This window comes from Brevundimonas sp. S1H14 (assembly GCF_047716865.1).
Taxonomy (GTDB): Bacteria; Pseudomonadota; Alphaproteobacteria; order Caulobacterales; family Caulobacteraceae; genus Brevundimonas; species Brevundimonas naejangsanensis.
Map to the genome: position 1 here is coordinate 657507 of NZ_CP136679.1, position 443112 is coordinate 1100618.

At 66.6% G+C, this 443112-nt stretch carries 447 protein-coding genes, 1 tRNA gene, 4 pseudogenes and 2 riboswitches (2 of these 454 running past the window's edge); of the genes and pseudogenes, 241 read left to right on the plus strand and 211 right to left on the minus strand.

What is annotated here, in order from left to right; genetic code table 11:
• The 3 genes from RSD66_RS03145 to RSD66_RS03155 form a co-directional block, all read left to right on the plus strand.
• On the plus strand, nucleotides 1-847 hold the 3' portion of the coding sequence (locus RSD66_RS03145) for a DUF6999 family protein (protein ID WP_415288955.1). Its footprint begins 83 nt before the window's first position; the window shows 847 of its 930 coding nt (coding positions 84-930); its start codon lies off the left edge, out of view; its stop codon occupies nucleotides 845-847.
• 63 nt (nucleotides 848-910) lie between these two features.
• Nucleotides 911-2176: a dicarboxylate/amino acid:cation symporter gene (locus tag RSD66_RS03150; protein WP_415288956.1), complete on the plus strand. Its 1266-nt coding sequence runs from the start codon at nucleotides 911-913 to the stop codon at nucleotides 2174-2176.
• Nucleotides 2177-2240: 64 nt separating this feature from the next.
• Nucleotides 2241-3845 carry a hypothetical protein gene (locus tag RSD66_RS03155; RefSeq protein WP_415288957.1) on the plus strand — a complete coding sequence of 535 codons (1605 nt, stop codon included), beginning with the start codon at nucleotides 2241-2243 and terminating at the stop codon, nucleotides 3843-3845.
• Between the two features lie 25 nt (nucleotides 3846-3870).
• Here RSD66_RS03155 and RSD66_RS03160 read toward each other — a convergent pair whose 3' ends face one another.
• Entirely contained in the window at nucleotides 3871-4089 is a 219-nt protein-coding gene (locus RSD66_RS03160) for a hypothetical protein (protein ID WP_346524352.1), read from the minus strand.
• A 199-nt stretch (nucleotides 4090-4288) separates the two neighbouring features.
• Here RSD66_RS03160 and RSD66_RS03165 point away from each other — a divergent pair, with 199 nt between their 5' ends.
• Entirely contained in the window at nucleotides 4289-4615 is a 327-nt protein-coding gene (locus tag RSD66_RS03165) for a hypothetical protein (RefSeq protein ID WP_003167846.1), read from the plus strand.
• Between the two features lie 127 nt (nucleotides 4616-4742).
• On the opposite strand, the gene RSD66_RS03170 is transcribed toward RSD66_RS03165, so the two are convergent.
• From RSD66_RS03170 to RSD66_RS03195, 6 genes are all read right to left on the minus strand, one after another.
• Nucleotides 4743-5033 carry a GNAT family N-acetyltransferase gene (locus RSD66_RS03170; protein ID WP_415288958.1) on the minus strand — a complete coding sequence of 97 codons (291 nt, stop codon included), beginning with the start codon at nucleotides 5031-5033 and terminating at the stop codon, nucleotides 4743-4745.
• Between the two features lie 25 nt (nucleotides 5034-5058).
• Complete coding sequence (locus RSD66_RS03175; RefSeq protein ID WP_415288959.1) at nucleotides 5059-5433, minus strand: hypothetical protein; 375 nt, start codon at nucleotides 5431-5433, stop codon at nucleotides 5059-5061.
• A gap of 14 nt (nucleotides 5434-5447) precedes the next feature.
• The gene (locus RSD66_RS03180; RefSeq protein ID WP_024353705.1) at nucleotides 5448-5819 is read right to left on the minus strand and encodes a serine/threonine protein kinase; all 372 of its coding nucleotides are present in this window, start codon (nucleotides 5817-5819) and stop codon (nucleotides 5448-5450) included.
• A gap of 58 nt (nucleotides 5820-5877) precedes the next feature.
• Nucleotides 5878-6267 carry a dihydroneopterin aldolase gene (folB, locus tag RSD66_RS03185; RefSeq protein ID WP_024353704.1) on the minus strand — a complete coding sequence of 130 codons (390 nt, stop codon included), beginning with the start codon at nucleotides 6265-6267 and terminating at the stop codon, nucleotides 5878-5880.
• Complete coding sequence (locus RSD66_RS03190; RefSeq protein ID WP_415288960.1) at nucleotides 6264-6800, minus strand: 6-pyruvoyl trahydropterin synthase family protein; 537 nt, start codon at nucleotides 6798-6800, stop codon at nucleotides 6264-6266. The genes folB and RSD66_RS03190 overlap by 4 nt, the downstream gene beginning before the upstream one ends.
• Nucleotides 6801-6890: 90 nt before the next feature.
• Nucleotides 6891-7679, minus strand: coding sequence for an SDR family NAD(P)-dependent oxidoreductase (locus RSD66_RS03195; RefSeq protein ID WP_415288961.1), 789 nt, complete (start codon nucleotides 7677-7679; stop codon nucleotides 6891-6893).
• A gap of 154 nt (nucleotides 7680-7833) precedes the next feature.
• Between RSD66_RS03195 and RSD66_RS03200 the strand changes: the two genes are divergently transcribed.
• The 11 genes from RSD66_RS03200 (at nucleotide 7834) to nadC (ending at nucleotide 17618) form a co-directional block, all read left to right on the plus strand.
• Nucleotides 7834-8307, plus strand: a complete 474-nt coding sequence (locus RSD66_RS03200) for an NUDIX domain-containing protein (protein ID WP_415288962.1) — start codon at nucleotides 7834-7836, stop codon at nucleotides 8305-8307.
• 8 nt (nucleotides 8308-8315) lie between these two features.
• Nucleotides 8316-8762 (plus strand): DMT family transporter, encoded by a 447-nt coding sequence (locus RSD66_RS03205; RefSeq protein WP_415288963.1) that lies wholly within the window; start codon nucleotides 8316-8318, stop codon nucleotides 8760-8762.
• 16 nt (nucleotides 8763-8778) lie between these two features.
• Entirely contained in the window at nucleotides 8779-10677 is a 1899-nt protein-coding gene (gene uvrC, locus RSD66_RS03210) for an excinuclease ABC subunit UvrC (RefSeq protein ID WP_415288964.1), read from the plus strand.
• Nucleotides 10678-10731: 54 nt separating this feature from the next.
• Nucleotides 10732-11346, plus strand: coding sequence for a carbonic anhydrase (locus RSD66_RS03215; RefSeq protein WP_346524368.1), 615 nt, complete (start codon nucleotides 10732-10734; stop codon nucleotides 11344-11346).
• Nucleotides 11347-11425: 79 nt separating this feature from the next.
• Nucleotides 11426-12052: a CDP-diacylglycerol--glycerol-3-phosphate 3-phosphatidyltransferase gene (gene pgsA, locus RSD66_RS03220; RefSeq protein WP_024353697.1), complete on the plus strand. Its 627-nt coding sequence runs from the start codon at nucleotides 11426-11428 to the stop codon at nucleotides 12050-12052.
• Between the two features lie 98 nt (nucleotides 12053-12150).
• Nucleotides 12151-12843 carry a hypothetical protein gene (locus RSD66_RS03225; protein ID WP_415288965.1) on the plus strand — a complete coding sequence of 231 codons (693 nt, stop codon included), beginning with the start codon at nucleotides 12151-12153 and terminating at the stop codon, nucleotides 12841-12843.
• Nucleotides 12836-13045 (plus strand): helix-turn-helix transcriptional regulator, encoded by a 210-nt coding sequence (locus RSD66_RS03230; protein ID WP_415288966.1) that lies wholly within the window; start codon nucleotides 12836-12838, stop codon nucleotides 13043-13045. Before RSD66_RS03225 ends, RSD66_RS03230 begins: the two co-directional genes overlap by 8 nt.
• A 107-nt stretch (nucleotides 13046-13152) precedes the next feature.
• On the plus strand, nucleotides 13153-14232 hold the full coding sequence (gene nadA, locus RSD66_RS03235) for a quinolinate synthase NadA (protein ID WP_415288967.1): 1080 nt from the start codon (nucleotides 13153-13155) through the stop codon (nucleotides 14230-14232).
• A gap of 58 nt (nucleotides 14233-14290) precedes the next feature.
• Nucleotides 14291-15169, plus strand: coding sequence for a metalloprotease (locus RSD66_RS03240; protein WP_415288968.1), 879 nt, complete (start codon nucleotides 14291-14293; stop codon nucleotides 15167-15169).
• 4 nt (nucleotides 15170-15173) lie between these two features.
• Nucleotides 15174-16742 (plus strand): L-aspartate oxidase, encoded by a 1569-nt coding sequence (locus RSD66_RS03245; RefSeq protein WP_415288969.1) that lies wholly within the window; start codon nucleotides 15174-15176, stop codon nucleotides 16740-16742.
• Nucleotides 16743-17618, plus strand: a complete 876-nt coding sequence (nadC, locus tag RSD66_RS03250) for a carboxylating nicotinate-nucleotide diphosphorylase (protein ID WP_415288970.1) — start codon at nucleotides 16743-16745, stop codon at nucleotides 17616-17618.
• Nucleotides 17619-17624: 6 nt separating this feature from the next.
• On the opposite strand, the gene RSD66_RS03255 is transcribed toward nadC, so the two are convergent.
• Nucleotides 17625-18764: a cell wall hydrolase gene (locus tag RSD66_RS03255; RefSeq protein WP_415288971.1), complete on the minus strand. Its 1140-nt coding sequence runs from the start codon at nucleotides 18762-18764 to the stop codon at nucleotides 17625-17627.
• 427 nt (nucleotides 18765-19191) lie between these two features.
• On the opposite strand from RSD66_RS03255, the gene RSD66_RS03260 reads away from it, so the two are divergent.
• Together RSD66_RS03260 and RSD66_RS03265 are read left to right on the plus strand one after the other, a co-directional pair.
• Nucleotides 19192-19389, plus strand: coding sequence for a hypothetical protein (locus tag RSD66_RS03260; RefSeq protein ID WP_024353691.1), 198 nt, complete (start codon nucleotides 19192-19194; stop codon nucleotides 19387-19389).
• A 223-nt stretch (nucleotides 19390-19612) separates the two neighbouring features.
• Nucleotides 19613-19975 (plus strand): DUF6481 family protein, encoded by a 363-nt coding sequence (locus RSD66_RS03265; RefSeq protein ID WP_024353690.1) that lies wholly within the window; start codon nucleotides 19613-19615, stop codon nucleotides 19973-19975.
• 42 nt (nucleotides 19976-20017) lie between these two features.
• On the opposite strand, the gene RSD66_RS03270 is transcribed toward RSD66_RS03265, so the two are convergent.
• The gene (locus tag RSD66_RS03270; protein ID WP_147399884.1) at nucleotides 20018-20287 is read right to left on the minus strand and encodes a hypothetical protein; all 270 of its coding nucleotides are present in this window, start codon (nucleotides 20285-20287) and stop codon (nucleotides 20018-20020) included.
• Between the two features lie 236 nt (nucleotides 20288-20523).
• Here RSD66_RS03270 and RSD66_RS03275 point away from each other — a divergent pair, with 236 nt between their 5' ends.
• Nucleotides 20524-21000, plus strand: a complete 477-nt coding sequence (locus RSD66_RS03275) for a Dps family protein (RefSeq protein ID WP_415288972.1) — start codon at nucleotides 20524-20526, stop codon at nucleotides 20998-21000.
• 124 nt (nucleotides 21001-21124) lie between these two features.
• On the plus strand, nucleotides 21125-22315 hold the full coding sequence (locus RSD66_RS03280) for a cell wall hydrolase (protein ID WP_415288973.1): 1191 nt from the start codon (nucleotides 21125-21127) through the stop codon (nucleotides 22313-22315).
• A gap of 11 nt (nucleotides 22316-22326) precedes the next feature.
• Here RSD66_RS03280 and RSD66_RS03285 read toward each other — a convergent pair whose 3' ends face one another.
• On the minus strand, nucleotides 22327-22578 hold the full coding sequence (locus RSD66_RS03285; RefSeq protein WP_024353686.1) for a helix-turn-helix domain-containing protein: 252 nt from the start codon (nucleotides 22576-22578) through the stop codon (nucleotides 22327-22329).
• Nucleotides 22578-23180 carry a DUF2975 domain-containing protein gene (locus tag RSD66_RS03290; RefSeq protein WP_415288974.1) on the minus strand — a complete coding sequence of 201 codons (603 nt, stop codon included), beginning with the start codon at nucleotides 23178-23180 and terminating at the stop codon, nucleotides 22578-22580. The genes RSD66_RS03285 and RSD66_RS03290 overlap by 1 nt, the downstream gene beginning before the upstream one ends.
• An 81-nt stretch (nucleotides 23181-23261) precedes the next feature.
• Between RSD66_RS03290 and RSD66_RS03295 the strand changes: the two genes are divergently transcribed.
• On the plus strand, nucleotides 23262-24218 hold the full coding sequence (locus RSD66_RS03295; protein ID WP_415288975.1) for an MBL fold metallo-hydrolase: 957 nt from the start codon (nucleotides 23262-23264) through the stop codon (nucleotides 24216-24218).
• A 15-nt stretch (nucleotides 24219-24233) separates the two neighbouring features.
• On the opposite strand, the gene trxB is transcribed toward RSD66_RS03295, so the two are convergent.
• From trxB to RSD66_RS03350, 11 genes are all read right to left on the minus strand, one after another.
• Complete coding sequence (trxB, locus tag RSD66_RS03300) at nucleotides 24234-25241, minus strand: thioredoxin-disulfide reductase (protein ID WP_415288976.1); 1008 nt, start codon at nucleotides 25239-25241, stop codon at nucleotides 24234-24236.
• Nucleotides 25242-25316: 75 nt separating this feature from the next.
• Entirely contained in the window at nucleotides 25317-25658 is a 342-nt protein-coding gene (locus RSD66_RS03305) for a hypothetical protein (RefSeq protein WP_119412697.1), read from the minus strand.
• Between the two features lie 159 nt (nucleotides 25659-25817).
• Nucleotides 25818-26846, minus strand: coding sequence for a mitochondrial fission ELM1 family protein (locus tag RSD66_RS03310; protein WP_415288977.1), 1029 nt, complete (start codon nucleotides 26844-26846; stop codon nucleotides 25818-25820).
• Complete coding sequence (gene greA, locus RSD66_RS03315; protein ID WP_003170051.1) at nucleotides 26837-27310, minus strand: transcription elongation factor GreA; 474 nt, start codon at nucleotides 27308-27310, stop codon at nucleotides 26837-26839. The genes RSD66_RS03310 and greA overlap by 10 nt, the downstream gene beginning before the upstream one ends.
• A 203-nt stretch (nucleotides 27311-27513) precedes the next feature.
• The gene (locus tag RSD66_RS03320; RefSeq protein ID WP_024353680.1) at nucleotides 27514-27714 is read right to left on the minus strand and encodes a hypothetical protein; all 201 of its coding nucleotides are present in this window, start codon (nucleotides 27712-27714) and stop codon (nucleotides 27514-27516) included.
• A 42-nt stretch (nucleotides 27715-27756) separates the two neighbouring features.
• On the minus strand, nucleotides 27757-27963 hold the full coding sequence (locus RSD66_RS03325; protein WP_415288978.1) for a cysteine protease: 207 nt from the start codon (nucleotides 27961-27963) through the stop codon (nucleotides 27757-27759).
• A 71-nt stretch (nucleotides 27964-28034) separates the two neighbouring features.
• Nucleotides 28035-29363: an amidohydrolase gene (locus RSD66_RS03330; RefSeq protein WP_415288979.1), complete on the minus strand. Its 1329-nt coding sequence runs from the start codon at nucleotides 29361-29363 to the stop codon at nucleotides 28035-28037.
• 167 nt (nucleotides 29364-29530) lie between these two features.
• Nucleotides 29531-32830, minus strand: coding sequence for a carbamoyl-phosphate synthase large subunit (gene carB, locus RSD66_RS03335; protein WP_415288980.1), 3300 nt, complete (start codon nucleotides 32828-32830; stop codon nucleotides 29531-29533).
• A 10-nt stretch (nucleotides 32831-32840) separates the two neighbouring features.
• Nucleotides 32841-33161 (minus strand): ribonuclease E inhibitor RraB, encoded by a 321-nt coding sequence (locus RSD66_RS03340; RefSeq protein WP_003166071.1) that lies wholly within the window; start codon nucleotides 33159-33161, stop codon nucleotides 32841-32843.
• Between the two features lie 174 nt (nucleotides 33162-33335).
• The gene (locus RSD66_RS03345) at nucleotides 33336-36695 is read right to left on the minus strand and encodes a TonB-dependent receptor domain-containing protein (RefSeq protein ID WP_158584918.1); all 3360 of its coding nucleotides are present in this window, start codon (nucleotides 36693-36695) and stop codon (nucleotides 33336-33338) included.
• Nucleotides 36696-36918: 223 nt separating this feature from the next.
• The gene (locus tag RSD66_RS03350) at nucleotides 36919-37617 is read right to left on the minus strand and encodes an HAD family hydrolase (protein WP_415288981.1); all 699 of its coding nucleotides are present in this window, start codon (nucleotides 37615-37617) and stop codon (nucleotides 36919-36921) included.
• 121 nt (nucleotides 37618-37738) lie between these two features.
• Here RSD66_RS03350 and RSD66_RS03355 point away from each other — a divergent pair, with 121 nt between their 5' ends.
• From RSD66_RS03355 to RSD66_RS03365, 3 genes are all read left to right on the plus strand, one after another.
• Complete coding sequence (locus RSD66_RS03355; RefSeq protein ID WP_415288982.1) at nucleotides 37739-39046, plus strand: amino acid permease; 1308 nt, start codon at nucleotides 37739-37741, stop codon at nucleotides 39044-39046.
• An 87-nt stretch (nucleotides 39047-39133) separates the two neighbouring features.
• Nucleotides 39134-40294, plus strand: coding sequence for a glutamine-hydrolyzing carbamoyl-phosphate synthase small subunit (gene carA / locus RSD66_RS03360; RefSeq protein ID WP_415288983.1), 1161 nt, complete (start codon nucleotides 39134-39136; stop codon nucleotides 40292-40294).
• Nucleotides 40295-41263 (plus strand): hypothetical protein, encoded by a 969-nt coding sequence (locus tag RSD66_RS03365; protein WP_415288984.1) that lies wholly within the window; start codon nucleotides 40295-40297, stop codon nucleotides 41261-41263.
• A 6-nt stretch (nucleotides 41264-41269) separates the two neighbouring features.
• Here RSD66_RS03365 and RSD66_RS03370 read toward each other — a convergent pair whose 3' ends face one another.
• On the minus strand, nucleotides 41270-41533 hold the full coding sequence (locus RSD66_RS03370; protein ID WP_415288985.1) for a hypothetical protein: 264 nt from the start codon (nucleotides 41531-41533) through the stop codon (nucleotides 41270-41272).
• 184 nt (nucleotides 41534-41717) lie between these two features.
• Nucleotides 41718-42929, minus strand: a complete 1212-nt coding sequence (locus tag RSD66_RS03375) for a patatin-like phospholipase family protein (protein ID WP_415288986.1) — start codon at nucleotides 42927-42929, stop codon at nucleotides 41718-41720.
• 172 nt (nucleotides 42930-43101) lie between these two features.
• On the opposite strand from RSD66_RS03375, the gene dnaG reads away from it, so the two are divergent.
• Both dnaG and rpoD read left to right on the plus strand, forming a co-directional pair.
• A complete protein-coding gene (gene dnaG, locus RSD66_RS03380) occupies nucleotides 43102-44979 on the plus strand; it encodes a DNA primase (RefSeq protein WP_415288987.1) in 1878 nt (625 codons plus the stop codon).
• Nucleotides 44980-45054: 75 nt separating this feature from the next.
• Nucleotides 45055-46977 (plus strand): RNA polymerase sigma factor RpoD, encoded by a 1923-nt coding sequence (gene rpoD / locus RSD66_RS03385; protein WP_024353668.1) that lies wholly within the window; start codon nucleotides 45055-45057, stop codon nucleotides 46975-46977.
• A 213-nt stretch (nucleotides 46978-47190) separates the two neighbouring features.
• On the opposite strand, the gene RSD66_RS03390 is transcribed toward rpoD, so the two are convergent.
• The 4 genes from RSD66_RS03390 to RSD66_RS03405 all read right to left on the minus strand — a co-directional run bounded on the left by RSD66_RS03390 (nucleotide 47191) and on the right by RSD66_RS03405 (nucleotide 49115).
• Nucleotides 47191-47544 carry a DUF1428 domain-containing protein gene (locus tag RSD66_RS03390; RefSeq protein WP_346524404.1) on the minus strand — a complete coding sequence of 118 codons (354 nt, stop codon included), beginning with the start codon at nucleotides 47542-47544 and terminating at the stop codon, nucleotides 47191-47193.
• Between the two features lie 156 nt (nucleotides 47545-47700).
• Nucleotides 47701-48195, minus strand: a complete 495-nt coding sequence (locus tag RSD66_RS03395) for a VOC family protein (RefSeq protein ID WP_346524405.1) — start codon at nucleotides 48193-48195, stop codon at nucleotides 47701-47703.
• Nucleotides 48192-48668, minus strand: coding sequence for an SRPBCC family protein (locus tag RSD66_RS03400; protein ID WP_415288988.1), 477 nt, complete (start codon nucleotides 48666-48668; stop codon nucleotides 48192-48194). The genes RSD66_RS03395 and RSD66_RS03400 overlap by 4 nt, the downstream gene beginning before the upstream one ends.
• 3 nt (nucleotides 48669-48671) lie before the next feature.
• Nucleotides 48672-49115 (minus strand): VOC family protein, encoded by a 444-nt coding sequence (locus RSD66_RS03405; protein ID WP_415288989.1) that lies wholly within the window; start codon nucleotides 49113-49115, stop codon nucleotides 48672-48674.
• A gap of 92 nt (nucleotides 49116-49207) precedes the next feature.
• Between RSD66_RS03405 and RSD66_RS03410 the strand changes: the two genes are divergently transcribed.
• Nucleotides 49208-49897, plus strand: a complete 690-nt coding sequence (locus RSD66_RS03410; RefSeq protein ID WP_415288990.1) for a winged helix-turn-helix transcriptional regulator — start codon at nucleotides 49208-49210, stop codon at nucleotides 49895-49897.
• A 133-nt stretch (nucleotides 49898-50030) separates the two neighbouring features.
• Here the strand turns inward: RSD66_RS03410 and RSD66_RS03415 are convergent, their stop codons facing one another.
• Nucleotides 50031-50891 carry a restriction endonuclease gene (locus RSD66_RS03415; protein ID WP_415288991.1) on the minus strand — a complete coding sequence of 287 codons (861 nt, stop codon included), beginning with the start codon at nucleotides 50889-50891 and terminating at the stop codon, nucleotides 50031-50033.
• A 167-nt stretch (nucleotides 50892-51058) separates the two neighbouring features.
• On the opposite strand from RSD66_RS03415, the gene RSD66_RS03420 reads away from it, so the two are divergent.
• Together RSD66_RS03420 and RSD66_RS03425 are read left to right on the plus strand one after the other, a co-directional pair.
• Complete coding sequence (locus RSD66_RS03420; protein ID WP_415288992.1) at nucleotides 51059-53056, plus strand: DEAD/DEAH box helicase; 1998 nt, start codon at nucleotides 51059-51061, stop codon at nucleotides 53054-53056.
• A 175-nt stretch (nucleotides 53057-53231) separates the two neighbouring features.
• Nucleotides 53232-53552, plus strand: a complete 321-nt coding sequence (locus RSD66_RS03425; protein WP_415288993.1) for an Mpo1-like protein — start codon at nucleotides 53232-53234, stop codon at nucleotides 53550-53552.
• 75 nt (nucleotides 53553-53627) lie between these two features.
• Here RSD66_RS03425 and RSD66_RS03430 read toward each other — a convergent pair whose 3' ends face one another.
• A complete protein-coding gene (locus RSD66_RS03430) occupies nucleotides 53628-54191 on the minus strand; it encodes a 3D domain-containing protein (RefSeq protein ID WP_119412713.1) in 564 nt (187 codons plus the stop codon).
• A 394-nt stretch (nucleotides 54192-54585) separates the two neighbouring features.
• On the opposite strand from RSD66_RS03430, the gene RSD66_RS03435 reads away from it, so the two are divergent.
• From RSD66_RS03435 to RSD66_RS03445, 3 genes are all read left to right on the plus strand, one after another.
• Nucleotides 54586-55617 (plus strand): S1/P1 Nuclease, encoded by a 1032-nt coding sequence (locus RSD66_RS03435; protein ID WP_415288994.1) that lies wholly within the window; start codon nucleotides 54586-54588, stop codon nucleotides 55615-55617.
• 91 nt (nucleotides 55618-55708) lie between these two features.
• Nucleotides 55709-56632, plus strand: a complete 924-nt coding sequence (locus tag RSD66_RS03440) for a nucleoside hydrolase (RefSeq protein ID WP_415288995.1) — start codon at nucleotides 55709-55711, stop codon at nucleotides 56630-56632.
• The gene (locus RSD66_RS03445; RefSeq protein ID WP_415288996.1) at nucleotides 56629-57483 is read left to right on the plus strand and encodes a ribokinase; all 855 of its coding nucleotides are present in this window, start codon (nucleotides 56629-56631) and stop codon (nucleotides 57481-57483) included. Before RSD66_RS03440 ends, RSD66_RS03445 begins: the two co-directional genes overlap by 4 nt.
• 3 nt (nucleotides 57484-57486) lie before the next feature.
• Here RSD66_RS03445 and RSD66_RS03450 read toward each other — a convergent pair whose 3' ends face one another.
• On the minus strand, nucleotides 57487-57696 hold the full coding sequence (locus RSD66_RS03450) for a hypothetical protein (RefSeq protein ID WP_003170082.1): 210 nt from the start codon (nucleotides 57694-57696) through the stop codon (nucleotides 57487-57489).
• 125 nt (nucleotides 57697-57821) lie between these two features.
• Here RSD66_RS03450 and RSD66_RS03455 point away from each other — a divergent pair, with 125 nt between their 5' ends.
• A complete protein-coding gene (locus RSD66_RS03455; RefSeq protein WP_415288997.1) occupies nucleotides 57822-58595 on the plus strand; it encodes a YebC/PmpR family DNA-binding transcriptional regulator in 774 nt (257 codons plus the stop codon).
• Between the two features lie 7 nt (nucleotides 58596-58602).
• Here the strand turns inward: RSD66_RS03455 and RSD66_RS03460 are convergent, their stop codons facing one another.
• Nucleotides 58603-59304, minus strand: a complete 702-nt coding sequence (locus tag RSD66_RS03460; RefSeq protein WP_415288998.1) for a hypothetical protein — start codon at nucleotides 59302-59304, stop codon at nucleotides 58603-58605.
• A 131-nt stretch (nucleotides 59305-59435) separates the two neighbouring features.
• Here RSD66_RS03460 and RSD66_RS03465 point away from each other — a divergent pair, with 131 nt between their 5' ends.
• The 17 genes from RSD66_RS03465 to ftsH all read left to right on the plus strand — a co-directional run bounded on the left by RSD66_RS03465 (nucleotide 59436) and on the right by ftsH (nucleotide 74638).
• Entirely contained in the window at nucleotides 59436-59954 is a 519-nt protein-coding gene (locus tag RSD66_RS03465) for a hemerythrin domain-containing protein (RefSeq protein ID WP_119412718.1), read from the plus strand.
• On the plus strand, nucleotides 59947-60648 hold the full coding sequence (locus RSD66_RS03470; RefSeq protein WP_415288999.1) for an MgtC/SapB family protein: 702 nt from the start codon (nucleotides 59947-59949) through the stop codon (nucleotides 60646-60648). Before RSD66_RS03465 ends, RSD66_RS03470 begins: the two co-directional genes overlap by 8 nt.
• A gap of 58 nt (nucleotides 60649-60706) precedes the next feature.
• Complete coding sequence (locus RSD66_RS03475) at nucleotides 60707-61429, plus strand: MgtC/SapB family protein (protein ID WP_415289000.1); 723 nt, start codon at nucleotides 60707-60709, stop codon at nucleotides 61427-61429.
• Between the two features lie 70 nt (nucleotides 61430-61499).
• The gene (gene ruvC / locus RSD66_RS03480; RefSeq protein ID WP_003170091.1) at nucleotides 61500-62012 is read left to right on the plus strand and encodes a crossover junction endodeoxyribonuclease RuvC; all 513 of its coding nucleotides are present in this window, start codon (nucleotides 61500-61502) and stop codon (nucleotides 62010-62012) included.
• Nucleotides 62009-62635 carry a Holliday junction branch migration protein RuvA gene (gene ruvA, locus RSD66_RS03485; protein WP_415289001.1) on the plus strand — a complete coding sequence of 209 codons (627 nt, stop codon included), beginning with the start codon at nucleotides 62009-62011 and terminating at the stop codon, nucleotides 62633-62635. Before ruvC ends, ruvA begins: the two co-directional genes overlap by 4 nt.
• A 10-nt stretch (nucleotides 62636-62645) precedes the next feature.
• Nucleotides 62646-63674 carry a Holliday junction branch migration DNA helicase RuvB gene (gene ruvB / locus RSD66_RS03490; RefSeq protein ID WP_415289002.1) on the plus strand — a complete coding sequence of 343 codons (1029 nt, stop codon included), beginning with the start codon at nucleotides 62646-62648 and terminating at the stop codon, nucleotides 63672-63674.
• 104 nt (nucleotides 63675-63778) lie between these two features.
• Nucleotides 63779-64129, plus strand: coding sequence for a hypothetical protein (locus RSD66_RS03495; RefSeq protein ID WP_346524427.1), 351 nt, complete (start codon nucleotides 63779-63781; stop codon nucleotides 64127-64129).
• Between the two features lie 6 nt (nucleotides 64130-64135).
• On the plus strand, nucleotides 64136-64585 hold the full coding sequence (gene ybgC, locus RSD66_RS03500; RefSeq protein WP_119412724.1) for a tol-pal system-associated acyl-CoA thioesterase: 450 nt from the start codon (nucleotides 64136-64138) through the stop codon (nucleotides 64583-64585).
• Nucleotides 64586-64887: 302 nt separating this feature from the next.
• Nucleotides 64888-65643: a protein TolQ gene (gene tolQ / locus RSD66_RS03505; protein WP_024353645.1), complete on the plus strand. Its 756-nt coding sequence runs from the start codon at nucleotides 64888-64890 to the stop codon at nucleotides 65641-65643.
• A gap of 3 nt (nucleotides 65644-65646) precedes the next feature.
• Nucleotides 65647-66108, plus strand: a complete 462-nt coding sequence (locus RSD66_RS03510) for an ExbD/TolR family protein (RefSeq protein WP_119412725.1) — start codon at nucleotides 65647-65649, stop codon at nucleotides 66106-66108.
• 6 nt (nucleotides 66109-66114) lie between these two features.
• Entirely contained in the window at nucleotides 66115-66987 is an 873-nt protein-coding gene (locus RSD66_RS03515) for a hypothetical protein (RefSeq protein ID WP_415289003.1), read from the plus strand.
• Nucleotides 66988-67111: 124 nt separating this feature from the next.
• The gene (gene tolB, locus RSD66_RS03520; protein ID WP_346524431.1) at nucleotides 67112-68506 is read left to right on the plus strand and encodes a Tol-Pal system beta propeller repeat protein TolB; all 1395 of its coding nucleotides are present in this window, start codon (nucleotides 67112-67114) and stop codon (nucleotides 68504-68506) included.
• A gap of 150 nt (nucleotides 68507-68656) precedes the next feature.
• Complete coding sequence (gene pal, locus RSD66_RS03525; RefSeq protein WP_024353641.1) at nucleotides 68657-69211, plus strand: peptidoglycan-associated lipoprotein Pal; 555 nt, start codon at nucleotides 68657-68659, stop codon at nucleotides 69209-69211.
• Nucleotides 69212-69316: 105 nt separating this feature from the next.
• Nucleotides 69317-70465 (plus strand): DUF3667 domain-containing protein, encoded by a 1149-nt coding sequence (locus tag RSD66_RS03530; protein ID WP_415289004.1) that lies wholly within the window; start codon nucleotides 69317-69319, stop codon nucleotides 70463-70465.
• Nucleotides 70466-70508: 43 nt separating this feature from the next.
• Entirely contained in the window at nucleotides 70509-71357 is an 849-nt protein-coding gene (locus tag RSD66_RS03535) for a tol-pal system protein (protein ID WP_415289005.1), read from the plus strand.
• On the plus strand, nucleotides 71357-72661 hold the full coding sequence (gene tilS, locus RSD66_RS03540) for a tRNA lysidine(34) synthetase TilS (protein WP_415289006.1): 1305 nt from the start codon (nucleotides 71357-71359) through the stop codon (nucleotides 72659-72661). Before RSD66_RS03535 ends, tilS begins: the two co-directional genes overlap by 1 nt.
• 42 nt (nucleotides 72662-72703) lie before the next feature.
• The gene (gene ftsH, locus RSD66_RS03545) at nucleotides 72704-74638 is read left to right on the plus strand and encodes an ATP-dependent zinc metalloprotease FtsH (protein WP_415289007.1); all 1935 of its coding nucleotides are present in this window, start codon (nucleotides 72704-72706) and stop codon (nucleotides 74636-74638) included.
• Nucleotides 74639-74718: 80 nt separating this feature from the next.
• On the opposite strand, the gene rnk is transcribed toward ftsH, so the two are convergent.
• Nucleotides 74719-75126 (minus strand): nucleoside diphosphate kinase regulator, encoded by a 408-nt coding sequence (rnk, locus tag RSD66_RS03550; protein ID WP_024353636.1) that lies wholly within the window; start codon nucleotides 75124-75126, stop codon nucleotides 74719-74721.
• Between the two features lie 479 nt (nucleotides 75127-75605).
• Between rnk and folP the strand changes: the two genes are divergently transcribed.
• On the plus strand, nucleotides 75606-76430 hold the full coding sequence (folP, locus tag RSD66_RS03555; protein WP_415289008.1) for a dihydropteroate synthase: 825 nt from the start codon (nucleotides 75606-75608) through the stop codon (nucleotides 76428-76430).
• A gap of 9 nt (nucleotides 76431-76439) precedes the next feature.
• On the opposite strand, the gene RSD66_RS03560 is transcribed toward folP, so the two are convergent.
• Nucleotides 76440-76886: an SRPBCC domain-containing protein gene (locus RSD66_RS03560; protein WP_051130235.1), complete on the minus strand. Its 447-nt coding sequence runs from the start codon at nucleotides 76884-76886 to the stop codon at nucleotides 76440-76442.
• Nucleotides 76887-77176: 290 nt separating this feature from the next.
• On the opposite strand from RSD66_RS03560, the gene RSD66_RS03565 reads away from it, so the two are divergent.
• Genes RSD66_RS03565 through RSD66_RS03575 form a run of 3 tightly spaced genes read left to right on the plus strand, consistent with a single transcriptional unit; the run spans nucleotide 77177 to nucleotide 78929 of the window.
• Entirely contained in the window at nucleotides 77177-77518 is a 342-nt protein-coding gene (locus RSD66_RS03565; RefSeq protein ID WP_003169895.1) for a DMT family transporter, read from the plus strand.
• Nucleotides 77518-78336, plus strand: coding sequence for a bifunctional hydroxymethylpyrimidine kinase/phosphomethylpyrimidine kinase (gene thiD / locus RSD66_RS03570; protein WP_024353633.1), 819 nt, complete (start codon nucleotides 77518-77520; stop codon nucleotides 78334-78336). The genes RSD66_RS03565 and thiD overlap by 1 nt, the downstream gene beginning before the upstream one ends.
• Nucleotides 78321-78929: a nucleotidyltransferase family protein gene (locus tag RSD66_RS03575; protein WP_415289009.1), complete on the plus strand. Its 609-nt coding sequence runs from the start codon at nucleotides 78321-78323 to the stop codon at nucleotides 78927-78929. Before thiD ends, RSD66_RS03575 begins: the two co-directional genes overlap by 16 nt.
• A gap of 79 nt (nucleotides 78930-79008) precedes the next feature.
• Here RSD66_RS03575 and RSD66_RS03580 read toward each other — a convergent pair whose 3' ends face one another.
• Nucleotides 79009-79383 (minus strand): hypothetical protein, encoded by a 375-nt coding sequence (locus RSD66_RS03580; RefSeq protein WP_415289010.1) that lies wholly within the window; start codon nucleotides 79381-79383, stop codon nucleotides 79009-79011.
• Nucleotides 79384-79648: 265 nt separating this feature from the next.
• On the opposite strand from RSD66_RS03580, the gene RSD66_RS03585 reads away from it, so the two are divergent.
• The 19 genes from RSD66_RS03585 to RSD66_RS03675 all read left to right on the plus strand — a co-directional run bounded on the left by RSD66_RS03585 (nucleotide 79649) and on the right by RSD66_RS03675 (nucleotide 98213).
• Nucleotides 79649-79999, plus strand: a complete 351-nt coding sequence (locus tag RSD66_RS03585; protein ID WP_024353629.1) for a hypothetical protein — start codon at nucleotides 79649-79651, stop codon at nucleotides 79997-79999.
• The gene (locus tag RSD66_RS03590) at nucleotides 80000-80680 is read left to right on the plus strand and encodes a response regulator transcription factor (RefSeq protein ID WP_003169901.1); all 681 of its coding nucleotides are present in this window, start codon (nucleotides 80000-80002) and stop codon (nucleotides 80678-80680) included.
• Between the two features lie 10 nt (nucleotides 80681-80690).
• Nucleotides 80691-82205 carry a sensor histidine kinase gene (locus RSD66_RS03595; RefSeq protein ID WP_415289011.1) on the plus strand — a complete coding sequence of 505 codons (1515 nt, stop codon included), beginning with the start codon at nucleotides 80691-80693 and terminating at the stop codon, nucleotides 82203-82205.
• Between the two features lie 81 nt (nucleotides 82206-82286).
• Nucleotides 82287-82718, plus strand: coding sequence for a hypothetical protein (locus tag RSD66_RS03600; RefSeq protein WP_415289012.1), 432 nt, complete (start codon nucleotides 82287-82289; stop codon nucleotides 82716-82718).
• A gap of 81 nt (nucleotides 82719-82799) precedes the next feature.
• On the plus strand, nucleotides 82800-83156 hold the full coding sequence (locus RSD66_RS03605; protein ID WP_415289013.1) for a hypothetical protein: 357 nt from the start codon (nucleotides 82800-82802) through the stop codon (nucleotides 83154-83156).
• A 259-nt stretch (nucleotides 83157-83415) separates the two neighbouring features.
• Nucleotides 83416-84759 (plus strand): hypothetical protein, encoded by a 1344-nt coding sequence (locus RSD66_RS03610; protein ID WP_415289014.1) that lies wholly within the window; start codon nucleotides 83416-83418, stop codon nucleotides 84757-84759.
• 18 nt (nucleotides 84760-84777) lie between these two features.
• A complete protein-coding gene (ccmI, locus tag RSD66_RS03615) occupies nucleotides 84778-85596 on the plus strand; it encodes a c-type cytochrome biogenesis protein CcmI (protein ID WP_415289015.1) in 819 nt (272 codons plus the stop codon).
• 66 nt (nucleotides 85597-85662) lie between these two features.
• Nucleotides 85663-86154, plus strand: a complete 492-nt coding sequence (gene ccmE, locus RSD66_RS03620) for a cytochrome c maturation protein CcmE (RefSeq protein ID WP_415289016.1) — start codon at nucleotides 85663-85665, stop codon at nucleotides 86152-86154.
• Nucleotides 86155-86158: 4 nt separating this feature from the next.
• Nucleotides 86159-88168 carry a heme lyase CcmF/NrfE family subunit gene (locus RSD66_RS03625; protein ID WP_415289017.1) on the plus strand — a complete coding sequence of 670 codons (2010 nt, stop codon included), beginning with the start codon at nucleotides 86159-86161 and terminating at the stop codon, nucleotides 88166-88168.
• Entirely contained in the window at nucleotides 88165-88644 is a 480-nt protein-coding gene (locus RSD66_RS03630) for a cytochrome c-type biogenesis protein (RefSeq protein ID WP_415289018.1), read from the plus strand. The genes RSD66_RS03625 and RSD66_RS03630 overlap by 4 nt, the downstream gene beginning before the upstream one ends.
• 171 nt (nucleotides 88645-88815) lie before the next feature.
• Complete coding sequence (locus RSD66_RS03635) at nucleotides 88816-90360, plus strand: Do family serine endopeptidase (RefSeq protein ID WP_415289019.1); 1545 nt, start codon at nucleotides 88816-88818, stop codon at nucleotides 90358-90360.
• A gap of 65 nt (nucleotides 90361-90425) precedes the next feature.
• Entirely contained in the window at nucleotides 90426-91097 is a 672-nt protein-coding gene (locus tag RSD66_RS03640) for a response regulator transcription factor (RefSeq protein WP_024353621.1), read from the plus strand.
• Between the two features lie 77 nt (nucleotides 91098-91174).
• Entirely contained in the window at nucleotides 91175-91573 is a 399-nt protein-coding gene (locus RSD66_RS03645; RefSeq protein ID WP_415289020.1) for an endonuclease domain-containing protein, read from the plus strand.
• Nucleotides 91570-92985: an ATP-binding protein gene (locus RSD66_RS03650; protein WP_415289021.1), complete on the plus strand. Its 1416-nt coding sequence runs from the start codon at nucleotides 91570-91572 to the stop codon at nucleotides 92983-92985. The genes RSD66_RS03645 and RSD66_RS03650 overlap by 4 nt, the downstream gene beginning before the upstream one ends.
• Nucleotides 92982-95867, plus strand: a complete 2886-nt coding sequence (locus RSD66_RS03655; protein ID WP_415289022.1) for a bifunctional [glutamine synthetase] adenylyltransferase/[glutamine synthetase]-adenylyl-L-tyrosine phosphorylase — start codon at nucleotides 92982-92984, stop codon at nucleotides 95865-95867. The genes RSD66_RS03650 and RSD66_RS03655 overlap by 4 nt, the downstream gene beginning before the upstream one ends.
• Before the next feature lie 67 nt (nucleotides 95868-95934).
• Nucleotides 95935-96585, plus strand: coding sequence for an EF-hand domain-containing protein (locus tag RSD66_RS03660; protein WP_415289023.1), 651 nt, complete (start codon nucleotides 95935-95937; stop codon nucleotides 96583-96585).
• Between the two features lie 62 nt (nucleotides 96586-96647).
• Complete coding sequence (locus RSD66_RS03665) at nucleotides 96648-97223, plus strand: RNA polymerase sigma factor (RefSeq protein WP_415289024.1); 576 nt, start codon at nucleotides 96648-96650, stop codon at nucleotides 97221-97223.
• A 10-nt stretch (nucleotides 97224-97233) separates the two neighbouring features.
• Entirely contained in the window at nucleotides 97234-97674 is a 441-nt protein-coding gene (locus RSD66_RS03670; protein ID WP_415289025.1) for a hypothetical protein, read from the plus strand.
• A gap of 2 nt (nucleotides 97675-97676) precedes the next feature.
• Entirely contained in the window at nucleotides 97677-98213 is a 537-nt protein-coding gene (locus tag RSD66_RS03675; RefSeq protein WP_415289026.1) for a periplasmic heavy metal sensor, read from the plus strand.
• On the opposite strand, the gene RSD66_RS03680 is transcribed toward RSD66_RS03675, so the two are convergent.
• The 3 genes from RSD66_RS03680 to RSD66_RS03690 all read right to left on the minus strand — a co-directional run bounded on the left by RSD66_RS03680 (nucleotide 98198) and on the right by RSD66_RS03690 (nucleotide 101782).
• Nucleotides 98198-100585, minus strand: a complete 2388-nt coding sequence (locus RSD66_RS03680) for an ATP-binding protein (protein ID WP_415289027.1) — start codon at nucleotides 100583-100585, stop codon at nucleotides 98198-98200. The genes RSD66_RS03675 and RSD66_RS03680 overlap by 16 nt on opposite strands.
• A 102-nt stretch (nucleotides 100586-100687) precedes the next feature.
• Nucleotides 100688-101278 carry a hypothetical protein gene (locus RSD66_RS03685; RefSeq protein ID WP_024353612.1) on the minus strand — a complete coding sequence of 197 codons (591 nt, stop codon included), beginning with the start codon at nucleotides 101276-101278 and terminating at the stop codon, nucleotides 100688-100690.
• 90 nt (nucleotides 101279-101368) lie between these two features.
• The gene (locus RSD66_RS03690; RefSeq protein ID WP_024353611.1) at nucleotides 101369-101782 is read right to left on the minus strand and encodes a CBS domain-containing protein; all 414 of its coding nucleotides are present in this window, start codon (nucleotides 101780-101782) and stop codon (nucleotides 101369-101371) included.
• Nucleotides 101783-101951: 169 nt separating this feature from the next.
• Here RSD66_RS03690 and RSD66_RS03695 point away from each other — a divergent pair, with 169 nt between their 5' ends.
• From RSD66_RS03695 to RSD66_RS03705, 3 genes are all read left to right on the plus strand, one after another.
• Nucleotides 101952-103817 carry a monovalent cation:proton antiporter-2 (CPA2) family protein gene (locus RSD66_RS03695; protein WP_415289028.1) on the plus strand — a complete coding sequence of 622 codons (1866 nt, stop codon included), beginning with the start codon at nucleotides 101952-101954 and terminating at the stop codon, nucleotides 103815-103817.
• Between the two features lie 6 nt (nucleotides 103818-103823).
• On the plus strand, nucleotides 103824-105134 hold the full coding sequence (locus RSD66_RS03700) for a nicotinate phosphoribosyltransferase (protein WP_415289029.1): 1311 nt from the start codon (nucleotides 103824-103826) through the stop codon (nucleotides 105132-105134).
• Between the two features lie 77 nt (nucleotides 105135-105211).
• The gene (locus RSD66_RS03705) at nucleotides 105212-105784 is read left to right on the plus strand and encodes an NADPH-dependent FMN reductase (RefSeq protein WP_024353608.1); all 573 of its coding nucleotides are present in this window, start codon (nucleotides 105212-105214) and stop codon (nucleotides 105782-105784) included.
• Nucleotides 105785-105792: 8 nt separating this feature from the next.
• On the opposite strand, the gene RSD66_RS03710 is transcribed toward RSD66_RS03705, so the two are convergent.
• Nucleotides 105793-106458, minus strand: a complete 666-nt coding sequence (locus RSD66_RS03710; RefSeq protein ID WP_415289030.1) for a class I SAM-dependent methyltransferase — start codon at nucleotides 106456-106458, stop codon at nucleotides 105793-105795.
• On the minus strand, nucleotides 106445-107017 hold the full coding sequence (locus RSD66_RS03715; RefSeq protein WP_415289031.1) for a hypothetical protein: 573 nt from the start codon (nucleotides 107015-107017) through the stop codon (nucleotides 106445-106447). Before RSD66_RS03715 ends, RSD66_RS03710 begins: the two co-directional genes overlap by 14 nt.
• Nucleotides 107018-107140: 123 nt before the next feature.
• Here RSD66_RS03715 and RSD66_RS03720 point away from each other — a divergent pair, with 123 nt between their 5' ends.
• The 3 genes from RSD66_RS03720 (at nucleotide 107141) to RSD66_RS03730 (ending at nucleotide 108800) form a co-directional block, all read left to right on the plus strand.
• Nucleotides 107141-107548 (plus strand): hypothetical protein, encoded by a 408-nt coding sequence (locus RSD66_RS03720; protein WP_415289032.1) that lies wholly within the window; start codon nucleotides 107141-107143, stop codon nucleotides 107546-107548.
• Nucleotides 107548-107745 carry a helix-turn-helix transcriptional regulator gene (locus tag RSD66_RS03725; protein ID WP_024353604.1) on the plus strand — a complete coding sequence of 66 codons (198 nt, stop codon included), beginning with the start codon at nucleotides 107548-107550 and terminating at the stop codon, nucleotides 107743-107745. Before RSD66_RS03720 ends, RSD66_RS03725 begins: the two co-directional genes overlap by 1 nt.
• A 125-nt stretch (nucleotides 107746-107870) precedes the next feature.
• Nucleotides 107871-108800 carry an alpha/beta fold hydrolase gene (locus tag RSD66_RS03730; RefSeq protein WP_415289033.1) on the plus strand — a complete coding sequence of 310 codons (930 nt, stop codon included), beginning with the start codon at nucleotides 107871-107873 and terminating at the stop codon, nucleotides 108798-108800.
• 7 nt (nucleotides 108801-108807) lie between these two features.
• On the opposite strand, the gene RSD66_RS03735 is transcribed toward RSD66_RS03730, so the two are convergent.
• Genes RSD66_RS03735 through RSD66_RS03745 form a run of 3 tightly spaced genes read right to left on the minus strand, consistent with a single transcriptional unit; the run spans nucleotide 108808 to nucleotide 111636 of the window.
• Nucleotides 108808-109650, minus strand: a complete 843-nt coding sequence (locus tag RSD66_RS03735) for a DUF3298 and DUF4163 domain-containing protein (RefSeq protein WP_024353602.1) — start codon at nucleotides 109648-109650, stop codon at nucleotides 108808-108810.
• Between the two features lie 25 nt (nucleotides 109651-109675).
• The gene (locus RSD66_RS03740; RefSeq protein WP_415289034.1) at nucleotides 109676-110695 is read right to left on the minus strand and encodes a UbiA family prenyltransferase; all 1020 of its coding nucleotides are present in this window, start codon (nucleotides 110693-110695) and stop codon (nucleotides 109676-109678) included.
• Nucleotides 110692-111636 (minus strand): LytTR family DNA-binding domain-containing protein, encoded by a 945-nt coding sequence (locus RSD66_RS03745; protein ID WP_415289035.1) that lies wholly within the window; start codon nucleotides 111634-111636, stop codon nucleotides 110692-110694. Before RSD66_RS03745 ends, RSD66_RS03740 begins: the two co-directional genes overlap by 4 nt.
• Before the next feature lie 12 nt (nucleotides 111637-111648).
• On the opposite strand from RSD66_RS03745, the gene RSD66_RS03750 reads away from it, so the two are divergent.
• Nucleotides 111649-112935, plus strand: a complete 1287-nt coding sequence (locus RSD66_RS03750; RefSeq protein ID WP_415289036.1) for an acyltransferase family protein — start codon at nucleotides 111649-111651, stop codon at nucleotides 112933-112935.
• Nucleotides 112932-113570, plus strand: coding sequence for a hypothetical protein (locus tag RSD66_RS03755; RefSeq protein ID WP_415289037.1), 639 nt, complete (start codon nucleotides 112932-112934; stop codon nucleotides 113568-113570). The genes RSD66_RS03750 and RSD66_RS03755 overlap by 4 nt, the downstream gene beginning before the upstream one ends.
• Before the next feature lie 6 nt (nucleotides 113571-113576).
• On the opposite strand, the gene ppk2 is transcribed toward RSD66_RS03755, so the two are convergent.
• Entirely contained in the window at nucleotides 113577-114320 is a 744-nt protein-coding gene (gene ppk2 / locus RSD66_RS03760; RefSeq protein ID WP_119412784.1) for a polyphosphate kinase 2, read from the minus strand.
• Between the two features lie 485 nt (nucleotides 114321-114805).
• On the opposite strand from ppk2, the gene RSD66_RS03765 reads away from it, so the two are divergent.
• A complete protein-coding gene (locus tag RSD66_RS03765) occupies nucleotides 114806-115009 on the plus strand; it encodes a cold-shock protein (RefSeq protein WP_003170380.1) in 204 nt (67 codons plus the stop codon).
• Between the two features lie 80 nt (nucleotides 115010-115089).
• Here RSD66_RS03765 and gluQRS read toward each other — a convergent pair whose 3' ends face one another.
• Nucleotides 115090-115938, minus strand: coding sequence for a tRNA glutamyl-Q(34) synthetase GluQRS (gene gluQRS / locus RSD66_RS03770; protein ID WP_415289038.1), 849 nt, complete (start codon nucleotides 115936-115938; stop codon nucleotides 115090-115092).
• A 17-nt stretch (nucleotides 115939-115955) separates the two neighbouring features.
• Nucleotides 115956-117089: a JmjC domain-containing protein gene (locus tag RSD66_RS03775; RefSeq protein ID WP_415289039.1), complete on the minus strand. Its 1134-nt coding sequence runs from the start codon at nucleotides 117087-117089 to the stop codon at nucleotides 115956-115958.
• Between the two features lie 44 nt (nucleotides 117090-117133).
• On the opposite strand from RSD66_RS03775, the gene RSD66_RS03780 reads away from it, so the two are divergent.
• The 5 genes from RSD66_RS03780 to RSD66_RS03800 all read left to right on the plus strand — a co-directional run bounded on the left by RSD66_RS03780 (nucleotide 117134) and on the right by RSD66_RS03800 (nucleotide 121816).
• Nucleotides 117134-117787 (plus strand): DNA-3-methyladenine glycosylase family protein, encoded by a 654-nt coding sequence (locus RSD66_RS03780; protein WP_415289040.1) that lies wholly within the window; start codon nucleotides 117134-117136, stop codon nucleotides 117785-117787.
• Nucleotides 117788-117847: 60 nt separating this feature from the next.
• Nucleotides 117848-118510, plus strand: coding sequence for a trimeric intracellular cation channel family protein (locus tag RSD66_RS03785; RefSeq protein ID WP_024353593.1), 663 nt, complete (start codon nucleotides 117848-117850; stop codon nucleotides 118508-118510).
• A 138-nt stretch (nucleotides 118511-118648) separates the two neighbouring features.
• Nucleotides 118649-119221, plus strand: a complete 573-nt coding sequence (locus RSD66_RS03790) for an HNH endonuclease (protein ID WP_415289560.1) — start codon at nucleotides 118649-118651, stop codon at nucleotides 119219-119221.
• Nucleotides 119222-119396: 175 nt separating this feature from the next.
• Nucleotides 119397-120632: a tyrosine-type recombinase/integrase gene (locus tag RSD66_RS03795; protein WP_415289041.1), complete on the plus strand. Its 1236-nt coding sequence runs from the start codon at nucleotides 119397-119399 to the stop codon at nucleotides 120630-120632.
• Between the two features lie 881 nt (nucleotides 120633-121513).
• The gene (locus RSD66_RS03800; protein WP_415289042.1) at nucleotides 121514-121816 is read left to right on the plus strand and encodes a hypothetical protein; all 303 of its coding nucleotides are present in this window, start codon (nucleotides 121514-121516) and stop codon (nucleotides 121814-121816) included.
• 31 nt (nucleotides 121817-121847) lie between these two features.
• Here RSD66_RS03800 and RSD66_RS03805 read toward each other — a convergent pair whose 3' ends face one another.
• Genes RSD66_RS03805 through RSD66_RS03815 form a run of 3 tightly spaced genes read right to left on the minus strand, consistent with a single transcriptional unit; the run spans nucleotide 121848 to nucleotide 127295 of the window.
• Nucleotides 121848-125105: an error-prone DNA polymerase gene (locus RSD66_RS03805; RefSeq protein WP_415289043.1), complete on the minus strand. Its 3258-nt coding sequence runs from the start codon at nucleotides 125103-125105 to the stop codon at nucleotides 121848-121850.
• On the minus strand, nucleotides 125102-126622 hold the full coding sequence (locus RSD66_RS03810) for a Y-family DNA polymerase (RefSeq protein ID WP_415289044.1): 1521 nt from the start codon (nucleotides 126620-126622) through the stop codon (nucleotides 125102-125104). The genes RSD66_RS03805 and RSD66_RS03810 overlap by 4 nt, the downstream gene beginning before the upstream one ends.
• Nucleotides 126537-127295: an ImuA family protein gene (locus tag RSD66_RS03815; RefSeq protein WP_415289045.1), complete on the minus strand. Its 759-nt coding sequence runs from the start codon at nucleotides 127293-127295 to the stop codon at nucleotides 126537-126539. Before RSD66_RS03815 ends, RSD66_RS03810 begins: the two co-directional genes overlap by 86 nt.
• 199 nt (nucleotides 127296-127494) lie before the next feature.
• On the opposite strand from RSD66_RS03815, the gene RSD66_RS03820 reads away from it, so the two are divergent.
• On the plus strand, nucleotides 127495-128073 hold the full coding sequence (locus RSD66_RS03820; protein ID WP_415289046.1) for an SOS response-associated peptidase family protein: 579 nt from the start codon (nucleotides 127495-127497) through the stop codon (nucleotides 128071-128073).
• 13 nt (nucleotides 128074-128086) lie between these two features.
• Here RSD66_RS03820 and RSD66_RS03825 read toward each other — a convergent pair whose 3' ends face one another.
• The 5 genes from RSD66_RS03825 to RSD66_RS03845 form a co-directional block, all read right to left on the minus strand.
• On the minus strand, nucleotides 128087-129334 hold the full coding sequence (locus RSD66_RS03825; RefSeq protein WP_415289047.1) for a DUF3363 domain-containing protein: 1248 nt from the start codon (nucleotides 129332-129334) through the stop codon (nucleotides 128087-128089).
• 308 nt (nucleotides 129335-129642) lie between these two features.
• Nucleotides 129643-130581, minus strand: coding sequence for a DUF2493 domain-containing protein (locus RSD66_RS03830; protein WP_415289048.1), 939 nt, complete (start codon nucleotides 130579-130581; stop codon nucleotides 129643-129645).
• Nucleotides 130582-130895: 314 nt separating this feature from the next.
• Nucleotides 130896-131291, minus strand: a complete 396-nt coding sequence (locus RSD66_RS03835) for a GcrA family cell cycle regulator (protein ID WP_415289049.1) — start codon at nucleotides 131289-131291, stop codon at nucleotides 130896-130898.
• A gap of 124 nt (nucleotides 131292-131415) precedes the next feature.
• Entirely contained in the window at nucleotides 131416-131841 is a 426-nt protein-coding gene (locus RSD66_RS03840) for a single-stranded DNA-binding protein (RefSeq protein WP_415289050.1), read from the minus strand.
• Nucleotides 131842-131877: 36 nt separating this feature from the next.
• On the minus strand, nucleotides 131878-132243 hold the full coding sequence (locus RSD66_RS03845; protein ID WP_415289051.1) for a single-stranded DNA-binding protein: 366 nt from the start codon (nucleotides 132241-132243) through the stop codon (nucleotides 131878-131880).
• A gap of 157 nt (nucleotides 132244-132400) precedes the next feature.
• Here RSD66_RS03845 and RSD66_RS03850 point away from each other — a divergent pair, with 157 nt between their 5' ends.
• On the plus strand, nucleotides 132401-133120 hold the full coding sequence (locus tag RSD66_RS03850; RefSeq protein ID WP_415289052.1) for an NRDE family protein: 720 nt from the start codon (nucleotides 132401-132403) through the stop codon (nucleotides 133118-133120).
• A gap of 16 nt (nucleotides 133121-133136) precedes the next feature.
• Here RSD66_RS03850 and RSD66_RS03855 read toward each other — a convergent pair whose 3' ends face one another.
• From RSD66_RS03855 to radC, 4 genes are all read right to left on the minus strand, one after another.
• Entirely contained in the window at nucleotides 133137-137417 is a 4281-nt protein-coding gene (locus RSD66_RS03855; RefSeq protein ID WP_415289053.1) for a strawberry notch-like NTP hydrolase domain-containing protein, read from the minus strand.
• A 141-nt stretch (nucleotides 137418-137558) separates the two neighbouring features.
• The gene (locus RSD66_RS03860) at nucleotides 137559-139601 is read right to left on the minus strand and encodes a ParB/RepB/Spo0J family partition protein (RefSeq protein WP_415289054.1); all 2043 of its coding nucleotides are present in this window, start codon (nucleotides 139599-139601) and stop codon (nucleotides 137559-137561) included.
• Nucleotides 139602-139639: 38 nt separating this feature from the next.
• Nucleotides 139640-140551 carry a toprim domain-containing protein gene (locus RSD66_RS03865; protein WP_415289055.1) on the minus strand — a complete coding sequence of 304 codons (912 nt, stop codon included), beginning with the start codon at nucleotides 140549-140551 and terminating at the stop codon, nucleotides 139640-139642.
• On the minus strand, nucleotides 140548-141228 hold the full coding sequence (gene radC, locus RSD66_RS03870; protein WP_415289056.1) for a RadC family protein: 681 nt from the start codon (nucleotides 141226-141228) through the stop codon (nucleotides 140548-140550). The genes RSD66_RS03865 and radC overlap by 4 nt, the downstream gene beginning before the upstream one ends.
• 100 nt (nucleotides 141229-141328) lie before the next feature.
• On the opposite strand from radC, the gene RSD66_RS03875 reads away from it, so the two are divergent.
• The 18 genes from RSD66_RS03875 to RSD66_RS03960 all read left to right on the plus strand — a co-directional run bounded on the left by RSD66_RS03875 (nucleotide 141329) and on the right by RSD66_RS03960 (nucleotide 157269).
• Nucleotides 141329-141628, plus strand: coding sequence for a hypothetical protein (locus RSD66_RS03875; RefSeq protein ID WP_415289057.1), 300 nt, complete (start codon nucleotides 141329-141331; stop codon nucleotides 141626-141628).
• Between the two features lie 275 nt (nucleotides 141629-141903).
• Entirely contained in the window at nucleotides 141904-143805 is a 1902-nt protein-coding gene (locus tag RSD66_RS03880; protein ID WP_415289058.1) for a type IV secretory system conjugative DNA transfer family protein, read from the plus strand.
• Nucleotides 143792-144205 carry a hypothetical protein gene (locus RSD66_RS03885; RefSeq protein ID WP_415289059.1) on the plus strand — a complete coding sequence of 138 codons (414 nt, stop codon included), beginning with the start codon at nucleotides 143792-143794 and terminating at the stop codon, nucleotides 144203-144205. Before RSD66_RS03880 ends, RSD66_RS03885 begins: the two co-directional genes overlap by 14 nt.
• Complete coding sequence (gene trbB / locus RSD66_RS03890; protein ID WP_415289060.1) at nucleotides 144202-145122, plus strand: P-type conjugative transfer ATPase TrbB; 921 nt, start codon at nucleotides 144202-144204, stop codon at nucleotides 145120-145122. The genes RSD66_RS03885 and trbB overlap by 4 nt, the downstream gene beginning before the upstream one ends.
• Before the next feature lie 59 nt (nucleotides 145123-145181).
• Nucleotides 145182-146717 carry a hypothetical protein gene (locus RSD66_RS03895; RefSeq protein ID WP_415289061.1) on the plus strand — a complete coding sequence of 512 codons (1536 nt, stop codon included), beginning with the start codon at nucleotides 145182-145184 and terminating at the stop codon, nucleotides 146715-146717.
• A 512-nt stretch (nucleotides 146718-147229) separates the two neighbouring features.
• Nucleotides 147230-147550, plus strand: coding sequence for a TrbC/VirB2 family protein (locus RSD66_RS03900; protein ID WP_415289062.1), 321 nt, complete (start codon nucleotides 147230-147232; stop codon nucleotides 147548-147550).
• Nucleotides 147550-147828 (plus strand): VirB3 family type IV secretion system protein, encoded by a 279-nt coding sequence (locus tag RSD66_RS03905; RefSeq protein WP_415289063.1) that lies wholly within the window; start codon nucleotides 147550-147552, stop codon nucleotides 147826-147828. Before RSD66_RS03900 ends, RSD66_RS03905 begins: the two co-directional genes overlap by 1 nt.
• Nucleotides 147829-147837: 9 nt before the next feature.
• Nucleotides 147838-150291 carry a conjugal transfer protein TrbE gene (trbE, locus tag RSD66_RS03910; RefSeq protein ID WP_415289064.1) on the plus strand — a complete coding sequence of 818 codons (2454 nt, stop codon included), beginning with the start codon at nucleotides 147838-147840 and terminating at the stop codon, nucleotides 150289-150291.
• A 79-nt stretch (nucleotides 150292-150370) separates the two neighbouring features.
• On the plus strand, nucleotides 150371-151003 hold the full coding sequence (locus RSD66_RS03915; protein WP_415289065.1) for a conjugal transfer protein TrbJ: 633 nt from the start codon (nucleotides 150371-150373) through the stop codon (nucleotides 151001-151003).
• 11 nt (nucleotides 151004-151014) lie between these two features.
• A complete protein-coding gene (trbL, locus tag RSD66_RS03920; RefSeq protein ID WP_415289066.1) occupies nucleotides 151015-152412 on the plus strand; it encodes a P-type conjugative transfer protein TrbL in 1398 nt (465 codons plus the stop codon).
• A gap of 2 nt (nucleotides 152413-152414) precedes the next feature.
• Nucleotides 152415-153098 carry a conjugal transfer protein TrbF gene (gene trbF, locus RSD66_RS03925; RefSeq protein WP_415289067.1) on the plus strand — a complete coding sequence of 228 codons (684 nt, stop codon included), beginning with the start codon at nucleotides 152415-152417 and terminating at the stop codon, nucleotides 153096-153098.
• The gene (locus tag RSD66_RS03930; protein ID WP_415289068.1) at nucleotides 153077-154129 is read left to right on the plus strand and encodes a TrbG/VirB9 family P-type conjugative transfer protein; all 1053 of its coding nucleotides are present in this window, start codon (nucleotides 153077-153079) and stop codon (nucleotides 154127-154129) included. Before trbF ends, RSD66_RS03930 begins: the two co-directional genes overlap by 22 nt.
• Nucleotides 154126-155307 (plus strand): TrbI/VirB10 family protein, encoded by a 1182-nt coding sequence (locus tag RSD66_RS03935; protein WP_415289069.1) that lies wholly within the window; start codon nucleotides 154126-154128, stop codon nucleotides 155305-155307. The genes RSD66_RS03930 and RSD66_RS03935 overlap by 4 nt, the downstream gene beginning before the upstream one ends.
• A complete protein-coding gene (locus RSD66_RS03940; protein ID WP_415289070.1) occupies nucleotides 155304-155807 on the plus strand; it encodes a S26 family signal peptidase in 504 nt (167 codons plus the stop codon). The genes RSD66_RS03935 and RSD66_RS03940 overlap by 4 nt, the downstream gene beginning before the upstream one ends.
• Nucleotides 155801-156412 (plus strand): lytic transglycosylase domain-containing protein, encoded by a 612-nt coding sequence (locus RSD66_RS03945; RefSeq protein ID WP_415289071.1) that lies wholly within the window; start codon nucleotides 155801-155803, stop codon nucleotides 156410-156412. Before RSD66_RS03940 ends, RSD66_RS03945 begins: the two co-directional genes overlap by 7 nt.
• Nucleotides 156409-156720 carry a hypothetical protein gene (locus RSD66_RS03950; RefSeq protein WP_415289072.1) on the plus strand — a complete coding sequence of 104 codons (312 nt, stop codon included), beginning with the start codon at nucleotides 156409-156411 and terminating at the stop codon, nucleotides 156718-156720. Before RSD66_RS03945 ends, RSD66_RS03950 begins: the two co-directional genes overlap by 4 nt.
• Complete coding sequence (locus RSD66_RS03955) at nucleotides 156717-156902, plus strand: hypothetical protein (protein ID WP_415289073.1); 186 nt, start codon at nucleotides 156717-156719, stop codon at nucleotides 156900-156902. Before RSD66_RS03950 ends, RSD66_RS03955 begins: the two co-directional genes overlap by 4 nt.
• Nucleotides 156892-157269, plus strand: coding sequence for an AlpA family phage regulatory protein (locus RSD66_RS03960; RefSeq protein WP_415289074.1), 378 nt, complete (start codon nucleotides 156892-156894; stop codon nucleotides 157267-157269). The genes RSD66_RS03955 and RSD66_RS03960 overlap by 11 nt, the downstream gene beginning before the upstream one ends.
• 445 nt (nucleotides 157270-157714) lie before the next feature.
• Here RSD66_RS03960 and RSD66_RS03965 read toward each other — a convergent pair whose 3' ends face one another.
• The 5 genes from RSD66_RS03965 to RSD66_RS03985 all read right to left on the minus strand — a co-directional run bounded on the left by RSD66_RS03965 (nucleotide 157715) and on the right by RSD66_RS03985 (nucleotide 160218).
• Nucleotides 157715-158305 (minus strand): mobile mystery protein B, encoded by a 591-nt coding sequence (locus RSD66_RS03965; protein WP_415289075.1) that lies wholly within the window; start codon nucleotides 158303-158305, stop codon nucleotides 157715-157717.
• Complete coding sequence (locus tag RSD66_RS03970; RefSeq protein WP_415289076.1) at nucleotides 158302-158772, minus strand: mobile mystery protein A; 471 nt, start codon at nucleotides 158770-158772, stop codon at nucleotides 158302-158304. The genes RSD66_RS03965 and RSD66_RS03970 overlap by 4 nt, the downstream gene beginning before the upstream one ends.
• Before the next feature lie 214 nt (nucleotides 158773-158986).
• Complete coding sequence (locus RSD66_RS03975) at nucleotides 158987-159112, minus strand: hypothetical protein (protein ID WP_415289077.1); 126 nt, start codon at nucleotides 159110-159112, stop codon at nucleotides 158987-158989.
• A 359-nt stretch (nucleotides 159113-159471) separates the two neighbouring features.
• Nucleotides 159472-159633 carry a hypothetical protein gene (locus RSD66_RS03980; protein ID WP_415289078.1) on the minus strand — a complete coding sequence of 54 codons (162 nt, stop codon included), beginning with the start codon at nucleotides 159631-159633 and terminating at the stop codon, nucleotides 159472-159474.
• A gap of 186 nt (nucleotides 159634-159819) precedes the next feature.
• Nucleotides 159820-160218 carry a hypothetical protein gene (locus RSD66_RS03985; RefSeq protein WP_415289079.1) on the minus strand — a complete coding sequence of 133 codons (399 nt, stop codon included), beginning with the start codon at nucleotides 160216-160218 and terminating at the stop codon, nucleotides 159820-159822.
• Nucleotides 160219-160470: 252 nt separating this feature from the next.
• On the opposite strand from RSD66_RS03985, the gene RSD66_RS03990 reads away from it, so the two are divergent.
• The gene (locus RSD66_RS03990) at nucleotides 160471-160794 is read left to right on the plus strand and encodes a hypothetical protein (protein ID WP_415289080.1); all 324 of its coding nucleotides are present in this window, start codon (nucleotides 160471-160473) and stop codon (nucleotides 160792-160794) included.
• A gap of 180 nt (nucleotides 160795-160974) precedes the next feature.
• On the opposite strand, the pseudogene RSD66_RS03995 reads toward RSD66_RS03990, so the two are convergent.
• From RSD66_RS03995 to RSD66_RS04005, 3 genes and pseudogenes are all read right to left on the minus strand, one after another.
• Nucleotides 160975-161127, minus strand: a pseudogene (locus tag RSD66_RS03995) (transposase); the annotation flags it as partial.
• A gap of 121 nt (nucleotides 161128-161248) precedes the next feature.
• The gene (locus tag RSD66_RS04000; protein ID WP_415289081.1) at nucleotides 161249-162106 is read right to left on the minus strand and encodes a Ku protein; all 858 of its coding nucleotides are present in this window, start codon (nucleotides 162104-162106) and stop codon (nucleotides 161249-161251) included.
• A 69-nt stretch (nucleotides 162107-162175) separates the two neighbouring features.
• A complete protein-coding gene (locus tag RSD66_RS04005) occupies nucleotides 162176-162412 on the minus strand; it encodes a DUF5961 family protein (protein WP_415289082.1) in 237 nt (78 codons plus the stop codon).
• A 203-nt stretch (nucleotides 162413-162615) separates the two neighbouring features.
• Between RSD66_RS04005 and RSD66_RS04010 the strand changes: the two genes are divergently transcribed.
• Nucleotides 162616-162804, plus strand: a complete 189-nt coding sequence (locus RSD66_RS04010) for a hypothetical protein (RefSeq protein WP_415289083.1) — start codon at nucleotides 162616-162618, stop codon at nucleotides 162802-162804.
• A gap of 118 nt (nucleotides 162805-162922) precedes the next feature.
• Here RSD66_RS04010 and RSD66_RS04015 read toward each other — a convergent pair whose 3' ends face one another.
• Nucleotides 162923-163141, minus strand: a complete 219-nt coding sequence (locus RSD66_RS04015) for a hypothetical protein (RefSeq protein ID WP_415289084.1) — start codon at nucleotides 163139-163141, stop codon at nucleotides 162923-162925.
• A gap of 858 nt (nucleotides 163142-163999) precedes the next feature.
• On the opposite strand from RSD66_RS04015, the gene RSD66_RS04020 reads away from it, so the two are divergent.
• On the plus strand, nucleotides 164000-164653 hold the full coding sequence (locus RSD66_RS04020) for a class I SAM-dependent methyltransferase (RefSeq protein ID WP_415289085.1): 654 nt from the start codon (nucleotides 164000-164002) through the stop codon (nucleotides 164651-164653).
• Between the two features lie 291 nt (nucleotides 164654-164944).
• Here RSD66_RS04020 and RSD66_RS04025 read toward each other — a convergent pair whose 3' ends face one another.
• From RSD66_RS04025 to RSD66_RS04035, 3 genes are all read right to left on the minus strand, one after another.
• Nucleotides 164945-165097, minus strand: a complete 153-nt coding sequence (locus RSD66_RS04025) for a hypothetical protein (protein ID WP_415289086.1) — start codon at nucleotides 165095-165097, stop codon at nucleotides 164945-164947.
• Between the two features lie 485 nt (nucleotides 165098-165582).
• Nucleotides 165583-165942 (minus strand): hypothetical protein, encoded by a 360-nt coding sequence (locus RSD66_RS04030; RefSeq protein ID WP_415289087.1) that lies wholly within the window; start codon nucleotides 165940-165942, stop codon nucleotides 165583-165585.
• A 369-nt stretch (nucleotides 165943-166311) separates the two neighbouring features.
• Nucleotides 166312-167751, minus strand: a complete 1440-nt coding sequence (locus tag RSD66_RS04035; RefSeq protein WP_415289088.1) for an IS1182 family transposase — start codon at nucleotides 167749-167751, stop codon at nucleotides 166312-166314.
• A gap of 316 nt (nucleotides 167752-168067) precedes the next feature.
• On the opposite strand from RSD66_RS04035, the gene RSD66_RS04040 reads away from it, so the two are divergent.
• Complete coding sequence (locus tag RSD66_RS04040; RefSeq protein WP_415289089.1) at nucleotides 168068-168244, plus strand: hypothetical protein; 177 nt, start codon at nucleotides 168068-168070, stop codon at nucleotides 168242-168244.
• 257 nt (nucleotides 168245-168501) lie between these two features.
• On the opposite strand, the gene RSD66_RS04045 is transcribed toward RSD66_RS04040, so the two are convergent.
• The 5 genes from RSD66_RS04045 to RSD66_RS04065 form a co-directional block, all read right to left on the minus strand.
• Nucleotides 168502-169455: a hypothetical protein gene (locus tag RSD66_RS04045; RefSeq protein ID WP_415289090.1), complete on the minus strand. Its 954-nt coding sequence runs from the start codon at nucleotides 169453-169455 to the stop codon at nucleotides 168502-168504.
• A 2-nt stretch (nucleotides 169456-169457) separates the two neighbouring features.
• On the minus strand, nucleotides 169458-172109 hold the full coding sequence (locus RSD66_RS04050) for a fimbria/pilus outer membrane usher protein (protein WP_415289091.1): 2652 nt from the start codon (nucleotides 172107-172109) through the stop codon (nucleotides 169458-169460).
• A complete protein-coding gene (locus RSD66_RS04055; protein ID WP_312162205.1) occupies nucleotides 172106-172990 on the minus strand; it encodes a hypothetical protein in 885 nt (294 codons plus the stop codon). The genes RSD66_RS04050 and RSD66_RS04055 overlap by 4 nt, the downstream gene beginning before the upstream one ends.
• Nucleotides 172991-173132: 142 nt before the next feature.
• Nucleotides 173133-173894, minus strand: coding sequence for a hypothetical protein (locus RSD66_RS04060; RefSeq protein ID WP_269300391.1), 762 nt, complete (start codon nucleotides 173892-173894; stop codon nucleotides 173133-173135).
• A 156-nt stretch (nucleotides 173895-174050) separates the two neighbouring features.
• Entirely contained in the window at nucleotides 174051-174581 is a 531-nt protein-coding gene (locus RSD66_RS04065; protein WP_374559148.1) for a hypothetical protein, read from the minus strand.
• Between the two features lie 208 nt (nucleotides 174582-174789).
• Here RSD66_RS04065 and RSD66_RS04070 point away from each other — a divergent pair, with 208 nt between their 5' ends.
• On the plus strand, nucleotides 174790-175650 hold the full coding sequence (locus tag RSD66_RS04070) for a hypothetical protein (RefSeq protein WP_415289092.1): 861 nt from the start codon (nucleotides 174790-174792) through the stop codon (nucleotides 175648-175650).
• Nucleotides 175651-175668: 18 nt separating this feature from the next.
• On the opposite strand, the gene RSD66_RS04075 is transcribed toward RSD66_RS04070, so the two are convergent.
• The 3 genes from RSD66_RS04075 to RSD66_RS04085 form a co-directional block, all read right to left on the minus strand.
• Nucleotides 175669-176175: a helix-turn-helix transcriptional regulator gene (locus tag RSD66_RS04075; protein WP_415289093.1), complete on the minus strand. Its 507-nt coding sequence runs from the start codon at nucleotides 176173-176175 to the stop codon at nucleotides 175669-175671.
• 331 nt (nucleotides 176176-176506) lie between these two features.
• Nucleotides 176507-176941 carry a hypothetical protein gene (locus RSD66_RS04080; protein WP_415289094.1) on the minus strand — a complete coding sequence of 145 codons (435 nt, stop codon included), beginning with the start codon at nucleotides 176939-176941 and terminating at the stop codon, nucleotides 176507-176509.
• Nucleotides 176942-177413: 472 nt separating this feature from the next.
• A complete protein-coding gene (locus RSD66_RS04085; RefSeq protein ID WP_415289095.1) occupies nucleotides 177414-179429 on the minus strand; it encodes an ATP-binding protein in 2016 nt (671 codons plus the stop codon).
• 202 nt (nucleotides 179430-179631) lie between these two features.
• On the opposite strand from RSD66_RS04085, the gene RSD66_RS04090 reads away from it, so the two are divergent.
• A complete protein-coding gene (locus RSD66_RS04090) occupies nucleotides 179632-180267 on the plus strand; it encodes a hypothetical protein (RefSeq protein WP_415289096.1) in 636 nt (211 codons plus the stop codon).
• A gap of 209 nt (nucleotides 180268-180476) precedes the next feature.
• Here RSD66_RS04090 and RSD66_RS04095 read toward each other — a convergent pair whose 3' ends face one another.
• The gene (locus tag RSD66_RS04095) at nucleotides 180477-181604 is read right to left on the minus strand and encodes a hypothetical protein (RefSeq protein ID WP_415289097.1); all 1128 of its coding nucleotides are present in this window, start codon (nucleotides 181602-181604) and stop codon (nucleotides 180477-180479) included.
• Entirely contained in the window at nucleotides 181601-185662 is a 4062-nt protein-coding gene (locus tag RSD66_RS04100) for a hypothetical protein (RefSeq protein ID WP_415289098.1), read from the minus strand. The genes RSD66_RS04095 and RSD66_RS04100 overlap by 4 nt, the downstream gene beginning before the upstream one ends.
• 204 nt (nucleotides 185663-185866) lie before the next feature.
• Here RSD66_RS04100 and RSD66_RS04105 point away from each other — a divergent pair, with 204 nt between their 5' ends.
• The gene (locus RSD66_RS04105) at nucleotides 185867-186733 is read left to right on the plus strand and encodes an RES family NAD+ phosphorylase (RefSeq protein ID WP_415289099.1); all 867 of its coding nucleotides are present in this window, start codon (nucleotides 185867-185869) and stop codon (nucleotides 186731-186733) included.
• Between the two features lie 58 nt (nucleotides 186734-186791).
• Here RSD66_RS04105 and RSD66_RS04110 read toward each other — a convergent pair whose 3' ends face one another.
• Together RSD66_RS04110 and RSD66_RS04115 are read right to left on the minus strand one after the other, a co-directional pair.
• Complete coding sequence (locus RSD66_RS04110; RefSeq protein ID WP_415289100.1) at nucleotides 186792-188507, minus strand: hypothetical protein; 1716 nt, start codon at nucleotides 188505-188507, stop codon at nucleotides 186792-186794.
• 146 nt (nucleotides 188508-188653) lie between these two features.
• Nucleotides 188654-189103: pseudogene (locus RSD66_RS04115) on the minus strand (NAD(P)H-dependent oxidoreductase); the annotation flags it as partial.
• A gap of 3 nt (nucleotides 189104-189106) precedes the next feature.
• Here RSD66_RS04115 and RSD66_RS04120 point away from each other — a divergent pair.
• A pseudogene (locus tag RSD66_RS04120) lies at nucleotides 189107-189292 on the plus strand (arsenical resistance protein ArsH); the annotation flags it as partial.
• A gap of 49 nt (nucleotides 189293-189341) precedes the next feature.
• Here RSD66_RS04120 and RSD66_RS04125 read toward each other — a convergent pair.
• The 4 genes from RSD66_RS04125 to RSD66_RS04140 form a co-directional block, all read right to left on the minus strand.
• Nucleotides 189342-190112 (minus strand): hypothetical protein, encoded by a 771-nt coding sequence (locus tag RSD66_RS04125; RefSeq protein ID WP_415289101.1) that lies wholly within the window; start codon nucleotides 190110-190112, stop codon nucleotides 189342-189344.
• A 147-nt stretch (nucleotides 190113-190259) separates the two neighbouring features.
• Nucleotides 190260-190532 (minus strand): hypothetical protein, encoded by a 273-nt coding sequence (locus tag RSD66_RS04130; RefSeq protein ID WP_415289102.1) that lies wholly within the window; start codon nucleotides 190530-190532, stop codon nucleotides 190260-190262.
• 703 nt (nucleotides 190533-191235) lie between these two features.
• Nucleotides 191236-194628: an indolepyruvate ferredoxin oxidoreductase family protein gene (locus RSD66_RS04135; protein WP_415289103.1), complete on the minus strand. Its 3393-nt coding sequence runs from the start codon at nucleotides 194626-194628 to the stop codon at nucleotides 191236-191238.
• Nucleotides 194629-194637: 9 nt separating this feature from the next.
• Nucleotides 194638-195684 (minus strand): Leu/Phe/Val dehydrogenase, encoded by a 1047-nt coding sequence (locus RSD66_RS04140; protein ID WP_415289104.1) that lies wholly within the window; start codon nucleotides 195682-195684, stop codon nucleotides 194638-194640.
• A 177-nt stretch (nucleotides 195685-195861) separates the two neighbouring features.
• Between RSD66_RS04140 and RSD66_RS04145 the strand changes: the two genes are divergently transcribed.
• A complete protein-coding gene (locus RSD66_RS04145) occupies nucleotides 195862-197085 on the plus strand; it encodes a hypothetical protein (protein ID WP_415289105.1) in 1224 nt (407 codons plus the stop codon).
• A gap of 62 nt (nucleotides 197086-197147) precedes the next feature.
• On the opposite strand, the gene RSD66_RS04150 is transcribed toward RSD66_RS04145, so the two are convergent.
• From RSD66_RS04150 to RSD66_RS04165, 4 genes are all read right to left on the minus strand, one after another.
• Entirely contained in the window at nucleotides 197148-197852 is a 705-nt protein-coding gene (locus tag RSD66_RS04150; protein ID WP_415289106.1) for a helix-turn-helix domain-containing protein, read from the minus strand.
• A 101-nt stretch (nucleotides 197853-197953) separates the two neighbouring features.
• Nucleotides 197954-199774, minus strand: a complete 1821-nt coding sequence (locus RSD66_RS04155) for a DUF885 domain-containing protein (RefSeq protein WP_415289107.1) — start codon at nucleotides 199772-199774, stop codon at nucleotides 197954-197956.
• A 23-nt stretch (nucleotides 199775-199797) separates the two neighbouring features.
• A complete protein-coding gene (locus RSD66_RS04160; RefSeq protein ID WP_415289108.1) occupies nucleotides 199798-200910 on the minus strand; it encodes an alpha/beta fold hydrolase in 1113 nt (370 codons plus the stop codon).
• A 103-nt stretch (nucleotides 200911-201013) separates the two neighbouring features.
• Complete coding sequence (locus RSD66_RS04165; RefSeq protein WP_415289109.1) at nucleotides 201014-203224, minus strand: TonB-dependent receptor; 2211 nt, start codon at nucleotides 203222-203224, stop codon at nucleotides 201014-201016.
• A 665-nt stretch (nucleotides 203225-203889) separates the two neighbouring features.
• Between RSD66_RS04165 and RSD66_RS04170 the strand changes: the two genes are divergently transcribed.
• Nucleotides 203890-204204: a hypothetical protein gene (locus RSD66_RS04170; protein ID WP_415289110.1), complete on the plus strand. Its 315-nt coding sequence runs from the start codon at nucleotides 203890-203892 to the stop codon at nucleotides 204202-204204.
• Here the strand turns inward: RSD66_RS04170 and RSD66_RS04175 are convergent.
• A complete protein-coding gene (locus RSD66_RS04175) occupies nucleotides 204201-204812 on the minus strand; it encodes a recombinase family protein (protein ID WP_415289111.1) in 612 nt (203 codons plus the stop codon). The two genes, RSD66_RS04170 and RSD66_RS04175, sit on opposite strands and share 4 nt — an antisense overlap.
• Nucleotides 204813-205006: 194 nt before the next feature.
• On the opposite strand from RSD66_RS04175, the gene RSD66_RS04180 reads away from it, so the two are divergent.
• On the plus strand, nucleotides 205007-205438 hold the full coding sequence (locus RSD66_RS04180) for a hypothetical protein (protein WP_415289112.1): 432 nt from the start codon (nucleotides 205007-205009) through the stop codon (nucleotides 205436-205438).
• Nucleotides 205439-205477: 39 nt separating this feature from the next.
• Here the strand turns inward: RSD66_RS04180 and RSD66_RS04185 are convergent, their stop codons facing one another.
• The 3 genes from RSD66_RS04185 to RSD66_RS04195 all read right to left on the minus strand — a co-directional run bounded on the left by RSD66_RS04185 (nucleotide 205478) and on the right by RSD66_RS04195 (nucleotide 206651).
• Entirely contained in the window at nucleotides 205478-205711 is a 234-nt protein-coding gene (locus tag RSD66_RS04185) for a hypothetical protein (RefSeq protein ID WP_415289113.1), read from the minus strand.
• A 128-nt stretch (nucleotides 205712-205839) separates the two neighbouring features.
• Nucleotides 205840-205998: a hypothetical protein gene (locus RSD66_RS04190; protein WP_415289114.1), complete on the minus strand. Its 159-nt coding sequence runs from the start codon at nucleotides 205996-205998 to the stop codon at nucleotides 205840-205842.
• 98 nt (nucleotides 205999-206096) lie between these two features.
• Nucleotides 206097-206651: a hypothetical protein gene (locus RSD66_RS04195; RefSeq protein WP_415289115.1), complete on the minus strand. Its 555-nt coding sequence runs from the start codon at nucleotides 206649-206651 to the stop codon at nucleotides 206097-206099.
• Nucleotides 206652-206725: 74 nt separating this feature from the next.
• Here RSD66_RS04195 and RSD66_RS04200 point away from each other — a divergent pair, with 74 nt between their 5' ends.
• Nucleotides 206726-207130: a recombinase family protein gene (locus RSD66_RS04200; protein WP_415289116.1), complete on the plus strand. Its 405-nt coding sequence runs from the start codon at nucleotides 206726-206728 to the stop codon at nucleotides 207128-207130.
• Here the strand turns inward: RSD66_RS04200 and RSD66_RS04205 are convergent.
• From RSD66_RS04205 to RSD66_RS04245, 9 genes are all read right to left on the minus strand, one after another.
• Nucleotides 207016-207741, minus strand: coding sequence for a DUF6538 domain-containing protein (locus tag RSD66_RS04205; protein WP_415289117.1), 726 nt, complete (start codon nucleotides 207739-207741; stop codon nucleotides 207016-207018). The two genes, RSD66_RS04200 and RSD66_RS04205, sit on opposite strands and share 115 nt — an antisense overlap.
• Nucleotides 207742-207822: 81 nt before the next feature.
• Nucleotides 207823-209427: an ATP-binding protein gene (locus RSD66_RS04210; RefSeq protein WP_415289118.1), complete on the minus strand. Its 1605-nt coding sequence runs from the start codon at nucleotides 209425-209427 to the stop codon at nucleotides 207823-207825.
• 363 nt (nucleotides 209428-209790) lie between these two features.
• Nucleotides 209791-211170 carry a hypothetical protein gene (locus RSD66_RS04215; RefSeq protein ID WP_415289119.1) on the minus strand — a complete coding sequence of 460 codons (1380 nt, stop codon included), beginning with the start codon at nucleotides 211168-211170 and terminating at the stop codon, nucleotides 209791-209793.
• A gap of 66 nt (nucleotides 211171-211236) precedes the next feature.
• Entirely contained in the window at nucleotides 211237-211578 is a 342-nt protein-coding gene (locus RSD66_RS04220) for a hypothetical protein (RefSeq protein WP_415289120.1), read from the minus strand.
• 99 nt (nucleotides 211579-211677) lie between these two features.
• On the minus strand, nucleotides 211678-212967 hold the full coding sequence (locus RSD66_RS04225) for a 5-methylcytosine restriction system specificity protein McrC (RefSeq protein ID WP_415289121.1): 1290 nt from the start codon (nucleotides 212965-212967) through the stop codon (nucleotides 211678-211680).
• Between the two features lie 71 nt (nucleotides 212968-213038).
• Nucleotides 213039-214067 carry an McrB family protein gene (locus RSD66_RS04230; protein ID WP_415289122.1) on the minus strand — a complete coding sequence of 343 codons (1029 nt, stop codon included), beginning with the start codon at nucleotides 214065-214067 and terminating at the stop codon, nucleotides 213039-213041.
• Nucleotides 214067-214702 carry a hypothetical protein gene (locus RSD66_RS04235; RefSeq protein ID WP_415289123.1) on the minus strand — a complete coding sequence of 212 codons (636 nt, stop codon included), beginning with the start codon at nucleotides 214700-214702 and terminating at the stop codon, nucleotides 214067-214069. Before RSD66_RS04235 ends, RSD66_RS04230 begins: the two co-directional genes overlap by 1 nt.
• On the minus strand, nucleotides 214677-215825 hold the full coding sequence (locus RSD66_RS04240; protein ID WP_415289124.1) for a DNA-methyltransferase: 1149 nt from the start codon (nucleotides 215823-215825) through the stop codon (nucleotides 214677-214679). The genes RSD66_RS04235 and RSD66_RS04240 overlap by 26 nt, the downstream gene beginning before the upstream one ends.
• A 1229-nt stretch (nucleotides 215826-217054) precedes the next feature.
• Entirely contained in the window at nucleotides 217055-217306 is a 252-nt protein-coding gene (locus RSD66_RS04245; protein WP_415289125.1) for a hypothetical protein, read from the minus strand.
• Between the two features lie 62 nt (nucleotides 217307-217368).
• Here RSD66_RS04245 and RSD66_RS04250 point away from each other — a divergent pair, with 62 nt between their 5' ends.
• The 8 genes and pseudogenes from RSD66_RS04250 to RSD66_RS04285 form a co-directional block, all read left to right on the plus strand.
• The gene (locus RSD66_RS04250; RefSeq protein ID WP_415289126.1) at nucleotides 217369-217641 is read left to right on the plus strand and encodes an RNA polymerase sigma factor; all 273 of its coding nucleotides are present in this window, start codon (nucleotides 217369-217371) and stop codon (nucleotides 217639-217641) included.
• A gap of 337 nt (nucleotides 217642-217978) precedes the next feature.
• Nucleotides 217979-218119: a hypothetical protein gene (locus tag RSD66_RS04255; protein WP_415289127.1), complete on the plus strand. Its 141-nt coding sequence runs from the start codon at nucleotides 217979-217981 to the stop codon at nucleotides 218117-218119.
• Between the two features lie 12 nt (nucleotides 218120-218131).
• Entirely contained in the window at nucleotides 218132-220102 is a 1971-nt protein-coding gene (locus tag RSD66_RS04260) for a recombinase family protein (protein WP_415289128.1), read from the plus strand.
• Nucleotides 220099-221013 (plus strand): HEPN domain-containing protein, encoded by a 915-nt coding sequence (locus tag RSD66_RS04265; RefSeq protein ID WP_415289129.1) that lies wholly within the window; start codon nucleotides 220099-220101, stop codon nucleotides 221011-221013. The genes RSD66_RS04260 and RSD66_RS04265 overlap by 4 nt, the downstream gene beginning before the upstream one ends.
• Nucleotides 221014-221303: 290 nt before the next feature.
• Nucleotides 221304-221975 carry an RNA polymerase sigma factor gene (locus RSD66_RS04270; RefSeq protein WP_415289130.1) on the plus strand — a complete coding sequence of 224 codons (672 nt, stop codon included), beginning with the start codon at nucleotides 221304-221306 and terminating at the stop codon, nucleotides 221973-221975.
• 15 nt (nucleotides 221976-221990) lie between these two features.
• Nucleotides 221991-222974 carry a FecR family protein gene (locus RSD66_RS04275; RefSeq protein WP_415289131.1) on the plus strand — a complete coding sequence of 328 codons (984 nt, stop codon included), beginning with the start codon at nucleotides 221991-221993 and terminating at the stop codon, nucleotides 222972-222974.
• Between the two features lie 82 nt (nucleotides 222975-223056).
• Nucleotides 223057-226011 (plus strand): TonB-dependent receptor domain-containing protein, encoded by a 2955-nt coding sequence (locus RSD66_RS04280; protein WP_415289132.1) that lies wholly within the window; start codon nucleotides 223057-223059, stop codon nucleotides 226009-226011.
• A 2091-nt stretch (nucleotides 226012-228102) separates the two neighbouring features.
• Nucleotides 228103-228408, plus strand: a pseudogene (locus RSD66_RS04285) (alpha/beta hydrolase family protein); the annotation flags it as partial.
• Between the two features lie 28 nt (nucleotides 228409-228436).
• Here RSD66_RS04285 and RSD66_RS04290 read toward each other — a convergent pair.
• The 3 genes from RSD66_RS04290 to RSD66_RS04300 all read right to left on the minus strand — a co-directional run bounded on the left by RSD66_RS04290 (nucleotide 228437) and on the right by RSD66_RS04300 (nucleotide 231895).
• Nucleotides 228437-230095, minus strand: a complete 1659-nt coding sequence (locus tag RSD66_RS04290; RefSeq protein WP_415289133.1) for an asparagine synthase-related protein — start codon at nucleotides 230093-230095, stop codon at nucleotides 228437-228439.
• Nucleotides 230095-230775: a lasso peptide biosynthesis B2 protein gene (locus RSD66_RS04295; protein WP_415289134.1), complete on the minus strand. Its 681-nt coding sequence runs from the start codon at nucleotides 230773-230775 to the stop codon at nucleotides 230095-230097. The genes RSD66_RS04290 and RSD66_RS04295 overlap by 1 nt, the downstream gene beginning before the upstream one ends.
• Nucleotides 230776-231403: 628 nt before the next feature.
• Entirely contained in the window at nucleotides 231404-231895 is a 492-nt protein-coding gene (locus RSD66_RS04300) for a hypothetical protein (protein WP_415289135.1), read from the minus strand.
• Between the two features lie 243 nt (nucleotides 231896-232138).
• Between RSD66_RS04300 and RSD66_RS04305 the strand changes: the two genes are divergently transcribed.
• Nucleotides 232139-232771 carry a GntR family transcriptional regulator gene (locus RSD66_RS04305; RefSeq protein ID WP_415289136.1) on the plus strand — a complete coding sequence of 211 codons (633 nt, stop codon included), beginning with the start codon at nucleotides 232139-232141 and terminating at the stop codon, nucleotides 232769-232771.
• Nucleotides 232772-232775: 4 nt separating this feature from the next.
• Here RSD66_RS04305 and RSD66_RS04310 read toward each other — a convergent pair whose 3' ends face one another.
• Nucleotides 232776-233378 carry a GntR family transcriptional regulator gene (locus RSD66_RS04310; protein WP_415289137.1) on the minus strand — a complete coding sequence of 201 codons (603 nt, stop codon included), beginning with the start codon at nucleotides 233376-233378 and terminating at the stop codon, nucleotides 232776-232778.
• Between the two features lie 310 nt (nucleotides 233379-233688).
• Between RSD66_RS04310 and RSD66_RS04315 the strand changes: the two genes are divergently transcribed.
• Nucleotides 233689-233907, plus strand: coding sequence for a hypothetical protein (locus RSD66_RS04315; protein WP_415289138.1), 219 nt, complete (start codon nucleotides 233689-233691; stop codon nucleotides 233905-233907).
• Between the two features lie 176 nt (nucleotides 233908-234083).
• Here the strand turns inward: RSD66_RS04315 and RSD66_RS04320 are convergent, their stop codons facing one another.
• The 3 genes from RSD66_RS04320 to RSD66_RS04330 all read right to left on the minus strand — a co-directional run bounded on the left by RSD66_RS04320 (nucleotide 234084) and on the right by RSD66_RS04330 (nucleotide 235613).
• Nucleotides 234084-234629, minus strand: a complete 546-nt coding sequence (locus RSD66_RS04320; RefSeq protein ID WP_415289139.1) for a DUF488 family protein — start codon at nucleotides 234627-234629, stop codon at nucleotides 234084-234086.
• On the minus strand, nucleotides 234626-234847 hold the full coding sequence (locus RSD66_RS04325; RefSeq protein ID WP_415289140.1) for a DUF2945 domain-containing protein: 222 nt from the start codon (nucleotides 234845-234847) through the stop codon (nucleotides 234626-234628). Before RSD66_RS04325 ends, RSD66_RS04320 begins: the two co-directional genes overlap by 4 nt.
• Nucleotides 234848-235193: 346 nt before the next feature.
• Nucleotides 235194-235613, minus strand: a complete 420-nt coding sequence (locus RSD66_RS04330; RefSeq protein ID WP_415289141.1) for a MarR family winged helix-turn-helix transcriptional regulator — start codon at nucleotides 235611-235613, stop codon at nucleotides 235194-235196.
• A 113-nt stretch (nucleotides 235614-235726) separates the two neighbouring features.
• Between RSD66_RS04330 and RSD66_RS04335 the strand changes: the two genes are divergently transcribed.
• Complete coding sequence (locus tag RSD66_RS04335) at nucleotides 235727-237262, plus strand: FAD-dependent oxidoreductase (RefSeq protein ID WP_415289142.1); 1536 nt, start codon at nucleotides 235727-235729, stop codon at nucleotides 237260-237262.
• Nucleotides 237263-237865: 603 nt separating this feature from the next.
• On the opposite strand, the gene RSD66_RS04340 is transcribed toward RSD66_RS04335, so the two are convergent.
• Nucleotides 237866-239926: an AsmA family protein gene (locus RSD66_RS04340; RefSeq protein ID WP_415289143.1), complete on the minus strand. Its 2061-nt coding sequence runs from the start codon at nucleotides 239924-239926 to the stop codon at nucleotides 237866-237868.
• Between the two features lie 116 nt (nucleotides 239927-240042).
• Nucleotides 240043-240603, minus strand: coding sequence for a glutathione S-transferase (locus tag RSD66_RS04345; protein ID WP_415289144.1), 561 nt, complete (start codon nucleotides 240601-240603; stop codon nucleotides 240043-240045).
• Between the two features lie 313 nt (nucleotides 240604-240916).
• Between RSD66_RS04345 and dinB the strand changes: the two genes are divergently transcribed.
• Both dinB and RSD66_RS04355 read left to right on the plus strand, forming a co-directional pair.
• Complete coding sequence (gene dinB, locus RSD66_RS04350; RefSeq protein ID WP_415289145.1) at nucleotides 240917-242005, plus strand: DNA polymerase IV; 1089 nt, start codon at nucleotides 240917-240919, stop codon at nucleotides 242003-242005.
• 5 nt (nucleotides 242006-242010) lie between these two features.
• Nucleotides 242011-242580 (plus strand): alpha-ketoglutarate-dependent dioxygenase AlkB, encoded by a 570-nt coding sequence (locus RSD66_RS04355; protein WP_415289561.1) that lies wholly within the window; start codon nucleotides 242011-242013, stop codon nucleotides 242578-242580.
• Here the strand turns inward: RSD66_RS04355 and RSD66_RS04360 are convergent.
• The gene (locus RSD66_RS04360; protein WP_415289146.1) at nucleotides 242550-242795 is read right to left on the minus strand and encodes a hypothetical protein; all 246 of its coding nucleotides are present in this window, start codon (nucleotides 242793-242795) and stop codon (nucleotides 242550-242552) included. The genes RSD66_RS04355 and RSD66_RS04360 overlap by 31 nt on opposite strands.
• 109 nt (nucleotides 242796-242904) lie before the next feature.
• On the opposite strand from RSD66_RS04360, the gene RSD66_RS04365 reads away from it, so the two are divergent.
• On the plus strand, nucleotides 242905-243195 hold the full coding sequence (locus tag RSD66_RS04365; RefSeq protein ID WP_415289147.1) for a hypothetical protein: 291 nt from the start codon (nucleotides 242905-242907) through the stop codon (nucleotides 243193-243195).
• On the opposite strand, the gene RSD66_RS04370 is transcribed toward RSD66_RS04365, so the two are convergent.
• Entirely contained in the window at nucleotides 243192-243650 is a 459-nt protein-coding gene (locus RSD66_RS04370; protein ID WP_415289148.1) for a hypothetical protein, read from the minus strand. The two genes, RSD66_RS04365 and RSD66_RS04370, sit on opposite strands and share 4 nt — an antisense overlap.
• Nucleotides 243650-244150 carry a hypothetical protein gene (locus RSD66_RS04375; protein ID WP_415289149.1) on the minus strand — a complete coding sequence of 167 codons (501 nt, stop codon included), beginning with the start codon at nucleotides 244148-244150 and terminating at the stop codon, nucleotides 243650-243652. The genes RSD66_RS04370 and RSD66_RS04375 overlap by 1 nt, the downstream gene beginning before the upstream one ends.
• Before the next feature lie 1716 nt (nucleotides 244151-245866).
• Here RSD66_RS04375 and RSD66_RS04380 point away from each other — a divergent pair.
• Nucleotides 245867-246334, plus strand: coding sequence for a DUF2391 family protein (locus tag RSD66_RS04380; protein WP_415289562.1), 468 nt, complete (start codon nucleotides 245867-245869; stop codon nucleotides 246332-246334).
• On the opposite strand, the gene RSD66_RS04385 is transcribed toward RSD66_RS04380, so the two are convergent.
• Nucleotides 246258-246962 carry a Crp/Fnr family transcriptional regulator gene (locus RSD66_RS04385; RefSeq protein ID WP_415289150.1) on the minus strand — a complete coding sequence of 235 codons (705 nt, stop codon included), beginning with the start codon at nucleotides 246960-246962 and terminating at the stop codon, nucleotides 246258-246260. The genes RSD66_RS04380 and RSD66_RS04385 overlap by 77 nt on opposite strands.
• A gap of 56 nt (nucleotides 246963-247018) precedes the next feature.
• The gene (locus tag RSD66_RS04390; protein ID WP_415289563.1) at nucleotides 247019-247798 is read right to left on the minus strand and encodes a Crp/Fnr family transcriptional regulator; all 780 of its coding nucleotides are present in this window, start codon (nucleotides 247796-247798) and stop codon (nucleotides 247019-247021) included.
• Nucleotides 247799-248213: 415 nt separating this feature from the next.
• Here RSD66_RS04390 and RSD66_RS04395 point away from each other — a divergent pair, with 415 nt between their 5' ends.
• Nucleotides 248214-248942: a Crp/Fnr family transcriptional regulator gene (locus RSD66_RS04395; RefSeq protein ID WP_415289151.1), complete on the plus strand. Its 729-nt coding sequence runs from the start codon at nucleotides 248214-248216 to the stop codon at nucleotides 248940-248942.
• Between the two features lie 45 nt (nucleotides 248943-248987).
• On the opposite strand, the gene RSD66_RS04400 is transcribed toward RSD66_RS04395, so the two are convergent.
• From RSD66_RS04400 to RSD66_RS04410, 3 genes are all read right to left on the minus strand, one after another.
• Complete coding sequence (locus RSD66_RS04400) at nucleotides 248988-249485, minus strand: ferritin-like domain-containing protein (RefSeq protein ID WP_415289152.1); 498 nt, start codon at nucleotides 249483-249485, stop codon at nucleotides 248988-248990.
• A gap of 10 nt (nucleotides 249486-249495) precedes the next feature.
• Nucleotides 249496-249732: a hypothetical protein gene (locus RSD66_RS04405; RefSeq protein WP_415289153.1), complete on the minus strand. Its 237-nt coding sequence runs from the start codon at nucleotides 249730-249732 to the stop codon at nucleotides 249496-249498.
• Between the two features lie 69 nt (nucleotides 249733-249801).
• On the minus strand, nucleotides 249802-250311 hold the full coding sequence (locus RSD66_RS04410; RefSeq protein ID WP_415289154.1) for a MarR family winged helix-turn-helix transcriptional regulator: 510 nt from the start codon (nucleotides 250309-250311) through the stop codon (nucleotides 249802-249804).
• Nucleotides 250312-250375: 64 nt separating this feature from the next.
• Here RSD66_RS04410 and RSD66_RS04415 point away from each other — a divergent pair, with 64 nt between their 5' ends.
• The 7 genes from RSD66_RS04415 (at nucleotide 250376) to RSD66_RS04445 (ending at nucleotide 259741) form a co-directional block, all read left to right on the plus strand.
• Complete coding sequence (locus RSD66_RS04415; protein WP_415289155.1) at nucleotides 250376-252151, plus strand: N-acetylglutaminylglutamine amidotransferase; 1776 nt, start codon at nucleotides 250376-250378, stop codon at nucleotides 252149-252151.
• A gap of 88 nt (nucleotides 252152-252239) precedes the next feature.
• Nucleotides 252240-253886, plus strand: coding sequence for an N-acetylglutaminylglutamine synthetase (gene ngg, locus RSD66_RS04420; RefSeq protein WP_415289156.1), 1647 nt, complete (start codon nucleotides 252240-252242; stop codon nucleotides 253884-253886).
• Between the two features lie 19 nt (nucleotides 253887-253905).
• A complete protein-coding gene (locus RSD66_RS04425; protein ID WP_415289157.1) occupies nucleotides 253906-255039 on the plus strand; it encodes an osmoprotectant NAGGN system M42 family peptidase in 1134 nt (377 codons plus the stop codon).
• 1562 nt (nucleotides 255040-256601) lie between these two features.
• The gene (locus tag RSD66_RS04430; RefSeq protein WP_415289158.1) at nucleotides 256602-257102 is read left to right on the plus strand and encodes a magnesium transporter MgtE N-terminal domain-containing protein; all 501 of its coding nucleotides are present in this window, start codon (nucleotides 256602-256604) and stop codon (nucleotides 257100-257102) included.
• Nucleotides 257099-257923 (plus strand): magnesium transporter, encoded by an 825-nt coding sequence (locus RSD66_RS04435; RefSeq protein WP_415289159.1) that lies wholly within the window; start codon nucleotides 257099-257101, stop codon nucleotides 257921-257923. Before RSD66_RS04430 ends, RSD66_RS04435 begins: the two co-directional genes overlap by 4 nt.
• A 942-nt stretch (nucleotides 257924-258865) precedes the next feature.
• Nucleotides 258866-259084 (plus strand): hypothetical protein, encoded by a 219-nt coding sequence (locus RSD66_RS04440; RefSeq protein ID WP_415289160.1) that lies wholly within the window; start codon nucleotides 258866-258868, stop codon nucleotides 259082-259084.
• 21 nt (nucleotides 259085-259105) lie between these two features.
• Nucleotides 259106-259741 (plus strand): hypothetical protein, encoded by a 636-nt coding sequence (locus tag RSD66_RS04445; RefSeq protein ID WP_415289161.1) that lies wholly within the window; start codon nucleotides 259106-259108, stop codon nucleotides 259739-259741.
• Between the two features lie 594 nt (nucleotides 259742-260335).
• Here RSD66_RS04445 and RSD66_RS04450 read toward each other — a convergent pair.
• From RSD66_RS04450 to RSD66_RS04460, 3 genes are read right to left on the minus strand one after another with little or no spacing between them, the layout of a single operon-like run.
• Entirely contained in the window at nucleotides 260336-260785 is a 450-nt protein-coding gene (locus RSD66_RS04450) for a hypothetical protein (RefSeq protein ID WP_415289162.1), read from the minus strand.
• Nucleotides 260786-260812: 27 nt separating this feature from the next.
• Nucleotides 260813-262015, minus strand: a complete 1203-nt coding sequence (gene hmpA / locus RSD66_RS04455) for an NO-inducible flavohemoprotein (protein WP_415289163.1) — start codon at nucleotides 262013-262015, stop codon at nucleotides 260813-260815.
• 56 nt (nucleotides 262016-262071) lie between these two features.
• The gene (locus RSD66_RS04460) at nucleotides 262072-262401 is read right to left on the minus strand and encodes a DUF1971 domain-containing protein (protein WP_415289164.1); all 330 of its coding nucleotides are present in this window, start codon (nucleotides 262399-262401) and stop codon (nucleotides 262072-262074) included.
• 136 nt (nucleotides 262402-262537) lie between these two features.
• Between RSD66_RS04460 and RSD66_RS04465 the strand changes: the two genes are divergently transcribed.
• The 6 genes from RSD66_RS04465 (at nucleotide 262538) to RSD66_RS04490 (ending at nucleotide 271592) form a co-directional block, all read left to right on the plus strand.
• Nucleotides 262538-262963 (plus strand): RrF2 family transcriptional regulator, encoded by a 426-nt coding sequence (locus tag RSD66_RS04465; RefSeq protein WP_415289165.1) that lies wholly within the window; start codon nucleotides 262538-262540, stop codon nucleotides 262961-262963.
• Between the two features lie 866 nt (nucleotides 262964-263829).
• Nucleotides 263830-265998: a TonB-dependent receptor gene (locus tag RSD66_RS04470; RefSeq protein ID WP_415289166.1), complete on the plus strand. Its 2169-nt coding sequence runs from the start codon at nucleotides 263830-263832 to the stop codon at nucleotides 265996-265998.
• Nucleotides 265999-266074: 76 nt separating this feature from the next.
• Nucleotides 266075-266602, plus strand: coding sequence for an RNA polymerase sigma factor (locus RSD66_RS04475; protein WP_162140901.1), 528 nt, complete (start codon nucleotides 266075-266077; stop codon nucleotides 266600-266602).
• A gap of 67 nt (nucleotides 266603-266669) precedes the next feature.
• Nucleotides 266670-267611, plus strand: a complete 942-nt coding sequence (locus RSD66_RS04480) for a FecR family protein (protein WP_415289167.1) — start codon at nucleotides 266670-266672, stop codon at nucleotides 267609-267611.
• Nucleotides 267612-267713: 102 nt separating this feature from the next.
• Nucleotides 267714-270992, plus strand: coding sequence for a TonB-dependent receptor domain-containing protein (locus RSD66_RS04485; protein WP_415289168.1), 3279 nt, complete (start codon nucleotides 267714-267716; stop codon nucleotides 270990-270992).
• A gap of 78 nt (nucleotides 270993-271070) precedes the next feature.
• Nucleotides 271071-271592 carry a hypothetical protein gene (locus tag RSD66_RS04490; RefSeq protein ID WP_415289169.1) on the plus strand — a complete coding sequence of 174 codons (522 nt, stop codon included), beginning with the start codon at nucleotides 271071-271073 and terminating at the stop codon, nucleotides 271590-271592.
• Nucleotides 271593-271764: 172 nt separating this feature from the next.
• On the opposite strand, the gene RSD66_RS04495 is transcribed toward RSD66_RS04490, so the two are convergent.
• Nucleotides 271765-273447, minus strand: coding sequence for a M1 family metallopeptidase (locus RSD66_RS04495; RefSeq protein WP_415289170.1), 1683 nt, complete (start codon nucleotides 273445-273447; stop codon nucleotides 271765-271767).
• A 105-nt stretch (nucleotides 273448-273552) separates the two neighbouring features.
• Complete coding sequence (gene rpmB, locus RSD66_RS04500) at nucleotides 273553-273849, minus strand: 50S ribosomal protein L28 (protein WP_003170390.1); 297 nt, start codon at nucleotides 273847-273849, stop codon at nucleotides 273553-273555.
• Between the two features lie 250 nt (nucleotides 273850-274099).
• On the opposite strand from rpmB, the gene RSD66_RS04505 reads away from it, so the two are divergent.
• Nucleotides 274100-274585, plus strand: coding sequence for a DUF3617 domain-containing protein (locus RSD66_RS04505; RefSeq protein ID WP_233551947.1), 486 nt, complete (start codon nucleotides 274100-274102; stop codon nucleotides 274583-274585).
• Nucleotides 274586-274661: 76 nt separating this feature from the next.
• On the opposite strand, the gene RSD66_RS04510 is transcribed toward RSD66_RS04505, so the two are convergent.
• Nucleotides 274662-275204: a CarD family transcriptional regulator gene (locus tag RSD66_RS04510; protein ID WP_024353585.1), complete on the minus strand. Its 543-nt coding sequence runs from the start codon at nucleotides 275202-275204 to the stop codon at nucleotides 274662-274664.
• 309 nt (nucleotides 275205-275513) lie between these two features.
• A complete protein-coding gene (gene fdxA / locus RSD66_RS04515; RefSeq protein WP_003166185.1) occupies nucleotides 275514-275855 on the minus strand; it encodes a ferredoxin FdxA in 342 nt (113 codons plus the stop codon).
• Between the two features lie 169 nt (nucleotides 275856-276024).
• On the opposite strand from fdxA, the gene RSD66_RS04520 reads away from it, so the two are divergent.
• Nucleotides 276025-276675: a YceI family protein gene (locus RSD66_RS04520; protein ID WP_415289171.1), complete on the plus strand. Its 651-nt coding sequence runs from the start codon at nucleotides 276025-276027 to the stop codon at nucleotides 276673-276675.
• Here the strand turns inward: RSD66_RS04520 and RSD66_RS04525 are convergent.
• On the minus strand, nucleotides 276672-276956 hold the full coding sequence (locus tag RSD66_RS04525) for an RNA-binding S4 domain-containing protein (protein WP_029673250.1): 285 nt from the start codon (nucleotides 276954-276956) through the stop codon (nucleotides 276672-276674). The genes RSD66_RS04520 and RSD66_RS04525 overlap by 4 nt on opposite strands.
• Nucleotides 276953-279472: a helicase-related protein gene (locus tag RSD66_RS04530; RefSeq protein ID WP_415289172.1), complete on the minus strand. Its 2520-nt coding sequence runs from the start codon at nucleotides 279470-279472 to the stop codon at nucleotides 276953-276955. The genes RSD66_RS04525 and RSD66_RS04530 overlap by 4 nt, the downstream gene beginning before the upstream one ends.
• Nucleotides 279473-279757: 285 nt before the next feature.
• Between RSD66_RS04530 and RSD66_RS04535 the strand changes: the two genes are divergently transcribed.
• Nucleotides 279758-279834: transfer RNA gene (locus tag RSD66_RS04535), tRNA-Arg, on the plus strand.
• A gap of 208 nt (nucleotides 279835-280042) precedes the next feature.
• Here the strand turns inward: RSD66_RS04535 and RSD66_RS04540 are convergent.
• Nucleotides 280043-280402: a hypothetical protein gene (locus RSD66_RS04540; RefSeq protein ID WP_415289173.1), complete on the minus strand. Its 360-nt coding sequence runs from the start codon at nucleotides 280400-280402 to the stop codon at nucleotides 280043-280045.
• 513 nt (nucleotides 280403-280915) lie between these two features.
• Here RSD66_RS04540 and RSD66_RS04545 point away from each other — a divergent pair.
• Both RSD66_RS04545 and cueR read left to right on the plus strand, forming a co-directional pair.
• Nucleotides 280916-283420: a heavy metal translocating P-type ATPase gene (locus RSD66_RS04545; RefSeq protein WP_415289174.1), complete on the plus strand. Its 2505-nt coding sequence runs from the start codon at nucleotides 280916-280918 to the stop codon at nucleotides 283418-283420.
• The gene (gene cueR / locus RSD66_RS04550) at nucleotides 283420-283836 is read left to right on the plus strand and encodes a Cu(I)-responsive transcriptional regulator (RefSeq protein ID WP_024353573.1); all 417 of its coding nucleotides are present in this window, start codon (nucleotides 283420-283422) and stop codon (nucleotides 283834-283836) included. Before RSD66_RS04545 ends, cueR begins: the two co-directional genes overlap by 1 nt.
• A gap of 210 nt (nucleotides 283837-284046) precedes the next feature.
• Here cueR and RSD66_RS04555 read toward each other — a convergent pair whose 3' ends face one another.
• Nucleotides 284047-284607, minus strand: a complete 561-nt coding sequence (locus tag RSD66_RS04555; protein ID WP_024353572.1) for an OmpA family protein — start codon at nucleotides 284605-284607, stop codon at nucleotides 284047-284049.
• A gap of 87 nt (nucleotides 284608-284694) precedes the next feature.
• Between RSD66_RS04555 and RSD66_RS04560 the strand changes: the two genes are divergently transcribed.
• Nucleotides 284695-284829 carry a hypothetical protein gene (locus RSD66_RS04560; RefSeq protein WP_415289175.1) on the plus strand — a complete coding sequence of 45 codons (135 nt, stop codon included), beginning with the start codon at nucleotides 284695-284697 and terminating at the stop codon, nucleotides 284827-284829.
• Between the two features lie 73 nt (nucleotides 284830-284902).
• Nucleotides 284903-285787, plus strand: coding sequence for a hypothetical protein (locus tag RSD66_RS04565; RefSeq protein WP_415289176.1), 885 nt, complete (start codon nucleotides 284903-284905; stop codon nucleotides 285785-285787).
• Here RSD66_RS04565 and RSD66_RS04570 read toward each other — a convergent pair.
• A complete protein-coding gene (locus RSD66_RS04570) occupies nucleotides 285784-286572 on the minus strand; it encodes a prepilin peptidase (protein WP_415289177.1) in 789 nt (262 codons plus the stop codon). The genes RSD66_RS04565 and RSD66_RS04570 overlap by 4 nt on opposite strands.
• An 87-nt stretch (nucleotides 286573-286659) precedes the next feature.
• Between RSD66_RS04570 and RSD66_RS04575 the strand changes: the two genes are divergently transcribed.
• The 4 genes from RSD66_RS04575 to RSD66_RS04590 all read left to right on the plus strand — a co-directional run bounded on the left by RSD66_RS04575 (nucleotide 286660) and on the right by RSD66_RS04590 (nucleotide 290574).
• Nucleotides 286660-287229 carry a helix-turn-helix domain-containing protein gene (locus tag RSD66_RS04575; protein ID WP_415289178.1) on the plus strand — a complete coding sequence of 190 codons (570 nt, stop codon included), beginning with the start codon at nucleotides 286660-286662 and terminating at the stop codon, nucleotides 287227-287229.
• A gap of 77 nt (nucleotides 287230-287306) precedes the next feature.
• Nucleotides 287307-287795 carry a hypothetical protein gene (locus RSD66_RS04580; protein ID WP_346523986.1) on the plus strand — a complete coding sequence of 163 codons (489 nt, stop codon included), beginning with the start codon at nucleotides 287307-287309 and terminating at the stop codon, nucleotides 287793-287795.
• 37 nt (nucleotides 287796-287832) lie between these two features.
• On the plus strand, nucleotides 287833-288066 hold the full coding sequence (locus RSD66_RS04585; RefSeq protein WP_025978483.1) for a hypothetical protein: 234 nt from the start codon (nucleotides 287833-287835) through the stop codon (nucleotides 288064-288066).
• Between the two features lie 117 nt (nucleotides 288067-288183).
• On the plus strand, nucleotides 288184-290574 hold the full coding sequence (locus tag RSD66_RS04590) for a TonB-dependent receptor (RefSeq protein ID WP_415289179.1): 2391 nt from the start codon (nucleotides 288184-288186) through the stop codon (nucleotides 290572-290574).
• Nucleotides 290575-290636: 62 nt separating this feature from the next.
• On the opposite strand, the gene RSD66_RS04595 is transcribed toward RSD66_RS04590, so the two are convergent.
• The gene (locus RSD66_RS04595; protein WP_024353565.1) at nucleotides 290637-291089 is read right to left on the minus strand and encodes a DUF983 domain-containing protein; all 453 of its coding nucleotides are present in this window, start codon (nucleotides 291087-291089) and stop codon (nucleotides 290637-290639) included.
• Nucleotides 291090-291237: 148 nt separating this feature from the next.
• Between RSD66_RS04595 and RSD66_RS04600 the strand changes: the two genes are divergently transcribed.
• The gene (locus RSD66_RS04600) at nucleotides 291238-294063 is read left to right on the plus strand and encodes a hypothetical protein (RefSeq protein ID WP_415289180.1); all 2826 of its coding nucleotides are present in this window, start codon (nucleotides 291238-291240) and stop codon (nucleotides 294061-294063) included.
• Between the two features lie 249 nt (nucleotides 294064-294312).
• Here RSD66_RS04600 and RSD66_RS04605 read toward each other — a convergent pair whose 3' ends face one another.
• From RSD66_RS04605 to RSD66_RS04615, 3 genes are all read right to left on the minus strand, one after another.
• Complete coding sequence (locus RSD66_RS04605) at nucleotides 294313-294591, minus strand: HU family DNA-binding protein (protein ID WP_003170475.1); 279 nt, start codon at nucleotides 294589-294591, stop codon at nucleotides 294313-294315.
• A gap of 122 nt (nucleotides 294592-294713) precedes the next feature.
• Nucleotides 294714-295505, minus strand: coding sequence for a flagellar type III secretion system pore protein FliP (gene fliP, locus RSD66_RS04610; protein WP_155802435.1), 792 nt, complete (start codon nucleotides 295503-295505; stop codon nucleotides 294714-294716).
• A gap of 20 nt (nucleotides 295506-295525) precedes the next feature.
• A complete protein-coding gene (locus RSD66_RS04615; RefSeq protein ID WP_024353562.1) occupies nucleotides 295526-295804 on the minus strand; it encodes a FliO/MopB family protein in 279 nt (92 codons plus the stop codon).
• Nucleotides 295805-295948: 144 nt separating this feature from the next.
• Between RSD66_RS04615 and RSD66_RS04620 the strand changes: the two genes are divergently transcribed.
• The 4 genes from RSD66_RS04620 to RSD66_RS04635 all read left to right on the plus strand — a co-directional run bounded on the left by RSD66_RS04620 (nucleotide 295949) and on the right by RSD66_RS04635 (nucleotide 297610).
• Nucleotides 295949-296353: a flagellar basal body protein gene (locus RSD66_RS04620; RefSeq protein WP_415289181.1), complete on the plus strand. Its 405-nt coding sequence runs from the start codon at nucleotides 295949-295951 to the stop codon at nucleotides 296351-296353.
• Nucleotides 296354-296366: 13 nt separating this feature from the next.
• Entirely contained in the window at nucleotides 296367-296801 is a 435-nt protein-coding gene (flgC, locus tag RSD66_RS04625; RefSeq protein WP_415289182.1) for a flagellar basal body rod protein FlgC, read from the plus strand.
• Nucleotides 296802-296814: 13 nt separating this feature from the next.
• Nucleotides 296815-297138, plus strand: coding sequence for a flagellar hook-basal body complex protein FliE (fliE, locus tag RSD66_RS04630; RefSeq protein WP_119413059.1), 324 nt, complete (start codon nucleotides 296815-296817; stop codon nucleotides 297136-297138).
• 88 nt (nucleotides 297139-297226) lie between these two features.
• Nucleotides 297227-297610 (plus strand): VOC family protein, encoded by a 384-nt coding sequence (locus tag RSD66_RS04635; protein WP_024353558.1) that lies wholly within the window; start codon nucleotides 297227-297229, stop codon nucleotides 297608-297610.
• 2 nt (nucleotides 297611-297612) lie between these two features.
• Here the strand turns inward: RSD66_RS04635 and RSD66_RS04640 are convergent, their stop codons facing one another.
• Together RSD66_RS04640 and folE (RSD66_RS04645) are read right to left on the minus strand one after the other, a co-directional pair.
• On the minus strand, nucleotides 297613-298758 hold the full coding sequence (locus RSD66_RS04640; protein WP_415289183.1) for an acyltransferase family protein: 1146 nt from the start codon (nucleotides 298756-298758) through the stop codon (nucleotides 297613-297615).
• A gap of 93 nt (nucleotides 298759-298851) precedes the next feature.
• Nucleotides 298852-299439 carry a GTP cyclohydrolase I FolE gene (folE, locus tag RSD66_RS04645; protein ID WP_003170484.1) on the minus strand — a complete coding sequence of 196 codons (588 nt, stop codon included), beginning with the start codon at nucleotides 299437-299439 and terminating at the stop codon, nucleotides 298852-298854.
• Between the two features lie 150 nt (nucleotides 299440-299589).
• Here folE (RSD66_RS04645) and fliQ point away from each other — a divergent pair, with 150 nt between their 5' ends.
• The 4 genes from fliQ (at nucleotide 299590) to cckA (ending at nucleotide 304022) form a co-directional block, all read left to right on the plus strand.
• Nucleotides 299590-299853, plus strand: coding sequence for a flagellar biosynthesis protein FliQ (gene fliQ / locus RSD66_RS04650; RefSeq protein WP_024353554.1), 264 nt, complete (start codon nucleotides 299590-299592; stop codon nucleotides 299851-299853).
• Between the two features lie 15 nt (nucleotides 299854-299868).
• Nucleotides 299869-300639 carry a flagellar biosynthetic protein FliR gene (fliR, locus tag RSD66_RS04655; protein ID WP_024353553.1) on the plus strand — a complete coding sequence of 257 codons (771 nt, stop codon included), beginning with the start codon at nucleotides 299869-299871 and terminating at the stop codon, nucleotides 300637-300639.
• Nucleotides 300632-301708 carry a flagellar biosynthesis protein FlhB gene (gene flhB, locus RSD66_RS04660; RefSeq protein WP_119413056.1) on the plus strand — a complete coding sequence of 359 codons (1077 nt, stop codon included), beginning with the start codon at nucleotides 300632-300634 and terminating at the stop codon, nucleotides 301706-301708. Before fliR ends, flhB begins: the two co-directional genes overlap by 8 nt.
• A 244-nt stretch (nucleotides 301709-301952) precedes the next feature.
• Nucleotides 301953-304022, plus strand: coding sequence for a cell cycle histidine kinase CckA (gene cckA / locus RSD66_RS04665; protein WP_415289184.1), 2070 nt, complete (start codon nucleotides 301953-301955; stop codon nucleotides 304020-304022).
• A gap of 15 nt (nucleotides 304023-304037) precedes the next feature.
• Here the strand turns inward: cckA and RSD66_RS04670 are convergent, their stop codons facing one another.
• Nucleotides 304038-304220, minus strand: a complete 183-nt coding sequence (locus RSD66_RS04670) for a hypothetical protein (protein ID WP_025978468.1) — start codon at nucleotides 304218-304220, stop codon at nucleotides 304038-304040.
• 193 nt (nucleotides 304221-304413) lie between these two features.
• Here RSD66_RS04670 and RSD66_RS04675 point away from each other — a divergent pair, with 193 nt between their 5' ends.
• Nucleotides 304414-305028, plus strand: coding sequence for a superoxide dismutase (locus RSD66_RS04675; protein WP_291778125.1), 615 nt, complete (start codon nucleotides 304414-304416; stop codon nucleotides 305026-305028).
• Between the two features lie 65 nt (nucleotides 305029-305093).
• Here the strand turns inward: RSD66_RS04675 and RSD66_RS04680 are convergent, their stop codons facing one another.
• Nucleotides 305094-306563: an amidohydrolase family protein gene (locus RSD66_RS04680; RefSeq protein WP_415289185.1), complete on the minus strand. Its 1470-nt coding sequence runs from the start codon at nucleotides 306561-306563 to the stop codon at nucleotides 305094-305096.
• Between the two features lie 264 nt (nucleotides 306564-306827).
• Between RSD66_RS04680 and rpsD the strand changes: the two genes are divergently transcribed.
• The 5 genes from rpsD to RSD66_RS04705 all read left to right on the plus strand — a co-directional run bounded on the left by rpsD (nucleotide 306828) and on the right by RSD66_RS04705 (nucleotide 311074).
• The gene (gene rpsD, locus RSD66_RS04685) at nucleotides 306828-307445 is read left to right on the plus strand and encodes a 30S ribosomal protein S4 (protein WP_003169687.1); all 618 of its coding nucleotides are present in this window, start codon (nucleotides 306828-306830) and stop codon (nucleotides 307443-307445) included.
• 158 nt (nucleotides 307446-307603) lie between these two features.
• On the plus strand, nucleotides 307604-307984 hold the full coding sequence (locus RSD66_RS04690) for a lipoprotein (protein WP_415289186.1): 381 nt from the start codon (nucleotides 307604-307606) through the stop codon (nucleotides 307982-307984).
• Nucleotides 307985-308108: 124 nt separating this feature from the next.
• Nucleotides 308109-310475 (plus strand): EAL domain-containing protein, encoded by a 2367-nt coding sequence (locus RSD66_RS04695; protein ID WP_415289187.1) that lies wholly within the window; start codon nucleotides 308109-308111, stop codon nucleotides 310473-310475.
• A gap of 87 nt (nucleotides 310476-310562) precedes the next feature.
• On the plus strand, nucleotides 310563-310691 hold the full coding sequence (locus RSD66_RS04700) for a hypothetical protein (protein WP_003169681.1): 129 nt from the start codon (nucleotides 310563-310565) through the stop codon (nucleotides 310689-310691).
• Nucleotides 310691-311074 carry a hypothetical protein gene (locus tag RSD66_RS04705; protein WP_119413053.1) on the plus strand — a complete coding sequence of 128 codons (384 nt, stop codon included), beginning with the start codon at nucleotides 310691-310693 and terminating at the stop codon, nucleotides 311072-311074. The genes RSD66_RS04700 and RSD66_RS04705 overlap by 1 nt, the downstream gene beginning before the upstream one ends.
• A 10-nt stretch (nucleotides 311075-311084) precedes the next feature.
• On the opposite strand, the gene RSD66_RS04710 is transcribed toward RSD66_RS04705, so the two are convergent.
• The 5 genes from RSD66_RS04710 to RSD66_RS04730 form a co-directional block, all read right to left on the minus strand.
• Entirely contained in the window at nucleotides 311085-311510 is a 426-nt protein-coding gene (locus RSD66_RS04710) for an acyl-CoA thioesterase (protein ID WP_024353544.1), read from the minus strand.
• 19 nt (nucleotides 311511-311529) lie between these two features.
• Nucleotides 311530-311880 (minus strand): Grx4 family monothiol glutaredoxin, encoded by a 351-nt coding sequence (gene grxD, locus RSD66_RS04715; protein WP_003169676.1) that lies wholly within the window; start codon nucleotides 311878-311880, stop codon nucleotides 311530-311532.
• Nucleotides 311881-311980: 100 nt separating this feature from the next.
• On the minus strand, nucleotides 311981-313228 hold the full coding sequence (locus RSD66_RS04720) for a hypothetical protein (RefSeq protein ID WP_415289188.1): 1248 nt from the start codon (nucleotides 313226-313228) through the stop codon (nucleotides 311981-311983).
• A gap of 164 nt (nucleotides 313229-313392) precedes the next feature.
• Complete coding sequence (locus RSD66_RS04725) at nucleotides 313393-313773, minus strand: hypothetical protein (protein ID WP_415289189.1); 381 nt, start codon at nucleotides 313771-313773, stop codon at nucleotides 313393-313395.
• 88 nt (nucleotides 313774-313861) lie between these two features.
• Entirely contained in the window at nucleotides 313862-314764 is a 903-nt protein-coding gene (locus RSD66_RS04730; RefSeq protein ID WP_415289190.1) for a LysR family transcriptional regulator, read from the minus strand.
• 56 nt (nucleotides 314765-314820) lie between these two features.
• Between RSD66_RS04730 and RSD66_RS04735 the strand changes: the two genes are divergently transcribed.
• Both RSD66_RS04735 and RSD66_RS04740 read left to right on the plus strand, forming a co-directional pair.
• Nucleotides 314821-315972, plus strand: a complete 1152-nt coding sequence (locus RSD66_RS04735; protein ID WP_415289191.1) for an MFS transporter — start codon at nucleotides 314821-314823, stop codon at nucleotides 315970-315972.
• Nucleotides 315973-316001: 29 nt separating this feature from the next.
• Nucleotides 316002-316607, plus strand: a complete 606-nt coding sequence (locus RSD66_RS04740; RefSeq protein WP_024353539.1) for a YczE/YyaS/YitT family protein — start codon at nucleotides 316002-316004, stop codon at nucleotides 316605-316607.
• A 4-nt stretch (nucleotides 316608-316611) separates the two neighbouring features.
• On the opposite strand, the gene RSD66_RS04745 is transcribed toward RSD66_RS04740, so the two are convergent.
• Entirely contained in the window at nucleotides 316612-318240 is a 1629-nt protein-coding gene (locus tag RSD66_RS04745; protein WP_415289192.1) for a peptide chain release factor 3, read from the minus strand.
• Nucleotides 318241-318398: 158 nt separating this feature from the next.
• Between RSD66_RS04745 and RSD66_RS04750 the strand changes: the two genes are divergently transcribed.
• Entirely contained in the window at nucleotides 318399-318539 is a 141-nt protein-coding gene (locus tag RSD66_RS04750) for a hypothetical protein (protein ID WP_415289193.1), read from the plus strand.
• A gap of 10 nt (nucleotides 318540-318549) precedes the next feature.
• Here the strand turns inward: RSD66_RS04750 and RSD66_RS04755 are convergent, their stop codons facing one another.
• The 3 genes from RSD66_RS04755 to RSD66_RS04765 form a co-directional block, all read right to left on the minus strand.
• Entirely contained in the window at nucleotides 318550-320205 is a 1656-nt protein-coding gene (locus RSD66_RS04755) for a DUF1570 domain-containing protein (protein WP_415289194.1), read from the minus strand.
• A 64-nt stretch (nucleotides 320206-320269) separates the two neighbouring features.
• On the minus strand, nucleotides 320270-320650 hold the full coding sequence (locus RSD66_RS04760; protein ID WP_024353536.1) for a hypothetical protein: 381 nt from the start codon (nucleotides 320648-320650) through the stop codon (nucleotides 320270-320272).
• A gap of 171 nt (nucleotides 320651-320821) precedes the next feature.
• On the minus strand, nucleotides 320822-321151 hold the full coding sequence (locus RSD66_RS04765) for a DUF1491 family protein (protein WP_087139320.1): 330 nt from the start codon (nucleotides 321149-321151) through the stop codon (nucleotides 320822-320824).
• Between the two features lie 55 nt (nucleotides 321152-321206).
• On the opposite strand from RSD66_RS04765, the gene RSD66_RS04770 reads away from it, so the two are divergent.
• Both RSD66_RS04770 and RSD66_RS04775 read left to right on the plus strand, forming a co-directional pair.
• Complete coding sequence (locus tag RSD66_RS04770) at nucleotides 321207-322070, plus strand: hypothetical protein (protein WP_415289195.1); 864 nt, start codon at nucleotides 321207-321209, stop codon at nucleotides 322068-322070.
• A 62-nt stretch (nucleotides 322071-322132) separates the two neighbouring features.
• A complete protein-coding gene (locus RSD66_RS04775) occupies nucleotides 322133-322768 on the plus strand; it encodes a LysE family translocator (protein ID WP_415289196.1) in 636 nt (211 codons plus the stop codon).
• Between the two features lie 16 nt (nucleotides 322769-322784).
• On the opposite strand, the gene RSD66_RS04780 is transcribed toward RSD66_RS04775, so the two are convergent.
• Nucleotides 322785-324431, minus strand: a complete 1647-nt coding sequence (locus RSD66_RS04780) for a sensor histidine kinase (protein WP_415289197.1) — start codon at nucleotides 324429-324431, stop codon at nucleotides 322785-322787.
• Nucleotides 324432-324575: 144 nt separating this feature from the next.
• On the opposite strand from RSD66_RS04780, the gene RSD66_RS04785 reads away from it, so the two are divergent.
• On the plus strand, nucleotides 324576-325013 hold the full coding sequence (locus tag RSD66_RS04785; protein ID WP_415289198.1) for a SufE family protein: 438 nt from the start codon (nucleotides 324576-324578) through the stop codon (nucleotides 325011-325013).
• A gap of 184 nt (nucleotides 325014-325197) precedes the next feature.
• On the opposite strand, the gene RSD66_RS04790 is transcribed toward RSD66_RS04785, so the two are convergent.
• The 4 genes from RSD66_RS04790 to RSD66_RS04805 form a co-directional block, all read right to left on the minus strand.
• Nucleotides 325198-326256 carry a linear amide C-N hydrolase gene (locus RSD66_RS04790; protein ID WP_415289199.1) on the minus strand — a complete coding sequence of 353 codons (1059 nt, stop codon included), beginning with the start codon at nucleotides 326254-326256 and terminating at the stop codon, nucleotides 325198-325200.
• Nucleotides 326257-326293: 37 nt separating this feature from the next.
• Nucleotides 326294-327088 carry a hypothetical protein gene (locus RSD66_RS04795; protein WP_415289200.1) on the minus strand — a complete coding sequence of 265 codons (795 nt, stop codon included), beginning with the start codon at nucleotides 327086-327088 and terminating at the stop codon, nucleotides 326294-326296.
• 114 nt (nucleotides 327089-327202) lie between these two features.
• Nucleotides 327203-327919, minus strand: a complete 717-nt coding sequence (locus RSD66_RS04800) for a DUF6456 domain-containing protein (RefSeq protein WP_415289201.1) — start codon at nucleotides 327917-327919, stop codon at nucleotides 327203-327205.
• On the minus strand, nucleotides 327916-328287 hold the full coding sequence (locus RSD66_RS04805; protein ID WP_024353527.1) for a chromosomal replication initiator protein DnaA: 372 nt from the start codon (nucleotides 328285-328287) through the stop codon (nucleotides 327916-327918). The genes RSD66_RS04800 and RSD66_RS04805 overlap by 4 nt, the downstream gene beginning before the upstream one ends.
• Nucleotides 328288-328660: 373 nt before the next feature.
• Here RSD66_RS04805 and ctrA point away from each other — a divergent pair, with 373 nt between their 5' ends.
• Complete coding sequence (gene ctrA / locus RSD66_RS04810; protein ID WP_024353526.1) at nucleotides 328661-329362, plus strand: response regulator transcription factor CtrA; 702 nt, start codon at nucleotides 328661-328663, stop codon at nucleotides 329360-329362.
• 194 nt (nucleotides 329363-329556) lie between these two features.
• On the opposite strand, the gene RSD66_RS04815 is transcribed toward ctrA, so the two are convergent.
• The 3 genes from RSD66_RS04815 to fliI form a co-directional block, all read right to left on the minus strand.
• The gene (locus RSD66_RS04815; protein ID WP_415289202.1) at nucleotides 329557-330675 is read right to left on the minus strand and encodes an endo-1,4-beta-xylanase; all 1119 of its coding nucleotides are present in this window, start codon (nucleotides 330673-330675) and stop codon (nucleotides 329557-329559) included.
• 171 nt (nucleotides 330676-330846) lie between these two features.
• On the minus strand, nucleotides 330847-331254 hold the full coding sequence (locus RSD66_RS04820) for a flagellar export protein FliJ (RefSeq protein WP_346523939.1): 408 nt from the start codon (nucleotides 331252-331254) through the stop codon (nucleotides 330847-330849).
• A 16-nt stretch (nucleotides 331255-331270) separates the two neighbouring features.
• Nucleotides 331271-332614 (minus strand): flagellar protein export ATPase FliI, encoded by a 1344-nt coding sequence (gene fliI, locus RSD66_RS04825; RefSeq protein ID WP_415289203.1) that lies wholly within the window; start codon nucleotides 332612-332614, stop codon nucleotides 331271-331273.
• 359 nt (nucleotides 332615-332973) lie between these two features.
• On the opposite strand from fliI, the gene RSD66_RS04830 reads away from it, so the two are divergent.
• Nucleotides 332974-334290 (plus strand): methyl-accepting chemotaxis protein, encoded by a 1317-nt coding sequence (locus tag RSD66_RS04830; RefSeq protein WP_415289204.1) that lies wholly within the window; start codon nucleotides 332974-332976, stop codon nucleotides 334288-334290.
• Nucleotides 334291-334299: 9 nt separating this feature from the next.
• Here the strand turns inward: RSD66_RS04830 and RSD66_RS04835 are convergent, their stop codons facing one another.
• Entirely contained in the window at nucleotides 334300-335208 is a 909-nt protein-coding gene (locus RSD66_RS04835) for an EamA family transporter (protein WP_415289205.1), read from the minus strand.
• An 85-nt stretch (nucleotides 335209-335293) separates the two neighbouring features.
• Here RSD66_RS04835 and RSD66_RS04840 point away from each other — a divergent pair, with 85 nt between their 5' ends.
• The 5 genes from RSD66_RS04840 (at nucleotide 335294) to RSD66_RS04860 (ending at nucleotide 339460) form a co-directional block, all read left to right on the plus strand.
• On the plus strand, nucleotides 335294-335776 hold the full coding sequence (locus RSD66_RS04840; protein WP_024353520.1) for an Lrp/AsnC family transcriptional regulator: 483 nt from the start codon (nucleotides 335294-335296) through the stop codon (nucleotides 335774-335776).
• Between the two features lie 68 nt (nucleotides 335777-335844).
• On the plus strand, nucleotides 335845-336801 hold the full coding sequence (locus RSD66_RS04845; RefSeq protein WP_415289206.1) for a glycosyltransferase family 9 protein: 957 nt from the start codon (nucleotides 335845-335847) through the stop codon (nucleotides 336799-336801).
• A 66-nt stretch (nucleotides 336802-336867) separates the two neighbouring features.
• Nucleotides 336868-338205, plus strand: coding sequence for a dihydroorotase (locus RSD66_RS04850; RefSeq protein WP_415289207.1), 1338 nt, complete (start codon nucleotides 336868-336870; stop codon nucleotides 338203-338205).
• A 176-nt stretch (nucleotides 338206-338381) separates the two neighbouring features.
• The gene (locus RSD66_RS04855; protein ID WP_415289208.1) at nucleotides 338382-338711 is read left to right on the plus strand and encodes a hypothetical protein; all 330 of its coding nucleotides are present in this window, start codon (nucleotides 338382-338384) and stop codon (nucleotides 338709-338711) included.
• On the plus strand, nucleotides 338708-339460 hold the full coding sequence (locus RSD66_RS04860; protein WP_415289209.1) for a prephenate dehydrogenase/arogenate dehydrogenase family protein: 753 nt from the start codon (nucleotides 338708-338710) through the stop codon (nucleotides 339458-339460). Before RSD66_RS04855 ends, RSD66_RS04860 begins: the two co-directional genes overlap by 4 nt.
• Nucleotides 339461-339492: 32 nt before the next feature.
• Here RSD66_RS04860 and RSD66_RS04865 read toward each other — a convergent pair whose 3' ends face one another.
• The 3 genes from RSD66_RS04865 to RSD66_RS04875 are packed head-to-tail and all read right to left on the minus strand — an operon-like array spanning nucleotide 339493 to nucleotide 341406.
• Nucleotides 339493-340425: an alpha/beta hydrolase gene (locus RSD66_RS04865; protein WP_415289210.1), complete on the minus strand. Its 933-nt coding sequence runs from the start codon at nucleotides 340423-340425 to the stop codon at nucleotides 339493-339495.
• A gap of 29 nt (nucleotides 340426-340454) precedes the next feature.
• Nucleotides 340455-341126, minus strand: a complete 672-nt coding sequence (locus tag RSD66_RS04870; protein ID WP_415289211.1) for an SdpI family protein — start codon at nucleotides 341124-341126, stop codon at nucleotides 340455-340457.
• Nucleotides 341119-341406 carry a metalloregulator ArsR/SmtB family transcription factor gene (locus tag RSD66_RS04875; RefSeq protein WP_313041560.1) on the minus strand — a complete coding sequence of 96 codons (288 nt, stop codon included), beginning with the start codon at nucleotides 341404-341406 and terminating at the stop codon, nucleotides 341119-341121. Before RSD66_RS04875 ends, RSD66_RS04870 begins: the two co-directional genes overlap by 8 nt.
• A gap of 118 nt (nucleotides 341407-341524) precedes the next feature.
• Between RSD66_RS04875 and RSD66_RS04880 the strand changes: the two genes are divergently transcribed.
• Both RSD66_RS04880 and RSD66_RS04885 read left to right on the plus strand, forming a co-directional pair.
• Entirely contained in the window at nucleotides 341525-342283 is a 759-nt protein-coding gene (locus RSD66_RS04880) for a 3-oxoacyl-ACP reductase (RefSeq protein WP_415289212.1), read from the plus strand.
• Between the two features lie 35 nt (nucleotides 342284-342318).
• A complete protein-coding gene (locus RSD66_RS04885; protein ID WP_415289213.1) occupies nucleotides 342319-343068 on the plus strand; it encodes an SDR family NAD(P)-dependent oxidoreductase in 750 nt (249 codons plus the stop codon).
• 75 nt (nucleotides 343069-343143) lie between these two features.
• Here the strand turns inward: RSD66_RS04885 and RSD66_RS04890 are convergent, their stop codons facing one another.
• Nucleotides 343144-344520, minus strand: coding sequence for a flavin-containing monooxygenase (locus RSD66_RS04890; protein ID WP_415289214.1), 1377 nt, complete (start codon nucleotides 344518-344520; stop codon nucleotides 343144-343146).
• A 579-nt stretch (nucleotides 344521-345099) separates the two neighbouring features.
• Here RSD66_RS04890 and dusA point away from each other — a divergent pair.
• The 3 genes from dusA (at nucleotide 345100) to RSD66_RS04905 (ending at nucleotide 349100) form a co-directional block, all read left to right on the plus strand.
• Entirely contained in the window at nucleotides 345100-346128 is a 1029-nt protein-coding gene (dusA, locus tag RSD66_RS04895; RefSeq protein ID WP_415289215.1) for a tRNA dihydrouridine(20/20a) synthase DusA, read from the plus strand.
• Nucleotides 346129-346352: 224 nt separating this feature from the next.
• A complete protein-coding gene (locus tag RSD66_RS04900) occupies nucleotides 346353-347177 on the plus strand; it encodes a sulfite exporter TauE/SafE family protein (RefSeq protein WP_024353417.1) in 825 nt (274 codons plus the stop codon).
• Between the two features lie 99 nt (nucleotides 347178-347276).
• Entirely contained in the window at nucleotides 347277-349100 is a 1824-nt protein-coding gene (locus tag RSD66_RS04905) for a methyl-accepting chemotaxis protein (protein ID WP_415289216.1), read from the plus strand.
• A gap of 50 nt (nucleotides 349101-349150) precedes the next feature.
• On the opposite strand, the gene metB is transcribed toward RSD66_RS04905, so the two are convergent.
• Complete coding sequence (gene metB / locus RSD66_RS04910) at nucleotides 349151-350329, minus strand: cystathionine gamma-synthase (RefSeq protein ID WP_415289217.1); 1179 nt, start codon at nucleotides 350327-350329, stop codon at nucleotides 349151-349153.
• Nucleotides 350326-351393 (minus strand): homoserine O-succinyltransferase MetX, encoded by a 1068-nt coding sequence (gene metX, locus RSD66_RS04915; RefSeq protein WP_346523918.1) that lies wholly within the window; start codon nucleotides 351391-351393, stop codon nucleotides 350326-350328. Before metX ends, metB begins: the two co-directional genes overlap by 4 nt.
• An 82-nt stretch (nucleotides 351394-351475) precedes the next feature.
• Nucleotides 351476-351602: riboswitch (SAM riboswitch) on the minus strand.
• Between the two features lie 453 nt (nucleotides 351603-352055).
• Between metX and RSD66_RS04920 the strand changes: the two genes are divergently transcribed.
• From RSD66_RS04920 to RSD66_RS04930, 3 genes are all read left to right on the plus strand, one after another.
• Nucleotides 352056-353792 carry a homoserine dehydrogenase gene (locus tag RSD66_RS04920; protein WP_415289218.1) on the plus strand — a complete coding sequence of 579 codons (1737 nt, stop codon included), beginning with the start codon at nucleotides 352056-352058 and terminating at the stop codon, nucleotides 353790-353792.
• Nucleotides 353793-353794: 2 nt separating this feature from the next.
• Nucleotides 353795-354757 (plus strand): homoserine kinase, encoded by a 963-nt coding sequence (locus tag RSD66_RS04925; RefSeq protein ID WP_346523916.1) that lies wholly within the window; start codon nucleotides 353795-353797, stop codon nucleotides 354755-354757.
• A 139-nt stretch (nucleotides 354758-354896) separates the two neighbouring features.
• Nucleotides 354897-355364, plus strand: a complete 468-nt coding sequence (locus RSD66_RS04930; protein ID WP_415289219.1) for a hypothetical protein — start codon at nucleotides 354897-354899, stop codon at nucleotides 355362-355364.
• A 24-nt stretch (nucleotides 355365-355388) separates the two neighbouring features.
• Here RSD66_RS04930 and thrC read toward each other — a convergent pair whose 3' ends face one another.
• Complete coding sequence (gene thrC, locus RSD66_RS04935; RefSeq protein ID WP_415289220.1) at nucleotides 355389-356783, minus strand: threonine synthase; 1395 nt, start codon at nucleotides 356781-356783, stop codon at nucleotides 355389-355391.
• A 187-nt stretch (nucleotides 356784-356970) separates the two neighbouring features.
• Here thrC and RSD66_RS04940 point away from each other — a divergent pair, with 187 nt between their 5' ends.
• Together RSD66_RS04940 and RSD66_RS04945 are read left to right on the plus strand one after the other, a co-directional pair.
• Entirely contained in the window at nucleotides 356971-357915 is a 945-nt protein-coding gene (locus RSD66_RS04940) for an aspartyl protease family protein (protein ID WP_415289221.1), read from the plus strand.
• Between the two features lie 65 nt (nucleotides 357916-357980).
• Nucleotides 357981-359282, plus strand: a complete 1302-nt coding sequence (locus RSD66_RS04945; RefSeq protein WP_024353408.1) for a DUF418 domain-containing protein — start codon at nucleotides 357981-357983, stop codon at nucleotides 359280-359282.
• 10 nt (nucleotides 359283-359292) lie between these two features.
• Here the strand turns inward: RSD66_RS04945 and RSD66_RS04950 are convergent, their stop codons facing one another.
• The 3 genes from RSD66_RS04950 to RSD66_RS04960 form a co-directional block, all read right to left on the minus strand.
• Entirely contained in the window at nucleotides 359293-360144 is an 852-nt protein-coding gene (locus tag RSD66_RS04950; RefSeq protein ID WP_415289222.1) for a neutral zinc metallopeptidase, read from the minus strand.
• Between the two features lie 98 nt (nucleotides 360145-360242).
• On the minus strand, nucleotides 360243-360611 hold the full coding sequence (locus RSD66_RS04955; protein WP_415289223.1) for a hypothetical protein: 369 nt from the start codon (nucleotides 360609-360611) through the stop codon (nucleotides 360243-360245).
• A 55-nt stretch (nucleotides 360612-360666) separates the two neighbouring features.
• Nucleotides 360667-361008: a HesB/IscA family protein gene (locus RSD66_RS04960; protein WP_415289564.1), complete on the minus strand. Its 342-nt coding sequence runs from the start codon at nucleotides 361006-361008 to the stop codon at nucleotides 360667-360669.
• A 134-nt stretch (nucleotides 361009-361142) separates the two neighbouring features.
• On the opposite strand from RSD66_RS04960, the gene RSD66_RS04965 reads away from it, so the two are divergent.
• The 10 genes from RSD66_RS04965 (at nucleotide 361143) to RSD66_RS05010 (ending at nucleotide 368574) form a co-directional block, all read left to right on the plus strand.
• Complete coding sequence (locus RSD66_RS04965) at nucleotides 361143-362330, plus strand: deoxyguanosinetriphosphate triphosphohydrolase (protein ID WP_415289224.1); 1188 nt, start codon at nucleotides 361143-361145, stop codon at nucleotides 362328-362330.
• Nucleotides 362331-362416: 86 nt separating this feature from the next.
• On the plus strand, nucleotides 362417-363220 hold the full coding sequence (locus tag RSD66_RS04970) for an SPOR domain-containing protein (protein WP_415289225.1): 804 nt from the start codon (nucleotides 362417-362419) through the stop codon (nucleotides 363218-363220).
• 13 nt (nucleotides 363221-363233) lie between these two features.
• Entirely contained in the window at nucleotides 363234-364283 is a 1050-nt protein-coding gene (gene nagZ / locus RSD66_RS04975) for a beta-N-acetylhexosaminidase (RefSeq protein ID WP_415289226.1), read from the plus strand.
• Between the two features lie 16 nt (nucleotides 364284-364299).
• Nucleotides 364300-365124, plus strand: coding sequence for a segregation and condensation protein A (locus RSD66_RS04980; protein WP_415289227.1), 825 nt, complete (start codon nucleotides 364300-364302; stop codon nucleotides 365122-365124).
• The gene (scpB, locus tag RSD66_RS04985) at nucleotides 365121-365801 is read left to right on the plus strand and encodes an SMC-Scp complex subunit ScpB (protein ID WP_415289228.1); all 681 of its coding nucleotides are present in this window, start codon (nucleotides 365121-365123) and stop codon (nucleotides 365799-365801) included. Before RSD66_RS04980 ends, scpB begins: the two co-directional genes overlap by 4 nt.
• 154 nt (nucleotides 365802-365955) lie before the next feature.
• A complete protein-coding gene (locus RSD66_RS04990; protein WP_119413010.1) occupies nucleotides 365956-366327 on the plus strand; it encodes an AtpZ/AtpI family protein in 372 nt (123 codons plus the stop codon).
• Nucleotides 366328-366332: 5 nt separating this feature from the next.
• Nucleotides 366333-367121 carry a F0F1 ATP synthase subunit A gene (locus RSD66_RS04995; RefSeq protein WP_415289229.1) on the plus strand — a complete coding sequence of 263 codons (789 nt, stop codon included), beginning with the start codon at nucleotides 366333-366335 and terminating at the stop codon, nucleotides 367119-367121.
• A 58-nt stretch (nucleotides 367122-367179) separates the two neighbouring features.
• A complete protein-coding gene (locus RSD66_RS05000; protein ID WP_003168985.1) occupies nucleotides 367180-367404 on the plus strand; it encodes a F0F1 ATP synthase subunit C in 225 nt (74 codons plus the stop codon).
• A gap of 80 nt (nucleotides 367405-367484) precedes the next feature.
• Nucleotides 367485-368057, plus strand: coding sequence for a hypothetical protein (locus RSD66_RS05005; RefSeq protein ID WP_415289230.1), 573 nt, complete (start codon nucleotides 367485-367487; stop codon nucleotides 368055-368057).
• Between the two features lies 1 nt (nucleotide 368058).
• The gene (locus RSD66_RS05010; RefSeq protein WP_024353396.1) at nucleotides 368059-368574 is read left to right on the plus strand and encodes a F0F1 ATP synthase subunit B; all 516 of its coding nucleotides are present in this window, start codon (nucleotides 368059-368061) and stop codon (nucleotides 368572-368574) included.
• A 112-nt stretch (nucleotides 368575-368686) separates the two neighbouring features.
• Here the strand turns inward: RSD66_RS05010 and RSD66_RS05015 are convergent, their stop codons facing one another.
• The 6 genes from RSD66_RS05015 to gcvT form a co-directional block, all read right to left on the minus strand.
• Nucleotides 368687-369157 (minus strand): DUF6789 family protein, encoded by a 471-nt coding sequence (locus RSD66_RS05015; RefSeq protein WP_024353395.1) that lies wholly within the window; start codon nucleotides 369155-369157, stop codon nucleotides 368687-368689.
• Nucleotides 369158-369276: 119 nt separating this feature from the next.
• Nucleotides 369277-369678, minus strand: a complete 402-nt coding sequence (locus RSD66_RS05020) for a PGPGW domain-containing protein (protein ID WP_024353394.1) — start codon at nucleotides 369676-369678, stop codon at nucleotides 369277-369279.
• Nucleotides 369679-369849: 171 nt separating this feature from the next.
• On the minus strand, nucleotides 369850-371427 hold the full coding sequence (gcvPB, locus tag RSD66_RS05025; protein ID WP_415289231.1) for an aminomethyl-transferring glycine dehydrogenase subunit GcvPB: 1578 nt from the start codon (nucleotides 371425-371427) through the stop codon (nucleotides 369850-369852).
• A 14-nt stretch (nucleotides 371428-371441) separates the two neighbouring features.
• Nucleotides 371442-372788: an aminomethyl-transferring glycine dehydrogenase subunit GcvPA gene (gcvPA, locus tag RSD66_RS05030; protein ID WP_415289232.1), complete on the minus strand. Its 1347-nt coding sequence runs from the start codon at nucleotides 372786-372788 to the stop codon at nucleotides 371442-371444.
• Between the two features lie 120 nt (nucleotides 372789-372908).
• Nucleotides 372909-373274: a glycine cleavage system protein GcvH gene (gene gcvH, locus RSD66_RS05035; protein ID WP_024353391.1), complete on the minus strand. Its 366-nt coding sequence runs from the start codon at nucleotides 373272-373274 to the stop codon at nucleotides 372909-372911.
• 85 nt (nucleotides 373275-373359) lie between these two features.
• Nucleotides 373360-374472: a glycine cleavage system aminomethyltransferase GcvT gene (gcvT, locus tag RSD66_RS05040; protein ID WP_415289233.1), complete on the minus strand. Its 1113-nt coding sequence runs from the start codon at nucleotides 374470-374472 to the stop codon at nucleotides 373360-373362.
• A gap of 160 nt (nucleotides 374473-374632) precedes the next feature.
• Nucleotides 374633-374729: riboswitch (glycine riboswitch) on the minus strand.
• Nucleotides 374730-374844: 115 nt separating this feature from the next.
• On the opposite strand from gcvT, the gene RSD66_RS05045 reads away from it, so the two are divergent.
• Nucleotides 374845-375813, plus strand: a complete 969-nt coding sequence (locus RSD66_RS05045; RefSeq protein ID WP_415289234.1) for a class 1 fructose-bisphosphatase — start codon at nucleotides 374845-374847, stop codon at nucleotides 375811-375813.
• Between the two features lie 4 nt (nucleotides 375814-375817).
• A complete protein-coding gene (pncA, locus tag RSD66_RS05050; RefSeq protein ID WP_415289235.1) occupies nucleotides 375818-376456 on the plus strand; it encodes a bifunctional nicotinamidase/pyrazinamidase in 639 nt (212 codons plus the stop codon).
• Here the strand turns inward: pncA and RSD66_RS05055 are convergent.
• Genes RSD66_RS05055 through RSD66_RS05070 form a run of 4 tightly spaced genes read right to left on the minus strand, consistent with a single transcriptional unit; the run spans nucleotide 376447 to nucleotide 381291 of the window.
• Nucleotides 376447-377748, minus strand: coding sequence for a type VI secretion protein ImpB (locus tag RSD66_RS05055; protein WP_415289236.1), 1302 nt, complete (start codon nucleotides 377746-377748; stop codon nucleotides 376447-376449). The two genes, pncA and RSD66_RS05055, sit on opposite strands and share 10 nt — an antisense overlap.
• A 57-nt stretch (nucleotides 377749-377805) precedes the next feature.
• Nucleotides 377806-378816: an adenosine deaminase gene (locus tag RSD66_RS05060; protein WP_415289237.1), complete on the minus strand. Its 1011-nt coding sequence runs from the start codon at nucleotides 378814-378816 to the stop codon at nucleotides 377806-377808.
• Between the two features lie 39 nt (nucleotides 378817-378855).
• Nucleotides 378856-380655: an arginine--tRNA ligase gene (gene argS, locus RSD66_RS05065; protein ID WP_415289238.1), complete on the minus strand. Its 1800-nt coding sequence runs from the start codon at nucleotides 380653-380655 to the stop codon at nucleotides 378856-378858.
• A gap of 3 nt (nucleotides 380656-380658) precedes the next feature.
• Complete coding sequence (locus tag RSD66_RS05070; RefSeq protein WP_415289239.1) at nucleotides 380659-381291, minus strand: Tat pathway signal sequence domain protein; 633 nt, start codon at nucleotides 381289-381291, stop codon at nucleotides 380659-380661.
• Nucleotides 381292-381439: 148 nt separating this feature from the next.
• Here RSD66_RS05070 and ispH point away from each other — a divergent pair, with 148 nt between their 5' ends.
• The gene (ispH, locus tag RSD66_RS05075; protein WP_415289240.1) at nucleotides 381440-382411 is read left to right on the plus strand and encodes a 4-hydroxy-3-methylbut-2-enyl diphosphate reductase; all 972 of its coding nucleotides are present in this window, start codon (nucleotides 381440-381442) and stop codon (nucleotides 382409-382411) included.
• A 67-nt stretch (nucleotides 382412-382478) separates the two neighbouring features.
• On the opposite strand, the gene RSD66_RS05080 is transcribed toward ispH, so the two are convergent.
• Nucleotides 382479-383045, minus strand: coding sequence for a DUF3035 domain-containing protein (locus tag RSD66_RS05080; protein ID WP_024353382.1), 567 nt, complete (start codon nucleotides 383043-383045; stop codon nucleotides 382479-382481).
• A gap of 69 nt (nucleotides 383046-383114) precedes the next feature.
• A complete protein-coding gene (lspA, locus tag RSD66_RS05085; RefSeq protein WP_346523885.1) occupies nucleotides 383115-383657 on the minus strand; it encodes a signal peptidase II in 543 nt (180 codons plus the stop codon).
• 108 nt (nucleotides 383658-383765) lie between these two features.
• Here lspA and RSD66_RS05090 point away from each other — a divergent pair, with 108 nt between their 5' ends.
• The 4 genes from RSD66_RS05090 to RSD66_RS05105 all read left to right on the plus strand — a co-directional run bounded on the left by RSD66_RS05090 (nucleotide 383766) and on the right by RSD66_RS05105 (nucleotide 386646).
• Complete coding sequence (locus RSD66_RS05090; protein ID WP_415289241.1) at nucleotides 383766-384635, plus strand: TIGR01459 family HAD-type hydrolase; 870 nt, start codon at nucleotides 383766-383768, stop codon at nucleotides 384633-384635.
• Between the two features lie 38 nt (nucleotides 384636-384673).
• Nucleotides 384674-385135: a MaoC family dehydratase gene (locus RSD66_RS05095; protein ID WP_029673216.1), complete on the plus strand. Its 462-nt coding sequence runs from the start codon at nucleotides 384674-384676 to the stop codon at nucleotides 385133-385135.
• A 12-nt stretch (nucleotides 385136-385147) separates the two neighbouring features.
• Nucleotides 385148-386077, plus strand: coding sequence for a bifunctional riboflavin kinase/FAD synthetase (locus RSD66_RS05100; protein ID WP_415289242.1), 930 nt, complete (start codon nucleotides 385148-385150; stop codon nucleotides 386075-386077).
• 167 nt (nucleotides 386078-386244) lie between these two features.
• Nucleotides 386245-386646 (plus strand): hypothetical protein, encoded by a 402-nt coding sequence (locus tag RSD66_RS05105; RefSeq protein ID WP_415289243.1) that lies wholly within the window; start codon nucleotides 386245-386247, stop codon nucleotides 386644-386646.
• A 4-nt stretch (nucleotides 386647-386650) separates the two neighbouring features.
• Here RSD66_RS05105 and RSD66_RS05110 read toward each other — a convergent pair whose 3' ends face one another.
• Nucleotides 386651-387217 carry a DUF3828 domain-containing protein gene (locus tag RSD66_RS05110; protein WP_415289244.1) on the minus strand — a complete coding sequence of 189 codons (567 nt, stop codon included), beginning with the start codon at nucleotides 387215-387217 and terminating at the stop codon, nucleotides 386651-386653.
• Between the two features lie 287 nt (nucleotides 387218-387504).
• Here RSD66_RS05110 and ileS point away from each other — a divergent pair, with 287 nt between their 5' ends.
• Nucleotides 387505-390426: an isoleucine--tRNA ligase gene (gene ileS / locus RSD66_RS05115; RefSeq protein WP_415289245.1), complete on the plus strand. Its 2922-nt coding sequence runs from the start codon at nucleotides 387505-387507 to the stop codon at nucleotides 390424-390426.
• A 73-nt stretch (nucleotides 390427-390499) separates the two neighbouring features.
• On the opposite strand, the gene RSD66_RS05120 is transcribed toward ileS, so the two are convergent.
• Nucleotides 390500-391768: an EAL domain-containing protein gene (locus tag RSD66_RS05120; protein ID WP_415289246.1), complete on the minus strand. Its 1269-nt coding sequence runs from the start codon at nucleotides 391766-391768 to the stop codon at nucleotides 390500-390502.
• 109 nt (nucleotides 391769-391877) lie between these two features.
• On the opposite strand from RSD66_RS05120, the gene RSD66_RS05125 reads away from it, so the two are divergent.
• Together RSD66_RS05125 and RSD66_RS05130 are read left to right on the plus strand one after the other, a co-directional pair.
• On the plus strand, nucleotides 391878-392648 hold the full coding sequence (locus RSD66_RS05125) for an SDR family NAD(P)-dependent oxidoreductase (protein WP_119412983.1): 771 nt from the start codon (nucleotides 391878-391880) through the stop codon (nucleotides 392646-392648).
• Between the two features lie 160 nt (nucleotides 392649-392808).
• Nucleotides 392809-393651 carry a lysophospholipid acyltransferase family protein gene (locus tag RSD66_RS05130; RefSeq protein WP_415289247.1) on the plus strand — a complete coding sequence of 281 codons (843 nt, stop codon included), beginning with the start codon at nucleotides 392809-392811 and terminating at the stop codon, nucleotides 393649-393651.
• Here RSD66_RS05130 and RSD66_RS05135 read toward each other — a convergent pair.
• The gene (locus RSD66_RS05135) at nucleotides 393648-394145 is read right to left on the minus strand and encodes a response regulator (protein WP_346523876.1); all 498 of its coding nucleotides are present in this window, start codon (nucleotides 394143-394145) and stop codon (nucleotides 393648-393650) included. The genes RSD66_RS05130 and RSD66_RS05135 overlap by 4 nt on opposite strands.
• A 68-nt stretch (nucleotides 394146-394213) precedes the next feature.
• Complete coding sequence (locus tag RSD66_RS05140; RefSeq protein ID WP_119412981.1) at nucleotides 394214-394423, minus strand: DUF2093 domain-containing protein; 210 nt, start codon at nucleotides 394421-394423, stop codon at nucleotides 394214-394216.
• 87 nt (nucleotides 394424-394510) lie between these two features.
• Here RSD66_RS05140 and RSD66_RS05145 point away from each other — a divergent pair, with 87 nt between their 5' ends.
• Nucleotides 394511-395686 carry a P1 family peptidase gene (locus RSD66_RS05145; RefSeq protein WP_415289248.1) on the plus strand — a complete coding sequence of 392 codons (1176 nt, stop codon included), beginning with the start codon at nucleotides 394511-394513 and terminating at the stop codon, nucleotides 395684-395686.
• 61 nt (nucleotides 395687-395747) lie between these two features.
• On the opposite strand, the gene xseA is transcribed toward RSD66_RS05145, so the two are convergent.
• The gene (gene xseA, locus RSD66_RS05150; protein WP_415289249.1) at nucleotides 395748-397346 is read right to left on the minus strand and encodes an exodeoxyribonuclease VII large subunit; all 1599 of its coding nucleotides are present in this window, start codon (nucleotides 397344-397346) and stop codon (nucleotides 395748-395750) included.
• Nucleotides 397347-397436: 90 nt separating this feature from the next.
• Here xseA and RSD66_RS05155 point away from each other — a divergent pair, with 90 nt between their 5' ends.
• The 3 genes from RSD66_RS05155 (at nucleotide 397437) to purD (ending at nucleotide 399400) form a co-directional block, all read left to right on the plus strand.
• The gene (locus RSD66_RS05155; protein WP_029673213.1) at nucleotides 397437-397616 is read left to right on the plus strand and encodes a hypothetical protein; all 180 of its coding nucleotides are present in this window, start codon (nucleotides 397437-397439) and stop codon (nucleotides 397614-397616) included.
• A 14-nt stretch (nucleotides 397617-397630) separates the two neighbouring features.
• Nucleotides 397631-398050: a hypothetical protein gene (locus tag RSD66_RS05160; protein ID WP_029673212.1), complete on the plus strand. Its 420-nt coding sequence runs from the start codon at nucleotides 397631-397633 to the stop codon at nucleotides 398048-398050.
• A 72-nt stretch (nucleotides 398051-398122) separates the two neighbouring features.
• Complete coding sequence (gene purD / locus RSD66_RS05165) at nucleotides 398123-399400, plus strand: phosphoribosylamine--glycine ligase (RefSeq protein WP_415289250.1); 1278 nt, start codon at nucleotides 398123-398125, stop codon at nucleotides 399398-399400.
• 16 nt (nucleotides 399401-399416) lie between these two features.
• On the opposite strand, the gene RSD66_RS05170 is transcribed toward purD, so the two are convergent.
• A complete protein-coding gene (locus RSD66_RS05170; RefSeq protein ID WP_415289251.1) occupies nucleotides 399417-400115 on the minus strand; it encodes a murein L,D-transpeptidase catalytic domain-containing protein in 699 nt (232 codons plus the stop codon).
• A gap of 127 nt (nucleotides 400116-400242) precedes the next feature.
• Here RSD66_RS05170 and RSD66_RS05175 point away from each other — a divergent pair, with 127 nt between their 5' ends.
• On the plus strand, nucleotides 400243-401559 hold the full coding sequence (locus RSD66_RS05175) for a metal-dependent hydrolase family protein (protein ID WP_024353365.1): 1317 nt from the start codon (nucleotides 400243-400245) through the stop codon (nucleotides 401557-401559).
• Here the strand turns inward: RSD66_RS05175 and lpxK are convergent.
• From lpxK to RSD66_RS05195, 4 genes are read right to left on the minus strand one after another with little or no spacing between them, the layout of a single operon-like run.
• Nucleotides 401550-402566: a tetraacyldisaccharide 4'-kinase gene (lpxK, locus tag RSD66_RS05180; protein ID WP_415289252.1), complete on the minus strand. Its 1017-nt coding sequence runs from the start codon at nucleotides 402564-402566 to the stop codon at nucleotides 401550-401552. The genes RSD66_RS05175 and lpxK overlap by 10 nt on opposite strands.
• Nucleotides 402563-403864, minus strand: a complete 1302-nt coding sequence (locus tag RSD66_RS05185; RefSeq protein WP_415289253.1) for a 3-deoxy-D-manno-octulosonic acid transferase — start codon at nucleotides 403862-403864, stop codon at nucleotides 402563-402565. Before RSD66_RS05185 ends, lpxK begins: the two co-directional genes overlap by 4 nt.
• A 2-nt stretch (nucleotides 403865-403866) precedes the next feature.
• Entirely contained in the window at nucleotides 403867-404553 is a 687-nt protein-coding gene (locus RSD66_RS05190; RefSeq protein WP_415289254.1) for a lysophospholipid acyltransferase family protein, read from the minus strand.
• A complete protein-coding gene (locus tag RSD66_RS05195) occupies nucleotides 404550-406439 on the minus strand; it encodes an ABC transporter ATP-binding protein (protein WP_415289255.1) in 1890 nt (629 codons plus the stop codon). The genes RSD66_RS05190 and RSD66_RS05195 overlap by 4 nt, the downstream gene beginning before the upstream one ends.
• Before the next feature lie 103 nt (nucleotides 406440-406542).
• On the opposite strand from RSD66_RS05195, the gene RSD66_RS05200 reads away from it, so the two are divergent.
• On the plus strand, nucleotides 406543-407208 hold the full coding sequence (locus RSD66_RS05200) for a fused DSP-PTPase phosphatase/NAD kinase-like protein (protein WP_415289256.1): 666 nt from the start codon (nucleotides 406543-406545) through the stop codon (nucleotides 407206-407208).
• 1 nt (nucleotide 407209) lies between these two features.
• Here RSD66_RS05200 and RSD66_RS05205 read toward each other — a convergent pair whose 3' ends face one another.
• From RSD66_RS05205 to folE (RSD66_RS05275), 15 genes are all read right to left on the minus strand, one after another.
• Nucleotides 407210-407404: a hypothetical protein gene (locus tag RSD66_RS05205; RefSeq protein ID WP_415289257.1), complete on the minus strand. Its 195-nt coding sequence runs from the start codon at nucleotides 407402-407404 to the stop codon at nucleotides 407210-407212.
• Nucleotides 407401-407562: a hypothetical protein gene (locus RSD66_RS05210; protein WP_169469172.1), complete on the minus strand. Its 162-nt coding sequence runs from the start codon at nucleotides 407560-407562 to the stop codon at nucleotides 407401-407403. Before RSD66_RS05210 ends, RSD66_RS05205 begins: the two co-directional genes overlap by 4 nt.
• A 98-nt stretch (nucleotides 407563-407660) precedes the next feature.
• Nucleotides 407661-407912: a DUF4170 domain-containing protein gene (locus tag RSD66_RS05215; protein ID WP_003170661.1), complete on the minus strand. Its 252-nt coding sequence runs from the start codon at nucleotides 407910-407912 to the stop codon at nucleotides 407661-407663.
• 13 nt (nucleotides 407913-407925) lie between these two features.
• Nucleotides 407926-408720: a 3'(2'),5'-bisphosphate nucleotidase CysQ gene (locus RSD66_RS05220; protein WP_346523858.1), complete on the minus strand. Its 795-nt coding sequence runs from the start codon at nucleotides 408718-408720 to the stop codon at nucleotides 407926-407928.
• Nucleotides 408717-410063 carry a TldD/PmbA family protein gene (locus RSD66_RS05225; protein ID WP_415289258.1) on the minus strand — a complete coding sequence of 449 codons (1347 nt, stop codon included), beginning with the start codon at nucleotides 410061-410063 and terminating at the stop codon, nucleotides 408717-408719. The genes RSD66_RS05220 and RSD66_RS05225 overlap by 4 nt, the downstream gene beginning before the upstream one ends.
• 42 nt (nucleotides 410064-410105) lie before the next feature.
• Nucleotides 410106-410507 (minus strand): MAPEG family protein, encoded by a 402-nt coding sequence (locus tag RSD66_RS05230; protein ID WP_024353355.1) that lies wholly within the window; start codon nucleotides 410505-410507, stop codon nucleotides 410106-410108.
• Nucleotides 410504-412285, minus strand: coding sequence for a M14 family metallopeptidase (locus RSD66_RS05235; RefSeq protein WP_415289259.1), 1782 nt, complete (start codon nucleotides 412283-412285; stop codon nucleotides 410504-410506). Before RSD66_RS05235 ends, RSD66_RS05230 begins: the two co-directional genes overlap by 4 nt.
• 117 nt (nucleotides 412286-412402) lie before the next feature.
• Complete coding sequence (locus RSD66_RS05240; protein WP_415289260.1) at nucleotides 412403-413932, minus strand: UbiD family decarboxylase; 1530 nt, start codon at nucleotides 413930-413932, stop codon at nucleotides 412403-412405.
• A 48-nt stretch (nucleotides 413933-413980) separates the two neighbouring features.
• Nucleotides 413981-414229 carry a helix-turn-helix domain-containing protein gene (locus RSD66_RS05245; protein ID WP_119412963.1) on the minus strand — a complete coding sequence of 83 codons (249 nt, stop codon included), beginning with the start codon at nucleotides 414227-414229 and terminating at the stop codon, nucleotides 413981-413983.
• 41 nt (nucleotides 414230-414270) lie between these two features.
• A complete protein-coding gene (locus RSD66_RS05250) occupies nucleotides 414271-415137 on the minus strand; it encodes an aldo/keto reductase (protein ID WP_415289261.1) in 867 nt (288 codons plus the stop codon).
• A gap of 46 nt (nucleotides 415138-415183) precedes the next feature.
• On the minus strand, nucleotides 415184-416050 hold the full coding sequence (locus RSD66_RS05255; protein WP_415289262.1) for an alpha/beta fold hydrolase: 867 nt from the start codon (nucleotides 416048-416050) through the stop codon (nucleotides 415184-415186).
• Between the two features lie 50 nt (nucleotides 416051-416100).
• A complete protein-coding gene (locus RSD66_RS05260; RefSeq protein WP_415289263.1) occupies nucleotides 416101-416859 on the minus strand; it encodes an SPFH domain-containing protein in 759 nt (252 codons plus the stop codon).
• Nucleotides 416860-417148: 289 nt separating this feature from the next.
• Nucleotides 417149-418987: a gamma-glutamyltransferase family protein gene (locus RSD66_RS05265; protein ID WP_415289264.1), complete on the minus strand. Its 1839-nt coding sequence runs from the start codon at nucleotides 418985-418987 to the stop codon at nucleotides 417149-417151.
• Between the two features lie 135 nt (nucleotides 418988-419122).
• A complete protein-coding gene (locus RSD66_RS05270) occupies nucleotides 419123-419566 on the minus strand; it encodes a biopolymer transporter ExbD (RefSeq protein WP_119412958.1) in 444 nt (147 codons plus the stop codon).
• 199 nt (nucleotides 419567-419765) lie between these two features.
• Nucleotides 419766-420380, minus strand: a complete 615-nt coding sequence (folE, locus tag RSD66_RS05275) for a GTP cyclohydrolase I FolE (protein WP_346508940.1) — start codon at nucleotides 420378-420380, stop codon at nucleotides 419766-419768.
• A gap of 140 nt (nucleotides 420381-420520) precedes the next feature.
• Between folE (RSD66_RS05275) and cysS the strand changes: the two genes are divergently transcribed.
• The gene (cysS, locus tag RSD66_RS05280; protein WP_415289265.1) at nucleotides 420521-421927 is read left to right on the plus strand and encodes a cysteine--tRNA ligase; all 1407 of its coding nucleotides are present in this window, start codon (nucleotides 420521-420523) and stop codon (nucleotides 421925-421927) included.
• Nucleotides 421928-422087: 160 nt separating this feature from the next.
• Here cysS and RSD66_RS05285 read toward each other — a convergent pair whose 3' ends face one another.
• Nucleotides 422088-423374, minus strand: a complete 1287-nt coding sequence (locus tag RSD66_RS05285) for a lytic murein transglycosylase (RefSeq protein WP_415289266.1) — start codon at nucleotides 423372-423374, stop codon at nucleotides 422088-422090.
• 357 nt (nucleotides 423375-423731) lie between these two features.
• Here RSD66_RS05285 and ykgO point away from each other — a divergent pair, with 357 nt between their 5' ends.
• The 3 genes from ykgO (at nucleotide 423732) to RSD66_RS05300 (ending at nucleotide 425000) form a co-directional block, all read left to right on the plus strand.
• Entirely contained in the window at nucleotides 423732-423857 is a 126-nt protein-coding gene (ykgO, locus tag RSD66_RS05290; protein WP_003165750.1) for a type B 50S ribosomal protein L36, read from the plus strand.
• A gap of 301 nt (nucleotides 423858-424158) precedes the next feature.
• Nucleotides 424159-424431, plus strand: coding sequence for a DUF2312 domain-containing protein (locus tag RSD66_RS05295; protein WP_024353345.1), 273 nt, complete (start codon nucleotides 424159-424161; stop codon nucleotides 424429-424431).
• Between the two features lie 269 nt (nucleotides 424432-424700).
• Nucleotides 424701-425000 (plus strand): hypothetical protein, encoded by a 300-nt coding sequence (locus tag RSD66_RS05300; RefSeq protein ID WP_306460728.1) that lies wholly within the window; start codon nucleotides 424701-424703, stop codon nucleotides 424998-425000.
• Nucleotides 425001-425119: 119 nt separating this feature from the next.
• Here the strand turns inward: RSD66_RS05300 and RSD66_RS05305 are convergent, their stop codons facing one another.
• The 3 genes from RSD66_RS05305 to RSD66_RS05315 all read right to left on the minus strand — a co-directional run bounded on the left by RSD66_RS05305 (nucleotide 425120) and on the right by RSD66_RS05315 (nucleotide 429253).
• The gene (locus RSD66_RS05305) at nucleotides 425120-425782 is read right to left on the minus strand and encodes a hypothetical protein (protein WP_415289267.1); all 663 of its coding nucleotides are present in this window, start codon (nucleotides 425780-425782) and stop codon (nucleotides 425120-425122) included.
• A gap of 89 nt (nucleotides 425783-425871) precedes the next feature.
• Nucleotides 425872-427341, minus strand: a complete 1470-nt coding sequence (locus tag RSD66_RS05310; protein ID WP_415289268.1) for a sigma-54-dependent transcriptional regulator — start codon at nucleotides 427339-427341, stop codon at nucleotides 425872-425874.
• A 115-nt stretch (nucleotides 427342-427456) separates the two neighbouring features.
• On the minus strand, nucleotides 427457-429253 hold the full coding sequence (locus tag RSD66_RS05315) for a DUF4153 domain-containing protein (protein WP_415289269.1): 1797 nt from the start codon (nucleotides 429251-429253) through the stop codon (nucleotides 427457-427459).
• A 123-nt stretch (nucleotides 429254-429376) separates the two neighbouring features.
• Here RSD66_RS05315 and RSD66_RS05320 point away from each other — a divergent pair, with 123 nt between their 5' ends.
• The 13 genes from RSD66_RS05320 to RSD66_RS05380 all read left to right on the plus strand — a co-directional run bounded on the left by RSD66_RS05320 (nucleotide 429377) and on the right by RSD66_RS05380 (nucleotide 440211).
• Nucleotides 429377-431167, plus strand: coding sequence for a M3 family oligoendopeptidase (locus RSD66_RS05320; RefSeq protein ID WP_415289270.1), 1791 nt, complete (start codon nucleotides 429377-429379; stop codon nucleotides 431165-431167).
• 60 nt (nucleotides 431168-431227) lie between these two features.
• The gene (locus tag RSD66_RS05325) at nucleotides 431228-432577 is read left to right on the plus strand and encodes a serine hydrolase domain-containing protein (RefSeq protein ID WP_415289271.1); all 1350 of its coding nucleotides are present in this window, start codon (nucleotides 431228-431230) and stop codon (nucleotides 432575-432577) included.
• An 86-nt stretch (nucleotides 432578-432663) separates the two neighbouring features.
• Nucleotides 432664-432909 carry an aa3-type cytochrome c oxidase subunit IV gene (locus RSD66_RS05330; protein ID WP_024353338.1) on the plus strand — a complete coding sequence of 82 codons (246 nt, stop codon included), beginning with the start codon at nucleotides 432664-432666 and terminating at the stop codon, nucleotides 432907-432909.
• 220 nt (nucleotides 432910-433129) lie between these two features.
• Entirely contained in the window at nucleotides 433130-434263 is a 1134-nt protein-coding gene (locus tag RSD66_RS05335) for a Re/Si-specific NAD(P)(+) transhydrogenase subunit alpha (protein WP_415289272.1), read from the plus strand.
• A complete protein-coding gene (locus RSD66_RS05340) occupies nucleotides 434263-434583 on the plus strand; it encodes an NAD(P) transhydrogenase subunit alpha (RefSeq protein ID WP_278070622.1) in 321 nt (106 codons plus the stop codon). The genes RSD66_RS05335 and RSD66_RS05340 overlap by 1 nt, the downstream gene beginning before the upstream one ends.
• 17 nt (nucleotides 434584-434600) lie before the next feature.
• Entirely contained in the window at nucleotides 434601-434879 is a 279-nt protein-coding gene (locus tag RSD66_RS05345) for a hypothetical protein (protein WP_415289273.1), read from the plus strand.
• The gene (locus RSD66_RS05350; RefSeq protein WP_024353335.1) at nucleotides 434876-435157 is read left to right on the plus strand and encodes a hypothetical protein; all 282 of its coding nucleotides are present in this window, start codon (nucleotides 434876-434878) and stop codon (nucleotides 435155-435157) included. Before RSD66_RS05345 ends, RSD66_RS05350 begins: the two co-directional genes overlap by 4 nt.
• A gap of 18 nt (nucleotides 435158-435175) precedes the next feature.
• Nucleotides 435176-435550 carry a hypothetical protein gene (locus tag RSD66_RS05355; protein WP_024353334.1) on the plus strand — a complete coding sequence of 125 codons (375 nt, stop codon included), beginning with the start codon at nucleotides 435176-435178 and terminating at the stop codon, nucleotides 435548-435550.
• 26 nt (nucleotides 435551-435576) lie between these two features.
• Nucleotides 435577-436995: an NAD(P)(+) transhydrogenase (Re/Si-specific) subunit beta gene (locus RSD66_RS05360; RefSeq protein ID WP_415289274.1), complete on the plus strand. Its 1419-nt coding sequence runs from the start codon at nucleotides 435577-435579 to the stop codon at nucleotides 436993-436995.
• 67 nt (nucleotides 436996-437062) lie between these two features.
• The gene (locus RSD66_RS05365) at nucleotides 437063-437782 is read left to right on the plus strand and encodes a hypothetical protein (protein WP_415289275.1); all 720 of its coding nucleotides are present in this window, start codon (nucleotides 437063-437065) and stop codon (nucleotides 437780-437782) included.
• An 11-nt stretch (nucleotides 437783-437793) separates the two neighbouring features.
• Entirely contained in the window at nucleotides 437794-438276 is a 483-nt protein-coding gene (locus RSD66_RS05370; RefSeq protein WP_415289276.1) for a hypothetical protein, read from the plus strand.
• A 7-nt stretch (nucleotides 438277-438283) separates the two neighbouring features.
• Nucleotides 438284-438664: a cupin domain-containing protein gene (locus RSD66_RS05375; protein WP_415289277.1), complete on the plus strand. Its 381-nt coding sequence runs from the start codon at nucleotides 438284-438286 to the stop codon at nucleotides 438662-438664.
• 80 nt (nucleotides 438665-438744) lie between these two features.
• Nucleotides 438745-440211 (plus strand): amidohydrolase family protein, encoded by a 1467-nt coding sequence (locus RSD66_RS05380; RefSeq protein ID WP_415289278.1) that lies wholly within the window; start codon nucleotides 438745-438747, stop codon nucleotides 440209-440211.
• On the opposite strand, the gene RSD66_RS05385 is transcribed toward RSD66_RS05380, so the two are convergent.
• Both RSD66_RS05385 and RSD66_RS05390 read right to left on the minus strand, forming a co-directional pair.
• Nucleotides 440189-440764 (minus strand): HdeD family acid-resistance protein, encoded by a 576-nt coding sequence (locus tag RSD66_RS05385; RefSeq protein WP_415289279.1) that lies wholly within the window; start codon nucleotides 440762-440764, stop codon nucleotides 440189-440191. The two genes, RSD66_RS05380 and RSD66_RS05385, sit on opposite strands and share 23 nt — an antisense overlap.
• An 85-nt stretch (nucleotides 440765-440849) precedes the next feature.
• Nucleotides 440850-441089: a hypothetical protein gene (locus tag RSD66_RS05390; protein ID WP_024353327.1), complete on the minus strand. Its 240-nt coding sequence runs from the start codon at nucleotides 441087-441089 to the stop codon at nucleotides 440850-440852.
• Nucleotides 441090-441188: 99 nt separating this feature from the next.
• Between RSD66_RS05390 and RSD66_RS05395 the strand changes: the two genes are divergently transcribed.
• Nucleotides 441189-442172 carry a helix-turn-helix transcriptional regulator gene (locus RSD66_RS05395; protein WP_415289280.1) on the plus strand — a complete coding sequence of 328 codons (984 nt, stop codon included), beginning with the start codon at nucleotides 441189-441191 and terminating at the stop codon, nucleotides 442170-442172.
• A 77-nt stretch (nucleotides 442173-442249) separates the two neighbouring features.
• Nucleotides 442250-443112: the 5' portion of a hypothetical protein gene (locus tag RSD66_RS05400; RefSeq protein ID WP_415289281.1), read on the plus strand. It continues 571 nt past the right edge of the window; the window shows 863 of its 1434 coding nt (coding positions 1-863); the start codon lies at nucleotides 442250-442252; its stop codon lies off the right edge, out of view.

Sequence of the window (443112 nt, forward strand, 5' to 3'; positions counted from 1 at the left end):
TCTGGACCACAGCCTGCCGATCGACGACGGGGCCAAGCGCGACCTGCTGCTGGGCGCGCGGTCGCGCTCGCGGCGCTGGCTGTTCCCGGTGGCGCGGCCGCTGGTGTTTCTGTTCTTCTGTCTGGTGAAGGTGCTGCGGGTCATTTCGCCGAAATACCCGAACCTGAACGGCCTGCTGCACAAGACCATCCATTGGGGACTGCGGACCTTTGTAACGCCCGAGGGCAACCGGGTGATCCTGCGCCACTTCCACGTCGGGTCCGAGCTGACCGCCTTCGTGCGCGAGAATGCGGGCGTGGGAGACAAGGTGACCAAATGGCCGCTGACGCCGACGCGGTTGAAGGACATCGAGCCGGACCTGTTCCTTCAGCACGACCTGAACATCTTCAACTTCGTCATCGAGATGAACGCCGCCCTGCGCGCCGAGGGACGGGAGCTGACGCCGCCCGAGCGGATCGACTTCTCCATGATCTCGGACGAATTCCCGCCGTTCGAGGAGTTTCCGCGCAAGTGGTGTAACTTCGTCGACGTGCAGACGGCGGTGGAGTTCTACACCCCCATTTACGCCCTGATGCTGCCGCGTGATGACTTCGTGCGGGCGTCCAGTTCGCTGCAACTGGATGAGGTGATGGCCATCTATATCGCCCGCATTCTGGGCACGAGCTACCACATGGCCTTCGTCAAGAACGGCCATCCGCTGGTGGCGCTATCGACATTGCAGGCGGGCTATCGGCTGATGATGCACGGGCTGGATTCAGAGGCCATGCACGGCTGGCTGCGGGTGATGAAGGCGCGTCAGGCCGCGGGCCTGCCGCTGGACCCGGCGAACTCGGGCACGCCGCATTAGGGGGAGGGGAGCCTTCCGCCGATTTCCGCTGGCGCCCGGCGCGGCGGCTGCTAGCGTGGTCGGATGAAATCGGCGCGTTCCTTTCTGACCTCTCTCAGCACGCTTGTCTTGCTGTCGCTTGTGCTGGGCCTGGTCGCTGGGGCGGCGGCGCAACGCTGGGGCCTGCCGGGCGGGCATGTGACGGCGGACTTCATCCAGGCGCTGGGCCAGCTGTGGCTCAATGCGCTGAGGATGACGATCATTCCGCTGGTGTTCAGCCTGCTGGTGACGGGCATCGCCTCCATCGCCGATGCGGCGCGGACCGGGCGGCTGGCGCTGAAGGCGGTGGCCTGGTTCGGGGGGCTGATCGTCTTTGCGACGATTTATGCGGTAGCGGCGGCCTATGGGCTGCACGCCCTGTGGCCGATCGACCCGGAGGGCGCGCGCCTGCTGCTGGCCATCAAGCCGGAGGGCGCCGAGGGCCTTGGCGCTGGGGCGCCGTTCAGCGAATTTCTGAAGACCATCGCCCCGTCCAACCCGATCCGCGCGGCGGCCGAGGACGCCATTCTGGGTATGGTTGTGTTCGCCGTCTTCTTCGGCTTTGCGGCCTCAGGACTGCCTGAGCGGCTGCGCGTTCCTCTGATCACCTTCTTCGAGGCGGTGGGCGAGACGATGATCGTCATCGTCCGCTGGGTGCTGAGCGTCGCGCCGCTGGGCGTCTTCGCCCTGTCGATCGGGGTGGGGCTGACGGCGGGCGCCAGCGCGGCGGGGGTGCTGCTGCACTATGTGGCGCTGATCTCCATCGCCTGCATCGGCATCGGCCTGATCTTCTATCCGCTGGCCGTCGTCTTCGGCCGGGTGTCGCTGGGCCGGTTCGCGCGGGCGGCGGCTCCCGCGCAGGTGGTGGCCTTTTCCACCCAGTCGTCGCTAGCCAGCCTGCCGGTCATGGTCGAGCGGGCGGTTGACGAGCTGGGCGTCAAACGGGCGACGGCGGGTCTGGTCCTGCCGCTGGCGGTGGCGGTGTTCCGCATCACCAGCCCGGTCGCCAATCTGGGTGTCGCCATCTATTGCGCCCATCTGTTCGGACTGGAGCCTTCGGCGGGCCAGCTGTTCGCCGCCATGCTGACGGCGGTGCTGATCTCGATCGGTACGGTAGGCCTGCCGGGTCAGGCCAGCTTCTTCGCCTCCATCGCCCCGATCTGCATCGCGATGGGCGTGCCGCTGGAGCTGCTGCCGCTATTGCTGGCGGTCGAGGTCGTGCCCGACATCTTCCGCACCCTCGGCAACGTCACCGCCGACCTGGCCGTGGTGCGCATCGTTCAGGGCGGAGAGGCGCAAACCATCGAGTGAACGTCGGTTGACGAGGCGCGCACGACGCGGCCAAGCTCTAGTCCCAGGGGCGTAGGGGATGATCATGAACAAGATAATTCTGCGCACGGCCGCCATGATGGCGGCGTCGGTAATGATGTGCGGCGCGGCGAAGTCTGCACTAGCCCAGCAGGCGGCGACGGTCGAGGCGCGCTCGACTCCCGGCGGCGTGGCCGTGACCTGGCGCTTGACCGAGCCGACGACGCGCGTGACGTTTCTCGACGAAAACATCGTCCGCACGGAATGGACGGTGACGACGCCGGGCCTGACCTTGGTGGAAGGCGCGGTCGAGGGGGGTGAGCCGTTTCAGGTGTTTGAAATTCGGATCGCGCCCGATGCGACCGAGCGGGACCGCGGCTACTTGGCTCTGACGCGGATCGGGGCCGGGCGCATTCTCTACGGACCCGCCCTGATGTTGCAGGGAATGGACGCCGAACTGACCGCGCACGCCGCAGCGGGCGAGACCGCCTTGCCGACGACGCAACCGGGAAAGGGTTATGTCTATCTCGGCCCTGACAGCAACGTCGAGGTCTATCCTGGCGCCTGGGTGGTTCACGGCGAGACGGTGTCGCCGAAGCTGGCCGCGATCATGCGCGAGGGCTTCGCTGCCGCTCAGGCCTTCTACGGCGCCCGACTTGGGCGGAATCTGCCCTATGAGCCGACGCTTCTGGTCACTGTCGACAGCCCGGGGCCTACGGCTTTTCGCGGCGATGTGACGGATAGCGGTGTCATCTCGGCTCGGTTCTACGGTTCAGCTTGGGAGAATCCGCCGGCTGACGTGGCGGTCAGCCTGGCGACCTTCGTCTGGCATGAGACTTTTCATCTGTGGAATGGGCATCGGCTGGAGAACCGGGACGGCGAGGCGGCTCCCTGGCTTCATGAGGGAGGGGCCGAATATGGCGCCCTGGCGGCCGCGGTGTCTACCGGAATGGTAACGGAGGCGGCGGCGCGTGAGACCCTGTCGCAGCGGTTGAATGGGTGCCGCAAGGCGCTGGGCGACCGGGATTATGACCCGGCGCGATTGCGGTCGGGGTCGCCGGTCTATGACTGCGGGACCGTGGTGCAGTGGCTGGCTGATCTGGAGACTCGGCAGGCGTCATTCGGCGCACGTGATATTTTCGATCTGTGGAAGGACGTTTTGGATCAAGGCATGGCGAGCGAGGGCTACGGCCTTGCCGAATTTCGAACTCGACCGGAAGCCGAACGTGCGGTCGCCCTGCTGATGGACGGGCCGGGAGCGGAGCGTTGGCAAGACGTGGCCGCGGGGTTGGCGGCGTTGGGGGTCGTTCTGGAAGAAAAACCTTCGCCGGACGAGTATCGCTTGGCGGCCCTGTTCCATCTGAACGGAGAGAACTGCACCGGGGGAAGCACAGGCTTCTATCGAACTGAGCAGGGCGTGCGGCTGGATACGGGCGACAAGTGCGGGGTGCTGTCGGGCGATCCGCTGCTGGCGGCCGTCGAGGGCCATGATCCGATGGCTGAGGCGACAGCCATGTTCTTCGCTGTCCAGGCGCGCTGCATGGCCGCTTCGGCGGTGCGGGTCATTACGCAAGAGGGAGCAATAATCGAGGCGAAATGCGACCGTCCTCTGATTGCACCTCGGGCCTGGAGCGTAGCGACGGCTCCGCCGCTGGCGACGCGGACGCTGTGATCCGGGGCGAAGGCCTCACGAGGCTTTACCCTTCCATCGCCTCGAACATGGCCTCGGCCTCGTCGAAGGTGTCGTAGTCGAGGCGCTCGGGCGGGCGGACGATGACGAATCGGGTCAGGGTCGGGGCTGACGGTTCGTGGCGGCGGTCCCACTGCCAGAAATTGCGGTCGACCCGGCTTTGCAGCAGGGTCCATTCGCCTTCCTCTCCCTGAGGAGGCCGGGGCGGCGGAACGGTCTGGGTCATCAGCGTCTCCCTGTGCGACAGTCAGGAAAGCGCGGCTGGACCACACTGTCAAAGAGCGTCACAGGCGGGGAACTGTTGCAACCCATCCGCGCTTGATGCGGCCTTGGCGCAACATCCGGCGCCGTCCTTGCAGCTTGGCTGCAGATGGGATGCGACCTTAGGGCGAAAATGAGGCATGGTGCCGCCAGGAGATGATGCGATGACCAAGTCCAGCAATGAATCCGACGCCCGCGCGGCTCTGCGCGTGGTCTCCTCGCCGGAAGCCGAGGTCTACGACCTGATGCGCGCCCCCGAAACCACCGCTGAACGGGTCAAGCGCCTGCAGGCCGAGGCTCGCGCCCTGGCGATCGAACAGGTCGAGGCGCTTGAGGCCGCTCTGTGCAAGGCCGCCGACATGGCCAAGGAGATCGCCGACGGGGGCGACGCCTATCCGGTCGGCGCCCGCGAACTGGCCGCCCGCCTAGTCGCCGACCTGCCGTCCAAGGCCGAGACGATGAAGGCCATCGTCGCCAAGAGTCATCCTTGATCTAAGGGCGCTACCGCTCGCCGCGCGGCGGCTCGCTGCTTGAGCGCGCGAAGTGTCAGGCCGCGTCGGGTCGACCCGAAGGGCGGCGCGCAGCAGCCAAAAGGCGGAGCCTTCTGACCGCGGCCGACTAGGAACCGAGTACGTCTGCGTACTCGGGGTGGCGTTTCAGCCAGGCGACGGCATAGCTGCAGTGCGGGATCAGCGTCAGTTTCTCGGCGCGGGCGTGTTCGGCCAGGGCCTGCATGAAGCGGCCGGCGGCGCCCGTGCCGCGCAGGGCCGGGTGGGCCTCGACGTGCAGGATGACGCGGGCATGGCCGCGCACGGCGTATTCGGCCCAGACGGGATGCTCGGCGCCGTCAGCGTCGGCGAACATCTGCTGGAAACGGTGGTCGGCGGCGTGGTCTTTGAAGGCGGACACGGCGGCTCCTCCTGAAGGGGTCAGATCAGGCCGGCCGATCGTTCAACAGGGCCAGCAGACCCAGAACGCTTTTCACCGTGAACCAGATCGACACCAGCAGCAAAAGAAGTCCGAACAGCAGCAGGAAGGGAATGCCGATCAGGAAGGCCGAGGCTACGGCGCTGATCGCCACCAGCACCCACAGGATGGCGCTGATCCAGAAGACGGACCAGAACAGCTTGATCTGCGCCTCGACGTGCTGAGCCGCCAGACCCGTGGCCGAGCCCCGGTTCACATAGGCCAGGACAAGTCCGACCAGCACCAGCACGTTCGCGCTGGGGATCGACAGGATGTAGAGAATCCACGCCACGACGGCGCCGTCGCGGCCCGCAAACGGGGCGGCCGGGTTCTGATCGCTCATGAAGGGCGGTCCTTTCAGTAGAAGAGGCGACGGGGCGCGGCGATGGGGCGTCCGTTCAGCAGGTCCTTGAGCCCCAGGGCGCCGCGCACGATGGTCCACACGGCCATGATGAACAGGACGAAGACGCCGAGGTTGACCAGGATCAGCACCGCGCCGGCGACGATGGCGCACACCGCCGCTACCAGGGTCCGCTGCTGAAAGATGAAGTGACTGCGCAGGATCGGGTCGACCGGCGCCGAGCGCCCCCATGCGCGCAACAGGCCGATGGCCGCCGCCACGCCGAAGGTCGGCGCCGCCAGCAGGATCAGCGCATAGCCGGCATAGATTCCGGTCAACTCAGCCGAAGCCTCGCCGCTGTTGCTGGTGTAATCGCCGGGCTGAACCATCGGAACCTCTTGTCAGGGCGAAGATGATGGCGGGACGAACGGCCCCGCGCAACCAGCCTCAACGCGAATAGGCGACTTCGCAGGCGGCGGCCGCCGCATCGGGAATGGCGCCGGGCTTCTCGACCCGCACGACGACGCCCAGCACGCGCGGATCGGCCAGACAGGCGACAGCCGTGCGCTCGGCGAAGGTTTCGATCAGGGCGATGTGCGGCCCCGCCGCCAGTTCGCGCACGATGCGGGCGACGCCGTCATAGTCGAGCGTATCGGCCAGCCGCTCGACCGGCGCGGCGCCCAGGTCCAGTTCGACGTCGACCGACAGCGGCTGCAGGCGTCCGTGCTCGTGGTCGTAGAAGCCGATGGAGGCCTCGACCTTCAGGGCGCGCACCATGACCTTCAGGCCCAGGCGGCGCGGTTCGGCGGAAGGCAGGGGGGTGACGACGGCGCTCAAGACCAGGTCTCCGGCGGCAGAAGATCATTGATGCTGAAATCGGTCCGGTCGCACCAGGCGCCCAGCGCCCACGCCCGCTCGGCTTCGGTCAGGCCGCGCGTCAGGACGGTGTTGGTCGGCGTTTCCTCGATGGCCAGCTCGGCCAGGCGGAAGGGCAGGCTCTCGGCCGACAGGATGGCTTCCAGCTTTCGCCACAGAGCGATGACCAGGGCCTCGGTGGTCGGGTCGCCGTCGACCGTCAGCACCTGGTTGAGCCGATGCGGCTCATGCTGCTGGAACCAGACCAGCAGGGGGTCGGCGCGGTTCAGCTGGAAGGCGTGGTCCAGGCTGCGGTCGACGAAGCCGTGCCAGCGCGCCTTCAGCCGCTCGAAGGAGGCTGCATAGTTGGCGCCGCCGAAATCGATCTCGGCCTTCGGCTCAAGCGTCACCGTCACGAACTCATTGTGTCCATGCGGCACGGCGCACTTCGACCCCGCATCGGCGATCAGCCGGTGCGCCATCGAGAAGCGGCGAGTGAAACGGACAGCGGGCATGAGGGTCTCAGGATGAACGGCGGCAGCTAAAGCACCAACCTATCGGCAAATAAAGGTCATGTGGCGGCGAACAACGCCGCTGCTGACGGCTCAGGCGAACTCCAGATCGCGGTCGCGGCGTGTCAGGGCCGCCCCCGCGTCGATCACCAGATTCTGTCCGGTCAGGCTGCGCGCCGTCAGGATGAAGGTCAGGGCGGCGGCCAGATCCTCGACCGTCACGGGCCGTTTCAGCGGCGTGGCCTCGGCTCCGGCCTGATAGTCGGCTTCAGGCCAGCCGGCGGAGGGCAGGGTCAGACCCGGCGCGATGCCGCAGACGCGGATGCGCGGCGCCAGGGCCAGCGCCAGGGCGCCGGTCATATGGGCGATGCCGACGCGGCTGACGGTGTAGGAGAAGAAGTCGGGGTTCGGGGCCGTGACCTTATAGTCCAGCATATTGACCACCACGCCTTCGTCCGCCTCAGGCAGGCGCACGGCGAAGTCGCGGGTCAGGGCCAGCGGCGCCAGGACGTTGACCTCGTGATGAAGGCGCAGATCCGCCTCCTGAAAGGTCTGCAACTGGTCATAGACGAACAGTGAGGCGTTGTTGACCAGCGCCCGCAACGGCCCGAAGGCGAAGGCCTGATCCATCAGGGCGGCGCGCGCGTCTGGGTCCGTCAGCTCGGCCTGAACGGCGATGGCGCGCCGTCCCATGCCCTCGATCGCCTGAACCACGCCCTGTGCGCCGTCCGCGTCGGAACGATAGTGAACGACGACGTCGTAGCCCGCCTGAGCCGCCGCTTTGGCCAGCACCGCCCCGATCCGGCCCGAGGCGGCGGTGACCAGCGCTGCGCCTTTGAACTGAGCCGTCGAAGGAGCGTCCGCGCGCCCGGACTCAGTCAACCCGGCCGAACTCGTAATAGTTGACGGCGGCGATGACGGCGATGAAAACGAAGATGGTGGCGATGGCCAGCATGGTGCAGCTCCTGATTTTGTCCCCGAATAGGGGCAAGCGCGCCCCTGTTCAAGCCGCCCGACCGCGGCCTATCGTTCGCGCATGGCGAACTGGCGCACCCGCATCGAACCCTTCACCCGGCCTTTGTTCTTCGCCTGGTCGCGGATGAGCCGGGGCATGACGCTGGGCGTGCGCGGCGCGGCGGTCGATGGCGAGGGGCGGGTGCTGCTGGTCAAACACACCTATCTGGAGGGCTGGTGGCTGCCCGGCGGCGGGGTGGACAAGGGCGAGACGACGCAGGCCGCTGTCATCCGCGAGCTGCGCGAAGAGGCCGGGCTGATCGTCAGGGGTGAGCCGCGCCTGCTGTCGGTTCATTCCAATGAGCGCTTTTTTCCGGGGGATCATGTGCTGGTCTTCCGCATCGACGCCTTCGACATGACCGAGCGGACCAGTCACGGCGAAATCGCCGAGATCGGCTGGTTCCATCCGGATGCGCTGCCCGAAGATACGACCCGCGCCACCCGCGCCCGACTGGCCGAGATCTTCGGCGGCGCCGCGCCCGATCCGAACTGGTGAGACAGCCGATGCAGTTACCCGTCCTCGCCCTGCTGGCCATGATTATCGGCGGCGCCGCCACCGCCCTGCAGGGACCGACCAATGCGCGGCTGGCCAGCGCGGTGGGGTCGCCGGTCAATGCGGCCTTCGTCTCCTTCTTCGTCGGGACGGTGGCGCTGGGCGTGCTGGCGATGGCGTTGCAGACGCGGCCGGACGTGCAGGCGATGAAGACTTTGCCTGCCTGGGCCTGGATGGGCGGGCTTTACGGCTGCGTCTTCGTGGTGGCGGCCGCCTGGGGCGTGCCCAAGATCGGCGTGGCGCTGACCATCACCCTGATGGTGGCGGGCCAGCTGGCGTTGAGTCTGATCCTCGATCATTTCGGCGTCATGGGCGTGCCGCAGCAACCGATCAGCCTGACCCGCATCGCCGGGGTGGCGCTGGTGATCGGCGGGGTGCTTCTGGTCCGGCGCGGCTGAGCCTATATCCCGGCTGATGACCGAATCGACGTCCGATACTCCGGAAACGCCCGTCTCGCAGGCGAACCCCCTTCCGCTTCAGGCCGCCGAGCTGATCGCGGACGAGGCCCGGCGCGCGCCCGACAAGCCCGGCGTCTATCGCATGTACGGCGAGGACGGCGCCTGCCTCTATGTCGGCAAGGCCAAGTCGCTGAAGAAGCGGGTGGTTCAATATGCGCAAGGGCGATTCCACACCCAGCGCATCGGCCTGATGGTGTCGTTGACCCGTTCGATGGAACTTGTGGTCACCGCCTCCGAGACCGAGGCCCTGCTGCTCGAATCCAACTTCATCAAGAAGTTGAAGCCGCGCTTCAACGTGGTGCTGAGGGACGACAAGTCCTTCGCCGAGCTGATGATCCGCCGCGACCACCGCGCGCCCCAGGTCCGCAAGCATCGTGGCGCCCATACGATTCCCGGCGACTATTTCGGCCCCTTCGCCTCGACCTGGGCGGTCAACCACACGCTGAACACCCTGCAGAAGGCCTTCCTGCTGCGGTCCTGTTCCGACAGCGTCTACGAGACGCGCACCCGCCCCTGCATGCTGCACCAGATCAAGCGCTGCTCGGCGCCCTGCACCGGCCTGATCTCGCTTGAGGACTACGGCGATCTGGTCACTGAGGCCGAACAGTTCCTGCGCGGCAAGTCACGCGCGGTCATCGGCCGTCTGTCGCAGGAGATGCAGGCGGCGTCGGACGACCTGGACTTCGAGACCGCCGCCCGCGTGCGCGACCGGATTCGCGCCCTGTCGGCCATTTCGATGGAAAGCAGCATCAACGCCGACGGCGTGGCCGAGGCCGACGTCTTCGCCTTGCACGCAGAGGGCGGTCAGGCCTGCGTTCAGGTCTTCTTCTATCGCGCGAGCCAGAACTGGGGCGGGCGCGCCTATTTCCCGCGCGTGGACAAGAGCGACAGCGACCCGGAAATCCTCGCCGCCTTTCTGGGTCAGTTCTATGAGGACAAGCCGGTCCCGCGCCTGATCCTGTCCAACGTCCGCCCGCATGAACTGGAACTGCTGGAGGAAGCCTTCAGCATGAAGGCCGGACACCGGGTCGAGATCGCCCGGCCCCAACGCGGCGGCAAGGCCAGTCTGGTCGATCACGCCCTGACCAACGCCCGCGAGGCGCTGGGCCGCAAGCTGGCCGAGAACTCGGCCCAGTCCAAGATTCTGGACGAGGTCTGCGAGGCCTTCGGCCTGGACGCCCGGCCCGAGCGGATCGAGGTCTATGACAACGCCCATATTCAGGGAACCAACGCCGTCGGCGGCATGATCGTCGCGGGGCCTGAGGGCTTCCGCAAGAACCAGTACCGCAAGTTCAACATCAAGGGCGAAGACCTGGCGCCCGGCGACGACTACGGCATGATGCGCGAGGTCATGCGTCGCCGTTTCGGACGGCTGGTGAAGGACGAGGAAGCCGGCGAGGCGGTCGAGCGCCCCGACCTGCTGCTGATCGACGGCGGGGCGGGCCAACTGGCCGAGGTGCTGGCCGTCATGGCCGATCTGGGCGTTGACGACATCGCCGTGGTCGGCGTGGCCAAGGGTCCGGACCGCGACGCAGGCCTGGAGAAGTTCTTCATGCCTGGCAAGGCGCCCTTCATGCTGCCGCTGAAAAGCCCCGCGCTCTACTATTTGCAACGGCTGCGGGACGAGGCGCACCGTTTCGCCAACGGCGCCCACGCCAAGCGCCGCTCGATGGACATCAAGAAGAATCCGCTGGATGAGATCGACGGCGTCGGGCCGGGGCGCAAGAAGGCCCTGCTGCACGCCTTCGGCTCGGCCAAGGGCGTCAGCCGCGCCTCGGTCGCCGATCTGGCCAAGGTGGATGGCGTCAGCCAGGCCCTGGCCGAGCGCATCCACGGCTTCTTTCACAAGTCATGAGAGACGAAGATTCCGGGTTGAGCGACCAAGCGTCGCGGGTCTAGGAACGATCTCATGATCGCCGAACTGACCAAGGGCTACCATCGCTTCCGCGCGAACAGGTGGCCGTCCGAACACGCCGAATACGAGGCCCTGGCCGCCAACGGCCAGAAGCCGCACACCCTGGTCGTGGCCTGTTCCGACAGCCGCGCCGATCCGGCCCTGATCTTCGACACGGCGCCGGGCGAGCTGTTCGTCGTGCGCAACGTCGCCAATCTGGTCCCGCCTTATGAGCCGGACGGCAAGCTGCACGGCGTCTCGGCGGCGCTGGAGTTCGGCGTCAATGTTCTGAAGGTCCGGCACATCGTCGTCATGGGCCACGCCTCGTGCGGCGGGGTGAACGCCATGCTGAACGGCGCCCCCGCCAACTGTCAGGACTTCGTCGCCCCCTGGGTCGAGCAGGCCGCCCCCAGCGTGCGCCGCGCTGTCGAGACCCTGCCCGTCGAACAGGTCGAATGCGCCGCCGAGGAGGCCGTCGTGCGCCTGTCGCTGGACAACCTGCGCACCTTCCCCTGGATCGCGCAGAAGGAGGCGGCGGGCGAACTGAAGCTCAGCGGCCTGCATTTCGGCATCGCGCTGGGCATTCTGTCCAAGCTGACGGGGCCGGGACGCTTCGAGCGGCTGGACTGAGGGCGCACTCGCCGCTTACCCCGCCCTCGCCTCTGGCCGCGAACCATGGCACACCCGGCGTGTTGCAACGGAAGACGTCATGGCCCCTGCCTACAAAGCCATTCCCAACATCCTGACCAGCCTGCGGCTGGCGGCGGGGATCGTCATGTTCCTGCTGCTGGCGGGGGCGACCAGCGGCTTCCCCTTCGTCTCGGCCTGGCTGAGCCCGGACGACCAGTTCGCCATGTACCGGACGGGGTTCTGGATCTTCGTCATCGCCGCCTCGACGGACTGGATCGACGGTTATCTGGCCCGCCGCTGGAAAGCGGAGACGCGCTGGGGCGCCATCCTGGACCCCATCGCCGACAAGATCCTGGTCACCGGCGCCGTGCTGGGCGTGCTGACCTCGGGTTCGGTGCAGCAGATCATCATTCCCTGCGGCCTGATCCTGTTCCGTGAATTCGCCGTCTCTGCCCTGCGTGAGACGATGGCCGGGCGCATCAAGCTGCCCGTCACCCTGGCCGCCAAGTGGAAGACGACGCTGCAGATGGTGGCCCTGGGCTGCCAGCTATTCGCCCGCAACTGGGACGGCTGGGGTCTGCCGTTCGACTATCTGCCGCACTTCCAGTTGTTTTCGGACGCCCTGATCTGGCTGGCCGCGATCGTCACCCTGTGGACCGGTTGGCAGTATTTCAGCGCGGCGCAAAAGCAGATGCGCGACCTGTAGGTCGTTTCGTCGCCTGTTCGGAATGTCAGCGACGGCGATTGCGTTTGTCATGTAACCCATAGGTGATATGTAACCTGTAGGTATCACAGGAAGCGCCGATGGACGACGATCTGAAACAAGCCAAGGCGAAAGAGCGGCGTCGGGTGCGGCGCTTGCAGATGGTGGCGGCGCTCGGCGGGGTTGGCGCGACGGCGGGCGTGCTGGGCGTTGGCATTGCGAAGAGCGGCGAAGGCTGGATGGCGCTCGTCGGAGTCGTGCTCGCCCTTGCGGGGCTGGGCGCCGTCATCGCCTCCTTTTTTCTGGCGGGACGTTTCCTGCCTGACGGCGACACCATCCGGGTCGAGAACGCCAGGGGCGGCTATCGCGATAGTCTGCAAAGCCAGCGGGCCTATTGGGGCGCCTATGCGCCTTTGCTCATTCTGTTTCCGACCTGGAAAAGCATCGAGGCCGCCTGGGCGATCGCCGGGCGTCAGGCTGAAGCCCTGCACTGGATGATGGTGGGGCTGGGACCTTTGTGCGCCGTGGCGATTCTCTTGGTGGTGGCGGGCCTCGACAATCCCGGCGACAGAAAGATGAAGCGGTTGCTGGAGGACGAACTCACTCTGTCATTCCGGCGTTCGGCGCTGAGTCTGGCTTTGGGCGTGGCTCTGGCGGGGATGGTTGTGGTCTTCGCCCTCGGCCTTTGGAAGCCGCAGGCGGCGGTGGCGGCCATGCCGGGGCTGATGTTCGTCACGGCCTCGGCGGCGGGGCTGCGTTACTGGCAGTTGGACCGGCGGGCCGCCGGTGGCTGATCCGCGACTGGTCGTGAAGCTGAAGGCCGTGCGCACGGCGGCGGGTCTGACGCAGCAGGAGCTGGCCGACCGCGCCGGGCTGTCGCGCAAGACGGTGAACACGGTGGAGAACGGGGTCTTCACCCCGTCGGTGCTGGTGGCCCTGACGCTGGCGCGGGCGCTGGGCGTACCGCTGCACGCCCTGTTCACCCTCGAGGACTGAGGCGATTTCCCTTGCGCCGTGTGCGGAACGGCCTACATTACGCCTGCTTATGCTAAGTTTGAGCATAAGTCGGGGCCGCGCAGACGGTCGTTGAGGGAGTAGGGACGATGGCGGACGGCGCTTTCGGTCTGTCGAAGGAACTGGCGGAAGAGACCGCCCCGGTGTGGGAGAAGGTCAAGGACCACGTCACCCCGCTGGAATGGCCCGAACAGGCCCGGCTGATCAGCGAGATCAACCGGCTGAAACGCGAGCGCGATGCGGTCATCCTGGCCCACAACTACATGACGCCCGATATCTTTCACGGCGTGGGCGACTATGTCGGCGACAGCCTGGGGCTGGCCAAGGAGGCCGCCAAGTCCAAGGCCAGGGTGATCGTTCAGGCGGGCGTTCACTTCATGGCCGAGACGTCCAAGATCCTGTCGCCGGACAAGACGGTGCTGATCCCCGACCTGCGCGCGGGATGCTCGCTGGCGTCCTCGATCACGGGGGCGGACGTGCGGCTGATCAAGGAGCGGCATCCGGGCCTGCCGGTCGTCACCTATGTGAACACTACGGCCGATGTGAAGGCCGAGACGGACATCTGCTGCACCAGCGCCAACGCCGTGCAGGTCGTCGAATGGGCGGCGAAGGAGTGGGGCGTCGACAAGGTCATCCTGATCCCCGACGAATATCTGGCGCGCAACGTCGCGGCCCAGACGACGGTAGGCATCATCGCCTGGGCGGGCCACTGCGAGGTGCACAAGCGCTTCACGACGCAGGACATAGCCGACATGCGCGACGCTTGGCCGGACGCCGAGGTGCTGGCCCACCCCGAATGCCCCGAAGAGATTTTGCGCGCCGCCGACTTCGCCGGGTCGACCGCCGCCATGACCGAATATGTCGAGCAGCGCCGGCCTAAGCGGGTGGTGCTGATCACCGAATGCTCGATGGCGTCGAACATCAAGGGCGACGTGCCCGAGGTGGAGTTCGTCGGCCCGTGCAACCTGTGCCCGCACATGAAGCGCATCACGCTGGAGAACATCCGCGACTGCCTGCTGCACATGCAGTTCGAGGTGACAGTGCCGGAGGACATGCTGGAGAAGGCGGCCCTGGCGGTGCAGCGGATGATCGACCTGCCGCCGCCGTCGAAGCTGGCGCGCTATGATCTGGTCAAGGCGCGGCATCATGTCGATGTGGAGCTGATCTGATGGCCCTGCGGCGACGCGGCCCGTTGCGGGGCCGTCGCCGCGCGCCCAGTTCGAACCCATGAGCGACACAGACAACACCCTTCCCCCCGGCGGCCGCAGACCTGGACCCTGGGATGCGCGGCCGGAAGAGACGGCGCCTGCGCCCGCGCGCGAGACGCCGCGCTACAGCGCGCGCCATGAAACGCCGCAGGAGGACAAGGGCCAACACCCCGTATGGGCGGTGGTCTCGACCCTGTTGATGGCGGGGTTCCTGTGGTTTCTGACCGGCAGCTGGGTCGTGGCGGGAGCGGTGCTGTTCGGCCTGTTCGTGCACGAATACGGCCATGTTCTGGCGATGAACCGCGTCGGCATGGGCCCGGCGCGCATCTACATCATCCCCTTCCTGGGCGGGCTGGCGAAGGGCCAGCGCGCGCCGAAGAGCGAATGGCACGGGGTGCTGGTGTCGCTGGCGGGGCCGGCGTTCGGCCTGCTGGCCATGATCCCCTTCGTGGCCGTGGGTCTGGCGATGACGTCGCCGGAATGGCTGATGGGCGCCTTCTTCATCGCCATGATCAATCTGCTGAACCTGCTGCCTGCGCCGCCGCTGGACGGCTCCAAGGCGCTGGGGCCGGTGCTGACGCGGGTGCATCCGCGGCTTGAGCAGGTCGCCCTGCTCGCCGTCGGCGGGTTGGCGGTGTGGTGGGGGCTGTCGACAGGGCGGCTGATCCTCGCCGTCTTTCTGGGTCTGGCGGTGTTCGGCCATCTGAAGCGCGGCGTGTGGCGCGCGGCGTGGGGGCAGTTGAGCTGGCCGGAGGCGGGGCGCAGTCTGGGCCTCTATCTGCTGACAGCCGTGGTCTGCGCGGCGGCGGCGATCGGCGCCCTGCTGCCGCTGACGGGCGGGGCGGTCGAGCCGGCGCTGGAGATGGGCCTGCGCTTCTTCGGCGTGGGAGGCCGTTAGGCGAATGGCGCGCATCCGGCATGACGGCCCTCTGATCATCGGCGGCGGGCTGGCGGGGCTGTCGGCGGCGCTGGAAGCGGCCGGGGCGCTGGGGCCGGACGGCCGGGTGCTGGTGGTCACGCCCGAGCCCTTGCTGAACGCCTGCTCCTCGGCGTGGGCGCAGGGCGGGATGGCGGCGGCCCTGTCGCCGCAGGACAGCGCGGCCCTACACGCGAAGGACACCGAGGGCGCGGGCGCCGGTCTGGTCGAGGCCGAGGCGGCGCGCGCCCTTACGATGCGGGGTCGCGAGACCGTCGAGTGGCTGGCGGCGCTGGGCGCGCCGTTCGACCGCGATGACGATGGCGGCTTCTCCGTCAGTCTGGAGGCGGCGCACAGCCTGCCGCGCGTGGCGCGGGTGGGCGGCGACGGTGCGGGCCGGGCCATTCTGTCGGCCGTAGTCGCCGCTGCGCGGGCGACAAAGGCCATTGAGATCTGGGAAGACGGGCGGCTGCGCGGCCTGATCCGGGACGTCGACGGCCGGGTGCGCGGTGCGGTGATCGAGCGGCGCGGGGGCCGTCTGGACGAGGTGTTCGCGCCTGCGGTGGTTCTGGCCACCGGGGGGATCGGCGGCCTGTTCGAGGCGACCACCAACCCGTCTGCCCTGCGCGGCGAGGGGCTGGCGCTGGCCTGGCAGGCCGGGGCCGAGATTCTGGACCCCGAGTTCGTGCAGTTCCACCCCACAGCCATCGACGTGGGGCTGGATCCGGCGCCGCTGGCGACCGAGGCCCTGCGCGGCGAAGGGGCGCGGCTGGTCGATGGAAACGGCGCCTTCCTGCTGGGCGATCATCCGGACGCCGATCTGGCGCCGAGGGACATCGTGGCGCGGGCGGTGCACGCGGCGCGGGTCGCTGGAAGCGGCGCCTTCCTCGATGCGACCAAGGCGGTAGGCGAGGCCTTCCCGCATGAGTTTCCGGCTGTTTTCGCCGCCTGCATGAGGGCGGGGCTGGACCCGCGCGTCAGCCCGATTCCCGTGGCGGCGGCGGCCCACTATCACATGGGCGGGATCGTCGCCGACGACGAGGGGCGCACCACCATCCCCGGCCTGTTCGCCATCGGCGAGTGCGCGGCGACGGGGGTGCATGGGGCCAACCGGCTGGCGTCCAACTCCCTGCTGGAGGCGGGGGCCTTCGGGCGACGCGCGGGCCGGGCGGCGGCGAGCGAGGTCCAGCCCGAGCGGCGGCCTCTGGCGGCGGCGCCGGCGATGACGGATCTGCCGCCCGAGGCGCTGGCGGCTTTGCGCGCGGCCATGACGCGCCATGCGGGCGTGGTGCGGGACGAGGCGGGACTGACGGCGCTGCTGGTGCTGATCGATGATTTGGCGAAGGCGTATCCGGCCGCGGCGTGTCTGACGGCGGCGCGGCTGGTCGCCAAGGGGGCGCTGAACCGGTGCGAGAGCCGGGGCGGCCACTATCGCCGCGACTTCCCCGACAGCCTGCCGAGGGCCGAGCACACGCGGATGCGCGCAGCGCCTGCGCCTGGACGCGACGAAGAGGCCGAGGCGGCGACGCTCGCCGCCCTGGCGGCCGTGATCTGAATGATGAAGGACGTTTCCGTGACCCGAACTCTGCCGGACCTGTTGATCGAGCCCGTGGTGCGCATGGCGCTGGCCGAGGATCTGGGGCGCACGGGCGATGTGACGGCGCAGGCCTGCATCCCCGAGGGCGCTCGCTTCAGCGCCGTGTTTTCAGCGCGTCAGGCCGGGGTGATGGCGGGCGGTGCGGTGGTGCGGATCGCCGTCCACGCGCTGGACCCGCTGGCGACGGTGACGGTGAAGGTCGCCGACGGCGAGGCCTTCGAGGCCGGAGCCGTGCTGATCGCGGTCGAGGCGAACGCCCGCGCCCTGCTGTCGGCCGAGCGGACGGCGCTGAACCTGCTGGGCCGGATGTGCGGAATCGCCACCCTGACGCGGACCTATGTGCGGGCGGTCGAGGGGACCAAGGCGCGCATCGCCGACACCCGCAAGACCACGCCGGGGCTACGGGCGCTGGAGAAGCACGCGGTCGCCTGCGGCGGCGGGCTGAACCATCGCTTCGGGCTGGATGACGCCATCCTGATCAAGGACAATCACGTCGCCGTCTGCGGCGGGGCGGGCGAGGCGGTTCGCCGGGCCAGGGCCTTTGCACCCCATCTGATGAAGGTCGAGGTCGAGGTCGACGGTCTGGATCAACTGGACGAGGTCCTGCCTGAGCGGCCGGACGTCGTCATGCTGGACAACTTCAGCCTGGACGACATGACCGAGGCGGTTCGACGCGTGCGAGACAGCGCCTTCGGATCAGTGGTGCTGGAGGCGTCGGGAGGGGTGAACCTGAGCACGGTCGCGGGCATCGCCGCAACCGGCGTGAACGTCATCTCCGTGGGAGCCTTGACCCATTCAGTGATGCAGCTGGATATCGGCCTGGACGAGGCGTGACGCCGGTCAGGCTCCGCCCGCTGCAACCGTCGAAGCGGCCGGGGGCAAGGCGGCGGTCTTGATCGTCACAGGCTGGGGCTCGGCGCCGCGCGAGGCCGTGGTGCGCGGCGCGGCGGCCGCAGGGGCGGCAGCCGGGGGAGCGGCGGCCGGGGCCTTGTCGCCGGCGACGGCGGCTTCGCGCGCCAGTACGGCGGTATAGGCGATCGCGCCCGAGACGTTGCGCGCGGCCTCGACGGGGTCGAGGCTGGCCTGAACCAGTCGCGGGGCCTGCTCGACCGGGCCCGAGGGGCGCGGATTATAGGCGAAGGCCTGACTGGCGCCCGAACGACCGCCGAAGCGATAGAAAAGATGGTCGCCGACCTGATTTACGCGGATCAGATTGTTGCGCCACGACGGCGAGACGGCGGTGGTGTGGAAGTGGGTGGCGTTGCCGACGGCGCTGAACACCTGGCCGGACAGGGCCTTGGTCGCGACTTCGCGGGCGCGGTTCCAGGCGCTGCGGTTGACGGCGCCGCGCATGGCGCCGTTGCAGGTGAAGCTGAACTGGCAGCCTGAGCCCCGGTTGGCGCCCTGATAGACGACGGCGCAGACGGTCTTGGGGAAGGCGGGGTGGCGGGCGCGGTTCAGCACCACCTGGGCCACGGCCTTCATGCCGTCGCGGCCCTCGCCGCGCGCTTCATAATAGACGGCCTGGGTCAGGCATTCGAGGTCGCGCGACTGGTCCAGGGCGCCGTCGAGGCGGAAGGGACGGGCGGCGGAAATCTTGGTCGCGCCGGCGGCCTGCAGGTTGGCGCGGCGCAGGCCGTCCTGGCCCTGAAGCTGCTCCAGCCGGGCGGTCAGCAGCTCGGCCTGGCGGTCGCGCTGGGCGGACCCGGCGACGGAATAGGGATCGTGGCGGTGGGCGATGGCCAGGGCGCTGGCGTCCAGGCCGCCGGCCGCTTCGGCCAGGGCTTCCTGGGTATAGGCGCCCTGCAGGCGCTCGGCCTGACTGCGCACGGTCGAGGCCTGGGCGGCCAGGCCGCCCAGATAGGCCCCTCCGACTGCGAGGCCGACGACGCCGCCGAACGCCGCCGCAGCCGTCGTCGGGCGCAGGCGGAATGAGCGGGCGGCGTGCATCAGCGCGCGCGTCTGCGAGGAGAAAGACAAAGGCGTAGTCCTGTACAACAGGGCGAGGATGCCGCCCCCGTAGTTCCCGAACCCTGGCGACAAGGACGCGTCGCGCTTCAAGCGGGTCGGGTGAACGCCGACTGAACGCCGGCCCTCGAAGGCGGGCCTTTATCCATTGGTTTATGGCCTCAATGTGACTGATTCGCTAGAATTGTAATTTCTTCAGCATAGGGAAATTGCCGGAAAGTCATTATTTTTGTTGTTTCAAATCATGACGAAATTGCGCCTGAGACATTCTTGGGAATACCGTATTGTTCTGTTGAACAAAGATTGTGCGGTGCGAGGCGCGGGCATGAATAAGCTATTGGCGGGGGTGTGACATCTTGGATGCCTGAGTCGTGCCTCAGATGGGAACCAGTCGGTAATTTCCGCGTTCCAAGCTGAGCTATTTCAAGGAGTTGACCCCATGACCCGCATCGCTTCCCGCCTGCTCGTTCTGACGCTGGCCGGCGCCGGAGCCCTGGCCCTGTCGGGCTGCGGCCACACGGTGGAACAGAAGGCGGCGACCGGAGCCGTCGCTGGGGCCGTGGTCGGCGGCCCGGTTGGAGCGGCCGTTGGCGGCGCCGCGGGCGCTGCGGTCGGCCACGCTCAAAAGCCGCAGTAACGACGCGTCTCTTTGGCCGCGAAACGCGGTCGGAGGGCGTCAGTCGCCGCTAAATCCTATGAAATCGGGCTGTAGAGCTTGATTTCGGCGCGAAATTCGGCTTTGCCCTCCCGCCGGGCCGAGCGTGCCGAAACGCGCTTTGCGCCCCGTCTTGCGGCCGTCGCTTCGGCGATCGGCCCTATTCGCCGTTTCCATTCCCTATCAAGGACACCCGCCTCTCAGCATGCGCGACCTCAAGAACACCGGCTTCAACGACCGCCTGTCCGCCCAGAAAGACGCCAAACAAGCCCTGCTGGCCCGGTTCAAGCCGAAGCCGACGGTTCAGGACCCCGAGTTCGAGAAGCTGGCCGCCAAGCGCGCCGCCGAGAAGGAGGCGATCCGCCAGCAGCACGAACTGGCCAAGGCCGAGCTGCGCCGTGAGAAGGCCGAGAAGGACGCCGCCCGCCTGGCCGCCGAGATGGCCGCCCAGGAAGAGGTCGACGCCGCCAAGCGCGCCGCCCGCAAGGAGCGCAAGCAGTTGACCAAGGAAGAGCAGAAGGCCGCTCGCGACGCCCGCTACGCCGCCCGCAAGGCGCGCAAGCGCTAGGTTGAAGACGCCCCGGCTCGGGCCGGGGCGTTTACGCGCGGCTCACTGATAGATGGCGCCGTTGCTGGTGCAGGTGCCGGTTCGAACGAGCACGTAATGGGACGTCACCGTTCCCACGGCATGCTCGGCCACTCCAGCATAGCCGTTGTAGCAGACACCCGCCTGATAGCCGACCTGAACGGTCTTGGTTGCGTCGCTGAAATAGATGTAATCGTAAAGGGGTTCAGACCACGGCGTGGCGAGTGCTGCGGTGGATAGAGCTGCGCTTATGACGGCTGCCACACACGCAATAGTCTTGATCGAACGAGCCATGATAAAACTCCGTTGATTGGCGACGTGTGACGCTCTCATAAAAAACGTCTGTTTCTGAAATAGAAAATCCGTGATCGCTGAAATCGAAGGGTTTCATGTGCGCGGCAACGCTCATGCCGGTCTGACGTTACAGGGGCGAAGATTCCTGCGAAGTGATGTCGCCGGCCCCTTGGAACGCAGGCCAGACGACCTAACTGCAAGGCTGATCTTCCCCAGCAATGCCAACAGGAGCCGTCATGAACGCCATCGACACCGGTCTGAAGCTCAAGGAACGCGCTGACGTCGCGCGCGAACTGTCCAAGGCCCTGGCCGACAGCTACGCCCTCTATCTGAAGACGCACGGCTACCACTGGAACGTGCGCGGGCCGGAGTTCTTCAGCCTGCACAATCTGCTGGAAGAACAGTACCGCGAAATCTGGGCCGCGCTGGACGAGATCGCCGAGCGTATCCGCGCCCTGGGCGAACTGGCGCCGCAGAGCGCTTCGGCCTTCGCCAATCTCACCTCGATCAAGGACGGCGATCCTGAGAAGGATTCCGCAGCCATGCTCAAGGAGCTGATCAAGGACCACGGCGTCGTCATCGCCACCGCCCGCGCGGCTTTGGACGCCGCCGATGAGGTCGGTGACGAGGCCTCGGTCGACCTGATGACGGTGCGTCTGGCCGCGCACGAAAAGGCGGCCTGGATGCTGCGCTCGAGCCTCGGCGAGCGATAAGGGCCGGCGGGATTACCGTTCCATCTCACGCAACGGTAATCTTGGCGTCTGAAAAGCGCCGGATTGGGCGATCATGCAGATCGCCGGTTTCCGGCGCAGTCAGGCGTCGCTATACGGACATCGCATGACCCTGGGCCGCCTCACGCCGCTGAAGACGACCGGACGCCGCGCACTGGCTGCGGCGCCCGCCGCCATGGCCGTCACCCTGGCGGCGATGGGCGTGGCCATGTCCGCCAGTTCGACGCCGCGCCCCGACATCGACCGGACGGCCGAGGCGGTGGCGCGCGCCACCGGCGGGGATCTCGGTCCGAACGGCCTGGCGGCGGTGATGGCGCGGATGGACGCGGGCCAACTGGCTGTGGCGCGTCGTCACGACCCGGCTCTGGGGTTGCCTGAACTTTACGGCCTGACTCCCGGTTGGGAGAGTCTGACGCTCGGCGGCAAGCCCAGTCTGGATCAGGGCGTGGCCGGCGTCGCCGCTCAGCAGTTGAACGCCGCAATGCCCAACGCCTTCGGCGCGCTTCAGCCCGCGCTGCCCTTCGTCTTCCGCCCGACGGACGAGGCGTCGCGCCAGCGCGCCCTGCGCTGCCTGACCCAGGCTGTCTATTACGAGGCGGCGCTGGAGCCGACCGAGGGGCAGGAGGGCGTGGCCCAGGTGGTGCTGAACCGGGTGCGCGATCCCAACTATCCCTCCAGCGTCTGCGGCGTCGTCTATCAGGGCGCTGAACGGACCACGGGCTGCCAGTTCAGTTTCACCTGCGACGGTTCTCTGGCGCGCGGCCCGGTGCGCTGGGCCTGGGCCCGGGCCGAGCGGGTCGCGGCGCGCGCCCTGAACGGTCATGTGGCCGAGCGCGTGGGCACGGCCACCCACTACCACGCCGACTACGTCCATCCCTGGTGGTCGCCGACCCTGGCCAAGATCACCCAGGTTGGGGCGCACATCTTCTATCGCTGGAAGGGCGCGGCCGGTGAGACGGCCGCCTTCGTCAATGCATACGCGGGCCGCGAGCCGTCGATCGACGAGGCCCGGTTCGCCAAACCGCGCGTCCTGCTCGCCACGGCGGCCGACAGCGTTGAGGCGGCGCTGGAGGGCGCCAGGTCCGGCGAACTGCGCACGGTCGAGATCGAGGGCCAGACCCGCGTCGTCGGCATCGTCAGCCTGGGCGGCCGTCGTCAGGCCAGCAAGGAAGAAATCGCCGCCATCAACGAGCGGCTGAAGGCCTTTGAAAGCGGCGCTGTCCCCAGCGTGACCGCCCCGCCGCCCGCCGGCGTCACGCCCATGGTTGTCGAAGAGGTCGGCAAGCCTCAAGGTTAATGGGCGGGCGATCAGCCCGTGCCGGTCTTGCGAAGCACGTCGTCATCCGTTTCCGAGACGTCGGGCGCGTATTCCAGAATGTCGGCCGGGCTGCAGTCCAGATAGCGGCAGATGGCGTCCAGGGTGGCGAAGCGCAGGCCGCGGACCTTGCCCGACTTCAGCAGGGATAGGTTGGTCTCGGAAATGCCGATGGCGCGCGCCAGCACGTTCGAGCGCACCTTGCGCCGCGCCATCATCACGTCCAGCCGCACGATAATGGGCATCACACGAACCGCGAGACGTCGTCGTGCACCTCGGCGCCCCAGGCCATGACCCGCGCCACGACGAACAGGATCAGTCCCAGCGCCAGGGCCTTGGCGCTGTCGATCCTCAGCCAGCCCTCGTCGTCGAAACCCGCCAGCGTCACCAGAACATGGCCGAGCGTCGGGGCGACGGCGTAGGCCATCAGCCACAGGGCGATGCGGCCCATGCAGCGGGCGTTCTCCTGGGTCAGGACGACGCCTGAGCCATAGAGGCGGAACAGCTGTCGCAATCCCCACAGCACCGCCAGGGCAGGGACCATCATCACGCTGGCCGACAGGGCCAGAGCGATCTTCTGAACCCAAGGCAGGGCGCCGACGGTGGTCCAGCCGGGCGGCACGGGCGGGACCGTCGCCTCGATATAGATCTGCATCCCGCCGGGGCGGACCTGCAGTCGTGTTCCGACATAGGTCAGCACGGCCACGACGGCGATCGCCAACAGGGCGGCGCCCAGCGCGAACAGCACCGTGAACAGCCACTCCAGCGGGCGGCTGAGCCGCCGGATGCGGACGAAGGCGTCAGGCTCCAGCGGAACCGGCGGGGGCAGGGCGACGACGACCGCCATGGGATAACGCTGCTCCAATTCGATTGACGGCTATATTTTTATGTATTTCGATATGAGCAACAACTCAACCAAGGATACGACATGTCGCATCAAGGCCAAGGGCGCCGGTCGCCCATGATCGCGAGTCTGGCTCTGGCGGCCCTGCTGGCCGGTTGCGCCACCCCGGCCAGCCGCCACCCGTTGACGGTCTCGGACCTGGGGGCGGCGTCGCGGGCTTCGGCGCTGGAGGCGAGCCTGACGCAACCTGGCGTCGTGACCTTCGAGCGCGTTCGTTTCGCACAGTGGACGGCGGGGCGAGGGGTCTTCATCGACCGCAAGGATCCACGTACGGCGGCCGTACCCAAGGGCGATGAAGAGGCGACGATCTATGCCTATGTGGTGGATCACCCTCGCTTCGGACGGGTGATGATCGACAGCGGCGTGTCGGCCGAACTGGGGGAGCGGCTGAACGGTCTGATGCGCCGGGCGGTGTCCGACCTTGATGTCCGCATCACGCGTACCACAGCCCAGTGGCTGGACGGCCAGACGCCGCCGCGCGCCGTCTTCCTGACCCATCTGCATTTCGATCATGTGGGCGGGTTGGTCGACCTTCCGGTCACGACGCCCGTCTATGTGGGTGCAGGCGAGGCTCAGGAACGCAGTCGCGTGAACCTGGTGCTGGGCCGCCCGGCGGACGCCGCCCTGCGCGGCTACGGCCCCCTGCGCGAGTGGCGGTTCGAACCGGATCCCGACGGCCGGTTTGCCGGGGTGCTCGATGTCTTCGGCGACGGTTCGATCTGGGCCATCAGCACGCCGGGGCATTCGGCGGGCTCTACCGCCTATCTGGTCAACGCCGTGGACGGGCCGAAGCTGGTGGTCGGCGACGCGGTCAGCACCCGTCTGGGCTGGGAACAGCAGATGCCGCAGCCGGTCGCGCCCGCCGCCCGCGCCGACGCCGAAGCGTCCGCCCAAAGGTTACGCAACTTTGCGGCCGCGCATCCGAATGTGGAGGTGTTCCTCGGCCACCAATCACGGTCGGAGCAGGCGGAGGCGCGTTGAAACGCCTCCTGAACCTCACCAGGCTCCGATCTTCTCGGCTTCCTTGTGGCTGATGGGGTGGTGGGCGGCCTTGTGGTCTTCTTCGGCGAGGAAGCGGGCGGCTTCGAGGGCGGCCATGCAGCCCATGCCCGCCGCCGTCACGGCCTGGCGATAGACGTCGTCGGTGACGTCGCCGGCGGCCCAGACGCCCTCGATGGCGGTCGCCGCCGTGCCCGGCTTGACCCGCAGATAGCCCCCGGAGTTGGTCTCCAGCTGGCCTTTGAACAGTTCGGACGAGGGGGCGTGGCCGATGGCGATGAAGACGCCGTCGGCGGCAATTTCGCTGATCTCGCCGGTCTTGACGTTCTTCAGGCGCACGCCGGTGACGTTGCGGGCCACGCCGTCGACGACGCCGACGACTTCCTCGACGGCCACGTCCCAGACGACCTTGATCTTGGGATGGGCGAACAGGCGGTCCTGAAGGATCTTCTCGGCGCGGAACTCGTCGCGGCGGTGAACCACGGTGACGGTCTCGGCGAAGTGGGTCAGGAACAGGGCTTCCTCGACGGCGGTGTTGCCGCCGCCGACCACCACGACCTGCTTGCCGCGATAGAAGAAGCCGTCGCAGGTGGCGCAGGCCGAGACGCCGAAGCCCTGATAGGCGGCCTCTGATTCCAGCCCCAGCCATTTGGCCTGAGCGCCGGTGGAGATGATGACCGTCTCGGCCAGGATTTCAGCGCCTGAATCGAGCGTCAGGCGGAAGGGGCGCTGGGACAGGTCGGCCTGGGTCACGATGTCATGCAGGACTTCCGTGCCGACATGTTCAGCCTGGGCCTGCATCTGCTGCATCAGCCAGGGGCCCTGAATGGTCTCGGCGAAGCCGGGGTAGTTCTCGACGTCCGTGGTGATGGTGAGCTGGCCGCCAGGCTGAAGCCCGGCGATCATCACCGGGTTCAGCGAGGCGCGGGCGGCGTAGATGGCGGCGGTCCAGCCGGCGGGGCCGGAACCGATGATGGCGACACGGACGGTACGAGCTTGGGTCATGGCGCCTATTTAGGCGCTGATTCTCTTAAGCGCGATGCCGATGCGACATTTCACGACCTGCTGCGCCGATTGGCGTCAGGCGTGAGCCTGCTGGCCCTCAGCCTTGCGGGCGGCGCGCAGGTTTTCCAGGGTGTCGGCGACGTCAGACAGAAACGCCTCACGTCGTGCGGCCGCTTCGGCAGGGTCGGCGCCGTTGCGCATGACGCGGCCGTTGAAGACGGAGGCCTCTTCGCGGATGCGGGCGACCAGGGCGGTCAGGTGTCCCTTGCCCTTGCGCTGGTCCATCACCTGGGCGTGGTTGTCGGCGTCACGCAGCCGCCGGGCCAGAGCATCATCAACATCCTGTCCCATCTCGGCGCGGCCAGCCATCTGGCTGAAGTCGTGGGCGTAGAGGCGGATGAAGTTTTCTACGATCAATTCGGAGCGTCCTTTCCGTGAAAAAAGAGCGTCAAAGTTCAAGGCGCAGCCGTCCGATCAGCGTTTCCGCCGTCGGGTTAGGGGTCGTGTTTTGCCTTGATCCCGACATATGGGGACGGCGAGGACGTTTCGCCACCCTTGCGGGGCGGGGGGGCGATTTCAGCGGGGTTTGAGGGCCGCCAGAACGGCGCGGGCGGCGCGTTCTGTCTCGTTCAATGGCGCATAGGTCCACGGCGTCAGCGCGCCGTCGAAGGGGCGGGCGGCGCCGCGCGCCTGAAGGTCGGCGTGCAGGCGGGCGAACTTGCCCGGCGCCTTCTTCGCGATCATCGGCAGGACGTGGACCGGCTTGCCGGTTGAGGCGGCCTCGGCGGCCATATTGGCGCTGTCCTCGGTGACGAGGATGTGGTCGGCGGCGTCCAGCATGGCGAAGAGGGGGTTGTCGCCCTCGCCGTTCCACATCCAGCCGGGCAGGGCCGACAGGCGGTCGGTCATCACCGCCTTGGCCGCTTCGGGCGTGCGACGCGAATAGGTCAGCAGCAGGGAGCCGTTTGCGGCGGAGACGGCCTTCGCGATGCGCTCGGCCAGGTCGGCGGCGTGGTCGGGCGGCAGGTCGAAGGCGGCGGAGGCGCCGCCCACCATCACCGCCACGCGCGGATGGGGCAAGGGGGCGATGCGCGCGGCGAAGGCGGGCGCCGCCTTGGCCAGTCTTTCGCGCGTGATGCGGTGGGGGCTGCCGGTGATCGACAGGACGTTGGAGCCGCTGAGGTCGTCATGGGCGGGGGCGACGATCAGGTCGTAGCGGTCGTTGCGCCAGCGCGGATCCTGGGTCTGGACGACAAAGGTCTTGCCGCCGCTCCAGTCGCGCACGCGCGCCGACAGGGGCAGGCTGGCGCGGCCCGTGGCGATCCACAGGTCGGGCCATTCGTTCACGATGCGGGGATCGAAAGAACCCGGCGCCAGCATGGCGGGCGACTTCAGGGCCGACGGGAGCCGGTCGAAGGCGGGGCGCCAGCGGACCTGTTTGATCTCGATCTCGGCGGGGGCCAGGCGGGCGATGGCCTCAGCCAGCCCCAGAGCCTGGTTCTGGATGCCGGTCCGGCCGTCGGAGACGACCCAGATGGAAAGAGGGCGCGCGGCCATGCCGCGCGCCCTGCCTTCAGCCTCGATGTCGGCGGAGGTTACTTCCACTCGACCTTGAGGATCTCATAGGCCTTCACGCCGCCGGGCGTGTTGACCTCGACCACGTCGCCGACCTCCTTGGAGATCAGGGCGCGGGCGATCGGCGAGGCGATGGAGATCTTGCCCAGCTTCACGTCGGCTTCGTGTTCGCCGACGATCTGATAGACGCCTTCTTCCTCGGTGTCCTCGTCGACGAAGGTGACGGTGGCGCCGAACTTGACCTGATCGCCGGACAGTTTGGACACGTCGATCACCTGGGCGCGGGACAGTTTGTCCTCGATCTCGGCGATCGAGCCTTCGATCCAGCCCTGGCGCTCCTTGGCGGCGTGGTATTCGGCGTTTTCAGACAGATCGCCATGCTCGCGGGCTTCCGCGATGGCGGCGATCACGCTGGGTCGTTCCACCGACTTCAATTGCTTGAGTTGATCGTCGAGGGCGCGATAACCCTCGGCCGTCATCGGCACTTTTTCCATTGTGTCGTGAGTTTCTTGCTACGCCCGAAGACAGATGAGAGACGGTTCGGTGCACCGCGGCCACGGGGGCGTCGCGTGACCGGCCAAAGAAGGTAGGGCGCCCAGCGCTCAAACTCAAGATGGGGCAGGCAGGTCGCTGGACGTTGTTCGTCGCGGCGGAACAGCGCAAGGCGCAGGTCGCCTGCATTTCATTCGCCCGCCCTTCATTCGCTGGACGGCGGTCCTGGCAGGCGATCCCTGCCGAAGGCGCGGCGCAGGGCGGTCCAGGCGATAAAGCCCAGCGCCGCAAGCGCCATCAGCATGAAGGCGCCGGATACGACAGCGACGCCTGCCGCGATAAAGGCGATGACGAAACAGACGGCCGAAAACAGGGCCGCGATCACTTGGATTACGGACAGGCGCATGAAGGTGTTAACGCCTCACAAACCGCCGAGTTGCGGCCGAGCTCAGCGTGCGCGCCCGCGTGATCTACGACGCTGCGGCGGCGCAGCCGTGACCGCAGGCGCGTCTTCGGCGGCGCCGCGACGGTGCTTCCACAACTGCCAGGCTATGCCCGCCAGAGCGATCTTGCCCATGTGGCGGCCCATCATCGCGCGGCCGCGACGCGACAACAGCAGACTGCTTACGAGGGTAGGCAGAGTAGGCAGGAACATGGGCGGCGTCTCCAGACGGAAAGGGAATGTTCCTTCCTCAACGACCAGGACGCCGCCCGGTTCAACAGCCTTTACCGTTTCGGCATCAGGGCCTCGGCGGCCAGCACCGAACCTTCGACGCCCAGGGTGACGGCGGGCTCTGGCGTGATGCGGAACAGGCCCGAGTGGTGACCGGCCGCGCCCTTGACCTGGTCGGGCGGCGTGCCGCCGACGCGGAAATAGACGCCCTTCACCCCGAGTTCGGGCGTGACGAACTCGGCGAAGTCCTCGGCGCCCATGCCGGTGCGCGGATTGTCGATCAGCACGTCGTCGCCCAGACCGGCGGTCAGGGCTTCGCGGACGCGGGCGGCCGTCTCGGCGTCATTGATGGTGGGCGGGGTGTTTTCCAGCGGCGACCGCACGACGGTCGGCAGCTTGTCTTCGGGCACGCCCAGGGCGCGGGCAGTGTTCGCCGAGATGCGGTCGATGCCGTCCAGCAGCTTGGCGCGAACCTCGGGGCTGTCCGAGCGGACGGTCAACTGCATGTCGACGCGGTCGGAGATGATGTTGTGTTTGATGCCGCCCTTGATGGCGCCGACCGTGACCACGGCGCCCTCCAGCGGGCTGGTCTCGCGGCTGCGCAGGGATTGCAGCGCGACCACGATGTGCGAGGCGACCAGGATCGGATCGACCCCCAGGTGCGGCGAGGCGCCGTGGGTGGCGACGCCGTGGACGGCGATGTCCACGCTGTCCGAACTGGAGGAGGTGATGCCAAGCGGCACGCCGATCCGGCCCGTCGGGGTGTCGGCCGAGACGTGGAAGGCCAGGGCGTAGTCCGGCTTGGGGAAGCGCGAATAGAGGCCGTCCTGCACCATGGCGCGGGCGCCGAAGATACGCTCCTCGGCCGGTTGGGCGACCAGGACCAGGGTGCCCGACCAGTTGGCCTTGCGCGCCTGCATCTGACGCGCCGTGCCGACCAGGGCGGTGATGTGCACGTCGTGGCCGCAGGCGTGCATGACGGGCTTTTCGACGCCGTCGGTGTCGACCTGGCGCGCGGTGGAGGCGTTGGCCAGGCCCGACTGCTCCTCGACCGGCAGGCCGTCCATGTCGGCGCGGATCATCACCGTGGGTCCAGGGCCGTTGCGCAGGACGGCGACCACGCCGGTGCCGCCGACGCCGGTGGTGACGTCATAGCCCAGGGCGCGCAGCTCCTGCGCCATGCGGGCCGAGGTCTGGACCTCAAGGCCCGACAGTTCGGGGTTGCGGTGGAAATGGTCGAACAGGGCGCCGAGGTTGGCGTCGTAGTCCGCCTTGACGGCGGCCTTCAGCGCAGCGGCGTCGTTCGCGTTCTGGGCGATGGCGGGCGCGGAACCGGCGGCCAGAACGGCGGCCAGAATGGCGGTGAGCGCGGTCTTCTTCATGGTGGGGTCCCCTCCGGTGTCAGGCGCGACCTTAGTCGCTGGAGGGGATGGGGCAACCGGATAAGGCGTGCATTTATCCGCCGTCATCCTGGGGCTTGATGGGCCGGCCCCACGAAAAAGCCCCCGACGATCGCTCGTCGGGGGCTGTTTCAGGACTGAACCGAGGCTCAGTTGTAGCTCTGGATCGGGCGGACATCCATTTCGCCGTGGCGGACGGCGGCGATGCCTTGCGCGGCGGCCAGCGAGCCGGATGCCGTGGTGTAGTAGGGGATCTTCATCATCAGCGCCGTGCGGCGGATCGAGAAGCTGTCGGCCAGGGCCTGCTTGCCGTCCGTGGTGTTGAAGACCAGCTGGACCTCGCCGTTCTTCATGGCGTCGACGATGTTCGGACGGCCTTCCAGCACCTTCTTGACCAGACCGACCTCAAGGCCCTGTTCGGTCAGATAGGCGTGGGTGCCGCCGGTGGCGATGACGGCGAAGCCTTGCGCCAGCAGGGTCTTCACCGCCTCGACGATGAAGGGCTTGTCGGCGTCGCGCACCGAGACGAAGGCCGTGCCTTCGGTCGGCAGGATGGTGCCGCCGCCGGTCTGGGACTTGGCGAAGGCGCGGGCGAAGGCGGGGGCCAGATCGGCCTCGCCCTCGCGCTTCCAGTCCAGACCCATGACCTCGCCGGTCGAGCGCATTTCCGGGCCCAGGATGGTGTCGACCCCGGCGAAGCGAGCGAAGGGGAAGACGGCTTCCTTGACCGCGATGTGGTCCAGTTCCTTGTCGAGCAGACCAAAGGACGACAGCGGAACCCCGGCCATGACCTTGGCGGCGATGGCGGCGACCGGCTGGCCGATGGTCTTGGCGACGAAGGGCGCCGTGCGGCTGGCGCGCGGGTTCACTTCCAGCACGAAGATGCGCGGGTTGTCGCTGTGCGGCTCTTCGATGGCGAACTGCACGTTCATCAGGCCGCGCACCTTCAGGGCCTTGGCCATGGCGGTGGTCTGGCGCTTCAGCTCGGCCACGGTCTCGGGGCGCAGGGAGAAGGGCGGCATGGAGCAGGCGCTGTCGCCCGAGTGGACGCCGGCTTCCTCGATGTGCTCCATCACGCCGGCGACGAAGACGGTCTCGTCGTCGCACAGGGCGTCGACGTCCACCTCAGTGGCGCGGTTCAGATAGTGGTCGATCAGCACGGGATCGTCGCCCGAGACGCGCATGGCTTCGCCGACGTAACGGTCCAGACCCTCGCGGTCGTGGACGATCATCATGCCGCGGCCGCCCAGCACATAGGACGGACGCAGGACGACCGGATAGCCGACCTCCTCGGCCTTGATCGCGGCTTCCTCGGCCGAGCGGGCCAGGGCGTTGGGCGGCTGTTGCAGGCCGATGGCCTGAAGCATCTGCTGGAAGCGTTCGCGGTCCTCGGCCAGGTCGATGCTGTCGACGCTGGTGCCCAGGATCGGCACGCCGTCTTCTTGAAGCGCATGGGCCAACTTCAGCGGGGTCTGGCCGCCGAACTGGACGACCACGCCGATCAGCTCGCCCTTGGAGCGTTCGACGTCGATCAGCTCCAGCACGTCCTCGGCCGTCAGGGGCTCGAAATACAGTCGGTCGGAGGTGTCGTAGTCGGTCGAGACCGTCTCGGGGTTGCAGTTGACCATGATCGACTCGACACCGATGTCGTCGAAAGCGAAGGCCGCGTGGCAGCAGCAGTAGTCGAACTCGATGCCCTGACCGATACGGTTCGGACCGCCGCCCAGGATGACGGCCTTCTTGCGATCCGACACCTCGGCCTCGCAGGCCGGGATCTGGCCGAGCGCGCCCGTCTCATAGGTCGAATACATATAGGCGGTGGCGCTGGCGAACTCGGCGGCGCAGGTGTCGATGCGCTTGAACACCGGGCGCACGTCCAGCGCGCGGCGGGCCTTGCGGACCTCGCCCTCGGTCTTGCCGGTCAGGGCGCCCAGACGGGCGTCTGAGAAGCCCTTGGCCTTGAGCTTGCGGAAGTCGGTCGCGTCCGTGGGCAGGCCCTGAACGCGGACGTGGCCTTCGGTGCGGATCAGGTCGGCGATCTGGCGCAGGAACCACGGCTCATACGAACAGGCGGCCTGAACTTCCTCGACCGTCAGGCCGTGGCGGAAAGCCTGGGCGATGACGCGGATGCGGTCCGGCGTGGGCAGGCCCAGGGCGCGGATGACGGCGGCCTTGATCGCGGGGTCGTCTTCGGCCCCGGTCACGCCGTCGATCTCGATGTCGTCGAAGCCGTTCAGGCCGGTCTCCAGCCCGCGCAGAGCTTTCTGCATCGATTCCTGGAAGGTGCGGCCGATGGCCATGACCTCGCCGACCGACTTCATCGCCGTGGTCAGCGACGGCTCCGAGCCCGGATATTTCTCGAAGGCGAAGCGCGGGATCTTGGTGACGACATAGTCGATGGCCGGCTCGAAGCTGGCCGGGGTGACCATGGTGATGTCGTTCTTCAGCTCGTCCAGCGTATAGCCGACGGCCAGCTTGGCGGCGATCTTGGCGATGGGGAAGCCTGTGGCCTTGGACGCCAGCGCCGAGGAACGCGACACGCGCGGGTTCATCTCGATGACCACCAGACGGCCGTCCTTGGGGTTGACCGCGAACTGGACGTTCGAGCCGCCCGTCTCGACCCCGATCTCGCGCAGCACGGCGATCGAGGCCGCGCGCATCATTTGATATTCCTTGTCCGTCAGCGTCATGGCCGGGGCGACGGTGATGCTGTCGCCGGTGTGGACGCCCATCGGATCGATGTTCTCGATCGAGCAGATGATGATGCAGTTGTCCGCATGATCGCGGACGACCTCCATCTCATATTCCTTCCAGCCCAGCACCGACTCTTCGATCAGCACTTCGGTGGTCGGCGACAGGTCGAGGCCGCGCTCCACGATTTCGTGGAATTCCTCGACGTTGTAGGCGATGCCGCCGCCGGTGCCCGCGAGCGTGAAGGACGGGCGGATGATGGCGGGCAGGCCCACGAAGGCCAGGGCCTCGTCGGCTTCTTCAATATGGTGGATGGCGCGCGAGCGGGGCGATTCCAGACCCAGCTTGTCCATCGCGTCGCGGAATTTCTGACGGTCCTCGGCCTTGTCGATGACCTCGGCCTTGGCGCCGATCATCTCGACGCCGTGACGGGCCAGGACGCCCGATGCGTTCAGGGCCAGCGCCGTGTTCAGCGCCGTCTGGCCGCCCATGGTGGGCAGCAGGGCGTCCGGCTTTTCCTTGGCGATGATTTTCTCGACCATCTCGGGCGTGATCGGCTCGATATAGGTGGCGTCGGCCACCTCCGGGTCGGTCATGATGGTGGCGGGGTTCGAGTTGACCAGGATGACCCGGTAGCCCTCGGCCTTCAGCGCCTTACAGGCCTGAACGCCGGAATAGTCGAACTCGCACGCCTGGCCGATGACGATCGGACCGGCGCCGATGATCAGGATGGACTTGATGTCTGTGCGCTTGGGCATCGGCGTCTACTCAGTTCGTCACGACCGCGCACTCCCAGCCGTCGTAGTCGAGCTGGAAGGCCGCGGCCCAGGTTTGCATCATGGCCGACACAGGCGAAAACGACGCCTCGTCGACCGGCATGGTGGTCTCCAGGACGGTCATGTCGCCCTGGCCCCGCGTCAGGAAGCCCGCACGGCGGGCCACCTCGCACAGGTCGCCGTGCGCCTCTTCCTCGCCGTAGAAGTAGAACAGCGTATGGCGCGGGGTGATCCCGCTGTCGCCCTGCTCTGCGAGCGCGGCGCGCACCATGGCGTCCTTTTCTTCATGACTGGTCAGGGCGGCGGTCTCCACGCGCGCAGACGGACGGGCGCGAGCGCGCTCGCGGCCGATCCGTTCGGGTTGTCGGTTAAGCGGCCCGTTTAGAGAGGGAGCAGCCGGGGGGCAAGAGCCTATCCCCCATGAGCGCACAAGAAAAAGGGGCGGCCCGTAAGGACCGCCCCGAGAGTTTCAAACCTCGTCCGTCCTTTAGAAGGGACGGAAGTTCAGGCCGACGAAGAAGCGGCGGCCGTAGGGGTCGAAGTTGGAGTAGATGGTGGTGCCCAGGATGTCGCGCTGTTCAGCGTCGAACAGGTTCACCACGCCGGCGCGCAGCGTCAGGTCGTCACGCACGTTGTAACGCACGGTGATGTCGTGACGCGTGAAGTTGCCGGTGTCCATCTGGTCGGCCAGACGCGAGTCCGCGTTGTTCACGAAATCGCGGGCGCGAACGATGTTGGTGGCGGACTGCCAGTCGGCGGTCCAGTTCACGTTCCAGATGTCGTTCGGACGCCAGGACAGCGACGAGGCCATGCGGACGCGCGGGTAGGCGTTGGTGCCGCTCAGGCCGATGCTGGCCGCCAGTTCGTTGTAGTCCGACGGATCCGCTTCGTTCAGGAACTGCTTCTGCTCGATCAGCCACGAACCCTGCAGGCGCCAGTCGAAGGAGCCCCAGTTCTTGCCCCAATCCGCGGTGTCCCACGAATAGTTGGCGCCGAAGTCCAGGCCGCGCGTTTCCAGAGCCGCGTAGTTGAACGACCGCTCGATAAAGCCGCCGATCGGGTCGCCCGAGGGGGCGCCGACGCCGAACTCGATGTTCGGGTTGTTGCGGAAGATCGAGTTACAGGCGTCCATGTTCAGCTCGGCGCCGCTGACGCAGTTGGCGGCGATGCCGGCGGCCGACACGGCGGCGATGACCTTGTCGATGCGGATTTCATAGTAATCCAGCGACAGGGTCAGGCCCGGCGCGAAGCGCGGCTGATAGACGGTCGAGAAGGTGAAGGATTCCGACTCTTCCGGCTTCAGGTCGGGGTTGCCGCCCGAAACGCCGGCGATGCCCGAGGTGTAGTTCGGACGGAAGTCGTCGGTGTTGGTGGCGGTTTCGCCGGCGAAGTCGAACGACAGGCCCTGCTGTGCGGCCAGGGCCGTACAGTTCTTGACGCGGTTGGCCTTGATCTGCTGGTCGTCGAGAGCCGCGATGTTGGCCGTGGCGCAGGGGTCGCTGAAGTTGTTGGCGAACGTCTGGCCGTACGGCGAGTAGTTCTCACCCAGGTTCGGCACGCGGACCGAGGTGTTGAAGCTGGTCTTGAATGTCAGATCGCGGATCGGACGGTAAACCAGGTTCACGCCGTAAACGTCGACGTTGCCGACGGTCGAATAGTCGGCCCAGCGGTACGAGCCGCTCAGCTCGGCGTACTCGCCCAGGAAGGAGTCGCGGAACAGCGGCACAGCGACTTCCGCGAACAGTTCCTTGGACTCATAGCTGACTTCCGGGAAGTCGTCGCCGGTGTTCAGGAACAGCAGGCGGTCGCCCGCCGTGGTGCTGCGACCGACGGCCGAGGTGGTTTCCTTGCGCCATTCGCCGCCGACGGCCAGGCCGAGGTTCCCCGCGCCCCAGAAGTCCCACAGTTCGGTCGAGACCGAGCCGATGAACTGGTGCTGCTCGTTCATTTCCTCGACGCGGACGAAAGCGTCGACGTAGTCCAGAGCTTCAGCCGACTGGTTGCCGGCGCCGAAGATGTTCAGCGGAGTGCACTGGGCGATGGCGTTGCGGCCATACTCCGTCTCACGCAGGTCGCCGCCACGGACCGGGTCGTACAGACCGGCCTGAATGACTTGGCCCTGCTCATTGACCTCACGCATCGGCACGCCGCGCGCATTCAGCAGGGCCGAACGGCAGACGACGGCGCCGGCGGAGCCCAGCAGGCCGGTCGTGTCGACCACGGCGTCGGCGGCCAGGGCCATGCGCTGCACGTCTACGCCGCGCTCGATGTTCTCGATCTCGACCTTGCCGTAGGTATAGCCCAGGTCCCAGGACAGGGACTTGGCGAAGCCGATCGGGCCGTGGTCGCCGTCGAAGCCTACGACGTAGCGTTGCAGGTCGCGGGTGTTCTTCTGCGAACGCTCGGGGCCAAAGAAGCTGTGACGCGCGATCGGCAGGCTTTGCGAGCCGATCAGTTCGCCGGCGTTCTCGGCCGTCGGGGGAGCGTAGATGTCGATCCTGTTGTTGGCGATCGCGCTCTTCATCGACTGCGGCAAGAAGGCGTTGTCATCCCAGCGCAGGTCGAAGGCAGAGGTGGCCCAGATCGAGTTCGTCTCACCGGCGCCATAGGAGTCATTGTCCAGGTCGACGTCGAAGAACGTCGGCTGACCACGCATGAAGGTTTCCTCGGTGATGTATTTGGCCGAGGCGTGGAAGTTGATCGAGTCGGTGATCTTGAAGTTGGTCCCGACCTGATAACGCTGCGATTCCGAGGCCGGAATGCGGCTGTAGCCGGCGACTTCGCCGATCGGCATGCCGTCGCCGCCGATGTTGTAGGGGCGGTTGATGCCGACGTTGCCGACGCGTTCACCGAAGTTGGCTTCGCGGGCCGCGTTGCCGTCATAGACGAAGGTCTTGCCCGGCATGATGCCGTAGCAGTTGGCGGCGTAGGTGAAGCCGTTTGCGTTGAAGCAGTTCTGGTACGGAACGTTCGGGTTGGTCAGGTCGCTGGGGCGCTGCAGGTTGGCCAGGGTGGTCTGGCCCCAGGGCAGGATGTCCAGGCGGTTCAGGCCGTAGAAGACCTCGGCGTCGAGGATGCCGTCATAGGGGTTGTTCGTGGGGTCGGCGTCGACGGCCAAGCGGGCCGGGCCGCGACGAATCCAGTCGATGTCCATCGAGTCGACGTTGTCGATCTTCTCATACTCGGCGTGAGCATAGACGTTCAGACGGTCGTCGAAGAAGTTCTTGCCGATCAGGCCCGAGATGCGGCGGGTGGCTTCGCCGTTGTCGTTGATCTGGCCGTAGTTGGCGTCGATCTCGAGGCCTTCGAAGTCCTTCTTGAGGATGAAGTTCAGCACGCCCGAGACGGCGTCGGCGCCGTAGACCGACGAAGCGCCGCCGGTGATGATCTCGACGTTCTGGATCAGCAGACGCGGGATGGCGTCGACGTCCACCGACAGTTCGCCGCCCGAAGAACCGACGTGGCGACGGCCGTCGACCAGGGTCAGGGTGCGGTTGGCGCCCAGCGAGCGCAGGTTGGCCAGCGACAGGCCGCCCGTGTTCAGGCTGGAGCCCGTGGTGTCGGACGGAACGGTGGAGTTCGACAGGGCCGGGATGGTGGCCAGGTAGTCGATCAGGCTGGTCTGGCCGGTCGACAGGATCTCTTCCTGCGTGACCTGGATGATCGGGGTCGGCGCGTTGGCGGCGCTACGGCGGATACGCGAACCGGTGACGACGATTTCGCCGACTTCCGTGGCCTGGGCGTCCGACGCGGGCAGTTCCGCCACCTGGGCCGAAGCAACGCCGGCGGCGGCGATGGTGCTGATCAGAACAGTGCTGCCCAGCAGACGGGAGCGATTAATACGCATACAGTTAAGCCTCACATTGCGACACGGTAGGAACCATGATCCGCCACAGGATTGCCTCAACCAGATGAGGTCAAGTTGCATCGGTCGCATGTGGGGCGAAGTGCGACGGTAATGTTGCCGTGTTGCAAATTTGGGACGAAATCTGTCCAATAATGACGAAATAACGGCACGTTATTGCACCAAATGGGGCGAACTATGTTTGAATTTAGGCCAAGTAACCTTGTTATGGGGCGACTGTCTGAAGCCAGGCCGGCACTTCGTCGAAACGGCTCAGGCTGACGAAACGGGGGTGGCCTTCCGGAGCTTCCGCCAGTTCGTGCGTCCATGTGATCGGGTACGGGATATGGATTCCCCAGGCACCGGCCTCGATGGCGGGCAGGACGTCTGATCGCATCGAATTGCCGACCATTGCCGCGTCGGTGGGGGCGACGCCGTGACGGGAAAATACAGTTTGGTAAGTTCCCCGGTCCTTTTCAGACACAATCTCGACGCCCGAGAAGTAGTCGCCCAGCCGTGAGGCGGCGAGCTTGCGTTCCTGGTCCATCAGGTCGCCCTTCGTGATCAGAATGAGGCGATAGCGCGTCGACAGATCGGCGACCGTGTCGGCGACGCCGGGCAGGGTTTCGACCGGGTGGACCAGCATTTCGCGCCCGGCGGCGAGGATTTCGCGCACGATGTGGGGCGGGGCCGAGCCCTCGCACAGCTCCATCGCCGTCTCCAGCATCGACAGGGTGAAGCCCTTCACCCCGTAGCCGTAGAGACGAAGGTTGCGCCGTTCGACCTGCGCGAGGCGGTCCATCATCACCGGCTCTTCGGCATGATCGGCCAGCAGTTCGGCGAACCGCTTCTGGCTCAGGCGAAAGATGGTCTCATTGTGCCAGAGGGTGTCGTCGGCATCGAGGCCGACCGTGGTGACGGGCATGGGCGAACTCCAGAACTTTTGGCGGGGCTTTAGCACGCCAGCGCCGACCGCTCATCCCGGCGACGGCGCGGGGAAGAATCTTCATGGCGACGGCTGCGACATTTCGGTCTATGCGGCGGGCATGAGCCAAGTCGACATCCTGCCTGAACCCTCGCGCCGCATCGGCTGGGGCCTGGCCGCCCTGGTGGTGGCCGGGAACATGATCGGATCGGGCGTCTATCTGCTGCCCGCCACCCTGGCGCCGACCGGCAGCAGCAGCGTCATCGGCTGGATCGTCTGCGGCGTCGGAGCCGTGACCCTGGCCCTGGTGTTCGGCGGGCTGGGGCGGATGCAGCCGGAGGCCGACGGCCTGTCGGACTTCGCCCGGCGGGGGCTGGGGCGGTTTCTGGGCTATCAGACGGGACTGGCCTATTGGGCCGCCTGCCTGACAGGCAACGTCGCCGTGGCGGTGGCGGGGACCGGCTATCTGGCTTTCTTCTTCCCGGCGCTGAAGGAGCCGATGTGGGGCGCGCTCAGCAATCTGGCGCTGATCTGGCTGACCACGGCGGCCTATGCGGCGGGGTCGAAGACGGCGGCGCGGTTCGGAGCGATCACTCTGGTGCTGGGGCTGATCCCGATCGGCCTGGCCATCATCGCCGGCGTCATCGCCTTCAGCGGCGACACCTTCACCGCCTCGTGGAGCCCGGCCGGCGAGCCGCTGATGAAGACGGTTCCGGCGTCGCTGGCCGTGATCTTCTGGGCCTTTCTGGGCGTCGAGAGCGCGGCGGCCCTGTCCAGTCAGGTGAAGAATCCGGCGACCGACGTGGGCCGCGCCTCGCTGGGCGGGGTGCTGCTGGCCTTCGTCGTCTATGTGGCGGCCAGCGTGGCGGTGTTCGGCGTCATTCCGGCCGATGTCCTGGCCCACTCCACCAGTCCCTATGCCGATCTGGTGGCGCGGGTCATGGGGGCCTCGGTGGCCGGTCTGGTGGCGGCCTGCGCCGTCATCAAGGCGACCGGCACGATCGCGGGCTGGACCATGATGGGCGGCGAGACGGCGCGCGCCTCGGCCGAGGCGGGCTGGCTGCCGCGCTGGTTCGGCGGGGCGCAGAAGGGCAGGACGCCCCTGTCCAATCCCCTGATCAACGGCGTCATCATGAGCGCCATGGTGATCGCCAGCGCCCAGCCGACGCTGGGCCAGCAGTTCGGCGTGCTGATCGGCGTGACCTCGGTGCTGACGCTGTGCCTGTACGCCCTGTGCTCGGTGACGCTGTGGAAACTGACGACCAAGCCGGGCTGGCGTCTGCTGGCCGTCGGCGGGGCGGTGTTCTCGGCCTTTGCGGTCGCCGCGGCGGCGGGGGGCTATATCTGGCCCAGCGTCGGCTTCTTCGCTGTGACCAGCCTGGCCTGGCTGTGGGTGCGGCGGGGACAGCCCCGTGTTCAGGGCGCATAGACCGGAGGCCGTGTTGACAGGACCCCTTCATCTCTTTAGCGACCCCGCCGTTTGTCCGCCCGTATTCACTGCTAGGAGCCCTGCGCCATGACGACTCAAATCCTGTCCGGCGCCACCGGCGTCCTCGTGCTCGCAGATGGAACGGTCCTGTCGGGGATCGGCGTCGGGGCGACCGGCTCGGCCGTTGGCGAGGTGGTCTTCAACACCGCCATGACGGGCTATCAGGAAATCCTGACCGACCCCTCTTACATGAGCCAGATCCTGGCCTTCACCTTCCCGCACATCGGCAACGTCGGCGTGAACCTGGAAGACGTCGAGCAGATCGGCGAGGCGCCCGAGCGGGCCGCCCGCGGCGTCATCCTGCGCGACGTGCCGACCGACCCGGCCAACTGGCGCGCCACGGGCGGGCTGGACGACTGGATGAAATCGCGCGGCGTCATCGGCCTGGCGGGCGTGGACACCCGCGCCCTGACCCAGCTGATCCGCGAAAAGGGCGCCCCGCACGCCGTCATCGCCCATGACCCCGAAGGCAAGTTCGACCTGGAGTCCCTGACGGCGCAGGCGCGCGACTGGAAGGGGCTGGTCGGCCTGGACCTGGCCAGGGACGCCTCGACCACCCAGGCCTTTGAATGGACCGAGGGCGCCTGGGACTGGCCGACCGGCTACGCCAAGCCCGAGGCCGGCGACCAGTCGGTGGTGGTCGTCGACTATGGCGTCAAGCGTAACATCCTGCGCGCCCTGGCCTCGACCGGAGTGAAGATCACCGTGGTCCCCGCCTCGACCACGGCGGAAGAGATTCTGGCCCGCAACCCTGACGGCGTGGTTCTGTCGAACGGTCCGGGCGATCCGGCCGCGACCGGCGAATATGCCGTGCCCGAGATCAAAAAGCTGCTGGACAGCGGCAAGCCGCTGATGGGCATCTGCCTGGGCCACCAGATGCTGGCCATCGCCCTGGGCGCCAAGACGCTGAAGATGGAACAGGGCCACCACGGCGCCAACCATCCCGTCAAGGACCTGACCACGGGCAAGGTCGAGATCGTGTCGATGAACCACGAGTTCTCGGTCGACGGCGCCAGCCTGCCCGAGGCGGTGGTTGAAACACATGTGTCGCTTTTCGATGGTACCAACTGCGGCATCGCGCTGAAGGACCGTCCGGTGTTCAGCGTGCAGCATCACCCGGAGGCCTCGTCGGGTCCGACCGACAGCCTCTATCTGTTCAAGCGTTTCGTGGATTCCATGAGGGCGTAAATGGCTTCACCGGCGGCGAAGTCGGCCTATCTGGGCTGGGTCGCCGCCGCGATCGCGGGCGAGAGGGGGGCCTCTCCAACCTTTGCGGCGGCCGAACACGATCTGATCCTGGGCTACGCCACCGGCTATGAAGCGGCCGATGTGGCGGTCTTTGTGCGCTCCCTGCGCGCGGTCTACGCCGGGCCGGTGGTGCTGGTGACGGATCAGGAGCCGGCGCTTCTGGATTTTCTGGCGCAGTATGGCGTGGAGTCTGCGCCGCCGCCTGCGGCTTGTAGCGGCGTGTGGCGTCCGCATCCGGTGATGCAGCGCTTCGCCGCCTTTGATGCCCTGATGAGCGAGCGCACCTGGGCGCGCCATGTGCTGCTGACGGACGTGCGCGACGTTGTCTTTCAGGCCCCGCCGTTCGATCCGTCGCCTCAGAAGCTCGAGTTCTTCGTCGAGTATGACGGCGGGCTGAAGGGCCATGCCTTCAACATGAAATATCTGCGCGGCGTCGGCGGCGAGGACGTGGCGCGCGCCCTGGCTGAAAAGCCCTGCGTCTGCGTCGGCACCGTCATGGGGCCGCGCGCGTGCATGATCCGCTTCTGCCGCACCCTGCTGATGCTGGCGGCCATTCCCCGGTCCGAGATCGGCGGCGCCTTCGGGGCGGATCAGGCGGCGTGCAACATCGCCCTGCATCTGGGTCTGGTCGAGGGAGAGACGCAGCCCAACTACGGCCGGATCGCCACCGTGGGTCTGACGCCCGGAGGGGGCCTGTCGCTGGACGGGACCGGTCGGATCGTGAACCCCGACGGCGGGGTCAGCCCGATCGTGCACCAGTATGATCGCCACCCGGTGCTGATGGCGGCCATTCACGAACGCTGGGGGCAGGGTTTCGAGGCGCGCGAGCGGCGCCGGAGCAAGAGTCTGTCCGAACGCGGGCGCAAGCTCAGAGACTCCTTCGCCCGACGCCTGCCGGAACTGCGCTGAGGCGCCTTAAGGCAGGAAGGCCGGTTCGGCGCGACGTAGGGCGGCCGCCTTGCTGACGGCGACGCAGGCCGCGTGCAGCCAGTAATCCGCGTCCTCGCTGCGGTTTTCCTGACGCCGGAGCCGGCCGCGCTGACGGCGCAGGGCGGCGTTGGCCAGCAGGCGGGCGTGCAGCGCGCGCGGCTTGAGCAGGGGAACAGCGGGAGAGCCGGGGACGGCGACGGCGTCGGGGCCTTGGGGCTCCACCGCCGGGCGGGCGATGGCGATGAACATGAGAAAACCCATCTGTGAACGGCGGTTGTCGCAGTCTGCGGCGGGGCCGTCGGCGAAGGTCTCTGTTTCTCAGAGACGCAGGAAGAATCCACAGGGACTGTGGATAGTTCCGCCGTTATACGAAAAATATTGTTCGTAATCAGATGGTTGTGGCCCCAATGCGGTCAATATGGTTAATGAAATCCTAACCTGTCGGAGCGATGACGACCGTGGGCGGCGTCTGTTCGCGATGTCTGCGGCGGCTGGGGCGCGGCTCGGACGGGTCGACGCGCCGGTCGAAGGCGCGGCCGGCCAGAGCCTCAGCCTCGCCTGCCTGGAACAGGGCGGTCATGTGGGCCTGTGTGAAGTCCAGGGTGTTGGCCTCGGCGTGGTCGGGGATGGCGGCGACCGACAGCGTCAGATCATAGCGGCGGGCGAACTGGGTGATGGCGGTCAGGTCCGAGCGCTGCAGGGCCTTCATCATGGTGTCGAAGCTGCGGGCGGCGATGCTGATGGCCGAAATGCGCGAGACGTCGAAACGCGGATCCCATTTGCCGTTGACCACGATCCAGATGCGGGCGTCGCCCAGAGGACGCGCGTTCGGCGCCTCCAGCAGCAGGGCCTGGGGCACGACCAGGAAGCTGGACACCGTGCCGCCGTCGACATGCAGTTCCTGAATGCGGCGGCCGTCATGCTCGACGTTCAGCAGGACGGGCGGGAAGGCGCCGGGGATGCTGGCCGAGGCGATCAGCACATTGACGAACAGCAGACGCGAGGCCTCGTCGTTTTGCTGGGCGATGGCGCCCATGTCCCAGACGACCTGGGTCTGGGTGTCCAGACTGGTGGTCGAGACGTAGAGCCGACGACCCTTGCGGTGCTCCTCGGCGATGGCGGTCAACAGCTCGGGCGAGATGTTGTTCAGCACCAGATTGGTCAGCGGCTCGGGCTTGAACACGCCGGGCAGCATCAGGGCCAGCAGGCCGCGCGACTTCAGCAGATCGTCGGTTTGGCCGCTGGTGTAGGCGTGCTCCAGCGCCGGGTCGAACCGCTGTCCCGCAAAGACGAAGGGGGCGATCAGGGCGCCGGTGGAGACGCCGGTCACCACCTCGAACTGGGGGCGGGTTCCCGCCTGGCTCCATCCGACCATGACGCCCGCGCCATAGGCGCCGTTGGCCCCGCCGCCGGACAGGGCCAGAATGTCGAACGTGCCGTCGGCCGTGGCGTTCTGGGCGTTGACCGTCTCGCGCACGAAGCGGTCGCGCGCCTCTGGAGTCAGGAAGTCATAGCGCCACGGCGGGCTGGCGGCGGTCAGGTCTGCGGCGTCGAAGGCCGGGCGCGGAATCGTCTGGCAGGCGCCGAGCGTCAGCAGGGCTGAGGGCAGCAGCAGCAGCAGGATCAGAAGACGAAGACGGCGCATGGTCGCAAAGGCTCCGGCGAGGCTTGCATGAGTTAAAGCCCAGACGCTCGCCGGAAGGAAGCAAGCGGTTGTCCCCGCACTTATCCCCAGGCGGGGTTTTGCTCGGGGGCCGTCCGGGCGACGCAGCGGCGGGGGCTGGCCTTTGCCCGCCATCGGACGGCATAGGTCCGGGGTGCGATTTGACGAACGGTTCATCGAGGAGCTGAAGGCCCGCCTTCGGCCGTCCGACATCATCGGGCGGACGGTGAAGCTCAAGCGTCAGGGACGCGAGTTCGTCGGCCTGAGCCCCTTCTCGAAGGAGAAGTCGCCGAGCTTCTTCGTCAATGACGACAAGGGCTTCTTCCATGACTTCAGCTCGGGCAAGCATGGCGACGTCATCACCTTCCTGCAGGAGACGGAGCGGCTCAGCTTCGTCGAGGCGGTCAGCCGCTTGGCGGGCGAGGCGGGGATGCAATTGCCTGCCGAAGACCCCCAGGCCGCCGAGCGCGAGCAGAAGCGCCAGGGGCTGGCCGACTGGATGGAGCTGGCCCAGAAATGGTTCGCCGCCAATCTGCGCCGCAACGTCGGCAAGGCGGCGCGCGAATATCTGGAAAAGCGCGGCCTGCCCGAGGATCAGTGGGAGCGCTTCGGCTTGGGCTATGCGCCCAACGACCGTGAAGGGCTGAAGCAGGCGCTGGTCCAGCGCGGGGCGCGGCCGGGCGATCTGGTCGAGGCGGGGCTTCTCATTGCTCCGGAGGGCGGGGGGCAGCCCTACGACCGTTTCCGCGACCGCCTGATCTTCCCCATTCTGGACGCGCGCGGCCGCATCGTCAGCTTCGGCGGGCGGGCGATGAACCCCGACGACCGGGCCAAATATCTGAACGGGCCGGAGACGTCGCTGTTTCACAAGGGGGCGACGCTCTACGGTTTGCCGGAGGCGCGGCGGATCATGGGGGCCGAGAGCCGGGGCGAGCAGGGGATCATCGTCGTCGAGGGCTATATGGACGTCATCGCCTGTCACAGGGCGGGGCTGCCGGCTGTGTCGCCGATGGGCACGGCCCTGACCGAAGAGCAGATGGCGGTGCTGTGGCGCGTGTCGTCCGAGCCGGTGCTGAGCTTTGACGGCGACGCGGCGGGGCTGCGCGCCGCCTATCGTTCGATCGAGCGGGCGCTGCCGCTGCTGAAGTCGGGCAAGTCCTTCCGTTTCGCCCTGCTGGAAGGCGGGCAGGACCCGGACGACATCCTGCGTGATCGCGGGGCGCCGGCCCTGCGTCAGGCCATGGCCGAGACTCGGTCCTTCGCCGAGGTGCTGTTCCGTCGCGAGGTCGAGGCCGAGCCGCTGGACACGCCCGAGCGCAAGGCGGGGCTGAAGGGGCGACTGCGTCAGGCGGCCAACGCCGTGCAGGACAAGGATCTGGCCGAACAATACAGGCGCGACCTGTTCGACCGGTTCGACGCCCTGTTCCCGCGCCAGCCGCAGAGGCCGCAACAGTTGGGCGGTCGGCCGGGGCCGGGCGGGCGCTGGCGCGGTCCGCCGCCGCTGCAGGGGCAGACGGCCGAGGGCGCCCAGGCCATGCAGGCCCTGTTCCGCTCGGTCGAGCCGATCGCGGCGGCTCTGGCCCACGGGGCGCTGGACGACCCGGAGCGGCTGGACGACCACATGGAGGCGGTGGCCCGCTATGGCTTCGGCGATCCGGCGTTGGACGGGCTGGCGCAGGAGATGGTGCGTCTGCGTTTCTCGGGCCGAACCCTTGACTCCGCCGCCCTGCGCCGCCATCTGGCCCAATCGGGTCATGACGCCATGTTGCGCGAGGTCGAGAAGGCGGCGGCGAAGTCCGGCGCGCCATTCCTGGCTACAGACAAGCCCCTCGGCGAGGCGAGGACCCGGTGGTCGCAGGCGTTCGACGCTCTGACCCGCGCAGCGGCGTTGGACGAGGCGCTCGCTTCGGCAAAGTCGGAGGCCCACAAGGCTTTCGACACCTCGGCTTTCGCTCTGGTGAAGGCCGAGCGCGATGCGTTGCGACGGGCCATCAAGACCGGAACGATTTGGGAAGACTCGGCTTCTTCGTAGTGAACGAAGTCGTCGGGCGTTGTATTTTCGCCGCAGGGGCCTGATCACCCCCCGTTGGCCGTGGAGACAGACTGAATGAGCGCGCAGACCGAGACGCAGGACGCCGAAACCAACACCGACGGGCCCCTGCTCGATCTCACCGACGCCGGGGTGAAGAAGTTCATCCGCCAGGCCAAGACGCGCGGCTATGTGACGATGGAGGAGCTGAACAAGGTCCTGCCGTCCGAAGAGGTCACGCCGGACCAGATCGAAGACATCCTGGCCATGCTGTCGGAGATGGGCGTCAACGTCGTCGAAGCCGAAGAGGACGCCGCCGAGGCGACCGGCACCGACGTCGCCGCCGCCGCCGAGACCTCGGTCGCCGAAGCGCCCGCCAAGTCCGCCTATGACCGCACCGACGACCCGGTGCGGATGTATCTGCGTGAAATGGGCACGGTCGAGCTGCTGAGCCGCGAGGGCGAAATCGCCATCGCGAAACGCATCGAGGCCGGCCGCGACGCGATGATCTCGGGGCTGTGCGAAAGCGCCCTGACGTTCGAAGCCATCATGGTGTGGCGCGAGGAACTGGCCAACAACCGCATCCTGCTGCGCGAGGTCATCGACCTGGACGCCACCTACGGCATCCTCAACCCCTCGTCCCTGCCGCATAACCAGCCCGCCCCGGCCCAACCGACCGGCGAGCCGGACGGCGACGGCGAAGAGGACGACGACGAGGACTTCGACGACGGCGGCGCCATGTCGATCTCGGCGCTGGAAGCCGAACTGCGCGACGGCGTCATGGAGGTGCTGGACGCCATCGCCTCGGACTTCGGCGAGTTCCGCAAGCTGCAGGACAAGCTGGTCGAGGCGCGCCTGAAAGGCGATGTCCTGACCGCCAAGGACCAGAAGACCTATGAGTCCCTGTCGACGGCGATCTCGGACCGTCTGAAGACGATGAAGCTGAACAACGCCCGCATCGAGGCGCTGGTCGAGCAGCTCTACGCCATCAACAAGCGTCTGATCGGTCTGGAAGGCCGCCTGCTGCGTCTGGCTGACGGCTACGGCATCTCGCGTCCGGAATTCCTCAAGGCCTATTTCGGCTCGGAGACCGACCCCAACTGGGCCGAGCGCATCAAGGAGATGGGCGTCCGCTGGACCAAGTTCAGCGAAAACGAGACCAGCCAGATCGGCGACATCCGCAGCCGGATCGCCGCTGTGGCGTCCGAGGCCGGGGTGCCGATCGACGACTATCGCCGCATCGTCCAGATGGTTCAGAAGGGCGAGCGCGAGGCCCGTCAGGCCAAGAAGGAAATGGTCGAGGCCAACCTGCGCCTCGTGATTTCCATCGCCAAGAAATACACCAACCGCGGCCTGCAGTTCCTGGATCTGATCCAGGAGGGCAACATCGGCCTGATGAAGGCGGTCGACAAATTCGAGTACCGCCGCGGCTACAAGTTCTCGACCTACGCCACCTGGTGGATCCGTCAGGCGATCACCCGCTCGATCGCCGACCAGGCCCGCACCATCCGCATCCCGGTGCACATGATCGAGACGATCAATAAGATCGTCCGCACCCAGCGTCAGATGCTGCATGAGATCGGCCGCGAGGCGACCCCGGAAGAGCTGGCCGAACGTCTGGCCATGCCGCTGGAAAAGGTCCGCAAGGTGCTGAAGATCGCCAAGGAGCCGATCAGCCTTGAGACGCCCATCGGCGACGAGGAAGACAGCCACCTGGGCGACTTCATCGAGGACAAGAACGCCATCCTGCCGATCGACGCCGCGATCCAGTCGAACCTGCGTGAAACGACGACCCGCGTCCTGGCCTCGCTGACCCCGCGCGAAGAGCGCGTCCTGCGGATGCGCTTCGGTATCGGCATGAACACCGACCACACCCTGGAAGAAGTCGGCCAGCAGTTCTCGGTCACGCGCGAGCGCATCCGTCAGATCGAGGCCAAGGCCCTGCGCAAGCTGAAGCACCCCAGCCGGTCGCGGAAGCTGCGGAGCTTCCTGGACTCCTAAACGAGACGATGAAGATCAAAAGGGCGGCTCCGTCGGAGCCGCCCTTTTTTGTTTCTCCTCCCCATGAAATGGGGAGGTGGATCGGCGGCGTAGCCGTCGAGACGGAGGGGCCGATGGCTTCCGCTGTCGCAAGTCCCTCCACCACTTGGCAGCTCCGCGCCGCCCTTCGGGTCGTGGTCCCCCTCCCCACGATGTGGGGAGGAGAGCGCCGCTTTACTGCTTCTCGTCGAAGATGGTCTCGAAGCCGCCCCACATCATGCGCTTGCCGTCGAAGGGCATGTCCATATTCGCCATGGCGGGGTCGTCCTGCATCTTGGCCCAGGCGTCGTCGGCGGTCTTCTTGTCGGGCCAGATCAGCCAGGAGAAGACGACGACCTCGCCGTCCTCCAGCTTCACCGACATGGGGAAGCTGGTGACCTTGCCGTCGGGCACGTCTACGCCCCAGTTCTCGACATGGGCCAGAGCGCCGTAGCCCTTGAACAGCGGCCAGGCGACGCGGGCGGACTCGATGTAGCGGTCCTTGTTCTCGACCTTCACGGGGGTCAGGAAGCCGGTGATGTAGCTCATCGTGGTTCTCCTTCTCAGGTTGGCCCCTATCGCTCGCCGCACGGCGGCTCGCTGCTTGAGGGGCGGGGGCGGATCGTCGGGGCAGGCGCAGGCTAAAGCTTGGTGGAAAGCGACAATTCAGGCCGCGTCGGGTCGAGAAGGCGGAGCCTTCTGACCCTAGGAAAAAGCCGCGTCGGCGGCGGCGTCCAAGGCGGCGATGTCGATCTTGTGCATCGTCATCATCGCCTCGAAGGCGGCCTTGGCGCGGGCGGGGTTGGGATCGTCGTAGAAGGCCATCAGGCGACGCGGCGTGATTTGCCAGTTCACGCCCCAGCGGTCCTTGCACCAGCCGCAGGCGCTTTCGGCCCCGCCGTTGCCGACGATGGCGTCCCACAGGCGGTCGGTCTCGGCCTGATCATCGGTCATGATCATGAAAGACACGGCCTCGGTCTGGGGGAAGATCGGGCCGCCGTTCAGCCCCATGTAGCGCCTGCCGGCCAGGGTGAACTCGACCACCAGTTCGGCGCCTTCAGGATTGGAGGGATTGTCAGCCGGGCTGGCGACGACGCGGTCGATGCGGCTGTCAGGCAGGCCGAGCGAGACGTAGAACTCGGCCGCCTTCTTCGCCTGGCCGAGATCGTACCAGATACAGGGAATGATCTTGTCGTTCATGACGCGCTCTCCTGCGGGGTGAGGTTTTCGGCGACCTGAGCCAGTTGGTCGGCGGCGGCGCCCCACCCGGTCTCGAAACCCATGTCGCGGTGGGTCAGCATGGCTTGTTCGCTCCAGTGGCGGGCGCGGGCGGTGTAGCGCGTGCCGTCGCCCTCTAGCTCGAAGGTGTCGATGCGGACGAAGTTCATGTCGCCGGGCTGCGGAATCCAGCCCTCGGTGAAGGCGCTGGTCGTCACCAGGCGGCGGCCCGTCTCCACCTCCAGCACCACGCCGCGATACTCATGCCGCTCGCCCTCGGGCGACTCCATGACGACATCGGCGCGGCCGCCGGGGCGCAAGTCATGGTCGACCGACACCGTGCGCCACGGGCGAGGCGTGAACCATTCGGTCCCGTGTCGGGTCCAGGCGCGCCACACCCTCTCCGGCGGGGCCTTGATGAAGCGGCTGACGGCGAGTTCGTAGAGGCCGCTCACGGCTCAGCCCCCGCCGACCTGAGCGGCGAAGCCTTCCGGACCTTGCGCGGCGGCTTCCGGGTCCATCCACATGATCTCCCAGATGTGGCCGTCGGGGTCGGCGTAGCTGCGGCCGTACATGAAGCCGTAGTCCTGTTTGGCGCTGGGGTCGGCCTGGCCGCCGGCCTTGGCTGCGCGCTCGACCACGGCGTCGACGGCCTCGCGGCTGTCCTCGGACAGGCAGAGCAGCACCTGCGCCGTCTTGTGCGCGTCGGGGATGGAGCGATCGGTGAAGGTCGCCCACTTCTCATGCGTCAGCAGCATGGCGTGGATGGTGTCGGAAAAGACCATGCAGGCCGCCGTCTCGTCCGAGAACTTCGGGTTCCTGCTCGCCCCTACCGCCTCGTAAAAAGCGACGGAGCGCGGCAGGTCGGCGACCGGCAGGTTGATGAAGATCAGCTTGGGCATCGGCGGTTCCTCCCTCTGCGCGGCCCTCCCTCCCCGGACGGCCTGCTCTGTGGTGTGGCGATTTCTGCGCCTCGATGTTATGTTAGTCAACTATGAAGTTAGAAAAAGTAACTAAGCAGTCGTTGTCTCGATCCCGGCGCTATCATGACGCCTGCGGCGCGGCGCACGGGCTGGATCTGGTGGGCGAGCGCTGGGCCTTGCTGGTCATCAGAGAACTCATGATGGGGCCGCGCCGTTTCAGCGACCTGCGAAAAGATCTGTGCGGCCTGTCGGCCAATGTGCTGACCCAGCGGCTGGAGGGGCTGGAGGCCTCGGGCGTGATCCAGCGCCGCAAGCTGCCGCCGCCCGCCTCGGTCCAGGTCTATGAACTGACCGACTGGGGCTATGAGATCGAACCGGTCTTCATGGTGCTGGGTCGCTGGGCCGCGCGCTCGCCCCAGCACGACTCGACCCTGCCGATCAGCGCCGTCTCCATCATGCAATCGTTCAAGACGATGTTTGATCCCGCGCGCGCGCTGGATGCGAAGATGCGGCTGGGTTTTGTGCTGGGCGAGGATCGTATGGTCGTGACTGTCGCGGACGGGGTCATCGACGCTCGGCGCGGCGAGGTCGAGGCCTGCGACGTGGTGGTGCGCGCCCCGGCCCAGGTCGTCGCGGCCGCCGTCTACGGAAAGGTCCCGCTGGAGGCTCTGGACGGCGAGGGGACGATGGCGGTCGAGGGCGACCAGGCGGTGTTCGCGCGGTTCGTGAACTTCTTTCACCTGCCGGCCAAGGCCGGGTAGAGGCCTAGACCAGAATATCCAGCAGGGTTCCCGTCATCTCATCCGCCGTGCGGGCGGGGGTCTGAACCCGGCCAGCATCGCCCCTGCGTGGTCAACGCCCGATCAACGGACGGGGTGAACGGCGGTCGATTTTCTAAATGGCGCTGAAGGTCGAGCTGTCGACTGTGACTTCCTCAACCATGCGGACGGATACGCCAAGGCTGCGCTCCTTCAGCAGGTCGCAGAGCGTGTCGCCATCTACCAAGTCGATTGCGGGAGCGCCGTCGCGTGTCGCCTCTCTTCGGGCTTCGCTTGTGAATGTGCCGGTCGTGATGATCAGGCCCTTGTCAGCGCGGCCAACCATGGCGCCCCTGAAATCGCGGACCGTCGATGCGCCGACGGACCCTTGCCAGCGTTTGCACTGAAAGATGACCTGAAACGACAGCAGGTTCATGCGCAGGACGCCGGTCCCGTCTATGCCACCATCGCCGGTTTTGCCGGTCACTTCGACGCGGGTGAAGCCGGATTCACGCAAGAGGCGCTGGCAAAGCCGCTCGAACGCGGAAGGCTCCAACTGGAGCAAGACGGAAAGAAGCTGATCCTTCCAGTCCTCCTGTGCAGCTTCTTGCAGCACCTGGGGCGGGTCGAGCTTTTCCGTGACCGCGTTCGCACGCTGCGCGGCATAGGCCTTCTGCACCTGCTTGGGGATGGCTGCGATCTCGGACGCCGTCATGGCGGCACCTGCCGGAGTCAGGCTCCAGACGCCTCTTTGGCTATTGGTTACAGCCCCGCCAAGCTTGAGCCAGCTTCGTGCGAAGCCAAGGCGCTGATCGACGACCAACTGGTTCCACTTGCCGTGCCTGAGATTCAGAACCTCGTCGGAAAGGCCCATGTGCTCGGAAATATCTTCAAGCATTTCGGCATTGGTCAGCGAACGTCCATGGGCCTTAAGCCGATTAACAATCGGCTGCATGAAGGCTTCAAAAGGGGGCGCATCCGAAAGCGACGAGGTCATCTAAGCATTTTGGCGGATTGTTAATTTTTGAAACCGGTAGATCGATTCGGCCCCACCCCGGCCCTTATTCGTGTATAGGGAGCGCCTTCCCCGACGCCCGGCAGGCTGCGACGCCTCGCCGGGCGCGGCCGTTTAACGGTCGCCTCATCTGAATTTCCAGGCCCTTCATGCCCTTTCCCGCGATCCATCCCGCGCTTGACCGCGCCTTGCTGAACAAGGGCTATCTTGAGCCCACGCCGGTCCAGGCGGCCGTGCTGGAAGGCCATGGCGAGGCGGATTTGCTGGTCTCGGCCCAGACCGGATCGGGCAAGACGGTGGCCTTCGGCCTGGCCGCGGCCCCGACCCTGCTGGGCGAGGACGAAAAGTTCGGTCAGGCTGACACGCCGCTGATGCTGGCCATCGCCCCGACGCGCGAACTGGCGCTGCAGGTCGCGGCCGAGCTGGAATGGCTCTATGCTGAGGCGGGCGCCAAGATCGTCACCTGCGTCGGCGGCATGGACGCCCGCAAGGAAGCCCGCGCCCTGAACCACGGCGCCCACGTCGTCGTCGGCACGCCGGGCCGTCTGAAGGACCACATTGATCGCGGAGCGCTGGACCTGTCGGCCGCCCGCGTCGTCGTGCTGGATGAAGCCGACGAAATGCTGGACATGGGTTTCCGCGAGGACCTGGAATACATTCTGGATCAGGCGCCGGAAGAGCGCCGCACACTGCTGTTCTCGGCCACCATCGCCCGCGACATCGCGATCATGGCCAAGCGCTATCAGAAGGACGCGGTGCGCATCGACACCGTCGACCGCAGCCAGCCGCACAACGACATCGAATATCGCGCCATGCGCATCGCGCCGAACGAGATCGAGCGCGCCGTGGTCAACGTACTGCGCTATTTTGAGGCGCCGGGCGTGCTGGTCTTCTGCTCGACGCGGGATTCGGTGCGTCACCTGCAGGCCTCGCTGGTCGAGCGCGGCTTCGCCTCGGTATCCCTGTCGGGCGAGATGGGCCAGCGCGAGCGTAATGAGGCGCTGCAGGCGCTGCGTGATCGCCGCGCTCGCGTCTGCGTCGCCACCGACGTGGCCGCGCGCGGTCTGGACCTGCCCGACCTGGGTCTGGTGATCCACGCCGAACTGCCGATTAACAAGGCGACCATGCTGCACCGCTCGGGCCGCACCGGCCGCGCGGGCAAGAAGGGGATCTCGGTCCTGCTGGTCCCGCACAGCCGTCGCCGCAAGGCCGAGATGCTGTTGGGCTCGGCCGGGGTCGAGGCCGTCTGGTCCGGCGCGCCGACCGCTGATGAGATCCGCGCTCAGGACGAACAGCGCCTGTTGGCCGCGCCTGTCTTCGCCGAGGAAGGCTCGGACGAGGACGCCGGTCTGATCGCGACGCTGGTCAAGGAGCGCACGGCGGATGATCTGGCGCGCGCCCTGCTGGTGCTGCTGCGCAAGAACCTGCCCGCGCCGGAAGACCTGACCGATCCGGGCGAAGGCCCGCAGCGCCGTCAGCGCAAGGATCGCGATGCGGCGGGCGGCGATGACTACGCGCCCGCGCCGTGGCCGGGCGACCGCCTGCAACCGGACGAGGTCAGCTGGTTCCGTCTGGACATCGGCCGCAACCGCAACGCTGACCCCAAGTGGCTGATCCCGCTGATCTGCCGTATCGGCGGCATCACCAAGCAGCAGATCGGCTCGATCCGCACCTTCCCCGAAGAGACCCGCTTCGAGGTCGCCCTGACCCACGCCGACGCCTTCCGCGCGGCGGCGGCCCAGAGCAGGGAAGAGGCCCGCATCACTCCGTCCGAGGCCCCGACGCCCGGTTCGATGAAGGGCGCGCGCAACCGCAACTTCGAGCGCGACGGCGACGCTCGCCCGTTCGCCAAGAAACCCTTCCGCCGCGACGAGGACGGTCAGGGCCGCCCGCCGTTCAAGAAGAAGCCGTGGAGCCCCGAGGGCGACGCGGGCCGCAGCGCGGATGGCGAACGCCCCTTCAAGAAGAAACCCTATGCACCCCGCACCGATGCGGCGCCTGCTGAAGGCGGCTTCAACAAGAAGCCGGGCTTCAAGGACAAGGGCGACAAGAAGCCCTTCACCCCCAAGGCGGGCTTCAAGGGCAAGCCGGACTTCAAGGCCGGGGCCAAACCTTTCGCCAAGGGCCCGAAGGGCAAACGGGCTTAAACGGCCCGCTCATCCCCGCGGAGGCGGGGACCCAGTAAGAGCCACACGCTCATCGTTTAGAGTGGCTATCCGCGGGCTTTCGGCCAAAGCACTGGGTCCCCGCCTCCGCGGGGATGAGCGGTGTGGATGGGGCGAACGACTTGCCCCCGGCGCGATCCGGGGGCAGGCTGGGGTCATGAGCATCGAGCAACCCCAAGGGCGGTACGCCTCGTTCGAGGCCTTCTATCCCTATTACATTCATGAGCACTCGAACCGGACGTGCCGCCGCATCCATGTGGTCGGGACGGGTTTGGTGATCGCGGCCTTCATCGCCTTTCTGGCGACGCGCAACGCTTGGTGGCTGCTGGCCATGCCGCTGGTCGGCTACGGCTTCGCCTGGGTCGGGCACTTCTTCTTTGAGAAGAACCGGCCCGCGACGTTCAAATATCCGCTGTGGAGCCTGATGGGCGATTTCCGCCTGTTCTTCGAGACGGTCAGCGGCAAGCGGAAGTTCTAAGGTCGGACCGAGGCGCAACGAAAAAGGGCGGCCGGTTCGATCCGGCCGCCCTTTTTGTCGACAGGCTGAAAAGCCTTAGTTCGAGGCCGTCTCCCACGCCGGGGGGCAGCCGTCGAAATCGCCCGCGTCGGCGATGGTCAGGGTCTTCATGTTCAGGGTGCGGGCCTGCTGCATCGAGCCGCGGCCGTGGCCGGTGTAGAGGTCGATCTTGGCGCCTTTGATCGCGCCGCCGGTGTCGGACGCGTACCAGTAGCCGTCGTGCACCGTGCCGTCGCTCATGCGCAGACCGACCGTCTCGCGGATGAACAGCTTGGTGCGGCGCGGGATGACGCGCGGGTCGACCGCGACCGTGCGCATCGGAATCGGGCGGCAGCCCAGGGAATCGTTGCCGGTCGCTCCACCGCCGCCGGCGTGATAGAGGCGGGCCGAGGCGCGCCAGTCGGGATCGCCGGCCATCAGCTCAAGCTGTTCAGCCGACAGGTCCGCCGTTTCGGCGGAATCGATGGAACCAGGGGCCGTCGCGGCGGCTTCTACGATTGCGGCGTCGCGGGCGACGGCCGTTTCGTAAGGGACAGGCTCTCCGGACCCGGAGAAGGCCATGGTCCACAACATGGCAAGCGCGGCGGCCGTGCTCAACATCGTTCAAACTTCACGCAGCACCGGTCCCGACACGCTCCGGCGCGGCGGTTTTTGACGGCCAATTGCGGCGCAATTGCGGCGAATGAGATCAGTGGCTGTATCGATAGTGGATAAGGCGCAAATGGGGCCAGTCTATCGCCGGTCGGTCTCAGACTATCATGACTATATCATATCAGTATTTGGCTGATTTGAGTTCTATACTTTGACGTGTGTCTGTGTCGTTAACGACTTGATCGTGGCTGCTAACACTTTATTGGCAAGAAAAGCTGGCGATGACGCCAAGATAACGGCGGCGTGATCGGCGCTGCGGCTGTCGTCCGCGGCGGGTAGAGGCGGGCGCGGGAATGGGATAAGCCGTCGTTTCCCCTTCTGAAATTTCCGATGGCGCCGCCCCATGAACCGACAAGTCAAACGACTGATGATTTCCGCCGCCGCCCTGATGCTGGTCGCGGCGCCCGCCGTTCAGGTCGAGGCCTGGGGCAGTTCGGGCCACCGGATGATCGGCGTGGCGGCGATGCGCCATCTGCCGGGCGATCTGCCCGCCTTCCTGCGCACGGCCGGGGCCGCCGCCGACGTCGGCGAATACTCGCGCGAGCCTGACCGCTGGAAGGGCGCCGGCCAGCCGCACGACCGCGAGCGCGACACCGCCCACTTCGTCGACATGGATGATGAGGGCCGGGTGATGGACGCGCGCGGCATGACGATGACCGATCTGCCGCGTCTGAAGTCGGAATACGACGCCGCCCTGATCCGCGCCGGTCTGGACGTGGATAAGGCGGGCTATCTGCCCTACGCAATCATGGACGCCTGGCAGAATCTGGAGCGCGACTTCGCCTATTGGCGCGTGCTGAGCGCCGCCGAGGCGCGCGAGCCGGATCTGGCGAGGCAGGCTTGGTATCGCGCCGACCGCGAACGTCGCGAGCAGCTGATTCTGCGCGACATCGGCGTGCTGAGCCACTTCGTCGGCGACGCGGCCCAGCCGCACCACACGACCATCCACTTCAACGGCTGGGCGGGCGAGACCAACCCTGAAGGCTTCACCAAATCGCGCCGCACGCATGGCGACTTCGAGGGCGCCTTCACCAGCCGGACCCTGCGTCTGGAGGCGGTCGAGGCGGCGATGGTTCCGATGAGTATCGAAGGCTTTGACGTGCGGGCGAGGACGGCTTCGCACCTGAACGCCAGCCTGGCGACGGTCATCCCCTTCTATCGGATGGAGAAGGCGGGCGCATTCAAGGATACGGACCCGCGCGGCGCCGTCTTCGTCAATGAGCGGCTGGCGGCCGGGGCGTCGGAACTGCGCGACTTCGTGTCGGCCGCCTGGCGCGTCTCGGCCAGCAGCAGCATCGGCTGGCCGGCGGTCAAGGTCGCCGAGGTCGAGGCCGGGCGCGTTGATCCGTGGGCTTCTATGGTCGGCGAGGACTGACGCAGGCGTAGGGCGATTGGCTCAGGACGATTGATTCAGCACGATTGATTCAGGCGGCGGCAGGCGGCACACCGGATCGGTGAAACAGAGCTTGATCATTGATTGCGACCCCGGCGTGGACGACGCCACCGGGTTGCTGACCGCCTTCGCCTCGCCTGACCTCGACCTGCTGGCCGTGACCACGGTCGGCGGCAACGTCAGCGCCGCCAAGACCGCGCGCAACGCCCGCATCCTGCGCCAGATCGCCGGGCGCGAGGACGTGCCGGTCTATCGCGGCGCCGAACGGCCCTTGCGCCGCGCCCCGGCAGGCGCGGGCGAGTTTCATGGGGCTGAGGGGCTGGGCGACCTGACGCCGTTCGAGCCTGTCGCCCCGGTCGCCGAGGGCACGGCGGCGGGGGCCATCGTGCAGCAGGTGATGGCGCGCCCGGCGGGCTCCGTGGCGCTGGCGATCATGGGGCCTATGACCAATCTGGCGCTGGCCATGCAGGCTGAACCGGCGCTGGCGGCGCATCTGGGGCCGGTGGTGGTCATGGGCGGGGCGCGCGCAGAGGGGGGCAACATCACAGCCTCGGCCGAGTTCAATATCTGGGCCGACCCGGACGCCGCGGCCGAGGTCTTCGCGTCCGGTTGCCGCATGATCGTCATGGGGCTGGACGCCACCCATCAGGTGCGGGCGACCGAGGAGCGAATCGCGGCGATCGAGGCCCTGCCCACGGCGTCGGCTCGCACGGCTGCGGCGATGCTGCGTTTCTCCCAGCGGGTGGAGCGGCAGATCGTCGGCTGGGACGCCGGGCCTCTGCATGATCCCTGTACTGTCGCCTGGCTGCTGAAGCCGGAGCTGTTCGAACTGGCCCCCTGCCGCATCGCGGTGGAGACCGAAAGCGCGTTGACCCGCGGCCACACGGCGGTCGAGTTCCGCGTCGATGCGGCGACGGCGAACCATTTCTGGGCGACGAAGGCCGATGCGGCCGGAATCTTCGCCCTGATCACCCAGTGTTTGGGAGAAGGCGCATGAGGATCACCGTCGTCGGCTCGATCAATCTGGATATTGTGGCGGCTGCGCCGTCCCTGCCTGCGCCGGGCGAGACGGTGACGGGGGCGACCCTGTCGCGTCATCCGGGCGGCAAGGGCGCCAATCAGGCGCTGGCGGCGCGCAGGCTGGGCGCGGAGGTCAATCTGATCGGGCGGGTCGGCGACGACGAGATGTCCGGTGCGGCGGTCGCCCTGATGCTGGCGCACGGCGTCGACCTGTCGGGAGTGGAGACGGACATCGCCGCGCCCACCGGCGTGGCTCTGATCACCGTCGATCCGACCGGCGAAAACCAGATCGCCGTGGCCGCCGGCGCCAACCACTTCGTCACGCCCGAGCAACTGCCTGCGCGAATCGAAAGCCCGCTGATCGCTCAACTGGAGCTGCCGATCGAGACAGTCGAGGCGGCCGTCGGCCGTGCGACGGACTTCGTCTGCGTCAACTTGGCGCCCGCCGCGCCGGTGTCGGAGGCCCTGTTGCGCCGTGCCGACCTGCTGGTGGTCAATGAGACTGAGGCCGCCTTCTATGGCGACGCCCTGCACGTCGGCGGCGGCATGGTGGTCGTGACCAAGGGCGCGCGCGGAGCGGTCATGTATCGACGCGGGGTCGAGATGGCCTGGGCCACGCCGCCGCGCATCACGGCCGTGGACGCGGTCGGAGCGGGGGACGCCTTCGTCGGGGCGATTACGGTTGCGCTGCTGGAGGGCATGGCGCCGAACGATGCGCTGCATTTCGCCTGTGCGGCCGGTGCGCTGGCGGCGACCCGGGCGGGGGCGCAGCCGTCGCTGGGCGACCGCGCTGAAGTCCAGGCCCTGATAGCTCAGGGCGCCGCGTAAGGCTCAGTCCCGGTCGTACAGACGCATGATCGCCAGGGCGCCCACCGTTGTCAGAACCCCCAGGGCGAAGGCGCCGACCAGGGAGCTGGTGGCCGCGGCGGTGGAGACCGTCACCGGCCGTTTTGCGTACCATTGCACGATCTCGCCCGCATTGGCGTGGTCGATGCCTTCATCATAGGCTTCGTCCAGATAGGTGTCGTCAGCGGCGGCCATCGGCGTCTCCCAATCATGCCCGCGGTTAATCCCCGGCGCGGTCCGGCGGTTCCCCTCAGGTGACAGAAGGGAGTCTGTCCATTAAAGGACCTGCCCCAACTTACAAATTCCTGTCGGGTGAGACCATGGCCGGCCATTCGAAATTCAAGAACATCATGCACCGCAAGGGGCGCGCCGATGCCGTGCGCTCCAAGCTCTTTTCGCGTCTGTCACGGGAAATCACCGTGGCGGCCAAGTCGGGGATGCCCGACCCGGCGATGAACCCCCGGCTGCGCCTGGCGGTAAACAACGCCAAGGCCGAATCGATGCCGAAGGACAACATCGAGCGCGCCATCAAGAAGGCCTCGGGCGGCGAAGTCGATGCGATGGAGGAAATCCGCTACGAGGGCCGCGGCCCCGGCGGCGTCCAGGTCATCGTCGAGGTGCTGACCGACAACCGCAACCGCGCCGCCTCGGGCGTGCGCTCGGCCTTCGCCAAGAATGGCGGGGCGCTGGGCGAATCGGGCTCGGTCACCTTCATGTGGGATCGGGTCGGCAAAATCGACTATCCGGCCGAGGCGGGCAGCGAAGACGCCGTCATGGAGGCCGCCATCGAGGCGGGCGCCCAGGACGTCGAGAGCGATCTGGTCAAGCCGGACATCTATGAGGACGCGCCGGGCCACACCATCTGGACCGCCTTCGAGGACCTGAACGAAGTCGCCGAGGCCATGTCCAAGGTGCTGGGCGATCCCAAATCGACCGCCATCGTCTGGAAACCTCAGTCGGAAATCGACCTGGAAGGCGATTCCGTCGGCGTCCTGTTCAAGCTGCTGGACGCGCTGGACGCCGAAGACGACGTGCAGCAGGTCTATTCCAACGAGAATGTCTCGGACGAAGACGCGGCGAAGTTCGCGGGCTGAATCCTGTTCAGCTGCAGTCGGCTGTCCACTCCGCATCCGGCTCGGCGGCTCTGAGGCCGCTGAGCGTCGGGATGTGTCTTTCCGCATCCGCCGTGATCGTCAGGCTGGACCAGGCGCTGCCAGTCGGCGCTTCACGGCGATAGACGGTCATAGCGAAGGGGACGCGCCCCGCCGCCTCTACGCGATAGACGGTGTTGGATTCTCCGGCGCCGAAGGCGTAGCAGCCGATCGGCATGACCACGGCGTCGCGCGTCCGTAAGGCTTCGACGATCTCATAGGGCACGGGTTCGCCGACGGCGGTCCAACCCAGTTCCAGCAGGGTGGTCGGCCCGCGTCGGGCCACGACCTTTACCGGGCCGAGCGCGCCCTCGAACGCCTGGGCGTCGGGGCGGGCCGGCAGCCAGCGCACCCCTGTCGCCCGCGCCTTGACGTCGGCGGGATCGAGCGCGGCGGGAGCGCCCTCGGCGAACGGAGACAGGATGGCGTCGACCAGGGGGTTTGAGCGCGTCACCGCCGGCCAGGTTTCGGCGCAGTAGGACGCCGCCCAGTCGGCCCCAGGGTTCTGAGCCAGGGTGCGCTCGCGACAGCGGCTGAGGAAGTGATCGCGAGCGTCCTGGGGCGCGGCGACGGGCGCGCTCAGGGCCGCCCCGGCGACGATCAGGCTGAGACCGGCGGCGAAAAGAAAGCGGCGCATGACACGAGGAGACATGGAAAGGCTCCGACGTTTGTTCCCCGAATGACATTATGCCTGAAATATCGCCGTTGCGGGAGTCCGGCGGAACCCGCCCGCGCCGCCAAGGCTTCTAGAGGCTCAAGCCTTGCCGCCAGGAGCCTTGCGCGATGGACATCACCCAACTGATCCTCGACGACCACGCCGAACAAAGACGGCTCTTCTCCCTGGTCGAAGAGATCGGGGCCGACGATGTTGAGGCGCTGGAGGCGGTCTGGGGGCGGCTGTCGGCCTTTCTGGACGCTCATGCCGAGGCTGAGGAACAGCATTTCTATCCCGAACTGCTGAAGCTGGGCGAGGGCGCCAATGACGCCGAGGACGGCACGGTCCAGGGCGAGACCGAGGACGCCATCGAGGATCACAACAAGCTGCGCGACGCGGTCAAGGCCGTGGCCAGGCACAAGGTCGGCAGCAAGGCGTGGTTCAAGGCGGTAGGCGAGGCCAATGTCGTCAATTCCAAACACATGGGTGAAGAGGAGCGGCAGGGACTGACTGATTTCCGCCTGAACGCCGACCTGCAGACCCGGCACGAATTGGGCGTGCGTTTCGCCGCCTTCCAGGCGCGTCACATCAACGGGGTGAAGCCGGTCAACAAGGACCCGGAAACCTACGTCGAGAAACATGGCTGACGCCGCCTGGGTGGAGACCTTCCTGCTGCCTATCGCGGGGGCCCTGATAGCCGGCGGGATGATCGGGTTTGAGCGCGAATGGCGGGGCCGGCCGGCGGGGTTCCGCACCCACATCCTGGTCAGCCTGGCGTCCTGCCTGCTGATGCTGGCGGCGATGACACAAGCCGACTGGGCTTTCCGCGCCTTGCCGGACGAGAACATCGTCACCGACCCGACCCGCATGGCCCACGGGGTGCTGACGGGGATCGGCTTTCTGTGCGCGGGGGTCATCTTCCGCACGGGCTTCTCCATTCACGGTCTGACGACGGCGGCTTCGCTGTGGATCACCTCGGCCATCGGCCTGCTGTTCGGGGCGGGGCTGTTTGGTCTGGGCGCGGCGGGGACGGTGATTACGGGCCTGATCCTGATCTCGCTCAGGGTGGTGAACGCTCGCCTGCCTGATCGCACCCTGGCGGACGTGGAGGTACGATGGCGCCGCGACGCCCCCTCGCCGGAGGCGGAGGTCGAAGCCGCTCTGCGCGCCGTGGATCCCGCTCCTGCGACCGATCGATTTGAGTTGATCGACGACGGCGCCGTGGTGCGCCGCAGCTGGCGCGTCCGCATCGAGGGCGAGCCGCAGCTGAAGACCCTCGCAGCCCAGCTGTCGGCCATGCCTTCCGTCTGCGGCTATGTGCTGGATCCGCGCGACGACTGACGACTTGCCGGGCGCCCCGGCGCGGTTCAACCTGAACGGTCGTTGGAGCGGTTGTGACATGGCGATTGACTGGGGCGTGACGCATTGGGGCGTCGAGGATCTGAGCCTGCTGGCGCCGGCGGCGGCCGCCATGATCGCGGGCGGCCTGATCGGGATCGAGCGGACCTATCACGGCCATCCGGCGGGGTTCCGCACCCATATCCTCGTGTCCATGACCTCGTGCGTCCTGATGCTGGCGGCCATGCATCAGGCCAGTTGGGGGTTCGTCGCCCTGCCTGAACAGCGTCTGGTGATCGACCCGACGCGGATGGCGCACGGCATACTGACCGGCATCGGCTTCCTGTGCGCCGGGGTGATCTTCCGCGAGCGGTTTTCGGTCCATGGCCTGACCACGGCGGCGTCCCTATGGACCACCTCGGCTATCGGGGTGATGTTCGGCGTCGGCCTGTGGAAGCTGGGCCTGATCGCGGCTGGGGCGACCCTGCTGGTGCTGGCCATCCTGCGCTTTCTGGATGCGCGCCTGCCCCACGTCGGCGTGTTGGACGTCACCCTGCGCTGGACGCGCGGTGCGGCCCCGGACGAGAAGGTTCTGCGCGCCCTGCTGGCCGACAATGGCTTGCGGCCCACCCGCATCGGCCATGTCGTCAGCCCCGATGGCCTGATCCACGAACAGTACGTCAAGGCGCGCGGCCCCATGCCGCTGAAGGTCGACGCCCTGTCCAGCGTCCTGGCCGAACAGGCAGGCCTGGCGGGCTTTTCGGTCATGCCCAGAGACGACTGAGCGGACGAGCGACCTTCTGACAAAACGCCCGGTCATTGTTCGCTAACCCTCTTTGGGGCAATAGGAACGGATGGCGAACGAAACGACTCGGATTCTGGGGCTGGACCCCGGCCTGCGCCGCACCGGCTGGGGCGTCATCGAAAGCGAGGGCAGCCGCCTGCGCTGGATCGCGCACGGCGTCGTCGCGCCGAATGAAAAGGCGCCTTTCTCCGAACGGCTGCTGCATCTGCTGGAACAGGTGGGCGAGGTCTGCGCCGCCTATAGTTGCGACGAGGCGGCGATCGAGGAGGTCTTCGTCAACGTCAATCCGGCCTCGACGCTGAAGCTGGGCCATGCGCGAGCGGCGGTCATGCTGGCCCCGGCGCGGGCGGGTCTTTCCGTCGCCGAATACGCCCCGACCCTGATCAAGAAGGCGGTGGTGGGCGCAGGGCAGGCCGACAAGAGCCAGATCGCCTTCATGGTGAAACGGCTGCTGCCCGCTTCCGGCGATGTGAAGGCCGACGCCGCCGATGCGCTCGCCGTGGCCGTCACCCACGCTCACCATCGCCGGTTCAAGGCTGTTGCGGTGAGGGGCGCGGCATGATCGGGCGTCTGCGTGGGATTCTGGCCGAGGTCGGCGAGGCGGAGTGCCTGATCGACTGCGGAGGCGTGGGCTATGTCGCTGCCTGCGGGGCGCGGACGCTGGGCCGCCTGCCGGCGCTGGGCGATGAGACCACCCTGTTCATTCACAGCCAGTGGAGCCAGGATCAGGGGCCGCGTCTCTATGGCTTCCTGACCCGAGACGAGCGCAAGGTCTTCACCCTGCTTCAGACCATTCAGGGCGTGGGGCCGAAGGCGGCGCTGGGGGTGCTGGATATCCTGCCTCCCGCCGAACTGGCTGCCGCCGTCGCACGCGAGGACAAGGCCGCCGTCGGCCGCGCCAACGGCGTGGGCCCCAAGCTGGCCCTGCGCATCGTCACCGAGCTGAAGGGCAAGAGCCTGACCGACGGCGTCTTCGCCCCGACCGCGCCGGGCGTCCACGCCGAGGCCGCCGTCATCGCCCCGCCGCCGCCCAGCGTTACGGGCGAGGCGGTCGCGGCCCTGCTGGGTCTGGGCATCGCCGAGGTCAACGCCCGCCGCGCCGTCGATCACGCCCTGATCAAGCTGGGCGAAGACGCCGAACTGCCGCTGGTCATCCGCACGGCCCTGCAGGAGCTGGGACGATGAGGGCCGCCGCATGACCGACGACCGCATCATCTCGCCCGCGCCCGCGCCCGGCGAGCAGCACGACCGCGCCCTGCGGCCCCAGACCCTGTCCGAGTTCGTCGGCCAGTCGGCGGCCAAGGGAAATCTGAAGGTCTTCATCGACGCCGCGCGCGGCCGCTCGGAGGCGCTGGACCACGTTCTGCTGTTCGGGCCTCCGGGGCTGGGCAAGACGACGCTGGCGCAGATCGTGGCGCGCGAACTGGGCGTGGGCTTCCGCGCCACCTCCGGCCCCATTCTGGCCAAGGCGGGCGATCTGGCGGCCATCCTGACCAACCTCGAACCGCGCGACGTCCTGTTCATCGACGAGATCCACCGCATGGCCCCGCAGGTGGAGGAGATCCTCTATCCGGCGATGGAGGACCATGTGCTGGACCTGATCATCGGCGAGGGGCCGTCGGCGCGCAGCGTGCGCATCGACCTGGCGCCCTTCACCCTGGTCGGGGCGACGACGCGGGCGGGCCTGCTGGCCACGCCGCTGAGAGACCGCTTCGGCATTCCGCTGCGGCTGGAGTTCTATACGCCCGAAGAGCTGACGGCGGTGATCCGGGGGGCGGCGCGCAAGATGGGCGCGGCCATCACCGAGGATGGGGCGATGGAGATCGCGCGTCGCGCGCGCGGCACCCCGCGCATCGCCGGGCGCCTGTTGCGCCGGGTTCGGGACTTCGCCGATGCGGAAGGGACCCCTATCGACCAACTGGCCGCAGCGCGGGCGCTGGCGCGGCTGGAGGTGGACGAGGCAGGGCTGGACAGTCTGGACCGCCGTTTCCTCAAGGCCCTGATCGAGAATTACGGCGGCGGGCCGGTCGGCATGGACACCCTGGCCGCCGCCATCGCTGAGGCACGCGACGCGGTCGAGGACGTGATCGAGCCCTATCTGCTGCAACAGGGCTTCATCCAGCGCACGCCGCGCGGCCGCATGGCCTGCGCGCGCGCTTATGAACATCTGGGGCTGGAGACGCCGCAGGCGCAGCCCGCCGCCCCGGACCTGTTCGGCAAATAGGCCGCGACTCTTTCGCAACAGGGCTTCACCTCGGCGGCGAAGCCGGTCATCCTCCAGCTTCCCAGAAGGAGGCGGTTTTGGTCCAGCCCCGCAGGATGAACCGGATGATCATCGCGCTTGGCGCGGCTGTCGTGGTGCTGGGCGGGTTCAGCCTCTATGCCGTCAATCAGGGCGCGCGCTTCGGGCCGCGTCAGACCACGCCTGCGGAGCGGGCCCTGTCTCAGGTGCGCGAGCAGATGGGGGCCGAAGCCGAGGTGCGCTATGTCGAGGCCGGGCGCGGCCGGGCGGCCTGCGGCTACGCCGGGCTGAAGGGCCGCAAGGAGGCGGTGGCCTTCGTCTCGCGGCCCAACCGCATCCTGATGAGCCACGATCCGCTGACCGGCGAGTTCGCGACGTTGAAATCGCGCTATTGTCCCGGCTTCGACGCCCCTGTTCCCGCCGCCGGCAAGAGCTGACCGACCATGACCGATCAACCCAGCGCGGGCCGTTTCGACGGCCGCGATCACCTGTTGCCCGTGCGCGTTTATTACGAAGACACCGACTTCACCGGCCTGGTCTATCACGCCAACTATGTCCGCTATTTCGAACGGGGGCGGTCGGACTTCCTGCGTCTGGCCGGGGTGGGACATGCGGACCTGCTGGAGCAGGAGGAACCGCTGGCCTTCGTCGTCTCGGACCTGGCGATCAAATATCTGAAGCCGGCGCGCATCGACGACGCCCTGGTGGTGCGCACCCGCTATGAGGCGATCAAGGGACCGCGCCTGATCATCCGCCAGACGGTCGAGCGGGACGGGGAGGCCTTGTGCCGGGCGGATGTCGTCGCCGTCTGTATCCACCTGGACGGGCGCCCCCGGCGGCCGACCAGACGGCTGGTGGAACTGGTGACGCCCTGGCTGTCGGGGGAGGAATAGGCGCAACTTCTCCCTCCCCTTCATGGGGAGGGTGGCTGAGGCGAAGCCGAAGCCGGGTGGGGGCGGCTTGGCTGTTCACGCGCCGCGCCTTGCATCACCCGGCCCTCCCCACCCGGTCGCTGCGCGACCACCCTCCCCATGAAGGGGAGGGAGAGGTGAGGCGCTTGTTTCCTCAATAACGATGTTGTCACCCTTTCGCCTGATGACGCAGGCCGCGACGCCGGTTAGACCGCCGCCATGAAACCGCCACGTCCGCCCGGTGCAACTGGCGGACTGATCGGACCCTTCGCCAAGGACCACGCATGACACCGCCCGTCGACGCCTCCCTGCTGAACCCCATCGAGCTGTTCATGACTGCCGACTGGGTGGTGAAGACGGTGATGATCGGCCTGGCCGTGGCCTCGGTCTGGTCGTGGACCATCATCATCGACAAGGCGGTGCGTTTCTCGCGCATGAACGCTCGGGCGACCGCGTTCGAGCAGCAGGTCGAGGGCGGGCGTTCGCTGGAAGAGGTCGCCGCCCAGGCCGGGCCGCAACCGGCCGATCCCCTGCCGCGCATGTTGGTGCTGACGCTGCAGGACTGGCGCGAGGCGCGCGCGCGGGGCGCCATGACAGATACGCAAGGCTCCATGCTGATCGCCCGCATCGACCGCGCCCTGGATTCCGTCATCGCCCGCGAGAGCCAGAAAATCGAGAACGGTCTGGGCGTGCTGTCGGTGGTCGCCACCGCTTCGCCTTTCATCGGCCTGTTCGGCACGGTGTGGGGCATCATGAACGCCTTCGACAGTATTGCGGCGGCGGGCAACACCAATCTGACGACCGTGGCCCCGGCCATCGCCGAAGCCCTGTTCGCCACGGCCATCGGTCTGGCGGCGGCCATTCCGGCCTATATCGCCTTCAACGCCTTCTCGGTGTCGGCGGGCAAGTTCACCGGGCGTCTGGAGGCCTTTGCGGACGATCTGCAATCGGCCATCGCCCGCCGTCTGGGCGCGCCGTCGACCCCGCCGCCTCCGCCCCCGCCGCCGTCGGCCGACCTGAACCTGCGCCGGGGCGCCTGATCCATGGGCATGGGTGCTGCAGGAGGCTCCAGCGGCGGGCGCGGCCGTCGCCGCGCGCGCAAGCGTCCGCTGAGCGAGATCAACGTCACGCCTCTGGTGGACGTCATGCTGGTGCTGCTGATCATCTTCATGATCTCGGCGCCGCTGCTGACGGTCGGGGTGCCGCTGGAACTGCCCAAGACCGAGGCCAGCGCGGTCGAGACGACCGACAAGCCCGTCACGGTCAGCATCGACCAGAACGGCGCCATCTTCATCGGCGAGAGCGAGGTCCGCTGGGAGCAACTGGCCCTGCGAGTGGCTGAAGAGGGCGGCGACAAGGCGCGCGAGAAGCCGATCTTCATCCGCGCCGACGGCCGCGCGCCGTATCAGGCCGTGGCGCGGGTGATGGCCCGCCTGTCGGCCTCGGGCTTCTCCAAGCTGAACCTGATCACCGACACCGCCGCCGACGAGCCGACGGAGGGCTGACGGACCTTGCGCCGCCCCAGTCCCGCCATCCTCGGCTCCATCGCCCTGCACGCGGGGGTGGTGGCGCTCGCCCTCGTGTCTTGGTCGTCGAAGGACGAGTTGAAGCCGCTGGTGAACTCGGTGCCGGTGTCGATTATCTCGGATATCGAGATCGCCGCCGCCCCGGCTGACAATCCGCAGGAAGAACCTTCTCCTGACGACGGCGAGACGGCCCCGGTCGAGACCTTGCCGGAACCGACGCCGCCAGAACCTGAGCCGACCCCGCCCGCGCCACAACCTCAGCCGCGCCCGACGCCGCCGGCGCCGCGCCCGACCCCGACGCCGCCGCAGAAGAAGGCCCCTACGCCTGCGCCCGCGCCGACGCCGCGCCCGACGCCGACCCCGCCGGAAAAGAAGGCGCCGACCCCGCCGCCTCGACCCACGCCCGCTCCGCCTGAAAAGAAGGCGCCCGCGACGCCTGCGCGTCCTGCCCGTCCGGCGCCGGGTCTGGACCTGGACGCCCTGGCGGGACCGCCGCGCCCGACCCAGAATCCCGGCCGCCCGGCGGCGGGCCAGCAGGGAGCTGGCTCCGCCCCACGCGCCACCGGCCCGCAGTTGGCCGCCCTGGGGGCCCAGGTGACGCCGAACTGGAACATCAACTGCGACATGCCGGGCATGGATGATCTGGTCATCCGCGTGACCGTGCGCCTGAGCGCCGACGGCCAGATCATCGGCACGCCGCGCCTTCAGGACGTGCAGAACGATCCGACGTGGAGAGCCGCGTCCGACGCCATGCAGCGCGCGCTGCGGGCGACCTCGCCCTTCACCGTGCCGGACGGCTTCCAGGCTCAGGAAGTGCCCTTCCGCTTTGAAACCAAACGTCAATGCGGGAACCGTTAGGGGCGCGAGCCGTCTATCACCCCAAAGTCGCCCAAATCCTTGTGAAGCTGGCGATTGTCGGTCGCGCCGATGCTATGAAGGGCGACCGGGCCCGACCCTGTCACGATCTGCGAAGGAATGACCCATGCGCCTGAACCGCTTTCTCGCCTCGGCCGCCGCGCTGGCTTTGACCGCCCCTCTGGCGCTGGGCGGATCGGTGCAGGCCCAGTCGATGGCCCAGTCGACGGCGCCCTCGTCGGCACCGATGCAGGACGTGGTCGTCGATGAGGGCGTCCTGCGCCCGCTTCAGATCGCCGTCGTGCCCTTCACCGGCCAGAACGGGTCGCAGATTTCGAGCGTCATCAGCGGCAACCTGAAGCGGTCGGGCTTCTTCGATCCGCTGAACCCGGCCAGCTTCGTCGAGACGGGCCTGACCCTGGCCAATGCGCCGAACTTTCCGCAGTGGACCTCAATCGGCGCCCAGGCGGTGCTGTACGGCGGCGTGACGCCGCGCGCGGACGGGCGGATCGACGTAGGCTTTCGTCTGTACGACCCCTATCGCCAGTGCCAGCTGGTCTCCTACCAGTTCACCGCCACATCGGAGCAGTGGCGCCGCATCGCGCACAAGATTTCGGACGTGGTCTATCAGCGTCTGACCGGCGAGGCGGGCTTCTTCGATTCGCGCGTTCTGTTCGTGTCCGAAAGCGGCACCCAGCTGAACAAGCTCTCGCGCCTGACCATCGTCGATCAGGACGGTTACAACCCCGTCTTCCTGACCCAGGGCGACGAGGTGATCATGTCGCCGCGCTTCTCGGCCTCCAATCCTGACGAAGTGACCTATGTGGCGCTGGGCAAGGACTACAGCCGCATCTACCTCTACAATCTGTCGACCGGCCGCCGCGAAAGCCTGGGCGAGTTCGACGGTCAGGTGCTGGCGCCGCGTTTCTCGAACGACGGAACCAAGATGGCCTTCTCCATCATCCGGCACGGCAACACCGACGTCTATGTGATGAACCTGCGCAGCCGCCAGCTGTCGCGCCTGACGACCGATCCGGGCATCGACACCTCGCCCTCGTTCAGCCCTGACGGCAATCAGATCGTCTTCACCTCGGACCGTTCGGGCTCGGCGCGGCTCTACACCATGCGGGCCGACGGCTCGGGCCAGCGCCCGATCAGCCGCGGCGGCGGCATCTACACCGCCCCGGCCTGGAGCCCGCGCGGCGACCTGATCGCCTTCACCAAGCAACAGGGCGGCCGCTTCCACATCGGCGTGATGAAGTCCGACGGCACCGGCGAGCGCATCCTGTCGTCCTCCTATTTCGAGGAAGGCCCCTCCTGGGCGCCGAACGGCCGCTATATCGCCTTCGCGCGTCAGAGCCCGGGCGGGGACACCCGTCTGTGGACCGTAGACCTGTCGGGCCGCGTTGTGTCCCAGGCGGGCTACGACGGGCGCGGTTCGGACCCGGCGTGGTCGGGATTGCTGGACGCCCCGCCGGTCAATCTGGGCATCGGCCAGGGTCCGGATTCCTGCTCGGCGTAACGCGGATTCGCCGTCGCTGCATCTTCAGCGGAGCCATTGCCGTAAACTGTGCGTTATCCCGCTAGCGTAACGCTGCATAGCGCTGTAGCAGCCGTCAAATACAGCTAAGCTAGAGGCATCGGCCTCGAACCGAATGAGAAGGAGAATTACATGAACGCCTCCACCCTGATCCGGCTCGCCGCCGTCGGCGTCGCCGTGACCTCGCTGGCCGCTTGCACCAAGCCCAAGGTCGAGCCCGCCGTCCCGACTGAAACCCCGCCGCCCGCCACCGGGCCTCAGTATCCGACCGCGCCGAGCACCCCGGTCACGGGCGGCAACGTCGGCGCCGCCGCGCCGGGTTCGGAACAGGACTTCGTCGTCAACGTCGGCGACCGCGTCTACTTCGACCTGGATTCCTATTCGGTGCGGGCTGAGGCCCAGCCGCGTCTGGACGCCCAGGCCGCCTGGCTGGCCCGCTACCCGCAGGTCACCGTGCGCATCGAAGGCAACGCCGACGAGCGCGGCACGCGCGAGTACAACCTGGCCCTGGGCGCCCGTCGCGCCGAGGCCGTGCGCTCGTACTTGATCAGCCGCGGCGTCGCCGCCGCCCGCATCGACACCATCAGCTTCGGCAAGGAGCGTCCGATCGCTGAGGGCTCGAACGAGTCGGCCTGGGCCCAGAACCGCAATGGCCGCACCGCCATCGTGTCGGGCGCCCCGCGCTAAACATCAGGCGAAAAACTGACGGATCGAGGCGTCGGCGCAAGCCGGCGCCTCTTTTCTTTGCGCTTTCCAGGGATCAAAGTCCGCACCGAATCGGGGAGAAAGTGCATGGATCTGGAGGCGGCAGGCGGGGCCATGACGGCAGGCGTCATCGCTGGAGCGATCGAGAAGCCGACCGGTCAGGCGGGCCAGCCTCACGGCGTCTGCGCCGACTGCGGGGCCGAGGTCACGGGGAGGTTTTGCTCCAACTGCGGACAGGCGGCCCATGTCCACCGCACCCTGCTGCATCTGGGCGAAGAACTTCTGCACGGGGTCATGCACTTCGACGGTCGCCTCTGGCGCACCCTGCCGCTGTTGATCGTCAATCCGGGACGGCTGACGCGCGAGTGGGTTCAGGGCAGGCGGACACGCTATGTCTCGCCACTGGCGATGTTCCTGTTCACCCTCTTCGTGATGTTCTTCGCCCTCAGCTTCATGCCGCATCAGGAAGTGACCCTGCCGTCTCTGCCGCAGCAGATCGAGGCCCAGAAGGAGGCGATAGCCGAGGCGGAACAGGTCGCAGCGGCCGCCCGTAAGGAAGTCGATACGGCTGCCGCCGCGATGCAGCCGGCGGACGGATCGCCCCCGGCGTTCAACAGCGGCGCGCGGGCGGGCGCCGCCGCCGGCGTTCTGGCCGGAGCCGAAGCCGGCGTCATCGCTGAGAAGGCCAAGCTTGAACGCCTGCAGAAGGACGCGGTCGAGGGCCGCAAGGACGGCCTGGACTCGGGCAGTTGGCAGGCTCAGGTCGCCGATCTGGCCGCCAGCGTCGGCACGGATGGTCAGACCAACGGCTTGACCAAGACGGTGGCCAAGAAGCTGAAGAACCCGGATCTGGCGCTCTACAAGCTGCAGCAGACCATTTATAAATTCGCCTTCCTGCTGGTGCCGCTGTCGATCCCGTTCGTGGCCCTGATGTTCCTGTGGAAACGGGGTTTCACCCTGTATGATCACGGGGTGTTCGTTCTCTATTCCCTGACCTTCATGTCGCTGCTGCTGATGGCGGTGGTCGTGGTCGCGACGACGCTGAAGGGAGCGGGCGCAGCGGTCGGCACGATCGCGGCGCTGATCGTCCCCGTTCACATGTTCGCCCAGTTGAAGGGCGCCTACAGTCTGTCGGTCTTCTCGACCCTGTGGCGGACGGCGGTGCTGCTGATCTTTTGCGAGATCGCGGCGACGTTGTTCATCGTCTCCATCATCTATCTGGGCCTCGGACATTGATCGGGGCCTTGCCGTCGCCGCAAATCGGTGGGACGACAGAGCCATGCTGAAGACGCCATTCCGCCTCACGAAACCCGCTGTCCTGACGGCGCTCGGCCTGACGTTGATCGGGGGCGCCGTCGTCGCCCAGGTCCAGCCGATGGAGCCGATCCAGTGGGACAAGCGCCGCCTGGACCAGTTGGACCGCAACGTCCGCCGTCTTGAGCGCGCCCTGACCCAGCGCAACGCCGCCGGCCAACCGGTTCTGGTCGAGCTGGACCCCGAGGTCGTGGCCCTGCAGGGGCAGGTCTCGATCCTCGAGCGCCGTCTGGGCGACGTGGAGCAGACCTTCCAGCGCATGAACGCCGACAGCGAGCGGCTGACCTTCCAACTGGACGAGGCGACGCGCGAGAATACGCAGTTGAGCCGCCGCCTGCGCGATCTGGAAGGCCGGGTCGAGCGCGCCGAGAAGGCTGCTGAGGAAGCCGCTGAACTGAACGGCCCAATCGTCGCTAACTCGCCGACCGGCGACGCGGCGCAGGACCTGCAGGCCGCCATGCGTCTGGCGGGCGAGGACGCCGTGCGCGGCGGGCGCGCCCTGGAGACCGTCATCGTCACCTGGCCGAACACGCCCCAGTCGCGTGAAGCCAACAGCCGCCTGGGCGACCTGCACGTCGCCGCACGTGACAACGCTTCGGCGGTTCAGGCCTACGCCGCCGCCCTGAACGGCTGGCCGCGCACGCCGTGGGCGCCTGAGACGACGCTGAAGCTGGCCGAGGCCCTGCGCGCCACCGACCGCGCGACCCAGGCCTGCGGCGCCCTGACCGAGTTCGGTCGCCGCTACGCCGAGGCGGCCACGGCGGCGCAGAAGACCCGCGCGACCCAGCTGCGGACGCGCGCCAGCTGCAGCTGATGGGCGACCTGACCAGTCGGGTCTTCGCCCGGCTGGACGCGCGCCTGAACCATATTGGACCCGAGCCGGTCGCCCTGGCCCTGTCGGGCGGGGGCGACTCCATGGCCCTGCTGGACCTTGCCGTCGCTTGGGCGAAGGCGAGGAGACGGCGGCTGCTCGCCCTGACGGTCAACCACAATCTCAATCCCGACAGCGCGGCCTGGACCCGGTTCGCGGCCGAGGCTGCGCGCGTGGCGGGCGCCGACTGGCGCGGCTTGCTCTGGGCGCAGGCGCGAGGCGGCGCCGGGCTTCCGGCGCGCGCGCGGGCGGCCCGCCACGCCCTGCTGGCCGAGGCCGCGCGGGATGCGGGGGCGCGCGTCATCCTGACCGGTCACACGGCCGATGACGTGGCCGAGGGCGAGTGGATGCGAGCCGAGGGCGCGACGCTGGGGCGCCTGCGCGACTGGTCGGCGTCGCCCGCCTGGCCTGAGGGGCGCGGACTGATGCTGCTGCGTCCGGTGCTGGAGGAGCGGCGTGACGCGCTAAGGGATCATCTGCGCGCGCGCGGGGCCTCATGGCTGGAGGACCCCGCCAACGCCGACCTGCGCTTCGGCCGGGGGCGGGCGCGGGCGGCGCTCGACAAAACCCCGCCCCGCCCGCCAATGGAAAGGCAGAGGGCTGATCCGCAGGTCGCCCCCGGTTTGTCGCCGTGCGGGCAGGACCTTGCCTGGGCCGGGGTGCTGACGCTGCCCCGCGACCTGCCCGGATCGACGCTGGCCGCCGTCCTGCTGTGTGCGGGCGGCAGCGTGACCCCTCCGCGCGGAGGCCGGTTGGCGGCTCTTCAGGGGCGGCTGGCGGCGGGCGAGGATTTCACCGCCGTCCTGTGCGGCGCCCGCATTGAGGCGTCGGGCGCCCTTGTCCGGGCGATGCGGGAGCCGGGCGAATGGCGGCGCCATCCGGTCGCGCCCCTGGACCTGACGCCGGGTCGCGCCGCCGTCTGGGACAGTCGGTTCGAGATCGTCACGGACAGGCCCGGCCTGCGCGTCGAGGCGGCGGCCGGGCGGCTGGCGCAGTTGTCCGATCGGGAAAGGGCGGCCTTGTCCGGTCTGCCGCCCGCCGCCCGCGCCGCCGCGCCGGTGTTGATCGACGGGTCGGGGCAGGCGCAGCTGGCCTGGCGCGGGGCCGATGTGCGGGCGCTGGGCCTGCGCCGTCTGGCGCTCGCCTCGGCGGTTTTTACGGGCGAAACGACGCAGGAAGACGGACTCTTTCAAACCCTTCATGGCGAAACGCCGCCGTCTGACCTATTTTCAGACGAAGACTGCTGATCGACGGGCCCAGCGCGGCCCTGTCGAGGAACCGAGGACCGAATGAACCTGCGCAATTTCGCCATCTGGGCCGTGATCCTGTTGGGACTGGTGAGCGTCTACGCCGCGATCAGCCAGAACGGCGGCCCGGCCATGCCCGGCGCCAAGGAAGGCGCTGCCGGACGCCCTGAGACCCTGACCTATTCGGAGCTGATGACCGCCGTCGAGGCGCAGCAGATCAAATCCGTGGTCGTGCGCGGCGACGCCATGACCGGCGAGAAGAAGGACGGCGTCAAGTTCAACGCCGTGACGCCGGTGCCCAACGTCGACCTGCTGAACCAGATCCGCACCAGCGGCGGCGACGTCGAGGTCAAGAGCACCCGCCAGCCGTGGTGGTCGGGCCTGCTGGGCCTGCTGTTGCCGGTGGCGCTGATCGTCGCCTTCTGGTTGTTCATCATGAACCGGATGCAGGGCGGGGCGAAGGGCGCCATGGGCTTCGGCAAGTCCAAGGCCAAGCTGCTGACCGAGCACAAGGGCCGCAAGACCTTTGACGACGTGGCCGGCGTGGATGAAGCCAAGGACGAACTGCAGGAGGTCGTCGACTTCCTGAAGGACCCGGCCAAGTTCCAGCGTCTGGGCGGCAAGATCCCCAAGGGCGCCCTGCTGGTCGGTCCTCCCGGCACCGGCAAGACCCTGCTGGCGCGCGCGGTGGCGGGCGAGGCGGGCGTGCCCTTCTTCTCGATCTCGGGCTCGGACTTTGTCGAAATGTTCGTCGGCGTCGGCGCCAGCCGCGTACGCGACATGTTCGAACAGGCCAAGAAGAACGCGCCCTGCATCATCTTCATTGATGAGATCGACGCCGTCGGTCGTCACCGGGGCGCAGGCCTGGGCGGCGGCAACGACGAGCGCGAGCAGACGCTGAACCAGCTGCTGGTCGAGATGGACGGCTTCGAGGCGTCCGAGAACATCATCCTGATCGCCGCGACCAACCGTCCCGACGTGCTGGACCCGGCCCTGCTGCGTCCGGGCCGCTTCGACCGTCAGGTCGTGGTGCCCAACCCCGATGTTTCGGGTCGCGAGCGAATCTTGCGCGTGCATATGAAGGACGTGCCGCTGGCCGCTGATGTCAACGTCAAGACCCTGGCGCGCGGCACGCCGGGCTTCTCGGGCGCGGACCTGGCCAACCTGGTCAACGAAGCGGCCCTGATGGCGGCCCGAAAGGACCGCCGCATGGTCACGCACCGCGACTTCGAGGACGCCAAGGACAAGGTCATGATGGGCTCTGAGCGCAAGTCCATGGCCATGAATGAGGAAGAGCGCCGCCTGACCGCCTATCACGAGGCCGGTCACGCCATCGTCGCCATCAACGTCAAGATGGCCGACCCGGTGCACAAGGCGACCATCGTCCCGCGCGGCCGGGCGCTCGGCATGGTGATGCAGCTGCCGGAGGGCGACCGCTATTCCATGAAGTTCCAGCAGATGATCGACCGCATCGCCATCATGGCGGGCGGCCGCGTCGCCGAGGAGCTGATCTTCGGCCCGGAAAGCATTACCTCGGGCGCCAGTTCGGACATCGAACAGGCGACCAAGCTGGCGCGCGCGATGGTGACGCGCTGGGGCTTCTCGGAGCGTCTGGGCACGGTGGCCTATGGCGAGAATCAGGAGGAGGTCTTCCTGGGCCATTCGGTGTCGCGCAGCCAGAACGTGTCTGAAGAAACAGCCCGCATCATCGACGAAGAGGTCCGCCGCATCGTTACTGAGGGCTGGGAAGAGGCTCGCCGCATCCTGACCGACAAGGCGGGCGACCACGAGAAGCTGTCCCAGGCTCTGCTGGAGTACGAAACCCTCTCGGGCGACGAGATCAAGGACCTGCTGGAAAACGGCCAGCCGCCCAAGCGGGATGAGGAAAACGACACGGTCGTCGGCCCGTCGCTGTCGGTTCCGGCGACCCCGGAAGACGAACCGGCGAAGCCGGTCGAGCCGGCTCACGCCGTCTAGGAGACTTTCGTCCAGCCACGAAAACGGGGCGCGTCCGATAGGGCGCGCCCCTTCTTTATTTTAAACCTCGGCCTGACGGCTTAGTTCGCCGGCTCCGGGTCTTCCAGCTTGACCAGGGTCAGCTTGCGCGCGGCGCCGGACGGATCAGGCCACGTGATGGACTGGCCTTCTTTCAAGCCGATGAGGCCCGCGCCGACATAGGACAGGATGGAGACGCGACCGGCGTCGATGTCGGCTTCCTTGGGCAGGACCAGCTGGACGCGACGCGTGTCGGGGCTGTGGTCATCCGAATAGTGCAGCCAGCGGTTCAGGGTGACGACATTCTTGGGCATGGCCTTGGGCTCGCACACCTTGGCGCGGTCCAACTCCTGTTGCAGCAGGCCGGCGGGGCCCGAGCCGGGCAGGTCGCCGACCAGGCGGTCCAGGGCGTCGAAGTCGTCGCTGCGAAGCGTAATGGCGGGCAGGGCGCCCTTGCGAGGGGTGGTCATGGAACGTCTCGTTCTCAAAAAAAGCGATGGGGACGCGCTCAGGCGGCTGAGGGGCCGTCGTCGTCGGGATGATGGTCTTCGGGTTCCGACGCGGGCGGCGGCGCGCTATCGGGCGCGCTACCTGGAGCTCTGGGGCGACGGAAGGGAATGATTTCGGCGCCGCCGACGTCTGGCTGAGACGAATCCGGCAGGCTGTGGTCCTGAATTTCAGTGGTCATGGCGCAAAGTCTCTTGGCCTGTCCGACGACCGGCCTGTTCTGCGATGATAAAAAAAGGGAACCGAAAGCGTGCAACGTGGTCCCGTAGCGGGCGCCCGGCGCAGGGCGCGCGCGTGGCAGACCGCTACGGGTTAAAAGCCTTCGACGCGGCGTCCCGCGTGGGTGAGGCGTCGAGCCTGGCTGACGAAGCGTTTCATTGCCGTTAGAGGCTGAACCCCAGCGCACCGAAAGTCAAACCGGCGCTCGCGGAGTCATCGTCGCATGAGCCTTCAATCCCCCGTGAAGCGGCCCTTGGTCATGGGCATCGTCAACGTCACGCCGGACAGCTTTTCCGATGGCGGGCGCCTCCCCACGCCGGACGCCGCTCTTGAGCACGCCCTGCGTCTGATCCAGCAGGGCGCCGACGTGCTGGACATCGGCGGGGAAAGCACACGGCCGGGCTCCGACCCCGTCGGCGAGGACGAGGAAACGGCTCGCACCCTGCCCTTGATCGTCGCCCTGCGTGCGCGCTGGGACGGACCCATCAGCATCGATACGATGAAGCCCGCCGTGGCCCGCGCGGCTGTCGCCGCCGGGGCGACGATGTGGAACGATGTTTCTGCGCTGGGCCATGCGCCGGACAGTCTATCCACAGCAGCCGAACTGGGGTGCGAGGTGGTGCTGATGCATATGAAGGGCGCGCCCAAGACCATGCAGGACGACCCGCACTATGACGATGTAGTCGCCGAGGTGACGGCCCATCTGGCCGCTCGCGCCGAGGCGGCTATGGCGGCGGGCGTGGCGCGCGACAGGATCTGGCTGGATCCCGGCATCGGTTTCGCCAAGACGACAGCGCACAATCTGACGCTGACGGCGCGGTTGGAGGCCCTGGTCGAGCTGGGTTTTCCGGTCCTTTACGCGGTCAGCCGCAAGCGGATGATCCAGGGGGTGGACGCGACGGCGCGGGATGCGGCGGATCGGCTGGGCGGTTCGCTGGCCCTTGCCCTGGAGGCGGCGCGGCGCGGCGCACGGATGGTGCGCGTCCACGACGTCCGCGAGACGGTTCAGGCCTTGCAGCTTCAGGCGGCGGTCGCCAGCGCAGCCTGAAGCCAGGGCTTAGAGTTTAGGCTTCCAGCTCGGCAGGACCTGATCGGGGAACCGGTCCAGGATGAAGGTCGGCTCGATGGCGCGCTCTAGCCAGATCTTGGCCCCCGCCAGCGCCAGGGTGAAGCCTTCCATCGCTTCGAGAGCCGCCTTCACCCCTGCGTCGGAGGCGGGAAAGCCGCGGTTTGAAATCTCGACCCAGGTGGCCGAGCCGCGCTCTTCGAACGTCCATTCCACCTCGGTGGGCGCATCGTCCAGATTCCAGTCGATCAGGATGCGTCGGTTGGCCTCCAGCGCCTTCACCAGGACGCGCGTGGCGACGCCATACATGCCCCAGGTCCAGGTCAGCTGTGCGCCCGGCGTCATCCGTCGATCCGCGTGGGTGAACCAGAACCACGCCGTCACGCCCGGCTCGGTAAAGGCCTGGTAGACTTCGTCGGCGGGCCGACGGATCAACATGCCAGTCTTCACCACAGGAGCTTCCATATGGTCTTCTCTATCATAAAACCCGCATGGCAACGCTTATGAAGCCGAAGTTGTTGCGCCAATTTTACCAAATTTTGCCGAAAACCTTAGCTGTTCTTGCAATAACTTTGTCTTTCTGAGCTATTAATTGAGATCATTGTTCATTTATGTGCTATTTTAAAACAACTCTCCTCGTCTTACGTATGGGCGAGGGGGATATGGCGCTCCATCGGGGTCTTCAGATCGCCCTTGTCTGACGCTTCGCCATCAGTCATGCAGCCGTCATGTCCTGGTTGCTGTCCCTGAATCCCTGGTTGGTGCTCGTCGTTGCGGGGCTTTTCGAGGTGGGCTGGGCGTCCGGCGTCAAATACGTCGGGCTGCAGCGTCCATTGATCTCGCTGGGCGTAGCGCTCGCCCTGGCGGCCAGTATGATCGGCCTGTGGGCGGCGACGCAGAAGCTGCCGGTGGGCACGGCCTATGCGGTCTGGACCGGCATCGGCGCGGTCGGAGCTGCGGCGGTCGGGATCGCCGTCTATGGCGAGCCGGCGACGGCGGTGCGGGCCGTCTGCATCCTGCTGATCGTGGCGGGCATCGTCGGGCTGAAGCTGTTTTCGGGGGCGCACTGATGACCTCTTCTGCGGAAGCGGCGACGAAGCCGCTGGGCCGCGTGCTGATCCTGGCGGGATCGGACTCAGGCGGCGGCGCGGGCATTCAGGCGGATATCAAGGCTGTGACCATGCTGGGCGGGTTCGCCGCCACGGCGATCACCGCCATCACCGTTCAGAACACCCTGGGCGTTCACGGCGTCCATCCTCTGCCGCTGGACGTGATCGAGGCTCAGGCCAGGGCGGTGTTGGACGACATCGGCGCGGACGCCCTGAAGACGGGCATGCTGGGCTCTGTGGAGGTCGTCGAAACGGTCGCCGGTCTGATCGACTATGCGGGCGGCGTCCCGGCCGTGGTCGATCCGGTGATGATCGCCAAGGGCGGCTCGCCTCTGCTGGCCGAGGCGGCGGTCGAGGCGGTGCGGCGGCTGATGGTCCCGCGCGCGGCGCTGCTGACCCCCAATGCGCCCGAGGCCGAGGCCCTGACCGGGATCGCCGTCGTTGATCTGGACGGTCAGCGCCGGGCGGGCGAGGCCTTGCTGGCGATGGGCGCGCAGGCGGTGCTGATGAAGGGCGGTCATGTGCCCGGCGAGACGGTGACCGATCTGCTGCTGACCCACGACGGCGAGACGGTGCTGGAAAGCGAGCGGGTGGAGACCCGTCATACCCACGGCACCGGCTGCACCCTGGCCAGCGCCTGCGCGGCGGGCATCGCCAAGGGCCTGCCCCTGTCGACGGCGGTGGCCGAGGCCTGGGCCTATGTCGCAGAAGCCATCCGACGCGCGCCGGGACTGGGGCAGGGTCATGGCCCGCTGGACCACGGATGGCCCCTGCGATGAGCGTGGAGACGACGACCGCTGCGGAGCTTGAGGCCCGCCTGATCGACATCGTCCGCGCCAATGCGGGCTTGATGCATGTGTTGCGCGTGATGCGCGACCTAGATTTGCCGGACTGGAGGCTGTTCTCGGGGGCCGTCTATCAGTCGGTCTGGAATGAGCGGACCGGCCGGGCGCCGGGCTATGGCGTCAAGGATTACGACATCGGCTATTTCGACCCCGATACCTCCTGGGACGCCGAGGATGAGGCGATCAAGCGTGTCGCGGCCGCCTTTGCGCCCGAGCTGCGTGATATTGTCGAGGTCCGCAATCAGGCGCGGGTGCATCTGTGGTTCGAGGGCAAGTTCGGCGAAGCCTATGAGCCGCTGACCTGCACGGACGACGCCCCAGCCCGCTTCGTCGCCCCGGCTTTCGCCCTGGGCGTGCGGCTGGAGAAGGATGATGCGATCAGCATCGTCGCCCCCTTCGGCCTGCAGGACGTATTCGACATGGTGATCCGTCCCAATCCGACGCGGAGCCTGGCCAGGGGCTGGGACCGGGTGATCGCCAATGCCCGCGGGCGCTGGCCCGAGATCACGGTGATCGAGCCGGCATAGATAAGGGCGCGACCCTTTCGGATCGCGCCCTTGGCAGAGCCCCTGACAGGGAGGGATGGGGCCCTGATACTGAACCGTCTCAGTAGCGACGGTTGTTATGGTCGCGGCGCTCCAGCCGGATCTTGGCCGACAGGCGATCATAGCGGCGGTCCAGATCCTGACGCTCCCAGCGGGTCAGACCGCCGCGCATATAGTTGCGCTCCAGGCGGACCAGGCCGTTCAGTTCATCCTTCAGGCGCGAGGCCTCGCGTGAGCTCAGCTGGCGAGTGCGGACTCCCTGGTCGATGCGGCGGTCCAGGCTGTATTTGCGCTGGCTGACCGACTGCCAGCCGCCATGGTTCTGCTCATAGGCGGGGCCGCGCGAGGGGCCGTGACGATCATAGGCTTGCGCTGCGGCGGGCAGGGCGGTCGCGGCGACCGTGGCGGCCAGGACGGGGATCAGCAAGGTCTTCATGATCGAACTCCTTCGGGTCTTCGCAACCGACCGGGCTGCGTTGACCCCACAAGAGCAGCCTGAGCCTGATCCCCGTCTGAACGGCGCGTTTCAGTCGGCGTTCATCAGCATGAGATTTTTGTCATCTGCTCGGGAGGGGGCGGTTCTGATGAGGCGCGAGGGCGACAGCGACGGAGAATCCTCGGGCGCGCGTTCCTTGTTCGGAGGAACGGCGGTAGACTGCGCGTTCAGCCACCGTTCAGAGGCCCCTGTCTAGAAGACGATCATGATGCGTATTCGAGCCCTCCTTCTGGCCGGTCTGATCGCCATCGTCCCCCTGACGGACGCGGCGGCCCAGTCGCGCGGCCGTGATCGGGACCGCGACGAAAGCCGTTCTCAGGATCGTCGCGAGGCGCCCCGCAACTACCCGGGCCAGGGGCTGCGCGATGCGCCCCGCTCGGCCCCTCGCGCCAATCCGGGCGATATCGCCCGACGTGTCCAGTCGGGCCGTCCTGGCCGCATGCTGGGCGTTCAGGAACGCGGCGGCGACTATGTGGTGCGCTGGGAGTATCCGGGCGGACGCGTGTCGGACATACAGGTTGACGGCCAGTCCGGCCGGGTTCGCGGAGACGACTGAATGCGGGTGCTGCTTGTCGAGGACGACGTTGATCTGTCGCGCCAGCTGAAGACCGCCCTGACCGACGCCGGTTACGCCGTCGATCACGCGCCCGATGGCGAAGAGGCCTGGTTCCTGGGCGACACCGAACCCTATGACGTGGTGGTGCTGGACTTAGGCCTGCCCAAGATCGACGGCGTTTCGGTGCTGGAGCGCTGGCGCCGTGAAGGCAAGGCGACGCCGGTGCTGATCCTGACCGCGCGCGGCGCCTGGTCGGACAAGGTGGCGGGCTTCGACGCCGGGGCCGACGACTATCTGACCAAGCCGTTCCACACCGAAGAACTGCTGGCCCGCCTGCGCGCCCTGCTGCGCCGCTCGGCCGGTCACGCGGCGGCGACCCTGACCTGCGGCGGGCTACGGCTGGACCCGCGCGCGGCCCGCGCCACGGTCAATGGCGAGCCCCTGCGGCTGACCTCGCTGGAATACCGCCTGCTGCACTATCTGATGATGCACCAAGGCCGGGTCATCAGCCGCACCGAACTGGTCGAACACCTGTATGATCAGGACTTTGATCGCGATTCCAACACTATTGAGGTCTTCGTCGGCCGGTTGAGGAAGAAGATCGGCGCCGACCGCATCGAGACCGTGCGCGGGCTGGGCTATCGCCTGTCGCCGCTGGCCGGCGAAAGCGACGCGGCCTGATCGCCTGCTGATGACTGAGGCCGAAGCCAGCACCCAAGGCGAGATCGACTCTGGGCTCGACTCTCGGCTCGACTCTGGGCTCGATTCTCGGGCTGGCAGCGCCCCTTCCTCGGCGGCGCGGCGCGAATGGGGCCGCTGGTTCGGGCGACCCGGCCGGTCGCTGACACGGCGCCTGATCTGGCTGGCCGCCGCCTGGATTCTGATCGGCCTGGCGGTGGCGGCGGTGGTGCTGACGGCGGTCTTCCAGGAATCGGCCCTTCGTCGCCTGGGCAACACCCTGGGCGACACCATCGACGAGGCCGTGGTCGCCTCGGTCATCACGCCCGAGGGCGAGGTGTTCGTGGGCGAGATTCAGGACGCCCGCACTCAACGCCTGCTGTCTGGAAAATACTGGATGGTGGCCGAGCCGGGGCCTCGCGGCGCGCTGCACGTGCTGGCGCGCTCGGCATCCCTGGGCAACGCCGATCTTGAGTACGGCTATGACCTGGCGGACCGGCTGCGCGCGGCCTTCGGCCAGACGATAAGCTACAACGCCGAGGATGGGCCCAAGGGCGAGCCGCTTCGCATCGCCGCCAGCATGAAGCAGTTGCCGGACCGCCGACAGCCCGTAGTCTTCTTCGCCGGGATCGACCGGTCCGACGTCGACGCCGATACGCGCCAGTTCGCCACCGTCACCTGGATCGCCATGCTGTTGCTGGGCGCGGGGCTGGTCGCGGCGGTGTTCATTCAGGTGCGGGTGGGCCTGCGCCCCCTGTTCGATCTGGGCGACGAGATCGCCAATGTGCGCCAGGGGCGCTCGCACCGGATCGAGGGCGGTTATCCGCTGGAAATCCAGCCCCTGGCCGAACAGGTCAACCGCCTGCTGGCGCACAATCAGGAGACGGTTGAACGCCAGCGCACCCACGTCGGCAATCTGGCGCATGCGCTGAAGACGCCGCTGGCCGTCATGCTCGCCGAGGCGGGGACGACCCCGGGCGTTCTGCCCGACATGGTGCGCAAGCAGACCAGGGTGATGCAGGATCAGGTCGACCACCACCTGCGCCGCGCCCGCGCCGCCGCGCGCGCCGCGCACGGTCTGGGCGAACGCACCGACGTCAGCGAGGTTCTGGACGAACTGGCCGTCATGCTGGAGCGGGTGTTCGAGGAAAAGGGCGTCGAGATCGACTGGCGCGCTCCCGACGACCTGGCCTTCCTGGGCGAGCGCCAGGACCTGCAGGAAATCTTCGGCAACCTGCTGGAAAACGCCGCCAAATGGTGCCGCCGCCGGGTGCGGGTCTCGGCCGGTCCCTCCATGCCGGGCCAGTTGATCGCCGTGGTCGAGGACGACGGCCCCGGCCTGCCCGCGGACCAGCGCGACACCGCCCTGAAACGCGGTACCCGCATGGACGAGGACACGCCCGGCACGGGGCTGGGTCTGTCGATCGTCGACGAACTGACCCGCGCCTACGGCGGCCGCGTCACCCTGAGCGACAGCAGCCTGGGCGGGCTGAAGGTGGTGCTGGAGCTGCCCGCCGCCGAGGGGTAGGGGCGCAGAGCGGCTGTTGTGAAGGTCTACGACGGGTGGATAGCGGACGCTGTGGCTGACCACATGTAGTAGGGTAGTCGCATGTCCGTGAGCTACATCCACTTGCCGCCAGAAGCCCAACTCCCTTCCGTTGGAGAGGCTGGACCGTTCAAATCAGTTCTCGTGCTTGAACAGGCCGTTTCTGCCGATTGGCAGAACCGAGTAAGCGAATGGCTGGTTAAGTCAGGCTGCCTCTATATGATGGTTTGGGGTGCAGAGTGTAGTTCGTGGGACGATAGCGTCGATTGGGCGAACATCTCTGTGGCTGGCGTCGACGACATCCCCGACGACCAGTTTGTCATGACGACGTGGCATGCCGATGAGCCACTCTCGGAGACATTCTGGTTCGCAGGTTTCACCGCACATCATCCCACGGTGCATTTGGAGCATGTCGTTATCATCGACATCGGTCCGACGAACCGTGAAAGCCAAACGCTCCAAGCCTACAAAGAAGCCCAGACGCAGTTCGACTGATGTCCGCAATGGGTCGCGAGCAGTCTTACCCCTCGTCCTGTGACTCGCATGAAGGCCAACTCCCTGCAATGGAGGCGAAGAATGCCCAAGAAACTTGCCAAACGCTTTGACGACCGGGACGAGCGCATCAGCCGCTTGGAGAGAGGCAATCCTGATGTCGCGGATGTAGACGAGTTGCCCAAGGCCACGGCACCGACAGCCGTTGATCGCGAGCAGCGCATCCGCCACCTCGTCCTCCGACTGATCGTAGCGGGCGCCTTCATGGCCTATGCGCTCTGGGCCCTTCTCAACTGGGAGCAAGCCAGGCCAGCATTGCCGTTGGGGCTTTTTGCCTTCGCTGTAGCCGGCTCAATAGTGACGTTCGGCTACAACATGTTCTTTCTGAACCTCTCGTGGAATGCGTCGCCGCCGCCATCGATCAGGAAGGGCGACCGGTAACTCTAATTCCAGCAGCATCAACCCAAGGGCCGTTAATCGGGCATGCTCTCACCTCGCTCCGTAACGTGGGCCTCAGCAGAACCTAAGGAGGCTAAGGTCCGCTAAAGGTCGCTTCCAGTCTTCGACTTTAGCGCCGAAAGCCGATTTCGGCTCGCAGCTTGGCCGCGCTCGCCATTTCGCCTCAAAAGCCCTTGTTAACCGGCGACGGGCCACCCTTGGGGTCTTGGCCGGGATTTGAGTGTGGCCGGAGGATGCGTGGATGGCGGACCTGTCGGTCGCCCAGCGGGCCGCTCTGGCTCATTTGATCGAACGGTGTCCGGACCGAGCCCTGCCGCAGTTGCTGGGGCTGGCGGGGACGATGGCGGGCGATCGGGCGGCCGCCCTGCGCGAACTGGTCGAGGTCGAGCAGTTGGATCGGCGTCGCCGCGAGGTCGCCTTCGGTCCGCTGGCGCCGCTGTTCCGGCCGCGCGCGGATGCGCTGGAGGGGTTGAGCTTTCCTGCCGGTCTGCCTGCGAGGCTATGGCGCGCGGCGACGCGGGGCGAGCCGGAGCTGTTGCCGCAACTGGACCGTGACGACGACCTGTCGCGCATGGTCGCCGACCGTCTGTGCCACAGCGCCGCCGTGGTGTTGCGCGACGCCCCCGAGACGGTGTGGCCCGGCGCCGCGCCCGACGAGGTTGAGGCGTTGGCGGCGTGTCTGGACCTGGCGCCGGTGGCGCGGCGGGCGCTGCCGCATCTGTCGGCCTGGACCGGGCGGCCCAGCGGCGCCGAACTGGCGGAGTTGAAGCTGGCCCTGCGTCAGGCCTCATCGGCCGGGCCGGGCGGGGTCGAGCGGCTTCTGGAACTTCTTTTCGCCCAGATGACCGATGCGCGGCTGATGTTGCGGGTGCTGGCCCTGATCGGCGCCTCAGGACGCGAGGCGACGCCGGGCCGCGACGAGGCTGATCTGCTGATCGACCGCATCATATCGGCCCTGGCGCATCGCGCCGCCGACATCGCCGCCCAGAGCCTTGAGGACGACGCACAGGGCAGGCGGCTGGCGACGGGACTGACCTGGTGCGCCGAAATCCTGACGGAGATCGACGCCGTCCTGCCGCTGCGGCCTGACAGCGCCTGGGCCAAGGCCGTCCGGCAGGCGCGCCTGAGGATCGCGCTTCGTCTGTCCGAGCATTTCGATGCGGCCGAGAAGGCGCTGGAAGCCGTCCTGCCGGTCCAGCGGACGCCTCTGGTTGGACGGATGACCCGGCCGACGCCTCTGTTGGCCCAGGCGCCCGATCCGCATGCGGCGGCGCGGGCGCGGGTTCTGTTGACGCTGACGGGCCAAGTGCGCCCCATCACGGCGGTCTTCGGCTGTGAAGCCGAGCGCCGTCAGACGGCGGAGGCCCTGACGGGTCGGCTGGCGACCTGGGCCGATGAGGCGATCGAGCAACTGAATGACGGCCAGGCGCCGGACGAAGCGGTGGCCCGTAAACGGATCGGCCTGACTGCCGAACTGCTGGGCCTGTTGGGCGCCAGTGATGCATCGCGCGTCGTGCGGCGGCGGCTGGCCATCGCGGGCGTCAGGGCGGGTGCGTCGTCGCGCGCCTCGCCTCCGGCCGCCTGATCCGCTACAGCGACGGCCATGACGATCTTCTGGCTCATGACGGCGCTTGTGACCGCCCTGGCGGGGTTGGCCGTGTTGTCCGCCGCCCGGCGCGGAGCCGAGGCCGAGAGCGTGGCGGACCGCGATGCAGGCGCGCTTGAACTGGCCGAGCTGGACCGGCTGAAGGCGCGCGGCCTGCTGGACGAAGCGGGCTGGACCGCCGCGCGGGCCGAGGCGGGGCGTCGCCTGCTGGCCGCTCGCCGTGCGGATCGCCGCCCGGTCGCGGGCGCACGCGATCGCTATTGGGTGCTGGGCGGGATCGGGGCGACGGCGGCGGCTTCGCTGGGCCTTTACGCCGTCTTCGGCGCGCCGGGCATGAAGGATCAGGCCTATGAGACGCGCGTGCGCGAATGGGCCTCGGCGCCTGAAGCGCTTGAGCCCGCTCAGGTCGCGGCCGTGCTGGGGCAGGTGGTCAAGGACCGGCCCGACGACCGTCTGGCCCTGACCATGCTGGGCGCCGCCCGGTTCGAGGCGGGCGACCCCATCGGCGCGGCCTCGGCCTTCCGCCGCGCGCTGGCCATCCAGCCGGATGATGCCCAGAGCTGGGCGCGGCTGGGTGAAAGTCTGGTCCGGGCCAACGGCGGAACGGTCGATGGCGACGCCGAAGCGGCCTTCCGTCAGGCGGTCAGGCTGGACCCTGAACAGTTGGGCGCGCGCTTCTATCTGGGCGACGCGGCCCTGGCGCGCGGCGATCGCGCTGAGGCTGAGGCCATGTGGAGCCCGCTGATCGCTGCGCTGGCTCCGTCAGACCCGCGCCGGGGCGAGTTGCAGACCCGTCTGGCCGAGGCCGCGCGATGACGCTTTGGCCCGCCCTGAACCTAACCCCATATGCGACGGCGTTTTCGCCGCACTCGGATCGTTGACATGAGCTGGTTGCCCAAATCGCCCAAGGCGCGCCGTCGCCTGTGGGTCGTCATCGCCGCGGCGCCCGTGCTGGCGCTGGCCGTCGGCCTGTCGCTGTGGGCGATGAAGGACAATGTGACCTTCTTCTACTCTCCTTCGGAAGTGACGCCGCAGAAGGTGCCGGCCGGTCAGATGATCCGTCTGGGCGGTCTGGTCGAGGCGGGCAGCGTGACCAGGGCCGCCGACGGCTCGGTCGTCTTCGTCGTCACCGACAACGGGGCGACGGCGCAGGTGATCTATCACGGCGACCTGCCCGACCTGTTCCGCGAAGGACAGGGGATCGTGGCGCAAGGCGCCTTCCGCCCCGACCGCGTGTTCGAGGCCAGTCAGGTGCTGGCCAAGCACGACGAGACCTATATGCCGCGCGAAGTCGCCGACCGGCTGAAAGAAAAGGGCGAGTGGCGGCCTGACGACGCGGCGGCCCCCGCCGTCGCCGCGCAGCAGGGAGCGTAAAGCCTTGATCGTCGAACTGGGCGCCTTCGCCCTGATCCTGGCGCTGGCGCTGTCGGTGCTGAGCCTGGCGCTGACCGCGGCGGGACGGCTGCGGCTCAGCCCGGTGCTGGCCGGGGCGGGGGGCGGCGCCATGCTGGCCTCGGCCGGGGCGATCCTGCTGGCCTTCGGCGCCCTGATCTACGCCTTCGTCGTCTCGGATTTCTCGGTGTCGAACGTGGCCATGAACAGCCACACCGACAAGCCGGTCTTCTATAAGGTCGCCGCCGCATGGGGCAGCCATGAGGGCTCGCTGCTGTTGTGGTGTCTGGTGATGACGGTCTTCGGCGGGGCGCTGGCCCTGGCGCGCGGCCTGCCGTTCGGGTTGAAGACCTCGGCCGTGGCCGTGCAGGCGGGCCTGTCGAGCCTGTTTCTGGCCTTCGCCGCCTTCACCTCCAACCCCTTCTTCCGGCTGGACCCGGCGCCGGTGCAGGGCGCGTCGCTGAACCCCCTGTTGCAGGACCCGGCGCTGGCGGTGCATCCGCCGCTGCTCTACGGCGGCTATGTCGGCTTTTCCGTCTGTTTCTCGCTGGCGGTCGCCGCCCTGATCGAGAAGCGGGTCGATCCGGCCTGGGGCCGCTGGGTGCGGCCGTGGGCCCTGGCGTCGTGGGCCCTGCTGACCGTCGGCATCGCGCTGGGCTCCTTCTGGGCCTATTACGAGCTGGGCTGGGGCGGCTGGTGGTTCTGGGATCCGGTCGAGAACGCCAGCTTCATGCCGTGGCTGGCGGGCGCGGCCCTGCTGCACTCGGCCATCGTGACAGAGCGGCGCGGGGCGTTGGCGGGCTGGACGGTGTTCCTTGCCATTCTGGCCTTCACCTTCTCCATGCTGGGCGCGTTTCTGGTTCGCTCGGGCGTATTGACCAGCGTTCACGCCTTCGCCGTCGATCCTCAGCGGGGGATGATGCTGCTGGCCATTCTGGGCGTGGCGGCGGGCGCGGCCTTCATCCTGTTCGCCCTGCGCGCTCCGGCCATCCGCTCGGGCGCCGCCTTCGCGCCGGTCAGCCGCGAGGGGACGCTGGTGCTGAACAATCTGTTCCTGACGGCGGCGGCGGCGACGGTGCTGCTGGGCACCCTGTATCCGCTCATTCTGGAGGGCGTGACGGGGGCGACGATCTCGGTCGGCCCGCCCTATTTCAACGCCGTCTTCAATCCGCTGATGATCGTCGCCTGTCTGATCCTTCCCGCTGGGCCGCTGCTGGCGTGGAAGCGCGGCGATCTGAAGGGCGTCCTGCAGCGCCTGTGGCTGGCCGCCGCGCTGGCGATCGCCGCCGCCTTCGCCGCCTTCCTTCTGTTCGAGCCGAAGAAGGCGCTGGCCGCTGCAGGGCTGGGCGTCGGGGCGTGGTTGATTCTGGGCGCGCTGGCTGAGTTGGGCGTCCGGACCAAGGCCTTCCGTGCGCCCTTGGCCGAGACGCTGCGCCGCGCCACGGGCCTGCCGCTGGGCGCCTGGGGCATGGCGCTGGCCCACGCGGGTCTGGGCGTTTTCATTCTGGGGGCCGTGGTCGAGACCAGCTTCAAGGCCGAGGCCGCCCTCGCCCTGCCGCTGGGAGGGGAAGTCGCCGCCGGACCGTGGAAGGCGCGGCTGGATGCGGTTCAGGTCATCGAGGGCCCGAACTATCTGGCTGAACAGGGCCGCCTGACCATCATGCCGGTCAACGGCCGCGCGCCCGAGCGCGTCATCACCGCCGAGCGCCGCTTCTTCCCGGCAGGTGGCCAGACCACGACCGAGGTCGGCCTCGATTTTCGCGGGCTGGACGATGTCTATGTCGTCGTGGGCGACCGGGCGGCGACGGACGCCGGGGAGCGCGCCTGGATCGTGCGCATCTATTATAATCCGTGGGCGCGGCTGATCTTTCTGGGACCGGCGCTGATGGCGCTGGGCGGGCTGGTCTCCCTGCTGGACCGGCGCCTGCGCGTCGGGGCGGGTTCGCGCGCGAAGAAGGCCGCCAAGCCGGTCGAGCCCGTGAAGGCGCAGGCATGAGGCGCGCCGCCGCCCTGTTCGCCGCCGCCCTGCTGGCCAGCACGGCTGCGCCCGCTCTGGCCGAGCCGCCGCCCGTGCCCGACCGGCCGCTGACCGATCCGGCGCAGGAGGCCCGCGCCCGCGCCCTGTTCGGCGATATCCGCTGCGTCGTCTGCCAGCATGAATCGATCGCCGACAGCCCGGCGGGCATCGCCGCCGACCTGCGCGGTCTGGTGCGCGAACAGATCGCCGCCGGAAAAACGGACGACGAGATCAAGGACGACCTGATCCGCCGCTATGGCGACTATGTGCTGTTCCAGCCGCCGGTGCGGATCGGCACATGGCTGCTGTGGTTCGGCCCGTTCGCCCTGGCGGCGGGGGCGGGCGTGGTGCTGGTGCTGCGCGCGCGCCGTCGCGGGACGGCCGAGGCCGCGCCTCTCACGGAGGAAGAAGAACGCGCCCTGGCCGAGCTTACGGCGGACGAAGAGAACGCCTGAAGCTTCCATTCGGCAAGTCTTTCGCCGCCTTCCTGACGCAGACGCGCCATACGCCGAACGATGATCCGGAACAATCATCGCGACGGCGTGCATTGGCTTGAGCCAAAACGCCCTATATCCATGTGCGAACGGAGCTTTCCGTATCCGCCAGTAAAGACTGCAAGGACGACGATGCTGAAACGCAAGGAGTTCATTCTGGGGGCCGCTGTCGGCCTGACCTTCGCCGCCGCCGCGACGGCGGGCGGGGTCATCACCTGGCCCGGCGCCGAGGCGGCGCCCGCCGCCAGGGTCGGCCAGCTGGTCCCTTCGGCCGGGGCCGGAGCCGTGGCTTTTGCGCCGCCGCAGGGCGCGCCGCTCAGCTTTGCCGACATCTTCCAGCAGGTCGCCCCCGCCGTGGTGCAGATCGACGTTAAGACCCGCGTCCAGCGTCCGCGCGGCATGTTCCAGATTCCGGGTTTCGGCGCCGTACCGATCCCCGGCGCGCCGGGCGGCTCGGCTGAAGGCGAAGACAACACCCAACTGGCCGCCGGCGCCGGGTCGGGCTTCTTCATCTCGGGCGACGGTTTTATCGTCACCAACAACCATGTCGTCGAGAACGCCGAGGAGATCAGCGTCAAGCTCAGCGACGGCCGCGAGCTGAAAGGCAAGCTGATCGGTCGTGACGAGAACACCGATCTGGCCGTCATCAAGGTCGAGGGCGCCGGTTTCCCCTTCGTCTCGTTCGAAGAGCAGTCGGAGCCGCGCGTCGGCGACTGGGTCATCGCGGTCGGCAACCCGTTCGGTCTGGGCGGCACGGCGACGGCGGGCATCGTTTCGGCGCGCTCGCGCGATCTCCAGGACCAGTCCAGCGCCTATGTCGACTATCTGCAGATCGACGCCGCCATCAACCGGGGCAACTCGGGCGGACCGACCTTTGACATCTACGGCCGCGTCATCGGCGTGAATACGGCGATCTTCTCGCCGTCGGGCGGTTCGGTCGGCATCGGTTTCGCCATTCCCGCGACCACGGCCAAGGCGGTCACTGACAAGCTGATGCGCGGCGAAAGCGTGGAGCGCGGCTATCTGGGCGTGCAGATCCAGACCCTGTCCAAGGATGCGGCGGCCGCTCTGGGCCTGAACGAGGACACCAAGGGCGCCTATGTCGCAGAAGTCACGGCGGGCACGCCGGGCGAGCGCGGCGGCATGAAGGTCGGCGACGTGGTCACCAGCGTGAACGGCGAGGCGGTCGACAGCTCGACCGAACTGACCCGTCGCGTGGCCCGGGCACGGCCGGGCGATACGCTACGGCTGGAAATCCTGCGTGACGGCAAGCGTCAGACGCTGAATATCCGTGCGGGAGCCCGCCCGTCTGAGGCGGAACTGAACGGCGGCGACGATGCCAGCCCGCAGCCGGGCGATAGCGGCGTCATTGGCCAGTCGATCGAAGGTCTGACGGTCACGCCGATCACCTCGGCCCTGCGCCAGCGCTACGCCATCCCCAACGACATGGAAGGCGTGGTGGTCACCGCCGTCGCGCCGCGCTCGGAAGCGGGCAAGATGCGGCTGCCGGTCGGCACGGTGATCCAGCGGGCGAACAACCGCGTGGTTCGCTCTGAGGCCGATCTGAAGGCGGCCGTGGATGAGGCGCGCTCGGCGGGGCGGCCGGGGGTCTTCCTGCTGATCCGGGTGCAGGGAACCAACTCCTCGGTGGTTCTGCCCTTCGCCAAGTCTGAATAAGGCGTAACTCACGGGATCGGCGGCGATGCGTTAACATCGCCGCCGAATCTTTTTTGGGAGGCTGCATGCGTATTCTGGTGGTTGAGGACGACGCTGAAGCCGCGACCGCCATGGTGCGCGGCCTGAGCGAGGCCGGGCACGAGGTCACCCACGCCGTGGACGGCGCCTTCGGCCTGCTGGAATCGCAAAAGGGCGGCTACGACGTCTATGTCGTGGATCGGATGATGCCGCGCCTGGACGGCGTCGGCATGGTCGAGACCATCCGCAAGGGCGGCGACCAGACGCCGGTGCTGTTTCTGTCGGCTCTCGGCGAGGTCGAGGACCGCGTCACGGGGCTGAAGGCGGGCGGCGACGACTATCTGGTCAAGCCCTACGCCCTGGCCGAACTGGTCGCGCGGGTCGAGGCCCTGTCGCGTCGCCGCGAGACGGGCGGAGTCCAGACCGTGCTCAAGGTCGGCGATCTGGAGATGAACCTGATCGCCCGCACCGTTCACCGCGAGGGTCAGGAGATCGACCTGCAGCCGCGCGAGTTCCAGTTGCTGGAATTCCTGATGCGCCACGCGGGCCAGTCGGTGACGCGCACCATGCTGCTGGAGAAGGTCTGGGAATACCACTTCGACCCCCAGACCAACGTCATCGACGTGCACATCAGCCGCCTGCGCTCCAAGATCGACAAGGGTTTCGACAGGGCCATGCTGCAGACCGTGCGCGGCGCGGGGTACCGGCTGGAGGCGTAAGGCGCGCAATCTTTCTCCCTCCCCTTCATGGGGAGGGTGGCCGGCGCAGCCGGTCGGGTGGGGAGGGCTTGCAAATCATGGCGATCATCGCTCGAGCCCGCGCCATGCGAAAGGCGCTGACGCCGCCCGAGGCGCGTCTGTGGGTGCAGTTGAAGCTGTTGCGCGCTCAAGGGTTTCATTTTCGGCGGCAGGCTCCGTTTCGCGGCTATTATCTCGACTTCGTCTGCTTTGACCGGCGCTTGGTCATAGAGGTCGACGGCGTCACCCACACGGTCGAGGCGCGCGCGAACAGGGATAGGGTGAGAGACGCGGTGCTGGCAGGCGAAGGGTTCACGACGCTGAGGTTCGACAACGCCGCCGTTCACGATGATCTGGACGGCGTGATGGCGGGCATAATGGGCGCGCTTGAAGCCCTCCCCACCCGGTCGCTGCGCGACCACCCTCCCCATGAAGGGGAGGGAGATAAGCCAAAGTGAAACTCCCCTCGCTCTTTCGGCGTACCCCTTTTCGGCTGACGCTGCTGTTTCTGGCGCTGTTCGTGGCGACGGCGAGCGCGGTGCTGGCTTATGTCTATTTCGCCTCGGCGTCCGAGGCGCGGACGCGGGCCGAGACGAGTGTGCAGGGCGAGGTCGATAGTCTGACCGCCATCTATCGCACGCGCGGCCGAGACGCTTTGAATCAGGCGCTGGTCGAACGGGCGATCCGCCACGGGCCCTACCTCTATGTCTTCAAGGACGCCGAGGGCCGCATCATCACCGCCAACATCACCGACGTGCCCGACGGGGTGAAGCCGGGGCAGTGGGACAGCTTCCGACTGACCGATACGGACGAGGACGGTCGCGTCCGGCGCCGTCAGTCGATCGGCGTCAACACCTCGCTGTCAGGCGGCGAACACCTGTTCGTGGGCGAGGACATCGGCGACATCGAGGCCTATCTGGCGCGGCTGACCCAGGCTCTGTGGGGCGCGATGGTCATGGTGCTGGTGCTGGGCGTCGGCGGCGGGCTGTGGATCAGCCGTCGCGTCGAGCGGGCGATGGCCGGGCTGAACCGCGTGGTCACGGCGGTTCAGGAGGGCGATCTGAAGGCGCGCGTGCCCATCCGTCATTCCGGCGACGAACTGGACGAACTGGCCGAGGGTCTGAACGGCATGCTGGACCGGCTGGAAGGCTCGATGGCCTCGATCCGCCATGCCGGCGACGCCATCGCCCACGACCTGCGCACGCCGCTGAACCGGATGAAGGCCAAGATGGAGGTGGCCCTGATCGACGCCGAGGCGGGGCGGACCTCGGGCGTCGACGCCCTCAGCGTGGCGCTGGATGAAGCCGACGCCCTGCTCAAGACTTTCAACACCGTCCTGGCCATCGCCCGGCTTCAGGCGGGTGGGGCGCCCGAGCCCAAGGTGTTCGACGCCGCTGATCTGGCTGCAGACATGGCCGAACTCTATGAACCGGCGGGCGAGGACAAGGGGCTGGAGTTCGCCGCCGAGGTCGAGAAGGGGCTGATGATCGAGGGCAACCAGCCCTTCCTGGCCCAGGCGCTCGCCAATCTGATCGACAACGCCGTCAAATATACCCCCGAAGGCGGGGCGGTGATGTTCCGTGCGCGGCGGCGCTCGTCGGGCGATGTGGAGTTCTCGGTCACCGACAACGGGCCGGGCGTGCCGGACGGAGACCGCGAGCGCGTGCTGCAACGCTTCGTGCGGCTGGACAACAGCCGCACCGAGCCGGGCTCGGGGCTGGGTCTGTCGCTGGTCACGGCGGTAGCCGAGGCGCACGGCGGCCGCATCCAGCTGGACGAGGGACCGGGCGTCTATGACGGGCGCGGGCCGGGTCTGCGCGTGGCCCTGATCCTGCCCGCCGCCACGCGGGCGCCAGAGGTCGAGGCGTGAGCGAAGGCCTGGCGGGACGGTTGCAGCCCTGCGGTCCCGTGCGCGACGCAGAGGCGGCGGCGCGCCTGCATGAACGACTGGCTCAAGTGGCGGAAGCCGACGGCTGGCGCGCGACGCTGGATGCGGCGTGGGGGGCGTTGTCGCCGGTATTCGCCGCCTCGCCCTATCTGGCCGGGCTGGCGCGACGCTGGCCGGATCGGTTGCGGCTGACGCTGGACGGCGATCCCGAGGCGCGGCTGGCGGAGATTCTGGCGGCGACGGACGCCCTGACCGGCGCGCCGGACGAGGCCAAGGCGCCGCTGCGTCATCTGAAGGCGGAGCTGCATCTTCTGACGGCCCTGTGCGATCTGGGCGGAGTCTGGAATCTGGATCAGGTGACGGGCGCCCTGTCGCGCTTCGCCGATGCGGCGGCGCGGGCGGCGCTTCGGATCACGGCCGACGACTGGCGCCGGCGGGGGCGGCTGATCTCGGCACCCGACGACCCGCGCGGGTCGGTTCCGGGCCTGTTCGTCCTGGCCATGGGCAAGGGCGGGGCGTTCGAGCTGAACTATTCCTCGGACATCGACCTGTCGCTCTTCTATGAGCCGGAAGTGCTGGAGACCGCCCTGTCCGAGGGCGTCGAAATGCAGGGCTTCGTCAACCGTCTGGCGCAGGGGCTGACGGCCCTGTTGGCCGAGCGGACGGCGGACGGTTACGTCTTTCGGGTCGATCTGCGGCTGCGGCCGGACCCGTCCTCGACCCCGCCTGTGGTCGCCGCGCCGATGGCCTTGGCCTACTATGAATCCGTCGGTCAGAATTGGGAGCGGGCGGCCTTCATCAAGGCCCGCGTCTGCGCCGGCGATGCGGCCGAGGGCGCCGGTTTCCTGAAGGCGTTGGTCCCCTACATCTGGCGCCGCAGTCTGGACTATCAGGCGGTGCTCGACATCCAGTCGATCAAGAAACAGATCCACGTCCACAAAACCGGCGAGGGGCTGGAGGCGGCGGGCGCCAATCTGAAGCTGGGTCGCGGCGGCATCCGTGAGATCGAGTTCTACGTCCAGACCCAGCAGCTGATCCTGGGGGGGCGGAACCGGTCCTTACGCTCGCCGCGCACGCTGGAGGCGCTGGACGCCCTGACCAAGGCGGGTCATGTCAGCCCCGAGGCGCGCGACGAACTGCGCGCCGCCTATGTCGAGCTGCGCGCGCTGGAGCATCGGGCTCAGATGCTGGCGGACGAACAGACGCATATCCTGCCCGTCGATCCTGAACGCCGCGCCGATGTGGCGGCTCTGGCGGGGCAGGGCGATCTGGCGGCCTTCGACGGCGGGATCGAGCGCCTGTTGGTGCGGGTCAACGCCCGCTACGGCGAACTGTTCGAGGGGGGCGAAGACCTTTCCTCTCCCTATGGCAGCCTCGTCTTCACCGGGGTGGAGAACGACCCCGGCACGCTGGAGACGCTGGCCCGCATGGGCTTCTCCGAGCCCGCCAGCGTGTCCGATACGATCCGCAGCTGGCACCACGGCCGCATTCAGGCGACGCGCACGGCGCGGGGGCGCGAACTGTTCACCCGGCTGGCGCCGCAACTGCTGACGGCGGTGGCCAAGACGGGGGCCCCAGACGCGGCCTTCCGTCGGTTCGCCGTCTTCTTTGCCGGGCTCAGCGCCGGGGTGCAGGTGCAGGCCCTGTTCCTGAACCAGCCCAAGCTGTTCGAACTGGTGGTCGAGGTGATGGCCTTTGCGCCACGGCTGGCGCGGATGCTGGGGCGGCGTCCGCAGGCGCTGGACGGGGTGCTGGACGCGCGCTTCCTGACGGACCTGGACGCTGACTCGGGCGTCGTCGGCCAGCTTCTGGCCGAGGCCGCCGCCGCGACCGATTTCGAGGAGGCGATGAACGTGGTGCGTCGCCAGCATCGCGAACAGGTCTTCCGCATCGGCATGCACACCATTACCGGCCGTGCGGGACCGGAAGAGGCGGGGCGCGCCAATACCGATATGGCCGAGGCCTGTATGCGGGCGCTGGCCCCGGCGGCCTTGAAGGAGGCCGAGCGTCTGGGCGGAGCGCTGGCGGGCGCGGTCGCCGTCGTCGCCCTGGGCAAGGCGGGCTCGCGCGAGATGTCGGCGGGCTCGGACCTGGACCTGATGACCGTCTATGCGGCGCCGCCCGAGGCCGCGTCCGCCGGGCGCGGCTGGAGCGCCGAGACCTTCTATGGTCGTTTTACCCAGCGGTTTATCGCCGCCCTGTCCGCCCACACCGCCGAGGGTGGTCTGTATGAGGTCGACATGCGCCTGCGGCCCACCGGTTCGAAGGGGCCGGTGTCGGTGCGGCTGGAGACCCTGCGCGTCTATTACGCCGAAGAGGCCGATACCTGGGAGTTCATGGCCCTGACCCGCGCGCGCGTGGTGTGGGCCAGCGACGACGGCTTCGGCGCCGAGGTCACGGCGGCGCTGGACGAGGCCTTGCGGCGGCCCAGGGATGCTGTGCAAACCGCGCGCGAAGTGCGGGCGATGCGCGACCTGATGGAGCGCGAACGGGCGGCTAAGGGCTTCTGGGACCTGAAGCTGTCGGCGGGGGCTCAGGTGGACGCCGAGTTCGTCGGCCAATACCGCCAGCTGATGGCGGGGGCGGCGGGCCGGCCCCTGACCGTCTCGACGCTGGAGGCGCTGAAGGACGACCCTGTGCTGGCCGACAGCTGGCGCATGCATCAACAGCTGTCGCAGCTGACCGCCTGCGCTTTCGAGGATAAGAACGACCCCGATCAGGAGCCGCCGGGCTTTCAGAAGCGTCTGGCTGCAGCGGTCGGGGCGCCGGATTTTGAAACGCTGAAGGCGCGTCTGATCGACCTGCGTCTGCGGGCGCGGCGGGCGTTTGATGCGGTTTTGCCGCCGATCAGCGACGGAAACTGATCCGGGCGCCGTTCTATCTCTCGACAGGGATGCTTTCGGGGCGGCTTCGCCCCAGGAGACCATCGAGATGAAGACCATATTCGCCGCCGCCGCCGTATCCGCCCTCATGCTGACGCTGGGCGGCGCCGCTGCTGCACAGACGACGCCGGAAACAGGACGCCAGGCGCGCATGGCCCAGTCTGCGGGTCAGCCGATCAGTCAGGCTGACTTTGTCCAGCGACGCGTGGAGCGACTGCGCGCCGCCGACGCGAACGGGGACGGTCAGGTGACGGCCGAGGAAATGCGCGCCCATGCCCAGGCCCGCCGCGCAGAACGTCGCGCCGCCCAGTTCGACCGTCTGGACGCCGATAAGGACGGCTCCATCAGCCGCGCCGAGTTTGAGGCGCCGCGCCAGCAGGCGAGCGGCGAAGGCCGTATGGGCGCCGGCCGTTGGGGCCATGCGAGGGGCGGCATGAAGCAGGGGCGCATGGGGGGCCACGCTGCGCGCGGCGACGCCGACCGCTTCCCTATCGTCATCGCCGAAGTGGAGCGTAAGGCGACCGAGGCCTTCGCCCGCATGGACGCGAACAGCGACGGGACGCTGAGCGTCGAAGAGCGCCGCGCCGCCATGCGGGCGGGCCGCGCCGAGATGCGTCAGAAGCGCGACATGCGCCGGATGCAGCGCCCGGCGGTCAGTTCGCAGGGGACGGCGTCGCCTTCGGCGCCCGTTTCGGAGTAAGGTGATGTCGGGGACGGCGGCTGGACCGCTTGCCCTTGTTGCAGCCAAGCAAAGAGGCGTGATTGGCGAAGGTCGCCGACCCCGACGAGGACCTGGTGAAGCGCGTGGGCGCGGGCGATCCTGCCGCCGTTCAGGCCATGGTCGCGCGCAAGCTGCCGCGCATGTTGTCGCTCGCTCAGCGGATGCTGGGCGATGCGGCGGAGGCTGAGGACGTGGCCCAGGAGGCGATGCTCAGAGCCTGGAAGCAGGCGCCGCGCTGGACGCCCGGACAGGCGCGCTTCGACACCTGGCTGCATCGCGTGGCCCTCAATCTCTGTTACGACCGGCTGCGTCGCCGCCGCGAGATCGCGACGGACGTCATTCCTGACCATATCGACGACGGTCCGGCGCCGGATCGGGGGCTTCTGGCCGCCGAGACGGGCGCCCAGGTTCAGGCGGCCCTGTCGCGCCTGCCGCCGCGCCAGCGCGAGGCCATCGTCCTGTGCCACTATCAGGAGCTGGGCAATATCGAAGCCGCAGCCCTGATGGAGATCAGCGTCGAGGCGCTGGAAAGCCTGTTGTCACGCGGGCGGCGAGCGTTGCGGGCGGCGCTGGCGGATCTCGCGCCGCAGGGCGTCGTGAAGACGACGGGGAGATAAGGGGCTGAAGATGACGACGATGGACCTGGAACGTTTTAAGCATCTGGCTGACGCCTATGGCGCCGACCTGAGACGCTGGCCCGAAGCGGAGCGCGAGGCCGCTCGCCGGTTGTTGGCTGGCGATCCGCGCGCAGGGCTGGTTCTGGGCGAGGCGGACGTGCTGGACGCCTTTCTCGACGCGGCGCCGCGTCCGGCGCCGTCTCACGCCCTGCGCGAGCGGGTCATCGCTGATGCGGCGGGCGCCCATCTTGGGCGGCGTCGAGGGCTGTGGGGGCCGTTCGCCTGGATGTCGGGCGCGGGCTGGGCCGCCGCCGCCTGCGCAGGCGTGGCCTTCGGCATGGTGCTGACCAGTCAGATGACGGCGGAAATCCGCGCCGACACCGTCTTGTATCAAGCCAGTCTGACAGCGGCGGACGACGCTGAAATCCTGGCCGCCGGCCTGGGGGGATAAGTATGAACAAGGGTCTGAAGATCGCCCTGGCGGCCTCGGTCGCGCTCAACATCTTCGCCGTCGTCGGCGGGGGCACCGCCTGGGTGCTGTCACGCAAGGCCGAGAATCAGGCGATCGAAGGGCGCAGGCCGGGTCGCAGCGAGCCCGTCTGGGCCGTGGTCGAGGCCTTGCCGCCTGCCGTCCGCGATCAGGTCCGGAGCGAGCTGCGCGCCAACGCCCTTGAAGCGCGGCCGGATTTCGAGGACTCCCGCGCCGCGCGGCGTGAAGCCATCGTCATGACGGCGTCAGATCGCTTCGACGCCGTGACGGTCGCCGCTCTGTTGGAAAGGTCTCGCGCCTCAGAGATGCGCGGGCGCGCTCGTCTGGAGGCCGGTGCGGTCGAGACGCTGGGCCGCCTGTCGCCCGATAATCGCAAGGCCCTCGCGCCGATCCTGTCGCGGCATAAGTCGAGGACCCGCGATACGTGCGCGACGCCGCATCCGGAGCACAAGGCCGCAGAGAATGCGGGGGCTCCTACGGACGATCAGGCCGCGCGCTGAACCCGCTGAACCGGGCCGCTCACGGGCTTCATGGCGCCTTGCGGGGCTTTGACGGGCAGGTCGAACCAGACGGTGGTGCCCCGCCCCGGCTCGCTGTCGATCGTCATCCGGCCGCGATGCAGTTCGATCAGCGACTTGGTCAGGGCCAGGCCGAGGCCCGTGCCCTGCGTCGATTTGGAATGCTGGCCTTCGACCTGTTCGAACGGCTGGGCCAGACGCGCCAGGTCGTCCGCCGAGATGCCGATGCCGGTATCGGCCACGGCGATGCGCACCGTCTCATCGTCTCTGGGAACCACGCTGACTCTGACCGCCCCGCCCTCGGGCGTGAACTTTACGGCGTTTGAGATCAGGTTCAGCAGGACCTGTTTCAGGCCGCGCTGATCGGCCTCGACGCGCAGCCCGTCCGGGCAGGACAGGGCCAGCTGCAACTGAGACTCCAGCGCCTTGCCGCGCATCAGCCGCACCGCCTCGCCGCACAGCACGTCCAGCGCCACCGCCTCATAGTGCAGGGTCAGCTTGCCCGCCTCGATCTTGGCCATGTCGAGGATGTCGTTGATCAGGCTGAGCAGATGCTGGCCCGAGGCGTGGATGTCGGCGGCGTAGCCCTTGTAGCGAGGGTCGCCCAGCGGCCCGAACATTTCACCCGCCATGATCTCCGAGAAGCCGTTGATGGCGTTCAGCGGCGTGCGCAGTTCATGGCTCATATTGGCCAGGAACTCGGACTTGGCGCGGTTGGCGTCTTCGGCGCGGGTCATGGCGACCTCATATTTGCGCGCAAGCAGGGACAGCTTGTCCTGGCTGGCCTCCAGTTCCTCGACCATGGCGCGCAGTTCATCGGCGGCGCGGCGGCGTTCGGCTTCCTGGCGGCGGACGACGGTGATGTCGGCGCAGATCACCACCGTGCCGCCGTCGCCGGTGAAGCGTTCGGCCATCTGCAACCAGCGGCCGTCCTTCAGTTCGACCTCGCGCACGCCCGCGCGCCCTTCGACGGATGGGCGTTCGGACTTGATGGCGTCGGCGGCGATGCGGTTCAGCTCGTCCTTCAGCGCGCCGCGTCGCACGACGCCGGGCGGAAAGGCGAAGGCGTCCTGAAAGCCCTGGTTCCACAGGATCAGGCGGCCGCGTCGGTCGAACAGGACGAAGGCGTCCGACACGCTCTCGATCGCGTCGCGCAGCCGACCCTCGGCGGCCTGGGCCTGGGCCTTGGTGCGGCGCGCATCGGTCACGTCCAGCGCCACGCCCATCAGGCTGACGAAGACGTCGTCGCGGCGCGGCTGACGTGACTGGCCGCGCGCGTCGATCCAGCGGACGCCGCCCGACTTCAGCGGGATCGGGAAGGCGGCTTCGAAGGCGCCGTTCAGGGCCGCCTCGTCCAGCGCCTGATGCAGCACGTCGCGATAGGAGGGATGGACGCGTTCGATCAGCGCCTGGGTCGTCAGGCGCGAGCCTTCTTCGACCTCCAGAAGGGCGGCCATATAGTCGGACAGCACCATCTCGCCGCGACCGATGTCCCACTCCCATATGCCGCAACGCGCGGCCTCGACCGCCACGCGGAAGCGCCGCTCGGTCTCGGCCCAGCGACGGCCTGCCCGCATCTGGCGGCTGTTCTGGAAGGCGATGACGCCCAGCATCAGCACCACCAGCAGCAAGGGCCCGGCCAGCATCCAGGCGTCTTCCAGCCAGGCGGCCAGGCCGTGGGCGCGGGGCAGGGCGGCCACCACGGCCAGCCCGGTGTCGCCGATCGGCGCGACGGCGGCCGAGCGCGCCTGTCCGTCCGGTCCCTTGACGGCGCGGCCGGGCTCGGCCGGGGTCTGGCCCGCGGGCATGACCGACAGGGTCACGTCCCTCAGGCTGGGCTTGAGTTCAGGCAGGGGCGTGCGGGCCAGCAGGACGGCGCCGCCGCCTGTCGTGACGCTCTGGGTCATGCCGTCCTCGCCCAGCTGGACGGCGGAGATGGCGGCGGCGGGGGCGGAAAGGCGCGCGCCGCTGGCGGCCAGAATCCGGCCCTGCGCATCCACGATCATGAAGGCGGCTTCGGGGGCCAAGCCGCGCGCATGGTCAAGGGCGGCGGCGGGTTGGGCGGGCGTCTGGTTCAGCGCGCGGGCGCCCGCGCGCAGGGCCAGGGCTGCGCGGTTGGCCTGGGCCTCGACCTGCGACGCGGCCAGTCGCGCTTCCAGACTGAGGGCTTCGATGCGGGCGGCCTCAGCTTCGCGGCGGGGTCGATCAGCCTCACGCAGGACCAGAAGGGCGTAAGCCACAAGTGCAATGGCGACGGCAAGCGCAAGGATGCGCGCCCAGGGCGCCGATCGCGCGCCCTGTCGGTCCGTGGCCCTGCGGCCCGGCCCATAGCTGCGCCGCTCTATGCCCTGCAAAAGGCGACCTCCTGTGCCGATTCAGCGAAGAATCTAGGCTGTGTCGCCGACTCCTGTCGAGGGTCGGCGGCCGGGAGGCGACATCAAGGCGGAGTCTGGCCGCTAAGCCTCGGTTTCGAAAGGCGCTGCGGTGTCGCCCGACCCCGTTCGCAAAGCTTCGGGCGGAGGGGCGAGAACATCAGTGATCCGGCGAAGCACCGTCTGCGCCCGTCGCGCCAGACGCACCGTCTCGGGCGGAGCGTCATCGGGCGCCTCGGCCACTGAGGCCAGGATTTCACGCGCCAGATCCATCAGTTCGGGCGCGGCGGCGATCAGGCGCGACTGGAACTCGATGCGCTGAGGATCGCGGTCGTATTCGGCGCCGGGCACGCGCCAGCCGCCCCAGTCAGCCTTGTCGGTAACGACGACCGGATAGCTGCCGGGAAAGGGATGGTGCGCGCAATCGGCGACATCCTGCCATTTGTTGCGCGCGCGCAGGATGCGCCAGTCGCCTATGGCCGTGGCCGCGCGATCCTCTGCGGGCAGTTGCAGCTCGGCGCCCGCGAACTCACGGCCCAGACCCACGTCATAGGTGATGCGGACAGGCTCGTCGAAGCCCTTGGCCCAGACGGGATTGACCTTTTCGACCTGGGCCCAGACGCCGACGCTTTCGACCCAGACCTTCTGGCCCTTCTGGAACTGGGCGCGCGCCATGCCGGTCTCCCCTGAAAATCAAAGAGGCAGCATGGCGCATCAGCTGTTATCGCGGGGTTCCGCGACGTGGTTAGCGGGGGCTTAAGGCTGTCAGCTGGGACGGGAAATCTCTTCCAGCGCTTCTCCCGCGTAGCGTTCCTTGACCCGCGTCGACAGGTCGCCCAGCGACACCACCCCGACCAGACGGCCGTCCTTGTCCACCACCGGCAGGCGGCGGATCTGACGCGACGACATCAGGTCCAGCGCAACTTTCAAGTCATCGTCGGCCCGCACCACAAGGGCGTCGCGCGACAGAACGTCCAGCACCCTCGCCTCCGGCCCGGCGCCCGAGGCCACGCCGCGCACGACGATGTCGCGGTCGGTCAGGGCGCCGATCAGGCGATCGCCGTCGGCCACGGGGATGAAGCCGAAGTCGCCCGCCGCCATCCGTCCGGCGACGGTCTGCAGGGTGTCTTCGGGGCGAGCGACCTGCACGTCCTTGCTCATCACGTCGCGAATCTTCATGGCGTTCTCCCGGTAAAAGGGGCTCCTTGCGGCCCTGCGGGGAAACCCGCGTGCGGGGGACGCAGTTCCGACAGGGGCGCATTTGACGACGCAGGCGGAGCGATGGCGCCTCTCGCAATCGACAGCGTTCGCCCCCACTATGAGAAGACCAGATCATCAAAGGTGAGCGATGGCCGAGGCTGCGACGGGACTGGACCTGGGCCATGTGGCGGCCCTGCTGGCGGCGGGCGTGGTAGCGGTGCCTGTGTTCCGCAAGCTGGGGCTGGGCTCGGTGCTCGGCTATCTGGCGGCGGGGGTCGCCATCGGTCCTTTCGGTCTGGCCCTGTTCCGTGAGCCTGAAGTCATCCTGCACGTCGCCGAGTTCGGCGTGGTCATCTTCCTGTTCATCATCGGGCTGGAGATGCGGCCCAAGCGCCTGTGGGGGATGCGGCGGGAGATTTTCGGCCTCGGTTCTGCACAGGTCGGGCTGGCGGGGCTGGCCCTGACCGGCGTGGCGATGGCGGCAGGGGTTTCGGCGCCGGTGGCCTTTGTCGGGGCGATGGGCTTCGTCATGTCCTCGACCGCCGTCATCATCCAGATGCTGGAAGAGCGCGGCGACCTGCCCACGCCCGGCGGCCAGAGGGCGGTCAGCATCCTGTTGTTCGAGGATCTGGCTATCGTGCCCCTGCTGGCCATCGTCGCCCTGCTGGGCGCGTCCCTTGGGCATGCGGCCGAGAGCGAGACGCCGCTGTGGCGGTCGATTGGACTGGCGCTGGCGGCCCTGGCGGGGGTGCTGGCGGTCGGGGTCTACGCCATCAATCCGGCGTTCCGATTCCTGGCCCGCAACGGCGGGCGTGAGGTGATGACGGCCGCCGCCCTGCTGGTGGTGGCGGGCACGGCGTGGATCATGGACGAGGTCGGCCTGTCGATGGCGATGGGCGCCTTCCTGGCCGGGGTGCTGCTGTCGGACTCGGCTTTCCGGCACCAGCTGGAAGCCGATGTGGAGCCGTTCCGCGCCATCCTGCTGGGCCTGTTCTTCCTGTCGGTGGGCATGGCGCTGGACATCGGCGTGGTCATCAACGACTGGCGCATCATCGTCGCCGGGCTGGCCGCCTTCATGGCGGTCAAGGCGCTGGTCATCTATGTCGTCGCCCGCCTGTTCAGGGCGCGCCATCATGAAGCGGTCGAGCGGGGGGCCCTGTTCGCCCAGGGCGGCGAATTCGCCTTCGTCCTCTACGGCGCGGCGGCCGGCGCCGGGGTGATCGACGCCCAGGCCAGCGCGGCCCTGACGGCCATCGTCATCCTGTCCATGGCGCTGACGCCGCTGACGACGCTGGCGTTGAAGCGCTTCCTGCCGAAGGAGGCGGGCCTGTCGCCGGAAGAGGCCGAGGGCGTCGACGCCGCCGAGGGTCTGGGCGGCCAAGTGTTGATCATCGGCTTCGGCCGCTTCGCGCAGGTCGTGTCCCAGCCTCTGCTGGCGCGCGACGTGGACGTGTCGATCATCGAGAACGACGTGGAGATGATTCAGGCGGCGGGGAACTTCGGCTTCAAGGTCTATTACGGCGACGGCACGCGGCTGGACACGCTGCGGGCCTCGGGCGCGGGGCGGGCCGAGGCGGTGCTGGTCTGCGTCGACAGGCCCGAGACCGCCGACCGCATCGTCCAACTGGTCAAGTCCGAGTTTCCGGGCGTGAAGCTTCTGGTTCGCGCCTTCGACCGGGGGCATTCGTTGCGCCTGATCCAGGCGGGCGTGGACTATCAGGTGCGCGAGACCTTCGAATCTGCGCTCAAGTTCGGTCAGGCCGTGCTGGAGGAACTAGGCCTGCCGCAGGACGAAGCTGCTGAGGTCATCGCCGACGTGCGCCGCCGCGACGAGGCGCGGCTGGACCTGGAGGTCACCGGCGGTCTGGGGGCCGGGCGGGCCATGATGCGGGGCAATATGCCGACGCCCAAGCCGACTCCCTATATCAAGCCGCACCGCGAGGGGCGGCTGGTCAATGAGGACGAGGCCCCGGCGGAAGCGGTTCTCGAACCGGCGGAACGAAAGGCGGACTGATCGGGTATGGCGAACATCGACCTGGCCAAGCGGGCCTATGACCACGGCTGGCGTCTGGACCCCATCGTCCGCAGCCTGTTGGACACCGACTTCTACAAGCTGCTGATGTTGCAGCTGATCTGGCGGCGGTTCCGCGACGTGCCGGTGACTTTCTCGGTGATCAACCGCACGACTTCGGTGCGGCTGGCCGAAGAGGTGGACGAGGCCGAACTGCGCGCCCAACTGGACCACGCCCGGTCCCTGCGCTTCACCAACCGCGAGCTGATCTGGCTGGGCGGCAACACCTTCTATGGGGTGAAGCAGATATTCAGCCCTGATTTCCTGGCGTGGCTGGCCGAGTATCGTCTGCCGGAATACGACCTCTCGCGCAGCGCCGACGGCCAGTATCGGCTCGAGTTTTCGGGAAGCTGGGCCGACGTCACCCTGTGGGAAATCCCCGCCCTGTCGATCCTGAACGAGCTGCGCAGCCGCCGCGCCCTGCGCCGCATGGGCCGGTTCGAACTGGACATCCTCTATTCGCGCGCCAAGACCCGGCTGTGGAGCAAGATCGAGCGGCTGAGAAAGCTGGAGCCGCTGGCCCTGTCTGACTTCGGCACGCGACGCCGCCACGGCTTTCTGTGGCAGGGCTGGTGCGTCGAGGCGCTGAAGGAGGGGCTGGGAAGCGCCTTCATCGGCACCTCAAACGTGCTGCTGGCGATGAACAACGACCTTGAGGCCATCGGCACCAACGGCCACGAACTGCCGATGGTCCTGGCGGCGATGGCGGGCGAGGACGAGGCGGCCCTGCGCGCCGCGCCCTATCGGGTGCTGGAGGAATGGCGCGCGGCCTATGACGGCAATCTGCTGATCGCCCTGCCGGACGCCTTCGGAACGCAGGCGTTTCTGGACGACGCGCCTGACTGGCTGGCCGACTGGAAAGGCTTCCGCCCCGATTCCGCCCCGCCGATCGAGGGCGGCGAAATCATCATGAAGTGGTGGGCGTCCAAGGGCCGCGACCCGCGCCAGCGGCTGCTGGTTCTGGCCGATGGATTGGACGTCGACGGCATCGAGGCGGCCCACGCCCACTTCAAGGGCCGGGTGCGCACCAGCTTCGGCTGGGGCACGAATCTGACCAATGACTTCCGCGACTGCGCCCCTGTCGAGGCGCCGGAACTGCTGCCCCTGTCGCTGGTGTGCAAGGTGACGCAGGCGGCGGGCCGCCCGGCGGTCAAGCTGTCGGACAACGTCGAAAAGGCCACCGGCGACCGCGCCGAGATCGAACGCTATCTGCGCGTCTTCGGCGAGGCGGGGCGGGGGCGTCAGGCTGTTCGCGTCTGAACGGAACCGCCAAGCTTGGCTGGGCATTGACTCGCCAGCGGCCGTGGACGCCGCCCTCACCCAGCAGGACGCCCCTCATGACCACCTACAACGTCGGCTATATCATCGGCAGCCTGGCCAAGGGCTCGATCAACCGCAAACTGGCCAAGGCCCTGGTTCGGCTGGCGCCGGACAAGCTGAACATGACCGAGATCAGCTTCGCCGATCTGCCGCTCTATTCCTACGATTACGACGCCGACTATCCGGCCGTCGCCAACGACTTCAAGGCGGCGATCAAGGGCTCGGACGCCATCCTGATTGTTACGCCGGAATACAACCGCTCCATCCCTGGCGGGCTGAAGAACGCCATCGACTGGGCCAGCCGCCCCTATGGGACCAATGTCTTCAAGAACAAGCCGACGGCGGTCATCGGGGCCTCCATCGGGGCCATCGGCACGGCGGTCGGACAGCAGGCCCTGCGCCCCATCCTGGGCTTCCTGAACGCACCGCAGATGAACGCGGTCGAGGCCTATATCCAGTTCAAGCCGGACCTGATCGACGATGACGGCAACGTCTCGGTTCCCGACACGGAACAGTTCCTGCGCGACTATATGGAAGCCTTCCACCAGCACATGGCGCGGGTGCTGACCGTCCTGCCGAGAGACGCCTGAGGGGGGCGTCAGGCGTCCAGCGACCAGACCCGCGTGCGCTTGACCTCCTGGTCCTCCAACTCGCGCGTTGTCGGCACCCGGTATTCGGCCAGCAGGCTGAGGCCTTCCTTAGGGAAGTAGGTGCGGCCGGGGTCGCCGACCAGCACGGTTGTCCCGGTCGCTCGCGCCTGTTTCAGCCACGCCAGCATCGCCTGCGCCATCGGCCCCTCATAGAAGACATCCCCTGCGCAGATCAGGTCGAACGACGCGGGCGCGGCATCCAGCAGATTGTCGGCGGTGAAGGCGATCTGAACGCCGTTGGCCTGCGCGTTCGCGGCGACGGCGGCGGCGCAGAAGGGGTCGATGTCGGCGGCCAGAACCGAGGCCGCGCCCGCCTTCATCGCCGCAATCCCCACCAGACCCGATCCGGCGGCCAGGTCCAGCACCCGGCGCCCCTCAACCGCCTGCGGATGGTCCAGCAACCAGCGCGCCAGCGCCTGTCCCCCCGCCCAGGCGAAGGCCCAGAACGGCGGAGGCAGGCCCATCTCGCCCAGTTCCTCCTCGGTCAGGCGCCAGATCGGCGTGACCTCATCGGCCAGCCACAGGGAGATTTCGGGCGTATGCGAAACGGGTTGAAGGCGGGTGTTATCGCGTATGAAGCGGGCAGGGTCGGCGATGCGCCTAGTCGAGCTCACGGGCGCCCTCGATGACGGCCTGATAGACCAGCGACCTGTCCGGCCCGCGCGTCATGTGCAGCAGCACCCAGGTCGAACCCTTGCGCGCCACGATGACCCGCAACTGATCGTTGAACACGCCGTCGGCGAACCCGGCGGGCGCCACCGTGTCGCTGAGCAGGATCAGGGCGCCCATGCCCGAGCCGCAGCGGGCGATGCCGGTGCAGGAGAAGACGGTCTCATAACCGCCCTCGCGAAGGGCGTCTTCATAGTGCCGGGCCATGTCGATCGACGCGATGGCGGGGCGGACGACGTAGTCCAGATGATTGATCTGACCCTGGATGCGATGGGCGTCTTCGGTGGCGGCGCCTTCGGCCACGGCTGCGGTCGGCAAGGTGATCTCGGCCACCGACAACTGCCGCCAGGCGCGAATACGCGCCCCGTCCAGGCGCGGCAGGTCCCTGTAGTCGCGGGCGCCGCGCACGTCTTCCGCATGGAATGGCGCGGTGACGGAAGCCAGCGCTGAGAGCGGCGCGGCTGTCGTCAGGAAAGCAGCGACGAGGGCGAGAAGACTACGCATGAGGGCAAGCTAGGGGGCGCTGAAGCTCGTGGCAATAAAGTCAGCACGGGCTGATAAAAGTCAGGTTGACATGACACGACTATGATGTCAGGTTTTCATGACATAAAGTCAGGAGCGCCTGCTATGCTGACCCTTTCCAAGCAATACACCCCGGCGGGACGCCGCTATGTCCTGCGCACCTTCGCCTTCATGATTCCCTACATGTTGATTTGCGTGGCGATGATGACCACGGACGCTTTTGACGAACTGATGGGCAAGCCGGCAGGATGGGCGCTGGCGGCGGCGGTCGCCGCGCCGGTGGTGGGCCAGCTCTGGGCCACCCTGGCCTTGATGCGCGAAAGCGACGAGTTCGTGCGCATGGTCACCGCCAAGCAGTTCATCATCGCGTCGGGACTGGCGATGGCGGCGGCGACGTTCTGGGGCTTCGGCGAGAGTTTCGCCGGGGCGCCGCATCTGCCGGCCTGGCTGATCTATCCGCTGTTCTGGGCTGCGTTCGGCCTGGTGGCGCCCTTCATCCGGTCGTCGAACTGATGAAGAACAAGCTGAAGTTGCTGCGCGCCGAGCGTAACTGGACCCAGGAGCAGTTGGGCCAGGCGCTGGGCGTATCCCGCCAGGCGGTCAACGCTCTGGAGACAGAGAAGCATGACCCTTCGCTGGATCTGGCCTATCGCATCGCCGCCCTGTTCGAGCGGCCGGTCGAGGACATCTTCGAGAACCCGCACGCCTGACGCGTAAAGTCAGGAAAACCTTACTCTCCTGTTTCGCTTCATCGCCTTCATCCTCGGGCCTGATCCGAGGGGCGAACCCTGCTGTGCGCTGAACAGCGGGCAGGGCCGACACATAAGGAAACGCCATGACCAAGATCTCCGCTCCCGCCAAGATACTGCGCGCCTTCATCCTGGCCGCCGCCGTCGGCTTCAGCGTCGCCAGTATCGTCTCGCCTGCCCAGGCCGAACCGGCCGTTGCCGAGGCGCCCGCCTTCGTCTCCGACCGCCTGTCGGTCGAGGTGATCGGGCAGGGGCCAGACGTGATCCTGATCCCCGGCTTCGCCTCTTCGCGCGAAGTCTGGCGGCCGCTGGCCCGGCGCCTGTCGGCCTCGCATCGCGTTCATCTGGTGCAGCTGGCGGGCTTTGCAGGCGAGCCGTGGGCGCACGGGGACGGCGCCTTCGTTCAGCCGGTCGTCGATGAGTTGGCCCGCTATGCGGCGACGCTCAACAGGCCTGCCGTCATCGGCCATTCGATGGGCGGGCTCAGCAGTCTGCTGTTGGCGCAGCAGCATCCCGAGGCGGTCAGCCGCGTGATGAGCGTGGACAGCCTGCCCTTCTTCAGCGCCATGTTCGGCCCGCAGGTCACGCCGCAGACGGCCCAGCCCTTCGCCGATCAGGCCGCCGCCGCCATTCTGAGCGCAGACGAGGCGGCCTTCCGTGTTCAGCAGCAGCAGACGGCCGTGGGCATGATGCGAAACGAGGCCGGGCGCAGCGCCATGGTCGATTGGTCGATGGCCTCTGACCGACAGGCGATGGCGTCCGCCATCAGCGAAGTGATGACGACCGACGCGCGCCCCGGACTGGCGGCCATGACCACGCCGGTCTGGGCCGTCTACGCCTCGGATGCGAACGGCGGGGCGCCCGCCGTCCTGGCCGACGCCGTCTGGAGCCGCGAGTACGCCGCCTTGCCGGGCGTGACGTTGAAGCGCGTCGACGACGCCCGGCACTTCATCATGATCGATCAGCCGGAGCGGCTGAACGCCCTGATCGACGCCTTCCTCAAGAGCGAGGACTGACCGCTGATCAGGCGGCCGGCGCCTTCAGCCGCAGGTCGTCGGTCACGTCGCCCGACTTGATCGGAGCGCCCTCGAACTCGCCCGCATACTCCGGCGACAGGGCGCTCTGGAAGGCCGACAGCGGCAGGGTCAGGTAGTAGGCGCCCTCGACGTAGGGACCGACCGCATAGGCGTCGAGCAGGAAGGTCAGGCCCCCCGCCTTGCCCGGCGTGGAGCCCGGAGCCAGCGTCACGGCCACGTCTTTCAGCTTGGGACAGGTCCACATCTCGCCGGTGGTCGAGACGGGCGTGGCGCCGGGACGCTTGGTCTTGGCGGTGTTCACCGCCTGGCACAGGGCGCGCTCCAGATTGGTCTTGTCGGCCTTTTCGGCGAGCAGATCGGCGGCGGCGATGCGACGGCCTTCGGACTTGTCCCACAGCAGGCCCGTGGCCACGGTGTTCGGGTGGGCGCCCCCCGAATAGTCGAAGTCGGTCCGCATCAGGCTGAACAGGCGGCCGGTCTCGATCGGGGCGCCGTAGACGATTGTTTTTTCATAGGGGGGCATGCCTTCCGGCGAACCCGCCTCGGTGCGGTCGGCCTGGGCCCCCTCGGCGTATTCTTTCAGCTTGGCCACCTCGTCGCGGTACAGCGGGGTGTAGAGCGCCGGATAGGACAGCACGGCCTCGGGCAGGCTCAGGCTGACCTTGGCGTAGGGCGTGGCGCTGTCGTACTTCAGCGGCCCTTCGACGGCATGGGCGGAGGCGGTCGGCGCAGCAGGGGCCTCCTTCTTCTCATTGCGCTGGCACGCTGCGAGCGAGGCCGCGACGGCGGCGGTGACGAGAAGGGCGCGAAGGGGGCGCGAAGGGATCATGCCGGGCTCCTTTGGAACGGTTCGATCAGAAAGCTAGGCCGTTGAACGCGATGGCGGCCAGAAGGATCAACCCCGCATCGCGATTTGATTTGAAAAGACGCAGGGAAAGTTTCGGATCGTCCGGCTGCAGTCGCCGCACCTGCCAGACAAAATGCAGGGCGTAGAGCGCCAGACCGACATAGAAGACCGGCCCCAGACCGGCGACGTACCCCGCCGCGCCCGCCAGGGCCACGGCCAGGATGTAAAAGACGGCCACGCCTTCCCTGACCTTGCCGCCCAGGGCGCGGGCCGAGGACTTCACCCCGGCCATGACGTCGTCCTCGATGTCCTGAAGCGCGTAGATGGTGTCATAGCCCAGGGTCCAGAAGACGCCGCCCGCGTAGAGCAGCCCCGCCGACAGGGCCAGGTTCCCCATCCGGTTCAGCCCCTCGGCCATCCAGTAGCTGTCGCCGCTGATCTTGACCTGCAGCACATAGAGCCAGCCCAGGGCGAACAGGCCCCCCGTCGCGGCCGCGAACCCCAGCAGGGCGCCCCAGTTGAAGGTCAGGCCCAGCCACGCCTGCGGCCACCAGGTGATGCGCTTCATGAAGGGATAGGCGGCCACCAGCCCCAGCGACAGGGCGCCCAGCAGCACCGACATCAGGTTCATCGTCAGCAGGATGCACAGGCTGATGAGGCTGAGGCCGCCGACGAAGGCCCAGGCCTGCTTCACGCTGATCTGACCTGCCGGAATGGGGCGCAGAGCGGTGCGGGCCACCCGGGCGTCGAAGTCGCGGTCGACGATATCGTTCACCGCACAGCCTGCCCCGCGCATCAGGGCGGCCCCGATGGCGAAGCCGATGATCAGCCACAGCTCATAGCCGCCGAACGGTCGATCATACTGGTTCAGCGCCAGCATGATCCCCTGCCAGCCGGGCAGCAGCAGCAGCCATGTCCCGATCGGCCGGTCGAAGCGGCCCAGCTTCAGCCAGGGCTTCAGACTCTCGGGCGCATGACGGTCGACCCAGTTCTGGCCGGCGGCGTCGGGAAGCGGGGCTGTGCTCATGCGGGCGGTCTTAACCCCTGTGTCCGCAGCCGGTCCAGCGCTTCGGCGTAACGGCGCGACAGCGGGGCCTCCAGCGCGCCCAGCTCCACCGTCCAGTCGCCTGAGCCTTCGGGCCGCAGTCCGGTCATCCTCGCGGCGTTGACCAGCCAGCCCCGGTGCGTCCGCACAAAGCCGAAGCGCGCCAGTTCGCCCTCGACCGCCGACAGGGTGACGCGCATCAGCGGTCTGCGCCCGTCGGCCAGCACGAACTCGACATAGTTGCCCGCCGAGGTCGCGGCCAGAATGTCGTTCAGCGGCGCTCGGATCAGCCGCCCCCCGTCGCGGATGTCGAAGCTGACGGGTCGCAGCGGAGTCTCGCGCGCCTCGCGCAGGCTGCGCGATCCCCAGAAAACGCCGACGAACAGGGCGTAGCTCAGCACATCCTTGCGCAGTTCATAGATGAACTTCTCGATAGGCGGTCCATAGTCATAGACCTCTCCCAGCAGGGCGTAGACCCCGTGCCGCATCCCCACCATCAGCACGACGTGCAGCAGGCTGAACAGGATGGCGGCGCCCAGATGCACGGCCAGAAACCGCCCCCGCGCCCGCCATCCTTCGTGCAACAGCGATGACGGCGCCGCGCCCGACGCCCGCCAGGGCAGCCAGATCAAAAGCATCAGCGCAAAGGCGCTGGACCCTTCCCACAGCCACGGCGCCCAGGGGCGCAGGTCCGGCCAGTCCGCCAGAACAGTCAGGGCGTTGACCACCAGAAACGCCAGGGTAACGGCGAGCAGGATCGTCCCGCCGGCCAGCAGGTCGCGTCTGTCCGCGCTTTTCGTCCCGACAGGCGCGCCGTTCGTCACTGACGCCTGCAACCCGGCCCCGGCGTCCGACTGTTCAGCCCCCGCGCCTTGCCGGGCGCGGGGCGCCCGAGGCACGGCCGATGGCGTCGTTTCCGTCATGTCAGGTCGTCCATGTCCTCAGAACCCCTCGCATCCGAAACCCCCGCAGCCCTGCGCCGCCATGATCTGGACTGGATCCGGGTCGGCGCCTTCATGCTGCTGATCCTCTACCACGTCGGCATGTTCTACGTGCCCTGGGACTGGCATGTGAACAGCCCGCAGCCGGTCGAATGGCTGGAGCCGGTCATGCAATTGACCAACCCCTGGCGGCTGACCCTGCTGTTTCTGGTCGCGGGCGCGGCGACCCGTTTCCTGTTCGACAGTCTGGAGGGCGAGGGGAAGGGTGCCGCGCGCCGTTTCGCCGGGTCGCGGACCTGGCGTCTGCTGCCGCCGCTGCTGTTCGCCATGTTCGTGATCGTGCCGCCGCAGTCCTATTACGAGGTTGTCGAGGCGGCTCAGGGGTTGGGCGTGGTCGATCCGGCGCGCTCGCCATGGCTGGCCGACTTCTGGGTGAAGTACGCCACGGCGTCCGGCGGCTGGTGCGACGCCGACGGCTGCCTGACTACGCCGACGTGGAACCATATGTGGTTCGTGGCCTATCTGTTCGTCTACAGCCTCGTGCTGGCGGGCCTGCTGGCGTTCGGGCGGGGTTTGCTGCCTGTGATCCAGTCAGGGCTGGAGCGCGTCTTGAAGGGCTGGGGCCTGCTCATCTGGCCGGTGTTGTGGCTGTTCCTGCTGCGCTGGACCCTGGCGCGGATCTTTCCGACGACCCACGCCCTGACCGACGACTGGTACAACCACGCGGTGTCGTTCAGCGCCTTCCTGTTCGGCTTTCTCAGCGTCCGCTCAGCGGTGCTGAAGGCAGCCTATGAACGGCTGCGGCGACCGGCGCTGATCCTGGCCCTGTGCGCCTGGGCGGGATGGGCGACCTATGCCTGGACCTATCGCGACGGCGGAACGCCGCCCGAAGCGCTGAGGGCCGCCATGCGACTGGTTTACGCCCTCGACCAGTGGTCCTTCATCGCCGCGGTGCTGGGCTATGGCGCGCGCTATCTGAACCGGGGCGGACCGTGGCTGCGCTATCTGACGGGCGGCGTCTTCTGCTTCTACATCGTCCACCAGACCCTCACCGTCGTCGCGGCCTATCACCTGTCCAAGCTGGGTCTGCCGCAGGGGCTGGAGGCGGGGCTGCTGGTCGCCGTCACCTTCGGCGGTTGCTGGGCGTCCTATGAGGCGGCGCGGCGCCTGGGACCGCTGGGCCTGGTGCTGGGAGTGAAGCGCAACGCCGGGCTTGCGCCTCGGAGCCGTCCGGTTAGGCTCGAGACCCGAGAACAGAAGCCGGTCGGACAGGACGGATGACGATACGCAGGAAGTCACCATTCCCCTGGCTGCTTGTCCTGACCTGGCTGGTGCTGCTGGGCGCGGCCGTCGGCGGCCTGTTGACGGGGGAGTTCAGCGTCACCTTCGTCGGCGCCGGGACCTTCCTGCTGACGCTTGTCCCGTTCTGGCTGGCGCCGCGCGTCGGGCTGAACCTGCCGATCGGCTTCGTCACCGCCATCGCCGTCTTCCTGTGCGCGACCCTGTTCCTGGGCGAACTGGGCGATTTCTACGAGCGTTACTGGTGGTGGGACGTGGTGCTGCACGGCGGTTCGGCAGTGGCCTTCGGCCTGGTCGGCGCCCTGCTGATGCTAATGCTGGTGCAGGGCAGCCAGTTGAAGGCCGCGCCCTTGACGGTGGCCTTCTTCGCCTTCTGCTTCGCCGTGACCATCGGCGCCCTGTGGGAGATCTGGGAGTTCATGCTGGACCAGGTGTTCGGCCTCAACACCCAGAAGTCCGGCCTGGTCGACACCATGTGGGACCTGATCGTCGACTCCATCGGCGCCCTGATCGGGGCGGGCGCCGGCTGGGCCTATCTGAAGGGGCGCGAAGGCGGGCCGCTGGTGCGGGCCATGCGCGCTTTCATCGACAGGAACCGGCGCCTGTTCGGCGGCTGACGACGCCTATTCCGCCAACCGCCCCGGCGCTGCATCGGCGGAGAAGACGATCGCAGGGTCCGGCTCGCGGCATTCCAGACCGGGCCGGTCCAGACGGCGCAGGACGTGGCGCAGGATGTTCAGCCGCGCCGTCTTCTTCTTGTCGGTCGCCACCACGGTCCAGGGGGCATAGTCGACATGGGTGCGCTTCAGCATTTCGTCGCGGGCGGCGGAATACGCGCTCCAGCGGGCCTGAGCCTCGGCGTCCAGGGCTGAGACCTTGAAACGCTTCAGCGGATGGTCGACGCGCTCCTCCAGACGGCGGGCCTGTTCGTCGCGGCTGATGTCCAGCCACAGCTTGATCAGTAATGTCCCCGACTGGGTCAGCATCCGCTCGAAATGCGGAGCGTCGTGCAGAAAGCGCTCATGTTGCTCCGGCGTGCAGAAGCCCATGACGGGCTCGACCCCGGCCCGGTTGTACCAGGAGCGGTTGAAGATCACGATTTCGCCCGCCGCCGGCAGATGGGCGGCGTAGCGCTGGAAGTACCATTGGGTCGTCTCGCGCTCGGTGGGCTTGGGCAGGGCGACGACCCGCGTCTGGCGCGGCGCCATATACTCGGTCATCCGCTTGATCGCCCCGTCCTTGCCGGCGGCGTCGCGCCCTTCGAAGACGATGACGACCTTCAGCCCCTGTTCGATGGCCCAGGCCTGAGTCTCGACCATCTGGATCTGCAGGGCTTCGAGGATGTCGGCATAGTCATCCTTGGCCATCGGCGCGTCCCTGTGTCGTGATGTATCGACCTTGCGATGAAACAGCGGGCGTCGCCAGCCCGAGTTCCAACCTCTTCTCCGGGTCAGCATCCCGAAAAGGAGATTTCGACCTGAACTATCGGAAGTTGTCGTATGCAGCCCTAGAAGGGCGCAGGTTTTTCGTCAGTTCTGCGGCTAATCCTGTTGTCTGTCCGGCGATATGCTGATGTCGGACGATATTGGGGGCCCAGCGGGACGCGGAGGCCCGAGCAGGCGGGGCGCGACCTGTGCGGCAGGCGCCGAATTAACTGTAAAGCCCGTACGCCCCTATTCGCTTTACAGTTGACCGCTGTGGATAGTCGGGTGACAACATCGCTGCAGTCCGGATTTCACGTGGGGTCCAAACCCGCGTCTTGCTCCTTCGCCTGAACGAGCTTGTCCAGATGGGCTGACGGGCGATCCTGCAAGGACGTCCGCCTGGAAAAGCGCGTTTACGGAGACGCAATATGGCGACCGGCACGGTCAAGTGGTTCAACCCCACCAAGGGCTTCGGCTTCATTCAACCCGACACCGGCGGCTCGGACGTTTTCGTCCACATCACCGCCGTTCAGAAGGCTGGTCTGGTGGGCCTCGATGAAAACGCCAAGGTCGAATACGAGCTGGAAACCCAGCGCGGCAAGACCTCGGCTGTGGACCTCAAGGTTCTCTAAGGCCAAGAATCCTAACGGATTCTAAGAAGAGACGCGGAGGGCGACCTTCGCGTCTTTTTTGTTGGGCGCTTGTCGCGAACTCAGGGCGTCAGCTCCGCGCGGAGGCGATCCGGCGTCAGGCCGCCCGCCCGCAACTCGGCCAGGGTGACGGAGCGGTCGCGCTTGGCGTAGCGGCGGCCGTCCGGTCCGGCCAGCAGGCGGTGGTGTCGATAGACGGGCGCGGGCCAGCCCATCAGGGCCTGGATCAACCGCTGGATATGGGTCGCTTCGAACAGGTCCTGGCCGCGAATGACATGGCTGACCTTCTGCAGGGCGTCGTCGTGGGTCACCGCCAGATGATAGGCCGTCCCGGCGTCCTTGCGCGCCAGCACCACGTCGCCCGCCGTCTCCGGCCGCACCTTGATGCGGCCGGTTTCGCCGTCGGGGCCTAAGCCTTCCTCGATGAACTTCAAGCCGTCCCAGGCGGCGCCGCCCAGCGCCTCCCTGGCGCGATCCAGCGACAGCCGCCAGGCGAAGGGGCGCCCTTCCGCCAGCAGACGCGCTTCTTCTTCGACCGGATGGGGGCCGGGCCGGGCCGCCTCCGCGGGGCCGTGGGGCGCATCGCCGATGGCGTCCAATATCTCCTTGCGGGTGCGGAAGCAGCGGTAGAGCAGGCCGTGGCGGTCCAGCGTCTCCACCACGGCGGCGTAGTCGGTCAGGTGATCGGACTGACGCCGTACGGACGTCTCCCAATCCAGCCCCAGCCAGGCCAGATCCTCGAAAATCCCGACCTCGAACTCGGGCCGACACCGCGTCGGGTCGATATCTTCGATCCGCAGCAGGAAGCGCCCGCCCGCATCCTTCGCCGCCCTCCAGGCCGTCAGGGCCGAGAAGGCGTGGCCCTTGTGCAGGCGGCCGGTGGGCGAAGGCGCGAAACGGGTGACGAACATGGCGGCGACGAAACGGGTCAGACCCGCTTCAAGGCTCCTGCCTTCTCGGCCTGATCTACGGCGGCGCGGATGTCGGCCTCGGACACGAAGTCGAACTGGGCGATCAGGTCTTCGAGGGTGAAGACGTGCTGCGACAGCGCCCAGTGCATGGCGTGGGCGACAGGGCCGGCGTAGGCGGGGGCCATCATGGCGGTGCGGCTGTAGCGGGTCAGCGCTTCACGATGGGGCAGGGTGAAGCGGTGAGCGCGCGGCGTCAGCCGTTCCTGCGCCATGGCGATCTCATCGCGGAAAGCAGGCGAGGCGGCCAGTTGCGCTAGCCTCTGGCCCAGCCCGGCCAGGTGCTGTTGCAGGGCGCGGCCGCCGTCCTGACCGGATGGCGGCAGATACGCCCGGAAGGCCGGGTCCTGCATGGCCGCCTGTTCCAGCAGGTTGAAGATGATGCGGCCATGCAGGGAGGCGATGGAGTAGGTGACGTGCAGAGAGGCCGCGTCCTGAGCGAGGGCGTCGTGATAGCAGCCGCGCGGCAGATAGAGCACGTCGCCCGGCCGCATCATCACCTCGGCCTGAAGGCGGCCTTTCGTCTGGTCGAGCCAGCGGCGCATGTCGCCGACGTCGGACGGCATCTCGACCGGGGCGTTGGCGCGGTTTTCATAGATGCGCCACAGCTTCTCGCCCTCGGTCTGGACGGCGAAGACATCGGTCAGGTCGAAGTGGGCGCCGAAGGCCTGCACCCCCTTGAACGAGCAATAGATGTTGGCGCCTGCGCTGGCGGCGAAGGTGCGGCTCAGCATTGAGGACAGGTCTGCGATGGGCTCAGTCAGGTCCTGCACGTCGCCAGCGATCAGGCTGGCGCCTTCAGCGACGAACAGCGCCACCTTGGCCGGATCGGGCCGAAAGGCGGGGCCCGATTGGGTTGGAAGCGTGCGGCAATAGCGTTCGGGCGGCACGGGCTCGGTGTTCTGCACCAGTTTCAGCGTCTGGGCGGTCCAGATCGACGGCTGGTTCAGCAGGCCGTTGAACGTGGTCCAGTCCAGCAGCGACCGCTTGGCGGCGCCTTCCTCAGCGGGAATGTACAGCGGTTTTCGGCCGTGGAACTCCGCAAAGAAACGATCAGGCGTGATCGGGTGTAGAAGATCGTCCAGAGTACGCATGGCGCGATGCTAAAGCGGCGCCGTTTTTCTGTCGATACGATGCCATGGCCTCAGCTCCGTCTCCCGCCTCCGTCGCCGCCGCACGCGAGGCTCTGGCCGCCGCCGATCCGGCGTTGGCGCGGGCGCATGCCTCGACGCCCGTGTTTGAATGGCGGCTGCGGACCGGCGGCTATGAAGGTCTGTTCCGCATGATCGTGGAGCAGCAGGTCTCAGTGGCGGCCGCCGCCTCGATCTGGAAACGGGTGGTCGAAGGGCTGGAGGGGCAGGTGACGCCTGACGCCGTTCTGGCGCGCGACGTCGAGACGCTGCGCACCTTCGGCCTGTCCGGCCAGAAGGCGAAATACGGCCATGAGATCGCCCGCGCCCAGACCGAGGGGCGCATCGACTTCGACCATCTGGAGCGGCTGGACGACGCCCAGGCCATCGCCGCCCTTGTGGCCATCAAGGGGGTGGGGCGGTGGACGGCCGAGACCTTCCTGATGTTCTGCGAGGGCCGACTGGATGTCTTTCCCGGCGGCGACGTGGCCCTGCAGGAGGCCATGCGCTGGGCGGACCGCGCCGAGGACCGTCCGAACGAGAAACAGGCCTACGCCCGCGCCGAGATATGGCGGCCGCATCGCGCGGTGGCGGCGCATTTGCTCTGGGGGTGGTATGGTGGCGTTCGGCGCGGCGAAATCGCGCTGGACGAGGGGGCCTGACTCTCGTCTTCACGAAGGCCGGGGGCGACCCCGAAGACGGCGCCGGGCGGCGCCTTGGGGATGATGACGATGTTGGAGCCGATCGCGGGCGCAGACCTGGTTCGTCCGGCTGCGGTACTTCCGTTGCTGGATTTTGCGGGCGTGGCCGTCTTCGCCGCCACCGGCGCCCTGGCCGCGTCCCGGGCCAAGCACGATGTTCTGACCTTCGCCTTCTTCGCCGCCGTTACCGGCATGGGCGGAGGCACGTTGCGCGACCTTTTGATCGGGGCGCCGGTCTTCTGGGTGCAGGACTGGGTCTATGTGGCGGTCTGTCTGGTGGTGGCGGTCGGTTTCTGGCTGCTGGGCGCGCGCTCGTGGCGGTTCCGGGCCTTGCTGTGGCTGGATGCGGTCGGGCTGGCCGCCTATGGCGTCATGGGAGCGGCCAAGGCGGCGTCCTATAATGCGGCGCCGCTGATCTGCATCGTCATGGGGGTGCTGACGGCCTGTTTCGGCGGCATCGTGCGCGACGTGCTGGCGCACCAGCCCTCCATCCTGCTGCGACGCGAACTGAACATCACGGCGGCGCTGGTGTCCGCCAGCGTCTTTGTCGGCCTGAAGGCGCTGATGGTTGGGACCTGGCCTGCGGTCGGCGCCGGGCTGGCGGCGGGATTCATGCTGCGCGCCGGCGCCTTGCAGTGGGGTTGGAGCTTGCCGGCCTTCCCCAGTTATGGTCGTCGCCCATGACGCCGCCGTCACGAAAACTCCTCATGCCGGTCATGGCGATGCGAGGGAATCAGGCGTAGGGTTTCCTGCATCAGACCAAGGAAGGAGACGTGTCTTCAGTCCTGTCGCGTCGATAACCCCCCGTATCTGCGGGAGGGCCTGATGCAGGTCCTGTCCCGCCCGCCGTCCGGCTTTCCAGCCCTGGTGCTGAACGCCGATTTCAGGCCCTTGTCCTATTTCCCCCTGTCGTTGTGGCCTTGGGAAGAGGTGGTCAAGGCCGTGTGGCAGGACCGCGTCGACGTGGTCGCCACCTATGACAAGGTTGTCCGCAGCCCTTCGCTGGAGATGCAGCTGCCCAGCGTGGTCTGTCTGAAGTCCTATGTGGACCAGGACCGCAAACCGGCCTTCACCCGTTTCAACGTCTTCCTACGCGACGGTTTCGCCTGCCAGTACTGCGGCGAGCCGGGTACGTCCCAGGACCTGACCTTCGACCACGTCATCCCGCGCTCGCGCGGCGGGCGCACGACCTGGCAGAATATCGTCGCCGCCTGCGGCCCCTGCAACCTGAAGAAGGGCGGCCGCACGCCCGGCCAGGCTCACATGCCCCTGCGCCGCACCGCCCACCAGCCCAGCGCCTGGCAGCTTCAGCAGGCGGGTCGCCGTTTCCCGCCCCACTTCCTGCACCAGAGCTGGCTCGACTATCTCTATTGGGACATAGAGCTCGAACCTTAGGGTTCTTTTCAGTTGCTCGAAATGGCTCAAACACCCTTGTGGTGGGCAGGTTCAGGGTTCGTTCTTTTCCCGCTGATTTCTCGATTATCCTCCGAAATCCTCCCGGCTGGTGACCATGTGGTGACCAAAGCCGGGACCAGAAACGGGAGCCCTCGTGGGCCCGAGGAGAGATCGAATGGTTCAGAACCCCAGGTCCGGAAAGATCACCAAACGCCTGGTCGACGCCCTGACGTCTGAAGGGGTGCGCTTCACCCTTTGGGACACGCAGCTCAAGGGTTTCGGGGTGCGCGTCGCCGTCAGCGACACCAAAACCTACGTCGTTCGATACAGGACGATCGGCGGCGCCGACCGCCTCCTTCACATCGCTCGCCATGGCGTTGTGACCGCCGAAGAAGCCCGCGAAAGAGCTGCTGCTGTGCTGGCCGAAGTCGCGTCAGGTGGTGACCCTCAGGGGACCAAAGTCGAACGACGTGAAGAATTGACGATGTCGGAGCTCTGCGACCTCTACATGAAGGAGGGCGTGACGATGAAGAAGGCGACGACCCTTCGCATCGACCGCATCCGCATCGCTCGCCATATCAAACCGCGCCTGGGCAGGATGAAGGTCACCGATATCGGCCGAGCGGACATCGAGCGGCTGATGGTCGACGTCGGATCGGGACGCATTCGTGGGGAGGCGACGCCCCATACGCGCGGCGGCATTCATGCGGCCTCGCGGACGGTCGGTCTGCTGGGCGGCATCTTCACGTTCGCCGTTGAGCGGGAGTTCGTGAAGACCAACCCAACGCGCGGCGTGAAGCGCTACAAGGACAACCGCCGGGATCGCTTCCTTTCGCCGGCCGAATTGGCCCGGCTCGGTGACGTTCTGGCGGACCTCGAAAAGCACGGGGGCGATCCGCGCCACATCAACATCATCCGCCTTCTCGCGTTGACCGGCGCCCGCAAGAACGAGATCGCCAAGCTCAAGTGGTCGGAGATTGATCGCACCATGGGGATGCTTCGGCTTGAAGATTCCAAGACAGGCGCGAAGGTCATCCGTCTCGGGAGCGCGGCGCTGAAGTTGATCGAGAGCCTGCTCTCGAACGGGAGCATCTATGTGTTCCCGGATCGGAGGGATCCCACACGTCCGATCGCCAATCTCGACTGGGCCTGGGTCGGCATCCGCAAACGGGCCGGGATGGAAGACCTGCGGATCCATGACCTTCGGCACAGCTTCGCGAGCGCGGGGCTGGCCGGCGGAGAAGGGCTTCAGCTTATCGGCAAACTGCTCGGTCACAGTCACGTCAGCACCACCAGCCGATACGCCCACCTGGCGGACGACCCGGTTCGGGCTGCGGCGGACAGGATCAGCGAGAGCGTGGCCGCCTCTCTCGCGGGCTGGTCGGTTGAAGAAGGACAGACGGCCCACTGAAAGAAGGCCGCCCGGCAGATCGCCGGGCGGCCGAAGAGACTGGATGGGATTGGGAGCTAGGCGCTCTCGTGAGCGGCCTCGCCCCAATGTCCCGCCTGACGTGGCTGGCTCGACGAGGACCTGAGGCCCGAGAGCTGGCTGCGCGCCCACTCGTGCAGCAGGCTCTTGGGGTAGTAGGGCGTCCGCCCGAGGTGGGTACAGGGCGGTCCGTCAGACCGCGTGCAAAACACCTTCGCCAAGGTCGATGGCGACAGGCGGATGCCCATGCGCAGAAGCTCGGTTGAAGCTTCCTTGCGGGTCAGTAGCATTTCCTCAGTTCCGTGAAGATGTAGACCGGCCATGTGGCGCTCCTTTCCGTCTGAACCAGAACTGTAATCAAGCAAGCACTGGCAGCAATGAACTGCAACCGGCGAACCTGCGGGGATTATTGAGGAAAATGTCGGTGCCTTGTCCGATCTGTTCCGCTCGGTTTCTATTGGATCGATCTCTTCTGTTCTCTCACGCCCTTGTGATGACGCGTGCCCAGCGTCACGGCTTGGTCCGGGTCTGCGGGGGCGCCTGCAGGTAGTCGGCGTGTGCTGCGGTTATCGGATGCGCTCGCCTCCGCAGTTTCTTAAGAGCGGGGTTTTGGACACTGGGACGACCGGAATGGAGCTAGAAGACGTGCCGGCGAGCTCGGCCGGTGTATCGCAAGCCACACTGACACCAGCCCTGAAGGTGCGGTCGGCGTCCCGATTTCTTGCTGCTCTTCCTGTCGGCGGTCTTTCGCAGGCGGAGGTCGATAAGCTGGTCGGCATCCTCTTGAGGTCGAATGACCTCGTCTCGCAGGTGCCTAACCCACAACGCCGGGGCGGACGAACCCGAGAATGGTGAGGTGTAGCGTGGGAAGACGAGCAAAAGCAGGAAAGCCAAGCCCCTCGGCCACGTCGTCTCCATCCCAAGACATTGCGATCCGCGCGGGCATCGTCGCTCAACGCCTGCTCGCCGAGCTTGGCCTGCACTATCTTGAGGATCTAGCGCCTGACAGCGCCCGCGAGCTCCTCCGCGCGGCTTGGCGTGAAGCCGCCGGCCAGATGTTTCAGGGACCAGACCTGGATGTCGTTCAGGCGGAGATCGACATCATGATCGACAGCCTGGACATGACGGAGCCGCCACCGCCGATGCGTCGTTCCGAAATGCACTGACGTGATGTCTTGGTTCGAACGGTGGCGGCGGCTATCGGAAGTCCCGCGTCCTCACCCGAATGCCTTCAAGCGACAGGTCAGGGATGTAGATGTCCCGTGCCTTCGGCGTCCGGGCGTCCGGCGCACTGCCGCGGTAGACCTCGTCGCCCCGCCCATGCGGCAACCGGAACTCGCCCCTCCGGCCTAGGGACGCCAGGAGGTCCGAGCCGTCGTGCAGACGTTCAGCGACGATGTGCACCACCTCACCCTCGCGCTCCACCCTGCCGTCAACCACCAGCAGGCTGGCGCCCAGCACCACGCGCCGTTGCTGCTCGTAGAGGCTCGGCCAGATCACCAGATTGGCGACGCCGGTTTCGTCCTCGATGGTGATGAACATCACTCCCTTGGCCGATCCCGGCTTCTGGCGGACCAGGACCAGACCGGCGACACGGGTCAGGCGGCGGTCGCGCATGGCCGTGCCGTCCGCGCAGGTTATCACATGCCGGGCCTGGAGTTCATCGCGCAGGAAGGCGAGCGGGTGATCTCGCAGCGTCACCCCGACATGGGTGTAGTCCTCCACCACCTCTTGGCCGGCGGGCATGGCCGGCAAGGTCGCGTCCGGCTCGTTCACCTCGGACGCCAACTCTCCCGCCTCCGCCGAGGCCGCCGCGAACAGCGGCAGCGGATCGTCGCGCAAGGCCTTTATCGACCAGAGGGCGTCGCGGCGCGCCAGGCGCAGCCCGTCCAGAAAGGCGTCGGCCTCGGCCAGTCGCGTCAGGGCGCCGACGGGCGTCATCGCCCGTCGCCACAGGTCGTCGATGGTCGCGAAGGGCCGATCCCCGCGGTTCGTCACCAGGCGGGCGGCGTCGCCGTTGGACAGCCCGCGGACCATGCGCAGCCCCAGCCGAACCGCGAACCGGTCTTCCCGATCCGTCGGCTCCAGGGTGCAGTCCCATCGCGAGCTGTTGACGCAGACCGGACGGACCTCGATCCCGTGCTCGCGGGCGTCCCGTACGATCTGGGCCGGCGCATAGAACCCCATCGGCTGGGCGTTCAGCAGGGCCACGCAGAAGACGTCCGGGTGATGGCATTTGAGCCAGGACGAGGCATAGGCGATCAGGGCGAACGAGGCCGCGTGGCTCTCGGGAAAGCCATAGGACCCGAAACCTTCCAGCTGACTGAAGGTCTTCTCGGCGAACTCGGCCGTATAGCCCCGCTCGACCATCCCCCCGATCAGCTTGTCCTTGAAGTGGCTGACCCCGCCGGTGAATTTGAAAGTGGCCATGGCCCGGCGCAGCTGATCCGCCTCCGACGCCGTGAACCCCGCACATTCGATCGCCACCCGCATCGCCTGCTCCTGGAACAGGGGCACGCCGAGGGTCTTGCCCAGAACCTTCTCCAGTTCCGGCTTGGGAAAGACGACCGGCTCCTTCCCCTCGCGGCGCCGGAGGTATGGATGGACCATGTCGCCCTGAATGGGCCCCGGCCGCACGATGGCGACCTCGATCACCAGGTCGTAGAAGGTGCGCGGCTTGATGCGCGGCAGCATGGCCATCTGCGCGCGGCTTTCGATCTGGAAGACCCCGAGCGTGTCGGCCTTGCGGATCATGGCGTAGGTCTTCGAGTCCTCGGCCGGGATCGAGGCCAGGTCGAGGTCCATGGCCTTGTGCTCGCGCAGCAGGTCGAACCCGCGCCGCATGCAACTGAGCATGCCCAGGGCCAGAACATCGACCTTCATGAACTTCAGGGCGTCGATGTCATCCTTGTCCCATTCGATCACCTGACGGTCCTTCATCGCCGCCGGCTCGATGGGAACGAGATCGTCCAGACGGTCGTCCGTCAGGACGAAGCCGCCGGGATGCTGCGACAGATGTCGGGGAAAGCCGATCAGCTGGCGCGACAGGTCCAGCGCCAACCTAAGACGACGGTCCTCCAGATTGAGGTTCAGCTCCTCGGCGTGCCGATCCTCGACCCCTTCCGAGGAGTAGCTCCAGACTTGGGACGACAGGGTCTTGATCAGGTCCTCGGTCAGGCCCAGCGCCTTGCCGACGTCACGCAGGGCGCCGCGCGACCGATAGCGGATGACGGTGGCGCACAGGGCGGACCGGTCGCGCCCGTATGCGTCATAAATCCACTGGATGACCTCCTCGCGGCGCTCGTGCTCGAAGTCGACGTCGATGTCCGGCGGCTCCTTGCGCTCCTGACTGACGAAGCGTTCGAACAGCAGGTCGTTGCGGCCGGGATCGATGGAGGTGACGCCCAGCACGAAACAGACGGCGGAGTTGGCCGCCGAGCCTCGCCCCTGACACAGAATGTCCCGACTGCGGGCGAAGCGAACGATGGAGTGGACGGTCAGGAAGTAGGGCGCATAGCCCAGGGTCTCGATCAGTCCGAGTTCGTGTTTCAACGAGGCACGCACCTTGTCCGGCACGCCTTCCGGATAGCGCTCGGCGGCGCCCGCCCAGGTCAACGTCTCCAACGCCTCCTGCGGCGTCTGTTCCGTCGATGTCTCCCGCGGATACTGGTAGGCGAGTTCGTCCAGGCTGAAGCGGCAGCGGTCGGCGATCTCCACTGTCCGGGCCAAGGCCTTCGGATAACGGGCGAACAGCCGATGCATCTCTTCGGCCGGCTTCAGGTGACGGTCCGCCGTCCGGTTCCGACGAAAGCCCACGTCGTCGATGGTGCAGCCTTCCCGGATGCAGGTGACGACGTCCTGCAGAATGCGGCGATCCGGATGGTGGAACAGGACGTCGTTGGTGACCACGGTCGCCACGCCCACGGCCCCCGCCATCTCCGACAGCTGGTGCAGTCGCAACTGATCACGCGGCCGCCGGAACAGCGTCAGCGCCATATGCGCTTCCTGACCGAATGTATCGACCATCAAGGCCAGACGCCGTTCCAGGACCGCATCCGCCCGCTCGGGGATCAACACCGCGACCAGCCCTTCGGCATGGGCGGCGACGTCGTCCCATCCCAGCCGACACCCGCCCTTGCCGCCGCGCCGCTTTCCCAGCGTCAGCAGCCTGCAAAGTCGGGAGTAGGCTGGCCGGTCCTTCGGGTAGACCAGCACTTCCGCGCCGTCGTCCAGCACCAGACGGCAGCCGACGATCAGGCGCACGCCTGTGACCTTGGCCGCCTCATGCGCCCGCACGATTCCGGCCAGACTGTTGCGATCCGCCACCGCAACCGCGTCCAGCCCGCAGATCGTCGCCTGCGAGAACAGCTCCTCGCAGGAACTGGCCCCTCGCAGAAACGAGAAGTGGGATGCGCACTGGAGTTCGGCGTAGCGCAGCGGCGGGGTCGCGGTCATCCGAAAAGTCCATGGATGAACCAGGCGTGCGAGCCGGTGCGCCTGTCCTCGCCATTGCCTGCTCTGAACAGCCAGAACCGTCGACCGGCCTCATCCTCGACCTGAAAATAATCCCGTACCGCCCAGACCTCGGCGTCCCGTCGCCGCCATTCGCCGAAGATTCGCTCGGGACCGTCAGCGCGGATCACACGGCGGCGTACGCCCCGCCAGGTGAAATAGATGGGCGGATTGTCCGGCAATAGGGCCATGGTCTCGACGGGCTCGGGCTGTTTCAGCAACCTCGCCGGACGGGGCCATTCGGGCGTCCAGTCCAGGACCGGCGCGACGGACAGAGGCGGCGCCTTGCCGACGGAGCGTTCGGGCACATCGCTCTCGATCGGGATCAGACGATAGAGCCGCTGCGCGCCGATGCGGTTAGCCAGCAGATCGACGAGATCGGAAAGATCGGGCCTCTCCGCCAGTCCCAGCACGCTCTCGTCGGGGCGCCAGTGAAGCGGTTCGGCCTGGACCGCGGACAGGGTCATGCGCTCGATGCCGAACCCGGGATCGATCTTCTCGATCCGATCGCTCAGCAGACGCGTCAATCTCGAGGCGTCGCGGCTCGGCCGGGCCAGTCCAACCCTCTGCGTCTCGATCCGGTTGTCGACGCGGAAACACAGCCAGTCGAGACGTCGAGCGCCCAGCCCGGAGACCTCCAGCGCCGCGCATAGCTCCGAGGTGAGAGCCGCGATATGGCGGGCCAGGGTTTCCGGCGCGCCGATCGGTTCGCCGAACATCCGCGAAACTGTGGGAATCTCCGGGGCCTCGACCGGGATAAGCGGCTCTTCAATGCGCCCGTAGGCCTGGTCGATGCGGCGGCCGAGCTCATGACCGAACCGAAGCGCGAGAGGCGCGCGCGGGCGATGCGCGACATCGGCTATGCAGTCGAAACCCATGCGGTTCAGATGTGCGATCAGCTCCGACGGCAGGCGAAGGCCCGCCAGCGGCAGGCTCCCGATAGCCGCGTCGATGGCGTCCGGCGGGATGATACGGTGCGCGCGCCGAAAACGCACCACCGCATGGGCGGAGCCATAGGTCGGTCCGATCGCGGCGTCGGCTGCGACGCCTTCGGCTCCCAGCCGCTCGATCATGTCCGCCAGCATGGCCGCCTCTCCGCTCTTCAGGTGGGCGGCTCCGGTGGCGTCGATCGCCAGGCCGTCCGGCGGAACCGGCTGGCAGACGGGCGCGTATCGGCGCATCGCCCAGACGGCGAGACGACCGAGCGCGGCTTCGTCGCCCTTCGGATCGGCCTCCCGCAGGTCAAGGCCGGGGATCAGGGCCTGGGCCTGGGTGGCGGCCATGCCGACGCGGGCGCCCTGGGCCCTGGCCGCCGGGTTGGCGGCGAGCACGGCCCGTCGCCGCCCACACCGACCCGTCAGGACCAGGGGAAGGTCAGGCGGCGGCGCGGCTTCGCCAAGCCCTCGCATCAGACGATCGACGGACCAGTTGGGCAGGTAGAGCGAGACGACCCGTCTCATCACAGGCTTCCAGGGTGAAATCCGCGGCAGCGGCGCCGCGACAGCGAAGGAGTTCGACGAACCAGCGCGCGCGCCCCACGCCAGGCACGGGCAAGGGCGAGGAGGGGGCCGGGCTGATGCGCCAGCGGGTGGCGGAGGCGGTGTGCTGGCCGAAGTCGGCGGCGTCCGAAGCCCGTCGCCATCGCCGCACCGCCAGACCCAGGCCGCCCGAGCCTTCGGCGGCCAGCTGCAGCCGTCGGGACGCGACGAGACTGAGGCGGGCGGTCTCGGCCACGACCGCAGCCAAACCCGGATGGCGAAGCCCTTCCTCGAAACAGGCGAGGAGTGAAGTTTCGTCCCCGGCCTCGACATAAATCACCCGACCAGGCCCGAGACCGGCTTGGCTCATGGCCGGGGCGAACAGGTCGGGACGGGTCACGCACCAGAGAACCTGGCCGGGACGCCGCGCTGCAATCCCGGCCGCGAAGAGGGCTGCGGCGGCGCCGTCCACGGCCTCCTCGCCTCCGCCGGCGACCTCGTGAAGGGCGCCGAGCGACAGGCCGCCGCCGGGCAGGCGGCTGTCCAGGTCACGCACTCCGAACGGCAGCACGCCTGCAGCGCTTCGGCTCCCTTGCTCCAGGGCGCGTATTCGATCGCGCAAATTGTCGAGTCCAGCAGGCAGGCCGGCGTGCATGAGAAGCCCTCCTGTTCGCAAGGCTGATAGATGTTCCTGTAATGTTCTGGTTCTGGATCGAGCGAAGAGTCAACCTTCGCCGATCCTTTATCCCCGTCGCCGGGGCTCCGTGGACCACCTCCCGGAACGTCTGGAGACGGGGGGCGCTGGCATTTCTTCAGGAGTCGGCGATCAATGGAGATCAAAGAGGGAGGCCCGCATGTGCAACGAGTATCAGCTCATCCTGCCGTTCGACGAGGTGATCGACCCCTTCAACCGAACCGGCGACCGTCTCGTCTTCCCCGGCGGCATGCCCAATTTCGGATCCATGGCCTCGATCCGTGTCGGTGACCGGGCGCCCATCAAAACCCGGGGCCCTGACGGCTCGCAGTTGATCGTGTCGCCCTGGGCCTGGAAGTCGCCGCAGGGAAGACCCGTGTTCAACTTCCGATCCGACGGTCGATCCTTCGACGGCGTCACCCGCTGCCTGATCCCCGCCGACGGCTTCTTCGAGTTCACCGCCGCCGAGCCGGGTCAGAAGCGAAAGACCAAATGGCGCTTCACCATGGCCGACGCGCCGATCTTCTGGGTCGCCGGCCTGGTTCGAGACGGCGCCTTCGCCATGCTGACCACCGAGCCGGGACCGGACATCACTCCCTATCACGATCGCCAGATCGTGCTGTTGAGGTCGGAAGCAGCCCTCGACTGGCTGGATCTCCGCAAGCCCGAGGCCGAACTGCTGCGTGCCCTCCCAAAGGGCAGCCTGTCGGTCGAGAAGGTCTTCCCGGAAGCGGCATGAGTTCCGCAAATCGTCACCGACCCCGATCCTGACCCAGCTGCTTGCCGCTGAGAACCTGGGCGAAACCGCGCGCATCGAGCGAAAGAGTAACGGTCTTTCCCATAGTCGGCGCGGCTTGGCCGACGCCCAGCCGACCATAGTGTTCGGAGCCGTCTGCGGCGCGCACCACCACATAGGGGGAGCCGCCCAGTTCGTCGTGGAAGCCGGTCTTCACGACCTTGCCCGGGACCGGCGCCTTGCCCAGTTGTTCGGCCGACCGCGCGCCGTCGAGACGCCGTTGGTTGAGGGTGCGGATGACGTCCTTCGAAAGCTGCAGCCTCCGAAGTCGGGCTTCCATATCCGGGGCCAGTCGGAGGCGTCGACCGGTTCTTACGGCGAGGCCCAGTGTCTCCAAATGGCGCAGCCGTCCCCGGGTCAGGGCCGTCCAGGCGTCGGCGACCCCGATCCCGTCATCGACACAGCCGTCGGCGTCCGCGGCCGCCAGAAGACGGCGATCGAAGGCGGTGAACCGGTCGGCCTCGGTCTCACGCCACACGCGGCGTTCGGCGTCCTGACGACTGAGGTCTCCGAGGCGTTCCTGGGCCGCTTCCTGGGCTCGGGCGCGAAAGCCGTAGCCGATGTAGTCGCGCGGGATGACGAGATCCCGGCCGTCGCTTCGCCGACCCGGCACGAGCACATGGGCATGGGGTTGGTCGGTGTCGAAATGGCAGACGGCGATCCAGTTCAGACCAGGCTCTCCGAGATCGTCGGCGACCCTCGACATGACCTCCCTTGCGTAGCCCTGCAGGTCCGCAATCCGATCGGCGTGCTCCGGTGAAATGATGAAGCGGAAATGATGCCGGTCCTTCGCCCAGCCCTCCGTGGCGCCGGCCGCATCGACTCGTTCCCGCACCGGGCCGAAGAAGGCCGCGCGCTCGCCGTCCTCTCCGGCGCCCATGCGGCCGAGATAGGCGATGTGGGCGGCCAGCGCCGCGCCCCGTGCGAACCCCTTGCCCATGTGCCGGGACACCAGCGCCTTGACCGTGACGCGCTGCCGGACGTCGAGACGGAAGGGACGACCCGAGCGGTTCTGGGCCGCGCGCAGACAGCCGGCGCGGTCCCCATACGCAAACAGACGCGAGGCCGCGAGCCTCTGGAACATGGCGATCCGGACGCTGGTCTTGTCCGACTTCAACCCCTGCGGAAGACGCACGCTCAAGGTCGAGACGTCATCCTTCGAGGCTTGGGCGAGGCGTACTTCGATGGCGGTTCGGACCTGCATGATCGACGCTCCGGCCTGTCGTCGGCGCGGAATCAGGCGTCAACTCAGCGCAAGTCGACGTCGGTCTCCGCAATCCTCACAAGTGTCTGCCCGGTCTGTAAAAAACAGAAGGCCAAAACCCCTCTTTTATCTTGCCCTAAGCCCTCAATCTGACGATTTCCAACCAGCCTCTCCAACAGTGAACACAGCCGATCAAACCTCGGCAAGACGTGGCGATCCCGGCGTTCAGACCGCTTCAAGCCCGCCGGATGACAAGAAAAAGCCCGCCCGGCCGAAGCCGAGCGGGTCATTGATCCAGGGCGTGTGTCTCAGGCGGCCCGGGCTCTGATGGGCACGTGCCGCAGCCCGTTCTCCATCGCCTTCTGGCGGAGATTGAGCGCCGGTCCGAACGGCCGCTGATCCTCCCGCACCCCGGCCAGCGAATGGACTAGGGTCAGGCAGACCTCCGGCTCCAGCGCGATCAACTCGTCGTTCGCCCGGAAGGGAGCCGCCTTTCCGTTCCTGTCGAAATCCGCCCGCGCGAGGATCAGCTTCACCCCCTTCTGCTGGGCCCATTTGATCGCCAGCTTCTCGGAGCCTTTCGCTCCGGTCGTCGCCAGAGCCATGTCCGGCCATTCCCCCTTCGCCCAGTTCAGGGCGTCGAAGATCCGCCCGGCGTCCTCGGCCGTGTCCGCCGTCGGCGCGCCCCGGAAGGCGATCACCGGACCGCCCGGATCGGCCTCTCCGGACCGACGATTCCGGATCGCCCGGATCGCCTGTTTCGCCTCCAACTGAGCGGCCGTCAGATGGGTGCCGCGCCGTGACCCGCGCCAGGCGGTCCAGACCTCTCCGGTCGCGATCGTCCAGGTTTCGGAGGCCGCATCCCGGATCAGTTCGCAGGCCTGCGTCGCCGCATCACCTGCCCGGGCCTTCGCCGTCGCCTCCTGAAGCTCGACATCGGCCGCTTCCGATCCGTCGAAATCCCGATCCAGGGCGCGCATCGCATCCCGTGCCCGGTCTGCGTCCCGTTCGATCCGTCCCGCGGCCGAGTGGAAGGCGCCGATAAGCGCTTCGCCGAGGATCGTCTGATAGTCCTCCAGAGCGGTGTCGGAGATCACGTCCACGAGCTCGGTCATGAGCGCGCGCCCGAGCTGGATCAGGGCGTCTTCAGTCGGATGTGGACGCGCATCCCCGAGGGACGCGGTCAAGTCGTCGAAGGCGGAGTCGGTCTTCGAGGAAGCGGAGAAGGAGGTGTTGAAGCGGGTCATCGGACCATTCCTTTTGAAGAAGAGAATGTCGAAGCGCCCCATGCGCAACGACCCCGGCTTTGGCCACGGCGGGGTCCCCGGCAGTCACCGGAGCGGAGGGCCGCTTGCCCTCCGTGGAGGGGAACGGCGCAGCCGTTGACTTCCGGGGTGACGTGACAAAGTCGGAGGGCGTTGTGTGGGGGCAAGTCGTCGTCGCCCTTCGCGACGACGACCCTATTCGGCGCCGTCGCGCCGACACGGACGAGACGGCATCGATCTTCTCGTCCCTCGACGCCGGCGGGCCGGCGGCGCATCCCCAGCCGAGCGAGCCGTCCTCAAGGCGTCACGCCCGCGAGGCGCATAAGGCCCTCCACCGACAGCGGTGCGGGCCGATAGGCGATCGCCGCATGGGCGGCGCAAAAGGCGCCGCGTTCAGATGGACGACCGCAGAGGCTGAAGGCGGCGTCACCCGGTTCGCCATACGGCCAACGGCAATCCGTCCGCCTCACCGACAGGATGGTCGCAACGCCATCGGGCGCCACGCGATGCGCCGCCTCACGCCGAGTCCGGGCGCCTGTGCGCCCCTCCGACAGGCCGAGGCGAGCGACCTTGCCGAGGACGGCGTTGCGGGTGAGGCCGCCGCCGAGCTCCAGGGCGATGGTTTCGGCGCTCCGCCCTTCGGGCCACAGGCGCTTCAGCAGATTGATACGGTCTTGGGTCCAGGCGGCCATGGCGTTCTCCTTCGTCGAGCCCCATGGCTCGCCCGACCGCGCCCTTCCTCCGGCCTTTCTGTCGCCAGCACGAAGAAGAGCCCGAGACGCAGCGCGCCCGGGCCCTTCAAATCTCCCCTTCGGATCAGAACGGGATGTCGTCGTTGAGATCGTAGCCGCCGCCCGCCTCGACGCCGCGGTCAGCGACGCCGGACCGGTCTTCAGACGGTTCGCCGGCGACGCGACGGTTCTTCAACCGGATGTCGCTGACGACGAGGCGAAGATCGTAGTGCTCCACTCCGTCTTTGCCGGTCCAGGTGTCGTTTTCGACATGGCCCTGGATCACGACGCGGCTGCCCTTTCGGGCGTAGGGCTGGATGTAGTTTTCAGCTGTCGCCTCGTTGAAGCAGATGCAGTTGAAGCCGGTGGTCCGCTCGCCGGGTTCGCCGTTGGCGCGCCGGAAGCGGGTGGTTTCCACGACACGGAAGCTCGCGCGCTTCTTGCCGGAGTCTTGCGCCGACAGGATGGAAGGGTCTGCGGCCAGATAGCCTTCGAGGGTCAGGGTTTGCATGGTCAGTTTCCTTGAAATGAGGAAAGGAGTTGGGGATCAGGCGGCGGCGCGGTCGTCAGCCACGTCGGCGCTCGCGTCGGCCTGGCGGTCTTCCGCCCAGTCGAGGACGGTGAGCCGGTTGATGACCAGCTCCTTGGCGGTCCGCTCCGACCCGTCGCGGGCGGTGTAGGCGGTGTCGATGAAGGCGCCGATCACGACGGCCTCGCACCCTTGCGCCAGCCCGCGCGCGATGACCTTCTCGTTGAGGCCCTTCGACCAGCTGACGCAGTTGACGCCGACCAGCCGGGCCTTGCCGGCATTGTCGGTTCCGCGCTGTTCGAGCAGGCGGAAGACCGCCTTGCCGAAGTCGTCGCTGATCTGGGGGTCGGCCGCGAGGCGGCCCGTGAACACCATGGTCTGCATGTCAGTCTCCTGTTGATCCGAAGCCGCCGGGGAGCCGATCTCCCCAATCCCGCTTCGCCCGAGACCTCCCTTCCTCCTCAGCTCCCGGCCGGGCGTTTCGCCCGGGCGCGACTGCCTGGACTGTCGCTATCGATCCGCTTTCGCGCGATGCTGGGGCATGTGCGTTCTCACCCTCGCCTGGGATATCCATCCGGACTGGCTGCTCGTGGCGGCTGGCAACCGGGATGAGGCCCACGCCCGCCCGTCCGCGCCTCTGGCGCGCTGGGGCGACGGCTCGGGCGTCATCGGCGGGCGGGATCTTCAGTCCGGCGGCATGTGGCTGGGCGTCTCCGAGCCCCATCCCCGGTTCGCCGTCGTCACCAATGTCACCGGACAGGGCGCGCCGAGTCCCGACCGGCTGAGCCGCGGCAGGTTGGTGCACGACACGCTCGTGAGCCGTGCGCCCTTCGCCTCCCCGGAGCTGAGCCGCTTCAACGCCTTCAACCTGATCGTCGTCGCCGAGGACGCGGCCATGAAGCGGACCAATCGCCCCGAGCCGATGTCCCGGTCTCTGGCTCCGGGGTGGCACGCACTCTCCAACAGTCTTCTCGATGCGGCGTGGGATCGGAAGGAGCGGTTGACCGAGGCCGCACAGGCCCGGCTCGCGGCCGCACCCGGCCAGCCCGAGGGCCTGCTCTCGAGCCTCGACGATCGCGAGCAAGGACGACCGGCCAGGGCGGACCGGCCGATCTTCCTCCTCAACGATCTCTACGGAACGCGGTGCAGCACGGTCGTCGCCGTCGATCGGGCCGGGCGGGGCCGGATCTTGGAGCGAAGGTTCGATGCGGTCGGCGCCGTCACGGGAGAGACGAAGATCGCGTTTCACTGGTTGATCTGACGGCGCCGACCGGACCTCAGGCCGCCGCGCCTTCCAGGATCGACTGGACCGGGTGGCGGCGCAGCACCCCCTCCACGACCTCGGGTCGCTCTACCGGAACGAAGACCCGTGGGGCATAGGCGATGATCTCGACGAAGCAGCCGAGCGCGACCAGGGCGTCGCGGTCGGTGCGGCCCCCGATCACTTCCAGCCGCCAGCGGTCCATGACCCGCGACCGTTTGAGCCACAGGCCGCCCGAAAGGGCGAGCTGCACATTGCGGTCGAGCACGGCCGCGGCGGTGCGACCGCCGTCGGCCCAGGCGTCGCCGACCTCGGTCAGGCCAAGCGCCGTCTTCAGGCTGGAGGCCTGAACTTCGTCCAGCACCCGGCCCAGCCAACGTCGACCGTCCGGCGCGCGCACGCGGCGAACCGAACAGCCCTTGGACGGCAGCTTTCCCCAGATCGGCAACAGCAGGCCGGTCGCCAGGGTCAGGCGGCGCGTCCGCCACGGATCGGTCGCCGCGACTTCGGCGTCCCAGACCGCCCGCCACGCCGCCTCGTCGGCCTGGGCCCAGGCCGATTCCTCGAACGTCTTCTCCGGCGTGACCTGATGTTGGTCGGGCCGCAACAGACGTACGGCCGGAACAAGCCTGTCATCGTCGGTCGTGGTGGTCAGCCCGAACTCGGCCAGGGCGGCGCGACCGGAACGGTCGTTGACGACCAGACGGAAGGCCGAGCCCTCCGCGCCTTCCAGCGCGGCATCCGAGCTGACGATGTCACGCCGCACCTTCAGTTCGAAGGTGACGAGCGCGGTCTCCGCCCCGGTCGACACGTCGGTGCGGATGGTCTCCTCCTCGACCACGGCCAGTTCCTCGGCCTCGATGTCCTCCAGTCCGCGATCCAGATCGCCCGAGGCGGCGGCGCGTTCGAGGATGCCTGAAAGGATGCCGTCGAAGTCGGCGAACAGGGCGTTTTGGTCGGCGATGCGCAGCGCCAGCAGCCGGTTCAGGAAGGTGTGGATGGGCGGCAGATCGTCGGAGGGCTTGAGCCCGCCGTCGGCGTCGTGCAGCTTCAGGCCGGTCTTCGTCTCGAAGTCCTCCAGGGTCATGGATGACAGTTCGCCGAAGCCGAGCGCGCCGTAGAAGACCAGCAATGCGCGGCGCGCACACGGGCTTTCCAGATTGTCCTCGGCCCGAAACAGACCCGCGCCCGCCGTGCGGCGTTCGCCGCGCGTCAGGGCCCCCAGCGAATCCAGCCGTCGAGCGATGGTCGAGGTGAACCGCTTCTCGCCGTGGATGTCGGTCGTGACCGGCCGGAACAGCGGCGGACAGGCCTGATGGGTCCGATGAGACCGCCCCAGGCCCTGGATGGCGGCGTCCGCTCGCCAGCCCGGTTCCACCAGATAGTGCGAGCGGCGCTGCTGGTTCGGCGCCGAGAGGTCGGCGTGGTAGCTGCGTCCCGTGCCGCCTGCGTCCGAGAAGACCAGGATGCGCTTGCGGCCGGACATGAAGGCGTCGGTCTCTGACCGCGCCGCAGAGGCGCCGCGCCGCTCGACAAGGCGGCGTCCGTCACGCGAGATCACGCGACGCGACCGTCCCGTGATCTCTGCGACCGCCGCCGTGCCGAATGTGTCCAGAAGGGTATCGAGCACGCCGGGCACGGCGGGCAGGAGCGCCATCTTCTCGATCAGGTCTTCGCGCCGGCGCAACGCCTCCTGGCTAACGGCGGGCCGGCCGTCGACCATAACCGGAACCAGCGTCACCGCGCCGTCGTCACCCTCGATCGCCTCCATGAGGTTCACCGGGAAGGCTTCGCGCAGATAGTCGAGGACGTATTCGCGCGGGGTCAGATCGATGGAGAGGTTGTTCCACTCCTCCGGCGGGATCGAGGCCAGTCGCCGCTCCATCACCGCCTCGTTCGTCGAAACGATCTGGACCACGGCGGAACGCCCTTCGGCCAGGTCAGCCCGGATCGACGCCGCCAGGGTGGGCGCCTTCAACCCCGCGAGGAGATGGCCGAAGAAGCGCAGCTTGGCGCCTTCGAACGCGGAATGGACGGCCGAGGCGGCCAGGCCGCTCTTGGACCTGCCCTCCTCATCACTGAAGCCGGTCGCTTTCAGCGCCTCGCCCAGATTGGCGTGGATCAGCTGGAAGGCGTCGGCCCAGGCGCCCCAGATAGCGATGTCGCCCCCGGTCAGGGCATGGAAGAGCGGCTCGTACTCGACGCCCTCGAACGACAACGACCGCGCGACGTACAGGCCCAGCGCCTTGAGCTCGCGCGCCACGAGCTCCATGGCGGCGACTCCGCCCTTGTCCATGGCGTCGAGGAAGTCGTCGCGGGTCACGAAGGGCGCCTCCGGTCCGCCCCAGAGACCCAGACGGGCCGCGTAAGCCAGATTCTCCGCCGTAGTGGCGCCGGTCGCCGAGACATAGAGCACCCGGGCGTTCGGCAGTCGGTTCTGAAGCGCCAGACCGGCCATGCCCTGCAGGGAGGCCTTCTTCGTCCCCCGCGCCCCCTTGCCGCCGTCCGCGGCGTTGGCCATGGCGTGGGCCTCGTCGAAGGCGATGACGCCGTCGAAATCCTCGCCCAACCAGGCGACGATCTGGTCGAGCCGCGACATCTTCTGGCCGCGCGCCGGCTGGCGAAGGGTGGCGTAGGTGGTGAAGATGATCCCACGATCGAGCCGCACGCCTTCTCCCAGCTTCCAGCTGTTGAGCGGCACGATATCGTGGGCCCCGCCGCCGATCGCGCCCCAGTCGCGTCGCGCGTCGTCGAGAAGGGCGTCGTTCTTGGACAGCCATAGGGCCTTGGTTCGCCCTTGGGCTATGTTGTCGGCGATGACGGCGGCAATCTCCCGGCCCTTGCCGCAGCCGGTGCCGTCGCCAAGGAAGAAGCCGCGCCGGAGCTGGACGGAACCCTCGTCCTCCTCCCGCGACAGCCTGAGCTGGTGAGCCGCCTCTCCCGGCGTCCACCAGGCGGGCAGCATGGCGGCGTGAGCCTCTCCGGTGTAGATGACTGTCTCGAGCTGGGCATCGGAAATCCGACCATCTTTCCGGACCGACGGCGGCAGCACCGGCCGATAGGTCGGCGCCGGCGGCGCGACCGACGCCATCGGGCCGGATTCCACCAAGGGAGAAGGATGCGGCTTTTCGTCGGTCAGGGCGATCCGCGCCAATCGGTGCGCCTGGTAGAGGCCGACATCGCGGCCCTCGCCCGTCCAGGCGAGGGCCTGATAGGTGATGGGGGACGCTCCCGCGAGGAAGCCGAGGCGCCCGGACGGCAGGGCCAGCGACCGGTCTCCAGGCGTCAGCAAGGTCTGGGCCCCGAGTTCGAGACGAACCCTCGGCCTCGCCTTGGCGCGCTCCGGAACGACGGAGGCGAGCGCAGCGCAGGCGGCGACAGCTTCACCGTTCGCGAGCGCCGCGACCTCTGCGCCGCCCTCGAGCCGGTCCAGAACCAGCAACCCGGTTTCAACGCTGGTGCCGTGCCTGGAGAAGGCGCGCGGCGGGAAGCCGATCCGGGCGACGACACGCCCCCTGGCGCTCAACCGACGCATCAGACCCTCGTCGATGAGGGCGGTGATCGGCACGACGGCGGACAGGCGCCCGCCATCGGCCAGGGCCGAGAAGGCCCCCGTCAGGTGCGCCTCCAGGTCGGTGAAGGGCGGATTGCAGACCGCGACGTCGAAGCCGCCCGCGCCCGGCAACAAGTCCTCGACGCGACGTCCATCAAGACGTGATCGCGTCGCCGAAGCGAAGAGGCCGTCGAGCAGGACGGCGCGACGCTCGGCCAGTTCATTCAGCGTCAGAGCCCCGCCGCAGGCCTCGGCAACGATAGCGATCAGCCCGGTGCCCGCCGAAGGCTCCAGCACCTTGTCCCCCGGGCGAACCTGGCCGGCCAACACCACGAGCGCCGCCAGTTCCGGCGGCGTGGAGAACTGGTCCAGCGCGATCTGATCCTCGCTGCGTCGGCTGTGGGTCAGCCCCAGGGCGCCGACCGTCGCCAGAAGGGCGGCGATGGCGGCCGGCGCGTCCTCGAGCCGCGACACCTGCGGCGCCAGCCGGCGGATCTGCAGAACGGTCGCCGCCTCGATGGCCTCATAGGCGTCCCGCCAGTTCCACAAGCCCTCGGCGTCCGACCCGCCGAAGCCGGTGGTCATGATGCTGGAGACCAGTTTGCGGTCCAGCGGGCGGGACCGGGCCAGGTGGGTGGCGAGCGCCCGGGCGGCCGCCATGAGGTTGGCGGCGCGGTCGCACGGGCGTGGTGCGCCGAAGAGCGAGAGGCTGACGGTCTGAGGCGGTGTCTGCGCGGCGGTCATGGGAACGGCTCCGTCGCCCGGAGCGGCGGGCTCATCCCTCCGGTCCTCCAGGCTCGCGCCCTGCTACCCTTCCTCCCGCCTTCCATGACGAAGGCCCGCCGCGACGGTGTCGCAGCAGGCCTCGCCGTCTTCGCGCCTGGATCAGGCGGCGTCGTCGAGCGCCGCCTCGCCTTCAGCAGTGACCTCGAAGGCGCCCGCTCCATCGTCAGCGTCGCCTTCGTTCTCTTCGGCCCTGTCGCTAACCGGATCGTCAGCCTCGGGGGGCGCGGTCCAGGACAGGCTGGCCGGCGCCCATCCCTTCTCGGCCGCGTTCTCCTCGACCCAGGGGATCAGATCGGCCTTCTTCAGCAGACCTGCTCTCACATCCGCGCGGTCCATCTCTTCCAGCATCTTCAGCAGGAGGGCCTTGGAATGCGGCTTCAGGAACTCGGCGTCCGGCGTCCAGTGCAGACTGATGTCGGCGCCGCAGAGTTCGGCGAGTTCGGCGGCTTCGGCCCTGGCGGCGCGGCGGATCAAGGTCGTCCGCTCCTCGCGGAGATCGATGGTGAGAGCGGTCAGTTCGGCCAGCAGAGCCATCTTGTCGCCGTGGGCGAGGGCGTGGACCCAGGCGATCACGGTCTGACCCGAAGCCTCCCACGCAGCTCGCCGATCCTCAATCCGGCGCCAAACGTCTCCGTCGAGGCTGTCGATCACCCGCCCGCCTGCCGGCTTGAAAGCCGAAGCCGTCAAAGCGAGCGCCGCCTCGGAACGCTGGCCGTAGATCCGGATGGCCACCTCGCTGAACAGTCGAGCGATCAACGCCGTGAAGGCGACGCCGGGATCGTCAGCCAGGGCGCGGATCAGGCCTCGTGTTGCCACGTCCGTTCGCACGGCGTGGAGGGCGTGGTTCACGCCTTCCGTTTCGGGCTCGGGAGTCTCGACTGAAGGCGATTGATAGGCCGGCGCCGGCGCCACGCACGAGGTCGCTTCCGTATCCCGGCCGTCCGCCTCCTCTTCGACGTCCGGTTCTTCGGGGGTGAAGCACTGAATCTCGATCCCCGTGCGCGCCGCCGGTCGCAGCACGACGGTCGTCGCTGCGCGTCCACCCCATCCCGCCTGGTCCATCGCCAGTCGCGCACGGATCATCGCGTCGATGGCCATGTCGACCGGTTCGGCGTCGGTGGTCTCGGTGAGTACTTCGGTGACCGCCTCGGCCGGGACGTTGAAGGCGTCCCGCTTGTCGCGATAGTTCGCCATCTCAGCTGCGGGAAGCGTGCCGCCGTAGACATAGCCGGCGGGTTCCAGGTCCTCGGGCAGATCCGGCGTGGGACCCGCCGTGACGTGAACCGTGAGACCTTCGGCTTCATGCACAAGGGCGATTTCGCGGGCACGCTTCGTCCAGACCTGGGTGAGGATGGACGGGTCCAGCAGAACGGGCGGCAACTCGCCGAAGAGGTCGGTCTCGGTGCGTCCCCCAGCCTGGGCGTAGCGGTCCGGGCCGACCAGCGCGCAACGGGCGTCGCGGGCGGTCACGCGACCCTCGTCGAGCTTTTCCGTCACGCGCCAGTCCTGAAAGCCGTGACCCTCGAGGGCCATACTGGCGAGCTCTGCCTGCTCGTCCGAGTCGTTCAGACGGGCGAGCAGGCGCGCCTGGCGCAGGTTCAGCCGGCCGAGCCGCAGCGCCTGAAGCGCGACGTCCGGAAGGGCGGAAAGGGCCGCGAGACGCTTAATGTCGATCTCCGCGTATCCCAGCGCCTTGGCGATCGTGGGCACGCCGAGCTTGCCCTTCAGCATTCGGCCGATCGCCGCGATGATGTCGGCGACATGGACCGGCACGGCCGTGTTGGTGAGCAGGACGGCCGCGGCCTGGCGGGCGGGATCCGTCTCGACGAAGACATCGACGAGGAAGCTGTCGTCGATACGTCCCTGTTCGACCAGAAGACGAAGCGCCAGCAAGCGCCGCCGGCCGTCGAGCGCCATGTTGGCGGCTTCCTTCTTTCGACCGGGTCGGACGGTCAGGGGCTGTAGCTGACCGGCGGCGAACAGGGTCTCGGCAAACAGAGGAATGTCATCGTCGGGGGGCTCGCCGAAGCGAAGGTTCTCCGGGGCGATGTCGAGATCACGGAGATGAACCAGCGGGCGGTTACGGGTCGAGGCGACCTGGAAGGGGGTGGCGACGACCGCGACGGCGGTGGAACGGGACATGAGGGCTCTCCTGCCGCAGGCGAGGTCCATCCCCGCCTCTACGGCGCCCGCCCGCGCCCTTCCTTTCCTGCTTTCTGACGGTCTCGGGCGACCTCGTTCCAGTCGCCGAACGGGGGCGGGGGAAAGGCCAGGACCGCCTCCACGCCATCGCGCTCGAGCCGGTTCGCCAGGCGCATCGCGGCGGTCTCTCCCGCTTCGCCCCGGTCTCCGGCGATGAGAACCGTCGAGACCTGGTCGGGCGCATGCCACCGCGAGAGGTTTCCGGCGGACATGAGCGCCCAGCCCGGCAGGTCGAACCGGACCATGGCGGACAGGGTGGTCACGACGCCCTCGGCCACCAGCATCCGCGCCGCCGCGGGACGCAGACGGACGGCCGATCCCGACGGGACCTGGCCCACGGTCTTGCGGGGAACGCTCAGACCCGATGCGACCTGCCCGTTGGTCGCGAGATAGGTGAGCTCGACGGCCGTGAGATCCCCCGAGGGCGACCGGATCCCGGTCATCATCGCGCGTCCGGCGCGCCGCCCCGGCCGGTAGACCGAGAAGGGGGCGCGGGGATGTTCGAGCAGGTCGTCGAGGTCCTCCCGCCAGCCGACGCGGCGCACGGCGAGGTGACGTGCGACCACGCCGGTCCGGGCGGGCGTTACCCCATCCCGCCAGAGCGCTCCCGCAACCGCCCGCCGTCGGGGGTGGTCGATCACGGGCCTCTCCGGCGTGTCCGCGACGCCCAGGAGCCGACCGCCGGGATCGACCATTCCGCGCCGCCGCAGGTCGTCGCGCACCTCCCGCCAATCGGCCGCACCGAAGGTGTGGATGACGACCCGACCGCCATCGAGCAGCAACGAGACCGAACGATCCGCCTTCCCATGGCCGGGCGCCGGCACATTGGCGCGCAAGCCGTTCTGGTAGAGGTCTCCGCCGAGGATCGTCACGATCTGGCGCAGGCTCACCGGAAGTGCCCGAGGGTGCGCAGGCTGGCCGTACCATCCCTCCCGACGACCAGATGATCGTGAACCTGGATGTCGAAGACCTTGGCGGCGTCGACGATCTTCCCCGTCATCTCGATGTCGGCGCGGGACGGCTCGGGATCGCCGGAGGGGTGATTGTGGACGAGGATGATGGATGCGGCCGACATCTCCAGCGCCCGCCGCACGACCTCGCGCGGATAGACGGGGGCATGGTCGATCGTGCCGTGGGCGACCAGTTCATCGCTCAGGAGCCGGTTGCGCTTGTCGAGAAACAGGGCCCGGAATTGCTCGCGGGGCTCCTCGGCCAAGGCGACCCGGACATAGGCGAGCAAGGCCGTCCAACTGGTGATGACCGGCCGTCTCGAAGCCTCGGCGCGGACCAGCCGTTCGCTGAGCACACGGAGCAGTTTGAGATCGGTCAGCGCCCTTGGTCCCAGTCCGCTCGCGCGCGCGAGTTCCGGCACATCGGCAGAAGCGATCGCGGCGATGTCGCCGAACCGGTCGAACAGGGCGTCCACGGCGGGGATGGATGTCTGGCGCATGCTGCGGCCGAGCAGAAGCGCCAGGAGGGCGCGGTCGTCAAGGTTCGCGAGGGAACTCGTGTCGGGCGAACGCACAACTGCGGCGATCGCGGGTTCGAGGTCAGGAAGCGGGCGCATGGCGGTCTCCAGCAAGCTCCCAATCGGAGCATTCCCGGCCGCCCTTCCTTTCTTCCCGATCGCGCTTTTCGATCCGACCGGGTCGGCCTAGGTTGGGCCCATGAAATGGTGGCTCATCCTCCCGCTCCTCGCCGCACCCGCGATCGCCCATGCCGATCCGTGCGAGGGGCGATTGTCGGATCGCGCCGGTCAGGTTTTCGCCGGGCAAGCCCGCTATGTCGGCGACGGCGACGGGCTCTGCGTCGGCGACAGCACGAACCCCTCCACCTGGATCGAGGTGAGGCTCGCGGACTTCAATGCCCCGGAGCTCAACGCACCGGGCGGACGCGCTGCCCGTGATCAATTGCGCCGTCTGGTGATGGGGCCGACGTCTCGAATGCGTGGCGACGCGAGGACGTAGCGACCGGGTAATCGCCTATGATCGGGTGATCGCGACCTGTTGGCTCGACGGTCGTCGCGTCGGCGACCTCCTGAGGGCCGCCGGGGTGCGCGACGACGGCAACTGACCCGTCACGGCTCAGCGACGAACCGACAGCGAGAATATATTGCGGCCCAGCCGGATCGTGCAAAGCGGCTCGCCCGCGTGACGCGCCTCTATATCGGCGTCGACGGCGCCCGCGGACTGGATTTGCGGCCAGAAAGTCGCCTCAAACGGCCCTCTCCCTCGAAGTTTCGATGGTCTTCGAACGGATGGTCGCCATGCCGCCAGCGCGCCTCGCCGGTCTCGCCGCCGCCCTGCTCCTCGCGCTTCAGGCGTCCACCCAGACCTTCGCCTGGCTCTATCGCTATCATGTGACGCTGGGACCCGCGCTCCGGCTGGACGAGACGGGCGTCTACTGGCCCTGGATGATCCTCGTCTGGCGTCAGAGGTTCGGGGCGGCGGAGGCGGACGCCTTCGCCCTGCCGCTCTCGGTCTTCATGCTCGTGATAGCCGCGGGCGCCGGGGGCCTGCTTCTGTTCGACGGCGGCGCCGTGAAGCGAACACGCGGGTGGGGTGGTCTTGCGGAGGCTCGCCGTGCGGGCCTGAGGCACGACGCGGGTTGCATCCTCGGGCGGTTGCAGGGCCGTCTTCTGGCCACGACCGACCTGCGCCCGACGCTCGTGACGGGCGGGACCCGGGCGGGGAAGGGGCGGGGCCATGTCGTGCCCACCCTGTTGAGCTGGACCGACAGCGTCCTGGTCCATGATCCAAAGGGTGAGCTGTGGCGGGTGACCGCCGGTTGGCGCGCCCAGCACAGTCATGCGCTCTACTTCAACCCGCGGGACCCAGCGTCCGCGCGCTTCAATCCTCTGGCGGAGATCAGACCGGGGCCCCAGGAACTGGCGCAGGTCCAGCGGCTGGTCGCCATCCTCAGCGATCCTGGAGGCGCACGGGACGACGAGGCCATCTGGGACAAGGCTGCGTCCGAGATCCTCGAGGCCGTGATCCTGCACGTCCTCTACACGGCGCCGGACGCGGACAAGACGTTGTTGACGGTGAGAACGATCCTCGCCGATCTGGACGCGGCCGCCGACGTGATGGTCCGGACCCTTCATCGTCTGGGTCCCGAGGGCGTCCCCGAGGTCCATCCCTTCATCTCCACGGCGGTGAAGGGCTACGCGGCGATGCACGACCGCTTTCGCACGTCGGTGCAGGGCACGGCGCGCAGCTATCTCAAGTGGCTCGCCGGCGACGATCTGGTTCGCGCGATGTCGGCATCGGATTTCGCGCTCGGCGACCTCATGTGCGCGGAGGCGCCGATCTCCCTCTATGTGCAGGTTGCTCCGGCCGACGCCGTCGCCTTGCGACCGGTGATCCGGCTTCTCTTCTACGCGGCGGCACAGGCCCTGACCGCCGCCGAGCACGCCGACGACGCAGGCCGCGAGAAGCGCCGGCGTCTTTTGATGCTCATGGACGAGTTTCCCCTGCTGGGCCGTCTGGCGTTCTTCGAGAAGTCCCTGCGCCTGATGAGCGGCTACGGCATCAAGACGATGTTCGTCGCCCAGTCCCTGAACGACATCGTCGAGACCTATGGGGCCAACAACACCATCCTCGACAACTGCCATGTCTACACCGCCTTCAGCGCTCTCGATCCGCTGACGCAGGACAAGGTGTCCAAGCTCACCGGCATAGTGCTGGAGCGAAAGACCAGCCGCAGTGGCCCGGCGGGGCTGGGCGCCGGCCGAAGCTCGGTGTCCCGCTCCGAGATCGAACGTCCCCTGCTGGAGCCTGGCGAAATCCGGGCGCTTCCGGACGAGGTGCAGCTGACCTTTGCGGCAGGGCACAGGCCGCTGCGGACACGCAAGGTCCTCTACGACAAGGAGCGGCCCTTCCGGGCCCGCGCGGACCTGCCGCCGCCGGATCAGGCGGCTGGCGTCGATACGCCCGGCGCTCCGGCTCACCCCTGGGCGGGGCGACGGGGTCTGGGCGAGGATCCAGAGGCGGCTCTGCCGCTGTTCAAGGAGGTAGAGGCGGCGATCCATGATCGACGGGTCGCCGCCAAGGCGGCCGAAACCTACGAGCGGATCTCGACGGCCTTCGCGGCGGAACAGGCGGTGCTCGACGGGTTGCAGGGAGGCGGCGATGGGCGGGCGTGAGACCGGGGCGACGCGGATTCAGGTCTATCTCACGGACCCCCGCGTGGTCGCCGCCCTGCAGCGGGAAGCGCGCTCGGCCAACATCCCGATCAGCCAGGCCGCCGGACGCTCGCTTGCGAAGGGCCTGGCCAGAAGCCTCCCGGCCGATCCGGACGACCGTCTGCTCCAGCTCGACCGCGCGCTGAGAGACCACATGCGGTCGACGGCGCGAGACGTGCAGATCATCCAGGAGCTGGTCATCGAGGTCGCGCGCGCCTTCTTCATGCGTTTGCCGGACGCCGTCACGGATCAGGATCCTGTCGCCCGCGCCGCTGTGGACCGACGGATCGAACAGCTTCTCGACGACACGGCCGCACGGCTGATCTCGAGCGGCAGGCCGCAGCGCGGGACGGTCGAATGAGCGTCCATCCCATCGTCGGCGAACGAAAGCTGGAGGCGCTTCGCCACGCGCTGGGGCCCGACATCCTTGCGGCGCTGACCGATCCGCTTGTGGTCGAAGTCCTCGTCAATCCGGATGGACGCCTGGTCCTGGATCGCGTCGGGACCGGGCGCGCCGATACAGGTTATGGGTTGGAGTCAGAAGCCCGGGAACGCGTCATCCGGTTGATCGCGGACTATGTGGGGGATCCGGTCACCCGGGAGAATCCACGTCTGGCAGGGGTTCTTCCGGTCACCGGGGAACGGTTCCAGGGGTTCCTCCCGCCGGTCACCGCCGCGCCCGCTTTTTCGATCCGGAAACGACCCGCCGTGATCTGGACCCTGGACGACTATGTCCGTGACGGCGTGGTGACAGAGGGTCAGGCCGAGGTCCTGCGGGCCGCGGTGCGCGATCGCCGGAATCTGCTGATCTCGGGCGGTACGGGTTCGGGGAAGACGACGCTCGCCAATGCTTTGCTCGCGGAGCCGACGTTCGCGAACGATCGTGTCTTCCTGATCGAAGACACCCCTGAACTTCAATGTTCCGCGTGGGATCTCGTCGCCACCCTCACACGCCGCCACCCCGTCCCGATCGGGGTCGTCGATCTGGTCCGTGACGCTCTGCGCATGCGACCCGATCGGATCGTGGTGGGAGAAATGCGAGAAGGGTCGGCGGCGCTCGAAACGCTCAAGGCCTGGAACACCGGGCATCCGGGCGGCCTGTCGACGATCCACGCGAATTCCGCCCGCGAGGCCGTGGCCCGGATCGAGGACCTGATCGCCGAGGTCGGGCCAGCGATCCCGCACCGTATGATCATCCAGTCCATCGACATCATCGTCCACATCCGACGGACCCGGACGGGCCGGGTCGTCGATGACCTGCTGCCCATTGGAAGCTGACGCGGGGTATCGCGCGCTCGTCGATCCGCAAGCAGAAGGGGCTGGACGCGAACTTCGGGATGGGCGCGAAGGTTGCCTCCCTGCCGTCCAACCGACTGGGGTTGGTCTATCGCACCTGCAAATCCGGCGCGGTCAATGAGGTGATCCTCTGCGAGCGCGACGGGCGGTACGGGCGTCTTCGGCGAACGCTAGAGAACGGCGACCTCGTCGAGGTCATCGATGTGACCGAGCTGGCCGCCGAGGAAGGATACGACCTTGCGGATGACTGGACGGAAGTTCGCCTCCTGGGGAACGAGGCGGATCAGGAGACCGCCCGTGCGCCCTACAACGGCGATCCGGTGGTCGATGCGCAGTGGCGGGCCACCTCCCGGTATCACCGGTTCTACCGCCTGCTTGCCGGCCTGCGCGTGACCCTGCTGGCTGGAACGCACAAGCTCGGAGACGGGACACGGGTTTTCGAGCCCCTGCCGCGACGCGCCGCCGCCGGAGCCTTTGAGCGCACCGAGACGGTCGAAGCGCCGGGCGGCGTGAAGATCCACTACTTCTACGACCCGCCCTATGAAAAGTCGCCGAGCCATAACCGCTCGATCAGCGGCGCCATCCGGTCGGCCCTGAGCCTCGCCGGCGTCGTCTATCGTGACGAGCTCTATGACGTGAAAACCGGGCGCGCCGTCAATGCCCCCCTGTTCGGCATTCCGTTCGGATCGAAGCACATCTCCGTCCATATCGAACTGCCTGACGACGCCGACGTGTTGCCGGAGGCCTATCGTCAGTTCCTGCGATACCAGGCCGGCGAGCAGGACACCGTTCAAGCCGCCCATCTCGGCGACCTCGTCGCCCAGTATCGCCCACAGTGGCTCATCCACATCATTCGGTCGTTCGCGCCGGAGAGCACCCCCAGCGACGACATCCGTGACGAACTCCAGAAGCTGCTCGACGACCTGCGGGTTCGCTGGGTCTCCCCGAGGCCGACGCCCACGGGAATCCGTCTGGTCGATACGGCGAGCGGCGTGGGCGCCCAGTCCCAGCGAGACGGCGAGGGAGGAGCCGGCGGGGCCTCTAGGCCGAAGACAAAGCACATCGATCTGAACCTTGCTCCTCAGGGGTCGAAGGCGGCCGATCTCTGGAAAGACCGCGAACGCGCCCCCGAGATCGTCCTGCTGAGGACAGTCGAGGAGATCGAGGAGAAACAGCTGAAGGGGCGGACTGGTCGGTACTACGAGAACGGCCAGCTGTTCCTCAACATGCTCTATCCGTCGATCGGCGAGATGAAGGATGCGCTCAAGGCCTCCTATGCGACGGTCGCCGACCTCGACAGCATGCGTGAAGCCGCCGTTCGACAGGCGGAGAAAAGCATGCTCCTGCGCGTCGGTCGGGCGGTGGTGTTCGCCCTGGCCAAGCAGCTCAACAAGGAATGGGATCCCGACGCCGTGCGTTACGCCCTCGCGCCGGAAAGCCTCAGCCTCGCGGCCGACGACTTCTATGACTCGATCCAGAGCGCCCGTCGGAGCATGGGGCGTCAGTTCCGTCCCAACCGACAGGGGGAGGAGGCGCAGGTCGAGGACGAGGACGGCTTCCTGCGCGAGACCGCCTGACACGGCTCAGGGTCTGTCGGCGCGATCGCCGACGTCGATGGACGACCGCCGCGACCGCTTGTTCGCCGTCTTCCAGGCGGTGGCGGACGGCTCGGCGGGCCCGTGCTTTAGGGCTCCCGGGCATCCGCCCGTCCCATGCTGATCCGTCGCAGACCACGCCCGACAATATTCGGCGGTACCACAAGCTTCTGACATCACGCGCTTCGCGCTTTCGGGAGGCCTGGCTTCGATCCGATTCTCTCGTCGGCGCCCTGTCGCGCAATCCGGCGAAATCCAGACGCATTGGGGTCTGAAGTCAGCGATGACGTGCCCTCCGGGTGAATTGAAGAAAGTCGTGGACGACTTGCGCCGTGCTGAGATTTCTATGGGCGGTCGATGGATTTCGAGGCCGGTCCAGAAGCAAGAAGCCGCTGTAAAAATATATTCACAGGCCGCGTTGACAGGCTGTAGATGGTTTTGCTTGCTGTAGATCGTCAACGCCGACCTTCCGGCCCGACCACAGGAACTCAAACATGCGACGTTTACTTCAACGTGGCCTTTCGGCCGCGGCGGTGACTTGCGGCCTGTTCTTTGCCGGACAGGCCCTGGCGGGCGGGTCCGGGATGCCCTGGGAGGGACCGCTCCAGCAGATCGTGGAATCGATCACCGGGCCGGTCGTCCAGGCCGCCGCCGTCGTGGCGGTGGTGTTGTTCGGCGCCGGGGTCGCCATGAGCGAGAACGGCTCGTCCATGCGGCGAGGCCTCGGGATTCTCTTTGGCCTGTCGATCGCCTTCGCCGCCTCGACCTTCTTCCTGCAGTTCTTCGGCTTCGCCGGTGGGGCGGAGATCGCCTGATGTCCGAGACGTCGTCCGATCACCGCCCGTCAGGCTGGGATCTTCCGGTCGCGGGAGCCCTGACCGAGCCCGTCACCCTGGCGGGGATGCCCCGCGACTACGCCATCCTGATGGGCACGGTCGCGGTGGTTTTGGGGCTGGCGCTGCGGATCTGGTGGCTGGGCCTCCTGTGGTGGGCGGTCGCCCACGCGATCGGCCTCTACGCCGCGCGGGCTGACAAGCGGTTCTTCGACGTCCTTCGCCGCCACATGGCCCTGCCGGGCCATCTCGATGCGTGAGAGCTGATCATGCGCTTTCTGGATGAACATCGCCGCCGGCCCGCGCTCCTGGCCGATCATCTGCCCTGGGCGGCCATGGTCGCTCCCGGGGTGGTGCTGAACAAGGACGGTTCCTTCACCTGCGGCCTGCGGTTCCGGGGGCCGGATCTGGAGTCGGCCTCCGACCTGGAGCTGATGTCGGTTCGAGCTCGGCTCAACAACGCCCTGAGGCGTCTGGGCAGCGGATGGTGCCTGCATGTCGAGGCGCGTCGCCGGCCCGCCGAGCCCTATCCCACGAGCGAGTTCGAGATCGCCGCGGCCTGGCTGGTCGACGCCGAGCGCCGCTCCCTCTTCGAGACCAGCGAGCCGGCTTATGAGACCGACTACCGGGCGGCCCTGACCTGGCTTCCGCCGGCGGATCAGACCCGTCGGGTGGAGCGCGTCCTCTTCGACGGCGCCGATCCGGCGAGCCGGGACTGGCGCACCGCCCTAGACGCTTTCGCCCGCGAGACCGCGCAGATCGTCGACCTTCTCGCCGACGCCCTTCCGGAGGTCGCAATGCTGTCCGACGGGCAGCTCCTGACCTGGCTGCACGACTGCGTATCTCCCAGGTCGGTCCAGCTCGCGTTGCCCGCGACGCCGATGTTCCTCGACGCCTGGCTGGCGGACGCGCCCCTGCTCGGCGGCGTGTCTCCGACGCTGGACGGCCAAACGCTCAAGGTGGTCTCGGTGCGAGCGCTTCCGGCGAGCACGCGGCCGGGACTGCTCGACGCCCTCGGGGCCTTGCCGTTCCCCTATCGCTGGAGCGCGCGCTGGATCGGTCTGGACAAGGCGGACGCCGAGGTCGAGCTCGTCAAGCTGCGCAAGCGGTGGTTCGCCAAACGCAAGGGCGTCGGCGTCCTGCTGCGCGAGGCGATCACCAAGGAGGAGGTGCCGCTTCTCGACACCGATGCGGCCGCCAAGACCGACGAGTGCGACGGCGCGCTCGAGGCGCTCGGCTCGGACGCTTGCGCTTACGGCTATCTGACGACGACGATCACGGTGATGGCGCGCGATCCCGAACGGGCGGCGGAACAGGCCCGTGCGATCGAGGCTACGCTCAACGCTCAGGGATTCGTCGCCCGGACCGAGGATCTCAACGCCGTGGAGGCCTGGCTGGGCTCCCTGCCGGGCGAGCCCTATGCGGATGTGCGTCGGCCTCTGATCTCCACCCTGAACCTCGCCGACCTCCTGCCGGTCTCGGCGGTCTGGGCCGGTCCGACATCAGATCCGCGCCTGCAGGGGCCGCCGCTGGCGGTCGCCAGGACCAGTGGATCGACGCCGTTCCGGCTGACCCTGCATGTGGGCGACGTCGGTCACGCGATGGTCGTCGGACCGACAGGCTCGGGCAAGAGCGCGCTGCTCGCCTTCCTCGCCCTTCAATGGTTTCGGTATCCTCAGTCGCGGGTGGTCGTGTTCGACAAGGGGCGCAGCGCCCGGGCCGCGGCGCTGGCGGCGGGCGGACGGTGGCATCCGCTGCAGCCGGGCGGCGCCTTCACGCTGCAGCCCCTGGCGCGCATCGAGGATGAAGCCGAGCGCGCCTGGGCCTCGGAGTGGCTGGCCGACGCAGTCCGTCTCGCCGGCCTGGAGCCGACGCCGCGTATCCGCGAGGAGATCTGGACCGCGCTCGGGGCGCTGGGCCAGGCCCCTGTGGCCCAGCGGACGCTGACGGTCTTCACCGCCCTTGTTCAGGACAAGGCTGTGGCCGCAGCCCTGGAGCCCCTCACGCTCAAGGGACCGCACGGCGCCCTGATCGACGGGGTCGCTCCCGACGACGAGGCGTTGGCCTTCTTCGAATGCTTCGAGCTCGAGAGCCTGATGGCGACCCCGTCGGCGGTGGCGCCGGTGCTCGCGGCCCTGTTCCACGAGATCGAGCGCGGCTTCGACGGTCGGCCGACCCTGTTGATCCTCGACGAGGCCTGGCTGTTCCTCGGCGAAACGGCCTTCGCCGCCCGCATCCGGGAATGGCTGAAGACCCTTCGCAAGAAGGGCGTCGCGGTCGTCTTCGCCACCCAGTCCCTCGACGACGTCGTCCGCTCCTCGATCGCCTCGGCTCTGATCGAGAGCTGCCCGACCCAGATCTTCCTGCCCAACCCAAGGGCGCTCGAGCCGGCGTCGGCGGATCTCTACCGGATGTTCGGCCTCAACCGACGGCAGCTCGAGCTGATCGCCTGGGCCACGCCCAAGCGCGCCTATTACCTGCGCCAGCCGGAGGGGCGTCGGCTGTTCGACCTCAAGCTCAGCGGAGCCGGGCTCGCCCTATGCGGCGCCTCGTCTCCCGACGACCAGACCCTCATCGAGAGCGTCGCAGCGACGCTCGATCCGACCGATCCGCGGCCGGACCGCTTCGCTCGCGAATTCCTCAAAGCCAAGGGAGTCCATCATGTCGACAACGTCTTCGACAGCTTCTATCCGGCCGTCGCCCATCGTCTCGCGGCTGAATAGCCGACGCTGGCTCTGCGGGTTCGCAGCGCTTTCGCTGACGCTTGCGGCGGCGCCCCAACCGGCGAGCGCGCAATGGGTGGTGTATGACGCCAAGGCCGACGTCGAAGCCATGCTTTCCGCCGCGCGGCAGATCGAGAGCCTCGCCAATGAGGCCCGGGCCCTGGCCAATCAGGCCCGCAGTCTCGCCGCCTCGCCTTACAGCCATCTCGCGGAATCATATGATACCTTACGCGACATCGGCGAGCTGGCGCGCACGGTCCGGGGCGCGGCCTCGACCCTCGACGGCGTTCAGCGGCAGTTCGCGGATCTATATCCGCACGATCTCTCCCTCTCGGACCTCACGGCCCTCGGCGCTGATCGGTCCGCGACGGCGCGACGCACGGCCGAGGACCTGGCGCGGACGGCGGCGGAACTCGAGCGCCTCGCCCAGAGCCGTGACGGCCGCCTGCGCGGCGCCATGGCCGCCAGCGAGGCGGCGGAAGGCGAGACGGCGGCGATCCAGTCCTCGACCCAGATGCTGTCCGTTCTCGCAGAGGAGCTGGCCAGCATGCGGACCGTGCTTCTGGCCCAGTCCCGGGTGATGGCGGAAGGCGCGGCGCGCCAGGCCGCCGACCGCGAAGCCGCGATCGAGGCGCGCCGCCGCTTCTGGGAACGCGGGACCTCCACGCCGGCCGCCCCGTCCTTCAACCCCTTGGCCCACGCCAGGGACTGAGGCGCGCTGTCATGGCCGGCCCCGGAATGGAGACCCCGAACGAGTTGATGGTGGTGTTTTCCAACACCGTCACCGCCGGCTTCGACGCCCTGTCCGGGTCGGTCAACGGCGTCTTTGGTCTGCTGATCGCGCTCGTCGTGGCCCTGACAGGGATCCAGTGGGCGCTCTCGCCCAATCGAGACGTCCTGGCTTCGGGTTTGGGAAAGGTGCTGCTGATCGGCGCCTTCGCCTGGATCATCAACGACTGGCAGGCCCTGTCGGAGACCATCTACGCAGGTTTTCTGGAGCTGGGTCTGACGGCAGGGGGAGACTCCCTGTCGCGCGAGGAGTTCCTGAACCCCGGAGCGATCCTCCAGCAGGGCTGGGAGATCGTGAAGGCGCTGGGGGAGACGCCGGCGCCGGTGGAGAACCCGCTCGACGTCATGGGCAATATGGCCGACGCCCTGATCCTCGGTCTGGCGATGATCGGCATCATGCTGGCCTTCGCCGTCCTGGCCCTGCAGATCATCGTCTCCCTTCTGGAGTTCAAGATCGTCACCCTGGGCGGCTTCGTCCTTCTGCCGTTCGGGATCTGGAACAAGACCGCCTTCCTGGCCGAACGACCCCTCGGCTATGTCGTTTCGTCAGGGCTCAAGGTTCTGGCCCTGGCCATTGTCGTCTCCGGCGCCCGGACGATCTTCGATCAGCTCCAGCCCTCCGCCGATCCCGACATCTATGAAGCCCTGACCATCCTGGTCGCCGCCCTGCTGCTGGCGATGCTGGCCATCTTCATCCCCAACCTGGCCTCGGCCCTGGTTACGGGCGGCCCGGCTTTGGGCGCGGGCGCCGCCCTGACCGGCGGACTGGCGGTCGCCGGGGCGGGGGCGCTCGTCGCCGGAGGCGCGGCCGGCGCCGGGGCCATGGCCGGACGAGCGGCCGCCGTCAGCGGCTCGTCAAGGTCTGCGGCGGGAGCCGCGTCGGCGGGGCGTTCGGCCGGTAGCGGCCCCTCGTCCGGAGGGGCTCCGTCAGGAGGGGGCCCCCGACCGTCGCCCCGCTCGGGGCCCAGCTCCGGGCGGGGCGCCGGCGCTCAGTCTGGCGGCGGCGGGCGCGTCACGGGTTCGTCTCGATCGGATCCTGCGCCATCCTCGGGCTCATCCCCCGAGGGACCGACCGCTCCGTCCCCGCCTTCAGACGAACTCTCCCCTGCACGCCGGTCGTCGTCCGCCCGTTCGGCCGGGCCGGCCCCCGAGGCCAGGGAGCGCGCCAGACCCTCCCTGTCAGGGGAAGGGCCGAACTCGGCGAGCAGCAGTCGCCCAACCGGCCGGTCCGCCGCCCTTCAGGCCTTCTTCATCGCCAACTCCGGTCGCGCCCTCATGCCGGCCGGAGAGAACAGCGGCGCCCTCAGCCCCGCCGTCAGAACCGAGGATTGAGCATGCATCCCTTCTTCAAGCCCAAGCGCGCCCTGACGGCGTCGCCGGAGGCTACGCCCTACCAGAGGGCCGGCCAGGTCTGGGACGACCGTATGGGGCTCTCGATCGCCCACGCCCGCAACTGGCGGCGGATCGCCCTCGCCAATCTTGGGCTGGCCGCCTTCCTTGGCGCAGGCTGGTGGGTCCAGGCCGACCGGGCGGTGGTGAAGCCCTTCGTCGTCGAGGTGTCCGACTGGGGCCAGACCCAGAGGATCACCGCCCTTGACGGTCGTTACGAGCCGACCGAGGCCCAGACCGGCTACGCCCTGGCCCAATGGATCCGGGACGTGCGCTCCAAGTCGATCGATCCGATCGTGATCCGGCAGAACTGGCTGCGGGCCTATGACCTCCTCACGCCGAAGGCCTCGGTTTTTCTGAACGACTGGGTCCAGGCCAACGACCCCTTCGCCGAGGCCGGCCGCGAGGCGGTCAACGTCGAGGTGCTCAACGTCGTGCGCCGAAGCGAGCGCACCTTTGACCTCCAGTGGCGAGAGACGCGCTTCGTCAACGGTCAGCAGGCCGGGGCGGAGCGCTGGCGCGCCCTGATCACCGTCGCCCATCAGCCGCCGCGCAATGAGGCCGAGCTGATGCGCAATCCCCTTGGCCTCAAGATCGAGGATGTCTCATGGACCCCCGACGCTTCCTGAGCCCGACCGCCGTGTCGGTCGGCGCCGCTTTTTTGCTGTCTGGCTGCACCCTTCTGTCCAGTCGCGCCATCGACGCTGACCCGATGGCCCTTCGGGCGCCGCCGGTCACGGCGGATAGCCCATCCATCGTTCCTTCGGTTCAGGACATCGAGGTCCCGTCCGAGGCCCTGCCATTGCTTGGGGAACCGGCCTCGGCGGCGCGCCCGTACCTGGCGGAGATCGCCGCCGTCCCACATTTGCGGTCTCCGACGCCGGCCCGTCCAACGGAGGCGCCGCCTTCCGGCCGGGCGGCGATCGCCGAAGCGAACCGGTCCGCTCGCGCCGCGTCCAGCGCAGACGCCTTCGTCGGCGGGGTTCAGGTGTTCGCCTGGTCGGACGGACGCGTCTATGAAGTCTGGACCGCTCCGCTGAGGGTCACCACCCTGACCTTGGCGCCCGGGGAGACGGTCTCGGCGAAGGCGGCCGGGGACACGGTGCGCTGGCAGATCGGCGAGAGCCAGTCGGGCGCCGGGGTCGCAGCACGGACCCATGTCCTGATCAAGCCGCTGCAGGCGGGTCTCGAGACCAACCTGGTCCTGACCACGAGCCGGCGGGTCTATCTGCTCACCTTGCGAAGCGGCGGAGCCGAGGCCTTCAACGTCGCCGTCGAATGGGACTACGGGCGCGCACCGCCGCGCTTGGATGCGGACGCCCTGTCCGGTCCCCCGCCGGTCGATGTGGCGGCGGCGACGCCCCAGGCCCCGCTCGACGCTGGATACAGGGTCGAGGCTCGAGGGCGCGCGCCGCGCTGGGCGCCGACCGCCGTCTTCAATGACGGGACCCGCACCTTCATCACCCTTTCGCCAGAGGCGGCGATCGACGAAGCGCCGGCCGTGTTCGTCAGGACCGAGGGCGAGCTTCAGCTGGTCAACTACCGGCAGGCCGACAGCGTCCTCATCGTCGATCGCCTCTTCGACGAGGCAGAGCTCCGGCTCGGCGATCGACGGCCGCAGATCGTCCGAATCCGTCGGATTCCGGGAGCCGCCAGATGACCGAGGTTTCCACCGCGCATACCGCCGAAGTCGACGACCCGGGGCAGCCGGCGGCGACGTCGGCCCCGCCAGCCCCCAAGGCGCCGGCGCCGCCCCTGATGGGGCGCGCGCCGCGACCGGGCGCGGTGCGCATCCGCAAGCGGGTGGTTCAGGGCGCCGTCATGGCAGGAGCCCTGCTCGTCTCCGGATCGCTGGCCTGGGCCTTCGTCATCCAGCCTCAGATCACCCGCCAGGCGCGCGACGCCACTGCCGCCGAACGCGCCGGCGAGGCGCGGGGCCGCGTTCGGCCGTCGGACCGTATCACCGATCAACCGGCGAGCTATGACCGTCTCGCCCAGTCCCCGACCTTGCCCGAGCGGCGCGGCGCGGCGCCTGAGGCAGGGGCGGCGTCTGCCGCCCCGCCGCCCGCCCGCGTGCCTGCGCCGCAGTACGCGTCGGCGCCCAGGACGCCCCGGCCGGCCGAGCAAGCCGCGGCGTCGGGACTGTTCTTCGGCGGACCGTCGGCCGGCGCTCAGGCCGCGGCGAGCGACGGCGGGCCGCAGGGGGCGAGCTCCGGAGCGATGCGGGACCATGGGGCGATCTACAGTCCGCACGGTCTGCTGGCGCCGGTCTCGCCCTATGAGCTGAAGGCCGGCGCCGTCATTCCCGGCGTCCTGCTGACGGCCGTCGACACCGCGCGGCCGGGGCCGGTCGTGGCCACAGTCAGCCAGAATGTCTTCGACTCCATCACGGGACGCCATCTGGTCGTGCCCCAGGGGACGCGGTTGATCGGCCGCCACGAGGGCGAGAGCGCCCACGGAGATCGAAGGGCCTTCCTGGTCTGGGATCGGATGATCCTCCCGAACGGCAAGAGCCTCATCCTGTCCGAAGAACCGGGCGTGGACGCGCAAGGGGCGGTAGGGGTTCGGGGAGACGTCGACCGGCGTCTCCTGCCGCTGGGCGCGACCGCCCTGTTCGCCGGCGCCGTCACAACTCTGGGCGAACTCGCTCGCGGCGGATCGGCGGACCGGTCGTTCGCGGCCAGCGCGGGAAGCGCGGCTTCGATCGAGGCCTCCCAGGTCGCCGGCCGGCTCGTCGATCGCGAGCTCGGCGTTCAGCCGACCATCCGGGTTCGCGCCGGCGCGCCTGTGCGCGTGCTGATCACCCGCGACCTGATCCTGGAGCCTTACCGCCGATGACCCGTCTTCGCCGTCTACTCCCCGTCGCCTTCGCGCCCGCCGTCGGGCTTCTGGCCCTCGGCGCCGTTTCCGCGCAGCGCCCGGCCGTCGCCCTGATCAACGAGAGCCCGAGCCTGCCCAGGGGCGTCTACGTCCGCACGGCCTCTGCTGAGATCGGGCGGGGCGCAGTGGTCTCGCTGCGTCAGCCCGCCTCGGTCCGCGCCTATCTCGCGCGGCAGGGCATGCCGGCGGAGGTGCGCCTCATCAAACGGGTGGCCGCGACCGGCGGAGATAAAGTGTGCTCGGACGGTCGCTGGCTGATCGCCCCGATGCGCAGCGTGCGGATCCAGGCCCGCGGCAGCGGCGGCCAGGGCCTTCCGACCTGGCGCGGATGCCGGCGGCTGGCGCCCGACGAACGACTCCTGCTCGGCGATACGCCGTCCAGCCTCGACGGCCGGTACTTCGGACCGGTCCGAACCGCCCAGATCGAGGGCGTTTACCGGGAGACCCTGACATGGTGAGACATCGCCTCGTCCTCACTGCTCTGTTCGCGCTCGCGAGCGGCGCGCCCGTCGCCGCCCAGACGCCGATCGACTGGCGCTCCGCCGGGGGCGATCTCTTCGCGGGCGTCGCTCCCGCCGCGCTGGCGCCCGAGGCCGAAGACCTCGAGGTTGTCCGTCTCGCGGATCTGGACCAGCCCTTCGCCGACGCCATCGCGGAAGCGGCGGACCGTCACGGCCTGGATCGCAAGCTGCTTCACGCCCTCGTCGCCGTGGAAAGCGCCTATCGCGCCCAGGTCTGCTCCCATGCGGGCGCCTGCGGCCTGACGCAGCTGATGCCGGGCGCCGCCGCGGACCTCGGGGTGCGCGATCGCTTCGACCCCTACGAGAACCTACGCGGCGGGGCTGATTATCTGGCGCGTCAGATCCTTCGCTTCGGCGACCTTCGCCTCGCCCTCGCGGCCTATAATGCCGGTCCGGATCGGGTCGCCCGACTGGGCCGGATTCCGAACATCCCGGAAACACAGGCCTATGTCGTCTCGGTGATCAACTGCTACCTCGCGCTCACGGCGGGACGCGGGGTCCGGTCCTCGCGGGAATGCGCGCCGGCGGAGGCCGGGTCGTGACCTTCATCGGGCAGCCGCATGACGCCGGCGGTCCCGTCGTCCAACCTGCGACGGAGACCTTGCTGACGCGGGCCGAGGCGTCCGCCTTTCTGGGGAGCAGGGGCATCCGCATGAAGCCGACCACCCTGGCGCGCGCCTATTCCACCGGCTCGGGCGGTCCCCCGTGCCGCCACATCCGCAACAAGCCCTACTATCCCCTGGACCTGCTGGAGGCCTGGGCCAAGGCGCAGATCACCGCCCCGGCCGCATCTTCCAGCGAGCGGCAGCGGCTGAGGCGCGAGGCGCGGCGGCGGGAGGCCGGGTCATGACGTCTCAACGTCCGAGTCTCGAGATCCTGCTGAACGATCCGGCGGTCAGCTATCCGCTTAAGGCTGTGCTGCTGGTCTGGTGGAGCCGCGATCCGCTGGATGCGGCCAACGACGCCGCCGCGCTCGCCGCCGTCATGGGGGACCGCCTCACCTCGATCCTGGAACAGCGTCATGGCCCTTGAGGCGGGTCTTGATCGATTCCTGGCCTGGCGAGAGGTGCGGGACATCACCGGACTGGGTCGGACGACCGCGTGGCGCATGCGGCAGTCGGGGGATTTCCCGAAACCCGTGCCGATCTCTCCCGGACGCGTGGCCTGGCGAGAGCGCGACATCGTCGCCTGGAACGAGAGCCGCGGTTCGACGATTCCCCAGCCGCCGCCGGTGGCCGCACGGGCCCCCGTACGGCGGCAGGAGGGTAGGAGCTTCCCCGCACTCGCAACCTCGCGAAGTCCCGCAAAGGAGATGTCGACCGCAACCGCGCGGCCCAAAGCTTCAGGCGGCAGGCGAAAACCCTCTATCGCAGAGGGACAGCTCGGCTTCGATTTCTGATCCTTGGAGAGGGCGAATGCTTGAGGGCGGCGTCGCGCCAACAGCGGGCATGGCGACCCTGTCAAAGGCGACATTGAGTGGCACGGTAAAGCGGATAGTCCCCGACGCGGAGAAGTAGCGTTTTTCGCGCAGCGGTATCTTTGAGGACCAAAAGCGTCAGGGACCGACCGAGCCTAACGTCACAAGCCCTGTCTCGGCTCTTCGGCCTGGCTTGGCGCTTCCGTAAAAGCCGGCCACGAACCTCACGGGCTCCGCGCCGGTTCAATGATCCCTAATCAGCTCGATACCTGGGCCTTATCGCCTCGACATCACGCGGATTCGGGCGGGACGAAGCCCCGATCTCATCAAGCTTCCGGGTGATCAGTTTGTGAGCGCGAGTTGCGGCGCTTTTTGAGCTGTTCGTTGAGCGCCTTCTGGATCTTTTCCATACGACGGCCTTGGTTGCTTAGGAGCGTGCAAATTCGATCAGGGGGGCGAGGTCGTGATTGTCTGCTGCACGGAGCGCCGCGATATAGCGAGCGCGTGTTTCCGCGGCTTGGACAAGGTTAGCGCTTCCCCATGTGAAGCGCTCGCGTCCGAGCGCGACGGCGAGAAGATCGGCAGCCAAGCGGGCATGCCGGCCGTTGCCATTCGGAAAAAGATGGATCGATACGAGACGGTGGTGAAACCGAACCGCGATCTCGTCGGCATCGTAGGCGCCGTTCTCGACCCAGTACCGCACATCACCGATGAGGCCGCGCAGTTCGACACCGATGCGGTACGCCTCAATGCCGATATTGCGCTCGGTGGTGCGAAACGTGCCCGCCCATTTCCACACGCTGCGGAGCATGCGTTTGTGGAGGGTGAGAAGAAAGTCTTCGTCGAGCACGTCACGTTTGCGGCCGAACGCCCAGCGGTCGGCTTCGGCAATGCCGATCTGCTCAGCCTCGTTCAGCTGATCGCGGGTCGTGATGTATGTTGGGATGAGCTGCCGTCGCTCATCGGGTGTGATGGGCGTTGCTGCTTCGTCATCTGGGTCAAAGAGCGGGTCGCTCACGACGCCTCCCAGATACGGCTGCCGCCTTCGCGTCGAATTTCTTCGGCCAGTCGTTCAAGCTGTTCAGCAAGATCGGAGCGCGCGACGGCCTGGTTCTCCAACCGCATCGTGTGGTTCACGCGGGCAAGCTGCGCTTGGGCAAGTTTGAGAGCTTGCTTGCGCACCATCTCTTCTAGCGAACCGTTCGGCACGATCGCATAGACAAGCGTGCAGTTCATGGCCTCGGCAGCGTCGCGCAAACTGTTAAGCGTGGTCGTGCCGGTGACCTCGCCTTTCTCAAGAGCAGTGATCGTCGTGTGAGTCTTCCCCATCTTGGAGGCAAGCTGGCGCGAGGTCATGCCGAGGGCGTCACGAATCGCGCGCAACCAACCTCTCGGCGGGCGCGTCATGGCTTTGAGCGACATCGCTTCAAATTGCCTGTCTAAATGCTTTCGGGCCAGGGCCTGCCCATCGCTGCGTTTGACCATAGTCAACCATCCTTTGAATTAATGGCGCCCTATAGTCGACCAAAAGTCAATATTTAGGTCTATTATAATAAACCAATTCTAACAAACTTGGTGCATTATAATGATACATAAGGAGCGCCGCCGTCGCGGCCGCACATGACCCCGTTTCTCATCCCGCCATAACGAGAGTCCGTAAAGATCGGTTGGGTTGGCGATGGGGCGGCCTGCGCAGCCCTCAACCAGCGCAGCAGGCCGCTCGGCGTTTCCGGCAAGGGCTTTGCGCGTAGGCCTGCGGCGCCAGCCAGCCGAGCTTCGAGTGCGGTCCCCGTTGGTTGTAATATGCCGCCAGGGCCTCGAGCACCGCGCGGGCGTGAACGACTGCTCAGTCGCCTCGCCCTTAATCACATTGATGATGTGCGCAGCGCAGTTGATGTCATCGACTAAGGCAAAGGCCCAGTCGTTGAGGCCGAGAAAGCCGATTGCGGCGGTGAATGCAGTTCCTTTGTCGCCATGGGCGAACGGATGGTCGCGGACCACGCCGAACAGAAACGACGTGGCCAAAACGGCGATGTCGTCCACACCCTCGTAGCGCCAAAGATTCTGTGGACGCGCGAGCGCCCCTCAAGAAGGTCGGTGCTCCGTAACAAGCGGGGTTCACCTGTTGCGGCGGTCATCCGCTTGTTGATGTGTATCAGCCCCTCGGACGTGAGCCAGCCGGGCTCATTCCGCAAGGCGCTTGAGGATCCGCGGAAATTTCGCCATCACCTCATCGCACAACAAATCGTAATCGATCGCTTCGTTCGTGTGGCGCTCAGATTGCGGCGGAGCGGCCCGAGGGGCCGCTTTCGCAGCGTGGCAATCGGTGTGCTTCAGTGCGCTCATGCTGACCTCCTCTATTTTCCGCCACAGAGTGAACGTCCCCCGCGGAGATCAGCAGAAAGTTTCTGCCGATGAGGTTCCGGGTGGGTCGGATGTGAAGGTTAGTCCCTTCCACTGGGGCGCAAAGCGCAAATCTAGATACCTAGCCAGTTCGCCGTCAGCAGCACTTGCGAGCGTTCGCTTCCGCCCTCACCCCGCCTTAGCCATACACTCCTTGCTGGGCGTCGCCGGATAGGCCGCACAATCCCACGCCACACGCTTGAACCCCGTTTCACGATTGACCGCGTAGGCAAAGAGCTGGGCCTTGATCTCCGCCTCGGTGAAGGGGAGGGCCCTGGGCTCCTCGCCCTGTTTCCAGAACCCGACCATGCAATTGTCGACGTCCAGACACTTCAGGCCCGCGAGGTCTTCGAACGTCGCTGGATCGGCATTGGGCTGGACCGCGACAACGTAGAAGCCGGGCCCCACTTCATGCATGGCTCTCGTTGAAGCCGGGACCTTTGGTTCCGGGCTGAGGACGGCGCTAGCCGCGAAGGCGCCGCCGATGACGGCTGCGGCGCCGATGGCCGCGATGATCTTATTGCGCATGAGGGTTCATATGGAACAGTGTTCTGTGCGGCTAGACTTAGCCTTCTGCGCCTTCGCGCGCAAACATCCAAGCCTCTCGATTGCATATGGTCTGCCGTCAGATCAGGTCGCTGGGACAACGCCCCTGCCGAAGTTCACATGGGCTGGATCCGCCTTGGGTTGCAGCCCAAAGCCCTCGGCGAAACCTAGCCTGAGCGGTATGGAACGGAGAGCGTCGCGCTTCCTTCGATAGAGGCAACGAAGGAGCAAGACATGCTACATCAGAATACGTCATCGTCCACGGCGACCGCCCAGGACGCCGCGACCGATCCCCTGGCTCCACGCGACCAGGCGACAGATCAGGACCGCAAGGAAGAACCTCGCGCTTACGCGGCTTCAGATCTCGCCGACAGCTCGCTCGCCCCGCCCGCCGCTGGCGAGGTGTCCGACTATATGGACGAAGGGGAGGCCTTGGACGGAGAAGCCGTTCAGCAGGGCGCCAATCATGCGAACCGACCCGACCGTACCGAGGCCATGGATACGCAGGGCCCCAAGACCAGGGCCGCCAACCGCGACATCGTGCAGGGCAGGAATTGAAGCCTGGAGGGCGGCTCTACCCGAGCCGCCGTTCCAATTGACCGATTGATTGACCAGTCCGGGTTCCATCGTTCTGACCAGGCGGCGCGCCGAACGTGTCGGCGTAAGCCTCTTCGACGTGTTCAATCTCTTCTAGTCGGAATGCAGCGAAGTCTCTCTCCCCCGCACGCTCGGATACCACTTTTTTGACAGCAGATCGTTCAGCGCCGCCTTGTCGAGCATGGCGTCGGCCAAAAGCCGCTTCAACCTGCCGTTCTCATCTTCCAGGGCCCGCAGGCGCTGGCCGTCCGAGACGCTCATCCCGCCGAAGCTTGCTTTCCAGGCGTGGATCGTGCGCTCCGCCCCCGCCGTGCTTGCGCCAGCTCGCTCGCTCTGCGTGGAGGAAATTCTCAGGGGCACGTCACCAGCGACCAACACCGTCGCTCGGCCAAGGTTTCGCGGTGTCCGCAGCGGCTCAACCGGTCTTGCGTCGAGAGGGCGTTCGTCCCGCCTTCGCCGGCGCGCCCGGGCTCTTGGCGCCGCCCCGACGTCGGGGCGCGGCGCCGCCTTTCAGGCTGGCGCGCAGGGCCGCCATCAGGTCCACCACATTCGTGTCTTCGGGCTCGGCGGCGCGGACCGGCGTCCTGCCCTTCTGCTTGGCGGCGATCAGGGCCTTGAGCGCTTCCTCATAACGATCGACGAACTGGTCCGGATTAAACGGTCCGGCCTTCTGCTCGATGATACGCCGGGCGATCTCGACCATGGCCGGGTCGGGCGCCTGGTCCGAGATGGCGCCGAAGACCTCCCGTGACGCCCGCACCTCGCCGCGCGTTCGAAGGGAGTAGGCCAGGATGCCCCGATCACGCGGCTCCAACGCCAGCAGCCGCTCACGCGTCGACAAGACGGCGCGGCCCAGGGCGATCTTGCCTTCGGACCGCATGGCCTCGCGGATGACGCCGAAGGCCTCCTCGGCCAGAGCGCCCGCGGGCGCGAGATAATAGGGATTGTCCCAGTAGAGGCGATCGATCTCCTCCTCCGGGACGAAGCGTTCGATGTCGATCGTCTTGGTGCTCTCGAGCTTGACCGATTTGATCTCCTCGTCGGTCAGCAGGATATATTCGTCTTTCGCCACCGCATAGCCCTTGACGAGCGACGAGCGTTCGACGGGACCGGTGTCCGGGTCCGTCGTCACCATGCGGATGCGGTTGTTGGTGTTGGGATTGATGAGGTTGAAGTGAACCTCTCCGCCCGAGCTGGTGGCCGTGTAGAGCGCGACCGGGCAGGTGACGAGAGAGAGGCGCAGGTGTCCCTGCCAGGTGGGGCGATAAGCCATGTCGGACCTCCGGGCGGCGCCGCATGCGCCGCAGACTCAACACCAGGCCCGGGGATTCGCTCCCTGGGTTCAGGCGCAGGGCTCCGCCTGCCCGTCGCCCAGGTCGATGACGAAGCAGTGCTCCCGCCCGCCGTCCAGCTCCGCCACGAAGATGCGGATCTCGTCGCCGGCGTCCACCGGCGGCGAATAGAGTTCTGTATATCCGACGGCCGCCGCTTCAAGGCTTCCGGCCTTCAAGATGTGGCCGTGGGCCCGACCGAGGCCTTCGGAATAGGCGAAATAGCGATGCTGTTCGGGATCGTTCATTCTCGGCTCCTCTTGTCTCAAACGCCCGCCTGCGGAAAAGGATTCCCCGATTCGTCCCGAACCGGTTCCGCGGCGCAACTGGACTTGTCCGTCCGCCAGGGCCTAGGATGGACGCATCGCAGACCGAGATCTGGGCGCCTGCGACTGGAAGAGATCGGTGACGCACGCCGCACACTCCCGCCTGAACGGCCCGGGAGTTCTCTGTGCCCTATTTCTGTCTGATCGACCTTTCCGCCTCCAGTGTTCCTCACATGGAGTTTCTGGAAGCCGAAACGCGTATCGAAGCCGAAGCGGAAGCGCGCACGCTCGCCCCTCTCCACTCGAGCGCCACGGGGGTTCGCGTGTTCGGCAGCGCCGATGAGGCGGCCGGCGACGATCAACGGCGCCCCTGAGGACGAGACAACTATCCGCTGCTGTGTGAGGCGCGAAATCTCAGGGCCCACGGGGTTGCTGACCGGGCGGTCAAGCCTGCGGATCCCTTATGGGGCGGCGGCGTTCGTCCTGACGCGCTCAGACGCCGCCACGGGGCTTAGCGGGGGAAGGGGAGGCGGGCGGCTCTTGTTTGAAGGTATCGCCGATCTCGCGCGCGTCCGGTCCGTCCGGGCCCGCGCGACGCCGGGATTCGCGCCCCACCCGGCGCACGGCCTCCTCAGACGTGTCGGCGTCGGGCTTGCCGCCGGGAAGGGCGGCGTTTCGTCGCCGGCCCTCCGACTGCTTTGGATCGGTCATCGGACGTTTCCTCTCATGTCTTCTCCTTAGGAGAGGACAACGTCCGGAATTGTTCCCGCAAACGGCGAGCCGACCCGCTTCTGTCTGGTCAATGAACGCCGACAGATACACCGGGCGATGAGGCAGCTCGGCGGCGAGCCGTCACCGCCGAGCAACGAGAACCGAGCAGCGGGCCGTCGACGCCTGAGCCGACGACGGCAGGCTCTTGTCCTGCCATCGCGACGTGGCGGCCAGGGAGGACGACGAATGGCAGGAGATACCGAGCAAGGCGCACATCTGAGGAACGCCGCTTCCGGGGGTGAGGAACGGCTGGCGGGAACGGGCGCTTCCATGGACGGAGGGCCTCTTCGTCTCGCATTGAGGGCGAGGGCGCGACGGTCGCCTCGCCGCTAAATCCGAGCGCCGGTTCGGGTCAGGCGAAGCGCGAAATCTCATTTGTCCGATCACTGGGGCGGTCGCTGCGACCGGCTCCTTTCGGCCGCCGGCAGGGCCTCGCCTTGGATATCGGGCGGGCCTGCACGCACCAAATCCCCGCCAAAGCCGCCCCGGGATGGGGCGGTTCAGCGATGACGGGATCTCACGCCGAACCAGGACGACGCCGTCCACGGGCGAGGTCGACCGCAGGAGACCGGCACGGCGCAACATCCTGGCGGCGCCGCGGAGACGCCGCCGCCGCCTGCGCCCCGCGGCGAGAGGAATCCGCAGAGTTTCGGGGACTGGACGGCTTCCGTCTTGTCGATCGCCTGGCCCGATCCTGAGCCGGCGGCGAAGAGGGTGGCTGCTCAGCCCGCTCGGCGTTACAATGTAACCATGTCATCTACCCCAGCGCCCGCACCCCAGCCTTTTTTCAACCAGGAAATGGCCGACGCCTATGATCGTCGGAACAGAGGGCTCGCGCCGATCTCCGACAACCTTCATTTTCTGACCCAGCTGGTTCTGGCCGACCTGCCTCGCGAAGCGCGCCTGCTGTGCGTGGGGGTGGGAACGGGGGCGGAAATCCTGGCGCTGGCCCGGGCGCGCCCGGACTGGTCCTTCGTTGGAATCGACCCTTCCGCCGAAATGCTCGGCGTCGGGCGCGTGAGGCTGGAGCAGGCGGGCGTGCTGCAGCGGTGCAGGCTTCTGCAGGGATATGCCGAGGATGCGCCGGAGGGACCGTTCGACGCGGCGGTGAGCCTGCTGGTCGCCCACTTCATCAACCGGAGCGAACGGCCCGCCTTTTACCGCGCCATTCATAGCCGATTGAGGCCGGGCGGGCGGTTCGTCAGCGCCGAGATCAGCTGCGACCTCGAGGCGGCGGAATTTCCGCCCATGCTGGAAGACTGGAAACAGGTTCAGAAGGTGATGGGGGCCACGCCGGATTCCCTGGCGAAGCTTGAGATGATGATGCGGAACACGCTGAGCGTTCTCAACCCATCCGAGACCGAGGCGCTGTGGCGCAAAGCCGGTTTCGAAACGCCGATCTCCTTCTTTCAGGCCTTCATGATCCGCGGCTGGCACGCGACAAGGCGCTAGCCGTCGCTGAGTCCGGCCCGCCGGCCGACGGTTTGCGCCCGCCCGCGCCACCCCGGATTCCTGAGTGAGGCTTGGCTGCGCGATGAAACGAACGCCAGGGTCTTTGCGGCGCGCGAGCGCGCCCGGTCTCGACGCCGCTGAAGCGGGCGCCCGCACGCGACGATGCATCCGCCGGCCTCGCCAGCACCCGGGCCGAGATCGATGATGTCATCCACCTGGCGATCGTCCTCATGTCGTGTTCGACGATGACGATCGCGTTGCCGGTGTCGACCAGACCCTGCAGGCGCCGCATCAGCCGGCCGGCTTCGTAAGGATGCAGCCTGAGGTCGGTTCATCAAGGATATAGAGCGTATCGCCGCGCTGCGCGCGTTGCAGTTCCGTCGCCAGCTTGATCCGTTGCGCCTCGCCGCCCGACAGTTCCGTCGCCGGCTGCCCGAGCCGCATAGCCGAGGCCGATCTGCCGCAGCACGTCGAGCGAACGCATGTCCTGCGGCTCGCCTGCGAAGAATCGCACGCTTCCTCCGCCATCAACTCCAGCACCTGGGCGATGTTGCGGCCGTTCCAATCGACCTCGGCGTCTGAGGATTGTAGCGGCTCCCATGGCAGGTCGAGCAGAGGGCGCAGACGCTGGGCAGGATCAGCAGCTCCAGCATCACGAAGCCTTCGCCTTCGCAGACCGGGCACCGCCTCTGCGCAACGTTGAACGAGAAGCGACCCGGGGGTGTAGCCGCGTCGGCGGGCCAGAGGCGTCTCGGCGAACAGCTTTCGTACATAGTCGAACAGGCCGCTGTAGGTGGCGAGCGCGGCCTGGTCAGAGACCGGTCGCCAGGCTGTGGCGCGCCCAGTGATCAGGATCCGCGTCCGCGATCGGGCGGCCTTCAGGCGGACCGCGACCCGGCGGATCGCCGCCTCGAAATCCCTGGGGCTCTTCAGCCGGGCCTCGTCGATTGAATCCAGAAATAGCCAGCCCTCCTCGCTGGACCCAGCCAGGCCTCGAATTCCTCGTCCGTCCCCTCCTCGAAGGCGGTGTCGAACCCATCGACCAGAAACTCTAGGCGCAGGAAGAAGGCGGGCCGTCCCTCCGCCCTCAGTCGCCGGGCCGTGGAGCGGATTTCCGCGGTTTTGCCAGAGCCCGCTTCCGACAGCAGCACCACGCGGCGGTCCGCCAATAGGTCGGTCCAATTCAGCGGTGCGCCGAAGCCCGGTGCCAAGTCTTCCGCTGGCGCATCCGTCTCGGCGGGCGGCAGGACGAGAAACGTCCGGTTCAGTTCGACGTAGTCGTGGTGCACGTGGGAATCAGCTCCGTAGTCAGCGACCCTAGCATGAGACAACAGCGTTCGCAGGAGAGGATATGTCCAACTCTTCGGGCTTGCATGCGAACTAGCGCGCAATAAGCTCCGCTGCGGGCCAAGTTCCTTAGCCCGCTTCCCAACCGGACATTCCTGATCGCCGCTAAGAGTCAGGTGCAGCCTCTACGCTCATAGATTGGCCGAATGGCTCATGCTGACTCATTGCGGACGTTTAGGAGGTCCGCTTTCGGGCCGGTGTCTCATGCGAAGGAGGGAGCAAGGGAGGGGTTCGCTCCTGACTGAGGCCGTGTAAAAACTCCCGGGCGCTGACGCCGGGGGTCTGTGGCTGAGGCGCGCAGAGCCCGCTCCTCAGGTTCGGAGGGCTTGGATCAGCGGCTTGGTCCCCAGCACCGCCATCACCCGCTTCATGTTGTAGGCCAGGATGTGGAGGCTGATCTCGGTCTTCACGTTGGGCAACCGCCTCATGAGGAAGTGGGTGTGGCCCATCCAGGCCTTGATCGTTCCGAACGGGTGCTCGACCAGCCGCCGTCGGGTGCGCATGGCGCGGGGAGCGAGGTCCATCCGGGTCTGGAGCGCATCAATCACCGCCTCGTGCTCCCAACGCGTAACTCGACGCTCGATGCTGGGCGTACACTGAGGCTTGAGGCGACAGCCGGTGCAGCTGGCCCGGTCCCAGTAGCGGTGCAACGTCAGTCCTTTCTCGACGGTCGTCATGTGACGCGGCAGCAGCGCACCGGCCGGGCAGCGATAGGCGTCCTGATCGGGCTGGTAGACGAAGTCCTGTTTGCCGAACCGGCCCGCCGCCTTCGCGCCTGAGGTCTGGGGCTTCGGTAGATAGGGCGTCACGCCCATGGCTTCGCAGGCCAGGATCTCCTCGCCGGAGAAGTAGCCGCGGTCGGCCAGCACATCGAGCGCCTCGACGCCTAGGGCGTCCTTGGCCTTCTGCGCCATGGACGCCAGCTGATGCTTGTCCAGGCCGGTCATGACCACGTCGTGGGCGACGATCAGGTGATGCTCGCTTTCGACGGCGGACTGGACGTTGTAGCCGACGATGCCGCTGCCTCGACCCGACGTCGCCATGGCTCGCGCATCTGAATCGGTCAGGGAGACCTGGCCGTCAGGTGACGCCTCGACCTCAGCCTCCATCGCCTTCAGCATCGCCATCTGGGCGCGGAGCCGATCGATCTTCTCGACCAGTCGCACGGATCGCGCCTCGGCCGCTTCGCCTTCCTGCCGGTCCGCCGTATCCAGGTCCTGCAGATAGCCGGCGATGTGCTCGGCGACCTGTTCGATCCGCCGCTTCACCTTGTACACGGTGAAGTTGCGGTCGCGGGTGTTCACTGCTTTGAACTTCGAGCCGTCGATGGCGACCAAGGCGGCGCCGAACAGGCCGAGCCCGCGGCACAGCACTACGAACTGGGCGCACGCCGCCTGGATCGCCGAGCCGTTCTCGCGGCGGAAGTCGGCGATGGTCTTATGGTCGGGCGTCAGCCGGCCCGTCAGCCACATCAGCTCGACGTTGCGCTGCGCCTCGCGCTCCAGCCGACGACTCGACTGCACCTTGTTCAGATAGCCGTAGACGTAGAGCTTCAGCAGCGTGGCCGGGTGGTAAGCGGGCCGTCCCGTCGCCGCGGGCGTCATCCCCTCAAACCCCAGACCCTTCAAATCCAGCTCATCAATGAAGACATCGACCACCCGGACCGGATTATCCTCGGCCACATAGTCGTCGAGACACTCGGGGAGCAGCGTCTGCTGCCGGCGATCGGCACCCTGAACGAAGCGGCTCATACCCACCTCCTGCTGACCCCGGGAGGCTAACCTAATTCGCTCGGACCAAAGGCGTTTTCACACAGCCTCGACTCATAGCTGATCTTCTGCAGGTCCGCTCCTAGGCTGGCGCTGGAAATGCGATCCAGCGCATTCGCATCTCATTGCCGACACTATTGGCGTGGCTTCGGGGGCAGTTGGATCGCGAAGCCGAAACCGCGCAGGCGACCGGCGGCGTTCATCCCAACGCCTTAATTATGAAAGGCGGTCCAGTTCGCTTTACTGACTCTGTTTCGTTTGGGACCTGGGTGCAGCCTACGAGGGAAGCCTGACAACGGTGCATCACACGCTGAAGCTTTATCTGGCTAAGGATTCCGAGCTGGCGGATCGCGCGATGGAGAACCGCGAACGCCGCCGCCTGGAGCAGGTGTCGGGTCTAACAGGCAAGGTCATCGTCGACGGGGCCCGCCGCATGATCTGCTTAAGGCTGAAACGCCAGACCCACAATCAGTGAGCGGCGTTCGGAAAACAGTCTCATGAAGAGCGCTGAACATACGCGTATGCAGCCTTATCGTGGTCTGCACAGTTGCTACATCCTCGAAGCCCCGCTCGATCTGGTCCCGCTCGACAAAGGTCCTGCACATCACACTGGTTCCTCGGCCCGTGGTCCGCGCGAGAGTCAAGGAGCAGATCCCATGCGGCCGCTCGATGATGGCTAGAGCCAGACTGATTCATCCTCAATCCGATCCACCAGATGTTGGGATCGAACATCTAGATCGGCGCCACGGTCAATTCGATAAGGTCAGAGTAGAGGCCGGCCCGGCGGCGCGCGGTCTCGCCCACCTGCAGTTGCAGGTCATAGGCGTCTTCGCCCAGGCCGGTGCCCTTGCGGCTTTCCACCTGGCCGCCCGTGCCCAGATTGATGGGACGGTTGCCCAGGCTCAGGCGATAGGGCACCCACCAGGACGAGTCCTCGGCCAGCACCAAGCGGCCCTTGTTGCGCGACGACACCGCGACGCGATAGCCGCCGGTGCTCTTGACCCACACCTGCAGCGGCAGATTGGTCCCGCCTTCGGCCAGTTCGCCCAGTTCGATCCGGCCGCCGCCGTCCGTGCGGGTGAATGCGCCGCGCAGGCCCATGACGGCCGACGGCTGGACGTTGAGCGCAAGCACCAGCAGCTTGTCCGCTGAAATGCGGTTGTCCTTGGTGCGGAAGGCGAATTGCACCGGCTGTTCGAACAGGCCGTCCTGGCTGAGTTGATCGACATCGACTTCAAGACGATAGCGGCGCAGGACGCGCGCGCCCGGCTGAAGCGCCAAGGCCGCGCCGCCTGGGCGGGCTTGGGATCGGCCCGCGACCGGGGTCAGGTTCGCCGCCGAAAACTCGTCCGTCAGGCTGTAGGGCAGGGTGGACCAGCGGCCGCTCGGTCCGGTGGTCGGCCGCAAGCCGAACGGCTGGCCTACGGTGGTGACTTCCACCTCGCCCTCGCAGGGGGCCGCGCCGTCGTTGGACCAGGCGATGTCGAAAGTGGCGAAGGCCGCATCGTCGCCATAGGGATCATAGCCGCGGATCTCCCACCGCGCCTGCTGCGGCTCGATCCGCACCTGGCAGCCGGGAGCGGCGGGCCGCGACGCCTGCGCCGTGGCGGCTCCGGCTGCCGCGAGCGACGCGATCAGCGCCATGCCGGCGAAGGCGGACGACGCACGTTTTTGAAGAACGCTCATGCTCAATCTCCTTCAGGCGCAGCGATGTCGACGTGGACGACGCGAAGATTGTAAAGGCCGTCGTTGTCGGCCGGGACGGTGAAGTCGAAGCCGCCCCTAGGGTCAGTGAAGAGTTCCACGCGATAGCGCCCGCCCGGCTTCAGCCCCTGGACGGCGAAGCGGCCGACGCTGTTGGTGAAGAAGGGCTGGGAAGCGGCGTCGGGTTCGTCCAGGGCGATCACGCGCCCGCCGATCAGCGACAACGGCGCCGGGCCCGCGGCTCCGCGCCCGGTGACGGAGCCCACGGCGCTGACGAAGGCGTCCGAACCGATCTCGAAGGCGTAACCGCTGCGATAGGCCGGCCGCACCCGCCGTACGCCCTCGCCGATGTCATAGCCGGCGGGCACGTCGATGACGTCGTAGTAGACGGAATCGTTCACATACGACCCCAGGTAGGGATAGAGCACCGGACCCAGGGGGCCGCTGGCGGCCGAGTAGCGGCCGTCGCGCAGGACTTCGCCGGCGATGACCGGACGATCTTCCAGGCTCGGGTGGCCGTACAGGATGGCGAAGCTGTCGGCGACGCGCCGGCCGATGGCGGCCTTGCCGCCCGCGAAGGCGATGGCGGTAGAGACGCTGGCGGTCGTAACCTGCTGGTCGCTGATCGAGCCGAAGTCCTGACCGTATCCGGCGTGCGAGATCGAGGCGTTGAAGCGGTTGCCGACATAGTCGACGCCGCCCAGCAGGCTGGCGGGACCGTCGTCATAGGTGGCGATGGCGGAATAGCCGATCGAACCGGCCAGGTTCTCCGGGATCTTGTAGAAGGAGGCGGAGGCGCTGTTCAGGTTGGAATCGTAGCGCGCGTCGGCGCGTACGTCGCTGGACGGCCGCCAGGTCAGGGCGAAGGTGAAGCCCCAGCCGTCGCGGTCGCGGCGGCCGCCGGGCGTGTCTTCGTACTTGAGGTAGTTCACCCCCGCCTGAGCGCTCCACTGACGGTTGATGGCGTAGTTGGCCGTCAGGTCCGAGCGGAAGGAATCGCCCAGGCCCGCGCTATCCCGCGACTTGTTGTAGGCCAGGCCCACGCTGCCGTAGAGGCGGTCGGAGAAGACGCGCGAGTACTGGCCGTAGGCCTGCCAGGCGATGGGGTTGGAGGCGTCCGGGTCCGAAAGCGTCGCAAAGCCTTCCGACACATGTTCGAACTGAACCGTGAAGAAGTCCGATGTCGTGGGGCGGTCGATATAGAAATCATAGGCTGCGACAAGGGCGTAGCCGCCGCCGGCCGTGTCGCTGTTGCTGGCGCCGACCTGGAAGTTCAGGCGAGACCCGTTGCGCAGGATGAACTGGGTCTGGGCGTTGGCCATCTGGACCCGTTCGCTGGCCTGCAGGCCGACGCCCAGGGCGGGCTTGTCGATGAAGGCCTTGCGCCAGTAGCCCGTGAAGGCGAGGTCGCCGTCCGAATAGTCCGGCTGGCCGAAGCTGGGACGTCCGGCCACCCCGAGATATCCGCCGTATTCGTACTCGCCGGGATCGAGGTCGATCGAGTCGATATAGGCGCTGTAGCGATAGGATTGGGAAGCGCCCGATCCGTCGACCACGACGACCTCCAGGTCATTGCTCCCGGTCTGCACCGGCAGGTTGGACAGGTCGTACTGGCCGGGGTCCAGGCGCAGTTCGCGCACCAGGGCGCCGTTGCGCAGGATACGCACCGTGGACTCGCTCTGCAGCAGCAGCTGCCGGTCCTGGCGGAACACGTTCGGACGATAGGGGTCGAAGCGGCGCCGCTGGCGCGTCACGCCGACGCCGCCCACGTCGGCATAGCCCTGCAGACCGCGGAACTCGGGGTTGAGATCGCCGACGGTCCAGCGGCGGTATTCCTGGGGCTGGTCGTAGACGAAACGGGCGTAGCGCCGCAGCCATTCATAGTCGCCGGACCCCAGGGTCTCGCGGCCCTGAACCTCGGCCTCCAGAACCAGGCCACGCCAGCGGCCGGCGCCGTTCAGATAGACGTTCGGCGCAGGGGCGTCGCCGGTCGCGTGGCGATAGCTCCATGATGTCGCCGCGTTCAGGAAGGCGGAGAAGGGCAGGGGCGCCAGGCCTTCCGCCTCGGGGCCGCCGCGCTCGAACAGGACTTCCAGGCGCCGAAGATTAGGGGCGATGCGCACCACCAGCAGCGACAGGGCTGTGGGGTCGTATTCGAGCGACACCCCTTGAGCGGCCAATTCCTCGCCTTCGAAACCCTGTTGACCGGCCAGTCGCGCCGTGAGCGCCGCAGCGGCCTCGTCGGTGAGCAGGGGCGTGATCAGTTCGAGGAAGCCTGCGGAATCGACGATGAAGCGATCATCGCGCGTCAGGGTCACAGGAACTTCGCCCAGAGGCCGCCGGTTGAACGTCAGCGGCGCGGTCAAGGTGATGTCGCGGTTGTAGGGATTGATGTCAGGACGCACGACCGCTGCCGGCGGGGCGGCGGTCTGGGCGGCGGTCTGGGCGGCGCCCTGGGCCGCGCCCGGCGGCGGACTCTGCGGAGGTTGGGCCTGAACCTGCGACGGCTCTTCGAACCGAGGCGGCGCCGTGATGATGGGCGCGTCTTCGCTCAGCGACGCCGCGCTGGCGGGCGTTGCGCCGTTCGAGACCAGAACCGAGGCCAGGATCGCCGTAGGGACTAGCCGAGGCTTCATTGGCTGAAGCGCACCTTGATCGGCGCATCGGGCGAGAAGGCGACGGTGGTGGGCAGGTAGAAGGTCCGATCGCCCTTCAGGGGCTCGAGATAGCCGGCGCCGACGGCCTCGTTGACGGTCGAGGCGTCCAGGCGGATTTCGGTGCGCGCGCCATCGGGACCACGCCCTTCGACCCACCAGGTTGCGCCGCTCATCAGGGCGTAGCGGCGGCCGGCGTTGCGCACGCGGACCTCGACGCCGGGAACCTTGGCGGCGTTCGGCGTCGGGGCGGCCTCGCCGGTGCCGCCGACGCTTTCGTCGATGACGGGGGCGGCCGGGGCGGCGTCGATTTCAATCGCGCGGGCGCTGACGACCGAGACGTCGGCCGTTGCGCCCGGAGGCGCGACGGTGACCAGCGACTTCATATGGTAGACGACCTGCACCTGGGCGGCGAGGTCGCCGCCGGCGCCTTCCTCCAGTTCGACGGGAAGCTGGCGGATGCCGACGTAATAGGCGCGCGACACGTCAATGTCGGGGTCGCCGACCCATTGGACCCGGATCACCTGGCGTCCGCGCACGGGCACGACGCCCTGCGGTGGGAAGACCAGGAAGTCCTCATCGGCCGGGGTTTCCACAAGCTTGCCGTTCTCGTCGAAGGAGATGCGCGTGATGCGCGTTTCATAGGGCAGAGCCTTGGCGGCCAGGTTCTGCACCTCGATCCGGGCGGAAGATCCGGCGCCGCGCGACGAGATTTCCGCGACCATGGGCGAGACGCGCATCGCCTCGACGGCGGTGGCAGTGATCCCCAGGAACAGGGTGGCGGCCAGGACCAGTCCGATGCGGGACTTCTTTTTCTGTCGTTCGACGCGGGGCGCGGCCCGCTGTTTCAGCCCTAGTCCCATATTGATCTCCCCCCTTCAGCCTGCAGGCTCGTGTACCGACGTCATGCAGAATTCGTGCCGCTGATACGCAAATGACGTCCTTCTGACGCTCGAAGCCCGCCCGACGGGGCGGGCGGGCTTCTTCGCATCTTGCCGGGCCGTTTTAGATGGCGGCCAGTTCGATCGTCAGGGTGTCCTGATAGGTGCCCGAGACCAGCGACTTGCTCGGGACCGGCACGTTGATGTTGACGTTGAAGTGCGACTTCCAGGCGCCTTGGACCTTCAGGTCGCCGGCTTCGGTGGTGTCGACCGTCAGCGTTTGCGTCGAGGCGGTCGCCGAACCCGCGCCGGCGGGAACGCCGGTCCAGGTCGCATCCACCTTGTACGGCAGGTTGGCTTGGAACTGGGCGCCGTCGAAGGCGCCGGCGTAGTTCGACTTCATGCCGGCGACGCCGTTGGCCTTGGTGATGCGCACTTCGTTGCGGGTGTTGCAGCCCGCGGTGTTGGTCTCGATCGAGGCGTTGGCCGCGCTGACCATGTCGAAGGCGTCGTCAACGCCGCCGTTGTCCAGGGTGTTGATGCCGATCTGGCCGAAGTTCAGAACGGTGTTGATGTTGCCCGAGTAGAAGGAGCAGTCTTGCGAGACTTCGCCGCGCAGGGTGAAGCTGGCTTGGGCGTTGCCGGCGGTGCCGATGTTGTTGGCGACGCTGCCCGAAGCCGAGATCCACGACGCGACTTCCTCGCCGCCGAAGAAGGCCGACAGGGCGTTGGCGCCCTGGCCCGCGAGGGCCGAGCCCTGGCCCGAGCCGCTGATGCTGCCGATGATCGGCAGGTGAGCCGCGCTCTGGCTGAAGCTGCCGGCCGAAGCGGCGGTCGCGGACAGGGCCAGCGCAGCGACGCCGGCGATCAGTTGATAGGCTTTCATTTCAGTCTTCCTCCAAGAAGTGCGCAGGATTGCGCCGGTCACACCCGCTTTGGCCGCGCCGCACGCGCCGAGCATCCGCAAAGTCCGCTCAGCTGCCCCACGGGGGCGCCAGGCATCCGCTCGACGCTCGATGTGCTTCGCGTTCATCGCCGGTCTCTACAGCCTCGGCACGAGGCTGATCTCCACGGTTTCCCAGTAGCGTCCGGCCAGCAGACCGGCGCCTTCGGGCTCCATCATCTCGATGTTCAGGCGGCCGCCGTCGAAGGCGACGCCGCCTCGGCTCGAGATCACCTGTCCCGCCTGCAGCTGCCGGCTGGTGAAATCGCCGGTCGCCGCGCCGCCGCGTCCGCCGCGGCCGGGGTTTCCGCTTTCCAGGGGCACGTTGATGGCCAGGCGATAGGCCGCCAGGCCGCTATACGGGCCTTGCCCGCGCGGCAGGGTCTCATGCGCCAGTCCGCCGTTGGCGGAGCGCAGATTGATGTCGAAGGGAACGTTGCAGCTCAGGCCGAAGCGCGTCTCGACGGCCAGTCCGCTGCGCCGCAGGTCGCCGAAGTCGACGCCGCCCAAGGCTCCGATGTCGCACCGCGGCGAAATCCGGCCCACGGCTTCCAGCACAAGGGACTTGCGCCCGGCGTCGGCGGCCTCGGCCGCCGTTCCCGCTGCGGCCAGCATTGCGGCTGCAAGCAAACAGGCTGTTCGCATCTGCTCCCCGGCGTCGGTCGCCGCTCCCTCGTTCGAGAGCTAAGGAGCACATTAAGCTTTTGTTAATCGTCCCCCATTTGGGGTACGCGCCGAAAGAAAAAGTAGTTAATTTCATGATTAATCGATGAAATTCGCCGCGTGGGCGAATTGAGCCGGCCCGGCCCTCGTGTCGAGGTCGTAGGGGCGGCCGGATATGAAGATGTTTTTTGCGGCTCTTTACGTCCTGGCGCTGGCCGTCCCGCAGAACCCTAAAGACGCCGCAGCGCCTGCCGACGGCCCGATCTCCGCCCTTGAGGTTCAGCGACGGCCCGACGCCGCCGGCGATCTGCGCGTATTCGTCAGCGAGACCGACCTGACGTACTCCGCCGAAGGCGTTGAGGCGCGTCAGGTCAACCGCCAGAAGTTTGAGCTTGAGACCCTGGCGGCCTCGACGGAACGGATGACCCTCCGGTTTCGGTTGCTGGAAGCCTCCCTGACCGACAGCCGCGATCCCGGTCTGGAGCGGCTTCTTGAGGCCTGGGTCGGCGTGGATGTGGTTGTCGCCGCTGACGCCTCTGGACGACCCGTGGCTTTTGCGGATTGGCCCGCCGTACGGGAGGCGCACCGCACGCGTCTGAGCGAACTGGGCATGCAACAGGAACAGGCGGACGTTCTGGCGGCGGGGCTGGACCGCTTGCCGCCAGAGGACCTGCTGTCCCTGCTGCTGAGCGATGTCGCCTTGCTGGCGGAAATGCAGCCCCGACAGCCTCTGCCGGAAGGCCGTGTCGAGCAGCCGCTTCAGAATACGGACCAGGCGGCGCGATCCGGCGTGCAATCGGCTGCGCGCACCGCCGATGGATGCGGCCTGCTGCTCACGCGCTCGTTCAGCGCCGAAACGCCTGGCTCGACCGGGACTGCGAACAGCATGAAGCGCGATGTCCGCGCCACCCTCCATGTCGCGGACGGGTGGGTGTCCGAGGTCAGCCGCACGATCGCGATACGCGCGGGCGAGCAGCGGTCGGATGAGGTGGTGCGCATCCAGCGTGATCCGGCGCCGCAGTGTCCCGCCGTTTGATCGCCAGCCGCAGGCGGGTCAGGACAGTCGGAAGGGCGATATCTTGGCGAACATTTCCTCGCGGCTGCTGACGCCCAGCTTGGCGTAGGCGCGTTTGACGTGCGTTCGGGCGGTTTCCAGGCTCACGCCGAGGTCCTGCGCGGCTTCTGTAATCGTGGCCCCGTCGACCAGCCGCTTCAGCAGAGTGGTTTCCGCCGAGGTGAGATCGAGCGCGGGACCGAAGTCGGCCCACAGGCGGCGCGATCCCGCAGTGTCGCTGAAGGCCAGGATGACCGCTTGGGCGTCGCCCAGTGCGATCCGCACCGCCCGGATGATCAGGCAATCCCCGCCGCCGTCGCGTCGAGCCAGAACCCAGGCCCGAGGCTCCTCGCCCAGGTTCTCAAGAAAGGCGGCGAAGGCGAACAGACCGGTGCGCTGGGCGAAGCTCAAGCGGCCCCCGACTTCTCCAAGATCGCGGTCGATGGCGAGAAGCCGGCGCCCTTCTTCATTGCTCCACAGAAGGTGCAGGCTGGGCGTGATGATCATGGCCGCACGGCTGCAGCTCTTGCTCCAGGCTTCTGAGCAGGCGGCCTCATTGATCGATTCAATGTCGAATCGACGCGCCTCTGTCGTTCCCTGAAGGCCCACCCCGTTCCCTCCCCATCGGCAATCTAGGGCCGTAGCCCCGTCTAGCTCGTGGATATTATCGCGATCGGCGAACGGCGCCATCATGTAAAATTTGGGGGTGTTAACTGTAAGGTTTGAACCTTGATCGGTGTCCTGTGATGAGCTTCGGTGAGGCCGCGGCGCGTAAAATGACAAAGCCCCCGCCGAGGCGTCGGCGGGGGCTTTGTCACGTCTGAACCGAAAACCTTGGCTATATCGGCTGGATCGTCAGGGCCAGGACCAGAGGTTCGTCCAACTGCACCTCGTCGAAGCGGTAGGCGATGGTGCGGATGGCCGCCATATTGGAGCGGCGCAATTCCAAGTTGCCGGTCTTCGTCAGGCTCAGCGATCGCTCTCCATAGGTCATGCGTGCAGTCTCTGTGGCCTTGAGCGGACGATAAGCGGCGGAGACGGTGAAGCCTCCGGGGCTGTTGCAGGCCTCGATAACGGACCCTGTCCGGCCGGTCTCCGCAACGACGGTGGTGTCGGGCCGCACCCAGCAGGCGACGGGTACGACAGCGCGCAGTTGGTAGGAACCCCCCGCTCTAGGGCCTGCCGCAGCGATCTGCGGCGAAGCGAAGGCTGTCAGGCCGGCGGCGACGGCGACAAGAAGCGCACAGCGGCGCACCCGCATCAATTCGGTCATGGCGTCCTCATGCTCTTGATTGCCACAAGACCATAAGGGCGCGCTCTTAACGTCTGCCGATCAGATAAGCTTAGCGCATGCCTAAGCGATATTATGAATCGTAATTCACTCTGCCGCTGTCAGTTCACCGGCCCTGAGCCGGCCATCCGAACGTCTCTGATGTCAGGAGCAGACCCAACGCGGTAGCGCTCGGGGCAGCGCGCAAAACAGACTTTCCGAACGCCAGAAGTGAGTCAGCATGAGCCATTCAGCCAATCCATGAGCGTAAAGACTGCACCTGACTCGAAGCAGACCTTGGGAGTATCCGCTTCGGGCAGTGGGGTGCGCTGGGTGAAAGCGCCGTGAAGCCGAAGAAGTTTCCGCTGCCGGAGCACGAGATCGAACTGCGGTGACGCTTGTCGGAAGAAGAGATCGCCTTTGCCAGTCGTCATGAACCGCCGACGTTGGGCGCGGCGTGTGCCTGCGTTCAGAGTTAGGGCGTCTCGTCATCTGCGGAATCGTCGGGTTCGAGGGCGTCTTCCGGTTCAAGCACACCCTCGAGCACGGCGGCATGGCGCTCCTGAAGGTATTTCAGGGCCTGGCTGTCGTCCGCGCTATGTTGCAGGTGCTCCTGGAAGAACTGCAGACGGGCCCGGTTTTCCTCGATGATCTCGCCCCAGGTCTTGATGGCGACCGTGGTCGTACCTGTCCGGGCGATCAGGCGGCGATCTGGATCCGGCCCGCTGTCGATCTCGCCTTGGGCGTAGGAATCATAGGCGTTCGAAACGACGACGAAATGCCAGCGAACACCCGGCACCGTTGAAAAACGCTCGTCGCCCACGACCGCCTGCTGATACTTCTTGGTCTGGACGATCTCGTCCGAGCCGATGACGACTTTGGGCGCCTTGAGCTCGACGACAAGGTTCTCGACATCATTGTTTCTGTGCCGCCGGGTGCTCCGAGAGAACATCAGATCAACGATCGCGGTCTTCTGTCCATAAACCGAAACGGCGCCGTCAATATCGATGGAAGGGTCGAGCTTGTCCCGGTGCTTCTCCAGCACCTTGCGCAGTCCCTTGTCGCTGACCCAGAGATTGAACTCCTCACCGAATATCCACGTGTTTTCGGCCAGGATTTTGTGAAGCTGGGTGCGTTCCTTGAGACGGGCCTTCTTCGCCGGATCGAAGACGATGGCCTCCAAGGCGTCTAGGAACTTCAACCGGTCGCCCACCACCCGTGCGGCGGTGATGATCGCCGAAAGTGTAGTCTCCTGCAGAAGGGCCGCCAGTTCCTTCTGCTTCTTGACCGGAAGGCCCAGCACCTCGCGAAGGATCGTTTGAAGTTCCTCCGGCCCCCGCTCGAGTGCGTTTTTGAGCATGCGTAAATGCAGCGCCTGTCCTTTGTGGGACCCGCCGCCGAGATCGGGCGCGAGCTGCTGGACTTGGGAGGCGACGATGTCGAAAACCTGCCGTTCGGCGCGTTCGACCGACGAGGCCGGCTCTCCTTCGAAGGGATAGACCCGGGCTTCCTTCCACTCGTCGATGATCGAGCGGGCTTGAGCGGCCGCACGCTCACGGAAGTAGTCCTTGATGGCGGTACGGGCCTGGTCGACGACGGGCGTTAGCCGGGAGTCCAGTTCCGCCAGTCCCAGGCGGCCGTCGGCCTGCAGCGCCTCGATGTAGGACGACTTCAGATAGGCGGAGAAGGAAAAACCGGGAATCTGGAAGCGGGTCTCGACCTGGTCGAGCGGGAACCCGTCGCGCGAGCACAGATAGAGGGTCTTTCGGGTCTCGGCCCGCCACTCGATGATCTGGAGTTCGGCCGAGTGGGAACCGCCCTCTTCGTCGAGGATCTCGGCCAGTTGCGCCGTGTGCTGGCTCGCAACCGCCGACGCGGGGTCCAACGCGCGCCCAGCAATTTCTACGGTCACATTGGAATAGTTGATTAGATAGAGGGCGAAGATCTCTGCCAGGCCCTGGCGCCCCTCATCGGTCTCAAAGACGCGGAAGTCGTGGTTCAGATCGACGATCTCGACGGAGATGCCGCGCGGCTCGTCAGTTTCCACGTCCTCGCTGATCAAGACATTGGTGAGATCGGCCTGGCGAAGCCGGACATCGAATTTGCGCGCCGATCCGGGCCGGCCGTGAACCACGGTCCAAGTGACAGCCTTGCCGAGCGCGAACGCCTTATAGCGGCCTCGACCTTCCTGGCCGTGAATGCGCCGGCGTCCTTCGGCTGTCTCCCGCGTGAGCCGTTTCCAGGAGCCGCCGAGATTGCCGAAAAGGGTCGCGGCCTCTTCCCGGCCTATGGCGGATCCGTTGTCATTGACCAGAATCCGCGAAAGGCCGCCTGCTAGGTCTTCGTACATCAGCTCGACCTTGACACGGGTCGCGTCCGCGTCGAGGGCGTTCCAGATCAACTCGGCCAGAGCGGGGATGGGTTTGGCGCGCGTCTGCCGGGCGACGAAGTCGTCCCGCACCGCAACTGAAACCTGCTCTTTTCCAGCCATGGCCACCCCTTTCGCAGGCTTGTGCGCTGTGTCCGCTGCGACGGCAACCCCTTCACTGAAGCAGGTCGAAGGGGCATTCGACGATGGCGATTTATACAATTGGAGTTTCCGGAGACGACGCAGCAATCAAAACTTTGCGAGAACATTGCGTGAACGGCCGGTTTGGAGGGAGGATGGCCGTCGAAAAACACGAGAAGGTTCCATGAGTCCTATGGTCTGGTACGGCACCGCTGAATTGATCGCCGCTGACTTCCGGGCCGGCGCTGCCCGGCGTGAGCAGGACGCCCTGTGGTGGGCGGCTGAGGGGGAGCCGTTTTCCGAGGTGCTTGATCGGGCGGGGCGGGCGCGCATGGCGAACGGCAAGCGCCATCCGCACCAGCGGCGGCTCACCCGCAAGACTATTGATGCTTGCGCCGAGGCGTTGTTCGCCATCTCCGCAGAGCTAGAGCGGACCACCTGTTTCCACGAAGTGTTCGACCTTGTGCGTAAGGCGTTCGCGCCCATCCGCGGAGCCGGCGAGCTGGCGGTCTACGACGCTGCGGATCGCATTTGCAAACGGCTAGGCCATGCCTCGGAGCACGTGATCTATCTGCATGCTGGGGCGCGTGTCGGCGCGAGACGGTTGTTGGGAGGCCGCCTCCCGAACGGGGACGCTTGGGGCATCATGTATCATCAGGTCCCGGAGAACTTTCGCGCCTTCTCCACCCATGAGATCGAGGACATCCTGTGCCGGTACAAGGACGATTTCTCTCTGGAGCCTGAGGCCTTGCGCGCGAAGTGGGCCGGCGCATCGACAGAGGCGTGCGAGGCGGGGGGCAGTGTTCCGTCCTCCTGCTGAGAGGCAGATCTCCACGCTTTTCACGTGCGCCTGGCTATAGGTGCTGTCAGCCTAAGGTCGCAATCGAGGTCGCTGGTTGAATTTTGAGCGTTGGTGGCGAGATGCGATCGTGAAGTCAATCTCAGGCTTGCGCTGATTTCTTTCGCATTTTCTCGACAGCAGCCTACGAAATTGTGGGCCAAGTAGAGGCTGCGAAGCGCCGTGCGGACCTAAATGCTGGAGGTGGAAACAGGCAACGTCGCCGATCCCCCAACCTCTGGCTCACCGGACTGAACGCCCTTCTGATCGGAGTTGCCCCCGCCGAAGGCCTCGAAGTTCGGCTGTAGGCGGAAGCGCCACAAGGGCAGGACTTTGCCTGCCTCGCGCTCCCGCCTGAAAGCCGCGAAGATTTCCGGCTGCGGTGGGGCAAGCAGATGCACTACCGTCTGATGATCCAACGTGTGCTCCGCATAATAGCGGGCGAACATTCGGCTGAGCGTTCCGACCATGTCGAAGCCCTGATCGCTTGCCTCCTCTGGGGTGGCGATGAAATCGACCGCCTCAAGCCGGTCGCCGTTGAAGATTGGGTGTGGTCCGTTGACCGACCATTGGCCGTAGCTCATGAATATTGACGCCATCGCCTTATCGTCCGCATCGACAAGTTCGCGATCCTCGCTGAAGAAGTGGCCCCGGACGAAGCCCCCGTGGATCTTACCGTCCGCGTCGATCGACGAGGTGCGCTTCGGATCGGTGATCAGGCGAAGACGCAGTGGCGCCCGTGTTCCGACCGTTTCGTCGCCCAGCGCGGAAAGTTCGCTGACGGTCATCGCCGACATCATGTCCAGTACGAGGTCATCGTCCGCGCCGACGAGGCGGGAGGGCGAGACCAGCGTCCAGATCGACCATCGCGCCCAGTAAACGGCCAGCTTGAGCTCGGCCCCGGTCGCCGCGGCATAGGCCTCCATTTCGCGGCGATAGGCGGCGGTCATGAGCTTGCGGCGCTGGTCAGACGGCTCGGGGCGATAGACGTTCTTCACCTCCACGAGCCACTGGCGGCCGTCATTGAGCACAAGCCTGAAGTCGGGCGCGCGATAACCCTGATCGGGCCAGATCTTGCCGCCGTCTTCAGCCTTGATCAGCTTGCAGCCGCCGAGCGCGATCGTGAGCGCCTCGAACATGGCCTCAACCCTCTGCCCTTGCAGAAGAGCCGGGAGATTGAGCGCGCGCTCGAGCGCCTCGCCGACATGGACGCCGAACGCTGCCCGCGCCAGCGGATCGCCCAGCTCGAGCTTCTGGCGCGCGCCGAACCGCGCATACAGCTGGAGGAGATCGAATGGAGGGGCGGGCGGCGCAGTCATTTGCGTTCGGGAACGGGGTTGAGCCAGCCGAGCACTTCCTCGCGGATCGTCGCCTCGCCCAAATCGGCAATCGCGGCGGCTTCGATTGGACCTGCTATCGCGCCGCGCGCAAGCTCGACGCCGATGTGACCGGCAGGAAGGAGTTCGGCCACCCCATCGATGGCATCGGCGTCTTCACGGTATTTTAGCGCAAGAATGAAGAGCAGCAGCAGGACCCGACGTCGGCGATTGCCCGCGAGCGAGCGGGCCATTTCGAGCACAAGTTCGCGCTCGACGCACAGCGCGAACAGGATGGCCAGGCGCGCGGCGATCCCCGCGCCGCGGATCCTGAGCACCTCACCCGTAATGCGCGCGGCGAACGTCGACGACACCACCTCGTGGGCCTCGAGAAGCGCGTGGGCGGCCGCGCGCCGCACATCACCTCGTCCGGGATTGTTAGCGAGCTTGAAAAGACGTTCGCGCCACTCGTCGTCGACCGCCGCGACGATATCAAAAACCTTGGTGCGAAGGCGAGGGTCCGGTGAACCGATGGCGAGCTGATAGATCCGTTCGAGCACGGCTACATCGAGAGAAGGATAGAGGGCGAGCCCATCCACCGCCGCCTGGGCGATTGGATAGTCCTCGTTTGCGTCATGGTTTCGGCTGTCCGAAGTCCATTGGTCTCCCGTCAGTCGAACCAGGGTTTCAACGTGGCCAGGATCAGGACGCGCGGCCAGCAGCGCGACCAAGGCCCGCTTGATGAAACTGGAGCGCTCCTCGGCCTTGGCGAGGAACCGGTTGGGCAGCGGAACCGGAGCAGCAGATCCGATCACCGAGAGCGCCTTGGCGCCGACACGGGCGAAACGGTGATCGATCGCCGCATCGATCTCCGACGTCATCCCGAAACGAATGGCCGCCTCTATCGCCGTCACAGCATGCTGATCGCGGACAGCCTTTGTGAGAACCCAGCGGATGTCGTCTTCGACCGGCAGATCATAATGGTCGGACGCTGAGACCTTGAAGATCCTGACTGCCAATTCGCCGTCGCTCACGCCAGCGAGGATGGCGAGGCTCTCCGGCGGTAGGACCGCAGGTTCGTCGGCGCGGATGGCGATCGCCGCGTCGGCAAACGCCGCATAGGCCGGCGGCAGGGCGGCGAGCGCGCGCGATACGGCCGCGCCGTGGGTTTCCTTGGGCTCCGGTCCGAATGGAAGATGATTGTTGCGCTCGCTCATGCCCCCAAGGTCTAGGGCGATCGCGACCAAGCGACCCGACCTGCCTTCCGCAATCAAAGTCTGGGCGAGTGGCCCGAGCGCCTCAGGATCGATCGCGATCAGGCAGGCCAGGGCCGACTGCGGGATGTCGGGGTCGTCATGGCCCTGGCGCAGACGCGCGATCAGGTGCTCGCGGAACCGTTCGTCCCAAGCATGCCGGGCGATATGCCAGAAGCGATCCTCATCGCTCGTGCCGGCCGCAGCCGAGAACAAGCCCGCGACTTCTTCGTCGTCCAGCTCGCTTTGCTTGACCTCTCGTCCGACAGCGCCCAGCCAGCGGCTCCGGAGCGCCTCGGCATGTCGATGTTGGCTGAGATAACGCCAACCCTTCGTCTCCCGAACCCGGTGGATGTAGGCGTCGATCATCTCGCGGGCCGTAAGCCCGTCGTCATTGTCCATCAGATGTTCGGAATAGTCGTCGCTGTAGACGCCGTTATCGATGTCGAGGCTCTCCTCGGCCCATTGACGACGCTGCGCATCAGTCGGTGTGCTCACCGCGACGGCTGTGTCGATGATCGTCTCGAAACCCTCGAGATCTTGGAGCGCCCCCGCCGCGATTGCGTCGTCATTGGGAATATGGCCCCAGTGGACCACCTCCGCCGCCGCGGCCATGAAGTCCGCCGTCAGATCGTCGCTGAACTTCGACAGCTCGTCATGCAGGCCACTTGGGTATCGATCCTGCGTATGGGGCAGCATCTCGCGCACGAAGCGGCGCGTGATCGTGGTAACTGTCGGATCGATCTTCAGGCGATTATACCAAGCCGCATCATGGACCGGCCGCTCCCACTGGTGAAAGAAGCCGAACTCCTTGTTGGGCCGGTGCAGCAGGTGGCGGGCGAGCTCCGCTGCATTGCATTCGGCTGAACCCGCCGAGGCCGCTAGGCGCAGGTTCGCCGTCAGATCGGCCCCGGGGTCGACCAGCGCGCGAGTGAGCCAGCCGTCGATTTTCGCGGCTGCAGTATCCGTCGGCTTGAAGGATAGCGCGCCTTTCAAACGGACTGCGGCGATGATCCGGGCCGCCGCGCCCGCGCCCCATTCGGGGTCGGGGCTGTCGGCCGACACAAGGGTTGAGACCAAGGCTTTCATCGCCGATCTTGCCACCAGCCTGGCGTCCATCAAGGCCAGCTCGACGCCGGCTTCGACACGGGGGTGGTAGTAGCTTGTCACCCCATCCCCGAGACGCAGATTGCGCGCCGCGACAAAGGCGTCGACAAGAGGCTGAACACCCCGCTCGAACGCTGGATCCCGATCCGCCATCGCCGCCTCGATCGTCGACAGGTGGCGCAGCGACATGCGATCCGCCGCCTTCATCAGGCCCCATAGGACGGCCGCGGCACGTACATCCTTGCGCTGTTCGATCTGGCCGGCGACCGTTCGTTCGATGGCGTCTTCATGGGCTTGGCCGATTGCAGCGGTTACAAGCCTGTTCCTGGCGTTGGGGTCGCGGCGGTCGAGTTCGCGAAGGGCGTCGAAGAACTTCTGAATCTCGAGCGGGGTTGCCAGTTCGGAAAGAACCCGCTGCTCGTTCCGTGTCGCCAGCGTCTGTAAATCGTGCGGGAGCTGTTCGATACGCGCCCGATACAGGCGCGAGCGTTCCGCGGGCCCATAATGCTCGGCCTCCAGATTGAACAGCCAGCCGGTCATGGCCTTGAGCGCGCCGGCTGTATGGATCACGTCGCGACGAGTGGTGGCGATGATCATCCGCTGGCCTGACGCACTGCTGAAGAAGCCTGCCAGCTGATCATTCCAAGGTCGCTTGTCAGGGTCGAAATCGACCCGCCCCCAAGGATCCTCGATGTCGTACAAGACCGGACTCGGAGTCGTGTCGTCGCGAATCTGGCCCGGCCCCAGGCGGATCGGTACGCGCTTCAAGCCCGGGATTTCGGCGCGTAGCTCTTCGTAGAGCTTCTTCGTCGCTTCGGTCTTTCCCGTGCCGGACTGTCCGATGATCAGCGCGGCATGGCGGTCGTTCATGCGGTCCTTGAGCTCAGACCAGTTCGTCGGGTGGACGTAGGTGTCCATCAGGGCGTCGGCGGCGAGATAGCCTTCATGTCGGGCGATCACCGCTTCCACGTCGGGTCGCCGCCATTCGCCGCCGTCGCCACCACGGATACGCACACGCGCCGCTTCGCGCAGCTCGCGCAAACAGGGGATCCACTCTGCGTAGGGCACGCCCAGCCGTTCGGTCAGGAGGCGTTTGATCTCATTGATCAGCTTCTCGTCATCCATGCCCCCGATGATCGCCACACGCCCCGCGGCGCCCGTCGGGAGAACCTTGGCGAGGGAAAGGGATAGGCTCGCGGGTTTGAGGAGCGTACCGGCCCGCCTGACGTTCAGGTCTCGCGTACGGCCGTTCAGCCAGGCGCTGGTGACGAGGAGATACTGGGCGCGCGGCGTCTTCAGGCGTTCTGCAGCCGATTTGCGATTGTCGCTGCCGTGGGTCAGCAGTCGCTTGAGGGCTGCGATGGTCCAGGCGTCGCCCTCACGGCGCTTGGCCTGCACGATCAACTCATAGCCGTCCATCGTGGTGCGGGTCGCGACGGCGCCAGGTTCATGGTCTTGGAGTGTCGCCTCGAGATCTTCCTGGCTTACTGGCTCCAGAATGACCTTGTCAGTCAGTCGGCGCGCGAGCATCAGGTCGAGAGCAAGCCAGATCGAGACGTCGATCTGGTAGTCATAGCCAGCGAGCGCGGCCCCGCCCGATCCGACCTCGCCAAGGTCCGCGGTTTCCGTCAGTCCGCCTTCGCTCAATGCACGCCCCCCCGTCGCCCTTCGTTGCAGCGATCGGCGACGAAAGTTGGTCATTCGCGCGCCACGCGCAAGCCCACAAGGGCAGCCGCTGGAAAAGAGATGAACGCCTTGGGCTATTCGGCGTCATGTGGAGTTTCCAGGCGACCTTTGGTGTCGCCAGTCTAGATTTATGTCCTAGTCCCCTTCCAAGGCCTCAACAGGATTTCAGTGCCTTCGTCTCCCATTGTCGCACGGCGGTCCCCACCCCAAGTTCCTCGGATGCCGCCCACCATCACCGAATTCCAACCACCCCTCCCGCTCGACGAGCTCAAGTCTATAATAGTCGGCTTCGACGCCCTGCCGACGACTGACAAGAAGGCGACCATCGACCGCCTCGTCCGCATTCATCCAACCACCAATGTCGACTGGGGGCCGGGGTGGCGCTATCGGCGCGCGCGCCGCCTGAAGGCGGGAGAGCAGCCTTCGACCGTCGACGAACTGATCTGGCGCAAGGACGCGCCGGCGTCGCTCGGACGTGCCAACCCCGCTGGCTATGACGTCCTCTATCTGGCCGATCGCCAAGACACCGCGCTTCAGGAGGCCCGTGTCGGCGACGACTTGGCCGTCGTCGCCGACTTCCTGATCCGTCCCGGCTGCTCGGTACGCATTGCGCCTATAGGCGAGTTGATTCGGATTCACCGGACGGGGCGCGGGACCTTCACGGGCGACCACTCGGAGGTCATCACAGGGATGTTGAACGCTTGCAAGCCAGACGAGGCACGCTCCCTGCTCATCACCGACGCCTTCCTCCGACAATGTTTGGTCGGACACAATGACTACGAGGTTTCGTCCCAAGTGGCGCTCAGCGTCTTCGAAAAGCTCCCGGTCGTCACCGCCGTGGCCTACCCCAGCGTGCGGCAACTTGGGGCGACCAACTTCGTGGTCCGGACTCAGGGCTTCTGGAACAACTGGCGGGTCGGCTCGGTTCGCTACGGTCAAGCGCACCACCTGGGCATGGGCTTCTACAAATTCAGCGACACTCAAGGCGTCGACGGGATCTACTCCAAAGGCGACCTGCGCTGGGCGCCGGTGGACAACCCTGAAAAAACGCTCGACCTCGACCCGCCATGGGGTCCGACGACCTAGCGTAGGCAGGAGCGAGCGCGTCGGATCGGAAAGTCAGGGCAATGACGCCTCGCCATCATTAGACGGCGGCCCCTCTGCCGGGCGGGCCTCCGGCGCGAATGCGCCAAGCCGCGGCCCGGTCGCGATCGTAGAGAAGCTGCGGCGTTTCCAGCGCCTGCTCAAACAGAACGATGGGGGCGTGCTCCCAGCGCCAGTTCAGATCCTGGAGCATTTCCTCAAGGAGAGCTGCCAGCCTCGGGCCGAGTTGGGCGAGAGAGAGCGGATCATCGTTCAGTTCTCGCACCGCCAGCCTGAGCAAGGGCAGGGTCACGGGGCGCGCCAAAGCATCGGGCAGCCACACCTCCCGGGCACCGAAACAGGCCCGGCCAGCCAACCAGAATTCGATCTCCGGGTCGAGGAGCGCGAGGCCGGTCGCCCGACGTAGGTACTCCAGCTGACGCGCGCGCGGCAGAGCATGGAACCGGGCGATTTGCCGGACACCTTCTCGCATCCTTCCCGCCAACCTGGCGGTGGCCCGCACACCTTGAGGCGGCAGCGGGGCCTTGGCTTCGACGATCACGACGTGGGTCTCGTCCGGCGCAACGATCACCAAGTCGAGTTCGCCCAGATCATAGTTGAAATTCTGAACGATCGTCAGGTTGGCGAGGTTCTCGAGCTCTTCGCGCATCTCTTGCAGCAACACGGGTTCGAGATCTCTGGAGATCAGATTGTCGAACCTCGGGTCGTTGTTCCGATCCAGCATGACCAGAGCGTTTCGGGCGTGGGCGAAGCGCTTGATGAAATCCGGCGAAAAGAGCCGCGAACCAGCCAGCCGGATGAAGGGCGGGGAATAGCCCTCGCCGCCTTCCCATCCAGGTGCCGGCTGGTCGTAATCGAGCGTGAAGGCGTCGACGAAGCGACTGACCGCGTCGCGATCTACGCCGGCGACAGCGGCGACGATGTCGATCAGAACGTCGCCCTGCCAATAGACCGACATCCATTCGAGCGCCTCGCTCATGACCTCATGATCCTCCTGGCCATCCTCGACGGCCCAGATGCAGAGGATCGTGCCGACCTGTTGAATGGCGTCGGCGAAGGCGAACAGGGCGGCCTGGACCTCCCGGTAGGCCGGGCTATCGAATCCGAAGACCGCCATCACGCCCTCATCCGTTACCAGCGGATGCTCGACCATGCCCGCCTGATACTGGACCGCGAGGTTGCGGACCAAGCGAACAAGGACGGCCATGTCCCAGTGCGGCGCGTCGCGCGCGAGGGTGAAGGCCTCCTCGTCCGGCCGGCGATTTTCGGGCAGCGGATTCTGGTTGAGGGCCAGTTCGCTGACGAGGATGTCGGTGGCCTCCGCGCGGGCTTGCGCCGCATCGGGGTGGACTAGGCGGAAAGCGCGCTCCGCGCTTCGTTCGACGTCCAGCAGTCGGCGGTGAACGTCCGGCATCAGTTCGCAGAAATGCGCGTACAGGCTGAGGTCTGCTATCTGGCGGGCAGAGCCCGGATAGTCGGTCACGGCCGCGAACGCGTCATTGCCGTTTGCACCGATCGGCTCGGTGGGACGGTTGCGCAGCCATGGAAGCAGATAACTCATCCGGCCCGCTAGGGTGTCGCCGGTCACCCAAGCACCGCGTTCCCTGAATTCTCCGCCATGGAGCAGCAGAAAGACGGTGCAATGATAAAAGGTCCAGAACGCGCGTACGGGAAGTTCGCCGATAGGCAGCGCCTCGATCCGGGCGTCAGCCTCGACCTCGAACGCGATCAACGCCTCTCTGTCCGCTTCGGCCATTCGCGCGCGCCCTCGAAAGCTCGCTCCCTACGCTCTACAGGTGATTCAGGCCATAGTTGCGTTGGTCCGCAATGGGTCGGCTGACCTCGGCCGGCCGCCACGCGGATGTCTGCTCTACGCCGAAGGATGAATGTCCGCCTATGGCGCTATGCCGACCTGATTGCGATCGCGGACAGGTCATTGGCTGCGTCGATCGGCGTGCCCGATGCCTTCCGCTCGGAATAGCGGTCCACCAACTGACCAGAGTGGGCACGGGTAAGAACGGTGAAACGCACCAGTTCCTCCATCACGTCGACGATACGGTCGTAGTAGCTGGACGGCTTCATCCGGCCATTCTCGTCGAACTCCATAAAGGCCTTGGCGACGCTAGACTGGTTGGGGATGGTGATCATCCGCATCCAGCGGCCCAGCAGGCGCAGGGTGTTGACCGCGTTGAAGCTTTGCGAGCCGCCGAAGACCTGCATGACCGCCAGGGTGCGGCCCTGGGTCGGGCGCATGCCGCCCATGCTGAGCGGCAAATGGTCGATCTGGAGTTTCATGATCCCGGAAATCTGGCCGTGGCGCTCTGGGCTGCTCCAGACCATGCCCTCCGACCACACGGCCGCATGAAGCCGTCCAGCTACTACGACCGTATTGTCGACGTGATGGAGGAACTGGTGCGGTTCACTGTCCTGACCCGCGCCCATGCCGGGCAGTTGGTGGATCGCTACTCCGAACGAAAGGCGTCGGGCATGCCGATCGACGCAGCCAATGACCTGTCCGCGATCGCAACCGGGTCTGCATAGCGCCAAGAGCGGCCGCGCAGACCACGCTGCAAACGCGGCACTTGGCCGCTTAAGAGCGAGCGGTTCGGATGGCCGTTACGATCCTGACATAAATCGCCGGAACGACAGCGATAATCATGCCGACCACGAGAGCATCGAACGCAAGCAGCGCCCACAGCACGATATCGGATTGGCCCATCGCGTACCGGTTGAGAAACTGGTGCAGGAGGTTTACCGGTAACCGGGCAACAAAATAGAGCACGAAGGCCCAGAAATAGAGCCAACCCATCATCCGCGCCGACCCTAGCGGTGTCTTCACTGCTCCGTCAGTCGCCGCTGCGACGATCCAGAACATCAACATGGGTTCAATGATCACCTGGCCCAAACCGACCACGGCTCTCAGCGTGTTGGCGTGCGCAGCAGGCACGATCTGCGGCGCGTAAAACACCAACCCGAATAGGGTCAATGAATACACGATATAGGGGAGGTAACGCAGGAAGGCAGGGACCAGAGGCGAGATCGCGGCACCTCGATCCCGTCGCCAGAGGTAGCGGATTACAAAGAAGCCTCCGACATAGACCGAGGCCATCTTGATCCAGCCAAAGACCATGCGAGAGGCGTCATTCACGACGGCGCGGGCTGCTTCTGGACTATCGTAAAAGCCGAGCCGAACCTCGATGATGTGTTGGACGAACTCCCAGCCAATCAGGAGCGCGAAAAGAAGAGGAAGGCTGACAATCGCGCGAACGCCATCGACATGGCTCCCAACCAGAACAGATCCTGATCGTCCCATCCATCTAATAAACGCACTCGATTTCGGTGTAGCCTCAGCCTTCGTCATTATGTCCCCCTATCCTGCCGATAGGCATAAACGGACAACCGCGCACATCCCGCGTTACAAATATTTAAACCCGCAAGTGCAGAGCTGGAGCCGTTTCCCCCCGCTTCCCACCCTTAGCGGATATTGCGAAACCGCCGCTTGTGGCTTTCAGGCTCTCGGCGCCAGATCACGATACGGCGCGCCGCGCTCTCCTGCCTCCGCCCGCATAAGCACCTTCGTTTCCTGTTGGGATCCGACGTGGATCACAATGTCTCGATGGCGCAGGCCGTCGTGAAGGGCTGTGCAGGTTGCGCGAACGGCTGACAGCACATTCACCCAGTGACCGCTCTCGACCGTGATCAGGCCGGGCATGAGGTTGGGATTGCCGCCAGCGGCTTCGGCCATGGCGTCGAGGGTGTGGTTCAGTTGGTCAGGCCTCATCAGCGAACGCTCTTCTCTGCCATGCCCATAGGGCGAAGATCGCCACCATAGCGACAAGCGCTGCCAGAGTGATGGCGCCGTCCGGCGTTTCGAGGAAAGCGGTTAGGGCCGGATGGGCGGCCTTTGTCGCTTCATCAAAGGCCCAGGCCAAGTCTCTTGGGCGAACGTCGGCTACCACGACCCTCTCGCCCCCTATCTCGCGGCAAGGGTTGGGCGGATCAGCAAATTGAGCGTCGCGGCCGCCACTATCACGGCAGAGCACCCGAGCAGGATGCCGTGCTCGTTAGCTGGTTCAGAACTCATAGGGAGACAAGCGCGCCATCGGGCAGTGCCCGCTGAAGCTCTCGCGCAATCTCCCAAGGGGCGTTCATCCACGTCTCGATCTCTTCCGGCTCAGTCAGGATCACCGGCATGGCCTGGGAATGAACGGACTTCACCGCGGACTGACGACGGTGCAAGTGCTGAAGCTACATGTCCCCAGGGTGAACGCGGTCAGGCTCGAGTCCGTGAAGGCGGATCTGACCAGCTACGCCACAATGAACCCGAAAAGAGCGGTCTTCTCGTCGCGCCGGACGGCCGCATCCCATGGTAGTCTTGGCGGCAGGGGGCGGAGTTGCCCACTGCCGCCGTTGCTCAACCTCAGCGATACAGCCTAGTTCACGTGTAGCAAGCTCACGTGCCAGCTTCTCTAACCAAGCGGCGCCTATCGCCCTGCGGGTCCGCCTTCTGATCGCAGGCGTTCAAGCAACGCTTCGGCGGCCGGCGTCTTCACGTGACCAAATCCGCGGACTTGCAATGGCGCCTCGGCCCAAGCGATGGACTCAAGCAATGATGCGGGGCTCAGGCTTTCTGAAATCTGTTCGACGCGGGCCAGGAAGTGGTCGCGGAGCTGCCTTTCCAGCCGCCGTTCCTCGGTGCGCCCGAAGATGTCCAACGGCCCCTCTCTAAGCCCCTTGAAGCGCGCGAGAACGCCAAAGACAGGCAGTATCCATCCACCGAGGCTGATCTTCTTCGGCCGACCTGTCGTCGGATCCAGTCGTGCGAATACTGGGGGAGAAAGCAGGACTCTGAGGGACGTCCGGTTTTCAAACTCCTGATCCAGAGCCACTCGGAAACGGCCATCGGAGTACAGTCGAGCGACTTCGTACTCATCCTTGTAGGCCATCAATCGATAGGCGGAACGAGCAACGGCCCAAGCGAAAGACTCGCCGCCTTCGATGGGCGCCGCGGCCGCGAGAACTCGAGCCATCAAAGATAGGTATTTTTCAGCATAGCGCGCGTTCCAATAGGCCGCGAGATCCCCACCGCGCGCCTGTATGAACTCGGACAGGGTCGGCGCAGCCGGTGGCACGGCGGCCTCCTGGTCGGCAATCATTCGACCCGCATGGAAGGCCCGAAGATTAGACGCCGCCGCCCGCCCGTTGAGCCGTATCGCCTCTTCTATCGACGCCTGCTTCAGAGGGATGGCCCCCTTTTGCCAAGCATAGCCCAGCAAGAGAATATTAGCCCCGATCGAGTCCCCGAGCAGGCTTTCCGCGAGGGATGTCGCGGCTAGGAGGTCTGGCTCCGCGCCGGCCATGGCCGCCAGCTTGTCGCGCAAGGCCTGGCCTGGAACCTGTAGATCTCGATTGAGCTGAAAGTCCGCGGTGGCGGCGGTCTCGCTGTTACCCACGACGCAGGTTCGGCCGGGTAGGGCGGTGTCGGCGGACTCGGATTGGACCGCCGCTATGAGGTCGCAGGCTAGGATGAGATCGGCTTCGCCAACGCCGATCCGCGCGGGCACGATGGCGTCTGCCCCAGGGCGTAGCCGGATATGACTGAATACGGCGCCGCCCTTCTGGCTGAGGCCCGTCATGTCATAGAGACTCACGCCAAGACCCTCGATCCGGCCCGCCATGCCGATGATCGCGCTTGCCGTGATGACCCCCGTGCCGCCGACGCCGGCGATCAGCATGTCAAAGCCTTCGCCGATGTGTCGAAGCGTAGGGGAGGGCAGCTCGGGTGAAGCGCCTGGAGTTGCGCTCCTGCGAACGCGCGCGCCTTCAACCACGACGAAGGATGGGCAGAATCCCTTGATGCAAGAAAAGTCCTTGTTGCAGGCAGACTGATCGATGCGCCGCTTGCGACCAAGTTCGGTTTCAAGCGGTTGGACCGCGAGGCAGTTGGATTGCACAGAACAGTCGCCGCAACCTTCACAGACGGCGGCGTTTATGAATATCCGCCGATCCGGATCAGGGTAGGCATCAATCTTGCGTCGGCGGCGTTTTTCCGCAGCGCAGACCTGATCGTAGATGATGACGCTGACGCCGGTCTGCGCGCGCATCGCCTCCTGGACCGCCGACATGTCGTCGCGGCGCCGAAGCTCAGTCCCTGCAGGCAAGGGATCGGCGGCGAAGCGGCCCGGATCTTCGGCCACGACGATGACCCGCGCCACACCCTCTGCGACAACCTGCTGGACGATCCGTCCAACCGTCAGTTCGCCCTCCACGGGTTGGCCCCCCGTCATCGCTACGGCGTCGTTGAACAGGATTTTATAGGTGATGTTCACGCCGGCGTTCACCGCTGCGCGGATCGCCAGAGACCCAGAGTGGCTATAGGTGCCGTCTCCCAGATTCTGGAAAATATGGGGTGTTTCCGTATAGGGCGACAGTCCGATCCAGTTGGCGCCTTCGGCGCCCATGTGTCCCATCGGAATCGGGTTTCGGTCAGCATGGAAGAGCACCATGCCGTGGCAGCCGATGCCCGTCGCGCCGAAGGAGCCGTCAGGCACCTTCGTGGACAGATTGTGCGGACAACCAGGGCAGAAGGCTGGTCTGCGCACCGCCACGGGGGGGGGCGAAGACCTAATCGGCAGTTTGACGCTGCGTTCGCTGGGAATCTCGTCGAAATCAACCACAACGTGACGAATCTCTGGAATCGTCGCCTTCAACCGCGTCGCCAGATGGGCGACGATGGTCGCGGCATCAAGCGGCGCGTCCGCAGGGAGGAGGGGGGAGCCGTCTATGTCGGTCTTTCCAGTCAAGCGCGGCCGTAGGTCGTAGTTGTAAAGCAGCGCGCGGGCCTGGACCTCGGCGTGAGCACGCTTTTCCTCAACGAAGAAAATCTCGGTTGCTGTTTCCGACAGCGCTTCGAGCGCTGTCGGCTCCAGAGGAAAAATCAGCGCGATCTTGTACACGCCTATGCCGAGTTGCTGGGCGAGCTCTTCGGAAATTCCAAGCATAGCCAGGGCGGCCAGCACGTCGGCATAGGCTTTTCCGGCTGTCGCGATGACAAACCGGGGCCTTGTGGACCCGAATCTGATGCGGTCGAGGCTGTTCGCCCTTGCAAAGGCTTGTGCGCGCGGCAGCTTGCGCCGCACCAGACGCGCCTCCTGCGCCTGCATCGCACGCACTTCGGGACGGATATGGACGTCTTCGTCTGAGGCAACGTCCGGCAGGACGAAGCCGGGCGGGTCGGAGAACTGGACTGTCTCGGTCGCTTCGGCCGTCTCATTGACCAGCTTGAGTCCGACCATGGCGCCCGAGAAACGCGACATCGCGAAAGCGGCGAGACCATATTCCAGGATTTCCGAAACGGAACTGGGATACAGAATCGGAACGTCCCAACTGGCTAGGGTGAGATCGCTCTGGTGCGCTGTGGTGGACGATTTTCCAGCATGGTCGTCGCCGAACGCCAGCACGATGCCGCCAGAGGGCGATACGCCCGCCAGGTTGGCGTGTTTGATGGCGTCGCCCGAACGGTCGACGCCGGGCCCCTTTCCATACCAAAGGCCAAAAACCCCATCGACCTTGCGTCCCGGAAGGAAGCCGACTTGCTGGGTGCCGGCGATTGCTGTCAGGGCGAGATCTTCGTTGAGGCCGGGCTGGAAGATGATCCCGTTCGCTTCGAGCGCCGTCCTCTCCTTCCACAACTCCGCGTCAAATCCTCCAAGAGGCGAGCCTCGATATCCGCTGATGAAGCCGGATGTATTCAGATTTGAGCGGCGGTCGAGCGAGCGCTGCATGAGCATCAGACGAACGAGAGCCTGACGGCCGTTGACGAGCGCGCGGGCGCCATCAAGATCGTATTTGTCGTTTAGGGAGACGGCGTTGGGCATTATGAACGCCTATCGTCCGATCAATTCACGAGCCATGACCTCGGCTGTGGCTTCGGGCGGCCGCCCTTCGGCGGTCGACCGTTCAAATACCTCCGTCAGTCGCTCCCGGATCGCCGCCAGACCTTCCTCCAGCGGCGCGAAATTCGCCTTGGCGCGACCCGGCATTCGGCTGGTGGCTGCGGCGCCGCTGATGATGCCGCCAGCGTTGATCACATAGTCCGGGGCGAACAGGATGCCTCGGGCGGCCAGGGCGATGCCGGCGGCCGGTGTCGTGAGTTGATTATTCGCCGAGCCTGCGACCGCCCGGGCGCGGACTTCGGCGGCGGTCCTTTCCGAAATGACGCCTCCCAGGGCGCAGGGCGCGTAGATGTCGACCTCGGCCTCGTGAATCCGTTCCGTGGGGCATTCAACCGCACCGAACTGCGCCCTGGCCCGCTCGACCTGTTCGGCGCGTACATCAGCGACAACCAGTTTGGCTCCGGCTGCGTCAAGTCGCTCGGCGATCCCCCAGCCCACGGCGCCGAGGCCCTGGATGGCGACCTTCAAGCCCGAGAAGCTGTCGCGGTCGAACTGATGTTCAAGGACGGCCCGCAGGCCATGGATGACGCCCGTAGCGGTGTGAACGGCGGGATCGCCCGCGCCGGTCGATGTGCCCCCGACATAGGGCGTGACTTCGTTGATCGTCTCAATATCCGCCACGCTCATGCCGACGTCCTCGCCCGTCGCATAGGTTTGGCCGATCCTGTCGATGTAGCGTCCGAAGGCGTGGAGCAGGTCTCGGGACTTGAGCTGGGCGGGGTCGCCGATGATGACGGACTTCCCCCCTCCGACGGGAAGACCAGCGAGGGCGGATTTGTACGACATCGCGCGGGACAGGCGCAGGGCGTCGTCAAGGGCCAGATCGTCGCTGTCATAGGGTTTGAACCGGGTGCCGCCGGCGGCCGGCCCACGCGCCGTGGAGTGGATGGCGACAATGGCCCGCAGTCCCGTTTCAGCGTGTGAGAAAAAGCAGACCTGTTCGTGATCGTCGAATTCCGCAGACGCCCAAATGTTCATGTCGCTCTCCAAATTGCTGCGCGAGCTTGCGCTCGACAGGGTCTGAAAGGAAAGCATTTTTTCCTAAATAGAAAATATTTCGACAACGGCGCCCTTTGTCGGCACGTTGAGTTTTTAATATAATTGATAAATTACAAATATATAACTGCGACTGGTCTGGTCTTACGCGCTAGGCGCGTGACCGGACCGCTTGCAAATGAAGAAAATTGTTTCTTTAACTTCTACCGAAAAGAAAATGCTGAAGCGCGTGAGCCCGGCTCACATAATCGAGGGACGCGGCGGATGGCTTCTAAAGCGGATTGGTTTCAACGCATTCTGTTGCCCGGCCTGGCCTTCAAGGCTGTCGTCATCGGCGGGGGCTACGCGACGGGCCGGGAGCTTGCCGCTTTTTTCCTCCCGAGCGGACCCCAGGGTGGAATCTATGCAATTCTGCTCTCCACAGTGATCTGGAGCATCGTCTGCTCAGCGACGTTTCTATTCGCGCTCAAGACACGGAGCCTAGATTACAAGACCTTCTTCCAGAACCTTCTCGGCCCGTTCTGGCCTGTCTATGAGGTCGCCTACATTCTAGCCCTCATCGTCATTGTCGCAGTCTTCGCTGCGGCCGCGGGCGCCGTAGGCAGCGCCATCCTGGGGTGGCCGCCCATTGCCGGCGCTCTTGCGTTGATGGCTCTGATCGCCGTTGCCGCCGCCTGGGGCAATGAGTCCGTCGAGCGCCTGTTCAAATATGTGTCGGTCCTGCTGTACGGCACCTATGCGGCGTTCGTCGTTCTCGCCTTCACCCGCTTCGGCGATCGCATCCTGACCGCATTCTCCACGCCTGTGCCGACCAGCGGCTGGGCCGTGGGTGGTTTGACGTACGCGGGCTACAACATCATCGGGGCCATCGTGATCCTGCCTGTCATCCGTCACCTGACTTCCTCTAGAGAGGCCGTTCTAGCGGGTGCTCTCGCGGGTCCGCTCGCTATGATCCCGGCCCTGCTCTTCTTCATCTGCATGGCAGGTTTCTACCCGTCTATTCAGGCCGAACTGCTGCCATCCGATTTCCTGCTGGCGCAACTCGAGATGCCGGCCTTCAGGATCCTGTTCCAGGGCATGATCTTCGCCGCCTTGCTGGAAAGCGGGACGGGGGGCGTGCACGCCATCAATGAGCGCATCGCTCATGCGTATGAGCGGAAGCACGCGAAGACCTTCACGAAAACAGCTCGGTTTGCGGTGACGGTCGCCCTGTTGGCCGCCTCGGTTTTCCTGGCTGACCGGATCGGGCTCGTCGCGCTCATTGCCGACGGATACCGTTGGCTGGCCTATGTCTTTCTTCTGATTTACGTCCTGCCGCTGATGACGTGGGGCCTGTGGAAACTCACGCGGAGAACCGGTTCACGCGAGGCTAAAGCGGCGTGATCGAGCGCGCGCCGTTGCTGGCCTCATCACGTCAACGTGGAAGAGCGCAGCGTGAACCCGGCCTACTCCGTGCGGCTGGGGGCGTGATCAGGTCGACCCGCCTTGGGCTTCTTCTGCGCCTTAAGAGGTGTGTCGGGATTCCCCTCGATCAGGGACAAGGCTTCGGTTTCCGACGTGGAAAATACAGTTAGGATCCTGCAGGGTCCATCGCCCATGGCGACGTAGGCATGACCCATGCTGCTGTCGAAGTAGATGGAGTCGCCTTGGGACAGGTAGGCTGGCGTATAGGTGTCTGAATAGAAGGCGAGCTCCCCCTCGATTACGAAGACATATTCTTCTCCGCTGTGGCGATGGAAGCTTCCAAATTCTTCCAGGCTTCTGGCGTGAATCTCTGCAACGATGGGTGTCAGAGTCTTGTTGAGCAGGTCATAGGCCTGATAGGCGAAACGGCCATTCGCAGCCTCTACAGTTCGTCCTTCGCCTGCCCGCGTTATGCTTCGCCTGCGGCTGGTTTCTCCGGAGTCGGACTGGTTTTTCGGCGTGCCGAAAAAATCGGCGATATTGATCTCGAACGCCACAGCGATACGAAGAAGCTTATCGATCGTAACTTCCATCTTGCCGTTTTCGATCTTCGACAAGGTCGATATTGGAAAGCCCGTCTTCTGGCTCAACTCCGCGAGCGTCCAGTTCCGTTCCGAACGAAGTCTTTTCAGCGCAGCGCCCGGCTTGACCAGGACGCCTGGCCCCGCCGCATGATCCGCCATCATCACTCCTGTCATAAACCGTCGCGCCGCTTCGATTGGGGCGTGCTCCTATTTCAGCATAGCGAAAATTTCTATATGAGAAAATGGAGTGCGCGATCTGCCGCTCACCGCCGAGGAGCCCGCGCAGCGTCGGCGATCAGGCTATCAATCACCTGATCGAACACCGACAGGGGCGGAGCACCTACCGCCAGACCGGCCCGATGGAAGTCGCGAATGTCGAATGCGGAGCCCAGAGCGGTCCTGGCGCGTTCCCGGAGTGCGAGCCAGCGCGCCTTTCCGACCATGTAGCTGCAGGCCTGGCCTGGCCATACGCAGTAGCGCTCCACTTCATTGACAGCCAGTCCGCGTGGCGTCGCGGCGTGCTCGATCATCCATTCGACAGCCTGATCACGCGACCAGCGCCGGTTGTGCACGCCGGTGTCGGCGACGAGCCGTCCGGCGCGCAGCAGCGCGCCCCAGACATAGCCGATCCGGCCTGACGGGTCGTCGTCGTACATCCCCAGTTCATCCGCCAACTGCTCGGCGTAAAGCGCCCATCCTTCACCGTAGCCGGTGGACCATTGCAGCTTGCGGATTAGGGGAAGGGGAGGGCCTTCCAAGAGCATCGCCTGTTGCAGGTGGTGTCCCGGGACGGCCTCATGAAAGGTGGTCGTGGTGATCATCCAACTGGGGATTTCCGCCGTGTCCCGCAGGTTGATGTAAAAGGCGCCAGGCCGCGCGCCGTCCAATGAGGGGTCTTCATAATAGGCGAACGGGGCGCCGCTTTCCCGAAATGCGGGGACCGGGCGGATTTCGACGGGAACCTCCGGCAATGTCCAGAACATGGAAGGCAGCCTGCGTGCCATCTCCGCGAGCTTCGCCGCCTGATCCTGGAGCAGGCGTGATTTTCCGGCCGCGTCATTGGGATAAAGATATTGCGGATCAGACTGGAAGGCGCCGACGCGCGCGGCGAGGGGGCCTGCGGGGTAGCTCGCCGCATCAAGCATCCCATCCAGCCTCGCCCCGAGTTCCGCCACAAGACCAAGGCCCAACTCGTGCAGGGCTTCAGGCCCGTCAGTCGCGCCCGTGGCGCTGGCCAAAGCGGCGCTGTAATAGGCCTCGCCTTCGGGAAGCCGCCAGACCCCGGATTCTTCGTAGGCTTCGGGCCGCAAGACCTCAAGCGTCTCCACCTGGGACTGCAACGCCGGAACGATCACTTGGGTCAGGATGTCCGCGGCGGCTTCGGCGTATCGACCGCCCAACCCCGCCTCGGCGCTCTTGCGCGCCAAAGACGCGACCAGGGTCGATGTTTCAGGAGATTGATCCCGCAGCGCCCTGAGCTGGGTCAGGGTTCGATCAAGGATGAAGCTCGGCGGCGCAACGCCCGCCCGCGCGTCGTGTCGTATGCCCTGGTTCTCGTTGCCGACCTCGCGTGCAAAGCCCTCCAGCCGGGCCAGGTAGGCTTCGGCGTCCTCGCCGTTGAAGACGCGGTGCTTGCTGTCGAGGAAGTCCGGGACCGAAGTATAGGCTCCGGTGAGATGGCTCACGACATAGGGCTGCGGATCGACTGCGGCCCCATAGCCGAAGTGAGCGCCGATCGCATCCTGGGCTATGAGTGTGGCGCGGACGGCGGCGAGGTTCACCCGGTCGCGCGCGGACAGGGCCTGCGGCTGAAAGCCTTCCAGCGATGTGAGGTGACGGCGTATGCGGCGCTTCTGTTCGGCGCGGGCGGCGATCGACCGGTCGTCGAGCAGGCCCGCCTGATGAGCGCGACGCCGCGTATCCAGCCCGAGGCTCGTGACGAGTTCAGGAGAGACGTCCAGCATATCGTCAGCGATCGCATCCAGCGTCGCAGTCAGCCCCGCAGGGTCTGTGGCGGAGCCCGAGCCGTCGGCTTTGGCGGCTAAGGTCGGCAGGCAGGCCGTCGCCGCCAGACCGGCCAGCACGTCTCGCCGCGCAGGGTGCGCCCTCATTCGCCGACACCGGGTTTGTCTTCGGGCGCGACATCGCCCGCCCGTTCGGCGATCGGCCGGATGTCGCGAACCAGATGCATGAAGACTTTGCCCGGCTGCTCGAACTGCATCATGTGGGCTGAGTGTTCGAACCAGAAGATCTGCTTTTGCGGCGCGCTGACGGTTTCGAGCCAGGCGGCCGAGATCGATGAGGGCGTCGCATAGTCGTGTCGGCCGTTGAAGAGGAAGATCGGGCAATCGAGTCGTCTCACGTCGCCGAAATCCAGTCGGGTGAGGCCGGGAAGCAGTTGGACCAGCGACGCGCCGACATATTGATCCGCAGCGAGATCCGCATCGGTGTATTCGGGCGACAGCAACCTGGCGTTTTGCTCATAGGTGAAATCGGAGCGGCCCCAGGTGAGGCCGCCGTAGCCGATAACCCATTTGCGCTGGGCCAGGATCTGCTCGAATGTCACAGCGCCGTCGGCGGCCGGATAGGGCGCGATCGCGGCTAGCTCCGAGAGGGCCTGGGCGTCCTCGCGTCGACGGGCTTCGCCTTGAGCGAAGGCGTAGCCGATGCGCTCGTTCTCCTGGCCGTTGATCACCTGGCCCATCCCGATATAGGCGTGCAGCCATTCGGGGTGACGTTGGGCGATGCTCAGCCCGATGACGGTCCCCCAGGAGTGGCCGAGAACGAAGATCTTGTCCTTGCTGAACGTCTCCCGAAGCAGGGCGACCAGTTCCTCGCCGTCGGCGGTCATTTGCTCGATGGTGATGGTGGGGGTGACAAGCGCGGGATCATTCGCCGCCGCCGTCTTGCCGGCGCCGCGCTGGTCCCATTGGACCACGGTGAAATAGTCCTCCCATGGGCTTTGATACAGCCAACTCGCGGGCATCTCCGCAGAGGCCGGGCCGCCGTGAATGAACAGCAGGATAGGATTGCGACGGTCGCGTCCCCGGATCGAGATCCACTGCTTGATCCCCCCGATTTCGACCTCCCGCAGTTCTTCGACGCCGCGAGGCTGTTGGATAGCGCGCGCTTCACGAATGACGGCGCGCGGGGAGGGGGCGGCCGCGATCGCTCCGTCGGGGGCCTCCTCCTGATAGGCGGCGGCCGGTCCCGCGGCCATGAGGCACAGAAGGGCGGCGATGGGCCAGGCGGGGACTTTTGACATGGCTGTTTCCTGAGGACTTCTGGGACCGACGGGCCGGAAGAGGGGGGCGTTCGAGGCGTTAGAACCGACGTGACAGGGAGACGCCCACCGTCCGGGGGACGTTGATGGTGTAGCGGTCGAAGACGATCGGGCTTCCATCGCGCACTCCGGCGACCTGGTTCCGGCTCAACTCGGCCCGTTCATCCGCCAGATTGGTCACGAAAATCGCTCCCTCGAACCCGCCCATCTCCAGTCCCACGCGCAGGTTGACGAGCGTGTAGGCTTTCAACGGCAATGAGGCGGCGCCCAGAGAACTGACCCGGTCGCCGACATACTGAAGGTCGCCACGAAGATAGACATAGCCGTCGCCGAAGACGGCGGCTCCCCATTCCGCATTGGCGGCGGCGTTCCATCGCGCTACGTCCGGCAGACGATCGCCATCGGCGGCGACGTCCATGACGCCGGGCGTCAGGTTATCGAGCTGCGCGTTTGTGAAGGTGACCTGGCCCCCCAGGCGGAGATGTTCGCTGACACGACCGGACGCTTCGATCTCGAATCCTGACGTCGTGGCGTCGCCGGCGTTCATGAAGCCGTTGAAGCCGTCTCCACGGCTGACATTCAACTGGATGTCCGTCCAGTCGATGTAGAAGGCTGCGGCGGTGATGTTGAGGCGGCGGTCCAGCAGGTCCAGCTTTGCTCCGGCCTCGTAGTTCCAAAGCGTGTCGGACCCGAATGTGTCGCCGACGGACACTGTGCAGCCGACCCCGCACGGGGGTAGGCCCGGATTGATCCCGCCGATCCGAAACCCCTTGGCCGCCTGAACGTAGACTAGGCTGTTTTCGTTCGGGTTGAAGGACAGGTTGAACTTGGGCGTGGTCGACGTCTCGTCGAAGTCGCCCGGAATCTCCGATCGGCCGCCGAGCGCAGGACCATCCCTGACTGCGAGGGTGCCGCGGCTTGTTTTTGAAACGCGCAGACCGACGGTGGCTGTCAGGGCGGCGCTAAGGTTATAGCTGACTTCACCAAACCCGGCGATTTGCTCGGTGTTTAGCCGCGTGTCGGCGTAGTAGAGGTTGCCTCCAGGCGTCGCCGCAGGGGGCGTGCCCAGAATGTTGATCGTCTGATTGAAGCCGTCGTCCCGGTTCAGGTAGAAGGCGCCGGCCACCCACTGGAGACGACCTTCCCCATTCGACGCGAGCCGCAACTCCTGCGAGGTGGTGGCCGCCTCATAGGTCAATGGCGAGTATCCCCGTGGAATGCCGAAACCGGCCTCGAGGAAGTAATCGATGTCGTTCTCGAAGCGGCGCCGGCGATCGAAATGAGACGTCGAGGACGTCAGCTTGGCGAAGCCGAGGTTCCAATCGACCTTGAGATTGACGATGCTGTGCTGGTCGATCGACGGCTCGGGAGCGCTCTGGTCGATCACGAGATCCGGGAAATGATCGGTGACCCGGTTGTAGGCGCCTATGTCGCTGCGTTGATAGAGCCCGGTGAGCACGACATTTAACGCTTCCGTCGGCTGGAACCGCAGGGCGAGTCGACCGCCGTAGGTGTCTTCGTCGTTGATGTCGCGCGCCCCGGAAAAGCCGTTGTCGAGGAACCCGTCGTTGTGAAGCGTGTAGGCGACGGCGCGAAGCGCAAGCTTGTCGTTGATCGGCAGGTTTACCCACCCATTGACGGCCCCGTTCGAGCCGCCTTCGTGCGTGCTGGACCCGAGCGCTTGAACATAGCCGCCGAAGCCGTTGAAGTCCGGCTGCTTGGTCAGCACCCGCACCGTGCCGCCCAGGGAGCCGCTGCCGTAAAGAGAGCCCTGCGGCCCCCGCAGTACTTCGATGTGGTCAATGTCGTAAAGCTTGAGATCGGGTTGGGACGACCCCTCCGTGACGGGGGTTTCGTCGATATAGACCCCGACGGTCGATTCCTTGCCTGTATCGACATCGCCCCCCGTTGAGACGCCGCGAATGAAAATCTGCGACCGCCCCGGGCCGGCGTCGATGAAGGACACGCCCGCGACCGTTCTGCCGTAGTCAGCGAAGTTCACGGCCCCCTGCCGCTCCAGGTCGGCGCCGCTGATCGCCTGGATGCTCAGAGGCACGTCGGAGAGGCGAAGGCTTCTCCGCGTCGCCGTGACGATGATTTCATCGAGCACCGAAGCGTCCTGCGCCGGCGCTTGAGCCTGCGTTGGCGCCTGAGCCTGGGCAGGCCCAGCGAATGCGGCCGCGCAACACGAGGTGAGCCAGATGGTGTACGCCGCCTTCAGATAAGTTGGCCTTTTTCCGGTAACCGTCATGCGTTCTCTCCCCAGACGCTGAAGCGTAGATATGGTAAAGTTTTTCATTAATTGAAAACTCTTTCCATAATGGATAGATGGGGGCGAGTTTGTGAAAAAGTCAAATGGATACGGAGGTGGTGCTCGACCTGCATCATGTTGGCCTAGCGCCCCACATTCGGAGAACATGCTCTTGCTCTTCCATTGGTTAGCTGGCCCAGCTTGTCACATCCGAGTTCGACAAGCGTATGCGCCCGAACGCGAACGGCGAGGAAGTGATCGGCTAGCGCAACGATCGCGCATGCTTCGACGATCTGACTAGACGGGCTTACGCTGGGGCCGAGGCTGTCCAAATGGCAGTGTCTAAACTGAACGTGAAGGTGCTGTGGGTGATTCTGTGTTTGCGGAGACTGACATCGTCCGCATGGCTGTTCTCTGAACCCGCCCGCCTGGGTAATAGTTTTCATTTCATCCTGGGGGGCGCGCCCGACAGGATTCCTCTGGTGGCTAACTTTGTTGTCCATGCCGCACTCCTGATTTGGAGCGTCCAGCCATCGTCATCGAGACGACTCAGGTCAACGCTGCGATAGGCGATAGGCGATAGGCGATAGGCGATAGGCGATAGGCGATAGGCGATAGGCGATATGCGATAGGCGATAGGCGATAGCTACGGCTAAGGACCGTATTTGTCGGCGGTCGATCAGGGATTTGGGGAGCAAGCGATGAGGCGGTTAGCGCATGTGATCAAGGCGACCGAAGTCACTGCCGTAGAGCGGCGACTGGAAAACGCGCTGGAAGCTGCCGGTTTTAATGCTGGGCGGCTCAACCTTACGCCGCTCGCCCAGCAGGTCGCCGCCGAGGAGGCGAGGCAGCTGCTCGTGGGCATCAATATCCAGCCGGTTGAGGCTCCCTTCTTCGGACGGGGCGACGGTGGCGTGGAAGTGCGGTTCGTATTCGGAACGGAAACCGATCACGTGATGGCGAAAACGGTTCTGGCTTAAGCCGCCACGCTTTCCTGACGGTCCTCTTCCACCGTCTTCAGCGTGCGGGCGATGGTCGTCACCGTGGTCGTGGACGCACGATGGAGGCGGGCGGTAGCGCGGATGCCCGTCCCGTCCAGCAACGATTTCCTGATCGCTTCCACACGGTCCTGCGGCATCGGTTTACGACCGCTCTTCTTGGTCGTTCGGCGCAGCCCAGCCATGATGCGCTCACGGATCATGGCCCGCTCGAACTCGGCGAAGACGCCCAACATCTGGAACATCATCCGGCCACTGGGCGTCGAAGTGTCGAGGCCCTGCTGGTGGAGATAGAGGTCCACAGACTTGGACTGGATGTCGTTCAGGAAAGCCACGAGATCAGGCAGGCTGCGGCCAAGGCGGTCCACGCTCCACGCCATGATCTGCTCGAAGTCCTTGCGGGCCACGCCTTTGAGCAGAGCGTCGTAGCCGGGGCGCCGGTCGCGTCCTTGAACGCCGCTGATGCCTTCGTCGGTGAAGGTAGCGACAACTTCCCAGCCTTGTCGTTCGGCAACGGCCAGCAGGTCGCGAAGCTGGTTCTCGACGGTCTGGTTCTTATCCGCCGTGGAAACACGAGCATAGATCGCCACACGCTTGGTCAGAGCCGCTCTCCTATTGCCGTTACGAGAACGCTTATGGTCTCATGGATCGGCGAGGCGCACGAGATCGGACAGTAGCGGCGCCGCGCGTAGGGCGACCTTCATCGTTATTCTCGTTTGTCAGCGGGCTGCGCGTGGCTCATGGATCGGACGAGCAGTAGGCTTCCGAGAGGATATGGAGCGGAATGGTCGAACCGGAACGCCATCCAATGGCTGCGGAACTGATAGCTGCTGTGGGAGAGGTGATGTTGAGGTGGGGGCGCCTCGAAGCAGAAATGATGCGAAGGCTGGAAGGGAGTGAGCACAACCTTTCCCCTCGCGCTCCGACGATCCAGCTATGGCGCGTCGTGAGCGGGCAGTCCGGATCGGACCTTGCGGTTTGGAATGAGGAGATCGAATGGGCAGCCCATGTCAGAAACTTGCTGGCGCACGGGTTTGTCGGCGGCGTCTGCGAACCGATAGATGGCCATCCGGCAGTGATCTGCCGACACCCAGACGGCGAACACCGTCGCCTGACTCATGACACGCTCAAAGTTGCGGCGGAGAGACTCGATCTGCTTCAACTTCGCCTTCGCCAAGAGACAGATGCCTTGCGCCGATCCCCTCGAAAAATTTGACTACCAAGAACGGGGAGAAGTTCAGACCGGTGCCGGTCGTTAGGAAGGCGGCATCTCGTCCAGCGGGAGGATGAACATCTGACTATAGCCGAGGCCGCCATCGCTGATGGGAAAGGCCACAAAATCCTCGCCTGCGTCATCGGTGGCTTGGCGCACGACGATATTGAACTCGGCGGCAAACTCAGGACTGCCGATCAGCAGGAAGCCATCGTCGTCCTGCCGAACTTGGTAGGCGGCTGACGCTTCCAACAGACTGTCGAGAAATCGCCCCATAGGCGAATATGAACATCGCTCGACGAACACTTCAAGCTACGCCGTGGGCAAACACGGCCAAGGCGTCGTCGCTTAGGTAGAACTACCTAAGTGTTTTTCCCCGGTGGCCGTCAGAAAGCGCGGTTCGATCAGATCGGAGCCGTTACTGAAGGTTTTGCGGCATTGGCCTTATGCGCAGCATCGGCGCCCCAGCGGTATCCGACGAACAAGCCGACGAAGAGGATGAAGATCATCGCGGCGGCGATGGCCAACGCTTTCAAGGTCGCTCTGTCGGTCGTGTCGGTCATGATCGGTCCTCTCATTCTCAAATCATAGAGATTGGCATTCTGAATCGTTCCGAGCGGCTCAGCCGTCGTCCCGGAAAAGAGATGATTGCCAGAACAGATCAGAGAGACGGTGCAGAAAACCCGATCTCTGGGGGGAGCCGTTCGGCGAGGAACGCGCATGCGTTAGCCAAAGGCTCAGCGACTGGCGTCCCAGAACAAGAAGCGTTGGCTTTCAGGAACTCGCAGTAAACCAGCATCCCCGCGTAGCCTCTGGGTGATATCGACGGATCAAGGTCCGCCTTCTGCCCCGTCACCTGCTCGATGGCCTTGAAGCGACCGGCATGCCCCACAAGTCCCTCAGCACCGGACTGCCCACGGTCGGTAGCCAGCAAGTAGTTCGACACAGAGCTTTCCAGAATGACCCCTCGCTCGCCGACCAAGAAATCCTCGTAGCCAACATAACCTCCCATCCGGTTCTTAGCGTTGACCTGACCGCAGACCCTTGGACCTTCGGCCTTCACGTTCCGAAACTCAGCGGACTCAGGGTCGAGCAACTGGTCCGCCACCAACTCTTTTGCCTCCCTCACGCGAGCGTCGCATGCGGATAAGCCCATCAAGAAGATTGCGCAGGCGAAGAAGCGAACTCTGGGTGCTGGCATGGCTGCTCCGATCATGTTGACGCCTCGCCGATCCATGAGACCATAAGCGTTCCCGTAACGGCAATAGGAGAGCGGCTCTGACCAAGCGTGTGGCGATCTATGCTCGTGTCTCGACGGACAACCAGACGGTTGAGAACCAACTCCTCGAACTCCACGCTGTCGCCCAGCGTCAGGGCTGGGATGTCGTCACCGTCCTGACTGATGAAGGCATCAGCGGCGCCAAAGGGCGTGATCGGCGTCCCGGATTCGACGCCCTGTTGAAAGGTGTCGCGCGGAGAGATTTCGAGCAGATCATGGCGTGGAGCGTGGACCGCCTCGGTCGATCTCTGCCCGACCTCCTGTCCTTCCTGAACGACGCTCACGCCAAGAACGTGGACCTCTATCTCCACCAGCAGGGCCTCGATACGAGCACGCCATCAGGACGGATGATGTTCCAGATGCTGAGCGTCTTCGCCGAGTTCGAGCGTGCCATGAGCCGCTTGGTCGCCTGGTAGGCCATCCGCGTCGTTGGCGACCAATCCCGCGTCGGATCATCCATGTATGCGTCGTAGAGATCGCCGAGCGTGATGCCGGTCGAGGCTTCCGTCTCGACAATGGCTGGCGGCGATGCGAGCGGCGCCGGTTCGCCGAATGCTTCGAGCATGATCGGATCGACGATCAGACCGACCTTTGACCGGGCGATTTCGAATTCCTGCTCGATCTGGGCAGCCACTCGTAAGGCGCGACGCTTGGCTACCGTTGGGCTGTCCGTCCCTAACGATTTCCAGACCTCCTTCTTGCCGACAATCCCACGCAGAGCGTCGGGAACTCGCCGCCGATAGTAGATGCGACCACCACCTCGTTCGACCAAATGCGTTCGAACATTGTGTAGCAGCTTTGTGTAGCAGTCTTTTCGACGTTTTCCTGAATGATCAGAACGGTTTAGCTCCTGATCATTGGGTAAATTGTGTAGCAGGGTTGTGTAGCAATCGTGCGGAAACGGTTGTGCGGACGGTAATTCCGCAGCGTTTTCAACGATATGGTTGGGACTGGCGCGCCGCCGTGGATGATCCCGAGAACTATTCGGCCTTGGTCGGCTGGGCCGCTTAGCGCCAAGCCCGGTCATTAGCGAGCAGCCAACTTCCGGACATCCAGCTCCGCCAACAATGGCTGCTTGCGATTGTGAAAAGCCGAGACATACGCCTAATCAGTCGCTCGGAAACTTTAATTTGAACAATGTCCGCAGCACCCGTTGGATGACCTTCTGATAGTCCTCCACGTCGCGATCGGACACCTCCACGGTCGCCCGTTGGTGTGTGAGGTTATTCCGCAGGTCGTAGTAATGACTGACCTTGGTCAGCAACGTCTGCGGCAAGGTCACCTTGGACGCCACGTCCTTGATGACGTTGGTCCGACTGGTCATCAGGTTCGCCAAGAAGGCATTGGTGTATTTGTGCGCCGGGAACAGGTCCTTGCGGTGGACGATGAATTCCTTGAGCGCGATCTCGAAGTTGCTGTCTAAGAGCATCAAGGCCGCGCGGTTCCGGGTCTTGAACCTGCGTTGATCGCCGATGACATCGACCAGACCCATCGCTTCCACGAGGCCAAGGGTCCAAGGCTGGTCACGTACGATCCTGCTGTTGTCCTCCATCACCTGCTCGAACCGGCTCGGACGCTTGGTGCTGGGCGGCCGCGGCAGGATTTTCTTGCGCCCGGAGCTGGCTTGCGCTGGGTCCAGTTCCTCCATGATGCCAGAGGTCTGCGCGATGATCTGGTCCCGCTGATGCTTGGTGCGGCGGGACACCTGCGAGAAGTAGCTGATGAAATCGATGATCCGCCCGCGCACCGCCATGAACGCCGGATGGCTGTAGGTGATGCCGCTCTTGCTGCTGTTCCACGGCATGAGTTCCGCCGGACCGGTGAACCTTACCACAACCCGCGCAAGCGAGGCGTCAGGGTGCGGGACGCCAGCTTCTGAAGGGACGTAGTAACCGACCTCCCGAACCTTCAGCTCCTTCACGACAAGCCGATTGTTGCATTCGAAGTAGACGCCGTAGTTTTCGCCTTCGGGTATCCGGTCGGTGATCAAGCCGCCAGTGATGTCCACGTTCAAAAACTTGCCGGGAGACGGTTCGATCTGGAAGGCCACATGCTTGGGGGAGAACTCCGGCGGATAGGCCCAGGCGTCGATCGCGACAGGCTCGACCATAGTTCCGTTGAGGAATATCTCGCAGCCCTCGTCGATGAACCAGGCGTATATCTCACCTAGGCGATCCAGCAGCGCATCCGCGTCATCCTCGTCGAACCCCTGGCGCACCTTTGTGATGTCTACGGTCGTGGTCCCGGGCTCGATGTCGGGAATCTCGAAGATGTCGAGGGTCCAGTCGGGGTTCTCCATCCACTCCTTGGTGAGGTCGATCTGTATGCTCGTACCGTTGCCTCTACGGGTCCTGATCTCTACCAGTTCGCCCAACGCTACGCCCGCCCGCTTGCCGCCTACGCCGAAGATGCCGATCGACCCATGGTCCAGGGCGTTGCCGCTCGCACCAGGGGCGATCAAGAGTTCCGCGTCCTCCTCCGCCACTCCCCCGGCATTGTCATGCACCTGGATGAACTGTCGGTCCGCGTCGAGGGTGATCTCTATCCTGAAGCCCGCTTGCTTCCCGTTTGAAAGCCAATGGTCGATCGCATTGTCGACCAGTTCGCAGACCCCCGTCTGCAGATCGTAGTCGCTGATGATCGACAGAAAGAGCCGCTTCTTCGGCGTCCCATCGACGGTCGTCAGGAGTGTTTTGCGCGTGACCTTTGCCACTGATCGCCCCAAAGCCCAGAACCGACCACAGAGTTTCACCGTTAAGCTAACATAGTTCTCGGTGAAGTTGCGAGGCTGCGATCAACGTTAGGTAGGACGCGACGCGCTAAGCTTTTTCCCGAGGCGAGGCCATCGACAAAGCCTACGACATTTACGTCACGCACACCTTCGTCACGGGGTCCAAGATCAAGGCGGCACGACATGTCGCCAGCTTGCCTGACCCAGACTTCGTGCGTTCGGTTCCTGGGCTGGAGGCATCTCTTTCCGAAGCGCTGGGCTATCTAGGTCTTGTCCAGCCGGCACATTCATCGGCCTAGGGTAGTTCAGGCAGGCCTGCCGAGCGCGGGCGGCCCGCATCCCCGGTCAGAAGCGAAGGCCTGGAGACGACACTGTCTCGTCGCTGACGAGAAGGTGATCCGGGAGCGGCCAAGGCGTTGTATGCCGCCCGATGCGGTAGGGCGCCATGGACTCCGTCAGCGCCCAGGTCTCGTTTCGATCCGTGGTCAGTTCAGGGCGCAAGTAGTTGGCGTAGACCCAGCGGAAGCGCGGATTGTCGGGCGTGAACTGGTGGGCCTCGACCATGTTTCGAACGTGCCTGACGGTGTTCACCTCGCGTCCGCCCATGGTCTCGACGCCGACGTGGACGACACCAGGCCGGTCAGCCGGCAGCTGCCGCTCGGCCTTCGCAACGACCTGCCGGAAGTGCTTGGCCTTGTGCCGGATGGCGGCGGGCGAGGAACTTGTCCAGGTCACCACGCTCACACGGTAGAGCGTATGGGCGTAGATAGGCCGCTTCTTCGCCGGGCGCCACCGGGCCGAGAAGCTGTGGTCAGCTTCGTGATTGTAGTTGCCGGAGACCAGTTCGATCATCCGGCTCGAACCGTAGAACACGTCGTCATGGGCCATGACGCGGCGCGCCAGATGCCAGGTCGGCGCGGCGATCGCACCGTCGGAAACCTCGTCGGACCAGACCGCCCGCTTTTCGCAAATGGCCGTCTCCACTCGGTTCACCAGATAGTCGGGCGGGACGTCCTGAAGTTCGACCTTGAAGTCGACGGTCAGGATGAAGGACGTGTTTAGGCGCTCCCTCAGGCGATGGACTGGCGCAGCGAGCGCCAAGCCAAGCTGACGTTCTTTGATGGCGTAGGCCGATGGCATGAGGCGCTTGCATTCGATGGCCCAGCGACGATTGCCCTGAGAGGCATGCAAGTCCGGGGTCGGCGGTCCGCCACGGATTTCCTGTACGAACCGGGTGTCCCAGCCATGCCTGTTCCAGGCTAGGGCGACCAGCAGTTCATAGATGCCGGGCTCGGGCTGGCGCCGATCGCCCGTCATCAGGCGCGCGGCCCGGTCCTCGGCGCCCGGTATCGCCCGCAATCGCCCCAACTCCAGGCCGAGGCGCTTCAGGTAGGGAACAGACCGAACCATGGCGTCCGGTACGAAACTCTCGCGACTGGCGGCGAAGGCCTCGCCCTGGACGATCCACCACGCCGCGGCGTCGGATGGATCGAAGGGATCAGCGTGTTCGCCTCGCTTCCAGGCCTCAAGCGCCGACGCAAGATGAGCGCGCTGGGCGTCAAGCCGGCCTTCCATCTCATTGGCCGGCACGAAGCCCTTCAGCCAATCGACCGCGGCGCGCACGTCCTCGTCACGCCAGTCGTGGCCCGTGCGAGGCGCGATCCAGTTTGGGTCGGGAGATGTCATGGTGCCAAACGTTGAACGATGAAGCTTGCGCCGCGACAAGGGTCGGCAATCTTGAGGCGAAGAGCAATCGGGTCGGGCACGCGCAATCCTTGGGTAGGATTACGGTCAAGCATCTCCTCCTTCGCCCCCCAGTTCAGCACGCCGCCCAGTTTGAAGGTAGGCGTTTATGTTGGCGGCGTTGATCAGGTCGGTGCGCTGCTCGGCTTTCGCCCTTTCCGCGATCTCGACGGGGCCGAGCTTGGGAAACAGCTTCGATGTGTTGCAGGGTTGCCAGCGCAGCACCTCGATCATCTCACGGCACTGGGTCCGCGTGATGCTGCGGATCGGGGTGTCTTTCCCGAGGATTGCCGTCACGATCCGCTTGGTCGTCTGATAGGCCATCCGGGTGGTGGGTGACCAATCCCGAGTAGGGTCGTTCATGTAGGCATCGTGGGGGTCGCCGACCATGTGGAAGCCGCTGTTATAGTCCGGCCTCCGCCAGATTGCGTCGACATCTCCTATCCTTGCTGAGGATCGCCACGACGAGCCGCTTGTCTCGCTCAGAAGCTACGCCCGAAGGAGCGTCTGAATCGCCTCGGCCAGCTGTCTTTCTTCATCCTCAATGTTAGCGGCGTTCAGGCTAATGCGTCCGTTATAAACCTGATACGGCCCCACCTTGCCGAGCAGCGCAACGCTTGCTTCGTTCTCGGCGCGGCCCGCATGCAGCAGCATCACGCGCTCGGCACCATAGCGTGCGCCATAAAGAACGACCTGATTCACGTTATCCCGCTCGGGCTGGTTGGGTGCGGGCTTATACTTTGCGTCGATGACCAACCGAATAGCACCATTCACCTCAATGACGATATCTGGCGTGACGGGGACATTCTTCACGCCAGCCTCGATCGGATCGAACAGCTTCTTCTTAGCACCCGCAGGAGCTGCATTATTGCCGTCCCACACCGTGATGTCGTTATCGCCCTTAAAGTGTTCGGCCAGCACGCGTCGCACATATGTCTCGAACACCTTCGCCATATCGATGATGATCGACGGCAAGATCGCCATCCCATCATTTCCTCGTATGGAGAAACCCGAATCTGAAATGACCAATTGCGCCAGCATAAGTGCGTCAGCGTATCCCTCATGCTGAATGGGCAAATGGCGAATTGTCTGCGCTATTGCCTCCGGAGCAAGATCGAAGCGTGACGGCTTATCTAGGTCCTCCAGCCGACCTACTGCTTGCCGGATGCGCAGAATTCGACGCCGTTGGCTTTGGCTCTTGTTGCCGTGATAGCGCGCAAGAAGCTTCTCAAAGCCGAAGCGCAGAATTCTATTGGGCGCGAAATCTGTCGTGCGGTGAAATGCGCTCGAAACAGCCGTAGGAAAACCTGCCTTCGCCGATCGCCACGCTGCCTGAAAAGGATCTATTCGGCCGAAGGGGGAAGATCCAATCCGCTGCTTGCGTTCGTAAGACTTGAGCAATCCATTTTCCCAGACCCTGTCGAATGCACTGAGCAACTGATCGGCCAGCACGTCGAGCAGGGAATCTGGCAGCTCATCACTGTGAGAGAAATGCCGCGTGTAGTTTTCGAGGATACGGGGGCTGTAGCCGGCGGCCATTCCGATCAGGCGTTCGAGATTGCCGATCGGCACGCGCGGACTAACTTCCAGCGCGTATCGATCATTTAGCGGTATATATCCCACCCAGCCGCCGCACTGAATGCTGGGGACGCCGCCATCGAACACCGGCCGAAAAAGCTTGCCCACATCGGCGTACAAATCGAGCGTGCCATCGCCACGAATAATATCGGCCGGCAGCGGCTTAGTTTCATGCTCTTCGCCATAGATGGGCGTACGCATAAGCTGCCGCGACGCCGCAAACCCACGTCCGTTGAAAAGCTCGCTGATTTCAAGGACGCCAGGCATTACGTCTAGATGCCCGGCTGCGGGTTGTCAGGCGGTACAGGGGGCTGTTCGCTTGCTTCTGGTCCGTCGAATGCGGCGGCGGAGGTTTCCTGCGCCGCGCCGACTTTATGTGTCGCCGGGACAACCTTCAGCCAGAGCCGTCTTATATTGCTCAGAGTTTCCTTGTCGAGCCTGCATGCTTTCGTAAAGAAAGGCAGCAGACGGAACGTCCACGCCCGCCGCGCACTGTCTTCATCGACGCAGTTGTTGAAATAGGCATGGCCCAGATGGACCATCTCGTCATCGATCGCCTGCACGGCTTTGAAGAAGGTAACGATGCGGTCGATGAAGGCAGGGTCCGCCTTCTTCCCGGTCAAAATCTCGCGCAAGGCGTCGGCATCGGGTGGCATGTCGATCTGAGCGAACCGCCGTTCGAGCGCCACATCCAGTTCATCCACGCCCTTATCCCAAGGATTCATTGTCGCGAGAATGGTGAGATTGGGCGGCACGATAAGCGTTTTGCCTGAGGCCAGATGGAATGTCCGCCCGCGTTTGTCAGGCTCTAGATAGGTAAGCGCTTCGCCAAAAACTCGTGCTACATCGCATCGGCTGATTTCATCGATCAGTATGACATGTGTAACTGCCGGCTTCTCACTGGCCTGTTTGCATATGAGTGGAAATACCTTATTTTGCAGCTCAAACCCGCTGCCATCATCCGCAGGGGCATAGCCCTGCATGAAGTCTTCGTACTGATAACTCGCGTGGAATTGCACGATACGCACGGCTGAAGGTTCGCCTGCGATGGTTCGGGCGATCCGTTCCGCGAAATAGCTTTTGCCCGTTCCCGGAGGGCCGGATAGGATGACCCCTGCGAACCCCATTGCCAGCGCCGCACGCACTTCGGTGAGGATCGCATTGCTTTCGGGAAGAAGCTCAACCTTATCTTCGAGATTAGTCGCAGCAACCGAGATCGGCGCTTCGGGTTGATGAGTATCGAGCCCAAGCTGCGTAGCAGACAGCGGCCGCACTCTGTCCTGTGTCACGCTGTCCATCATCACCCTTGTAGAAGCTCAAGGTCCTGGGCCGCAAAGTCGGCGGCATCATCATAAAACAGCGCGTCGAACACGGCGGCCTCAGCGCTATCCTTGGCGCGCAAACAAAATTCATCACGAAATGCGGCGACAGCGGATGCCACCGAAGGCGCATCCAGCTCAAACCCATAGTCCCGATACATGAAGGAAGTCAGTGCCGTGATTGGCAGCTTGTGGCCCCGGAGAAGGTGTTGAGATGCGCGCGCCGCGTGATCGGCCGGCAGTGTATACGTCGTGTTGAGCCCGCTGCCTGCAACGTCGACAACGCGAAAGAAGGGACCAGGGTCTGCCTTAACATTGCTCGGCGCGTACGAGCCCGAGACATTGTCATTGAACCAGATGTTTCTGCCTCGCGACACGAACGGCCTCAAGTACGGACGCTCCTTCTCGACATCTAGTACCTTCAGATATCGATCATAAACATCAACAATATCGCTGATTTGCGAGGGACTTCCAGCTCTTTTCTTTTGCGACCGCAAGATGGCAAGGTATCCGGGAACGTGCTCGTGATTCTTATTTTTCAGTAATGAATCAATCGATCTCCGAACAGCGTTGACGCTGAACACGTATAGATCAGGCTTTTTTGCCTCGTCCGCCACGGCGCTTTGATCCTTTAGAATCACTCTCTAGCGCCAAATCTACACCGATTGCGCTTCTTCCTGCACTCGCAGCCGCGCGCAGCGTGGTTCCTGTCCCCATGAACGGGTCAAGCACGATACCCGGACGAAACGGACCCTTGCATCCGCAATCGCTCCAGCCCACTGCCCGCCGCTTGGCGAAGGTGAACTCACGGAAATAACCGCCCAAAGCGAGTTTCGCTTCCGCCGCCAGTTTGCGCACCGAAGCCGAATTGCGGCCTGTTCCTGTCTGCGTCTTCATAGCCTTACCGGCATCGGAGATGCCCGTGGCCTGTATGGCGGCAATATGCGCGTCCGTCAGGCCGTGCTGCTTGGCCAATTCCATTGCGCGTTTAGCTTGCGGCCTGGAGGGATCAAGCTCCGCTGTGCGCTCTACAATGCGACGGCGCGGCTTACCGCAATGAACACAGACCTGTTCAGGGCAGGCGAGCGTGATGATCCGATCGACCAACTCTTCAGGATAAGGCGCGAGGTGATCGCTAACATTCCGGCGCAGACCGATCTGCCAGACATCGCTGGGACCGGTACCATTTCCATACTTTTCAGCATATCCGTACTGGTCGTAATAGTAATCTCGTCGCTGCTGCGTGAAATGGATGATATACTCATGTCGACTTTTAAGTCGATCTTTGGCGGGATCGGGCATCCCGGCGTCCTTAACCCAGATAATGCGATTGCGCACTGTCCAGCCTGCATTGTGCGCAGCAAACTCCAGCCGCCCGGGCGTGTTCGCCAGCGACCCTTTGTGATAAGTGTCGCCGATATTGATGAATACTGACCCCCACTTTGGCAGTATTGCTTTCCAATTTTCCATGCAATCGACCAAGCTGCCGACAAACCCTTCGGCGGTGGCTTCTTGTCCGATCTGTCCCTCAACACCGTAATCGCGTTTCAACCAGTAAGGCGGTGACGTGATGACCACATCGGCTTCAGCCGCATTCAAGGGCACATGCCGTGCGTCGCCAGCGATCTTTTTCGTAAAGGTCGGAAGAAGGCACCGCTCGTCCCCGTCAACGTTCTCGCTGGCCAGGCCGGAGTTCGTCGGTGACGGCGATCGATGTGAAGTCATGGCCGGTTTCGGCATTTGCACTGCTCCGAAATCGGTAGGCAACTGATTTACTGCTCAACCCTAATGAAGGCGAGCGGCGTGACCTACAATCTGTAAATGGCACGATTTAAAGGAATCGTCGAGCCCAAAACAAAGCATGAACATTTTGACCGTAAAAGTCAAAGGCAGGGCTCCCCGTGCCGACCGCTGTCACATGCTGCGCTCGTGCACGCTAGGGCATTGTCATCGGCAGCCCTTCGGCTCACCAAAGCGCCATGTGAAGGTGGATTGTTTTTTGCATACGAAATGCGTTCGATTTTCAGCACATTCTCAAACGGACTTCGCCGACCTCTCCGCGGAATTCTTCGCCCAGCTCAGGAGCGGTTCGAAATCCGCTTTAGAAATCCTGCGCGATCCTCCCACCAGCGCCAGGCCCACTGCTGTCGCGCCTTTGCAAACATCTCCAGTCGATCCAGCAGGGGCCTAATCGGCAGGGGTGCGCTGAATAGAGTTAAAGTCTCGAAATCGAGAACATTGACGGGCGTTATCTCGGCAGTCCCGACGTCCGTCCGTTCCAGTCGACGTGGCGCTTCGTACGGTGGCAATCATTCCGCAATCAGGGTTTGAGGTTGAGGAGCCCGCAACGTTCGCGGATATTTCATCCCACCACCATTCGCCAGTCCGTTCCGGCCACGCCTAGCCTCTCATGCGAACGCCTGGCCCACCATTGGAGTCCGGCGAGACAAAAACTACGCCAGCCTGTTCAAGGGCCTGCTGGATACGAGCCATATTGGTGGTGAGGATCGCCCCTTTTCCGCTCTCAAACCGCAGAATGGTCGAGTCGGCCACGCCTGACAGTACGGACAGCTGCCTCACGCTAATCTTCAGCCCGGCGCGCGCCATCCTGACCTGGCTAGGCTCCAGCATGATCGAAATTCCTCCTTCGGTGACGGAATTTCGTTGACTTCGTCGCAGAAATTCGGTGGAGTGTAGGGGAAATTCCATCAAACTCCACCGTTCAGCATGATCTGAGCGACCGGGCGGCTGCGCGGGAGGTCACGCATGCCTGACCACCAGGATACCCAAAGACGTGCGATTCCTCCTCGCGGGGAAGCGACACTGGGCTCAGCGAGCGCGGCGTCATGAGGACCTGGCAACGCAATCCCGACCTCCACCTTGCGCGGGCCTTCGCCCAAAACGCCCGCGTCTTCCACGCTATGGCCTGGACCGATGATGACCGTGTCGGCGTCCGATCGGCCTACCATTCAGCCATCGCCATAGAACTCGGCCTCAAAGCCTACCTGCTCCATCGTGGGCTCTCCGATGACTGGAATCGCACCCATCTCCGTCACGATCTTACCAAGGCGCTTCGGTGCGTCCGGATGCTCGGGTTTCAAGGCATCCCAGACGGCGTCGCCGAACTCGCTGCTGTGCTCGGCCCTCTCTACGCCTCCGGCGCCCTGCGCTCCGGTATATGCAATCCGGAACTGCCACTGCCGCCCGACGCGATCGATCAAGTCATCTGCGACCTCCTCAGCGCAGTGGACGTCGCCATCGGGGTGGAATGTGAGGCGAACCCATGAGGTGTTGGCCCTCGCTGCTCCGACGGCGTCCTCATCGATCAGCCGAAGAACGCCAGCGCCGGGTTCTCGTCCGGGCGATCCGCCGACTGCCACGCGCTTGTCGCGACGTCTTCGTTCTCCATCGCTTCGCCGGAATGTCCCTGGAGCAGATCGTCGAGCATCTGGGTATCGACCAGCAGGCGGTCCAAACGCGCCTCGCGGAGGCGCTCGTTCGCTTGGGCCGAGCCGTCGATGAGGGGGGCGATTGTGAGCCTTCTGAACGGCAATGAGGGTCTAGGGCAGGATAGGCTTTGCGCCGGCATTGTCTGACAGGCTTGGCCGTATTGACCGTCATTGCGTGGTGAGGAGCAGCGCCGTCCGCCCGCTTCAACCCCGCTTCGCGCCCTGCGGGCTGCGGCGGGCGCCGCAGGCGTTGACCCGGTCGGCCGCTGCCGCTGGGGGCCTGACATGGATCGAGGGATCGATCCGCTTTGCGAGAAAGCGGCCTCCGGAGATTTGCGAGGGAGAGGTTACGAATATGCGCGCTCTTATGGAGCGGACAGCTTGCTGGCTATGTACGTCCAGCCGTCATCAGAGCCCGTGGCGCATCGGCGCCGGACTCCGCCAGTGCGGCGAGTTGGCGTACAGTCGGCCGTCCGCGTCACCGACACCTGGCCCGATGATCTCCCGATCACCCCGGCGGAGCTTCTGGCGGTGGAGGCGTGGCTTGGCGAGGTGCTCGACGAGATTCTGGGTCCGCGCCTCTGAGAGGAGCAGGGCATGAGCCGCAAATTTATTGCCACGACAGCAGGCCTCCAGAGCCGCGCCGCCCTCTATCTTCGGGTCTCGACCGGACGACAGGCCGTCAACGATCTGTCGATCCCCGATCAGCGCCGTCAACTTGAAGCCTACTGCGAGAGCAAGGGATGGGAGACGACGGCGGAGTATGTCGAGCCGGGCAACACCGCCACCGACGATCGGCGGCCATCCTTCCAGTCCATGATCGAGGCCGCGCTGATCAAGCCGCCCGCCTTCGACATCATCGTGGTGCACAGCTTCTCGCGGTTCTTCCGCGATCAGTTCCAGTTCGAGTTCTATGTGCGGAAGCTGGCGAAGAACGGCGTGCGTCTGGTCTCGATCACCCAGGAACTGGGCGACGACCCTATGAGCGTGATGATGCGACAAATCATGACGCTCTTCGACGAGTATCAATCCCGCGAGAATGCCAAGCACACCCTGCGGGCTATGAAGGAGAACGCCCGTCAGGGCTTCTGGAACGGCGCGCGTCCGCCCATCGGCTACCGCATCGTCGCGGCCGAGCAGCGTGAGGCCAAGATCAAGAAGACGCTGGAGATCGACCCGCTTCAGGCCGAGACGGTTCGGACCATCTATCGCTGGGCGCTGACCGGCGACGGCTCGCAGGGACCGATGGGGCTGAAGACCATCGCCACGCGGCTCAACGATCAGAACATCCGCACGCGGGACGGGGGGCGCTGGGGCATCAGCGCCGTTCATCAGATCCTGACCCGCTCGACCTATGTGGGCGAGCACCGGTTCAACACCCGCGACCACAAGACCAGGACGCCGAAGCCAGAGTCTGAGCACGCCGTGATGTCGGTGCCGCCCATCGTGTCGAAGGCAGACTACGAGGCGGTCCGGGTGCGCCTGGCGTCGCGGAACCCCAAGTGGACGCCGCCGCGCGTCTCGAGCGGGCCAAACCTGCTGACGGGCATCTGCTTCTGCGGATTCTGCGGCGGCGCGATGACCCTGAGGACAGGGAAAGGCCAGGCGGGCGGCCAGTATCGCTACTACGCCTGTTCGACCAAGGCTCGCATGGGCGAGGCGGGCTGCACTGGCTTGGCCGTCCCTATGGACAAGCTGGACGACGCCATTATCGACCACCTGGAAACCCGGCTGCTCGATCCGGACAGACTTGCCACGCTGATGGAGCAGCTTTTGGATCGGCGGGAGGAATGGGCTGACCAACGGCGCAGCCATATCGCAGAGATGCGCAAGCGCGCCACCGAGGCCGAGGCCAAGCTTAATCGGCTCTACGAGGCTATCGAGAACGGTCTGCTGTCGCCGGACGACGCTTCGCTGAAGGATCGCGTCGCCGAACTCTCCAGCATCCGCGATCAGGCAAGGGCGGACGCCGATCGGATCAGCGCCTCAGTGGAGCGGTTGGCGCCCACGATCACGTCGGACGCCTTGGCGCGGTTCGCCACCGCCGCGCGGCGTAAACTGCGGGATCGCACAAGCGGCTATCGTCGGGATCACCTGCGCGCCCTCACGCAACGCGTGGAGGTCATCAGCAAGACCGAAGCGCGCATCATCGGCTCGAGAACCGAGCTTCTCCGGGCCCTAGCGTCCAGTGATGGTGGGAATTACGCCGCCGCTGGCGGAGTTCTCGGTTTTAAACCGAAGTGGCGCGCCCGACAGGATTCGAACGTCCAGCAGTCAGCGTCGCGCCTTTCCATGCAGCAGGTGAGTCGTCGCATCAGCCGGATAGGGCGAAAAGACGCCAGTATGTCTCGACGCAGCCGCCCAGACGCGGCATATCTGACGGGCCCGGTGCGGCCCACGCGTATGTCCAGGCTGCGGCTAAAGGCGTGGGCGCATGCGAATCTCACATGTTCTCAACGCCCGGCGCACCCTCTTAGGCCGTCTGGCGGTGCTTCGCCCCGGGACGGATTACGGACCGGACCGATAAACCTCGAAAGTTGCGGGATTTGGGCTAGACTCGATTCATGAAGCGCGGCCTCGATCATCTTCCCGAGAGACAGCAGCAGGAGCTCGCCTGCATCCGCACAACCATTCTGGAGGAGTTTGAGGCCGCGCTCCGAAAAGGAGCCGGAGGGACGTCGGACTGGCGCAGAAACGGGAAAGTTCTCAAGATCATCCTGTTCGGCTGCTACGCCCGCGACGACTGGGTCGACGAGCCGGACAACGGCTATCTGTCTGACTTCGATCTTCTCGTGATCGTCAGCCACCCGAAACTGACCGACATCGCCGACTATTGGTGGGAAGCCGAGAACAGGATTTCCCGCGACCCCTCAATCGGCCGCATCGTGAACATCATCGTTCACGACCTCGCGGAGGTGAACCAGGCCCTTGGCCGCGGCGAGTACTTTTGGACCGACATCGTGCGCGACGGGGTCATGCTCTACGAGCTGCCCGGCCACCCGCTCGCCGTGCCCAAACCGATGACACCCGACGACGCAGCTGCCATGGCCGACCGCTACTTCGCTCATTGGATGCCTAAGATTGTCGACTCGCTGGAGATTGCAGAGTTCTGCATGAATTCGGGGAAGCGAAATGATGCCGCGTACAATCTCCATCAAGCTGTCGAGCGCGCATACATCTGCTTCCTCCTCGTGCACACCTTCTATTTCCCGCGCTCTCACAACATCAAATTCCTGCGCTCCCTCGCGGAGGATGTCGACAAGCGCTTGATCAGCGCCTGGCCGCGCGAGCATCGCCTCGACAAACGGCGCTTTGAGATGTTGAAGCGCGCTTATGTGGAGGCGCGATATTCCGATCAGTACGACGTGACCGTGGAGGATCTGGACCAGATCGCAGCTAGCGCGCGTCGCCTCCGCGATCTCGTGGCCGAGACCTGTCGGGAACGTATCGGAAGCCTGAAGGCGGCGGCTGGCGGTTAGGGGCGCCGGCGGATGCCGGCGACGGCTCCGGCCCAGCGGATTATGCGAACGACTGTTGCGCCGGCTCTGGAGGCTCAACCTCCACCGCCTGTCGATATTTGCCCCATGCGAGGTTTCCGGAAAACCTCGCATGATTGTCTCGGTTCGCCGCCTCGCACCTTTCCGATGGACGGAATCCGGATGACAGAGAACTGTTGATCGGTGGGCGTCAGCTGTCGAAGAGGCGTGCTTGCAAACCCCGCGCGCTTGATTCAAGCTTCTGTTGCGCCGTCCTCGGACGGCGTCGAGGCGTGAGAACCTCGCTTGAGACGATCAACACATCCTCGCTCCGCGGCAGCGGCGTGGCCGGCGCGTATGTCCAGGCCTTCGGGCTAAAGGCGTCGACGCATGCCTCAAGCATGATCTCAACACCCGGTGCTTCGGCCGGGCTCGCCTCGCCAGCTGGAGGCGAGCCCGTGTCGGATCGAACAGGAGGGGTGGGGGACAAGGCGGTCGCAAACGGCCTGCACGACCTGTATCGCGCCCATTCCGGCTGGCTGACGGCGCGCCTGCGGCGCCGCTTCGGCGACGAGACCGAGGACCTTGTCCAGGAAGCCTGGATCCGCGCCGAGGCCTATAGCCGGCGCGGCCTGGTCCGACACCCCCGGGCGCTTCTGCTGACGATCGTCAGGAATCTCGTCATCGACGGCGACCGTCGGCGCCGACGCGCGCCCGGGTCCTTGACGCTCGCCGACCCGGTCGACAGCAACCCTGCGATCGAGCCTGCGTCCCAGGTCGACGCCGTCGCGCTGAAGCAGATCTTGCTCGCCATGCCGCCGGACCTGCGCGCGGTATTCGTCTTGAGCCGTTTCGCGCATCTGGAGTATCAAGAGATCAGCGAACGTCTGGATATCCCCTTGACCACGGTCCAATGGCGGATGCGAAAGGCGCTCGAACACTGTGCAGCCCGGCTGCGGCTGTAGTCGATGGGGAACGCCATGAGCGACCCGCAGGACGCCCTGAGCGTCGAGGACCGTGAAGCGGCCGAGTGGCACGTGCGACTCGGCGAACCGCCCCTATCCGCCGAGACCCTCGCCGCCTTCAGAATCTGGAGGCAGGCCGGCGAGAACGCCGAAGCCTACCGCCGGGTGGAGGCGATCTGGCGCAGCGCCGGCGGTCTGGCGCGCGATGGGGACATCGAGGCCCTGACGCGCGCGACGCTCGCCGACACAGGCGGGCGGGTCCGGCGGCGCCGTCGGACCTGGGCCGCGCCGGCGGGGCTGGCGCTGGCGTGCACGCTGACGGCGGCCGTGGCGCTCGCCTTCTGGCTTCCGGCGCGCGGGGTCCACCAGACGACCGTGGGAGGCCGCGAGGTCGTCGCGCTCGCCGATGGCACGCAGGTCGAGCTCGATACCGACACGCGGATCAAGGTCCGCTATGTTGCGGGCGAGCGCCGCGTGGTGCTCGAGCGGGGACAGGCGCTCTTCACGGTGGCGCGCGACGCGGCGCGACCGTTCCGGGTCGAGGCGGGAGGTACGGAGGTGACGGCTCTGGGGACCGTTTTCGACGTGCGCCGGCAAGCCTCGGGCGCCCGCGTCACGCTCGTGGAAGGCTCGGTTTCGGTGGCGGACTCATACGCCCCGGCGCGGACGTGGCGGCTGACGCCGGGTCAGCGGGTGGAGACTTTCCAGGCCGATCCGGCTCCCATTTCCGTCGACCCGGCCGTGGCCACGAGCTGGTCCGAAGGGCGGCTCGTTTTCCAGGACACGCCGCTGCGCGAGGCGGTGGCGGAGACCAACCGCTACCTGACCGGCAAGATCGTTCTCGCGGCGGGACCGGCGGCGGATACGCCGGTCAACGGCGCCTTCGTCACCGGCGACCGGGACGCCTTCGTCGCCGCGGTGTCGGATCTGTTCGATCTGAGCGCCCAGCCGACCGCTGACGGCGGCGTGCGTCTTTCGCCGCGATCTCTCGGCGGATAAATTTTTCAACCCGCCGCTCAGATGAGGCGGTTCCCCGACGTCTCCTGTTCGACGTGATCCTGCGTCGGAGGGGAATCCATTCATGACCGCCTTTGCTCAAAGCCTTCTGACCGCCGCGGCGCTTTCGCCGATTGCGGCCGTGATCGTGGCCTCGGACGCCCAGGCCCAGACGACGCGCGATTTCAACATCGCCCGCGGCGCGCTCGATGGGGCCCTGGTCGCTTACGCCGACCAGGCCGGCGTGCAGATTCTTTACACCTCGGACCTCGTGTCGGGGCTGGAGAGCCGGGGCGTCGCCGGCCGGCATTCCGTCGAGACCGCCCTGGACCGCCTGCTCGCCGGCACAGGAATCGTCTGGTCATGGAGCCGGCCGGGGGTGATCGTCCTGCGTCGCGCGTCCGATCCGCGAACGGCGATGGAGGACGCGACCCGGATCGAAGACGTCATCGTGACGGGCTCCCTCCTGCGCGGACCTGGAGAGTCGCCGTCGCCCGTCACGGTCATTTCACGCGCGGACCTGGATGCGCGAGGGGCCGGAAGCGTCGCCGATGTGCTGACCGCCTTGCCGCAAAGCTATGCCGGATCGGCGACGCCGGGGACGCTCCTGACCCTCAACGACACCCAGGGAAGCAACAGTTCGCTGTCGACGGGCGTCAATCTGAGAGGGCTGGGGGAGGACGCCACCCTCGTCCTCGTCAACGGGCGGCGGGTGGCGGGGACCGGGTCGCGCGGGGAATTCGCCGACCTCTCCGCCATTCCCGGCGCGGCCCTGGAACGGGTGGATGTCCTGCTCGACGGCGCATCCGCCCTGTATGGATCGGACGCCGTGGGCGGCGTGGTGAACGTGATCCTTCGCCGCTCCTTTGACGGGCAGGAGAGCCGCGTGCGGGCCGCGACGGCGCAGGGCGGCGCCGAGGACCTCACCGTGTCGCATCTGATGGGGACGAGCTGGGCCTCGGGCTCCGCCCTGGCCAGTTACGAGCGGCAGTATTCCAGCGCTCTGGGCTCGGGCGATCGGCGCTACACGGCGACTGGAGACCTCCGGCCCTGGGGCGGGCTCGACTATCGCGGAATCTACGGCGCCCCGGGCAACATCGCCCGCTTTGATGCAGGTCTCGGAGCCTATGTCTCGGATTTCGCCATCCGGCCCGGCGCGGAGGGCGTCGCCCGCGTCGCGTCCGACTTCGCGGCGGGGGAGGCCAATCTTTCCAATCGCCGCAATGGCATGGATCTCCTGCCCAGCCAGGAACGCCACACCGCCTATGCCCGATTTCGTCAGGAACTGGGCGACAGGATCGAGCTGTCGGGAGACGTTCGGTGGAGCGACCGCTCCTACGAGTACGCCAGTCTGTCGGCCGGCGGCCTCTATACAGTGACGGCGGCCAACCCGCATTTCGTCTCCCCCAACGGATCAACCTCCCATCTCATCGCCTATGATTTCGGTCGAGAGCTGGGTCCGACCCTGCGCTCCGGCCGATCGCGCAGTCTTGCGGCGACGCTTGGGGCGGACGTGGATCTGGGCGGCTCGTGGTCGCTCGACCTCTACGGCGCCTGGGCGGAGGAAATGAACCACGGCGCCCAGGAGAACCAGATCAACACCACCTTCCTGAACGAAGCTCTCGGCTCCCTCGCCGACAACCCCGCGACTTCCTTCAGCGCGTCGCGGGACGGCTATCTGAACTTGTTCGGATCGGGTTCCGCCAATAACGCCGCCGTTCTGGATTTCATCAGCCAGGGCTTCGACCGCGATTGGGCGCGCAACCGGGTCGAAACGGTCAATGGGGTGGTTGACGGGGTCCTGACGGAGCTGCCGGGAGGACCCTTGAAGCTCGCGGCGGGGGCCAATTATCGTCGTGAGACCTTGCGCAACAGAAGCGCGGCCTTCCGCTCCGGCGTCACGCCGAGCGAGAGCGCTCTAACCTTCCGCACACGTGAAATCCAGGCGGCCTTCTTCGAGGTGCGCGCGCCGCTCGTCGGCGGGGACTTCACGCTTCCGGGCGTCCACCGGCTGGAGCTGAGCGTGGCCGCGCGTACGGAGGACTACAGCGACTTCGGGTCGACGACCAATCCGAAGCTCGGTCTGATCTGGGAGCCTTTCGACGGCCTGACGACACGCGCCAGCTGGGGCGGCTCCTTCCGGGCGCCGGCGCTCACCGAACTCTACGAGCGCGTTCAGATCGGCGCCGCCAACCTGGCCTCGCCGACCGGCAGCCAGCTGACGCTGATCCATCTCGGCGGCAACACCGAGCTGCAGCCGGAGAAGGCCGAGAGCCTGACCGTCGGCTTCGAGGTCCGGAGACCGGAAGGGTTCAGGTTCGGAGCCGACTATTTCGACATCCTGTTCGATGATCGGATCGGCCGACCGGCGTCCAGCAACCTCACCACGGTTCTGAGCAATCCCTCGCTGACGCCGTTCCTCACCTATGTAAACCCCGGATCCGACCCTGCCGATCTGGCCCTCGTGGAGAGCTATCTGGCGAGCCCCTCCTATCTCCAGCCGGGTCAGTATCCGGCGGCGAACTTCAGGGTCATCCTCGACGGTCGTTGGGCGAACACCGGTGAGTTGCGCACGCGAGGCGTCGATTTCACCGCCGGCTACGGTTTCGATCTGGGTCGGCATCGGCTCGACCTGGACGCCGGCGGCAGCTACGTCCTGGAGTATAGCCGCAAGCTCACGCCGGTGGCGCCGCGAGAGCAGCTGGTCGATCTTGTGGGCTACCCTGCGGATCTCCGCCTCCAGGCGGCCGTGCGGTGGTCCTTCGAGGACTGGGGCGGGCGGATCGGCGTGAACTATGTCGACGACTACCGCACCCTGACGAACATGAAGGTCGCGTCCTGGACGACGGTCGACGCCCAACTCCGGTGGTCGCCCTCGGGTCGCTTCGGTCTCGACGGCGTCGACATCGCCCTCAGCGCGCAGAACCTCTTCGACGAGGATCCGCCCTTCTACGATAACCCGCAGGGTTTCGGCTTCGATCCGGCCAATGCGACCATTCTCGGCCGCGTCGTCTCGCTGCAATTGACCAAGCGCTGGTGAGGCGCGGTCATGGTCACAGGCCTGCGGCTTCTGCCGCGGATGCTTGCGCTTGCGCTGGCGTCCGTGGCGACCCCGGTGATCGCCGACCCGTTTACGGTCGATCTCCTGATGAAAAACGAGAGCTTCGGGGCGGTTCGAGTATCGCCTGACGAACAGCGCATCCTGTTCGAGCGACAAGGACCTCACGCGGCCTCCGACCGGTTCGATCTCGGCTATTTCGGACGTTGGACGACAAGCGAGGTCTGGGTCGCTGATCGTAAAGGCCGCCTTATTCCGAGACCTCTCCTTGGGGAGACGGATCGGCGCGGCGTCGTCATGGGGGACTTCTCCCCCAGCGGACGACGTCTCGTCGTGCATCGCCTCCAGAACGACCGCTGGGATACCGGCGTGGTAGAGCTCGCCTCCGGATCCGTCCGCTGGCTCGGTTTCGGCGCTGAGCCGGCGGTCAAGGGGGAAACGACGCTCTGGCGAACCGACGACGAGCTGCTCCTGACCGCGAGGGCCGACGGGGATCTCCCCTATGAGATCGGGGCGCTCTCGGTCGGGGCGCGGAACAGCCGGGAACGGCGGGAGGCGACGGCGCAGGGCGGTGTCGCAGCGACCGTCTGGGGCGCGGGCGCCCTGGCCGATCCCGTCGCGCCCGCCGCCCGGCTGCGCACCTGGCGGGTCGACCTCCTGTCCGGCGAGCGCCGGCTCGTTCATGAAGGTCAAACCTTGGATATGGCGCTCTCGCAGACCGGACGCTGGCTGGCCGTCGTGGACCGCGGCCCGCCCGAGGCTATCGATCCGGGCCGGCCGCTGCGCCCCTCCGATCAGGCTGAGGGCCGCCGTCTCACGGTTCTGGATCTCGAGAGGGGCGAGGCCTGGCGCCCGTGCGGGGAATGCAACATCGCGAGCGGCCTGCTCGGCTGGTCCGCTGACGACCGGCTGCTGGTTTGGGACAGGGCGCCCTCCGGGCGGGCCTCGGCCGGCCAACTCCTCGCGATCGCGCCGGGGCGGGGCGAGGTCGCCTCGCTCGACCTCGGCGGCGTGGAGCCCGATGTCGGCCAGACCCGGGACTCCGGCTTCCTGACCGTTCGGGCGGCCTGGCTCGGCGACGACGTCGTCCTCCTGGGGCGCGGCGCCGACGAGAGTCGTCTGGATTGGCATCGGGCGGGTGCGGACCCGATCAACCTCACCCGAGATCTTCCCTCCGCTCCAGGAGGCCTTGAGGCCGTGTCGGCGGACCGCTTCCTCACCTTCGCCGCCGGGGCGCTCTGGTCGGTCGACCGGAACGGACAGGCGTCCCGCGTCGCCGCGACGGACCGTCTGTCCAGCGTGACGACCCTGACCCCCTGGGCCACGCCCCGCCGGCGGCTCAATACGCCTCCCGCGAGGGAATGGACGCTTGGGCGAACCTCCGACGGCGGACTGCAGCGGTTGTGCGCCGACGGCCGGGTGCGGGAGATCGCCCGCGAGGCCGCCTCCACACTGAAGGCGGCCGGAGCCGAGGTTGCGATCGACAGAGTGGTGGAGAACGGCGTGGAGACCTTGCGGGTCCTGCAGCCCGGGACCACGCCCATCCCCCTCGCTCGGGTCAACGCAGCCTATGCGAAAGTCGAGTTCGCCAAACCAATGCCTGTGAGGACGCCGGGGACTTCGGGCGGGCGCCCGCCGAGCTGGCTCTACAGCCCGCCCGGCGGTCTCGTGCAGGGAACGCCGCTGGTCATTGTCGCCTATCCCGGGGCGAACGGGCATCCGGACGAGAATCCGGCCGAGTTCCACACGATGACCAATGTGCAGCTCCTCGCCGCCTTGGGCTATGCGGTTCTGACGCCGGCCTTGCCGCCCACGGGACCCGACGGTCCTGCGGCGCATCTGACCGACGGCGTCATCGCGGCCTTGGACGCCGCGCTGACCCAGTATCCGGAACTCGACGGTCAGAGGGTCGGCTACGTCGGCCACAGTTTCGGCGGGTATGCGGGCCTTGTCCTGGCCACCGAGACGCCGAGAATCCGCACCTATGTCGTCATGTCCGCGACCGCCAATCTCGCGGCGGGGTGGGGCGGCTTCGGCGGCTACCTCCGGCACAACCCGGAGTTCGGTCACATGATGCTGCGCCGAAACGCCGGCTGGAGCGAGGCCGGTCAGGGCGGCATCGGCGCGCCGCCGTGGGAGAACCCCGAAGCCTACATCGTCAACAGTCCGCTTTTCCACGCGGATCGGATCGTCGCGCCGGTTCTTCTGATCCACGGCGAGTTCGACTTTGTCGGGATCAATGAGGCCGAGGCGGTCTTCACCGCGCTCTGGCGCCAGAACAAGGACGCTCAGCTCGTCACCTACTGGGGCGAGCAGCACCTGTTCTACAGCCCGGGAACGGTGCGCGATCTCTGGACGCGCATCGACGCCTGGTTGGCGCGGACGATCGGGATTCCTCCGTCACGGCTCACGCCCCCCGTCGTCGCCCGTCCCATCGGCGAATCCAGGCCTCCAGAGAGACCGCCGCAAGGATTTCCGACGCGCCTCCCTGCCAGCGAAGCACATCTTCATCCAGCCGCGCTTCCATGAAGGCGCGATCGATGACCCGCTCCTCCGCCAGCCGCCCATCGAGAAGATAGGCCCTGAGGAAGGGGAGGTTCTGCGCCGCCTGCTGATTGAAATAGGCGGCGTAGTCGCCCTTGCCCTGCCGGCGCGCGATCGAAGCCGGCAGGCGGTCTGCGAAGACGTCGCGCGCGAGGCCACGCTCGCGCCCATTCGGCGCAAGATCCGGCACGGGCGTCCGCAGGGCCCATTCGAGGAGCGGTTGGGCCATGAGCGGGTGGATCATATCGACCGCTTCGGAGCGTCGGCAGGCCGAATAATAGGCGAGACCGCCGGTGATCGCGGCGATCTGCATGCGCTTGCCGGGCGGCAGATCGTCGGCGGCGCCGCGCCGGCTTTCCCGCGCCGTCCGGATTAGCGACCACGTCGATGTGCGGGTCCATCGCGCGACGCCGGGCAGCTGACCGGACAGGAGAGACCGCAGCGGACCGCGCCGCCACAGGTCCGCAAAGGCCAGCGGCGTGTGCATCTGAAAAAACAGGGCGTCGCCGCCCTTGCCTGTCAAAAGGGCGTCGACGCCCGCTTCAAGGCAGGCCGCCGCGACGAGGAGGTCGTTTTCAAGATCGCGACCGTTCTGGCTGGGCCATGGATCTCCCGCCGTCGCTTCGAACAATTCAGCGGAATAGGCGACCGCGGCGCGCGCCCGGCAGGAGAGGGGCGCGCCCATAAGATCCGCCGCCTCCTGGGCGTACCGGCGCTCATCGGTCTCGGCGTGTGGACCTCGCGTATTCAGGGCGAAGGCCACGGGCCGTCCGAGCGCGCTCAGCGCTCCACCCACGATCGCCGAGTCCAGGCCGCCGGAAATCTCGATACCGATCGCCCGCCGGCCGGACAGGACGCCGACGCAGTGATCGAGGATCCGGCGAAGGTTCCGGCGTGCGTCCGCCGCGCGTCGCGTCGGCGTCGCAGCGACGGCCTCTGGCGACCAGAGCGCCATGGAGCGGCCGTCGACGTCCGCGAGGCGGCCGGGCGGCACGGTCATGATGCCGGTGAGCGGAGACGGCCCTGCGAGGTCGAACGGACGTTCCGCCAGTGCTCGGACGCGGTCCCAGTCGAAGGCGACCTTCGGGGGCGCGGCGGCGACCACGGCGTCGGCGACGCCTGAGGTGAGAATCTGGAGACCGCGCGCCCGCCATCCATGGACGGCGAGACTTCCGGAAGGATCTCTGAACACGCGCATGAGCGCGCCGTCCGATCCACGAAAGAGGATGACATAACGACCCCAGCGGTTGCGACTGTACCATCCGGCGAAAGCCTCGTCGGTCTCTCCATCCGCTCCGCCGGAGCCCGCATCCGGGTGAGCAAACACGTCGCCGATGACCAGGGTCCCCGTTCGGGGGGCGTAGGACTTCGGCGGATTGGGTCCGCGGACGCCGACCCAGCACGCTGGCCGCCTTTCGATCTCGGTCCAACCGTCCTCAAGCGCCGCCGACTTCAGCCGGCCGGCCGCGCGAACGGCGGCGGGGTCCTCCGGAGACCAGCTGAAGGTCAGAAAACCTCGCATCAGATCGCCATGATCGGCGTGTACCGCGACACCCGCTCCGGATCGTCATCCAGCACGGCGTCCCCCACCTGCAGCCAACAATGGGCGCTGAAAGGCCACGTCCGGACGCCGAATGTCCAGATTGCATCGGCGCCGGCGCATCGCAGCATGAACAGGAGCAGGAAGGCCCGATGAAGGCAGGCCCCTTGGCCGGGCGCCCAGGGCATCAGTCTGGTGAAGGCGGCGGTCACCGCCGCCGCCTTCGCGTTATCGAAGCGGGCGACCGGTTTGCGAGGCAGAGCATCGATCAGGGCCTGGAGGGGCGGGTTTGGGCCAAGACGTCGCGCCTTGACGACAGCGACAAGCATATGCGCCGAAGCCATGACGGACGAAACGCCCGATCGGCATCTGAATCCTCGAACCGGAAGGGCGGGAATCGGGCGCGCGGAACGGCGTGGCGCGCCGCCTATAAAACCGGCGTCCGCCAGAAAGCGCATCAGTTCGACGTCGGCCTCGACGCTCGAGCCCAGGATACGAAGCGCGGACGCAGCGTGAGGCAGGCAGCTATAGGTATCGGAGCGCAGGTCCAGAATGACGAGGTCGGCTCCCACCGCCGCGAAGTGGACCCCCTCCCTCAGCATGCGGGTTTCGAACCGCAAGGTCGCCGCCGAGGCCGGATCTTCCGGCGCGGCTTCCGTCACGGCCGTTGCCGATGTGAGGCGCTGCAGGTCTTTGGGCCCGCGTGGAACGGCGGAAGTCGCCATGGAGCGGGGGAGGAGGCGAAGGAGATCGGGGGCACGGCTCTGTCGATCCTCTCGAACGAAAAGAACAGAAGCGGCGACCGCGTTCGATCACCGCTCCCGATGCTCAGGGAAGCGGGGGCCAAACGCCGAAGTCGCTCTCTGGCAGAGACCCCATAACTGCGCCGCGGGTAAGGACGGCGGCGGCGCCGAATGAAAGCAAGCGAAGATTTAATCGGGTCATTCTAACCTCCTGATTGATGCGCCGAAGCGCGTTTGCAGGCAGCGGCCCAGGGCGCAAAGGGCGACGCGCCCGTGGGTGCGACCAGATCGAAGTTCAGAACAGCGGCGGACGCGACGGGTCGCGTCCGCCCTGACGGTCAGGCCTGCGGTTGATAAACGCCGAAGTCGTTTTCGGGGATGGTTCCCCTTTCAGCGCCGCGCGTCAGGATCGACGCCGGGCCGAAGGCGATCAGCCGAATCTTTGAACGATCGGTCATGGTCAGTCTCCTTTGTCGAAGCCGCAAAATTGCGACGTCTCATCACGGACCCGAACGTCCCGACGGGCAATCTATATCTGTCGTGTATTTCAGTCGGGGCCGTCTTCCGGCGGCTTTCCCGTCAATCGGTCGCGCCCGGCGTCGAGCCAGGACGCGGTCTCCTCGGCGCGGACCCGGTTCTCCTCCTCAAGTTTTCGGAAGGTCTCCGTAAAGGCCTCGATGAGCGCGCGGGGATCCAGGGTGACAAGCCGCTCGCCCATCTTGTCGACGAACTCGCCCAGGGCGATGAGAAAAATCAGCATCAGCTTGCTGTCGGCCGTCCGCCTGGCGAACTCGGAGGCGCCGAGAGAGGGGCCCAGAAGCAGCGCCCACGGATCGCAGTCGGCCGCGGCGGCGAAGCGATGCACATAGTCCAGATTGACGCGGCCGGACCCCGCTTCGAAATATTCGTAAGTCCGCAAAGGCAGGTTCATGGCGGTCGCCGCCTGTTGGGCGGTCATGCCCCGCGCCCGCCGGACCGCTCGGGCCGCCAGACCGATCAGCCTTGCCTCGCTCAGATTGTCCACCCGACCGGAAGTCATAGGCGTCCGCCCTCTCTCCACCCCAGGCGCTGCGTTCGTCGCGCCGGATCAATGCAGGGGTCCCCGACCTTTTGAAAGAACACTGAGCGGGAAAAGACCGACCCGCAAGACATCGGCGGGCGGTCCGCGAGGCGTCTGCGGAAACCCCGAGGAAAGTTTTCGCAGACGAAACCGCCTGACTGGGCGACGATGGCGCGCCGGATCGTCGGGGCGCGCGGGCATCGGCGACACAGGACTCTGGACATGGCGCGTAACCGCGACCCGTTCACTCAGGCGCTATCGTCTTTGCGAGAGCGGATTCATTCCGGCGCGCTTCCAGCCGGGGCGCCCGTCATCGTCCAGGACGAAGCGGAACGCCTGCGTCTGTCGACGACGCCGGTCCGGGAGGCGCTGGCCCGGCTGAGCGGGGAAGGTCTGGTGGAGCGGGCCGCGTCCGGCGGCTATGTGGCGCTGCGCCTGGACGCCGCCGCGGCGCGCGATCGCTACGTCATGCACGCCCATCTGGTCCAGATCGCCCTCGAGACCAACACTCGCTCGCTGGGCTCCGTCAAGGCCCCTGCGCCCCGATTCGAGGCGGCGACGCCGGAGGCCGCGGCGCATCGTCTCTTTCTGACGCTCGTGTGCAGCACCGGCAACCGCGTGCTCTGGGACGCCTGGGAGAAGGTCAGTGGTCAACTCAAGGTCATCCGCGGAGTCGAATCCCTGCTGTTCCGGGACCTCGCCGACGAGGCGAGGACGCTCTACGCCGCCTATGCCGAGACGGCGGGCTCGGAGTTCGCCGAAATCGTCCGGCGCTACCATGAACGTCGGGCGAACGCCGCCGGCGCGCTCGCCGCCCTGGTTCTGAGCCGGGAAGCGTCCTGCGCCGGGGACTAGGCGGTCAGGACCTGGATGCATGCAGGACGGCTGTCCGTGCGCAGCGGGTTTCATGATAGGCCTCCAGCAGGGAAAGGAGATCGGAAATCCGACCCGCGCCGATTGCGTCGATCATGGGCTGGACGGTCGCGCGCTCCTCCCTGTTGGGGAGACGCTCGGCCGCGAGCACCGTTTTCAGTCGATCGACGACCCTCTGGTGCGCGAGAATGAGCGCGCCGTTTGCGGACTGGCCGATGATGGCCTCAAACAGCGCCTGGGGACCATCTTCGGGATCGACGTCAGCGGCAGCCTTGCGGAGCAGGGCCGGCCCTCTGGGGTAGAGGGCCAGGGCGGCGTGCAGATAAGCCAGCTGGAGTTCGAACAGGTCGATCACCTCGGCCGGACTCAGGGCCGGGTAGAAATAGCCGCGCCCCCTGTGACGGTCGATAAGACCCTGCCCGGCTAGGCAGGCGAGCGCTTCGCGCACCGGCGTGGCGCTGTATCCGACCTCGGCGGCCAGCTCGGTCACGACGATGGCCTGGCCCGGTCCGAAGCGTCCTCGTGCGGCCAGGCGCCTCACCGCCCCGAGCGCGCATCCGTAAGGATCTCTCGTCGACGAAGTCTGCATATCGTCCTCCGAAAGCAAGATATCGGCTCCCTGAATTGCGAGGATTGCACACAGATGACTGGAGCCATGGGTAAAATGTTCTAACAAAACATGGTTATATTTAGGCCGCAACAGTTTTGCGGAGATTCCGCCAGATTCTTGCGGGTCGCTCCTCGCCTGGAAAGCGCCGGGCTCACAGCGCCGGTGGTCGCAGGAAAGGCCTGAGAGGCAGGACGCGAACGCTGTATTCCAGTGACCCAGCGACGCAGCGGCGGGGCTGAGACAGCTCAGAAAGCCCTCGAGACCGCCCCTTCAGGCGAAGACCGCCTCGATGACGAAACGCGTGGCTGCGTTCCGTAAGCCCCGAAGTGATCAGGGATCCCGCCCGGCCGGCGTCGCCGGCATGGATGTTCCGGACGAAGAACTGACGCCGCCCATCGAATCTGCGGTTGGCGACGCGTTCGGCAGGATCGCCGTCGGCGCCGCAGGCAGGCGGCCCTGTCGGGAAGGCGACCGACAAGCCCGGCTCGCGTTTCTTGAGACTTTCTGACGACCTTCGCCTCCGCGAAATTGCGACGTTGGCGACCCTTCCATTGTGTTCGAGCAATCTGGTTTGAGGAATATGAGACATCCTGACCGGTCATGCGGCCATGGGTCGGAAACGGTCGCTTTCCTGCGCGCCGCCCTCGCGGTCGGCGCAATCTGGCGGCCGGACGGCATGCTGCGCTATCGGTCGCTAGCGGGAACCGGATAGGTGACCGTCCCATCCCTGCCGACGCGGGCGCCGGTCGTGAGCCGAGCCGGCTCCAGGCGCCCCTTTCCCATAATGTGAAGGACGGTCGCGCCGCGCGCCAGCAGGTTGTCTGCGATGAGCCTGCGATGGCACCGCCACCAGACCGCCTCGGCGCACATGACGGCGCAGTACTCGCGTCGGCCAGCCTCGATCAGGCGTTCCAGTCCCGCCGCGAAGGTCTCCGACAGGGCGTAGTCGGCGTAGTTGTGAAAGCTCCTGTTCCGCCACAGGCCGTTGACATCTTCTGCAAGGCCGGGGACTCGCCCGCGTCTGCCGGCGAGCGCTTCGCTCTGTTCATAGGCGATCTGAAACGCCTCCAGCGCGCCAGGGAGAGCGGCCTGGTTGAACTGGGGATTGGCTCTGGACATCGGTATCTTGCGGACGTCCACCACCCGCGCGATTTGCGATTCCTGTAAAAGGCGGACGAAATCCGCGAAGCTCCGGTTCGAGTGTCCGATCGTATAGAGGGGCCGAGTCACCCGTCGTCCCGCCTATGGGTCAGGGCGCTGCCTTTGTGCGCGGCGACGTGGTCCGTCTTGTCGCTTTCGATCTCGTATTGAGGCTCGGCAGTCGAGGCGCGGCGCGTATGGCTCTTGTAGTCGAAATCACGGGTGTGAATCCTTCTGATCCGACCCGAAACACGGCCCGCCTCGGAGTTCCAGCTGACGTGATCGCCTACCTTGAATGTCTTGATCATTCCTTGATCTCCCCGAAGGACAATCGAGCTTCGCCGGTTGCGTTCCCACAGGCCGAACGACGCGACGGTTGAGGGAGGGAGCGAGCACGGCGCGTTTCGACCCACGCGCTCCACGCGCGCGAGAAGAGTGCGGCATTCCCGGTCAACCGCCGCTGACGCCGGCGCGAACGGACCCGCTATAGGGGCGGCTGGCGCCGGCCGCAGTTGAGCACGTCTGTTTGCGAAGAAGACGGCCGCGGGGTGCAACGAGGGCGCGTTTCCGGCGAGAAGGCCGTCCGCCTTCCGAGCGCCGCCGTGGCTGCGCCGGGTCGTTTGGCCTGAAGCGAGCGGGGCGCCATCTGCGGTTTCAGCTGTCATCCGGTCCTGCGGCGAGCGTGCTGGCCAGTCGCCGCATCAGGCGAACCAGGTCATCGAAATCCTTTCGACTCCAGTCTGCGAAAAGAACGACAGCCATCTCTTCACGGGCGCGATCGAGAGAGTCGCACGCCGCCTGTCCTCGGGGGGTCGCCACCGCCTCATGAACGCGCTTGTCGGCGAGGCTCGGACGCCGTTCGACCAGGTCAAGCGCCTGAAGCCGGGCGACCTGCCGGCTGACCGTCGTATAGTCCCGGCCGAGTCGGTTGGCCAGCTCGACCACGCCGATGGGGCCCAGGCGCGCGATGAGGACGAGGGGGGGGAATAAAGCCCGTTCCAGGGAAAGGCCGGCCTTCGCCAATAGACCGGCGTCACGCTCCGGCGCGTTCATCACGCTCACGATCTCGATCAAAGTCCCATGCAGAGCGGGCAGCATCCACCTGATGTGTGCATTTTGCACCTTTTCGCTTGACACCCTCGCCCTCCTCGTCCCTTTATTTGAGTGCATAATACACATAGGAGGCGATGATGGAAGAGCGGCGGAATCTGGACGTATTGATCTGCGGCGCGGGCGCGTGCGGGCTGGTCCTGGCGTTGGATTTGGCGCGCCGGGACGTGCGTTTCCGAATTATCGAGAAAAACCCCAGGCCGTTCCCGGGCTCACGGGGGAAAGGTCTGCAACCGCGTACGCTGGAGGTCTTTGAGGATCTCGGCGTGCTCGACCGCGTTGTGGCCGCCGGAGGATCTTATCCGCCGCTCCGATCCTATGATCAGGATGGCCGCTGGACGGACCAGCCGGTAGAGGAGGCCGGGCCGGCGTCCGCCGACCGTCCTTATCTCCTCCCGGTCATGGTCCCCCAATTTCTTACAGAGCGAATCCTGCGTGAACGGCTGGGGGAGTTCGGAGAGAGGGTCGATTTCGGCTGCGAACTGACCGATTTCAAACAGGACGCGTCGGGCGTGACCGCGCGTCTGCAAACCGATCATGGCGTCGAGCATGTGCGCGCCTCTTACCTTGTCGGCGCGGACGGAGGACGAAGCTTTGTGCGCCGGGCGCTCAAGGTGGGCTTCCCCGGACAGACCCTCGGGGTGCGCGCGATCGTCGCCGACGTGAGCCTTCGCGGTCTGGATCGGGCTGTCTGGAGCCAGTTCAATGCGGGCCGACCGGACCGCCTTCTCATGATCTGCCCCCTGCGCGGCACGGACCTGTTCCAGATTCAGGCGCCGATCGGTCCAGCCGAGCCATCGGACCTGTCGGTGGACGGCCTGCAGCACATGGTCCGCGACCGAACCGGACAAGACGACATCGAGGTTGAGGCCGTCGCATGGGCGTCCGCCTACGCCATGAACGCGCGGCTGGCTGATCATTATCGTATCGGCCGGGTTCTGCTCAGCGGCGACGCGGCGCATATCCATCCGCCGACCGGGGGACAAGGGCTCAACACCAGCGTACAGTACGCCTACAACCTCGGATGGAAGCTCGCCGCCGTCCTCAGGGGGGCGCCCGATCGTCTGCTCGACACCTATGCGGAGGAGCGACGGCCGATCGCCGCACAGGTTCTTGGCCTTTCGCGCCGGCTGCTCGACGGCCACGGTCAGAAGGACAGCCTGAAACGCGGCCCAGAAACGCAGCAACTGGATATCGGCTATCTTTCTTCCTCCCTGTCGCTCGAAGGCCGAAAGAGTCCGGGGCTGGTTCCGGCAGGCGCCCGTATGCCCGATGCGCTGCTGATCGGGGCGGCAGGACAGAAGCGCCGCCTGTTCGACGTCATGGCGGGGCCGCAATGGACGCTTCTTCGCTCCACCCCTATCGAGAGCGGCGCTGCGCCGGCGAGAGCCGGAATAAGGACCGCGACCGTCGGATCGGAGACCGAGCTGCGCGATCCCGAGAACCAGCTCGGCCTCCAGGACGGGCAATGTCTTCTTATTCGTCCGGACGGCTATGTGGGAGCCGCGTTCGACGCTGATGCAGACGATCGCGTCAAAGCCTACCTGGACGAGGTCGTGGGGCCGTCTTCGCCCCCAGAGAAACGACGCGGCGGGTCTGCGCCGAAGGCGTGAGCCGGCCCGTTCGACGACCCGAGGATCTTCAGCGCCATGGCGAAGCTGCCCGACGTTCCAAGGGAGCTGCCGGGCATAAGATCCGAGGTGGCGGTGCAGCGAGCGCGCTTCGGTCGGCCCGGCCGCAGCCGCTTTCCACTCATCGACAGCCCGATCGCGCGAGGATTTTTCAGCGGAGACGAAAGGAAACGAGAGTTGCGACAACGTCGCTTTCTCTCTCCCCGTCGAATGCTAGGTCTGCTCACGCGGCCTGATGGCGGAATGGCGACGCGGGGGGGCAAGCGCGTTTATCCCTCGTTCGATTTGAAGGTCAGGTCTCCAGGTTTGTAGCGCGCTTCCTTTCGCCGCTCCTTGCGTTTCGCCCACTCGTCAGAGCTTGAAGGATCCTCTCCGCGGGCAATGGGCAGGAAGATCAGGCGCGCGCTGTGTCGCCCCGGGCTTGAGAAGCCACGAAGGCGGCCAAGGTTCAGGGCATGTCCCGCAAACTGCGGCAGGAAGTGATCCGGGCCGCCGGGCCGCCCGAAGCGCCCCAGGAAACGAGTTTCGGCGCCACGATGGCGGGCCGAAGCCCGCCCAGCCCGACTCTGCGGATTGGCCTCACGGCTATCGCGCGCTGGCGATCAGGGAGCCGCAGTCCGCGTCTTCCGCCAGGCCGGGATCGATAAAGCTGAGCAGCGCTGCGATGGGGCTGACGAGCGTGGCTAGGGCGCCGACGACGCCGCCCTGTGCGGCGACGGCCGACAGGTCCACGCCCAGATCCGGAGAGGCGAGGGGGCCGGTGATGGTGATCGGCGCCCAGACCCGCAGAAGCCGAGGCTTCTTGGTTTCGCCGTCGATCTTCAGATTCAGCCTCTCGGCCCCCAGGTCGATGGTTCCCGATCCCTGGGCCAGGACCACGTCCGTGTCGATCACCAGGGTGCGGGCTGTAGCGACGCCGTCTGAGACCTTGAAATCGGCGACGGCGCAGCGAATGGCCGAAGCGGACTGATCGCCCGCAAGCAGCTTGCGCAGGCCGGCGCCGACGTTGATCCCCAGGAGTTCGGCGAAGGCCGAACGCATCCGTCCTTGAGGAATGACGAGGCTGAGGCTTCCTTTCGAACGGGCCGCCAGCTCATGAATGGACGCGCCGGGCCCTTCCAGCTTCGCCCGGCCCAGGGCGCGGCCCGTCACCGTTGGCGCGCCGCCCCGGGCGGGGATGAGGGATTCCAGCGGATAGCCGCTGAGACGGAAGTCGACGGCGCTGTAAGGCGTGTCCTTCGTGGCGTCGATCCGCGCGGTTCCGTTCAGTTCGCCGCGGTTGAAAGCGAAGGAGACCGGATCGAGCTTCAAAACGCCGTGCTTCAGATCCGCGCCGAGCCGCACCTGCCGGATGTCGAAGGCGTTGGCTTTCACCGAAGCGGCGCGATAGGCGAGGGTTCCGTCCATCACGCGCAGACGTTCTGTTTGCAAGGGCGCGTCGGGCAGCAGTTTGCCGGGCTGGCCCGAGGTCGCGACCGTGCCCGCAGTCGTCACCTGCGGGCGCGCGCCCAACACGGCCGCCAGATCATCGATGTCCAGGGCGCGGGACGCGAGCTCGGCATCGACGCGGCGGCGCCCTTCGACCCTGTTCACCTCCAGGGTCCCCGACAGGTCCGACGATCCGACCTGCCCGCTGAAGTCCGCGAAGCGGAACCGGGCTCCGTCGCGAGTCAGGCTTCCTCTCAGCCGATAAGGCGGGGTGTTGGGGGTCGTAATCCCGGTCAGAAGGTAGAGGTCGGCCAGATCACGACCCTGCAGCTCCAGCCTGGCGTTGAAACGACCCAGGTCGAAGGGCCGGGTGACGGCACCAGCGGCGCTCAGCCTGGAGCCCGCTCCGGCCAATTCAGCCGTAAAGGCGTAGGGTCGGTCGCGGCGAATGTTGACGAAGGGACCGCCCGTCACGCGAAGCGTCAGGGGCTCGCCGTTCATGGTCCCCTTGCCATCGAGCACGAAGCCGCTCTCTCCATCCTGGGGCGAGCGCGCCTCACGCGCCGTGACTACGGCGTCGAGCGTCATGCCGCGTCGCTGCTCGTTCAACGTCAGCCGCCCGTCGTGAATGACCAGGCGCTGTATGACGGGCAGCCTGGCGCCCCGCCCGTCATCGGGTCGGTCTGGCTCCAGGTCCCAGCTGCGCCGGCCCTGGCTGTCGACGACCAGGTGGACCCGCGGGCGGGTGAGGGTTAGCGAAGCCACTTCGATCTGCCCCAGAAACAGCCGTCGCAATCGTATCGAGACGTCGAGCCGTTCGATCTCGGCGGTATTGCGCCCGGACGCCCATGTGGGCCCGCCGACGCTGAGACCGCGCACCGTCGCCGAGGGCGTCCAACTGAACAGCCTGACATCCAGGTCCCCTTTCAGAGCCACCTCCCGGCCGGTCGAGGCGGAGGCGACGCGACCGATAGGGCCGCGCACCCAGTTCCAGTCGAACAGAATGAGGAACAGGAGAAAGGCGGCGACGAGGGCGAAGGTGATCGCCGCCGCGATGGCCTCCGGCCGGCCGGGACGACGAACGGCGAGCCATACGGGGTCCCGAGCGACCACATAGGCGCAAACGGCGTCGCGGCTGTCGTCTGCGCGCCGCAGGGCCGCTTCCGCTCTCTGGCGCAAGCTGTCGATCGCCGATTTCGCTCCAGGCCTGTCGATCAAGATCGCCTCCGGTGAGGTTGATCAACGCCTCAACCGGCAAAGGGCGCCACGCCCGGGTCGGCCTGCGCGGGTTCAGGCGTTCACCGGCTTTCGCGAGGCTCTCGCGTTCGAGCGCCTCAGACGTTCAGAACTCTACGCAGGGATCGCTCGATGTCGCCGCCGCAATAGGCGTCGCCGTATTCGCGGCGCGACCGTTCCGCCAAGCGGGCCAGGGCTGGCGTCCTTGAAAGGCGCCGTGCAAGGCCCGCGGTCATGGGGGCGGTTTCTTCAAGCATTAGTTCGATCGGGCGGAAGCGCTCGGTCAGGGCGGACCAGAGGGTCGCGGTGACGATGTCGGCCAAGCCCGGTCTTTCTCCACCCAGCAAGAAACCGGAATGCGCCGTCAGGCCATGGCGTCGGCCCAGGTCCTCCCACAACGCCATCCATTTTTCCAGGCGGGGCGCGAAGCCCGACCAGCGCGCCTCGGTCCACATCTGTCGGCCGCCGTCCAGAGTGATCTCATCGATGACGTCGTTGGCGTCATTGACCACCTTCATCGTCAAGGCGCGCAGCACTGGCGTGGAAGGCAGCAGTTCAAGCGTCTCTCCCAGATACAGAAGGATCGCGGGCATCTGGGAGATCGCCGCTCCGGAAACGTGATCGACCAGCACGGGCGGCCCCATGAAAGGCACGGGCATCTCCCCTGGCGGCTCCTGCATGAGCGCGCTGATCGCCGCTTCGTTCGTCTCCGACCAGGTCCTGCCGGCATGGGCGAGAATGGCGCGAACGAATTGGCCCCGGAAGGGAACCGGCCAATAAAAGAGGGTGAAGTCCGTCATGGAGCTCTCCAGCGCTTGGCTGATCGCGAACGCCAGCGGGGTTGGGGCAAGCGAATTTGCAGAACAGGTCCGAAGCTTTCGCGTTCCGCTTCCGATACGACGTATTCAGGCGGGGGCGTCGTGCGAGCAGAAGAATGTTCTCATTTTGTTCGAGTCTTGCTAGGCGTTGCCCATGGACGTCGCTGCCCCTCGCAAGATCATCCACGTAGACATGGACGCCTTCTTCGCTTCGGTGGAGCAGAGAGATGATCCTGCCCTGCGCGGTCGTCCCGTCGCGGTAGGCCACGCCGTCTCACGCGGGGTGGTCGCCGCCGCCAGCTATGAGGCGCGCCGCTTCGGAGTGCGTTCGGCCATGCCGTCGAGCGCGGCCCTGCGCAATTGCCCTGAACTGATCTTCATGCCGCCGCGCTTTGAGGTCTATCGAGCCGTTTCGGCGCAGATCCACGCCATCTTCGCCGACTATACGCACCTGATAGAGCCTCTATCCCTTGATGAGGCCTATCTTGATGTGACCGCCAATGTTCGGGGGCTGCCGACGGCTTCTGCGACGGCCGAAGAGATCCGGGCGCGCATCCTGGAGGAGACCGGCCTGACGGCTTCGGCCGGCGTGTCCTACAACAAGTTCCTGGCCAAGCTGGCCTCGGACCAGCGCAAGCCCGACGGCCAGTTCGTCATCGCGCCGGGGCGGGGAGAAGCCTTCGTGGAGGCCCTGCCGGTCAAGCGTTTCCACGGCGTCGGGCCGGTGACGGCTGAGAAGATGAACCGCCTGGGCATCGAGACGGGCGCGGACCTCAAGCGCCAGTCCCTGGCCTTCCTGCAGCATCACTTCGGCAAGTCCGGCGCCTGGTACCATGGCGTGGTCCGGGGAGAGGATCATCGCCCGGTCATTCCGGATCGCGAGCGCAAGTCGAGCGGCTCGGAGACCACCTTCGCCAGCGACCTGGTCGATCCGGCGGCGATCGAAGCCGGGCTGGACGAGATGACGGACGATGTCTGGGCTTGGTGCGAAAATGTCCGATCGCTGGGCCGGACCGTGACGGTGAAGGTCAAATGGGCGAACTTCCAACAGTCGACCCGCAGTCGGTCCTTCAAAGAGCCGGTCGCCTCGAAGGCGCGGTTGCGTGAGATCGCCCGCCTGTTGGTGCGATCCCTTTATCCGCCGACCAGGGGCGTGCGGCTTGTCGGCGTGACCCTGTCCAATCTGGAGAAGGCTTCGCCCGGAACCCCGTCAAGGGCGCAGCCCGACGAACTGGCGCTGTGACGGCCATGCTCCAGGCCGATCTGTTCGGCTACGTCCCGCGGCCGACCGCGCCACCGGGCTTCGACTATTGGCCGGACGTCCTCACGGCGGCCGAGCAGGCGACGGTGGTCGCTTACCTGCAGAAGCTGAGCTTCAGGCCCTATGAGCACATGGGCTATCAGGGCTTCAGACGGATCGCCGCTTTCGGACGCCGCTACGATCTTGAGCGACGTCGACTGGAGACGACCGAACCCTGGCCGGATTTCCTTAGAGCGCTGCTGGATCGCCTGACCGGCCCGCTTAATCTTGATGAGGGGGCGTTCGTGCAGGCCCTCGTCAATGAATATGCGCCCGGCGCCGGGATCGGCTGGCACCGCGACCGTTCCGTTTATGGGGAGATCCTGGGCGTCTCCTTCCTTGCGCCCTGCGTCATGCGCCTTCGTCGCAAGGCGGCGTCGACGTGGCGTCGCGCCGGAGCGGCGCTGGAGCCGGGCTCTGTCTATCGCTTTTCCGACGAGGCGCGGAGCGAATGGGAGCATTCGATCTCGCCGATGACGGCGCTGCGCTACTCCGTCACCTTCAGGACCATGGCCTGACACGCCGGCGCCGAAGTCGCCCGGCCCTCCAGCGCAGCTGCGCCGTCGCCGCCGGTTGACCGTTTGGGGCTGCGATCGGCCGGATTGTTGTTCGCCAGAGAGACTTGGTCAGCTCCGCGCCTGCGGGCCTTGCGGGCGGCTTCGACGTCATCGCCGTTCAGGTCGGGCGTTTCGTCAGAGTCGCGGATCGGGTCGTCCGGCGGGATATTGGTCATAGCGATCTCGTTTTCATTGCTCATAATCAGGGGGGGCGGACGCCGATCGCGTTCCTACGGCCGCTTCACAAAAGAGTTGAAGACATGGCGAGCGGCGCGAGGCGTCTCTATGCCCGTTTCAAACCGGGCGGCCGGTGATAGTCTGCGCCGCATGGATGAAGACGACGACATTGATCCTTCCGACGACCCGATCTATCGGGCGGGCGTTCTGATGGGCCGCAACCAGACCCTGACCGACGTCATGGAGCGTCTGTTCTCGCCGGACGCGGTGTCGGCCGAAAAAACCGTCCGCGCCCTTCACGCCTGGGTTCAGCAGACCATGGACGAAGTGAGGGCCGAGATGCAGCTCGTGTTTGCGGATTTCGAGGCCGAGGACGAAGAAGACGACGCTGAGGATTAGAACTTGGCGAGCGCCTTCTCCAGGCGATCCTCAAGCTTCTCCCGCTGCGCTTCATAGGCCGTCCGTTCCTCGTCGCGGCGCGCTCTGAGGGCTTGGAGTTCCTCATCCAGTCGCCGCGCGGCTTGCCCGTGCATGGTGTCGAGGTCATTCAGGGCGAGCTGGGCGTCTTCCACCCGTTTCCGATCGGCGGCGCTGGGCTGTTTGGCCTTTTCCGCCGCGCCCGTATTCGGGGAGCCCGCCGGCAGCTTCACGTCAAGCCTTCGCTCCACCACCCTGCCGGGCGAAGCCTTGGCGGCCGCGGCGCCAGGGCTGTCGTGGACTTCCTTGGCGAGCCCGGTGGCGAAGAGGTCCTGACCGCTGCCCCAGGCGACCAAGGCCTTTGGTCGAGAGCTGGCCGCCACTGTGAAGGTGTGGAACCCGTCAGACCATTCGAAGAGCTTGAGCCGCGCGGCCATCAGTTCGGATCCGCAAGCGGCGGGCGGGGCAACTCGCGCGCGCCTTCCGGCTCAGCGACGCCAGGCGGCGAGGGCTCTGTGCCTGCGGCGTCCTCGATCTTCTTCATCTGCGTGGCGTCGTCATCCAGTTTCGGCAGGGCAGGAGTCGGATCTGACGGTCTCGGCCGGGCCGGCCGGGCGGAGATGTTCTCCTGGCCGACGCCGCGAAGCAATTCCGCGGGATCGCCCTTGGACGCCGTTCCTGCCTTGACCCCAGTCAGATCGCCGTCTTTGTTGTTGAGGTGATCAGGCGGTTCGCGTGGCGTCTCGACCATGGTTCTCTCCTTTTGCTCCATGAGAGAAAGCAGAGAGGTGAGAGGGTGTTCCCGCTGCTGCACGAAGGTCGAATGGCCCCCCCGCGGCTCCGCTGCGCCTTCGTCAAAACCGAGCCGGCGCTTCGGACTGAGCAGCCGCGAGACCAGCCCTGAGACCAAAGCTGGATTTTGTTCAGAAAAAGTCATCGTCCTCTCGGCTCGCGCCCTGCAAACGGCGACCTTAGGAATCACCGCGCTTGGACGTCAGACGCTTCGCCGGCCGGTCGGAGTCGTCGCCCCAGCACAGCGCATTTTCACCGTAATCGCCGAACTATCTGCGCTGAACGCGGTGTAGCGTCGTTCGATCCTCGACGACCCGCCGCGCTCGACATGCCGTAAGCGACGCCAACCCACGCGCGCAGCAGGAGATCACGCTGGGCGTCGATCGGCTGAAGTCGCCTCAATCGGAATCTTCGAGGCCGTAGGGCCGAAATACTAGCCGACCTGTTTCCAGAAAATGCGCGGCGTTCTTAAGCCCCGCGCACATGCGGGCCCAGGTCATGACCATTCAGAATATCCTGTCAGGCATACCACGCTCTTTGCGGACGGCTCTCGTCCGTCCGACGACTGGATGAGGCTGGTGGAACCGCCTCCGTCGCCGCATTCGCGTCCCACTCGCCGGGGGGCGCATCAGGGGGCGTCACAGGGTGAGAAACCTCGGTTGCGTCAGGGCGGGCGTTAGTCGGCTTCGCTGTGCGTTTCACATACATGAAGGCGGCGAGTGCGACGGCGATGCAGAAGACGCCTATGAGCGGCAAGAAGTAATTCATGTTTTAGCCCAGATGACCGAGCCTTTGCGCCTGGGTGCGAACGCGTCGACGATGGGGCGAGCCGCACAATAAGGCTCGGTCGGAAGACACGCGAGGATCAAGGCGGTGACGTCGTTCATATTGAAGAAGCGCCGCGTGCGACGCTGAAGTTCCCCCATCCGCAGGCGCGATGTTCAAACCCGTAAAAAGAGCGTGCGCAGCTAATGCCCAGGTCGCGGTCGAAAAAAGCAGCCGACCGGGTCCTCTCACTGAAACTGCCTTCAAACAGGAACCACGCGCTGCGCACTTCTTGGCCTACGGCGAAGGAGACTCCACCTTGGCCGTTCTCACACATCCGGCGAAGCTCGGTGCTCCCGCCGCCGCTTCGGGCTCACGGAGTCCTCTCTTAAAGCGGCGCTAGGGATAGTTCCTTGGCGATACAGCGAACCGACCGGACGGCAAAAGATTTTGCGATCCTGACGAGACGGCTCTCGCGGGATCGAAGTTGGTTGAGCATTGGGGAACCATCAGCGATCACGTCGGTTGGCCTCTTACAGCCGCCATCCTCGACGGCTGTCCTCTCTTGAACCGTTGAGCCCCTCGCTGGACGCGTAACGCCCAGCGAGGGGCTCTTCGCTTCTTTGTGCGTCGTGCGCGTTTAGGAGAGGCGACTCGGCGCTGAGCGGGCAGGCCATCCCCAAGGCGTTGCGGTGTGCTCTCGTAAATCTCGGTGGCGCCTCGACGGAATCGCTCGCTCGCCGTGGCGCTTGTCGCGACGGATGGCGAGGATCATTGATCCGCAAATTCTACGGGCGCATGATCGCAGGTTAGGCGCCGAGCGGATAACGAAGGGTGAAGCAACTGCCTTGACCCGGGCCGCCGCTTGTCATCTCTACGGGTCCGTCGTGCATCTCGACCAACTGCTTGACGAGCGCAGGCCGATGCCGAGCTCTTCGCGCGAGCGATCGTCCGGCTCCTTTGACTGGGTGAACGCGAGCTGTTCCTGATGCCGGCCGGCGCCCTCTCCTTCTCCGTAAACCTCGCGCCGACATGAGAGATGCGGCTGATCGCCTGTATGACCACGCCGCTGGGCGACCTGGACGCCCTGGGCGTCATGCTCCTGTCAGTGATCCTGCTGCATCTGATCGTCTTCGAGGCGAGTTTCGCCCGACAGGAAGAGGCGGTGACGCCGGTCCGGGCCTTCTTCGACTTCACCCCGCCGGGCCACGCGCTGTGCCTGCTGGCCGGCCTCGCCATGCTGTGGGTGGTCGGCGGAGCGGATGGGCACGGCCTTCAGGCGATCATGACCAATGTCGTGATCCTGGCCTTTCCGGCGGCGAACGCTCCGGCGCCTCGCTCGACTATGTCCCCGGGCGGGGAGAGAAGAAGGCCAGCCTGGTCTTCTCGCAGGCGGACGAGCCAGAGTCGGCCTTGCACATGCTGGGCTGGTCGGAGCCCTGACGCTAAAAGTGCCGCCGCTCGCCAATTGCCAGCTGCGATCCTCGTTAATCCGTCGCGCCGCACCGACATGAACCAGCGGTCAGCCTGGCCACATCCAGAATGGAGGCCTTGCCGCGACTGAACCGCACGCCGCCCGTCGCCTGAAGGCTGCGCGCCGCCACGTTGATGCTGGTGCGTTGGACGCCGAGCATGGCCGCCAGTCGGGCCTGATTTACGCGAAGCGGAGCGCCGTTGCCGCCATGATGCAGGCGAAGCAGCCATTTCGCCAGCCGCTCCGACACCCGGTGGGAGGCGTTGCAGGCGGCTTCCTGTTCCAGAAAGGTCAGACGCTGGACCGCCTGCAGGGCGACGAAACGCGCCAGCCAGTCATATCCGAGCGCTTCGCGTGCCGCGACGGCGGGAACCCGGAACAGCCGCACGTCCAGCAGGGGGCGGACCTCGGCGCCGCTGCCGCTGAAGCCGAGGGCGTGATCCCACCCGTAGACGGCGCCGGATACGATCGGCGCGACGCAGACCTCGCTGTCGGGCGGGAAGGCGCCGAGCACGCCGGAGATGACGAACCAGAGGTGGTCTCTGTGCAGGGGCAGGCGCGCGTCGCCCGCGATATCGACTTCCGTACCTTGCGCGATCAGGCGCCGCTGCGCGTCTGGCGACAAGGCGGCATAGACCGGGTGATCTCCGATGTGGGCGCGCGCACGCCCGTGAAGCGGGACGGACGGAGGCAGCGTGGCGGCGGAGTCTGCAGGCATGAGCCCTCCTGGGAAGAAGCCGTGCCATGAATGCAGGGGGGCGCCACTTACATGGGTTAGTCGCTGAACTTCCGCGCGTCCGCGAGAGCGCCGGCTATGCTGAGTCCGGCGGCCAGCGCCAGGCCCGGCAGGTCGGGCAGGATGGCGCGACCCGTCCGGTAGTCGACCAGGCCCGCGCGCCGAAGCTGCTGCAGAGTGCGGTTCATATGCACCGCGCTGAGACCCAGGATGTCGGCGAGCATGTCCTGGGTGAGGGGAAGATGGAGGACGCCCGGTTCAACCCCTCCCAGACGGCTTTGCCTCTCGCACAATTCCAGCAGGAGGTGCGCGGTGCGCTCATAGGCGCTGAGCCGGCCGAGCCGGATTACATGTCGCGCCAGCCTCAGGCGCTCCGCAGAACGGAACTGGCGCCAGGCCTCCAGAAGGCGCGGGCTGATGTCCGCACCTTCTGAAATGGCGTTCCACAGCAGGGTCGCGTCGAGGGTCGAGGCGTCGGTCAATGCCCAGACCGCCATGTCGGCGTCCACCGAGTCGGTCGCCAGGATGACGTCGCCGGGCAGGCTCAGTCCCACGATCTGACGACGACCGTCCTCCAGCATGGCGCCCCGCGCCACCCAGCCGCGCGCTACGACCCGGGCGTCCTTGCGTTCGGGATGAAGAGGGATGGTGCTGCCGGGAAGGTGGGCCAACGCCGGACCCCGGAACCAGCCGCGAATGCGATCGACGTCAGAAGACGACAGCACGGCGAAGCTGGAAAGCATCCGTTCCAACGACGCCGCCGCTATGTCTACATCATCTTGATAAGACTGATTCTTCATCCCCTTGACCAACAGCACGGCCAAGGGTGTTTGGTTCTTTACATAGGTTAGTCGCAGCGCTGCCGCAGGGCTGATAGATTGGCCTCAGGCGCGATGGTACGAATTCGCGCACAAGGTTCGCAGCTGGCGCCACGTGGCCTTGCCTTCGAGCTGGAACAGCTCGGCTTGGGTATAGCGGTCGGATATCAACGCCTTGCGGACCTCGCTTGGGATGCGGAAGCGACCGCTGCGCGCCAGCTCAAAGGCTCGCTCGATGACTGGTGTCCTGTTCACAATGCAAACTCCCCTGTTACGCGAAACCAACGCAGCTAGGCCGTAGCCGGTTCTTTGTGTCGCCTTTGCGGCGTTGCGGAACCGCGTGGAGTCGAGCTTGGCGGCAACACTCGCCGTCGGGCGACGTTGAGCATACGCAAGCGTCAGCGGAGCCGCCCCCATGCACGACCATAGCCGCCTGTTGGAGAACAAGCTGGAGCGTCGCAACGCCCTCGGGGATGAGGAAAAACAGGCCTTGCGAAGCGTACTGGTCAATATCGTGGCTAAGCCGGCGGGCAGCGACATCGTTTCACAGGACGCCCTGGTCGATCATTCCAGCCTGGTCATCGGCGGGTTCTGCGCGCGCTATCGCGACCTGAGCGACGGGCGGCGTCAATACACCCAGATCAACCTTCCGGGGGATTTCATCGATCTGCACGGCTTCGTCCTGAAACGGGTCGATCACGGGGTGCGCGCCCTGACCGATTGTCTCATCGCAGAGGCTCCGCACGACCGTCTGCGACGCCTGACGGAGGAGCACCCGCACCTAACGCGTCTGCTCTGGTTGGAGACGGTGGTGGACGCCGCCATGCATCGAGAATGGCTCTTGGCGCTGGGCCGACAGGAGGCGCTAGAGCGGACAGCTCTGCTGGTCTGTGAAGTCTACACTCGTCTGGAGGCGGTCGGACTCGCTCGCGACGGAGCTTTTCGTTTTCCAATCATCCAAGCGGAGATCGCCGATCTTCTGGGCATGTCGGCGGTGCATGTGAACCGCACGCTGAAGGTCATGCGCGAGGCGGGGTGGCTGGAATGGAACGGCGCCGACGTCCGCATCCTCGCCTGGGAGCGGCTGGCCGATGCGGCCGAGTTCAATCCGTCCTACCTCCGGCTGGAGAGGCTGCCGGTCTGAGGCGCCGCGCGCCCGCCGCCCACGAGGCGGCGGGGAGACCGGCCGTCAGGCGGACTGCAGCGCCTCGGCGTTGACCGCGGAGTCGGCGATGGCCGTCAGGTCCTCGTCCGTCTGGCTTTCCTCCTGAAGGGTCTCGTCCAGCAGTTTGACGGCGTCCTTCAATCCCATCACCTGCGCCCATCGCTTCAGCGTGCCGTAGCGGGTGATCTCATAATGCTCGACCGCCTGGGCTGCGGCCAGCAGACCCGCATCTAGCGCCGCCGTATCCTTATATTCCTCGGCGATCTCGTCGCCCTCGGCCAGGATGCCTTCGATGGCGTCGCAGGTCTTGCCCCGGGCGGGCTTGCCGATGATCTCGAACACCTGCTGCAGGCGCTCGATCTGTCCTTCCGTCTGTTCGCGATGCTTCTCGAAGGCCGCCTTGAGCTCAGGGGATTGAGCCGCGCGGGCCATCTTGGGCAGAGACTTCAGAATCTTGCGCTCCGCGTAATAGATGTCGCGCAGAGTGTCGTGAAACAGGGTCTGCAGTGTTTTCTCGGCCATGGTTGTCTCCTCAAAACGAGTGGGAGCCTTCAAAGCGGGAGATACGTCGGGACGTTCCGGAGTGTCTGCATTCGGACAAAGGCTCCGGCGTCGGAACGCCTACGGTTTCCACGTCGCCGTAGGCCCACAAGCGGCTCACCGCGTCGCGCTGGACCAGATCGTCCTCGACGATGAGCACGCGGCGGACGGTGCGGGTCAGCGTGTCCTCGAGAGTGCGCAGAACCTCGGCGAGATTTTCGCGCTTCACCGGCCTAACTGATAGCCGATGATGCCCAGCGAAAGGGCGGTCTGGCTGTGCTTCTTTGTGCGGCAAAGTCTACGACCTTGCCGGGGGCTCCAAGCGCCCAGACGCTTCGAGCGTTTCCGAACCTAAGTCGGAAGGCGCCATGAGATCGGCGAGGGCGGCGACAGCGCCGGCGATCTGGCGCCGCTTGTTCGGCGACAGCAGCGCGAGCCTCGCCAGCACATCTGCATGAAGAAGGTCCGGCGCCTCGGCCAGAGCCTTGTGCCCTGGTTCGGTCAGGCGCGCGTGGACGATGCGACGATCCGTGGTCGATCTGTACCGGACGATGAGGCCGCGCGCCTCCAGTCGGTCGAGCACCGCCACCACGGTCGGCGGCGACATAGAGACGTCCCGCGAAATGGCGCGGGTGCTGACCTCGCCGAGACGACGGATGGATTGCAGCACCAGAAGCTGCGGCAGCGTCAGGCCTGTCAGCCGGGCGATCTCGCGCGAGCGGACGTCGATCGCCTGGGCGATGCGGCGGACCGAGCGCACCAATGACGCCGTGGCGTCGGCGGCTGACGGCAGGGGAATTTCGCTCATTAGGTTGAACTCATTCGTGAACTAACCATTTGTACGCGCTGCATCCACACTTCAAGGAGGACCCATGTGCGGTCTTAGCGGCGAGATCAACTTCGACGGGTGCCCCGCCGACGCCGGCGCGGTACAGCGGATGACGGACGCCCTCTCGCCCCGGGGACCGGACGGGTCCGGCATAGTGATGCGTGGGCCAGTGGGATTGGGGCATCGGCGCCTCATGATCATCGACCTGTCGGAGAAGGCGCAGCAACCGATGGTGGACGCCGATTTGGGCGTCACTCTGGCCTTCAACGGCTGCATCTACAACTATCCGGAATTGCGCGAGGAGCTTCAGGGCCTGGGTTTCCGCTTCTTCTCGCACGGCGACACGGAGGTGATCATCAAGGCCTGGAAGGCATGGGGCGAGGCCTGCGTCGAGCGGTTCAAGGGGATGTTCGCCTTCGTCCTGCACGAGCGCGACAGCGGTCGGATCGTGATCGCGCGCGACCGTTTCGGCATCAAGCCGCTGTATCTGGCCGAACGCGGCAAGCGGCTGCGTTTCGCCTCGACCCTCCCGGCGCTTCTGGCGGGGGGCGACGTCGACAGGACAATCGATCCGGTGGGTCTGCACCATTATATGACCTTTCATGCGGTGGTGCCGCCGCCGCACACCATCCTGAAGGGGGTGAAGAAGTTTCCGCCGGCGACGATGCGTGTGATCGAGCCGGACGGCGCGTCGCGCGAACGGGTCTATTGGCGCCCGGACATGACGCGCCGCGTTGAGGACGCCGCCCTGACCGCCGAGGACTGGCGCGACCGGGTGCTGGACAGCCTGCGCACGGCGGTGGAGCGCCGCATGGTCGCCGATGTGCCCGTCGGCGTGCTGCTCTCGGGCGGGGTGGATTCCAGCCTGATCGTCGGCCTGCTGGCCGAACTGGGGCAAAAGGACCTGATGACCTTTTCTGTCGGCTTCGAGGAGGCCAACGGCGAGAAGGGAGACGAGTTCGTCTATTCCGACCTGATCGCGAGACACTATGGGACGAAGCACCATCAGATCTTCGTGCCGCACCAGCAGCTGATGGAGGCTCTGCCGGGCACGATCGGCGCCATGTCCGAGCCGATGGTCAGCTATGACAATGTCGGCTTCTACCTGCTGAGCCAGGAAGTCTCGAAACACATCAAGGTCGTCCAGTCCGGGCAAGGGGCCGACGAGGTGTTCGGCGGCTACCATTGGTATCCTCCGATGATCGGGGCCGCCGACCCTGTCGAAGCCTACGTCGGCGCCTTCTTCGACCGCAGCCACGAAACCCTGAAAACCCAGTTGAACGGCGCCTATATGACGGATGTCGATGTCAGCCGGGCTCTGGTCGAGGCGCATTTCGCGCAAGCCGGGGCGGAGACGTCTGTCGACAAGGCGCTGCGGCTGGATAGCCAAGTGATGCTGGTCGATGATCCGGTGAAGCGGGTTGATAACATGACCATGGCCTGGGGGCTGGAGGCGCGCGTGCCCTTCCTGGACCATGAACTGGTCGAACTGGCCGGCCGTATCCCGCCGGAACACAAACTGGCTCAGGGCGGCAAAGGCGTGCTCAAAGAGGCGGCGCGCCTCGTTGTTCCGTCGGAAGTGATCGATCGCAAGAAGGGCTACTTCCCGGTGCCCGCGCTCAAATACATCCAGGGCCCCTATCTCGGCATGGTGCGCGAGGCCCTGACCAATCAGGCGGCGCGCGACCGCGGGCTGTTCGACAGGGCCTACCTGGATCGGCTGTTCAACGACCCGACAGGCCATATCACCCCTTTGCGTGGTTCGGAGCTGTGGCAGGTCGCCGTCCTCGAGATGTGGATGCAGCAACATGGCGTCTGATCTTCGTCTCGGACGCCCTAAGGCGCATCGGCTGAAACGGCTGCGTCATGAAGGCCTCAAACCACCCGTGTCGTCGGGACGGGAGTTCGTGCGCGACGCCGTCCTCGACTGCGGCTGGGGTCGCCTTCTGTTCGCCCAGACCTTCGAGACCGCCGCGCCTCTGGTCGAGGCTCTGCGCGCGGAGGGGCCGGACCGCCGCGACATCGCCTTCTACGTCCGCAATCCCCACGTGCTGCTCGCCTCGGCGCCGCAGGAGCTGTTCCTTGATCCGTCTCATACCTATCGGCTGGACCTGGCGACCTATCGGTCCAGCCGCCGTCAGCCGCGGGGCTTCACCATTCGTCGTCTGATGTCTGAAGCGGACGCCCAGGCAGTCAATGATATCTACGCAAAGCGTCGCATGGTGCAGGCGCCGCAGGATTTCCTCTGGTCGCATCGCGACGATCGGACACTCTCCTATTTCGTCGCGGAGGACCTGACGACCGGAGCGGTGATCGGCACGGTGACGGGTGTGAACCACGCTCGCGCCTTCGAGGATCCGGAGAACGGCGCATCTCTCTGGTGCCTGGCGGTCGATCCCCAGGCGACACAGCCGGGGATCGGGGAGGCCCTGGTCCGTCGTCTGGCGGAACACTTCAGGACGCACGGCCTGGCGCACATGGACCTGTCGGTCATGCACGATAACGCCCAGGCGATCGCCCTGTATGAGAAACTGGGCTTCCGGCGCGTCCATTTCTTCGGCGTGAAGCGCAAGAACCCGATCAACGAAGCCCTGTTCGTCGGGCCCTCGGACGATCATGCGCTCAATCCCTACGCCCGGATCATCGTGGACGAAGCGCGGCGACGGGGCATTCAGACCGACATCATCGACTCGGAAGGAGGGCTGTTCCGCCTTTCCTGGGGCGGACGTTCCGTCCGCTGCCGCGAAAGCCTTTCGGAGCTGACCTCGGCCGTGGCGCTCAGCATCTGCGACGACAAGCGGGTGACCCGCAGGATCGTGGAAGCCGCCGGGGTGCGCGTGCCGCGCCGCATCGATCCGCAGGATCTCGGCGCGATCGACGAAGCGCTGGAGACCTATGGTCAGCTGGTGATCAAGCCTGCGCGAGGGGAACAGGGCAAGGGCGTGGCCGTGGGTTTGAAGACCATGGCCGACGTGCAGGCGGCCCTGCTGCGCGCTCGGCGTATCTGTCCGGACGTCCTTGTCGAGGAGCAGGTGGAAGGCGAGGATTTGCGTCTGGTCGTGATCGACTATGAGGTCGTGGCCTGCGCCGTGCGGCGTCCGCCGCGCGTCGTCGGCGACGGACGCTCGACCTTGCGGGCTCTCATCGAGCATCAGAGCCGTCGGCGCGCCGCGGCCACCGGGGGCGAATCCAGCATTCCTATCGATGCGGAAACGGAGCGCACCCTGGCGGAGGCCGGTTACGGCCTGGATGACGTCGCAGGGGAGGGCGAGGAGATCCTCGTCCGCAAGGCGGCCAACCTGCATCTCGGCGGCACCATCCATGACGTGACGGACGAGGTGCATCCGGTTCTGGTCGAAGCGGCTGTGGCGGCGGCGCGGGCCATCGACATCCCGGTGACGGGGATCGACTTCATGGTGCGTGCGCCGGATCAGCCGGATTACGCCTTCATCGAGGCCAATGAGCGCCCTGGCCTGGCCAATCACGAACCCCGCCCCACGGCAGAACGGTTCATCGATCTGCTGTTCCCGCTGTCGGCGCGCGCCGACGCCTGAGACTATGTCAGGAGCGAACTTGACCTCCCCGACGATCGACCTGGACTACCTGAACGCCCGCTTGGGTGAACTCCTGAACCTGCCCAGTCCGACGGGTTATACGGACGAAGCCGTCTGGGCGCTATGCCGAGAGCTGGAGCGTCTGGGCCTGGACTATGAACTGACCCGACGCGGCGCGATCCGGGTGCGGCTGCCGGGTCTCGAAGCCAGCCCGGCGCGGGCCATCGTGGCGCACGTCGATACGCTCGGCGCCCAGGTGAAGGCGGTGAAGGACAACGGCAGGCTGGAGCTTGTGCCGATCGGCCACTGGTCGTCACGCTTCGCCGAGGGGGCCCGCTGCACCGTCTTCGCCGAAGGCGGAGCCTATCGCGGAACGATCCTCCCCCTGAAGGCCTCCGGGCACGCCTTCAACGAAGAGGTGGACGATCAGCCCGTCAATTGGCGTCAGGTCGAACTGCGGATCGACGCCGTGACCCATGGGCGGGCCGACACCCTGGCTCTGGGCGTGGATGTCGGCGACATTGTCGCCATCGACGCCCAACCCGAGTTCACCGACAGCGGCTTCATCGTGTCACGTCATCTGGACGACAAGGCCGGCGTCGCGATCATGCTGGCCGCTCTGGAATGCATGTTGCGCGAGGACCGCACGCCCACGGTCGATACCTGGTGGCTGTTCACCATCGCCGAGGAGGTGGGCCTGGGCGCCTCCGCCGTGCTCGTTCCCGACGTCGCGGCGATGGTCACGGTGGATAACGGAACCACCGCACCGGGTCAGAACTCGTCCGAGTTCGGCGTCACCATCGCCATGGCGGATCAGACCGGTCCCTTCGACTGGCACCTTTCCCGGAAGCTGGTCCAACTGGCGCGGGATCACGACATCCCGTATCAGAAAGACGTGTTCCGTTACTACCGTTCGGATTCCGCCTCTGCATTGGAATCCGGCGCCGATATCCGCACGGCCCTGGTGACGTTCGGCGTGGACGCCAGCCATGGCTACGAACGTATCCATCAGAGCGCTTTGGTCGATCTGGCTCGCCTCCTGACCCTCTATGCCCAGAGCGAGGTGGAAATCGGACGCGACGCGCGCGCGCTGACAGGAGTCTGGGGATTCACGCATCAGCCGAACATTTCGACGAAATTGACGCTACCCTAGCCGTCGGGACGAAGGGAAGACGGCGGTCCTTCCCAGCCTTAGACGCCATATCACGCGCATATCGAAATCCTGTTCTCGCTGAGCGGCAGCGGAGGGCGAGCCGTCACGCCGGGCGTCTGGCCCTCGAAAGCGGGCAGACTCTCCTGCAGGACTATCGCCAGCCTGCGTCAAATCGTTCGGTCTCGGCACCGCATGGCTTGGGGCCGATGGGGCCAGGCGAAAGAGGAGGCATGAACCAGACCCATGTCATCGAACGCGCTTTTGAAATCGCCGAGCGAGACCACGCCTGCCTGAAGATCAGCGACGTGCGCGAAGCGCTTTCCCGCGAAGGCCATGATTAGCGAGCTGATGCATCTGGAAGGCTGGAGCACCCGCGAGCAGCTGAGACGGCGGTGAAGGCGCGCGGCGCCCCCGCGGTCCGTCCCGTCCAACTGGCCGAGAGCCGGCCGTGACCGCGACGGCGGGTGCGGTTTGGCGAGTCGCTCCATCTTGTACCGCTCGGGGTCGATAGATCGATCTCAACGCTTCCGCCGGGCCTGCGCAGCTCTGAGACTTTTCAGTATTGCGCCCGCCCCGTCCTGCGAACCGCGAGGGAGACTCTCGCGGGCCAGCGGCGCCTTGAGATCGGGGTTGTGAGGAGCGCGCCTCTGCGGCGACCCTGCGGCCAAGCCTTCGGCGGCGATGCGGCGTCCATCGTGAAACGCGGACGTCGTCGGATCGGAAGGCTCTGAGTCTTACGACCCTCCGACCGGGTTCGCGACCGGCGGCGAAAAGACCCGGGCGGTGCCCGAACGCCTCCGCGGTATGGAACACAAGGGATTGGCCGGGTTTGGGTAGGAGAGCTTATCCACGGAGAAGATCATGCCCCATCAGAACACCTCGTCATCAACGGCCGTCTCTCCGAAAAACCGGTGAAGCAGGACAGCAGATCGGAACCGCGCGCCTACGCGAGCCAAGAAGTCCGGGACAGCTCTCAGGCGCCGCCGGCGGCTGGAGAAGTCGCGGACGTTATGGACGAAGGCAACCCCCTTGACGGCGAAGCCGTGCAGCAAGGCGCAAACCACGCCAATCGTCCCTCGCGAACCGAAGCGCTGGATCGACAGGGTCCTAAGACCCAGGCCGCCAACAGGGACATCGTGCGGGGACGCCCGTAAGGCAAAGCCTGGCGGCGCTGCGCCGCCTGTCGTGTCGAACAAGCGCGGCCGTCCCGTTTCTCCTCACGTCCCGGGCTTTTCACCCTCGCTGCTGGGAATGGGCAGGCGCTGCCATGGCGACTGGCGTTAGCTAGCGATGACATAAGGATGGCCGTTGGTTGGTCGTGTGGAGGGCGTCGCCGGTCTGCGCCCCCGACGCGCCTCCGTCGGCGTCCGTATGAACAACCGTCGGCGGGGTAAGAACGGCTTGTGTATGCTTCGCCATCCGGGAGCCAGCCGAGCTGGAATCAAGCCGCAAGGGACGACGTTGTCCCTCGAGGCTCGTCTCTCCTCGGAGGACGGGCGAGCGCCGCTCAGCAGACCGCCCTTAAGGGAGGGCGGCATTTTCAAAGGGGCGAGAGACCAAGGATGACAAGAGCCTCCGGGGAGCAACCTAGCCCTGCAGACAGGGCCGCGGCGCTTCAGACGCTATCGTCTTCCGCAGCCGCTGAAGCTCTGCTTCGCATGCCGATCGCCGACGCTGCGGGCGCGCTCGATCGACCTGAATTTACAAATGCGGCCAAGATGCTGGCGCTTCTTCCCTCGGCGCAGGCGGGAGAGCTGGTGACGAGGATGGCGGATGACCGGGCCGCATACGTTCTGGCCGCCATGGGTGCGAAGAGCCACGATGTTCTCGGCCAGCTGCCCCACAATTTGCGCCGTTGCCTGGCGGGCCTGATGTCGTGGCCTCACGATAGCGCTGCGGGCCTTATGACCGCAGACTATGTCGCCATGCCGATGCATCTGACGGCGGCCCAGGCGCTTGAACGCGTCCGCACCTTCGCCGGCATGAGCGACGCTGTCTATTCGATTTTGCTGACCGACGACGTCGATAAGCTCGTCGCGACCTTGTCTCTCTGCGGCAGTTGATCAATCTCGACCCTGATGCTCCCGTCGCCGAGATCGCTCTTAGCTTCCCGGTCAGCGTTGGCGCGCTAGAGGATCAGGAACGGGTGATAGAGCTCATCCGCCGTCATGATCTGCTCGGTTTGCCCGTCGTAGACGTGGCGGGACGCCCCATCGGCCTCGTCACGGTCGATGACGTTATCGACGCTTTGGTGGCGGAGAACACGGAAGATGCGGAAAAGTTCGCGGGCCTTGAGGCGCTGGGCCGCCCATATCTCAATACGGGTTTCTTCGCCATGTTTCGGAAACGCGCGGGGTGGTTGAGCATCCTCTTGCTGGCCGAAATGCTCACGGCCAGCGTCATGCAATACTTCGAAGTGGAGTTGGAAAAGGCGATCGTCCTGGCCCTGTTCATCCCCTTGATCATGAGTTCGGGCGGCAACAGCGGCAGCCAGGCGACATCCCTGATCATCCGCGCTTTAGCGCTCGGCCAGGTGAGGCTTCGGGACTGGTGGCGGGTCACCTTGCGCGAAGCGCCCACCGGCGCGGCGCTCGGCGGCCTGCTGGGGTTGATCGGCTTTGGCCGCATCGCCCTTTGGCAGCACCTCGGGCTCTATGACTACGGACCGCACTGGCATTTGGTGGGCGCGACCATCACCGCGGGCCTGATTGGCGTCGTGGCCTTCGGTTCGCTTTCCGGCGCTATGTTGCCTTTTTTGCTGCAAAGAGCGGGTTTGGATCCGGCGACCGCCTCGGCTCCGTTCGTGGCCACGCTTGTCGACGTCGCTGGTCTGATAATCTACTTCACCGTCGCGCTTGTCATTCTGTCGGGATCCCTTCTTTAAAGTCGGAAAAGAAGCGCGGCTCCGCCCCTCGCCCGATCCGGGGCGCGCCCCGACGTCCATAGAGGAAAGACATGGCCCGACCCCAGGCGTCGAAAGCCGGCTTCGTCTTTATTTATAAGAAACGTTCGACGCCCGTGAGCCGTCGGAAGAGGTCGTGCAGCGCAGAGAGCATATATCCGGCAAGTCCAGTCATAATAAACCAATAGCCAAGCCTGAAATAGGTTGCGTGCGGAAGCCTCGGGTCGCAGCACCGGCACGAGCCGACCCCCCGCCGGGGGAAGCAGATCATATGCTGAATGCGTTTTGGCGAACCCTCTATGGCGCGCCTCTGCCATTGCGCGGCGCGGGTCGACTAGCCCTGAAGATCACCCTTGAGAACGAGACGCTTTCATGTCTGCGAGAAGCGTCGTGGGCGATCTCCATGGAGGCTTTCGCTCTTCGATGCCGCTGCCGCACGCTAAAGGGCGGCTTGCGACAAGCTGGACCTTCTGTGCGGCCGATATTTGTGATGAGAAGCGCTTCGCTTCCGACTGAGCGCGAGCCGGGAGGACGTGCTTGTGCAGGAGGCGGAGGCCGAGGCCGCCAAAGTCGTTGAAAGCTGACCCTGAGGCTTTCCCGGCAGAGAGCCCAACCGGGACGCCGCTTTAGACTCAGGCCGCGATCGCGCCCGCCATATCTCTTGCGGGATCACGACCTAAGGGGAGGAAGACGCGTTGCGCGCCGTCGCTGAGGCTTCGCAAAAAGCCTCCCGCCGGGAACGGTTTCGTTTGCTGACGCTTCCCAATGGACCCATCAAAGGAGTTTGAGATGACCAGAGTCCTCGTAAGTCTCGCCGGTGCAGCGCTTATGCTCGCGGCGTGCGGCGACAACCGAAACGCTGATCGGCCTATTGAAGGCCCAATGGTGTCGGAATCCGAGACGCCTCGCAATCCTCCGGTGGACATGTCTGATCGGACCGGCGAGGAGACCCTCACGCCCGGCGCCAACTCCTTCACCGAAGGGCAGGCCCGCGCAGCGATCGAGAAACAGGGCTACGCCCTCGTCGGGGCTCTCAGCCAGGGCGCCGACGGCGTGTGGAGCGCAACCGCCACGAAGGACGGCGTCCAGTCCAAGGTGTCCGTCGACTACAAGGGCGTCGTCAGCGCCTCCCCTGCTTCATAATCCGACACAAAAGAGATCGCCATGACGACCATTACGCGACTGTACGACACTCACACCGAAGCCATGGCGGCGGTGTCCGCCCTAGAAGCCGCCGGTTTCGATGCCCATGATGTCAGCATCCTCTCGAACAACGCGGACAACTGGCACGAGGGGCATCGGCACGAAGGCAGGACGCTGGGTGATATGAACGGCGATGGCGAGAACGACGTCGCCGAGGGGGCCGGAAAGGGCGCCGCGACCGGCGGGGTGCTCGGCGTCGGAGCCGGCGTGCTCGCCGGCCTGGGTATGCTGGCTATACCGGGGCTCGGCCCGGTCGTGGCTGCCGGCTGGTTGGCTTCGGCCGCCGCGGCTGGGGCTGCAGGCGCGGCGGCGGGCGGTGCGGTCGGCGGAATTTTGGGCGCGCTGAAGGAAGCCGGCCACGACGACGACGAAGCTCACGTCTACGCGGAGGGCGTCCGCCGTGGCGGAACCCTGGTCAGCGTGCGCGTGGATGAAAACGAACGGACGCGGGCGCAAGCCATTCTCGATGAAAGCCGAGGTTGGGACGCCGGCGCGCGAGGGGCGGCCTATCGTCAAGGCGGCTGGTCGCGCTTCGATCCTTCTGGTGTCCCCTATACGACAGATCAGATCGCTGAAGAGCGCGCCCGTTACCGCTGAGCGGGAGAGGGGGCGGCGCAGCGCCGCCCCCTAGATCGTTCGTACTTCGCAGGAAGGACGGGTTGTGAAGAAGAAGTCACTGCCCCGATCCTGCGCCGGCGTGAGACCTCATCATATTGAATCATGGGATCAGAACGCCGCGAGGCGTGGTTTCGCCTGACCGGAGCCGGCTCGAGGAGGCCTGCGCCGGGTTGACCGAGAGGGGCCACCCGCCAGCGCGTTCAGATCGGCAGGCCGCGGCGTGCCCGGTCCGGCCCGAAGCTGTGCGAGGGCGGCGGACACCGGGCTTTGGTGGCGAACAGCGTCCAGGCCGAAAATCGTCGTCAAACGGCGCTGTCGCGCACGACAGTTCGGCTACCGGAAATCACGTTTCCTGACCCGGATGTTTTCGAGCGACGGTCGGGGATGTAGATGTCCCGGACCTTCAGCGTCCGCACATCGGGCGCGCTTCCCCGAGAGACTTCGTCGCCTCCCCCATGCGGCAACGGAATTCTCTCTTCGCCTCAGGGGACGTGGTTGAGCGGCCGCCACAGGGCGAGAGCGCCCACGGCGGCCGAAGAGCCTTTCTGGTCTGGGATCGGAACGGCAAGAGCCTCATCCTGTCCGAAGAGCCGGGCGTGGACGCGCCAGGGGCGGTAGGGGACGGGGGGAAGTCGACCGGGATCTCCTGCCGGTGAGCGCGGCCACCTGTTCGCCGGCGCCGTCACGACCCTGGGCGAACTCGCTCGCGGGGGGTCGGAGGACCGGTCCGTCGCCGCCAGTGCGGAAAGCGCAGATCCAGAGGCCAAACTGGGCGCCCGTTCGCCCGCCCCATGCGACAGCCAGGGCCAGCAGAACGACCAGGCCCCATTCCACACGTGTGAACAGGGCGAAGGTCGCCTGGCCGACCTCCAGCGCCGTCGCCAGGGTCAGCGACGGCGCCTGGAACTTCACTGGCGTGGCCAGGAATGAAACGCCGATCAGCAGGCCCAGCCACAAGGTCGCAACGAAGGCGACGCTGGCGTAACGTGCTGTTGCGGCTGTCGACGATCTGTAGCGGGCCATGCCGGCTCCATTCAGGTTTTGCGACGGCTAGGCCGCGAGGGTTTCGTCCGCGGGGCCGAAGAATTCATAGTGGATGCGGTCTGCAGGGACGCCGGCTTCTCGAAGATCCGACACCAGGGCGCGCAGGAAGGGGCGGGGGCCACACAGATAGTAGTCGGCCTCCTGGATCGGCGTTTGCTGGCTCAACCAGGCGCCGGAGATGCGCCCCGCATGGTCATGGCCGTCGGCGTCATTAGCGGGCGCTTCGTAGAAGACGGTGCTGCGCCCGCGCGGATGGGCCGCCGTCAGGGCGCGGATGTGCGGCCCCATGGCGTGGACCCCGGCGTCATAGGCGCCGTGAACATAGTGGACCTCCGTATCCGGCTTCTCGGCGACCAGGGTCTCCAGCATCGACACCATCGGCGTCAGGCCGACCCCGCCGGACAGCAGCACGACCGGGCGCGGCGGCGTCTCGGGCAGGAAGAAGTCGCCCGCCGGGGCGCCGACCTTCAGCACCATGCCGACGCGGGCGTTGTCGTGCAGCCAGCCCGAGGCCAGGCCCTTTTCCTCGCGCTTGACCGAGATGCGATAGGTCTCGTCGTTCGGGGCGCAGGAGATGGAGTAGTTGCGCTTGATCGGCGCATGACCGGGGATGTCGAACCAGAAGGTCAGATATTGGCCCGGTCGGTGACGCAGGATCGGGCCACCGTCTTTGGGTTTCAGCACGAAGGAGGTGATGACCGAGCTTTCGGGGCGCACCTCGACCACTTCGAAGGCGCGCCAGCCGTTCCAGCCGCCATGGGCCGCCGCCAGGTCCTCGTAGATGGTCGCTTCGCGGGTGATCAGGATATTGGCCAGGAACCAGTAGGCTTCGCCCCAGGCGGTCATGATCTCTTCTGTCGCGGCTTCGCCCAGAACATGGGCGATGGCGCCCAGCAGGGCGGCGCCGACGTGAGGGTAGTGATCGGGCAGTATCTGCAGACCGACGTGCTTCTGGGCGATGCGCTCGACTGCCGCGGCCAGGGCACCCAGGTTATCGATGTTGGCGGCGTAGGCCAGGATGGCCCCGGTCAGGGCGCGCGGCTGGGAACCGGCGTCGCCGTGGTGCGAATGGTTGAACAGGTCGCGGATCTCGGGGTTCTGGAACATCCGCGAATACATTTCGTGGACGATGTCGAGACCGTGCGCCTCGAGCGCGGGAACAGTGGCTTTGACAAGCGCGATCGTGCGCTCGCTGAGGGCTTGAGCCATCAGGAAACTCCTAGGCGATACTAAGTGGGGGAAGGAAAGTGGGGGACTGCCGGCGTTTAATCGCCGGGCGGCTCGTTGTAGAAGTCGACGCGCATCTTCATCGGCCCCAACGGTTCGACGGAATGGACCTGTTGCGGTTCGATATGGCCCGGCGTTCCCGGACGGAGCACAGTGGTCATGTGCGGGTCGCGATAGGTCAGGCGGACCTCGCCTTCCAGCACCTGAATCAGACCCCAGGTTCCCGCCTTGAGGCTGTGATCGGCCCGCAGGGCGGCGGGCAGGGACGAGGCGTCAAACACCGGCGTCGAGCGATAGGGGATCGGCGCTGAAGCGGCTCGGGCGGCCGGGGCCGGCGGTTGTTCCAGACTACGCGAGCGGCCGTTCATCGCCCTTGCTCCATTGATGCATCACTAATGCATCTATAGCGCGCATTTGAAACATGCAATGAGGATGCATATAATTTCCTGCGGCGCGATGACGCGCTGATCGAGAACCCCGCCGTAAGCTGCTCCAGAGAGATGAATGCGCCTGACGCGCTATACCGATTACGCCATGCGGGTGCTGCTCTACCTTGGCGCACGTGAGGATCGGCTGTGCTCGATCGCCGAGATCGCCCAAGCCTACGACATCTCCCAGAACCACCTGATGAAGGTGGTCAGCGACCTGGTGAACGCGGGCTATCTGGTCAGCGTGCGCGGTCGATTCGGCGGAGTGAGGCTGGCGCGCCCGCCGGCCGAGATCAACGTCGGGGCCGTGGTGCGCCACACCGAGGACGGCTTCGATCTGGTCGATTGCGGAAACTGCATCATCGCGCCCGCCTGCTGCCTGACGGGCGCGCTGCATCAGGCCTTGGCCGCCTTCATGAAGGTGCTGGACGGCTATACGTTGGAAAACCTGCTGGCGCGTCGGGGCGAAATTGCGAGATTGTTCGAGCCCTCGGAGGATTAGAAGCGAGTAGCTTGAAATCGCGAAGCTCGCGCTTCAGTTCCGGCAGTTATGCCTAATCCCCTCTATGCCGAGCCTAGGCGAGACTTTGCAACGGCAGGTCCAGAAGCATTTGCGCCAACGCCTTGCCTTGAGCATCGAAACGCAGCTTCGCCATACGGCCGCCTCTTAGGGCTGCATGAAGAAGAAAGTTGAACGACCGGCTGCCGGGCAGGCTGAACCGTTCGACCCGATCCGCACCGGGATGATGCAGGTATTCGCTACCCGGTCCGCTATCAGGTGATGGAGCAAGGTTTTCGAACGCTTCTGCCGAGCGTGCGGTTATGCCGATGTGGATGATGTCGCCCTTGTCGCGCTACGCGCACTGGCGCCGGTCATTCCGTTGAGGCCACTGAAATCTGAACTCGTGCCCTCGCGTTAATCGCGCGTTGCAGCCGTTGACGACGACTTTTCCGCTCGTTTCTGGTAGCCTCTTTGGCGCGCTGGAAATCCCTGCGATTTCCGCCGCCGTGGTGACCATATGGTGACCACGAGCATCAGCTCGATCAGCGGATGTAGAATTTTATCAATGCTCTCAAGAGCTTATCGGCAGGGATAAGGCGGTTTCAGCTTCCTCTACTGGGACATCGAGCTGGAGCCCTGATGGGCGAGCGTCTTGGCGCTCGATCTTGATGCGTGGGGTGATTTTAAGCGGTATCTTTGACGAGGTGCGGCTGGTTTCTCGTCTTTTCAGATGATGTTCAGCTTCATTGCTGTTCCCTAGCGTCAATAGCGCCCGACATCAGCTATCTTTTTATGTTTCGTCTTGTCGTGCCGTGAATAACGCGCGAGGCTTCATGCCATGATGCAGTTGGGGGGCGAGGAATAGTATGGGGTGGCTGCCCTTAGTCGCCGCTGTCGTCATGGGGCATGGCGGCGCTTCGGCTGAAGCGGCGGCGGGGCAGAATGTGCGCCCGGATCTTGATCTGGAAGAGCCGGTCCAGGTCGAGGATGTGGAGGTGTTCGGGCGGCGCGGCGCGGCGCTGACGCCCCCGGAGATCGAATTAGACGGCGCCGATATTGATGCTCTGGGCGCGTGGAGCATCGACGATGTTTTGAAGCGCATGGATGAAACCCTGGCGCTTGGCGGCCAGCCTCTGGTGCTGATCAATGGGCGGCCGACGCCTAATGTCAGCGCTTATACGGGGTTTCCGCCTGACGCTCTTGTGCGCGCCGAAGTTCTGCCTCCTGAAGCTGCAGGCCTCTACGGCGCCGTTCCGGGACAACGTGTCGTCAATCTGGTGCTGCAGCAGAATTTCTCCAGCTATGACGGGCGGGCTGTCGGATCGCGGCCGACCCAGGGCGGAACTTCGACTTTGTCCGGCGATCTGAGGCGTTCCGCTATCGCCGGAAGAAATACGCATCAACTCGGCCTGCGTCTCTCGCGCGACACGGCGCTGCGGGCAGGGGAAAGAGACCGCGCCCTGGCGACAGATGGACCGGACGCGGACCTCGTGACGTTGCGCCCGCAATCGGAACTCCTTTCGGCTAATATCAGCCTTACGCGCGGGCTGGGCGAGTGGTCCGGGGTCTTCAGCCTGAATGGACAGGCGCAAGAGAGCCGTTCAGTGGCGCAGATAGGCGTCGGCGTGGTCGAAAGCCGTCGCCGTTCGCAAAGTCTCGGCATGTCCGGCGGCGCCAGTGGGCAAGTGGCCGGCTGGATGGTGCAGACGAATCTTAACGGCCAGATTGCGCGCAGTCAGGAAGACGGCCTGCAGGACATGAGCAGCGACACCTTGTCGTTCGGGATTACGGGTGCAGGTCAGCGGTCGCTTATTGAACTGCCGTCCGGACCTATGACCGCCAATGTGAGCGCCGGCTTCCAGGGCAGCCGGGCGACTGTTGAGCGTGACCTGGACCGGTCGGTTCACAGTTTCCAGACGAACAGTGCTCGAGGCGCGCTGAGCATCCCCTTGACGAAGTCAGGCGGTCCCGGCGGGAGGGATCGCCTGGGTGATATTGTGGCGACCTTCGGCGTGGGAATGCGCAACAGCGGCGGCGCCAGTGGCGAGGATGTCAGCGCAGGGCTGGCCTGGACTCCCCGCCGGGGCATACGTTTAAACGGCGAATGGGGGGCGTCGACGGACAGCGTGCCGGATATCCAGCGTTCTGAGCCGGAGTATTACGGCCCCCCGATCGTTGTTTTCGACTTCCGGAGCGGAGAGGCAGTCGAGGTTTTGCCTATCAGGGGGGGCAATCCGGATCTGACGCCGCCCGAATCCGAACGTTGGAGCGTCTCGGCCTCATGGGGGCCTTTCACATCATGGGGATTGTCGGGCAATCTGGGTTATGTGCGCAACGCCCATACAAATGGGATCGGCTCGCTGCCCGAGTTGACCGAAGACGTGGAGATGGCGTTTCCCGACCGTTTCCATCGGGATATCAATGGTAGGTTGATAAGTATCGACTATCGGCCGCTTAATCTGAGTTCGACGTTTTCCGAGAGTCTGACCACGGGCGCGAACTTCAATCTTCCTCGTCCGGCAGGGGCGGCGGGGCAAGAGGCGACGATCATGCGCGTCGCGATCAGTCACAGTCTTCAACTCGCCAGCGTCACGCGTTTGCGCGCAGGGTTGGCCGAATTAGATCGCCTCAAGGGAGATGGCGGAGGAATTTCACGCCAGAACGCCAGCGTTTTGATTGACGCTCAGCGGGGGCGGTGGGGCGCGAATCTTTCGGCTCATTGGCAGGAAGGTTATCGAACGCGGCGCCTTGGCGGAGTGGATGGTCCCGATGATCTGGTCATCGCGGATTTCATGACGGCTGATCTGAGGTTCAGCTTTCAGATGATGTCCGGTCGCAGCCGATCCGGAACCGGAGCCACCGAGACGCCTCGTCGTCGCAGTACAGGCCTGCAGGTCAATCTGGAGATCAGCAATCTGTTCGATACGCGCCGTGAGGCGCGCCTGGGCGACGGATCGCCAGCTCAAGGCTATGGGCGCGACATGCAGGATCCCTTGGGCCGCGCCGTGCGCCTGACGTTGCAGCGCCGGTTCTGATGGAAGGGGCGACTTGACGAAGTCCGCACGCTTCGTGAGAGTGTCAATCTAGCGAACAATGGTCTGGGGAGAGACCATGGGCGAGAGGCAAGCACGGATTACAGCGCCACATGAACTGGACGAGACGTTTCGATCCAGCGCACAAGGTTTGCGCGCGATCACGCGCCGCGTGCAGGGAGACGAAGCCGATCTTGCTCAGGACGCTTGTTTAAAGCTTGTCGAAACAGCAAGGCGCGAGCCGGTTAAAGCACCGACTCATTTGCTTTTCCGTCTCGCACGCAATCTGGTGATTGATCGACTGCGCAGTCGGGCGCGGACGCTGCGCTTGTTTCGCCCGGAAGACCATTATGAGCAGGGGCCCTGCAATCTGGCTGACCCAGAACGCGTCCTGCTTGCGACTGAAAGGCTGCGCAGGGCGCTGGCGGTCATCGACGCCATGCCTGGCCGCCGTCGCGAGGCCTTTCTCCTGCATCGCATCGACGGTCTCAGCTATCTCGAAATCGCCCGTACAATGGGAATTGGCGTGAAGGCGGTGGAAAAGCATCTTTCGGCCGCCATGCTGGAATTGGTACAAAAAATGCAGGCAGACGAATTGGATGAGTAGGGAATAAGCTCCTTCATTCGTCTATGGTGGTAATCCTTCGGCTCTACACGCCGCCAATTCGCCGGTCATGATCTTAAACGAAGAAATCCAGCAGGAGGCTGCTCGGTGGTTCGCCGCCCAGCGAAGAGGCCCTATGTCGCTGGAAGAGCGACAGGCTTTTGACGTCTGGCGTTCCCATCCTCTGCATCAGGCCGCCTTGAACAGTATGCACGAGGTGTGGGGCGAGCTTTCAAACGTCGCTGAAATGGTTCCGGCGCCGCGCCGCAGGGCTCCCCAACAGGTCCGCCTCGCCGCCATAGCCGCCGTTCTGGTGTTGGGACTGACTGCGAGCGTGGGCCTGGGCGCCCTCTGGCGGCTGGATCGCACGTCCAGTGAAACGGGTGTCGGCGAACAACGCAGTCAGGAGTTGCCGGATGGCAGTATTGTCGCGCTGAACGTCGTAACGCGCGCTCAATATGATCTTAATCGCCGCGAACGAGTGGTGAATCTGAAAGAAGGCGAGGCGACCTTCGTCGTCCGTAAGGACCCTGATCGTCCCTTCCTGGTACGGGCGAGCGGCTATGAAGTCCGGGCGGTCGGCACGGCGTTCAATGTTCGTAGCCGTGACCACAGCCTGGACGTCGCCGTCAAGGAAGGGGTGGTCGAGGTCCGCTCCCTGGCAGGGGGCGGAAAGCCGATTCTCCTGCGCGCCGGGCAGAGATTTCAAGTTAAGAATACGAACCAACACACGTTCAAGCAGACGCGGATCTCGACGATCCCGACGACGTCCGTCGATGAATGGCGCCAGCGTGTCCTGACTTATGAAGATGCGCCGGTCGATCAGGTGATCCGCGACCTCAATCGCTTCTACGAGCGCCCTGTTTCGGCAGAACCCTCCTTGGGACGCCGTCATGTGACGCTGCGCCTTGTGATCGACGACCGGGCCGATACGGTGCAGCGCCTCGCCGCCCTGCTCGACGCCGACATCCGCGATGCGGGTCGCGAGGACCGCCTCAAGCCCGCAAGCTGAGATTTTACGATCCCTGCAAAAATATGCGTCGGGGCAGGTAGGGTTTCTGTCGCCTGAAACGTCAATCTCTCAAAACAACCATCTCTTGGGAGGGAGAGGTCTATGGTGTTGCGGTCTTCGCGCGTCGGTATTTCACGTTTGCGCATGTTGGCGGGGGCGGGATGCGCCGCATTGATGATTGCGGCGTCGCCCGTGGGCGCGACAGCTCAGTCGGCGGTGACCTCATTCAACATCCGTTCGGCGCCGCTGTCGCAAAGCCTGCTTGAATTCGGACGCCAGGCCGGAATTTCGGTCGCTGTAGATCAATCTCTGACATCCGGCCTGCGCGGCCGCGCCGTGTCGGGCGACCTGCCGGTCGGCGAAGCTCTGGACCGACTGTTGGTCGGTACGGGCCTTACCGCCGAATTCGCCGGCCCGAATGCTGTTCGTCTGGTACGCGGCGGCCAGGGCGATGCGGGGGGAAACGACCTTCTGCAGGGCCCGATCGCCCAAGAGACGACCAGCGTCGCCGACGTGATCGTGACGGCTCAGAAGCGTGAGGAATCCATTCAGAGCGTGCCCATCGCGGTCTCCGCCTTCTCGGCAGAGAACTTGGACGCGATGAAGATTGAAGGCGGTTCGGAACTGATGCGCGCCATCCCGAACGTGGCTTTCTCCAAGGGCAATTTCAGCATGTACAATTTCTCGATCCGTGGGATCGGGACCAAGGCGGTTTCAGCATCGTCTGACCCTGCTGTCGCCGTCAGTTTCAACAATACCCCCCTCATCCGAAACCGTCTTTTCGAACAGGAATACCTGGACGTGAACCGGGTAGAGGTCCTGCGCGGGCCGCAGGGAACGCTCTATGGCCGTAACGCTACGGCCGGCGTGGTCAACATGTTCCCCAAACTGCCCGGTCCGGACTTTGAGGCGATGCTGAAGGCTGAGACCGGCAACTTCGGCACGATGCGCGGCCAGATGATGGTCAATGTCCCGATCACCGACACCTTCTGGGTTCGTGCGGCTGCGGGCCTGACCAAGCGGGATGGATTTGATTACAACTCCTTCAACGATACACACGTCAACGGACGTGATCTGCATTCTGTGCGGCTGTCCGCAGCTTGGGAGCCGACGGATCGTTTCCGCGCCAATCTGATCTGGGAACATTTCGGGGAAGACGACAATCGTTCTCGTACCGGCAAGCAACTGTGTACGACTGACGACGGCCCGACGCAGGTGGGGAATTTTACGCTCACCAGTAAATTCCTGCAGGGGGTTCTAAGTCAGGGCTGTCAGCCGGGGAGCCTTTATGCAGATGCGGCCTATGGCACGCCTAATGGCACTAGCATGGGCCAGATCTGGGCGGCAGCGAACGTCGGTTATGGGCAGCGTCTCGTAAATGGCGTCAGAATTTCAACACGGGGAATTGATGTAGGGATAAATCCCTATGAAGGCGTCGTTCAATCAACAGATCTTCGTGAGGTCTCTACGAGCTATGATCCGAAATTTGTAGCTAATAATGATGTTTATCAGCTAAATCTTGAGTATGATTTTAATCCTAATCTTACGCTTGTGTCGCAAACAACATATGCAAAAGACTATTTCTGGTCTTCTCAGGACTATATGAGATATGTTTCTAATGAAATTTTTAATAAGAGTAATTACGACGATATTATAGACGCATGGGGAAATCCGCGACCTCTTCATAGCAGTATTTACAATGCAGCGCCGGAGGGGGTGTATACGGATCCGCAGCTCGGACCATCTAAAAGAATGCTTGCCGTTGACCTTAGTAAGTCAAAAAATGAGCAATTTTTCCAAGAATTCAGGTTGCAATCAAACTACTCCGGACGATTTAATTTTAATCTAGGAGTGAATTACCTCAAATTTGATACGAGGGATGATTATTATGTATTCAATAATGTTTTCACACTTATCGCTGAGTACTGGTACAATAGGGTTCCTATAGATCCTTCAAATCCAACTGACGGTGGCATGTCGATCCCCTGTGTGGATGGAAGCCAGAATGAATGTGTCTACGTTGACCGATCCTCTATCAAAAACATTGCGGGCGACGGGCATAATTATTTTAGAAGTAAAAATGAAGTAACAACTGAATCTTATGGTGTATTTGGTGAGGTATATGTTGATCTTTCAGATATTTTTCGCCTGACGGCTGGCCTGCGCTATACCGACGACAGCAAGACGTCAACGCCATATCCGACGCAACTGCTTTTAGGGACCAGGGATAGTCTAGGTTACGGTCATTTGACTGGCGGTTCGTTCTCCAGGGGCTTTGAAGCTTTGCCGGACATTGAGCAAAACTGGTCTGAAATGACGGGCCGTCTTGTTCTGGACTGGAAGCCGTCGGACAATCTGATGGCCTATGCGTCCTACGCGCGCGGCTATAAAGGCGGGGGGACCAACCCTCCGCGGGCGGGCCTCGATCCGAGGGTGGTGCAGTATCTGCCGCAGTCGAGCATTTTCGAGCCTGAATTCCTCAACGCCTATGAGCTCGGGATCAAGACCAGTCTGTTGGATCGCCGTCTGCGCTTGAACGCAACAGCCTTCTACTACGACTATACCGACTATCAGGTGTCTCAGATCGTTGACCGTATTTCTCTGAACGAGAATTTCGATGCGGAAAGCATGGGGTTAGAGCTTGAGGTCAATTATCAGGTCACGCCACGGTTCCGGATCGATGGCAACTTTGGTTATCTGAAAACGCGGATTGCCGACGGTGAAGGCTCCATCAATGTCATGGATCGCACTCAGGGAAATCCCGAGTGGATGGTATTGAGGCCCTGGGTCCAGGTGCCGTCAAATTGTGTGGCGCCGACCGCTCTTGTCGAGAAGATTGTAAGCAGCAACTTCGGCGACAGCCTGAATCAACTGGCTCTTCAGGTCTTGTGCGGAGGCTCAAAGAACTATGGTTCGTTCGATCCAAGCTTTGTGGGCGGTACGCCATTCTGGGCATTGTACGGCATTACATATAATCCACTGACCGATGCGCCGAATAGCGGTCGCGGCTTCTTGGCGGACCTCAGTGGAAATGAACTGCCGAACTCGCCGCGATGGACGGCAAACATCGGAGCCCAGTACGTCTGGGATATCGGAGCCTCAAGCATTACGTTCAGAGCCGATTACTATAGGCAGGCTGAAAGCTATTTCCGCGTCTATAATACAGAGTATGATAGACTTAAGGGGTGGGGTAATGCAAACTTGTCTATATCTCTCGAGAATCCTTCTAACGGCCTGACTGTAAGCGCATACGTAAAGAATGTTTTTGACGATACTCCTATTGTGGATGCGTTTACCAATAGCGACGATACGATGTTAACCACAAATGTATTTACTCTTGATCCAAGAATTTTTGGATTCTCATTACAAAAAACGTTCTAGTTCTGTTGGCTTTTTTCAGTAATTGTGTAGTATAATCTCGCCTATAATGGCTACTTATGAAAGACGGAGTTATATGTTATGACTAAGACGCTTTCTGTAGTTTCTTGTGCGGCTGTTTTGGCTGTTTCCAGCTTTGGAGTGGCTAATGCTCAATCCTTTCAACCGGCCCCAGGTATTTTTAAGGCTGTTGGAAATCTTGAGCTCTATCAGACGATTGATGGTGTAGACTGTAATGTTGACGCTACCATAGAGGTTAATGCTGCTGGTCAAGCTTACATCACCAGTATGACATTCTCTCCGGGGCATCCGCTTTGCGGCACCTTGATCCGCCCTCTGAGCCCCCCGCCGCCGCAACTCATCACCGGTTCCCCTAGTGGCGCAGATGAAGGCTCTATCAATATTAATGTTAATATTCAGGCTGGAGCAGGAACATGCTCTGGTGTTCTGGCTCCACTAAAGCTTTATTGGGGAAGTAAGGGTCCCAATCGTATTGTAACTGATCCTACGGCTACTGTTACTGGATCTCCTTCTACTTGTTACGCAACAGGATATCTGAATATCACTCCAGTTGCGCCGACTGCCGGCGAGCTAAAAATGTAAAGCTGGCTAATAGCTAAGCTGTTAATGATAATCCTCTATGCTAATATTTAAGCTCCCCTGAGTTAACTAAACCGGATGATTTCATCCGGTTTTCTTTTTTAAGTGCTAGCATTCAGCAAGTCTGGATGGAGCCTCGGGCGCCTTCAAGCGCCACTGAAACGTCAGGTCTCGCTTACGATGCCTTCCACCGCTCCAGATACTCCAGCCGCCTCAGTACTTTTGAGCCGGGGTCTAGGAGGATGTGCGCACGCGCAGGAGCGGTGAAGATTGCGCGGCTGTTGGTCATGGGCAGAGAGAGCAATTCGCCGTCGACCTCGACCTCGACCGGCAGGGGGAAGGGGCGGCTGTTTCCGGTCTTCCACTCCAGCGTCACCTGCTCGCCCTGCCGTGTCATGACCAGATCAGGCAGGGCGGCCTGATAGAGGTAGGCGTCGAAGAACCAGCCCATGTCGCGGCCGGTCACTTCATTGACGATGGCGACATACTCCGGCGTCGCGGCGTAGCGGGGCCGGAAGTTCCCCGGCTGCGGATCGGGGCGGCCGTAGACCAGGCGGCGCAGGCTCTCATAGAAGGCGTCGTCGCCGATGAAGAGGCGTAGGGTGTGGGCGATCAGTGCGCCCTTGTAATAGAGGTCCAGCCCCGGGCCGGTCTTGTCGTCATAGACGGTGGCCGCGTCCTGAAGCCTGCCCGACACCACGGGGAAGCGGTTGGCCAGGGTCAGCCGCATGGTCTGGAGCTCGGCCTGCATGGCCCGTTCGCCGTTCAGCCAGCGGGCGTAGAGGGGCTGCATATAGGTGCCGAACCCTTCGTGCAGCCACATGTCGTCCCAGTCGGCGTTGGTCAGCTGATTGCCGAACCATTCGTGCGCCAGTTCGTGCTGCAGCAGCCAGTCGTAGCCCTTGCCGTCCAGCTTATAGCCGTTGCCGTAAGCGTTGATGGTCTGGTGCTCCATGCCCAGGTGCGGCGTCTCGACCACGCCCATCTTCTCGTCGCCGAAGGGGAAGGGGCCGATCGTCGCCTCATAGAAGTCGAGCATCTGCGGGAATTCGTCGAACAGGCGCTGCGCCTTGGCCGGGTCAGCGGATGCCAGCCGCCAGAAACGCATGGGAATCACATTGCCGAACCGGCTTTGATAGTCGGCGGCCATCTCCACATAGGGGCCGATGTTCAGGCTGATGGCGTAGGTGTCGGGCTGGCGCGTGGTCCAGTTCCAGATGGTCGTGCCGTCGCCGTTGTCGGTCTTGCCCAGGAAACGGCCATTAGCGGGGGCGCTGAGGGCAGAGGGCACGGTGATATGCAGGTCAACGCGCTCCGGCTCGCCCTGCGGATGGTCGATGCAGGGCCAGAACAGGTCGCAGCCCTCTCCCTGAACCGCGCTGGCGATCCACGGCTGGCCGTCGGGCGTCGTCGTCCAGACGAAGCCGCCGTCCCAGGGGGCGCGCCTGGCCTGATGCGGGCGGCCGGAATAGGCGATGCGGACAGTGGCTGTTTCGTCCGTCGAAAGCGGGCGGGGCAGGGGGATGGTCAGCCGCCCCTCGGGATTGGACCAGTCGGCGACCGCCTGACCGTCCACGGTGACGGCGGCGATGGCGAAGGCGACGTCCAACTCGACCACGACCGCCGCCGTCGGCGCTGTGGCGGTGAAGTCCAGAACGGCGACGCCTTCCAGCGACTGCGTCTCAGGCAGCAGTTTGAAGGACAGGTCCGCCTTGTCGAAACGCAGGGCCAGTTGTTCGGGCGTGCGCGGCGTGCCGCTGGACAGGGTGAAGGCGGAGGTTTCGCGCGCGGCCTCCTGCGCGACAGCGGGCCACGACAGCAGGCTCGTGGTCAGGATGAGGGCGGCGAGAGGACGCAAGGCTGAGGCTCCGGCTGGACGAGCCGTGAGGGTAGCGGGAGCGCACTCAAAAGAAAAAGGCCGGTGTTTCCACCGGCCTCTTCAAAATCCGTCAGTCGACGCCGATCAGGCGGCGGCTTGCTCGGCCAGCTTGGCGCGGACCTGACGCTTGATGCGCAGGGCGGCGATCGACAGCTGCTCGTCGCGGGCCTTGACGATAAAGGCGTCCAGGCCGCCCTTGAAGTCCAGGGTGCGCAGGGCGGCGTTCGAGATACGCAGCGAGAAGGTTTGGCCCAGAGCGTCCGACTGAACCTTGACCGTCTTCAGCGACGGCAGGAAACGACGCTTGGTCTTGATGTTGGAGTGGCTCACGTGATTGCCGACCATCGGGCCGATACCGGTGAGTTCGCAGCGACGCGACATCTGAAGATCCTCAAGGTCACATCCGCAATACCGGCGCGGACGCATGAAACAGGGGCGCGGCAAGCCAAGGAGGCCTGCGCGAGAGGGGGCCGTATAGAGGAATGAATCATCGCGCGTCAAGGCCAGAGTCGTCGTGCGGTCGTCATGCGGTCGTCGTGCGGCTGGCGCTGAGTCATTGTGAAGGCGAGGGATCGCCTTTGTTCAGCAGCCGTTCAAGCCGTGACTATATAAAGAACCCATGATGAGTCCCATGAACGGCAAATCCATGAAGACCCTGCCCCACCTGGCCAAGCTGATGGCTGTCGCGGCCCCCATGGTCGCGGGCGCTGTGATGCTGGCCGCGCCTGCGTCGGCGCCCCAGGCTCAGTCGGCCGCCCAGTCCGAGGTCCTGCCCGGCTATTGGGAGTACACCACCAGCGTGATGGGTTCGCGCGACACTGAGCAGAAGTGCGTCCGTCCCAGCGAGATCAACCGTTTCTTCGGCGGCCTGTCGACGCGCAAATGGCGGTGCACCTATCCGACCCGCCAGGTCGGCGACGGCAAGGCCCGATTTGAAGGCAGCTGTCAGGACCACAAGGGCCGCCGCATCAATGTGCGCCTGAACGGCACCTATGAAGAACAGGCCTTCCGCTTCAACGGCGGCGCCCAACTGGCGCGCGGCACCCCCTACATTCCCGCCAGCATCACGGCGCGGCGTCTGGCCGCCCAATGCCCGGCCGGAGCGGAGTATTTCTAAACTTCGCTCTTGTCCCAAAAACAAAAGGCCCGGCGTCGCCGCCGGGCCTTTTTTATCATTAGTCGGTCGCCTGAGATCAGGCGGCCTCGGCCTCTTCTGCGGCAGGGGCGACCGGCTTCTTGGCGCTGAGCGACTTGCCCAGTAGAGCCATGGCGGCGTCCTTGTCGATCTTGTTGGCGGCGGCGACTTCGCGGGCCATGCGGTCCAGGGCCGATTCATAGAGCTGGCGCTCGGAATAGGACTGTTCCGGCTGGGTGTCGGCGCGGTGCAGGTCGCGGACCACTTCGGCGATGGAGATCAGGTCGCCCGAGTTGATCTTGGCTTCGTATTCCTGCGCGCGACGCGACCACATGGTGCGCTTGACGCGGGCGCGGCCCTTCAGGGTCGTCAGGGCCTTGGTCACGGTGTCGTCGGCGGCCAGGGTGCGCAGGCCGGCGGTCTTGGCCTTCTTGGTCGGGACGCGCAGGGTCATTTTTTCGTGCTCGAAGGTCACGACGTAGACTTCGAGCGCCATGCCGGCGACTTCCTGAGTCTCGATCGCGGCGACCTTGCCGACGCCATGCGCGGGATAGACCACCGCATCGCCAACCTTGAATTCCAGACCGGTCTTGCTCGTCATGTCATTCCTTTCCCGAACCGAAGGGGCGAGATCTCCGCCGCATCTTTGAAAGCAAAATCCACCCCGCCGCCGGGCGTAAGCCAGGCGGTTGAGCGGAAGGTCGCATTGTCAGACGCGAAAAAGGATCACCGAACCTCTGGCCGACCCCGTCCTCGCGGCGAGGTTCTGTCGTAAATGCGGGCGGCGCGCAGAGTTGCGGAACCGCCCGTTTCGAATAGGGAGGAACCTATCATAAAATTAGGAAATCTCAAAACATCCACAGGGCCGTCGGCGACCGGCGGCACATTGTGACTGCAATGTGGCGGATTATTAGGAGCCCTTGCCCGGCTTGGGGCTGAAATACTTCTCGAACTTGCCGGTTTCGCGCTCATACTGCTCACGATCCGCCGGGGGCACGCCCTTGACCGTGATGTTCGGCCAGACCTTGGCGTATTCGGCGTTGACCTGAAGCCACTTGCCGTCCGGTTCGTCCTCGGTGTCGGGCACGATGGCGTCGACGGGGCATTCAGGCTCGCACACGCCGCAGTCGATGCATTCGTCAGGGGCGATGACCAGGAAGTTTTCGCCCTCGTAGAAGCAGTCCACCGGACACACCTCGACGCAGTCCATGAACTTACATTTCACGCAAGCGTCGGTGACGATGTAGGTCATGGCGTTCGGATGGGCCCGTGGCAGCGAGGAGGTCGAGGGCGGGCAAATGGCCCCGTCGGAACCAACTGTCAACCGAAGGCGCTGATGCAAAGCTGTTCAGGCTCGACGGCGCCGGGCCGCGCTCTCTCTTCATGACGCCGGATCATCATCCGCCCGGAGACCTGTCCCCATGTGTTTCAATCAAGGTTTCATCACGCGTTCCGCCATGGGCCGCATCGGCGCCGCGAGCGTGGCGCTCAGCCTTCTGGCCGGGGGCGCGGTCGTCGCCCAGGCCGCCCTGACCAAGGTTCCGTCCGAGGTTCAGTCCGGCGACTACAAGCTGGATCCCGAGCACGGCAAGATCACCTGGTCCGTCGATCACCTGGGTTTCTCCACCTATGTCGGCCAGTTCGTGAACGTCCAGGCCGAGCTGAAGCTGGACCCCGCCAACCCGTCCGCCAGCACCCTGACCGCGACCATTCCTCTGACGGACGTGGCGTCCAACTCGGACGGGTTGAACAAACACCTGCAGACGGCTGACTTCTTCGACACCGCCAACCATCCGGTGGCGACCTTCCGTTCGACCCGGATCGTGGTCGACGCCGACGATCGCGACGAGGCGACGGTCCATGGCGACCTGACCCTGCGCGGCGTCACGCGCCCCGTGGTCATGGAGGTCGAGTTCAATCAGGCTGGTCCGACGCGGGGCGGCTACAAGGCCGGGTTCGACGGCGAGGCGACGATCAAGCGGTCGGACTTCGGCATCACTTTCGGCCTGCCCGCCCTGGGCGACGAGGTGAAGCTGCACATCGAGGGCGAGTTCGTGATGGCGGCGGGTTAGTCCGCCGCGTCCAGCGGTTCATAAAGGGCGTGGGCTTCCTGCGCAGGTCCGCGTCGGTCGCCCATCTGCACCACGCGCACGGCGATCAGCCGCCCGGCCTGGGCGAACAGCACCTCATCGCCGGGATGGACGCTGCGGCTGGGCTTGTCGAGGCGGGTCTGGACGCCGTTGTGCGTCAGGCGGATGGCGCCTTTCTCGACCATGGCGGCGGCCAGACTGCGCGTCTTGGCGAAGCGGGCGCGCCACAGCCAGACGTCGATGCGGCAGCTCTCGATGGTCATTCGGCGGGCTTGCCCGCCGGGGCCCGCCGAGGACGCCGACGGGGCCTGCGCTCCGCCTTGGGCTTGGCGGCGGGCCGTGGCGGCTGGGTCAGTTGAGCCAGGGCGGCGAAGGGCGAATCCTTGGGCGGCGGCGTGGGCTTGCCGGGGCGCGGCGCCCGTTCGACGCGGGGGAGGCGCAGGGCGGCGTGGATCGCCTTCGCCTGATCCGCCGTCCAGCCGAGGTCGTTCAGCGCCTGCCCCGACAGCGGTGCCTTTCCCGCAGCGCGCTGAGCCTCGGCGAAGGTCTCCAGCGCCTCGACCGGCGCGGTCCAGCGGCCGACGGCGCGCCGCCCGAACGCCGACAGGGCGTGCGCCGACGGCGCCGGTTCGGGCAGGTGGAGCAGACCCTCTCCCGCCAGCCCCTTCGTCGCCTCACGCGGCAGGAAGGCCTGCGCCAGCGTCGCCCCGCGCGGCTTCATCACGCCGGGCAGCCACACCGAATGGGCGCCGACGCGGATGGCGAAGGTCTTCAGCGTGCGCCGCTCATGCTGGCTCAGGGCCGCCAGATCGCGCTCGACCTCGCGCCGGGGGATCAGGCCGCCCGCCTCGATCAGGCGGAACGCCAGCCCGCGCGGCAGGCCGGTCAGGGCGCCGCTCTCGATCGCGTGGCGCAGGCGTTTCAGCGGCTTCAGCGCACGCCCGGCCTCGCCCGCCAGCCAGGCCTCCATGCGCCGTTCGGCCCGCTCGCGCGCCGGGACCGGCCCCAACTCACCTAGCAGCCGCACGCGCGGCGAGAAGGGGTCTTCATTGACGATGCGCCCGGTCAGCGCCCTGTTCCATAGCAGCCCGCCGTCCGGCGTAACGGAAAAGGCGGCGTCGTCGTCCGCCGCGAGCCGCCCAAGTCGCCGCGCCACCTCCGGCCCTACGGCGCGCTTCGCCGCCTGCCTTAGCGCCCGGTCGGCCAGCGCCGATCCGCCCGCATCGACGGTGAAGCAGACGCCGTCCAGATGACCGACGACCTCGCCCTCGACTGTGACCTCGCCGTCCTCGGCCACGCCCGCCAGCACGTCGGAGCGCACGTTCAGCGCCCGCATCAGGGCCGCCGTGCGCCGATCGACGAAACGCGCCGTCAGCCGTTCGTGCAGCACGTCGCTGAGCCGTTCCTCCAGCGCCTTTGTCCGGTCGCGCCACTCCTGCGCCCCCGCCATCCAGTCGGGCCGGTTGGCGATGTAGCTCAGCGTCCGCACCCCAGACAGCCGCGCCGAAAGCTGGTCGATCTGGCCGTCGTCGCGATCCAGATCATTGAAGCGCGGCGCCACCCAGTCCTCGGTCAGCCGCCCGCGACGGCTGGTCAGGGCGGTGAAGATCTCCTTCGACAGGCGGGCGTGTTCGTCCAGGGTCGTCTTCTGGAAGTCGGGCAGCTGACACGCCTCCCACAGCCGCATCAGGGCGCCGCGCGAGCGGGCGATCTTCCTGACGTCCTCATCGACCGCAAAGCGCCGCAGCAGGGTCTCGTCCAGCGCCTGCGCCGTCAGCCGCAGCCCGTGCCGATCCGGGGTCACTGTCAGCGATCGCAACAGGTCGGGCAGCGTATCGAAGTCCAGCCGCCCGCTGCGCCACTCGGCCGCCTCGACCGGATCGAAGCGGTGTTCGACCACCTGTTCGACCAGATCCTCGTCCAGCTCTTCCGTCTCGCCGGTGACGCCGAAGGTGCCGTCGCGCAGGTGCCGTCCCGCCCGCCCGGCGATCTGGCCGATCTCGGCGGCGTGTAGCCAGCGGGTGCGTCGCCCGTCGAACTTTCTCAGACCGGCGAAGGCCACATGGTCCACGTCCATGTTCAGCCCCATGCCGATGGCGTCGGTGGCGACCAGAAAATCGACCTCGCCCGACTGGAACAGCTCGACCTGGGCGTTGCGGGTGCGGGGCGAAAGCGAGCCCATGACCACGGCCGCTCCGCCCCTCTGACGGCGCAGCAACTCGGCGATGGCGTAGACCTGCTCGGTCGAGAAGGCGACGACGGCGCTACGCCGGGGCAGGCGGGTCAGCTTCTTCGACCCCGCGTAAGACAGCATCGACAGCCGGTCGCGGGTCACGATCTCCGCATCCGGAACCAGCGACCGCATCAGCGGGGCCATCGTTCCGGCGCCCAGGAACATGGTCTCGAACCGGCCGCGCGCGTGCAGCAGTCTTTGCGTAAAGACGTGGCCGCGCTCGGGATCGGCGACCAGTTGGATCTCATCCACCGCCAGGAAGTCGACCGACCGCTCCAGCGGCATGGCCTCGACCGTGCAGACGAAGAAGGCGGGACGCGGCGGGACGATCTTCTCCTCGCCGGTGATCAGGGCGACCGAGGCCGCCCCCCGCCGCTTGACGATCCGCTCATAGATTTCGCGCGCCAGCAGCCGCAGCGGCAGGCCGATCATGCCCGAGGCGTGACCCAGCATCCGCTCGACCGCCAGATGGGTCTTGCCGGTGTTGGTGGGCCCCAGGATCGCCGTGACGCGCGATGGGGCCATGCCTGCGGAACGGTCGCTCATGACCGGCCCAAGGTGGCGAACCCCGCCGGCTTTCACAAGCGGCGCGGCGATCCCGACATGCACGAAAAAGAATTGGTAAGCGGAACCTTACCGGCCCCTGGAACACGGGCGAAACGAATCATGACCGAATCAGCGACGTTCGCCGATTCAGGCTTTGTTCCATACTAGGTATAGTAGCTTAACACGCCTTAACCACAAGGCCGAACCCTTGCACGGTCGCCGTCACGCGTTCAGGTTTCGCAGGGGCTTCCCTGACGCCTCAACCTCCTTTAGGCAGACGCGCGTGGCCCCGTAGCTCAGCTGCATAGAGCAAGGCTTTCCTAAAGCCGAGGTCGGAGGTTGGAGTCCTCCCGGGGTCGCCATTCCTTTGTCGAGACCACTTAGAACTGGCTCAAAACCAGTTAAGAGTGGCGCAACTTGCGAGTCAATCGCAACGGCGGAGGGCGAGGCGGCATTTTGGGGCGGTTGGCTGCGCAGCTTTTATGGCAGTTATGCGCCAGAAGCGGTCATCGAAACTCAATCGGAATGCGGACATGCGCGATGCGCCTGGGCCAGCCGCCATCACCGGTTCTAGTGGCCAAACACACGCAAGCGGGCGTTCGCGCGACCGCAGGCCGTGCCGAGGCTTTCCAGAAACATCAGCAGCTGACGGTCGCGATGGGAGAGCGTCTTCTTCTGGGTCTTCTTCCGGACAGCCTTCACGTCCAGCAGGCGGCCGGCGACGATCCAGACCTCACGCTCGAAGCTTGGGTTCTGCAACGCCTGGCGGACCGTCTCCGCGAGCTGGTCGGCGGGCACGGCGCCCTCGTTCCGATAGATGCGCGAAAGCTTGACCGCCGTCTTGTTGAACATCGTGGCCCGGTCGAAGCGGTCGTCGGCGATGCCGTCGACCGTTGAGCGCCAACAGCGGACATTGCCCCCTATCGGCAAGCAGACATTCGGCCGGGGTAAGGCTGAAGGTCGCTTCCCATCCGAACGGAAACTGCGATGAAGTTAAAAGCTCGGGCAAGCCAGCTGGACTCGGTACAGGGGCAGCGGCATCTGACTGACGACTTTTGGCGTCTTTCCAGACGTAGCTAAACAATCAGGCCTGTGCTGCGTCCGCAGGGTGGCCGATTGAGCCACTCTTAGGTGGTTTCGGCTGGGTTTGAGCCACTCTCAGGTGGTCGGCTTAACTGGTTAGATTTCTAGAGCCCAACGATTGCGGGGTCCGACTGAGCAGGGCTTAAGTGGTCCCGATAATTCCCTTACTCCGTGGGTCACGGGGCGCAGGCACGTGGTGTCGGCAGGGCCTTGGTCTGCGCCAGCCTGTGAACCTCAATCCTCACCCGTGCGTCCTGCTGTTGGCGGGGCTTTGGGCCGTGGTGTGTCGAGGGGGTGTTGACCTTCCCTTGATGGGAAGGTTTACCAGTGTCGTCGTCAAAGGTTTGCGAGGACGACGCCATGGCCGCCGAAGGCTTCAGAACACTGGATCTACCCGTGCTGGGCATGACCTGCGCCAGCTGCGTGGGTCGGGTCGAAAAGGCCATCCGCGCCGTGCCGGGCGTCACGCAGGCGCAGGTCAATCTGGCCGCCGAGCGGGCGCAGGTGTCGCTGTCGCCTGACGGTTCCGCCGCCGCCGTCGCCGTCGCCATCAGGAGCGCGGGCTATGAGCCGATGGAGGAGGAAGCCGTCTATCCCGTACGGGGCATGACCTGCGCCTCCTGTGTCGGCCGGGTCGAAAAGGCGCTGGCCGCCGTGCCGGGCGTGCTGTCGGCCAGCGTCAATCTGGCGACCGAGCGGGCGACGGTGCGCTTCCTGTCGGGGGCGACGACGTTCCAGGATCTGGCCGCCGCCGTCGAACAGGCGGGCTATGTGCTGGAGGCGTCCGAGGACGCCGGGCCGGACGCCGGCGACCGCGAACAGGCCGCCCGCGACGCCGAGATCAGGAAGCTGGGCCGCGCGGTGCTGATCGCGGGCGCGGCGACCCTGCCGCTGTTCGTGCTGGAGATGGGCTCGCACTTCGTGCCGGGCGTGCATCATTGGGTCAATGAGACGATCGGCGCCTTCAACTGGAAGGTCGTCAGCTTCGTGCTAGCGACCTTCGTGCTGTTCGTGCCGGGGGCCGTTTTCTTCCGTAAAGGCGTGCCCGCCCTGCTGCGAGCGGCGCCGGATATGAACTCCCTTGTCGTGCTGGGCGCGACGGCGGCGTGGGCCTTCTCGACGGTGGCGACCTTTGCGCCGCAGTGGCTGCCTGAAGGCACGGCTGAGATTTATTTCGAGGCGGCGGCGGTGATCGTCACCCTGATCCTGGTCGGGCGCTGGATCGAGGCGCGGGCCAAGGGCCGAACGGGTCAGGCGATCCGCCGCCTGATGTCGCTGCAGGCCAAGACCGCTCGCGTGGTGCGCGATGGCGTCGAGCAGGACCTGGCGATTGATGCGGTCAAGGTCGGCGACGTGGTCGTGGTGCGTCCCGGCGAGCGGGTGCCGGTCGACGGCGTGGTCGCGGACGGCGCCTCCTTCGTCGATGAATCCATGCTGACGGGCGAGCCGATCCCGGTCGAGAAGATCGCCGGCTCCGAGGTCACGGGCGGCACGCTGAACACCACGGGCGCCTTCCGCTTCGAGGCGCGTCAGGTCGGCGCCCAGACCGTGCTGGCCCAGATCGTCAAGATGGTCGAAGCCGCTCAAGGGGCCAAGCTGCCCATTCAGGCCCTGGTGGACAAGGTGACGGGCTGGTTCGTGCCCGCCGTCATGGCCGTCGCCGCCCTGACCTTCGCGGTATGGTTCCTGTTCGGGCCGTCGCCGTCGCTGGGTATGGCTCTGGTCAGTGCGGTGGCCGTGCTGATCATCGCCTGTCCGTGCGCCATGGGGCTGGCGACGCCGACCTCCATCATGGTGGGCGTGGGTCGTGCGGCCGAACTGGGCGTTCTGTTCCGCAAGGGCGAGGCGCTTCAGGCCCTGCAGGGCGTGGACGTGGTCGCCTTCGACAAGACCGGCACCCTGACCGAGGGAAGGCCGACGCTGACCGATCTGGTCACGGCCGAGGGCTTTGACGAGACGACGGTGCTGGCTCAGGTGGCGGCGCTGGAGATCCGCTCCGAGCACCCGGTGGCCCGCGCCCTGGTCGCCGCCGCCGAGGCGCGCGGCGTGACGGTGGTCGAGCCGCAGGACTTCGCCTCCATCCCCGGCAAGGGGGTGACGGGTCTGGTCGACGGGGCGCGCGTCGCCGTCGGCGCCGACCGCTACATGGCCGAACTGGGCTGCGACGTAGACGTGTTCGCCGAGACGGCGGCCCGTCTGGGCGACGAGGGCAAGACGCCGCTCTACGCCGCCGTGGGCGGCCGGCTGGCCGCCATCATCGCCGTGTCCGATCCGGTCAAGGCGACGACGGGTGAGGCTATCGCCGCACTGCACGAACTGGGTCTGAAGGTCGCGGTCATCAGCGGCGACAACCGCCGCACCGCCGCCGCCGTGGCGCGTCGTCTGGGCATCGACGAAGTCCACGCCGAGGTCATGCCGGACGGCAAGGTGGCCGTGATCGAGGCTATGAAAGAGAAGGCTGGGAAGACGGGCGGGCGCAGGGTCGCCTTCGTCGGCGACGGTGTGAACGACGCTCCGGCTCTGGCGGCGGCGGATGTGGGTCTGGCGGTTGGCGGCGGCTCGGACGTGGCGATTGAAAGCGCGGACGTGGTCCTGACCGGCGGCGACCTGCGCGGCGCGGTCAGCGCCATCGGCCTGTCGCGGGCGACGATGAACAATATCCGCCAGAACCTGGCCTGGGCCTTTGGTTACAACGTCCTGCTGATCCCGGTGGCGGCGGGGGTGCTGTATCCGGTCTTCGGCGTGATGCTGTCGCCCATGCTGGCGGCGGGGGCTATGGCCCTGTCCAGCGTCAGCGTGGTGCTGAACGCCCTGCGTCTGAAGACCTTCAAACCCCACATCGGCAGCGTGAAGGGAGCCGCGTGATGAACATCGGCAAGGCGGCTCAGGCGACCGGCGTCTCGGCCAAGATGATCCGCTATTATGAGGCGCAGGGCCTGATCCGCCCCGCCGATCGCACCGAGGGCAATTACCGCGACTTTTCAGAGCGCGACCTGAACGACCTGCGTTTCATCCGGCGGGCGCGCGGGCTGGGCTTTTCGATCGAGGAGATCAGCCGCCTTCTGTCCCTGTGGCGCGACGACGCCCGCCCCAGCCGCGAGGTCAAGGCGATGGCGCAGAAGCATCTGGAGGACCTGGACGCCCGCATCCGCGAAATGCGCGAGATGGCCGACACCCTGCGCCACCTGGCCCATTGCTGCGCCGGCGATGACCGCCCGGACTGTCCCATCCTGTCGGATCTGGCGGGCGCACCGACCGGGCAGGAACAGCGCGCGGACTGAACCTGAAAGTCAAAATGACAACGGCGGCGCCCCTGACAGGACGCCGCCGTTTCTCGTTCCGGCCGGGGCAGGAGGCCGGAACGAATGCCTAGACCCTTTTCGGTTCAGTCGGAATCGACTGCACCCAGAACAAGGGTCCAGAACTATCTGGAGCGAATATCCGAGTTGAGTTGGCCATGCGTCCAACTCAGCTGATTTCGCTCTTGGCTGTTAGGCCAGAACCATGATGGCGACGCGGCGGTTCTGGGCGCGGCCTTCACGGGTGTTGTTGGGGGCGACCGGCTTGGCGGCGCCATAGGAGATGGTCGCCATGCGGTTCAGGGCGATGCCCTGATCGCTGAGGAAGCGACGCACCGCTTCGGCGCGTTCCTGGCCCAGACGCTCATTGATCTGGTTGGTGCCGGTCGAGTCCGTGTGGCCCTGGATTTCCAGGTAGACGTTGGCGTTCTCGGCGCGCAGACGCTGGACCAGTTCGGCCAGGCGTTGTTCGGCTTCCGGCGACAGTTCGGTGTGGTTGACCGGGAACTTCACCGAGTCGTCCGACAGAACGACTTCGTACAGGAATTTGCCTTGGGCCAGTTTGTGCGCGGCGTTGGCGCGGGCCAGGGCTTCGCCTGCCGTGCCTTCGACCTGCGTCAGATGGCTGTCGACGCCGTCGACGCGCTCGTTCACGACCTGGACGTTGTCGCGGACGAACCGATGGCTGGCGCAGCCGCTGACGGCGACGCCAAGAATGGCGATAGCGCCGACGACGGCGGTCCTGGGTGCCAATTTGATCAAATCAAGTCTCCTTCGTGCCCGGCCCAACTCCGGGGGGGTTACGCGCCGCACCGGTGTCGGTTGCAAAACGGCGGAGCAATGACGCGCGAAGAAGTGAAAAGGTTCAGCTTGACTGTAAAAAAATTTAAACAAACCGCCGTTCTTGTTGTTTCAACCGCCTTGGCTGACGCCTTTTTCCTGACGCTCTCAGGTGATCAGCTTCGCGCGAGCTGAAGGACGAGGAGCCATTGTTGCAAGTGTCACCATTGGGCGTTCGCGGAACCTGTAGCGGAACAGGCGACCAGGGGTGAGCCGGGCCTCGAGGCGTAAACGTTCCAGGGCTCTGCCGGTTGCGGCCAGCGTCGCGGCGCATGGCCTGATCCTGGCGCTTATGGTGACGGCTCCGGTCAAGCCTGTCGTCGAGCCTGCGCCGACGCCGCTGGTCGAGGTGACTCTGGTCGAGCCGCCTGTGCCTCCGCCCCCGCCGTCAGAGCCGGCGCCCGGCGATGCGCCTGCGGGAGGATCGGAGCCCGCACCCGCGCCTCAGCCTGAACCGGCGCCTGCCGCGCCCGCAGTAGCGGCCCCCGTTCCGGTCCCGGCGAAGACGCCCCAGAAGGCGCGCGCCGCGCCGACGCCGCCGACGCCTCGCCCCAGTCGTCCGACGCCTCCGGCGCCGCAGGTTGAGCCGCTGCCGGTCTCGGCGCCTGAACCCAGCGTGTCCTTTGTTTTGCTGGGAGATGGCGCGCTCAGCGGCGCCTTAACCGCGGGGCAGGGGACGGGCGGGGGCGGCGGGACGGGCTCCGGGACAGGCGGCTCCGGCGGCGGCTCCGGTTCAGGGACAGGCGGTGGTTCGGGGCAGGGGTGCGACATGGTCAAGCGCATCCAGGACGCCCTGCGCAACGATGCGCGCATCAACGCGGCGATAGGAGAGGCCTATCGCACATCCGGCGCCTCGGGGCAGGCTATCCTGATGTGGAACGGCGACTGGCTGCAGAGCCCCGGCGAGGAAGGTAAGGGTTTGGCCGGGGTGCGTCAGGCCATCGCCGTCACGGTTGGATTCTCGCCGCGCGCCTGTAAGGCGGAAACGGTGAACGGCTATGTGCTGCTGACGCTCAGCGACCAGCCGGGCGCGCCGCGCGTGGCGCTGGGCAGCGGCGGGCGCTGGCGCTGGTCTGACCTGCTGTCCCTCTAGCCTAGCAACCCGAGGCCGAGGGGGCCGTAAAGCCAGGTCAGCCAGGCGCCGATCGCCAGAAAGACGCCGAAAGGCAGGCGGTCGGTCCTGGCGATGGGGCGGCGAAGGACGACCTTGGCCGCGACGACGCTCAGGCCGCTCAGGGACGCCCACAGCAGTACGCTGGGCAGACCCATCCAGCCGACCCAGGCGCCGATCGCGCCCAGCAGGAAGGGATCGCCCCCGCCCAGACCGTCGCGACCGCGCAGGCGCTTATAGATAAAGGCCAGCAGCCATAGGACGCCGAAGCCCGCCGCCGCTCCGATCAAGGGCGTCTTCAGCGGGCCGACCAGCGACCATTGCAGGCCGCTCTGCACATTGGCGGGGTCCAGCGCCACGGCCGCGAACAGGCCGCTGAGAAACAGCGGCAGGGTCAGGGCGTCCGGCAGCCAGAAATGCTCGGCGTCGATGATGGCGATCAGCAGCAGTTGCCAGCCCAGCACCGCCCCCGCCAACGCCCAGGCGGGATCGTCGAAGCGCAGCGCCGCCCAGACGCCGATGGCGGCGGCGGCCAGTTCGATCAGGGGATAGCGCACAGGAATAGCCGCGCCGCAGTCGCTGCACTTCCCTCGCGTTACCGCCCAACTGACGACGGGGATCAGTCGCCAGGGCTTCAGGGGACGGCCGCATGACCCGCAGCGGGAGCGCTGCACGACGACATCCTGACCCTGCGGCAGGCGCAGGCTGACCAGGCCCAGAAAGCTGCCCACGATTAGTCCCAGGCCGCCCATCAACGTCGCCAGCATGCGTTTCCCTCTGTCTCCATATCCAGGTCCGGCCCCTAGTGCGGCGATCTCCCGGCGACATGCAATCGAATTGCTGCGACGCAAAGGTTGTGTCGTATCGCGGCGACACCTAACGACCTATCGGTCGGACGCGTCGCTGAAGACTGGACGCACGATAGTTCAAATGGATATTCAGGTTTTGTGACCATAGTTTCGGCGATCGATAAATTGACGCCGCGCGAACGGGAAATTCTTCTGCTCGTGGCGGAGCGTCTGGGCGACAAGGAAATCGCCCAGCAACTGAACCTGTCGCCGCGCACCGTTCAGAACCATCTGCATCGCGCCTATGAAAAGCTGGGCGTTTCCGACCGCCAGCAGGCGGCTCGCCTGCTGAGTAATTCCTACTCAGGGCAATCGTCGCCCCTGTCGCCCGCGCCGCTTCTGCCGTCAGAACAGGGCGTCCTTGCAGGTTCTGGCCGTGTCGAGGACGGGAAGACTCCCTGGCCGGTTCCCTTCTACGGAGGTTACCTGCGCCTGGGGCGCTGGCGTCGGCCACGCAGAATCGGCGGCTCTGTCCTGCTGTTGATCCTGGGCGGCGCGCTGGCGTGGATTCTGCTCGCAGCCGCTGCGGTCAGTTTGATCCCTCCCGTCCTTGAGATGATCCAAGGCCTGCGCTGACGCTTCGGGATGGCGGAGATGCGCATGATCAAAGGGAATTAAGCGCCTGACGACCGTCGGGCCGAGCGGAGACGTTGATGAGTCCCTTGCAACTCGCACTGCAGTTCGCATTGCTGGCGTTCAGTCTGATAGGCCTTTCCCTGCTTCTCTGGCGAGGAAGGACCTGGGACCGCGCGGCGGCGGGAGTCGTGCTGATGGCTCTGACACTATCATATGCCATTGATAATACTGGCCAAGATGGCTTTGAGTTCGGCGTGATCCTGATCGATGCAGCGGCCTTTATCGCCCTGTGGCTGATCGCCGAACGGGCGGGGCGTTGGTGGATCGTGATGACCGCTGCGCTGCATCTGGTGTCGAGCCTGGTCTACGTCGCGCCGTTCCTGACCTCGACCAGTCTGGCCTGGGCCGCGATGACGCTGATTTGGGTCCTCTGGCTCCTGACATCACTGACATTTTTCTTCGGCGTCTGGGAAATCGAAGCCGCCCGACGCTTCGCCTTTGGGGGGCGATATGGCTCAACACTGGACGATGGAGGCGGCCCGCGCGCTGCTCCGTCAATGGAATGACAAGCGGTTGGAAGCGTCCGTTCGAGCGGCGGGGCTGATGGCTGAACTGGGCGCGCTTGAGGTCTGGCTGCTGGAGCAGCGGCCCGAGACCCTGGCTGAGGCGGAGCGTCTTCTGGACCTGATCACATCGCATGAAAGCGGCGGCGGGCGTGGGCTGGAGCAGCTGTGCCGCATCGGCGGCGGAGTTCGTAACGACGTCGACGCCCATCGCAGCCGGGTGGAGCACAGCTTCGCTCCGCGCGCCTCGGGACCGCTGGCGGGGCGAGCCTGAAAGTCATCATTTGATGATCGTCGGCCAGGGTTTCGTCCCGCCGACCGGACTGTTACAGCCGTTGCCAGTCCGCGACGAGGCCTTGCGCCGTCGCTCCGCAAAGCGGTTTTTCCTCCCATGATTTCTGCTGTTCGCGCCGCGTCTCTCGCGTCCGCCTCCCTGTCCGTGCTCGCTTTCGCCGCGCCTGTTCTGGCGGATGCGCCCGCTGACGCCGGACCGACCCAGGTGTCCGAGATCGTGGTGACGGCCGAGCGCCGCGAAGCGCCGCTGGCGGCCACGCCCCTGTCGCTGACGGTGGCCGCCCAGCCCCTGCTGGACGGCGTCGGCGTGCGCGACATCAAGGATCTGCAGATCCTGGCGCCGGGCCTGATCGTGGCCTCGACGTCGAACCAGACCTTCACCACCGCCCGCATCCGCGGCGTCGGCACGGTGGGCGACAATCCGGGCGTGGAAAGCTCGGTCGGCGTCATGATCGACGGCGTCTATCGCCCGCGCAACGGCGCGGCCCTGGGCGATCTGGGCGAGGTGGAACGCATCGAGGTGCTGAAGGGCCCGCAGGCGACCCTGTTCGGCAAGAACACCTCGGCGGGCGTCATCAACGTGGTCACCGCCGCCCCTTCGTTCGACGCGCGCATGGCGGGCGAGGCGACGTTCGGCGACTATGGGACGCATGGCGGCTCGGTCTCCCTGACGGGCCCGATCGTGGACGAGGTTCTGGCCGGGCGGCTGTATGTCGCCGCGCGTCGCCGAGACGGCCTCTATGACGTGAAGACGGGAGCCAAGAAAACGGGGGAGGGCCCGCGCACCTCGACCGACGATCAGACCGAACATTATGACACCGTGCGCGGTCAGTTGCTGTGGCGCGCCACGCCGGACCTGACGGCTCGCCTGACCGCCGACTGGACCGAGCGGGACGAGCGCTGCTGCGTCGGCGTGCAACTGGTCACGGGCGAGACGGCGCCATTGCTGGCGACCTTCGCGTCCGACGGCGGCGTGGCGACGACGCCGAAGCCGTGGGATCGCGTGGCTTATTCGAACCGCGACACCAACACCCGCATCCGCGACAAGGGGCTGGCGCTGCACCTGAACGCCGATCTGGGCTGGGCGACGCTGGAAAGCACCTCGGCGGTGCGTGACTGGCGCGGCGTCATCAGTCAGGACTGGGACTTCACCTCGGCCGATCTGGCCTATCGCCCGGACGACGGCAGCTGGTCGAACCGCTTCCGCACCCTGACGCAGGAGTTCCGCCTGTCGGGTCAGAACGGAAAGCTGGATTGGTCGGCGGGGGCCTTCTTCGCCGATGAGAGGCTGACTCGCCGCGACAGCCTGCTCTACGGCGCCGATTACGAAGGCTACGTCAGCCGTCTGCTGTCGCGCTCGGCGTTGAACCCGCTGGGCGACCCGAACTACGTCTCGACCCTGACCGGCCTGCCTGTCGGCCAAAACTTCGTCGAAGGCGAGGGCCAACTGGATCGCTATTGGCAGACGGCCCGCAGCGCGGCGCTGTTCGGCCAGATCTCCTACGCCGTGACCGACCGCCTGACCCTGACCGGGGGCCTGCGCCGCACCCATGAGACCAAGGAGATGACGGCCGCCTATCACAACACCGACGGCGGGCGGGCCTGCGCGGCGGCGCTGGCCAATGGCGTGAGCAACGCCACCTTGTGCCTGCCGTGGTCTAATCCGGCGTTCAACGGTCTGAGCCAGTCCGAGACGGTCAAGGACGAGGCCTGGACCGGCATGGCCCGCGCCGAGTTCAAGGCGGCGGAGGGGACGCGCCTCTACGCATCATGGTCGCGAGGGCGCAAGAACGGCGGCTTCAACCTGGACCGGGGGCAGACCAATCTGGTCCCCGACGCTTCGCGCGCCTTCCCGGCGGAAAGCGCCGACGCCTCCGAGGCGGGGGTGAAGAGCGTGATGCTGGATCGGCGCCTGCTGGTCTCAGCCGCCGCCTTCCGCCAGACCTATGACGACTTCCAGCTGAACACCTTCCTGGGCACGACCTTCCTGGTCCGTTCCATCCCCGAGGTGCGGGCCAAGGGCGTCGAGGCGGACTTCATGTTCCTGCCGTTCGAGGGCCTGTCGCTGCAGGGCGGCCTGACCTACGCCCAGACGGAATACGGACACGACGCCGTGCCGGGCCTGCCGCTGCTGGCGGGCAAGCGGATGAACTTCGCCCCCCAGTGGAGCGGATCGCTGGCCGGAACCTATGAGCGGCCGGTGGCGGCGGGGTTGACTGGTCGGGTGACGCTGGCGGCCAAATATTCGTCGGAATACAACACCGGCTCGGACCTGGACCCGGCCAAGAGCCAACCGGGCTTCTGGCTGGTCGACGGCCGCGTCGCCCTGGCCCGCGATGATGCGTGGAGCGTCGAGTTGTGGGGCCGCAACCTGTTTGATCAGGACTATCGCCAGGTGGCCTTCGGCGCGCCGTTCCAGACGGGCACGCTGGGCGCATTCCTGGGCGCGCCGCGCACGGTGGGCGTGACCCTGCGGCTCATGCGCTGAGGCCATGAAAAAAGGACGCCGGCGATGCTGGCGTCCTTTTTTAAATTCACGGTCGCGACAGATCAGTTCTTGTCGCGGTCTACAGCCTTGGCCGCGCGCTCGGCCTGGCCGCGCCAGCCATAGCCTTCGCCATGTTTGCCGACGCTGATGAAGGTCGCTTCCTCGGCCTTGTGGAAATATTGCTCGGACACCATCCAGCCCTTGAAGGGACGCAGCACCGACAGGCACATGGCCGCCAGCACCGGGAAGGTCACCAGAAAGTGGACCCAGACCGGCGGATGAACGGTGAACTCGAAGATCATGAAGGCGATCATGCCGACGACGCCGACGGCGCACATGACGAAGAAGGCCGGGCCGTCCGCCGGATCCGCGAAGCTGTAGTCCAGCCCGCATTCGGGGCAGGACTCGCGCAGGCTCAGATAGCCTTTGAACACGGGGCCCTGGCCGCAGCGGGGGCAGCGGGCGCGGATGCCGGTCTTCACCGGGCTGATCGGAGGATAGGCGGGGTCGGACACTAAAACTGTTCCTGCGGCGAACGATGTCCATGATGTCGGCCGTTCGCCATGGGGAAGCAAGCGGGTGTTTTGTCCTATGGGCCGACAGACCCTCGGGTCCGGCCCCGTTAACGACGATTAAAGCCCTTCGCGCGAGCATGCGCGCGTTATGTCCGGGGCCCCCGCCAAGAAGCGCGTTCTGCAGACGACCGTGGCGGCCGCCGCGGCGGGCGTCGTCGTCTTCGCGCCTCTGGCTCCGGCGCCGTCGCTGGCCCAGGCGGGCGCTCCAGTCGAGATCCGCATCGGGGCCAATGCGGGCTTCACGAGGATCGAGTTCGCCGGGGTCGTCGGAGCGCGTGCGCGAGTTCGCCAGGACGGCCGCACGGTCGTGGTCCGCATCGGCACGACCGCCGCCCCTGACGTCAGCCGTCTGCGCGTCGATCCGCCCAAGGGGCTGGAGAAGATCGAGACCCGCGCGGCTCAGGGCGCGACCGAACTGGTCCTGACCCTTGCTGAGGGGGCGGGCGCGACCAGCGGGTCCGCCGACGGCGCGGTCTGGCTGAACCTCTATGCGCCGGGAAAGGACGGCGACGGCCTGCGCCGCTCGCCCGTGCCGATCGGCGGAGCGGTGCCGGTGGCGGCCGAGGCCAAGGGCCAGCAGACCATCATGCGCTTCGACTGGAGCGGTCCGGTCGGCGCGGCTGTCTTCCGGCGCGGCGAGGCGGTCTGGGCCGTGTTCGATCACGCCGCCCGCATGCAGATGAAGGGCGAGGGCCTGAACGGCGCCCGCTGGGCCGCCGGGCCTGACTTCACCGCCGTGCGCATTCCGGTCGAGCCGGGTCAGGCCGTGGCCGCCCGCGCCGAGGGTTCGACCTGGGTGGTGACCATCGGCGGAACCGCCCCTGCTCCCAGCGGCGTGGACATCGAGCGCGACGACGCGGTCAAGGCGTCACTGACCGCGCGCATGGCCGGGGCGACCCGCACCGTCTGGCTGACCGATCCGATGATCGGTGACCGCTTCGCCGCCGTCACCGCCCTGGCGCCGGGCAAGGGGCTGAAAGTCGGGCGGCGTACGGTGGACGCAGGCTTCCTGCCGACCGCCCACGGCCTGGCGGTCGAGACGCCGACCGACGACCTGAGCGTCACCGCCGACGGCGATCTGGTCACGGTGACGCGGCCGCGCGGCCTGACGCTGTCGTCGCCTACTGCGGGGCTGGAACAGGCGACTGAGGGCGCCGACGCCCCGCGCGCCGCGTCACGCCCGGCCCTGATCCCGGCCGACTGGTCCGCCGATGCGGGCGAGGGGGGCTTCATCGCCCGCCATCGCGCCCTGCAGGACGCCGCCGAGCGCGAGAGCGGCCGCGCCGCCGAAGACCCGCGCGCGCCCATCGAGTCGCGGCTGGCCTACGCCCGCTTTCTGGTGGGGCATGGTCTGGGGTTCGAGGCGGTTGGGGTGCTGAACGCCCTGATCAAGCAGACACCCGCCATGCAGGGCGTGGCCGAGGTGCGCGGCCTGCGCGGCGCCGCCCGCGCCTCGATTGGCCGCTTTAACGAGGCGGAGGCTGACTTCTCCTCCGGCGCGCTGGCGGGCGATCCCTCGACCAAGGTGTGGCAGGGCTATGTGGCCGCCCAGCAGGGCGATTGGGCCAATGCGCGGCGGCTGTTCGCGGCCGGCGCAGGCGTGGTCGACGGCTTCGCCCCCGAATGGCGCGCCCGCTTCGGCGCCGCCCATGCGATGGCGGCGGTCGAGACCGGCGACGCTGACGCCGCGCTCGAGCTGCTGGCCTATGTCTTCAGCCAGCCGAACGTCTCGGCGCCCGACCAACTGACTGCCCGTCTGGTGCAGGCGCGCCTGTTCGAACTGGATGAGAAGCCCGAGCGCGCTCTGGCGGTCTATAAGGCGGTGGCGCGCGCCCCGCTGGACGGCATCGCCACGCCCGCGCGTCTGGGCGTCATCAAGCTTGAGATGGCCAAGGGGGCGCTGAAGGCCGACGCCGCCGCCGCCCAGCTGGAGGCGCTGAAATGGCGCTGGCGCGGGGATGCGACCGAGCTGGCGGTGATCCGCACCCTGGGCGAGCTTTACCTGTCTCAGGGCCGTTATCGCGAGGCCCTGACCACGCTGAAGACGGCGGGGTCGAAGATCGTCACCCTGCCGGGCGGCGACCGGCTTCAGGCCGATCTCGACAACGCCTTCCGCGCCCTGTTCCTGGAAGGCGCGGCCGATGGCCTGCAGCCGGTGCAGGCGCTGGCCCTGTTCTTCGATTTCCGCGAACTGACGCCCGTCGGCGCTGACGGCGACGAGATGGTGCGGCGGCTGGCGCGACGCCTGATCGACGTCGATCTGTTGGATCAGGCGGCGGAACTGCTGAAATATCAGGCCGAGAACCGGCTGGACGGGGTGGCGAAGGCTCAGGTTTCGACCAATCTGGCCGCTGTCTATCTGATGAACCGCCAGCCGGAAGAGGCGCTGAAGGCCCTGTGGTCGTCGCGCACGACACTGTTGCCCGCCGCCATGAACCTTGAGCGCCGGGCGCTGGAGGCTCGCGCCCTGATGGAGCTGGGCCGTTATGAGCATGCGCTGGAGGTGCTGGGCAAGGACGCCTCGCCCGCCGCGCGCGACGTGCGCGCCGACATCCTGTGGAAGCAGCAGCAGTGGGGGGCGGCCGCCGCCCTCTACGACCAGCGCCTGGGCGACCGCTGGAAGGAGACGGCCGTGCCGCTCAGCGAGGTTGAGGAGACGCGCCTGATCCGCGCCGGGGCGGGATATTCGCTGGCGCGGGACGCCGGGGCGCTGACCCGTCTGTCGAAGAACTACGCTGGTTTCGCCGAGGGCGCGCGCTCGCCGGGCGCGATCCGGGTGGCGCTGGCGGGGCTGGACGGCGGCGACTCGGGCCGCCCGCAGGACTTCGCCGCCCTCAGCGCCGGGGCCGACGCCTACGCCGGCTGGATCGCTCAGACCAAGGCCGAGTTCAGGGCGAAGACGGGCGCCAATTGAAAAACCCTCTCCCGGCGGGAGAGGGCTTGAGCTTCGGAGAGCCGTAGGCGATCCGCTAAGCGAAAGGGTGAGGGGCTAAGGTTTTCGTTCAGACTCGGAGCGGCGGCTTGCGCCGACTTATGCCGAGAACCCTCACCCTTTCGCCTTCACCAATCGCTGCGCTCTTGGAGGCTCAAGCCCTCTCCCACCGGGAGAGGGAGCCAGAGCGCGTCCGCTCCCCGCGAGGAGGACCGGACGCGCCTGAAAGGCTTAGCCGTTGACGGCGTCCTTCAGCGGCTTGGACACGCGGAAGCGCACGGCCTTCGAGGCCGGGATCTTGATCGTCGCGCCCGTGGCCGGGTTGCGGCCTTCGCGCTCAGCGCGCTCGGCGGTGTCGAACACGCCCAGGTTGGAGATGCGGACGTCGTCGCCCGACTTCAGAGCCTTGTGGATGTTCTCGACAATGGCGGTCAGCACCTTGCCGGCGTCAGCTTGCGAAACGCCCGCGTCCTTGGCGACAGCGGCGATCAGTTCAGCTTGAGTGGTCATGAGGGTATTTTCCCAATGGTGGTCGCCCGGAAGAAAGCGCCGGGCGAGGACCGGGGGATCAACGACGGTTTTTATGAACTTGGCAAGCCCGCATTGGCGTCAAGACCTTGCAGGCTGGGGATTTATCCGGTTCCGGAGGCTCTCTGGAAGCTCTCGACCAGGCTGCCTGCGACCAGTCTCCACCCGTCCACCAGCACGAAAAAGATCAGCTTGAAGGGCAGGCTGACCACCACCGGCGGCAGCATCATCATGCCCATGGACATCAGCACGCTGGCGACCACCAGATCGATCACAAGGAACGGAACAAAAAGAAGAAATCCGATGGTGAAGGCGGTCTTCAGTTCGCTGATCATGAAGGCCGGGGTGACGACCCGCAGGGGCAGGTCCTGCGCGTTCGCCGTGGCCGTGACGCCCGACAGTCGGGTGAACAGGGCCAGGTCGTCGGGCTTCACCTGGGACAGCATGAAGGTTTTTACCGGTTCGGACGCCGCATCGAAGGCCTGAGGCAGTTCCATCTGCTGATCCATCAGCGGACGGACCCCCGAATCATAGGCGTCCTGCCAGGTGGGAGCCATGACGATGGCGCTCAGGAACAGGGCCAGGGACACCAGGACGGCGTTCGGCGGCGACTGCTGCATCCCCAGCGCCGTGCGCAGCAGCGACAGCACCACGACGATCCGCACGAAGCTGGTGGTCATGATGACGATGGACGGGGCCAGCGACAGCACCGTCATCAGCCCGACGAGTTGCACCACGCGCTGCGTCAGGCCCGCGCCGGTCCCCAGGTCGATGTTGATGGCCGATCCGCTTTGCGCCGCCTCCTGCGCCAGGGCGCCCAGCGGCCAGATCAGGCACAGGGCGGTGGTGATCAGCGACAACAGAGCCGCGCGTTTGAGTTCGGCGCGGGTCGGCATGGCGAAGACAGCGGGGCGTTTCACTTCACGCCTCCCGGTTGGCGCGGCTCGATCAGTTCGCGACCCTCGCCCAGCAGGATCAGCCGTTCTTCGTCATCGACGCGGATCAGAACCAGACGGCGCGACGGGTCCAGCACCAGGGTCTCGACGACCTTCATCCGCCGCACCTGTCCCTGCTGGCCCTGAAACCGAGCCAGGATTTCCGGCGCATAGCGGCGCGCCGCCCAGGCGGCTAGGCCGATGATGCCCAGGGTGATGGCCAGGCCGAAGATCGCCCGGAACAGATCAAGGAAGTTCATACGTCGGCAGGCCCCGGCGACGCGGACCGCCGCGACGCTTCGGGACCATGTTTCAACGGACGTGGTTAACGGCGCGTTTAGGGATACGGGATATTAACCATGCAGGCGGCAAATTCTGCCGATCCGTTCGTCCGAGGGATTCGCATGTCCGTCACCGACCTGCCGCTGCTCAATCAGATCAAGGGCCGTCTGGCCTGGCTGGACGACCGTCAGCGGGTGATCGCCGAGAACGTCGCCAACTCCAATACCGCCGGATACATCGCGCGCGACCTGAAGACGCCCGCCGACTTCGCCGCAGCCGTGAAAAAGAACGCCGGGCTGCGCATGACGGCTACCAATGCCCATCACGTCTCCCCGCCCGCGCGGGCGCCGCGCTTCGAGGGGATGGAGTCGCCCGATTCCGAGACTACCCTGGACGGCAATTCGGTCGTGGTCGAAGAGCAGATGCTCAAGATGGCCGAGAGCCGCATGGCCTATGACGCCGCCATCGGCTTCTACCAGAAGTCCATGCAGATGATCCGCCTGGCGGCCAAGAAGCCTGCGGCCTGAGGGGGAGTGAAGCATGCCTGACCCGATCAACAACCGCCCCGTCACGCCGCGCAACACGGCCATGGCGGTCGCGTCGACCGCGCTGAAGGCGCAGCAGTCGCGGATGCGGATCATCGCCGAGAACATCGCCAACGCAGAGTCTACGGCCAACGTCGCGGGCGGCCAGCCGTATCGGCGCCAGATGCCGGTGTTTCAGAGCCGCGACGTGGACGGCGCGACCGGCGTCGCCCTGGCCGAGGTTCGGCCGGATCAGCGTGACTTCCGCATGGACTACGACCCGTCGCACCCGGCGGCGAACGCGGAAGGCTATGTCATGCGGCCCAACGTCGACACCCTGATCGAGGCGATGGACATGCGGGAGGCGCAACGCGCCTATGAGGCCAATCTGAACGTCATCGAGACGGCGCGGAACATGGATACGCGCACCCTCGACATCATCAAGAAATAAGAGGGGCTAAGGCATGAATCCCATCATGGCCGCCCGCGCCTACGCCGCCGTTCAGGGCGGCGGCGGCGTCAACGTCGCCTCTACCGCCAACGCCGCGCCGTCGATGCGCCTGAATCAGGCCGGGGGCTTCGCCGACCTGTTGCAGAACGTCATGACCCAGACGACCGAGGCGACCCGCACGGCCGAGGTCCAGATGGCGCAGTCGGTTCAGGGGCAGGGCAATCTGATCGACGTCGTCACGGCCATTTCTTCGGCCGAGGCTTCGCTGGAGACGGTGATGGCCGTGCGCGATCAGGTCATCTCGGCCTATCAGGAAATCATGCGGATGCCGATCTAGGCTGCCTTTGCCCCTCAATGAGGCTGGCGCGCGCAGGGATCGAACCGGGCCGCCGCACGCTTTCTTTCAGATCAGGAAAGGAAGCGTGATGCTCAAAGACAAGAACTCCTCGGCCATCGTGGCGGTAAAGGATCTTCAGCGGGCGAAGACCTTTTATTCCGATGTGCTGGGACTGAACCTGGCGGACACCGGCATGGATGGCGTGCTGGGTTATCGCACAGGCAATACGTGGCTGACGGTTTATCAATCGGACTATGCCGGCACGAACCGGGCCAACGCCGTGGTCTGGGACGTGGGTGTAGAAGTGGACGATATCGTCGCTGATCTTAAGGCCAAAGGCGTCGCCTTCGAGCGCTATGAGGGCATGGAGCAGGACGGCGACGTCCATGTGGCCGGGCCGCTGCGCCTGGCCTGGTTCAAGGATCCGGACGGCAACATCCTGCACCTGTTCGGCGGCGCCGGGGCAGGTTGAGGCTATCCTTCCAGTGAGACCACCGGCTGGCTGACGGCGGCGCTGCGGCCGCGCGCCTTCAGCCAGGCGCGGATGCGGTTCTGGATCGGCTGGTCGATCAGATAGTGCAGGCCGAAGGCGAAGACGAAAGCCGCCAGCACGCCCAGACCCCACAGGCCCCAGCGCCAGACGTCGCCCAGCGCCAGCTTGCCCGCCAGGGCGTCGGCCAGGCCGAACCAGGCGATGCGCACCACTTCATTCGAGATGAACATGGAGAAGGACACCATCGCCGCCTGCTCGACCAGTTTGGAGGGCTTGCGTCCCGGAACGGCGCCCGCCGCCAGGATGATGATGCTGATGAAGACCAGCGAGATCAGGGCGTGTTTGTCGAAATATTGGACGCCCGCCAGGGCGACGGCGGCCAGCACGCCGGCCCAGCCGGCGACGCGCGGGTTGATCCATACCCCTTGCGCGAACCAGGCCAGCCCCATGCCGAGGATGAACAGGGGCAGGGCGCGCCAGATGCCCAGGTTCAGCGGCATCTGATAGACGGGATATTTCAGGATCGCCCAGCTCAGCTCATTGGCGGCCAGATAGCCGACGACGACCAGGATCAGCGCCGTCCACGGCCCGATCCGGCTGAGGCCGCGCAGCACGAAGGGAAAGGCGACGTAGCAGCCCAGCAGGGCCGAGATCGACCACGTCGGCGCGTTCCAGCCGATGCCGCCGTGCACCCCGAACGACTGCACCAGAGCGACCTGAGCGGGCAACTGATCCCAGGCGAACCACTCGGGATGGTTGGGCGGCATGCCTGCGGCGGTGGCGACGAGCACCAATGCAGCGAGCAGACCCAGGACGATGAGGTGCGCCGGATACACCCTCAGCGCCCGCTTCAGGAAAAAGTCGGCCTTTGACATGCGCCCTGACCCGACCGCCCGACCATAGACGCGCATCAGCACATAGCCGCTGTCGATCAGGAAGAAGTTGGTCAGCAGGAACCCGCCCCGCTCGAACACGGGATGCAGCCCTTCTGCCAGCGGCACGGGCGCCGACATCTGGAAGTGATGGAGGATGATCAGGGCGGCCACGATGAAGCGCAGCGCATCCAGCCACCCGCCGCGCCCGATCGGCGGCGGCTCATTCCGGGACGAAAACACGGCCTGCAGCATGGCGACCCCCCTTGTTCAGAGGGTTTCATGCAGGAAAGAGGCCGTTGGATTGCAAGCCGCTCCCTCCACGTCGCGGGGAGGGAGAATGCGGGCCTAGCCCCGCACCAGCCGCAGGAATTCCTCACGCGTGCGCGGGTCTTCGCGGACGGCGCCCAGCAGGCAGCTGGTGGACAGGCTGGCGCCTGGAACGTCGACGCCGCGCATGGTCATGCAGCTGTGTTCGGCCTCGATGACGACGCCGACGCCGACCGGACGCAGCACGTCCTGGATGGCCTGGGCGATCTCGGACGTCATCTTTTCCTGGATCTGCAGGCGCCGGGCGTAGCCGCGCACCACGCGCGCCAGTTTGGAGATGCCCACGACCCGGTCGGTCGGCAGATAGCCGACGTGCGCCTTGCCCACCACCGGCAGCATGTGGTGTTCGCAGAAGCTGACGAAGCGGATGTCCTTCAGCACGATCAGTTCGTCATAGCCGCCGACCTCTTCGAAGGTCTTTTCCAGATAGTCGCGCGGTTCGACCTCATAGCCCTGAAACAACTCGCGATAGGACTTGGCGACGCGTTTGGGCGTTTCGATCAGACCTTCGCGCGCGGGATTGTCGCCGGCCCAGCGGATCAGGGTGCGGACGGCGGCTTCGGCTTCTTCCTGAGAGACGGGCGGGGTGGGGGCGTGATCGGTCATGAGCGCTTCATAGCGCTGAGGCGTCGTCGAAGGCCAGAGCCGAGCCTGAGCGACTTTTTGTCCAGACGGTTAGCGCGGCGTTAACCATCCTGTCGGCATTTTCTGCCCACTGTCCCGTGTCTGATGTTCGGCGGGGTTTGGGGAACGGCGATGAACGGCGCGGAAGTTCTGGATGTCGGGCGCGACGCCCTGTGGCTGACCATTCAGCTGTGTCTGCCGATCCTGACGGTGGCGCTGGGCGTCGGCGTCTCCATCGGCCTGTTCCAGGCTCTGACGCAGGTTCAGGAACAGAGCCTGGTCTATGCGCCCAAGATCGTGGCCGTCTTCGCCGCCCTGTTGCTGTTTCTGCCGATGATGGGCGCGCTTCTGGGCGGGTTCATGAACGAAATCGCCGCCCGCATCGCGGGAATGTAAGGCGGGGGCAGGCGGGTGGAGCCCTATGCGACGGCGGAGCAGGTCTGGACCGGCGGGCTGATCTTCGCGCGAGTCGGCGCCATCCTGATGCTGCTGCCCGGTTTCGGGGAATCCTATGTGCCGCCGCGAGTGCGCCTGTCGCTGGCGCTGGTGCTGTCGCTGGCCTTGTGGCCCGTCGTGGCCAGCAGTCTGCCGGCCCTGCCCGCCACCCTGGGGGCCACCGTCGGCTGGGTGATGCGCGAGGTCCTGACCGGCCTGGCCATCGGCGCCATCCTGCGCAGTTTCATGACCGCCATGACGACGGCGGGCGAGGTCGTGTCCCTGCAGACCACCCTTGGCTTCTCCCAGACGGCCAATCCGATGCAGGCCCAGCCGGGCACCACCCTGTCGGCCTTTCTGATGCTGCTGGGCGTGACGCTGGTGTTCGCCACCAACACCCATCACCTGTTCATCGGCGGCATGGTCGGGTCCTATGAGGCGATCGCCCCGGCCAAGCCGCTGATCGTGTCGGACTTCACCCAGATGGCGATCCGCACCCTGAGCCAGAGTTTCACGCTAGGGGTGCAACTGGCGGCGCCGGTGCTGGTCTTCGCCCTGATCTTCAACCTGGCTTCGGGGCTGGTCGCGCGCGTCATGCCCAGCTTTCAGGTCTATTTCGCCGCCGCGCCTTTAAGCGTCGTTCTAGGGCTGTCGGTGTTCGCCCTCAGCCTGGGAGTCCTGGGGACCGTCTTCATCGACCGCTATCGCTCGGTGGCGGCCTTCTTCACGGGAGGCGCCGTTGGCTGACGGTCCCGATCCCGAGTCGAAAACAGAAGAAGCCACCCCGCGAAAACTCGAACAGGCGCGCAAGAAGGGCGATGCCGCCAAGTCGCCGGACGTGGCCCAGGCCCTGTCTCTGGCGGGCGCGGCCTGGGTGCTTCTGGCGGGCGGCGGCATGTTCGCCACGCAGATTGCGGAGGGGTTGATGCCCTTCCTGTCGCAGCCGCACGCCATGATCGGCGGGCTGGAGGCAGGCGCCGGCATCGAGATCGGGATGCGCGCCGTCTGGGTGGTGACGCCCTTTCTGGCGGCGGTGTCGTTCGCCGTCATACTGGGCGGCGTTGGGGGCAATCTGGCGCAGTCGGGCCTGATCTTCACGGCCGAGAAGCTGAAACCCAAATGGTCCAAGGTGAACCCGCTGGAGGGGTTCAAACGCATCTACGGCCCCGACGGCGTGGTGCAGTTCCTCAAGACCTTCATCAAGCTGGTCGCCATCGGCGCCGTGTGTTTCTGGGTGCTGAACCCGCATGTACGCGAACTGGAGGAACTGGCCGCCATGAGCCCGGCCTACATCCTGCCGTTCGCACGGGACCTGGCGCTGGCGTTGATGGTGTCGGCCCTTGTGTTCCTGGGACTGACGGCGGGCATGGACTATCTGTGGCAGCGGATGCGCTTCGCCAAGCGGATGCGGATGACCAAGGAAGAGCTGAAGGACGACTTCAAACAGTCCGAAGGCGACCCCCATGTGAAGGCCAAGCTGCGCCAGATCCGCATGCAGCGCGGACGCCAGCGGATGATGCAGGCCGTGCCGGACGCCACCGTCATCATCACCAACCCGACCCACTATTCAGTGGCCCTGCGCTATGAACCGGATCAGGGCGACGGCGCGCCCGTCTGCGTCGCCAAGGGCGTGGACGCCCTGGCCCTGCGCATCCGCGAAGTGGCCAGAGAGCACGAGGTGCCGATCATCGAGAACGTTCCCCTGGCCCGCGCCCTCTATGCGGCGGTCGAGGTCGATGATGTGATCCCTCGCGAACATTTCGAGGCGGCGGCCAAGGTCATCGGCTTCGTTATGCAGCAGAGGAAGCGGCGGTGAGGGGCGAGGGTATCGTCTCTCCCTCCCCTTCATGGGGAGGGTGGCTGAGGCCGTCAGGCCGAAGTCGGGTGGGGGCGTCTTGGCTGGTCAAGCGCGGCATCCAGCATCACCTCGCCCTCCCCACCCGGTCGCTGTGCGACCACCCTCCCCATGAAGGGGAGGGAGAGGCGTCGCGGCTGCGCGTTAGGGCGCGCGAAAGAGCTTCGGTATGCTGACGAACCCTGATTCGCGCGGGCGAGACGCCATGATGATTTCCCGACCCCAAGACAGGTTGAAGGCGCAGGCGACGCGCCGCCCGACGTTCGATCCCCTGCTGGTGATCATGGCCGTGGGCTTCACCCTGGCGGTCGCCGCCATCGCCTATCCGGCCTTTCGGGCCAACGCCTTCAGCGCGCCGGGCCTGATGCTGATCTTCGCGGCGGGCGCCACGGCGCTGATCTGGCTGTTCGCCTTCGGTCGGGCCGAGGTGCGGCGCGCCAATGGCGATACGGCGGTCGAGATGCTGGACGCCCTGGCGGAGCCCGCCGCTCTGGTTTGGCCGTCGGGACAGGTGCTGGCCTACAACGCCGCCTGGGCCGAGGAGAACGGAACCGTCACAACGCTTCCGCGTGGGAAGTCGGCCCAGGCCCTCTACATGGCCTTCGCACAGGCGCGTGAGGGCCAGCAGGGGCGCGCCATCGTCCAGATCGGCCCGCGAGAGAAAGAGGTGCTGATCGGCCAGGCCGGGCAGGGGCGCTTCCTCGTTCGCGCCGCGCCTGACGCCGTCCTGCCGCTGGCCCCCAGCGCGCCCGTCGCGCCTCAGCCCGCCGCCCCGACGGGCGAGGCCCGCGCCATGGCCGCCGGGGCGCCTTTCGGCTCGGCCGTGATCGGCGGCGAGGACCTGTTCGCAGGCCGGGCTGAGGAGCCGAATGCGGCGATGGCCCTGCTGACCGGCCCGGCCGCTTCGGGCGACGCTGCCTTCGGCCACCTGTTCGATCCGGCGGGCGTGGCCGAGGCCAGGGTCAAGCTGGAGGCCGGATCGTCCGGCCCGATCGAACTGATCGCCCGCGCCCACCCGGATCGCCAGTTGCACCTCTATGTCGCGCCCGAAGACGACAGACGCCGCGTCTGGCTGTTCGACGTGGCGGCGCAGAAGTCGATGGAGCTGCAGTTGTCGCAAGCCCAGAAGATGCAGGCCGTAGGCCAGCTGGCGGGCGGGGTGGCGCACGACTTCAACAACCTGCTGACGGCGATCCAGCTGCAGCTGTCGGGCCTGCTGGAGCGGCACCCGGTCGGCGACCCCTCCTATGAAGGTCTGAACGAAATCCGCCAGACGGCCATCCGCGCCGCCGATCTGGTGCGCAAGCTGCTGGCCTTTTCGCGCAAGTCGACGGTGCGGCGCGAGCGGCTGGACCTGGGCGAGCTGGTCGGCGAGTTCGCCGTGCTTCTGCGTCGTCTGCTGCGCGAGGACGTGCGGCTGGAGACCGACTACGGCCGCGACCTGCCGCTGGTGCTGGCCGACAAGAGCCAGCTGGAGACGGCGGTGATGAACCTGGCCGTCAACGCCCGCGACGCCATGCGCGGCGTGGTCGAGCCGGGCGCGGGCGTCGTCACCATCCGCACCCGCCGCCTGACGGGCGCCCAGGCCCGCGACCTTGGCTGGCGCGAGGCCACCGAGGACGTCGCCCTGATCGAGGTGTCGGATACCGGCCCCGGCGTGCCGACCGCCCTGCTGGACAAGATCTTCGAGCCGTTCTTCACCACCAAGGCGGTGAACGAAGGGACGGGCATGGGCCTGGCCACCGTCTACGGCATCGCCCAGCAGGCGGGCGGCCACATCACCGTCGCCAATCTTGAGAATGCGGGCGCCGCCTTCCGCATCTTCCTGCCCGCCGCCACGGCCGAGGAGCTGGTCGAGGCCCCGGTGGTCGAGAAGGTCGTCAAGGCGCCGCGCGACCTGTCGGGCGCCGGCCGCATCCTGTTCGTCGAGGACGAAGCCGCCGTGCGCGGTATCGCCGCTCGTCTGCTGCGCCAGCGCGGCTATGAGGTGATCGAGGCCGCCGACGGCGAGGAGGCCCTGATCCTGGCGGAAGAATGGGCGGGCCAGATCGACATGCTGATCTCGGATGTCATCATGCCGGGGTTGGACGGTCCATCGCTGCTGCGCAAGGCGCGGCCGTTCCTTGGCGACGCGCCGGTGATGTTCATCTCGGGCTATGCCGAGAGCGATTTCTCGGACCTGCTGCAGGACGAGGTGGGAGTATCCTTCCTGCCCAAGCCTCTGGATATCAAGACCCTGGCCGAACGGGTGAAGCAGGAGCTTCACGCGAGCTGATGCAGGGCGAGGGCGTCAGGCCCTGAGGTCGAGCCTATCTTCCGACGACCAGCGGCGCTCCCGCGCAGCTTCGTGCAGGGTGTCGGCGAGATCGAGCAACTGATGACGGCGCAGACGTGGAATCACTTCCAGCAACCGCAGGCGCAGGCTTTCCGCTTCGGCGTCGGAGAGGAAGGCGTCGCGAGAACGGACAGGCATGATGCGCCGTCCTTGAAAAGCGACCGCAATGACGGTCCGGGGCGCTCGGAAAACCGTTATTTGCCGCTTTAGGTTCCGAAAAACGGCCTTGGCTCGACAATTGTGAACAAAGGCGCCGTTCAAGGCTTGGGTATGTCGCGCGCGGCCCTAGATAGGGTCCAGAGGAATCACACGCCGTAAAGAGGAGTCTCCCATGGCCTTCACCCTGCCCCCGCTGCCCTACGCCTATGACGCGCTGGAGCCGGCCATCGACAAGGAGACGATGACCTTCCACCACGACAAGCATCATCAGACCTACGTCGACAATCTGAACAAGGCGATCGACGCCGACGCCTCGCTGCAGGGCAAGTCGCTCGAAGACCTGTTCGCCCAGATGTCGAAGCTGCCCAAGGCGGTCCGCAATAACGGCGGCGGCCACTGGAACCACAGCCTGTTCTGGGAACTGCTGGCCCCGGCCGACAAGGCGGGCGCGCCCTCGGCCGAACTGGCCGCCAAGATCGACGCCGAACTGGGCGGCATGGACAAGTTCAAGGCTGACTTCGACGCCGCCGGCGCCGGTCAGTTCGGCTCGGGCTGGGCCTGGCTGATCCTCCAGGACGGCAAGCTGAAGGTCACCTCGACGCCGAACCAGGACAACCCGCTGATGGACCTGGCCGACGAGAAGGGCGCCGTCCTTCTGGCCGCCGACGTGTGGGAGCACGCCTACTACCTCAAGTACCAGAACCGCCGCGTCGACTACCTCAAGGCCTTCTGGTCGGTGGTGAACTGGAACAAGGTCAACGAACTGTACGAAGCCGCCAAGGGCTGATCGCCCGGCGTCTGAGCGCTTGATCTGCGGCCGCCGTTTCCGATGGGAAGCGGCGGCCGTTCTGCTTAATCTCCCTGCTTGGCCATGAGGGGGGCCAACAGCGTCTCGCCGTCATCCAGCGCCCGCCTCTGCATGGCGGCGGGATCAAGGATCCGGCCGTCCAGAATGATCTGGCGCAGGCGGCGGGTGGCGCGGATATCCTGCGACGGGTCGCCGGCGACCACCAGCAAATCAGCGCGGCGTCCGACGGCGATGAAGCCGATATCCTTGCGCTGAAGGATGTCTGCTGCGGACCCGGTCGCCGCCGACAAGGCCTGAAGGGGGCTCAGGCCCGCACGGGTCATCAACTCCATTTCCAGATGAAGGCCGCCGCCCGGCAGGTTGTAAGCGCCTGCGGGCGTGTCGGAGCCAGCGCCTATGCGGCCGCCCAACTGGGCCAGGCGCACCATCACGGCGGCGCCGATGCGGGCGTCCAGCTTCGCCTTTGCGTTGCTCCCAGGGCTGCTATGAAAATGCTGATGGATGCCGCGCCATTGCTGGTCCAGGCCGTCGCGGACCGTCCCCCGCGCGGCGCCTAACGGCAGTTCGGACAAAACCGGCTCGGGCGATTCCGGCTCGGCCGTGAAGTGAGAGACGGACAGGGTAGGCACCAGCGCCGTCTTCGCCGTCAGCAGGGCGCGGGCAAGCTGATCAATCAGAGCGGGATCGAGAGCGTCCTTCTCCAGGTCGCCGCCCAGACGCTGGTAGGCCAGGGCTGCGCCGCTGGCGTGCTCGAGACTATCAATGCCCAGAGCGGCGGCCTCAAGCAGATCGACCTCGGCGGCTACGAGTCCGCGCGTCGAGGCCATGCCCAGATCGGCCATTGTAGGCAGACCCAGCGTCCTGGCGCGCTGGACGGCGGCGGCGAAGGCGTCAGGCGGCAACTGTTCGTACAGCTTGACCCAGTCGGCCCCTTCCGCCGCCAGGGCGTCGACGGCGGCGATCGCCTGTTCGGGCGTCTCGGCGATCAGCAGTTCAACGCCTTCCAGCGACAGGCCATCGGCCGGGCGGGCCGGTGAGGGCGCGCCGGGCTCTGCTTCGGGATAGAAACGTTTGATGATGCTGTTATCGCCGTCCAGCATTGGGCCGGCCCAAATCAGACGGGTCTGCGGCGCAGGCAGAGCCTGAAGGGCGCGGACCATAGCAAGGTCGGTGTTGGCGGATCGCACCGTGGTCACGCCCGAAGCCAGGAACCAGCCATAGTAGTGGGGGCGCGGGTGGGCGTGCAGATCGATCAGGCCGGGCATGATGCTGCCTTCGCCCGCGTCGATGAAAACGGCGCCGGGAGGCGCGGGACAATCGTCCGCCCTGCCGACGCAGGTGATGACGCCGTCGATCGCCACGACCCGACCTTCAGGGATGGGCGCCGCGCCCGAGCCGTCGATGATCCGCCCCGAGAGCGCCACAGCGTAAGGTCGGTCGGCCTCGCCGGCCTGCGCCGCCGCCGTCGTCAGAACGGTCAGGGTGGCCGCCGCCGTAAGCCAAAGCTTTTTCATGATGTTGTCAGCCTCCCGAGCTGTTTCTTCTTGCTCGGACAACTGCACGGGACGGGGCTGCGGGCTCAAGTTTCCTTTCTGTCATGCAGGGACCAGAATGGTCGGGGACATTGACTCCGCGGCGCGTCGCCTTCATAAGCCCGCCCTTCTCGCATCGGGTTCGTCCCGAGGCGCGATGTCTATTACGGACGATGCGTGGACCGCCGTTGAGATCGCCGCTCCAATCGGGGAGGGGCCGGGCCGCATCATGATGAAGAGTGACATATGTCCAAGCGCCACAGCGCCAAGTACAAACTCGACCGGGCCATGGGTGAAAACCTGTGGGGTCGCGCCAAGTCTCCTGTCAACAAGCGCTCCTACGGCCCCGGCCAGCACGGTCAGCGCCGCAAGTCCAAGGTTTCTGACTTTGGTCTGCAGCTGAAGGCCAAGCAGAAGCTGAAGGGCTACTACGGCAACATCACCGAGAAGCAATTCGCGGCGACCTACGCCGAAGCCGCCCGCCGCAAGGGCAACACCTCGGAAAACCTGATCGGTCTGCTGGAATCGCGCCTGGACGCCATCGTCTACCGCGCCAAGTTCGTGCCGACCGTCTGGGCCGCCCGTCAGTTCGTCTCGCACGGCCACGTCACCGTCGACGGCAAGAAGGTCGACATCGGTTCGTACCGCGTCAAGCCGGGCCAGGTCATCGAGGTCAAGGAGAAGTCGCGCAACATGGCTCTGGTGCTGGAAGCCCAGCAGTCGAGCGAGCGTGACCTGCCTGACTATCTGGAACTGGGCGATCGCGGTTTCTCGGTCCGTTACGGCCGCGTGCCGGAACTGTCCGACGTTCCGTACCCGGTGAAGATGGAGCCGAACCTGGTCGTCGAATACTACTCCTCGTAAGTTCGACGGATCAGCCAAGGTTCTTGGCCACGGTTCTTTGGAAGGCCCCGGCGTCGCCGGGGCCTTTCTTTGTTCATATTGCGGCCCTGACGGTTCACTTTCGGGCCAATTGCGCGCACAATGGATAATCAACAGGGTCGCGCCCAGGGAGGCCGAACATGAGAAGGTCTTTCTTTGGTCTGGTTCTCGCTGCCGGGCTCGCCGCCTGCGCCCATGCGCCGGGTGAGCTGGTGAGGACCGAAGGCATGCCGGGCCAGCTGGAACCGATCCACGCCGCCGCCTTCACGCGCGACCTGGCGGTGTTTCGCGTCAGCTCCAACGGCTGCACTGACAAGGGCGACGTGAAACCCTTCATCACCCGGTTGAAGGATTCGGCGGTCATCACCTTGCGCCGCCTGGATGAGGATCGCTGCACCCGCCCGGTCAAGGACGGCGTCCAACTGCAATGGACCTTCGAGGAACTGGGCCTGCCGCCGGGCGCCAATGTGGTCGTCAACAACCCTTATCTGCTGAACGGCGACGAGGGCGTGGCCCAATAGGCCGCAGTTCCAGGCCCCAGGCGCGCTGAATCTTCACCCTTCGTTAGCCACGCTCGGACAGTCGGGTTTAAGGCCTGAGCCATAGAACGGCAGGCTGTTTTTTCCTGCTTGGCGTCTCCCCCGCATGCGTGTTCTTTCGTGTCTGACCGATGACCACCATTTCGGTCTGGTGGCTCTGGCCGCTTTTATCTGTCTGGTTGGCAGCTGGATCACCAGCGGCCTTCTACGCAGAGTCCGTGATGAGCGTGGCGTCTCCCTGGCGTCCTGGCTCTTCCTGGGGGCGCTGGCGGGCGGCGCCACCATCTGGTGCACCCACTTCGTCGCCATGATCGCCTACCGGCCGGGCGTGGATATCGCCTATGAGCCGCTGTTGACCGGCGTCTCGCTAGCCATCGCCATTGTGGGTGTCGGCCTGGCTCTGGGCGGGGCGACGATCCGCGGACGTTTCGCGCCTGCCCTTGGCGGGGCGGTGTTCGGACTGGCGGTCGCCGCCATGCACTTTGTCGGCATGGCCGCCATGGCGGTGGAGGGCGTGGTGCACTGGTCCTACGCCTATGTCGCCGCCTCCCTGATCGGTTCGGTGGTGTTCGGCGCCGCCGCCTTCCAACTGAGCGCCTGCGAACAGGATCGGTTCGCCCGCATGAAAGGCGCTGCGGCGATGGTTCTGGGCATCGTCTGCCTGCACTTCACGGCGATGGCGGCGATGACCATCATTCCCTTCGCCGCCGCAGACGGCGTGCTGACTGGCGAGGATGCGCAGCATGTGCTGGCGCTGGGCGTCGCCGGGGTGGGCCTGCTGGTGCTGGGGGCGGGCGCCGCCAGCCACGTTCTGGACCGTCAGGCGCACGCACTGCACCGTGAACGTCAACAATATCTGATCGATAGCAGCGTCGACGGCATGGCCATCGAGCGCGACGGCGCCATCATCGCCGCCAATGAAGTCCTGGCGACCCTGCTGGGAGTCGAGCGCGAAGTCCTGATGGGGGCGAGTCTGGAGCAATGGGTCGAGGACGCGCATCGTCTCGCCGACGGCGCCATGGCCCAGACCGTGCTGCGGTCCGACGTCGGAGACGTCGCCATCGAGCTGTCGGCCCGTCGCGACCAGACCACCGGCGGGCGCACCATGATCTATGCGGTGCGCGACCTCCGCGACCGGATGGCTCAGGAGCGTCGGATCGCTCATCTGGCGCGGAACGACAGCCTGACCGGCTTGCCTAACAGGGCTTCCTTCCTGGAACGGCTGACCCGGCTGAAGAAGACGGCGGCGGAAGGCGAGAAGCTGGCCCTGTTCGCGCTGGATCTGGACCGCTTCAAGGAGGTGAACGACCTGTACGGCCACGCCGTCGGCGATCGGCTTCTGTGCGTCATCGCCGAGCGGATGAGGGCGGCCCTGCAGGAGGGCGAGTTCATTGCGCGCCAGGGCGGCGACGAATTCCTGGCTCTGGCGTCTGTCTCGAACCGGGACGAGGCTCTCGCCGTGGCCGAACGTCTGCGACAGGCAGTGATCGAGACCGTGACCATCGAGCACGCCGACCTGTCGTGCGGCGCCAGCATCGGTGTTTCCCTGTGGCCTGAAGACGCCCAGGACGTCTCCACCCTGATCAACAACGCGGATCTGGCCATGTATCGCGCCAAGGCCTCTTTGACCCAGGATGTCTGCTTCTATGAAGCGGACATGGATCAGGCCGTCCGCGCGCGCCGCCGCGTCACCCAGGCGCTGCGCGAGGCGCTGGAGCGCGAACAGTTCGAATTGCACTATCAGGTGCAGGCCTCGGTCGAGACGGGCCGGGCCACCGGCTATGAAGTCCTGCTGCGCTGGAAGAACGACGAAGGCCGCTACACGTCGCCTGCGGACTTCATTCCCGTGGCCGAGGAGACCGGGCTCATCCTGCCGATCGGCGAATGGGTCCTGCGTCAGGCCTGCCGACAGGCCGCCGCCTGGGCCGAGCCGCACCGCATTGCGGTCAATCTGTCGCCGGTCCAGCTGAGCCATGTCGACCTGCCGCGTCTGGTGCATCAGATCCTGATGGAGACCGGCCTGTCGCCGTCGCGTCTTGAGCTTGAGATCACCGAGACGGCGATGATCACCGACATGGAGCGCACCACCCATGTGCTGCGTCAGCTGAAGGCGCTGGGCGTCACCATCGCCATGGATGATTTCGGAACCGGCTATTCCTCGCTGTCGACGCTGAAGGCCTTCCCCTTCGACAAGATCAAGCTGGATCGCTCCTTCATGCTGGAGCTGGACGGGGCGGCGCCCCAGTCGCGGGCCATCATCCGCGCCGTCCTGACGATCGGCGAAAGCCTGGCGATCCCGGTTCTGGCCGAGGGTGTCGAAACCGCCGAGCAGTTGGCCTTCCTGCGCGCTCAGGGCTGTAATGAGGTTCAGGGCTATCTGCTGGGCCGGCCCCAGCCGGAAGCTGACGCCCTGTCGCAGGGCGCCGCCATGATCCCGGCAGCCCCGATGCGGGCAGCAAGAGAGGCCGCCTGAGGCGGGCGTTCGCAGCCTTTCCGATTATTCACGTGATCCAGAACCGCGACGCTGGCAGTGTCGGGTCAATCAACACGGGAAAATCCTATGCGTCGTCTCATCATCGCTCTCGCCGTCGCTGCGGTCGCCGCGCCCATGCTGTCGGGCTGCATCATCATCGCCACCGAGAAGCCGACCACGCGCGTCATCCACTCGGCCCCGGCTGAGGCGAACTGATGCGTCTGGCTGCTGTTGCGGCTGCGGCCGCCCTGCTGCCCCTGCTGGGCGGCTGCGTCATCTATTCGAACGAGGGGGGCGAGAAGGTCTCCATCGTCACTGATCAGGGGGCGACGCGCGCCGAGGCGCTGGAAGCCGTGCGCAAGGTCGACTTCGACGGCCAGCGGCTGAATGTCGTGGTCGGCTCCAACGGCTGCACTGAAACCTCCAGCTTCGAGGTCAAGATCAAGGACGGCGATCCGGCCGAACTGACCTTGACGCGCCGTACGCCGGACCTGTGCAAGGCTCTGGTTGCGGAAGGCGTGACGGTCAGCTGGACCTACGCTGAACTGGGTCTTGAGCGCGGCCAGCCGGTGCGCGTGCTGAACCCGATCAGCCTGTAAAAGCCGAAAACTAAGCCTGAAACGGCCCCAGCATCTCAGCCGGGATGCGGGCCGGGCGCAGGGTCTTGGCGTCGACCAGACACCATTCAGACAGCCCTTGAGCGCACAGGCGCCCTTGGGCGTCTTCGATGCGGACATAACGGTTGAAGCGCGGCCCCTGCGGGTCGCCGACCCAGGTGCGGGCGATCACGCCTGTCGCGCCCGGTTCGATGGCGCGCATGTAGTCGATCTCATGACGCAGGGCCAGCCAGGCCCATCTGGCGCGCGTTTCCTCGTCGAAGCGCGCGTTCCAGTGCGCCGTGCCGACATCCTGCAGCCAGCCGACATAGACGACGTTGTTGACGTGGTTGTTCTCGTCGATGTGTTCCGGCCGCACGTCCAGCGGAACGACGAAGACCTCGCGGTCCTCACGCGGCTGAAGCTGCGGCCGGGCCATCGGTCAGGCTTCGCCCATCTTACGCTTCACCAAGGGCGACGCCCTTCTCGGCCATCAGGGCCTGAAGCTCGCCCGACTGGAACATCTCGCGCACGATGTCCGAGCCGCCGACGAATTCGCCCTTCACATAGAGCTGGGGGATGGTCGGCCAGTCGGTGAAGGCCTTGATGCCTTCGCGCAGGGCTTCGTCCTGCAGCACGTCCACGCCCACGAAGGGCGCGCCGACGTGATCCAGGATCTGAACGGCCAGCGAGGAGAAGCCGCAGCGCGGCGAGTCCGGCGTGCCCTTCATGAAGAGCACCACGTCATGCTCAGCCACCGCCTGGGCGATGAAGGCGTGGACGGGATCGGCGGCGGTTTGTTCGGTCACTGTGTCGAAACCCTTCTTGAGGAGCCCGTGAGCTAGGCGCCCTTTGGGGCCGGGTCAAGGCCGGGCCAGCACAGGGGCAGTGCGGGGCGGACTTTGCGGCTCAGGCGGAATGCGTGCTGGCGGTCAGCCGCTCGGCCCGCTCCGCCAGCGTCTGGGCGCCGTATTCGCGCGCGGTCTGGGCGGCTTCGGTCAGCATCAGGCCGACGCCGCGCGGGCTTTCGCCGGTCCACCGCGCCCTTGCCAGGGCGACCCGCGCCAGGCCGATCTGTTCGGCGGCCCAGTCCAGCGGCGTGGCCGTGACCGAAGGCCGCGCCAGACGGCGCCGCAGGCTGGTCTCGATATCCAACAAGGCGGTCAGGTCGCCGGCGGCGCTGGCGCGGGCGGCGTCCTGTGACACGCGCTGTTCATGGGCCATGGCGCCCAGGATCAGGCCGCCGCCTTCTGTCAGGGCCTCGGCCTGGATCAGCACCACCGACGGCAGGGTCTCGCGCTCGGCGCGCATGACCTGAATGGCGGACCAGTCCAGCGGGCTGTGATCGGGCGTGAACAACTGGGCGGCGACATCGAACATGGCCTGCGCCTGATCGCGGGCGGCCGGGGCGTCGGCGACGGCCGCCAGGGCCGCCATCCCCGCCGCGCAAAGGGCCAGAGCGCGGGCGCGGCTCAGCGGCCTCTGTTCCGGAGCGGCCGCCTCGACCAGGGCGCGCAGGTCGCGCCCGGCCTGATCCAGCATCTGGGGATCGCGCGCCGTCAGGCCGATCTCCAGCACCAGGGCGGCGCGGTCCAGTCGTATCTCGTCTTCCAGAGTGCGCGGGCCCTTCAGATTGGCCAGGGCGGTTTCCAGCAGGCTGGCGGCCTCGTTCATCTCCGACAGGCGGCCGGACAGAAGCGCCAGCCGCGAGCGCAGTCGGGCGTGCAGCGCCGCAGCCGCCGCCACCGTATCCACACGTCGCGCCGCAGGCAGGTCGCTCAACAGGTCGAGGGCGGCGGTCAGCCGTTCCGGCCCGCCGCGCAGGTCGAACGCCAGCATGGCGCTTGTCGCCAGATCCAGGGCGGCGCGCACCGCCTGATCGCCGTTGGCGGCGTGTTTGGCGGCGTCGCGGCCGCTGCTTTCGGCCCGCTCCACGCTGGCGGCCGCGCCGCAGCGGCGGGCGTGCTCGCGCCATAGGGCGGCGGCGCGCAGGGCTGCGTCGAACGGACGGGGGCATGAGACGCGCCCGGCGTCGGTGGATTGCTGGCGCGCCTCGACCTCGACCAGACCCACGCCGATCAGCTCCAGCCAGCCAAGGTCGTCGCTGTCGCGCGCCTTCTCGAACAGCCGTCTGAGATCTCTGCCGAATTCGAACATTCGCCTGTATCGCCGCCTGCATCGTCCCGCTTCGGGATCAAGAGGATGATCCCGGCATCGACCAAGCAAACGCAGCGCCGTTGGAACGGTTCGCCTTGGCTATGAAGACAAATTGTCGGGCGGGCGTCAGCGCGGGCCTCGGTCCTGCGGCGTCGCAGCGCCCCTCAGCCCAGGCGGGGCGCCTTCTGGCGGCAGCGCTGCAGGGTGGCGCGGGCCTCGGATTCCCCGGCGGAAAGGCGACGCACGGCGTCCAGACGGGCGCGAGTCTGTTCCGTTTCGGCCACGGCGGGATTGCGTCCGGCGACAGTCGCCGCCTGCATGGCCGCCAGCGACCAGTAGAGGGCGGCGTCATAGAGGGAGCGGCCATAACGGCTCTCTCCGCCCTCCAGTTCGGAGGCCGCCTGTGTCAAACCGGCGCAACGCACCGCCTCGTCATAGGAGACGAGCCGGGCGCTGGGCGCTGGGGTCGCAGCCTGGGGCGAGGTCTGGGCCTGCGCCGAGGTCTGGGCCAGCGCCATGGCGGCGGTGACGGCAAGGATGAACATCAGAACTCCACAGGCGCGGGGAGCGCCGAACTGGCCCTACTAGAGAACCACGTCCCCGCGAAGGATGAAAGACGTGTTCAGCTAAGCTTCAGGTTGCATCCGGGGCCTTCGGCATGGCGCGGCCCTGATCTGCGAGCCAGCGCAGGAACTGACGGCGGCCTTTCGACATCTCGCCTGCGCCCGGAATGGCGGCCACAGCGCCCTCGTCGCGGGCGAAGCCGAACGGCGCCAGCAGCCGCCCGTCCGCCACCGCCTCGGCCGTCAGCGCCCACGGCAGGACCGCCGCGCCCCAGCCCGCCAGGGCGCCGTCCAGCGCAAAATGCAGATGGGCCACAGGACGCTCGTGCGCATCGGGCAGGCGCCGATCCGTCAGGCGGGCCCAGTCCTTCCACGCCGACAGATGGGTGCGCGGGGCCAGACGCGGCGCGTTCAGGACGTCCATCCGCGCATCGCGCCGGATCAGGGCTGGGGCGATCACCGGCCCGATCGCATTGGGAATGACGCGAAGGGCGCCCAGACTGTCGATGCGCGAGGCGTCCAGCAGCCGCAACAGCACATCGGCCCCTCGGCGGCTGACGGCGTGGGGCGCCAGTTCGACCAGATGAACCCGCACCTGCGGATACAGGCGGTTGAAGTCCGCCAGCCGGGGGATCAGCCATTTGACCGCCAGACTGGCGTTGGCGGCGACATTCAGGTCGCGCCCGTCGCCCCGCGCCTCGGCCACGGCGGCGGCGATCTGGTCGAAGGCGACGGTCAGTCCGGGCAGGAGGCCCTGCCCCGCCTCCGTCAGCGTCAGGGCGTGACGCGGCCCCTCGAACAGGCGCAGGCCCAGTTGCGTCTCCAGCGCCTTGACCTGTCGGCTGACGGCGCTGTGGGTGACGTTCAACTCAGCCGCCGCGCGGGTCGCGCTGCCGGTGCGCGCCATCGCCTCGAAGGCGCGCAGGGCGTTCAGCGAAGGCAGAGGCGCTGAGGCTGTGAGGTTTTCGAACATCTCGCGTTCGATAGGTCGCTTTCGCCACGCGGGCAAATCCGCTGACACAGCGCGCCATGTCGCGCCTCGCCGTTTCTCGCCTGATCATTCCCGTTCTGGGCCTTGGGATGATCGTTTCCTTCGCCTCCAGCTACTATCTGCTCGGCGTGCTGGCCGAGCCCTTGGCGGTGGGCGTGGGTACGACGCCGGGGGTGGTGTTCACGGCCCTGTCGGGCGCATTTCTGGTCTCGGCGGCGCTCAGCCCGTTCGGCGGGTGTTGGATCGACCGGCGCGGCGGGCGCGAGGTGTTGTCGGCGGCTGCTTTGATCTTCGCTCTGGCGCTGATCCTGCTGGGGCTGGCGCGCGATCCGGTCGTCATGGTCGCGGGCGTGCTGATGCTGGGGGCGGGCATGGGCGTGGGGCTGTACGGCCCCGCCTACGCCGTGCTGGTGGCCCTGCATGGCGAGGCGGCGAAGAAGCCGATCACCGCCGTCTCTCTGCTGGGGGCCTTCGGCGGGGCGTTGGGCTGGCCGCTGACCTTGCTGATGATCGAGACTGTCGGCTGGCGCGGCGCCTGTTTCGTCTGGGCGGGGGCGCATTTGTTGCTGTGTCTGCCGCTCTATGGGGCCGTGCTGCCGGATGGGCGGGCCGGGGGCAGGCCTCCTGCGTCCGGGCGCGTGCGGTGGGACGGGACCATGATCCGGCTGGCCGTCCTGTTCGCCGGAGCCTGGTGGGTGGCGACGGCCATGAGCGCCCATCTGCCGCGTCTGCTGACCCGGCTGGGCCTGAGCACAGCCGAAGCGGCCCTGGCCGCCGGCCTGATGGCGGGCGCGGCCATCGCGGTGCGCCTGATCACCCTGGTGGCGCCGGGCAGGGGCTCGCCCGTTGCGGCGGCGCGGGCGGCGACTCTGCTGCATCCGTTCGGCGCCCTGATCGCCTTTGTCGGCGGCAAGGGGATGGCGGGCGCTGTAGCGCTGGGGCAGGGGGCGGGCAACGGCCTGCTGGCGGTGGCCTCGGGAGTCCTGCCGCTGCATCTGTTCGGGCGTGAGAACTATGGCGCGCGACAGGCCCTGGTGCTGACGCCCGCCCGTTTCGTTCAGGCGGCTGCTCCGGCGCTTTACGGCGTGGTGCTGGACCGCTCGGCGGGGCTGGCCATGCTGCTGTCCAGCGGGGTCTGTCTGGTCATGTTCGCCATGACCTTCGGGCTCAGACGAAAGCCGGGCCTTTAATTCCCGGCGCGATCAGGCAGAAGGGGGCCATGTTCATGCGCCGCTTCATCCAGCTTCAATTCGGCCTGTGCCTTTATGGCGTCGCTGCCGCCATGATGGTGCGGGCCAACCTGGGCTTGGATCCGTGGAACGTCTTCCATCAGGGTCTGTCGTTGCGCACAGGCATGAGCCTGGGGACCGCCTCCATCCTGATGGGGGTGGTGGTGATGCTGACGTGGATTCCCCTGCGGCAGAAGCCGGGGATCGGCACCCTGTTCAACATCTTCGTCATCGGCCTGTCGATGGATGCGGCCCTGGCGGTCATGCCTGAGATGACGACCCTGCCGCTGCGGCTGGCCTTCATGGCGGGGGGCGTCGTGCTGACGGCGTTGGGCGCCGCGGCCTATATCGGAGCGGGCATGGGGACGGGACCGCGCGACGGCCTGATGGTCGGGTTGAACCAGCGGCTGGGCTGGTCGATCCGCGTGTCGCGGATGCTGATCGAGCTCAGCGTCCTGGCCGGTGGCTGGCTGCTGGGCGGCTCGGTCGGCGTCGGCACGATCGTCTTCGCCGTGGGCATCGGCCCGCTGATCCAGATCTTCCTGCCGTGGTTCCAGGCGTTGGGGCGCGGCGAGAAGCGGGTCGCGCGCGCCTGATCCATCAGCCGCGCTCCCTGGTCTTGCTGAAGGCGACCTTGGGGAAACGTTCGGAGACATAGCCCGTCTCCCAGCTCGACTTGGCGAGGAAGACCGGGTTCTGGTCGATATCGGCGGCCATCTGGGGCCGATACTTGCCGGCGAAGTCCTCAAGGTCGGCCTTGGAACCTGAAACCCAGCGGGCCTCGGCGTAGGGGCTCGGCTCGAAGACGACGTCCAGGCCGTATTCCTCGCCCAGACGGTCGGCCATGACCTCGAACTGCAGCTGGCCCACGGCGCCGACGATGAAGTCCGCGCCCAGTTCCGGGCGGAACAGCTGAGTCACGCCTTCCTCGGCCAGACCGACCAGCGCCTTTTGCAGGTGTTTGGCCTTCAGCGGGTCCTTGACGCGGACGCGCTGCAGGATTTCCGGGGCGAAGTTGGGCAGGCCTGCAAAGCGCACCAGGCCGCTCTCCGACAGGCTGTCGCCGACGCGCAGCACGCCGTGGTTTGGAATGCCGATGACGTCGCCCGCATAGGCCTCTTCGGCCAGTTCGCGGTCCGAGGCGAAGAACATGATGGGGGCGTTCACCGACAGTTGCTTGCCGGTGTTCTGGACCTTCAGCTTCATGCCGCGTTTGAAGCTGCCCGAGGCCATGCGGAACATGGCGATGCGGTCGCGGTGGTTGGGGTCCATGTTCGCCTGAACCTTGAAGACGAAGCCGGTGACTTCGTCCTTGCTCGGCTCGACCGTGATGTCTTCGGGCGCGGGGGCGTTGCGGGTTTCGGGCGGCGCCTCCTTGCGGGCGCTCATCGTCTTGGGCGACGGGGCCCATTCGCCGATGGCCTTCAACAGTTCTTCGATGCCGAAGTGGCGCAGGGCCGAGCCCCATAGCACGGGCGTCATGTGGCCTTCCAGAAACGCCTGATGATCGAATGGCTTATAGCCCGCCTCGACCAGTTCCAGCGCATCGACCATGTCGGCCTGCTCGTCGCCCTGGAAGAAGGCGGCGGCCTGATCGAAGGGCAGGGGCGCGGGGTGTTCGCCGTCATTGGCGGCGGTCTTGCGGGTATAGGGCTGGAACCGGCCCTGACCGCCGACCTCGGCCAGACCGCGCAGGCGGTTGCCGCTCTCGGCGGGCCACCAGATGGGCGAGGGGTCCAACTGCAGACGCGATGCGATCTCGTCCAGCAGGGCCATCGGGTCCTGCGCCTCGCGGTCCAGCTTGTTGATGAAGGTGATGATCGGGATGTCGCGCAGGCGGCAGACCTCGAACAGCTTCAGCGTCTGCGGCTCGATGCCCTTGGCGGCGTCCAGCACCATGATGGCGCAGTCGGCGGCGGTCAGGGTGCGATAGGTGTCTTCGGAAAAGTCTTCGTGCCCCGGCGTGTCCAGCAGGTTGAACATCTTGCCGTCGTGCTCGAACGTCATGACCGAGGCGGTGACCGAGATGCCCCGTTCCTTCTCGATCTTCATCCAGTCCGAACGGGCGCGGCGGTTTTCACCGCGCGCCTTGACCGCGCCGGCCGCACGCACGGCGCCGCCCGCCAGCAGGATATGCTCGGTCAACGTCGTCTTACCGGCGTCCGGGTGGGCGATAATGGCGAAGGTCCGACGGCGATCGGCCTCCTGCGCGAGGGTCAGTTTGGACATTGAGCTTCCTTTAGGAGGCGCGACCTAGCGCGCCGGGGCTCAATTGTCGACGTTCACGATGGCGTGAGAGACCCTTCGCGTATGAAGGTTATTCGAGGCATGCTCGTTTTCGGGAGACGGCGGGCCATGAGTCCGCCGCACTAGGGAAGGGAAACATCATGGCTCTGGTTGATCCGGGCAAGGCCGCGCCTGCACCGAACGCGTCCAAGATTCATCCGCTGGTCTGCTTTCTGGCGGGGTTCGGCCTGATCCTCATTGCCGCAGCCGTCGTGCACATGGTCTTCGGCGTCCTGCTCTAACACCTTCAGGTCAGGCGGCGTCGGCGGCCTGACCCGGCGCATCGGCGTCGTCTTCGTCGTCAGGCTCGGGGCCTGTTTCCAGCGGAGCCTGGTGCAGGGCCTGTCGCGCGCGGTTGATCATGGCCCGCGCCTGGCGCTTGTAGCCGCTGGAGTGCGGACTGTTGGCCACCGGCGTCAGGATTGCGATCGCTTGAGGGTTCATGTCGCGCGCCATATAGGCGTGGGCCAGCCGGGTGCGGCAGTCGAAGGACTGAGGCGCCAGGGCGCAGGCGACCTCCAGGGTAGAGATGTCGTTATCTGTCGGATAGCGCGGTTGTCCGTTCCGTACGTCGTTCAAACCCAGATAGATCCGGAAATCCAGCGGTTCGGCGTCCATCGCCCGGGCGAGATAGACGGAGGCCTGACGACGAAGGTCATTGGCGTCGTCGACCGACTCCGCCGTGTCGGTCTGGTCCAGCAGCGCCAGGGCGGCGACGCGCAGGACCTGGGCGTTGTTCGTGTTGGCGTTGAGGCTGGGCGCCAGAGCCGCCAGCGCCAGATCGGGGCGTTGCAACAGCCGGTGGGCACGGGCGGTGAGCAGACGGCCTACATCGGAGTCCGCGTGACGTTCGCCCAAGGCGAAGGCCGAGCGGATCAGTTCGGCCCGGTTTTCGCTCGCCTCTTTACGCTCGCGAGCCCGACGCGCCTTTTGCGCCTCTGATTGAGTTTCGTCGTCGGCCGCTTCCTCGGCCGGGCGTTTGATCGGCTCGTTATCGAGGCGCACATCCAGCCAGATGGCGTCCGCTTGGGCTTTCGACAGCCGACTGATCGCCACCTGGGGATTCGTGACCGCGATCTGGGGCGAGGTCACATTGATGGAGCCGGAAATATACCGCCATACGTCGTCCTGAAGCTGGGCGGGGGTCCGGCCTGTCGCCGCCTGCATGGCGACGACGGAATCCTCTCCACCAGCCACAGCCGCCAGATAGCGGCCCAGCATTTGGGTGCGTTCGGGCGTACTCATGAAGTAGTGAGTCATGGCCCAGGCCTGGGCGTAATAGCTATGCGCCGGGTAGCGTCCGGAATCCGAGATGCGCCACTTCAGCACATCCTCCATCTTGGCCCAGGAGCTGAAACCCATTGTCAGAGAGTTCATCCGACCGGGATTGTGCCGTCCGAATTGGATCTTCCTATCGGTCAGGTTGGCGGTCGAGTAGAATTCGGCAAAGCCCTCCACGAACCAGGATGGATAAGCGTTGGCCTGCATCTGGAACATGAAGTGGTGCGCGTATTCGTGGAAGACGACAACGTCACCCATAGAACTTCGCGTATCCACGATAGTGTAGATGCGGCCGCTGTTGGGCGAATAATAGCCCGCTACCCCCTCGCTGATACCAGGAGACATGCGGTTCATGTCGCGCCGACCCTCGGCCATGAAGATCTCCAGCTTGGGGATCTCATGGTCGGTCGGGATGGGATAGTAGGTCCTCAGCAGAGCGTCGAAACGCTCGACCTTCTGGGCGTAACGCCGCAGGCTGCCTTCCGAGGTGTCGCCATAGACGATGAAGTGGTCGGTTTCGGCCCGGAGCCATTCCGCCAGGGCCGGCGATGCGGCGAAGCTGCATAGAGCGGATGCGACGGCCAGCGCCGCGCCGCGCTTCAGGCGAAACCGCATTTTCTTGTTCATCGCCCCTTCGTCCCCCCAAGGCTGAGGAGCAAAACGTAAAGAACGATGGTGTGTTAGGGAAGCCCTAAGCGGCCAGACGGCTCCAGACCGTCTTGTCGGCCGTGGCGGCGTCTAGGGCGCCGCGACGCGCGCGCTGATGCAGGTGACGCAGCACGATCTCGGGCAGGGCGCAGAAGCGCGGCTCGACCAGTTCAGGCGCGCAGCCGGCCTGCGGCGCCGCGAACAGGGCGGCGCTGACGCCTTCGGCCTTGTGGGCGATCAGCCAGGCCAGACGGCGTGCGCGGGCGGGATCGTTGTGGTGAAGCAGCGGGTCTTCGGAGAACAGCTCGCAGCCCATCTCCAGCACATAGTCGAACGACAGGTTCTCGAACCGACGCACGTCGTGGCTCGGGGCCGGGCAGGCCTCGTCCAGATCGAAGACGACGTCGTTCAGAAGAAACAGCATGGACCGCGCCCGCTCGCAGGACCGTTCTGGCCCCATGCGACGGGTTGTATGGCGCCAGCGCTTGCGGTCCGGTTCACGAACGCGGTGAACGGGCCGGTTACCATTGTTTAGAGCGCCCTAACGCGCTTCGCGCTGCTTGAGGGCCGATGAAGCCTCTCCTATCGGAGAGGGTCAGCCTTGCGTCTTCTCGGTCAGGAAGTGGCGGCCCTGACGGTCCTCGATCTCGACGATCCAGAGGTCGGGGTCATAGCGGCGCTGGCGGTCGAGATAGGCGTCCAGTTCGCTCTCGAACTCGCTGGCGACGGGCTGGATCCACAGGGGCTCGCCGTCCTGGCCGGTCGCCTCGGTCCACAGACGGGCGGTGCGGGTCGCGGTGTCATAGGCCTTGACGATGACGGCCCCGGCGCGGGCGTCGCCCTTTTTCACCACCACGGCGTTAGCGCCCTCAAGCTCGGCGCGGCGGATCAGGGCGCCGACCCAGACGTCAGTGGAAAGAAGCAATTGGTTCACCCTGTTTGGACACGGACCCGGAACCGGCGGCGGCTAGGGTGGCTGCATGAAGATAGCGCCGTCGCCCCGCATAGTCAGCAGAACGCTGGCCGCGATCGTCGCCCTGACCCTCGCGGCGGGGACGGCGACGGCTGCGGGAGACGTTTATTACGAGCGCGCCTTCGTGCGGGCGGCGCAGGACAAGTGCCGCCTGTTCGAGCCGCGTCTGACGCAGGCGCTGGAAGCGGCGACGCTACAGGCGCGCGGGGCGGCCCTGCGCGCCGGGCGTCCGGCGGTAGAACTGGCCGCCACGGCCGAGCGGGCCAAGGCGCGGGCCGAGGCCACCCCCTGTAACGACGCCGAGCTGAATCAGGTCAAGACGCGGGTGCGTCACGCCTTCGCCGGATGGTCGCGGGCGGCGCGGATCAACTTCCCCGGCGACAAGGCCATCTGGAGCGCCGACCGTTTCGAGAGCGCCCACGACGGCTGGCGCCTGTTTCAGGACGGGGCGACCGGCGCCTCGCCCGTGCGCTTCGGTCTGACCGGCAAGGCGCCGCAGGAGGCGCGTCCGGCGGCGGTCGTCTCCTTCGTCGGCAAGCCCCGGCCCTATGCCGCGCGCATCGTCATGCGCGATGCAGCGCGCTCGCCCCGGCCGTGGCTGGGCGCAGACGGCCTGCCGCCGGACGCCGCGCGTCGCGCGGTCTTCGCCGCGGGGTCCGACCTCGCGCCGCGCGATCTGCTGGGCTCAGGCGCGCGGGCGGGCGAGGTCTGGCGCTTTCCCGACAGCGCGGTTGAGGCGCTGGCGACGCTGGACCCGCGCGAGCCTTTCCTGATCGAGTTCCTGTTCCGCGACGACAGCGTGGCGACGGCGCGGTTCGAGGCGGGCGACTTCGCCGCCGCCCGCGCCTTCCTGGCTATGGGCCCGGTTTAACCGCCCGCTTTCGCAGCGGCAGGCGGTTGCGATCCGAAGCGCCGCCGTGTTCCAGTGCGCCCATGTTCGATCCCGCCCTGTTCGCCGCTTTTCTGGTCGCCATCACCATTCTGACCATCACGCCGGGGGTGGACACCGCGATGGTGTTGCGATCGGCGGCGGCCGAGGGCGCGCGTTCAGCCGTCTTCGCCGGGGCGGGCATTCTGCTGGGGTGCCTGATCTGGGGCGCGGCGGTATCGCTGGGGTTCGGCGCGCTGCTGCGGGTGTCGGAGCTGGCCTATACGGCGGTGAAGTGGGCGGGCGCGGCCTATCTGGTCTGGCTGGGTGCGCAGATGCTGTTCAAGCCGCGCCATAGCCTGGGCGAGCCGGGCGCCGCCCCGCCGCCCAGCGCGGCGGTCGCCTTTCGGCGGGGCCTGCTGACCAATCTGCTGAACCCCAAGATCGGCGTCTTCTATGTGACCTTCCTGCCCCAGTTTGTGCCGCCCTCCGTGTCTGAGGGGGCGAATGTGGCGGGCTTCACCTTCTTCCTGGTCGGGGTGCATGTGGCGCTGACCATCGTCTGGTTCGCCGGGCTGATTTTGGCGACGGCGCCGCTGGGCCGCTTTCTTCGTCGTCCGGCTGTGGTGCGCACGATGGACCGGGCGGTCGGCGCGATCTTCATCGGCTTCGGCCTGAAACTGGCCGCGTCGCGCGTCTGACGGCTCTGTTGAAGGATCAGGTTTCGGCGAGCACGGGCAGGCGCAGGGCGGCGGCCGTGCCCTCGCCCAGGGTGCTGTCCAGGCTCAACGTCCCGCCATGCAGCTCGGCCAGGGCGCGGACGAGGGCCAGCCCAAGCCCGGAGCCTTTCGCCTTCTGTTCGGCTTCGCCCGCCTGCTCATAGGGACGCCCCAGCCGCGCCAGATCGGCCCTGGCGATGCCGACGCCGGTGTCGGCGACGATCAGTTCCAGCATGGTTCCGGCCGCCTGCGCCGAGGCCGTGACCGTCCCGCCCATCGGGGTGAACTTCACCGCGTTCGACAACAGGTTCAGCGTCATCTGCTTCAGCGCCCGACGGTCGGCGCGGATCATCAGCGGTTCGGGCGGCAGGACGGCGTTCAGCGCCACCCCCTTGTCCTCGGCCTGAAGACGCACCAGCGCCAGTCCGGCCGTCACCGCTTCGCGCGCGTCGAAACGTTCCAGCGCCAGTTCATAGCGGTCCGCTTCGATGCGGCTGACGTCCAGCACGTCGTTGATCAGGTCCAGCAGATGGCCGCCCGCCTCGTGGATCGAGCGGGCGTAGTCGGCGTAGCGCGCCGGAACCGGGCCGAACAGCTCCTGCCGCATGGCGTCCGAAAAGCCGATGACGGCGTTCAACGGGGTGCGCAGCTCGTGACTCATAAGGGCCAGGAAGCGCGACTTGCCGGCGCTCTGGGCCTCGGCCTCCATGCGGGCGGCGTCCAGTTCGGCCTCGCGGGCGTACTGCAAGGTGGCGTCCAGAGCCTGAACGATCAGGCGAGAGCCGCCGTCATCCATGCGCCGCGCCGTCAGGAGGATGCGGCGGTCCAGCGCCAGACGCGGCGTAAAGCGGACCTGGGCCTCGCCCAGATTGCGCGCGCGGGCCAGCGCAGCCAGGACGGCGGGGCGGTCGGCAGGGTCGACGGCCGACAGCAGTCCCTCCTTGAACAGCGGCTCGACCGGCAGGGCGGCGGGCGCTGCGCCATAGGCGGCCAGGGCGCGCAGGTCCTGGTTCAGCGCCAGGGTCAGGGCGGGCTGACCGGCCAGCAAGGTCTCGACTCCGGCCACGTCGGCCTCGGCGACCTCCATCCGGCGGGCCGCGCGGCGGGCGCCGAGGAACAGGGCGGCCGTGGTCGCGCCCGCTGTCATCAGGGCCGAGACACCCGCCGTGGCCGCGGCCGCCATCGGCGCGCCCAACAGCCAGCCGGACAGCAGGCCCGCCCCCGCCGCCCCCGTCGCGGCTATGGCGGCGACCAGCACGCGGCGACGGCCGCCCAGCGCCAGCCCGGCCGCCAAGGGCGCGAACACGAAGCCCGTCAGCGGGCCTCCCGCTCCGCCGCTGAGCGCTGCGCTCGCCAGCGCCGCCAGCGTCCACAGCGTCAACAGGGCCGAACGAGCCTCGTCATCGTCGCGACGCAGCAGGGTCAGCCCTGCCAGCCCCGGCGCGGCCATGACCCCCAGAGCCAGCAGCAGGGGCGCCGCCGTCCCAGCGGCTTCGGCGCCGGTCCCCGCGCCGGTCGCGAAGAGGGCCGTCACGCCGACAGCCGCCGCCCAGCCCGCGTGCCAGGCGGCCACGGCGGCGCCGTCCCCGGCGTCGTGCACCTCAGGGCGGCGGATCGGATCAAGCAGGACGGTGTGGGGCTTCAAGGGCGCTGTAGCCGGATGGAATGAAAACAACTGTATACCTAGGCCGCGTCGTTCCAAGCCCCTAGGGCGCTCGCCTGTAGGGGGAGCGGCGTGGGAAGCGCCGTCCCGGTTGTGATCGCGGCGGCAGGAGCCTATGTCGCGCCCATGACTTCCGCCGCCGCTCCCGCCCGCTCCATCGACGACACCCTGGCCGAACTGGTCGAAGAGTTCGACCTGTTGGGCGATTGGGAGGGGCGGATCGAATACGTCATCGACCTGGGCAAGGATCTGCCGCCCCTGCCCGAAGAGGCGCGGGTCGAGGCGAACAAGGTGCCGGGCTGCGCCGCCCAGGTCTGGCTTTCGATGCGGCCGCAGGGCGGTCGGCTGTTCTTCGACGCCGACAGCGACAGCGCCCTGTCCAAGGGCAATATCGCCCTGCTGCTGCGGCTCTATTCGGGGCGTCTGCCGGACGAGATTCTGGCGTTCGACGCCCGCGCTGCGCTGGATCGGCTGGGCCTGCCCTCGGCCCTGACGCGCCAGCGGGCCAACGGCCTGAACAGCATGGTCGGCCGTATCCGCGAGGCGGCGCTGACGGCGAGTTGACGTCAGAATAGAGCGTCACGCCTTTCCCTCCCCTTCATGGGGAGGGCGGCTGAGCCTGTAAGGCGAGGCCGGGTGGGGGCGGCGAAGCTATTCAGATGCTGAGCCCCGATCGCGAAGCCCTTCCCACCCGGTCGCTGCGCGACCTCCCTCTCCATGAATGGAGGGAGAGACGCTGCGTTCGGGCTTACTGCTGCGGGCCCAGGAAGGCGAAGGCCCGCGCATTGCTGAACTTGGCGGTGGCGTCGCCGGCATGGGTGTTGATCTGGTTCTTGCCCAGCTCCAGCCGTTTGACCGGGGCGCGTTCAGAGAAGTCGATCTTCTTCAGATCCACCCAGAAGGTGTTCGGCGTCAGGGCCGACTCGAAGAAGTACAGCTTGCGCTTGTGATCCACGACGGTCCGCCAGCGGGTCGAGGAGATGTTCGGCTGGTCCGGGGTCGAGATGCCGAACGGCACCGAGACGTTGCGGATCACGCTGAACACGCTGGCCACGGCCATGTTCTGGTCTTCGAACTTGGGAATGGCGTTGGCGTAGAAGGAGGCGCGTGCATAGCGGTCGGCCGCCCGGTTGGTGCCCGGCAGCATGACCGTGCCGCCGATGCCCTGCCAATAGGTGTTCAGGGCCAACTGCTGATCGAAGGTCGGCGAGTTGGTCATCACCTGATAGTCGCGGTTGTGATGCACGACCAGCTTGCCGTCGATGTATTCGAAGATGGCGCTGTCGCCGCTGCTGTCCGACAGGGACAGGTGCAGGGTGGTCAGCCGCTCCTGACCTGGCACATTGTCGCTGACTAGAACGAAGGGCTCGTCGCGCAGGCCTTCGACGGCCTCGGCCACGGTGGCGTAGTTGTCCAGCGCATACTGCGCCCAGGCAGCGATGCTGAGGGCGGGCTTGTTCGGGTCGTAGGTCGGGTACTGCGACTCGACCAGCCACAGGACGTTGGCGACCAGACCCATTTCGTTCACGCCGTCGACGGTCGAGATGTCATAGCCGCTGGCGATGACGCTGCCGTATTTGGACGTCCAGGTTAGGGAGTTGGGACCGCCGGACCCGTCCCGCGCCATGCCGCGCGGAAAGATCCACAGGTTGGTCATGATCTCGTCCTTCCAGTCCATCGACCGGGCCGTGATCACCGCGCCGTCGTGGCCGTGGTAGACAAGGCGCGTGCACGCCTCGGCCGCGGGAACGGCCATCATGAAGGCGGCAGCCAGGGCGGCGACGCCCTTCTTCATTCCGTTACGCATGTCGTCTCCTTGGGAGTGAGGGGTCGTGAGGGAAGGGTCAGTAGGTCAGCGACAGGCCCAGCACCGGGCCGTGGCGCGTCACCTTCCAGTCGAAGCGCTGGCCGGTGAAGTCATCCTGCTCATAGTTCTGATGCAGCAGGCGATAGCCGGCGTTGATCGAGACCGCGCCTCCCGCCAGCGGCGTGCGATAGGAGGCCAGCGCCTGCCACGACAGGCTGTGGCGATCGTCGTCGCCCAAGCCCCCAGCCTCGGCCTGGGCGCGCAGGGTCCAGTGTTCGGACACATCGCCCTCGACCCGCAGGCCCAGCAGCAGGTCGGTCCACTCGGCGCCCTTGTGCGTCGCGCCCAGCGGCGTGTTCAGATCGGCCTGCAGCTTGCTCCAGCGGGCGCCGACCAGCGGCTCCACGCGGAAGCTGCGCATGTCGCCGAAGGCGGTGCGGCCGCCCAGGGGGTCGTCCACGAGACGATAAAGGACGCCTGCGGAAACCGTGGTCGATCGGGTGCCCAACTCGGCCGGGACTCCCATCAGGGACACGCCCTCATTGGTCCTGGCGTATTGATAGTCGATGAAGCCCGCCCAGCGGCCGCGACGCACCTCGATGTCGCCCATGACGACGCTTTCCAACTGGTCGAAGGCGTCCGAGGCGGAGACATCGACCGGCGCCTTGTGCCCGGCCAGCCTGACGTTCCCATCCAGCGAAGTGGCCCAGACATAGGGGCTGACCGTGACGCGCCACGGCTCGCCCGCGCTGGGTTGGGCAAAGGCCGAAGCACCGCCCGGCAGGGCCAGAAGCAAGCCCAGAACATGTGCGGCTGGACGGAAGAATGTCATGGGAATTCTGCTCACGGCGACCGAAAGGATCGCCTCTGGGTAGAGCATCCATGCTTAAGCAATGATGGATCGACAATCGCTGATTGCATGCCGCAATGTCGCAGTTCGGCCGGATCACCCGATGCCGTAATGCTCCGCCAGCGCCTGCAATCCCTGTTTGAGCACGGTCTTGCCCTGACGGCGGCGTAAGGACAGCGCCTGTTCGGCCAGTTGCAGCGACGTGCCGTGGATGCAGACCTGTTCGACCATGGCGCGAAGGCGCGGGCCGCAGGCCTCCAGCGCCGCCTGCACCCGAGTCGAGGCGGAGATGGCGCGGTCGCTGGGCTCGACCCGTCCTGCGCCGCCGCCGGAGCCGCTGCGGGGCAGGCCGTCCCAGCGCATGGTCATGGTGGGACCGGCGGCGGCGATCTCGGCTTGGGCGCGCAGCCGCTCGCCCGCCGCGACCTCGGCCGGGGTCAGCCAGGGGCGGCCCGACTGGTCCTTGCGCCGCGCCAGCCACAGGATCGGGCTCTCGCCCAGATTGGCGCGGCGCAGCGTCAGGCGGCCGTCTGCTTCCATCACCGCCCGTTCGCCCTCGATGACGCCGGGGCGGCCGGGCGGGGGCGAGGCGGGGGCGTGGTCGTTGGCCGCGCGGGGCAGCCAGCCGCCGCCTTCGCGCAGCCGCAGTCCAGGCCGTTCGATCACGGCGCGGAAGGCGGCCTCGTCCAGGGTCAGCACCACCCGGCTGCGCCGGTCGCCGCCGAGACGCAAGGGATAGGCGCCGTTCGCCTGGTCCAGCCAGGCGCCGGGCCGTTGCAGCAGGCTGCGCGCGCGTTCCAGTTGACGGCTCATCGGCGGCCTCCGGTTTCGGGCGCCAGATCGACCAGCGGCAACTCCATCACCGCCCGCAGCGACCCCTCCAGCCCATCCATCAGCGCGTCATAGTCGGGCCGGTCGCGTTCATCCTCGGCCCAGCGGCAGGCCGCGCCCGCCGTCGCCCGGTTGAGGCCGAAGGCGTGGGCCACCCGCTCCAGCGGCCAGCCGAAGGAGACGTGCGCCAGGTACATGGCCGACCAGCGCGCCCGGCAGGCCCGGGGCCGCACCCGCTCGCGCCGCGTCATTTCCGCGACCGGCACGCCCAGGGCCAGACCTGACAGCGACAGGGCGGCGTCCGCCCGGATACGGTCGCCCTCCGTCACCGGCACGCGATAGGGTTCCATGATCTGCGTTTCCTCCCGTCATTCCTGTGGACGCCGCCATTATGAGTGCGTGCGGCCGCTGCGTTAGGAATGTTATCCTATGAGGCGTCAGAAGCGGTCGTTTCCCCAGGCGGGGTCGGGCATCGGCGGGGGCGGTTGTGCACGCCCCCTGTGGAAGACGCGCCAAAGGTCAACAGGGGAATGCGGCGCCCGCCGTAAATAAATTAACGAATCCTTGACTCGGGACTCTGGACGGCGATTCGCAAATCACCCTACGCGTTCCATATCGGGACCCGTTAACCCTTCTTAAGGTTTTGGCCCGTTAACGTTGGAACAAGGTTACCCGGCCGTATCTCACGTGCGGTCATCCCAAGCTTTGCCTGGAGGGGCATTAATGCGCGTCCTGTTGATCGAAGACGACCACGCGACGGCTCAAAGCATCGAACTGATGCTGAAGTCGGAAGGGTTTAACGTCTACACTACCGACCTGGGTGAGGAAGGCATCGATCTGGGCAAGATCTATGACTACGACCTCATTCTGCTCGACCTGAACCTGCCGGACATGAGCGGGCTTGAGGTTCTGCGCCAGCTGCGCAACGGCAAGATCAATACGCCGGTGATGATCCTTTCGGGCAGCCATGAGATCGACACCAAGGTCAAGACCTTCGGCGGCGGCGCCGACGACTATCTGACCAAGCCCTTCCACAAGGACGAGCTGATCGCGCGCACCCATGCCGTGGTCCGTCGCTCCAAGGGCCACGCCCAGGCCATCATCCACACCGGCGAGATCGCGGTGAACCTGGACGCCAAGACCGTCGAGGTGAACGGCCACCGCGTGCACCTGACCGGCAAGGAATATCAGATGCTGGAGCTGCTCTCCCTGCGTAAGGGCACGACCCTGACCAAGGAGATGTTCCTGAACCACCTGTACGGCGGCATGGACGAGCCGGAGCTGAAGATCATCGACGTCTTCATCTGCAAGCTGCGCAAAAAGCTGGCGACGGCCGCCGGCGGCAAGCACTACATCGAAACCGTCTGGGGCCGCGGTTACGTCCTGCGCGACCCGGCCGAGGGCGCCGCGACCGTCGCCGCCTGAACAGATCCCGCCTGAGCCTCCACTCAGGAACGATCCAGAAACGCCCGCCGATTTCATCGGCGGGCGTTTTCATTTGCCCTCCTGTGGGAAAAGGTGGGCGCCGGAGGCGCTCGGATGAGGGGTGTCGGCGCGTCTTCTGACGTTCTGAGATCAAGCGGTGGCGACAATCCTTCAGCTCGGGGCGCTCACACCCCTCATCCGTCAGGCTCCGCCTGCCACCTTCTCCCATAAGGGGAGAAGGTGGCAGGCGCGAACGCCTCCGACAACACGCCGAACATCGGATTGGGCCTGCCTGCGTCATTGAACAGCAGGGGGCTGTCCTGACCGTCGTCGTTCTTGCCGCGGCGCAGCCAGGAGTCGCTGTCGCGCACGCCCCAGACGGTGAAGGCGAAGCGCTGGGCGATAGGCAGGTCCATGAAGGCCTCGGCCAGTTCGGTCACGCGCGCGCTCTGCTGCTCGCGGCGCTGGGCGCGGGGGCGCAGGTCGGGCATCCGGCCGCCGCGCTTTAATGAGGCGTCCAGTTCGGAGACATGGATAGGCAGGCCGAACTGGCGCGCTTCGTTCATGAAGGCGGCGATCTGGCCGCCGGGGATTTCGATATCGAGGTGGGACTGGATGCCGATGCCCTGCACCGGGGCGCCTGCCTTCAGAAGCCGTTCGATCAGACGCAGGAAGGCCGCGCCTTTCTTGGGCGTATTCTCCAGATTGTAATCGTTCAGGAACAGGGTCGCCTCGGGCGCGGCGATTCGGGCCTGTTCGAAGGCGCGGATGATATAGGCGTCGATTCCGCCCAGACCCTGGCTCCAGACGCAGTCGCGATAGCCGCTGCCGTCATCCTCGACCGGCTCGTTGACCACGTCCCAGCCGACGATCTGGCTGCGCCAGCGCCCGGCCACCTCGGCGATATAGCGGTCATGCTCGGCGATGAAACGTGGGCGGTCATCGACGATGGCGGTGAACCAGGGATGCTCCTGCGCATACCAGATCAGGGCGTGGCCGAAGAGGCGGATGTCCAGATCGCGCGCGAAATAGGCGATGCGGTCCGGGGCGTCGAAACGCAGGGAGCCGTCCTTTTGCAGGATGTACTCCATCTTCATCTCCCACTCGGGCGTGAGCTGGGAGAAGTGGGTGGAGACGAGGCGGAACCAGTCCTGATCCGACAGCTGGCCGGACATGGCGACCGTGCCGACGGGGAAGGGGGCGATGGACTTCAGCGGGCGGATAGGACCGGCAGGCGCCGCTTCGGGCGCCTCGCCCGCACCGCAAGACGCGAGCGCGAGGGTCGAAGCCAGCAGGGCGCGGCGGTCGATCACAGCGCTTCTCCCTCCCCTTCATGGGGAGGGTGGTCGCGAAGCGACCGGGTGGGGAGGGCCTGGTGATCCTGGCCTCGGCGCTTGAATAGCCACGTCGCCCCCACCCGGCCTCGGCCTGACGGCCTCAGCCACCCTCCCCATGAAGGGGAGGGGGAGGCGCCGCTGCTGCTTTCAGCCACGGCGACGCAGGCCCATTTCGTCATAGGCGGCGGCCTCGCGCTTGGCGGCGGCCATCAGCTTGTTCAGCCGGGTGGTCTCGGCGACGTGCTCGAACTTCTTCAGTTCTTCAAAGGCGCCGGTCAGGGCGTCGCGGGCGCCTTCCTCCTCAACGGAGACGGCGGCGATCTCGGCCTCGGCATCGAGGCGGCGCTGTCTCCAGCCGTTGAGATAGGCCTGCAGCATCATGCCCGAAGCCGGGTCGAGCCGGGCGTTCTCGCGCTCGATTTCGGCCTCTGCGTCCAGCACGGCGACGCGCATCTCGGCCTCGGCCTTGCGAGCGGTGATCTCAGCCAGACGCTTCTGCAGCGTCTCGACCTCATAGTTGGAGATGCGGATCAGGGATTGGGCCCAGGCCGTCATGCGTCGTCTCCCGCGATCATTGGTCCACCATGCCCTGGTTCAGGATGGTTTCAAGTCTGTCGAAACTGTCGTTCAGGCGCGTCACGTCGTCCTTGTCCTGGGTCAAGAAGCCTTCCAGGGCCGGGTTCAGGGCGATGGCGCGGTCGACAATGGGGTCGGCGCCGGTTCGATAGGCGCCGATGCGGATCAGTTCTTCCATATTGGAATAGGCGCTCAGGCACTGACGCGCGCGGCGGTTCAGTTCGCGCTCGGGCGGGGACTGATTGCCGGGCATGGTGCGGCTGACGGACTTCAACACGTCGATGGCGGGGAAGCGGCCGCGCTCGGCGATCTTGCGGTCCATGACGATGTGGCCGTCCAGAATGCCGCGCACGGCGTCGGCGATCGGCTCGTCATGGTCGCCGCCGTCCACCAGCACGGTGAACAGGGCGGTGATCGGCCCCGCCTCGGTCCCGTCCGGCCGGATCGGCCCCGGCCCGGCGCGCTCCAGCAGCTTGGGCAGTTCGGTGAAGACGGTGGGGGTGTAGCCCTTGGTCGTCGGCGGTTCGCCAGCGGCCAGGCCGATCTCGCGCTGGGCCATGGCGAAGCGGGTGACGCTGTCCATCAGGCACAGCACCTCCAGCCCCTGATCGCGGAAAAACTCGGCCACGGCCATGGTCATATAGGCCGCCTGACGCCGTTTGAGCGCCGGCTCGTCGCTGGTGGCGACCACGACGACGGCGCGTTTCAGTCCCTCTTCGCCGAGGGTCTCCTCGATGAATTCGCGCACCTCGCGGCCCCGCTCGCCGATCAGGCCGACGACGACGACGTCGCAGGTCGCCTGCCGCGCCAGCATGGACAGCAGCACCGACTTGCCCACGCCGGAACCGGCGAAAATGCCCAGGCGCTGGCCCCGGCTGGTGGTGGTGAAGACGTCCATCGCCCGCACCCCCAGATCCAGCCGCTCGCCCACCCGGCCGCGCGAATGGGCGGGCGGCGGCGGGGCGCGCAAGGGGTAGGGAACGAGGCCCGGCGTCAGCGGCCCTACGCCGTCGATCGGCTCGCCGAAGGAGTCGATGATGCGGCCTAGCCAAGCGGCGGTAGGGCGCACGCTGGCGGCGGCGTTGATGATGCGGATGTCGGCGCCCGGCGCCACGCCCTCGACCGGGCCGAAGGGCATCAGCAGGGCCTTGGCCTCGCGAAAGCCGACGACCTCGGCGGGCAGGGGCGGCTGTCCGCGTCGCTCGATCTCGGCGCGGGCGCCGACGGCCAGCCGCGACAGGCCGCCACGCGACTCGATCAGCAGGCCGCTGACGCCCGCCACCTTGCCGGTGACGACCAGCGGGTCGATTGCTTCGACGGCGGCGACAAGATTACGCAAGGAAGGCCCCCAGGCCGCGAGCCGCGCGACCAATCCCAGTCATGGTGCTGCATCATGGTTAATGGTCGATGAAGCTTAGACTGACCATTCAACTTCTGATTGCAAGTAACGAAGATGAAACCTTTCAAGCGCCTCTGTTATCCACAGGCTTATCCAGTCCATCGCCGTTATTCTGAAGGGGGAGCGGTTCGGATGTTCAATGCAGGTCGTCGACAAAAACTGGCTGCGGATATTGAGCGGCTTGAGGAACTGGATCGTCGGATGGCGGCGATCGGGCGGTCCCAGGCGGTGATCGAGTTCGACCTTGACGGCACGATCCGGGACGCCAACGAAAACTGCTCCAGACCATGGGCTACGGCATGGACGAAATCCGGGGACAGCATCACCGGATGTTCATGGATCCGGCCGAGGCGGCGTCGGCCGACTATCTGGCGTTCTGGCGAGAGTTGAACGAGGGGCGCTTCGTCGCCCGCAAATTCCGCCGCATCGCCAAGGGCGGGCGCGAGGTCTGGCTGGAAGCCTCCTATAATCCCGTGTTGGACGAGGCGGGGCGGCCGCTGAAGGTGGTCAAGCTGGCTGTCGACATCACCAAGGCTGAACAGGCCGCCCAGCGGGCCGAGCAGGAGCGTCTGGCGGCCGAGGCGGCGCAGGCCAGACTGGTCGGCGCCCTGGCGGAACAACTGTCCCGCCTGTCGGATGGCGATCTGATGGCCGCTATCGAACAGGATATGGACGGCGCCCATCAGGCGGTGAAGGCGGACTTCAACGGCGCTGTGTCCAGTCTCAGGACTGCGCTTGAAAAGGTCCTTTCGGCGGTGACGACCCTGCGGGGCGGCTCGGACGAGATCAGTCAGGCGTCGGACGACCTGTCGCGACGCACCGAACAACAGGCGGCCAGTCTGGAAGAGACAGCGGCGGCGCTGGACCAGATCACCGCCACTGTCCAGCGCAGCGCCGAGGGCGCCCGGCAGGCGGCCTCCGTCGCCGCCAAGGCCCATGCCGAAGCCGGTCGCTCGGGCGAGATCATGGGGCGGGCGGTGGCGGCTATGGACGGCATCAGCCGCCGCTCATCCGAGATCAGCGACATCGTCGGGGTGATTGACGAGATCGCCTTCCAGACCAACCTACTGGCATTGAATGCGGGGGTTGAGGCGGCGCGGGCGGGCGACAGCGGGCGCGGGTTCGCCGTGGTGGCGTCTGAGGTGCGGGCGCTGGCCCAGCGGTCGGCTGAGGCCGCCAAGGAAATCAAGGCTCTGATCTCTGCTTCAGGCGCCGAGGTGGCGCAGGGCGTCGAACTGGTCGCCGAGACCGGGCGCGCGCTGGGGACCATCGCCGAACAGGTCAATGAGATGGACGGGCTGGTCGCCGAAATCGCCGCTTCAGCCCAGGAGCAGGCCTCGGGTCTGGGCCAGGTCAATCAGGCGGTGAACCAGATGGATCAGGTCACGCAACAGAACGCCGCCATGGTCGAGCAGACGACGGCCGCCGCCGCCAATCTGAAGACTGAAGCCGAGCATCTGGCCGAACTGGTCGGGCGGTTCCGCACGGGAGCCGAGGGCGGCGCGGTGCGCGCGTTGAAGACCTATGGCGGCCCGCCGCCCGCGCTGGAGGCGCAGCGCGCCCGTCTGCGTGCGGTCGTCAACGGCCCGGCCGCCGAAGAATGGACCGAGTTCTAGGCGTTGAGATCAGGCCGGGGCGGCCGGATCCTGCAACGGCTGTTCGTCTGACGGCGAGGTCAGCACGGCGCCGACCGAGGCGGCGATGATGGCGGCGATGGCCAGCCACTGCTGGCTGGTGAGGTGCTCGCCCAGCACGAACAGGCCCGCCAGGGCGCCAATGGCCGGATCGCCGCTGACAGCCACGCCGAAGGTGCGCTTGGGAATATGGCGCAGGGCGACCATGTCCAGCGTGTAGGGCAGGGCGCTGGACACCAGGGCGACGACGAGACCAAGCGCCAGAATCTTGGGGTCCAGAAGGCTCATGCCCGCGCCGGCGACGCCGAAAGGCACGACGGTCATGGCGGCGAAGGTCATGCCGATGGCGACGGTCGAGCCGCTGGGCAGATGACTGACCCGTTTGCCGAAGACGATATAGCCCGCCCAAAACACCGCCGCCCCCGCCGCATAGGCGCAGCCGACCGGATCAAGCCCCGACACGTTTCCATCCAGCGGCAGCAGCAGAACCAGACCCAGCACCGCCAGTCCGACCCAGACGAAGTGGATCAGCCGCCGCGAGTTGAACAGGGCGACCGACAGCGGCCCCATGAACTCGATCGCCAGGGCCACCCCCAGCGGAATGGTGTTCAGCGCCATGTAGAAGCTGAGGTTCATCAGCCCCATCACCACGCCGTAGACCGCCAGGGCGCGCAGGTCGCTGGTGGTGAAGGCGCTGCGCCAGGGACGAAAAACCGCCAGCAGGATGATGGCCGACAGCCCGACGCGCAGGCCCGCCGTCCCGGCCGGTCCCACCATCGGATAAAGCGTCTTGGCGAAGGAGGTGCCGGCCGAAAGCGACACCATGCCGCCGATCAGAGCGAGATAGGGCAGGACCGCTGACAGGCGCGGATGGCGAAGGACGAGGACCGGGGAGGACATGGCCGGCAATCTATCGAAAAGCCGCTCGTTTTTCTTGGCGATTTCGCCTGCCATGTTGCAAGAAACACGCGTATTGTCAGTCTCTATGCAAGAAAACGCCGACCTCGATTCCTTTGACCGTCGCCTGCTGGCCCTGGTGCGCCGCGACAATCTCCAGCCAGCGCGCGTGCTGGCGGACAAGGTCGGCCTGTCGGAATCGGCGGTGTCGCGGCGGTTGCGGCGGCTGCGAGACGAAGGGATCATCATTGCCGATGTCGCGGTGGTCGATCCGGCCCGGCTGGCGCGCGTCCTGACCATGCACGTCCTGGTCGAGATGGAACGCGAGGGCACGGCGGTTCTGGACGCCCTGATCGACAAGCTGACCGCTCGCCCTGAGGTGCAGGCGGCCTGGTATGTGACCGGCGACACTGACCTGATCCTCTATGTCGTGGTGCCGACGATGGAGGCCTATGAAGTCTTCACGCGTGAAATGCTGAACGACGACGCCCGCGTGCGCGCATTCAAGACGCTGATTTCAATCAGGGAAGTGCTCCCGTTCGACCCGGCGCGACGGGCGCTGGCGCGATGAAGCCCGGTTTCCGGTCCTGTTTCAGTTTCGCCGCTGAATCGCCTTGAGAATCCGGATAGGTTGACATCATGCATGGTCGTTTTCCGATCCTCTATATCGCCGAGGCGGACGCCGAAGAGGCGGTCCTGTCGTCCGGGGCGCTGGCCCAGCTGGTCGAGGCCATCCCGCAGGCGACCTTCACCGTCGTCGGCTCTCCGGCCAGCGCGCCGCTGTTCGCCGATCTGCCGCGTCTTCAGCGGCTGATCACGCTGGATCGCGACGGGCGCTGGGACTGGATCGCCCTGTGGAACCAGGTGCGCGAGACGAACTGGGGTCTGGTGGTCGACATGCGCGGCTCGACCCTGTCAGGCAAGCTGCGGCGCCAGCGGCGCGCGGTGCGGGGCAAGACCCTGCCGGGCGTGCATCTGGTCGAACAGGCGGCGCGAACCCTGCAGCTGGACGAGATTCCGGCGCCGAAACTGTTCATCGAGCGGGACACGCAGGAGGCCGCCGACGCCCTGATCCCGTCAGGCGACGGGCCTATTCTGGCGATCGGGCCGGGCGCCGACTGGATCGGCAAGCGCTGGCCCGCCGACCGATACGCCAAGGTCGCCATCTCCCTGCTGGGCGAAGGCGGGCCGCTGGCGGGCGGGCGGCTGATGATCGTGGGCGAGGAGGCGGACCGCGATGCGGCCCAGACCATCCGCTCGGCCGTCAAACGCGACCGGGTGATCGAGCTTCAGGGGCGGTTGACGCGTCTGCAGACGGCCGCGGCCCTGTCGCACGCGGACCTCTATCTGGGCGGCGACTCCCTGTGGACGCAGTTGGCTGCAGCGGCGGGCGTGCCGGCGGTGGCGGTCTTCGGCCCCTCGGACGAGACGTTGAAGCGCCCGTGGACGGGCGTCGCCGTGCGCGGCCCGCGCAGCCTGCAAGAGTTCCGCGAACTGGACCCGCGCCTGAACCAGCACATCCAGCACATGATGGATCTGCCCTATGAGCGTGTCTTGAAGGCGGCGAAAAGGCTGCTGGCGGAACGGGCGGCCTGACCCCCTCGGCTTGCGTCTCCAAGCCTTCGGCGCGCATAAGCGCCGGAACTTCAGGAGATGCGCGCGATGACCCAGACCTATGACCTGATCGTTCGGGGCGGCGAGGTGGCCAACCACGCCGGGCGGGGCAAGGCGGACGTCGGCGTCATCGAGGGCCGCATTGCCTTCATCGGCGACCTGTCGCAGGCCTCGGCCGGAGAGGTGTTCGATGCGACGGGCCTGACCGTGCTGCCGGGCGTCATCGACACCCAGGTCCACTTCCGCGAGCCGGGTCTGGAATGGAAGGAAGACCTGGAGACCGGCAGCCGCGCGGCGGCGCTGGGCGGCGTCGTGGCCGTGTTCGAGATGCCGAACACCAATCCCAACACGACCGATCCGGCCACGCTGGAAGACAAACTGACACGGGCGCGCGACCGGATGTGGACGGACCACGCCTTCTACATCGGCGGCACGCATGAGAACGCCGAACATCTGGCTGATCTGGAACGCCTGCCGGGCTGCTGCGGGGTCAAGGTCTTCATGGGCGCCTCGACCGGCGACCTGCTGATCGCCGACGACGAGGGCGTTCGCAAGGTGCTGTCCAACGTGCGCCGTCGCGCCACCTTCCACTCCGAGGACGAATACCGCCTGGTCGAGCGCCGCAACCTGGCCCGCACCGGCGACTGGACCAGCCACCCGGAAGTTCGCGACGCCGAGAGCGCCATCATGTCCACGCGCCGTCTGGTCGGGCTGGCCAAGGAGACCGGCGCCCGCATCCACGTCCTGCACGTCACGACGCGCGACGAGATGGAGTTCCTGCGTTTCCACAAGGACGTCGCCACCGTCGAGATCACGCCCCAGCACCTGACCCTGGTCGCGCCTGAGGCCTATCAGCGCCTCGGCGCCTATGCCCAGATGAACCCGCCGATCCGCTCGCAGGAACACGTCGACGCCCTGTGGCTGTGGGGGATGCAGCAGGGGGTGGCCGATGTGCTGGGCTCGGACCACGCGCCGCACACCAAGGAAGAAAAATCCAAGCCCTATCCGGCCTCGCCGTCGGGCATGCCGGGGGTGCAGACCCTGGTGCCGCTGATGCTGACCCACGTCGCGAACGGGCGGCTGTCGCTGGAGCGCTTCATCGACCTGACCTCGGGCGGGGCGCAGCGGGTGTTCGGCACGGCCAACAAGGGGCGGATGGCCGTCAGCTATGACGCCGACCTGACCATCGTCGACCTGAAGGCAAAGAGAACAATCAGACACGACCAGCAGGCCACGCGCTGCGGCTGGACCCCCTTCGACGGGTTCGAGGCGACGGGCTGGCCGGTGGCGACCATCGTGCGCGGCCGCGTGGTGATGAAGGACGGCGAACTGATCGGCCAGGCGCATGGCCAGCCGGTGCGGTTCCAGGAGACGCTGGCGGGGTGAGGGGACTGCTCGGCTTCGCAGGGTTGGCGACGACCTCGGTCTTTTTGGCCGGGTGTTCCACTGAGGAAGCGTCCGTTCATGCGCCGTGTGAGATCCGCGAAATTGCGGTGGCGTGCCATGTCGAAGGCAATGAGCGGTTTGTCAGCGTTAGTCGAACGTCCGCACCTGGGTCTTGCTTGGCCGACGCAATGGTGGACCGTATTAACGTATCCATTCCTTACCAGTCTCTTCGAGCTATCGGCGACGCTGGAACCGAGAGCGCTGAAACCGTCACGGGATATGATGAATATCTGATCAGTCTGCTGCCATCCAAGCCTGTCAGAGATAGCGAATTCCCCGGCGTGCTTTATGCCTGCTCTGAAATCTGCCGCGCTGTCCTGTCGTGGCGAGACTACGCCGTTTTTGTTGAGTGGCATGATGTGCAGCCCGCGCCAGGCCCTGTCGTAAAGTTTGCAATAGCTTCGCTCGATGCGTGGACAGCGCAATGCAGGAAGGGCTCTGAATGAGGGGCGTTGGTTTGCAACGCCTTGGCGCTTCTCAACTCGGCCTGATCGGCTTCGGCGCCTTCGGGCGTCTGACGGCGAAGCATCTGTCGCCGTGGTTCGACATCCTCGCCCATGATCCGGCGGTCAGCGACGGCGAGGGGCTCGCCCGAATGACGACGCTGGAGGAGGCGGCCGCCTGTTCGACGGTGGTGCTGGCCGTGCCGGTGGGCGTCCTGGCCGAGACGGTCGCGGCGATCGCGCCGCATCTGGCGCCGGGCGCGCTGATCCTCGATGTCGGCTCGGTGAAGGTGAAGCCGGCCGAGGTGATGCTGGACGGCCTGCCCGAAGGCGTCGCCATCGTCGGCACACACCCTCTGTTCGGTCCCCAGAGCGGCAAGGACGGAATCGCAGGGCTGAGGATCGCCGTCTGTCCCGTGCGCGGCGACAAGGCGGCGTGGCGCGTCGCCGCCTTCTGCAGGAAGGCGCTGGGGCTCAAGGTCTTCGTCGTCACGCCCGAGGATCACGACCGCGAGGCGGCGACGGTGCAGGGCCTGACCCATCTGATCGCCAAGGTGCTGCTGGCCATGGAGCCGCTGCCGACGCGGATGACCACGACCAGTTTCGAGCGCGTGGTGCAGGGCGTCGACATGGTTCGCCACGACAGCGCGGCGGTGTTCCGCGCCATCGAACACGACAACCCCTTCGCCGCCGAGGTCCGCCGCCGCTTCTTCGACCTGGCCGAGCAGGCGCGGGCGGAACTGGACGGGTGACCGCTTTCCTTCTCCCGCAAGGGGAGAAGAGCTTACCTCAGCACGAAATCCGCCACCGCCTCGACCACGCCGGGCGCCAGCGGCAGGGCGGGGTCCATATAGGTCGCGATATTGGCGGCGCGTTCGGCAGGCGCGACTTTCAGGACGTGGTTCACGCCGTCCCAGATCGCCAGCTCGGCGCGCGGCTGGGCGGCTTTCAGCGCTTCGGCGTCGGCGAGCGTCACCTGAATGTCCGTCGTGCCCTGACCGATAAAGAGCGGGCCGTCGTAGGCGGCCGCCAGCTTCGCCGGATCCAGCGCCAGCCAGGAGATGAGGTAAGGCTGGACCGACGGCCGGAACAGCGCCGCCAGCGATGCAGGCGGATTGGCGACCGTGCGGCCCGCTTCCAACTCCTCGACGGCGGCGTAGGCCTCAGTCTTCAGCGGTTCAGGCAGGGCGGCCAGTTGTTCGCGCAGCACGACGCCCGCCGGACGCCCGGCGCCGGACAGCAGCACCAGGCCGCAGACCTTGTCGTCGCCCTCTCCGTCGGGTTTGGCGGCGACCGCGGCCAGGGCGACCAGCGCGCCCTCGCTATGGCCGATCAGCCAGGCGCAGGGGCGGCCCGTTTTCGTCGCCGTCTCGGCCGCCCAGGCGCGGGCGTCCTCGGCATAGGCTGAAAAGCGCAGGTCGGCTTCGGAGGCGCCTGCGGCGGCGCTCTCGCCGATGCCGCGTTTGTCGATGCGAACGGTGGCGACGCCGCGCTCGGCCAATCCTTCGGCCAGCAGGCGATAGGTCGCCGCCTGAATGCCGAACTGCGGGCTGTTCCCCTCGCGGTCGGTCGGTCCCGAGCCGGGAATGATGATGGCGGCGGCGCGCGTCTGGCCTTCGGGCGACAGCAGGGTTCCGTGCAGCGGCGCGGGGCTGGATGGCAGCTCGACCGGCGTCGAAACCGGTGAGAGCAGCAAGGCGGCGGCGAGGGGCAGCATGGTCGTCTCCGTCGTCGGATGGGCAGGGGTCAGAAAGGTTGTCGGTCGGGATCGGCGCGCCACACGCGCCAGCTTTCAAACACCGACCAGGCGGTCGCGATCAGGACGCCGGTGATCAGGGCGCTGAACCCCAGGGGCTGGGGCGCAATCGGCGCGGCGATCAGGCCGACCAGGCCGAGGCCGAACATCAGCCGCCCGGCCAGGCGGTTGGAGCGTTCCCACGCCAGCTTGCTCTTATAGTTCCACGGGGTGCGCACCCCGACAGCCACATTGGGGCCGACGCGGCCGAGGAAGGCGCCGACCACCAGCAACAGCAGAGCCGTCACGGCCATATGCGCACCCTGACTTGGCGGGGCCTTGCTGAACAGAGGAAAGGCGATCAGACCGATGCAGCCCGCGAAGGCCAGCAGGCTGACCAGCTGGGCGCTCTTGAGGCTACGCCGGCGCGCGGGATCGGCCTGAGCCCGCCGCGCGTAAAGGCTGCATCCGCCGACGGTCGCGGCGGCGGCGACGCCGAGGCCGCCGATCATCCACGCGACCTGGCCGCGCGGGGCCCAGTCGTCGGCTTCTCCCGCCAGGTTGAAATGGATGGGGATCGGCGTCGTCGGGCCTGCGGTTCCGACCCAGATGGCGAGGGAGGCGACGGCGCCGATCAGAATGATCGAGGCCAGATCCAGGGCGTCCAGTTTCACTCTAGTCATGACGGTCCTCCTCCTTTGTTTCGCCCGTCCCGCTCAGGTCCATCAGGAAGGCCAGGGCCTCCTCGACCGCCGAAATCTCCAGCCGATAGCGGATCGACTGGCCGTCGCGCTCGGTGCTGACCAGTTCAGCCTCCTTCAGTGCATTCAGATGGCCGGTGATGGTCGGCCAACTCATGTCGAAAGCGGCGGCGATGTCGCCGGACGCAAGCGGCCCCTTGCGCAGCATGGCGATGATGCGCCGTCGCACCGGATGGGACAGGGCCTTGAACAGGCTGTTCATAGGTAGGAAGCTAATTAGGAAACATGCTAAATGCAACCACTGTTCTTCAGGGTCGGCTGGTCTTCATCACGGCCACGGCCTATGGCTGAGGTCGGTTCAGAAGCTGCGAGTTGTTCTCATGGAAATCCGCGATCAGATCGTTCTCATCACCGGCGGCGCGCGCGGCGTGGGCGCGGCGGCGGCGCGGGCCTTTGCGGGGCAGGGCGCGCGGGTGGCGATCAACTGGCGCAACAGCGGCGAGCGGGCCGAGGCGCTGGCGGCTGAACTGGGCGAGCGGGCGCTGGCCGTTCAGGCCGATGTGACGGACCGCGCAGGCGTCGACGCCATGGTCGCGAAGGTTGAGGCGCATTTCGGCGGGGCGGTCAGCACCGTGGTCAACAATGCGCTGGATTACAGCTTCAACGGCGACGCCCGCGCCCAGATGGCGGACATTCCGTGGGAAGACATGGAGCGTCAGTTCGCCACCGTGATCCGGGGCGCCCTGAACGTCATTCAGGCGACGGCGCCCGGCATGGGGGCGCAAGGCTTCGGCCGTGTCATCAACGTCGGGACGAACCTCTTTCAAAATCCCGTGGTGGGTTACCATGACTACACCGCCGCCAAGGCCGCCCTGCTCAGCCTGACGCGGACGGCGGCGGGCGATCTGGGGCCGTCGGGGATCACCGTCAACATGATCTCGGGCGGTCTGTTGCGGACGACGGACGCCAGCGCCGCGACGCCCGAGGCGGTGTTCGACCTGATCGCAAGCATGACGCCGCTGCGCTCAGTCACCACGCCGGAAGAGTTCGCCGATGCGGCCCTCTTCTTCGCCTCGCCGTGGAGCCGGGCGGTGACGGGACAGAATCTGGTGGTCGACGGCGGGCTGGTGCGGGATTAAGTCGGCCCGACAGTAAAGCCTCAAGGACGGACATCATGAGCGGCGTCATTCTGATCACCGGAGCCACCTCGGGCATCGGCCGGGCGGCGGCGCGCCGTTTTGCGGGGGCGGGCTGGAAGGTGATCGCTACCGGGCGCCGTCAGGAGCGTCTGGACGAACTGGTCGCCGAACTGGGCGCGGATCGGGTCCATGCGGCCCCCTTCGACATGCGGGACGAGGCCGCCATCGACGCGGCGCTGGACGCCCTGCCCGAGGGCTTTCGCGATATCGACGTGCTGATCAACAACGCCGGTCTGGCGCTGGGCACGGCGATGGCGCAGGAGGCCGATCTGGCCCAGTGGCGCCAGATGATCGACACCAACATCACCGGTCTGGTGACGCTGACGCACCGCTTGCTGCCGCGCCTGATTGCGCGCAAGGGGGCGATCCTGAACATCAGTTCGGTGGCGGCGACCTACCCTTATAAGGGCGGCAACGCCTATGGCGGGACCAAGGCCTTCGTGCGCCAGTTCTCGCTGGGGCTGCGCTCGGACCTGCATGGGACGGGGGTGCGCGTCACCTCCATCGAGCCGGGCATGGCCGAGACGGAGTTCACCCTGGTCCGCACCGGCGGCGATCAGGCGGCGTCAGACGCCCTGTATGGCGGCGCCCAGCCGATGACCGGCGAGGATATCGCCGAGACCCTGTTCTGGGTCGCGACCCTGCCGCCGCACCTGAACATCAATGCGCTGGAGCTGATGCCGGTCAGCCAGTCCTTCGCCGGCTTTCAGGTGGCGCGCGATTAAGCGCCTTCCCGCCTCGTGCCGGGCCGCCGGTGCGGCCTCTCCTGCCCGCGCGGTGGCGGCAGGAGAGGCCGCGCATCAGGCGCGCGCGGCCTGGCTGCGCGCGGACGGAAGCCGCAGATAGGCCTCCAGCGAGTCATCGAACGCCTTCATCCACGGCACATGGTGACGCGCCGCCAGAGTGCCGGTCAGGACCGAGCGATAGCATTTGTCGCGATAGCCCATGATGTCGGCCTTCTTGTCCTTCTTCCACTGCAGGAAGATCCTGTTGATGTTATCGATATCAAGATCAGGATAGTCGGTCTGGGCGATCAGGCGCTTGATGTATTCGCCCTGATATTCAAAGGCCTCTTCATCCGTGCGGATGGCGACCTCCTTCTCGCGCCACTGGTCGTTGGCGGCCTCCATGTCCGCGCGTGACGGCAGCTGGATCCGGTCCATGATGATGTCGCGCGTCAGCCAGGCCTGGGCGTCGAACATGTTGAAGCTGTACCAGAGGTCCTGCATCCCCAGGTAGAAGAGCTTCGGGTTCGGCGTGAAGGCCACGCCCTCATACAGGTTCAGCGGCCACAAACGGTTGCTGGTCTTCAGGCGTAACTCATCCGGCAGGAAGGGGAAGTGGTGCTTGTAGCCGGTGCACAGGATGATGGCGTCGACGTCGCGGCGCGTACCGTCGCTGAAGTGGGCGGTCTTGCCGTCCACGCGCGTCAGACAGGGCTTCTCCTCCCAGCCCTTGGGCCAGTCATAGCCCATCGGCTGGCTGCGATAGCTGGTCGTGACCGACCGCGCGCCATACTTGTAGCACTGAGAGCCGATGTCCTCGGCCGAATAGCTGGAGCCGATCAGCAGGACGTCCTTGCCCTTGAACTCGGCCGCGTCGCGGAAGTCGTGCGCGTGCAGGATACGGCCGGGGAACAGGTCGAAACCCGGATAGGACGGCGCGTTCGGCGTCGAGAAGTGGCCGGTGGCGACGATCACATGGTCGAAAGTCTCTGACGTTCGGCGACCGGCGGAATAGTCCTTGGCCGTCACGGTGAACTGCCCGGACGCCTTGTCGAAGACCACGTCCTTCACGGCGGTGTTGAAGCGGATGTACTGGCGAATGTTCGCCTTCTTCACCCGACCCTGGATGTAGTCCCACAGGACTTCGCGCGGGGGATAGGAGGAGATGGTCTTCTTGAAATGCTCGTCGAAGGTGTAGTCGGCGAACTCGAGACATTCCTTGGGGCCGTTCGACCACAGATAGCGGTACATGCTGGCGTGAACCGGCTCGCCGTTCTCGTCCATGCCGGTGCGCCAAGTGTAGTTCCACATGCCGCCCCAGTCCTTCTGCTTCTCGAAGCAGACGATTTCAGGGATGTCGGCGCCCTCGTCACGGGCGGACTGGAAGGCGCGGAGCAAGGCCAGGCCCGACGGGCCGGCGCCGATGATGGCGATACGGTTTTGCTTGGGCATATTCACTTTGGGCTGATGGGTGACAGGCCCCGTCGCAGGCGGCTCTGCGGCCGCAAAAAATCGGGGCGAAAGAGGGCCGATCGCCAGCATTCCCAATATACGGAGTGCGGACATGGAATCGGCGCGCGGAAATATCGCTTAGTCCGAATATCTTAGAGTTTATGCTTGCAGGCTGGAATGATTGCCTCTCCAGTTCTTTATTCGGAAGGCAACACAAGAACAAAAAACGTCACGACGAATATGAACATATATTCGTCGCCGCAATCTTATGTTGTCTCTATAATCGAGCGATTATGACGTAATGCTCGATGAATCGCAAATTTATCCCGGATATATCCGGGTTCGGTCCATGTGCGAGTAACGGTTACAGCGCGCCTTCAGAAACGTCGGCGGCCGCGCTGCGCAAGGGGACCTGACGGTGTCTTCTGCTGCGCTAAACTGGTTTGGCCAGGGGAGCGGGATGGTCGCTGGCGCCCGAAGCCGCAGTATGGGCCGCCATGCCGCGCGTCATCGCATTTGATGAGGGTCTCGCCTATATAGCGACCCTTCCGCCTTTCTTGATGTCTCCCAATAACGCCGATGCACCCAGCGTACAGACTGTCCGTGGCGCCCATGATGGACTGGACCGACCGCAACTGTCGGGCGTTTCACCGCGCGCTGAGCACGCGGGCCCTTCTGTATACGGAGATGGTGACGGCGCCGGCGGTGATCCACGGGGATCGTGACCGTCTGCTGGGCTTCGACGCGGTCGAGCATCCGGTGGCGCTTCAGTTGGGCGGCTCGGATCCGGCTCAGTTGGCCGAGGCGGCGAAGATCGGCGAGGCCTATGGCTATGACGAGATCAATCTCAACGTCGGCTGCCCGTCGGATCGGGTGCAGTCGGGCCGCTTCGGCGCCTGTCTGATGCGCGAGCCGGAGCTGGTGGCGGACTGTATGGCGGCGATCAGAGAAGCTGTCGCCGTGCCCGCCACCGTCAAATGCCGCATCGGCGTCGATGATCAGGACCCGCAGGAAAGCCTGTTCGCCACGGTCGACGCCTCGGCGGCGGTAGGGATCACCCACTTTGTCGTCCATGCCCGCAAGGCCTGGCTGAAAGGCCTTTCGCCCAAAGAGAACCGGGACGTGCCGCCGCTGGACTACGCACTGGTGCGTCGGCTGAAGCGCGAGCGGCCGCATCTGACCATCTGCATCAACGGCGGGATCGGCGATCTGGATCAGGCCGAGGCGCATCTGAAGGCTGACGACGGGGTGCAACTGGACGGCGTCATGCTTGGCCGCGCCGCCTATCATGAGCCAGCCCTGCTGGGACAGGTGGATCGACGCATTTTCGGCGAGGCGACGCCGGATGTGGACGTGTTCGAGGCGCTGGAGCGGTATCGTCCCTATATGGCCGCGCGGCTGGACGAAGGCGCCAATCTGGCGAGCATGACCCGCCATATGCTGGGGCTGATGCACGGTCGGGCAGGGGCGCGCGCCTTCCGCCGCATCCTGACCGTCGAGGGGGTGAAATCCGGTGCGGGGCTGGAGGTGGTCGATCGCGCGGTCGACGCCGTCCGAGAGGCCGAGGCGCGAAAGGCCCGTCTGGGCGAGAGCGAAGAAGCGGCCTGATCCCTTAGGCGTCACCCTATTTCTTTCGTCGTCCTCCGGCTTGACCGGAGGACCCAGCGGCGCCGAAGGCGATCTTTGCTGCAGGCGCGGCGCGTGGAGTTTCGCCCTCCGGGCGCCGCTGGGTCCCCGGTCGCCCCACGGGCGCCGGAGGATGACGAACGGTAGGGGAAGGTTGGCGCAACTTCCGGGATGACGCTGGCCAAGGCTGCGGCTATGCCCAAGCCATGAGCGCCCTTCCCCTTTCCGAACTCGCCCTGATGCTCGCCGCGCTTGCTGGGGCCGGCGCGATCGCCGGAGTGATCGGCGGCCTGTTCGGCGTTGGCGGCGGGACGGTGCTTGTCCCAGCACTGTTTTACGCTTTTTCGGTGCTGGGCGTCGGGGGCGAGAGCAATCTGCACGTCGCCATCGGCACCTCGCTTTTGACCATCGTCGCCACCTCGCTGAGGTCCCTGGCCACGCACCGGGCGCACGGGGCGGTGGATGAGACGGTGCTGAAGACCTGGACGCCATGGGTGGCGTTCGGCGGACTGGTCGGGGCGGCGATTGCGGGCTTCACCTCGATGGAGGGGCTGGCGGTCGTCTACGGCGCCTGCCTGCTGCTGGTCGCGGCGCAGATGGGGCTGATGCCCGAGCGGTTCACGCTCAGAAAAGACCTGCCGACGGGCTGGGGCCGTCGCGGCGTGGGGACAGGCATCGGCCTGTTGTCCGCCATGATGGGCGTGGGCGGGGGTAGTCTGGGCGGCATGACCATGACCCTGTGCGGGCGGCCGATCCATCAGGCGGTGGCGACCGCCTCGGGCTTCGGTCTGGCCATCGGGGCGGCGGCGGCGCTGGGCTTCGCCTTCTTCGGCTGGGATGCGCCGGGGCGGCCGCCGCTGTCGCTGGGTTATGTCAATGTGCCGGCGGCGGTGATCATGGGACTGCTGACGGCGCTGACCGCGCCCTATGGGGCGCGGCTGGCGCACCGGCTGGACCGCAAGATCCTGCGCCGGGCCTTCGCCGTCTATCTGTTGCTGACGGCGTTTTCGGTGGTGCTGAAGGCGCTGTGAGCGCGACTAAGTAGATGCCCGCAGGCGGGCGCTAACACTTTGTCGAACAACGGCGGGTTAGGAGCGAGGCTGAACCTCCCCCTGTCTGAGCCGTGAGTCATGCTGCATAACCTGTCCGTACCCAAGAAGCTGATCCTGTCCTTCATGGCCGTGATCGGGGCTTGCGGGGCGGCGACCCTGATCGTCCTGTGGTGCGTGGCGTCCCTGCAGCGCGCCGACGCGGCGGACCTGACCTCGCGCGAGGTGTTGAAGGCGTCCGACCGCCTGCTGGCCGCTGCTGTCGAGCAGCAGAACGCCATGCGCGGCTATGTCCTGACCGGCGATACGGCCGTGCTGGAACAGTACGAAGCGGGACGGCGCGACCTGCCTGTTCGCCTGGCCGATCTGGCGGCTTCTGACATCAAGGGCGTCTATGGGCAGGAGCAGGCGCAGATTCGCGCTGCCGCCGCCGCCTTTCAGGAGCAGGCTCAGGCGATTATGGCTGAGGCTCGCGATCCGGCCGCTCGCGGCGAGGCTCTGGCCCAGGTCGGACAGGTGGCCAAGCTGACCGATATCCGTACGGCCGTCGCCGCCATCCGCGCCAAGGAAGCCGCAGAGGCAGAGGTCGTCGGCCGAGCCAAATCCGGCGCCTTTGTTCAGGCCTATGTCTCCTTCGCCATCGGCGGGGTGCTGGCTCTGGCCATCGCCGTGGGCGCCGCCCTGTGGCTCATCGGCGCCCTTAGCCGCCCGGTCGAGGCGATGACCCGCGCCATGAGCCGCCTGGCCGATGGCGATCTGAACGTCGCCATCCCGGCGGTGGGCCGCCGCGACGAGATCGGTCGGATGGCCGACGCTGTCCTGACCTTCAAACAGAACGCCGAGGAGAAGGTGCGGCTGGAAGCCGAGGCCGAAACAGCGCGCCTCGCGTCGGAGATTGAGCGTCAGGAGCAGGCCGCCCGCGACGCCGATGCCGCCCGCCAGCAGGCCCAGGTCGTCGACGGCGTGGCCAGGGGGCTTGAGCGTCTGTCGGGCGGCCAGTTGGCCTTCCGTCTCAACGACCCGTTCGCGCCGGAATATGAAGGCCTGCGCGCCGACTTCAACGCGGCGATGGACAAGCTGCAAGGCGTGATGCGGGTCATCGTTGAACGCGCCGCCGCCATCGGCGCCAGCGCCCGCGAGATTTCGCAGGCCTCCGACGACCTGTCGCGTCGCACTGAACAGCAGGCCGCCAGCCTGGAAGAGACGGCGGCGGCCCTTGAGCAGATCACCGCCACCGTGGCCCGTTCGGCCGAGGGCGCGATTGAGGCGGGGGGCGTAGTGCGCGGCGCCCGGTCCGAAGCCGTCGAAGGACAGGCTGTGGTCGGCCGCGCCATCGCCGCCATGGGCGCCATCGAGCAGTCGTCCAACCAGATCAGCGCCATCATCGGCGTGATCGATGAGATCGCCTTCCAGACCAATCTGCTGGCGCTGAACGCCGGTGTGGAGGCGGCGCGAGCAGGCGACGCCGGGCGCGGCTTTGCGGTCGTGGCGTCTGAGGTGCGGGCGCTGGCCCAGCGCTCGGCCTCGGCGGCCAAGGAGATCAAGACGCTGATTTCGGAATCCGGCCGTCAGGTCGGGGCGGGGGTGGCTCTGGTCGGCGATACCGGCCAGGCGCTGGAGCGGATCGCCGGTCAGATCGAACGCCTGACCCTGATCGCTGAAGAGATCGCCGCCTCGTCGCAGGAACAGTCCAGCGGCCTGCAACAGGTCAATATCGCCGTGACCCAGATGGATCAGGTCACGCAGCAGAACGCGGCCATGGTCGAGCAGTCGACCGCCGCCAGCCATGCTCTGGCCTCCGACGCGGTCGAGCTGGACCGGATGATGGGGCAGTTCGCGTTGGATGATGCGCGCGATCTGGACGCGCGCGGGCGGATGGAGGCCCTGGCGCGGGCGGTGGCTTAAGCGCTGGATTCTCCCTCCCCATGAAGGGGAGGGAGAATCGTGTGCCTGTATTACGCCGCCGCCTTCAGCGTCACCGTATCCAGCGCCTGAATCAGGTCAGCCAGGACGTCGTCCTGATGCTCCAGTCCGACCGACAGGCGCAACAGCCCGTCGGTGATGCCTGCCGTCACGCGGGCTTCGGGCGTCATGGCGGCGTGGGTCATGGTGGCCGGGTGGGCGATCAGGCTTTCGACGCCGCCCAGAGATTCGGCGAGGGTGAAGATTTCCAGCTGCTCGATCACCTGGCGCACGGCTTCGGTCCCGCCGGTCAGCTCGAAGCTGAGCATGGCGCCCGGCCCGGACTGCTGGCGCGACGCCAGTGCATGGCCGGGGTGGCTGGTCAGGCCCGGATAGTGGACAGCCTTGACCGCGGGGTGCTGCTGCAGCGCTGCGGCCACGGCGCCCGCCGTCGCCTGCTGGCGCTCGATGCGGGTGAACAGGGTCCGCAGGCCGCGCAGGGTCTGATAGGCGTCGAACGGCGAGCCGGTGACGCCCAGGCAATTGGCCCACCAGGCCAGCTGTTCATGATCGGCCGGATCGGCCGCGACCACGGCGCCGCCGACCACGTCGGAATGGCCGTTGATGTATTTGGTGGTCGAGTGGACCACAATGTCGGCGCCCAGCTCCAACGGCCGTTGCAGGGCGGGCGACAGGAAGGTGTTGTCGCACACCACCTTGGCCCCCACGGCGTGGGCGCGGCGACAGACCTCGGCGATGTCGGTGACGCGCAGCAGGGGGTTGGACGGCGTCTCGACCAGCACCAGCTTGCAGCCGTCGGCCAGGGCGGCGTCCAGGGCGGCGCTGTCGTTCTGATCGACGAAGGCGACGCGGAAATGGCTCTTCTTCGCGCGTGCGCACAGCAGGCGGTGGGTGCCGCCGTAACAGTCGTGCGGCGCGATCAGCAGGTCGCCGGGCTCCAGCAGGCTGAGCGGCAGGTCGACCGCCGCCATGCCGGTGGCGGTGATGACGGCGCCGGCGCCGCCTTCCAACTCTGCCAGCGTCTCGGCCAGCACGTCGCGGGTCGGATTGCCCGAGCGCGAATAGTCGTATTTGCGCGGTTGGCCGAAGGCGGCGAAGGAATAGTTGGACGACAGATACAGAGCCGGCATGACCGCGCCGTGGGCCGTGTCCGTATCGACGCCCGAGCGGGCGGCGATGGTGCGGGGATCGGCGGGACGGGCGCGGCTCATTGGTCGATATCCTTCAATACGGAAGTCAGAATTTCAGCGACCAGTCTGTCTTCCTTCAGGAAGGCGTCGTGGCCGTAGACGGAAGCGTGTTGTTCGAAGCGCCAGAGGTTGGGCAGACGGTCGGCCAGCTCTCTCATGTCGTCGATGGGGCACAGGCGATCGGTGGTGAAGCCGACCAGGGTGACGGGGGCGCTGATCGCCTCGGGCTCGACGCGGTGGCGGTCGATGGAGTCGGACAGGGTCAGCCAGCGGGCGGGGGTGGTGCGGTCGCGATAGGCCCGCCCGCGCGCCGTCAGATAGTCGCACACCGGATAGGCCTGGCCCGCATGGCTTGGGGCCTCCGAATCGAAGCGGTCGCCGAACTCTTCCTGGGTGCGATAGGTGGTCATGGCCAGTTCGCGCGCCAGGCCGACGGCCTGATCGATGCGGCCGGTCTCAAGGCCCAGTTGCAGGATGCGGCGCTGAATGCCGCGCCAGGCGGTGGCCAGCGGATGAGGGCGGTGGGCGGCGGACACCACCACCAGTTGCTCGGCCCAGTCGGGGAAGAGCTCGCCGAAGGCCAGGGCGATCATGCCGCCGTAGGAACAGCCGATAAAGGCGGCGACCTTGTCCACGCCCAGATGGTCCAGCAGATGGGCCAGCAGCCGCGCCTGATCCTGGGTGGTGATGGTCAGCGGCGTCTTCGGCTCCGTCACGCCGTCTCCGAATTCCGGTGCGAAATCAAAGGCCAGGACGCGAAATCGGGTCAGATCGATCGGCGCGCGCACGCCAACGGCGCCGGACCACCAGCCCAGTCCCTTGGTCTCGGTGCGATGGACGTAACGGTCGGCGGAAATCCCGCCCGCGACCACGATCAGGGGGGCGCCCGGCTTGCCGTGCAGGCGGCCGATGACCTGTTTCTGGGTCAGGGTTCCGCCGAAATCGAGCTCGAAACCGTCCGGGATCGGAACCACGACGTCATGGGCGCCCTCGCGTTGCAGCAGTTTGGACGGGCGGCGCGCGGAAGCCGCCCGACAGGCGGGCTCTTCGGCGGGGGCGGCGGGGTCGATCAGGGCCAGGGTCATTGGTCTCGGTCACTCAGCAGATACGGCTCGCCAAGGAACCCATGCAGTGACAGACCTGTGGCGCGTCGCCTCGTCGACGCTCCACCCATCTCTCGCGGTCCATTCAGGCAAGCCCGAAGAACCCCGCAGGAGTTGGCACCGTTTCGGGCGGAACCCGATGGTTGCCCCGGCGTCAAAGGGCCTAATCCCTCAGCCGGTCTTGATGAGTGAGCTTACGGTGCGGTTGCGAAGAGCGCCGGTCAAGCGAAAAATTTCACCCCGTTTGGGCGAAAGCGCCCCATGGTGATGGCCAAATGGGCCTGTTGGGGCGATGTCGAGAAAAATTATTTCGATGCGGGGTTGACGCGACGCGGCGCCCTGGCTCACCCTAAGGCACGATTTTCAACCGGACGCCGCCTGTGCCTTACCGCCTCGCCAGCATGAAGACGACCACCATCGCCGCCTCGGCGACGGGTCTCTTCGCGTCCATGATTACCACCACCGGTACCACCACCATGCCCTTGCGGGCGGGGACCGGATGATGCGCGCCGTTTAGGGCGAGACACGCAGAAAACCGATCACCCGCCCGGACCTCCGGGCGGGTTTTTTATTGCCTCAAATCCACTCCGACCCCGCCGATCTCTCTTAAAAATCCTCCCAGACCCAGCCTTCAGGAAACGTCCATGTCCGCCTCTCTCGCCCTTGTCGCCGATCAGCCCAAACCGGTCGAAGCCCTCGCCCCGGCCGCCGAAGTGGTGGTGCTGAAGTTCGGTTCGTCCGTTCTGCGCGACGCCTCTCAGGCCCCCGCCGTCGCCAGCGAAATCTACAGCCACGTCCGCTCCGGCCGTAAGGTGGTCGCTGTCGTCTCCGCCCTGGCCGGCCAGACCGACAAGCTGCTGTCCGAGGCGCGCAGCCTGGGCCTCGACCACGAGAACGAGCTTCTGCCCGCCTATGTCGTGCTGGGCGAGGAAAAGGCCGCGGCCCTGGTCGCCGTGGCCTGTGACCGGGTCGGGCTGGACGCCATCGGCCTGTCGGTGCGGGAGTTGGGCATCGTCGCCGAAGGGCCCAGCCAGCACGCTCGCCCCGTCTGCCTGAAGGGGGATCAGCTCCAGCGCGCTCTGGAGGCGCATGAGGTGGTGGTCGTTCCGGGATTCGGCGCGGTCCGGCCCAACGGCCGCGTCGCCCTGCTGGGCCGGGGCGGATCCGACCTGACGGCGGTGGTTCTGGCGGCCGAGCTGGGGTTGAACCGCGTGCGTCTGGTCAAGGATGTGGACGGCCTCTACGACCGCGATCCGGCCGTCAGCGCGGGGACGCCCCTGCGCTATCGCCGCGCCTCGTGGGAGACGGCGCGTCAGGTGGGCGGGGCGCTGGTCCAGCATGACGCCATCGACCTGGCTCAGGCCCGCGCGGTCGAGATCGAAGTGGCCGCCCTGGGCCGCGCCGAGGGTACGGTGGTCGGCGATCGCGGCGCCCCTCCGGGGCCGGTGCAGGCGGCGGCGGCGCTGAAGGTAGCCGTGGCCGGGTGCGGGGTCGTCGGCGGCGGCCTGCTCAGCCGCCTTCTGCCCGACAGCCGTTTTGAAGTCGTCGGCGTCCTGGTTCGTGATCCCAAGAAGCCGCGCGACGTGGCCGCCCCGGCTGAACTGTTCACCAATGACGTCGACGCCCTGCTGGCCAAGAAACCGGACCTGTTGCTGGAAGCCCTGTCCGAGGGCGAGGCGGGCCACGCCCTGATCCGCCGCGCGCTGGAGGCGGGCTGCGACGTGGTCAGCGCCAACAAACAGGCCGTGGCCCGCGATCCCAAAGGGCTGCAGGCCCTGGCAGACGCCAACGGTTGTCGGGTCGCCTGGTCGGCTTCGGTCGGCGGGGGCTCGCCGATGATCGAAACGCTGCGCGCCGCCCGCGCCGCCGGTCCGGTGGTCGGTTTCGAGGCGGTGCTGAACGGCACGGTCAACTTCATGCTGCAACGTCTGGGCGAGGGGGCGACCTTCTCCGACGCCCTGGCCGACGCCCGCGCCGCCGGTTTCGCCGAGGAGGACCCGTCCTCGGACCTGGAAGGCTTCGACGCCGAGGCCAAGGTCAAACTGCTGTCGTTCGAGGCCTTCGGCCGTTCGCCCGACGCCCTGCCGCGCGACGTGCTGGCCACCGAAACCCCGCTGGGCGACGCGCCGGTGCGCCAGATCGGCGCCTGTTTCGACCGCGACGGCGAACTGAACGCCTATGTCCGCCTTGACGGCGAACTTCAGGACGCGCTCTTCCTGTCGCTGAACGGAGAGCGCAACGCCTTGAAAGTCTATGGTCAGGACGGCCGGGTGTGGACGTGCAAGGGGCGCGGCGCCGGGCGCTGGGCCACGACCGAGAGCGTTCTGGCCGATGTGGCCGACGTCATGCGCGCCCGGCGCGCCGCTGCGGAGCTTGTCTAGTCATGGCCGTCTTCACGCCCGTCACGCCGCAACAGGCCGACGACTATCTCATGCGCTACCCTCTCGGCGGGTTGGTCGAACTGACCCCGATCGCCGAGGGGGTCGAGAACACCAACTATCGTCTGGTGACGGATCAGGGGGCCTACGTCCTGACCCTGTTCGAGGGGCGGACCGAGGCCTCGGCCCTGCCGTTCTGCCTCGGTCTGACCGGGCGGCTGGCGGCGCAGGGCTTTCCTACGCCCGCGCCGGTGGCGGATCGCGAGGGCTTGGTGATCGGCCGGCTGAACAATCGCGCCGCCGCCATCGTCGAATGGACGCTTGGCGCCTGGAAGCGTCAGCCGACGGACAAGGATCAGTATCGCGCCGGTCAGGTTCTGGCCCTGCTGCATCTGGACGCCGCCGACTATGACGGGGTGCGCGAGAACCCGGTCGGGCCGCGCGCCTGGGCCGATCTGGCCGCGCGCTGCGACACGGTCGCGGCGGGCGAGGATCGCCGGATGCTGGAGCAGATGCAGCGCCTGTTGCCCGATCTGGCCCGACCGTGGAGCGATCCGTCGCTGCCGCGCGGCCCGATCCACGCCGACTACTTCCCCGACAACGTCCTGTTTGCTGTGAACGAGCATGGGGCGACCGACGTGGGCGGCGTGATCGACTTCTATTTCGCCTGCGTCGACGTGCTGGCCTATGACCTGGCCATCGCGCTCAGCGCCTGGGGCTTCGACGCCGAGGGACGGCCTCTGCCGTCCGCCCTGCGCGCCTTCCAGAAGGGCTATGAGTCGGTGCGGCCCCTGTCGGACGCCGAGCGTCAGGCCCTGCCGGAACTCGGCGCGGCGGCGGCGGTGCGCTTCACCCTGACGCGCCTGCATGACCGGCTGTTTCACGACCCGGCCAATCTCGTCACGCCCAAGGATCCGACGCCCTTCTTCCGGCGCCTGGATTACTGGAAGGCGGCGGAGCCGGCCTGAACCCTCTGCGATCAAGGCGGCCTCTTCATGCGAAGGGGCCGTTTTTTCATTCCCGCCTGTGAAGCAGGACAAGGCGCCGCAACCGGGAACAAGCTTGGCGGCCCATGCGCTCCCTCTACATCTCAGAATGGAGGACAGCATGACCGCAGCCGACAAGAACCGCGCCCTGGACCGTAATGAGACGGAGTGGGTCGAGATGAGCCGTGCGGCGGCGCACCTGACCGACACACAACTGACCGATCTTCTGCGACGACTGCGCGAGCGCCGCGACCGCGCCCAACGCATGATCCGCACCCGCACCCGTCAGGCCAGCCGCGAGGGACAGGCCAATATCGACACGGGCGCGCGTGAAAAGAAGGCGCAACTGGCCGAGGCGATCGAGCGCGCAGCTGAGGAACAGAAGCGTCGCCGGGCATCGACCTCAGCAACCCGCAATCTGAAGGCCGCCGTCGCGCGCAAGGCCGAACAGACGCATGACGGCATCCCTGACAACCGCACGGCCCACACCGACCCCGCCGACACCCCCAACGACAAGATCGCTCCATCCGGCGCTCTTCACGCCGAAGGGATGAGGGCCGCCATCAGCCGCTCGACCGGCGACCGTTGAGCCAGAGTCTTTAGAGAGGGAGCGTCAGCTCGCCTTCGCAAACCCCTTCACCGCCGTCAGCGCCGCCTCGGGCGTGTTCTCGATCACCGTCAGGCGTTCGGGGCGGTCGCCCAGTGCGCGGATGACGGGGGCCGGTTCCGGCTCGACGCCGATGACGTCAGAGACGAAGGCGCCGAACTTGGACGGGTGGGCGGTGGACAGGGCGACGATGGGCGCGCCGTTGCGGTCCAGGCGGCGCGCGGCGGCCAGGGCCACGGCGGTGTGCGGACAGACGACGCGGCCCCAGGCGGCGTGGGCGTGGGCGATCTCGGCTTTTGTCGTCGCTTCATCGACCGAGACAGCCGACACCTCGGCGCGCAGGGCGGCCAGAAGGTCGGCGGGCAGGGTGACGGACCCCTCGCGCGCAAAGGTTTCGAACACGGCGCGGGTCGCCTCGGCGTCGCGGCCGGAGGCTTCATAGACCAGACGTTCAAAGTTGGACGGCGCCTGCACGTCCATCGACACGCTGCCGCTCTCGACCGCCGGGCGGCGGGCGTAGACGCCGTCATTGATGGCGCGGGCCAGGGCGTCGTTCTGGTTGACGGCGGCGACGAAACCGGCGGCGGGCAGGCCCATCTTCTTGGCGGCGATCCCGGCGAAGGCGTCGCCGAAATTGCCGGTCGGCACCACGAAGGTCGCCGCCTGGCCCAGCTGGGCCGTGGCCGAGACGTAATAGGGAATCTGGCCCGCCAGTCGGCCCCAGTTGATCGAGTTGACCGAGGACAGACGGCCTTGTTCGCGTAAGCGTTCCTCGGCCAGCAGCCCCTTCACCAGACGCTGACAGTCGTCGAAGTCGCCGCGCACGGCCAGGTTCAGGACGTTGTCCGCCTCGACCGTCGTCATCTGCCTGCGCTGCACCGGCGACACGCGGTCCAGCGGATGCAGGACGATCAGCTTGATGCGCTCAGCGCCCGCGAAGGCGCGCACGGCGGCGGCGCCGGTGTCGCCGCTGGTGGCGGTCAGCAGGGTCAGGGTCTCGCCCGTCGCGGCCAGGGCCTCGTCCGACAGGGCGGCGACCAGCTGCATCGCCAGATCCTTGAACGCCGCCGTCGGGCCGTGGAACAGCTCAAGTACGAACAGGCCCGGCTCCAGCTCGACCAGCGGCGTCACCAGCGGATGGTCGAAGCCCTTGGTCAGACGGTCCAACGCACGATCCAGCGCGCCCGCAGGCAGGGCGTCGCCGATAAAGGGCGCCATCGCCGCCTTGGCGATCTCGGCGTAGCTGCGGCCCGGCCGAGTTGCGTCGGCGGGCAGGGCGGGCCAGGCCTGCGGCATGTAGAGGCCCCCGTCCGGCGCGATGCCGCGCAGCAGAGCATCCGAGAAACGGGTCGGAGCGGCGTCGCCGCGCGTCGAGATGTAGCGATCAGCTGAATTCGTCATATCGGGGTCGTTTCTAGCTGCCGTTGGCCGCTTCGTCATGATTATTTTGCGTATGCGAAGGGAAAGTTCGCCAGATGACGCAACAACCTGGTTGCGACTAGGCGATCAGCGCGCCTTGCCCCGTCGCGATCGCTATCTCGAGGGAAAAGGGCTGGCGTCGGAGCTCCGCCCGGTTCATGTCAGGCCGATGAACCGCCGCTCCCTTTTCATTCGCGCCGGAGCCGCCGTCGCCGCCGTCGGCGGCGGATTGTGGCTCAAGGATCATGTGCTGTGGCGACGTCCCGGCGTGACCTTCGGCGCCGACGGAAGCAGCGGCTGGCTTCAGTTCGTCGCGCCCCGGACCCTGTTGCCGACCGTGCCGGTGCGGCTGGCTGGGCGCGAACTGACGGCGCTGATCGACAGCGGCGCCCAGTATTCGGTGATTGACCGGCGGCTGGTGGCCGAGTTGGGGCTGGATCGTTTCTTCGACATGCCGCTGATCGCCTATGGCGTGGATGGGCGCGCCCAGATGGGCCGAGGCGTGACGCTGGATCTGACGTTCGGCGAGGCGCGCATCGACCGCCTGCGTGCAGGAATTCTGGACCTCGGGCCTCTGTCGGAAGAGGAGGGGCTGGGGGCGCCGTTGATCCTAGGGCAGGACCTGCTGATGCAGGCGGGGCTGGAGATGGACCTGCGACGACGGCGGTTGCGTCTGTTCCGCAAGGCGCAGACGGAGCTGTCGCCGGCCTATCGCGCCATGCCCGTGCGGCGGGCCGGTACGTCCCTGATCGCCGATACGGTCGTGGAGGGCGTCAGGGTGCAGGCCGTGCTTGATACCGGCTCTTCCGCCCTTCTGGCCGTGAGCGAAGGCGTCGCGCAGTCGGCGGGCCTGCTGGACGGCCGCCCGGAACGGGAAGGGTCAAGCATCGTTCTGGGCGGGGTGGCCAGGGCGCGTCTGATTGAGGCGAAGAGCGTGGCTTTGGGGTCGGAAACCTGGCGCGACGTGACGATAGCGGTCTACGCCGATCGGGCGCTGCCCAACTATCCGGACGCCCTGTTGGGCATGGAGGCGTTCGCAGGGCGCGATATTATTCTCAACCTTGGCGACGGACAGCTGCATCTCGCGCCGTTGATGGATGTGACCATTGTTTAGCTTTGACGGGTTTGCGCAGGCAGAATCCGTTTCGTCCGTGGCCTGAAGGGGGATAAGCGGCCCGCATGAGCGCCTCGCCGTCCATGATGTCCGTATCGCCAGGTCAAAGGCTGGAAAGCCTGGACCTGCTGCGCGGCTTCGCCCTGTGCGGCATCCTGCTGGTCAATATCATGATGATGGGCGGCGCCTGGGACCAGTATCATCCCGACCTGCCGCCGACGCTGGCCAATCCGGACTGGTCGGCGTGGATCATCCAGCATCTGTTCGTGCAAGGGTCGATGCGGGGTCTGTTCACCCTGCTGTTCGGCGCCGGCATGCTGCTGATCACCCTGCGCGGCGAAGACGGACGCGGGACGATTCAGGCGGCGGACGTGTACTTTCGACGTTGCATCGCCCTGCTGGCGCTGGGCGTGTTCAACGCCACGGCTCTGCTGTTTCCGGGGGACATTCTCTATGTCTACGGCCTGTCGGGATTTCTACTGTTCGTTTTCCGCATGGCCCGCCCGCGCACTCTGATCGCCCTGTCGGCGGCGCTTCTGCTGCTGCTGACGGCTGAGTCGGCCGTGGTCGGCGCCTATCAGACGATTGAAGCGCGTCGCGGGGCCGAACTGGCGTTGCAGGTTGAGGCCGGAGCGTCCCTGTCGGCCGAAGACGCCGAGGCCCTGAAGGCGCATAGCCGCGCCCAGGAGGCGCAGAGCCTGTCGCCGGAGGCTGTCGCCGAAGAAGTCGCCGTGCGCACCGGCGGCGTCGCAGGCCTGCTGAAGTGGAGTGTGCGGACCTGGCTGGACTATGCGGCGTCCAGCTACACCATCACCCTGGTCATTGAATCGGTCGCCTTCATGCTATTGGGCATGGCGCTGTTCAAGCTGGGCGTGCTGGGCGGGGCGCGTTCGCTGGGTTTCTATCTGGCGCTGACGGCTTGTGGTTATGGCGTGGGGCTGGCGGTCAACGGCGGGCAGGCGGTGGTGCTGTGGCTGAGCCAGTTTTCGTCCGAGTCCTGGGCGACGCAGAGCAGCTATGAACTGGGCCGATGCGCCATGACCCTGGGTCACGTCGGCCTGCTGCTCTCATTGTGGAAGATGAACGCCCTGGGCTTCGTCGGACGGGCGTTGCGCAATCTGGGACGGATGGCCCTGACCAACTATCTGGGACAGTCGGCGATCGCGGCCCTGTTGTTCTATGGCCTGAACCTGTGGGGCAGGCTGGACTGGTGGGGCCTGTGGGGCGTCGCGCTCGGCATCTGGGTGGTTCAGATGACGTTCAGCGCGCTGTGGCTGCGCGCCTTCAACATGGGACCGCTGGAGTGGGCCCTGCGGTGGTTCGCCTATGGGCGGCCTTCGCAGCTGAAGCGCGCGAAGGCCGCCTGATCCGCTCGATTTAAAGCTGGGAGAAGGTGTCGCAGGCGGCTGGATCGCCGGTCTGATAGCCGCGCTGCAGCCACTCGACCCGCTGGGCCGAGGAGCCGTGGGTGAAGCTTTCGGGCGAGACGCGCCCGCTGCCGCGCCGCTGCAGGGTATCGTCGCCGATGGCCTGCGCCGTCTTCATGCCCTCTTCCAGATCGCCCGGCTCCAGCGCCACCTGACCGTTCGACACGGCGGCGGCGTTGCTGGCCCAGACCCCGGCGTAACAGTCGGCCTGAAGCTCCAGCGCGACGGAATATCGGTTGCCCTCGGCCTGTGACCGCGCCGCCTGCTGGGCGCGCTGCACCTGCTGGCTGGCGCCGGTCAGGGTCTGGACGTGGTGGCCGAACTCATGGGCGATGACATAGGCCTTGGCGAAGTCTGCGCCGGACGCGCCCAGCTTGGTCTCCATCTCGCGCCAGAAGCTGAGGTCCAGATAGACCTTCTGATCCGCCGGACAGTAGAACGGCCCCATCGCCGCCTGGCCATAGCCGCAGCCGGTCTGGGTGCCCTGTTCGTAAAGGACGGTGGTGGGCGCGGTGTAGCCCTTCAGCTTGGTCTTCCACACGTCGTTGATGTTGGAGCCGACGACCTCGACGAACTGGCCGTCCTGATCCTCGGGCGAGCCCATCTGGCCCTGCTGTTCCGCCTGACCGGCGCCGCCGAATTGGCTGGCCAGCTGTTGGGTGGTGTTGGGGTCGATGCCGAAGACGAAATAGCCGATCGCCGCCAGCACCAGCACGCCGATGCCGCCGCCCGCGACCGCGCCGCCGCCCATGCCGCGCCGATCTTCAACCCCGCCGCCGCGCCGTCCGCCCTGCCAACGCATCTGCTGCTCTCCGCTGTGCTGTCTGTTCCGAAGCTAGGCTGAAACGCAGGGGCAGGTGAAGAGATGCAAATGTAACGCGTCGTGGGCTGCGGCGGGCGTTAGTGCGGCGGTCGGTTCAGCCAGGCGTCGATCTCGGCCACGCCGGGAGCATTCTGATCGGCGGGAGCGGGCAGAGGCGTCGGTCGCGGCGCATAGGGCGTCGAAGGAGGCGCAGCGGGCGCAGGCGCGCGTGCGGCTTCGAGCTGGCGAACCGTGCGCTCCGTCTGCAACCTTGTGCGGGCGGCGTCGGCCTCGCGCTGGTCGGCCTGAAGGCGCAGTCGCTCCATCGCCTGATTATGCTGTTCGGCGCGCGCGATGTTGGGATCGTATCCGGCGGGCGGCGGACCGGGCCAGCCCGGCCACGTCTGGGCGCTCGCCGTCAGCGGAACGGCGACGAACAGCAGGATCAGGAACGCCAGACGCTTCATGTCGATAAAGATGGGCGCCCGACGCCCCGCCGCCAAGCGGGGCGGTTCTGCGATGTCAGATCGAGAAGCTGACGCCGCAGCCGCAGCTGGAGGCGGCGTTGGGGTTGCGGATCACAAACTGGGCGCCCGCCAGTTCGTCCACGAAGGCCACTTCGGAATCCTTCAGGAAGGGCACGGACACCGGGTCGATGACCACGGCCTGACCGTCGCGGCGCACCACCAGATCGTCGGCCTCGGGGCCGTCGACCAGCTCAAAGCGATACTGAAAGCCCGAGCAGCCCCCGCCGTCGACGGCGACACGCAGCAGCACCGGCCTGCCCTCAGCCTCGGACAGCCTGGCCAAGCGGCGCGCGCCGCTTTCAGACAAGGTGATGCCTTCGGGCGAACGGGGCGCGATCGACAGCGACAGGTCGCGGGCTGATTCTGTAGATTGGACGGTGCTCACAGCCCTCTATATGAGGGTCTGACAGGCGTTCGCAAAGGCCTGTCGCCATCACGAAGTCCTGCCGCCTCCCCAAAAGGCCTGACGATTTGAGCCAGACCCGCGCTTCCTACGCCGAAAACCACGCCGCCAGTCGCGGTCGTCATGTCTTCGAGCCCGCCAGCCGCACCCGCACCGCCTTCGCCCGCGACCGCGACCGCATCATCCACGCCACCGCCTTCCGTCGCCTGAAGGAGAAGACGCAGGTCTTTGTGGCGCATGAGGGCGACCATTATCGCACCCGGCTGACGCACAGTCTTGAGGTGGCGCAGATCGCCCGCTCGCTGGCCCATGCCCTGCGGTTAGACGACGATCTGGCCGAGACGGTCGCCCTGGCCCACGATCTTGGACACCCGCCGTTCAGCCATGCGGGCGAGGACGAACTGCACGAACAGATGAAGGCGTTCGGCGGCTTCGACCACAATGTCCAGAGCTTCCGCGTCGTGACCGAGCTGGAAACCCGCTATCCCGGCTTCACCGGCCTGAACCTGAGTTGGGAGACGGTCGAGGGCGTGGTCAAGCACAACGGTCCGGTGGCGCATCTGCTGTCGGACCCGGCGTGGAAGGCGGTCGCCGCCTATGCGCCGGGCGGGGCGGCCGACTGGGATCTGCGCCTCGGCACCTTCGCCTCGCTGGAGGCCCAGTGCGCGGCCATCGCCGATGACATCGCCTATAACAACCACGACGTGGATGACGGGGTGCAGGCGGGGCTGTTCAGCCTGTCCGACCTGTCCGACGTGCCCCTGATCGGGCGCTGTATCGCCAGCGCGCGCGCCGACTGGCCCGACATCGATGAGCGGATGCTGCGGCTGGAAGCCGTGCGCAGGATGATCGGCGTCATGGTCGATGACGTCCTGGTCGAGACCGAGGCCCGTCTGGCCAGACACAAGATCGAGACAGTCGAGGACGTGCGTAACGCGCCCGAGACTCTGGTGCAGTTCTCATCTGGCATGATGGCGGAGCTGGCCGTTCTGCGCCGCTTCCTGTTCGAGCGGATGTATCGCCATTATCGCGTCAATCGCACCCGCAGTCAGGCGCGCCGCGTGCTGGCCCAGCTGTTCCAGCTGTTCATGGCCGAGCCGGAGGTGATGCCGCCCGAGTGGCAGGCCTCGGCCCTGACCGACGACCGGGACGCGCGGGCGCGGGCGGTGTGCGACTACATCGCCGGTATGACAGATCGTTACGCTATCGAGGTCCACAGGAAGCTGTTCAGCCTCGACCTCGCCCTCGATCTGTGATTCGAGAAGGGCTGCACGGCGCGCTAGACTGAGCGCCGACGCGCGCCGATTCGCGCGCGTGTCCCACGACCACCAAGGCGCGACCCATGTCCTACGACGACGATCACAGAGGCAACCCTAACGCCGGACGCGACCGGGGCGCCTATACCCCGCCGACCGACGACGACCTGCCTTTCACGCGCGGCGGTTATGACCCGCGCCGGGCGCCGGCCGCCAAGTCGCCGCCGATCACCCTGATCATCAGCGCCATCGTCCTGCTGCTGCTGATCGTGGCCGTGGTGGTCTTCTATCGCTCGGGCGTGCGTTCCTCGACGGACGCGCCGCCCGCCGTCGGAACCCCGGTCGAGAGCATGAAGGTCGAGGCGCCGCTGGACGCCCAGCCGATCGACCCGGAAGCCGACATCCGCGTCTATCGCGACGGCGGCGAGCCAAGCGACGCCGCGCCGACCTTCACCCCCGGTCCCGAAGAAGTCCTGCCGCGCCCCGCGCCGACGGCCCCGGCTACACCGGTCGAATCCTCGCCTCTGGCCCCCGCCGCGCCCGCCCCTGCGACCAAGGCCCCGGCCGCGCCCGCGCCCGTAACGCCGGCTCCGGCGACGAAGGCTCCCGCTCCGGCGCCCGCTCCGGCTCCGGCTCCGGCCGCGACGGGCGGATCGTCCGGCGTGCAGATCGGCGCCTTCTCCTCGACCGCCATCGCCGACCGCGAATACGCCGCCGTCGCCGCCCGCTTCGGCCAGTACGCCTCGGGCGCCGAGAAGCGCGTGCAGGAAGTCACCGCCTCCAACGGCTCGACCCTGTATCGCACCACCTTCACCGGCATGAGCCGTGAACGCGCCGTCGCCTTCTGCAATGCGCTGAAAGCTGCGGGCCGCGACTGCATCGTCCGCTAAGGCGCGAGCGCACATGACCTCCGCCGCCATCTACGGCTGTTCCGGCCACAGGCTGACGGCGGAGGAGCGCGCCTTCTACGCCGAGGCCAAGCCCTGGGGCTTCATCCTGTTCCGCCGCAATGTGGACAGCCCCGAGCAGGTCAAGGCGCTGGTCTCCGAACTGCGCGACAGCGTGGGCCGCGACGACGCCCCCGTCCTGATCGATCAGGAAGGCGGCCGGGTGCAGCGCCTCGGCCCGCCGCATTGGCCGAAATATCCGCCCGGCGCCGCCTATCTGAAGGCGACCAATGATCCGGCGGCGGCGCGTGAACTGGTGCGTCTGGGCGCGCGGCTGATCGCTCATGACCTGCGCGAACTGGGCATCACCGTCGACTGCGTGCCGGTGCTGGACGTGCCGGTGCCGGGCGCCCACGACATCATCGGCGACCGCGCCTATGCGCAGGACCCGGCGACCGTGACCCAGCTGGGCCGGGCCGCTGCCGAGGGCCTGCTGGCGGGCGGCGTCCTGCCGATCATCAAGCATATCCCCGGCCACGGCCGCGCCTTCTCGGATAGCCACCACGACCTGCCGGTGGTCGAGACGGCGATCGAGGAACTGGACGCCTGGGACTTCGCCCCGTTCAAGGCGCTGTCGGACATGCCGATGGCGATGACGGCGCACGTGGTCTTCACCGCCGTCGACGCCAAACGCCCGGCCACCACCTCGAAGAGGGCGATTCGCCTGATGCGCGAGCGGCTGGGCTTCTCCGGCCTGATCCTGTCCGACGACCTGTCGATGCAGGCCCTGTCGGGGACGTTGACCGAGCGGGCGGAACAGTCGCTGAAGGCGGGCTGCGACGTGGTGCTCCACTGCAACGGCGACCTGAAGGAGATGGCCGCCGTCGCCGACGGAACGAAGAAGCTGAAAGGCGAGGCCAAGCGCCGCGCCGAGGCCGCGCTGAACCGCATCGTCCGCGCGCCCGAGCCGCTGGATGTCGCCGAGGGCCGGGCCCGGCTGGAGGCGGCGCTGAACGGCCGCTTCGACGCCGCCAAGGGGCCGGACGTCGGCGAGGCGCAAGGGTGATCGCCGGGGAGGGCGCATGAGCGAGGCCTTCCAGCCGAATCTCGACTTCACCGCCGTCGAACAGGTCGAGGCGCAGGAGGCCTTCGTCGTCGACCTGGAGGGGTATGAAGGCCCCCTGCACGTTCTTCTGGCCCTGGCGCGGACGCAGAAGGTGGACCTGCTGAAGCTGTCCATCACCCGTCTGGCCGAACAGTATCTGGCCTTCGTGCATGAGGCGCGACGGCGGAATTTCGCGCTGGCGGCCGACTATCTCGTGATGGCGTCGTGGCTGGCCTATCTGAAGTCGCGCCTGCTGATCCCGCGCAATGAAAAGGACAAGCCGGAGGAGCCTCCGGCCGAGGAGATCGCCGCCGCCCTGGCCTTCCGCCTGCAGAAGCTTGAGGCCATGCGCACGGCGGTGGAGGCCATCACCGGCCGCCCGCAGTTGAAGCGCGACGTCTTCACGCGCGGCGACCCGCAGGCGACGGTCATCATCCCCTCTGATCGGGTGGACGCCAGCCTCTATGAACTGATGAGCGCCTATGTCGCTCAGCGCCGCCGCGAGGAACGCCGCAAATACGCCCCCGGCCAGCGGGTCGAGGCCTTCCAGCTGGAGGCCGCGCGCGACTGGCTGCGCGAGATCATGCCGCGCCTGGCCGAATGGACGCCGCTGGAGCGCGTGGCGCCGCAGAAGCCGGACGGGGAGGAGGGCCCCAGTCAGGCCAGCTATACCGCCTCCACCCTGTCAGCCAGTCTGGAGCTGGTGAAGGAGGGCGGCATGGACATCCGGCAGGAGCGGCCTTTCGACGCGGTGTGGCTGAAGAGGCGCGGCTTGGGCCAGCCGCTGGAGCTGACGCCGTGACGCTCGACTTCACCCCCGCCCACCTCGAGATCGAACGCCGCGTCGAGGCCCTGCTGTTCGCCGCCGCCGCGCCCTTGTCGCTGGCCGAGATCGCGCGCCGGCTGCCCGAGGGCGCCGACGTCGGCGGGGCGCTGACCGCGCTTCAGGAGCGCTATCAGGGCCGGGGGGTCGAGCTGGACTGCGTGGCGGAGCGCTGGCGCTTCCGCACCGCCCCTGACCTGGGCTTCCTGATGACCGAGGAGCGCGAGGAGCCGCGCCGCCTGTCCAGGGCCGCGCTCGAGACCCTGGCCATCATCGCCTATCATCAGCCCTGCACCCGCGCCGAGATCGAGAGCGTGCGTGGGGTCTCCCTGTCCAAAGGCACGCTGGACCTGCTGCTGGAGATGGACTTCGTGCGCCTGCGCGGACGGCGTCGTACGCCGGGGCGGCCGGTGACCTACGCCACGACCGACCGCTTTCTGGAGCATTTCAGCCTGGCGAGCCTGTATGACCTGCCGGGCGTGCAGGAGATGAAGGCGGCGGGCCTGCTGGACCTGTCCATGCCGGTCGGTTTCGAGGTGCCGGACCCCTCGCGCGCCGGCGACGACGAGGGCGAGGATCTGCTGACCGGTCTGGACGACGCGGCGCCCGAATTCGCCCAGGATTTCATCAGCGAGGACGAAGAGTCGCAACCTTAGCCGGGACGGATCGTCGCGCTCGCAAGAAACCGCGCAAACTCATGGACTTAAGTCCAATGGAGGCCGCCTTGACCTGAAGGCCTCCCGCCTATAGGTTCCGCGCCGAAATTCAGACCCGATCCGGCCTTGCGCCGGGCGCTGACCCAACAGGCCCATGTCCCCGACGAAGGAATCGCGCGAAGAGGCGATCAAACGCCTCCACAGAAGCGCATCCGCGCTGGAGGCGAAGGTTCAGGCGGACAAGTCCGTCGAGGTCGCTGCGCAGAAGGTGGTCGGCCAGGCCTATCGCATCATCGCCGAACTGCTGGGCGGGGTGCTGATCGGTCTTGCACTTGGTTTTGGCGTCGACCGGCTGTTCGGGACGACGCCGATTGGCGTTGTAGGCGGGGTCCTTCTGGGCTTCGCCTTATCGGTTTATATGGCGCGCCGCACAGCCAACCGGCTGATGGCGCAGGCCAAGGCGGCGGGTTTGCCCCAACAGGGCGAACCTATCGTCGAGGCTGACGAAGAAAACAGGGAACGATAGGCTTAATGGCCGGTCCGATTGAACAATTTGAGGTCAAGCCGCTCGTCGAGTTCGGCACGGTCAATGTTCCCGTCCTGGGCGAGCAGGTGATCGCGATCACCAATTCGCATGTGGCCATGACCATCGCCTTCGTCGGCGTGGTGGGTTTCCTGGCCTTGGCGACCTCGGGCGCCAAGGTGGTGCCGGGGCGGATGCAGGCGGCGGGCGAGAGCCTGTTCGGCATGGTCGACAACCTGGCCAACTCCATCATCGGGCATGAAGGCCGCAAATACTTCCCCTTCGCCTTCACCATGTTCCTGATGGTTCTGTCGATGAACCTGCTGGGCATGTTCCTGACCTTCACCGCCACCTCGCAACTGGCCGTGACCGTCACCCTGGGCCTGATCGCCTTCCTGACGGTCGTCGTGGTCGGTCTGGTCAAGAACGGCGTCGGCTTCCTCAAGCTGTTCTGGCCCGCCGGCGCGCCGCTGCTGCTGCGCCCGTTTGTGGGCCTGATCGAACTGGTCTCCTTCCTGCTGCGTCCGATCACCCTGGCCCTGCGTCTGTTCGGCAACATGCTGGGCGGCCACGTGGCGCTGAAGATCTTCGCCCAGTTCGTCGTTCAGCTGGGCGCGGCGGCCATCGTCACCGGCGGTCTGGCCTATGCCCTCATTCCCGTCGCAGCCCTGTCGCTGGGCATGACGGTCGCGATGACGGCGCTCGAGTTCCTGGTGGCCTTCCTTCAGGCCTTCGTTTTCACCGTTCTGACCTGCATCTACCTCAACGATGTGGTCAACCTGGGCGATGGCCACTAAGGCTTGAGTTCAGTTCGTAACCCTACCCTCCAACGCTCCAAGAAATTAGGAAATCATCATGGACGCTGAAGCCGCTAAGTACATCGGCGCTGGTCTGGCCACCCTCGGCATGATCGGCTCGGCCCTGGCCGTCGGCAACATCTTCGGCAACTTCCTGGCCGGCGCCCTGCGCAACCCGGCTGCTGCCGCCTCGCAGGTCGGCAACCTGTTCGTCGGCGCGGCCCTGGCCGAAGCCCTGGGCATCCTGGCCTTCGTGCTGGGCGTCCTGATGATCTTCGGCTGATCCCAGCCCACGATCTCTCAGAATTGGCGGCGCGCGGGCCAGACCTGCGCGCCGCTGTCCTGATCTAGCGAAGACGGTTCATGGCCAGCACACCCACACTTGACGTTCAGACCCCGGCGCCGGGCGACCTCCATGCGGAGACGCAGGCGGCGACCGAGCATGCCTCGGGCGGTCTGCCCCAGTTCGAATTCCAGCACTGGGCCGGCCAGATCGGCTATCTGCTGATCCTGTTCGTCCTTCTGTACGTCCTGGTGGCCAAGGTCTTCGCCCCGCGCCTGCGCAAGGTGATGGACGAACGCGCCGACACGATCGACACCGCGATCGCCGCCGCCCGCTCGGTCCAGACCGAAGCGGCCGCTCAAGCCGAGGCCGCCCGCGCCGAGGTCGAGAAGGCCCGCGCCGACGCCCGCGCGACCGCTGTCGCCGCCAAGCAGCGCGTCACCGAAGAATTCAACGCCCGCCTGGCCGCCGATGAAGCCGTGGTCAACGCGCGCATCGCCGAGGCCGAAGGCGCCATCGCCAAGACCCGCGACGCCGCCATGATGAACGTGTCGACCATCGCCTCGGCCGCGGCGGGCGCCATGCTCGAGCGTCTGACCGGAAAGGCCGCGACCGACGCCGAACTGGCCGCCGCCATCAAGGGAGCCGCCTGATATGCCCGCCTTCCTGACCGGCCATTTCTATGATTTCGCCAACCCTGAGCTGTGGGTCGCCGTCGGCCTGCTGATCTTCATCGCCATCGTGGTCATGGCGGGCGTGCCCAAGCTGGTCGCCACCAGCCTGGACGCCAAGGCCGCCAAGATCCAGGGCGACCTGGACGAGGCCGCCCGCCTGCGCGCCGAAGCCGAAGCCATGCTGGCCCAGATCCGTCAGGAGAAGGCGGAGGCTGAGGCTCAGGCCGCCGACCTGCTGGCCACGGCTGAAGCCGACGCCAAGCGTCTGGAAGCCGAAGCCAAGGCGCGCATCGAAGAATCCACCGCTCGCCGTCAGGCTCTGGCCGAGCGCCGGATCGCCCAGGCCGAGGCCGAGGCCACGCAAGAGGTCAAGGCCGCGGCTGCCGACCTGGCCGCCAAGGCCGCGCAACAGATCCTGGCCGCCCGCATCGCCGGCGCCAAGACCGATCCGCTGCTGGACCAGGCCATCGGCCAGATCGGCGGCAAGCTGAACTGATCGCTGACCGCGTTTAGTCAGCCCCGAAAAACATCAGGCCCCGCCGGCGACGGCGGGGCCTTTTGCTGTTCAAGATCCGGTTGTCGGGATCGAGGACGGTTCAGACTGTCGGTTAATGGGCCGGAGCGGCTCCGATCGGCGCGGCGCCGCGCTTCTCACGTTCGACCAGCCGGGCGTAGACATTGCCCAGGACGCCGCCGAAGACCATGTGCAGCGCCAGCATCCAGCCGAAGGTTCCGAAGCCGGACGAGCCGGTGAAGGTCCGATAATCGCCGCCCATGGTGATCACCAGCATCATCGCCACCCAGGCGGCGACAGCGAAGACGATGCCCTTGGTGATCGGCGTGGCCGTCGGCAGTCGCGGATAGACGACGCCAAACAGCGACCCCAGCACAAAGGTGCCCATAACCAGGTGGATGGCCCACCCCGCCGCCATATTGCCCGGCATGCCGAACATCCGGGCTACGACCCCCGGAAAGGGATCGAACAGGTGGTTGAGGAACAGATTGGCGAGCTCAAGCACGGAAACCACGACGGTAGCAATGAAACCGGCGATGATTCCCTTTTTTACGCGTGACATCATGTGAACAGCGCCTCCCAACGCCTATCAACCTCGTGACTACGCAAGGGGGAGCATACGCCGTTCAGGGGCGCTCGGGGGTGAACCCGGTTCACATTCCTGTGTTAGCCTTAGCTTGGCCTTTATTGCCGGAAGGCGCGCCAGCCGCGGCGCAGGCGGCGACGAAAGCGCGCCAGCGGGCGTCGACGGCGGCGCAGCACCATCTTCTCGGCGCGCAGGGTCTGTTGCCAGAAGACGGGGGCAATTTCGGGCTTCTTCCGCATCAGGCGGCGGAAGGGATAGACCCATTTGGGCCGGGCGCGCTGGGCGCGGATGAACTGGCGCTTGGCCCACCAGGAGTTGCGCAGGACGATCACCAGACCGAGGGCGATGACGGGCACGCCGCCGGGGCCGGGCAGGGGCGCGATCAATACGCCCAGCAGGATGACGAAGAAGCCCACACCCATAAGCGCCAGACGGCGCATGCGCCGCGCCAGCCCCGGACGGGGCGGCGGCGGGCTCAGAGAGGGCAGGACCAGGGTCACGGGGCGGCGTCTCGATCAAGATGGCGGCCAGGGAAGGCCGATAATCAGTAAACGCATGAGACAAGGCCGAAAGGCGGCGTCGCCATGACGCTTTCGTAAGTCGGCCCAGAAATGCAGAACGCCGTGTCCCGAAAGACACGGCGTTCGCTGAAGTCAGGCTTGCAGAGCCGATCAACCGGCGCGGTTTGAGCCTTCCGGCGCGGCCCAGCGCAGACGCGGCGAGCGCGCGGCGCGGGTCTCGTCCAGACGCCGCAGGGGCGCATGGAAGGGGGCACCCTTGAAGCGGTCGACGTCTCCAGCTTTCGCTGCGCCCGCCAGCAGGCGCATGGCCTCGATGAAGCGGTCCAGTTCGGCCTTGGATTCCGTCTCGGTCGGCTCGATCAGCATGGCGCCGTGGACGACCAGCGGGAAATACATGGTCATCGGGTGGAAGCCCTCGTCGATCATCGCCTTGGCGAAGTCGAGCGTGGTGACGTCCGTGCCCTTCAGCCATTCGTCGTCGAACAGGGCCTCGTGCATGCAGGGGCCGTCGGGGAAGGCCGGGCTCATCAGGTCTTCGAGGCGGACCTTGATGTAGTTGGCGTTCAGCACGGCGTCCTCGGCCACCTGACGCAGGCCGTCGGAGCCGTGGGACATCATGTAGCTGAGGGCGCGCACATACATGCCCATCTGGCCCTGGAAGGCGCACAGGCGGCCGAAGGCCTGTTCGGCCTCGTCTTCCTCGCGCTCGACCAGCTTGTAGCCGTCGCCGGTGTTCACGACCCACGGGGCGGGCGCGAAGGGGGCCAGAGCCTCCGACAGCACGACCGGACCGGCGCCCGGACCGCCGCCGCCGTGCGGCGTCGAGAAGGTCTTGTGCAGGTTGATGTGCATGGCGTCGACGCCCAGGTCGCCCGGGCGCACCCGGCCGACGATGGCGTTGAAGTTGGCGCCGTCGCAGTAGAAGTAGGCGCCCGCCTCATGGGTCAGGCGGCTGATCTCCAGAATGTCGCGCTCGAACAGGCCGCAGGTGTTCGGGTTGGTGACCATGATGGCCGCCACGTCCGGGCCCAGCTTCGACGCCAGATCGGCCACGTCGACGCGACCGTCGTCGGTCTGGGCTACTTCCACGACCGAATAGCCGACGAAGGCGGCCGTGGCCGGGTTGGTGCCGTGGGCCGAAGTGGGGACCAGCACCTTGCGGCGCTGTTCGTGCTCGCCCTTGGCCTGGTGGGCGGCGCGGATGGCCATCAGGCCGCACAGCTCGCCGTGGGCGCCCGCCTTGGGCGACAGGGCGACCGCAGGCATGCCCGTCAGCGTCGTCAGCCAGTGGGCCAGTTGGTCCATCAGCTCCAGCGCGCCCTGCACCGTCGACTGCGGCTGCAGCGGGTGGATGTCCGAGAAGCCCGGCAGGCGCGCCATCTTCTCGTTCAGGCGCGGGTTGTGCTTCATCGTGCACGAGCCCAGCGGATAGACGGCCAGGTCGATGGCGTGGTTCTTCTGGCTCAGGCGCACATAGTGGCGCATGGCCTCGGGCTCGGACAGGCCGGGCAGGCCGATCGGATCCTTGCGGACCAGGTCGCCCAGGTCAGAGCCATCCGTTGCGGGCTTCGGCAGGTCGACGCCGGTCTTGCCCCAGCCTTCGCCTTCAAAGATCAGCGGCTCGTCCTGCAGCAGGCCGCGCCCGCCGGTCAGGGTGGCGGGCTTGTAGTTGGCGTCCAGGCCTTCGTTCGGGGCGGTCGGGCGGCCGACAGTGTTCATCGTGCTCATGATTCCAATCTCCCTCAGGCGGCCAGAACCTTGGCGAGCGCACCCGCCAGGATCTTGATGTCTGCGTCCAGCGTCGTCTCGGTGGCGGCGACCAGCAGCACGTCGTCGAGGCCCGCATCCGGGTTCAGGCGGCTGTAGGGCACGCCGCACAGGACGCCGTTGTCGGCCATCGTCTGCACCACGTCAGCGGCGTTCCTGGGCAGCTTGACCGCGAACTCGTTGAAGAAGCGCGGGGTCAGGATTTCGACGCCCGGAATGGCGGCGAGCGCGTCGCGCGTGGCGACCGCCTTCTCGTGGTTCAGCAGGGCCAGCTGGCGCAGGCCCGTCTCGCCCAACAGGCTCATGTGAATGCTGAACGCCAGGCAGCACAGGCCCGAGTTGGTGCAGATGTTCGAGGTCGCCTTGTCGCGGCGGATGTGCTGCTCGCGCGTGGACAGGGTCAGGACGAAGCCGCGCTTGCCCTCGGCGTCCACCGTCTCGCCGCAGTAACGGCCGGGCGTCTGGCGCAGCAGTTTCTCGCGCGTGGCGAACAGGCCGATGTAGGGGCCGCCGAAGTTCAGGGCGTTGCCGATCGACTGGCCCTCGGCCGCGACGATGTCGGCGCCCATTTCGCCGGGCGATTTCAGCAGACCCATCGACACGGCTTCGGTCACCACGACGATCAGCAGGGCGCCCGCAGCTTGGGCGGCCTCGGCGATCTTGGTGACGTCGGTGGCGGTGCCGAAGACGTTGGGGGTCTGGACGACGACGCAGGCCGTGTCCTTGTCGATGGCGGCGATGACGGCGTCTTCGGCGTCGACGGCGGGCGTCAGGGCCTGGGTCTCGACGCCGACGGCGTGGACCACGGTCTCGGTCGCCTTGACGTAGTGGGGGTGGACGCCGCCCGAGATGACGGCCTTGTTGCGGCGGGTCACGCGGGTGGCCATCAGCACGCCTTCGGCCATGGCGGTCGAGCCGTCATAAAGCGAGGCGTTGGCGACTTCCATGCCGGTCAGGTTCGCGACCTGGGTCTGGAACTCGTACAGGTACTGCAGGGTGCCCTGCGCGATTTCCGGCTGATAGGGGGTGTAGCTGGTCAGGAATTCCGACCGCTGGATCACGTGGTCCACCGTGGCCGGGATGTGGTGCTTATAGGCCCCCGCGCCGCAGAAGAAGGGCACGGTCGAGGCCGTGGCGTTCTTGCCCGCCATGGCCGAGAGGGCGCGTTCGACCTCCAACTCGCCCGCCACGCGGGGCAGATCGACCAAGCCGTCACGGCGCGCGGCCTGCGGCACGTCGATGAACAGGTCGTCGATGGATTTGGCGCCGATGGCGGCCAGCATGGCCTCACGGTCGTCGGGCGTCAGGGGGAGGTAGCGCATTACAGGTCCTCGGCGGCATCCCGGAGGTCGCGGGGCGCGACGCTCCGGGAGCGCTTCAAGCGGCGGGAAATCCGGCGACCCCGGACCGGCGCGCCGCGCCGTCCAGGACGACAGCGGAACTTAGAGGGTGGTCAGGTAGGCGTCGTAGGCGGCGCGGTCCATCAGGCCGTCCAGCACCGAGGCGTCGGACACCTTGATCTTGGCGAACCAGCCTTCGCCCTCGGCGTCGGCGTTGACGGTTTCCGGGGCGGTCGCCAGCACAGCGTTGCCTTCGATCACTTCGCCCGCGATCGGGGCGTAGACGTCCGAGGCGGCCTTGACCGATTCCACGACGGCGAAGCTGTCGCCGACCGAGACGGTTTTGCCGGCTTCCGGCGTCTCGACGAACACCACGTCGCCCAGGGCGTCAGCGGCGTGCTTGGAGATGCCGACCGTGGCGACGTCGCCGTCGAGGCGAACCCACTCGTGATCCTTGGTGAACTTCATCTTGGTCTTCCTCATAGAGCCTGTGGCCCAGGCTTTGTTTCAAGGCGTCTTCCTCGGCCCTGCGCCGAGGAGCGGAAGGAAGGCGTTAGGCCTTCGGCTTCCGGTAGTAGCGGGTCGGCACGAAGGGCGTGGCGACGACTTCGGCGGCGGCGGGGCGGCCCCGCACCAGGACCTTAAGTTCCGTGCCGACTTCAGCGAAGGCGGGCGGCACATAGCCCATGGCGATGTTGCGCCCCTGCGACGGCGAGGGGCCGCCCGAGGTGATCTTGCCGATGACGGCGCCGTCCATGTCGGCGATCTCGGCGCCTTCGCGGGCGGGGGCGCCTTCCTTGACGTGCAGGCCGACGCGGACGCGGGCCGGGCCGTCGGCCAGTTGCTTCAGGATGGCGTCGGCGCCGGCGAAGTCGGCGCGTTCCTTGCGCGACTTGGACAGGGCGAAGGTCAGCCCCGCCTCGACCGGAGTGGTTGCGGCGTCGATATCGTGGCCGTGCAGCGGCAGACCGGCTTCCAGACGCAAGGAGTCGCGCGCGCCCAGACCGACCGGCTTCACCCGCTCGTCCGACAGCAGCAGATTCCACACGCGCTCTGCGGCGGCGCTGGGCAGGGAAATCTCATAGCCGTCCTCGCCGGTGTAGCCCGAGCGCGAGACGATGCAGTCTTCGTCGAAGAGGCGGATGGCGCGGCAATCCATGAAGCCCATGTCGGCCAGCTCAGCCGAATGGGCGGCCATGACGGCGGCGGCTTCCGGCCCCTGGATGGCCAGCAGGGCGCGGTCCAGCACCTCAAGCTTCGCATCGCCCGACAGATTGGCTTTCAGGAAAGCGAAGTCGGCGTCCTTATTGCCCGCGTTGACAACGATGTAGAGGCCGTCCTCGAACGGCTTGCCCGCCATCAGGTCGTCCATCACGCCGCCCTGTTCGTTCAGCAGCAGAGTGTATTTCTGCTTGCCGGGCTTCACGATTTCATAGTCGCCGGGGACGAAGCGTTCGAACTGCGCAATCGCGTCGGCGCCGGTGATGCGCGCCTGACCCATGTGGGAGACGTCGAACAGGCCGACGTGCTCGCGGGTCCAGCGGTGCTCGGCCAGCACGCCTTCGTACTGGACCGGCATATCATAGCCGCCGAAGCCGACCATGCGGGCGCCCAGCGCGCGATGCGCGGCGTTGAGGGGGGTAGTCTTAAGGGCCTGATCGCTCATGGCGTCGCCTCCGGGTCGCAGGTTGCGGCGATAGCTTCGCCGTCGTTGCGCCCCCGCTGTCCTGAAGCCTGAGAGATTCCGACCGTTCCTGAAAAGGTTCGGCCTTGCTCCGTCGGCGCGCGTCGGGACCCTCCGTCCTTCGGCGACTTTCCAGCGTCCGTGCGCTTTCGCGGTCCTTTTGCCTGAGCGTTTCCGGGGCGGTTGCGCCTTCGGCTCCGGGCGCCGCGAACGGCCCCGGTCTCTCCCGCGAGAGCGTTCGACCTAAGGCCGTGAATCCAGCGCCGAGTCAAGCGGCGCCGCACTTGCCGCCGTCGATCCTAAGGGCCATGAGGGGGTGGAACCGCGCTTCGCCCACAGGATTTGAAGGACGTCATGACCGCCCGCACCGATCTCGCCGCCCACCTCGCCTCCCTCGACCTGCCGCAGGGGCTGGTCGCGACGCTGACGACGGCGGCCGCCGCCTGTGTCGAGATCCGTCAGGTGGTGGCGGGCGGTGCCCTGGTCGGGGCGCTGGGCGCGTCGGGCGCCGTCAATGTGCAGGACGAAGAGCAGAAGAAGCTGGACGTCATCGCCGACGACCTGCTGACCGAGGCCCTGCTGGCCTGCCCCGCCGTGGCGGGCGTGGCGTCCGAGGAAAAGGACACGATGCAGCCCTCGCCCAATGCGGCGGGCGAGTATCTGGTGCTGTTCGACCCGCTGGACGGCTCGTCCAACATCGACATCAACGCCCCGGTCGGCACCATCGTCTCGGTGTTGAAGGCGCCGTCGGCCCAGCCGAGCGAGGCTGACTTCCTGCAATCCGGCCGCCATCAGGTCGCGGCGCTCTATGCCGTCTACGCCGGTCAGGCCATGCTGGTGCTGACGACGGGCAAGGGGGTGGCGGGCTTCACCCTGGCGCCCGACGGCCGCTGGCTGATGACGCATGAGGACGTGCGCATTCCGGCCGATACGAAAGAGTTCGCCATCAACATGTCGAACCAGCGCCACTGGGCCGAGAGCGTCCAGCGCTATGTCGATGGCTGCCTGAAGGGCGCGGACGGCCCTAGGGCTAAGAACTTCAACATGCGCTGGGTCGCCGCCATGGTGGCCGACGTGCACCGCATCCTGATGCGTGGCGGCGTCTTCCTCTATCCGTGGGATGCGCGCGAGCCGAACAAGCCGGGCAAGCTGCGCCTGATGTATGAGGGCAACCCCATGTCCTTCCTGGTCGAACAGGCGGGCGGCAAGTCCACCACCGACGGCAGGCAGGCCATTATGGACGTGACCCCGACCGAACTGCACCAGCGGGTGCCGGTCGTGCTCGGCTCGGCCAACGAAGTCGACCAGATCGCGGCGGCCTGACGCCATGGAGATCGACGCTTCTGACGCCCTGCTGGTCATCGACGCCCAGAACGACTTCTGCGAGGGCGGCGCCCTGGCGGTTCAGGGCGGGGCGGCGATCATGCCCCTGATCAACCGGCTTTCAGAGCGGTTCGCCACCGTCATCGCCACGCAGGACTGGCACACGCCGGACCAGATCAGCTTCGCCTCCAACCACGCCGGCGCGGCGCCCTTCACGCAGATCGAGGTCGCCTACGGCCCCCAGATGCTGTGGCCGGATCATTGCGTGCAGGGGACGTCGGGGGCGGACTTCCACCCCGACGCGGCGCCTGCGGTGAACAATGCGTTGGCCGTGATCCGCAAGGGCTATAATCCGGCGGTCGATTCCTATTCCGGCTTCTATGAAAACGACCACAGGACGGCGACGGGTCTGGCGGGCCTGCTGCGTGATCTGGGCGTGAAGCGCGTATTTTTGTGCGGTCTGGCCTATGACTACTGCGTGCGCTTCACCGCCGAAGACGCGGTGAACGAAGGCTTTGAGGCCGTGGTCATCGAAGACGCCTGCCGCGCCATCGCCCCGGACACGGCGGCGGCGGCTAGGACCAGTTTCGCGGTGCTGAAGATCGCCGAGATCGCGGCTGAAGACCTGATCCCTCACTCATAGAAGTCCGCCTCGTCGGGGATGCGGGTGAAGGCGATCTTGGCGCCGATGTAATCGGGTAGGCCCGCTTTGGGGCCGATGCTGACCGTGTCCTTGCCATAGCGTTTGTTCAGCGCATCCAGTGCCTGCGACAGGCGCAGGGACGGCGCGTCGCCGCCTTGATCCGGGCCGATGTCGAACAGGTCTGCCTCGAAGGCGTCGCGCGCCGTCAGGCCGTGGACGCCGACGCCGACATAGCTCAACCGCCCGGCCTCCAGTTCCGGCTCGACCCGGCGCCACAGCGCGTCCAGCGCAGCCAGCAGGGCGAAGGTGTCCTGCGTCGGGGCGATGGCGCGGGTCAGGCCCGTCGTGTCCCAGCCGCGCCTGGCGCCCTTCGGCCCCATGTCGAGATGCAGGCTGATGCCTGCGCCGGTCAGCCCCATCCGCCGCAGCCGCGCCCCGCACTTGACCATCAGCCGCCGCGCGACCGCCCGCGCCTTGTCCGGGTTGCGCATGGCCTGCGCCAGCACATGGCTGTGGCTGATGGAGGCGGGCGGCTTTTCCGGCGTCGGCTCGCTGTCGAGACCGTGCAGGCCGCGCCAGATGCGCTCGCCCTCGATGCTGTTCCAGACCGCGCGCGCCTCCTTGGCGGTCATGTTCCACAGACCCGCCGTGTCCGTGACGCCCGCCGCGGCCAGCCTTTGCTGCATGCGCGAGCCGACACCCGGATACTGCGACAGCGGCAGGTGCAGGACGGCGCCGGGCAGTTCATGGGGGCGCAATATGGTCAGCCCGGCGGGCTTCTTCATGCCGCAGGCCGTCTTGGCCAGAAACCGTGAAGGCGCCAGCCCGATGGAGGACCGCAGGCACTCGCCCACATTCTCCATGATCCCCGCCTGAATGCGCCGGGCCAGGGCGACGGCGTTCGCCTCGCGCCGCTCCGGCCCGATCAGTTCGCACGAGCATTCGTCGATGGAGCCGACCTTCCACACCGGCACGTGTCGGTCGATCTCTTCCATGATCTGCTTGTGGATCTGAACATAGAGGTCGGGCCGCGCCTCGGCGACGATCAGGTCGGGGCACAGGCGGCGCGCCTCGGCCACCTGCATCCCGGTGCGGACGCCGAAGGCCTTGCTCTCATAGCTGGCCGCGATGGCGCCGGTGTATTCGCTTTCGGCGGGGCGGACGATGACGGGCTTGCCGCGCCAGTCGGAGTTCTGCTGCTGCTCGACGCTGGCGAAGAAGGCGTTCAGGTCGATGAACAGCCAGCGTAGGCCAGCGGCGTCTTCATCAGGCTGTCGGCCGGGGTGTTCCATGATGCGAACATATCAGGAACATTGTGCGCGTGGGAGTCCGATGAGGGGGAGGGCGACTCAGTTCGCTGCCGCGTAGGCCTCGACCTCGGCGATCCGCGCAGCCTTGTCGGCGTCGCTGAGGAAGCTGCCCTCGAAACTGTTCTTGGCCAGTTGCGCGACCTGTTTGCGTGTCAGGCCGACCGCCTTGGCTAGTTCGATATAGTTGGCGTTCACATAGCCGCCGAAATAGGAGGGGTCGTCCGAGTTCAGGGTGACGTGCAGGCCCCGGCGCAGCATCTCGGGGACCGGGTGATCCTTCAGATCCTTGACCACGCACAGCTTCAGGTTCGACAGGGGGCAGACCGTCAGCGTCATCTGTTCGGCGGCCAGACGGGCGATCAGGGCCTCGTCCTCCATCGAGCGGTTGCCGTGGTCCATGCGGTCGATGTGCAGCAGGTCCAGGGCCTCGCGGACGTATTCAGGCGGGCCTTCCTCGCCCGCATGGGCGCACAGCTTCAGGCCCAGTTCGCGGGCGGCGGCGAAGACGCGCTGGAACTTCGACGGCGGGTGGCCGACCTCGGAGGAATCCAGTCCAACGCCGATGAAGTGGTGCAGCCAGGGCTTGGCCATTTCCAGCGTGGCGAAGGCCTCGTCTTCGCTGAGGTGGCGCAGGAAACTGAGGATCAGGCCGCTGGTCACGCCCAGTTCGCTCTGCGCCCGGTCCATGCCCGCGATCAGGCCCTCGACCACGACGGCGAAGGGCACGCCCCGGTCGGTGTGGGTCTGGGGATCGAAGAAAATCTCGGCGTGGCGGACATTGTCGGCGGCGGCGCGCTGGAAATAGGCGAAGGCCAGATCCTCGAAGTCCTGACGGGTCAGCAGCACGGCCGCGCCAGCATAATAGATGTCGAGGAAGTCCTGCAGGTTCGAGAAGTCATAGGCCGCGCGCACGGCCTCGACGCTGTCATAGGGGATGGCGACGCCGTTGCGCTGCGCCAGTTCGAACATCAGTTCCGGCTCGAGCGAACCTTCGATGTGCAGGTGCAGTTCGGCCTTGGGCAGGCCGGCGATGAAGGCGTCGAGGGACATGAGGGGAGGCTCCTTGGCGGTCGCCTCCCCCTTATCACATTACATCCGCTCGGGCGTCTCGATGCCCAGCAGGCCCAGCGCCGTCTCCAGCTGGTGCAGGGTCGCGGCGGCCAGGGCCAGGCGAGAGCCCTTGGTCGCTTCGTCCGGCGCCACCAGGATCGGGCAGGCGGCGTAGAATTTCGAGAAGCTCTGGGCCAGCCGATAGGCGTGTTCGGCGATCAGATTGGGCGAGCGCTTGTCATAGGCGTCCGCCGTGGCCGCGTCGAAGGCGTCCAGCGTCAGGGCCAGATCGCGTTCGGCGGCTTCCTCGATGACGATGGGGGCGAAGGCCACGCCCTGTTCCGCCGCCTTGCGCAGCAGGGATTTCACCCGCACGGCCTGATATAGCAGATAGGGGCCGGTCTTGCCCTCGAAGCTCATGAAGCGGTCGAGGTCGAAGACGTAGCTGGTCGTGCGGTTGTTCGACAGGTCCGAGAACTTCAGCGCGGCCACCGCCACCTTGTGGGCGATATCCTCGAACTCTTCGGCGGGCAGGTCGTCGCCCAACCTGGCCTCGTGCAGACGCTCGCGCGCCTTGTCGGTCGCCTGATCAATCAGGTCGCGCAGCTTCAGGACGCCGCCCGCGCGGGTCTTGAACGGCTTGCCGTCGGCGCCGTTCATGGTGCCGAAGCCGAGGTGCTCCAGCGACTTCTCAGGCGCGTATCCGGCCAGATAGGCGGCGCGGAAGACCTGTTCGAAATGCTCGGCCTGACGCTCGTCCACGACGTAGAGAATCAGGTCCGGGCCGATCGATTTCTTGCGGTCGAGGATCGTGGCCAGGTCGGTGGTGCCGTACATGGCCGAACCTTCCGAGCTGATGACCAGCAGGGGCGGGGGCGACGGGGCCTCGATCACCGAGCCGTCGGCCAGCTTCTTCTTGCGGGTCTCGCCGTCGCGGGCGACGTGAACCACCTGGGCGCCGTCGTCCTCGACCAACAGACCCTTGGCCTTCAGGTCGGCGATCATCTCGTCCATCAGGGGATCGGCGTCGCTCTCGCCGTTCCACAGGTCGAAGTCGACCGACAGGTCGTCATATTCGCGCTTCAGCGCCTCGCGGCTGACGGCGACGAAGTGCTGCCACAGGGCGCGATAGCCGGGGCGGCCGCCCTGCAGTTCGGCGGTCGCCTTGCGGGCACGGTCGCGGAAGGCGGGGTCTTCCTTTGCCTTGCCCGCCGCCAGCGGATACAGGCGGTCGAGATCGGCCAGCGTCACCGGCGTCTCGGCCGGGAAGGGGCCGTCGCCCTCGGCCATGAAGGCGTCCGCGAGCCCTTCGTCGCCGCAGGCGGTGATCAGCAGGCCCATCTGGAAGCCCCAGTCGCCGAAGTGGGCGTCGCCGACTACTTCGTCGCCGCGCAGGCGAAACAGCCGCTTCAAGCTCTCGCCGATGATGGCGCTTCGCAAATGGCCGACGTGCATGGGCTTGGCCACGTTCGGGCCGCCGTAGTCGATGACGACCTTACGCGGTTCGACGCGCGAGGCGCCGGCCAGTTCTTCGTCCGCCGCGACCTCGGCTGCGCGCTGCGCCAGGGCCGCATTCGACAGCGTCATGTTGATGAAGCCGGGCCCGGCGACCTCGACCGACGATAGGCGCGGATCGGCGGCCAGACGCTCGGCCACCCTGGCGGCCAGTTCGCGCGGATTGGCTTTCAGCGCCTTGGCGGCGGCCAGGGCGCCGTTCGACTGGAAGTCGGCCAGATCGGGACGGTCGGAGGCGGTGACGCGGGCCAGGGCCTTGTCCACGCCTTCGGCGGCGAAGGCGGACCCGACCGCTTCGCTGAGAGAAGTCTTGAGGTCGGTCATGTCTTAGTCGGTCTGTTGGCCCGCAGTCGGGCGGAAACGGCTGCCGGATCGGTTGAACTCGGCGTTTTCGGGCGTGATCTCAAAGCCGATCAGGACCTCGAAGTGGCCGCCGCTGGTGGTGGCCCCGGCGCGCGGGATGACGATGGTCTGGCTGGCCTCTGCCTGGGTGCGGTCGGCGCCGCCGAAGGTCACCGGCAGGTCGAAATATTCCTTGGCCAGAACGGCGGAGTTCCGCTCGGTCACGGCGATCCAGTAGCGATAGGTGCGCGAGTCGCCCTGCGCCTGCGGACCCTTGCCCAGGCTGAACAGCAGATTCATGTCCAGACGGATCGGATCGTTTTCGCGATAGGTGCAGTCGGAATTGACGCCTTCGATCTCGCCGGTGAAGCCGACCCCGCTGGCCGAAGGACGCTCATAGTCCGCCAGTTCGACGTAGCGGGCCGCGTCGTAGAGAATCTTCACATAGGGGCAGGGACCGGCGTTGGCGCGGCGGCTGAGCGGAGCGAAACGCGTCGGACGCGACGGCGCCTTTTCAGCCTTCTGCCCCTGCTGGCGCCCGCTCTGGGCCTCGGCGGCGTGGGGGATCAGCGCGGCCGTAAGAGAAAGGGCGGCGAGGGCGGTCAGGACGCGACGCATCAGGAGCTTTCCGGCAGTCGATGAAGGCGGGCCGATCAGACGCCCGAACGGGCCACGCTGGGTGGTGATAGCGGCTAAAGCGAGGCGCGGCAAACGGCGCGCGGACTTCCGGTGGCGATCCGGCGCGCAAAGTCCTAAGTTCGCGGGCATGAACGCGCCTGTACCGCCCTCACAGTTTCAACGACGCCCCCTGATCGTTCGCATGGCGACGCCGCGCGGCTTCTGCGCCGGGGTGGACCGGGCGATCCAGATCGTGGAGCGCGCCATCGAGAAATACGGCGCCCCCGTCTATGTGCGCCACGAGATCGTCCACAACCGCCATGTCGTCGATCGGCTGAAAGGGCTGGGCGCCGTCTTCGTCAAGGAACTGGATGAGTGCCCGGACGACCGGCCGGTCGTTTTCTCGGCGCACGGCGTGCCCAAGTCGGTGCCCGCCACAGCCCGCTCGCGCGAGATGCTGTTTCTGGACGCGACCTGCCCGCTGGTGTCCAAGGTCCACGTCGAGGCCGAGCGCAATTTCGCTGCAGGCCGCCACGTCATCCTGATCGGCCACGCGGGCCACCCCGAGGTCGTCGGCACGATGGGCCAACTTCCCGCCGGGGCGATCAGTCTGGTGGAGACGGTCGAGGATGCGGAAAACTTCCAGCGTCCCGGCGATCAGCCGCTGGCCTACGCCACCCAGACGACGCTGTCCGTTGACGACACCGCCGAGATTCTGGCGGCGCTGAAGCGGCGCTTCCCCGAACTGCCCGACCCGCACAAGGAAGACATCTGCTACGCCACCACCAACCGTCAGGAGGCGGTCAAGCGGCTGGGCGACGGTTGCGGCCTGGTGCTGGTGGTGGGGTCCAAGAATTCCTCCAACTCGGCGCGGCTTGTGGATGTGGCGCTGAAGGCGGGCGCAGGCGACGCGCGTCTGGTCGATGACGCGGGCGATCTGGACTGGAGCTGGTTCGACGGGGTCGAGACGATCGGCCTGACCGCCGGGGCCTCGGCGCCCGAGCCGCTGGTGCAGGGGGTGATCGACGCCCTGCGGACCCGCTTCGACGTCACCGTGACCGAGGACGACGGCGCCCGCGAGACCGTGACCTTCAAACTGCCGCGCGCCCTGACGACCTGATCGAAACAGAAAAAGGCGCGTCCGTCGAACGAACGCGCCTTTAATCTCTCGGACGGCTTGTGGCCGCTTACAGGCCCGGCAGCTTGAAGCGGGTGTCGCGACGCGGGGCGATGGTGATGCCCTCGCGGCCGCCGGTCAGGGCTTCCAGACGGGCGTGTTCGCTGGAGGCGTCGATGGTCTTGGCGCCCTCCGGCGTCTGGGTCACCGTCGCAGCCTGGCTGGACGGGTCGTTCTTGCGCCAGAACATCAGGCGGTTGGCCCAGCTTTCTTCCTTATGCGCAAGGTTGCCGAACTCGTCATCGACGACATAGCGGGCCAAGGGGTCGGCGCGGTCGGCGCCGGCCTCGGCGGCCAGGACCTGTTCGCCCGGCGTGCGGGTCACGGCCTGACGCTGACCCAGCAGGATCTGACGTGCGGCGCTTTCAGGGGCCAGTTCCTGCGGACGCGGGGCGCCCGGCGTCGGCGGGGTCAGGCCGTATTCGGGCGGCACCACCAGGGGGGCGCTGGCCACGGTGACGAATTCGTCCGGCACGACCTTGGACAGGCCGATGCTCTGCTTCATCGATCCGCAGGCGCTCAGGCTGAGGGCCGCGCCAGCGGCCAGGGTCGCGATCAGGACGGGACGGATACGCATGGGTCGTTCGGCTCCGGGAGGCGCGCCCGTCGGGGCGCTGGCTCGGGTCGATAAGTTAAGAGGGTGTGATTACGACTTTTCGTGGGCCGCGCCAACAGTCGTGCGACGCTCGGACAGGAAGCTGTCCAGGATCAGCAGCATAACCCCGATGGTGATGCCGCTGTCGGCTATGTTGAAGATCCACGGAAACAGGCCGGTGCCCGAAAAGTCGAGGAAGTCGACCACGCCGCCGAAGCGGATGCGGTCGATGACGTTGCCGACGGCGCCGCCCATGACCAGGCCGATGGCCGCGACCAGCAGGCGGCGATTCGCCCGTGTCGCCCACCAGGCCAGCAGGCCCGCCACCACGACCGAAAAGATGCTCAGGATCCAGCGCCCCGCGCCGCCGCCGAACAGGCCGAAGCTGACGCCCGTGTTCAGCACATAGGTCAGGTTGAAGACCGGCGGCGCGACCTCGGCGATGCGATAGCCGTCGGGGATGTGGGAGATATGGGCGGCGTCGATGGCCCCCAGCACCCAGGCCTTGGTCAACTGGTCCAGGATGATGACGGCCAGGGCGATGCCGTAGGCGCCCAGCGCGAGACGGGAAATCGCGAGACGGGAAATCTTCATGTCCAGCCGGTTAGCAGGAAGACGTGCGGCGGCGAAGAGGGAAAGCGCAGACGGCCCGATCGTCGGCCACGGCCTTTCCCCCCGGTTTTCACTCGCTATAAGCGGGGCATGACCCAGCCTCATCCGTTGCCCCGCCTGTCCGCCGTCGCCGATGACTACGATATCCTGCTCTGCGACGTCTGGGGCGTGATCCACAATGGGCGCGAGAGCTGGGACGCCGCCTGCGAGGCCCTGACCAAGTTCAATGAGAAGGGCGGCCATGTCGTCCTGATCTCGAACTCGCCGCGCCCGTCTTCGGACGTGGTAGCGCAGTTGGATGGACTGGGCGTGCCGCGCAGCGCCTGGAAGGCCTTTGTCACCTCGGGCGACGCCACCCGGATGGAGCTGGCGCGCCGTGCGCCCGGCCCGGCCTGGATCATCGGCCCGGATCGCGACTTCGCCCTGTATCAAGGTCTGGATCTGACCAGCGCCCACGGCGCCGAGGACGCCGCCTTCATCTCCGTCACCGGCCCCTATGACGACACGACCGAAACGCCCGAGGACTATCGCGAGCGTCTGATCCCGGCGGCTGAACGCGGACTGGAGCTGATCTGCGCCAACCCCGATCGCGTGGTCCAGCGCGGGGATACGATCATCTATTGCGGCGGCGCCATCGCCGATCTGTATGAGTCGATGGGCGGGCGGGTGATCATGGCTGGCAAGCCGTTCGCGCCCATCTACGCCCTGGCGCTGAAGGAGGCGGAAGGCCTGCTGGGCCGCGCCGTCGACCGTTCGCGTGTGCTGTGCATCGGCGACGGCGTGGTGACCGATGTCCTGGGCGCCGCCGAGCAGGCGCTGGACTGCCTGTTCATCGCACAGGGCATTCACGGCGATGCGGCCAAGGCGGCCGACGGTTCCCTGGATCCGGCGCGCGCCGCCGAACTGCTTCGCGCCGAGACGACCTTCGCTCGCTACGCCGCGCTGGAACTGACCTGGTAAGTCTCGCCATTTCGTCGCACCTGCCTTAAAGGCCGCACATGGTTGATCTGGTCCAAGCGCACCCGTCGGGCGGCTATATCCTCGACGAACTCCACGTCGGCATGGCCGCAGAGAAGACGGTTCACGTCACCGAAGAGCGGATTCGTCTGTTCGCCGAGGCGTCCGACGACTTCAATCCGGTGCATCTGGATGAAGCCTTCGCCGCCAAGACGGCCTATCGCGGCCGCATCGCCCACGGCCTGCTGTCGGCGGCCTTCGGCTCGGCGGTGGTGGGCACCATCCTGCCGGGCGCGGGGTCGATCTACATCTCCCAGACCCTGTCGTTCCATTTCCCGGTACGGATCGGCGATATGGTGCGCATTCAGATCACGGTCATCGAGCTGGACCATGAAGGCGCCCGCGCCCAGCTGAAATGCGAGGGCTTTGTCGAGGACAAGCTGATCATGGACGGCGTCGCCGTCGTGCGCGTGCCGCGTCGCCGCAAGCCTTCGGCGCGCTGAAGGCCGCCTGAAGTGGTCGAAGTCATTCGCGACTGGCGCGGTCTGACCGCAGCGCAGCAGGGGGCGGCCGTCGCCGTCGGCGCCTTCGACGGCGTGCATCGCGGCCATCAGGCGGTTATCGCCTCGGCGCGCGAGGCGGCGGACCGGCTGGGCGTCCCCCTGGCCGTGGTCAGCTTCGATCCCCATCCGCGCCGCCTGTTCCAGCCCGAGGCCGCGCCCTTCCGCCTGATGACGCCGGACCAGATGGCGCGCGCCCTGGCGCCGCTGGGCGTCGACCGCCTGTATCTGCTGCCGTTCGATCGCGAGATGGCCGGCATGTCGGACGAGGAATTCGCCCGACGCGTCCTGTCCGAAGGCCTCGGGATCGTCCACGCCGCCGTCGGCTTCGACTTCACCTTCGGCAAGGGCCGCTCCGGCTCGCCCGCCTTGCTTCAAGCCTATGGCGAGACGCTGGGATTCACCGTCTCCGTCACCGACCGCATCGACGACGCCTCAGGGCTCAAGCTGTCGTCCAGCGCCGTGCGCGAGGCGTTGAAGGCCGGGGACATGGCCCGCGCCGCCGCCATCCTGGGCCGCCCCTTCGCCATTCAGGGCGAGGTGATCCACGGAGACAAGCGCGGCCGCACCATCGGCGTGCCGACGGCCAATGTGGCGATGGGCGAATACATGCGCCCGGCCTATGGGGTCTATGCGACCCGCACCCGCCTGCCGGACGGGCGAGTCATCAACGGCGTCGCCAATCTGGGCGTGCGCCCGATGTTCGAGATCGAACAGCCTTTGCTGGAAGTCTGGCTGTTGGACTTCAATGAGAGCCTCTACGGCCAGGTGCTGGAGACCGAACTGGTCGCCTTCCTGCGCGGCGAGATGAAGTTCGACGGTCTGGACGCGCTCAAGGTTCAGATTGAGGCGGATGCAGAGGCGGCGAGGGCCGTTCTGGGCTGACGTCTCTCTGGCGGGCGGTTGCGCGCGCCTCCTTCTGTTCCCAGCTGGTGGAACGACGTTAGCGGGAGGGGCGGATGAAAGAGAATGGCTCGCGGGGCTGGCTGGCTGTCGCCAGCTTTTGCGCGATTTGGACGATCTGGGCTGTCTTCAGTGGTGCAGGCGTCGCCATGCCCGCCTTGATCGGTGCGGGCGCCTTGCTGTGCGACATCAATCCAGGCGCCCGACGCTGGGTAATGGACAAGCTGTCGTGGGCGTTTTCGGGCTCGTCGCTGCGGCTCGTTCTGGTGATGATCGGCGTGATGATGTTGTGGCAAACGGTCGGCCTGGAGCTGGCTTTTTTCGCTGCCGGGGACGTGCTGGCCTATCTTGAAGTGCTGACGGCGGTCAGCCTGATGGCCGCCCAGACGCGACTGGCGCCGGTCAAGGCGGCGACGGCGCGTCGTTTTTCGGAGTTGATGCGCCGTGTGATGCGGCTGAGGCTCCCTCGCAGAACACGTCGTATCCGGCCGAAGACGCCGCCGTCCTCCAGCGACGCCGACCGACCGGCGGGCGTCTGGGTCTTCGCCTGACGCCTCAGCCCGGCGCCTTTTCCGCGATGGCCATCAGATCGTCATGCAGCGACTTGCCCTTGTCGTCGATGACATCGGCGATGCGCCACATCGGGCCTTCCTTCAGCAGTTTAAGCGTCTGGCGGTGGTCCTGGCCGTGGTTGGCGAAAACGACTTCGGCGGTCGCGGCCTGAGGGCTTTCGGGCGTCATGTTCACCGACTTCAGGGCGAAGGCCTCGGCGTCCTGGCAGGCGCAGATGGGGTCGTAGTTGAGGCGAGGCGCGCTATTTTTGCGCTTGGCTTCGCGGTCGTCGACGCCGATCAGGGCGTTCATGGTGCGCGAATAGAGCGGGTCTCGGCCGGGGGTGATTGTCGCCTCGGCCGGGTCGGGCGTGTCCTTCGGTTCGCTAACGCGGGCATAGAGGGCGCGCACGAAGGCTTCGGCGTCCCTTTCGCCCGCCGCATAGACGGCGGCGCGGCCGGTCAGGACAGGCGCGGCCGACTCTCCAGCCGCAGGGGCGCTCTTCTGTTCCGAGCAGGCGGCCGCCGTCAGGGCCAGCACCGCCGCCGTCGCCAAGGCTTGAACACGCATCTTATCCGTCTCCCCATCTGTGCGTCTGGACTATGGCGCAGGGGGCGCGGGGTCTGCTAGAGCCTTCCCATCATGACCGTTCGCGTGATCCGTCCGATTTCGATTAGCCGCCCGGCGTAGCGCTGCAGGGCTGACAGCCCCGCGCACGTCGGGATTTCTCGAAACATTCCGCCGAGACGACGCCGCCGTGAAGCATCAGGGCATGGGCCGTTCGGCGGCTTCACGCTAGACTGACGCCTGACGCCGCTTCCGAAGCGGCCGCGCGCGCAAAGACGAAAAGACATTTCATGGCTGACGCCGACACCCAGACCCCTTCCGGCCGCGACTATCGCGACACCGTCTTCCTGCCCGAGACGCCGTTCCCGATGCGCGGCGGCCTGCCCAAGAAGGAGCCGGAAATCCTGGCCCAGTGGGGCGATCTGTACGGCCATCTGCGCAGCCTCCGTCAATCGCAGAACGCGCCCCTCTATGTGCTGCACGACGGTCCGCCTTACGCCAACGGCGACATCCATATCGGCCACGCGCTGAACAAGACGCTGAAGGACTTCGTGGTCCGCTCGCGCTTCCTGCTGGGCTATGACGTCGACTACGTGCCGGGCTGGGACTGCCACGGCCTGCCGATCGAGTGGAAGATCGAGGAGCAGTTCCGCGCCAAGGGCCGCCGCAAGGATGAGGTCTCCAAGGAGGAGTTCCGCACCGCCTGCCGCGAATACGCCGGCAAATACATCGACCTGCAGCGCGACCAGTTCCTGCGTCTGGGCGTCACCGGCGACTTCGCCAACCGCTACGCCACCATGGACTTCGCCTCCGAGGCGGCCATCGTTTCGGAGTTCCACAAGTTCAAGAACTCGGGCCAGCTGTATCGCGGATCCAAGCCGGTGATGTGGTCGCCGGTCGAGCGCACCGCATTGGCCGACGCCGAGGTCGAGTATCACGACCACGTCTCGCCCACGATCTGGGTCAAGTTCCCGGTGGTCGGTGCGACCGACAGCCACCCGGACGACCTGTTGGCCTTCCGCACGGCCACGCCGTCGATCGTGATCTGGACCACGACGCCGTGGACCATCCCGGCCAACCGGGCGATCAGCTACGGCCCCGAAATCAACTACGGCCTGTATGAGGTCACGGCCCTTGAGGAAGGGCTGGACTATGAGCCCTGGGCCAAGCCGGGCGACCGCTTCATCCTCGCCGACAAACTGGCCGAAGAGGTGTTCAAGGCCGCCAAGATCGCCGCCTGGACGCGCATCTATGACATCGACCCGTCGGGTCTGGAGTGCGCCCACCCGTTGGCGGCGCTGGACAGCGGCTATGGCTTCTCCGTGCCGCTGCTGGCGGGCGACCACGTCACCGACGACGCCGGGACCGGCTTCGTCCACACGGCGCCGGGCCATGGCGCGGACGACTTCGCCGTCTGGCTGGCCCACGGTCATCGCGAGGTGCCGGACACGGTCGATCCCGACGGCGCCTATTATGAGCACGTTCCCCTGTTCGCCGGCCTTAAGGTGCTGGAGACCGAGGGCAAGAAGACGGGCAAGTTCGGTCCCGCCAACGGCGCGGTGATGGAAAAGCTGATCGAGGCCGGCAATTTGCTGGCGCGCGGCCGGATGGAGCATTCCTATCCGCATTCGTGGCGCTCCAAGGCGCCCATCATCTTCCGCAACACCCCGCAGTGGTTCATCCGCATGGATGAGGAGCTGGAAGACGGCGCGACCCTGCGTGATCGCGCCCTGAACGCCATCGACGCCACCGCCTTCCACCCGGCGGCGGGCAAGAACCGCATCCGTTCGATGGTCGAGGGCCGCCCCGACTGGCTGATCAGCCGTCAGCGCGCCTGGGGCACGCCGTTGGCCATGTTCGTGGACAAGCAGACCGGCCAGCCCCTGCACGACCCCGAGGTCGACGCCCGCATCGTCAAGGCCGTGGCCGAGGGCGGCGCCGACGTCTGGTTCTCGGCGCCCGACGCCGACTTCCTGGGCGCGCATGATCCGGAGCGGTTTGAGAAGGTTACGGACATCCTCGACGTCTGGTTCGACAGCGGCTCGACCCATGCCTTCACGCTGGACCCGCGTACGGCCGAGAGCGGCTATAGGGACGACCGCCCTTCGCACTGGCCGGCCGACCTCTATCTGGAAGGGTCGGACCAGCACCGCGGCTGGTTCCAGTCGTCGCTGCTGGAAGGCTGCGGCACGCGCGGCCGCGCGCCGTTCAAGGCTGTCCTGACCCACGGCTTCACCCTGGATGAGAACGGGGAGAAGATGTCGAAGTCGCGGGGCAATACGACCGACCCCCTGACCATCATCAAGGAATCCGGCGCCGACATCCTGCGTCTGTGGGTGGCCCTGGTCGACTATTCGGACGACCAGCGCATCGGTAAGCAGATCCTGCAGACCACAGTCGACGCCTATCGCAAGCTGAGGAACACCGTCCGCTATCTGCTGGGCGCGCTGAACGGCTTCGACGAGGCCGAGCGCCTGACGGACTATTCGCAGTTCCCGCCGTTGGAGAAGTTCATCCTGCATCGCCTGTGGGAGCTGGACGCTCAGGTGCGTCAGGCCTACGCCGAATACCGTTTCCAGGACGTGGTGCGGCCGGTGCTGGAGTTCTGTTCGGGCGACCTGTCGGCGCTGTATTTCGACGTGCGCAAGGACAGCCTCTATTGCGACCGTCCCGACAGCATCAAGCGCCGCGCCGTGCGCACGGTGATGGACGAGGTGTTCAGCCGCCTGACCGCCTGGCTGGCGCCGCTGACGCCCTTCACGATGGACGAGGCGTGGACCACGCGCTTCCCCGACGCCGGCACCAACTGCGCGCGGGTGATCCCCGAAACGCCGGGCCAGTGGCGCAACACGGCCGAGGCCGAGCGCTGGACCAACGTCGAGACGGTTCTGGAGGTCGTCAACGAAGCGCTGGAAGCCGCACGACGCGACAAGGTCATCGGGGGCGCTCTAGACGCCTGGCCGGTGGTGACGGCCCCGGCTGAACTGCTGGCGCCGTTCGAGGGGCTGGACGCCGCCGAGGTGTTCCGCACCTCGGGCGCCGAACTCGTGGCGGGCGGCGACGCCGTCACGGTCGAGGTGAAGACGGCGGACTATCCCAAGTGCGCTCGCTCCTGGCGCCGTGTGCCGGACGTCGGCTCCGACGCCGACTACCCCGACCTGTCGGCCCGCGACGCTGACGCGGTCCGCTGGCTGGACGCGCAAAACGCTTAAAGGATCAGGCCCCTTCGTTTCGGCGGAGGGGCCTTTTTCTTCCTTCTCCCCCTGTGGGAGAAGGGGCCGGGGCTTAGAGGCGCACCCGCTGCTCAGCCGATTTCAGCGTCGAGAGGACAAACTCCGCAGGCGGGTCGGTCTCGGCCAGCACGGCTTCCTTGATGGCGCGCGGCTCGCCGAACAGGTGGCCCTGGCCCATGGCGATATCCAGTTCGAGGATGTCGACGACCTGTTTCTCGCTCTCGACCTTTTCGGCGATCAGTTCGAGGCCGTGGCGACGGGTCAAGGGGGCGAAGTCCCCGGCGCGGATGTCGGGCTGGCTGGGCAGTGGGGCGGCGCCGTCCAGGTCCAGCAGTTGTTCGATCAGCAGGTCGGCCGCCACCTTGATGAAGCGCACGTCCGAGCGTTGCAGGTCGGCGAAGTCCAGGTCCAGCGTCTGCACCTTGTCGATGGAGAAGCGGAAGCCCAGATCGGCCAGCTTGGCCATGTTGCGCGCTTCGACGGCGCCGCGCGCGTCGAACGTCGCCTGACCCAGTTCGAAGATCAGGGCGTCCTTCAGGTCGCGGTTCTGGCTCAGGAAGTCGAGGAACTGTGGGAAGAAGGTCTCGTCGCCCAGCGAGGCGAGCGAGATGTTGCAGAAGACGCCGACCTTGCGGTCCTGACTGGCCAGACGGCGCACGATCTGGGCGCAGCGGAACAGCAGCAGGTTGTCGATGGCTGGCAGCAGGCCCTCGCCCTCGGCCACCGACAGGTATTCGGCGGGCATCATCACCCGGTTCGAGGGGTCGCGCAGGCGGGTGAAGCTTTCATAGAAGACCGTCCGCCGCTGGGGCAGGGTCACGACGGGCTGCAGATACAGGTCGACGCGGTTCTCGCTCAGGGCGTCGTGGACGGTCTTCAGCAGGGTGTTCGACTGGACCTGACGGCGGCCTTCGAAGGTGTCGGCGGTCAAGGTGGAGGCGGCCAGCCGTTCCTCGATGGATTCGCTCATCTGCTGGACCAGACCTTCCAGCATCCGCACCTCGCCCGTCAGGGCGTCGGTGCGCGACAGGGCGCCGGTCTCGATGGCCTGGGCCAGTTCGGTCAGGGCGCCTTGCGTCGACTCCATCGCGTCGGCCAGCAGGCGGTGGGCCTCGCGCACCTTGCCGATTTCCAGACGCAGGGCGCGGCGGTCGGCCATGCCGGTGACGATGGCGTGGGCGCCGGCCATGATCCCCAGCGCGCCCAGCACTCCGGCTGCGCCTGCGCCTGCTCCAAGACCGGCGCGCCAGATCATCGCCCCGATGGTCAGGGCGAGGAACAGGTAGCCGAAGAACAGGAAGCCGCCGGTGATCTTTCGCATGGGGCCGGTCAGAACCGCCTTTCCCTATAGAATCGATCAAGTATCACGTTAACGAAGGCTAACGGCTAGGGTCCGCGCGGATAAACGGGCGGTAAAAGGAGGTTAACGCATGGAATTGTTCGATCTGAGCGGCAAGGTCGCCATCATCACCGGCTCTTCCAAGGGCATCGGCAAGGCCATCGCCGAGCGTCTGGCCGAGCACGGCGCCCGCGTCGTCATCTCCTCGCGCAAGGCCGGGCCGTGCGAAGAGGTCGCCGTCGCCATCAATGACAAGCATGGCGAGGGCCGCGCCATCGCCATTCCCGCCAACATCGCCTCCAAGGAAGACCTGCAGCGGCTGGTGGACGACACGCGCGCCGCCTTTGGCCGGATCGACATCCTGGTCTGCAATGCGGCGACCAATCCCTACGCCGGGCCGATGGCGGGCATCGCAGACGAACAGTTCGAGAAGATCCTTCAGAACAACGTCATCTCCAACCACTGGCTGATCCAGATGGTCGCGCCCGAGATGCTGGAGCGGAAGGACGGGGCGATCCTGATCATCTCCTCCATCGGCGGCCTGCGCGGCAACGGCCTGATCGGCGCCTACAACATCTCCAAGGCCGCCGATATGCAGCTGGCGCGCAATCTGGCGGTCGAATACGGGCCGTCGAACGTGCGGGTGAACTGTATCGCGCCGGGCCTGGTTCAGACCGATTTCGCCCGCTACCTGTGGGAGAATCCGGAGCTGCTGAAGACCGTCACCGATCCCGCGCCGCTGAAAAGGATCGGCCAGCCGGATGAAATCGCCGGCACGGCGGTCTATCTGTGCAGTCCTGCGTCGGCCTATGTGACCGGCCAGACCCTTGTGGTGGACGGCGGACTGACGATTGCCTGGTGATCAAACGCGCTCAAGCAGCCCAAAGGGCGGTAGCGCACATAGAGACGATCAAACGCGCTCAAGTAGCCCGAAGGGCGGTAGCGCACATAAAGAGGTCCCGTTTCTTCAGGACCTGAACTGGCGGCTGGAGGCGGCGGCGTTTCAGGGGCTGTTCGGCTTTTTGCGCCTGCTGGGCGTCGAGCGGGCCTCGGGCTTCGGCGGCAAGCTGCTGCGGACGCTGGGGCCGCTGACTGGCACGCACAAGACGGTGACGCGCAATCTGAGGATCGCCTTTCCCGACATGGACGAAGGCGAGCGCAGCCGTCTGGCCGTGGATCAGTGGGAGCAGACGGGCCGCACCTTCGCCGAACTGGCGGTCATGGACAGGCTGACGCCGGAAAGCGGCCGCATCGAGCTCGTGGGCATGGAGCGGCTGCATGCCATCCGCGACAGCGGAAAACCGGTGGTGCTGATCTCGGGCCATCTGGCCAATTTCGAGGTCATGGCGGCGGTCATCATGGCGGCGGGCGTGCCGTGTCAGGTGACCTATCGCGCGGCCAACAACCCCTATGTCGACGCCCTGATCCGCCAGAGCCGCGAGCGCTATGGCATCAAGCTGTTCGCGCCCAAGGGCGACGGCACGCGCGAGCTGATGGCGGGGATGAAGCGCGGCGAATCCATCGCCCTGCTGGTCGATCAGAAATACAGCCAGGGGCCGGAGGTCGAGTTCTTCGGCCAGCCGGTCAACGCCTCGCCGGGCGCGGCGCGCATGGCGCTGAAGTTCGGCACGGTGATGCAGCCCCTGTCGGTGGTGCGCCTGCCCGGCGTGCGTTTCCGCGTCACGGCCCATGAGCCGATCGCCGTGCCGGATACGGGCGACAAGGCCGCCGATGTGAAGGCGGGCGTTCAGGCGGCCAACCGTTTCGTCGAGGATCGGGTGCGTGAGCATCCGGTCGACTGGTTCTGGGTGCACAAACGCTGGCCGCCTCAGGTCTACGAGGCGCTGCGGGCCTCGGAAACCTAATCCACCATGCCGTCGTCGGCGCGACGGAACGGACCGGCGTAGCTCTCGGTTCGCGTGCGGCGACGGTCCGGGCCGAAATAGCTGGCCGAACGCACGAAGGGGCGGGGACGCAGGATCACCGCCTCGATCCGCGTCAGCAGGGTCTGGGCCTTGACCGGCTTGGCGACGAATTCGGTGACGCCCGCGTCGCGCGCCTCGGTTACGCGGCTTTTCTCGGAATGGCCCGTCATCATGATGACGGGCAGATAGGGATTGGCGCTGTCAGCCTCGTTGCGGACAGCGCGGGTGAAAGCCACCCCGTCGATCGGCTTCATGCGGAAGTCGACGATGGCGATGTCGACGGCTTCCTGACGCAGCAACTCCAGCGCCGCCGCCCCGTCCTCCGCCTCGGTCAGGCGGCCGACGCCGACGGATTTCAGCATGGCCGCGACGATGGCGCGCATATTGGGATTGTCGTCGACCAGCAGGACGTGGATCGAACTCAGGGCGGACATTGGAACACCGGCGAACGGAGGTGCCGGGGATCATCCGGCGGACAGGGAGGGCGAAGAAAAGTCGCTGCTCAACCCGGCGGCTGGGCGGCGAGATATTCGCGCGGCCCGGCATAGGCCTCCTGTCGCTCTACCGACCAGTAGCGCAGGGCCGTCAGGGGAATGGCGACGCCGCTGACGGCGCAACGCACAAAGGCGCCGGCGGACAGAACAGCGAACTCGCCGTCGCCATAGTGCAGGCTGGCCGTCTGGCCCGAGTCTTGAGGAATCTGCGTGCTCATGGGGCCATCATAGCGCGGACCGGGTGCGGCACGAGAGCCGAATCGCGGTCATCTGGCCGTGCGCCTCCGTTATCTGCCGGATATTTCATGTCTCGATCGCCCGCCGCCGTTCTCGCCGTCGCCGTTTCGGCCGCCGTTCTGGCCGCCGCCTCCGGCGTGAACGCTCAGGCTGGGGCGGAGGCGCGCCCGACGATCCGCGACCTCGGACGGGCGCCGGGCATACTGTCGCCGGGGCCGTTGAACGCCATCACTGATGTGGCGGGCGTAAAAGTGGGGCAGGTGACGCTGCATTCGGGGGACAGCATCCGCACTGGCGTCACCGCCATCGTGCCGCACGGCGGCTCCCTGTTCCGCGACAAGGTTCCGGCCGGGCTGTCGGTCGCCAACGGCTTCGGCAAGCTGGCGGGCGCGACCCAGATCATGGAACTGGGCGAGATCGAGACGCCCATCATCTTGACCAACACCCTGTCCGTGGCGCGAGGGATTGACGGCGTTCTGGACTGGACGCTGAAACAGCCGGGGCATGAGGACGTCCGCTCGGTCAACGCCGTGGTGGGCGAGACGAACGACGGCGGGCTGAACGATATCCGCGCGCGCGTCGTCACGGTCGCCGACGTGGTGCGGGCCATCGAGACGGCGACGACAGGCCCGGTCGAGCAGGGCGCGGTCGGCGCCGGGACGGGCACCATTGCTTTCGGTTTCAAGGGCGGGATCGGCACCAGTTCGCGTAAGCTGCCCGATAGTCTGGGCGGCTTCACCGTGGGTGTGCTGGTCCAGTCGAACTACGGCGGGGTCTTGAGCATCGACGGGGCGCCGGTCGGGGTGCGGCTGGGCCGTTACTACCTGCGCGAAGAGGTGGAGAATGAGCGCGCCGACGGCTCCATCATGATCGTGGTGGCGACCGATGCGCCGCTGTCGGACCGCAATCTGGAGCGGCTGGCGAACCGCGCCTTCGCCGGTCTGGCGAGGACGGGGGCGGCCTTCTCGAACGGGTCAGGAGACTATGCAATCGCGTTTTCGACGGCGGATGGCGTGCGACGGACATCGGAACGCCGGTCGGGGCAGGCGATGGTCGCGGACTGGCCCAACGACCGGATGTCGCCCCTGTTCGTCGCGGTCGCCGAGGCGACGGAGGAGGCCATCCTCAACTCCCTGCTGAAGGCGCAGACGACGACCTCGGTCATTGATGGCAAGACGGTGACGGTTGAGGCGTTGGACATTGAGGCGGTGAAGGCGGTGCTGGGCGAGGACGGCAGCCGTTAGAGCGCCGCCCCCTAAACCCGCTCATCCCGGCGGACGCCGGGATGAGCGGAGTTATTAGAAGTTAGAACAGGTCGCCCTGTCCGGCAGGAGGGGCCTTCGGGCGCGGTGCTGACTTGGGCGTGGGGCGCGGCATCCCACCCTCGCCGTCGATGGTCGCGCCCTTGGCGCCGTCGCCGAAGACGATCTGCACCGTCTGACCCGGCGACAGGGCGGCGGCAGAGGCGATCATGGCGCCCTGGGCGTCCTCGATGCGGGCGAAGCCGGGTTTGGGCGTCTTGGGGTTCAGCGTCGTCAGGGCGCGGGACAGGGAGGCGAGGCGGTCCTCGGCGCGCTCCAGCCGACGCGGCATGACCCCGTCCAGACGTACGCTCAGCGCCTCCAGCCGCGCCTGTCTCTGATCAAGGCGGCGGTGCAGGGGCGCAGGGCTGAGGCGGCCCGCCGTTTGCAGCAGGCGGCGCTCGTTGCGGGCGACCCCGGCCTGAAGCGCGGAGCCCAGACGGTCGGCGGCGCCGCGCAGGCGGTCCTGACCTCGCTCGACGCGGGCGCGCAGCAGGCCAGGCGTCAGTCGACCGGCCGCGACCGCCAACTGTCGCTCATGCACGGCGACGTTGCGATGCAGGCCTGAGCCGAGGCGGCTGGCGGCGTGGTCCAGCCGTTGCTGCGGCAGGGCCAGCAGGTCTTCGGGCCGGGCGGGCAGGCCGCGCGCGGCGGCGCGCAGGCGGGTGCGGCGGTCCTCCAGCATCCGCGCCCCGGCGCGCGACAGACGGCCCTCCAGATCGCTGAGCGCCCAGCGCAGATCGGCCAGCACCGGCGTGGCGATTTCGGCCGCCCCGGTCGGAGTCGGCGCCCGGCGGTCGGAGACGAAGTCGATCAGGGTGGTGTCGGTCTCGTGCCCGACAGCCGAGATTATGGGGATGCGGGCGGCTGCGACCGTGCGCGCCAGACCCTCGTCGTTGAAGCACCACAGGTCCTCGACCGAGCCGCCGCCGCGCGCGACGATCAGCAGGTCCGGGCGGGGGATCGGCCCGTCAGGCGTCATCTGGTCGAAGCCGCGGATGGCGTTCGACACCTGGCCGCAGGCGGCGTCGCCCTGAACCACAACGGGCCAGACGATGACGCGGCAGGGCCAGCGCTCGGCGATGCGGTGCAGGATGTCGCGGATGACGGCGCCGGTGGGGCTGGTGATGACGCCGATGGTCGCCGGGAAGGTCGGCAGGGCCTTCTTTTTCGCCGGGTCGAACAGGCCCTCGTCGCGCAGTTTGACCTTTAGCCGCTCCAACTGGGCCAGCAGGGCGCCCGCGCCCGCCGCCTCCATGCTCTCGATCACGATCTGATAGGAGGAGCGCGCCGGATAGGAGGTGATCTTGCCGGTGACGATGACCTCCAGTCCTGTCTCGGGCTGGACGCCCAGACCGCGCACCACGCCCTTCCAGATCACGCCGTCGATGGCCGACTTGTCGTCCTTCAGCGTCAGATAGACGTGGCCCGAGGCGTGGCGGTTCACCTTGGAAATTTCGCCGCGCAGCCGCACATGGCCGAAGCGTTCCTCCAGCGTGCGTTTCAGGGCGAAGCTCAGCTCAGAGATCGACAGCGGCGGATTGTTGTCGCGGGCGGGCTGCGGGGCCGCGCCCTCGAAAGCGTAGTCGTCGTCGGAGGTCATGGCGCCATCCTAGACGCCGCCGTCGCGCCCGCAAAGGCGTGTGCGGCAAGCGTGGCGGAACGGGCGCCTCTCCGCGCGCGTTCGCGCATCATGGTGCAGTCCCCAGACCCGCTGCCGGAAGACGCTACGGACGACGCCCTGCCGCCCGATCAGGCGCGTGAGCGCGACCTGGCGCGCCGCAGCCATAATCCGGCGCTCAGCCCGTGGCTGATTCTGGGCGTGATTCTTTTGGCCGGCGCCGGCGTCTATGTGGTCTCGGCCCTGATCTAGGACAGGAGGACGTGATGATGAGGATATTGCTCGCCGCCGCCTCGGCCGCGGCTTTGATGGCGGCCTGCTCAGAGGCGCCGCCCAAGCCGGCAAAGACGCCGGAAGCTTCGCCCGACGCGGCCTCGGCGCCGAGGATGACGCATACGGCCGCTCCTGCGGCGGGCGCGACGGCGCTGGGTCTGACCGTCAAGCAACTGGAGGACGCCGATCTCATCACCCCGGCGGGGATTGATCTGGGCGACGTCCAGAAGGTCGATGTGGACGCCTCGGGCGCCATCACCGGGCTGATCATCGAGCCGGCAGGCGAGGGCGGGCCGCGCTGGGTGCGTATTTCGCTGGATGGCCTTACGCCCCGCAAGGAAGGCGACGACTATGACCTGGTGTCGGACATGACGCTGGAGCAGTTGAAAGCCATGCCCGCCTGGATGCCCTGATTTGCATGATCTTGCGTCCGCTAACCCTTTCCGGCGCTTGACCGGGACGGCGCGTGCGGCCATTCCGCCCGGATGAACATTCTGCTCGTCGGATCGGGAGGGCGCGAACACGCCCTGGCCTGGAAGATCGCCCAGTCGCCGCTGGTCACGCGGCTTGTCGTCGCGCCCGGCAATCCCGGCATGGCTTCGCTGGGCGAGATGCGGCCCGATCTGAAGGCGACGGACGCGGAAGGCCTGGCGGCCCTGGCGCGCCAGATGAAGGCCGATCTGGTCGTCGTCGGGCCTGAATCGGCCCTCGCCGAGGGCTTGGCCGACCGTCTGCACGCGGCGGGCATCCCCTGCTTCGGCCCGACGCAGGCGGCGGCGCAACTGGAAACCTCCAAGGCCTTTTCCAAGGCCTTCCTGCAGCGCCACGGCATTCCGACTGCGGGCTATGGCGTTTATGAGGACGTCGCCTCGGCCAAGGCGGCGCTGGATCGGTATTCGGCCCCCTATGTCATCAAGGCCGACGGCCTTGCTGCGGGCAAGGGCGTGGCCATCAGCCCCGATCGCGCCGACGCCGAGGCCGAGATCGAGCGGATGCTGGGCGGCCGGTTCGGCGCGGCCGGGGCGCGCGTGGTGATCGAAGAGTTCATGGACGGGGAAGAGGGCTCCCTCTTCGTCCTGTCGGATGGGACGCGGTCGGTGTTGTTCGGCGGTGCGCAAGACCACAAGCGCGCCTTCGACGGCGACATGGGCCCCAACACCGGCGGCATGGGCGCCTATTCGCCCGCGCCCGTTTTCACGACGGACTTCACCGACGCCGCCAATGAGCGCGTGGTCGTTCCCACCATCCAGAAGATGGCTGAGGAAGGCGTTCCCTATCGCGGCGTCCTCTATGTCGGCCTGATGGCGACGACGGAAGGCCCCAAGGTGGTCGAGTTCAACGCCCGCTTCGGCGACCCCGAATGTCAGGTGCTGATGATGCGGCTGGACGGCGATGTCGTGCCGCTGCTGCTGGCCTGCGCGCGCGGCGACCTGACCCAGGCGCCGGCGCCGGTCTTCAAGCCCGGCGTGGTCATCTGCGTGGTGCTGGCGGCCAAGGGCTATCCCGACAGCCCGCTGGAAGGCTCGGTCATCCGCGGCGCGGATCAGGACTTCGGACCGCACGTCCAGGTCTTCCACGCGGGGACCAGGCTGCGCGACGACGGCGTCCTGGCGGCGGCGGGCGGTCGCGTGCTAAACGTCTGCGCCTATGGCGACGACGTGGCTCATGCGCGTGAGCGCGCCTATGAGGCGATCGCGAAGATCGACTGGCCGGGCGGCTTCCACCGCACCGACATCGGCTGGCGGGCGCTGGAGCCGCGCTGACGCGGCCCGGGCGGCTTCAGGTCATCGCGAACAACAGCCGCCCTTCGCCCATGCGTTCGCGCAAGGGGACCAGGTCGGCGTGGGACACCGAGAAGCAGCCGTAGGACCGGCCCAGCTTGCCCTGGCGCGCCAGAAAGGCCGGGTCGGCGTAGTCGGCGCCGTGGATGATGATGGCCCGCTCGCGCGCCAGATTGTTGGAATACTCCAGCCCGTCCAGCAGGACGTTCGGCCCCTGCTGGCTGCCCCAGCTGGCGCCCGCCGTGGCGTAGGCGCCGATCGAGGACATATGGCTGTCCGGGCGATTCGAGAACTGCTGCGCATAGCCTGAATGCGCCGGGTCCGATCCGCGGCCGTGGCTGGTGCGATAGGCCGTGACCCAGCCGCCTTCCAGATCGACTTCGTACAGGCGGTCCTCGCCCGAGAACTTCTGGAAATCGACCAGATACATCCGGTCGCGCTTCGAGATCTTATGACCGTGCACGTCCATAGCGGCGCGGGCGCGCTCGATCAGGTCCGGACGCACAATGCCGTGGGGGTCGATCGTCGTCCCGGCGTCCGCCATCTGCACATGGGCTGCGCGCGCGCGCTCAGGTACGATCGGCAGCGTTGTAGCGACGGCTCCGGCGAGCTGAAGTTGAGAGGTGGAGGCTGCGGAGGAGCACCCCGCCAACAGGGCCGAACCGCCCAAAATCAAGCCACGTCTGGAAAGCCGCATGCGACGCCCCTCGCACGGTTAAACAACTGTATCGGCTTGTTTCATGAACCGTCGTTAGAACGCAACCTTGGCCTTGGCGGGAAGATTGGAATGGTTATGTTGCGCGCTTCAGTAACGGGAGGGATACATGAAAAAGCTTGCCCTGATTGTGACCGCAGCTGTTTTGGCTGCCACCGGCGCCGAGGCGCGCCAAGCCCCGGCGGCAGCGCCGGTTTCGGCTGAACAGGCGACGAAGTTCGTCCAAGTGGGGCGGCTTTTGGCCGATCCGGCCAGCGGTCGCGTGCTGCGCGATAAAACTCTCGTGATCAGAGGGAACCAGGTCGTCGAAATCCGCGACGGCTTCGTCGGCGAGGGGAACGTCGTCGATCTGCGCTCGGCCTTCGTGCTGCCCGGCCTGATCGACAGCCACGTCCATCTGGGCAGCGAGCAGAGCCCGAACAGCCGTCTGGACCGGCTGACCATGTCGAACGCCGACCAGGCGATGGTCGGGGCGCGTCACGCCCGTCGCACCCTGAATGCAGGCTTCACCACGGTGGCGGACCTGGGCGGCGCCAATGAGTCGATCTTCGCCCTGCGTGACGCGGTGCGACGCGGCGACGTGGCCGGACCGCGCATCATCGCCGCTGGTTCGTCCGTCTCGGTCCACGGCGGCCATGGCGACGCCAACGGCTATCGCGAAGACATCCTGCACGTCCTGTCGAACGAGAGCGTCTGCTCGGGGGCCGAAGACTGCCGCCGCGCGGTGCGGACCCAGGTTCGCGCGGGCGCCGACATCATCAAGATCACGGCCACGGGCGGCGTGCTGTCGAACACCGCCGCCGGTCTGAACCAGCAGTTCACCCAGGATGAACTGGCCTCCATCGTCGAGGTTGCGCACCGCATGGGCCGTCAGGTCACCGCCCACGCCCACGGCGTCGACGGCATCAACGCCTTCCTGAAGGCGGGCGGCGATTCCATCGAGCACGGCACCTATCTGGATGATGAGTCCATGCGCCTGTTCAAGGCCAACGGCGCCTGGCTGGTGCCGACCCTGCTGGCGGGCGACTTCGTCGCGCGCGTGGCCTCGGGCCCTGAAAACTTCTTCACTCCGGCCCAGACGGCCAAGGCTCTTGAAGCCGGTCCCAAGATGCTGGACATGGCCGCCCGCGCCCATCGCGGCGGGGTCAAGATCGCCTTCGGCACCGACTCGGGCGTCTCGGCCCACGGCGACAACGCCCAGGAGTTCGCCCTGCTGGTGCGCGCCGGTCTGACGCCGCTGGAGGCCATTCAGTCGGCCACGATCGGTGCCGCCGAACACCTGAAGATCTCGGCCGAAGCGGGCCGTATCGCGCCGGGCATGCCTGCCGATCTGATCGCCGTCGCCGGCGACCCGTTGAACGATGTGACCGAGCTTGAGCGCGTCCGCTTCGTCATGAAGGGCGGCCAGGTCTTCCGTCAGGACTGAGGTTTCAGCCGATCCAGCAGGAAGGCGGCGAAAGCCGCCTCATCCTCGAAACGAGCGACGACGGGCCAGGGTGAAACCCTGGCCCTTCTTTCTGGGTTGAGCCGGACCCAGTCCTTTTCCGTCGTCACCAGACCGGCGCCGTAGACCGACGCCCGATCATTCAGGAAGGCGAAGTCGCGATCCGACAGTTCGGCGTGGTCGGGGAAGGGGACGAAGTCCTTCAGATCGCATCCGGCGGCGATCAGCGACCGCTCCACCTTCCACGGCTTGGCGATGCCCGCGAAGCCGACCTGCGGTCCCGGCGGAGGCGGGCCTTCGGGCGCCAGCCGGGCGATGAAGACGGGCAGGCCGTCGAAAACCTCGATCAATTCAGGATCGACCTCGGCCATGTCGGTGGGCAGCAGCACCACCACGCCGTCGGCGCGCGCCAGCCCCGCCTTCAGGGGTTCGCGCATCGGGCCGGAGGGAAAGACCGAACCGTCGCCGAACGGCCATTCGTCGCCGCGTGTCTCGCCGTCGACGACGATCAAGCTGAGGGTCTTCTTCAGCGCCGGGTTCTGATGGGCGTCGTCCAGCACCAGGACGGCGGCGCCGTCGGCCGCTGCGGCGCGGGCGCCTTCCACGCGATCACGCGCGATCCAGGCGGGCGACCCTTGCGCCAGCATCAGCGGCTCGTCGCCGACGTCGGCGGCGGTGTGGACGGCCGGATCGACCCGGACCGGGCCTTCAAACTTGCCGCCATAGCCGCGCGACAGGGCGGCGGCCTGGACCCTTCGATCCCGCAGCAGGCGCAGCGTCTCGCGCGCGATCGGCGTCTTGCCCGAGCCGCCGACGGTCAGATTGCCGATGGAGACGACTGCCGCGCCCGGATCGACCGGCGTGGCGCGAGCGATCCTGCGCGCCGTCACGCCCGCCCACAGCCATGAGGCGGGCTTCAGCAGCATCCGCGTCACCGGGGCGTGGCGACGCTCGCGGCTGTACCACCAGCGGGGGGTGTTCAGTTTCACGGGCGTCTCCGCGACGGGGGGGCGGGCAGGTGGGCCTGAAGCGCCAGCCACAGACGGTCCAGCCCGGCGGCGGCGGCCTCTGCCGATCGCCGCGCGCGCTCGCCCATGTCGCGGGCGGCGTCCGGGTCCGCCAGCATGGGGCCGACGACCGAGGGCAGTTCGGCGGGCGACAGGACGGAGACGAGGCCGCCCGCCTGCTTCAGCATCCTTGTCACGGCCTGCCAGTTGCTGGCGTCCGGGCCGGTGACGATGGGCTTGGCTAGGCGCGCAGGCTCCAGCGGATTGTGGCCGCCGACCGCGCCGCCGCCCAGCGCGGGGGCGAAGGAGCCGCCCATGACCACCACATCGGCCAGCCTCAGGAACAGGCCCAGTTCGCCCAGGGTGTCTGCCAGATAGATGTCGGTCTGGTCGCAGATCGGCTGGCCCTGACTGCGCCGGGCGAAGCCGTAGCCGTCATGGGTCAGGGCCTCGGCGATGGCGTCGGCGCGTTCCGGGTGGCGCGGCACGACGATCAGGAACAGGCGGTCGGCCAGATGATCCAGCGCGCCGACGATGGCCATTTCCTCATGCTCATGGGTGCTGGCGGCGACGACGACGGGGCGGTCGTCGATCAGGGCCGACAGGCGGGCGAACTCGCCCTTGTCATAAGGCAGAGGCTCGCCGGACAGCTTCAGGTTCACCTGGCCGTCGACGCGGGCGCCCAGGGCCGTCAGCCGGTCGGCGCTGTCCTGATCCTGAGGCCAGACGTGCTGGAACCCGTTCATCAGGGCGCGCGCCATGCCGGGGGCCTTCTTCCACCCTTGGGCCGTCTTGTCGGTGATGCGGGCGCTGACGAGGGCCAGAGGCACGCCGCGCTTCTGGGCTGTGGTCAGAAGGTTGGGCCACAGTTCGCTCTCGACGAAGACGCCGACATTGGGTCGCCAGTGGTCGAGGAAGGCCGCGACGGCCGAGGGGGCGTCCACCGGGGCGAACTGGTGGATGACGCCGCGCGGCAGGCGGCTGGCCAGCACCTGGGCCGAGGTCAGGGTGCCGGTGGTGACCAGCACGGTCACATCGGAGCGATCCTTGCGGATTCGCTCGGCTAGCGGAAGGATGGACAGGGCCTCGCCGACGCTGACGCCGTGAATCCAGACCAGAGGCCCCTCGGGGCGCGCCATGCCGGGCAGGCCCAGCCGTTCGTCGACGCGGGCGGGGTCTTCCTTGCCTTTCTTGACGCGGGCGTCCAGCAGGCGCGGGGCCAGCGGCTCCAGCAGACGGGTCAGCAGTCGATAGGCGACTAGGGCGGGGCTGAAGGCCACGGTCAGACGCGCTCCAGCCCGGTCAGGGCGTCGGCGCGCGCCTCGACGGCGGTCAGGCGCTGGCCCCATTCGGCGGCGACCTCGGCCAGATCGCCGCCTTCAAGCCAGTCGACCCGGTCCCAGACGACGGCTCCCTTGCCGAATGGCAGGGGCAGCAGGGCGCGGTCCCAGCTGTTCAGCCGGATCGCCGGTTTGCACGACATGCCGATCAGCAGTACGGGCGCCTTGGAAATTTTCGCCATCAACGGCAGGCCCTCGGCCATCTGCCGCGCCGGACCGCGCGGGCCGTCGGGGGTCAGCGCGAGAGCGCCCAGCTTCAACTGCTTCAGGCCGTCGCGCAGGGCCTGCGTCCCGCCCTTGGCCTGTTTGGCCTTGTCCTTGTTGGCGGAGGAGCCGCGCACGGCGGGAAAGCCCTGACGCGCGATCGCCTTGGCGATGAACTCGCCGTCGGCGGACAGGGAGATCAGCGCCTTGGCGGGTTGGGCTCTGTCCTTGGGCCAGCAGGACGGCGCCAGGGCGATGCGCGAGTGCCAGAAGGCGCACAGCACCCCTCCGCCGTCACGCCAGACATCTTCAGCCGCGGCCTCGTTCTCATGGGTCCAGCGGATGGTGGCGATGCAGAACCGCATCCACTGGGCCAGGGTCCAGGACAGGGCGTTCTGGATGGCGGGGTTGCGCAGCGGCCTCATGCGCCGGTCTCGTCGGGGAGCTCGACCAGAGGCGGCAAAGTCGAAAGAGGCGAGGGGGCGACCGGGTCGCTGTCCAGCGACTGCTGCCGGGCCAGACGGGCGTAGAGACCGCCGCGCGCCACCAGGGCGTCATGGGTTCCTTCCTCGACCACGCGGCCGCCGTCGATGACGTAGATGCGGTCGGCGTTCTTCACCGTCGACAGGCGGTGGGCGATCATCAGGGTGGCGCGGCCGTCCATCAGCCGCTCCAGCGCGGCCTGCACCAGGGCCTCGCTCTCGGTGTCCAGCGCGCTGGTGGCCTCGTCCAGCAACAGGATGGGCGCGTCCTTCAGGAAGGCGCGGGCGATGGCGATGCGCTGGCGCTGGCCGCCGGACAGGCGGGCGCCGGCCTCGCCCACGCGGGTGGCGTAGCCGTCCGGCAGGGCGGCGATAAAGTCGTGGGCGGCGGCGGCGCGGGCGGCGGCCACGATATCCTCGGCCGAGGCGCCGGGGCGGCCATAGGCGATGTTGGCGGCGATGGTGTCGTCGAACAGGAAGGGTTCCTGCGTCACCAGGGCGATGTGGTCGCGTAAGGACGGAAGGCTAAGCTCGCGGATGTCGCGACCATTCAGCGTCACCCGCCCCGCCGTCACGTCATAGAACCGCGGCAGCAGGCTGAGGATGGTCGACTTGCCCCCGCCCGACGGGCCGACAAGGGCGATCGTCTCGCCCGGCGCCACATGCAGGCTGACGTCCGACAGGGTCGGAACGGCGCCCTCTTCCTCGGCGCGATAGGCGAAACATACGCGCTCAAGGGCGATGGTGACCGGGCCGGGGACCACTACGGCGGCGTCGTTGGCCTCGCGGATTTCTGGCTCGATATCCAGGGCGGCGAACAGGCGGCGGGCGGCGGTGAAGCCCTCGCTCAGCACCGTGGTCAGGTTCGTCACCTGACGCAGCGCCTGACCGGCCAGCAGCAACATGCCGATGAAGGAGGCGAAGGCGCCGACGGTCATCTGCCCCTTACTGGCGCTCCATCCGGCATAGGCCATGGCGGCGGCCACCACGGAATAGGCGACGATGTCGCTGGCGGGGCCGGAGAAGGCGCGGCTGTCAGCGCCCTTGATGACGTGGCGCTGGCGGCGGTCGATGACGGTGGCGACGCGGGCTTCCTCGGCGGCCTCGCGGTTCTCGATCTTGATGACGCGGACGCCGTCCAGATTCTCCATCAGGGCGCTGGACAGGGCTTCGGTCTCGACCATCGCGCCGCGCGCGGCCTTGCGAGACTTCTTGCCGAAGCGGCCGATGATCCAGCTGACCAGCGGCACGCCCAGCAGAACGATCAGCGTCAGCGGCAGATCGATAAAGCCCATGGCGATGATGACGCCCAGCAGCATCAGGGCGTTCTGGGTGTAGTTGACCACGCCCGAGGTGAAGGCCTCGCGCACCAGATTGGCGTCGAACAGGACCGACGACACGAACGTCCCTGAATGCTGGCTGCGCAGACGCGACAGGTCGGCCCGGATCATGCCCGAGAACAGCTGCTTCTGAATGTCGCCGACAATGCCGTGGCCCAGCCGGTTCACCAGCGCCGCCTGACCCGCCATGCTCAGCGAGCGGATCACCGCCACGACGATGATGAACAGGGGAATGGCGATCAGCACCTTGTCCGCCGGAATGGTGAGCGTCTTCCAGACCGTCACCGGCCCCTGATGCTGGCCGAACAGCAGGTCGATCGCAGGCTCAAGGAATTTCAGCAGCAGGGCCGTCAGACCGCCCGACACGCCCGCCAGCAGCATGGAGGTGAAGAAGGCCGGCTTGTGCCGCGACAGATACTCGCGCCAGATGCGGGCGAGCAGGGGCCGCAGCGGCTCGCGGGCGTCGGCATGAGGAGCGGGAACAGTCATCGGCCTTCGGTCGAACGGCTGAGGCGGCAAGTCAAGCGGCCGCGCGAGAGAGAGGCGCCGCGGGACGGGTGACGCCGGGTGCAAACGGCGCTATCTGGCCGTCATGGGGCGCTACGATCTGACTACGCCGTTCGGCCGTTTCAAGGCGCGCTGGTCCTATTTCTGGAAGGATCACGCCTTCCTGCGCACGGCCTTCACCAACGCCCATTGGCTGGGGCCGGATCTGGTGCGGACCAACCAGCCCTCGCCGGGGCAGTTGGCCTGGTGGAAGCGGCAGGGGATCCGCACCGTCGTCAATCTGCGCGGCCAGAGGGACGAGGCCTATTACTGGCTGGAGAAGGACGCCTGCGAACGGCTGGGGCTGACGCTGATCGACGCCCCGCTGGATTCACGCGACCCGCCGGGGAAGGACCGGGTGCGCCGGGCCAAGGCTCTGTTCCAGACGATGGAGTATCCGGCGTTGATCCACTGCAAGTCGGGTGCGGACCGGGCGGGGATGATGGCGGTCTTCTATCGCCACTTCCACCTGGGCGAGCCGATTTCGGCGGCCATGACGGAACTGAGCAAGCGCACCCTGCACAGCCGCGAGGGCCTGACCGGGGTGCTGGACTATACGCTGGAGAAATACGTCGCCGAGGTCGAGCCCACGGGCGTCAGCTTCGAGGACTGGGTCGAAAGCGACGCCTATGATCCCAAGGCCATTCGGGCAGAGTTCAAGGCCGGCTGGTGGGGCAGGCTGGTGGTGGATCGCCTGCTGAAGCGCGAATAGGTCAGCCCCACGGGCCGTTGTGATCAGAGCCGCGAGACGGAGACTGACGCGCAGCCTGCTCCTTCTTCCACCGTTTGACCTGGCGGTCATGTTCGAGGCGGCGCCTCAAGGTGACCATGCACAGCGCCAGAACGGCGAGCATGGAGATCAGACTGAAAATCTGCTGGGCGTCCAGCGTCTGGCCGAAAAGGGTCAAGGTCGAGGGTCTCGGTCAGCCGGGGTGATGGGGTCGTTCCAGGCGGTGTCCTGGTCCTCATCGGGACGGGCGACGTGCGGCGGTCCCTTGCGCACGACCCAGACGATCGCCGCGACGGCGACAACGACCAGCAGCAGGACGATGAAGGTCGGCAGCATGGGAAATCCTGTTCAAGAACAAAGGCGACTGACACGAAAGCGCATCAGCCGCCTCTGCGGTTCCGGAACAGCAGCGTGATGACGCCGTGAGCGCTGACTCAGGCGTCGGTGCGCGGGTCGATCAGCTTGTGCGCGTGCAGGATGAAATAGCGCATGTGGGCGTTGTCGACGGTCGCCTGGGCGCGGGCCTTCCACGCCTTCTTGGCTTCGTCATAGCTGCCGAAGGCGCCGACGAATTCGACCTGGCTCAGGTCGCGGAAAACGGGCTCGGCAGGGTGGCGCATCTCGCCGCCGATGACGAGGTGAAGCAGTTGGGGGTCGTGAGAGTCGGCCATGGAGAGGGGGTCCATTGCGGGAGGAATGTCAGATGGCCAGCGGGATAGGCGCTGTGCGCCTTACGATCAACGGGTGAAGGGCCGGTGCGGCGCATATCAGGCTGGTTTGACGCGGATCAGGGCGATTAAATCTCCACGGACGGCCCATATGGTCGCTGACCTTCGCCCCGGCCTCTTCGGCGATCAGGGCGCCGGCGCAGACGTCCCAATCCCATTTGGGGCTGATGGCGATGGCCGCATCGAAGGCCCCCGCCGCCACCAGGGCCATGCGGTAGGCCAGGGCGTTGCGCTTGGAAAAGCGCATCGGCGGCCATGGCTCGTCCCATTCGCGCGCCTCCATCAGCCGGGCGTCGGCCAGAAGCTCGGCGTCTTCCAGATCGTCGGTGTCGGAGGCGCTGATGGGGCGGCCCCTCAGGCGGGCGCCGCCGCCCAGGGTGGCCTCGAACATCTCGTCCATCATCGGGGCGTGGATGACGGCGGCGACGGGGCGGCCGTCTTCGACCACGGCGATGGGCACGCACCACCACGGCTTGTTCTTCATGAAGGCGACCGTGCCGTCGATCGGGTCGACGACGAAGATGCGTTTCTTCGACAGGCGGTCCGTGCTGTCGGCCGTTTCCTCGGACAGCCAGCCGTAGTCTGGCCGGGCGCTCAGCAGGGCGTCGCGCAGCAGTTGGTCCACGGCCAGGTCGGCGCTGGTGACAGGCGAGCCGCCGTCCTTGGACCAGACCTTCAGCCCGGCCTCGCGGTGTTCGAGCGCCAGCCGACCGGCGGCCAGCGCCGCGTCGCGGATCAGGGCGAGGTCGGCGCTGTAGTCGCTCATTTGCCCGCGATCGCCACCTTGTCGAACAGCAGGGAGGGGCTGTTGAACGAGCCGCGGAACTCCAGATCGCCCGCGCGTTGCAGGCGGGCGTAGAGGTCGATCAGATTACCCGCCACGGTGACTTCGCTGACCGGATAGGCGCGCTGGCCGTTCTCGAACCAGAAGCCGGACACCCCCGCCGACCAGTCGCCGGTGTTGCCGTTCAGCGAGGGGCCGAACATGGAGGTGATCAGCAGGCCCGTCCCGGCCTGCGCCATCAGGGCCTCCAGATCGCCTTCGCCTGGCGCCAGATGCAGGTTGTGGGTCGAGACGCCCGACGGCCCCGCCAGCCCGCGCGAGGCGTGGCCGGTGGTCTGCAGGCCCAGCTGGGCCGCCGAGGCCGTGTTCAGCAGCCAGGTGGTCAGGACGCCGTCCTTGACGATCTCGCGCCGTTCGACGGCCACGCCCTCGTCGTCGAAGGGGGTGGAGCCGAGGCCGCGCGGGCGGAACGGGTCGTCGATCAGGTCGACGCCGGTCGGCAGGACGCTCTGGTTCAGCTTGTCCTTCAGGAAGGAACTGCCGCGCGCGATCGACGGGCCGGAAATGGCGCCCAGCAGCGGCGACAGCACCTGTGTCGCCACACGGTTCTCGAAGATGACGGGGGCGGTGGTCGAGGCGATCTTGCGCGGGCCGACGCGGGCGATGGCGCGCTCGCCCGCCTTCAGGCCGATGGAGGCGGGGTCGGGCAGGTCGGACAGGTGGCGGACAGTGCGGCTTTCGCCGCCGCGTTCCATGGCGCCGTCCTTTTTGGCGATGACGCCGACGCCCAGCGAAAAGGCGCTGCCGCGATGGCGCCCGTCGAAGCCATGCGAGGTGACGAGGCGCCATTCGCTGGCCGACCATGAGGCGTGGCCGCCTTCGGATTTGGAGACGCCCGATACGGCCAGGGCGGCGGCTTCGGCCTCGGCGGCGGCGGCTTCCAGCGCCTCGGCCGAGCGTTCGGCGGGGTCGTAAAGTTCAAGGTTGGCGTGCGGCGCGGCGGCCAGCCGGTCCTGCGGCGCAAGCGCGGCGTAGGGGTCTTCCGGCGCCAGCTTCGCCATCGCCACGGCGCGCTCGACCAGACGGGCGCGGGTCGCGTCGGACAGGTCGGAAGCGGACACCGTCGCCTGACGCCTCCCGATGAAGACGCGCAGGCCCAGATCGCGGGCCTCTTCACGCTCCACATCCTCCAGCGCGCCGTTGCGCACGCCGACGGACAGGGAGGCGCGATGGGCGGACACGGCCTCGGCCGCATCGGCGCCGGCCTTCAGCGCGGCGGAGATCAGGTCGTTCAGGATATCGGGGGAGGGCGTCTTATCGGACATGCCCCGATATGGCGGACGGAACCCGCGCCCGCAACAGCCGGACTAGAGAATGGACCAGGCGATCAGGCTGACCGCCGCTACCAGAAGCGCCAGCCAGGTCAGGATCATGCCGATCGACCGACCCAGCGACGGTCCCTCCTGAAACAGCAGGCCCAGGGCGTGGATCACCCTTCCTGCAAACAGCGTCCCGCCGACCGCATGGATCAACAGGGCGGGGGCCCCGAGGAAGGCCAGCAGGATCAGGCCGCACATCCCGGCCGGGATGTATTCGGCCGCATTGGAAAAGGCGCGGGTGGCGCAGACCAGTTCGCGCACCCCGCCGTCGCCGAACTCGACCAGATGCTTGCGCCGCCGGTTCACCACCACGCCCGACAGAACGAACAGCAGCAGGATCAGCAGCCCGCCCCATAGGGCGGCCGCCTGTATGGTCGGAATCAGGCTCAATTCTCGCGCCCCACCGGATAGAGGCGATAGCGCGCATCGTAGAAGGGGGTGCGCTCATAGAACCAGGCCAGGCGCGCGTCGCCGTCGGCGGCGAAGGTCGGATCAGCCGCCAGCTTGGCCTCGAACGCGGCCTTCAGCGCCGGATCGGCGGCCAGCATCTTCTCGGCGAGGGGGGCGATGGCGTAGGCCTCGATGTATTCGACGCGGTTCAGCACCTCGGGGAACATGCCCCAGGCGAAGAAGCTCTCGTTCGACTGCGGCTCCAGCAGCAGGATGGCGAGGTCGCCCATCGGCTGATCGGTCGGCACGCGCACCGAGCCGACAGGGAAGGTCCAGTCGTGGGCCTCGGGCCGGATTTCGGCGACCGAGATCGGCACATGGCCTTCATTGGTGCGGGCGGAGACCTTGGGATCGACCAGGCGCAGCATGTCGACGGCGACGGTGCGCGGGGCTTCCAGCGTCTCCATCTGCACGCCGTGGACCCGCAGCCGCTCGATCACGTCCTGACGATAGGACGGCACCCAATAGGCGCTCGGCCGCTTCAGCGTCAGTGTGGGGTGGGAGCCATAGAAGGGCATCTGCCAAAGTTCGGCGTCCGGCTGGCCCAGCCAGCGGATTTCGGGGCGGCCCGATGCCAGGCTGTCGAAGGTCTCATAGCGGATGCCCTTGAAGGGGCGAGTGTGCGAGGGCGTCTCGTCGCTGTCGAAATTGGCGGGCAGTTCGGCGGGGCGCAGGGCGCGGTCGGCGGCGATGGCGGCGCGCAGGTCGCCGGACTTTTCGGCCAGCAGCTTCAGCGCCTGTTCGAGGAAGACATAGGTTCCCAGAACCCGCTGCTCGTGCGGCTTCAGGCTGTGGTTCTCGATCAGTATGGTCGGGACGTGCGCCGCCGAACCCCAGCCGTTGGAGAAGCGCTCGCCCAGACCGCCGTCGTTCAGGCCCTTCTTCGGGTCGCGGTCGTCGATGGCGAAGACCAGTTCGCCTGGGATGTGGCCTTGCGCCTCCAGCGCCTCATACATGGCGGGCTTGAAGGCGGCGTCCAGCCACTGAGCGATGGCCGGGCTGCGGCTCCAGACGCCGTCCTCGCCGTTGTAGCCGAAGGTGACGTCATATTGATAATCGATGCCGTCGGTGACGTGGATATCGACGTAGAGGTCGGGCTGGTATTTGTGGATCAGGCCCATGACGGCCTGCATCTCGGCCTGATCCAGCTTCATGAAGTCGCGGTTCAGGTTCTGGTTCGTCGCCGTGTGGCGCCAGCCCTGATTGCGCGGCCCGCGCTGGTTGGGGCGGGAATAGAGGCCGGTGCGCTCGTGCCCGTCGACGCTCAGGATGGGGATCAGGATCAGGTTAGCCCGGTCCAGCAGGTCGTCCTTGCCGTAAAAGGCGATGTCGCGCAGCAGCATCATGCCCGCGTCCTTGCCGTCGATCTCGCCGGGGTGGATGCCGGCCTGGGCCAGCAGGACCGGCTTGGACGGATCGAAGGCCGCGCCGTCCTTGGAGGCGATCACGGCGTAGATCGGACGCCCTTCCGGCGAGGTTCCGAACTGTTCGAGGCGGATCAGGTCGCTGGCGGCGTCCAGTTTGTCGAACCAAGCGCGGGTGTCGGCGTATGACGGCGAGAAATCATGCGCAGCATCGGCCTCGAAGCCCGTAACCCACGGATCGGAGGCGTCGCGCAGCAGGGCTCGGCTGGCGCCGTTCCAGGCCGGCGCAGGCGGCAGGAAGGCCTGATCCCACGGTGCGGCGTTGGGCAGGGCCGATGGGGGCGTCTGGGACATGGCGGGACTCGCGAGCAGAAGGGCGGCGGCGAACAACAGACAGGAGCGCATGCGCTTTGGTGGGCCGAATGGTCCGATGAGGCAAGCTTTCAGCCCTCTCCCTCCGGGAGAAGTCAGCTATTTCCAGATCGGAGTCTTGTCGCCCGGCAGGCCCAGGCGATCCCAGATGTCGTTGACCCGTTCGATGACGTCCTCGTCCATGCGGATCTCCTCGCCCCATTCGCGCTTGGTCTCCGGCTCCCACTTGTCGGTGGCGTCCAGGCCGATCTTGGAGCCCAGCCCGCTCTCGGGGCTGGCGAAGTCCAGATAGTCGATGGGGGTGTTCTCGATGACGGTGATGTCGCGCGCGGGGTCCATCTTGGTCGAGACGGCCCACATGACGTCCTTCCAGTCGCGGGCGTTGATGTCGTCGTCCACGACGATGATCCATTTGGTGTACATGAACTGGCGCAGATAGCTCCAGCAGCCCATCATCACGCGCTTGGCGTGGCCGGGGTAGGCCTTCTTCATCGACACCACGGCGATGCGATAGCTGCACCCCTCGGGCGGCAGCCAGAAGTCGGTGATTTCGGGGAACTGCTGGCGGATCAGGGGGATGAAGACTTCGTTCAGCGCCTCGCCCAGCACGGACGGCTCATCCGGGGGGCGACCGGTGAAGGTGGTCAGATAGATGGGGTCCTTGCGCATGGTGATCGCCGACACCTGGAAGACCGGGAACTTCTCGACCGAGTTGTAATAGCCGGTGTGGTCGCCGTAGGGGCCTTCGTCCTCGAACTCGTCCAGCAGGACGTGGCCTTCCAGCACGATCTCGGCCTGCGCCGGGACCATCAGCGGCACGGTCTTGCACGGAACCAGCTCGGCCTTGGAGCCGCGCATCAGGCCGGCGAACTGATACTCCGAAAGGGTCTCCGGCACCGGGGTCACTGCGGCTAGGATCGTCCCCGGATCAGCGCCCAGAACGACGGCGCAGGGCAGGGGCTCGCGCTTACCCGCCTTCTTGTGCCGGGCGTAGTGCTGGGCCCCGCCGCGATGGGCCAGCCAGCGCATGATGGCCTTGTCCTTGTCCAGCACCTGCATCCGATAGATGCCCAGGTTGAAGTCGTCCTCACGCTCGTCCGACGGCCCCTTGGTCACGACTAAGCCCCAGGTGATCAATGGCGCGGGTTCGCCGGGCCAGCAGCCCTGAATGGGCAGGGCGGTCAGGTCGATCTGATCGCCCTTCAGCACCACTTCCTGCACCGGGGCCTTCTTCACCGTCTTGGGCCGCATGGACATGACGGTCTGGGCCAGCGGCAGCATCTCCATGGCGTCGCCGAACCCGCGCGGCGGCGTCGGGTTGCGCAGGAAGGCCAGCAGTTCGCCGACTTCTCGCAGTTCGCCCGCGGTGGTGCGTTGCTTGCCCTCCAGCGTCACGCCCATGGCGACGCGCTTCACCGTGCCGAACAGGTTGGCGAGGCAGGGGATGGGGCTGATCGAGCCGTCGGGCATGACCGGCTTCTCGAACAGGACCGCCGGGCCGCCGTTGCGCAGCAGCCGGGTCTGGATCTCGGTCATCTCCAGATGGGTGGAGACGGGCTCCGACACGCGGACCAGTTCGCCGTCGGCTTCGAGGGTCGCAAGAAAATCGCGCAGGGACTTGTAGGCCATGCGCTGACGCTTAGGCGGACGCGAGCCGTCTGTCACGCCATGCGCGCTTCAATAGGCCGGGGCGTCGGACACAAGCGCCCACACCGGCAGGCGCAGGGCGCGGGTTGCGGCGTCCAGCCGGGCCGAATCCAGCCGCTGACGACCGGTTTCGACACGGCGCAGGGCTTCAGGCGTCAGGTCGAGGGCGGCGGCCAGATCCTCGAACGGCACGCCGCGCCGGTCGCGCCAGCGGCGGATGCGGGCGCCGACGACGGCGTCGTTCGGATCGCTCGCCGGGAAATCCAGAACTGAACCCAAAGCCCCCTCCTGTGCGCCCGCGCCTCTAGATCGGTGTCGGATCAGGCATCCTGATCCCACTCAAAGGCCTCGTCCAGCCAGTCGCCGATGCGGCCGTCGGGGCGGGCCAGGGCGCTGACCTGCGCCATCTCGTCCGCAGAAAGCTCGAAGTCGAAGATGCCGAAATTCTCGGCCGCGCGGCTCTCCTTGGTGGTGCGCGGAATGGCGATGACGCCCTGCTGCATGATCCAGCGCAGGGTGATCTGGCCATTGGTCTTGCCGTGGCTCTTCGCGATCTCGCCGATCACGGCGTCGTCGGCGATCTTGCCCTGAGCCAGCGGCGACCAGGCGGTGATGGACGAGCCCAGTTCGCGCGCCGTCTCGATCAGCGTCTTCTGCGACAGATAGGGGTGATACTCGACCTGATTGGTGATCAGCGGCGCGCTCGACAGGGCGGCGGCCTCGCGGAACAGGGCGGAGGGGAAGTTGGACAGGCCGATGTTCTTGGCGAAGCCCTTTTCCTTCGCCTCATTCAGGGCGCCGATGGTTTCTTTCAGCGCGGGCGTCGGCTTGGGCCAGTGCAGCAGCAGCAGGTCCGGCGTCAGGCCCAGGCTGATGGCCGATTCCTCGGCCTGACGCAGCAGGGCGTCGCGATGGAAATGCTCGACCCAGATCTTGGTGGTGACGAAGATGTCGTCGCGCGTGACGATCCCCTCGGCCACGGCGTCGGCGATGCCGTCGCCGACGGCCTTCTCGTTCCTGTAGATCCAGGCGGTGTCGATGTGGCGATAGCCGATGCGCAGGGCCTCGCGCACCATGCGGCGGGCGTCGTCGGGCTCCAGTTGCCAGGTGCCGAAGCCGAGCAGCGGAATCTCAACGCCCGAAGCGGTCACGGTTGGCTGGCCCGAGAAGGATGGCGAATGGGGCATGGGGAGGCTCCGGTGAGGAATAGGAGCCTGGAATATAGGCGCCCGCTCAGGCCTCGCCATTGTTCAGCCAGTGGAAAACCTGATCCCACAGCGGCTCCATCCCCTTGCGGAAGGCGCCTTCGTGACCGATGCGGCGCGCGCCGAAATCGCCCGGCGCGTGGACGCTGATCTCGGATTCGGCGTTGGGATAGACGCTCACCAGGTCGCGCGCCGTGCCTGGCGTGGCGATAGGGTCGTCGGTGAATATCCACGACCGGATCGGGGCGGTCACAGCCTCATAGTGGTGGGGCCGCAGGCTGGTCTCCAACTCCTTGGAGAAGTATTCCCGCTTCAGGCACCAGCGCCGCCAGGCGGTGAAAACACCGCGCGGCAGGTCGGTCCCGGCCCACAGACCGCCGCCCTTGATATAGCCGTGCCGCATCAGGCTGAACGGGCCGAAGCCCAGCCAGAAGAACAGCTCCAGCGGGTTGTAGCGGCGGTGGTGCCCGCCCCACCAGCCGGTCCCGACCGAGACGAAGGCGTGCCGCTCGATCCGGTCGTGATTGGGCATGAAGCCGACGAAGTGGCCGCCGACGCTGTGGCCGACATGAACGATGCGCAGGCCCGGCGCCGCTTCGATCAGGGCGTCCAGCGCGGCGGGCATGTCCAGCCGTCCCCAGTCGGGATAGTCGATGGCCGAGCCCTTCAGCTCATCCGGCCGCGACCCGGCGATGCCGCGAAAATCATAGGTCAGCACCGCCGCCCCTCGCTCCGCCAGATAGCGGGCGAACCGCTCGTAAAAGCCCTTGGGAAAGCCCGTGCCGGAGGAAACCAGTACGGCGATCAGGGGCTCGGCGGCCGAAACCAGCCGCATCGACAGCGGATAGCCGTCGGCGGCCGGGGCGGTGAAGTCGCGCGTGACGAGATCGGTCATAGGTCCGTCCTGTTTGGAAACGAACTCTAGCGGATTGACGCGGCGTCAGGTCAAGTTGGGTTGTGAGGAGGGGGCGCACTGTTGGCGGACAAGGCGGGGTCGCCGACTACAAAGGTGGCGCTTCGGGCGGAAGCGGCCGCCTGAAACAAGCGCAGGCGCGCCAGTTCGGGATTATCCTTCAACAGTCGTGCAGCGTTCGACAGCGCTCGCAGGCTTGCCTGCTCCGAGCGAGCGCGTTCCAGAGCCGCCTGGCCTTCGAGACGCGAGCGCTCAACATCGGACATCAGTCGTCGCAACTCAGGCGGCAGGATCACGCCTGTCAGGACGATGCCGAGGACTCGTGTGGCGCCGATGGCTGGACCCACGCTCGCCGTCAGGGCGGCGTCGAGCTCAAGATCACGGGTCAGCAGTTGTTCCAGAGTGCGTTCAGCAGCCAATCGGACTAGGGCGCTGGAGAGGGCCAACTGCAGTGCGGCGGAGGTTTGTTCACGCAGCGAGGCTTCTGCATCCTCAATCTTATGAAGCGCTGTGGCCGCCAGTCGAAGCGGCAGCCGGTCCGCGGTGACAACGTCGATCGGCCCAACCGCCAGATGTTGCGGCGTCATTTCTATACGCACGATGACGGTTCGGTTTGAGCGCCACAGACGGTGCCGGCCCGGTCCCAGAATTCTTTCAAATCCACCGTCCAGATAGACAGCAGCGCGTTGCCAGTCAGGCACGACGACGGTCATTCTCAATTTGAATGTCCAGGCGACGCTGATGGCGACAAGAGCCAGGATCGCGAGGGTGATGAGGACGATTGGCGACATGATAGGCCCTCGTGCTTGGAAATGGCGCCCTCGTGTCGCGACGGACAGGCGGGAGTCCGAAACCCGCAGAGCCTGTCCATGGCTCGCCTTTCGGCAGACGCGAGGGCGCCTGTTTGCAACCAGAAAGAAGATGACCGTTTGCGCGGCTGACCGCGTTCGTCGCCGAACGTCGCGCCGCTCGCTCGTCTTCAACGGGGAATCGAACCCCGACGAAAGCCTATCAGTCGGAGCGCGGCCGTCGAGGGTCGATCAACAGATCTGCGTAATGGGGCCGTTCAATAGGCGCCACTCAATAGGCCAGCGCGTTGCCGTCCTTGCGCATTTCGGTGGCGGCGCCGTAGGTCCAGCGGCCCTGTTCGTTGATCTGCTTCATCACGTTCTGATAGCCGCCGAAGCCGCCGTCGGGCGGGCCGAGGTCCCAGCCCATCGCTGTCAGCTGCTGTTTGGTCGCTTCAGGCACGCCGGATTCGAGATGCAGCTTGCCGACGCCCTCAGCCGGTTGGCCGGTCGGTTCGGACGAGCCGTAGTGCTGCCAGCGCGGGCTGTCGCCGGCTTCCTGCGGGTCCAGGCCGTAGTCGACCATGTTGATGATGATCTGGGCCTGTCCCTGCGGCTGCATCCCGCCGCCCATGACGCCATAGGCCAGCCACGGTTCTCCGTCCTTGCAGGCGAAGCCGGGGATGATGGTGTGGAAGGGGCGCTTGCCCGGCGCATAGACGTTCGGGTGGCCGTCGGTCAGGGCGAACAGTTCGCCGCGGTTCTGGAACATGAAGCCCAGAGTGCCGCCGTCCGGGCCGTCGGCGACCAGACCGCCGCCCATGCCGCGATAGTTGGACTGGATCCAGCTGACCATCATGCCGTCGCTGTCGGCGACGCTGAAATAGGTGGTGTCGCCCTGCGTCGGCGCGTCGCCGGGGAAGACGCGGTCCATGACGCGGCTCGGGTTGATCAGTTTGGCGCGTTCGGTGGCGTATTCCTTGGAGTTCAGCCACGCGGTCGGGGCCTTGGCGAAGCGTTCGTCGGCGAAGTAGCGGGCGCGGTCCTCGAAGGCCAGGCGCTTGGCCTCGGCCTGAACGTGGATCGAGGCGGCGGACTGGAAGCCCATGGCCTTCAGGTCGAACTGTTCGCAGATGTTCAGGATCTGGTTGGTCGAGAGGCCCTGGGTGTTCGGACCGAGCGAATAGACCTCGACCCCGCGATAGGTGGTCATCAGCGGCTCGACCCATTCGGTGCGGTGCGCGGCCAGATCGGCGCGGGTCATCCAGCCGCCGATGCGCTTGAAGTAACGCTCGATGTGGTCGGCGATCACCCCGTCATAGAAGGCGTCGCGGCCGCCCTCGGCGATCAGGCGATAGGTGCGGCCCAGGTCCGGGTTGGCGAAGATCTCGCCTGTCTTGGGCGTGCGGCCGCCGGTCAGCCAGACCTTCTTGCGGTTGTCGTTTTCCTCGATCGTCGCGGCGCTCTTGTCGAAGTTGGCCATGCCGCGTTCGAGGTAATAAGCCACGACCTGCGGCACAGGCACGCCCTGCTCGCACAGTTCGGCGACCGGCAGCAGGACGTCCTTCCACGGCAGCTTGCCATAGCGCTGGTGCGCGCTCCACCAGGCGTCGACCGCGCCGGGGACATTGACCGTCACGGCGCCGTAGCGGGGCAGGTAGCCGTCGGCCCCGGCCTTGGAGCGCGCTGTTTCCAGCGACAGGCCGCGCGGGCTGGGGCCCGAGCCGTTGAAGCCGACGACCTTCTTCTGGGCCGGGTCCCACATCAGGCAGAAGGCGTCGCCGCCGATGCCGTTGGCGGTCGGTTCAAGGAAGCCGAGGGCGGCGTTGATGGCGATGGCGGCGTCGATGGCCGAGCCGCCGCGCCGCAGGGTGTCCAGCCCGATCATCGTCGCGGCGGGGTGGGCTGTGGCGGCGGCGCCGTTGGCGCCCCAGACGGTCGAGCGGCCGACGAAGCGGGGGCCGGTGATGCGGTCGCCGATGCCGACGCCGGCGTAAGGGTCGGGCGCGGGGGCGGGCTGCACCGAAGCCGGATTGGCGACCGGCGCAGCGGCGGGCCCCTGCTGGGCGCGGGCGGCGCCCGCCATCAGGGCTCCGGCGGGCAGGGCCGAAAGAAAAGTACGACGACGCATGATGATTTACTCCCCCTCGTTCGAGGCGCGCATTGACGCCGGAACAGGGGGAAGGCGCAAGCCGTCGATGCGCTTGCGGCAAAAGAAAAAGGGCCGCCCGAAGGCGACCCTTTCAATATCCAACTGAAGACCGGATCAGGTGATGTCTTCGTTCAGCAGGCCGACCTTGAAGTAGCCGTTCTCCTGCAGGGTGTTCATGACTTCCATGAACTGGTTGTATTTCACTTCCGGCTCGGCGCGGACAAACACGCGCTCGTCACGGCAGTCGGCTACGGCGCCCTGCGCGGCGCAGACGTCGGCGGCCAGTTTGGAGATGGTCGTTTCCTGCTCGGCGATGAACAGCGAACCCGATTCCTGGATGGTGATGTACACCGGTTCCTTGGGCTCGGCGTCGTCTGCCGGCGGTGTCGCCGGCGGCAGGTCCAGACGGATCGACACGGTGGCCATCGGCGCCGCGACCATGAAGATGATCAGCAGAACCAGCATGATGTCCACGAACGGCGTGACGTTGATGTCCGCGTTCTGTGCCGCCAGCTTGCCGCTGCCGCCGCCGCCGCCCGAAGAAAGTCTCGCGCCCATTACGCCCTCGTCTCTATCAAGGCCCACACCCTCCGGCGGGCCAAACTGAAAGTCTCGCTCGTCTCTTGGCGTCCTGAAGCGAGCTTGTAAAGCCGTTGAATGCGAGGAAATGACGCCGCCGGGGGAATAAGATTGCGAATTCGGCGCAAGGCCGCCTTGGCCGCGATCAATTCAGCCCCGTATCACAGCCCTTTGAGGCTCAGCCCCGGGCCAGTTTGAGGAATCGCTCGGCCAGGGCCGGGTCGCTCTTGAAGGCGCCAGTGAAGCGCGTGGTGATGGTCGAGACGTGGCGGTGATGCACGCCGCGCGTCGTCATGCACTGGTGCGCCGCATCGACCAGCACGGCCACGCCCCTAGGCTGGAGGTGCGATTCGATAGCGTCGATGATGTCGTTGGTCAGGGTTTCCTGATTCTGGAGACGGCGGGCGAAGATCTCGACCACGCGGGCCAGCTTGGAGATGCCCACCACCTTCTCGCCCGGCAGGTAGGCGACGTAGGCCTTGCCCAGGAAAGGAGCCAGGTGGTGCTCGCAGTGGCTCTCGACCTCGATGTCGCGCAGGATGACCATGTCGTCATAGCCGGTCACGTCCTCGAAGGTGCGCGACAGTTCCTTGCCCGCATCGGCGTCATAGCCGTCGAACCATTCGCCATAGGCGTCGACCACCCGCTTGGGCGTGTCCAGCAGGCCGGGACGGTCGGGATTGTCGCCGGCCCAGGCGATCAGGGTGCGCACGGCCTCCAGAGCCTGTTCGCGGCTGGGACGCTGGGGCGCCTCATTGGCGACGAGGACGGGCTTGGCGGGGGTGCTGCTCATGAAACGATCCGGCGGCGGCGAGAGCGCCTGTTCAGAATACTATTATATATGGACTTGGGCGCGCGGCCCTGACTGTCTATCAGGCCGCTATATGGGACACCTCGTCCGTCCCGCAAGAAAACTCGCAAAAGACCTGACCCATGGCCCTGCACATCCACGACACCCTGCGCCGTGAAAAGCGCCTGTTCACGCCGCGTGATCCGAACCGGGTGAGCCTCTATGTCTGCGGCCCGACGGTCTATGACTACGCTCATATCGGCAACGCCCGCCCGCCGGTCGTGTTCGACGTGCTGGTGCGCCTGCTGCGTCGCACCTATGGCGCCGACAAGGTGGTCTACGCCCGCAACGTCACCGACGTGGACGACAAGATCAACGCCAAGGCGGCCAAGGAAGGCGTCGCCATCGGCGAGATCACGGCGCGGTATGAGGCCGCCTATCTGGCCGACATGGGTCTGTTGAACGTCAGCCCTCCCGACATCGCCCCGCACGTCACGAATTACATCGAAGCGATCGCCAAACAGATCCAGGCGATCATCGACGCCGGCTGCGCCTATGCGGCCGAGGGCCATGTGCTGTTCGACGTGTCTTCCTATCCATCCTACGGCGCGCTGTCGGGGCGCAATCTGGACGACATGATCGCCGGCGCCCGCGTCGAGGTGGCTCCCTACAAGAAGAACCCGCACGACTTCGTGCTGTGGAAGCCCTCCAAGGCGGACGAGCCCTCATGGCCGTCGCCGTGGGGAGAGGGGCGTCCCGGCTGGCACATCGAATGCTCGGCCATGATCGAGGAGACGCTGGGCCTGCCCATCGACATCCACGGCGGCGGCATCGACCTTGTCTTTCCTCACCATGAGAATGAGATCGCGCAGGGCGTCTGCGCCCACGGCCATGCCCACGGCGACGCGGCGCACGACGAATACGCCCGCTACTGGATGCACAACGGCTTCCTGACCGTGGACGCCGAGAAGATGTCCAAGTCCATCGGCAATGTCCTGCTGTTGCATGATCTGGTGCAGGCCATGCCGGGCGAGGTGGTGCGCTGGGCCCTGCTGAGCGCCCACTATCGTCAGCCGCTGGACTGGAACCAGACCCTGCTGGAGCAGAGCCGCAAGAACCTGGACCGCCTCTACGGCGCCCTGCACCGCGCGGCCGGGGTCGAGGCGGCGGACGTGGAGCCGCCGGTCGAGTTCCTGAAGTCGATCGAGGACGACCTGAACACGCCGGGCGCCATGGCGGCCCTGTTCGCCCTGTCCAGCGACATCGAGCGCGGCATGACGGCGGGCGACGAGGCGGCGGTGGCGACGGCCAAGGGGCAGTTGATCGCGGCGGCTTCGATCCTGGGCGTGCTTCAGGCCGATCCGGGCGAGTGGTTCTCGGGCGTCGACGAAGGGCTGAAGGCCGAGGTCGAGGGCTTGCTGGAGCAACGCGCGGCCGCCCGCACGGCCAAGAACTGGGCAGAGGCCGACCGCATCCGCGATCGGCTGAACGAGCTGAACGTCGTCGTCATGGACGGCCCGCAGGGCGCGACCTGGCGGATGAAGAGCTAGGGCGACGTCTCTCCCTCCCCTTCATGGGGAGGGTGGTCGCGCAGCGACCGGGTGGGGAGGGCCAGGTGATGCTAGGCTCGGCGCTGGAATAGTCTCGTCACCCCCACCCGACTTCGCCCGAAGGGCTCAGCCACCCTCCCCATGAAGGGGAGGGAGAGACTCAGCGCGCCCTTCTGATCAACTCTTCCGCCAGCACGTCGGTCAGGTATCCGTCCGCCGTCCGCCCGTTGGCCTGTTGCCAGCGGCGCAGGGCGTTGCGGGTGTTCGTGCCGATGACGCCGTCGACGCCCTGAGTGTCGAAGCCCATGCGGGTCAGGGCCTGTTGGGCGCCGATTCTCTGATCCCGCGTCAGGGGGCCGTCGTTGGGCCAGGAGGCCTTGAGCGCCGGCTTGCCCGCCACCCCGTCGGCGATCATGCCGATGGCCAGGGCGTAGCTGACCGAGTTGTTGTAGCGGCGAATCACATAGTGGTTCGGCAGGGCCAGGAAGGCGGGCCCCTTGGCACCCTGCGGCAGCAGGATAGCGGAACCCTCGGCCGCCTCGGCGCTGTTGGGGGAGGAACCGTCGGCCAGCCGCACGCCGCGCGCGACCCAATAGGACCAGGGGTGTTTCGGCCCTTCGGCCTGACTGTAATCGAAGTTGGAGGGCAGTGTGACCTCATAGGCCCAGCCCTGGCCGCGCTTCCAGCCCGCCTGAGCCAGCAGATTGGCCGCCGAAGCGAGGGCGTCCGCGTCCGAGCCCCAGATGTCGACCTTGCCGTCGCCGTTCTGATCGACGCCCAGCTTCAGATAGTTGTCGGGCATGAACTGGGTCTGGCCCATCGCCCCGGCCCAACTGCCTTTCAGGCCCGCGCGGTCGCGCTTGCCCGAGACGACGATGTCCAGGGCGTGCTTCAGTTGCTCTTCGGCCCAGGCGCGACGGCGGCCGTCATAGGCCAGGGTCGCCAGCGAGCGGATGACGTCGAAGTCGCCCTGAACCTGACCGAAGGCGCTTTCCTGGGCCCAGACGCCCAGCAGGATTTCGGTCGGTACGCCATATTTCTGGGTCACGTCCCACGGAACGCGGTCGACGCGCTGGCGGGCCATGGCGATTCGCGCCGGGGTGGTGGCGTTCTGGATGTAGACCCCGGCGGGGCGGGAGAACTCGGGCTGGTTACGGTCCAGACGCACGACGCTGGGGTTGGGCGTCACGCCCTCCAGTTCTCGGGCGTATTCCCATTTATGCGCGCCGCCGTGGCGTTCCAGGAAGCTCTGTTTCCAGGCGTCGAAGCTGGCGTGGTCATAGGCCTCGCTCAGATCAGTCTGGGCGGGGGGAGGCGTGGGGGCAGGCGTCGCGGGCGCAGGCTCGACCACGGGCGGCGGCGCAGGCTGGGGCTGCGGCGGCGTGGGAACCATGGGGGTGCAGGCGGCGACCGACCCAAGCAAAAGCAGACGATAAGCGATACGCATGAGCACAGGCTAACGCCCCCGAATTCCACGACCAATCACAAGCGCGCGAAGGCGGGATCAGTTTCCGTGATAAGGGTGAATGCGCCGTTAACCCTTTTTGGCAGTAGGCGGTTAAGGGAGTGGAATTTACATTGCGTCGTTCCCTGAGCACGGCCTGGTGGCGGAGGGGCGACGCGTCGGACGTGCATGTCCGAAGACCCTCCGTTCGACTTGGAGGCCAGGCCTCCAGCGGATTTCCCGCGCGGAATGTTGACGAAAGGCCAAGGCCTCTCTATACGACCGCCTCCGCCGCAGGTTCGCCCGCGGCTCTTTTGTTTTACCCGCCCTCACGGGCCTCCAAATCCGGGACGTCCGACCATGAAGGTCCGTAGCTCGCTGAAATCGCTGAAGGGTCGCCACCGCGACTGCAAGATCGTTCGTCGCAAGGGCGTTCTGTACGTCATCAACAAGACCGACCCGCGCTTCAAAGCCAAGCAAGGCTGATCAGGCGCGATCCGGCGCGCCCTGCCTGCTGAAGGCGAGGCGCGCGCCGATCGTCGGTGGATGGGATGACTATCCACAGGGCCGCGGGCGTTGTCCGCGGCTTTTTCGCGTCCGGCGTTGAGCCCCGCGCCTGCGCGTGATTAGTGATTCTTTCTCAAACGGCCCTAACGGCCCTTGGCCTGCTTGAGGGCGTGCTTAGTCGCCCTAACGGCCTTCGGCCTGTTTGAGAGCTTTATTTCTTGCCCTAACGGCCTTCGGCCTGTTTGAGGGCGCAGCCTGTTATGAGTTCTGGAGTTCAGTCATGGACGACGCTTCCTTCGACGCCAGCCCCGACGTCCTGACCGCCACGGCCCAGGGCCGTCTGCGCTCCATCATCGAACGCCTGGAGCGCCTCGAAGAGGACAAGCAGGCCGTCATGGGCGACATGAAGGAGGTCTTCGCCGAGGCCAAGGGCGAAGGCTATGACGTCAAGGTGCTGCGCAAGGTTCTGCGCCTGCGCAAGCAGGACAAGGCCAAGCGTCAGGAAGAAGAAGCGATTCTCGACCTCTACCTCTCGGCCCTCGGCGAGATCTGAGGGAGGCGGGCCTGAAGCGCACGCCCTTCAAGCCCTCCAACGGCCCTTCACGCTCCAGCCGCCTGAAGGGCGGCGACTCGAGCAAGCTGCGCTCCAGCGGCTTCTCGCGCTCAAGTAGCCCGAAGGGCGATAGCGCTTCTAAACTGCGCTCAAGCAGCCCGAAGGGCGATAGCGCCACTAAAACCCGCTCAAGTAGTCCGAAGGGCGATAGCGCCACTAAAACCCGCTCAAGTAGTCCGAAGGACGGCAGCGCCCTTAAAACCAAGCTGTTGAGCCCTTGGGATCAACAGCGCGAGGCGGCCAAGCGCTCGGCGCTCAACGCCCTGAAACGCGCCCGCCGCTCGGCTGAGAAGGCGGGCGTTTCCCTGTCCGACTGGGAGGGCGAGTTTCTCGATTCGGTCGGGGAGCGGATTCGCGAACACGGCCGCGCCTTCGCCGATCCGGAAAAGGGCGCGCCGGGTCAGCCGCTGTCGGCCATGCAGGGGCGCAAATTGAAAGAGATCACCGCCAAGGCCAAAGGCGAGAAACCCGCGAGGCGGAAGCGGCCTCCAGCGTCCTCCCGGTCTTGAGCCGGAACCGCCGCAGGCGCAGGCGTTTGATGCGGCGCCGGATAGGGGCTGGGTTCCTTCCGGGAGGACGGCGAGGGGCGTCGTCACCCTCAGGCCAGGCCCGAGGGTGACGGCAGGATTTACGGCAGGGCGCTCAGGCGCATGGCGTTGAAATAGGGCTGATAGGCCGCGCGCGCTGAGTCTGCGCCGGACAGATCGTCCTGTTCGATGCCGATGCTCAGGGCGTAGCGGCCCTTGAGCACGCTCATCAGGGCGCCGACGCGGCCGTCGGCGTCCTTGGGCTCGACGCTGATGACGGCAGGTTCGCCCGTCGGGCCGTCCATCACGACAGAAAGGTAGTTTTCGCCGCCGACGGAGGCGACGGCGGTCGGGGAGGTGAGGGCGGCTTCGCGTACGCCTTTGGTCATGATGACGCCGCGAGAGACGCTCTCATAGGCCGTCTTCTGGGCGGTAGCGAGCAGACCTCCCAGCGCGCCGGCGTCCTCGGGAATCGGCGCCTTGGCGTCGATCAGAACAATCTTGGCGCTGGTTCCCGGTTCGCCATAGGTCATCGCGACGGAGAAGGCCTGGCACTCCACCTCGGTCAGCGGCTTGCCGGCGATGGTCTGGGCCGTCGGCATGGCGGCCAGCAGGGGGTGGTTCTCGCACTCGGGCGGCAGGGCGATCTTGGTCGTGGCGGAAGCGGCGGCTTCAGCTTTGGCCGGCGCCTCGCCGTTGGAGCAGGCGGCGGTCAAGGCGGCGACGGACGCCAGGCTCAGGGCGATAACAACAGGACGTAACAAGATGGAAGGCTCCCCTCCGTAAACAGGAAGGGGTGGTGTGGCGTGAAAAATGCCCTGTTGAAACCCTGAAACAGAAAAGACGGGCTTGGTCAGCCCGCTTCTCTGACCTGCTCCTCAAGCCCCTGTTCGCGGACCTTGCGGTAGAGGGTGGAGCGGCCGATGCCCAGGCGACGGGCGATCTCGGACATGTGGCCGGAATAGACCTCGATGGCGTGCTGGATCAGGTCGCGCTCGATCTCTTCCAGAGTGCGGACATGCCCGCGTTCATCGGTGATGCGGACCGGGCTGTCGTGCTGGCCGTCGTCGTCGGTCGACGGCGCCGCTGTCGTCGGCTCGGACGTCGTCTCTCCGACAGCGGCGGCTGTCATCGAGTCCAGCGGCACGGCGACGCCGGAAATGGCCGGGAAGTCGTGGGGCTGAAGCAGAGGCGAATCGGCCAGCACCAGGGCGCGATAGACGGCGTTCTCCAACTGGCGGACATTGCCGGGCCAGTCATGACCTTGAAGCAGGGCCAGGGTCTCGACCGAGCAGCCGGTGACGCGCTTGCCTTCCTCGACGTTGAAGCGGGCGATGAAATGGTCGACCAGGGCGGGGATGTCCTCGCGCCGTTCGCGCAGGGCCGGGGCCTCGATCGGGAAGACGTTCAGGCGATAGAAGAGGTCTTCGCGGAAGGCGCCTTCCTTCACCTGCTGGGCCGGGTCCCGGTTGGTGGCCGAGACGATGCGGACGTCGACCTTGACCGGACGCTTGCCGCCGACGGGATCGACTTCGCCTTCCTGAAGGGCGCGCAGCAGCTTGACCTGCATGTCCAGCGGCAGTTCCCCGATCTCGTCCAGGAACAGGGTGCCGCCGTTGGCCTCGACGAATTTGCCGGCGTGCTTTTCATGCGCGCCGGTGAAGGCGCCCTTCTCGTGGCCGAACAGGATGGACTCGACCAGATTGGCGGGTAGGGCGCCGCAGTTGACGGCGATGAAGGGCTTGCCCGCCCGGTCCGAAGCGCCGTGCAGGGCGCGGGCGATGACCTCTTTACCCACGCCGCTCTCGCCGGTGATCAGCACGGGGATGGAGGATTTGGCCGCGCGCTGACCCAGGGCCTTGACCATACGCATGGGCTCGCTGTCGCCGACCATGTCGTCAAACGAAGAGCGGCCTGTGGCCCGCTTCTTCAGGCGGCCGATCTCGGCGGTCAACTGGGTCATCTGCAGGGCGTTGCGAACGCCCACCAGCAGGCGCTCGGGCCCGACCGGCTTGACGAAGAAGTCCTGAGCGCCGGCCTGCATGGCCCGGACCACCGTCTCGATGCCGCCGTTGGCCGTCAGCACGATGACCGGCGTGGTCACGCCCGCCGTGCGCAGTTCGGCCAGAGCTTCCAGACCCGACAGGCCCGGCATCACCAGATCCAGCAGCACGACATCAGCGCCGCCGCCCTTGGTCAGCCGATCAATGGCCTCGCCGCCGGATTCGGCATGGACGACTGCATAGGATTCACGCTCCAGCACCGCCTGCAGCAGGCGGCGCTGGGTAGGATCATCGTCGACGACCAGAATGGTCTTGGCCATTTGAGCACACCCTTCAACATCACCATCGAACGGCCGTCCTCATTGGCTCGGGACTGGCTCGTTTCGACACAATCCTAGAACGGAGGGAATGAAGATCGGGTTTCGGAGACCTGAGTCAGGGGTTAACGACGGCGGATTTTGGGCAGACGGTTTCCGGCTGTAGTCGACCGGTCAAGTCGCCCATGTTCAGATCGGGCCAGGGTGAGGCGGCGGTCTTCAGATCGGGATGTTTGAGCGCCTCGCGCAGGTCGCGCCCGCCGGGGCCGGGGCAATGCGGAACCTGATAGTCGCCCTGATGGACCCAGCGGCCGTCGGCGCCCTGAGCGAACAGGGCGATCCTGTAGGCGGTCGCCAGCAGGATTTCATCGCGGCCGTCGCCGTTCAGGTCGCGCAGTGCAGCCAGGCAGTTGTCGTCGCTGTTGCAGGCATAGCGCGGATCGGGCGGCGCCGTCGGCGCCAGGAAGGCGGCGGGCAAAGGCCTGTCCGCGGGCCAGGGGGCGATCTTCGGCGTGCGCGGGGGCGTGGTCGCGTCCGGCAGGTCATAGCGCGAGGTCGAGGCCTGCGCGGCCTTGGCGTGACGGGCGACTTCCGCGTCGGACGATTTGGCCAGCTCGGCCAGGGCGGCGCGCCCGGCCTTGCCGGCGTCATAACGCAGGAAGGCGTAGTCGAACCGGGCCGCGCTGACGCCGCCCCGCTTAAGCCGCGCCATCTGATCATTGACCGACAGGCGCGCCGGGTCGGCCAGGGGGCTGAACAGGGCCAGGATGACCAGCACCGTCAGGACGGCGGCCAGAACATTGGTCCGCTCCAGCGGCTTCATCCACGCGGTCCTGCGCCACAGCGGCGACAGCGCCGCCCAGCCGTATCCGGCGGCATAGATGACGCCCACGAGGGCGCAGGCCGAGGCGATGATGCGGTCGGGCGTCAGGCCATGCTGACCGATGCGAAGGCTCAGGCCCCAGATGGCGATCAGGATCAGCGGCGTCAGCAGCACCGAGGCGACCCGCGCGCCAAGGCGCAAGGCGACCGGCGGCAGATTGTCCTCGCGTCCGTCCTGATAGGCGGTGTTGATCAGCACGATCAGAGCGGCGGCCGCCGACAGCACCAGGGCCGTAGCGCTGCCCGTCTTCCACAGTCCATCAAGCCCGGTGAACGGCAGGGCGGCCAGAAAGCCCGCCACCAGGACGGTGATGACGAGCAGCAGCCACGACAACAGCATCAACGCCACCGTCCGCACGCCCCGGATCAGCCCGCCGCGCACATCGGTCAGTTGCACCGCCACGGCGAAGACCAGGCAGGTGACGGGGATGGAGAACCACTTCTCGTCGATCAGGTCGGCCAGGAACCTGAGTCCGATGACGCGAAACAGGGCCGCGCCCAGGAACAGCAGCAGCCAGAAGGCGCCGGTGAAGCCCAGCGATAGCACCAGTTGCACCCCGGCCTTCCAAGCTGTGTCGAAATAGTCGTCGAAATCGGCGATCCAGCGTCTCGCGGCGACGGCGGGCACGATCAGGTGGTGGGCGATGAACAGGCCCGCCGCCGAGAAGGCCAGGACCGGGAAGTTCAGATAAGGCGGGTGGAAATAGTCCCTGGTTTGCTGGGCCGCGTCATGCCAGCCCATCAGCGCCAGCACCGCCGCCGCCACGGCGCCCCACAGCGCCAGCGCCTTCCACCCCATCCGCCCGACGCCGGCCAGCAGCATCACGGGCGCGAACAGGGCCGCCAGCACCAGGGCGGCGAACAGCGGCGGTTGGGTCGCGGGCCAGGCCAGAGCCTCACTGTCCGCTGCCGAGCGATAGAGCAGATAGAGGATCAGGCCCTGCGCCAGACCGATGCCGATACGCATGGCGGCAAGCCCACGCGCACCGTCCAGCGAGGCGCGGCCGGTGGGGTCGGTGACGGGGTGGGTCATGGCGGGCTTTGTCCTGAACTTTGCAGGCAGGGTGAACCGACAGACGGCGCTGCGTCCACCCTCTCCCTCAAGCGAGGGGGAAGCGGCTTGCATCACGGCGGCTGCCTCCCCACAACCAAGGGCATGAACGCGCCCGCCAAACCGACCGAATTCGCCGACGCTCCCGTGTGGGACCTGTCCGACCTCTACGCCTCGCGCGAAGACCCGCGCATCGCCGTCGATCTGGAGCGCGCAAGGGCGCTGGTGGAGCGGATGAACGGCTGGCAGGGGCGGCTGGCCGTGCTGTCGGGCGCCGAGCTGGGCCGGGCGCTGGACGAGACGATCGGGCTTTACGAACAGGCGGCGGACGTGATGGGAGGCTTGGGCGCCTACGCCTTCCTGGCCGCCTCCACCAACCGCGAGGATGCAGCAGCGCAAGCGTTCGAGGCCGATGTCCGCGAGAAGCTGACGGTCATCGCCACCCCGACCGTCTGGCTGACGCTGGAGATCAATGCGCTCGATGAAGCGGCGGTGGAGGCGGCGCTGACCGCCCATGCTCCGGCCGCGCGCTGGGCGCCGTGGCTGCGCCGGGTGCGAGCGATGAAGCCGCATGAACTGTCGGCCGAACTTGAGACCTTCATCGCCGAGCGGGGAGCGATTCAGGCCCAGTGGCCGCGCCTGTTCGACGAGACTCTGGCGGTGCTGCGCGCATCGGTCGGGGATGAGGAACTGACTCTGGCCGAGGGGCTGAACCGTCTCAGCGACGTGGATGGCGCCAAGCGTCAGGCGGCGGGCGAGGGCCTGTCGAAGGCTTTTTCCGGCATCGCCCGGACCATGGCCATGGTGCTGAACACCGTCGCCGCCGAGAAGGCGCTGGAAGACCGCAAGCGCGGCTTCAAACGCCCCGCCGACAGCCGCCATCTGGGCAATGAGGTCGACGGCGAGAGCGTGGACGCGATGGCCGAGGCGGTGGCCGAAGCCTATCCGCGTCTGGCGCATCGCTATTACGCGCTGAAGGCGAAGGCGATGGGCAAGGAGCGGCTGGCCCACTGGGACCGTAACGCCCCGATCGAGGCGGCGGCGTCGCGCGCCTATGACTGGGCGGGCGGACGCGAGGTGGTGCTGTCCAGCTTCGCCGATCTGGGCGGCGACTTCGCCGAGCGGGCGGGCTGGTTCTTCGACCGGCCGTGGATCGATGCACGGGCGCGGGCGGGCAAGCAGTCCGGCGCCTACGCCCACCCGGTAACGGCGGATCGGCACCCCTATGTCTTCCTGAACTGGATGGGCGAGCGGCGCGACGTGCTGACGCTGGCGCACGAACTGGGGCATGGCGTGCATCAGACGCTGGCGGCGGGGCAGGGGTCGCTGTTGGCCGACACGCCGCTGACGTTGGCCGAGACGGCGTCGATCTTCGCCGAGGGGCTGACCTTCGACCGCCTGCTGGCCGAGGCGACGCCGGATGAACAGCGCGCCCTGCTGGCGGGCCGGATCGAGGACGGGTTGAACACGGTGGTGCGCCAGATCGCCTTCCACCGCTTCGAGACGCGCTTCCACGACGAGCGGACGGCGGGCGAGGTGCCGGTCGAGCGCATCCGTGAAATCTGGATGGAGGAACTGGGCGCCAGCCTCGGCCCGCCCGTCGACCTGACCGGCTACGAAGACTGGTGGGCCTATGTCAGCCACTTCGTCCACGCGCCCTTCTATGTCTACGCCTATGCGTTCGGCGACCTGCTGGTCGCGGCGCTGATGGAGACGCGGGCCAAGGATCCGGCGGGCTTCACGCCGCTGTATCGCGAGCTGCTGTCCAGCGGCGGGGCGCGGACCTATGTCGAGGCGCTGAAGCCGTTCGGCCTGAACCCGCGCGACCCGGCCTTCTGGACCATCGGGACCAAGCGGCTGGAAGGTCTGATCGACCGGTTCGAGGCGCTGGCCTGACGACTATGCGTTGACAGGTATGCGTTGACAGGGACGCGTGCGACGTTGAAGCGTGGCTGCATGAAAATCGCGTCACGTGTTCTTGTTCTCGCCGCCGTTCTCGCCCTGCCGACGACGGTTTCCGCCCAGACTGAGGCTTCGGCCAATCACCGCGCTCTGGCGGCGGGATACAAGGCGCTGACGGTGTGCAGCGCCGTGCATTCGGCGCGCGCGGCGGGCGCCGAACGGACGGTCGCCAGCGTCGAGGCGAACGAACTGGTCGGCATCTATTCTGAGCTTCAGTCTCTGGTGGGCGCCATGAAGGTCGAGATGGCCGGGAACGCCGTCTCGGTCGCATGGGATCAGGCCGCCCCGGCTCGCGTCGCGACCTGGACCGAGGGGCGCGGCTGCGTCATCGAGCCGATGGGTTATGTGCAGGGCGGCGCGCCTGAACGGGCGCCGCTGGCGCGCCGGGCCTCGGCGCCCGACCTGCCGACCGCGCGGCCCAAGGGGAACGCCCGCGCGCTGGAAGCCGCCGTCGGCCGCGCCTTCGATCGGGGCTTCGGCGAGGGGACCAACACGACCGGCGTGATGGTGATGCAGGGCGGCAAGCGGGTGGCGGAACGCTATGCCGCCGACTTCGGCCCGAACACGCCCCAGCGCACCTGGTCGGTGGCCAAGAGCCTGGCCGGAACCGTCATCGGCGCTGCGGTCCAGCGCGGCGAACTGGACGTGAAGGCGCCCGCCGCCATCGCCAACTGGCAGGCGCCCGGCGATCCGCGCGCGGCCATCACGCTCGACGCCCTGATGCGGATGTCTTCGGGCCTGACCAGCGACACGGCGGGCAACCGCACTGACGGCCTCTATTTCGGCGGGGTGGCGGTCGATGAGCAGGCGCCGGGCTGGCCGCTGCTGGCGCCGGTGGGGACGGTTTATCGCTACGCCAACAACGACACCCTGTTGGCGACCCTGGCGGCGGCCCCGGGCTTCGCCGCCCATCCGCCCGCCGAACTGTTTGATGCGCTGGGCATGACCCACACCTGGGCTGAGACGGACTGGCGCGGGAACTACATCCTGTCGAGCCAGGTCTGGACCACGGCGCGCGATCTGGCCCGCTTCGGTCAGCTGTATCTGCAGGACGGAGTGTGGGAGGGGCGTCGTCTCCTGCCTGAAGGCTGGCGCGATTACGTCACGGCGCCGACCGGCCCGCAGCCGCCGACGGGCGACTTCGGCTATGGCGCGACCTTCTGGCTGATGAACCGCTCCGAAGGCGTGCCGTCTGATACCTTCGCCGCCTTCGGCAATCGGGGGCAGTATGTGGTGATCGCGCCCAGCCGCGACATCGTCATCGTGCGGCGCGGCGAAGACCCGGCGGGCAAGCCGTTCGACGTCGCCGCCTTCGCCCGAGCGGTGCTGGAAAGCCTCGACTAAAGCCGGTTGGGGCCCACGGACTTGAGCCGCGCGCAGGCCTCGCTATAAGAGCCGTCGAAATCTCGACTCTTTTTTTGGAAGACCCCATGGCCGACCAGCACGCTGAAGCGACCGCCCCCCACGTCCACGGGGAAATGAACATCTCGGAACAGGCCTGGACCTGGGCTCTGTTCCTGGGGCTGACCAAGTGGGTCTCGCTGGCCACGGCGGTGGTGATCCTGTTCCTGACGGTGTGGTTCGGCGTGGGCGCCGGCTTCGTGCCAGCCTTCATCGCCTCGGTGGTGGTGTCGGTCATCGGCTTCTTCATGCTGAAGACCAAAAAGGCCCATTAAGCCCGGTCTTCCGGACTGACGTGATTGAAAGGCCCGTCGGCGCGTCCGGCGGGCCTTTTGTTTGCGCGTCAGGGTTGGGTCTTTGGTTGAAATTTGCGCCGTGGGGCAGGCGACTGGTCAAGTCGGCAAGAAAATCGCCCGTTGACGCAGGTGCGCCTTTGACGCCCGCTTCGGCTTCGGCCTAACGTCGGTTCGACCCTGGGGAGTGGGAGGGATTCGCTTGGCTGTCGCCATCGCCGTGACCCGCGAACGCCGTGAAGGCGAAACGCGCTGCGCCGTAACGCCGGAGACGGTGAAGAAGCTGATTGCGCTTGGCGCGACGGTCAGCGTCGAGGCCGGGACGGGCCTTGGCTCTTCCCTGACCGATACCGACTACGCCGAAGCGGGCGCCAGCGTGAAGCCGGATTTGTCGGCGGCTCTGGCCGGGGCGGACGTTCTGCTGAAGGTGCGCGGACCCACGGCGTCGGAGATCAGCGCCCTGAAGCCCGGCGCGGTGGTCGTCAGCCTGCTGGACGCCTGGCGCGACAAGGCGACGGTCGAGGCGTTGAGGGGCGCCAACGCCACCGCCTTCGCCATGGAGTTCGTGCCGCGCATCACGCGGGCCCAGGTCATGGACGTGCTGTCGTCCCAGGCCAATCTGGCCGGATACCGGGCGGTGATCGAGGCGGCCTACGCCTATGGCAAGGGCTTTCCCATGATGATGACGGCCGCCGGGACGGTGGCCGCCGCCAAGACCTTCGTCATGGGGGCGGGGGTCGCGGGACTTCAGGCCATCGCCACCGCGCGGCGTCTGGGCGCGGTCGTCACGGCCACTGACGTGCGCCCCGCCGCCAAGGAACAGGTCGAGAGCCTGGGCGCCAAATTCGTCGCCGTCGAGGATGAAGAGTTCAAGGCGGCCGAGACGGCGGGCGGCTACGCCAAGGCCATGTCGGCCGAATATCAGGCCAAGCAGGCCGATCTGACCGCCGCCCATATCGTCAAGCAGGACGTGGTCATCACCACGGCCCTGATCCCCGGCCGCCCGGCGCCGAAGCTGGTGACGGCGGCGCACGTCGCCTCGATGAAGCCGGGCTCGGTCATCGTCGATCTGGCGGTCGAGGCGGGCGGCAATGTCGAAGGCTCGAAACCGAACGAGGTGGTGACCACGGCCAACGGCGTGAAAATCGTCGGCTGGAGCAACATGCCCGGCCGCATCGCGGCGGACGCCAGCGCCCTTTACGCCCGCAATCTGGTCGCCTTTCTGGGGTTGATGATCAAGGACGGCGTCCTGTCGGTCGATCTGGAGGAGGAAATCCTCAAGGCCGCCGTCGTCACCCACGGCGGCGCCGTGGTGCATGAGGGAGTGATAGGCTGATGGAACACGTCGATCCCACCGTCTTTCGTCTGGCGATCTTCGTCCTGTCGATCTTCGTCGGCTACTATGTCGTCTGGAGCGTGACGCCGGCGCTGCACACGCCGCTGATGGCCGTGACCAACGCCATTTCCAGCGTCATCATCGTCGGCGGCCTGATCGCGGCGGCGGCGATGAGCGCGCAGGCCGGCGGGCCGAACGCCTGGATCGCCAAGGGCGCGGGCGTGGCCGCCGTGACGTTGGCCAGCGTCAACATCTTCGGCGGCTTCATGGTCACGCGCCGGATGCTGGCCATGTACAAGAAGAAGGAACGACGCGGGTGACGAGTCTGAGCGCCGGCATGCTGACTCTGCTCCTCGCCGGGGGCGTGCTGCTCATTCTGGGCGCAGCCATGCTTGGGGGCAGGCTGTCGGTTGATGCGCGTCGACGTGTTGAACTGGCGTTGGCGCTGGTCTTCTATCCCGGCGCCGCCAGCCTGTTTCTGTGGCGGGCCGCCACGCAGGATGACAGGGCGGTGATGGTCGGCTCGCTCATTTTTGCGGGGCTGGTCGTCTGGAACGGCGTGCGCATTGTCCGCGCACGACTGAGGCGGCGGGATAATACTGAGGCCGCTTCGTGAGCTTATCCCCCTATCTGTTGGCGTTTTACGCTTCCTGGGCCGTCACCGGTCTGGGCGTGGCGCTGTGGATCGTCAGCTGGGTGCGGATCAAGGATCCCATCGGGCGGCTGCGGTTCCAGGACTGCGGCGTGGTCATGGTGTTCGCCGCCGTGCTGACGCGCATCATAATTCAGGATCGGGAGATGACGGTCTTCGACTGGGCGATGATGCTGCTGGGCCCACTTTTCATTGCGGCGGCGCTGTGGCGTCTGTCGCGCACTCAATCCGTCAAACGCTAATCCAACGAGTATCGCGTGATGAAAGCTTCCCTGATTTCCGCCCTGGCCGTGTCGGCCGTCGTCGCCGTCGCGGGCGCCGCCTCGGCCCAGTCGGACCGCGAGGTGGGCAAGAACCCTTATAACGGCCTGCACTGGTCGGTGGTCGCGCCTCAGGGCGCCAGCTGGGCGCTGGAGTGCGGCTTCACCCCGGTGACGATCCGGGGGATTCACATGAACCGCATCAACCACACCGGCTCGGGCCGGATGGCCGGTCGCCTGCCGGGCGACAACGGCCGCTGCAAGGTCACCAAGACCGGCGGCGAAGGCCCCGTCGGCCTGGCGGTGGTCAAGGACGGCGAGGCCAAGGCCGCGGGCACCAACGGCGGCGCGCCCGCCATCGTCAACGTTTTCTGATTCAAGACTGAAGAGGGGGGAGGGGGATGAACGCATCCATCGCGGCGCTGGCCTATCTGGCGGCGGGGGTTCTGTTCATCCTGTCTCTTCGGGGGCTGTCCAGTCCCGAGACCAGCCGACGGGGCAATACGCTGGGCATGGTCGGCATGGCCCTGGCTGTCGGCGTCACCCTGTTGACGCTGGGCGCCTCGGGGGCGTTGGACCCCCTGACACTGGCTCTGATCGCGGGCGGGGTCGTGGTCGGCGGCGGCGCGGGCGCGGTGATCGCCAACCGCGTGCCGATGACAGCCATGCCGCAGCTGGTGGCGGCCTTTCACTCCCTCGTCGGCCTGGCGGCCTGTCTGGTGGCGGTGGGGGCGGTCTATGCGCCCGACGCCTTCGGCATCGTCACCGCGAGCGGCGGGATTAAGACTCTGTCCATCGTCGAACTGAGCCTGGGCGTGGCCATCGGGGCCATCACCTTCACCGGCTCGGTCATCGCCTTCGCCAAGCTGGATGGGCGGATGAGCGGGGCGCCTATCCTGCTGCCCGCGCGGCACCTGATCAACATTGCGCTGGCTCTGGCCCTGGTCTTCCTGATCGGCATCCTGATCGGGACGGGCGGCACGGCGGTCTGGGCCTTCTGGGGCGTGTTCGCCATCGCCCTGATCCTGGGCGCGACGCTGATCATCCCCATCGGCGGGGCGGACATGCCGGTGGTGGTGTCCATGCTGAATTCCTATTCCGGCTGGGCGGCGGCGGCCCTGGGCTTCACGCTGGAGAACATCGCCCTGATCATCACCGGCGCCCTGGTCGGGTCGTCGGGCGCGATCCTGAGCTACATCATGTGCAAGGGGATGAACCGCAGCTTCGTCAGCGTCATCCTGGGCGGCTTCGGCGCCGAGGCGGGCGCGGCGTCGGGCGGCGGGGCGGTCGAGACGCGACCGGTCAAGCAGGGCTCGGCCGAGGACGCCGCCTTCATCATGAAGAACGCCTCCAAGGTCATCATCGTGCCGGGCTACGGCATGGCGGTGGCCCAGGCGCAGCACGCCCTTCGCGAGATGGCCGACACGCTGAAAGAAGAAGGCGTCGAGGTGAAATACGCCATCCACCCCGTCGCGGGCCGAATGCCGGGCCACATGAACGTCCTGCTGGCCGAGGCGAACGTCCCCTATGATGAGGTGTTCGAGCTGGAGGACATCAACAGCGAATTCGCCTCGGCCGACGTCGCTTTCGTCATCGGCGCCAACGACGTGACCAATCCGGCGGCGAAGACCGACCCGCAGTCGCCCATCTACGGCATGCCGGTGCTGGACGTGGAGAAGGCGGGCACCGTCCTGTTCATCAAGCGGTCGATGGGCAGCGGCTATGCAGGCGTCGAGAACGAGCTCTTCTTCCGCGACAACACCATGATGCTGTTCGCCGACGCCAAGAAGATGGTCGAGGGGATCGTGAAGGCCCTTTGAGTTCGCGCATCAGAACCCTTCGCGCCGTGGTGCGTTGGTTGCGACGCTCAACCTGAGCCGTGGAGAGATGATGACCGTATTCCAGGGACTGAAGATCGTCGCCATGATCGGCGCACTGGCGGGGCTGGCCGCCTGCGGTCAGGCGGATAAGGCGCCTGCGAAAGCCGAAGGCCCGGCCGAGACGCCCGCCCCTGCAGCCGCGTCTGCTGCCAGCGGCGCGCCGACGATCGACCAGATGATGGGGGTGCAGGTCGCCTATCTGGAGTCCAAGCTCGGCCCGGCCCGCACGGTTCAGGACAAGCAACGCACCTATGAGATCGGCGACTGCACGGTCCGCGTCAGCGCTGATGGCGGCGAGGTCGTCGGCTACGCCGTGCCGATGACGCCGGTCTGTTCGACCCAGGCCCTGGCGGCGCTGAAGGATTATGACCTGCCGCAGAAGATCGACCTGACCATGGGCGAGTTCGCGGCGGCGCGCGGCAACGTCGACTTCAAGGCCGACTGCCTGACGCTGTGCGGCAATGCGGCCGATCCGTGGGTCCATCTGGAGAGCGCCGGGCCGCGCGCTACGCCGGGCATCCGCGCTTCGGCCGTTATGGTCAGCGACGCGACCATCGACGCCTCCTTCCGCATCCGCGACGCCATCAAGGCGGCCAAGGGCGAGGACTACGTCATCGACACGACCTTCAACTGTAGCGCCGACTTCGACCAGCTGGCGATCCGAGAACTGAAGACCGTCCGCATCGACGAGATCGAGGTCGGCTACGTCCCTTACGGCGGGTGCTGAGAGACAGGACGGTGAAGCAAGTCGCGGTTCTGCGCGCCGGGGCGGCGCTGGCTGCGGCGGCCGCCATGCTGGCCGCCTGTTCGGCGACGATCTCGGTGAATATCAGCGGCGACCTGGAGCAGCCGATCGCGACCTTCGGGCTTGACCCTGCAAAGCCTGAAAAGGCCTGTCTGGGCGGCATCGCCGTGCATGAACTGTCGAACTCCCTGATGCGCCCGATCTGGTCGATAGAGGCGCGCGGCCGCAACTGCCGGAGTCTGAGACAGGTCGTCTACGGCCAGGCGCCCGAGGGTTTCGAGACGACGATGGACCCGACCCCGCTCCAGCCTGGCGTGCGCTACGCCGTGGTCGGCTACGGCCTGACGGGCGGGCCGCTGAGCCGCGTGCCCTGGCGCGGCGGCGGCGAGGTGTTGTTTGAGCACGGCCGCTGGCGTCCCGTTACGGCGCAGGAGCGCAGCCCGCTCGTAGACGAAGTCGGCGAAGCGCGTCACTAGCAAATGGATGGAAGGCGAGGCTGATTTTACGCGCGATGAAGTCATTGACAGCCTGGGGCTGCGGCCTCTGGATGATGGCGGCTGGGGACGCGTAATGGCCGCAGGCGAAGGGACGGCGCCCAGCGGCGTGGTCAGCGCCTATCGCCTGCTGACGCCAGAGACTTTAGATGACTGGCGCGCGGTTGAGGCCGAGGAGCTTTGGACCGTCTACATGGGCGCGGCGCTAGAGGTCGAACTGGCGACCGAGGCAGGCGTACGGCGGGAAACCCTGACGGCTGGATCGGGTCGGTGGCTCACGGTTCCTGAGGGCGGTTGGGTTCGGACGAGAGTGGTCGGGGGATGGTGTCTCTCGGGTTGGATCGGGATGGGTCAGGTGCGCCCTGCCTGAGGCTTGTCCGGCGGCTGGCTAAGAAACGCCGCTATTCCTGATGGGCTTGCCCGAGCGAGCGAAGGGCCTATAGCGGATTCATGCGCACCTTTTTGATCGCCGCCTCCGCCCTCTTGTCCGCCTGCGCCCTGGCGCCTTTGGCCGCCGCCGAAACGCCGGTTCAGCCAGTCGATCTGCTGCTGACCTCGGCCACTGTGGTCGACGTCGAGAAGGGGACGACGACGCCGGATCAACTGGTGGCCGTGCGCGGCGGCGACATCGTGGCTGTGGGCCCCGAGGCCGAGGCGGGCCGCTATCAGGCCGCGCGGACACAGGATCTGGGCGATCGCTACGTCATGCCGGGCCTGTGGGACATGCATGTCCACTTTGGCGGCGGCGAGGCCCTGATCGAGGAGAATGCCGAGCTGATGCCGCTGTTCGTCATCAACGGCGTGGTGGCGGTGCGCGACGCGGCGGGCGATCTGGCGCAGCAGGTGCTGGACTGGCGTGACGCGCCGCCAAGCCCGGACAGCCCGCGAATCTTCACCTCCGGCCCCAAGATCGAGGGCATAGCCCCTGTCTGGAAGGGCGTGATCGAGACGGGCAGCGAGGCGGACGTGGACGCGGCTCTGGACCGGCTGCAGGCCCTGCGTGTCGACTTCGTCAAGATCACCGACAACACCCTGAAGCCCGAGCTTTTCCTCTACGCCGTGCGTGAGGCGAAGAAGCGGGGCATGAAGACTTCGGCCCACATTCCCGCCAGCATCACCGTGCTGGAGGCCGCCGAAGCGGGCCTGTCGTCGATCGAACACCTCGACTACGCCATGAAGGCGGGCTCGCGCGATGAGGCGGCTATCGCCGCCGATTATCTGGAGGGCAAATACACCTATGCCGAGACGATGCGGCGCTATGCCGACACGTTTGACGTGGAGACGGCGCGGCGGGTTTATGCGCGGCTGAGGGAGCTGGGCACGGCGGTGTCGCCGACCCTCTACGGCTCGACCACGCTGGCCAATCTGGACCTTGACGACCACTCGCATGACGAGGGTCTGGCCTATGTCGGGCCGGGCATCCGGGCGACCTATGACTGGCGCATCCAGCGCGCGGCGCAGGCCACGCCGCAGCAGGTCGAGGACCGTCATTTCGTCAAGGACGTCACCGCGCGAACCCTGCCCATGCTGCGCGATGCGGGCGTGACCATCCTGACCGGGACGGACGCGGGCTTCCTGAACTCGTTCAACTATCCGGGCTTCTCGCTGCACGATGAGCTGGAGCTCTATGTGGAGCTGGGCCTGACGCCGCGCGAAGCGCTGATGGGTTCGGTCGTGGACGGGCCGCGCTTCCTGAACCAGGGCGAACGCTACGGCGCCGTGGCGGCGGGCAAGTCTGCGGATCTGCTGATTCTGGAGGCTGACCCTCTGAAGGACGTCAGCGCCACCCGCGGCGCCGAGGCGGTGATGCTGCGCGGCCGCCTGATCGATGCGGCCGAACTGGAGCGGATGCGCGCCGAAATCCGCGCTCGGGTCGCGGCGCGCAATGCTGCGTTTACGCCTTCGCCAGCGTCCTGACCTTGAAGGCGACCCAGATCAGCAACAGGCCGAACAGCACGGCCCACGTCGCGATTAACCATAGCAGGCCCAGGGCGCCCGCCCCCGGCATGAAGACCAGGATCAGGCCGAAGATCACCGACAGGGCCCCGGCGGCGCCCAGGCTCCATTCATTGGCGATCTCGTTGCGCAGACGGATGGCGCCGACGATTTCGAGCACGCCGCGCAGGATCGACCAGAAGCCGATTAGATAGACCAGGACCAGAGCCGTCAGGCCCGGCCAGGCGAAGACGATGACGGCGGTCAGGACGCTGATCACCCCGGCCAACGCCAGCCACCAACGCGGGACCATGCCGCCGCCGCGGATCGCTGCGATCAGGGCCAGAACTCCATCGGCCAGGGCGTAGATCCCATAGACCATGATGAGCGTCAGCAGGCTGATCTGCGGCCACACAAAGGTCAGGACGCCGAAGGCCACAGCGGCGATTCCGCGCAACAGCAGCAGCCACCACGACCGATGCAGGGCGGATTTGACAAAGCCTTCCAGCGAAGGCGCGGCGTTGGACGAAGTCATGAGTTCGGCTCCCAGCCCGTGGCCTTCAAACTGCCACGCTGGCGCAACGTTGGGCCGTGGGGAGGGTTCCGCAACCCTTGCTGGCTCAGGCCGCCGCGCGCCAGTCCGAACGGGCGTTGAACGGCGGGGTGTGGAACTCGTCCCACAGGGCGTCCTCGTTGGTGTAGCGGCTGGTCGAGGCGCTGATGACGTCTACGACCTGTTCTTCCTGACGGTCCCAGATGACGGCCAGATCGCTCTCGGTTTCGCAAGGCACGATCATGTAGCGGTCGGCGAAGGTCTTGCGGGCGGGCTTCTGGACGGAGGGGGTGCGGACGAAGGCCATGTGAAAACTCCTGATGCGAAGGGCGTCGCCTCTTGCTGACAGGATGAATATGAGACAGCATTGCGCCAGTTTCGGACGTATCTCTGTGGAGAAGATATCTTGCGGCACGACAAGGCGGCCATGGTCATCGATCTGGCGCGGGGCATGGCGGCCAGCGCCGAGGGGCTGACGCTGAATGAGATGGCCGCTCAGCTGAACGTCGGGCGCCGCACGGCCGAACGGATGCGCGACGCCGTGCTGATGCTGTTTCCGCAGGTAGAGGAGGTGTCCGACCCGCCGACCAAACGCTGGCGCATCCGCGGCGGGCTGTCGGCCTTTGAACAGGCGCCGACGGCGACCGAAATGCTGGAACTGACCAAGGCGGCGGCGGCTCTGCGCGCGGCGGGCGAACCGGCGCGGGCGGCGGCGCTGGAAAGCCTTGAGCGCAAGGTGAAGGCGGCGATGCGCTCGACCACCCTGAACCGCATGGCGCCGGATCTGGAAGCTCTGGTCCGGGCCGAGACCATCGCTGTCCAGGCCGGGCCGCGTCCCAGCGCCGACGAGACGGTGCTGGCCGAGATTCGTGGGGCGGTGCTGGCCGAGCGGCCGTTGAACTTCATCTACGCCCGGCCGGGGGCGGAGGCGCGCACCCGCACCATGACCCCATGCGGCCTGATGTTCGGGCGCGCCAACTATCTGGTGGCGGCCGACCGCGAGAGCGGGCGCATCCAGACCTTCCGGCTGGACCGGATGAGCGCAGTCGAGGCGGGCGAAGGCACGGCCCGCCCGCCCCAGGACTTCGACCTCGGCGCCTTCGCCAGCCAGTCCTTCGGCATCTATCAGGACGAGATCGAAGAGGTCGCCGTCCGCATCGCGCCCGAAGGCGCCAGTGAGGCGCGCGGCTGGCGCTGGCATCCGACCCAGACGATCGAGGATCAGGTCGACGGCGCGGTCGTGGTGCGGTTCCGCGCCTCAGGGATGCGCGAACTGGCCTGGCATCTGTTCACCTGGGGCGAGCAGGCCACCATCCTGGGGCCGGAACGTCTGAAGGCGGCGATGGCCGAGGCGCTGGACGCGGCGGGGCGCGCCCTCGAAGGGGCGTAATGCTGAGGAAACCGTAAGGTGACGGGCGGTGTTTGAGAGCCCTAAGCTGCGCCGTTCCCTCTAGGAGACTTCTCTTCGTGCGTCTGAAAGTCCTGTCTGCAACCGCCCTGTCCGTCGTCGCCTTGCTGACCGCCTGCGCTGCGACGCCGGCGCCCGCTCGCTGGAACGCCGAGGCGGCGCCGCAGGTGACGGTGACGCGCGCGGACGGACGGTTGACGGTCGACTACGCCTTCAACCGCGACGCCGTGGTCTGGGCCTTCATGGACTCGGCGTTGATCTCCGACGTGCGCGAGCCGTGGCGGCCGCGCCAGTGGACGGTCGAGACGCCCGGCGTGGTGATGGAGCGGCGCGGCCACTACGACATCATTCGCAGCGCCGACGGCGGTCCCGTGCCGCGTCATGTCCGCTTCAGCGTCCGGCCGCAGGCGGTCGAGCTGGAGGCGGAGTACAAGACTCTGGTCTTCTCCGACGGGGCCGTGGCCCTGCCGACGCGGCAGATGGATGTCTTCGCCCTGGGCTCGCCCGAGGCGGCGGCGGCGGTTCCGGCCGATCTGAACGGGGTCAATCTGGACGGCGGACCCTCGCGCGTGACCTGGCGCGACATGGACGGCCCTGTGCTGTTCAACGGCGAGCGTCACGCCGAACTGACGACGACAGGCGAGCGGTCCTATGTCCTGCTGGGCCAGGCGCGGGTGACGCCGGGCGAGGGACTGACCACGGTCATGGACCCCAATCTTCCGCCGTGGATCGGCGAAAAAATCCGCGACTTCGCCCCGCGCGTGGGTCAGTTCTATATGCAGCGGCTGGGCCGTCCCGGCGCGGGCGGCGACAAGCCGGTCGTCATGGTGTCGTGGAACGGCCCGACCGAACGGATGACCAGCATGGGGGGCAGCGTCCTGCCCGGCCTGATCGTCATGTCGTTCGAGGGGACGGGCGTGAC

Coding starts and splice junctions, on each gene's coding strand:
- RSD66_RS03150 (WP_415288956.1), top strand. CDS start 911: ATGAAATCGGCGCGTTCCTTTCTGACCTCTCTCAGCACGCTTGTCTTG.
- RSD66_RS03155 (WP_415288957.1), top strand. CDS start 2,241: ATGAACAAGATAATTCTGCGCACGGCCGCCATGATGGCGGCGTCGGTA.
- RSD66_RS03160 (WP_346524352.1), bottom strand. CDS start 4,089: ATGACCCAGACCGTTCCGCCGCCCCGGCCTCCTCAGGGAGAGGAAGGC.
- RSD66_RS03165 (WP_003167846.1), top strand. CDS start 4,289: ATGACCAAGTCCAGCAATGAATCCGACGCCCGCGCGGCTCTGCGCGTG.
- RSD66_RS03175 (WP_415288959.1), bottom strand. CDS start 5,433: ATGAGCGATCAGAACCCGGCCGCCCCGTTTGCGGGCCGCGACGGCGCC.
- RSD66_RS03180 (WP_024353705.1), bottom strand. CDS start 5,819: ATGGTTCAGCCCGGCGATTACACCAGCAACAGCGGCGAGGCTTCGGCT.
- RSD66_RS03190 (WP_415288960.1), bottom strand. CDS start 6,800: ATGCCCGCTGTCCGTTTCACTCGCCGCTTCTCGATGGCGCACCGGCTG.
- RSD66_RS03200 (WP_415288962.1), top strand. CDS start 7,834: ATGGCGAACTGGCGCACCCGCATCGAACCCTTCACCCGGCCTTTGTTC.
- RSD66_RS03205 (WP_415288963.1), top strand. CDS start 8,316: ATGCAGTTACCCGTCCTCGCCCTGCTGGCCATGATTATCGGCGGCGCC.
- uvrC (WP_415288964.1), top strand. CDS start 8,779: ATGACCGAATCGACGTCCGATACTCCGGAAACGCCCGTCTCGCAGGCG.
- RSD66_RS03215 (WP_346524368.1), top strand. CDS start 10,732: ATGATCGCCGAACTGACCAAGGGCTACCATCGCTTCCGCGCGAACAGG.
- pgsA (WP_024353697.1), top strand. CDS start 11,426: ATGGCCCCTGCCTACAAAGCCATTCCCAACATCCTGACCAGCCTGCGG.
- RSD66_RS03225 (WP_415288965.1), top strand. CDS start 12,151: ATGGACGACGATCTGAAACAAGCCAAGGCGAAAGAGCGGCGTCGGGTG.
- nadA (WP_415288967.1), top strand. CDS start 13,153: ATGGCGGACGGCGCTTTCGGTCTGTCGAAGGAACTGGCGGAAGAGACC.
- RSD66_RS03240 (WP_415288968.1), top strand. CDS start 14,291: ATGAGCGACACAGACAACACCCTTCCCCCCGGCGGCCGCAGACCTGGA.
- RSD66_RS03245 (WP_415288969.1), top strand. CDS start 15,174: ATGGCGCGCATCCGGCATGACGGCCCTCTGATCATCGGCGGCGGGCTG.
- nadC (WP_415288970.1), top strand. CDS start 16,743: ATGATGAAGGACGTTTCCGTGACCCGAACTCTGCCGGACCTGTTGATC.
- RSD66_RS03260 (WP_024353691.1), top strand. CDS start 19,192: ATGACCCGCATCGCTTCCCGCCTGCTCGTTCTGACGCTGGCCGGCGCC.
- RSD66_RS03265 (WP_024353690.1), top strand. CDS start 19,613: ATGCGCGACCTCAAGAACACCGGCTTCAACGACCGCCTGTCCGCCCAG.
- RSD66_RS03270 (WP_147399884.1), bottom strand. CDS start 20,287: ATGGCTCGTTCGATCAAGACTATTGCGTGTGTGGCAGCCGTCATAAGC.
- RSD66_RS03275 (WP_415288972.1), top strand. CDS start 20,524: ATGAACGCCATCGACACCGGTCTGAAGCTCAAGGAACGCGCTGACGTC.
- RSD66_RS03280 (WP_415288973.1), top strand. CDS start 21,125: ATGACCCTGGGCCGCCTCACGCCGCTGAAGACGACCGGACGCCGCGCA.
- RSD66_RS03285 (WP_024353686.1), bottom strand. CDS start 22,578: ATGCCCATTATCGTGCGGCTGGACGTGATGATGGCGCGGCGCAAGGTG.
- RSD66_RS03290 (WP_415288974.1), bottom strand. CDS start 23,180: ATGGCGGTCGTCGTCGCCCTGCCCCCGCCGGTTCCGCTGGAGCCTGAC.
- RSD66_RS03295 (WP_415288975.1), top strand. CDS start 23,262: ATGTCGCATCAAGGCCAAGGGCGCCGGTCGCCCATGATCGCGAGTCTG.
- trxB (WP_415288976.1), bottom strand. CDS start 25,241: ATGACCCAAGCTCGTACCGTCCGTGTCGCCATCATCGGTTCCGGCCCC.
- greA (WP_003170051.1), bottom strand. CDS start 27,310: ATGGAAAAAGTGCCGATGACGGCCGAGGGTTATCGCGCCCTCGACGAT.
- RSD66_RS03320 (WP_024353680.1), bottom strand. CDS start 27,714: ATGCGCCTGTCCGTAATCCAAGTGATCGCGGCCCTGTTTTCGGCCGTC.
- RSD66_RS03325 (WP_415288978.1), bottom strand. CDS start 27,963: ATGTTCCTGCCTACTCTGCCTACCCTCGTAAGCAGTCTGCTGTTGTCG.
- RSD66_RS03330 (WP_415288979.1), bottom strand. CDS start 29,363: ATGAAGAAGACCGCGCTCACCGCCATTCTGGCCGCCGTTCTGGCCGCC.
- carB (WP_415288980.1), bottom strand. CDS start 32,830: ATGCCCAAGCGCACAGACATCAAGTCCATCCTGATCATCGGCGCCGGT.
- RSD66_RS03345 (WP_158584918.1), bottom strand. CDS start 36,695: ATGCGTATTAATCGCTCCCGTCTGCTGGGCAGCACTGTTCTGATCAGC.
- RSD66_RS03350 (WP_415288981.1), bottom strand. CDS start 37,617: ATGCCCGTCACCACGGTCGGCCTCGATGCCGACGACACCCTCTGGCAC.
- RSD66_RS03355 (WP_415288982.1), top strand. CDS start 37,739: ATGAGCCAAGTCGACATCCTGCCTGAACCCTCGCGCCGCATCGGCTGG.
- carA (WP_415288983.1), top strand. CDS start 39,134: ATGACGACTCAAATCCTGTCCGGCGCCACCGGCGTCCTCGTGCTCGCA.
- RSD66_RS03365 (WP_415288984.1), top strand. CDS start 40,295: ATGGCTTCACCGGCGGCGAAGTCGGCCTATCTGGGCTGGGTCGCCGCC.
- RSD66_RS03370 (WP_415288985.1), bottom strand. CDS start 41,533: ATGTTCATCGCCATCGCCCGCCCGGCGGTGGAGCCCCAAGGCCCCGAC.
- RSD66_RS03375 (WP_415288986.1), bottom strand. CDS start 42,929: ATGCGCCGTCTTCGTCTTCTGATCCTGCTGCTGCTGCTGCCCTCAGCC.
- rpoD (WP_024353668.1), top strand. CDS start 45,055: ATGAGCGCGCAGACCGAGACGCAGGACGCCGAAACCAACACCGACGGG.
- RSD66_RS03390 (WP_346524404.1), bottom strand. CDS start 47,544: ATGAGCTACATCACCGGCTTCCTGACCCCCGTGAAGGTCGAGAACAAG.
- RSD66_RS03395 (WP_346524405.1), bottom strand. CDS start 48,195: ATGAACGACAAGATCATTCCCTGTATCTGGTACGATCTCGGCCAGGCG.
- RSD66_RS03405 (WP_415288989.1), bottom strand. CDS start 49,115: ATGCCCAAGCTGATCTTCATCAACCTGCCGGTCGCCGACCTGCCGCGC.
- RSD66_RS03410 (WP_415288990.1), top strand. CDS start 49,208: ATGAAGTTAGAAAAAGTAACTAAGCAGTCGTTGTCTCGATCCCGGCGC.
- RSD66_RS03415 (WP_415288991.1), bottom strand. CDS start 50,891: ATGACCTCGTCGCTTTCGGATGCGCCCCCTTTTGAAGCCTTCATGCAG.
- RSD66_RS03420 (WP_415288992.1), top strand. CDS start 51,059: ATGCCCTTTCCCGCGATCCATCCCGCGCTTGACCGCGCCTTGCTGAAC.
- RSD66_RS03425 (WP_415288993.1), top strand. CDS start 53,232: ATGAGCATCGAGCAACCCCAAGGGCGGTACGCCTCGTTCGAGGCCTTC.
- RSD66_RS03430 (WP_119412713.1), bottom strand. CDS start 54,191: ATGTTGAGCACGGCCGCCGCGCTTGCCATGTTGTGGACCATGGCCTTC.
- RSD66_RS03435 (WP_415288994.1), top strand. CDS start 54,586: ATGAACCGACAAGTCAAACGACTGATGATTTCCGCCGCCGCCCTGATG.
- RSD66_RS03445 (WP_415288996.1), top strand. CDS start 56,629: ATGAGGATCACCGTCGTCGGCTCGATCAATCTGGATATTGTGGCGGCT.
- RSD66_RS03450 (WP_003170082.1), bottom strand. CDS start 57,696: ATGGCCGCCGCTGACGACACCTATCTGGACGAAGCCTATGATGAAGGC.
- RSD66_RS03455 (WP_415288997.1), top strand. CDS start 57,822: ATGGCCGGCCATTCGAAATTCAAGAACATCATGCACCGCAAGGGGCGC.
- RSD66_RS03460 (WP_415288998.1), bottom strand. CDS start 59,304: ATGTCTCCTCGTGTCATGCGCCGCTTTCTTTTCGCCGCCGGTCTCAGC.
- RSD66_RS03465 (WP_119412718.1), top strand. CDS start 59,436: ATGGACATCACCCAACTGATCCTCGACGACCACGCCGAACAAAGACGG.
- RSD66_RS03470 (WP_415288999.1), top strand. CDS start 59,947: ATGGCTGACGCCGCCTGGGTGGAGACCTTCCTGCTGCCTATCGCGGGG.
- RSD66_RS03475 (WP_415289000.1), top strand. CDS start 60,707: ATGGCGATTGACTGGGGCGTGACGCATTGGGGCGTCGAGGATCTGAGC.
- ruvC (WP_003170091.1), top strand. CDS start 61,500: ATGGCGAACGAAACGACTCGGATTCTGGGGCTGGACCCCGGCCTGCGC.
- ruvA (WP_415289001.1), top strand. CDS start 62,009: ATGATCGGGCGTCTGCGTGGGATTCTGGCCGAGGTCGGCGAGGCGGAG.
- ruvB (WP_415289002.1), top strand. CDS start 62,646: ATGACCGACGACCGCATCATCTCGCCCGCGCCCGCGCCCGGCGAGCAG.
- RSD66_RS03495 (WP_346524427.1), top strand. CDS start 63,779: ATGATCATCGCGCTTGGCGCGGCTGTCGTGGTGCTGGGCGGGTTCAGC.
- ybgC (WP_119412724.1), top strand. CDS start 64,136: ATGACCGATCAACCCAGCGCGGGCCGTTTCGACGGCCGCGATCACCTG.
- tolQ (WP_024353645.1), top strand. CDS start 64,888: ATGACACCGCCCGTCGACGCCTCCCTGCTGAACCCCATCGAGCTGTTC.
- RSD66_RS03510 (WP_119412725.1), top strand. CDS start 65,647: ATGGGCATGGGTGCTGCAGGAGGCTCCAGCGGCGGGCGCGGCCGTCGC.
- tolB (WP_346524431.1), top strand. CDS start 67,112: ATGCGCCTGAACCGCTTTCTCGCCTCGGCCGCCGCGCTGGCTTTGACC.
- pal (WP_024353641.1), top strand. CDS start 68,657: ATGAACGCCTCCACCCTGATCCGGCTCGCCGCCGTCGGCGTCGCCGTG.
- RSD66_RS03530 (WP_415289004.1), top strand. CDS start 69,317: ATGGATCTGGAGGCGGCAGGCGGGGCCATGACGGCAGGCGTCATCGCT.
- RSD66_RS03535 (WP_415289005.1), top strand. CDS start 70,509: ATGCTGAAGACGCCATTCCGCCTCACGAAACCCGCTGTCCTGACGGCG.
- tilS (WP_415289006.1), top strand. CDS start 71,357: ATGGGCGACCTGACCAGTCGGGTCTTCGCCCGGCTGGACGCGCGCCTG.
- ftsH (WP_415289007.1), top strand. CDS start 72,704: ATGAACCTGCGCAATTTCGCCATCTGGGCCGTGATCCTGTTGGGACTG.
- rnk (WP_024353636.1), bottom strand. CDS start 75,126: ATGACCACCCCTCGCAAGGGCGCCCTGCCCGCCATTACGCTTCGCAGC.
- folP (WP_415289008.1), top strand. CDS start 75,606: ATGAGCCTTCAATCCCCCGTGAAGCGGCCCTTGGTCATGGGCATCGTC.
- RSD66_RS03560 (WP_051130235.1), bottom strand. CDS start 76,886: ATGTTGATCCGTCGGCCCGCCGACGAAGTCTACCAGGCCTTTACCGAG.
- RSD66_RS03565 (WP_003169895.1), top strand. CDS start 77,177: ATGTCCTGGTTGCTGTCCCTGAATCCCTGGTTGGTGCTCGTCGTTGCG.
- thiD (WP_024353633.1), top strand. CDS start 77,518: ATGACCTCTTCTGCGGAAGCGGCGACGAAGCCGCTGGGCCGCGTGCTG.
- RSD66_RS03575 (WP_415289009.1), top strand. CDS start 78,321: ATGGCCCCTGCGATGAGCGTGGAGACGACGACCGCTGCGGAGCTTGAG.
- RSD66_RS03580 (WP_415289010.1), bottom strand. CDS start 79,383: ATGAAGACCTTGCTGATCCCCGTCCTGGCCGCCACGGTCGCCGCGACC.
- RSD66_RS03585 (WP_024353629.1), top strand. CDS start 79,649: ATGATGCGTATTCGAGCCCTCCTTCTGGCCGGTCTGATCGCCATCGTC.
- RSD66_RS03590 (WP_003169901.1), top strand. CDS start 80,000: ATGCGGGTGCTGCTTGTCGAGGACGACGTTGATCTGTCGCGCCAGCTG.
- RSD66_RS03595 (WP_415289011.1), top strand. CDS start 80,691: ATGACTGAGGCCGAAGCCAGCACCCAAGGCGAGATCGACTCTGGGCTC.
- RSD66_RS03600 (WP_415289012.1), top strand. CDS start 82,287: ATGTCCGTGAGCTACATCCACTTGCCGCCAGAAGCCCAACTCCCTTCC.
- RSD66_RS03605 (WP_415289013.1), top strand. CDS start 82,800: ATGCCCAAGAAACTTGCCAAACGCTTTGACGACCGGGACGAGCGCATC.
- RSD66_RS03610 (WP_415289014.1), top strand. CDS start 83,416: ATGGCGGACCTGTCGGTCGCCCAGCGGGCCGCTCTGGCTCATTTGATC.
- ccmI (WP_415289015.1), top strand. CDS start 84,778: ATGACGATCTTCTGGCTCATGACGGCGCTTGTGACCGCCCTGGCGGGG.
- ccmE (WP_415289016.1), top strand. CDS start 85,663: ATGAGCTGGTTGCCCAAATCGCCCAAGGCGCGCCGTCGCCTGTGGGTC.
- RSD66_RS03630 (WP_415289018.1), top strand. CDS start 88,165: ATGAGGCGCGCCGCCGCCCTGTTCGCCGCCGCCCTGCTGGCCAGCACG.
- RSD66_RS03635 (WP_415289019.1), top strand. CDS start 88,816: ATGCTGAAACGCAAGGAGTTCATTCTGGGGGCCGCTGTCGGCCTGACC.
- RSD66_RS03640 (WP_024353621.1), top strand. CDS start 90,426: ATGCGTATTCTGGTGGTTGAGGACGACGCTGAAGCCGCGACCGCCATG.
- RSD66_RS03645 (WP_415289020.1), top strand. CDS start 91,175: ATGGCGATCATCGCTCGAGCCCGCGCCATGCGAAAGGCGCTGACGCCG.
- RSD66_RS03660 (WP_415289023.1), top strand. CDS start 95,935: ATGAAGACCATATTCGCCGCCGCCGCCGTATCCGCCCTCATGCTGACG.
- RSD66_RS03670 (WP_415289025.1), top strand. CDS start 97,234: ATGACGACGATGGACCTGGAACGTTTTAAGCATCTGGCTGACGCCTAT.
- RSD66_RS03675 (WP_415289026.1), top strand. CDS start 97,677: ATGAACAAGGGTCTGAAGATCGCCCTGGCGGCCTCGGTCGCGCTCAAC.
- RSD66_RS03685 (WP_024353612.1), bottom strand. CDS start 101,278: ATGGCGCGCGCCCAGTTCCAGAAGGGCCAGAAGGTCTGGGTCGAAAGC.
- RSD66_RS03690 (WP_024353611.1), bottom strand. CDS start 101,782: ATGAAGATTCGCGACGTGATGAGCAAGGACGTGCAGGTCGCTCGCCCC.
- RSD66_RS03695 (WP_415289028.1), top strand. CDS start 101,952: ATGGCCGAGGCTGCGACGGGACTGGACCTGGGCCATGTGGCGGCCCTG.
- RSD66_RS03700 (WP_415289029.1), top strand. CDS start 103,824: ATGGCGAACATCGACCTGGCCAAGCGGGCCTATGACCACGGCTGGCGT.
- RSD66_RS03705 (WP_024353608.1), top strand. CDS start 105,212: ATGACCACCTACAACGTCGGCTATATCATCGGCAGCCTGGCCAAGGGC.
- RSD66_RS03715 (WP_415289031.1), bottom strand. CDS start 107,017: ATGCGTAGTCTTCTCGCCCTCGTCGCTGCTTTCCTGACGACAGCCGCG.
- RSD66_RS03720 (WP_415289032.1), top strand. CDS start 107,141: ATGCTGACCCTTTCCAAGCAATACACCCCGGCGGGACGCCGCTATGTC.
- RSD66_RS03725 (WP_024353604.1), top strand. CDS start 107,548: ATGAAGAACAAGCTGAAGTTGCTGCGCGCCGAGCGTAACTGGACCCAG.
- RSD66_RS03730 (WP_415289033.1), top strand. CDS start 107,871: ATGACCAAGATCTCCGCTCCCGCCAAGATACTGCGCGCCTTCATCCTG.
- RSD66_RS03735 (WP_024353602.1), bottom strand. CDS start 109,650: ATGATCCCTTCGCGCCCCCTTCGCGCCCTTCTCGTCACCGCCGCCGTC.
- RSD66_RS03740 (WP_415289034.1), bottom strand. CDS start 110,695: ATGAGCACAGCCCCGCTTCCCGACGCCGCCGGCCAGAACTGGGTCGAC.
- RSD66_RS03745 (WP_415289035.1), bottom strand. CDS start 111,636: ATGACGGAAACGACGCCATCGGCCGTGCCTCGGGCGCCCCGCGCCCGG.
- RSD66_RS03750 (WP_415289036.1), top strand. CDS start 111,649: ATGTCCTCAGAACCCCTCGCATCCGAAACCCCCGCAGCCCTGCGCCGC.
- RSD66_RS03755 (WP_415289037.1), top strand. CDS start 112,932: ATGACGATACGCAGGAAGTCACCATTCCCCTGGCTGCTTGTCCTGACC.
- ppk2 (WP_119412784.1), bottom strand. CDS start 114,320: ATGGCCAAGGATGACTATGCCGACATCCTCGAAGCCCTGCAGATCCAG.
- RSD66_RS03765 (WP_003170380.1), top strand. CDS start 114,806: ATGGCGACCGGCACGGTCAAGTGGTTCAACCCCACCAAGGGCTTCGGC.
- gluQRS (WP_415289038.1), bottom strand. CDS start 115,938: ATGTTCGTCACCCGTTTCGCGCCTTCGCCCACCGGCCGCCTGCACAAG.
- RSD66_RS03775 (WP_415289039.1), bottom strand. CDS start 117,089: ATGCGTACTCTGGACGATCTTCTACACCCGATCACGCCTGATCGTTTC.
- RSD66_RS03780 (WP_415289040.1), top strand. CDS start 117,134: ATGGCCTCAGCTCCGTCTCCCGCCTCCGTCGCCGCCGCACGCGAGGCT.
- RSD66_RS03785 (WP_024353593.1), top strand. CDS start 117,848: ATGATGACGATGTTGGAGCCGATCGCGGGCGCAGACCTGGTTCGTCCG.
- RSD66_RS03795 (WP_415289041.1), top strand. CDS start 119,397: ATGGTTCAGAACCCCAGGTCCGGAAAGATCACCAAACGCCTGGTCGAC.
- RSD66_RS03805 (WP_415289043.1), bottom strand. CDS start 125,105: ATGACCGCGACCCCGCCGCTGCGCTACGCCGAACTCCAGTGCGCATCC.
- RSD66_RS03810 (WP_415289044.1), bottom strand. CDS start 126,622: ATGAGACGGGTCGTCTCGCTCTACCTGCCCAACTGGTCCGTCGATCGT.
- RSD66_RS03815 (WP_415289045.1), bottom strand. CDS start 127,295: ATGCACGCCGGCCTGCCTGCTGGACTCGACAATTTGCGCGATCGAATA.
- RSD66_RS03820 (WP_415289046.1), top strand. CDS start 127,495: ATGTGCAACGAGTATCAGCTCATCCTGCCGTTCGACGAGGTGATCGAC.
- RSD66_RS03825 (WP_415289047.1), bottom strand. CDS start 129,334: ATGCAGGTCCGAACCGCCATCGAAGTACGCCTCGCCCAAGCCTCGAAG.
- RSD66_RS03830 (WP_415289048.1), bottom strand. CDS start 130,581: ATGACCCGCTTCAACACCTCCTTCTCCGCTTCCTCGAAGACCGACTCC.
- RSD66_RS03835 (WP_415289049.1), bottom strand. CDS start 131,291: ATGGCCGCCTGGACCCAAGACCGTATCAATCTGCTGAAGCGCCTGTGG.
- RSD66_RS03840 (WP_415289050.1), bottom strand. CDS start 131,841: ATGCAAACCCTGACCCTCGAAGGCTATCTGGCCGCAGACCCTTCCATC.
- RSD66_RS03845 (WP_415289051.1), bottom strand. CDS start 132,243: ATGCAGACCATGGTGTTCACGGGCCGCCTCGCGGCCGACCCCCAGATC.
- RSD66_RS03850 (WP_415289052.1), top strand. CDS start 132,401: ATGTGCGTTCTCACCCTCGCCTGGGATATCCATCCGGACTGGCTGCTC.
- RSD66_RS03855 (WP_415289053.1), bottom strand. CDS start 137,417: ATGACCGCCGCGCAGACACCGCCTCAGACCGTCAGCCTCTCGCTCTTC.
- RSD66_RS03860 (WP_415289054.1), bottom strand. CDS start 139,601: ATGTCCCGTTCCACCGCCGTCGCGGTCGTCGCCACCCCCTTCCAGGTC.
- radC (WP_415289056.1), bottom strand. CDS start 141,228: ATGCGCCCGCTTCCTGACCTCGAACCCGCGATCGCCGCAGTTGTGCGT.
- RSD66_RS03875 (WP_415289057.1), top strand. CDS start 141,329: ATGAAATGGTGGCTCATCCTCCCGCTCCTCGCCGCACCCGCGATCGCC.
- RSD66_RS03880 (WP_415289058.1), top strand. CDS start 141,904: ATGGTCTTCGAACGGATGGTCGCCATGCCGCCAGCGCGCCTCGCCGGT.
- RSD66_RS03885 (WP_415289059.1), top strand. CDS start 143,792: ATGGGCGGGCGTGAGACCGGGGCGACGCGGATTCAGGTCTATCTCACG.
- trbB (WP_415289060.1), top strand. CDS start 144,202: ATGAGCGTCCATCCCATCGTCGGCGAACGAAAGCTGGAGGCGCTTCGC.
- RSD66_RS03895 (WP_415289061.1), top strand. CDS start 145,182: ATGGGCGCGAAGGTTGCCTCCCTGCCGTCCAACCGACTGGGGTTGGTC.
- RSD66_RS03900 (WP_415289062.1), top strand. CDS start 147,230: ATGCGACGTTTACTTCAACGTGGCCTTTCGGCCGCGGCGGTGACTTGC.
- RSD66_RS03905 (WP_415289063.1), top strand. CDS start 147,550: ATGTCCGAGACGTCGTCCGATCACCGCCCGTCAGGCTGGGATCTTCCG.
- trbE (WP_415289064.1), top strand. CDS start 147,838: ATGCGCTTTCTGGATGAACATCGCCGCCGGCCCGCGCTCCTGGCCGAT.
- trbL (WP_415289066.1), top strand. CDS start 151,015: ATGGCCGGCCCCGGAATGGAGACCCCGAACGAGTTGATGGTGGTGTTT.
- trbF (WP_415289067.1), top strand. CDS start 152,415: ATGCATCCCTTCTTCAAGCCCAAGCGCGCCCTGACGGCGTCGCCGGAG.
- RSD66_RS03930 (WP_415289068.1), top strand. CDS start 153,077: ATGGACCCCCGACGCTTCCTGAGCCCGACCGCCGTGTCGGTCGGCGCC.
- RSD66_RS03935 (WP_415289069.1), top strand. CDS start 154,126: ATGACCGAGGTTTCCACCGCGCATACCGCCGAAGTCGACGACCCGGGG.
- RSD66_RS03940 (WP_415289070.1), top strand. CDS start 155,304: ATGACCCGTCTTCGCCGTCTACTCCCCGTCGCCTTCGCGCCCGCCGTC.
- RSD66_RS03945 (WP_415289071.1), top strand. CDS start 155,801: ATGGTGAGACATCGCCTCGTCCTCACTGCTCTGTTCGCGCTCGCGAGC.
- RSD66_RS03955 (WP_415289073.1), top strand. CDS start 156,717: ATGACGTCTCAACGTCCGAGTCTCGAGATCCTGCTGAACGATCCGGCG.
- RSD66_RS03960 (WP_415289074.1), top strand. CDS start 156,892: ATGGCCCTTGAGGCGGGTCTTGATCGATTCCTGGCCTGGCGAGAGGTG.
- RSD66_RS03970 (WP_415289076.1), bottom strand. CDS start 158,772: ATGGTCAAACGCAGCGATGGGCAGGCCCTGGCCCGAAAGCATTTAGAC.
- RSD66_RS03980 (WP_415289078.1), bottom strand. CDS start 159,633: ATGAGCGCACTGAAGCACACCGATTGCCACGCTGCGAAAGCGGCCCCT.
- RSD66_RS03985 (WP_415289079.1), bottom strand. CDS start 160,218: ATGCGCAATAAGATCATCGCGGCCATCGGCGCCGCAGCCGTCATCGGC.
- RSD66_RS03990 (WP_415289080.1), top strand. CDS start 160,471: ATGCTACATCAGAATACGTCATCGTCCACGGCGACCGCCCAGGACGCC.
- RSD66_RS04000 (WP_415289081.1), bottom strand. CDS start 162,106: ATGGCTTATCGCCCCACCTGGCAGGGACACCTGCGCCTCTCTCTCGTC.
- RSD66_RS04005 (WP_415289082.1), bottom strand. CDS start 162,412: ATGAACGATCCCGAACAGCATCGCTATTTCGCCTATTCCGAAGGCCTC.
- RSD66_RS04015 (WP_415289084.1), bottom strand. CDS start 163,141: ATGACCGATCCAAAGCAGTCGGAGGGCCGGCGACGAAACGCCGCCCTT.
- RSD66_RS04020 (WP_415289085.1), top strand. CDS start 164,000: ATGGCCGACGCCTATGATCGTCGGAACAGAGGGCTCGCGCCGATCTCC.
- RSD66_RS04025 (WP_415289086.1), bottom strand. CDS start 165,097: ATGCGGCTCGGGCAGCCGGCGACGGAACTGTCGGGCGGCGAGGCGCAA.
- RSD66_RS04035 (WP_415289088.1), bottom strand. CDS start 167,751: ATGAGCCGCTTCGTTCAGGGTGCCGATCGCCGGCAGCAGACGCTGCTC.
- RSD66_RS04045 (WP_415289090.1), bottom strand. CDS start 169,455: ATGAGCGTTCTTCAAAAACGTGCGTCGTCCGCCTTCGCCGGCATGGCG.
- RSD66_RS04050 (WP_415289091.1), bottom strand. CDS start 172,109: ATGAAGCCTCGGCTAGTCCCTACGGCGATCCTGGCCTCGGTTCTGGTC.
- RSD66_RS04055 (WP_312162205.1), bottom strand. CDS start 172,990: ATGGGACTAGGGCTGAAACAGCGGGCCGCGCCCCGCGTCGAACGACAG.
- RSD66_RS04060 (WP_269300391.1), bottom strand. CDS start 173,894: ATGAAAGCCTATCAACTGATCGCCGGCGTCGCTGCGCTGGCCCTGTCC.
- RSD66_RS04070 (WP_415289092.1), top strand. CDS start 174,790: ATGAAGATGTTTTTTGCGGCTCTTTACGTCCTGGCGCTGGCCGTCCCG.
- RSD66_RS04075 (WP_415289093.1), bottom strand. CDS start 176,175: ATGATCATCACGCCCAGCCTGCACCTTCTGTGGAGCAATGAAGAAGGG.
- RSD66_RS04080 (WP_415289094.1), bottom strand. CDS start 176,941: ATGACCGAATTGATGCGGGTGCGCCGCTGTGCGCTTCTTGTCGCCGTC.
- RSD66_RS04085 (WP_415289095.1), bottom strand. CDS start 179,429: ATGGCTGGAAAAGAGCAGGTTTCAGTTGCGGTGCGGGACGACTTCGTC.
- RSD66_RS04090 (WP_415289096.1), top strand. CDS start 179,632: ATGAGTCCTATGGTCTGGTACGGCACCGCTGAATTGATCGCCGCTGAC.
- RSD66_RS04095 (WP_415289097.1), bottom strand. CDS start 181,604: ATGACTGCGCCGCCCGCCCCTCCATTCGATCTCCTCCAGCTGTATGCG.
- RSD66_RS04100 (WP_415289098.1), bottom strand. CDS start 185,662: ATGACCAACTTTCGTCGCCGATCGCTGCAACGAAGGGCGACGGGGGGG.
- RSD66_RS04105 (WP_415289099.1), top strand. CDS start 185,867: ATGCCGCCCACCATCACCGAATTCCAACCACCCCTCCCGCTCGACGAG.
- RSD66_RS04110 (WP_415289100.1), bottom strand. CDS start 188,507: ATGGCCGAAGCGGACAGAGAGGCGTTGATCGCGTTCGAGGTCGAGGCT.
- RSD66_RS04125 (WP_415289101.1), bottom strand. CDS start 190,112: ATGACGAAGGCTGAGGCTACACCGAAATCGAGTGCGTTTATTAGATGG.
- RSD66_RS04130 (WP_415289102.1), bottom strand. CDS start 190,532: ATGAGGCCTGACCAACTGAACCACACCCTCGACGCCATGGCCGAAGCC.
- RSD66_RS04135 (WP_415289103.1), bottom strand. CDS start 194,628: ATGCCCAACGCCGTCTCCCTAAACGACAAATACGATCTTGATGGCGCC.
- RSD66_RS04140 (WP_415289104.1), bottom strand. CDS start 195,684: ATGAACATTTGGGCGTCTGCGGAATTCGACGATCACGAACAGGTCTGC.
- RSD66_RS04150 (WP_415289106.1), bottom strand. CDS start 197,852: ATGATGGCGGATCATGCGGCGGGGCCAGGCGTCCTGGTCAAGCCGGGC.
- RSD66_RS04160 (WP_415289108.1), bottom strand. CDS start 200,910: ATGGCCGCGGGACCGGCCGCCGCCTATCAGGAGGAGGCCCCCGACGGA.
- RSD66_RS04165 (WP_415289109.1), bottom strand. CDS start 203,224: ATGACGGTTACCGGAAAAAGGCCAACTTATCTGAAGGCGGCGTACACC.
- RSD66_RS04180 (WP_415289112.1), top strand. CDS start 205,007: ATGGTCGAACCGGAACGCCATCCAATGGCTGCGGAACTGATAGCTGCT.
- RSD66_RS04185 (WP_415289113.1), bottom strand. CDS start 205,711: ATGGGGCGATTTCTCGACAGTCTGTTGGAAGCGTCAGCCGCCTACCAA.
- RSD66_RS04190 (WP_415289114.1), bottom strand. CDS start 205,998: ATGACCGACACGACCGACAGAGCGACCTTGAAAGCGTTGGCCATCGCC.
- RSD66_RS04195 (WP_415289115.1), bottom strand. CDS start 206,651: ATGATCGGAGCAGCCATGCCAGCACCCAGAGTTCGCTTCTTCGCCTGC.
- RSD66_RS04205 (WP_415289117.1), bottom strand. CDS start 207,741: ATGACCGGGCTTGGCGCTAAGCGGCCCAGCCGACCAAGGCCGAATAGT.
- RSD66_RS04220 (WP_415289120.1), bottom strand. CDS start 211,578: ATGGTCGGCGACCCCCACGATGCCTACATGAACGACCCTACTCGGGAT.
- RSD66_RS04225 (WP_415289121.1), bottom strand. CDS start 212,967: ATGCGTACGCCCATCTATGGCGAAGAGCATGAAACTAAGCCGCTGCCG.
- RSD66_RS04230 (WP_415289122.1), bottom strand. CDS start 214,067: ATGATGGACAGCGTGACACAGGACAGAGTGCGGCCGCTGTCTGCTACG.
- RSD66_RS04240 (WP_415289124.1), bottom strand. CDS start 215,825: ATGCCGAAACCGGCCATGACTTCACATCGATCGCCGTCACCGACGAAC.
- RSD66_RS04250 (WP_415289126.1), top strand. CDS start 217,369: ATGAGGTGTTGGCCCTCGCTGCTCCGACGGCGTCCTCATCGATCAGCC.
- RSD66_RS04260 (WP_415289128.1), top strand. CDS start 218,132: ATGAGCCGCAAATTTATTGCCACGACAGCAGGCCTCCAGAGCCGCGCC.
- RSD66_RS04265 (WP_415289129.1), top strand. CDS start 220,099: ATGAAGCGCGGCCTCGATCATCTTCCCGAGAGACAGCAGCAGGAGCTC.
- RSD66_RS04275 (WP_415289131.1), top strand. CDS start 221,991: ATGAGCGACCCGCAGGACGCCCTGAGCGTCGAGGACCGTGAAGCGGCC.
- RSD66_RS04280 (WP_415289132.1), top strand. CDS start 223,057: ATGACCGCCTTTGCTCAAAGCCTTCTGACCGCCGCGGCGCTTTCGCCG.
- RSD66_RS04290 (WP_415289133.1), bottom strand. CDS start 230,095: ATGCGAGGTTTTCTGACCTTCAGCTGGTCTCCGGAGGACCCCGCCGCC.
- RSD66_RS04300 (WP_415289135.1), bottom strand. CDS start 231,895: ATGACTTCCGGTCGGGTGGACAATCTGAGCGAGGCAAGGCTGATCGGT.
- RSD66_RS04305 (WP_415289136.1), top strand. CDS start 232,139: ATGGCGCGTAACCGCGACCCGTTCACTCAGGCGCTATCGTCTTTGCGA.
- RSD66_RS04310 (WP_415289137.1), bottom strand. CDS start 233,378: ATGCAGACTTCGTCGACGAGAGATCCTTACGGATGCGCGCTCGGGGCG.
- RSD66_RS04315 (WP_415289138.1), top strand. CDS start 233,689: ATGACGAAACGCGTGGCTGCGTTCCGTAAGCCCCGAAGTGATCAGGGA.
- RSD66_RS04325 (WP_415289140.1), bottom strand. CDS start 234,847: ATGATCAAGACATTCAAGGTAGGCGATCACGTCAGCTGGAACTCCGAG.
- RSD66_RS04335 (WP_415289142.1), top strand. CDS start 235,727: ATGATGGAAGAGCGGCGGAATCTGGACGTATTGATCTGCGGCGCGGGC.
- RSD66_RS04345 (WP_415289144.1), bottom strand. CDS start 240,603: ATGCCCGTGCCTTTCATGGGGCCGCCCGTGCTGGTCGATCACGTTTCC.
- dinB (WP_415289145.1), top strand. CDS start 240,917: ATGGACGTCGCTGCCCCTCGCAAGATCATCCACGTAGACATGGACGCC.
- RSD66_RS04355 (WP_415289561.1), top strand. CDS start 242,011: ATGCTCCAGGCCGATCTGTTCGGCTACGTCCCGCGGCCGACCGCGCCA.
- RSD66_RS04360 (WP_415289146.1), bottom strand. CDS start 242,795: ATGACCAATATCCCGCCGGACGACCCGATCCGCGACTCTGACGAAACG.
- RSD66_RS04365 (WP_415289147.1), top strand. CDS start 242,905: ATGCCCGTTTCAAACCGGGCGGCCGGTGATAGTCTGCGCCGCATGGAT.
- RSD66_RS04370 (WP_415289148.1), bottom strand. CDS start 243,650: ATGGCCGCGCGGCTCAAGCTCTTCGAATGGTCTGACGGGTTCCACACC.
- RSD66_RS04375 (WP_415289149.1), bottom strand. CDS start 244,150: ATGACTTTTTCTGAACAAAATCCAGCTTTGGTCTCAGGGCTGGTCTCG.
- RSD66_RS04380 (WP_415289562.1), top strand. CDS start 245,867: ATGCTCCTGTCAGTGATCCTGCTGCATCTGATCGTCTTCGAGGCGAGT.
- RSD66_RS04385 (WP_415289150.1), bottom strand. CDS start 246,962: ATGCCTGCAGACTCCGCCGCCACGCTGCCTCCGTCCGTCCCGCTTCAC.
- RSD66_RS04395 (WP_415289151.1), top strand. CDS start 248,214: ATGCACGACCATAGCCGCCTGTTGGAGAACAAGCTGGAGCGTCGCAAC.
- RSD66_RS04400 (WP_415289152.1), bottom strand. CDS start 249,485: ATGGCCGAGAAAACACTGCAGACCCTGTTTCACGACACTCTGCGCGAC.
- RSD66_RS04410 (WP_415289154.1), bottom strand. CDS start 250,311: ATGAGCGAAATTCCCCTGCCGTCAGCCGCCGACGCCACGGCGTCATTG.
- RSD66_RS04415 (WP_415289155.1), top strand. CDS start 250,376: ATGTGCGGTCTTAGCGGCGAGATCAACTTCGACGGGTGCCCCGCCGAC.
- RSD66_RS04430 (WP_415289158.1), top strand. CDS start 256,602: ATGACAAGAGCCTCCGGGGAGCAACCTAGCCCTGCAGACAGGGCCGCG.
- RSD66_RS04440 (WP_415289160.1), top strand. CDS start 258,866: ATGTCTGATCGGACCGGCGAGGAGACCCTCACGCCCGGCGCCAACTCC.
- RSD66_RS04445 (WP_415289161.1), top strand. CDS start 259,106: ATGACGACCATTACGCGACTGTACGACACTCACACCGAAGCCATGGCG.
- RSD66_RS04450 (WP_415289162.1), bottom strand. CDS start 260,785: ATGGCCCGCTACAGATCGTCGACAGCCGCAACAGCACGTTACGCCAGC.
- hmpA (WP_415289163.1), bottom strand. CDS start 262,015: ATGGCTCAAGCCCTCAGCGAGCGCACGATCGCGCTTGTCAAAGCCACT.
- RSD66_RS04460 (WP_415289164.1), bottom strand. CDS start 262,401: ATGAACGGCCGCTCGCGTAGTCTGGAACAACCGCCGGCCCCGGCCGCC.
- RSD66_RS04465 (WP_415289165.1), top strand. CDS start 262,538: ATGCGCCTGACGCGCTATACCGATTACGCCATGCGGGTGCTGCTCTAC.
- RSD66_RS04470 (WP_415289166.1), top strand. CDS start 263,830: ATGGGGTGGCTGCCCTTAGTCGCCGCTGTCGTCATGGGGCATGGCGGC.
- RSD66_RS04475 (WP_162140901.1), top strand. CDS start 266,075: ATGGGCGAGAGGCAAGCACGGATTACAGCGCCACATGAACTGGACGAG.
- RSD66_RS04480 (WP_415289167.1), top strand. CDS start 266,670: ATGATCTTAAACGAAGAAATCCAGCAGGAGGCTGCTCGGTGGTTCGCC.
- RSD66_RS04485 (WP_415289168.1), top strand. CDS start 267,714: ATGGTGTTGCGGTCTTCGCGCGTCGGTATTTCACGTTTGCGCATGTTG.
- RSD66_RS04490 (WP_415289169.1), top strand. CDS start 271,071: ATGACTAAGACGCTTTCTGTAGTTTCTTGTGCGGCTGTTTTGGCTGTT.
- rpmB (WP_003170390.1), bottom strand. CDS start 273,849: ATGTCGCGTCGCTGCGAACTCACCGGTATCGGCCCGATGGTCGGCAAT.
- RSD66_RS04505 (WP_233551947.1), top strand. CDS start 274,100: ATGAACGGCAAATCCATGAAGACCCTGCCCCACCTGGCCAAGCTGATG.
- RSD66_RS04510 (WP_024353585.1), bottom strand. CDS start 275,204: ATGACGAGCAAGACCGGTCTGGAATTCAAGGTTGGCGATGCGGTGGTC.
- fdxA (WP_003166185.1), bottom strand. CDS start 275,855: ATGACCTACATCGTCACCGACGCTTGCGTGAAATGTAAGTTCATGGAC.
- RSD66_RS04520 (WP_415289171.1), top strand. CDS start 276,025: ATGTGTTTCAATCAAGGTTTCATCACGCGTTCCGCCATGGGCCGCATC.
- RSD66_RS04525 (WP_029673250.1), bottom strand. CDS start 276,956: ATGACCATCGAGAGCTGCCGCATCGACGTCTGGCTGTGGCGCGCCCGC.
- RSD66_RS04530 (WP_415289172.1), bottom strand. CDS start 279,472: ATGAGCGACCGTTCCGCAGGCATGGCCCCATCGCGCGTCACGGCGATC.
- RSD66_RS04545 (WP_415289174.1), top strand. CDS start 280,916: ATGGCCGCCGAAGGCTTCAGAACACTGGATCTACCCGTGCTGGGCATG.
- cueR (WP_024353573.1), top strand. CDS start 283,420: ATGAACATCGGCAAGGCGGCTCAGGCGACCGGCGTCTCGGCCAAGATG.
- RSD66_RS04560 (WP_415289175.1), top strand. CDS start 284,695: ATGACGCGCGAAGAAGTGAAAAGGTTCAGCTTGACTGTAAAAAAATTT.
- RSD66_RS04570 (WP_415289177.1), bottom strand. CDS start 286,572: ATGCTGGCGACGTTGATGGGCGGCCTGGGACTAATCGTGGGCAGCTTT.
- RSD66_RS04580 (WP_346523986.1), top strand. CDS start 287,307: ATGAGTCCCTTGCAACTCGCACTGCAGTTCGCATTGCTGGCGTTCAGT.
- RSD66_RS04585 (WP_025978483.1), top strand. CDS start 287,833: ATGGCTGAACTGGGCGCGCTTGAGGTCTGGCTGCTGGAGCAGCGGCCC.
- RSD66_RS04590 (WP_415289179.1), top strand. CDS start 288,184: ATGATTTCTGCTGTTCGCGCCGCGTCTCTCGCGTCCGCCTCCCTGTCC.
- RSD66_RS04600 (WP_415289180.1), top strand. CDS start 291,238: ATGTCCGGGGCCCCCGCCAAGAAGCGCGTTCTGCAGACGACCGTGGCG.
- RSD66_RS04605 (WP_003170475.1), bottom strand. CDS start 294,591: ATGACCACTCAAGCTGAACTGATCGCCGCTGTCGCCAAGGACGCGGGC.
- fliP (WP_155802435.1), bottom strand. CDS start 295,505: ATGCCGACCCGCGCCGAACTCAAACGCGCGGCTCTGTTGTCGCTGATC.
- RSD66_RS04615 (WP_024353562.1), bottom strand. CDS start 295,804: ATGAACTTCCTTGATCTGTTCCGGGCGATCTTCGGCCTGGCCATCACC.
- RSD66_RS04620 (WP_415289181.1), top strand. CDS start 295,949: ATGTCCGTCACCGACCTGCCGCTGCTCAATCAGATCAAGGGCCGTCTG.
- flgC (WP_415289182.1), top strand. CDS start 296,367: ATGCCTGACCCGATCAACAACCGCCCCGTCACGCCGCGCAACACGGCC.
- fliE (WP_119413059.1), top strand. CDS start 296,815: ATGAATCCCATCATGGCCGCCCGCGCCTACGCCGCCGTTCAGGGCGGC.
- RSD66_RS04635 (WP_024353558.1), top strand. CDS start 297,227: ATGCTCAAAGACAAGAACTCCTCGGCCATCGTGGCGGTAAAGGATCTT.
- RSD66_RS04640 (WP_415289183.1), bottom strand. CDS start 298,758: ATGCTGCAGGCCGTGTTTTCGTCCCGGAATGAGCCGCCGCCGATCGGG.
- folE (WP_003170484.1), bottom strand. CDS start 299,439: ATGACCGATCACGCCCCCACCCCGCCCGTCTCTCAGGAAGAAGCCGAA.
- fliQ (WP_024353554.1), top strand. CDS start 299,590: ATGAACGGCGCGGAAGTTCTGGATGTCGGGCGCGACGCCCTGTGGCTG.
- cckA (WP_415289184.1), top strand. CDS start 301,953: ATGATGATTTCCCGACCCCAAGACAGGTTGAAGGCGCAGGCGACGCGC.
- RSD66_RS04670 (WP_025978468.1), bottom strand. CDS start 304,220: ATGCCTGTCCGTTCTCGCGACGCCTTCCTCTCCGACGCCGAAGCGGAA.
- RSD66_RS04675 (WP_291778125.1), top strand. CDS start 304,414: ATGGCCTTCACCCTGCCCCCGCTGCCCTACGCCTATGACGCGCTGGAG.
- RSD66_RS04680 (WP_415289185.1), bottom strand. CDS start 306,563: ATGAAAAAGCTTTGGCTTACGGCGGCGGCCACCCTGACCGTTCTGACG.
- rpsD (WP_003169687.1), top strand. CDS start 306,828: ATGTCCAAGCGCCACAGCGCCAAGTACAAACTCGACCGGGCCATGGGT.
- RSD66_RS04690 (WP_415289186.1), top strand. CDS start 307,604: ATGAGAAGGTCTTTCTTTGGTCTGGTTCTCGCTGCCGGGCTCGCCGCC.
- RSD66_RS04695 (WP_415289187.1), top strand. CDS start 308,109: ATGCGTGTTCTTTCGTGTCTGACCGATGACCACCATTTCGGTCTGGTG.
- RSD66_RS04700 (WP_003169681.1), top strand. CDS start 310,563: ATGCGTCGTCTCATCATCGCTCTCGCCGTCGCTGCGGTCGCCGCGCCC.
- RSD66_RS04705 (WP_119413053.1), top strand. CDS start 310,691: ATGCGTCTGGCTGCTGTTGCGGCTGCGGCCGCCCTGCTGCCCCTGCTG.
- RSD66_RS04710 (WP_024353544.1), bottom strand. CDS start 311,510: ATGGCCCGGCCGCAGCTTCAGCCGCGTGAGGACCGCGAGGTCTTCGTC.
- RSD66_RS04720 (WP_415289188.1), bottom strand. CDS start 313,228: ATGTTCGAATTCGGCAGAGATCTCAGACGGCTGTTCGAGAAGGCGCGC.
- RSD66_RS04725 (WP_415289189.1), bottom strand. CDS start 313,773: ATGTTCATCCTTGCCGTCACCGCCGCCATGGCGCTGGCCCAGACCTCG.
- RSD66_RS04730 (WP_415289190.1), bottom strand. CDS start 314,764: ATGTTCGAAAACCTCACAGCCTCAGCGCCTCTGCCTTCGCTGAACGCC.
- RSD66_RS04735 (WP_415289191.1), top strand. CDS start 314,821: ATGTCGCGCCTCGCCGTTTCTCGCCTGATCATTCCCGTTCTGGGCCTT.
- RSD66_RS04740 (WP_024353539.1), top strand. CDS start 316,002: ATGTTCATGCGCCGCTTCATCCAGCTTCAATTCGGCCTGTGCCTTTAT.
- RSD66_RS04745 (WP_415289192.1), bottom strand. CDS start 318,240: ATGTCCAAACTGACCCTCGCGCAGGAGGCCGATCGCCGTCGGACCTTC.
- RSD66_RS04750 (WP_415289193.1), top strand. CDS start 318,399: ATGGCTCTGGTTGATCCGGGCAAGGCCGCGCCTGCACCGAACGCGTCC.
- RSD66_RS04755 (WP_415289194.1), bottom strand. CDS start 320,205: ATGAACAAGAAAATGCGGTTTCGCCTGAAGCGCGGCGCGGCGCTGGCC.
- RSD66_RS04760 (WP_024353536.1), bottom strand. CDS start 320,650: ATGCTGTTTCTTCTGAACGACGTCGTCTTCGATCTGGACGAGGCCTGC.
- RSD66_RS04770 (WP_415289195.1), top strand. CDS start 321,207: ATGAAGATAGCGCCGTCGCCCCGCATAGTCAGCAGAACGCTGGCCGCG.
- RSD66_RS04775 (WP_415289196.1), top strand. CDS start 322,133: ATGTTCGATCCCGCCCTGTTCGCCGCTTTTCTGGTCGCCATCACCATT.
- RSD66_RS04785 (WP_415289198.1), top strand. CDS start 324,576: ATGACTTCCGCCGCCGCTCCCGCCCGCTCCATCGACGACACCCTGGCC.
- RSD66_RS04790 (WP_415289199.1), bottom strand. CDS start 326,256: ATGCGTAACGGAATGAAGAAGGGCGTCGCCGCCCTGGCTGCCGCCTTC.
- RSD66_RS04795 (WP_415289200.1), bottom strand. CDS start 327,088: ATGACATTCTTCCGTCCAGCCGCACATGTTCTGGGCTTGCTTCTGGCC.
- RSD66_RS04800 (WP_415289201.1), bottom strand. CDS start 327,919: ATGAGCCGTCAACTGGAACGCGCGCGCAGCCTGCTGCAACGGCCCGGC.
- RSD66_RS04805 (WP_024353527.1), bottom strand. CDS start 328,287: ATGGAACCCTATCGCGTGCCGGTGACGGAGGGCGACCGTATCCGGGCG.
- ctrA (WP_024353526.1), top strand. CDS start 328,661: ATGCGCGTCCTGTTGATCGAAGACGACCACGCGACGGCTCAAAGCATC.
- RSD66_RS04820 (WP_346523939.1), bottom strand. CDS start 331,254: ATGACGGCCTGGGCCCAATCCCTGATCCGCATCTCCAACTATGAGGTC.
- RSD66_RS04830 (WP_415289204.1), top strand. CDS start 332,974: ATGGACGAAATCCGGGGACAGCATCACCGGATGTTCATGGATCCGGCC.
- RSD66_RS04835 (WP_415289205.1), bottom strand. CDS start 335,208: ATGTCCTCCCCGGTCCTCGTCCTTCGCCATCCGCGCCTGTCAGCGGTC.
- RSD66_RS04840 (WP_024353520.1), top strand. CDS start 335,294: ATGCAAGAAAACGCCGACCTCGATTCCTTTGACCGTCGCCTGCTGGCC.
- RSD66_RS04845 (WP_415289206.1), top strand. CDS start 335,845: ATGCATGGTCGTTTTCCGATCCTCTATATCGCCGAGGCGGACGCCGAA.
- RSD66_RS04850 (WP_415289207.1), top strand. CDS start 336,868: ATGACCCAGACCTATGACCTGATCGTTCGGGGCGGCGAGGTGGCCAAC.
- RSD66_RS04860 (WP_415289209.1), top strand. CDS start 338,708: ATGAGGGGCGTTGGTTTGCAACGCCTTGGCGCTTCTCAACTCGGCCTG.
- RSD66_RS04865 (WP_415289210.1), bottom strand. CDS start 340,425: ATGCTGCCCCTCGCCGCCGCCTTGCTGCTCTCACCGGTTTCGACGCCG.
- RSD66_RS04870 (WP_415289211.1), bottom strand. CDS start 341,126: ATGACTAGAGTGAAACTGGACGCCCTGGATCTGGCCTCGATCATTCTG.
- RSD66_RS04875 (WP_313041560.1), bottom strand. CDS start 341,406: ATGAACAGCCTGTTCAAGGCCCTGTCCCATCCGGTGCGACGGCGCATC.
- RSD66_RS04880 (WP_415289212.1), top strand. CDS start 341,525: ATGGAAATCCGCGATCAGATCGTTCTCATCACCGGCGGCGCGCGCGGC.
- RSD66_RS04885 (WP_415289213.1), top strand. CDS start 342,319: ATGAGCGGCGTCATTCTGATCACCGGAGCCACCTCGGGCATCGGCCGG.
- RSD66_RS04890 (WP_415289214.1), bottom strand. CDS start 344,520: ATGCCCAAGCAAAACCGTATCGCCATCATCGGCGCCGGCCCGTCGGGC.
- dusA (WP_415289215.1), top strand. CDS start 345,100: ATGCACCCAGCGTACAGACTGTCCGTGGCGCCCATGATGGACTGGACC.
- RSD66_RS04900 (WP_024353417.1), top strand. CDS start 346,353: ATGAGCGCCCTTCCCCTTTCCGAACTCGCCCTGATGCTCGCCGCGCTT.
- RSD66_RS04905 (WP_415289216.1), top strand. CDS start 347,277: ATGCTGCATAACCTGTCCGTACCCAAGAAGCTGATCCTGTCCTTCATG.
- metB (WP_415289217.1), bottom strand. CDS start 350,329: ATGAGCCGCGCCCGTCCCGCCGATCCCCGCACCATCGCCGCCCGCTCG.
- metX (WP_346523918.1), bottom strand. CDS start 351,393: ATGACCCTGGCCCTGATCGACCCCGCCGCCCCCGCCGAAGAGCCCGCC.
- RSD66_RS04920 (WP_415289218.1), top strand. CDS start 352,056: ATGTCCGCCTCTCTCGCCCTTGTCGCCGATCAGCCCAAACCGGTCGAA.
- RSD66_RS04925 (WP_346523916.1), top strand. CDS start 353,795: ATGGCCGTCTTCACGCCCGTCACGCCGCAACAGGCCGACGACTATCTC.
- RSD66_RS04930 (WP_415289219.1), top strand. CDS start 354,897: ATGACCGCAGCCGACAAGAACCGCGCCCTGGACCGTAATGAGACGGAG.
- thrC (WP_415289220.1), bottom strand. CDS start 356,783: ATGACGAATTCAGCTGATCGCTACATCTCGACGCGCGGCGACGCCGCT.
- RSD66_RS04940 (WP_415289221.1), top strand. CDS start 356,971: ATGAACCGCCGCTCCCTTTTCATTCGCGCCGGAGCCGCCGTCGCCGCC.
- RSD66_RS04945 (WP_024353408.1), top strand. CDS start 357,981: ATGAGCGCCTCGCCGTCCATGATGTCCGTATCGCCAGGTCAAAGGCTG.
- RSD66_RS04950 (WP_415289222.1), bottom strand. CDS start 360,144: ATGCGTTGGCAGGGCGGACGGCGCGGCGGCGGGGTTGAAGATCGGCGC.
- RSD66_RS04955 (WP_415289223.1), bottom strand. CDS start 360,611: ATGAAGCGTCTGGCGTTCCTGATCCTGCTGTTCGTCGCCGTTCCGCTG.
- RSD66_RS04970 (WP_415289225.1), top strand. CDS start 362,417: ATGTCCTACGACGACGATCACAGAGGCAACCCTAACGCCGGACGCGAC.
- nagZ (WP_415289226.1), top strand. CDS start 363,234: ATGACCTCCGCCGCCATCTACGGCTGTTCCGGCCACAGGCTGACGGCG.
- RSD66_RS04980 (WP_415289227.1), top strand. CDS start 364,300: ATGAGCGAGGCCTTCCAGCCGAATCTCGACTTCACCGCCGTCGAACAG.
- RSD66_RS04990 (WP_119413010.1), top strand. CDS start 365,956: ATGTCCCCGACGAAGGAATCGCGCGAAGAGGCGATCAAACGCCTCCAC.
- RSD66_RS04995 (WP_415289229.1), top strand. CDS start 366,333: ATGGCCGGTCCGATTGAACAATTTGAGGTCAAGCCGCTCGTCGAGTTC.
- RSD66_RS05000 (WP_003168985.1), top strand. CDS start 367,180: ATGGACGCTGAAGCCGCTAAGTACATCGGCGCTGGTCTGGCCACCCTC.
- RSD66_RS05005 (WP_415289230.1), top strand. CDS start 367,485: ATGGCCAGCACACCCACACTTGACGTTCAGACCCCGGCGCCGGGCGAC.
- RSD66_RS05010 (WP_024353396.1), top strand. CDS start 368,059: ATGCCCGCCTTCCTGACCGGCCATTTCTATGATTTCGCCAACCCTGAG.
- RSD66_RS05015 (WP_024353395.1), bottom strand. CDS start 369,157: ATGATGTCACGCGTAAAAAAGGGAATCATCGCCGGTTTCATTGCTACC.
- gcvPB (WP_415289231.1), bottom strand. CDS start 371,427: ATGAGCACGATGAACACTGTCGGCCGCCCGACCGCCCCGAACGAAGGC.
- gcvPA (WP_415289232.1), bottom strand. CDS start 372,788: ATGCGCTACCTCCCCCTGACGCCCGACGACCGTGAGGCCATGCTGGCC.
- gcvH (WP_024353391.1), bottom strand. CDS start 373,274: ATGAAGTTCACCAAGGATCACGAGTGGGTTCGCCTCGACGGCGACGTC.
- gcvT (WP_415289233.1), bottom strand. CDS start 374,472: ATGAGCGATCAGGCCCTTAAGACTACCCCCCTCAACGCCGCGCATCGC.
- RSD66_RS05045 (WP_415289234.1), top strand. CDS start 374,845: ATGACCGCCCGCACCGATCTCGCCGCCCACCTCGCCTCCCTCGACCTG.
- pncA (WP_415289235.1), top strand. CDS start 375,818: ATGGAGATCGACGCTTCTGACGCCCTGCTGGTCATCGACGCCCAGAAC.
- RSD66_RS05055 (WP_415289236.1), bottom strand. CDS start 377,748: ATGGAACACCCCGGCCGACAGCCTGATGAAGACGCCGCTGGCCTACGC.
- RSD66_RS05060 (WP_415289237.1), bottom strand. CDS start 378,816: ATGTCCCTCGACGCCTTCATCGCCGGCCTGCCCAAGGCCGAACTGCAC.
- argS (WP_415289238.1), bottom strand. CDS start 380,655: ATGACCGACCTCAAGACTTCTCTCAGCGAAGCGGTCGGGTCCGCCTTC.
- RSD66_RS05070 (WP_415289239.1), bottom strand. CDS start 381,291: ATGCGTCGCGTCCTGACCGCCCTCGCCGCCCTTTCTCTTACGGCCGCG.
- ispH (WP_415289240.1), top strand. CDS start 381,440: ATGAACGCGCCTGTACCGCCCTCACAGTTTCAACGACGCCCCCTGATC.
- RSD66_RS05080 (WP_024353382.1), bottom strand. CDS start 383,045: ATGCGTATCCGTCCCGTCCTGATCGCGACCCTGGCCGCTGGCGCGGCC.
- lspA (WP_346523885.1), bottom strand. CDS start 383,657: ATGAAGATTTCCCGTCTCGCGATTTCCCGTCTCGCGCTGGGCGCCTAC.
- RSD66_RS05090 (WP_415289241.1), top strand. CDS start 383,766: ATGACCCAGCCTCATCCGTTGCCCCGCCTGTCCGCCGTCGCCGATGAC.
- RSD66_RS05095 (WP_029673216.1), top strand. CDS start 384,674: ATGGTTGATCTGGTCCAAGCGCACCCGTCGGGCGGCTATATCCTCGAC.
- RSD66_RS05105 (WP_415289243.1), top strand. CDS start 386,245: ATGCCCGCCTTGATCGGTGCGGGCGCCTTGCTGTGCGACATCAATCCA.
- RSD66_RS05110 (WP_415289244.1), bottom strand. CDS start 387,217: ATGCGTGTTCAAGCCTTGGCGACGGCGGCGGTGCTGGCCCTGACGGCG.
- ileS (WP_415289245.1), top strand. CDS start 387,505: ATGGCTGACGCCGACACCCAGACCCCTTCCGGCCGCGACTATCGCGAC.
- RSD66_RS05120 (WP_415289246.1), bottom strand. CDS start 391,768: ATGCGAAAGATCACCGGCGGCTTCCTGTTCTTCGGCTACCTGTTCCTC.
- RSD66_RS05125 (WP_119412983.1), top strand. CDS start 391,878: ATGGAATTGTTCGATCTGAGCGGCAAGGTCGCCATCATCACCGGCTCT.
- RSD66_RS05135 (WP_346523876.1), bottom strand. CDS start 394,145: ATGTCCGCCCTGAGTTCGATCCACGTCCTGCTGGTCGACGACAATCCC.
- RSD66_RS05140 (WP_119412981.1), bottom strand. CDS start 394,423: ATGAGCACGCAGATTCCTCAAGACTCGGGCCAGACGGCCAGCCTGCAC.
- RSD66_RS05145 (WP_415289248.1), top strand. CDS start 394,511: ATGTCTCGATCGCCCGCCGCCGTTCTCGCCGTCGCCGTTTCGGCCGCC.
- xseA (WP_415289249.1), bottom strand. CDS start 397,346: ATGACCTCCGACGACGACTACGCTTTCGAGGGCGCGGCCCCGCAGCCC.
- RSD66_RS05155 (WP_029673213.1), top strand. CDS start 397,437: ATGGTGCAGTCCCCAGACCCGCTGCCGGAAGACGCTACGGACGACGCC.
- RSD66_RS05160 (WP_029673212.1), top strand. CDS start 397,631: ATGATGAGGATATTGCTCGCCGCCGCCTCGGCCGCGGCTTTGATGGCG.
- purD (WP_415289250.1), top strand. CDS start 398,123: ATGAACATTCTGCTCGTCGGATCGGGAGGGCGCGAACACGCCCTGGCC.
- RSD66_RS05170 (WP_415289251.1), bottom strand. CDS start 400,115: ATGCGGCTTTCCAGACGTGGCTTGATTTTGGGCGGTTCGGCCCTGTTG.
- RSD66_RS05175 (WP_024353365.1), top strand. CDS start 400,243: ATGAAAAAGCTTGCCCTGATTGTGACCGCAGCTGTTTTGGCTGCCACC.
- RSD66_RS05190 (WP_415289254.1), bottom strand. CDS start 404,553: ATGAGGCCGCTGCGCAACCCCGCCATCCAGAACGCCCTGTCCTGGACC.
- RSD66_RS05195 (WP_415289255.1), bottom strand. CDS start 406,439: ATGACTGTTCCCGCTCCTCATGCCGACGCCCGCGAGCCGCTGCGGCCC.
- RSD66_RS05200 (WP_415289256.1), top strand. CDS start 406,543: ATGGGGCGCTACGATCTGACTACGCCGTTCGGCCGTTTCAAGGCGCGC.
- RSD66_RS05210 (WP_169469172.1), bottom strand. CDS start 407,562: ATGCTGCCGACCTTCATCGTCCTGCTGCTGGTCGTTGTCGCCGTCGCG.
- RSD66_RS05215 (WP_003170661.1), bottom strand. CDS start 407,912: ATGGACCCCCTCTCCATGGCCGACTCTCACGACCCCCAACTGCTTCAC.
- RSD66_RS05220 (WP_346523858.1), bottom strand. CDS start 408,720: ATGAGCGACTACAGCGCCGACCTCGCCCTGATCCGCGACGCGGCGCTG.
- RSD66_RS05225 (WP_415289258.1), bottom strand. CDS start 410,063: ATGTCCGATAAGACGCCCTCCCCCGATATCCTGAACGACCTGATCTCC.
- RSD66_RS05235 (WP_415289259.1), bottom strand. CDS start 412,285: ATGTCCCAGACGCCCCCATCGGCCCTGCCCAACGCCGCACCGTGGGAT.
- RSD66_RS05240 (WP_415289260.1), bottom strand. CDS start 413,932: ATGGCCTACAAGTCCCTGCGCGATTTTCTTGCGACCCTCGAAGCCGAC.
- RSD66_RS05250 (WP_415289261.1), bottom strand. CDS start 415,137: ATGCCCCATTCGCCATCCTTCTCGGGCCAGCCAACCGTGACCGCTTCG.
- RSD66_RS05255 (WP_415289262.1), bottom strand. CDS start 416,050: ATGACCGATCTCGTCACGCGCGACTTCACCGCCCCGGCCGCCGACGGC.
- RSD66_RS05260 (WP_415289263.1), bottom strand. CDS start 416,859: ATGTCGCCAATCGTCCTCATCACCCTCGCGATCCTGGCTCTTGTCGCC.
- RSD66_RS05265 (WP_415289264.1), bottom strand. CDS start 418,987: ATGCGTCGTCGTACTTTTCTTTCGGCCCTGCCCGCCGGAGCCCTGATG.
- RSD66_RS05270 (WP_119412958.1), bottom strand. CDS start 419,566: ATGGGCGCGAGACTTTCTTCGGGCGGCGGCGGCGGCAGCGGCAAGCTG.
- folE (WP_346508940.1), bottom strand. CDS start 420,380: ATGAGCAGCACCCCCGCCAAGCCCGTCCTCGTCGCCAATGAGGCGCCC.
- cysS (WP_415289265.1), top strand. CDS start 420,521: ATGGCCCTGCACATCCACGACACCCTGCGCCGTGAAAAGCGCCTGTTC.
- RSD66_RS05285 (WP_415289266.1), bottom strand. CDS start 423,374: ATGCGTATCGCTTATCGTCTGCTTTTGCTTGGGTCGGTCGCCGCCTGC.
- ykgO (WP_003165750.1), top strand. CDS start 423,732: ATGAAGGTCCGTAGCTCGCTGAAATCGCTGAAGGGTCGCCACCGCGAC.
- RSD66_RS05295 (WP_024353345.1), top strand. CDS start 424,159: ATGGACGACGCTTCCTTCGACGCCAGCCCCGACGTCCTGACCGCCACG.
- RSD66_RS05310 (WP_415289268.1), bottom strand. CDS start 427,341: ATGGCCAAGACCATTCTGGTCGTCGACGATGATCCTACCCAGCGCCGC.
- RSD66_RS05315 (WP_415289269.1), bottom strand. CDS start 429,253: ATGACCCACCCCGTCACCGACCCCACCGGCCGCGCCTCGCTGGACGGT.
- RSD66_RS05320 (WP_415289270.1), top strand. CDS start 429,377: ATGAACGCGCCCGCCAAACCGACCGAATTCGCCGACGCTCCCGTGTGG.
- RSD66_RS05325 (WP_415289271.1), top strand. CDS start 431,228: ATGAAAATCGCGTCACGTGTTCTTGTTCTCGCCGCCGTTCTCGCCCTG.
- RSD66_RS05330 (WP_024353338.1), top strand. CDS start 432,664: ATGGCCGACCAGCACGCTGAAGCGACCGCCCCCCACGTCCACGGGGAA.
- RSD66_RS05340 (WP_278070622.1), top strand. CDS start 434,263: ATGGAACACGTCGATCCCACCGTCTTTCGTCTGGCGATCTTCGTCCTG.
- RSD66_RS05345 (WP_415289273.1), top strand. CDS start 434,601: ATGCTGACTCTGCTCCTCGCCGGGGGCGTGCTGCTCATTCTGGGCGCA.
- RSD66_RS05355 (WP_024353334.1), top strand. CDS start 435,176: ATGAAAGCTTCCCTGATTTCCGCCCTGGCCGTGTCGGCCGTCGTCGCC.
- RSD66_RS05360 (WP_415289274.1), top strand. CDS start 435,577: ATGAACGCATCCATCGCGGCGCTGGCCTATCTGGCGGCGGGGGTTCTG.
- RSD66_RS05365 (WP_415289275.1), top strand. CDS start 437,063: ATGATGACCGTATTCCAGGGACTGAAGATCGTCGCCATGATCGGCGCA.
- RSD66_RS05375 (WP_415289277.1), top strand. CDS start 438,284: ATGGAAGGCGAGGCTGATTTTACGCGCGATGAAGTCATTGACAGCCTG.
- RSD66_RS05380 (WP_415289278.1), top strand. CDS start 438,745: ATGCGCACCTTTTTGATCGCCGCCTCCGCCCTCTTGTCCGCCTGCGCC.
- RSD66_RS05385 (WP_415289279.1), bottom strand. CDS start 440,764: ATGACTTCGTCCAACGCCGCGCCTTCGCTGGAAGGCTTTGTCAAATCC.
- RSD66_RS05390 (WP_024353327.1), bottom strand. CDS start 441,089: ATGGCCTTCGTCCGCACCCCCTCCGTCCAGAAGCCCGCCCGCAAGACC.